The sequence below is a fragment of the Ensifer sp. ENS09 genome, assembly GCF_014852425.1.
Lineage (GTDB): Bacteria > Pseudomonadota > Alphaproteobacteria > Rhizobiales > Rhizobiaceae > Ensifer.
Genome location: NZ_JACVBP010000001.1, coordinates 1,001,362 through 1,454,315, shown reverse-complemented (window position 1 = coordinate 1,454,315; position 452,954 = coordinate 1,001,362). Strand labels below are relative to the sequence as shown.

425 protein-coding genes, 1 tRNA gene, 2 other RNA genes, 5 pseudogenes and 2 riboswitches (2 of these 435 only partly in view) are annotated in these 452,954 nt (G+C 63.7%); of the genes and pseudogenes, 232 read left to right on the top strand and 201 right to left on the bottom strand.

What is annotated here, in order from left to right; all coding sequences use genetic code 11:
- The 7 genes from mmsA to IB267_RS07200 all read left to right on the top strand — a co-directional run.
- Positions 1-1,061, top strand: the 3' portion of a protein-coding gene (mmsA, locus tag IB267_RS07230; protein ID WP_192446992.1) for a multiple monosaccharide ABC transporter ATP-binding protein. Its footprint begins 475 nt before the window's first position; only the last 1,061 of its 1,536 coding nucleotides appear in the window; its start codon lies beyond the left edge, outside the window; the stop codon is at positions 1,059-1,061.
- Positions 1,061-2,269, top strand: a complete 1,209-nt coding sequence (gene mmsB / locus IB267_RS07225; protein ID WP_043611659.1) for a multiple monosaccharide ABC transporter permease — start codon at positions 1,061-1,063, stop codon at positions 2,267-2,269. Before mmsA ends, mmsB begins: the two co-directional genes overlap by 1 nt.
- A 168-nt stretch (positions 2,270-2,437) precedes the next feature.
- Complete coding sequence (gene araD1, locus IB267_RS07220; protein ID WP_192446991.1) at positions 2,438-3,433, top strand: AraD1 family protein; 996 nt, start codon at positions 2,438-2,440, stop codon at positions 3,431-3,433.
- A gap of 66 nt (positions 3,434-3,499) precedes the next feature.
- On the top strand, positions 3,500-4,933 hold the full coding sequence (locus IB267_RS07215) for an aldehyde dehydrogenase family protein (protein ID WP_192446990.1): 1,434 nt from the start codon (positions 3,500-3,502) through the stop codon (positions 4,931-4,933).
- A gap of 54 nt (positions 4,934-4,987) precedes the next feature.
- Positions 4,988-6,733: an L-arabinonate dehydratase gene (araD, locus tag IB267_RS07210; RefSeq protein WP_192446989.1), complete on the top strand. Its 1,746-nt coding sequence runs from the start codon at positions 4,988-4,990 to the stop codon at positions 6,731-6,733.
- A gap of 401 nt (positions 6,734-7,134) precedes the next feature.
- Positions 7,135-7,518 (top strand): nuclear transport factor 2 family protein, encoded by a 384-nt coding sequence (locus IB267_RS07205; protein WP_192446988.1) that lies wholly within the window; start codon positions 7,135-7,137, stop codon positions 7,516-7,518.
- A gap of 252 nt (positions 7,519-7,770) precedes the next feature.
- Positions 7,771-8,439, top strand: coding sequence for a hypothetical protein (locus IB267_RS07200; protein WP_192446987.1), 669 nt, complete (start codon positions 7,771-7,773; stop codon positions 8,437-8,439).
- 52 nt (positions 8,440-8,491) lie between these two features.
- On the opposite strand, the gene IB267_RS07195 is transcribed toward IB267_RS07200, so the two are convergent.
- The 4 genes from IB267_RS07195 to IB267_RS07180 all read right to left on the bottom strand — a co-directional run bounded on the left by IB267_RS07195 (position 8,492) and on the right by IB267_RS07180 (position 13,112).
- Positions 8,492-9,349, bottom strand: coding sequence for a transglutaminase family protein (locus IB267_RS07195; protein ID WP_192446986.1), 858 nt, complete (start codon positions 9,347-9,349; stop codon positions 8,492-8,494).
- Between the two features lie 112 nt (positions 9,350-9,461).
- Positions 9,462-10,400, bottom strand: coding sequence for an alpha-E domain-containing protein (locus IB267_RS07190; RefSeq protein WP_192446985.1), 939 nt, complete (start codon positions 10,398-10,400; stop codon positions 9,462-9,464).
- Between the two features lie 3 nt (positions 10,401-10,403).
- A complete protein-coding gene (locus IB267_RS07185) occupies positions 10,404-11,798 on the bottom strand; it encodes a circularly permuted type 2 ATP-grasp protein (protein ID WP_192447211.1) in 1,395 nt (464 codons plus the stop codon).
- Between the two features lie 234 nt (positions 11,799-12,032).
- On the bottom strand, positions 12,033-13,112 hold the full coding sequence (locus tag IB267_RS07180; RefSeq protein WP_192446984.1) for a YeiH family protein: 1,080 nt from the start codon (positions 13,110-13,112) through the stop codon (positions 12,033-12,035).
- 80 nt (positions 13,113-13,192) lie between these two features.
- Here IB267_RS07180 and IB267_RS07175 point away from each other — a divergent pair, with 80 nt between their 5' ends.
- The 3 genes from IB267_RS07175 to IB267_RS07165 all read left to right on the top strand — a co-directional run bounded on the left by IB267_RS07175 (position 13,193) and on the right by IB267_RS07165 (position 15,653).
- A complete protein-coding gene (locus IB267_RS07175) occupies positions 13,193-14,062 on the top strand; it encodes a LysR family transcriptional regulator (protein ID WP_192446983.1) in 870 nt (289 codons plus the stop codon).
- 78 nt (positions 14,063-14,140) lie between these two features.
- The gene (locus IB267_RS07170) at positions 14,141-14,596 is read left to right on the top strand and encodes a GyrI-like domain-containing protein (protein ID WP_246764962.1); all 456 of its coding nucleotides are present in this window, start codon (positions 14,141-14,143) and stop codon (positions 14,594-14,596) included.
- A gap of 181 nt (positions 14,597-14,777) precedes the next feature.
- On the top strand, positions 14,778-15,653 hold the full coding sequence (locus IB267_RS07165) for a DMT family transporter (RefSeq protein ID WP_192446981.1): 876 nt from the start codon (positions 14,778-14,780) through the stop codon (positions 15,651-15,653).
- A 146-nt stretch (positions 15,654-15,799) separates the two neighbouring features.
- On the opposite strand, the gene IB267_RS07160 is transcribed toward IB267_RS07165, so the two are convergent.
- From IB267_RS07160 to IB267_RS07150, 3 genes are all read right to left on the bottom strand, one after another.
- Positions 15,800-17,350 carry a DEAD/DEAH box helicase gene (locus IB267_RS07160; protein WP_192446980.1) on the bottom strand — a complete coding sequence of 517 codons (1,551 nt, stop codon included), beginning with the start codon at positions 17,348-17,350 and terminating at the stop codon, positions 15,800-15,802.
- A gap of 294 nt (positions 17,351-17,644) precedes the next feature.
- A complete protein-coding gene (locus IB267_RS07155) occupies positions 17,645-18,745 on the bottom strand; it encodes a DNA alkylation repair protein (protein WP_192446979.1) in 1,101 nt (366 codons plus the stop codon).
- A 37-nt stretch (positions 18,746-18,782) separates the two neighbouring features.
- Complete coding sequence (locus IB267_RS07150; protein ID WP_043623699.1) at positions 18,783-19,082, bottom strand: hypothetical protein; 300 nt, start codon at positions 19,080-19,082, stop codon at positions 18,783-18,785.
- Positions 19,083-19,230: 148 nt separating this feature from the next.
- Between IB267_RS07150 and IB267_RS07145 the strand changes: the two genes are divergently transcribed.
- Positions 19,231-19,905, top strand: a complete 675-nt coding sequence (locus IB267_RS07145; protein WP_192446978.1) for a YafY family protein — start codon at positions 19,231-19,233, stop codon at positions 19,903-19,905.
- Positions 19,906-20,032: 127 nt separating this feature from the next.
- A complete protein-coding gene (locus tag IB267_RS07140; protein WP_043623693.1) occupies positions 20,033-20,482 on the top strand; it encodes a host attachment protein in 450 nt (149 codons plus the stop codon).
- Between the two features lie 54 nt (positions 20,483-20,536).
- Here IB267_RS07140 and IB267_RS07135 read toward each other — a convergent pair whose 3' ends face one another.
- Both IB267_RS07135 and mnmD read right to left on the bottom strand, forming a co-directional pair.
- Positions 20,537-22,123: a trimethylamine methyltransferase family protein gene (locus IB267_RS07135; RefSeq protein WP_192446977.1), complete on the bottom strand. Its 1,587-nt coding sequence runs from the start codon at positions 22,121-22,123 to the stop codon at positions 20,537-20,539.
- Positions 22,124-22,288: 165 nt separating this feature from the next.
- A complete protein-coding gene (mnmD, locus tag IB267_RS07130; protein WP_192446976.1) occupies positions 22,289-23,005 on the bottom strand; it encodes a tRNA (5-methylaminomethyl-2-thiouridine)(34)-methyltransferase MnmD in 717 nt (238 codons plus the stop codon).
- A 39-nt stretch (positions 23,006-23,044) separates the two neighbouring features.
- On the opposite strand from mnmD, the gene IB267_RS07125 reads away from it, so the two are divergent.
- Positions 23,045-24,187 (top strand): FAD-binding oxidoreductase, encoded by a 1,143-nt coding sequence (locus IB267_RS07125; RefSeq protein WP_192446975.1) that lies wholly within the window; start codon positions 23,045-23,047, stop codon positions 24,185-24,187.
- Between the two features lie 58 nt (positions 24,188-24,245).
- On the opposite strand, the gene IB267_RS07120 is transcribed toward IB267_RS07125, so the two are convergent.
- Positions 24,246-24,635: a PRC-barrel domain-containing protein gene (locus IB267_RS07120; RefSeq protein WP_246764963.1), complete on the bottom strand. Its 390-nt coding sequence runs from the start codon at positions 24,633-24,635 to the stop codon at positions 24,246-24,248.
- 226 nt (positions 24,636-24,861) lie between these two features.
- Between IB267_RS07120 and IB267_RS07115 the strand changes: the two genes are divergently transcribed.
- Positions 24,862-25,665, top strand: coding sequence for a DUF1045 domain-containing protein (locus IB267_RS07115; protein WP_192446973.1), 804 nt, complete (start codon positions 24,862-24,864; stop codon positions 25,663-25,665).
- Here IB267_RS07115 and IB267_RS07110 read toward each other — a convergent pair.
- A complete protein-coding gene (locus IB267_RS07110; protein WP_246810559.1) occupies positions 25,662-26,159 on the bottom strand; it encodes an NUDIX domain-containing protein in 498 nt (165 codons plus the stop codon). The genes IB267_RS07115 and IB267_RS07110 overlap by 4 nt on opposite strands.
- A 157-nt stretch (positions 26,160-26,316) precedes the next feature.
- Here IB267_RS07110 and puuE point away from each other — a divergent pair, with 157 nt between their 5' ends.
- The 4 genes from puuE (at position 26,317) to uraH (ending at position 28,743) form a co-directional block, all read left to right on the top strand.
- Positions 26,317-27,246, top strand: a complete 930-nt coding sequence (puuE, locus tag IB267_RS07105) for an allantoinase PuuE (protein ID WP_192446972.1) — start codon at positions 26,317-26,319, stop codon at positions 27,244-27,246.
- Positions 27,246-27,749 carry a 2-oxo-4-hydroxy-4-carboxy-5-ureidoimidazoline decarboxylase gene (gene uraD / locus IB267_RS07100; RefSeq protein ID WP_043623675.1) on the top strand — a complete coding sequence of 168 codons (504 nt, stop codon included), beginning with the start codon at positions 27,246-27,248 and terminating at the stop codon, positions 27,747-27,749. The genes puuE and uraD overlap by 1 nt, the downstream gene beginning before the upstream one ends.
- Positions 27,750-27,845: 96 nt before the next feature.
- The gene (locus IB267_RS07095) at positions 27,846-28,379 is read left to right on the top strand and encodes an ureidoglycolate lyase (RefSeq protein ID WP_192446971.1); all 534 of its coding nucleotides are present in this window, start codon (positions 27,846-27,848) and stop codon (positions 28,377-28,379) included.
- Position 28,380: 1 nt separating this feature from the next.
- Positions 28,381-28,743 carry a hydroxyisourate hydrolase gene (gene uraH / locus IB267_RS07090; protein WP_192446970.1) on the top strand — a complete coding sequence of 121 codons (363 nt, stop codon included), beginning with the start codon at positions 28,381-28,383 and terminating at the stop codon, positions 28,741-28,743.
- Positions 28,744-28,889: 146 nt separating this feature from the next.
- On the opposite strand, the gene IB267_RS07085 is transcribed toward uraH, so the two are convergent.
- The 4 genes from IB267_RS07085 to IB267_RS07070 form a co-directional block, all read right to left on the bottom strand.
- Positions 28,890-30,026, bottom strand: coding sequence for an alpha-hydroxy acid oxidase (locus tag IB267_RS07085; RefSeq protein ID WP_192446969.1), 1,137 nt, complete (start codon positions 30,024-30,026; stop codon positions 28,890-28,892).
- 115 nt (positions 30,027-30,141) lie between these two features.
- A complete protein-coding gene (gene guaD / locus IB267_RS07080; protein WP_192446968.1) occupies positions 30,142-31,458 on the bottom strand; it encodes a guanine deaminase in 1,317 nt (438 codons plus the stop codon).
- Positions 31,455-32,693 carry a urate hydroxylase PuuD gene (gene puuD, locus IB267_RS07075; RefSeq protein ID WP_192446967.1) on the bottom strand — a complete coding sequence of 413 codons (1,239 nt, stop codon included), beginning with the start codon at positions 32,691-32,693 and terminating at the stop codon, positions 31,455-31,457. The genes guaD and puuD overlap by 4 nt, the downstream gene beginning before the upstream one ends.
- A gap of 72 nt (positions 32,694-32,765) precedes the next feature.
- Positions 32,766-33,680: a LysR substrate-binding domain-containing protein gene (locus IB267_RS07070; RefSeq protein ID WP_192446966.1), complete on the bottom strand. Its 915-nt coding sequence runs from the start codon at positions 33,678-33,680 to the stop codon at positions 32,766-32,768.
- A 12-nt stretch (positions 33,681-33,692) separates the two neighbouring features.
- Here IB267_RS07070 and IB267_RS07065 point away from each other — a divergent pair, with 12 nt between their 5' ends.
- Positions 33,693-34,031: a hypothetical protein gene (locus IB267_RS07065; protein WP_192446965.1), complete on the top strand. Its 339-nt coding sequence runs from the start codon at positions 33,693-33,695 to the stop codon at positions 34,029-34,031.
- An 18-nt stretch (positions 34,032-34,049) separates the two neighbouring features.
- Here the strand turns inward: IB267_RS07065 and xdhB are convergent, their stop codons facing one another.
- From xdhB to IB267_RS07050, 3 genes are all read right to left on the bottom strand, one after another.
- The gene (gene xdhB / locus IB267_RS07060) at positions 34,050-36,386 is read right to left on the bottom strand and encodes a xanthine dehydrogenase molybdopterin binding subunit (protein WP_192446964.1); all 2,337 of its coding nucleotides are present in this window, start codon (positions 36,384-36,386) and stop codon (positions 34,050-34,052) included.
- A 2-nt stretch (positions 36,387-36,388) separates the two neighbouring features.
- Positions 36,389-37,864: a xanthine dehydrogenase small subunit gene (xdhA, locus tag IB267_RS07055; RefSeq protein WP_192446963.1), complete on the bottom strand. Its 1,476-nt coding sequence runs from the start codon at positions 37,862-37,864 to the stop codon at positions 36,389-36,391.
- A gap of 111 nt (positions 37,865-37,975) precedes the next feature.
- The gene (locus IB267_RS07050) at positions 37,976-38,752 is read right to left on the bottom strand and encodes a 3-hydroxybutyrate dehydrogenase (RefSeq protein WP_192446962.1); all 777 of its coding nucleotides are present in this window, start codon (positions 38,750-38,752) and stop codon (positions 37,976-37,978) included.
- 254 nt (positions 38,753-39,006) lie between these two features.
- Here IB267_RS07050 and glpK point away from each other — a divergent pair, with 254 nt between their 5' ends.
- Complete coding sequence (gene glpK, locus IB267_RS07045) at positions 39,007-40,494, top strand: glycerol kinase GlpK (RefSeq protein WP_192446961.1); 1,488 nt, start codon at positions 39,007-39,009, stop codon at positions 40,492-40,494.
- A 97-nt stretch (positions 40,495-40,591) separates the two neighbouring features.
- Here glpK and IB267_RS07040 read toward each other — a convergent pair whose 3' ends face one another.
- The gene (locus tag IB267_RS07040; protein WP_192446960.1) at positions 40,592-41,080 is read right to left on the bottom strand and encodes a RidA family protein; all 489 of its coding nucleotides are present in this window, start codon (positions 41,078-41,080) and stop codon (positions 40,592-40,594) included.
- 197 nt (positions 41,081-41,277) lie between these two features.
- On the opposite strand from IB267_RS07040, the gene IB267_RS07035 reads away from it, so the two are divergent.
- The 5 genes from IB267_RS07035 to sbmA all read left to right on the top strand — a co-directional run bounded on the left by IB267_RS07035 (position 41,278) and on the right by sbmA (position 46,840).
- Entirely contained in the window at positions 41,278-41,979 is a 702-nt protein-coding gene (locus tag IB267_RS07035) for a TetR/AcrR family transcriptional regulator C-terminal domain-containing protein (protein WP_192446959.1), read from the top strand.
- A gap of 105 nt (positions 41,980-42,084) precedes the next feature.
- Complete coding sequence (locus IB267_RS07030) at positions 42,085-43,143, top strand: LLM class flavin-dependent oxidoreductase (protein WP_192446958.1); 1,059 nt, start codon at positions 42,085-42,087, stop codon at positions 43,141-43,143.
- A 100-nt stretch (positions 43,144-43,243) separates the two neighbouring features.
- Entirely contained in the window at positions 43,244-43,993 is a 750-nt protein-coding gene (map, locus tag IB267_RS07025; RefSeq protein ID WP_192446957.1) for a type I methionyl aminopeptidase, read from the top strand.
- Positions 43,994-44,206: 213 nt separating this feature from the next.
- A complete protein-coding gene (locus IB267_RS07020; RefSeq protein WP_192446956.1) occupies positions 44,207-45,406 on the top strand; it encodes an MFS transporter in 1,200 nt (399 codons plus the stop codon).
- A gap of 165 nt (positions 45,407-45,571) precedes the next feature.
- Complete coding sequence (sbmA, locus tag IB267_RS07015; protein ID WP_192446955.1) at positions 45,572-46,840, top strand: peptide antibiotic transporter SbmA; 1,269 nt, start codon at positions 45,572-45,574, stop codon at positions 46,838-46,840.
- 21 nt (positions 46,841-46,861) lie between these two features.
- On the opposite strand, the gene IB267_RS07010 is transcribed toward sbmA, so the two are convergent.
- Positions 46,862-47,869 carry a polysaccharide deacetylase gene (locus IB267_RS07010; RefSeq protein WP_192446954.1) on the bottom strand — a complete coding sequence of 336 codons (1,008 nt, stop codon included), beginning with the start codon at positions 47,867-47,869 and terminating at the stop codon, positions 46,862-46,864.
- A 222-nt stretch (positions 47,870-48,091) separates the two neighbouring features.
- On the opposite strand from IB267_RS07010, the gene IB267_RS07005 reads away from it, so the two are divergent.
- From IB267_RS07005 to der, 3 genes are all read left to right on the top strand, one after another.
- On the top strand, positions 48,092-48,679 hold the full coding sequence (locus IB267_RS07005; RefSeq protein WP_192446953.1) for an NnrU family protein: 588 nt from the start codon (positions 48,092-48,094) through the stop codon (positions 48,677-48,679).
- 286 nt (positions 48,680-48,965) lie between these two features.
- Positions 48,966-49,634 carry a tetratricopeptide repeat protein gene (locus IB267_RS07000; protein WP_043623817.1) on the top strand — a complete coding sequence of 223 codons (669 nt, stop codon included), beginning with the start codon at positions 48,966-48,968 and terminating at the stop codon, positions 49,632-49,634.
- Positions 49,635-49,967: 333 nt separating this feature from the next.
- Positions 49,968-51,398: a ribosome biogenesis GTPase Der gene (gene der, locus IB267_RS06995; RefSeq protein WP_192446952.1), complete on the top strand. Its 1,431-nt coding sequence runs from the start codon at positions 49,968-49,970 to the stop codon at positions 51,396-51,398.
- A gap of 72 nt (positions 51,399-51,470) precedes the next feature.
- Here the strand turns inward: der and IB267_RS06990 are convergent, their stop codons facing one another.
- Complete coding sequence (locus IB267_RS06990) at positions 51,471-52,388, bottom strand: sugar kinase (RefSeq protein WP_192446951.1); 918 nt, start codon at positions 52,386-52,388, stop codon at positions 51,471-51,473.
- 162 nt (positions 52,389-52,550) lie between these two features.
- Between IB267_RS06990 and IB267_RS06985 the strand changes: the two genes are divergently transcribed.
- Complete coding sequence (locus tag IB267_RS06985) at positions 52,551-54,182, top strand: alpha-glucosidase family protein (RefSeq protein WP_192446950.1); 1,632 nt, start codon at positions 52,551-52,553, stop codon at positions 54,180-54,182.
- Complete coding sequence (gene aac(6'), locus IB267_RS06980) at positions 54,182-54,646, top strand: aminoglycoside 6'-N-acetyltransferase (protein WP_210335751.1); 465 nt, start codon at positions 54,182-54,184, stop codon at positions 54,644-54,646. Before IB267_RS06985 ends, aac(6') begins: the two co-directional genes overlap by 1 nt.
- Before the next feature lie 13 nt (positions 54,647-54,659).
- Here the strand turns inward: aac(6') and ade are convergent, their stop codons facing one another.
- Positions 54,660-56,357: an adenine deaminase gene (gene ade, locus IB267_RS06975; RefSeq protein WP_192446949.1), complete on the bottom strand. Its 1,698-nt coding sequence runs from the start codon at positions 56,355-56,357 to the stop codon at positions 54,660-54,662.
- A gap of 132 nt (positions 56,358-56,489) precedes the next feature.
- The gene (locus IB267_RS06970; protein WP_043621123.1) at positions 56,490-57,815 is read right to left on the bottom strand and encodes an aspartate aminotransferase family protein; all 1,326 of its coding nucleotides are present in this window, start codon (positions 57,813-57,815) and stop codon (positions 56,490-56,492) included.
- 265 nt (positions 57,816-58,080) lie between these two features.
- Between IB267_RS06970 and IB267_RS06965 the strand changes: the two genes are divergently transcribed.
- A complete protein-coding gene (locus IB267_RS06965) occupies positions 58,081-60,333 on the top strand; it encodes a glycoside hydrolase family 9 protein (RefSeq protein WP_371742504.1) in 2,253 nt (750 codons plus the stop codon).
- A gap of 60 nt (positions 60,334-60,393) precedes the next feature.
- On the top strand, positions 60,394-61,482 hold the full coding sequence (locus IB267_RS06960) for a Gfo/Idh/MocA family protein (protein ID WP_210335797.1): 1,089 nt from the start codon (positions 60,394-60,396) through the stop codon (positions 61,480-61,482).
- Positions 61,483-61,526: 44 nt separating this feature from the next.
- Here IB267_RS06960 and IB267_RS06955 read toward each other — a convergent pair whose 3' ends face one another.
- From IB267_RS06955 to IB267_RS06930, 6 genes are all read right to left on the bottom strand, one after another.
- A complete protein-coding gene (locus IB267_RS06955; RefSeq protein ID WP_192446946.1) occupies positions 61,527-62,558 on the bottom strand; it encodes a Gfo/Idh/MocA family protein in 1,032 nt (343 codons plus the stop codon).
- A gap of 190 nt (positions 62,559-62,748) precedes the next feature.
- On the bottom strand, positions 62,749-63,093 hold the full coding sequence (locus IB267_RS06950; protein WP_043621113.1) for a helix-turn-helix transcriptional regulator: 345 nt from the start codon (positions 63,091-63,093) through the stop codon (positions 62,749-62,751).
- A gap of 119 nt (positions 63,094-63,212) precedes the next feature.
- Positions 63,213-63,956 (bottom strand): HugZ family protein, encoded by a 744-nt coding sequence (locus IB267_RS06945; RefSeq protein WP_192446945.1) that lies wholly within the window; start codon positions 63,954-63,956, stop codon positions 63,213-63,215.
- A gap of 91 nt (positions 63,957-64,047) precedes the next feature.
- Positions 64,048-65,097, bottom strand: a complete 1,050-nt coding sequence (gene choV / locus IB267_RS06940; RefSeq protein ID WP_192446944.1) for a choline ABC transporter ATP-binding protein — start codon at positions 65,095-65,097, stop codon at positions 64,048-64,050.
- Positions 65,094-65,939, bottom strand: a complete 846-nt coding sequence (gene choW / locus IB267_RS06935; RefSeq protein WP_192446943.1) for a choline ABC transporter permease subunit — start codon at positions 65,937-65,939, stop codon at positions 65,094-65,096. Before choW ends, choV begins: the two co-directional genes overlap by 4 nt.
- Positions 65,940-66,022: 83 nt before the next feature.
- A complete protein-coding gene (locus tag IB267_RS06930) occupies positions 66,023-66,979 on the bottom strand; it encodes a choline ABC transporter substrate-binding protein (RefSeq protein ID WP_192446942.1) in 957 nt (318 codons plus the stop codon).
- Between the two features lie 249 nt (positions 66,980-67,228).
- Here IB267_RS06930 and IB267_RS06925 point away from each other — a divergent pair, with 249 nt between their 5' ends.
- From IB267_RS06925 to IB267_RS06890, 8 genes are all read left to right on the top strand, one after another.
- On the top strand, positions 67,229-67,816 hold the full coding sequence (locus IB267_RS06925) for a thymidine kinase (protein ID WP_192446941.1): 588 nt from the start codon (positions 67,229-67,231) through the stop codon (positions 67,814-67,816).
- Positions 67,817-67,894: 78 nt separating this feature from the next.
- Positions 67,895-68,296, top strand: coding sequence for a cytochrome c family protein (locus IB267_RS06920; RefSeq protein ID WP_192446940.1), 402 nt, complete (start codon positions 67,895-67,897; stop codon positions 68,294-68,296).
- 221 nt (positions 68,297-68,517) lie between these two features.
- Positions 68,518-69,606: a hypothetical protein gene (locus IB267_RS06915; protein WP_065374272.1), complete on the top strand. Its 1,089-nt coding sequence runs from the start codon at positions 68,518-68,520 to the stop codon at positions 69,604-69,606.
- 58 nt (positions 69,607-69,664) lie between these two features.
- Positions 69,665-70,813 carry a hypothetical protein gene (locus IB267_RS06910; protein ID WP_192446939.1) on the top strand — a complete coding sequence of 383 codons (1,149 nt, stop codon included), beginning with the start codon at positions 69,665-69,667 and terminating at the stop codon, positions 70,811-70,813.
- 2 nt (positions 70,814-70,815) lie between these two features.
- Complete coding sequence (locus IB267_RS06905; RefSeq protein ID WP_192446938.1) at positions 70,816-72,732, top strand: AAA family ATPase; 1,917 nt, start codon at positions 70,816-70,818, stop codon at positions 72,730-72,732.
- A gap of 19 nt (positions 72,733-72,751) precedes the next feature.
- Positions 72,752-74,041, top strand: coding sequence for a DUF6638 family protein (locus IB267_RS06900; protein ID WP_192446937.1), 1,290 nt, complete (start codon positions 72,752-72,754; stop codon positions 74,039-74,041).
- Between the two features lie 3 nt (positions 74,042-74,044).
- Positions 74,045-75,268: a DUF2333 family protein gene (locus tag IB267_RS06895; protein ID WP_192446936.1), complete on the top strand. Its 1,224-nt coding sequence runs from the start codon at positions 74,045-74,047 to the stop codon at positions 75,266-75,268.
- A gap of 161 nt (positions 75,269-75,429) precedes the next feature.
- A complete protein-coding gene (locus IB267_RS06890; protein WP_192446935.1) occupies positions 75,430-77,109 on the top strand; it encodes a formate--tetrahydrofolate ligase in 1,680 nt (559 codons plus the stop codon).
- 84 nt (positions 77,110-77,193) lie between these two features.
- On the opposite strand, the gene IB267_RS06885 is transcribed toward IB267_RS06890, so the two are convergent.
- Positions 77,194-77,703, bottom strand: a complete 510-nt coding sequence (locus IB267_RS06885) for a DUF1993 family protein (RefSeq protein ID WP_192446934.1) — start codon at positions 77,701-77,703, stop codon at positions 77,194-77,196.
- 209 nt (positions 77,704-77,912) lie between these two features.
- Between IB267_RS06885 and IB267_RS06880 the strand changes: the two genes are divergently transcribed.
- Positions 77,913-78,365: a thioesterase domain-containing protein gene (locus tag IB267_RS06880; protein ID WP_192446933.1), complete on the top strand. Its 453-nt coding sequence runs from the start codon at positions 77,913-77,915 to the stop codon at positions 78,363-78,365.
- A 19-nt stretch (positions 78,366-78,384) separates the two neighbouring features.
- Here the strand turns inward: IB267_RS06880 and IB267_RS06875 are convergent, their stop codons facing one another.
- A complete protein-coding gene (locus IB267_RS06875) occupies positions 78,385-79,296 on the bottom strand; it encodes an extensin family protein (protein WP_192446932.1) in 912 nt (303 codons plus the stop codon).
- A gap of 296 nt (positions 79,297-79,592) precedes the next feature.
- Between IB267_RS06875 and IB267_RS06870 the strand changes: the two genes are divergently transcribed.
- From IB267_RS06870 to IB267_RS06860, 3 genes are all read left to right on the top strand, one after another.
- Entirely contained in the window at positions 79,593-81,695 is a 2,103-nt protein-coding gene (locus tag IB267_RS06870; RefSeq protein WP_192446931.1) for a TonB-dependent receptor domain-containing protein, read from the top strand.
- 124 nt (positions 81,696-81,819) lie between these two features.
- Positions 81,820-81,864 carry a trpE operon leader peptide TrpLE gene (trpLE, locus tag IB267_RS06865; protein ID WP_178385070.1) on the top strand — a complete coding sequence of 15 codons (45 nt, stop codon included), beginning with the start codon at positions 81,820-81,822 and terminating at the stop codon, positions 81,862-81,864.
- A gap of 111 nt (positions 81,865-81,975) precedes the next feature.
- Entirely contained in the window at positions 81,976-84,165 is a 2,190-nt protein-coding gene (locus IB267_RS06860) for an anthranilate synthase (protein WP_192446930.1), read from the top strand.
- 88 nt (positions 84,166-84,253) lie between these two features.
- On the opposite strand, the gene IB267_RS06855 is transcribed toward IB267_RS06860, so the two are convergent.
- Positions 84,254-85,180, bottom strand: a complete 927-nt coding sequence (locus tag IB267_RS06855) for a LysR substrate-binding domain-containing protein (protein ID WP_192446929.1) — start codon at positions 85,178-85,180, stop codon at positions 84,254-84,256.
- 119 nt (positions 85,181-85,299) lie between these two features.
- On the opposite strand from IB267_RS06855, the gene IB267_RS06850 reads away from it, so the two are divergent.
- The 3 genes from IB267_RS06850 to queF all read left to right on the top strand — a co-directional run bounded on the left by IB267_RS06850 (position 85,300) and on the right by queF (position 88,529).
- Complete coding sequence (locus IB267_RS06850) at positions 85,300-86,874, top strand: MFS transporter (RefSeq protein ID WP_192446928.1); 1,575 nt, start codon at positions 85,300-85,302, stop codon at positions 86,872-86,874.
- 117 nt (positions 86,875-86,991) lie between these two features.
- The gene (locus tag IB267_RS06845) at positions 86,992-87,918 is read left to right on the top strand and encodes a cation diffusion facilitator family transporter (protein WP_043621059.1); all 927 of its coding nucleotides are present in this window, start codon (positions 86,992-86,994) and stop codon (positions 87,916-87,918) included.
- A 146-nt stretch (positions 87,919-88,064) separates the two neighbouring features.
- Positions 88,065-88,529, top strand: a complete 465-nt coding sequence (gene queF, locus IB267_RS06840; RefSeq protein ID WP_192446927.1) for a preQ(1) synthase — start codon at positions 88,065-88,067, stop codon at positions 88,527-88,529.
- A 604-nt stretch (positions 88,530-89,133) separates the two neighbouring features.
- Here the strand turns inward: queF and IB267_RS06835 are convergent.
- A complete protein-coding gene (locus IB267_RS06835) occupies positions 89,134-89,712 on the bottom strand; it encodes a HupE/UreJ family protein (protein WP_192446926.1) in 579 nt (192 codons plus the stop codon).
- Between the two features lie 239 nt (positions 89,713-89,951).
- On the opposite strand from IB267_RS06835, the gene IB267_RS06830 reads away from it, so the two are divergent.
- Together IB267_RS06830 and leuA are read left to right on the top strand one after the other, a co-directional pair.
- Positions 89,952-90,536 (top strand): ATP-dependent Clp protease proteolytic subunit, encoded by a 585-nt coding sequence (locus tag IB267_RS06830; RefSeq protein WP_034788862.1) that lies wholly within the window; start codon positions 89,952-89,954, stop codon positions 90,534-90,536.
- A gap of 409 nt (positions 90,537-90,945) precedes the next feature.
- Positions 90,946-92,655, top strand: a complete 1,710-nt coding sequence (gene leuA, locus IB267_RS06825) for a 2-isopropylmalate synthase (protein WP_043621053.1) — start codon at positions 90,946-90,948, stop codon at positions 92,653-92,655.
- A gap of 102 nt (positions 92,656-92,757) precedes the next feature.
- On the opposite strand, the gene IB267_RS06820 is transcribed toward leuA, so the two are convergent.
- The gene (locus IB267_RS06820) at positions 92,758-93,585 is read right to left on the bottom strand and encodes an anti-sigma factor (RefSeq protein WP_192446925.1); all 828 of its coding nucleotides are present in this window, start codon (positions 93,583-93,585) and stop codon (positions 92,758-92,760) included.
- Between the two features lie 3 nt (positions 93,586-93,588).
- A complete protein-coding gene (locus tag IB267_RS06815) occupies positions 93,589-94,107 on the bottom strand; it encodes an RNA polymerase sigma factor (protein ID WP_192446924.1) in 519 nt (172 codons plus the stop codon).
- A 372-nt stretch (positions 94,108-94,479) separates the two neighbouring features.
- Here IB267_RS06815 and IB267_RS06810 point away from each other — a divergent pair, with 372 nt between their 5' ends.
- Entirely contained in the window at positions 94,480-95,406 is a 927-nt protein-coding gene (locus IB267_RS06810) for a DUF3313 domain-containing protein (protein WP_192446923.1), read from the top strand.
- Between the two features lie 72 nt (positions 95,407-95,478).
- Here IB267_RS06810 and IB267_RS06805 read toward each other — a convergent pair whose 3' ends face one another.
- Together IB267_RS06805 and IB267_RS06800 are read right to left on the bottom strand one after the other, a co-directional pair.
- Complete coding sequence (locus IB267_RS06805) at positions 95,479-96,027, bottom strand: tetratricopeptide repeat protein (protein WP_192447208.1); 549 nt, start codon at positions 96,025-96,027, stop codon at positions 95,479-95,481.
- 183 nt (positions 96,028-96,210) lie between these two features.
- A complete protein-coding gene (locus tag IB267_RS06800; RefSeq protein WP_034788848.1) occupies positions 96,211-97,113 on the bottom strand; it encodes a metallophosphoesterase in 903 nt (300 codons plus the stop codon).
- Positions 97,114-97,223: 110 nt separating this feature from the next.
- Here IB267_RS06800 and IB267_RS06795 point away from each other — a divergent pair, with 110 nt between their 5' ends.
- Complete coding sequence (locus IB267_RS06795; protein WP_371742503.1) at positions 97,224-97,691, top strand: NUDIX domain-containing protein; 468 nt, start codon at positions 97,224-97,226, stop codon at positions 97,689-97,691.
- A 26-nt stretch (positions 97,692-97,717) separates the two neighbouring features.
- Here IB267_RS06795 and IB267_RS06790 read toward each other — a convergent pair whose 3' ends face one another.
- The gene (locus tag IB267_RS06790; RefSeq protein ID WP_192446921.1) at positions 97,718-98,695 is read right to left on the bottom strand and encodes a glutathione S-transferase family protein; all 978 of its coding nucleotides are present in this window, start codon (positions 98,693-98,695) and stop codon (positions 97,718-97,720) included.
- A 260-nt stretch (positions 98,696-98,955) separates the two neighbouring features.
- Between IB267_RS06790 and IB267_RS06785 the strand changes: the two genes are divergently transcribed.
- Entirely contained in the window at positions 98,956-99,501 is a 546-nt protein-coding gene (locus IB267_RS06785) for a GNAT family N-acetyltransferase (RefSeq protein ID WP_192446920.1), read from the top strand.
- Between the two features lie 8 nt (positions 99,502-99,509).
- Here IB267_RS06785 and IB267_RS06780 read toward each other — a convergent pair whose 3' ends face one another.
- The 6 genes from IB267_RS06780 to IB267_RS06755 all read right to left on the bottom strand — a co-directional run bounded on the left by IB267_RS06780 (position 99,510) and on the right by IB267_RS06755 (position 107,256).
- Positions 99,510-99,932: an N-acetyltransferase gene (locus IB267_RS06780; RefSeq protein WP_192446919.1), complete on the bottom strand. Its 423-nt coding sequence runs from the start codon at positions 99,930-99,932 to the stop codon at positions 99,510-99,512.
- Between the two features lie 6 nt (positions 99,933-99,938).
- On the bottom strand, positions 99,939-100,106 hold the full coding sequence (locus IB267_RS33255) for a hypothetical protein (RefSeq protein ID WP_371742502.1): 168 nt from the start codon (positions 100,104-100,106) through the stop codon (positions 99,939-99,941).
- A gap of 307 nt (positions 100,107-100,413) precedes the next feature.
- Complete coding sequence (locus IB267_RS06770; RefSeq protein ID WP_192446918.1) at positions 100,414-102,483, bottom strand: hypothetical protein; 2,070 nt, start codon at positions 102,481-102,483, stop codon at positions 100,414-100,416.
- Between the two features lie 10 nt (positions 102,484-102,493).
- Positions 102,494-105,322: a DUF4159 domain-containing protein gene (locus tag IB267_RS06765; RefSeq protein ID WP_192446917.1), complete on the bottom strand. Its 2,829-nt coding sequence runs from the start codon at positions 105,320-105,322 to the stop codon at positions 102,494-102,496.
- Positions 105,319-106,239: a DUF58 domain-containing protein gene (locus tag IB267_RS06760; RefSeq protein WP_034788827.1), complete on the bottom strand. Its 921-nt coding sequence runs from the start codon at positions 106,237-106,239 to the stop codon at positions 105,319-105,321. Before IB267_RS06760 ends, IB267_RS06765 begins: the two co-directional genes overlap by 4 nt.
- Positions 106,240-106,242: 3 nt before the next feature.
- Entirely contained in the window at positions 106,243-107,256 is a 1,014-nt protein-coding gene (locus tag IB267_RS06755) for a MoxR family ATPase (RefSeq protein WP_192446916.1), read from the bottom strand.
- Between the two features lie 273 nt (positions 107,257-107,529).
- On the opposite strand from IB267_RS06755, the gene IB267_RS06750 reads away from it, so the two are divergent.
- Genes IB267_RS06750 through IB267_RS06740 form a run of 3 tightly spaced genes read left to right on the top strand, consistent with a single transcriptional unit; the run spans position 107,530 to position 110,038 of the window.
- Positions 107,530-108,153, top strand: a complete 624-nt coding sequence (locus IB267_RS06750; protein WP_192446915.1) for a DUF1285 domain-containing protein — start codon at positions 107,530-107,532, stop codon at positions 108,151-108,153.
- Entirely contained in the window at positions 108,150-108,782 is a 633-nt protein-coding gene (locus tag IB267_RS06745) for a CoA pyrophosphatase (protein ID WP_043618142.1), read from the top strand. The genes IB267_RS06750 and IB267_RS06745 overlap by 4 nt, the downstream gene beginning before the upstream one ends.
- Complete coding sequence (locus IB267_RS06740) at positions 108,779-110,038, top strand: CCA tRNA nucleotidyltransferase (RefSeq protein WP_192446914.1); 1,260 nt, start codon at positions 108,779-108,781, stop codon at positions 110,036-110,038. Before IB267_RS06745 ends, IB267_RS06740 begins: the two co-directional genes overlap by 4 nt.
- A 45-nt stretch (positions 110,039-110,083) precedes the next feature.
- Here the strand turns inward: IB267_RS06740 and IB267_RS06735 are convergent, their stop codons facing one another.
- Positions 110,084-110,269: a DUF1059 domain-containing protein gene (locus IB267_RS06735; protein WP_034788815.1), complete on the bottom strand. Its 186-nt coding sequence runs from the start codon at positions 110,267-110,269 to the stop codon at positions 110,084-110,086.
- A gap of 194 nt (positions 110,270-110,463) precedes the next feature.
- On the opposite strand from IB267_RS06735, the gene IB267_RS06730 reads away from it, so the two are divergent.
- Positions 110,464-111,009, top strand: coding sequence for an adenine phosphoribosyltransferase (locus tag IB267_RS06730; RefSeq protein WP_043618138.1), 546 nt, complete (start codon positions 110,464-110,466; stop codon positions 111,007-111,009).
- Between the two features lie 44 nt (positions 111,010-111,053).
- Here IB267_RS06730 and IB267_RS06725 read toward each other — a convergent pair whose 3' ends face one another.
- The 3 genes from IB267_RS06725 to IB267_RS06715 all read right to left on the bottom strand — a co-directional run bounded on the left by IB267_RS06725 (position 111,054) and on the right by IB267_RS06715 (position 112,327).
- Positions 111,054-111,266 (bottom strand): hypothetical protein, encoded by a 213-nt coding sequence (locus IB267_RS06725; protein WP_043618136.1) that lies wholly within the window; start codon positions 111,264-111,266, stop codon positions 111,054-111,056.
- A 138-nt stretch (positions 111,267-111,404) separates the two neighbouring features.
- Positions 111,405-111,875: a MaoC family dehydratase gene (locus IB267_RS06720; protein ID WP_192447207.1), complete on the bottom strand. Its 471-nt coding sequence runs from the start codon at positions 111,873-111,875 to the stop codon at positions 111,405-111,407.
- Positions 111,875-112,327: a MaoC family dehydratase gene (locus tag IB267_RS06715; RefSeq protein ID WP_192446913.1), complete on the bottom strand. Its 453-nt coding sequence runs from the start codon at positions 112,325-112,327 to the stop codon at positions 111,875-111,877. The genes IB267_RS06720 and IB267_RS06715 overlap by 1 nt, the downstream gene beginning before the upstream one ends.
- 189 nt (positions 112,328-112,516) lie before the next feature.
- On the opposite strand from IB267_RS06715, the gene IB267_RS06710 reads away from it, so the two are divergent.
- Positions 112,517-113,623: a hypothetical protein gene (locus IB267_RS06710; RefSeq protein WP_210335750.1), complete on the top strand. Its 1,107-nt coding sequence runs from the start codon at positions 112,517-112,519 to the stop codon at positions 113,621-113,623.
- Positions 113,624-113,683: 60 nt separating this feature from the next.
- Here the strand turns inward: IB267_RS06710 and ychF are convergent, their stop codons facing one another.
- Entirely contained in the window at positions 113,684-114,787 is a 1,104-nt protein-coding gene (ychF, locus tag IB267_RS06705; RefSeq protein WP_192446912.1) for a redox-regulated ATPase YchF, read from the bottom strand.
- 191 nt (positions 114,788-114,978) lie between these two features.
- Here ychF and IB267_RS06700 point away from each other — a divergent pair, with 191 nt between their 5' ends.
- Both IB267_RS06700 and clpS read left to right on the top strand, forming a co-directional pair.
- The gene (locus IB267_RS06700; RefSeq protein ID WP_192446911.1) at positions 114,979-115,545 is read left to right on the top strand and encodes a hypothetical protein; all 567 of its coding nucleotides are present in this window, start codon (positions 114,979-114,981) and stop codon (positions 115,543-115,545) included.
- A 150-nt stretch (positions 115,546-115,695) separates the two neighbouring features.
- Positions 115,696-116,007, top strand: coding sequence for an ATP-dependent Clp protease adapter ClpS (gene clpS, locus IB267_RS06695; protein ID WP_192446910.1), 312 nt, complete (start codon positions 115,696-115,698; stop codon positions 116,005-116,007).
- 53 nt (positions 116,008-116,060) lie between these two features.
- On the opposite strand, the gene IB267_RS06690 is transcribed toward clpS, so the two are convergent.
- Together IB267_RS06690 and IB267_RS06685 are read right to left on the bottom strand one after the other, a co-directional pair.
- Positions 116,061-116,363: a hypothetical protein gene (locus IB267_RS06690; protein WP_192446909.1), complete on the bottom strand. Its 303-nt coding sequence runs from the start codon at positions 116,361-116,363 to the stop codon at positions 116,061-116,063.
- Positions 116,347-116,907, bottom strand: a complete 561-nt coding sequence (locus IB267_RS06685) for a GFA family protein (RefSeq protein WP_246810558.1) — start codon at positions 116,905-116,907, stop codon at positions 116,347-116,349. The genes IB267_RS06690 and IB267_RS06685 overlap by 17 nt, the downstream gene beginning before the upstream one ends.
- A gap of 119 nt (positions 116,908-117,026) precedes the next feature.
- Here IB267_RS06685 and IB267_RS06680 point away from each other — a divergent pair, with 119 nt between their 5' ends.
- Positions 117,027-117,656: a TetR/AcrR family transcriptional regulator gene (locus tag IB267_RS06680; RefSeq protein ID WP_246810557.1), complete on the top strand. Its 630-nt coding sequence runs from the start codon at positions 117,027-117,029 to the stop codon at positions 117,654-117,656.
- 35 nt (positions 117,657-117,691) lie between these two features.
- Here IB267_RS06680 and IB267_RS06675 read toward each other — a convergent pair whose 3' ends face one another.
- From IB267_RS06675 to IB267_RS06650, 6 genes are all read right to left on the bottom strand, one after another.
- A complete protein-coding gene (locus tag IB267_RS06675) occupies positions 117,692-118,600 on the bottom strand; it encodes a squalene cyclase (protein WP_210335794.1) in 909 nt (302 codons plus the stop codon).
- A gap of 142 nt (positions 118,601-118,742) precedes the next feature.
- Positions 118,743-119,462, bottom strand: coding sequence for an aminoacyl-tRNA hydrolase (gene pth / locus IB267_RS06670; protein WP_192446907.1), 720 nt, complete (start codon positions 119,460-119,462; stop codon positions 118,743-118,745).
- A 67-nt stretch (positions 119,463-119,529) separates the two neighbouring features.
- On the bottom strand, positions 119,530-120,264 hold the full coding sequence (locus IB267_RS06665; RefSeq protein ID WP_192446906.1) for a transporter substrate-binding domain-containing protein: 735 nt from the start codon (positions 120,262-120,264) through the stop codon (positions 119,530-119,532).
- A gap of 116 nt (positions 120,265-120,380) precedes the next feature.
- Positions 120,381-122,765, bottom strand: a complete 2,385-nt coding sequence (locus IB267_RS06660; RefSeq protein WP_192447203.1) for a bifunctional diguanylate cyclase/phosphodiesterase — start codon at positions 122,763-122,765, stop codon at positions 120,381-120,383.
- Between the two features lie 259 nt (positions 122,766-123,024).
- The gene (locus IB267_RS06655) at positions 123,025-123,633 is read right to left on the bottom strand and encodes a 50S ribosomal protein L25/general stress protein Ctc (RefSeq protein ID WP_043618116.1); all 609 of its coding nucleotides are present in this window, start codon (positions 123,631-123,633) and stop codon (positions 123,025-123,027) included.
- A gap of 155 nt (positions 123,634-123,788) precedes the next feature.
- Entirely contained in the window at positions 123,789-124,970 is a 1,182-nt protein-coding gene (locus IB267_RS06650; protein ID WP_192446905.1) for a benzoate/H(+) symporter BenE family transporter, read from the bottom strand.
- Between the two features lie 249 nt (positions 124,971-125,219).
- Here IB267_RS06650 and IB267_RS06645 point away from each other — a divergent pair, with 249 nt between their 5' ends.
- The 3 genes from IB267_RS06645 to IB267_RS06635 all read left to right on the top strand — a co-directional run bounded on the left by IB267_RS06645 (position 125,220) and on the right by IB267_RS06635 (position 128,427).
- Positions 125,220-126,176: a helix-turn-helix domain-containing protein gene (locus tag IB267_RS06645; RefSeq protein ID WP_192446904.1), complete on the top strand. Its 957-nt coding sequence runs from the start codon at positions 125,220-125,222 to the stop codon at positions 126,174-126,176.
- Positions 126,177-126,367: 191 nt separating this feature from the next.
- Positions 126,368-127,876, top strand: a complete 1,509-nt coding sequence (adh, locus tag IB267_RS06640; RefSeq protein WP_192446903.1) for an aldehyde dehydrogenase — start codon at positions 126,368-126,370, stop codon at positions 127,874-127,876.
- Positions 127,877-128,031: 155 nt separating this feature from the next.
- Positions 128,032-128,427: a DUF779 domain-containing protein gene (locus IB267_RS06635; RefSeq protein WP_192446902.1), complete on the top strand. Its 396-nt coding sequence runs from the start codon at positions 128,032-128,034 to the stop codon at positions 128,425-128,427.
- 9 nt (positions 128,428-128,436) lie between these two features.
- On the opposite strand, the gene IB267_RS06630 is transcribed toward IB267_RS06635, so the two are convergent.
- Positions 128,437-129,342 (bottom strand): LysR family transcriptional regulator, encoded by a 906-nt coding sequence (locus tag IB267_RS06630; protein WP_192446901.1) that lies wholly within the window; start codon positions 129,340-129,342, stop codon positions 128,437-128,439.
- 117 nt (positions 129,343-129,459) lie between these two features.
- Here IB267_RS06630 and IB267_RS06625 point away from each other — a divergent pair, with 117 nt between their 5' ends.
- Positions 129,460-130,488, top strand: coding sequence for an aldo/keto reductase (locus IB267_RS06625; RefSeq protein WP_192446900.1), 1,029 nt, complete (start codon positions 129,460-129,462; stop codon positions 130,486-130,488).
- A gap of 72 nt (positions 130,489-130,560) precedes the next feature.
- Here the strand turns inward: IB267_RS06625 and IB267_RS06620 are convergent, their stop codons facing one another.
- The 6 genes from IB267_RS06620 to lgt form a co-directional block, all read right to left on the bottom strand.
- Positions 130,561-131,493, bottom strand: coding sequence for a ribose-phosphate pyrophosphokinase (locus IB267_RS06620; protein WP_034788749.1), 933 nt, complete (start codon positions 131,491-131,493; stop codon positions 130,561-130,563).
- 207 nt (positions 131,494-131,700) lie between these two features.
- The gene (locus IB267_RS06615; RefSeq protein WP_192446899.1) at positions 131,701-132,540 is read right to left on the bottom strand and encodes a hypothetical protein; all 840 of its coding nucleotides are present in this window, start codon (positions 132,538-132,540) and stop codon (positions 131,701-131,703) included.
- An 89-nt stretch (positions 132,541-132,629) separates the two neighbouring features.
- Positions 132,630-133,781: a Xaa-Pro peptidase family protein gene (locus IB267_RS06610; protein WP_043618095.1), complete on the bottom strand. Its 1,152-nt coding sequence runs from the start codon at positions 133,779-133,781 to the stop codon at positions 132,630-132,632.
- Position 133,782: 1 nt separating this feature from the next.
- A complete protein-coding gene (gene pgeF, locus IB267_RS06605) occupies positions 133,783-134,577 on the bottom strand; it encodes a peptidoglycan editing factor PgeF (RefSeq protein WP_192446898.1) in 795 nt (264 codons plus the stop codon).
- A gap of 151 nt (positions 134,578-134,728) precedes the next feature.
- On the bottom strand, positions 134,729-135,832 hold the full coding sequence (locus IB267_RS06600) for a class I SAM-dependent methyltransferase (RefSeq protein WP_192446897.1): 1,104 nt from the start codon (positions 135,830-135,832) through the stop codon (positions 134,729-134,731).
- Between the two features lie 60 nt (positions 135,833-135,892).
- Positions 135,893-136,729, bottom strand: coding sequence for a prolipoprotein diacylglyceryl transferase (gene lgt, locus IB267_RS06595; RefSeq protein WP_192446896.1), 837 nt, complete (start codon positions 136,727-136,729; stop codon positions 135,893-135,895).
- 205 nt (positions 136,730-136,934) lie between these two features.
- Here lgt and IB267_RS06590 point away from each other — a divergent pair, with 205 nt between their 5' ends.
- The 6 genes from IB267_RS06590 to IB267_RS06565 all read left to right on the top strand — a co-directional run bounded on the left by IB267_RS06590 (position 136,935) and on the right by IB267_RS06565 (position 141,221).
- A complete protein-coding gene (locus tag IB267_RS06590; protein ID WP_043618160.1) occupies positions 136,935-137,195 on the top strand; it encodes an accessory factor UbiK family protein in 261 nt (86 codons plus the stop codon).
- Between the two features lie 447 nt (positions 137,196-137,642).
- The gene (locus IB267_RS06585; protein WP_043618087.1) at positions 137,643-138,143 is read left to right on the top strand and encodes a YbjN domain-containing protein; all 501 of its coding nucleotides are present in this window, start codon (positions 137,643-137,645) and stop codon (positions 138,141-138,143) included.
- A 2-nt stretch (positions 138,144-138,145) separates the two neighbouring features.
- Complete coding sequence (gene proC, locus IB267_RS06580; RefSeq protein WP_192446895.1) at positions 138,146-138,964, top strand: pyrroline-5-carboxylate reductase; 819 nt, start codon at positions 138,146-138,148, stop codon at positions 138,962-138,964.
- A 349-nt stretch (positions 138,965-139,313) separates the two neighbouring features.
- On the top strand, positions 139,314-140,273 hold the full coding sequence (locus IB267_RS06575) for a LysR family transcriptional regulator (protein WP_192446894.1): 960 nt from the start codon (positions 139,314-139,316) through the stop codon (positions 140,271-140,273).
- A gap of 38 nt (positions 140,274-140,311) precedes the next feature.
- A complete protein-coding gene (locus IB267_RS06570; RefSeq protein ID WP_192446893.1) occupies positions 140,312-140,653 on the top strand; it encodes a tRNA-binding protein in 342 nt (113 codons plus the stop codon).
- A gap of 4 nt (positions 140,654-140,657) precedes the next feature.
- A complete protein-coding gene (locus IB267_RS06565; protein WP_043618079.1) occupies positions 140,658-141,221 on the top strand; it encodes a protein-tyrosine phosphatase family protein in 564 nt (187 codons plus the stop codon).
- 4 nt (positions 141,222-141,225) lie between these two features.
- Here IB267_RS06565 and IB267_RS06560 read toward each other — a convergent pair whose 3' ends face one another.
- From IB267_RS06560 to IB267_RS06545, 4 genes are read right to left on the bottom strand one after another with little or no spacing between them, the layout of a single operon-like run.
- Positions 141,226-141,729 carry a tetratricopeptide repeat protein gene (locus tag IB267_RS06560; protein ID WP_192446892.1) on the bottom strand — a complete coding sequence of 168 codons (504 nt, stop codon included), beginning with the start codon at positions 141,727-141,729 and terminating at the stop codon, positions 141,226-141,228.
- A 56-nt stretch (positions 141,730-141,785) separates the two neighbouring features.
- Positions 141,786-143,168 carry an ATP-binding protein gene (locus IB267_RS06555; protein ID WP_192446891.1) on the bottom strand — a complete coding sequence of 461 codons (1,383 nt, stop codon included), beginning with the start codon at positions 143,166-143,168 and terminating at the stop codon, positions 141,786-141,788.
- A 32-nt stretch (positions 143,169-143,200) separates the two neighbouring features.
- Positions 143,201-143,902 carry a response regulator gene (locus IB267_RS06550; protein WP_043618070.1) on the bottom strand — a complete coding sequence of 234 codons (702 nt, stop codon included), beginning with the start codon at positions 143,900-143,902 and terminating at the stop codon, positions 143,201-143,203.
- 45 nt (positions 143,903-143,947) lie between these two features.
- Positions 143,948-144,427: a MarR family winged helix-turn-helix transcriptional regulator gene (locus IB267_RS06545; RefSeq protein ID WP_034788710.1), complete on the bottom strand. Its 480-nt coding sequence runs from the start codon at positions 144,425-144,427 to the stop codon at positions 143,948-143,950.
- A gap of 268 nt (positions 144,428-144,695) precedes the next feature.
- Here IB267_RS06545 and IB267_RS06540 point away from each other — a divergent pair, with 268 nt between their 5' ends.
- Positions 144,696-145,586 carry a branched-chain amino acid aminotransferase gene (locus IB267_RS06540; protein WP_192446890.1) on the top strand — a complete coding sequence of 297 codons (891 nt, stop codon included), beginning with the start codon at positions 144,696-144,698 and terminating at the stop codon, positions 145,584-145,586.
- Positions 145,587-145,666: 80 nt separating this feature from the next.
- Here the strand turns inward: IB267_RS06540 and IB267_RS06535 are convergent, their stop codons facing one another.
- Both IB267_RS06535 and IB267_RS06530 read right to left on the bottom strand, forming a co-directional pair.
- Positions 145,667-145,933, bottom strand: a complete 267-nt coding sequence (locus IB267_RS06535; RefSeq protein ID WP_043618063.1) for a hypothetical protein — start codon at positions 145,931-145,933, stop codon at positions 145,667-145,669.
- A 321-nt stretch (positions 145,934-146,254) separates the two neighbouring features.
- A complete protein-coding gene (locus IB267_RS06530) occupies positions 146,255-146,878 on the bottom strand; it encodes a DUF1236 domain-containing protein (RefSeq protein WP_192446889.1) in 624 nt (207 codons plus the stop codon).
- A gap of 150 nt (positions 146,879-147,028) precedes the next feature.
- Here IB267_RS06530 and IB267_RS06525 point away from each other — a divergent pair, with 150 nt between their 5' ends.
- Both IB267_RS06525 and IB267_RS06520 read left to right on the top strand, forming a co-directional pair.
- The gene (locus tag IB267_RS06525; RefSeq protein WP_192446888.1) at positions 147,029-147,193 is read left to right on the top strand and encodes a hypothetical protein; all 165 of its coding nucleotides are present in this window, start codon (positions 147,029-147,031) and stop codon (positions 147,191-147,193) included.
- A 172-nt stretch (positions 147,194-147,365) separates the two neighbouring features.
- Positions 147,366-148,007, top strand: a complete 642-nt coding sequence (locus IB267_RS06520) for an MBL fold metallo-hydrolase (RefSeq protein ID WP_192446887.1) — start codon at positions 147,366-147,368, stop codon at positions 148,005-148,007.
- Positions 148,008-148,082: 75 nt separating this feature from the next.
- Here the strand turns inward: IB267_RS06520 and IB267_RS06515 are convergent, their stop codons facing one another.
- Together IB267_RS06515 and IB267_RS06510 are read right to left on the bottom strand one after the other, a co-directional pair.
- A complete protein-coding gene (locus tag IB267_RS06515; protein ID WP_043618053.1) occupies positions 148,083-148,529 on the bottom strand; it encodes a BA14K family protein in 447 nt (148 codons plus the stop codon).
- 145 nt (positions 148,530-148,674) lie between these two features.
- Positions 148,675-148,890: a cold-shock protein gene (locus IB267_RS06510; protein WP_043618050.1), complete on the bottom strand. Its 216-nt coding sequence runs from the start codon at positions 148,888-148,890 to the stop codon at positions 148,675-148,677.
- A gap of 208 nt (positions 148,891-149,098) precedes the next feature.
- On the opposite strand from IB267_RS06510, the gene IB267_RS06505 reads away from it, so the two are divergent.
- A complete protein-coding gene (locus IB267_RS06505) occupies positions 149,099-149,371 on the top strand; it encodes a hypothetical protein (protein WP_192446886.1) in 273 nt (90 codons plus the stop codon).
- Positions 149,372-149,569: 198 nt separating this feature from the next.
- Here the strand turns inward: IB267_RS06505 and IB267_RS06500 are convergent, their stop codons facing one another.
- Entirely contained in the window at positions 149,570-150,466 is an 897-nt protein-coding gene (locus IB267_RS06500; RefSeq protein WP_192446885.1) for a DMT family transporter, read from the bottom strand.
- Between the two features lie 172 nt (positions 150,467-150,638).
- Between IB267_RS06500 and IB267_RS06495 the strand changes: the two genes are divergently transcribed.
- Positions 150,639-151,070 (top strand): hypothetical protein, encoded by a 432-nt coding sequence (locus IB267_RS06495; protein WP_192446884.1) that lies wholly within the window; start codon positions 150,639-150,641, stop codon positions 151,068-151,070.
- Positions 151,071-151,088: 18 nt separating this feature from the next.
- Here IB267_RS06495 and IB267_RS06490 read toward each other — a convergent pair whose 3' ends face one another.
- The 3 genes from IB267_RS06490 to IB267_RS06480 form a co-directional block, all read right to left on the bottom strand.
- Complete coding sequence (locus IB267_RS06490; protein WP_192446883.1) at positions 151,089-152,276, bottom strand: PQQ-dependent sugar dehydrogenase; 1,188 nt, start codon at positions 152,274-152,276, stop codon at positions 151,089-151,091.
- An 84-nt stretch (positions 152,277-152,360) separates the two neighbouring features.
- Positions 152,361-153,056 (bottom strand): class GN sortase, encoded by a 696-nt coding sequence (locus IB267_RS06485; RefSeq protein WP_371742519.1) that lies wholly within the window; start codon positions 153,054-153,056, stop codon positions 152,361-152,363.
- Positions 153,019-155,370, bottom strand: a complete 2,352-nt coding sequence (locus IB267_RS06480; protein WP_192446881.1) for a marine proteobacterial sortase target protein — start codon at positions 155,368-155,370, stop codon at positions 153,019-153,021. Before IB267_RS06480 ends, IB267_RS06485 begins: the two co-directional genes overlap by 38 nt.
- A gap of 459 nt (positions 155,371-155,829) precedes the next feature.
- On the opposite strand from IB267_RS06480, the gene IB267_RS06475 reads away from it, so the two are divergent.
- Complete coding sequence (locus IB267_RS06475; protein WP_192446880.1) at positions 155,830-157,032, top strand: pyridoxal phosphate-dependent aminotransferase; 1,203 nt, start codon at positions 155,830-155,832, stop codon at positions 157,030-157,032.
- 127 nt (positions 157,033-157,159) lie between these two features.
- Here the strand turns inward: IB267_RS06475 and IB267_RS06470 are convergent, their stop codons facing one another.
- From IB267_RS06470 to IB267_RS06460, 3 genes are all read right to left on the bottom strand, one after another.
- Positions 157,160-157,465 (bottom strand): hypothetical protein, encoded by a 306-nt coding sequence (locus IB267_RS06470; RefSeq protein ID WP_043624500.1) that lies wholly within the window; start codon positions 157,463-157,465, stop codon positions 157,160-157,162.
- A 144-nt stretch (positions 157,466-157,609) separates the two neighbouring features.
- Entirely contained in the window at positions 157,610-158,476 is an 867-nt protein-coding gene (locus IB267_RS06465; protein ID WP_192446879.1) for an NAD(P)-dependent oxidoreductase, read from the bottom strand.
- 24 nt (positions 158,477-158,500) lie between these two features.
- Positions 158,501-159,262, bottom strand: coding sequence for an SDR family oxidoreductase (locus tag IB267_RS06460; RefSeq protein WP_192446878.1), 762 nt, complete (start codon positions 159,260-159,262; stop codon positions 158,501-158,503).
- Positions 159,263-159,379: 117 nt separating this feature from the next.
- On the opposite strand from IB267_RS06460, the gene IB267_RS06455 reads away from it, so the two are divergent.
- Entirely contained in the window at positions 159,380-160,270 is an 891-nt protein-coding gene (locus IB267_RS06455) for a LysR substrate-binding domain-containing protein (RefSeq protein WP_192446877.1), read from the top strand.
- A gap of 81 nt (positions 160,271-160,351) precedes the next feature.
- Here IB267_RS06455 and carA read toward each other — a convergent pair whose 3' ends face one another.
- Positions 160,352-161,557: a glutamine-hydrolyzing carbamoyl-phosphate synthase small subunit gene (gene carA, locus IB267_RS06450; RefSeq protein WP_192446876.1), complete on the bottom strand. Its 1,206-nt coding sequence runs from the start codon at positions 161,555-161,557 to the stop codon at positions 160,352-160,354.
- A gap of 328 nt (positions 161,558-161,885) precedes the next feature.
- Between carA and IB267_RS06445 the strand changes: the two genes are divergently transcribed.
- Positions 161,886-162,335 carry a GatB/YqeY domain-containing protein gene (locus IB267_RS06445; RefSeq protein ID WP_192446875.1) on the top strand — a complete coding sequence of 150 codons (450 nt, stop codon included), beginning with the start codon at positions 161,886-161,888 and terminating at the stop codon, positions 162,333-162,335.
- Between the two features lie 6 nt (positions 162,336-162,341).
- Here the strand turns inward: IB267_RS06445 and IB267_RS06440 are convergent, their stop codons facing one another.
- Positions 162,342-163,247: a hypothetical protein gene (locus tag IB267_RS06440; protein ID WP_246810555.1), complete on the bottom strand. Its 906-nt coding sequence runs from the start codon at positions 163,245-163,247 to the stop codon at positions 162,342-162,344.
- A gap of 215 nt (positions 163,248-163,462) precedes the next feature.
- Between IB267_RS06440 and dnaG the strand changes: the two genes are divergently transcribed.
- A complete protein-coding gene (dnaG, locus tag IB267_RS06435; protein ID WP_192446874.1) occupies positions 163,463-165,469 on the top strand; it encodes a DNA primase in 2,007 nt (668 codons plus the stop codon).
- A 58-nt stretch (positions 165,470-165,527) separates the two neighbouring features.
- On the opposite strand, the gene IB267_RS06430 is transcribed toward dnaG, so the two are convergent.
- Positions 165,528-166,367 carry a hypothetical protein gene (locus tag IB267_RS06430; protein WP_043624522.1) on the bottom strand — a complete coding sequence of 280 codons (840 nt, stop codon included), beginning with the start codon at positions 166,365-166,367 and terminating at the stop codon, positions 165,528-165,530.
- Between the two features lie 198 nt (positions 166,368-166,565).
- Here IB267_RS06430 and recQ point away from each other — a divergent pair, with 198 nt between their 5' ends.
- Entirely contained in the window at positions 166,566-168,443 is a 1,878-nt protein-coding gene (recQ, locus tag IB267_RS06425) for a DNA helicase RecQ (RefSeq protein WP_192446873.1), read from the top strand.
- A 64-nt stretch (positions 168,444-168,507) separates the two neighbouring features.
- Here the strand turns inward: recQ and IB267_RS06420 are convergent, their stop codons facing one another.
- The gene (locus IB267_RS06420; protein WP_192446872.1) at positions 168,508-168,648 is read right to left on the bottom strand and encodes a hypothetical protein; all 141 of its coding nucleotides are present in this window, start codon (positions 168,646-168,648) and stop codon (positions 168,508-168,510) included.
- On the opposite strand from IB267_RS06420, the gene IB267_RS06415 reads away from it, so the two are divergent.
- Together IB267_RS06415 and tdh are read left to right on the top strand one after the other, a co-directional pair.
- Positions 168,647-169,834 carry a glycine C-acetyltransferase gene (locus IB267_RS06415; protein ID WP_192446871.1) on the top strand — a complete coding sequence of 396 codons (1,188 nt, stop codon included), beginning with the start codon at positions 168,647-168,649 and terminating at the stop codon, positions 169,832-169,834. The genes IB267_RS06420 and IB267_RS06415 overlap by 2 nt on opposite strands.
- Positions 169,835-169,845: 11 nt before the next feature.
- Positions 169,846-170,880: an L-threonine 3-dehydrogenase gene (gene tdh / locus IB267_RS06410; RefSeq protein WP_192446870.1), complete on the top strand. Its 1,035-nt coding sequence runs from the start codon at positions 169,846-169,848 to the stop codon at positions 170,878-170,880.
- Between the two features lie 36 nt (positions 170,881-170,916).
- Here the strand turns inward: tdh and IB267_RS06405 are convergent, their stop codons facing one another.
- Entirely contained in the window at positions 170,917-171,351 is a 435-nt protein-coding gene (locus IB267_RS06405) for a hypothetical protein (RefSeq protein ID WP_192446869.1), read from the bottom strand.
- A 237-nt stretch (positions 171,352-171,588) separates the two neighbouring features.
- On the opposite strand from IB267_RS06405, the gene IB267_RS06400 reads away from it, so the two are divergent.
- The 3 genes from IB267_RS06400 to IB267_RS06390 all read left to right on the top strand — a co-directional run bounded on the left by IB267_RS06400 (position 171,589) and on the right by IB267_RS06390 (position 174,940).
- Positions 171,589-171,933 carry a GFA family protein gene (locus IB267_RS06400; protein ID WP_043613295.1) on the top strand — a complete coding sequence of 115 codons (345 nt, stop codon included), beginning with the start codon at positions 171,589-171,591 and terminating at the stop codon, positions 171,931-171,933.
- A gap of 462 nt (positions 171,934-172,395) precedes the next feature.
- Positions 172,396-174,453 (top strand): RNA polymerase sigma factor RpoD, encoded by a 2,058-nt coding sequence (gene rpoD, locus IB267_RS06395; RefSeq protein WP_043613292.1) that lies wholly within the window; start codon positions 172,396-172,398, stop codon positions 174,451-174,453.
- Positions 174,454-174,646: 193 nt separating this feature from the next.
- Positions 174,647-174,940, top strand: a complete 294-nt coding sequence (locus IB267_RS06390) for a GYD domain-containing protein (protein ID WP_034803438.1) — start codon at positions 174,647-174,649, stop codon at positions 174,938-174,940.
- Between the two features lie 55 nt (positions 174,941-174,995).
- Here the strand turns inward: IB267_RS06390 and IB267_RS06385 are convergent, their stop codons facing one another.
- Complete coding sequence (locus IB267_RS06385) at positions 174,996-175,841, bottom strand: DUF2066 domain-containing protein (protein ID WP_192446868.1); 846 nt, start codon at positions 175,839-175,841, stop codon at positions 174,996-174,998.
- A complete protein-coding gene (locus IB267_RS06380; RefSeq protein WP_192446867.1) occupies positions 175,817-176,230 on the bottom strand; it encodes a lysozyme inhibitor LprI family protein in 414 nt (137 codons plus the stop codon). Before IB267_RS06380 ends, IB267_RS06385 begins: the two co-directional genes overlap by 25 nt.
- A gap of 253 nt (positions 176,231-176,483) precedes the next feature.
- Between IB267_RS06380 and IB267_RS06375 the strand changes: the two genes are divergently transcribed.
- On the top strand, positions 176,484-177,053 hold the full coding sequence (locus IB267_RS06375) for a hypothetical protein (RefSeq protein WP_192446866.1): 570 nt from the start codon (positions 176,484-176,486) through the stop codon (positions 177,051-177,053).
- 44 nt (positions 177,054-177,097) lie between these two features.
- Here IB267_RS06375 and IB267_RS06370 read toward each other — a convergent pair whose 3' ends face one another.
- Positions 177,098-177,550, bottom strand: coding sequence for a VOC family protein (locus IB267_RS06370; RefSeq protein WP_192446865.1), 453 nt, complete (start codon positions 177,548-177,550; stop codon positions 177,098-177,100).
- A 159-nt stretch (positions 177,551-177,709) separates the two neighbouring features.
- Between IB267_RS06370 and IB267_RS06365 the strand changes: the two genes are divergently transcribed.
- From IB267_RS06365 to IB267_RS06350, 4 genes are all read left to right on the top strand, one after another.
- Positions 177,710-178,063 (top strand): DUF1428 domain-containing protein, encoded by a 354-nt coding sequence (locus IB267_RS06365; RefSeq protein ID WP_043613276.1) that lies wholly within the window; start codon positions 177,710-177,712, stop codon positions 178,061-178,063.
- Positions 178,064-178,189: 126 nt separating this feature from the next.
- The gene (locus IB267_RS06360; RefSeq protein WP_192446864.1) at positions 178,190-178,612 is read left to right on the top strand and encodes a secondary thiamine-phosphate synthase enzyme YjbQ; all 423 of its coding nucleotides are present in this window, start codon (positions 178,190-178,192) and stop codon (positions 178,610-178,612) included.
- A gap of 98 nt (positions 178,613-178,710) precedes the next feature.
- On the top strand, positions 178,711-179,115 hold the full coding sequence (locus IB267_RS06355) for a ketosteroid isomerase-related protein (protein ID WP_192446863.1): 405 nt from the start codon (positions 178,711-178,713) through the stop codon (positions 179,113-179,115).
- A 395-nt stretch (positions 179,116-179,510) separates the two neighbouring features.
- Positions 179,511-179,897, top strand: coding sequence for a hypothetical protein (locus IB267_RS06350; protein ID WP_192446862.1), 387 nt, complete (start codon positions 179,511-179,513; stop codon positions 179,895-179,897).
- A gap of 731 nt (positions 179,898-180,628) precedes the next feature.
- Here IB267_RS06350 and IB267_RS06345 read toward each other — a convergent pair.
- Positions 180,629-181,369 (bottom strand): SIMPL domain-containing protein, encoded by a 741-nt coding sequence (locus IB267_RS06345; protein WP_192446861.1) that lies wholly within the window; start codon positions 181,367-181,369, stop codon positions 180,629-180,631.
- 262 nt (positions 181,370-181,631) lie between these two features.
- Here IB267_RS06345 and IB267_RS06340 point away from each other — a divergent pair.
- Positions 181,632-181,707, top strand: a tRNA-Ile gene (locus IB267_RS06340).
- Between the two features lies 1 nt (position 181,708).
- Here the strand turns inward: IB267_RS06340 and IB267_RS06335 are convergent.
- Entirely contained in the window at positions 181,709-182,938 is a 1,230-nt protein-coding gene (locus tag IB267_RS06335; protein WP_192446860.1) for a glycosyltransferase family 4 protein, read from the bottom strand.
- Between the two features lie 810 nt (positions 182,939-183,748).
- Between IB267_RS06335 and IB267_RS06330 the strand changes: the two genes are divergently transcribed.
- Both IB267_RS06330 and IB267_RS06325 read left to right on the top strand, forming a co-directional pair.
- Positions 183,749-184,102 (top strand): hypothetical protein, encoded by a 354-nt coding sequence (locus IB267_RS06330; protein WP_043624570.1) that lies wholly within the window; start codon positions 183,749-183,751, stop codon positions 184,100-184,102.
- A 188-nt stretch (positions 184,103-184,290) separates the two neighbouring features.
- A complete protein-coding gene (locus IB267_RS06325; protein WP_192446859.1) occupies positions 184,291-185,307 on the top strand; it encodes a glycoside hydrolase family 26 protein in 1,017 nt (338 codons plus the stop codon).
- 157 nt (positions 185,308-185,464) lie between these two features.
- On the opposite strand, the gene IB267_RS06320 is transcribed toward IB267_RS06325, so the two are convergent.
- From IB267_RS06320 to IB267_RS06310, 3 genes are all read right to left on the bottom strand, one after another.
- A complete protein-coding gene (locus tag IB267_RS06320) occupies positions 185,465-185,704 on the bottom strand; it encodes a DUF982 domain-containing protein (RefSeq protein WP_034791960.1) in 240 nt (79 codons plus the stop codon).
- 277 nt (positions 185,705-185,981) lie between these two features.
- Complete coding sequence (locus tag IB267_RS06315; RefSeq protein WP_192446858.1) at positions 185,982-186,704, bottom strand: GntR family transcriptional regulator; 723 nt, start codon at positions 186,702-186,704, stop codon at positions 185,982-185,984.
- Between the two features lie 113 nt (positions 186,705-186,817).
- A complete protein-coding gene (locus tag IB267_RS06310; protein WP_192446857.1) occupies positions 186,818-187,612 on the bottom strand; it encodes a DUF1194 domain-containing protein in 795 nt (264 codons plus the stop codon).
- A gap of 147 nt (positions 187,613-187,759) precedes the next feature.
- Here IB267_RS06310 and IB267_RS06305 point away from each other — a divergent pair, with 147 nt between their 5' ends.
- Together IB267_RS06305 and IB267_RS06300 are read left to right on the top strand one after the other, a co-directional pair.
- Positions 187,760-189,103: a glucoamylase family protein gene (locus IB267_RS06305; protein WP_192446856.1), complete on the top strand. Its 1,344-nt coding sequence runs from the start codon at positions 187,760-187,762 to the stop codon at positions 189,101-189,103.
- A 26-nt stretch (positions 189,104-189,129) separates the two neighbouring features.
- Positions 189,130-189,978 (top strand): ferric iron reductase, encoded by an 849-nt coding sequence (locus IB267_RS06300; RefSeq protein WP_246810554.1) that lies wholly within the window; start codon positions 189,130-189,132, stop codon positions 189,976-189,978.
- 41 nt (positions 189,979-190,019) lie between these two features.
- On the opposite strand, the gene IB267_RS06295 is transcribed toward IB267_RS06300, so the two are convergent.
- The 3 genes from IB267_RS06295 to IB267_RS06285 all read right to left on the bottom strand — a co-directional run bounded on the left by IB267_RS06295 (position 190,020) and on the right by IB267_RS06285 (position 192,182).
- Entirely contained in the window at positions 190,020-190,814 is a 795-nt protein-coding gene (locus tag IB267_RS06295; protein WP_192446854.1) for a CbtA family protein, read from the bottom strand.
- A gap of 197 nt (positions 190,815-191,011) precedes the next feature.
- Positions 191,012-191,188, bottom strand: coding sequence for a CbtB-domain containing protein (locus IB267_RS06290; protein WP_034791966.1), 177 nt, complete (start codon positions 191,186-191,188; stop codon positions 191,012-191,014).
- Positions 191,189-191,228: 40 nt separating this feature from the next.
- A riboswitch (cobalamin riboswitch) is annotated at positions 191,229-191,491 on the bottom strand.
- Positions 191,490-192,182 (bottom strand): TetR/AcrR family transcriptional regulator, encoded by a 693-nt coding sequence (locus IB267_RS06285; RefSeq protein ID WP_192446853.1) that lies wholly within the window; start codon positions 192,180-192,182, stop codon positions 191,490-191,492. (Overlaps the previous riboswitch by 2 nt.)
- 104 nt (positions 192,183-192,286) lie before the next feature.
- Between IB267_RS06285 and IB267_RS06280 the strand changes: the two genes are divergently transcribed.
- Complete coding sequence (locus IB267_RS06280; RefSeq protein ID WP_192446852.1) at positions 192,287-193,117, top strand: NAD(P)H-binding protein; 831 nt, start codon at positions 192,287-192,289, stop codon at positions 193,115-193,117.
- Positions 193,114-193,593, top strand: coding sequence for a DUF1772 domain-containing protein (locus IB267_RS06275; RefSeq protein WP_192446851.1), 480 nt, complete (start codon positions 193,114-193,116; stop codon positions 193,591-193,593). Before IB267_RS06280 ends, IB267_RS06275 begins: the two co-directional genes overlap by 4 nt.
- Before the next feature lie 69 nt (positions 193,594-193,662).
- Here IB267_RS06275 and IB267_RS06270 read toward each other — a convergent pair whose 3' ends face one another.
- From IB267_RS06270 to IB267_RS06260, 3 genes are read right to left on the bottom strand one after another with little or no spacing between them, the layout of a single operon-like run.
- On the bottom strand, positions 193,663-194,229 hold the full coding sequence (locus IB267_RS06270; protein ID WP_192446850.1) for an SRPBCC family protein: 567 nt from the start codon (positions 194,227-194,229) through the stop codon (positions 193,663-193,665).
- The gene (locus IB267_RS06265; protein ID WP_192446849.1) at positions 194,226-194,588 is read right to left on the bottom strand and encodes a helix-turn-helix transcriptional regulator; all 363 of its coding nucleotides are present in this window, start codon (positions 194,586-194,588) and stop codon (positions 194,226-194,228) included. The genes IB267_RS06270 and IB267_RS06265 overlap by 4 nt, the downstream gene beginning before the upstream one ends.
- A gap of 50 nt (positions 194,589-194,638) precedes the next feature.
- Positions 194,639-195,454 carry a crotonase/enoyl-CoA hydratase family protein gene (locus IB267_RS06260; RefSeq protein ID WP_192446848.1) on the bottom strand — a complete coding sequence of 272 codons (816 nt, stop codon included), beginning with the start codon at positions 195,452-195,454 and terminating at the stop codon, positions 194,639-194,641.
- 83 nt (positions 195,455-195,537) lie between these two features.
- Between IB267_RS06260 and IB267_RS06255 the strand changes: the two genes are divergently transcribed.
- Both IB267_RS06255 and IB267_RS06250 read left to right on the top strand, forming a co-directional pair.
- On the top strand, positions 195,538-196,134 hold the full coding sequence (locus IB267_RS06255) for a TetR/AcrR family transcriptional regulator (RefSeq protein WP_192446847.1): 597 nt from the start codon (positions 195,538-195,540) through the stop codon (positions 196,132-196,134).
- A gap of 121 nt (positions 196,135-196,255) precedes the next feature.
- The gene (locus IB267_RS06250; RefSeq protein WP_192446846.1) at positions 196,256-196,606 is read left to right on the top strand and encodes a VOC family protein; all 351 of its coding nucleotides are present in this window, start codon (positions 196,256-196,258) and stop codon (positions 196,604-196,606) included.
- Between the two features lie 91 nt (positions 196,607-196,697).
- Here IB267_RS06250 and IB267_RS06245 read toward each other — a convergent pair whose 3' ends face one another.
- Positions 196,698-197,981 (bottom strand): cystathionine gamma-synthase family protein, encoded by a 1,284-nt coding sequence (locus IB267_RS06245; RefSeq protein ID WP_043624604.1) that lies wholly within the window; start codon positions 197,979-197,981, stop codon positions 196,698-196,700.
- A gap of 126 nt (positions 197,982-198,107) precedes the next feature.
- Between IB267_RS06245 and IB267_RS06240 the strand changes: the two genes are divergently transcribed.
- The 3 genes and pseudogenes from IB267_RS06240 (at position 198,108) to IB267_RS06230 (ending at position 201,935) form a co-directional block, all read left to right on the top strand.
- Positions 198,108-198,566 carry an Lrp/AsnC family transcriptional regulator gene (locus tag IB267_RS06240; protein ID WP_043624607.1) on the top strand — a complete coding sequence of 153 codons (459 nt, stop codon included), beginning with the start codon at positions 198,108-198,110 and terminating at the stop codon, positions 198,564-198,566.
- Positions 198,567-198,704: 138 nt separating this feature from the next.
- Positions 198,705-199,994 (top strand): annotated as a pseudogene (locus IB267_RS06235) (mechanosensitive ion channel family protein).
- 255 nt (positions 199,995-200,249) lie between these two features.
- On the top strand, positions 200,250-201,935 hold the full coding sequence (locus IB267_RS06230) for an alpha/beta-hydrolase family protein (protein WP_192446845.1): 1,686 nt from the start codon (positions 200,250-200,252) through the stop codon (positions 201,933-201,935).
- Positions 201,936-202,033: 98 nt separating this feature from the next.
- Here IB267_RS06230 and IB267_RS06225 read toward each other — a convergent pair whose 3' ends face one another.
- Complete coding sequence (locus IB267_RS06225) at positions 202,034-202,945, bottom strand: LysR substrate-binding domain-containing protein (protein WP_192446844.1); 912 nt, start codon at positions 202,943-202,945, stop codon at positions 202,034-202,036.
- A gap of 136 nt (positions 202,946-203,081) precedes the next feature.
- Between IB267_RS06225 and IB267_RS06220 the strand changes: the two genes are divergently transcribed.
- From IB267_RS06220 to IB267_RS06205, 4 genes are all read left to right on the top strand, one after another.
- Complete coding sequence (locus tag IB267_RS06220) at positions 203,082-203,747, top strand: cysteine hydrolase family protein (RefSeq protein WP_192447202.1); 666 nt, start codon at positions 203,082-203,084, stop codon at positions 203,745-203,747.
- Positions 203,748-203,810: 63 nt separating this feature from the next.
- Entirely contained in the window at positions 203,811-204,113 is a 303-nt protein-coding gene (locus IB267_RS06215) for a GYD domain-containing protein (protein ID WP_192446843.1), read from the top strand.
- Positions 204,114-204,124: 11 nt separating this feature from the next.
- Positions 204,125-204,940: a transporter substrate-binding domain-containing protein gene (locus IB267_RS06210; protein WP_192446842.1), complete on the top strand. Its 816-nt coding sequence runs from the start codon at positions 204,125-204,127 to the stop codon at positions 204,938-204,940.
- Positions 204,941-204,957: 17 nt separating this feature from the next.
- On the top strand, positions 204,958-205,629 hold the full coding sequence (locus IB267_RS06205; RefSeq protein WP_246810553.1) for an amino acid ABC transporter permease: 672 nt from the start codon (positions 204,958-204,960) through the stop codon (positions 205,627-205,629).
- Here the strand turns inward: IB267_RS06205 and IB267_RS06200 are convergent.
- Positions 205,626-206,501, bottom strand: coding sequence for a LysR family transcriptional regulator (locus IB267_RS06200; RefSeq protein ID WP_192446841.1), 876 nt, complete (start codon positions 206,499-206,501; stop codon positions 205,626-205,628). The two genes, IB267_RS06205 and IB267_RS06200, sit on opposite strands and share 4 nt — an antisense overlap.
- Positions 206,502-206,624: 123 nt before the next feature.
- Here IB267_RS06200 and IB267_RS06195 point away from each other — a divergent pair, with 123 nt between their 5' ends.
- The 3 genes from IB267_RS06195 (at position 206,625) to IB267_RS06185 (ending at position 212,886) form a co-directional block, all read left to right on the top strand.
- Positions 206,625-209,072, top strand: a complete 2,448-nt coding sequence (locus IB267_RS06195; protein ID WP_192446840.1) for an FAD-dependent oxidoreductase — start codon at positions 206,625-206,627, stop codon at positions 209,070-209,072.
- Positions 209,069-211,516 (top strand): FAD-dependent oxidoreductase, encoded by a 2,448-nt coding sequence (locus tag IB267_RS06190; protein WP_192446839.1) that lies wholly within the window; start codon positions 209,069-209,071, stop codon positions 211,514-211,516. Before IB267_RS06195 ends, IB267_RS06190 begins: the two co-directional genes overlap by 4 nt.
- A gap of 137 nt (positions 211,517-211,653) precedes the next feature.
- Positions 211,654-212,886, top strand: a complete 1,233-nt coding sequence (locus tag IB267_RS06185; RefSeq protein WP_192446838.1) for an aromatic ring-hydroxylating dioxygenase subunit alpha — start codon at positions 211,654-211,656, stop codon at positions 212,884-212,886.
- Positions 212,887-212,948: 62 nt separating this feature from the next.
- Here the strand turns inward: IB267_RS06185 and IB267_RS06180 are convergent, their stop codons facing one another.
- Positions 212,949-213,392, bottom strand: a complete 444-nt coding sequence (locus tag IB267_RS06180) for an Lrp/AsnC family transcriptional regulator (RefSeq protein ID WP_226020607.1) — start codon at positions 213,390-213,392, stop codon at positions 212,949-212,951.
- A gap of 113 nt (positions 213,393-213,505) precedes the next feature.
- On the opposite strand from IB267_RS06180, the gene IB267_RS06175 reads away from it, so the two are divergent.
- Complete coding sequence (locus IB267_RS06175; protein ID WP_192446836.1) at positions 213,506-214,090, top strand: cysteine hydrolase family protein; 585 nt, start codon at positions 213,506-213,508, stop codon at positions 214,088-214,090.
- A 60-nt stretch (positions 214,091-214,150) separates the two neighbouring features.
- Here the strand turns inward: IB267_RS06175 and IB267_RS06170 are convergent, their stop codons facing one another.
- The 11 genes from IB267_RS06170 to lepB form a co-directional block, all read right to left on the bottom strand.
- Complete coding sequence (locus tag IB267_RS06170) at positions 214,151-214,675, bottom strand: hypothetical protein (RefSeq protein ID WP_192446835.1); 525 nt, start codon at positions 214,673-214,675, stop codon at positions 214,151-214,153.
- 251 nt (positions 214,676-214,926) lie between these two features.
- Positions 214,927-216,036, bottom strand: a complete 1,110-nt coding sequence (locus tag IB267_RS06165; RefSeq protein WP_192447200.1) for an ABC transporter substrate-binding protein — start codon at positions 216,034-216,036, stop codon at positions 214,927-214,929.
- A 33-nt stretch (positions 216,037-216,069) separates the two neighbouring features.
- Positions 216,070-216,825, bottom strand: coding sequence for a siderophore-iron reductase FhuF (fhuF, locus tag IB267_RS06160; RefSeq protein ID WP_246810552.1), 756 nt, complete (start codon positions 216,823-216,825; stop codon positions 216,070-216,072).
- Positions 216,826-217,042: 217 nt separating this feature from the next.
- The gene (locus tag IB267_RS06155; protein ID WP_192446834.1) at positions 217,043-217,537 is read right to left on the bottom strand and encodes an ester cyclase; all 495 of its coding nucleotides are present in this window, start codon (positions 217,535-217,537) and stop codon (positions 217,043-217,045) included.
- Positions 217,538-217,596: 59 nt separating this feature from the next.
- The gene (locus IB267_RS06150) at positions 217,597-219,024 is read right to left on the bottom strand and encodes a gamma-aminobutyraldehyde dehydrogenase (RefSeq protein ID WP_192446833.1); all 1,428 of its coding nucleotides are present in this window, start codon (positions 219,022-219,024) and stop codon (positions 217,597-217,599) included.
- Between the two features lie 24 nt (positions 219,025-219,048).
- On the bottom strand, positions 219,049-219,864 hold the full coding sequence (locus IB267_RS06145) for an ABC transporter permease (RefSeq protein WP_192446832.1): 816 nt from the start codon (positions 219,862-219,864) through the stop codon (positions 219,049-219,051).
- Positions 219,854-220,804 (bottom strand): ABC transporter permease, encoded by a 951-nt coding sequence (locus IB267_RS06140; RefSeq protein ID WP_192446831.1) that lies wholly within the window; start codon positions 220,802-220,804, stop codon positions 219,854-219,856. The genes IB267_RS06145 and IB267_RS06140 overlap by 11 nt, the downstream gene beginning before the upstream one ends.
- Entirely contained in the window at positions 220,801-221,799 is a 999-nt protein-coding gene (locus IB267_RS06135) for an ABC transporter ATP-binding protein (RefSeq protein ID WP_192446830.1), read from the bottom strand. Before IB267_RS06135 ends, IB267_RS06140 begins: the two co-directional genes overlap by 4 nt.
- A gap of 193 nt (positions 221,800-221,992) precedes the next feature.
- Positions 221,993-223,153 carry an ABC transporter substrate-binding protein gene (locus IB267_RS06130; protein WP_043624660.1) on the bottom strand — a complete coding sequence of 387 codons (1,161 nt, stop codon included), beginning with the start codon at positions 223,151-223,153 and terminating at the stop codon, positions 221,993-221,995.
- Between the two features lie 183 nt (positions 223,154-223,336).
- Entirely contained in the window at positions 223,337-224,245 is a 909-nt protein-coding gene (locus tag IB267_RS06125; protein WP_029742595.1) for a LysR family transcriptional regulator, read from the bottom strand.
- A 103-nt stretch (positions 224,246-224,348) separates the two neighbouring features.
- On the bottom strand, positions 224,349-225,281 hold the full coding sequence (gene lepB / locus IB267_RS06120; RefSeq protein WP_192446829.1) for a signal peptidase I: 933 nt from the start codon (positions 225,279-225,281) through the stop codon (positions 224,349-224,351).
- A 171-nt stretch (positions 225,282-225,452) separates the two neighbouring features.
- Here lepB and IB267_RS06115 point away from each other — a divergent pair, with 171 nt between their 5' ends.
- Positions 225,453-226,379 (top strand): alpha/beta hydrolase, encoded by a 927-nt coding sequence (locus IB267_RS06115; protein ID WP_192446828.1) that lies wholly within the window; start codon positions 225,453-225,455, stop codon positions 226,377-226,379.
- 53 nt (positions 226,380-226,432) lie between these two features.
- Here IB267_RS06115 and msrA read toward each other — a convergent pair whose 3' ends face one another.
- Positions 226,433-227,113 (bottom strand): peptide-methionine (S)-S-oxide reductase MsrA, encoded by a 681-nt coding sequence (gene msrA, locus IB267_RS06110; RefSeq protein WP_192447198.1) that lies wholly within the window; start codon positions 227,111-227,113, stop codon positions 226,433-226,435.
- Positions 227,114-227,312: 199 nt separating this feature from the next.
- Between msrA and IB267_RS06105 the strand changes: the two genes are divergently transcribed.
- The gene (locus IB267_RS06105) at positions 227,313-227,714 is read left to right on the top strand and encodes an ACT domain-containing protein (RefSeq protein ID WP_192446827.1); all 402 of its coding nucleotides are present in this window, start codon (positions 227,313-227,315) and stop codon (positions 227,712-227,714) included.
- A 13-nt stretch (positions 227,715-227,727) separates the two neighbouring features.
- On the opposite strand, the gene IB267_RS06100 is transcribed toward IB267_RS06105, so the two are convergent.
- From IB267_RS06100 to IB267_RS06070, 7 genes are all read right to left on the bottom strand, one after another.
- On the bottom strand, positions 227,728-228,147 hold the full coding sequence (locus IB267_RS06100; protein WP_192446826.1) for a GFA family protein: 420 nt from the start codon (positions 228,145-228,147) through the stop codon (positions 227,728-227,730).
- 125 nt (positions 228,148-228,272) lie between these two features.
- Positions 228,273-229,871, bottom strand: coding sequence for an MFS transporter (locus IB267_RS06095; protein ID WP_192446825.1), 1,599 nt, complete (start codon positions 229,869-229,871; stop codon positions 228,273-228,275).
- Entirely contained in the window at positions 229,864-230,328 is a 465-nt protein-coding gene (locus IB267_RS06090) for an SRPBCC domain-containing protein (protein WP_192446824.1), read from the bottom strand. The genes IB267_RS06095 and IB267_RS06090 overlap by 8 nt, the downstream gene beginning before the upstream one ends.
- A 162-nt stretch (positions 230,329-230,490) precedes the next feature.
- Entirely contained in the window at positions 230,491-231,057 is a 567-nt protein-coding gene (locus tag IB267_RS06085; protein WP_192446823.1) for a TetR/AcrR family transcriptional regulator, read from the bottom strand.
- A complete protein-coding gene (locus IB267_RS06080; RefSeq protein ID WP_192446822.1) occupies positions 231,054-231,548 on the bottom strand; it encodes an HPP family protein in 495 nt (164 codons plus the stop codon). Before IB267_RS06080 ends, IB267_RS06085 begins: the two co-directional genes overlap by 4 nt.
- Before the next feature lie 120 nt (positions 231,549-231,668).
- Positions 231,669-233,663, bottom strand: coding sequence for a CocE/NonD family hydrolase (locus IB267_RS06075; RefSeq protein ID WP_192446821.1), 1,995 nt, complete (start codon positions 233,661-233,663; stop codon positions 231,669-231,671).
- Positions 233,664-233,738: 75 nt separating this feature from the next.
- The gene (locus tag IB267_RS06070) at positions 233,739-235,343 is read right to left on the bottom strand and encodes an ABC transporter substrate-binding protein (protein WP_192446820.1); all 1,605 of its coding nucleotides are present in this window, start codon (positions 235,341-235,343) and stop codon (positions 233,739-233,741) included.
- A gap of 171 nt (positions 235,344-235,514) precedes the next feature.
- Here IB267_RS06070 and IB267_RS06065 point away from each other — a divergent pair, with 171 nt between their 5' ends.
- The gene (locus IB267_RS06065; RefSeq protein WP_192447197.1) at positions 235,515-236,300 is read left to right on the top strand and encodes a helix-turn-helix transcriptional regulator; all 786 of its coding nucleotides are present in this window, start codon (positions 235,515-235,517) and stop codon (positions 236,298-236,300) included.
- A 55-nt stretch (positions 236,301-236,355) separates the two neighbouring features.
- Positions 236,356-236,697: a PAAR domain-containing protein gene (locus tag IB267_RS06060; protein WP_192446819.1), complete on the top strand. Its 342-nt coding sequence runs from the start codon at positions 236,356-236,358 to the stop codon at positions 236,695-236,697.
- 9 nt (positions 236,698-236,706) lie between these two features.
- On the opposite strand, the gene IB267_RS06055 is transcribed toward IB267_RS06060, so the two are convergent.
- Positions 236,707-238,158: a LuxR C-terminal-related transcriptional regulator gene (locus tag IB267_RS06055; RefSeq protein ID WP_192446818.1), complete on the bottom strand. Its 1,452-nt coding sequence runs from the start codon at positions 238,156-238,158 to the stop codon at positions 236,707-236,709.
- Between the two features lie 224 nt (positions 238,159-238,382).
- Between IB267_RS06055 and IB267_RS06050 the strand changes: the two genes are divergently transcribed.
- Positions 238,383-238,637, top strand: a complete 255-nt coding sequence (locus tag IB267_RS06050) for a DUF1127 domain-containing protein (protein WP_192446817.1) — start codon at positions 238,383-238,385, stop codon at positions 238,635-238,637.
- A gap of 53 nt (positions 238,638-238,690) precedes the next feature.
- Here the strand turns inward: IB267_RS06050 and IB267_RS06045 are convergent, their stop codons facing one another.
- From IB267_RS06045 to IB267_RS06005, 9 genes are all read right to left on the bottom strand, one after another.
- Positions 238,691-240,322, bottom strand: coding sequence for an ABC transporter ATP-binding protein (locus tag IB267_RS06045; protein WP_192446816.1), 1,632 nt, complete (start codon positions 240,320-240,322; stop codon positions 238,691-238,693).
- Entirely contained in the window at positions 240,315-241,142 is an 828-nt protein-coding gene (locus IB267_RS06040) for an ABC transporter permease (protein WP_043624703.1), read from the bottom strand. Before IB267_RS06040 ends, IB267_RS06045 begins: the two co-directional genes overlap by 8 nt.
- A complete protein-coding gene (locus tag IB267_RS06035) occupies positions 241,139-242,275 on the bottom strand; it encodes an ABC transporter permease (RefSeq protein WP_192446815.1) in 1,137 nt (378 codons plus the stop codon). Before IB267_RS06035 ends, IB267_RS06040 begins: the two co-directional genes overlap by 4 nt.
- The gene (locus IB267_RS06030; protein WP_192446814.1) at positions 242,260-243,849 is read right to left on the bottom strand and encodes an ABC transporter substrate-binding protein; all 1,590 of its coding nucleotides are present in this window, start codon (positions 243,847-243,849) and stop codon (positions 242,260-242,262) included. The genes IB267_RS06035 and IB267_RS06030 overlap by 16 nt, the downstream gene beginning before the upstream one ends.
- A gap of 373 nt (positions 243,850-244,222) precedes the next feature.
- A complete protein-coding gene (locus IB267_RS06025) occupies positions 244,223-245,005 on the bottom strand; it encodes a carnitinyl-CoA dehydratase (protein WP_192446813.1) in 783 nt (260 codons plus the stop codon).
- Positions 245,006-245,010: 5 nt separating this feature from the next.
- The gene (locus tag IB267_RS06020) at positions 245,011-247,077 is read right to left on the bottom strand and encodes an acetate--CoA ligase family protein (RefSeq protein WP_192446812.1); all 2,067 of its coding nucleotides are present in this window, start codon (positions 247,075-247,077) and stop codon (positions 245,011-245,013) included.
- 183 nt (positions 247,078-247,260) lie between these two features.
- Positions 247,261-248,421 (bottom strand): acyl-CoA dehydrogenase family protein, encoded by a 1,161-nt coding sequence (locus tag IB267_RS06015; RefSeq protein WP_192446811.1) that lies wholly within the window; start codon positions 248,419-248,421, stop codon positions 247,261-247,263.
- Between the two features lie 140 nt (positions 248,422-248,561).
- Entirely contained in the window at positions 248,562-250,055 is a 1,494-nt protein-coding gene (locus IB267_RS06010) for a carnitine 3-dehydrogenase (protein ID WP_192446810.1), read from the bottom strand.
- Between the two features lie 16 nt (positions 250,056-250,071).
- Positions 250,072-250,974 (bottom strand): 3-keto-5-aminohexanoate cleavage protein, encoded by a 903-nt coding sequence (locus IB267_RS06005; protein WP_192446809.1) that lies wholly within the window; start codon positions 250,972-250,974, stop codon positions 250,072-250,074.
- On the opposite strand from IB267_RS06005, the pseudogene IB267_RS06000 reads away from it, so the two are divergent.
- Positions 250,943-252,054: pseudogene (locus IB267_RS06000) on the top strand (GlxA family transcriptional regulator). The gene IB267_RS06005 and the pseudogene IB267_RS06000 sit on opposite strands and share 32 nt — an antisense overlap.
- Before the next feature lie 45 nt (positions 252,055-252,099).
- Here IB267_RS06000 and IB267_RS05995 read toward each other — a convergent pair.
- On the bottom strand, positions 252,100-253,323 hold the full coding sequence (locus IB267_RS05995; protein WP_192446807.1) for a LysR family transcriptional regulator: 1,224 nt from the start codon (positions 253,321-253,323) through the stop codon (positions 252,100-252,102).
- Between the two features lie 209 nt (positions 253,324-253,532).
- Between IB267_RS05995 and IB267_RS05990 the strand changes: the two genes are divergently transcribed.
- Genes IB267_RS05990 through IB267_RS05965 form a run of 6 tightly spaced genes read left to right on the top strand, consistent with a single transcriptional unit; the run spans position 253,533 to position 260,900 of the window.
- On the top strand, positions 253,533-255,071 hold the full coding sequence (locus IB267_RS05990; protein ID WP_192446806.1) for an aromatic amino acid lyase: 1,539 nt from the start codon (positions 253,533-253,535) through the stop codon (positions 255,069-255,071).
- An 18-nt stretch (positions 255,072-255,089) separates the two neighbouring features.
- A complete protein-coding gene (locus IB267_RS05985; RefSeq protein ID WP_192446805.1) occupies positions 255,090-256,469 on the top strand; it encodes a dihydroorotase family protein in 1,380 nt (459 codons plus the stop codon).
- Positions 256,466-257,746 carry a Zn-dependent hydrolase gene (locus tag IB267_RS05980; RefSeq protein WP_192446804.1) on the top strand — a complete coding sequence of 427 codons (1,281 nt, stop codon included), beginning with the start codon at positions 256,466-256,468 and terminating at the stop codon, positions 257,744-257,746. The genes IB267_RS05985 and IB267_RS05980 overlap by 4 nt, the downstream gene beginning before the upstream one ends.
- Before the next feature lies 1 nt (position 257,747).
- Positions 257,748-258,857: a DUF917 domain-containing protein gene (locus tag IB267_RS05975; protein WP_192446803.1), complete on the top strand. Its 1,110-nt coding sequence runs from the start codon at positions 257,748-257,750 to the stop codon at positions 258,855-258,857.
- Between the two features lie 11 nt (positions 258,858-258,868).
- Positions 258,869-259,198 (top strand): TfoX/Sxy family protein, encoded by a 330-nt coding sequence (locus tag IB267_RS05970; RefSeq protein ID WP_192446802.1) that lies wholly within the window; start codon positions 258,869-258,871, stop codon positions 259,196-259,198.
- A gap of 43 nt (positions 259,199-259,241) precedes the next feature.
- Positions 259,242-260,900 (top strand): urocanate hydratase, encoded by a 1,659-nt coding sequence (locus IB267_RS05965; protein ID WP_192446801.1) that lies wholly within the window; start codon positions 259,242-259,244, stop codon positions 260,898-260,900.
- A gap of 302 nt (positions 260,901-261,202) precedes the next feature.
- On the opposite strand, the gene IB267_RS05960 is transcribed toward IB267_RS05965, so the two are convergent.
- Positions 261,203-261,547 carry a hypothetical protein gene (locus IB267_RS05960; RefSeq protein WP_192446800.1) on the bottom strand — a complete coding sequence of 115 codons (345 nt, stop codon included), beginning with the start codon at positions 261,545-261,547 and terminating at the stop codon, positions 261,203-261,205.
- A gap of 401 nt (positions 261,548-261,948) precedes the next feature.
- On the opposite strand from IB267_RS05960, the gene IB267_RS05955 reads away from it, so the two are divergent.
- Positions 261,949-262,752 (top strand): class I SAM-dependent methyltransferase, encoded by an 804-nt coding sequence (locus tag IB267_RS05955; RefSeq protein ID WP_192446799.1) that lies wholly within the window; start codon positions 261,949-261,951, stop codon positions 262,750-262,752.
- 7 nt (positions 262,753-262,759) lie between these two features.
- Here IB267_RS05955 and IB267_RS05950 read toward each other — a convergent pair whose 3' ends face one another.
- The 5 genes from IB267_RS05950 to IB267_RS05930 form a co-directional block, all read right to left on the bottom strand.
- On the bottom strand, positions 262,760-263,521 hold the full coding sequence (locus IB267_RS05950; protein WP_192446798.1) for an SDR family NAD(P)-dependent oxidoreductase: 762 nt from the start codon (positions 263,519-263,521) through the stop codon (positions 262,760-262,762).
- 4 nt (positions 263,522-263,525) lie between these two features.
- Positions 263,526-264,344: an ABC transporter permease gene (locus tag IB267_RS05945; protein ID WP_104663006.1), complete on the bottom strand. Its 819-nt coding sequence runs from the start codon at positions 264,342-264,344 to the stop codon at positions 263,526-263,528.
- Entirely contained in the window at positions 264,344-265,210 is an 867-nt protein-coding gene (locus IB267_RS05940; protein WP_192446797.1) for an ABC transporter permease, read from the bottom strand. Before IB267_RS05940 ends, IB267_RS05945 begins: the two co-directional genes overlap by 1 nt.
- Positions 265,211-265,353: 143 nt before the next feature.
- Complete coding sequence (locus IB267_RS05935; RefSeq protein ID WP_192446796.1) at positions 265,354-266,514, bottom strand: spermidine/putrescine ABC transporter substrate-binding protein; 1,161 nt, start codon at positions 266,512-266,514, stop codon at positions 265,354-265,356.
- Positions 266,515-266,584: 70 nt separating this feature from the next.
- Positions 266,585-267,667, bottom strand: a complete 1,083-nt coding sequence (locus IB267_RS05930) for an ABC transporter ATP-binding protein (protein ID WP_192446795.1) — start codon at positions 267,665-267,667, stop codon at positions 266,585-266,587.
- Between the two features lie 245 nt (positions 267,668-267,912).
- Between IB267_RS05930 and IB267_RS05925 the strand changes: the two genes are divergently transcribed.
- The 18 genes from IB267_RS05925 to IB267_RS05840 all read left to right on the top strand — a co-directional run bounded on the left by IB267_RS05925 (position 267,913) and on the right by IB267_RS05840 (position 287,639).
- A complete protein-coding gene (locus IB267_RS05925) occupies positions 267,913-268,656 on the top strand; it encodes a LuxR C-terminal-related transcriptional regulator (protein WP_371742518.1) in 744 nt (247 codons plus the stop codon).
- Positions 268,657-268,932: 276 nt separating this feature from the next.
- Entirely contained in the window at positions 268,933-269,898 is a 966-nt protein-coding gene (locus tag IB267_RS05920) for a sugar-binding transcriptional regulator (RefSeq protein WP_192447196.1), read from the top strand.
- 117 nt (positions 269,899-270,015) lie between these two features.
- Positions 270,016-271,458: an extracellular solute-binding protein gene (locus IB267_RS05915; protein WP_043615733.1), complete on the top strand. Its 1,443-nt coding sequence runs from the start codon at positions 270,016-270,018 to the stop codon at positions 271,456-271,458.
- A gap of 232 nt (positions 271,459-271,690) precedes the next feature.
- Positions 271,691-272,614, top strand: coding sequence for a carbohydrate ABC transporter permease (locus IB267_RS05910; RefSeq protein WP_034792195.1), 924 nt, complete (start codon positions 271,691-271,693; stop codon positions 272,612-272,614).
- An 11-nt stretch (positions 272,615-272,625) separates the two neighbouring features.
- Entirely contained in the window at positions 272,626-273,483 is an 858-nt protein-coding gene (locus IB267_RS05905; protein ID WP_034792198.1) for a carbohydrate ABC transporter permease, read from the top strand.
- A gap of 3 nt (positions 273,484-273,486) precedes the next feature.
- On the top strand, positions 273,487-274,605 hold the full coding sequence (locus IB267_RS05900) for an ABC transporter ATP-binding protein (protein WP_192446793.1): 1,119 nt from the start codon (positions 273,487-273,489) through the stop codon (positions 274,603-274,605).
- Entirely contained in the window at positions 274,602-275,726 is a 1,125-nt protein-coding gene (locus IB267_RS05895; RefSeq protein ID WP_192446792.1) for an ABC transporter ATP-binding protein, read from the top strand. Before IB267_RS05900 ends, IB267_RS05895 begins: the two co-directional genes overlap by 4 nt.
- Positions 275,726-277,303 (top strand): FGGY-family carbohydrate kinase, encoded by a 1,578-nt coding sequence (locus tag IB267_RS05890; RefSeq protein ID WP_192446791.1) that lies wholly within the window; start codon positions 275,726-275,728, stop codon positions 277,301-277,303. Before IB267_RS05895 ends, IB267_RS05890 begins: the two co-directional genes overlap by 1 nt.
- A complete protein-coding gene (locus IB267_RS05885; RefSeq protein ID WP_192446790.1) occupies positions 277,300-278,337 on the top strand; it encodes a 2-hydroxyacid dehydrogenase in 1,038 nt (345 codons plus the stop codon). Before IB267_RS05890 ends, IB267_RS05885 begins: the two co-directional genes overlap by 4 nt.
- Complete coding sequence (locus IB267_RS05880; RefSeq protein WP_192447195.1) at positions 278,337-279,869, top strand: glycerol-3-phosphate dehydrogenase; 1,533 nt, start codon at positions 278,337-278,339, stop codon at positions 279,867-279,869. The genes IB267_RS05885 and IB267_RS05880 overlap by 1 nt, the downstream gene beginning before the upstream one ends.
- A 10-nt stretch (positions 279,870-279,879) precedes the next feature.
- Entirely contained in the window at positions 279,880-280,932 is a 1,053-nt protein-coding gene (locus IB267_RS05875) for a class II aldolase/adducin family protein (protein ID WP_192446789.1), read from the top strand.
- Positions 280,929-282,215 (top strand): FGGY-family carbohydrate kinase, encoded by a 1,287-nt coding sequence (locus IB267_RS05870; protein ID WP_192446788.1) that lies wholly within the window; start codon positions 280,929-280,931, stop codon positions 282,213-282,215. The genes IB267_RS05875 and IB267_RS05870 overlap by 4 nt, the downstream gene beginning before the upstream one ends.
- Entirely contained in the window at positions 282,212-283,063 is an 852-nt protein-coding gene (locus tag IB267_RS05865) for a TIGR01459 family HAD-type hydrolase (protein WP_210335805.1), read from the top strand. The genes IB267_RS05870 and IB267_RS05865 overlap by 4 nt, the downstream gene beginning before the upstream one ends.
- Before the next feature lie 12 nt (positions 283,064-283,075).
- A complete protein-coding gene (locus IB267_RS05860) occupies positions 283,076-284,014 on the top strand; it encodes a TIM barrel protein (RefSeq protein ID WP_192446787.1) in 939 nt (312 codons plus the stop codon).
- Positions 284,015-284,114: 100 nt separating this feature from the next.
- Positions 284,115-284,894: a DeoR/GlpR family DNA-binding transcription regulator gene (locus tag IB267_RS05855; RefSeq protein ID WP_192446786.1), complete on the top strand. Its 780-nt coding sequence runs from the start codon at positions 284,115-284,117 to the stop codon at positions 284,892-284,894.
- Positions 284,891-285,658: a triose-phosphate isomerase gene (locus IB267_RS05850; RefSeq protein ID WP_192446785.1), complete on the top strand. Its 768-nt coding sequence runs from the start codon at positions 284,891-284,893 to the stop codon at positions 285,656-285,658. Before IB267_RS05855 ends, IB267_RS05850 begins: the two co-directional genes overlap by 4 nt.
- Before the next feature lie 42 nt (positions 285,659-285,700).
- On the top strand, positions 285,701-286,144 hold the full coding sequence (locus tag IB267_RS05845) for an RpiB/LacA/LacB family sugar-phosphate isomerase (RefSeq protein ID WP_043615766.1): 444 nt from the start codon (positions 285,701-285,703) through the stop codon (positions 286,142-286,144).
- A gap of 211 nt (positions 286,145-286,355) precedes the next feature.
- Positions 286,356-287,639, top strand: a complete 1,284-nt coding sequence (locus IB267_RS05840) for a low temperature requirement protein A (RefSeq protein ID WP_210335748.1) — start codon at positions 286,356-286,358, stop codon at positions 287,637-287,639.
- Positions 287,640-287,915: 276 nt separating this feature from the next.
- Here IB267_RS05840 and IB267_RS05835 read toward each other — a convergent pair whose 3' ends face one another.
- From IB267_RS05835 to IB267_RS05810, 6 genes are all read right to left on the bottom strand, one after another.
- On the bottom strand, positions 287,916-288,389 hold the full coding sequence (locus IB267_RS05835; protein WP_192446784.1) for a 6,7-dimethyl-8-ribityllumazine synthase: 474 nt from the start codon (positions 288,387-288,389) through the stop codon (positions 287,916-287,918).
- A 92-nt stretch (positions 288,390-288,481) separates the two neighbouring features.
- Positions 288,482-288,631, bottom strand: a riboswitch (FMN riboswitch).
- A 123-nt stretch (positions 288,632-288,754) separates the two neighbouring features.
- Positions 288,755-289,816, bottom strand: a complete 1,062-nt coding sequence (locus IB267_RS05830) for an ABC transporter ATP-binding protein (RefSeq protein ID WP_192446783.1) — start codon at positions 289,814-289,816, stop codon at positions 288,755-288,757.
- 11 nt (positions 289,817-289,827) lie between these two features.
- The gene (locus IB267_RS05825) at positions 289,828-290,610 is read right to left on the bottom strand and encodes an iron ABC transporter permease (protein WP_192446782.1); all 783 of its coding nucleotides are present in this window, start codon (positions 290,608-290,610) and stop codon (positions 289,828-289,830) included.
- Positions 290,607-291,488 carry an ABC transporter permease subunit gene (locus IB267_RS05820; RefSeq protein WP_192446781.1) on the bottom strand — a complete coding sequence of 294 codons (882 nt, stop codon included), beginning with the start codon at positions 291,486-291,488 and terminating at the stop codon, positions 290,607-290,609. Before IB267_RS05820 ends, IB267_RS05825 begins: the two co-directional genes overlap by 4 nt.
- 184 nt (positions 291,489-291,672) lie before the next feature.
- Complete coding sequence (locus tag IB267_RS05815) at positions 291,673-292,779, bottom strand: ABC transporter substrate-binding protein (RefSeq protein ID WP_192446780.1); 1,107 nt, start codon at positions 292,777-292,779, stop codon at positions 291,673-291,675.
- A 204-nt stretch (positions 292,780-292,983) separates the two neighbouring features.
- Positions 292,984-293,862 carry a MurR/RpiR family transcriptional regulator gene (locus tag IB267_RS05810; protein ID WP_043615788.1) on the bottom strand — a complete coding sequence of 293 codons (879 nt, stop codon included), beginning with the start codon at positions 293,860-293,862 and terminating at the stop codon, positions 292,984-292,986.
- Between the two features lie 175 nt (positions 293,863-294,037).
- Here IB267_RS05810 and IB267_RS05805 point away from each other — a divergent pair, with 175 nt between their 5' ends.
- The 6 genes from IB267_RS05805 (at position 294,038) to IB267_RS05780 (ending at position 301,583) form a co-directional block, all read left to right on the top strand.
- Positions 294,038-294,811, top strand: coding sequence for an N-formylglutamate amidohydrolase (locus IB267_RS05805; RefSeq protein WP_192446779.1), 774 nt, complete (start codon positions 294,038-294,040; stop codon positions 294,809-294,811).
- 113 nt (positions 294,812-294,924) lie between these two features.
- A complete protein-coding gene (locus tag IB267_RS05800) occupies positions 294,925-296,472 on the top strand; it encodes an amino acid permease (protein WP_192446778.1) in 1,548 nt (515 codons plus the stop codon).
- A 149-nt stretch (positions 296,473-296,621) separates the two neighbouring features.
- Positions 296,622-297,986, top strand: a complete 1,365-nt coding sequence (locus IB267_RS05795; protein WP_192446777.1) for a glutamine synthetase family protein — start codon at positions 296,622-296,624, stop codon at positions 297,984-297,986.
- 84 nt (positions 297,987-298,070) lie between these two features.
- Positions 298,071-299,456, top strand: coding sequence for an aldehyde dehydrogenase family protein (locus tag IB267_RS05790; protein ID WP_192446776.1), 1,386 nt, complete (start codon positions 298,071-298,073; stop codon positions 299,454-299,456).
- The gene (locus IB267_RS05785) at positions 299,453-300,598 is read left to right on the top strand and encodes an iron-containing alcohol dehydrogenase (RefSeq protein WP_192446775.1); all 1,146 of its coding nucleotides are present in this window, start codon (positions 299,453-299,455) and stop codon (positions 300,596-300,598) included. Before IB267_RS05790 ends, IB267_RS05785 begins: the two co-directional genes overlap by 4 nt.
- Positions 300,599-300,836: 238 nt before the next feature.
- Positions 300,837-301,583, top strand: a complete 747-nt coding sequence (locus IB267_RS05780) for a ParA family protein (protein WP_192446774.1) — start codon at positions 300,837-300,839, stop codon at positions 301,581-301,583.
- Positions 301,584-301,623: 40 nt separating this feature from the next.
- Here IB267_RS05780 and IB267_RS05775 read toward each other — a convergent pair whose 3' ends face one another.
- Positions 301,624-302,202 (bottom strand): SIS domain-containing protein, encoded by a 579-nt coding sequence (locus IB267_RS05775; RefSeq protein ID WP_192446773.1) that lies wholly within the window; start codon positions 302,200-302,202, stop codon positions 301,624-301,626.
- 314 nt (positions 302,203-302,516) lie between these two features.
- On the opposite strand from IB267_RS05775, the gene IB267_RS05770 reads away from it, so the two are divergent.
- Complete coding sequence (locus IB267_RS05770) at positions 302,517-303,236, top strand: ParA family protein (RefSeq protein ID WP_192446772.1); 720 nt, start codon at positions 302,517-302,519, stop codon at positions 303,234-303,236.
- 269 nt (positions 303,237-303,505) lie between these two features.
- A complete protein-coding gene (locus tag IB267_RS05765) occupies positions 303,506-305,026 on the top strand; it encodes a globin-coupled sensor protein (RefSeq protein WP_192446771.1) in 1,521 nt (506 codons plus the stop codon).
- A gap of 148 nt (positions 305,027-305,174) precedes the next feature.
- Here the strand turns inward: IB267_RS05765 and IB267_RS05760 are convergent, their stop codons facing one another.
- From IB267_RS05760 to IB267_RS05740, 5 genes are all read right to left on the bottom strand, one after another.
- Entirely contained in the window at positions 305,175-305,657 is a 483-nt protein-coding gene (locus tag IB267_RS05760) for a GNAT family N-acetyltransferase (RefSeq protein WP_192447192.1), read from the bottom strand.
- A gap of 201 nt (positions 305,658-305,858) precedes the next feature.
- A complete protein-coding gene (locus IB267_RS05755) occupies positions 305,859-306,389 on the bottom strand; it encodes a dihydrofolate reductase family protein (RefSeq protein ID WP_192446770.1) in 531 nt (176 codons plus the stop codon).
- A 157-nt stretch (positions 306,390-306,546) separates the two neighbouring features.
- On the bottom strand, positions 306,547-306,912 hold the full coding sequence (locus tag IB267_RS05750; protein WP_192446769.1) for a hypothetical protein: 366 nt from the start codon (positions 306,910-306,912) through the stop codon (positions 306,547-306,549).
- Positions 306,913-307,108: 196 nt separating this feature from the next.
- Positions 307,109-308,398, bottom strand: a complete 1,290-nt coding sequence (locus IB267_RS05745) for an FAD-binding oxidoreductase (RefSeq protein WP_192446768.1) — start codon at positions 308,396-308,398, stop codon at positions 307,109-307,111.
- 383 nt (positions 308,399-308,781) lie between these two features.
- Positions 308,782-310,239, bottom strand: a complete 1,458-nt coding sequence (locus tag IB267_RS05740; protein WP_192446767.1) for a L,D-transpeptidase — start codon at positions 310,237-310,239, stop codon at positions 308,782-308,784.
- A 164-nt stretch (positions 310,240-310,403) separates the two neighbouring features.
- On the opposite strand from IB267_RS05740, the gene IB267_RS05735 reads away from it, so the two are divergent.
- The 3 genes from IB267_RS05735 to IB267_RS05725 all read left to right on the top strand — a co-directional run bounded on the left by IB267_RS05735 (position 310,404) and on the right by IB267_RS05725 (position 312,093).
- The gene (locus tag IB267_RS05735) at positions 310,404-311,249 is read left to right on the top strand and encodes a DUF4432 family protein (protein ID WP_192446766.1); all 846 of its coding nucleotides are present in this window, start codon (positions 310,404-310,406) and stop codon (positions 311,247-311,249) included.
- A gap of 91 nt (positions 311,250-311,340) precedes the next feature.
- Positions 311,341-311,679, top strand: coding sequence for a TIGR01244 family sulfur transferase (locus IB267_RS05730; RefSeq protein WP_192446765.1), 339 nt, complete (start codon positions 311,341-311,343; stop codon positions 311,677-311,679).
- Between the two features lie 63 nt (positions 311,680-311,742).
- A complete protein-coding gene (locus IB267_RS05725) occupies positions 311,743-312,093 on the top strand; it encodes a cupin domain-containing protein (RefSeq protein WP_192446764.1) in 351 nt (116 codons plus the stop codon).
- 152 nt (positions 312,094-312,245) lie between these two features.
- On the opposite strand, the gene IB267_RS05720 is transcribed toward IB267_RS05725, so the two are convergent.
- The 3 genes from IB267_RS05720 to IB267_RS05710 all read right to left on the bottom strand — a co-directional run bounded on the left by IB267_RS05720 (position 312,246) and on the right by IB267_RS05710 (position 315,858).
- On the bottom strand, positions 312,246-313,892 hold the full coding sequence (locus tag IB267_RS05720) for a thiamine pyrophosphate-binding protein (protein WP_192446763.1): 1,647 nt from the start codon (positions 313,890-313,892) through the stop codon (positions 312,246-312,248).
- Positions 313,893-313,957: 65 nt separating this feature from the next.
- Positions 313,958-314,902 (bottom strand): DMT family transporter, encoded by a 945-nt coding sequence (locus IB267_RS05715; RefSeq protein ID WP_371742517.1) that lies wholly within the window; start codon positions 314,900-314,902, stop codon positions 313,958-313,960.
- Between the two features lie 20 nt (positions 314,903-314,922).
- The gene (locus tag IB267_RS05710; protein WP_192446761.1) at positions 314,923-315,858 is read right to left on the bottom strand and encodes an alpha/beta fold hydrolase; all 936 of its coding nucleotides are present in this window, start codon (positions 315,856-315,858) and stop codon (positions 314,923-314,925) included.
- Positions 315,859-316,043: 185 nt separating this feature from the next.
- On the opposite strand from IB267_RS05710, the gene IB267_RS05705 reads away from it, so the two are divergent.
- The 4 genes from IB267_RS05705 (at position 316,044) to metF (ending at position 321,246) form a co-directional block, all read left to right on the top strand.
- On the top strand, positions 316,044-316,817 hold the full coding sequence (locus IB267_RS05705; protein ID WP_246810550.1) for a ribonuclease T2: 774 nt from the start codon (positions 316,044-316,046) through the stop codon (positions 316,815-316,817).
- 207 nt (positions 316,818-317,024) lie between these two features.
- Complete coding sequence (ettA, locus tag IB267_RS05700; RefSeq protein WP_034792366.1) at positions 317,025-318,674, top strand: energy-dependent translational throttle protein EttA; 1,650 nt, start codon at positions 317,025-317,027, stop codon at positions 318,672-318,674.
- 602 nt (positions 318,675-319,276) lie between these two features.
- Positions 319,277-320,296: a metalloregulator ArsR/SmtB family transcription factor gene (locus IB267_RS05695; RefSeq protein ID WP_043615837.1), complete on the top strand. Its 1,020-nt coding sequence runs from the start codon at positions 319,277-319,279 to the stop codon at positions 320,294-320,296.
- Positions 320,297-320,298: 2 nt separating this feature from the next.
- On the top strand, positions 320,299-321,246 hold the full coding sequence (gene metF / locus IB267_RS05690) for a methylenetetrahydrofolate reductase [NAD(P)H] (protein ID WP_192446760.1): 948 nt from the start codon (positions 320,299-320,301) through the stop codon (positions 321,244-321,246).
- Between the two features lie 747 nt (positions 321,247-321,993).
- On the opposite strand, the pseudogene IB267_RS05685 reads toward metF, so the two are convergent.
- From IB267_RS05685 to IB267_RS05665, 5 genes and pseudogenes are all read right to left on the bottom strand, one after another.
- A pseudogene (locus tag IB267_RS05685) lies at positions 321,994-322,926 on the bottom strand (DMT family transporter); the annotation flags it as partial.
- A 297-nt stretch (positions 322,927-323,223) separates the two neighbouring features.
- Entirely contained in the window at positions 323,224-324,453 is a 1,230-nt protein-coding gene (locus IB267_RS05680) for a lytic murein transglycosylase (protein ID WP_192447190.1), read from the bottom strand.
- Positions 324,454-324,594: 141 nt separating this feature from the next.
- A complete protein-coding gene (locus tag IB267_RS05675) occupies positions 324,595-325,386 on the bottom strand; it encodes a GH25 family lysozyme (RefSeq protein ID WP_192446759.1) in 792 nt (263 codons plus the stop codon).
- Between the two features lie 239 nt (positions 325,387-325,625).
- Complete coding sequence (locus tag IB267_RS05670) at positions 325,626-326,261, bottom strand: class I SAM-dependent methyltransferase (RefSeq protein WP_192447189.1); 636 nt, start codon at positions 326,259-326,261, stop codon at positions 325,626-325,628.
- 36 nt (positions 326,262-326,297) lie between these two features.
- Entirely contained in the window at positions 326,298-327,548 is a 1,251-nt protein-coding gene (locus tag IB267_RS05665; RefSeq protein ID WP_192446758.1) for a DUF3419 family protein, read from the bottom strand.
- A 179-nt stretch (positions 327,549-327,727) separates the two neighbouring features.
- Between IB267_RS05665 and IB267_RS05660 the strand changes: the two genes are divergently transcribed.
- Together IB267_RS05660 and IB267_RS05655 are read left to right on the top strand one after the other, a co-directional pair.
- Positions 327,728-329,287 (top strand): bifunctional diguanylate cyclase/phosphodiesterase, encoded by a 1,560-nt coding sequence (locus tag IB267_RS05660; RefSeq protein WP_192446757.1) that lies wholly within the window; start codon positions 327,728-327,730, stop codon positions 329,285-329,287.
- Between the two features lie 141 nt (positions 329,288-329,428).
- A complete protein-coding gene (locus tag IB267_RS05655; RefSeq protein WP_192446756.1) occupies positions 329,429-330,781 on the top strand; it encodes a serine hydrolase in 1,353 nt (450 codons plus the stop codon).
- A gap of 67 nt (positions 330,782-330,848) precedes the next feature.
- Here IB267_RS05655 and IB267_RS05650 read toward each other — a convergent pair whose 3' ends face one another.
- From IB267_RS05650 to IB267_RS05640, 3 genes are all read right to left on the bottom strand, one after another.
- Positions 330,849-331,895, bottom strand: coding sequence for a lytic transglycosylase domain-containing protein (locus tag IB267_RS05650; protein ID WP_192446755.1), 1,047 nt, complete (start codon positions 331,893-331,895; stop codon positions 330,849-330,851).
- Between the two features lie 116 nt (positions 331,896-332,011).
- Positions 332,012-332,647 (bottom strand): LysE family translocator, encoded by a 636-nt coding sequence (locus IB267_RS05645; RefSeq protein WP_192446754.1) that lies wholly within the window; start codon positions 332,645-332,647, stop codon positions 332,012-332,014.
- Between the two features lie 128 nt (positions 332,648-332,775).
- Positions 332,776-333,993, bottom strand: coding sequence for a pyrophosphate--fructose-6-phosphate 1-phosphotransferase (locus IB267_RS05640; RefSeq protein ID WP_192446753.1), 1,218 nt, complete (start codon positions 333,991-333,993; stop codon positions 332,776-332,778).
- Between the two features lie 430 nt (positions 333,994-334,423).
- Here IB267_RS05640 and IB267_RS05635 point away from each other — a divergent pair, with 430 nt between their 5' ends.
- The 19 genes from IB267_RS05635 to IB267_RS05545 all read left to right on the top strand — a co-directional run bounded on the left by IB267_RS05635 (position 334,424) and on the right by IB267_RS05545 (position 354,575).
- Positions 334,424-335,131 carry a DnaJ family molecular chaperone gene (locus IB267_RS05635; RefSeq protein WP_043615866.1) on the top strand — a complete coding sequence of 236 codons (708 nt, stop codon included), beginning with the start codon at positions 334,424-334,426 and terminating at the stop codon, positions 335,129-335,131.
- Entirely contained in the window at positions 335,128-335,892 is a 765-nt protein-coding gene (locus IB267_RS05630; RefSeq protein WP_043615869.1) for an N-acetylmuramoyl-L-alanine amidase, read from the top strand. Before IB267_RS05635 ends, IB267_RS05630 begins: the two co-directional genes overlap by 4 nt.
- A 222-nt stretch (positions 335,893-336,114) precedes the next feature.
- Complete coding sequence (locus IB267_RS05625; protein ID WP_043615871.1) at positions 336,115-336,642, top strand: lytic transglycosylase domain-containing protein; 528 nt, start codon at positions 336,115-336,117, stop codon at positions 336,640-336,642.
- A gap of 295 nt (positions 336,643-336,937) precedes the next feature.
- Positions 336,938-338,128 carry an FAD-binding oxidoreductase gene (locus IB267_RS05620; RefSeq protein WP_192446752.1) on the top strand — a complete coding sequence of 397 codons (1,191 nt, stop codon included), beginning with the start codon at positions 336,938-336,940 and terminating at the stop codon, positions 338,126-338,128.
- Between the two features lie 106 nt (positions 338,129-338,234).
- An RNA gene (gene rnpB, locus IB267_RS05615) (RNase P RNA component class A) lies at positions 338,235-338,634 on the top strand.
- An 8-nt stretch (positions 338,635-338,642) separates the two neighbouring features.
- On the top strand, positions 338,643-339,023 hold the full coding sequence (locus tag IB267_RS05610) for a hypothetical protein (protein WP_192446751.1): 381 nt from the start codon (positions 338,643-338,645) through the stop codon (positions 339,021-339,023).
- Positions 339,024-339,767: 744 nt separating this feature from the next.
- Entirely contained in the window at positions 339,768-340,208 is a 441-nt protein-coding gene (gene mraZ / locus IB267_RS05605) for a division/cell wall cluster transcriptional repressor MraZ (protein WP_192446750.1), read from the top strand.
- Between the two features lie 14 nt (positions 340,209-340,222).
- Entirely contained in the window at positions 340,223-341,248 is a 1,026-nt protein-coding gene (gene rsmH, locus IB267_RS05600) for a 16S rRNA (cytosine(1402)-N(4))-methyltransferase RsmH (protein WP_192446749.1), read from the top strand.
- 6 nt (positions 341,249-341,254) lie between these two features.
- Positions 341,255-341,638, top strand: coding sequence for a hypothetical protein (locus IB267_RS05595; RefSeq protein WP_043615877.1), 384 nt, complete (start codon positions 341,255-341,257; stop codon positions 341,636-341,638).
- On the top strand, positions 341,638-343,386 hold the full coding sequence (locus IB267_RS05590; RefSeq protein ID WP_192446748.1) for a penicillin-binding protein 2: 1,749 nt from the start codon (positions 341,638-341,640) through the stop codon (positions 343,384-343,386). The genes IB267_RS05595 and IB267_RS05590 overlap by 1 nt, the downstream gene beginning before the upstream one ends.
- 66 nt (positions 343,387-343,452) lie before the next feature.
- Positions 343,453-344,916 carry a UDP-N-acetylmuramoyl-L-alanyl-D-glutamate--2,6-diaminopimelate ligase gene (locus IB267_RS05585; RefSeq protein WP_192446747.1) on the top strand — a complete coding sequence of 488 codons (1,464 nt, stop codon included), beginning with the start codon at positions 343,453-343,455 and terminating at the stop codon, positions 344,914-344,916.
- Between the two features lies 1 nt (position 344,917).
- Positions 344,918-346,372 carry a UDP-N-acetylmuramoylalanyl-D-glutamyl-2,6-diaminopimelate--D-alanyl-D-alanine ligase gene (locus IB267_RS05580; RefSeq protein ID WP_192446746.1) on the top strand — a complete coding sequence of 485 codons (1,455 nt, stop codon included), beginning with the start codon at positions 344,918-344,920 and terminating at the stop codon, positions 346,370-346,372.
- A gap of 233 nt (positions 346,373-346,605) precedes the next feature.
- Positions 346,606-347,706, top strand: coding sequence for a phospho-N-acetylmuramoyl-pentapeptide-transferase (gene mraY, locus IB267_RS05575; protein WP_043615886.1), 1,101 nt, complete (start codon positions 346,606-346,608; stop codon positions 347,704-347,706).
- A gap of 7 nt (positions 347,707-347,713) precedes the next feature.
- Positions 347,714-349,105: a UDP-N-acetylmuramoyl-L-alanine--D-glutamate ligase gene (gene murD / locus IB267_RS05570; RefSeq protein ID WP_192446745.1), complete on the top strand. Its 1,392-nt coding sequence runs from the start codon at positions 347,714-347,716 to the stop codon at positions 349,103-349,105.
- 96 nt (positions 349,106-349,201) lie between these two features.
- Complete coding sequence (gene ftsW, locus IB267_RS05565) at positions 349,202-350,356, top strand: putative lipid II flippase FtsW (RefSeq protein WP_192446744.1); 1,155 nt, start codon at positions 349,202-349,204, stop codon at positions 350,354-350,356.
- Positions 350,357-350,359: 3 nt separating this feature from the next.
- A complete protein-coding gene (gene murG / locus IB267_RS05560; RefSeq protein ID WP_192446743.1) occupies positions 350,360-351,484 on the top strand; it encodes an undecaprenyldiphospho-muramoylpentapeptide beta-N-acetylglucosaminyltransferase in 1,125 nt (374 codons plus the stop codon).
- A complete protein-coding gene (murC, locus tag IB267_RS05555) occupies positions 351,481-352,890 on the top strand; it encodes a UDP-N-acetylmuramate--L-alanine ligase (RefSeq protein WP_192446742.1) in 1,410 nt (469 codons plus the stop codon). Before murG ends, murC begins: the two co-directional genes overlap by 4 nt.
- Positions 352,891-352,892: 2 nt before the next feature.
- On the top strand, positions 352,893-353,867 hold the full coding sequence (gene murB, locus IB267_RS05550) for a UDP-N-acetylmuramate dehydrogenase (RefSeq protein ID WP_043615900.1): 975 nt from the start codon (positions 352,893-352,895) through the stop codon (positions 353,865-353,867).
- Positions 353,868-354,041: 174 nt separating this feature from the next.
- A complete protein-coding gene (locus IB267_RS05545) occupies positions 354,042-354,575 on the top strand; it encodes a hypothetical protein (protein ID WP_192446741.1) in 534 nt (177 codons plus the stop codon).
- A gap of 167 nt (positions 354,576-354,742) precedes the next feature.
- On the opposite strand, the gene IB267_RS05540 is transcribed toward IB267_RS05545, so the two are convergent.
- Positions 354,743-356,053: an MFS transporter gene (locus IB267_RS05540; RefSeq protein ID WP_192446740.1), complete on the bottom strand. Its 1,311-nt coding sequence runs from the start codon at positions 356,051-356,053 to the stop codon at positions 354,743-354,745.
- Between the two features lie 323 nt (positions 356,054-356,376).
- Between IB267_RS05540 and aqpZ the strand changes: the two genes are divergently transcribed.
- The 10 genes from aqpZ (at position 356,377) to ligA (ending at position 369,870) form a co-directional block, all read left to right on the top strand.
- Complete coding sequence (gene aqpZ, locus IB267_RS05535; protein ID WP_192446739.1) at positions 356,377-357,063, top strand: aquaporin Z; 687 nt, start codon at positions 356,377-356,379, stop codon at positions 357,061-357,063.
- Positions 357,064-357,376: 313 nt separating this feature from the next.
- On the top strand, positions 357,377-358,303 hold the full coding sequence (locus IB267_RS05530; protein WP_043615911.1) for a D-alanine--D-alanine ligase: 927 nt from the start codon (positions 357,377-357,379) through the stop codon (positions 358,301-358,303).
- A complete protein-coding gene (gene ftsQ / locus IB267_RS05525; protein WP_192446738.1) occupies positions 358,291-359,241 on the top strand; it encodes a cell division protein FtsQ in 951 nt (316 codons plus the stop codon). The genes IB267_RS05530 and ftsQ overlap by 13 nt, the downstream gene beginning before the upstream one ends.
- A complete protein-coding gene (gene ftsA / locus IB267_RS05520) occupies positions 359,238-360,569 on the top strand; it encodes a cell division protein FtsA (RefSeq protein WP_034792498.1) in 1,332 nt (443 codons plus the stop codon). The genes ftsQ and ftsA overlap by 4 nt, the downstream gene beginning before the upstream one ends.
- Positions 360,570-360,666: 97 nt before the next feature.
- On the top strand, positions 360,667-362,454 hold the full coding sequence (gene ftsZ, locus IB267_RS05515; RefSeq protein ID WP_192446737.1) for a cell division protein FtsZ: 1,788 nt from the start codon (positions 360,667-360,669) through the stop codon (positions 362,452-362,454).
- Positions 362,455-362,788: 334 nt separating this feature from the next.
- Positions 362,789-363,742, top strand: a complete 954-nt coding sequence (gene lpxC / locus IB267_RS05510) for a UDP-3-O-acyl-N-acetylglucosamine deacetylase (protein WP_192446736.1) — start codon at positions 362,789-362,791, stop codon at positions 363,740-363,742.
- A 173-nt stretch (positions 363,743-363,915) separates the two neighbouring features.
- A complete protein-coding gene (locus IB267_RS05505; protein WP_043615925.1) occupies positions 363,916-364,782 on the top strand; it encodes an outer membrane protein assembly factor BamD in 867 nt (288 codons plus the stop codon).
- Between the two features lie 36 nt (positions 364,783-364,818).
- Positions 364,819-366,492 (top strand): DNA repair protein RecN, encoded by a 1,674-nt coding sequence (gene recN / locus IB267_RS05500; protein WP_192446735.1) that lies wholly within the window; start codon positions 364,819-364,821, stop codon positions 366,490-366,492.
- Between the two features lie 159 nt (positions 366,493-366,651).
- A complete protein-coding gene (locus IB267_RS05495) occupies positions 366,652-367,641 on the top strand; it encodes a hypothetical protein (RefSeq protein ID WP_192446734.1) in 990 nt (329 codons plus the stop codon).
- A 75-nt stretch (positions 367,642-367,716) separates the two neighbouring features.
- Positions 367,717-369,870 (top strand): NAD-dependent DNA ligase LigA, encoded by a 2,154-nt coding sequence (ligA, locus tag IB267_RS05490; protein WP_192446733.1) that lies wholly within the window; start codon positions 367,717-367,719, stop codon positions 369,868-369,870.
- A 31-nt stretch (positions 369,871-369,901) separates the two neighbouring features.
- Here ligA and IB267_RS05485 read toward each other — a convergent pair whose 3' ends face one another.
- From IB267_RS05485 to IB267_RS05475, 3 genes are all read right to left on the bottom strand, one after another.
- Positions 369,902-370,555, bottom strand: coding sequence for a CatB-related O-acetyltransferase (locus IB267_RS05485; RefSeq protein WP_192446732.1), 654 nt, complete (start codon positions 370,553-370,555; stop codon positions 369,902-369,904).
- A gap of 206 nt (positions 370,556-370,761) precedes the next feature.
- Positions 370,762-371,169, bottom strand: a complete 408-nt coding sequence (locus IB267_RS05480) for a VOC family protein (protein ID WP_192446731.1) — start codon at positions 371,167-371,169, stop codon at positions 370,762-370,764.
- 329 nt (positions 371,170-371,498) lie between these two features.
- Entirely contained in the window at positions 371,499-371,798 is a 300-nt protein-coding gene (locus tag IB267_RS05475; RefSeq protein ID WP_192446730.1) for a hypothetical protein, read from the bottom strand.
- 249 nt (positions 371,799-372,047) lie between these two features.
- Between IB267_RS05475 and panC the strand changes: the two genes are divergently transcribed.
- From panC to IB267_RS05455, 4 genes are all read left to right on the top strand, one after another.
- The gene (gene panC / locus IB267_RS05470; RefSeq protein ID WP_192446729.1) at positions 372,048-372,923 is read left to right on the top strand and encodes a pantoate--beta-alanine ligase; all 876 of its coding nucleotides are present in this window, start codon (positions 372,048-372,050) and stop codon (positions 372,921-372,923) included.
- 1 nt (position 372,924) lies between these two features.
- On the top strand, positions 372,925-373,746 hold the full coding sequence (gene panB / locus IB267_RS05465; RefSeq protein ID WP_192446728.1) for a 3-methyl-2-oxobutanoate hydroxymethyltransferase: 822 nt from the start codon (positions 372,925-372,927) through the stop codon (positions 373,744-373,746).
- 211 nt (positions 373,747-373,957) lie between these two features.
- A complete protein-coding gene (locus tag IB267_RS05460; protein WP_192446727.1) occupies positions 373,958-374,671 on the top strand; it encodes an AzlC family ABC transporter permease in 714 nt (237 codons plus the stop codon).
- Positions 374,672-374,673: 2 nt separating this feature from the next.
- Positions 374,674-374,988, top strand: a complete 315-nt coding sequence (locus tag IB267_RS05455) for an AzlD family protein (RefSeq protein WP_043615991.1) — start codon at positions 374,674-374,676, stop codon at positions 374,986-374,988.
- 84 nt (positions 374,989-375,072) lie between these two features.
- On the opposite strand, the gene IB267_RS05450 is transcribed toward IB267_RS05455, so the two are convergent.
- From IB267_RS05450 to IB267_RS05435, 4 genes are all read right to left on the bottom strand, one after another.
- A complete protein-coding gene (locus tag IB267_RS05450) occupies positions 375,073-376,908 on the bottom strand; it encodes an aminopeptidase P family protein (RefSeq protein WP_192446726.1) in 1,836 nt (611 codons plus the stop codon).
- A gap of 773 nt (positions 376,909-377,681) precedes the next feature.
- On the bottom strand, positions 377,682-378,557 hold the full coding sequence (locus IB267_RS05445) for a 50S ribosomal protein L11 methyltransferase (protein ID WP_192446725.1): 876 nt from the start codon (positions 378,555-378,557) through the stop codon (positions 377,682-377,684).
- 160 nt (positions 378,558-378,717) lie between these two features.
- Positions 378,718-379,317: an SCO family protein gene (locus IB267_RS05440; protein ID WP_192446724.1), complete on the bottom strand. Its 600-nt coding sequence runs from the start codon at positions 379,315-379,317 to the stop codon at positions 378,718-378,720.
- Between the two features lie 265 nt (positions 379,318-379,582).
- Positions 379,583-379,741 (bottom strand): hypothetical protein, encoded by a 159-nt coding sequence (locus IB267_RS05435; protein WP_192446723.1) that lies wholly within the window; start codon positions 379,739-379,741, stop codon positions 379,583-379,585.
- A 370-nt stretch (positions 379,742-380,111) separates the two neighbouring features.
- On the opposite strand from IB267_RS05435, the gene IB267_RS05430 reads away from it, so the two are divergent.
- From IB267_RS05430 to IB267_RS05420, 3 genes are all read left to right on the top strand, one after another.
- On the top strand, positions 380,112-382,205 hold the full coding sequence (locus IB267_RS05430) for a methyl-accepting chemotaxis protein (protein ID WP_192446722.1): 2,094 nt from the start codon (positions 380,112-380,114) through the stop codon (positions 382,203-382,205).
- A 2-nt stretch (positions 382,206-382,207) separates the two neighbouring features.
- Positions 382,208-382,672 (top strand): chemotaxis protein CheW, encoded by a 465-nt coding sequence (locus tag IB267_RS05425; protein ID WP_034792537.1) that lies wholly within the window; start codon positions 382,208-382,210, stop codon positions 382,670-382,672.
- Between the two features lie 258 nt (positions 382,673-382,930).
- A complete protein-coding gene (locus IB267_RS05420) occupies positions 382,931-383,233 on the top strand; it encodes a hypothetical protein (RefSeq protein ID WP_192446721.1) in 303 nt (100 codons plus the stop codon).
- 241 nt (positions 383,234-383,474) lie between these two features.
- On the opposite strand, the gene IB267_RS05415 is transcribed toward IB267_RS05420, so the two are convergent.
- Together IB267_RS05415 and IB267_RS05410 are read right to left on the bottom strand one after the other, a co-directional pair.
- Positions 383,475-383,969 carry a CreA family protein gene (locus IB267_RS05415; protein WP_192446720.1) on the bottom strand — a complete coding sequence of 165 codons (495 nt, stop codon included), beginning with the start codon at positions 383,967-383,969 and terminating at the stop codon, positions 383,475-383,477.
- 153 nt (positions 383,970-384,122) lie between these two features.
- A complete protein-coding gene (locus IB267_RS05410) occupies positions 384,123-385,367 on the bottom strand; it encodes a diguanylate cyclase (protein ID WP_192446719.1) in 1,245 nt (414 codons plus the stop codon).
- Positions 385,368-385,694: 327 nt separating this feature from the next.
- Here IB267_RS05410 and IB267_RS05405 point away from each other — a divergent pair, with 327 nt between their 5' ends.
- From IB267_RS05405 to IB267_RS05395, 3 genes are all read left to right on the top strand, one after another.
- On the top strand, positions 385,695-386,366 hold the full coding sequence (locus IB267_RS05405) for a phosphoribosyltransferase (protein ID WP_192446718.1): 672 nt from the start codon (positions 385,695-385,697) through the stop codon (positions 386,364-386,366).
- Positions 386,367-386,537: 171 nt separating this feature from the next.
- On the top strand, positions 386,538-387,173 hold the full coding sequence (locus tag IB267_RS05400) for a cysteine hydrolase family protein (protein ID WP_192446717.1): 636 nt from the start codon (positions 386,538-386,540) through the stop codon (positions 387,171-387,173).
- A gap of 48 nt (positions 387,174-387,221) precedes the next feature.
- Positions 387,222-387,683 (top strand): GNAT family N-acetyltransferase, encoded by a 462-nt coding sequence (locus IB267_RS05395; protein WP_192446716.1) that lies wholly within the window; start codon positions 387,222-387,224, stop codon positions 387,681-387,683.
- A gap of 26 nt (positions 387,684-387,709) precedes the next feature.
- Here IB267_RS05395 and IB267_RS05390 read toward each other — a convergent pair whose 3' ends face one another.
- From IB267_RS05390 to IB267_RS05380, 3 genes are all read right to left on the bottom strand, one after another.
- Positions 387,710-390,175 (bottom strand): ATP-dependent helicase, encoded by a 2,466-nt coding sequence (locus tag IB267_RS05390; protein ID WP_192446715.1) that lies wholly within the window; start codon positions 390,173-390,175, stop codon positions 387,710-387,712.
- Positions 390,176-390,361: 186 nt separating this feature from the next.
- On the bottom strand, positions 390,362-390,769 hold the full coding sequence (locus IB267_RS05385) for a carboxymuconolactone decarboxylase family protein (RefSeq protein WP_192446714.1): 408 nt from the start codon (positions 390,767-390,769) through the stop codon (positions 390,362-390,364).
- Positions 390,770-390,891: 122 nt separating this feature from the next.
- Positions 390,892-391,464 carry a hypothetical protein gene (locus IB267_RS05380; RefSeq protein WP_192446713.1) on the bottom strand — a complete coding sequence of 191 codons (573 nt, stop codon included), beginning with the start codon at positions 391,462-391,464 and terminating at the stop codon, positions 390,892-390,894.
- Between the two features lie 369 nt (positions 391,465-391,833).
- Between IB267_RS05380 and IB267_RS05375 the strand changes: the two genes are divergently transcribed.
- Positions 391,834-392,148: an EthD family reductase gene (locus tag IB267_RS05375; protein ID WP_192446712.1), complete on the top strand. Its 315-nt coding sequence runs from the start codon at positions 391,834-391,836 to the stop codon at positions 392,146-392,148.
- A gap of 184 nt (positions 392,149-392,332) precedes the next feature.
- Here IB267_RS05375 and IB267_RS05370 read toward each other — a convergent pair whose 3' ends face one another.
- Entirely contained in the window at positions 392,333-393,154 is an 822-nt protein-coding gene (locus IB267_RS05370) for a cyclase family protein (RefSeq protein ID WP_192446711.1), read from the bottom strand.
- A gap of 315 nt (positions 393,155-393,469) precedes the next feature.
- On the opposite strand from IB267_RS05370, the gene IB267_RS05365 reads away from it, so the two are divergent.
- Entirely contained in the window at positions 393,470-394,657 is a 1,188-nt protein-coding gene (locus tag IB267_RS05365) for an efflux RND transporter periplasmic adaptor subunit (protein WP_192446710.1), read from the top strand.
- The gene (locus IB267_RS05360; RefSeq protein WP_371742498.1) at positions 394,654-397,827 is read left to right on the top strand and encodes an efflux RND transporter permease subunit; all 3,174 of its coding nucleotides are present in this window, start codon (positions 394,654-394,656) and stop codon (positions 397,825-397,827) included. Before IB267_RS05365 ends, IB267_RS05360 begins: the two co-directional genes overlap by 4 nt.
- Positions 397,828-397,852: 25 nt before the next feature.
- Here IB267_RS05360 and IB267_RS05355 read toward each other — a convergent pair whose 3' ends face one another.
- A complete protein-coding gene (locus IB267_RS05355; protein ID WP_192446709.1) occupies positions 397,853-398,287 on the bottom strand; it encodes a DUF1772 domain-containing protein in 435 nt (144 codons plus the stop codon).
- A 767-nt stretch (positions 398,288-399,054) separates the two neighbouring features.
- On the opposite strand from IB267_RS05355, the gene IB267_RS05350 reads away from it, so the two are divergent.
- The 3 genes from IB267_RS05350 to IB267_RS05340 all read left to right on the top strand — a co-directional run bounded on the left by IB267_RS05350 (position 399,055) and on the right by IB267_RS05340 (position 406,242).
- Positions 399,055-400,461 carry an FAD-linked oxidase C-terminal domain-containing protein gene (locus tag IB267_RS05350; RefSeq protein WP_192446708.1) on the top strand — a complete coding sequence of 469 codons (1,407 nt, stop codon included), beginning with the start codon at positions 399,055-399,057 and terminating at the stop codon, positions 400,459-400,461.
- 267 nt (positions 400,462-400,728) lie between these two features.
- On the top strand, positions 400,729-404,445 hold the full coding sequence (locus IB267_RS05345) for an AsmA-like C-terminal region-containing protein (protein ID WP_371742516.1): 3,717 nt from the start codon (positions 400,729-400,731) through the stop codon (positions 404,443-404,445).
- 462 nt (positions 404,446-404,907) lie between these two features.
- The gene (locus tag IB267_RS05340; RefSeq protein WP_192446706.1) at positions 404,908-406,242 is read left to right on the top strand and encodes a TadE/TadG family type IV pilus assembly protein; all 1,335 of its coding nucleotides are present in this window, start codon (positions 404,908-404,910) and stop codon (positions 406,240-406,242) included.
- Between the two features lie 138 nt (positions 406,243-406,380).
- On the opposite strand, the pseudogene IB267_RS05335 reads toward IB267_RS05340, so the two are convergent.
- The 5 genes and pseudogenes from IB267_RS05335 to ssrA form a co-directional block, all read right to left on the bottom strand.
- Positions 406,381-407,069: pseudogene (locus tag IB267_RS05335) on the bottom strand (hypothetical protein).
- A gap of 327 nt (positions 407,070-407,396) precedes the next feature.
- Positions 407,397-407,627 (bottom strand): ribbon-helix-helix domain-containing protein, encoded by a 231-nt coding sequence (locus IB267_RS05330; RefSeq protein ID WP_192446705.1) that lies wholly within the window; start codon positions 407,625-407,627, stop codon positions 407,397-407,399.
- A gap of 88 nt (positions 407,628-407,715) precedes the next feature.
- Complete coding sequence (locus IB267_RS05325) at positions 407,716-407,928, bottom strand: DUF4169 family protein (protein WP_043621476.1); 213 nt, start codon at positions 407,926-407,928, stop codon at positions 407,716-407,718.
- 18 nt (positions 407,929-407,946) lie between these two features.
- On the bottom strand, positions 407,947-408,459 hold the full coding sequence (locus tag IB267_RS05320; RefSeq protein WP_043621479.1) for an SspB family protein: 513 nt from the start codon (positions 408,457-408,459) through the stop codon (positions 407,947-407,949).
- 157 nt (positions 408,460-408,616) lie between these two features.
- Positions 408,617-408,975: a transfer-messenger RNA gene (gene ssrA, locus IB267_RS05315) on the bottom strand.
- A gap of 146 nt (positions 408,976-409,121) precedes the next feature.
- Between ssrA and IB267_RS05310 the strand changes: the two genes are divergently transcribed.
- The 11 genes from IB267_RS05310 (at position 409,122) to IB267_RS05260 (ending at position 418,715) form a co-directional block, all read left to right on the top strand.
- Positions 409,122-409,430: a DUF2853 family protein gene (locus tag IB267_RS05310; protein WP_192446704.1), complete on the top strand. Its 309-nt coding sequence runs from the start codon at positions 409,122-409,124 to the stop codon at positions 409,428-409,430.
- A 99-nt stretch (positions 409,431-409,529) separates the two neighbouring features.
- Positions 409,530-410,324, top strand: a complete 795-nt coding sequence (locus tag IB267_RS05305; RefSeq protein WP_192446703.1) for a thymidylate synthase — start codon at positions 409,530-409,532, stop codon at positions 410,322-410,324.
- Between the two features lie 168 nt (positions 410,325-410,492).
- On the top strand, positions 410,493-411,098 hold the full coding sequence (locus IB267_RS05300) for a glutathione S-transferase (RefSeq protein ID WP_192446702.1): 606 nt from the start codon (positions 410,493-410,495) through the stop codon (positions 411,096-411,098).
- Positions 411,091-411,627 carry a dihydrofolate reductase gene (locus tag IB267_RS05295; protein ID WP_192446701.1) on the top strand — a complete coding sequence of 179 codons (537 nt, stop codon included), beginning with the start codon at positions 411,091-411,093 and terminating at the stop codon, positions 411,625-411,627. The genes IB267_RS05300 and IB267_RS05295 overlap by 8 nt, the downstream gene beginning before the upstream one ends.
- A 156-nt stretch (positions 411,628-411,783) precedes the next feature.
- Positions 411,784-412,902 carry an FtsH protease activity modulator HflK gene (gene hflK, locus IB267_RS05290; RefSeq protein WP_034792611.1) on the top strand — a complete coding sequence of 373 codons (1,119 nt, stop codon included), beginning with the start codon at positions 411,784-411,786 and terminating at the stop codon, positions 412,900-412,902.
- Positions 412,899-413,819, top strand: a complete 921-nt coding sequence (hflC, locus tag IB267_RS05285) for a protease modulator HflC (RefSeq protein ID WP_060515963.1) — start codon at positions 412,899-412,901, stop codon at positions 413,817-413,819. Before hflK ends, hflC begins: the two co-directional genes overlap by 4 nt.
- Before the next feature lie 7 nt (positions 413,820-413,826).
- On the top strand, positions 413,827-414,012 hold the full coding sequence (locus IB267_RS05280) for a DUF2065 domain-containing protein (RefSeq protein WP_034792618.1): 186 nt from the start codon (positions 413,827-413,829) through the stop codon (positions 414,010-414,012).
- Positions 414,013-414,018: 6 nt separating this feature from the next.
- Complete coding sequence (locus IB267_RS05275) at positions 414,019-414,405, top strand: ACT domain-containing protein (protein WP_034792627.1); 387 nt, start codon at positions 414,019-414,021, stop codon at positions 414,403-414,405.
- Positions 414,406-414,676: 271 nt separating this feature from the next.
- A complete protein-coding gene (locus IB267_RS05270) occupies positions 414,677-416,197 on the top strand; it encodes a DegQ family serine endoprotease (RefSeq protein ID WP_246810549.1) in 1,521 nt (506 codons plus the stop codon).
- A 510-nt stretch (positions 416,198-416,707) separates the two neighbouring features.
- Positions 416,708-417,493 carry an RDD family protein gene (locus IB267_RS05265; RefSeq protein WP_192446700.1) on the top strand — a complete coding sequence of 262 codons (786 nt, stop codon included), beginning with the start codon at positions 416,708-416,710 and terminating at the stop codon, positions 417,491-417,493.
- Positions 417,494-417,809: 316 nt separating this feature from the next.
- On the top strand, positions 417,810-418,715 hold the full coding sequence (locus IB267_RS05260) for a LysR substrate-binding domain-containing protein (protein ID WP_192446699.1): 906 nt from the start codon (positions 417,810-417,812) through the stop codon (positions 418,713-418,715).
- A gap of 89 nt (positions 418,716-418,804) precedes the next feature.
- Here IB267_RS05260 and IB267_RS05255 read toward each other — a convergent pair whose 3' ends face one another.
- Both IB267_RS05255 and serB read right to left on the bottom strand, forming a co-directional pair.
- A complete protein-coding gene (locus IB267_RS05255; RefSeq protein WP_192446698.1) occupies positions 418,805-419,380 on the bottom strand; it encodes a GNAT family N-acetyltransferase in 576 nt (191 codons plus the stop codon).
- Positions 419,377-420,264 (bottom strand): phosphoserine phosphatase SerB, encoded by an 888-nt coding sequence (gene serB, locus IB267_RS05250; protein WP_192446697.1) that lies wholly within the window; start codon positions 420,262-420,264, stop codon positions 419,377-419,379. Before serB ends, IB267_RS05255 begins: the two co-directional genes overlap by 4 nt.
- Here serB and miaA point away from each other — a divergent pair.
- On the top strand, positions 420,263-421,174 hold the full coding sequence (gene miaA, locus IB267_RS05245) for a tRNA (adenosine(37)-N6)-dimethylallyltransferase MiaA (protein WP_192446696.1): 912 nt from the start codon (positions 420,263-420,265) through the stop codon (positions 421,172-421,174). The two genes, serB and miaA, sit on opposite strands and share 2 nt — an antisense overlap.
- A 19-nt stretch (positions 421,175-421,193) precedes the next feature.
- Here the strand turns inward: miaA and IB267_RS05240 are convergent, their stop codons facing one another.
- The 4 genes and pseudogenes from IB267_RS05240 to IB267_RS05225 all read right to left on the bottom strand — a co-directional run bounded on the left by IB267_RS05240 (position 421,194) and on the right by IB267_RS05225 (position 424,573).
- A complete protein-coding gene (locus tag IB267_RS05240) occupies positions 421,194-421,595 on the bottom strand; it encodes a VOC family protein (RefSeq protein WP_192446695.1) in 402 nt (133 codons plus the stop codon).
- 118 nt (positions 421,596-421,713) lie between these two features.
- Entirely contained in the window at positions 421,714-422,061 is a 348-nt protein-coding gene (locus tag IB267_RS33695) for an MAPEG family protein (RefSeq protein ID WP_256436931.1), read from the bottom strand.
- Positions 422,062-422,092: 31 nt separating this feature from the next.
- A pseudogene (locus tag IB267_RS05230) lies at positions 422,093-422,428 on the bottom strand (class I SAM-dependent methyltransferase); the annotation flags it as partial.
- Between the two features lie 132 nt (positions 422,429-422,560).
- On the bottom strand, positions 422,561-424,573 hold the full coding sequence (locus IB267_RS05225) for an ATP-binding protein (RefSeq protein WP_192446693.1): 2,013 nt from the start codon (positions 424,571-424,573) through the stop codon (positions 422,561-422,563).
- Positions 424,574-424,846: 273 nt separating this feature from the next.
- Here IB267_RS05225 and cax point away from each other — a divergent pair, with 273 nt between their 5' ends.
- The 3 genes from cax to IB267_RS05210 all read left to right on the top strand — a co-directional run bounded on the left by cax (position 424,847) and on the right by IB267_RS05210 (position 427,172).
- Complete coding sequence (gene cax, locus IB267_RS05220) at positions 424,847-425,947, top strand: calcium/proton exchanger (RefSeq protein ID WP_192446692.1); 1,101 nt, start codon at positions 424,847-424,849, stop codon at positions 425,945-425,947.
- An 80-nt stretch (positions 425,948-426,027) separates the two neighbouring features.
- Positions 426,028-426,414 carry a hypothetical protein gene (locus tag IB267_RS33690; protein ID WP_371742497.1) on the top strand — a complete coding sequence of 129 codons (387 nt, stop codon included), beginning with the start codon at positions 426,028-426,030 and terminating at the stop codon, positions 426,412-426,414.
- A 389-nt stretch (positions 426,415-426,803) separates the two neighbouring features.
- Entirely contained in the window at positions 426,804-427,172 is a 369-nt protein-coding gene (locus IB267_RS05210) for a hypothetical protein (RefSeq protein WP_192446691.1), read from the top strand.
- Between the two features lie 46 nt (positions 427,173-427,218).
- Here IB267_RS05210 and IB267_RS05205 read toward each other — a convergent pair whose 3' ends face one another.
- Positions 427,219-428,592 (bottom strand): MATE family efflux transporter, encoded by a 1,374-nt coding sequence (locus IB267_RS05205; protein WP_192446690.1) that lies wholly within the window; start codon positions 428,590-428,592, stop codon positions 427,219-427,221.
- A gap of 510 nt (positions 428,593-429,102) precedes the next feature.
- Here IB267_RS05205 and IB267_RS05200 point away from each other — a divergent pair.
- From IB267_RS05200 to IB267_RS05190, 3 genes are all read left to right on the top strand, one after another.
- Positions 429,103-430,881 carry an acetolactate synthase 3 large subunit gene (locus IB267_RS05200; protein WP_192446689.1) on the top strand — a complete coding sequence of 593 codons (1,779 nt, stop codon included), beginning with the start codon at positions 429,103-429,105 and terminating at the stop codon, positions 430,879-430,881.
- 22 nt (positions 430,882-430,903) lie between these two features.
- Positions 430,904-431,476 (top strand): acetolactate synthase small subunit, encoded by a 573-nt coding sequence (gene ilvN / locus IB267_RS05195; RefSeq protein ID WP_034792687.1) that lies wholly within the window; start codon positions 430,904-430,906, stop codon positions 431,474-431,476.
- A 381-nt stretch (positions 431,477-431,857) separates the two neighbouring features.
- Positions 431,858-432,889, top strand: a complete 1,032-nt coding sequence (locus tag IB267_RS05190) for an NADP-dependent oxidoreductase (protein ID WP_246810548.1) — start codon at positions 431,858-431,860, stop codon at positions 432,887-432,889.
- Positions 432,890-433,053: 164 nt separating this feature from the next.
- Here IB267_RS05190 and IB267_RS05185 read toward each other — a convergent pair whose 3' ends face one another.
- Together IB267_RS05185 and IB267_RS05180 are read right to left on the bottom strand one after the other, a co-directional pair.
- A complete protein-coding gene (locus tag IB267_RS05185) occupies positions 433,054-433,899 on the bottom strand; it encodes an aldo/keto reductase (protein ID WP_192446688.1) in 846 nt (281 codons plus the stop codon).
- Between the two features lie 161 nt (positions 433,900-434,060).
- Complete coding sequence (locus IB267_RS05180; RefSeq protein WP_192446687.1) at positions 434,061-434,969, bottom strand: LysR family transcriptional regulator; 909 nt, start codon at positions 434,967-434,969, stop codon at positions 434,061-434,063.
- 116 nt (positions 434,970-435,085) lie between these two features.
- On the opposite strand from IB267_RS05180, the gene IB267_RS05175 reads away from it, so the two are divergent.
- From IB267_RS05175 to IB267_RS05155, 5 genes are all read left to right on the top strand, one after another.
- The gene (locus tag IB267_RS05175) at positions 435,086-435,997 is read left to right on the top strand and encodes an MBL fold metallo-hydrolase (RefSeq protein ID WP_210335744.1); all 912 of its coding nucleotides are present in this window, start codon (positions 435,086-435,088) and stop codon (positions 435,995-435,997) included.
- Positions 435,998-436,317: 320 nt separating this feature from the next.
- A complete protein-coding gene (locus IB267_RS05170) occupies positions 436,318-436,911 on the top strand; it encodes a LysE family translocator (RefSeq protein WP_192446686.1) in 594 nt (197 codons plus the stop codon).
- A 91-nt stretch (positions 436,912-437,002) separates the two neighbouring features.
- The gene (nthA, locus tag IB267_RS05165) at positions 437,003-437,647 is read left to right on the top strand and encodes a nitrile hydratase subunit alpha (protein WP_192446685.1); all 645 of its coding nucleotides are present in this window, start codon (positions 437,003-437,005) and stop codon (positions 437,645-437,647) included.
- A complete protein-coding gene (gene nthB / locus IB267_RS05160) occupies positions 437,644-438,303 on the top strand; it encodes a nitrile hydratase subunit beta (protein ID WP_192446684.1) in 660 nt (219 codons plus the stop codon). Before nthA ends, nthB begins: the two co-directional genes overlap by 4 nt.
- Positions 438,272-438,661, top strand: a complete 390-nt coding sequence (locus IB267_RS05155) for a nitrile hydratase accessory protein (protein WP_192446683.1) — start codon at positions 438,272-438,274, stop codon at positions 438,659-438,661. Before nthB ends, IB267_RS05155 begins: the two co-directional genes overlap by 32 nt.
- Positions 438,662-438,791: 130 nt before the next feature.
- On the opposite strand, the gene IB267_RS05150 is transcribed toward IB267_RS05155, so the two are convergent.
- Together IB267_RS05150 and IB267_RS05145 are read right to left on the bottom strand one after the other, a co-directional pair.
- Positions 438,792-439,682: an SDR family oxidoreductase gene (locus IB267_RS05150; RefSeq protein ID WP_192446682.1), complete on the bottom strand. Its 891-nt coding sequence runs from the start codon at positions 439,680-439,682 to the stop codon at positions 438,792-438,794.
- Positions 439,683-439,736: 54 nt separating this feature from the next.
- Positions 439,737-440,390, bottom strand: a complete 654-nt coding sequence (locus tag IB267_RS05145) for an O-methyltransferase (protein WP_192446681.1) — start codon at positions 440,388-440,390, stop codon at positions 439,737-439,739.
- A gap of 90 nt (positions 440,391-440,480) precedes the next feature.
- On the opposite strand from IB267_RS05145, the gene IB267_RS05140 reads away from it, so the two are divergent.
- A complete protein-coding gene (locus IB267_RS05140) occupies positions 440,481-441,116 on the top strand; it encodes a TetR family transcriptional regulator (RefSeq protein ID WP_192447183.1) in 636 nt (211 codons plus the stop codon).
- 145 nt (positions 441,117-441,261) lie between these two features.
- On the opposite strand, the gene IB267_RS05135 is transcribed toward IB267_RS05140, so the two are convergent.
- From IB267_RS05135 to IB267_RS05110, 6 genes are all read right to left on the bottom strand, one after another.
- Positions 441,262-442,095, bottom strand: coding sequence for an anti-sigma factor (locus IB267_RS05135; protein WP_192446680.1), 834 nt, complete (start codon positions 442,093-442,095; stop codon positions 441,262-441,264).
- Positions 442,092-442,643, bottom strand: coding sequence for an RNA polymerase sigma factor (locus tag IB267_RS05130; protein ID WP_034792734.1), 552 nt, complete (start codon positions 442,641-442,643; stop codon positions 442,092-442,094). Before IB267_RS05130 ends, IB267_RS05135 begins: the two co-directional genes overlap by 4 nt.
- Entirely contained in the window at positions 442,627-443,004 is a 378-nt protein-coding gene (locus tag IB267_RS05125) for a hypothetical protein (RefSeq protein WP_192446679.1), read from the bottom strand. Before IB267_RS05125 ends, IB267_RS05130 begins: the two co-directional genes overlap by 17 nt.
- Before the next feature lie 354 nt (positions 443,005-443,358).
- Positions 443,359-443,781 (bottom strand): hypothetical protein, encoded by a 423-nt coding sequence (locus IB267_RS05120; protein ID WP_192446678.1) that lies wholly within the window; start codon positions 443,779-443,781, stop codon positions 443,359-443,361.
- Positions 443,782-443,827: 46 nt separating this feature from the next.
- The gene (locus tag IB267_RS05115; protein WP_192446677.1) at positions 443,828-444,916 is read right to left on the bottom strand and encodes an AbrB family transcriptional regulator; all 1,089 of its coding nucleotides are present in this window, start codon (positions 444,914-444,916) and stop codon (positions 443,828-443,830) included.
- 100 nt (positions 444,917-445,016) lie between these two features.
- Entirely contained in the window at positions 445,017-445,310 is a 294-nt protein-coding gene (locus IB267_RS05110; RefSeq protein WP_192446676.1) for a hypothetical protein, read from the bottom strand.
- 8 nt (positions 445,311-445,318) lie between these two features.
- On the opposite strand from IB267_RS05110, the gene IB267_RS05105 reads away from it, so the two are divergent.
- Positions 445,319-446,446: an ATP-dependent RecD-like DNA helicase gene (locus IB267_RS05105; protein WP_043624159.1), complete on the top strand. Its 1,128-nt coding sequence runs from the start codon at positions 445,319-445,321 to the stop codon at positions 446,444-446,446.
- Positions 446,447-446,695: 249 nt separating this feature from the next.
- Positions 446,696-447,199, top strand: a complete 504-nt coding sequence (locus IB267_RS05100) for a glyoxalase superfamily protein (protein WP_192446675.1) — start codon at positions 446,696-446,698, stop codon at positions 447,197-447,199.
- A gap of 22 nt (positions 447,200-447,221) precedes the next feature.
- Here the strand turns inward: IB267_RS05100 and IB267_RS05095 are convergent, their stop codons facing one another.
- The 3 genes from IB267_RS05095 to IB267_RS05085 form a co-directional block, all read right to left on the bottom strand.
- Complete coding sequence (locus tag IB267_RS05095) at positions 447,222-447,896, bottom strand: MnmC family methyltransferase (protein WP_192446674.1); 675 nt, start codon at positions 447,894-447,896, stop codon at positions 447,222-447,224.
- Between the two features lie 252 nt (positions 447,897-448,148).
- Positions 448,149-448,823, bottom strand: a complete 675-nt coding sequence (locus IB267_RS05090) for a MerR family transcriptional regulator (RefSeq protein WP_043624165.1) — start codon at positions 448,821-448,823, stop codon at positions 448,149-448,151.
- A gap of 397 nt (positions 448,824-449,220) precedes the next feature.
- Positions 449,221-450,333 (bottom strand): hypothetical protein, encoded by a 1,113-nt coding sequence (locus IB267_RS05085; RefSeq protein ID WP_192446673.1) that lies wholly within the window; start codon positions 450,331-450,333, stop codon positions 449,221-449,223.
- 473 nt (positions 450,334-450,806) lie between these two features.
- Between IB267_RS05085 and IB267_RS05080 the strand changes: the two genes are divergently transcribed.
- The 3 genes from IB267_RS05080 to IB267_RS05070 all read left to right on the top strand — a co-directional run.
- On the top strand, positions 450,807-451,559 hold the full coding sequence (locus tag IB267_RS05080) for a pyridoxine 5'-phosphate synthase (RefSeq protein WP_192446672.1): 753 nt from the start codon (positions 450,807-450,809) through the stop codon (positions 451,557-451,559).
- Between the two features lie 25 nt (positions 451,560-451,584).
- Positions 451,585-452,241 (top strand): histidine phosphatase family protein, encoded by a 657-nt coding sequence (locus tag IB267_RS05075; RefSeq protein ID WP_192446671.1) that lies wholly within the window; start codon positions 451,585-451,587, stop codon positions 452,239-452,241.
- Between the two features lie 97 nt (positions 452,242-452,338).
- Positions 452,339-452,954 carry the 5' portion of a class I SAM-dependent methyltransferase gene (locus tag IB267_RS05070; protein ID WP_192446670.1) on the top strand. Its footprint extends 179 nt past the window's final position, so only the first 616 of its 795 coding nucleotides appear in the window; its start codon is at positions 452,339-452,341; its stop codon lies off the right edge, out of view.

The following is a 452,954-nucleotide window of genomic DNA, read 5'->3' as shown; positions in this document are numbered from 1 at the left end:
CGAAGAAGGTGCGGCTGTTGATCCTCGACGAGCCGACCGCCTCGCTCAACGAAACCGACTCCGATGCGCTTTTGAAGCTGCTCATGGAGTTTCGCACGCAGGGCATGACCTCGATCATCATCTCGCACAAGCTGAACGAGATCCGGAAGGTCGCCGACCAGATCACCATCCTGCGCGACGGCGGCACGGTCGAGACGCTCGACTGTCACAGCGAAGACATCGGCGAAGACCGGATCATCAAGGGTATGGTCGGCCGCGCCATGGAAGACCGCTATCCGCCGCGCGAACCGAAGATTGGCGAGACGCTGCTCGAAGTGAAGAATTGGAACGTCTTCCACCAGCAGCACCGCGATCGTCAGTTCCTGCACGACGTCAATTTCACGGTGCGCGCCGGCGAGGTCGTCGGCATCGCCGGGTTGATGGGGGCAGGGCGCACCGAAACGGCGATGAGCCTCTTTGGCAAGTCCTGGGGCCACAAGATCACCGGCGACGTGAAGATGCGCGGCAAGCCCGTCGACGTCAGCACCATTCCGCGGGCGATCGATGCGGGGCTTGCCTATGTCACCGAGGACCGTAAGCAGCTCGGTCTCGTGCTGATCAATAACATCAAGGAGAACACGACGCTCTCCAACCTGAAGGCGGTGGCCGCAAACGGCGTCATCGACGATCGCAAGGAAGCGAAGGTCGCTTCCGACTATCGCTCGAAGCTGCGCATCCGCTCGCACTCGATCTATCAGGAAACGGTCAACCTTTCGGGCGGCAACCAGCAGAAGGTCGTCTTGTCCAAATGGCTGTTCACCAATCCGGAGGTTCTCATTCTCGACGAGCCGACACGCGGCATCGATATCGGCGCGAAGTATGAGATCTACACCATCATCAACCAGCTTGCCGCCGAGGGTAAGGGCATCCTGATGATCTCATCGGAAATGCCGGAGCTGCTTGGAACCTGCGATCGCATCTACGTCATGAACGAAGGCCGCATCGTCGCGGAGCTTTCGAAGGCGGAAGCGAGTCAGGAATCCATCATGCGTGCCATCATGCGTTCAGGGGAGAAACACTAATGGTCGCCGATACGAGCACCCAAAACAACAAGCCCTCGATCGGGGACTACCTCAAGAACAACATCCGCGAATACGGCCTGCTGGTCGCGCTCGTCGTGATCATGCTGTTCTTCCAGTTCGTCACCAATGGCGTCCTGTTCAAGCCGGTCAACATCACCAACCTGGTGCTGCAGAACTCCTTCATCGTCATCATGGCGCTCGGCATGCTGCTGATCATCGTCGCCGGGCATATCGACCTGTCGGTCGGCTCGATCGTCGCCTTCATCGGCGCGATCTCAGCGATCATGCTGGTGAAATGGGGCCTGCCGGCCATCGTCGTCATCCCCGCCTGTCTCATCGTTGGCGGCATCATGGGGGCGGCCCAGGGCTACTGGGTTGCCTACCAGAAGATCCCGTCCTTCATCGTCACACTGGCCGGCATGCTGGTTTTCCGCGGGCTCACCTATGTGGTGCTCGGCGGCCGCCCGATCGGTCCGTTCCCGAAGGAATTCCAGCTGCTGTCGACGGGCTTCGTTCCGGATTTCCTCTATTTCCTCAACCCGGCGCCCGAGACAATCCAGAACATGGTGGCGCTCGTCGCCGTCATCGCGCTGGTCGGCTACGCGATCTATGCGGGCATTCGCGACCGCAAGATCAACGAGCAGCACGGCACGGAAAACGAGCCGTTCATCTTCTTCGCCGTGCAGATGGCGGTCATCGCCGCCGTGGCGCTGTTCATCGGCTTCCAGCTTGCGACCTATCGCGGCCTGCCGAACGTGCTGATCGCCATGGCGGTGCTGATTGCGCTCTACACCTTCATCACCACCCGTTCGACGATCGGTCGCCGCATCTATGCGATGGGCGGCAACGTCAAGGCGACAAAGCTTTCGGGCATCAACACCGAACGGCTGACCTTCTACACCTTCGTCAACATGGGCGTGCTGGCGGCACTCGCCGGCATGATCATCACCGCTCGCCTCAACTCGGCAACGCCGAAGGCCGGCGTCGGTTTCGAGCTTGACGTCATTGCGGCCTGCTTCATCGGCGGCGCCTCGGCGTCGGGCGGCGTCGGCAAGATCATCGGGGCTGTCATCGGCGCCTTCATCATGGGCGTGATGAACAACGGCATGTCGATCATGGGCATCGGCATCGATTACCAGCAACTGATCAAGGGCCTCGTGCTCCTCGCTGCGGTGTTCTTCGATGTCTACAACAAGAACAAGGGTTGAGCGGAAAGCCATAAGACCCGGCGTAAACCAATAACATTCACCGGCAGCCGCGGCTGCCAGGATCGGCGGATTGGTCCGCCGGAATTGGGTGGCGAGAGCCACCCACGGGAACGCTTTTGCCTCGAGAAGGCGAACACAGCGACCCGAGACGATAGGAAGGATAGCATCGTGCTGATTTCGCAGATCAGGAACGAAGACGGATCGATCACGGTGGCGGTGCGGCAGCCCGGTGAGGCGGCGCATGCGGTGAACGGTGCGGCGAGCGTCTATGCGCTGGCGATCGAAGCGGCCAATGCCGGGCGCAGCCTGAAGGAGACGATCGAGGCCACGGGTCTCGGGGCCGCCGTCGACCTCGACAAGGCCTATGCGGAGGGACGCTTCCTGCCGCCGATCACCCATCCGGATCCGGCGCACTTGCATCTGACCGGCACGGGGCTCACGCATTTGGGCTCGGCTGCGACCCGCGACGCCATGCACAAGAAGACAAGCGAGGCAGCCGAGGAAAGCCTGACGGAATCGATGAAGATGTTCCGCATGGGCCTCGAAGGCGGCAAGCCGAAATCAGGCGAGACCGGCGTGCAGCCCGAATGGTTCTACAAGGGCAACGGCACGTCCGCCGTGGCGCCCGGTGATGCGCTCGTTTCGCCCGCTTTTGCCGAGGACGGCGGCGAAGAGCCGGAAATGGCCGGCATCTACGTTATCTCTGACAAGGGCGTTCCGTTCCGTATCGGTTTCGCCGTTGCCAACGAGTTCTCCGACCACAAGACCGAACGGGTCAACTACCTCTGGCTGGCGCATTCGAAGCTGCGTCAGGCAAGCTTCGGTCCGGAAATCCGCATCGGCGTGGCGCCGGAGGATATCCGTGGCATGTCGCGCATCCTGCGCGGCGGAAAGGTGCTCTGGGAAAAGCCGTTCCTGTCGGGCGAAGCCAACATGTCGCACAGCTTCGCCAATCTTGAGCATCACCATTTCAAGTATGGCCTGTTCCGCCAGCCGGGCGACGTGCACGTGCACATGTTCGGCACGGCAACGCTGTCCTTCGGTGACGGCATCCGCACCGAGGAAGGCGACGTGTTCGAGATCGAGGCTTCGGGCTTCGGCCTGCCGCTTCGCAACGCGCTTGCCATCGCGGCAGACGAAGAAGTCGCGATCCGTCAGCTCTGACAGATCTCCAGGCGCGACCGTTCGAGAGGGACGGTCGCTCGCGTTCATGACGGAGGCTCGAAGCCTATGACATTGCACCAAAACCTGATTGCCGGCGAATGGGTCGGTGGTGACGGGGTTGCCAACATCAACCCGTCCGACACCAACGACGTGGTTGGCGAATATGCCCGCGCGTCTGCGGACGATGCGCGGGCGGCGATTGCCGCTGCGAAGGCGGCGTTTCCGGCCTGGTCGCGCTCCGGCATCCTCGAGCGCCATGCGATCCTGAGAAAAACCGCCGACGAGATCCTTGCCCGCAAGGACGAGCTCGGCAGGCTGTTGTCGCGTGAAGAGGGCAAGACCTTGGCCGAAGGCATCGGCGAGACGGTGCGCGCCAGCCAGATCTTCGACTTCTTCGCCGGCGAATGCCTGCGGTTGGCGGGCGAAGTGCTGCCGTCGGCAAGGCCCAATATCGGTGTCGAGATCACCCGCGAACCGGTCGGCGTCGTCGGCATCATCACGCCCTGGAATTTCCCGATCGCCATTCCTGCCTGGAAGATCGCGCCGGCGCTTTGTTACGGCAACACCGTTGTCTTCAAGCCGGCCGAGCTGGTGCCCGGCAGTTCCTGGGCGATCGTCGACATCCTCCATCGCGCCGGCCTACCGAAGGGCGTGTTGAACCTCGTCATGGGCAAGGGCTCGGTCGTCGGCCAGGCGATGCTCGACAGCCCGGATGTGCACGCCATCACCTTTACCGGCTCGACCGGTACCGGCAAACGCGTCGCACTGGCTTCGGTCGAGCACAATCGCAAATACCAGCTGGAGATGGGCGGCAAGAACCCGTTCGTCGTGCTCGACGATGCCGATCTCAATGTCGCGGTCGAGGCAGCGGTCAATTCCGCCTTCTTCTCGACCGGCCAGCGCTGCACCGCGTCGTCCCGCCTCATCGTCACCGAGGGCATTCATGATCGTTTCGTTGCCGCGATGGGCGAGCGCATGAAGGGGCTGACCATTGATGACGCGCTGAAGGCCGGCACCCAGATCGGTCCGGTGGTCGACCAGAGCCAGCTCAACCAGGACACCGACTATATCGCCATCGGAAAGCAGGAAGGCGCCAAGCTTGCCTTCGGCGGCGAACTCTTGAAGCGCGACACGCCCGGCTTCTACCTGCAGCCGGCGCTGTTTACCGAGGCGACGAACGCCATGCGCATTTCCCGCGAAGAGATCTTCGGGCCGGTCGCATCGGTCATCCGGGTCAGGGACTACGACGAAGCGCTCTCTGTCGCCAACGACACGCCCTTCGGCCTGTCGTCGGGCATCGCCACCACCAGCCTCAAGCACGCGACCCATTTCAAGCGCAATGCGGAGGCCGGCATGGTGATGGTCAACCTGCCGACGGCGGGTGTCGACTTCCACGTGCCCTTCGGCGGCCGCAAGGGCTCGTCGCACGGATCGCGCGAGCAGGGACGCTACGCCGCCGAGTTCTACACAACCGTCAAGACGGCCTACACGCTCGCCTGAAGCGCGCCGTCACAGGCCCGCGTGAACGGCGCGGGCCGCATAAGGAAGGAAGAAATGAAGAAGAAAGCTGAATGGCCGCGCAAGCTGCGTTCGCAGGATTGGTTCGGCGGCACCGGCAAGAATGCCATCATGCACCGCTCCTGGATGAAGAACCAGGGCCTGCCTGCCGACACCTTCGATGGCCGGCCGATCATCGGCATCTGTAACACCTGGTCGGAGTTGACGCCGTGCAACGCGCATCTGCGTGACCTTGCCGAGCGGGTGAAGCGTGGCGTCTATGAGGCCGGCGGCTTCCCGGTCGAGTTTCCGGTGTTTTCCGTCGGCGAAAGCACGCTGCGTCCGACGGCGATGATGTTCCGCAACCTCGCGGCGATGGACGTCGAAGAAGCGATCCGCGGCAATCCGGTCGATGGCGTCGTGCTGCTTGGCGGCTGCGACAAGACCACGCCGAGCCTGTTGATGGGCGCTGCCAGCGTCGATATCCCGGTTATCCTCGTCTCCGGCGGCCCGATGCTGAATGGCAAGTGGCGCGGCAAGGACGTCGGCTCCGGCACGGCAATCTGGCAATTCTCGGAAATGGTGAAGTCCGGCGAGATGTCGCTCGCCGAATTCATGGATGCGGAGCAGGGCATGGCCCGCTCGGCCGGCAGCTGCATGACCATGGGCACGGCCTCGACGATGGCCTCGATGGCCGAAGCGCTCGGCATGACCCTGCCCGGCAATGCGGCGATCCCTGCCGTCGATGCCCGCCGCCGGGTGATCTCCCAGCTCTCCGGCCGCCGCATCGTCGACATGGTCAAGGAGGATCTGAAGCCTTCGGATATCCTGACGAAGCAGGCCTTCGAGAACGCCATTCGCGTCAACGGCGCTGTCGGCGGCTCGACCAACGCCGTACTGCACCTCTTGGCGCTTGCCGGCCGTGTCGGTGTCGACCTCAGTCTCGACGATTGGGATCGCCTCGGCCGCGACGTGCCGACGATCGTCAATCTTCAGCCGTCGGGCAAGTACCTGATGGAGGAGTTCTATTATGCCGGCGGCCTGCCGGTCGTGATCAAGGCCGTTGGCGAAATGGGCCTCCTTCACAAGGATGCTGTGACCGTCACCGGTGACACGATCTGGAACGACGTCAAGGATGTCGTCAACTACAACGACGACGTGATCGTGCCGCGCGACAAGGCGCTGACCAAGTCAGGTGGCATCGCGGTGCTGCGCGGCAATCTCGCGCCCAAGGGCTGCGTGCTGAAGCCGTCGGCGGCTTCGCCGCACCTGATGCAGCACAAGGGGCGCGCCGTCGTGTTCGAGAGCATCGAGGACTATCACGCCCGCATCAACAGCGAGGATCTCGACATCGACGAGACCTGCGTGATGGTGCTGAAATATTGCGGCCCGAAGGGCTATCCGGGCATGGCCGAAGTGGGCAATATGGGCCTGCCGCCGAAGGTGCTGAAAAAGGGCATCACCGACATGATCCGCATCTCGGATGCGCGCATGTCCGGCACGGCCTACGGCACCGTGATCCTGCATACCGCGCCGGAAGCTGCCGACGGTGGACCGCTGGCGCTGGTTCAAAATGGCGACATGATCGCCGTCGACGTACCCGCCCGCACCATCCATCTCGACGTCTCCGACGAAGAGCTTGCACGCCGTCGTGCGGCCTGGGTGTCGCCGGTGATGCCGCTCAAGGGTGGTTATGCCGGCCTCTACGTCAAGAGCGTGATGCAGGCCGACACCGGCGCGGATCTCGACTTCCTCGTCGGCCCGCGCGGGGCGGAAATCCCGATGAACCGCGACAGCCACTGACGCTGTCAGCGCACGGGCGGAAGGTTCGCTCGTCCTTCTGCGTGCGCCACAGTTTGCGTCAAATCAGACGTACAAAGGTCACCGTCGCACCGCTATTGCTGTGCGACGGCCCCAATCCGCCTTTGTCCGCAGGCCTGTTCCTCTTTCCTTACTTCTGGGTAAGCACTTACCACTGGGTGCGTATTGGCGTCGCAGCGTCGACGTCATAGTTTGTCCCCGCGACGGTACGTGCCTGCAGACGGGGCGGCCGCGGCAGTGCTCATTAAACGGCGGCGATCGAAGCAAATATGCAGCCGTCGCCCAGCCGCTGGCCCTTCTGCGGCGAGAAAGAGCATGCGCCTCGGCTTGATCGTCTGAACAAGGGCCATGTCGGAACCAATGATCCAAAGGAGTGAAGAAGCGTGCCGTTGATAGATCTCATCGATACCTATTGCGCCGCCTGGTCGTCGGAGGACGCCGAGCAGAGGCGGGCGTTGTTGGTACCGATCTGGGCCGATGGCGCAACGTATACGGATCCAACGGTTCATGCCGTCGGCGCAGAAGAACTGCTCGCGCATATCGCCGGCATTCAGGCCAGGCATCCGGGAGCGCGCATTACGCGGACAAGCGACCTGGATGTTCATCATGGGATCGCACGCTTCGCCTGGCGGTTTGTGATGCCCGACGGATCATCTTTCCCCGAGGGTCTGGACATCGCATTCCTAGATCCCGGCCAGACGCGCATTACGCGCATCATCGGCTTTTTCGGGCCGCTGGTCAGCCTGACGGCGTCGCGCGTCCGATAGACCTCCTTTGATCGGCTACGATTGAGCTGACCTCAGACAAGATCACCGCATCGGTTTCGGCGCGGTGATCCTATGTGCGTGTCATAAGTCATCGTTTCGAAAAGACACGCCTTCGGCCGCATCTTCGCCCTGTGTTATCCACACCGGGCAAAACCCTCGCTTTTCGGCTGATCCGCTGCAACCGGCAGCAACCCTGCGACGTATCCCCATTGTCGGGGCCATTCCGACCCTGACCTTGTTAGGAGGACGATCATGCGGAGGAATGTATTTGCGTTGTCGCTCGGTCTTCTTGCGACGGTGGCGCTGTCCCAGCCGGCATTTTCACAGAGTGCGAACGGTCTTGGCGTCGGCGTGTCCGTCGGTGGCCCGAGCGGGCTGAACGCCAATGTGGGCCTCGGTGGCTCGAACGGCATTAAGGCCGATGTCGACGCATCGCTCGGCGGCGCAAACGGCGTCAATGCCAACGCAAACGCCTCGATCGGCGGTGTGCAAGGCGTCAACGCCGATGTGCAGGCGAGCGCCGGCGGCGCCAATGGCATCAACGCCGACGCCGATGTCGGCCTTGGCGGCGGAAAAGGGCTCAACACTTCGGTCAATGCCACGGTCGGTGGACGGAATGGCCTGACTGCTGGTCTCAAGGCCAACGCAGGCGGCGGCAACGGCGTCGGGCTCGGGCTCGGCGTGGGAGTTGGAACGGGATCCGGCGGCGGGAGCTCCGGGGGTGGCGGCAGCGTTGGCGGTGGAACCGGAGGCGGTTCGGGAGGCTCGGTTTCACCGGGTGCTTCGATGGCCGCGTTCAATGCACTGCCCGCCGGCGAGCGGGTCAAGCTGATCAAACGCTGTCGCGATGTCGTTGGCGGCGGTTATGACAGCGGGCTGGTTTCGCTCTGCCGCATCCTGCAGGCGAGCGCCTCGCGGTAGTCGCAACATCCTGCAGCTTCGGCGGGGCGTCCTCGCCGCCCCGTCTCAGGCCCTACTGACTCTGATTTTGGCTCTGGCCCCGGGCTTGGCTTTGATTCTGGCTTTGGCTTTGCTGCTGCTGTTCGACCGTGACCGACACCTTCAGCGTCTCCTTCGCCTCGCCGTGGATCAGCCCGGAGATGGGGGCGGCGTCGCGGTAGCAGAGGCCGGAGGCGATGCGCACATAACGATCATCCGGGCAGATCTTGTTGGCTGCATCGAAGCCGACCCAGCCGAGCCCGTTGAGATGCACCTCGGCCCAGGCGTGGCTGGCGGTCTGCTCGGGGTGCCCCTCCATCATCAGGTAGCCCGAGATGTAGCGCGCCGGTAGATTGAGCGAGCGCGCCGCTGCGATCAGGATATGGGCATGGTCCTGGCAGACGCCCTGGCCGCTTTCCAGCGCATCCTCGGCCGTTGTTTCCGCATGGGTCTCGCCGGGTTTGTACGTCACCGCCTCGTGGATCGTCTCCATCAGCGCATGCATGCGGGCAAGGTCGGTGTCACCTTCGGCGGATTTTGCGAGTTCTCGGATGAGCTTTCCGGCCTTGGTAAGCGGTGTTTCGCGCGCAAAGAGCCACAGCGGCACATAGGACTGGTGCGGGCCGAAGACGCCGGCGCGGTCCTCCGTGTGGACCTCGCCGGAGGCCGTGATACGGATCGTTTCGCGATCACCGTCGATGCTGACGAGGTGAACACGGTTGCCGAAGTGGTCGTCGTAGCTCACTTCGATCGCAGCGCCATCGACGAGGGTCTCCCAGCCGAGCACGGTCTGGCCCACCTGGGTGAGCGGCGTCAGCCGCAGGCGCTGCAGGGCATACTGCACGGGCTCGTCATAGTGATATTCGGTCGTGTGGCTGATCTTCAGGTGCATGCCATCCTCCGATCTAGAACGCTTCCGGTCAACGGAGTTGTGAAAGCGCTCTATTTCCTTGTTTTTACGCATTCCAAACGCGAAACGGCGTCACACTTTCGCTGGAACTGCTCTAGTAGAATCGGTAGCCGTCGGAGATTTCCTGTCCCAGGCGGTTGTTGTGGCTGATGAACTCTTCGAGATATTCATGCAGCCCCTGATCCATGATGTCCTTGATCGACTGGCTGCGCAGCGACGCAAGCGTCCGGTCGGCCGTCTCGTGGGCGGCATGGCGTTCGCCATACTCCCGCTCGAGATAGCCGAGGTTGCTGGCGATCTTCTCGTAGCAATAGGCGAGCGAGCGCGGCATGCGGCCGTTCGATATCAGGAAGTCGGCGATGTTGGCGGGGCGAAGTTCGGCGTCATAGACCCAGCCATAGGCGCGATGCGCCGAGACCGAGCGCAGGATCGATTCCCATTGCACATTGTCCATCGACGAGCCGACGGCTGCGACCGCCGGCAGAAGCACGTAGTACTTCACGTCGAGAATGCGGGCGGTGTTGTCGGCCCGTTCGATGAAGGTGCCGATGCGCGAGAAATTGAAGATCTCGTTTCGAAGCATGGTGCCGTGGAAGGCGCCACGGATGAGGCCGGCGCGGCGCTTGATCGTGTCGATGATCTCCGGCATGTCCGTCGGGCGCGCCTTCTTCGACAGCATTGCCCTCATCTCGAGATAGCACTCGTTGGTGGCTTCCCAGGTTTCGCGCGTCAGCGCCGTGCGCACCATGCGGGCATTGTGACGGCCCGCCTCGATGCAGGACATCACGCTTGAGGGATTGGCCCGGTCGCGCAGCAGGAAGTCGATCGCGTCGATGCTTGTCAGCGTCTCGTGCACCTCGTCATAAAGTTCGCGCACGCCCGCACTTTGCAGCACTCCGTCCCAGTCGCCCTCCGTTGCCTCGCTGCGGGTCAGCGCCATGCGCAGGCCGGCATCGATCAGCCGGGCGCTGTTTTCGGCGCGTTCGATATAGCGGAACATCCAGTAGAGGCCGTTTGCAGTTCTTCCCAGCATCTCTCAGTCCTCCAGCACCCAGGTGTCCTTGGTCCCGCCACCCTGGCTGGAATTCACGACGAGCGAACCGGCTTTCAGCGCCACGCGCGTCAGGCCGCCGGGGATGATCTGGACCTTGTCGGAGACGAGGACATAGGGGCGAAGGTCGACGTGCCGGGGCGCGATGCCCTTGTTGACGAGGATCGGCACGGTGGAAAGGGAAAGCGTCGGCTGGGCGATGTAATTGGTCGGGCGGGCTTTCAGCTTCTCGGCGAAGACGGCGCGTTCCTTCCTGGTCGCCGTCGGGCCTACCAGCATGCCGTAGCCGCCTGAGCCGTGGACCTCCTTGACCACCAGCTCTTCCAGATGCTCGAGCACGTATTTCAGGCTCTGCGGCTCGGAACAGCGCCAGGTCGGCACGTTTTCCAACAGCGGCTTGCGGCCGGTATAGAACTCGACGATCTCGGGCATGTAGGAATAGATCGCTTTGTCGTCGGAAATTCCGGTGCCGGGCGCGTTGGCAATGGTGATGTTGCCGGCGCGGTAGACGTCCATGATGCCGGGGATGCCGAGGGCGGAATCCGGTCGGAAGGTGAGTGGGTCGAGGAAGTCGTCATCGACGCGGCGGTAGAGCACGTCGATCGCCTCGTAGCCGCGGGTGGTGCGCATCTTCACCTTGCCGTCGATCACCCGCAGGTCCGATCCTTCGACGAGCTCCACACCCATCTGGTCGGCGAGGAATGCGTGCTCATAGTAGGCGGAATTGTAGATGCCGGGCGTCAGCACCGCCACGCGCGGTTTGCCGCTGCAGCCGGGGGGGGCGAGCGACGAGAGGCTCTGGCGCAGCAGATTGGGGTAGTTCTCGACCGGGCGCACGCGGTTCTGATGGAAGAGTTCCGGGAACATCTGCATCATCGTTTCGCGGTTTTCCAGCATGTAGCTGACGCCGGACGGGGTGCGCGCATTGTCTTCGAGAACGTAGAACTGGTCTTCGCCGGTTCTGACGATGTCGGTGCCGACGATGTGGGTGTAGACGCCGCCCGGCGGCCGGAAGCCGATCATCTGCGGCAGAAAGGCTTCGTTCTTCTCGATCAGTTCGCGCGGGATGCGGCCGGCGCGGATGATTTCCTGCTTGTGGTAGATGTCGTCGAGGAAGGCGTTGAGTGCGATGACCCGCTGTTCGATGCCCTGGGCGAGCTTGCGCCATTCGCGGCCGGAGATGATGCGGGGGATGAGGTCGAAGGGGATGAGTTTTTCGGAGCTGTCTGCGTGTCCGTAAACCGCGAAGGTAATGCCGGTTTTCCGGAAGATGTTCTCGGCGTCCTTGGATTTCGCTATGAGCCGATTTCTGTCCTGGCTGGCATACCAATCATGATAGGTCGAATATGGCTGGCGCGGGCTGCTGTCCGCATTCATCATTTCGTCAAATGCCAAAGGCGTGGTCCCCTTATTTTTGACCATTTGAGTACAAGGCTGGTTGCAATGCAAGAAGCGTGCTCAGTCGCCCGAAAAGAAAGTTGACCCCGCCAGAAGCGCCCGTTCGCGGGAAAATCTGCACAACGGCAAGGCAGCCGCATCCGGTCGCCGAAAGCGGTTGCGACCGGGTGGGCAAGAAATATGCACGTGCTCTAAATTTGGACGCGGGCGCCGAAGCTAGCCGAGGCCCATGCAGACGATGGCGAGCACCGCAAGAACACAGAGCACCAGCAGCGACAGCGTGGCGGCAGCGCTTGCACGCGGCCCGCAATGGGCAAGCGCGCGGATGTCGACCTCAAGGCCGAGGGCGGCCATGGCGATGACGGTCAGCCAGGTGGAGACCGTCACGGCGTCGGTCGCGAGCGTGTCGGAGATTGCGCCACTGTTGCGGGCGATGGCGACAGCCACGAAACCCAGGATGAACCAGGGAACGAAGTGGAGGATCGTGGCGAGAGGCGACTTGCGTTGTCCGGGCGCTTTGCATTCCGCCTCCTCATCGCGGCTGCCGATCAGCGAGAAGCAGAAGACGACGGGGCCGAGCATCAGCACGCGCACGAGCTTGACGAGCGTGCCGACCTGGACCGAGAGCGGGCTGAAGGGGCTGGCGGCGGCCAGGACTTGTGGCACGGCATAGACGGTCATGCCGGCAAAGACGCCGTAGCCCTGGGGCGTCATGCCGAGCCAGCCGCCGATGAAGGGCAGCGACAGGACGACGGCGATGCCGAGGATGGCGGTAAAGGAGATTGCGGCTGCGACCTCCTCGCCGCGGGCACCGATCGCCGGTGCGACGGCCGCGATCGCCGAGTTGCCGCATATGGCGTTGCCGCAGGCAATCAAAGTCGCCAGACGTTTCGGCAGGCCAAGCAATCGCGCGATCACGTAACCGGTGGAAATCGACAGGAGGACCATCACGACGATGGTGACGAGCAAGGTCGGCCCGCTTTTGGCGATCGCGTCGAAGCTCAGCATCGCGCCGATCAGCACGATCGCCGTCTCCAGCAGGATCTTCGCCGAGAAGTGAATACCGGAAAGGAAGCGCGCGCCGGGCGTCCAGAGGGTGCGGACGATAGCGCCGAGAAGGATTGCGAGAACGAGGGCTTCTAGCCAGGCGCGGCCGGTCCAGCGCCGCTCGATCCATTCGAGGCCGATGGCCGCAAGGGCGACGAGGCAGCAGAGGAAAAGGCCCGGGAGAATGCGCGTCAGGCGGGAGGCGGCTGAGGAAAAATGGGAGCGAAATGGGGGATGCGATCTGGACATGGGCGCAACCTACGCTCATCCATGAATCAGTCTAACGGATTATTCTTGTCATTCTGATCGATTTTTGAGATTGATCTACCATGACACTCGATCAGCTTAAAATCTTCGTCGCGGTCGCCGAGCGGCTGCACATGACCAAAGCCGCCGAGGCGATGAACGTCACGCAGTCGGCCGCAAGTGCGGCGATCGCAGCGCTTGAAACCCAGCACGATGTCCGGTTGTTCGATCGCGTTGGCCGCGGCCTGACGCTGACCGATGCCGGCAAGATCTTCCTGCCGGAGGCAAAAGCGGTGCTTGCCCGGGCAGCCGCGGCCACCGCCTGCCTTCGCGATCTCTCCGAGCTTCGCCGTGGCGAACTGTCGATTGCGGCGAGCCAGACGGTTGCGAGCTATTGGCTGCCGTCGCGGCTTGCCCGCTTCACCCACGACTATCCGCAGGTCGACGTGAAGCTCACCGTGCGCAACACGGCGGTCGTCGCCGAGGCCGTGGAGGAAGGGACGGCGCAGCTCGGCTTCGTCGAGGGGCGCGTGGAGGGCGCCAAGCTCGACCATCGCCGCGTCGCCGTCGATCGCATCGCCGTCTATGCCGCGCCTGGCCACGCGTTCGTCGGTGGCGCGGTTAATCTGGAAATGCTGCTTTCTGCGCGCTGGGTGCTGCGCGAGGAAGGCTCCGGCACGCGGGCAATGTTCCTGCAATCGATGAATGATCATGGTGCCGATGTCGATCGGCTCAGGGTCGAGCTTGAGCTGCCTTCGAACGAGGCGGTGCTGACGGCGGTCGAAAGCGGTCCGTTCGTCACAGCCGTTTCCCGGCTTGCCGCACAACCCTTCGTCGATAGCGGCCGGCTGGTGGAGCTGCCGTTCGAACTGGCCGAGCGCAGCTTCGAACTTTTGACGCATCGCGAGAGGCAGTTCAGCCGCGCGGCACGCGCCTTCGTGGAACTGCTTTGAGAGCAGGTCCGTTTCTCTCCTGCGATGGCGGCGAAAGCCTGCCAATGTTTGCGGGATTGCCCGTACAAAGAGGTGACCATGGCGTTCGAAATCGTCGAGAGATCCGCACAGCGTATTTCCGGGTCGTTCTGGGAGGGAACCTTCGTCGAGGCGGCCGATGGCGCCGTGCGCCGGCTGATCGCCGAAATGCAGGGGCATCACCAGCATCTTCATCCCGGCGACCATACGGCATTGGTCGGCATCTCCTGGAACGATCGTCCGGATGGCTTTCGCTATCTCGTCGGCTATGTCTCCGACAAGGCCGAGACGACCGTGCACCCCGGCCATGTCGACCTGCCGGCCATGCGCTTCGTTACGGCCCTGCATCACCCTGACAGCGGCGACGTCTTTGCCCATTACCAGAGAATGTTCGACTGGATCGCGGCCGAAGGCCATGCGATCGATACCGCCTTGCTGCACTATCGCGAGGAGTACGATCCCGGTTTCGTCTCGCTGTCGCTATCCTCGCTCAGGCTGATGGTTCCGATTGGCTGATGCTTCCCATCAGAAAAATTGCTTTGACCATCAATACCGGCGCGGATACTTGCATGAGTGCTTAAATCAGAGGATTTGAGCGCGAAATCAGCGGCAGATCAAAGCGTTACGGCGGCCAGGCGCGCTTCAGCGAGGGCGGCTCATGCTTTCCGCCTGCCGCCGTCATTCCGATAGGCTCACCATGCTCGCCCGTCTGGCTCCCGCCATCTTCGTTCTGCTCTGGTCCACCGGCTGGGTCGTGGCGAAATACGCTGCGGTCTACGCAGATCCGCTGACCTTTCTCGTGTTGCGCTACACGCTGGCGATCGCGCTCTTCATCCTCTTCTGCGTCGTCACCGGCGCGCAGTGGCCGAAGTCCTGGAAAATGGCCGGTCATGCGATCCTGTCCGGCATGTTCCTTCACGGGCTCTATCTCGGGTCGGTCTGGTGGGCGATCGGCGAAGGCGTGCCGGCCGGCATTTCCGGCATCATCGCCGGCCTTCAGCCGCTGATGACCGCGGTTGCCGCAGCCTTCGTCATCGACGAGCGGCTGAGCGTGCAGCAGAAGCTTGGGCTGGTGCTCGGCTTCTTCGGCATTGCTCTTGCCGTCCTGCCGAAGGTGCTGGCGATCGACACGGGTGCGACGCCGATCCGCTTTCTGCCTGTGATCATCAACGTGCTCGGCATGGGTGCCGTCACCTATGGCACGCTCTACCAGAAGCGCCATCTCCAGAGCGGCGACATCCGCACCATCGCAGCGCTGCAATATCTCGGCGCGCTGATCGTGACGATTCCGCTGGCGCTGATGCTGGAAGACCTGCACGTGACCTGGAACCTCCAGGTGGTTCTGGCGCTTGCCTGGTCGGTTCTCGGGCTCTCGATGGGGGCGATCGCGCTGCTGCTTTATCTGATCCGTCGCGGGCAGGTGTCGCGCGCAGCGTCGTTGATCTATCTCGTGCCGCCGCTCGCCGCCGTGCAGGCGTGGCTCTTCTTCGACGAAGCGCTGACGCTGCCGATGGTCATCGGCACCATCATTGCCGTTGCCGGCGTCTATCTGACCAACCGCAAGCAGGCGTGACGCACGACGTGCGAGCGCGTGCAGCGGTTTTGCGATGGCGACAGGCGAACAGCCCAAAACGAAAACGGCGGGCCGAAGCGACCCGCCGTTCATATTTCTAAGTACTACGATGGCTTTGCGTGCCTGATCGGCGCGGCGCGCCTCGGTCAGCCCTGGTGGCCGCGATTGCCGCCATTGCCCCGACGCTGGCCCTGGCCGCCTTCGCGACGCTCGCCACCACCACGGTTTTCGTTGCGGCCGCCCTGGTTGCGGTCACGACGGTCGCCCTGCTTCTGGCCGGGACGTCCGTGGTGCTTCTTGCCTTCGTGGTTGCGGTTGCCTTCGCCACGGCCGTCGGTCTGCGGATGGCCGTGATCGCGGCGCTCCTGGCGCTGCGGGCGGCGCTCGTCGCGCAAAAGGTCATCGCCGGTAAAGCCGCTGGTGGCTGCAACCGGCTCGCCGGCCGGGCGCTCGCGACGCGGCGGACGGCCGCCGTTCTGGTGATGACCGCCGCCATTGCCCTTGCGGTGGCCGGCGCCGTTGTTGCCTCGGCCGCCGCGGCCCTTGGCCGGACGCGCCTGGTCGGCGGGAGCCTCGCCGCTGGCAACGGCAATGTTGATGCCCATCAGCTTCTCGATATCGCGCAGCAGGCGGATTTCGTCCGGCGCGCAGAAGGCGATGGCGATGCCGTCGCGGCCGGCGCGCGCGGTGCGGCCGATGCGGTGAACATAGGCATCCGGCACTTCCGGCAGGTCGTAGTTGTAAACGTGGGTAACGCCGGGGATATCGATGCCGCGGGCGGCGACGTCGGTCGCGACCAGCACACGGATCTCGCCGTCACGGAAGGCCTTGAGCGCGCGCTCGCGCTGGCCCTGGCTCTTGTTGCCGTGGATCGAGGCGGCCTTGAAGCCGACGTGGTCGAGATGCTTCATCAGCTTCTCGGCGCCGTGCTTGGTGCGGCTGAAGATCAGCGACAGGCCGTCCGGGTTCTCTGTCAGCGTCTTCTTGAGGATGGTCGTCTTCAGGTCCTTGCCGGGAACGAAGTGAACGTATTGTTCGACCTTGTCGGCAGCCTTGCCCGGAGGCGTGACTTCGACCTTGACCGGGTTGGTCAGGTACTCGCCAGCAAGCTCGGCGATCTGCTTCGGCATGGTGGCCGAGAAGAGCAGCGTCTGGCGGTTCTTCGGCACCAGCTTGGAGATCTTGCGCAGGTCGTGGATGAAGCCGAGGTCGAGCATCTGGTCGGCTTCGTCGAGCACCAGGTAGCGGCCCTGCGTCAGCGTCACCGCCTTACGGGCGACGAGGTCGAGCAGGCGGCCCGGCGTTGCGACCAGGATGTCGACGCCGCGGGCGAGTTGTTCGGTCTGCTTGTTGATCGAGACGCCGCCGACGACGACGCCGATCTTCAGCGGCGACTTCTTGACGAACAGCTTGAGGTTGGCGGCGATCTGGTTGACCAGTTCGCGGGTCGGCGCCAGAACCAGGGCGCGAATGTTGCGCGGATCGGGGCGCTTGCCTTCGGCAACGAGCTTCTCGATCATCGGCAGGCCGAAGGCGGCCGTCTTGCCGGTGCCGGTCTGGGCGAGACCGATGAGATCGTTGCCCTTCAGCACCAGCGGGATCGCCTGAGCCTGGATCGGGGTCGGCTTTTCGAAGCCGTTGGCAGACAAGGTTTCCAGAATGTGCTCGGAGAGGCCGAGATCTTTAAAGGTGGACAAATGCATATACCTTTTGGGGGCGCCAAACGCATTCGCCGGAACCGCGTTCTTGCTGTTCCGGTGTCGTTCGGCGTCAAGAACCCCGCGTGAATTGGGAACTTGTGGGTTGAATTAAGTCGTCAAGCGCCTGTGCTGTGCCGCCTATTGCGGTGATATGTGCGCTATCCTTCTTCACGGCTTTCTATGTCTGCCGAGGGCGCGCTCACGCGGCGGCCGGAAGGTGACGCTGGGCACCATGTCGTTGGTTTGGACGAAAAAGTCAAGGTCCATCTTTTCGCAGGTGCGAAATGAGATCTACTCAAGCGCGAGATCGAAGCCCGCTTCCGCCGCTTCCTGGCCGTTGACGAGGATGACGATCCGGTGGGTGCCGGGGTAATAACGGCGGGTGGTGATCGGCCGGATCGCATGGCGTTTCTCGATCTCGATCGAGGCGCCGGGGGCAAGCGTCGCCGACGTCCACTTGAACACCTTCGGCGAGGTTGCGCCGTTTGCCTTGCGGTGGTGCACGGCGTAGTCGATCATCACTTTCTGGCTCGTCTCGGCGTCATGGCTGACGGCCAGACGCAGGCCGAGGCTTTCGCCGAGCACGATGTCCGAACGATCGAGCGAAAAGCGGGCATTGATGCCGGCCGGGGGCGCAAAACCGAAATTGCCGAGCGCGTCCACGTGGCCCTGCTTCAAAAGCGTGCGTGAGGCGTGGCGGAGAAGCTGGCGGCGCTCCGGCGATGCGTCGCCGATATGTTCGGCGACGAAAGCGGCCACCAGGTCCGGATGGTCCTTGGCGATGTCGTTGAGGCTGTTGGCAACCGAGCGGCGCACATAGTCCTCGGGGTCGTCGAGGAGGGCGGTCAGGATCGGCAGGATCGGCTGCGGATCGCGAATGAGCTGCGGCAGCCGCATCGCCCAGGGCAGGCGCGGGCGGGTGCCTTCGCTCGCCAATCGACGGACGTGATGGTTGGGGTCCTTCGTCCAGCCGCGGATCGTCGCAAGGGCGCGCTCCTGGTCGCGATCGATGAAGACGCGGATGCCGAACTCGGCTGTGAAATGCGGCGTCAGCGCGCGCAGCAGCGATAGCGAAAGGTCGAAGTCGTCGAGGCCGCGCAAGGCGACGTATTGGCTGACGGGCAGTAGCGACCAGCCGCTGATGCCCTCGGCGTCGTCACGGGGAAGGCAGGCGTCGAGGATGGCGGCAGCCTCCGGAAATGCCTGCGGCAGCGTCTCGACCAGCGCGTCGCGGATCTGCAGCGAGCGCTGCATCAGCTCCAGCGCCTCCAGGCCGTCGCCCGCAAGCGCCATGAACTTCCTGCGATCGAAGGTTCCCGCATTATGTCCGAGCGCATCGGCGATGGCGACGACGACACCGGGGTGCAGCAGGTTCTTCAGTGGTTCGGCCATCGCGCGGCAGTCCTTTGTTCGTCTCGTTCCGGGCCGGTCAGATCCTCTGGCCGCCGCTAAAATGCTGCACCAGCATTACCGCGCTGATGGTCGCTGCGTAAGGTGCGAACTCAGGGTCGACCCGGACGCGCTCGCCGGCCGATTTCGCAGCCTCCAGCGTTTCCCATTCGACCAGGTCGGCGAACATGCCCGAAGTCTCACAGGAATCGACCGCGCGCCAGGAGACGAAGCCCGGATAGCGTGAAACCGCCTGCATGGCGCGCTGGCGCGTGGCCGTCGCGGCCGGCCTGTCGGTGACGATGCAGACGGCAAGTTCGAGGATGTGATCGCTGGTCATGAGATGCTCCCTGTGAGTTGCCGCTTGATTTAACACAGGACAACTGACAGCCTTATGGCCATTACCGACGGAGCCGTGCTTGTGGACAGACAAGGCGCGCGGTAGCCCTTTGATACGTCAACGGCGTCTTGCCGTTGGGAGGCCAGACATGAGACCCGCCGACCGGCTGTTTCGCATCATCCAGCTCCTGCGCGCGAGCGGCCGGGTGATGACGGCGCGCGAGATCGCCGAGAAGATGGAGGTCGCCCAGCGAACCATCTATCGCGACATGGAGCACCTGATCGCCTCAGGCGCGCCGATCGACGGCGAACGCGGCGTCGGCTATCTCCTGCGCGGCGCCTTCGATGCGCCGCCGCTTGCCTTTACCTTCGAGCAGTTGGAAGCGCTCGCCTTCGGCGCGCGGGCCGTGCAGATGCTCGGCGACGAAAGGCTCGCCCAGGCGGCGCGCGAGGCGATGGAGAAAATCGCCCATGGTCTGCCGCCCGAACATCGACAGCGGCTGACGGCAGCACCGCTTCGCGCCTTCCGCTCGTCGCTACAGCCGGAACCGCCGGCGCTGCTCGGCGAGATCCGCCTGGCGATCGCCGGGCGCCGCAAGCTTCGCCTGGTCTATGACAGCCTCAAGGACGAACATTCCGAGCGCATCATCTGGCCGCTCGGTCTCAGCGTCTTCGGGCATTTCTGGCTGCTGACGGGCTGGTGCGAACTGAGGTCGGATTTCCGCGATTTCCGGGTCGACAGGATCAGCGCGCTTCACGTCCAGCGCGAACGCTACGAGGTGATGCCGGAGCGCAGCTTCGAAGCCTATATCGCGCGGATGTGATCGGCGCACCCGGCCAAACAATCAGCATCGTCGCCACCTTTCGATGGAACCGGATCGCCCCTCGTTCGTTTCCTTTACAGGGTCTTCATGACCCTTCGCGATCCACACCTTTCACTGGGAGACAATCGTGCAGAACCGGACTTGGATACTGGCCGCGGATGGCAACACCGCGCGCATCGTCAAGGGCGTGAACCTGTTGAAGGAAGAGCGCCAGCGGCCGGAGGAGGAGACCTTTCACACCGAACCGAAGCGCGTTCAGGACATCATGGCGGACAAGCCCGGTCGGTCGCATTCGTCCGTCGGACACGGGCGCTCGGCCATGGAATACAAGAGCGATCCCGTTCGTGAGGAGCAGCAGCGCTTTGTTGCTGATGTGGCCGGAAGGCTCGAAAGTTATGCCGCCAACCAGGCCTTCGACAGCCTGGTGATCTGTGCGGCACCCCGGACGCTTGGCGATCTGCGCAAGCAGCTTTCCGCCCATGTCCGCGAACGGACAGTCGCCGAGATCGACCGCAATTGCGTGGCTGCCACCACCGAACAACTGATCGCAACGGCACGGGCCGCAGTGTTCCCTTAAAGCTCGGCCGCAGCCGGGCTTCGTAACGTTTTCCGGTACATCCAAGGCGTCCCGTCAGAAATCGGTCGGGACACCGCCTTCCGTCTTGCGCTTGGCGACGAAGGCATCGAGTTCCTCCTCGATCGCGGGATCGAGCGGCGGGCGCTGATATTCGTTGAGCTTCTGTTTGAAGATCCGGTTGGCATGGTCGTAGGTTGTCGGTCGCCCGGCTTCGGTCCAGGTTTCGAAGTTGCGCCAGTCCGACAGGATCGGTGAATAAAAGGCGGTCTCGTAGCGTTGCAGCGTGTGCAGCGTGCCGAAGTAATGGCCGCCGGGACCGACATCGCGCACGGCGTCGAGCCCGAGCGCATCCTCGCTGACATCGAGCGGGGTCAGGTATTCCGCCACCATCTGCAGCATGTCGACGTCGAGGATGAATTTCTCGAAGGAGGCCGTGAGCCCGCCTTCGGTCCAACCGGCGGCGTGCATGACGAAGTTGCCGCCCCCTTGCGTCAACGCCCAGAGCGACATGGCGGATTCGTAAGCCGCTTGAGCGTCCAGCGTATTGGCGGCGTTGGTGTTCGAGGTGCGGTAGGGGATGTTGTAGCGGCGAGCGAGCTGGCCGCCGGCGACCACCGCCTTCATGTATTCCGGCGTGCCGAAGGCGGGTGCGCCGGTCTTCATGTCGACGTTGGAGGTGAAGCCGCCATACATGACCGGCGCCCCGCGCCGGACCATTTGGGTAAAGGCGATGCCGCAGAGCGCCTCGGCGTTCTGCTGCACCAGCGCACCGGCGATCGTCACCGGGGCCATGGCGCCGGCGAGCGTGAAGGGCGTGACCACGACCACCTGGTTGCGCGAAGACATCTCGATGATGCCCTGCAGCATCGGCCCGTCGAGCCGGAGCGGCGAGGAGGTGTTGATGATGGTGAAGAGCGAGGGCTCGCGTTCCATCTGCTCCATCGAGATGCCGCGGCCGATGCGGGCGATCTCGATGCCGTCGGTGTTGCGCTGCTTGCCGAGCGAATAGACGTGGAACACCTTGTCGGTGAGCTTCACCATGTCGGAGAGGCAATCGAGGTGGCGCACCGAGGCATGGATGTCGACCGGCTCGACCGGATAGCCGCCGGTCGTGTGGACGATGTCATAGGATTGCGCGAGCTTCACGAGCTTGCGGTAGTCCTCCTGGTTGCCGGTGCGGCGGCCGCCGTCGCGGTCGGCGACGAAGGGAGCGCTCGCGATCTGGGCGAAGACGAGATTGTTGCCGCCGATGGCGACATTGCGGGCCGGGTTGCGGGCATGCATGGTGAAGGTTGGCGGTACCGAGGCGATCATGTCCATGATCAGGCCGCGGTCGAAGCGCACCCGGTCGGTGCCGGGTGTCACGTCGGCGCCGGCAGCCTTCATCCGCTCGCGCGCCTCCGGCAGGATGACGTCCATCCCGATCTCTTCGAGGATCGTCAGCGATGCCTCATGTACCGATTCAAGCGCATCATCCGAAAGGACGGTGGATTTCGCCAGCGCATTGACAAGATTGAGATATTTGCCGCCGGGGGATCTGCGCACACGCTCGGCACTGCGCCCGCCCGGGCGGCGTCGGCGCTCCAGCGGAGTCGAGGCTGCGTCGCCGGTTGCTGCATCGGGAAACTGATCGTCGTTCATGAAAGACCCACCGTGTTGCCGATGGGGAGTGTGTCGCAGATTCGAGGCGGCGATGGCCCGCCATTTGCGACAGTTCAGTTCTCTTGTGGAGTAAATCGCTTGCCCTGACGCATTTCTGCAGCTGGATGGCGTAATCGCTCAAGACACGTTTAACGGAGATGAGCGCTAGGCTCGGTCGCCCCGCAGCATCTCTCGCTTGCCGGCAAAACCCTTGCGCTTTTCGACGGCAAAGCCCGCGGCCTGCAAATTGCGGCGGACGAAACCGGCAGCGGCATAGGTGGCGAAACTGCCGCCGGGCGTGGTCTTGTCGAAGACCAGCCGCATCAGATCCTCCGACCACATGTCGGGATTGCGCGACGGCGCAAAGCCGTCGAGGTACCAGGCGTCGAACGGTTGTTCAGCGCGGGCGACGCCCTCGAGTGCCGGACCACAGACGACCGTGAGGCTGACGCCGTCGCCGAAGTCGATCCGGACGTCGCCATCGGGCGCGGCCGGCCAGCGCGAGGCCAGTGCCTGGCGCTCCGTGTCGATCTCCGACCAATGGTCAAGCGCGCGCGAAATCTCTTCTGCGGCCATCGGGAAACGTTCGAAGGACACGAACCGCAGCCGGTCGCCGGCGGTCGCGGTCATCTTCCACTGACGCCAGGTTTCGCAGAAATTGAGGCCGGTGCCGAAGCCGAGTTCGCCGATGCGGAAGGTGCCTGCGCCGACCCAGCGGTCGGGCAGGCCGTTGCCCGATAGGAAGACGTGGCCGCACTCCAGCCGCCCGTCGGTGCGGCAATAAAAGTGATCGCCAAACTCCCGGGAATAGGGCATATCGCCCTCGTGCCAATCAAGGTTCTGGTGCGCCGGGGGCTCGATCGGGTCTGCGGGTCCTGTCATGGCCAAGGCGATAATCCGCCGGCCGGAGAAGGTCAATCGATGAGCGAGCTTTTGGTCGTCGGCGGCGGCATCATGGGGCTGTGGGCCGCGCTTGGCGCCGCGCGCAGGGGCATGACCGTGCGGCTCGTCGAGCAGCAGGCGATCGGCGCTGGCGCCAGCGGTGGCCTTTTGGGCGCGCTCATGCCGCATATGCCCGATCGCTGGAACGACAAGAAGCGGTTCCAGTTCGACGCCCTCGTGACGATCGAAGAAGAGATCGCGGCGCTCGAGGCGGAGACGGGCCTGTCGACCGGCTATCGGCGGACGGGTCGCTTGATCCCGCTGGCCAAGCCTCACCTGCGCGATATCGCCCTTCGGCACGAGCAGGATGCACTGAGCCACTGGCGGGCGGCCGACAGGCAGTTCCACTGGCACGTGAAGGACGAGGGGCCCGAGGGCTGGCCAGGCGCTGAGGCAGCAGCGCACGGCATGGTCTTCGATACGCTCGCCGCGCGCGTCTCGCCGCGTCGCATGCTTGCGGCCCTCCGCACGGCACTCCTGCAGGCACCGAACGTCTATGTGGACGAACGCCGGGGCGTGCGCCGGATCGAGCCGGCGCACGGCCGGGCGGAGCTCGACGACGGCACCCGGATCGGTTTTGAGCATTGCATCATCGCCGCCGGTGTCGGCAGCTTTCAATTGATCGACGACGTGTCAGCGCCGCTGGCGGAAACGAGCGGCACGGCGGTCAAGGGCCAGGCGGCACTGCTGCGGGCGGAGATCGACCCGGCGCTTCCTGTCATCTTCGCCGACGGCGTCTACGTCATCGCCCATGACGACGGCCATGTGGCGGTCGGCAGCACCAGCGAAAACAGTTTTGCCGATCCCCTGTCGACGGACGCCCAGCTGGATGAACTGCTTCGGCGCGCCGTGGCGCTTGCGCCGCGCCTGGCGGATGCCGAGGTGGTGGAGCGATGGGCGGGGTTGCGCCCGAAATCAACGGGGCGCGAGCCGATGGCTGGCCGGCATCCGGACCATTCGAATGTCTCGGTCCTGACCGGCGGCTTCAAGGTGAGCTTCGGCATCGCCCACCGGCTGGCGCGTTTCGTCGTCGACGAGATCGCCGGTTCTCCGACGATCGGTATTCCCGATTCCTTCTTCTGCCGGAATCACATAGCCGCACTTCGCGACAAAAGCCTTTAGCCCCGGACATGCGAAAGGCCCCGCCGGCGGCGGGACCCGAAAGATCGAAAGTCAGGCATTACATCCAGTAGGGCGGCACGCCGTAGTAGTCGTAGACACGGCGACCGTTTTCCGCGTTCCAATCGTATTCATCGGTGCCGTGATATTTCGGCGCGTTTTCGACCTGATCGCGAGTCACATCAGTGCGATAGCCGCCCAGCTTCTCGTCATAGGTCAGCTTTGCCCAGGGCAGCGGATAATGGTCTTCGCCGAGGCCGAGAAAGCCGCCGAAGCCGAGCACCGCATAGGCGACGCGCCCGCTGCGCTTCTCGATGATCACGCGCTCGATCGAGCCGATGTGTTTTTCGTCGGGGCCGTAGACCCTCGTGCCTTCAACCTTGTCGCTCGCGATCAGGTCGTGGGTCTCCTTGATCCGGGCGTCCTGAAGGTTAGCATTGTGATAGGTCACGTTTCGTCTCCATCCTTGTTTTCCTACCATTGGGGAACGAGCGATCGGCCGGATGGTTCCGAAAAACCAACGGCGACGTTCGGTCCGGCGCTGCGCTCATCCCCGGCTAACTTCGTCAATCTGTCACGCAAATCACCTAAGACGCGGCCATTGGACAAGTCGGGGTGAGGGCGGAAAACCGCATGCTTTTGCTCATCCCGCGCTGAGGGATACCCGGAGCCAGCCGATGCGCTATGCCATTTGTTTTACGCCGCCGATGGCCGATCCGCTTTCCGCGACCGCTGCAAGCTGGCTGGGGCGCAACGTCTATTCCGGCGACCCCACAGAATTGCCGTCGGTCGCGGGCTTGAGCGCCGCGGATGTCGCCTATCACACGGCGGTTCCCCGCCGCTTCGGCTTTCACGCGGTAATGATGTCGCCGTTCCGCCTGCATCCTGATATGACGGAAACGAAGCTTCTGAAGGCGCTGATGCATTTTGCCGGCGCCCAGACCCCGTTCGAAATCGATCGCCTGGAGGTTGCCCGCATCGGTCGATGCTTCGGGCTGATGCCGCAGGTGCCGAGTACGGCCATGCATCTGCTTGCGGCCAACGTCGTCCAGGAGTTCGATGCCTTCCGCGCGCCGCTCAGCGAAGACGAGATCGAGCGTTCCGATCCGGACCGGCTGACCGCGCCGCAGTTTTCCAACCTGTACCGTTGGGGCGATCCGCATGTGATGGACGAATACCGCTTCCACATGATGCTGACCGGCCCGCTTGCACCAGACGCGATGCGGCGGGTCGAGGCGCCACTTCGTGATCTCTTCGAGCCCTGCCTATCAAAACCGCTTTCGATCGGCAGCCTTGCGCTGTTTGTCGAGCAGGAGACGGGCGCACCCATGCGGGTGCATTCGCAGCACCCGCTCGGCAAGATCTCTATGAACACGCGCGCAGAGCGGGCGAAGCGCGCCGCCGCCGATCCGTCGCTGGCGCCGCAAGGCGCGGTCCGGCCGCTGCCGCTGATCGTGGCGGCGCTGATGGCACAGCGCTAACCGGAAACGCACGCGGGCTGATCTGCAAACAGCAGCGCTTTCGGATAGGGCAGACCGAGGGGCGGCATGTCCGCCGGCGCGAAGTAGCGCAGCGACTTCGTTTCGCCATCGGTGATCGGCTGCTGGGAACCGACGATCCGGCATCGATAGAGGGTAACCACATATTCGACGTGGTCGCCGTTCGGGTAGGTGTAGCGAAACGCTTCTCCGCCGAAGACGCCCAGTATCCGCTCAACCGAGACCGGATAGCCGGTTTCCTCCATGATCTCGCGAACGATCGCATCTACAGGCGCTTCGCCCGGTTCGATGGCGCCGGCCGGCAGGCTCCAACCTTCGCCGCTTGCTTTCTCCTGCAACAGGATCCGGCCATCGGGATCGAGAATGGAGGCCGCCACCGACGGGCAGAGAAGCAGGCCGGAACCGACTTTTTCGCGAAGCGCTTGAATGTAGGATTTCATCTCGATCAGAGCCGTTGTCCTTGCCAATCCATTCAACGCCGTTTCCAAAAATCTCTCAAGCTCGGGCTCAGCGGAATTTTTCTGGTGATTTCCGTCAGGGCCACGGTGCTGCCGCTGCCCCGCTTCCCGTCATTTCGGTATCGACAATCCGGTCGGCGGTGATACCGTTCCTAAAAATTCGAAGGGTGATTTGATGTCTGAGACTAAGTATCCGCGCGACCTCGTTGGCTACGGCCGCAATCCGCCGAAGGCAAACTGGCCGGGCGATGCGCGCATCGCCGTGCAGTTCGTGCTGAACTACGAAGAGGGCGGCGAAAGCTGCATTCTCGATGGCGACCCGGCGTCCGAATGCCTGCTGTCGGAGATCGTCGGCGCACAGCCCTGGGCTGGTCAGCGCAACCTCAACATGGAATCGATCTACGAATATGGCGCCCGTTCCGGCTTCTGGCGGCTGTGGCGCATGTTCACCAGCCGTAACGTGCCGCTGACCGTCTATGGCGTGACGCAGGCCATGGCGCGCAATCCGGAAGCGGTTGAGGCCATGAAGGAAGCCGGCTGGGAAATCGCCAGCCACGGTCTGCGCTGGCTGGAATACAAGGACGTGCCGGAAGAGGTCGAGCGCGAGCATATCCGCGAGGTCGTCCGCCTGCACGCCGAACTCACCGGCGAGCGCCCGCTCGGCATCTACCAGGGCAAGCCTTCGGCCAATACGCTGAAGCTGGTGCTGGAGGAGGGCGGCTTCCTCTACTCCTGCGACAGCTATGCCGACGAGCTACCCTACTGGGTGCCGGGTCTTTCGCCCGACAAGCCGCACCTGATCATTCCCTATACGCTCGATGCCAACGACATGCGCTTTGCGACGCCACAAGGCTTCAACAGCGGCGACCAGTTCTTCAGCTATCTCAAGGACACCTTCGACGTGCTCTACGAGGAAGGTCGCCAGGGCGACGCCAAGATGATGAACATCGGGCTTCACTGCCGTCTCGTCGGCCGCCCGGGCCGCGCCGCCGCTCTTGCCCGTTTCATCGACTACGTGATGTCGCACGACAAGGTCTGGGTGCCGCGTCGTATCGACATCGCCAACCACTGGTACCAGCACCACAAGCCGGAAGGGGCGCTCTGATGACCGACCGTGATGCCTTCGTTGCCCGTTTCGGTGGCGTGTTCGAGCACTCGCCCTGGGTTGCCGAACGCGCCTACGACCGAGCCGCGGCGACCGGGCTGACGGCGGGCACGGTGCATTCGGCGCTCTGCCAGGCCTTTCGCACGGCGTTGCCGCGCGAGAAGATGCAGGTGCTACGGGCGCACCCCGATCTTGCCGGCAAGCTGGCGATCGCCGGCAAGCTGACGGCGGACTCGACGGCGGAACAGGCATCCGCTGGCCTCGACCGGTTGACGCCAGAGGAGCATCAGCGCTTCACCGGGCTCAATGACGTCTACACGAAGAAATTCGGCTTCCCCTTCATCATTGCGGTGAAGGGGCTGACCAAGGCGCAAATTCTTGCCTCCTTCGAAAGCCGCATTGACAATTCGCCCGAAGAGGAATTTGAAACCGCTTGCGCACAGGTCGAGAAAATCGCCCGCCTGCGCCTGCAGTCGATGCTTCCTGGAGACGAAAATGCCTGACAAAACCGTTCGATGCCTGTCCCCGCTCATGAGGAGGGCCCTCGAACTGGATCGGACATCCGCAAGCGCCAAGTCTTCTTGCGAGGTCTCCGCATAATGTCGCGCCTGCTTACGATCGAACCGCTGACACGCGACGCCTTCGCCCCGTTCGGAACCGTCATCGAAGCCGATCCGGCAACGATGCGCTACATCAACGGCGGCAATACCGAACGTTTCCACGGGTTGGCGCGCGCCGATGTCGTCGGCGACGGCGCCAACGTCATCATCAACATTTTTCGCGGCCAACCGCGGGCTTTCCCCTATTCGGTGACGATGATGGAACGGCACCCGCTTGGCAGCCAGAGCTTTTCGCCGCTCGACGACCGTCCCTGGCTGGTCATCGTCGCTGAAGACGAAGGCGGTCGTCCGGGTGCGCCGCGGGTGTTTCAGGCCAATGGCCGACAGGGCGTCAACTACGGCCGCAATGTCTGGCATCACCCGCTGATGTCCATCGGCGCCGTCAGCGATTTCCTCATCGTCGATCGGGAAGGGCCGGGCAACAATCTCGAGGAGTTCTTCTATGAGGAACCCTTCGTCATAGAGAGCGGGTTCTTTCGTCCGCTTCTCGTACCCGTTTATGAAGGAGGATGAGATGAGCAGCACCGGCCGCCTGACGACCCATGTTCTCGACACCGCATTCGGCAAGCCGGCCGAGGGTCTCCGCATCGATCTCTATTGGCTGGAAGGCGAGGAGCGGCAGCTGATCCGCACCGTCCACACCAACAGCGACGGCCGCGTCGACGGGCCCATGGTCGAAGGCGTCGGCTTCATGGCTGGCAATTACGAGCTGGTGTTCCATGCGGGCGACTATTTGCGCCGGTCAGGTGTGACACTGCCGGAGCCGGCCTTCCTTGACCGCATCCCCTTGCGCTTCGGCATCGCCGATCCGGCGAGCCACTACCACGTGCCGCTGCTGCTCTCGCCCTATGGGTACTCGACCTACCGGGGGAGCTGAGGTGTCCACCAGACGCCACATGCCTTAAGGCGCTGGACCTCTCAAAGGGTCATCCTCGGGCTTGACCCGAGGATCCATACGTCACCTGCGGCTTTGGATGCTCGGGTCGAGCCCGAGCATGACAAGAGAGTGGGAGATGCGCCGTCTCACTCCGCCAGGATGCTGCGATCGACGTCGTTGATGTCGCGCTTGCCGCATAGGGCCATGGTGATGTCCATCTCCTTGCGGATGATTTCGAGCGCCTTGGTCACACCCTCCTTGCCCATGGCGCCGAGGCCATAGAGGAACGGGCGGCCGATATAGGTGCCCTTGGCGCCCATGGCGACAGCCTTCAGCACGTCCTGGCCAGAGCGGATGCCGCCATCGACATGCACCTCGATCTGGTGGCCGACAGCATCGACGATGCGCGGCAGCATGCTGATCGAGGAGTGGGCGCCGTCGAGCTGCCGGCCGCCATGGTTGGAGACGATGATGGCATCGGCGCCGGTGGCGGCTGCCATCTTGGCGTCTTCCGGATCGAGGATGCCCTTGAGAATCAGCGGTCCGCCCCAGCGTTCCTTGATCCAGGCGACGTCCTTCCAGGAAAGTTGCGGGTCGAACTGTTCCGCCGTCCAGGCGCCGAGCGAGGAGAGGTCGGTGACACTTTTGGCGTGGCCGACGATGTTGCGGAAAGTGCGGCGCTTGGTGCCGAGCATCTTCATGCACCAGCCGGGACGTGTGGCCATCTGCCAGAGGTGCTTCGGCGTCATCTTGGGCGGTGCCGAGAGGCCGTTGCGCAGGTCCTTGTGGCGCTGGCCGAGGATCTGCAGGTCGAGCGTCAGCACCAGCGCCGAGCACTTCGCCGCCTTGGCGCGGTCGATGAGGTTGAGCACGAAGTCGCGTTCGCGCATGACGTAGAGCTGGAACCAGAAGGGTTTTGTCGTGACTGAGGCGACGTCCTCGATCGAGCAGATGCTCATGGTCGAGAGCGTGAAGGGCACGCCGAAGGCTTCCGCCGCCTGGGCGGCCAGCATCTCGCCGTCGGCGTGCTGCATGCCGGTGAGGCCGGTCGGGGCGAGCGCCACGGGCATCGACACCTTCTGGCCGATCATCGTCGTTTCGAGCGAGCGGTTGGTCATATCGACCAGCACGCGCTGGCGCAGCTTTACCTTGGCGAAATCCTCCTCGTTGGCGCGATAGGTGCCCTCGGTCCAGGCGCCGCTGTCGGCGTAGTCGAAGAAGAGTTTTGGCACCCGGCGCTTGGCGAGCGCCTTGAGATCGCTGATTTCGAGGATTTGCGTCATGGGAACGGCCTTCGTCCAACGGAGATTGAACGAGCCATTACCATGTTTGCCGGAGGCTTGTTAATAGCCAGAACGCAGAGAGGTCAATTTTCTTGACCTCTCTGCGTCAGGTCGATCAGGCGGCGACAAGCGCCGATTTCGCCGGCCTGCCGGCCACGTAAGTTTCAACGATCGACCGGTCGTCGCCCATCGTCTGCAGCAGGAAGAGTTCGTCTGACAGAGAGTTGACCACTTCAGCGCGCAGCGCCATGGCCGGCGTTGCCGCCATGTCGAGCACGATGAAGTCGGCATCGGTGCCGGCTTCGAGTGTGCCGATCTTGTCGACCAGCGACAGCGCCTCGGCATTGCCGCGGGTCATCATGAAGAAGCTGTCGAAGGGGTTCAGCCGCTCGCCCTGCAACTGCAGGATCTTGTAGGCCTCGTCGAGCGTCTTCAGCATGGAATAGCTGGTGCCGCCGCCGATGTCGGAGGCGACCGAGGTGCGCACCGGCCTGTCACGCCTGCTGAGCGCGCGCAGCGGGAAGAGGCCGGAACCGAGAAAGAGATTGGAGGTTGGACAGAAAACGGCGACCGAGCCGGTTTCGCTCATGACATCCGCCTCGCGCTCCGACAGATGGATGCAGTGGCCGAACAGGCTCTTGCGCCCCAGCAGGCCGTAGCGGGCGTAGACGTCGGTGTAATCCTTGGCTTCCGGATAGAGTTCGCAGGTAAAGGCGATCTCGTCGCGGTTTTCCGAAAGATGCGTCTGCACGTGCAGGTCGGGGAATTCGTGCACCAGCGATTTTGCGACGTCCATCTGCTCGGGCGTCGAGGTGATGGCAAAGCGCGGGGTGATGGCGACGTGGTTGCGGCCCTTGCCGTGCCAGTCGCGAATAACCGCGCGGGTTTCGTCGTAGCCCATCTGCGGCGTGTCGAGCAGGCCCTGCGGGGCGTTGCGGTCCATCATCACCTTGCCGGCGATCATGCGCATGTCGCGGCGGAGCGCCTCGGCAAAGAAGGCATCGGCGGACGCCTTGTGCACCGAGCAATAGGCCGTCGCCGTCGTCGTGCCATGGCGCACCATCTCGTCGAAGAAGCGCGTCGCGATGCGCTCCGCATGGGCGCTCTCGACGAACCGGCATTCCTCCGGGAAGGTGTAGGTGTTGAGCCATTCAAGCAAGTTGGCGGCATAGGACGCCATCACCTGCATCTGCGGGAAATGCAGGTGCGTGTCGATGAAGCCCGGCACGATCAGGTGCGGGCGGTGGTCGATTTCCGCCACCTCTTCGGGAGCGTCAGCCTTCACCGCGGCATAGGAGCCGCTGGCTAGGATCCGCCCATCCGCCACCAGTAGGGCGCCGTCGCTTTCGTAGCTGTAGGCGGCGCTGTCGTCGATCGACGTCGGCGCGCGGTGAAAGCTCAGCAGTCGGCCGCGGATGAGGGTGGTCGTCATTGTGTCTTGCCTTCCTCGACGGCGCTTTCAAACCAGGCTGCCAGCAGTTGGCGCTCGTCCGTCGTCATGTCTGTCACGTTGCCGGGCGGCATCGCGTGGCTGCGCCCGGCCTGGATATAGATTTCGCGGGCATGGGCGGCAATCTCCGCGTCGCTTTCCAGCACCACGCCCTTTGGCGCCTGGGTGATGCCCTCATAAACCGGCTCGGCGGCATGGCACATGGAACAGCGGGTCGAGACCGTGTCCTTGACGGCCGGGAAGTGGGCATTGGCGGCGAAGCGGGTGAAGGCCGGCGCGACCTCGGCCTTTTCACCGCCGGTCAGCACCTTTGGCACGGTCGAGAGCCACATGATCAGGACGAAGAGGAGGGCCGTGACGAGCCATGTCCAGGTCGGCCGGCCCTTGCGGGCGTGGGTGGTGTTGAACCAGTGTCGGATGGTGACGCCCATCAGGAAGACCAGTGCCGCGATGATCCAGTTGAATGCCGTGGCAAACGCCAGCGGATAATGGTTCGACAGCATGAAGAAGATGACGGGCAGCGTCAGGTAGTTGTTGTGCAGCGAACGCTGCTTGGCTTGAGCGCCGAGCTTCGGATCCGGCGTGCGGCCGGCGATCAGGTCGGCGACGACGATCTTCTGGTTGGGGATGATGATGAAAAACACATTGGCCGACATGATCGTGGCGGTGAAGGCGCCCAGATGCAGGAAGGCGGCACGACCGGTGAAGACCTGGGTGTAGCCCCAGGCCATGGCGACGAGCGCCACATAAAGCAGCGCCATCAGCCCCCAGGTGTTCTTGCCGATCGGCGACTTGCAAAGCAGATCATAAAACAGCCAGCCTATGCCGAGTGAGGCGAGCGAAATCAGGATCGCGGTGGTTGCCGAGATGTCGAGCACGTGCCGGTCGATCAGGAAGAGATCGGCGCCGCCGTAATAGACGACACAGAGCATGGCGAAGCCCGAGAGCCATGTCACATAGGATTCCCATTTGAACCAGGTGAGATGCTCGGGCATCGAGGCCGGCGCAACCAGGTATTTCTGGATGTGGTAGAAGCCGCCGCCATGGACCTGCCATTCCTCGCCATAGGCGCCGACGGGCAGGTGATCGCGCTTTACCAGACCCAGGTCGAGCGCGATGAAATAGAAGGATGAGCCGATCCAGGCGATGGCGGTGATGACGTGCAACCAGCGCACGGCAAAGGCCAGCCATTCCCAGGCGATGGCGAACTCGTACATTCAGATCCCCTTTGTCTCCGTTGCCTCACTTTGCGCATAAACCGCGGAGGGGAAAAGGGGCTTACGCGCTCCTCAAGCGCTATTTGCTTGCAGGAAGTTCGGCGGGCAAAGTTCGCCGAGGATCCAGTCGCGGAAAATCCGGATTTTTGGCGTGTTACGGCGGGCGTGCGGATAGGCGAGCCAATAATCGCAGCCGTCGCTGCAGCGCAGTTCGAAGGGCTGGTAGAGGCGGCCGAGCGCCACGTCATCGGGGTAAAATTCCGGCGTCAGGATCGCCACGCCCTGGCCGGCGATGGCGGCGCGCGCCTCGAAGGACTGCGCGCCGAGGCGGCTGTGCGGCCGTCCCTCGAGATCGGGATCCTTGACGCCGGCGGCCTTGAACCACATCGGCCACCAGGGGTCACCGGGATCGATGATGCGAAGCTTCAAGAGGTCGCGCGGCTCGTGCACGCCGCCGATGGTGGCGGCAAGCGCCGGGCTCAGCATCGGGCTGAATTCCACCCGCATTAGCGGATGGGTGTCGAGGCCGGGCCAGACGCCGGCGCCTGAGCGAATGGCGAGGTCGGCCGGCTCGCGGGTAAAATCGGTGAGCGAGTCGCTGGTCGTCAGCCGGACGGCGATGTTCGGATGGGCGAGCTGGAAGCTGCCGATATTGCGGGCGAGCCATTGCGAGGCGAAGGTCGGGGTCGAGCTGATCAACAGCGCGCTGTCGATATCGCCGCGGGCATTCGAAACCGCTTCCTGCAGCATCTCGAAGGCTTCGGTGACGCGCGGCGCCATGCGCTGGCCGACTTCCGTCAGCGAGATCTGGCGCGGGCGTCGCAGGAACAGCGGCTCGCCGACATTCTCCTCGATCAACTTAACCTGGTAGCTGACGGCCGTCTGGGTCATGCCCAGCTCTTCGCCGGCCTTGGTGAAGCTGCCGAGCCTTGCGACCGCTTCGAAGACCCTGAGCGCATTCAGCGGAAACTGCTTCGACATCTTCATGGATAAGTTCTCTTGATGCATGCAGACGGATGTTCGATTGGATTTCGATCCTCCTTCACGGCATCCTTCAAGTCAACTTCCCAAGACAAAACAGGTGCTGAAATGACTTGCGACAATTACGAACATACTGAAAGAAAACCATTTCTTTCGTTCGAGCCGGTCACCCGGCTTGTGGCCGGCCTGTTCGGCGGTCTTGTTGCCGCCAAGCCGACGCTCGACGTCAATGCGCTCCCAGATCATATCAAGAGAGACATGGGTTTCATGGATGGCCGCGGCCCCTATGGAGATGACGAAGAGGCAATGGCTGCCTCTCGCCGCCTTTTCAGCGTCGATGAAATGCCGCGGTTTTAACGTTGACGACGATGGCCGTCAGGCTTGCCGAAGGCGCTCGACGGCCATCAGCACACGCTCCGGTGTCGCCGGGGCGTCGAGGCGCGGGCACTCGCGATAATCCGCGACACTCGCCACCGCCATCGACAGCGCTTCCAGCACCGAGATCGGCAGCATGAAGGGCGGCTCTCCCACCGCCTTGGAGCGGCCGATGGTCTTCTCGGCGTTGCTCGACCATTCTGCAAGCTTGACGTTGAAGATCTTCGGCCGGTCGGAGGCGAGCGGGATCTTGTAGGTGGAGGGGGCGTGGGTGCGCAGCCGGCCCTTGTCGTCCCACCAGAGTTCCTCGGTCGTCAGCCAGCCCATGCCCTGCACGAAGCCGCCCTCGATCTGGCCGATGTCGATCGCCGGATTGAGCGAGCGGCCGACATCGTGCAGCACGTCGACGCGGTCGACCATGTATTCGCCGGTCAGCGTGTCAATCGAAACCTCCGAAACCGAGGCTCCATAGGCGAAATAGTAGAACGGCGTGCCGCGACCGCTGGCGCGATCCCAATGGATCTTCGGCGTCTTGTAATAGCCGGCAGCCGAAAGCTGGATGCGGCCCATATAGGCCTGCTTGATGAATTCCGGGAAGGGGATCAGCTCTTCGCCAATCTTCACATGGTTGGCAACGAAGCTGACATTCTCGGGCGTCGTCTGCCAGCGCTCGCAGGCGAAGCTGATGAGCCGCTCCTTGATCTGGCGCGCGGCGTCGTAGGCTGCCATGCCGTTGAGGTCGGAACCCGAGGAGGCCGCAGTCGCCGACGTGTTCGGCACCTTGCCGGTGGTCGTTGCGGTGATGCGCACCCGGTCGAGATCCACCTGGAAACTGTCGGCGATCACCTGGGCGACCTTGATGTAGAGGCCCTGGCCCATCTCGGTGCCGCCATGGTTCAGGTGGATCGAGCCGTCCTGGTAGATGTGCACCAGGGCACCGGCCTGGTTGAAGGCGGTCAAGGTGAAGGAGATGCCGAACTTGACCGGCGTCAGCGCGATGCCCTTGCGGATGACGCGGCTCGTGCTGTTGAAGTCGAGGATCGCCTGCCGGCGCGCCTGATAGTCGGCGCTCTCTTCCAGCTCGGCGACGATCTCGGCGATGATGTTGTCTTCGACCTGCTGGTGATAGGGCGTGACGTCGCGGCCGGAGCCCTTTTCGCCATAGAAATTCAGCTTGCGGATTTCGAGCGGATCCTTGCCGAGCTGGTAGGCGATTTCCTCGATGATGCGCTCGCCGCCGACCATGCCTTGCGGCCCGCCGAAACCGCGATAGGCGGTGTTGGAGACGGTGTTGGTCTTCAGCGGCTGCGAGGTGAGCTTCACATGCGGATAGAAATAGGAGCTATCCGCGTGGAACAGCGCGCGGTCGGTGACCGGGCCAGACAGATCCGATGAGTAGCCGCAGCGGGCGGCGTAATTGGCATGGACCGCGTGAATGCGGCCGTCTTCGTCGAAGCCGACATCGTAGTCTACGAGGAAGTCGTGGCGCTTGCCGGTCGCCGTCATGTCCTCGTCCCGGTCAGGGCGGAACTTGACGGCGCGGTTGAGCTTCTTCGCCGCGACCGCCGCAAGGGCGGCGAACTGGTTGCCCTGCGTTTCCTTGCCGCCGAAGCCGCCGCCCATGCGGCGGACATTTACTGTCACTGCATTGGAAGGCACGCCGAGCACATGCGAGACCATGTGCTGTATCTCGCTCGGATGCTGGGTCGACGACCAGACCGTGACCTCGTCGTCCTCGCCGGGAATGGCAAGGGCGATGTGCCCTTCGAGGTAGAAATGTTCCTGGCCGCCGATGCGCATGCTGCCCTTCAAGCGGCGCGGCGCCTTTTCCAGCTCGGCTTCCGCGTCGCCGCGCTGCAGGGTCAGCGGCTGCGTGACCAGTTCGCCGCCGCGGGCGACGGCGTCGAGAATGTCGGTGAAATGCGGCAGGTCGCGATAGGTGATCTTTGCCAGTCGCGCCGCGCGGCGGGCGATGTCGCGCGTTTCGGCAATGACGGCGAAGGCCGGCTGGCCATGAAACTGCACGAGGCCATCGGCAAGGACCGGCTCGTCGTGGAGGTGGCTGGGACTGATGTCGTTGGAATGCGGCATGTCCTTGGCGGTCAGCACGCAGACGACACCCCGTACGGCAGCGACGGCCGAAAGGTCCATAGCGGTGATTTCCGCATGCGCGCGGTCGGTCATGCCGAGCGCGCCATGCAGGGTGCCCGTCGGTTCCGGCATGTCATCGATATAGTCGGCGGTGCCGGAGACGTGCTTGTGGGCGCTGTCGTGACGCTGTGAGACATGCATCTCGCCGCGGATCGCCTTGCGTTCCTCGAAGGTGGATTTGTCCATGATCATCTGTCTCCCGCAGCGAAGCGCACCAGTTGTGCGGGCTCCCCGCCACTTTCCAGGAAGAAGCGTATCAGCAGGTTCTTCGCCGCCAGCATGCGATAGTCGCTCGTTGCCCGCCAGTCGGTGAGCGGCTGGTAGTCGGCATCAAAGGCCGTTTGCGCGTTGCGAACCGTCTCTTCGGTCCATTGCTTGCCGATGAGCGCCGCTTCCACATTGGTTGCGCGCCTTGGCGTGGCGGCCATGCCGCCGAAGGCGATGCGGGCGGCGCGGACGACGCCGTCTTCCACCGACAGGCGGAAAGCGCCGAGCAGGGCGGAGATATCCTCGTCGCGGCGCTTGGAGATCTTGTAGGCGGCAAAGAGATCGCCTTCCGGCAGGCGTGGGACGAAGATGCTCTCGACGAATTCGCCGGGCTGACGGTCCTGCTTGCCATAGGCGATGAAGAAGTGTTCGAGCGGCAGCGTCCGGCGCCCGCCCTTCGAGCGCAGTGTCACGGTGGCTCCAAGAACGATCAGTGGCGGCGGACTGTCCCCGATCGGCGAGCCGTTGGCGATGTTGCCGCCGATCGTGCCCATGTTGCGCACCTGCTCGCCGCCGATGCGGTTGATCAGCGGGCCGAGCGCCGGAAACGCCTTTGTGAGCGCCGAATAGGCCATGGTGTAGCTGACGCCGGCGCCGATCGTCAGGCCCGCCTCGGTCTCCTCGATGCCTTGCAGTTCGGCAATGCCGTTGATGAAAATGACCGGGTTGATCGGCCGCATCTGCTTGGTCACCCAGAGGCCGACATCGGTGGAACCGGCAACGACCGTCGCCCCCGGATTGTCGGCGAGCGCTTGTGCGAGGCCATCGCCGTCGGCCGGCACGATCAGACAGTTTTCGCCCTGGCGGACGGTGATGGTCTCGGCCGGTGCCAGCGCCTTCAGCTGCGCGGTGATCGCCTCGCGCTCGCGGGTGATCGGGTCGAAGATTTCGGAGGGTCGCGCCTTGGCCGCCTCCTCGGCGGCGCGCACGATCGGCTCGTAGCCGGTGCAGCGACAGAGATTGCCCTGCAGTGCCTTCTCGATGTCTGATCGATCCGGGTTGTCATTGCCGAGCCAGAGGCCATAGAGCGACATCACGAAGCCCGGCGTGCAGAAGCCGCATTGCGAGCCGTGGAAATCGACCATCGCCTGCTGCACCGGATGCAGTGCGCCATCCTGGCCGGCGAGATGTTCGACGGTGACGACATGGGTTGCCTGCAGCGAGCCGAGGAAACGGATGCAGGCGTTGACGCTCTCATAGACGAGCCGGTCGCCCCAGAGCCGCCCGACGAGCACGGTGCAGGCGCCGCAGTCGCCCTCCGCACAGCCTTCCTTGGTGCCGGTCAGCCGGCGCTCCAGCCGCAGATAGTCGAGCAGCGTCGTTGTCGGTGCGATGTCGGAAAGAGCGACCTCGCGGTCGTTGAGGATGAAGCTGATGCTTCCGTTCGGCTGGGGCATGCCATTCATTCCCTGCGCTGCTGCGTACTACCTGAAATCACTTTGATCTTAGGTGGTTATGCAGAAAAGCAAAGAGCCGCGGAGATTTTTGCACGCCCCGTCGATATGCGCCTACTGCGCCGTCCAGCCGCCATCCATGGAAACATGGGTGCCGGTGATCTGCGCTGCGTCGTCGCTCGCGAGATAGACGGCGAGCGCTGCCACCTGCTCGACGGTGATGAACTTCTTCGTCGGCTGGCCCTTCAGCATCACGTCGTTGATGACCTGCTGCTCGGTGATGCCGCGGGTGCGGGCCTGATCTGGGATCTGCTTTTCGACGAGCGGCGTCAGCACGTAGCCCGGGCAGATCGAGTTCGCGGTAATGCCGCTTTCGGCCACCTCGAGCGCCACCGTCTTCGTCAGGCCGAGAACGCCATGCTTGGCCGCCACATAGGCCGCCTTGAAGGGCGAGGCGACGAGGCCGTGGGCCGAGGCGATGTTGACGATGCGGCCCCAGCCTTTCGCCTTCATGCCGGGAATGGCGGCGCGAATCGTATGGAAGGAGGAGGAAAGGTTGATCGCGATGATGCGGTCCCATTGCTCGATCGGGAAATCCTCGACCTTTTCGACATATTGGATGCCGGCATTGTTGACGAGGATATCGACGCTGCCGAAGCGGGTCGTCGCTGTTGCGATCAGGTCGGCGATTTCGGCTGGCTTCGTCATGTCGGCGGCATGATAGACGACCGTTCCTGTCGTCAGCGCGCTGACATCGTCCGTCGCTTGTCTGATTTCGTCCGGGCTGCCGAAGCCGTTCAGCACGATATTGGCGCCGCCCTTGGCGAAGGCCTTGGCGATCGCAAGCCCGATGCCGCTCGTCGAACCGGTGATGACCGCTGTTTTCGTCATTGCTGCTCTCTCCCTTTGCGGCGCCGCGCACTGCTTTGTTGCGGCGCAACAGCGCCAGCCTACGCGGAAAACGCCGGCGCTGACAATTGTGTTTTTGGCTTCGCGATCGCAGAGTTGAGGAGGGGAGCGGCGATGCCGGTCGGTTGCGTTTTGTTTTCGTTTGACATTCGTTTTGCCATCGTATTGAAGTTTTCGAAATGAGATCCCGCCTTCAAGGCCGGTGAACAAACATGCGTGTGGCCGGGGAGGGGCATATGGGCGGATATATTCTCGCGATCGATCAGGGTACGACCTCGAGCCGGGCGATCATCTTCGACGGTCAGCAACGGATCGTTGGCGCCGGCCAGAAGGAATTCAAGCAGTATTTTCCGAAATCCGGCTGGGTCGAACACGATCCCGAGGAAATCTGGCAGACGGTGCTTTCGACGGTCGAGGACGCGCTCGCCAAGGCCGGCATCAAGGCCGGCGACCTCTCGGGCATCGGTATCACCAACCAGCGCGAGACCGTCGTCGTCTGGGATCGCGAGACCGGCAATCCCATCCACAATGCGATCGTTTGGCAGGACCGCCGCACCGCCTCCTATTGCGATCGGCTGAAGAAGCAGGGGCTGGAAAAGACCTTCACCAAGAAGACCGGCCTGCTGCTCGATCCCTATTTCTCCGGCACCAAGCTCAACTGGCTGCTGACCAATATCGACAGGGCGCAGGCGCGCGCCGCCAAGGGCGAGCTCTGCTTCGGCACCATCGATACCTTCCTCATCTGGCGGCTGACCGGCGGCCAGTCTTTCGTCACCGACGCGACCAACGCCTCGCGCACGCTGCTCTATAATATCGCCGACAATGCCTGGGACGACGAGCTGCTGAAGATCCTGAAAGTGCCGCGTGCCATGCTGCCCGAGGTCAAGGATTGCGCCGCCGATTTCGGCGTTACCGATCCAGCACTTTTCGGGGCGGCGGTTCCGATCCTCGGCGTCGCCGGCGACCAGCAGGCGGCGACCATCGGCCAGGCCTGCTTCAAGCCGGGCATGCTGAAATCGACCTATGGCACCGGCTGCTTCGCGCTGCTCAACACCGGCAAGGACATGGTGCGCTCGAAGAACCGGCTGCTCACCACCATTGCCTACAAGCTTGACGGCGAAACCACCTATGCGCTCGAAGGCTCGATCTTCGTTGCCGGTGCCGCGGTGCAATGGCTGCGCGACGGGCTGAAGGTGATCAAGGCCGCCCCCGATACCGGCACGCTTGCCGAAAGCGCTGACCCCACGCAGGAGGTCTATCTGGTGCCGGCCTTCACCGGGCTTGGCGCGCCGCATTGGGATCCGGATGCGCGTGGTGCGATCTTCGGCATGACCCGCAACACCGGCCCGGCGGAATTTGCCCGCGCGGCACTCGAAGCCGTCTGCTACCAGACGCGCGACTTGCTGGAAGCCATGCACAAGGATTGGCGCAGCAACGGCAAGGAGACGGTGCTGCGCGTCGATGGCGGCATGGTTGCCTCCGACTGGACGATGCAGCGCCTGTCGGACCTGCTCGACGCGCCGGTCGACCGACCCGTCATCCTCGAAACGACCGCGCTCGGCGTCGCCTGGCTTGCTGGCAGCCGCGCCGGCGTCTGGCCGAAGCAGGAAGACTTCGCCAAGTCCTGGGCACGCGACCGCCGCTTCGAGCCCGCGATGGACGAAAAGACGCGCAAGACGAAGCTCAAGGGCTGGCGCAACGCGGTCAAGCGCACGCTGAGCTAAGGGCCGGGACACGCGCTGATTTTCTCCGCGTCGTCCGGTTCTCTTGACGATCATCGGCCTTGCTACCGGACGGCGGTGCTCGCGTGCCGGCCGCCCGTCAGTCGATGACCGCGACCGCCTCCACCTCGAACAGCATGCCGTCGACCGCCAGCTTGGGCACCGGAACGAGGGTCTGTGCCGGCAGGGTTGTTCCGAACATCGCCTTGACGCTGTTGGTCAGGACCTCAAGCTTCGACATGTCGTGGTCGACCACGAAGATGGTGAGCTTGGCGACCTGGTCCGGCCTTGCGCCAAGGCCCTCGAGCGCTGCACTTAGATTGGCATAGGCCTGCTTGACCTGCACCGCGAAGTCGGGAGACAGGCCGCCGGTGCTGTCCTGGCCGCCCTGTCCTGAAATGTAGGCCACGCGGGCCCCGGCAGGCGCAATCACCGCGGTGCTATAGCCATGCGGCGTCGGGTCGTAGAGGTTTTTCGGATTGACGATCGTCAGCTTCGTCGCCTGCTCGCTTGCCGTCGCCAGGGTGGAAACGCCTGTGGTCATGATGATGAACCCTCCGATCATGAGATGTCTGATTGCGTGTGACATGATGTTCTCTCGTCTCCGAGGTCTGCGCGCGACGCGGCTTGCAGACCCGCAGGTTTGACCTTTCGCCGTCGCTCTTTGATATTGACTTGTACGGCGTACGATTGATTTACATCGTACGCCGTACGAGTCAATCGTTCAGGATCGACATCCAGCGTGTTGTCGGCGTAAATCGGTGTTTCAATCCGTAAGGAAGACGCATGGCTGGGAAAGGGAACGGCGGGCAGGGCAAACGCTCCCAAAGGGTGGAGGCGCTAGCGGTAGCTGAAGCCGGGCAGAAGCCGGGCGGCGAACCGTCGCTGTCTCTGGACCGTATCGTCGCAACGGCGGTTGACCTGCTGGACACCGAGGGGATCGAGGGGTTGAAGATGCGCCGCCTTGCCGGCCGTCTCGGCGCCGGCGTCATGAGCCTCTATTGGCATGTCAGCAACAAGGAAGAGGTGTTTGATCTGGCGCTCGATGCGGTGTTTGCTTATCGCGAAGCCCCGCAAAAGACCGAGCCAGAGGATTGGCGTAGCGATGTGGTTCTCATGCTCGAAGACTGGCGTGCAATCATGTTGCGCCATCCCTGGTCGGCATCGCTGTTGCCGCGCCGGGCGCTCGGCCCGAACATCCTCGCCCGCCTGGAAACCATGAGCAGCGCTCTGTCGGGCGCCGGCGTTGCCGATGCCAGCATGAACGTCGCGATCTGGTCGCTGTGGAACTACGTGCTCGGCGCCACCGTCACCCGGGCGAGCTTCGCGCTTTCGGATGCCGACCAGACTGCCGGACAACAGCGCCTCTCGGTGCTCAGCGAACGCTATCCGACCATCGAGCGCACGCGCCTGCTGCTCGACAACGACTGGGACGGCACGTTCCGGAAAGGTCTCGACATTCTGCTCGACGGTCTGTCGCGCCGCTGACGTCCATTGGTGTTCGTCCGGGAAACACTGTGTTTCCCGGACGCGCATTTGCTGCTCCTGCGCGCGCCAACTATCTGTTGTGCAAACAGAAAAAGGACAGGCACCATGGAACTCGGGCTTTACACATTCGCGGATGTCGATCCGAACGCCGATGACAAGGGCAGGGAAGGGCAGCGTCGCCTCAACAACCTTCTCGAAGAGATCGAGCTTGCCGATCAGGTCGGCCTCGACGTCTTCGGGCTCGGCGAACATCACCGCCCCGACTATGCGGCCTCTGCGCCGGCGGTCATCCTGGCCGCTGCTGCCGCGAGGACGAAGACCATCCGGCTGACGAGTGCCGTCACGGTGCTGAGCTCGGATGATCCCGTGCGGGTCTTCCAGCAGTTTTCGACGCTGGACCTGATCTCGGGCGGTCGCGCCGAGATCATGGCCGGCCGCGGGTCGTTCATCGAATCCTTCCCGCTCTTCGGCCAGTCGCTCGACGACTACGACCAGCTCTTTGCCGAGAAACTCGATCTGCTGATGGCGCTGCGCGAGAACGAGAAGGTCTCGTGGGTGGGTGAGATGCGGCCGGCGATCCATGATCGCGGCGTCTATCCGCGGCCGCTGCAGCAGGAACTGCCGCTCTGGATCGCCGTCGGAGGCACGCCGCAGTCGGTGGCGCGCGCCGGGGCGCTTGGCCTGCCGGTGGCGCTTGCCATCATCGGTGGCGAACCCCGCCGGTTTGCGCCGCTCTTCGATCTCTATCGCGAGGCCGCGCGCCGTGCCGGCCAGGATCCGGCAAAGCTGAAGACCAGCATCAACGTGCACGGCTTCATCGCCGATACGACCGATCTCGCCGCCGACCAGTTCTACGGTCCGCAGGCGGAGGTGATGAACCGCATCGGCCGCGAGCGCGGTTGGGGACCGACCAACCGGGCGCATTTCGACCAGGCGCGCAGCCCCAGCGGCAACCTCTTCCTTGGCGACCCGGAAACGGTGGCCGAAAAGATCGTCGAGAACTGGAAGCTGTTTCGCAACGATCGCTTCTTGCTGCAGATGGCGATCGGGCCGATGCCGCACGACCAGATCATGCGTGGCATCGAGCTCTACGGCACCAAGGTGGCGCCGCTGGTGCGCAAGGCCGTGGCGGAAGTGAAGGCGGCGGCCCCGGCCGCCGTCTGACCGGAAACGCCGGGTCTTGCGCCCGGTTGCCGGTCATTCCGCTCGGCGCTGGCATAACGCCTGGCGACACGCTACATGTGAGCGCGAAAGCGAGAAACGGATGACCCTCAACAACGAAGAAGATCTGCTGCGGCTGAAGGAAATCGGCCGCATCTGCGCCAATACCCTACACGCGATGGGCGAGGCGCTCGAGCCCGGCATCACCACGGCGGAGCTCGATGCCATCGGCCGCAAGGTGCTGGAAGAGGCCGGCGCACGCTCGGCGCCGGAGCTCTGCTACAATTTCCCCGGCGCCACCTGCATCAGCGTCAACGAGGAAATCGCCCACGGCATTCCCGGCGGCCGCGTCATCAAGGCAGGCGATCTCGTCAACATCGACGTATCAGCCGAAAAAGACGGCATCTTCGCAGACACCGGAGCCTCGTTCCCGGTGCCGCCGGTCACCGCCGCGATCGACCGGCTGTGCCGCGACGGCAAGCGGGCGATGTGGGTGGGCCTCAAGCAGGTGCGCCCGGACCAGCCGCTAGCGGCCATCGGCAATGCGATCGGCGACTTTGCCCGCAAGAACCGCTATTCGCTGGTCACCAACCTCGCCAGCCACGGCATCGGCCGCTCGCTGCACGAAGAACCGACCGAGATCGCCACCTGGCCCGATCCCAAGGAGCGCCGCCGGATGAACGACGGCATGGTGTTTACGGTCGAGCCGTTCCTCTCGATGGGCGCACAATGGGCCGAAGGCGGCAACGACGACTGGACGCTCTACAGCGATCCGCGCGCGCCGACGGTGCAGTACGAGCACACGGTCGTGGTCACCCGCGGCGGGCCGCTGGTGGTGACGCTGCCGGGCTGAACCGGGATGGGGCGGCGGCCTGCAGCCTTCGCCGTCCTCCTGTCGATTTTTTGCTCCACCGCTGCAGTGCATGATCTGCCGCCGTGACGCCGCGCATCTTACCCTTCCGGCGATTGGTCTAAGCCATTGAAATCGGCGATGGTTCGATTTCTTCAATAGATCCTTCAATTATTGTCGTTTGTCGTGCGTCGTGTTGCGGCGCAATAAACTGATATGACCACGCTCGACAGACCGTTGCAGACCAACATCGCCGCCACGGCAGCCGCCGGCGCCATCGCCATGGCCGTCGCCATGGGGTTTGGGCGCTTCTCCTACACGCCGATCCTGCCGTCGATGATGGCGGATCTCGGCCTGTCGCCGGGCGATGCCGGTTTGATCGCTTCGGCCAATTTCGTCGGCTACCTCGCCGGAGCCATTCTTGCCGCCTATGGCTGGGCGCATGGGCACGAGCGGCGGATCGCGCTCTTGTCGCTGGTCGCCACAACGGTGCTCTTGGCGGCCATGGGCCTGTCGTCCTCCGTCGTCGTGCTGGCGCTGATCCGTTTTCTCGCCGGCCTTGCCAGCGCCTTTGCGATGATCTTCATCTCCGGCATCGTGCTTGGCCATGGCGTGCTTGCGCGCTCGGAAAACGTGCCCGCCGTCCACTTTGGCGGCGTCGGCCTCGGCATCGCGTTTTCATCCCTTTGCGTCTGGGCGAACCCGCTTGCGGGGCACGCCGGCCTGACGACCTCCATGGGCGACTGGTTCACTGGCGCGCTCGTCGGGCTGGTCGGGACGGTCGTCGTCGCCGCACTTCTGCCCGGTGTACCGTCTTCCGGTTCAGGTCCGGTGCGCGAAAAGCCGCTGCGCTGGACGCGGCCGCTGACCGTTGTGACCTTTACCTATGCGCTCTTCGGCTTCGGCTATGTGATCACCGCCACCTTCCTCGTCACCATGGCGCGCGATCCGAGCGGCGGCCACAGCGTCGAGTTTCTCGCCTGGCTCTTGACCGGGCTTGCCGCAGCGCTCTCCGTCTATCTCTGGCGCTTTGCCGTGCCGCGCTTCGGGCTTGCCGGTGTCTACGCGATCGGCCTTTTGGTCGAGGCGGTCGGGCTGGTGCTGACGGTCAGCCTGCCTTTGCCCTATGCCCCGCTTGCCGGCGGCCTGATGCTTGGCGCAACCTTCATGATGATCACTGCCTATGGCCTGCAGATCGGCCGGAAGCTGGCGCCCGAAAGCCCGCGCAAGGCTCTGGCCCTGATGACGGCCGCATTCGGTATCGGCCAGATCATTGGCCCTCTGGTGGCCGGCTGGCTTGCTGAGCGCACGGGTAGCTTCGCCGCGCCGACCCTGATTGCGGCCGCCGTCCTCTTCCTTTGCGGCGGCGTCATTGTCGTCGAGCTGAAGCGGATTTCCCAGGCTTTGAGGGGCTAGCCAGAGACCCTCGCAGCCCTCAAAATACATCCGTGCAATACGGGCGGCCGACCGGATGAAATAACAGTAACGTTTATATTATCCGATTGTTGAGAGCAGCGCTTTGCCCTAGTTTCGGCGCTTCGAGCGGTAACACATCGCCTTACCGAAACGTGAGTAGACCCCTTGTTCCATTCCTTCTTTCCGAAGCCGAAGCTGTTTTTCACCTCCGGCGCTCTCTGGTCGATTATCTGCATCATCGTCTGGTACGCCGTTGGCCCGCAGATGGGCGCCGCTGTCGGCCTGCCGCCGCTGGCTCCAGGTGAGAAGCCGCCGATCGGCCTTGCCTACTTCTTCACGCCGGACAATCTCTGGTTCTATCTCTATTTCACGATCTTCGTGGTGATCTTCGGCGGCGCCTGGAAGCTCATTGCCAAGGATCACCCCTGGGCGAATTGGTCGATCTGGGGCTCGGCCTTCATCATCTTTATCGCCTACTTCGCCGTGCAGGCGTCCGTGGCGCTCAACAATTGGCGCGGCCCGTTTTTTGATCTCTTGCAGGATGCTTTGGCGAAAAAGCCAGGCATTACGGCTTGGCAGTTTTACACTCTGCAGCTGCGGTTCCTCGAGATCGGCTTCGTCGGCGTGACCCTCAACGTCGTCACAGCTTTCTTCACCAATCACTACGTGTTCCGCTGGCGCACAGCCATGAACGACTTTTACATGTCGAAGTGGGACAAGCTGCGCCATATCGAAGGGGCGTCGCAACGTGTGCAGGAAGACACGATGCGTTTTGCCAATATTCTTGAAGGCCTCGGCGTTACCCTGATCAACTCCGTCATGACGTTGGTCGTGTTTCTGCCGCTGCTCTTCAACATGTCACAGTATGTCGAAGACCTACCGATTATCGGGGCCATTCCGCACGCCCTATTCTGGCTGGCGATCGTTTGGTCGCTGTTCGGCACGGCTCTGCTGGCGCTCGCCGGTATCAAGTTGCCGGGGCTGAACTTCAAGAATCAGCGCGTAGAGGCGGCCTACCGCAAGGAGCTCGTCTATGGCGAGGACCATGCGGATCGCGCGCAGCCGGTGACGGTCACGGAGCTCTTCGGCAATGTCCGCCGTAACTACTTCCGTATGTACTGGCACTATCTGTACTTCAATATCGCCCGTTACTCTTACGGCCAGCTGGACGCGATCTTCCTGAACTTCATTCTGATCCCGACATTCGTGGCCGGCAAAATCACCCTGGGTATCTGGCAGCAGATTTCGACCGCCTTTGGAGAGGTCAGCAATTCGTTCCAGTATCTGGTCAACTACTGGTCGACGATTATCGAGCTGCTGTCGATCCACAAGCGCTTGAAAGCCTTTGAGGCTGCGATTTCCGATGAACCGCTGCCGGATATCGACCAGCGCTACCTGGAGCGGGGCGCCGCGGAAGATGCGCAGCCGGCCTAAGGCCGGCGCAACCGACGAAAATCAGAAGGCGGTTCGACCCGCCTTCTTTTTTGCCTGCTCGATGAGCGGCAGCGCCTGGGCGTAGCTGACACAGGCGACGTCGGCCTTGCCGCAGACTTCGCTCAGCAGGCGATCAAGCGCGCGCCAGTAGGCGCCACCGTTCATTTCGACGAAATGGAAACCGAGCTGTAGCGGAATACGGTCGCCGGTATATTCGCGGTCGAAGGCTTTCTTGTAGGCCTCGTAGGTGCGCTCCTCGAAGCGGGCGCTGTCCTTCTTGTTCTCGACGCCCATGGAGTGGCGGACGAAGAGATTGTAGTCCATGCCGATGACCGGGCGCTGCGACGGCCCCTCGGGGATCAGCGGCAGGCCGAAGCGCGGCAGACCGTCCTTCGTTGTCGGCCAGCCCGGACCTTTGGTCACCAGGCTCGCGTCATAGGTGAAGCCCCACTCCTTCAGCGCCGGCGCCAGGCCATCGCTCAGCGAAAGATAGGGCGCGCGGAAGCCCTTGACGCCGGCCTTGGCGAAATCCGCCCAGCCCTGAGGCTCGGCGTCGGGCGTGCCGGCCTTCTTCCAGGCGTCCTTGAGCGCCGTGTCGAACGTCGAAAACTCGCTTTCCCAGTCGGCCTTGCTCCAGCCCTTGCCGTCGAAGTGGCCGCAGGCGTGGCTGGCGATATCGTGACCGTCGAGATGGGCCTGCCAGATGTGACCGGCGCGCGCCGCGATCTCCTCGCGGCTCTGGGCGAAGCCGACATTCGAGCGGCCCGCCTTCTGGCCCGGCGGCTTGTAAAGCGTCTTGCCGTCCGCGCGGGTCATCAGGAAGGTGCAGGAGAGGAAATAGGTGAAATGCGCACCGGTGCGCTTGGCCATCGCCAGGCTCTTCTCCCAAAGCGCGTTGTCATGTGCGCCGTCGAACGAGACGATCACCAACTGCTTGTCGCCGGCGGGCGCGGTGGCGGGCGACACCGGCTCGGCCCTGGCAAGAGCGGGAAGAAGGGCGAGCGAGAGGGCAAGCGGAATACGGATCATGATCAACTGCACTGTTTTGGTTTTGTCGCAAATGGTTCGAAAATGCGGCAATCCTTTGATCGGTCTGGAAAAAACGCGCCATCAAGGCTACTCCATAGCAACCTGGGCGGAATCGGTCCGGGAACCGAAGATAGTGGAAATCAACGCGCTACAGCGGCCTGCTCCGTCTTTTTCGACGCGCGGCGCTGAGCTTGCCCGATACTCGAACAAAGCGGTGGCCCCATGGCGATACTCGTTCTCGGCATCATTCTTTTTCTCGGCCTGCATCTCATCCGCGTCGTCGCGCCCGGTTTCCGCGCCGGCGTCATCGAGAGCCGCGGCAAGGGCACCTGGATGGGGATCTATGCAATCCTCAGCCTCATCGGCCTCTGTCTGATCATCTATGGCTTCGGCCAAGCGCGCAGCGAAACGGGCATGCTCTACGATCCGCCGGTGTTCATGCGCCACATCGCGCTGCTGCTGATGCTTTTTGCGTTCATCTTCCTTGCTGCCGGCTTCCTGCCGGCCGGGCGCATCGCTGTTGCGGTCAAGCACCCGCAGGTGCTTTCGATCAAGGTCTGGGCGCTGGCGCATCTGCTCGCCAACGGCGAGACGTCCTCCGTTCTGTTGTTCGGCTCGTTTCTCGCCTGGGCGGTGATCCTGCGCATCTCGCTGAAACGCCGCGAGCGGGCAGGCGAACGCGTGCTGCCGGTGTTCAAGTCGGCCACCAACGACGTGCTCGCCGTCATCATCGGCCTTGTCGCCTACGTGCTCTTCGTCTGGAAGCTGCACGAATGGTTGATCGGCGTCGCGCCGGTCGTCATGGGCTGACGCAATTTCCGGCAAAAATGCGCTGTGCTTTTGCGCACGGAATTGCAGTAACAGAAAATTTAGAGCGACGAAGGCGGCCTCGTGTCGGCCATCGGCGCTCTAAATCGCGTCGGCCCCCTTACAAGCGCCGCAAAATCGGGTAGAAGGCGCAAAATCCACGAGAGTGCGGCGGGTGCGGCAAAGGACCCGTCGTGCATGCTCGAACAGTTTGAGAGCGTCCGTTCCGCCGATCGTCATGAGACCGTTGGCGCAGCGGGCCAGTGTGCAGGCAAGGCCGGGGCAATAGATGGCGAACCAAGACGACAGCTTTATCCGCGAGGTCAATGAGGAACTGCGTTCCGACCAGATGAAGAGCATCTGGGCCCGCTTCGGCGGCGTCATCGTGGCGATCGCCGTGCTCATCGTTCTCGGCACCATCGGCAAGGTCGGCTTCGACTACTGGCAGGATGGCGCCTCCTCGAAGTCGGGCGATGCGTTCCTGCAGGCGCTGAACCTCGCCAAGGAAAACAAGACGGACGAGGCGCTCACCGCCTTGAACACGCTGGAGAAGGACGGCTACGGTGCCTATCCGGTGCTGGCGCGTCTACGCGCTGCCACGCTGCAGGCGCAGAAGGGCGAGACGGACGCGGCTGCCAAGGCGTTCTCCGCCATCGGCAAGGACGGCAGCGTTCCGACGGCTATTCAGGAGGCAGCGCGCCTTCGTGCAGCCTACCTGCTGGTCGACACCGGCAGCTACGACCAGGTCTCGGCCGAGGTCGAGCAGCTTGCAACGCCGCAGAACAACATGCGCCATTCGGCGCGTGAAGCCCTTGGTCTCGCTGCCTACAAGTCCGGCGACTACGCCAAGGCGAAGACCTGGTTCCAGCAGATCGTCGACGATGCGCAGAGCCCGCGCAACGTCACCGGTCGCGCGCAGATGCTGCTCGACGTGATCGCCGCCAGCGGCAAGGCATAAGACGACAGCCCACCCCAGCGGGACGGGCACAGGGTGCAAGACCCTTTCGAATCAGCGCATGATCCCAATGTCGGTCTCGACCTTGGGATTGTGCGCTAAAGCGTTTAAAGCAGTTCCAGCAAAAGTGCGTAGCGGCTTGTGTCTGGAATTGCGTGAGACAAGACAAGCAGTCCCGACATGAGTGCGAGCGGTTGTACTCGGGAATGCCTGAACCATCAGACCGGAGTCGTTCCCAAGGGGGAACACTCCCGTGCCGCCTCACTGCGGCAAGGAACGAAATTAAGAGCGCTGCCGCCTTCGGCAGCGGCGCTCCAAGCGGAAACGGATAGATCCATGAGTTTCACCGTCGCCATCGTCGGGCGTCCCAATGTCGGCAAGTCCACCTTGTTCAACCGTCTGGTCGGCAAGAAGCTGGCGCTCGTCGACGACACGCCGGGTGTCACCCGTGACCGTCGCCCGGGCGATGCCAAGCTGATCGATCTGCGCTTCCGCATCATCGACACGGCCGGTCTCGAGCAATCCGGACCCGACACGCTGCAGGGGCGCATGTGGGCGCAGACCGAGGCCGCGATCGACGAAGCCGATCTTTCGCTGTTCCTGGTCGACGCCAAGGGCGGCCTGACGCCGGCTGACGAGACGCTTGCCGAAATGCTGCGCCGACGCGGCAAGCCGGTGGTGCTGGTGGCCAACAAGTCGGAAGCACGCGGCTCCGACGGCGGCTTCTACGATGCCTTCACGCTCGGCCTTGGCGAGCCTTGCCCGATTTCGGCCGAGCACGGCCAGGGCATGCTCGATCTGCGCGACGCGATCGTCGCTGCGATCGGCGAAGACCGGGCCTACCCGCCGGAAGATGACGTGGCCGAAACCGATATCGATCTGCGCCCGACCTTCAAGGACGAAGATGGCGAGGAGGAAGAGGCTGAGGCCTATGACGAGACCAAGCCGCTGCGCGTGGCAATCGTCGGTCGTCCGAACGCCGGCAAGTCGACGCTGATCAATCGCTTCCTCGGCGAAGACCGTCTGCTGACCGGCCCGGAAGCCGGCATCACCCGCGATTCCATCTCGGTCGAATGGGAATGGCGCGGCCGTACCATCAAGATGTTCGACACCGCCGGCATGCGCCGCAAGGCCAAGGTGCAGGAGAAGCTCGAAAAGCTCTCGGTCGCCGATGCGCTACGCGCCATCCGCTTCGCCGAAACGGTTGTCATCGTCTTCGACGCCACGATTCCCTTCGAGAAGCAGGACCTGCAGATCGTCGACCTCGTCCTGCGCGAAGGCCGGGCGGCGGTGCTTGCCTTCAACAAGTGGGACCTCGTCGAGGACTGGCAGGCGGTGCTTGCCGACCTTCGCGAAAAGACCGAGCGGTTGCTGCCACAGGCCCGCGGCATCCGCGCGGTGCCGATCTCCGGCCACACCGGCTATGGCCTCGACCGGCTGATGCAGGCGATCATCGAAACCGACAAGACCTGGAACCGCCGCATCTCGACCGCGCGGCTCAACCGCTGGCTGGAATCGCAGACGATCCAGCATCCGCCACCGGCGGTGTCCGGTCGCCGCCTGAAGCTCAAGTACATGACCCAGGTGAAGGCCCGTCCGCCGGGCTTCATGATCTCCTGCACCCGCCCCGACGCGCTGCCGGAATCCTACATCCGCTACCTGATCAATGGCCTGCGCAACGATTTCGACCTGCCGGGCGTGCCCATCCGCATGCATTTCCGCTCGGGCGACAACCCGTACGAATCCAAGGCGAAGAAGCGCCGTTAAAGAACGAGGGCGGACAACCTACAGGTTTTCCGCCCTCATCTTTCCTACATCCTTGAACCGTGATCCTGCCGTTTAGGCCGCAGGCAGTTTTTCCTTGGCAACAAGCGCGCCGTGATGGCCGATGACGCTGGCAGCGACGCTTGCCGCAAAGGCGGCGGCCTGGGCTGGTTTGTCGCCCGCCACCAGGCGAGAGACGAAGGCGCCGTTAAAGCTGTCGCCGGCGCTGGTGGTGTCGACGACGCGCTCGACCGGGGTTGCCGGCACATGCTCAACCGGGGCGTCGCCAAAGGCGAGCGTCACGCCCTTTTCGCCGTCCTTCACCACGATATTTGCGGCGCCGAGGCTCTTGTAACGGGCAATCGTCGCTTCGATCGAAGCATCGCCGAAATGGGTGATCTCGTCGTCGAAGCTCGGCATCACCAGGGTGGCGGCGCGGGCACCGTCGGTCAGCGTGCGGCGCATGCGCTCGGCATCGTCCCAGAGACGCGGGCGAATGTTCGGGTCGAAGACCACCGTCTTGCCCGAGGCCTTGGCGCGGCGCAGTTCCGACAGCAGCGTTTCCACCGCATCGGGGGCAAGGATCGCCAGCGTGATGCCGGAGAAGAGGATGAGGTCGGAGCTTTCGATCGCGCGTCTGAGGTGCTCGGCATCGTCGGCAAGCAGCTTGGCTGCCGAGTGCGAGCGCCAGTAGGAGAAGCTGCGCTCGCCGTCCTTCAGATGGATCATGTAGAGGCCGGCCGAACGGTTCTCGATGCGGCGGACGGCAGACGTGTCGATCTGTTTCTCCGCCATGAAAGCCAGCATCTCGTCGGAGACCGTGTCGGTGCCGACGGCGGAGCAATAGCCGACGGTCCAATCGGCAGGCATGAACAGCCGCGCATAATAGGCGGCGTTGAAGGTGTCGCCGGCATAGCCCTTGCGCAAGAGCCCGCCTTCCGCCTGCATGAGTTCGACCATGCATTCCCCGATCGCAAGCATCTTACCGGCCACGTCTTTCCTCCCAACAGAATTCGCCTGAGACGGGATAAGGGTCTCGGTCGCTCTCGGCAAGTGATTGTTTCCGACCGCGTTCGTGACAGGCAGGACGGCGTTTACTCAGGTCCCCGGCAACGCTACACCTTTGTCTGACGGATCGTCTTCAAGGGGGCATTCATGGCGTCTCGGCAGGTATCGGGTGACGATTGGTGGCGCGGTGCGGTGATCTATCAGGTCTATCCGCGCTCCTTCCAGGATACCGACGACGACGGCATCGGCGATCTCAAGGGAGTCACGCGGAGGCTGCCGCATATCGCCTCGCTCGGCGTCGATGCGATCTGGCTATCGCCGTTCTTCACCTCGCCGCAAGCCGACATGGGCTATGACGTCTCGGACTACTGCGACGTCGATCCGATGTTCGGAACACTCGCCGATTTCGACGCAATGCTTGGCGAAGCCCACCGTCTCGGCCTGAAAGTGATCATCGACCAGGTGATCTCGCACACGTCCGACCGGCATCCCTGGTTTATCGAAAGCCGCTCCAGCCGAACCAACGCGAAAGCTGACTGGTATGTCTGGGCCGATCCGAAGCCGGACGGCACCGCGCCCAACAACTGGCTGTCGATCTTCGGCGGGCCGGCCTGGGAGTGGGACGGCGTGCGCAAGCAATACTACATGCACAACTTCCTGGGCTCGCAGCCGGACCTCAACTTCCATAATCCCGAAGTTCAGGATGCGGTGCTCGATGCCGCGCGCTTCTGGCTCGATCGCGGCGTCGACGGCTTCCGCCTCGATACGGTGAACTTCTACTTCCACGACAAGCACCTGCGCGACAACCCGCCGCTCGTGCCGGATCCTGATGCCACCAGCAACGATGCGCCTGACGTGAACCCCTATGGCATGCAGGATCATCTCTACGACAAGAGCCAGCCGGAAAACATCGCCTTCCTCGCGCGGTTCCGGGCTTTGCTCGATCGCTACGAGGGCCGTATGACCGTCGGTGAAGTGGGCGACGGCGCCCGTTCGCTGAAGACCGTGGCCGCCTATACCAGCGGCGGCGACAAGCTCAACATGTGCTACACTTTTGACCTCCTGGGCCCGGATTTCACCGCGGCCCATATCCGCCGCTGCGTCGAGAATTTCCAGAAGGCGGTGACCGACGGCTGGGTCTGCTGGGCCTTTTCCAACCACGACGTGACACGCCATGTCAGCCGTTTTGCACATACCGAAGCGGAGCGGGAGAGGGTGGCGCGGCTGGCGATCACGCTGCTTTCTGCCTTGCGCGGCTCGATCTGCCTTTACCAGGGCGAGGAACTGGGACTGCCGGAGGCCGAGCTTGCCTTCGAGGACCTGCGCGATCCCTATGGCATCCGCTTCTGGCCCTCCTACAAGGGTCGCGACGGATGCCGCACACCGATGGTTTGGGAAGAGAACGCTGTGAATGCCGGTTTCACCGGCGGCAAGCCGTGGCTGCCGGTGCCCGGGGACCATCGGCGCCTGTCGGTTGACGCCCAGCAAGCCGGTGACACGGTGCTCGATCACTATAGGGCGATGCTCGCCTTCCGCCGATCGCAGCCTGCGCTCAGCGATGGCACGATGCGGTTCCTCGACACCAACAGTGACCTGCTCGCCTTTGTACGCGAGAAGGACGGCGAACGGATGCTCTTCGTTTTCAACCTCACCCGGGAACCCCTGGAGTTTCCGGCGCCCGCTGCGGTCGAGCCCCTGGAATTGCCCGGATATCCGGCGCGGCTGGAAGCCGGTAGCATCAGGGTTGCCGGACTGTCGGTCTTCGCAGGGAAATACTGATGCGCATATTGTTGATGGATGATGAGGCCATCGGCCGCTGGGTCGAGATGCGCGTGGCGCTCTGGCCGGATACCCCCGCCGCGGATCATCGCGCCGAGGTCGAATCCTGTCTTGCGGAGGGCGACCGCTACGCCTCGTTCCTGTGCGAGGACGAAGCCGGCGTTGCTGCCGGTTTCGCCGAAGCGTCGATCCGCCACGATTATGTCAACGGCTGCGAGACCTCGCCCGTCGGCTTCCTCGAAGGCATTTACGTGTTGCCGGCCTACCGCCGCCGCGGGGTGGCGCGTGCCCTGATCATCGCGGTCGAACGCTGGGCGACGAGCCGGGGCTGCCAGGAACTCGCCTCCGACACGGCGACCGACAATCTGCGGAGCCAGAGCCTGCACATGGCGCTCGGCTTCGAGGAGACGGAGCGCGTCGTCTATTTCCGCAAGGAACTCTCGCCCGCCGTAGCCGACAACTGAGCACTGCGGCCAATCACCCGATCAGCATGAACTTGTCGACGTCGACCAGCCCGCGGTCGGAGATCTTCAGGTGCGGGATGACCGGCAGCGGCAGGAAGGCGAGTTGCAGGAAGGGTTCCTCCAGCGTTGCGCCAAGCGCGAAGGCGGCGTGGCGCAGGTGGTGCAGGGTGTCGCGCACGCTCTCGTAGGGTTCGAGGCTCATCAGGCCTGCCACGGGGAGCGCGATCTCGCCGGTCACCTTGCCATCCTCCACGACGACGAAGCCGCCCTTGATCTCGCCGAGCCGGTTGGCAGCGATCGCCATGTCCTCGTCGCTGACGCCGACGACGCAGATGTTGTGGCTGTCATGGCCGACGGTCGAGGCGATGGCGCCCTTCTTCAGCCCGAAGCCTTGAACGAAGCCGTTGGCATGGTTGCCGTTGACGCCGTGGCGCTCGATGACGGCGACCTTGATGATGTCGCGGCCGAGATCGACGCCCGTCTGGTTGCCGACGGCGGGTAGGCGGTAGCGACGGTGCTCGGTAATGATCTTGCCCGGCAGAACGCCGATGACCGACGTGTCGCCGTCAGCGACCGGAATGCCGAAGGCGCTGGCGTGCACGTGGCCCGCCTTGACACTGTCGAGCCCGACCGGGGCGACCGGGTTGCGGGTGGCAAAGAGTGCATCGGTGACGCGCCGGCCACCGGAAAACACGGTCTCGGCCTTGCAGTTTTCCAGGCTGTCGATGACCACGAGATCGGCGCGCCAGCCGGGGGCGACAAGGCCGCGGTCACGCAGGCCGAAGGCGCGGGCGGCCGAGATCGAGGCGGCGCGATAGATTGCCAGCGGCTCGACGCCGGCTGATATGGCCGTGCGGATCATGTGGTCGAGGTGACCCTGCTCGGCGATATCAAGCGGGTTGCGATCATCGGTGCAGAGCGCCAGGTGCGGCGACAGCCGCTCGGTGATGATCGGCATCAGCGCATGCAGGTCCTTGGAGACCGAGCCCTCGCGCACGAGGATGTGCATGCCTTTGCGGATCTTCTCCATGGCTTCTTCAGCGCTGGTGCATTCATGGTCGGTGCGGATGCCGGCGGCGAGATAGCCGTTCAGGTCCTTGCCCGACAGCAGCGGCGCATGGCCGTCGATATGCGCGCCCTGGAAGGCCTCGAGCTTGGCAAGGCAGACCGGATCCTTGTGCACCACGCCGGGGAAGTTCATGAACTCGGCAAGGCCGATGACTTTCGGGTGATGCCGGAAGGGCAGGAGCCTTTCGATCGGCAGATCGGCGCCCGACGTTTCCAGATGTGTCGCCGGCACGCAGGAGGAGAGCTGGACGCGGATGTCCATGATCGTCTCGAGCGCCGAATCCAGGAAATACTCGATGCCCTCGGTGCCGAGCACGTTGGCGATCTCGTGCGGGTCGCAGACGACGGTGGTGATGCCGAGCGGCAGGACGCAGCGGTCGAACTCGTGCGGCGTGACCAGCGAGGATTCGATGTGCAGATGGGTGTCGATGAAGCCCGGCACGACGATGCGGCCGGTGATGTCGATTTCCTCGCGCCCCTCGTAGTTGCCGAAGGTGCCGACGATGCGGTCGCCCGAGATCGCGATGTCGGAGGCGACGAGTTCGCCGGTGACGAGATCGAAGAACCGCCCGCCCTTCAGGACGATGTCTGCGGGCTCGCGTCCGACGCCCTGATCGATATAGCGTTCCAGCGCTTCGGACATGAGGCAACTCCATTTTTATACGCGCCCCGGATGCTCTCTCGGTGGGACGACGCCTGGTATCATTGTTGCAGATAAGAGTAACCCTTCCCCCGTTGCCGGGGAAAGGGTTCTGATGGTCTCGGTGAGGCCCGCTTAGATATTGCTGTTGAGAACGGCGCGCAGCTTGCCGAAGAGCTCGTCGATCTCGGCCTTGGAGATGATCAGCGGTGGCGACAGCGCGATGATGTCGCCGGTGGTGCGGATCAACAGACCGCTCTCATAGGCCTTGAGGAAGGCGGAGAAGGCGCGCTTGGTCGGTTCACCGGCGATCGGCTGAAGCTCGATCGCACCGATCAGGCCCAGGTTGCGGATGTCGATGACATGGGGGCAGTCTCTCAGCGAGTGCAGGCCTTCCTCCCAATAGGGCGCAAGCTCGGCGGCACGGGTGAGAAGGCCTTCTTCCTTGTAGGTGTCGAGCGTGCCGAGGGCGGCGGCCGAGGCGATCGGGTTGCCCGAATAGGTGTAGCCGTGGAAGAACTCGATCATGTGCTCCGGGCCATTCATGAAGGCATCATGGATTTCGGAGGTGACGAAGACCGCGCCCATCGGGATGACGCCGTTGGTCAGGCCCTTGGCGGTGGTGATGATGTCGGGCTTGACGTCGAAATACTGCGCGGCAAACGGCGTGCCGAGGCGGCCGAAACCGGTGATGACTTCGTCGAAAATCAGCAGGATGCCGTGCTTGGTGCAGATCTCGCGCAGTTTCTGCAGGTAGCCCTTCGGCGGGATCAGCACGCCGGTGGAGCCGGCCACCGGCTCGACGATGACGGCGGCGATGGTGGAGGCATCATGCAGCGTGACGATGCGCTCAAGTTCGGTGGCGATATCGCCGCCATGTTCCGGCTCGCCGCGGGTAAAGCCATTCTGGGCCGGCAGATGCGTATGCGGCATGTGGTCGACGCCGGTCAGAAGCGTGCCGAACATCTTGCGGTTGGAGACGATGCCGCCGACCGAGATACCGCCGAAATTGACGCCATGATAGCCGCGCTCGCGGCCAATCAGGCGGAAGCGCGAGCCGTCACCCTTGGCGCGGTGATAGGCGAGTGCCACTTTCAGCGCCGTATCCACCGATTCCGAGCCGGAGTTGGTGTAGAGAACGTGGTTCATGCCCTCGGGCGCGATGTCGACCAGGCGGTTTGCCAGTTCGAAGGCCTTGGGGTGGCCGAGCTGGAAGGCCGGCGCATAGTCGAGTTCGCCCGCCTGCGCACGGATCGCCTCGGTGATCTTCGGGCGACAATGGCCGGCGTTCACGCACCACAGACCCGCCGTGCCGTCCAGTACCGTGCGGCCGTCATGGGTCGTGTAGTGCATGTCCTTGGCGCCGACGAACATCCGCGGCTCCTTCTTGAACTGCCGGTTCGCAGTGAACGGCATCCAGAAGGCGCGCAGGTCGTTCGGCGTGTTAAGGCGGTTCGACATTCCAGTTCTCCTCGATCTCTCTTGTCGTCCGGGCGGTGTTGCTGCCCATATTTTTACCCTTTGGTCAAACTATCAGGGCGCCGGGGCGCGTCAAGCCTCGCGCCGGTCCGGCCGACGGGTCTTGGACGGGGCTTGGCAACAGCGAAATTTCGCCGCGCCGCCGGATCTTTTCTCAAGCTTAACTTGTTTGCGGCAACGCTCTGCTGCCATGGCTTGTCGGCTCCGTGGCGCCTTTTGGATGACCGGCGAGTTCGGAGTTGGAAACGTGTCGAGGTTCGGGATAGCACACGCGGCGATTGCCGTGCTCTTCCTGCCGGGCCTGGCAAGGGGCGCCGAACAGATTGCTGACGGCCACTTTGACAAGGGACAGGATACGTTCTGGGCGAGTGACGGGCTAACGCTTGCGCGCGAGAAGGGCCGGCTGTGCGTCGAGGTTGCGCGGGGTGGCGAAGCCTGGAGCCAGCTCATCGGCACCAACGGCCTGACGCTCGAGCCCGGTCGCATCTACCGCCTGTCGATGAAGGTGCTCGCCGAGCCTGCGCGCAGCGTCCAGGCAAGGGTGCAGCGCGCTGCCGATCCCTGGACCACGGTGGGCGAATTCACGATGGAAGGCACGCCGGAGGGCAGCCTTTTTTCGGCGGAGTTCGCAGGCCAGGAACCGGATGAAGCGCAGCTGGTATTTCCGCTTGGCGGCGGCGAGAGCGGCCGCGTCTGCCTCGACGACATCTCGCTGGTGGCGACCGGGGCCCGTTCGCCGGCGGCACGTCGGGCGACCGAAGGACCGGCCATTCGGGTCAACCAGCTCGGCTATCTGACGGATGGCCCGAAGCGGGCGACCTTCGTCGCCGATGCGAAGCACCCCATCGATTTTCAGATGCTGGATTCTGCGGACAGGATGGTCGGCAAGGGCAAGACGCAGCCCCATGGTTTCGATCCGACGGCCGGCGTCGAGACGCAGGTTGCGGACTTCTCGGCGTTCAAGACGCCGGGCGACGGTTATCGTCTCGTGTCCGGCGACTGGGCGAGCGACCGCTTCTCGATCGGCGAGGATCTCTATACGCGGCTGCGGGTGGATGCGCTGTCCTGGTTCTACCCGCAAAGAAGCGGGATCGAGATCAAGGGCGCGATCGCCGGCAAGGCCTATGCCCGGCCGGCCGGTCACGTCGGCGTCGCGCCGAACCAGGGCGACAAGGCGGTTCCGTGTCTTGGCGGCGCGCAGGCCGATGCGCTCTACGACGGCTGGTCCTGTTCCTACCAACTGGACGTTACCGGCGGCTGGTACGACGCCGGCGATCACGGCAAATATGCGGTGACCGGCGCGCTGGCTGCCGCCCAACTGCTTGCCGCCTATGAACGCGGCCTGACCTTTGCGCCGAAATCGGCGGTGACCCGCGACGGGCTGGCGCGCATTCCGGAAAACGGCAATGGCCTTCCGGACATTCTGGACGAGGCGCGTTGGGAGCTGGAATTCCTGCTGCGGATGATGGTCCCGGATGGGGAGCCGCTTGCCGGCATGGTGCACCATAAGATCCATGATACGGCCTGGACCGCCGCACCAATGCTGCCGGGCGACGACCCGCAGCCGCGCGCGCTTTACCGTCCCTCGACGGCGGCGACGCTCGATGTCGCGGCGGTGGCGGCCCAGGGCGCGCGTCTCTTTGCCGAGCACAACCCGACATTTGCCGCCCGGCTGCTTTCGGCGGCGCGCAAGGCGTGGGTGGCGGCCAATGCCAATCCCGCACTCCTTGCGCCAAAGTCCGACGGGTTCGGCGGCGGTGGCGACTACGACGACGACAGCATTTCCGACGAGCTCTTCTGGGCGGCGACCGAACTCTATCTGACGACCGGCAACGGCGAGTATCTCAAGACCCTGCGGGCCTCGCCGCTCTGGGGGGCGGATGTGCTTTCGCCCGGCGGCGCCTTCAACTGGCGCGATGTTGCCGGCTTCGCGCGGCTGCAACTCGCCCTTTATGGCAAAGCCTTGCCGGCGGTGGACCGCGAAGCGATCGGGCGTTCGGTGGTGTCGGCGGCACAGCGCCTCTTGTCCGCGCAGCAGGCCGAGAGCTTCGGCATTGTCTACCGACCGGAAAACAGGCGTTACGACTGGGGATCGAACCAGCTGATGCTGCAGAACATCGTCGTGCTGTCGGCCGCCTATGATCTCTCCGGCGACAGGGTCTTTCTCGATGGCGCGCGCGAGGGCATGGACTACATCCTCGGGCGCAACGCGATGGGGCTTTCCTACATAACTGGCTATGGCAGCCGCTCGCCGCAGAACCAGCACAGCCGCTGGTATGCCCGTCAACGCGATCCGCAGTTGCCAAATCCGCCCGTCGGCTCGCTTGCCGGCGGCCCGAACTCGACCTTTGTCGACGACATCGCCAGGGAACGGCTGCGCGGCTGCGCGCCGCAGACCTGTTACGTCGACGATATCGAAGCCTATGGGTCCAACGAAATCGCCATCAACTGGAATGCGCCGCTCGTCTACGTCGCGTCGTTCCTGGCCGACGCGCGATAGGAGACTGAAAGCGTGACCGGGATTGCCTTTGTCGGAACCGGCTTCGTCGCCGACTATTACATGACGACACTCGCCAACCATCCGGAGCTGCGGCTCGTCGGCGTCTGGGACCGCGACGCCGAGCGTCTCGACGCGTTTGCGCGCTACTGGAAGGTTTCGCCTTTTGCCTCGCTGGACGCCGTGCTTTCCGACCCCGCGGTGTCGATCGTCGTCAATCTGACGACGCCGGAGAGCCACTATAGCGTAAATTGCAGGGCGCTTTTGGCCGGAAAGCACGTCTATTGCGAGAAGCCGCTGGCGATGACGGTGGAGGAGGCGAGCGAACTCGTCGACCTGGCGAAGGCCAAGGGGTTGCTGCTTGCCGGCGCGCCGGCCAATGGCCTCAGTGACGCGCAGGCGCTCTGCGCCCGTCTGCTTGCGGACGGCGCCATCGGCACGCCGCGGCTTGTCTATGCCGAGATGGAAGACGGCCCGGTGTTCAAGGCCAACTGGCGCGCCTGGCGCAGCCGCTCGGGCGCGCGTTGGCCGGGCGTGCACGAGTTCGAGGTCGGATGTACACTCGAGCATGCCGGCTATGCGGCAAGCTGGCTGGTCTCGTTGTTCGGCCCGGTCGCCGAAGTCAGTGCGGTCTCGGCGCTTACCTTTCCGGACAAGGGGCCGGGGACCGAGACGCTGGCGCTCGGGCCCGATTTTTCCGTGGGTTGCCTGACGTTCCGCTCCGGTGTGACGGCGCGGGTCACCTGTGGCCTGGCGGCGCCGCGCGATCGCTCGCTGACGATCATCGGTGACAAGGGCATGATCTCCGTTCGCGATCTCTGGGACAATCGCTCGCCAATCCATCTGGAGACTTTCGGGGCGAAGCGGCCGCTTCTTCATCGCGGGCTCGACTGGCTGGAATGGAAACTTGGCCGCAAGCTTCCGCTTCGGCTCTATCCCGGAACGAAGATGCGTTATCCGACAGAGACGGCGGCAAGGGCGCTTCCGGCCTTTCCGTCACGGATCGATTTCGTGCGCGGCATCGCGGTACAGGCGCAGGCGATCGAACGCGGCGAGACACCGTTCTTCTCCGGCGCGACGGCACGACATCTGACGGAGGTGGTGTTGGCGCTCAACGGCGGCTGGCGGGACTATCGTCCGCTCGATCTCTAAGCGGCGCAGTGTCGGCACTGCTCCTGTTCCGTTTCGGCGCAGGCTTATCCGGCGTCAGGCGTCTTTGCGCGGATCGTCTCGATGATTTCCAGGGCCTTTATGCTGGCCGATAGCGGCATCGACGGATGTTCGCCGCGGCCCTCTAGAATGGCTGCGCTTGCTGCCTCGATTTCGAACTGCAGCCCGCTCCCCGGGAAGGGATTTTCATGGCGGGTGAGGCCGGGCAGGGGGAGATGCCGGGCCAGCCGGTGGGCTGCTTTTCCGTTGAAAGCCAGCAGCTTGCGCGCCGGTCCGCCGGTGGAAACGAAGAGGCGGCTTGCCTTCAGGAACGGCGCGTCGATGACCAGCGTGCCGCGCTCGCCCTCGATGACGAAGCGATTGTGGCCGTTTCGATCGAAGCCGCAGCCGAGCGCAGCGTCAAAGCCGCCATAGGTCAGCTTGATCTTGGCCGAAGTGTCGACGCCGGTCGGCGCGCGCTTCCACGAACCGTCGACGGACCGGGGCTCTCCGAACAGATTGAGGCAAAGGGCGATCGGATAGATGCCGAGGTCGAGCAGCGACCCGCCGCCGAGCGCCGGATCGAAGAACCGGCTGACGGCGTCGAACGGTTTCTCATAGGCGAGTTCCGCCCGGACATGGCGGATCGCGCCGAGCGTTCCGACAGCGAGCAAGTCGCGAACCCGCGATATCGCCGGAAGAAAACAGGTCCAGAGCGCCTCCATGGCAAAGGTGCCGCCGGCGGCGGTTGCGAGCGCACGCGCGTCGGCTGACGACGTCGTCAGCGGCTTTTCGATCAGCACGGCCTTGCCGGCGGCGAGCGCAAGGGTGGCCTGTTGGAGGTGCTCGGCATTGGGTGAGGCGATATAGATCGCGTCGATATCGGGAGCGGCCGCCAGTGCCTCGATACCCTGATAGCTGCGCAGGCCGCCGAAACGCGCAGCGAAGCTCTCGGCCTTCTGCGCGCTGCGGGATGAGACGGCGACAAGGCTCGCATGGGGTGCGAAGCGGAAGTCTGCGGCAAAACTGTTTGCGATCGTGCCGGTTCCGGCGATGCCCCAGCGGACCTTGTCACGCATATCCCGATGTCCGCTTTCCGGCTTTTTCTGTCGCGGCGCATCGTGCCCCGGAAGTCTCAAGGCTCGGTAAATGCCGGCGAGCGCCGGCACCTTTCACGTGCAAATCGGGAAGACTATCCGCCAAAGAATAAGCCCCGCGCGATTTCTCGTGTGGGGCTGTTCGAACGGGTCCGCAGATGCGGACCGAGTATCAGGCCGATTTGCGGACCGGAGTCTTTTCTGCAGTGGCGATCTGGTCGTCACCGTAGATTTGATTGAGCGTGCCTAGAATCCGCATGACCGCGTCGGATGAGCTAGAATAGTAAATCGTCTGCGCATCGCGACGGGTGCTGACGAGATTCTGAGCACGGAGCTTAGAAAGATGCTGGGAGAGAGCCGATTGGCTCAGCCCAACCTTGTTGGCCAATGCGCCGACCGCCATCTCTTCCTTGACGAGGGAATCGAGGATGAGTAGGCGCTTAGGGTTTGCCATGGCCGAGAGGAAACCGGCTGCTACCTCGGCTTCATCGTGTTTTTCAGGCGAAAGTGGCTGCATTGCGTGCTCCATGCGAAAATTACATCACACGTAGTTATGGTTGACGAAGCACGATAATTAGTCGTGATGCATAAAAGGGCAACCACCCACTGCAAGAAATGGGGGTACTTCTCCCGCGATTAACCGTTAAGTTCACGCAAAATTGCCCGTAAATTGGAACTTTCTTCGATAGGTGTCGGGAACTCAAGGCGTTTTAGCTGATCGCCATCTGCAAGATCGAGCCCTGCGGCGTCGATACCCACCACTTTCCAGTTGCCTTCCGGTGCTTTGCAAAGCGTCACCGCATAGCGCTGAACTGCGTCAGAATGATCCGTATTCATATGATCGATCGCGTTCGCCTCCATCGCGGCGAGCGAAGCGACGGCAGGCGTGTCGATGAGCAGGTCCCCGGCGGTCAGAACATAGGCGCGGCCGAAGCCGCCGTTGAGGCTGGCACGCAGCGGCGTCAGCCGGAAGAAGCCGAAATCGGGAAAATCGACGTAAAGCTTCGACTTTGGGTGGCGGCGAACGAATCGCTCGCGGATTCGGACATGCGCCTCGCTGTCGCGCGCCACCTGTTCGGCCGTGCATTGTACGGTCAGGCGAGGATGGGCGAGCGGATCGCCCTTGCCGGGTTCGCCCGTCAGAAGCGAAGCCCTGGCGTCGGCCAGCAGCGCCTGGGTGTGGGTCGACAATTTCGAGATCAGGATGACCGGCACTCCGTCGACATCCATGCCGACGAGCACGCGGCTGACGAAGGGGAAGCCGCTGCTGTCCGGCTCGATCGCCGCAAGCGATGCGCTGCGCGCGCCGCGCAGAAGCGTGCGTGCCAGCGTGCGGGCTTCGTCGTCGGTGTCGCGCAAAACGTTCGGCTTGTCGCTCATGGTCTTTCCCTTTTCCTGCCATGCGGTCGTCGCCGGGACGAAAAAGCCCGGAACGACGCTCCGGGCTTTATTGGCTTGTTGAGGGGCGCCGTCAACTTTTGTTGCGGTGGCGCGTCAGCCCATGCACGATATCCTGGGCGTCGATGGTGCCGACCACCGAACCGTTGTCGACGACCCCGATGCTGCCCGGCTGGCGGGACATGGCGTCGAGAATGTCGACGAGCGGTGTCGTTGGTTTGGCCGTCGCTGTCACGCCGGCAACCGTCACCCCGCGCTGGACGCCGGTCTGCATCACGTCTTTCGCCGTAAGCATGGTGATCGGGTTCATGTGCTGGACGAAATCGGCGACGTACTGGTTCGCCGGGTTCTTGACGATATCCTGCGGCGTACCGCACTGAATGATGCGCCCGCCCTCCATGATGGCGATGCGGTTGCCGATGCGAAAGGCCTCGTCGAGATCGTGGCTGACGAAGATGATCGTCTTCTTCAGCCGCCGCTGGAACTCCAGCAACTCGTCCTGCAGGCGGGTGCGGATCAGGGGGTCGAGGGCCGAGAACGGCTCGTCCATCAGAAGGATCGGTGCGCCGGTCGCAAAGGCGCGGGCAAGGCCGACGCGCTGCTGCATGCCGCCCGAAAGCTCGTTGACCTTGCGGCCTGCCCATTTCGAGAGATTGACGAGTTCGAGCTGCTCGCCGACGCGCGCCTTGCGCTCGGCATCCGGCATGCCGGCAAGCTCAAGCCCGAAGCCGACATTGTCGGCAACGGTGCGCCAGGGCAGGAGTGCGAACTGCTGAAACACCATCGAGACGGTGTGCATGCGGAAGTCGCGCAACGACTTCGGGTTGGTTCGATAGGGATTGAGCGGCCCGTTCGCAGTCTTGACCTCGACCTCGCCGCGCACGACCGGCGCAAGGCCGTTGACGGCGCGAAGCAGCGTCGACTTGCCCGACCCCGAAAGGCCCATCAGCACCAGGATCTCGCCCTCGTTGATTTCGAGCGACGCGCCGGCGACGCCGAGCACGAGGCCGGTCGCAGCCCCGATCTCGTCACGGGTCTTGCCCTGATCGACCATCTGCAGCGCGACCTGCGGGTTGTTGCCGAAGATGATGTCGACATTCTTGAATACGACGGCGTTGGTCATGCGCCTTCTCCTTCGTCGGACGAGCGGAAAAGGCGGTCGAGAATGATCGCCAGGATGACGATGCAGAGACCGGCTTCAAAACCCTTGGCGACGTTGACCGAGTTCAGCGCCCGTAGCACCGGAACGCCGAGGCCGTTGGCGCCGACGAGCGCGGCGATGACCACCATCGAGAGCGACAGCATGATCGTCTGGGTGAGGCCGGCCATGATCTGCGGCATGGCGAAGGGCAGCTCCACCTTGCGCAGCACCTGTCCCGGCGTCGCACCGAAGGCCTGGGCGGCTTCGACCAGCGACGGCGGTGTCGAGATGATGCCGAGGCGGGTGAGGCGGATCGGTGCGGGGATGGCGAAGATCACCGTTGCGATCAGGCCCGGGACCATGCCGAGGCCGAAGAGGATCAGCGCCGGGATGAGGTAGACGAAGGTCGGGATCGTCTGCATCAGGTCGAGGATCGGTCGCATGATAGCATAGACCCAGGCGCGGCGGGCAGCGGCGATGCCGAGCGGAACGCCGACGGCCATGCTGACGAAGCTGGCGGCAAGCACCAGCGCCAGCGTTTCCGTCGTTTCCTTCCAGTAGCCCTGGTTGATGATCAGAAGCAGGCCGAGGCCGGTGAAGAGCGTCACGCCGAGCGAGCGGCGGAACCACCAGGCGGCGGCCGTGATCACGGCGACGACGATCAGCGGGTGAGGGGTCTGGAGAATCCAGAGCAGCACGGCCACGACGCCGGACAGGAAGCGGGCGAGCTGGTCGAAGAACAGCTCGAAATTGGTCGTCAGCCAGTCGACGAACGCCTTGGCCCAGCCCCCGATAGGGATGCGGTTCTCGGTCAGATATTCCACGAAGGTAGATCCGTCTCGTCAGGTCAAAAAGGAGCGCATGACGCGGTGAAAAAAGGCGGGGATTTCCCCCGCCTTGATGCCGATCAGAGGCCGAGTGCGGCCTTGACTGCGGCCAGGCCGTCGCCGCCATCCTTGGCGGTCACGCCGGCGAGCCACGGATCGACGACGGTCGGGTTGGCCTTCAGCCATTCCTCGGCTGCCTTGTCCGGCTCCTGGCCGTCGTTCAGGATCTTGCCCATGATCTCGTTTTCCATCTGGAGCGAGAACTTGAGGTTCGTCAAAAGCTTGCCGACGTTCGGGCACTCGGTGGTGTAGCCGGCGCGCACGTTGGTGAACACTTCCGCACCGCCGAAGTTGGCGCCGAAGATGTCGTCGCCGCCCGAGAGATAGGTCAGCTTGAAGTTGGCGTTCATCGGGTGCGGTTCCCAGCCGAGGAAGACGATCGGCGCGCCGTCCTTTTCGGCCCGGGCGACCTGCGCCAGCATGCCCTGTTCGGAGGATTCGACCACTTCGAAGCCCTTGAGGCCGAAGGTGTCCTTGTCGACCATGTCGATGATCAGGCGGTTGCCGTCATTGCCGGGCTCGATGCCGTAGATCTTGTTTTCCAGCGCGTCCTTCTTGGTGGCGATATCCTTGAAGTCCTTGATGCCAAGCTCCGCGCCCTTGGCGTTGGTCGCGAGCGTATACTTGGCGCCGACCAGGTTCGGCCCGAAGGATTCGACCGACTTGTCGTCGAGATAGGGGCGCACGTCGTTTTCCTGGGTCGGCATCCAGTTGCCGAGGAAGACGTCGATGTCCTTGTTCTTGAGCGAGGTGTAGGTGACCGGAACCGAGAGAACCTTGATGTCCGTCTGGTAGCCGAGGCCCTTGAGAACGGTGGAAACAGTGGCTGTGGTCGCGGTGATATCCGTCCATCCGACGTCGGAGAAACGGACGGTGCCACAGCTTTCCGGCTCGGCAGCTGCAGCCTGCTGAGCGGTGATGGCGACGACCGAAACGGCGCCTGCCAGCATCAGTTTGAGAGAGAGTCGTTTTTTCATCGTTGTCGTTCCCCTGCCTCGATTATTGTTTTAGCCAAACACCATTGGATAGCGAATTCAAGCGCTTTGATGTCGAAGGAAGTGTATTGCGTCAATATGCTGGCGGGGTGCACGATGCGACGCTCGATGTCGCAATGTCCACGAAATGGTCTAGTCCGCCGAAAAACTGTGGGTGCTGCAAACGGGCTCTGGCCTTCCCGGCCAAGCCTCGTCATTACCCGGAAAACGGAAAAACCGGACGCGGTGACAATGGCCAAACTCTATTTCAGCTATGCGACGATGAATGCGGGCAAGAGCACGATGCTGCTGCAGGCCTCCTACAACTACCAGGAGCGCGGCATGCGCGTGGTGATGCTGATCGCCGCCCATGACGACCGGGGAGGGGTCGGCCGCATTTCCTCGCGCATCGGTCTCGGCGCGGACGCCATTCCCTTTCACGGCGACGATGATCTCTTCGGGCTGATCGACCGGCTGCACCGGGATGGCGAAGGCGAGATCGCCTGTGTCTTCGTCGACGAGGCGCAGTTCCTCAACGAGGGGCAGGTCTGGCAGCTTGCCCGCGTCGCCGACCGCATCGGCATTCCGGTCATGGCCTATGGCCTGCGCACGGATTTCCAGGGCAAGCTCTTTCCGGGCTCGATGGCGCTGCTGGCGATTGCCGACGAGCTGCGCGAAGTGCGCACCATCTGCCACTGCGGCCGCAAGGCGACGATGGTCGTGCGCCTGGACGGGCAGGGCAAGGTCGTGCGCGAGGGCGCCCAGGTCGAGGTCGGCGGCAACGAGAAATATGTCTCCTATTGCCGGCGCCATTGGGACGACCTGATGCGCTGCGAGTGAGTGCGGCGTCGTGGCGGCTTGAAACCGCCATATGCGCGATGCCATTGTTCGCCTCTATCCGCACGCCAGGGGTCTTCGATGTTGCGTCTCGTCACCAGCCTTTCCATCACACTCTGTCTTGGCACGTTCTCCCTCGGCGCAACGGTCGCCCATGCCGGCGGCGACGCCACTGCCGGCGCTGCCGTCTTTCGCAAATGCGCCGCCTGTCACACCGCAAGCGAACCGACGAACCGCGTCGGCCCGAGCCTGATGGGCGTCGTCGGACGTCCGGCCGCATCCGTTGCCGACTACAACTACTCCGACGCGATGAAGGCCTTCGGCGCCGAGGGTCATGTCTGGGATGAGGCGACGCTCAGCGAGTATCTGCTGAGCCCCAAGGCAATGGTCGGTGCCACCAAGATGGCTTTTGTGGGTTTGAAAAAGCCGCAGGACATTGCCGATGTGATTGCCTACCTGAAGGCGCCGCCGGCTGCCAAATAGGGACGACGCAGGTTCCGGACGGGAAACCGTTTCCCGCTTTTCCTCGGCTTGCGTGCGGCAATGCCGTCGATATCTCAAGCACTTCGCTGTGGTGGCTGATCAAAAAGCTGCCGGGAAAGGCTTGTTCTCTTTCGGTAAACACCCTTTATATAACTGCAATCGAAGGCTGAATAATTCAGCCGGGCTGGCGGATATCGCCACGGTGGACCGAGGGGCAGGACATGGCGACTCTTCAGAATTTTGACGCGGAGATCGAAAAGACGAAGGGCGTTGTCGAACAGATGCGCGGCAAGCTCGAACAATCCGGCGTCGTGCTCGAACAGTTCGCCAAGGCCGAGACCAAGCTCGGCGACGTCAATTTCGACATCGAGAATGCCCGGATCCAGGACGTGATCAACCAGCAGAAGGTGATGGAAGCCAACATCGCCGACCTGATCATCGGCCTTGAGGACGCGACCAATGTCTTCGGCTCCGAATTCGAGAGCATGAAGAACTATACGGGCTACGAGAAGTTCATCGGCATCTTCTCCAAGCAGAAGATGCAGCGCATGCGCACCGACCGCGTGCGCAACATGTCGCTTGCCGGCAATCTGCAGGAACTGCTTTCCAAGTCCGACATGATCGTCGGCATCCTCAAGGAACAGAAGTCGATCCTCGACCAGCGCTACAAGACTTCTGAGCAGAGCCTGATCCAGGTGATCGAGCGCCGTAAAGGCACGATGGCGAACCTCGAAGAGGTGCAGAAGCGCATCGAGGAACTGAACCCGCTGCTGCTCGACATCGAAAACCGCATCGCCGCCTCGACCGAGCAGAAGGTGCGCACCGAGCTCGAGGGCGAGCGCTCGGCCCTTGCCACCGAATACAACGAGAAGCAGGCCAAGGAGCAGGAACTGCTTGCCGAGAGCCAGACGCTCGAACGCTACACCTCGATGTTCCAGACCTTCGTCGATTCGCTCAACAACCAGATCGCGGCGCAGAACACGCTGATCAACAAGCTGACGATCGATACCGAGCAGCGCATCGTGCTCTACAAGGCGCTGGAAGACTCGCTGAAGACGGCGGCCCAGCAGGACGTCGCCCACAAGATCAACACGCTCGGCAGCCAGGTCGACACGGCGGCCGAGGAAACGATGGCCGGCATCGGTGCCGCGGCCCAGCGCCACATCGGCGATCTCCTGGAAATGCATGAAAAGAACATGCTTTCGACGCAGGATATCCAGCGCCGCAAGAAGCTCGCCGACGACGCTTTCGCCCGCCGCTTCCAGGCTGTCATGGACAAGCACAACACTGCCAACTACGTGAAGCAGTGAACGGACGGCGCATGATCCGAACCGAGTTTTCCTTTCGGCGCGCGTCACGGGGATTTGCATGAAGGTCGCGGCTTCATCCGCTGTCGCACAGTATTTTGCGTCGATCCATGCGGCGCTCGCCGGGCTTGAGCTCTTTCTCGGCGATCGCAACTCGCCGCTCTATCGCAACACCGTCGTCGGTGAAGTGATTGTTCCCTATCTTGGTCGGCTGAAGGCCTCGATCGACTGCTGGGAGAACCGGATCGGCTTTGTCGACCAGTTCCGGATTTCGCGCGCCGAAAGCGGCTTTCCCGTCTTTCAGAACGTGCTCGAACTGGAGAACGATCGCCAGACGGCGATGAAGCGCCTTGCCGATATTCCTTCGGCCGATGCGCTGCGCGACGAGATGGTCGATTTCATCCTGAGGCAGAAGGCCTTTCCCGAAGCGTTGCAGACGCGCATGGCCGAGCGGCTCTATCTGGAGCAGATCGGCAAGGGCGAGATTTTTTCGCCTTTCATCCTGCCCGAGACCATCCGCGTTGCCGTCAATTCCAAGACGATGCGGCCCTATTACGTGGTGAGTTGGGGCGCCTTCGACGGGGCGAACACCCTGCCGATGGTCTATATGGCGACGATCGAGGATTCCTCGGAAAAGATCGTCGACATGCTGGTGACTGCCGATGGCAAGCTCAACCCGCAGGTGGAGATCCCGCTGCCGGTCGGCGGCCTGCTCAATCCGGATCTCGCCAGCCGTTTCGACGATTTTGCCTCGAAGAACAGCAGCTACTCACTGACGCCGGTGACGATAGCCACCAATCTCGACAAGGATTTCGAGGAACTACACCCAAAGCAGTTGCGCCGCATCGTGCTCGGGCCGTTCTATTCGGCCGGGATCACCGAGAACAATGCGCGCATCAACGATATCCTTTCCAAGGTACGCAAGACCGAGAATGCCTGGCTTTTGACCTGGACGGTGCAGGAGGTCTTCTCGAAATCGGAGCGACCGGCCAAGCGCGGCTTCTGGTCGTCGACCCCGGCACAGGAGGAATTCCACATCGATACCGCCAATCTGGAAGCGACGCGCATGGGGGTCTCCTCCTACGAGAAACACGCGCTGGTGCCGCATGACGCCTATCAGGCGCTCTATGCCGCCGGCGAGGCGGAACAGGTGTTCGGCGACTACAAGGTCCACGTCATTTCCGGCAACCAGGTCGTGAGCGAGGTTTGACGATGACACTCAATACGGGGCTGACGACGCTGCACGAGGACGACATCGCCAAGCATCAGGCGGTGGCGCAGGGGCTGGTGACCAAGCTCATCATCCTGGAGCGGGAAGATGCCGCCGCCGGCACCTCGCTTGCCGGCACCGGCCGTCGCTTCGTATCTACGGTTTCGACCGGCGGCCAGCGGCGCACCCGCGAGGTGGAGCTGACGAAGACGATCCAGGCGGTGCGCCAGGGCGATCCGATGTTTTCGCCGGCCCAGCACGCCGTGCTCTATCGCACGCGCCGCGGCGTCCAGGTGGCGCTGGCCGTCGCCGATGTCTTTGCGCGGCAGACGAGCCTCGAACAGATGCAGGCGAAGAACGCCACTTCGCCGCTTGGCGGGGAGGAGGCCAATCAGTTCAAGGCGCTGCTGTCGGCCTCTGCCTACGTCGCGGCCTTCACGCTTGCCGCCTATCTCGGCGCGACATTGGCAGGCGAGGGCGAGCCGGTTGACGACGCCATCGAGCCCGACTTCCTGTTCGACACGCCGCAGGACGCGCTGAAGAGCCTGATCTCGGCGCTCGATCGCGGCCTTGCCGGGGCGCCGGACGATCTGGCGCTGACCGCCCGGGCGCGCGCGTTTTCGCGGGTGGCGATCGAGGGGCTGATCGCCCGCAAGGCGCGCTTTACCGGGCTGCAGAGCTTCGAGAACGTGCATATTCGTCTCGACCAGGACGACTTCACGCTGAACGGTTTCGATGTGGCACCCGGCCAGAAGCGCAAACCGCTGGTCATGACCTTCAAGAAGCCCGAGGAAATCATCGGCAACCACATCGCCAAGTATCAGGCGCTGAAGCTTGCCAAGATGCTGATGGCCTACGATTTCGACCGGCAGATGAACCCGTTCGTCGAGCTGGGCGGCTTCCTCTTCACCTTCATCGGCGACGGCATGCCGGGCACCGGCAAGACGATCCTGATCCAGATGCTTGCCGGCATGCTCAACGATTATTGCGAGATCGCCGGTTACGCCTTCCACTACGAGAATTTCGGCGTCGACCAGATCTCCTCCTATCAGGGCAAGTCCGGCCAGAACTGCAAGGAGTTCGTCAACAACGTCATCAATCCGCGGGCGATCGGCTTCGGCACGATCGACGATGTCGACCAGGTGGCGGCGAAGCGCTCCGACGATCGCGCCTCTGCCGGCCAGCACGAGGTGACGGCGGTGCTGATGGAGAGCTTTGCCGGCGCCTCGACGGTGGTGCGCGGCAACTGCACCTTCGGCATGTTCTCGAACTATCCCGAAAATGTCGACGATGCGCTGCGCCAGCGCGCCGGCGCGCGTTGGCTGGTCGACGGGCCGCAGACCGAGGACGACTACATCGACATCTTCGCGCTGCTCGTCGGCAAGAACCACAAGATCCCGCTCGGCGAGCACCAGCTGTTCGAGGGGCAGGAGATCAAGCGCGCGGTTGCCCAGTCCTATGCCGAGCATGCGCGGCCAAAGGAGGATGGTCTCGTCGCCGTCTGGGAGCGCTACGAGAAGGAAAAGGGCGCGATCGGCTCGCTCGCCGATGTCGGCGCCTATCTGCACATGATCAAGGAGGCCGAGCCGCGCTTCACCGGCCGGGCGATCAAGAACATCACCGACGCGATCAAGCTTCGGGCGATGGACGTCGAGCTGCCGGACGACTGGTTCAGGGATGCCGGCTCCTTCATGCACAAGGGCTATGACGAGAAGAAAGCGATGATCGAGGCGCTGCGCGGCCCGATCACCATCGACATGGTGCTGCAGGAGATCAACCGCTACGCCGACAGCGAATTCCGCTACACCGACAAGTCGGACGATGCCGCCGTCACCGACATCATCCGCCGCGAGCGCCAGCGCGAAAAGGCGATCCGCGAGATCGAGGCGATGAAACGCGACGGCCGGTGGCAGGGGTGATGCTAGGAAAAACTGACAGATGAACCGCCTGCTTGAAGCCGAATTGATCTATGGACGGTTGCTCGATATTTCCGAGCCGCATCTGATCGCGCGCTACAACAAGGCGCTCGAAGGCTTCGGCCTGCGGCCAACGGCGCTGACGCAGTTCAGCATCGACATGACCGGGTTTTCGCCCGAGATCGCCGAGGAGCTGGGGGATCGCGACTATCTCGACCCGAACCGGGTCAACCGTCGTTTCATCATCATGACGCCGGAACAGGCGGAGCTGCCGTGCGTGCATACGAGTTTCTCCAATACCGCGGCGCTGATGCACGAGTTCTTCAACGCCAACAGCCGTGCGATCAACGCCATCACCATCAAGGATGCGCTCTATGGCGAGATCGAGGATTCGGTCTCGGTCGTAAACGACATTGACGATCTCTTGTCGATCAACGAGGTGCGTTTCCGGGTGCTGTCGGCCGAGGACATGCTCGGCAAGGCGGGCGAACTGCGTGGCCTTGTCGACCGCTTGAAGAAGGTGCCGACGGCCTGGGCCGACGACGAGATGCTGACGCGCATGGTCGAGCTTGCCAGGCAGACCGGCGACATCCGACAGAACGCACTGGTGCCGGATCAGCTCGTCTTCCGTCATGAGGCGTTCTGGGCCAACCATTTCGGCGGCGTCTACATCTTCCTCGACCACAAGACGACGACGGTCATCTGCGACCCCTCCGTGCCGGGCTTCCGCCGCTCGCGCCCCTGGCAGGTGAGCTACATCGCCGTCAACGATCACGCCCGGATCTACGACTTCCTCGCCTCGACCAAGCGGCTGCAACTGCCGCAGGCGTCTTGGGTCGAGGATTCCGGGCTTTATCAGCACCGCGCCGACATGGTGGTGCGTGGGTTGATCAACGAGAGCGACCCGACGGCCGATCTTGCCAATGCCGACCGGATCTGGCTGCAGACCTGGATGCACCGGTATGCAGCCGCGGTCGCGAAAGACGGCGCCTATCCCTTCCTGCAGGAGATGATCCGCACGGTCGCCGCGACCGGCACGATCAAGATGCAGGACGTGGCGCCGGCAAACCGCTTCATGCTGGTGCGCGCCGCACCCGCCCATCCGGACCAGTGGCTGGTCAACCGGCTGATATCCCAGCTCGTGCCCCGCGATTTCGTCTCGCGCTTCGTTTTCGACAAGCAGGGTTTCTACGACGCCTACGAGCGTTATAGCGAAAGCTTCAAGGCCTATGTTGTGGCGACGCTGACCGGCACATATTTGAAAGACAAGGCGGCCTTCCGCCACAAGCTTTACGGCCTCAGAGAGGAATAGGACATGTTCGACCCGATCGTTGCGTTTTTCCAGCGTGTCTTTACCGCGATCGGCCGCGGCATCGGGCTCGCCGTCGCCTGGTTGCTCTGGCCCTTCATCGCGATCGGCAACTGGTATCGTCAGCGCAGCTGGATCATCAAGGGACCGATCGGCATCGTCCTGCTCGGCCTGATCCTGTTTTACGGCTACTTCATCTGGCAGACCCAGGCCTGGACGAACTTCAACGAAGACTATGTCGATCGCTACAAGCTGGCCGAGCGCAAGGTGCCCGCCGGCTCGCCGATGAGCGGCCCCGGTACCACCTCGACAGGCCAATCGACGACTGGGGGCGCCAGCAATCTTGCGGGCGTGGCCACGCAGCCGATGGAATCGACGCCCGAGGCGCTGGCCGCCGTGCAGCTGCCGGCAGGCACCGTCTGCCAGACCTCGGCCATCGTCGATGTCACGGCTGATTTGATCGATTTCAACGTCAACGAGAACGCCTGGATCTCGTCGATGCTGCTTTACAAGCTCGGCTTCTTCGGGCTCGATTGGGACGATACGCCCTGGCTCGACAACAAGGCGTCGTTCCAGCGCGGGGTCAACCAGGCGATCCGCCGCACCTCGGTCGAGCTCGTCGATTCGCTCGGTCGCATGCGCGGCACCTCGGGCATCAACAACGCCCTGCAGAGCGCGCGCGGCAACATGCAGTTCGATGAAGAGACCTGGTATTTCGGGATCAATCCGTTCGGCCCGAAGACGCCGACCCCGAGCTTCTACCGGGCGGCGATGAAGGATCTGAGATCGTTCAACACCACGCTCAGCAAGTGCGAGGCGATCTTCGACGGCCGCTCGGACAACCTCGTCGAATTCCTCGACCGTGTCGCCAACGACCTCGGCAACACCTCGGCGATCCTGCGCGAGCGCTCCGAAAATCACAATGGCGGCTGGTTCGACACGCGCGCCGACGATCGCTTCTGGTTCGCCTATGGCCAGCTCTACGGCTATTACGGCATTCTCTCGGCAGCCGGCGCCGACTTCGACAACGTGGTTGCCCAGCGCGGCCTGTTGCCGATCTGGACGGAAACGATCAAGCAGCTGCGCGCGGCGCTCCGCATCCAGCCCTGGATCATCTCCAACGGCGAGGAAGCGGGCTGGATCATGCCGACGCATCTGGCGACCATGGGGTTCTATACGCTGAGGGTGCGCTCCAACATCGTCGAAATGCGCGACATTCTCGCCCGTTAAGGCAGACGACGAGGCGTCCGGTCGTTAACGCCGGCCGCCGCCGATCTTGAGTTAGCGGGATGTGGCGGAAGCCGCAGACACGTCTTCTCCTCCCGCTCCGGCATTGCGAACCGCGCTTTGGAAAGCGTGGACGAAAACCAGACCCTGGGAGGGGACATGTCATGACGGAGGTCAAGTCCGATATCGAGATTGCGCGCGCGGCGAAGAAGAAGCCGATCCTCGAGATCGGTGCGGCGCTTGGCATACCGGCAGAGGATCTGCTGCCCTATGGCCATGACAAGGCGAAGATCGGTGCCGATTTCATTGCCCGGCAGCGCGAAAAGAAGAACGGCCATCTGATCCTGGTGACGGCGATCAACCCGACGCCGGCCGGCGAGGGCAAGACGACGACGACCGTCGGCCTTGGCGACGGGCTCAACCGCATCGGCAAGAAGGCGATCGTCTGCATCCGCGAGGCCTCGCTCGGCCCCTGCTTTGGCGTCAAGGGCGGTGCGGCCGGCGGCGGCTATGCGCAGGTGGTGCCGATGGAGGACATGAACCTCCACTTCACCGGCGACTTTCACGCAATCACCTCGGCGCACAATCTGCTCGCGGCTTTGATCGACAATCACATCTACTGGGGCAACGAGCAGAACATCGATATCCGTCGCATTGCCTGGCGACGGGTGATGGACATGAACGACCGGGCGCTGCGCAGCATCGTCAGTTCGCTCGGCGGGGTCGCCAACGGCTATCCGCGCGAAACCGGTTTCGACATCACTGTTGCCTCCGAAGTGATGGCGATCCTCTGCCTGTCGATGGACCTGAAGGATCTGGAAAAGCGTCTCGGCAACATCATCATCGGCTATCGCCGCGACAAGAGCCCGGTCTTTGCCCGCGACATCAAGGCGGATGGGGCGATGACGGTGCTCTTGAAGGATGCGATGCAGCCGAACCTCGTGCAGACGCTCGAAAACAATCCGGCCTTTGTCCATGGCGGCCCCTTCGCCAATATCGCCCATGGCTGCAATTCGGTGGTCGCAACGACGACGGCGCTGAAGCTCGCCGACTATGTGGTGACCGAAGCCGGCTTCGGTGCCGATCTCGGTGCGGAAAAATTCTTCGACATCAAGTGCCGCAAGGCCGGCCTGAAACCCGATGCCGCGGTGCTGGTCGCGACGGTCAGGGCGATCAAGATGAATGGCGGCGTCAAGAAGGACGACCTTGGCCGCGAAAACCTGGAGGCGTTGCGCAAGGGCTGCGCGAATCTCGGCCGGCATGTGCAGAACGTCAAGAAATTCGGTGTTCCCGTCATCGTCGCGATCAACCACTTCACCTCCGATACCGCGGCCGAAGTGCAGGCGATCAAGGACTATGTGGCGACGCTCGGTGCTGAAGCCGTGCTTTGCCGCCATTGGGCCGAAGGCTCGGCCGGCATCGAGGAACTTGCGGTGAAGGTGGCGGCACTTGCCGAGGGCGGGCATTCGCAGTTCTCGCCGCTTTATCCTGACGACATGTCGCTCTTCCACAAGATCGAGACGATCGCCAAGGACATCTACCATGCAAGCGAAGTGATCGCCGACAAGTCGGTGCGCGACCAGCTGCGCAGCTGGGAGGATCAGGGCTACGGCCATTTGCCGATCTGCATGGCGAAGACGCAATATTCCTTCTCGACTGACCCGAACCTGCGCGGCGCGCCGACAGGCCATGCGGTGCCGATCCGCGAGGTGCGGCTGGCCGCCGGCGCCGGCTTCATCGTGGTCATCACCGGCGAGATCATGACAATGCCGGGCTTGCCGAAGGTGCCTTCGTCGGAAAAGATCTTCCTCAACGAGCAGGGCTATATCGAAGGGCTGTTCTAGGCGCTCTTGCCTGCCTGAAATACAATGCCGCGCATCCGGGTGGATGCGCGGCATTGCTGTGTCCGGGGTCTCCCGCGGCGGAAATCAGGCGGTAAGGCTGAGGAAGTCTGCCTTGCCGAGCGGCACGCCCTTGTAGCGAAGAATGTCGTAGGCGGTCGTCAGGTGGAAATAGAAGTTCGGCAGCACGAATTTCTGCAGGTATTCCTCACCCGTGAGCGTCACCTTCAGCGTCGGGAAATTGAGCACGACCTCGCGGCTGTCGCTGTCTTCGAGATCGACAGGGCGCACCGTTTCAAGGAAGGCGACGGACTTGGCGATGCGCTGGCGCAGTTCGTCAAACGTCTTTTCCTCGTCCGGGAACCGGGGCACTTCGATCGACGTCAGTCGGCCGACGAGACCCTTGCTCGTGTCGCTGACACGCTGCACCTGACCGGCAAGCGTCAGCATATCGGGCGCCAGCCGGGCGTTCACGAGATCATCCGTGGAGATGCCTTTTTCCCGGGCGAAAGCCTCTGCCTTGTCGAGCAGCCTGGTGAGGACACCAAGGCCGCGAACGAGTGCGGGAATGGAGAGTTGGTACATCGTCAATGCCATGACAGATTTCCTTGAGAAGGGGCGCAAAACGGGTGGATTTTCCTCGCGCCGTATTTGGGAGCAGGGGCGGGCTCCTGCAAGGCGCGCGGCCCGGTATCTTTTGGGCTATGGGAGGCTTGCGGGAGACGTTAGGACGCGGGCGCCTGTCTCTCGCCAGGACACATGGTCTCGTGCATTGATCGGCGCAGGAACGCATCAGGGACGTCACGATGACACCAGAGGAACTTCAGGCCTATCTTCATAACCACATCCCGCTGTCGGCGGCGATGCAGGTGCGGGTGGATGCGGTAGCGGACGATCACGTGCAGCTCTCGGCACCGCTTGCGCCCAACATCAACCACCGCGAAACGGTGTTCGGCGGCAGCGCCTCGGCGCTTGCGATCCTGTCGGCCTGGTCGCTGCTGCATGTGCGCTTGCGCCAAAGCGGGGTGGCGGCGCGGCTGGTGATCCAGAGCAACCGGATGGATTATCTGAAGCCGGTGGCCGGTGCCTTCTCCGCACGCTCGTCGCTGGCGGATGTCGGGCAATGGCCGGGCTTTCTGCGATTGCTCGAACGGCGGGGCAAGGCGCGGGCCGTGGTCGTTGCAGACCTCCTCGATGGCGACAGCGTGGCCGGTCGCTTCGAGGGCGAGTTCGTCGCCCTTGGCTACGGAAACGATTGAGGGCCGGCGAGCCGTTCTCCTAGCGGCAGTAGCGGTAGTCGTTGCGGCGTTCGATCACGTCGAGATGCAGGTGCGTCTCGTGGGCGGCGTCGCTGCCGGGGTCGAGCACGGTCTTGAAGTAGAGGCAGGCGGACGCAGTGACCGCGCGCTGGAAGGCACCGTCCATGGTGCCGTCCTCGTCGCGCGGCTGGATGGCGATCGTCGTGCCGTTGCTTAACGTGAAGGAGGCGATGTCGACGGCGTTGCCGTGCGCATGCTCGGATATCTTGCCCGTCGTCGCATTGTTGCGCAGGCGGCAGATATAGGTCGATGCCTGGTTCAGCGCCTTGATCTTGATTGTCTTGTCGAAGGCGACTTCCGCGGCCGGCTGGGCGGTCTCCTTGGTCCAGCGCGCCAGCGCCAGCGCGGTTTCGCAGCGCATCAGCCCCTTCGGCGCGAGCGTGACGCCGGGCAGAATGCCGGTGACCTCCAGCGGCTTGTCGATGCCGCAGCCCTTGCCGTCGTCGATGCGCTTGGCTTCGTCGAAGGTCGCGCCGATCGCCTTCAAATCGGCGACGCATTTTGCATAGTTGGCGGCATTCTCCGCCTCCACCGGCGGATAGACGATTGGCGCCGGTTTTTCTTCTTTCTTCTCGTCGGCGGGCTGGCCCTTTCCGTCCGTAGCGGGCTTCTGATCCCCAGCCGCGCCTTCACTCCCGTCCTTCGGCTTCGGCTCAGGCACAGCCTGATTGTCGATGGCCGGCGGCACCTTTGACGGATCGGCCTTGCCATCGTCCGTCGGCGTTGCCGGTTTTTCGTCGGGTGTTGGAACAGCCTCTTTCGTTTCCGCCTCGCTCGGCGGCTTCTTGAGCGGGACCGGTCCGGATTTCGGCAGGCTGGCGCCGGTGAGGATCAGGAGTGACAGCAGGATCAAGGGAAAAGAGCGACGCATCCGGGTCCTTTCGCATTGCCCCCGCAGCGGGGCCTGGAAGGGAGGGAACGCACGGAACCGGATCTGGTTTCACCCGGCCTTCGGCAAAAGCGTTGCAGTTTGGCAACGCCTCGAATTGGCGCGACCCCATAAATTGTGGGGACTGCCTTTGTATGTTGACAAGAACACTCATGTTTTTTATGCGGCTTAAATGAGGCGACGACATGTCGCGCCGCTTTAGAATCTACCGCCCAGCCAGCCCCTTGAGTTTGCCGCTCAACAGCAAGCCCGGCCTCCGAAAATCAAAGGATTGGTCCATGCTCACCCGGCATCGTCGCCTGGCTCTTTTGGCTTGCACGACAACTCTTGCAATTTCATTCGCTACCGTCGCATTCGCGCAAAGCGCGACAACCCAGGCTAAGTCGGAAGAGAAGGCCGAGGAGACAAATAAGGGCGAAACTTACCTCTCGCCGATCGTTGCCAAGGGCGGGCGCACCGCTGACCCCTATGCCAAGCCCGGCCCCGTCAGCGTCGTCACCTCGGACCAGATCGATCTGCAGTCGGGCCAGGAAACCGACGACCTTCTGCGCGGCGTTCCGGGAACGTCGACGGCAAACAATCCGCAGAACCCGGGTGTTGCTGTCAACATTCGTGGTTTTGAGGGGTCCGGCCGCGTCAACATGATGATCGACGGCGTTCGCCAGAACTTCCGGTTTACCGGTCACGAAGCCCAGGGCTTTGCCTATTTCGACCCGGCGTTCCTGTCCGAAATCGACGTGACGCGCGGCGCCGTCACCGGTGTCGGCGGTGGCGCGCTCGCCGGTTCCGTCAATTTCAAGACCTATGACGTCGAGGACCTGATCCAGGACGGCAAGAACTATGGCGGCATCGCATCCGCAACCTATGGCACGAACGGCGCCGGATGGTCGGAGTCGCTGATCGGTGCCTATCGTTTCAACGATGTCTTCTCGGTGCTTGGCGGTATCAGCAAGGCCGATCCCGGCAACTACGACAACGGCAACGGCGTTGAGGTCCCCTTCACCGAGGAGGATCTTCTCTCGGGCCTCTTGAAGTTTGAAGTGACGCCGGACAAGGATCACACGTTCAAGCTTACCGGGGTCACCTATGACAACGACTTCTTCGCGAACTCCTATTTCCAGAACGTGAAGAACCAGACGGTTTCGGCCAGCTACGCCTACACGCCGGACAACGAACTCATCGACTTCCGTGCCAATGCCTACTGGAACCGGCTGAAGATGAAGTACGACACCGACATTCGCGGCGGCGGCACGGCCGCCGGTCGTCGAATCACCGACACCGGCAAGGGCTTTGACATCTCGAACACCTCGCTGTTCGACCTTGGCGACGTTGCCGTGAAGGCGAACTACGGCGTCGAGTATTTCCGCGACGACTACGATGTCATCAACAGCACGGCCCGGCCGGGCGCCGGTGTCAACGGTAGCGGCACCAATGCCACCACCGGCGTCTTCAGCAACACGACTTTCACCTATGGCATGCTGGATCTGATGGCTGGCCTCAGGTGGGATCACTTCAGCCTCGATGGCTCCGGCGCTGTCGTTGCCGGTAACCCGATCGGCCTTCCGGCCGGGCCCTATACGGTCGACAAGTCCGATGGCCGCCTCAACCCGAGCGTCACGGTCGCGCTCAATCCGACGGACTGGTTCCAGCCCTACGTGACCTACGCGGAAACCTCGCGTTCGCCGACGGTCAACGAGACCTTTGCCGGCGGCACCCATCCGGGTCCTTCGGGCCAGTCGTTCTTCCCCAATCCATTCCTCGAGCCGGAAACGTCCAAGGGTTGGGAAATCGGTGCGAACTTCGCCTTCGACGGCCTGCTCGACTCGAGCGACAGCCTGCGGGTGAAGGCCAATTATTTCCATAACCGCATCGACAACTACATCACCGCCGTCCTGCTCAGCGGCGGTCGACAGATCTTCTTCGCCAACACCCCGGGCACGTCGACCGTCCAGGGCTTCGAACTGCAGGCGGCCTACGATGCCGGCTACGTATTCGGCGACCTTGCCTATACCTACACCGACAGCAAGCTGCCGAGCCAGGTCAACGGCTTCGGCGTCCAGAGCTACCTGCCTGAAAACATCATCAGCGCAACGCTCGGCGCACGTTTCCTCGAGGACCAGCGCCTTTCGGTCGGTACGCGTCTCTATGCCGTTTCGAACGCCTATGTCGGCGAGATCAATCGCACGCCGCCGAACGTGCCTGGCTACGGTCTGGTAGACCTTTTCGCCAACTACAAGTTCGAAAACGGCTTCGAGGTCACGGCCCAGGTCACGAACCTGTTCGACAAGACCTACACACCGTCGTCGAGCACGATCGCCGGCAGCACGATCGATACCGGCCGCGGCCGCACCTTCCTGGTCACGGCTAAGGCGAAGTTCTGATAGGATCAGATCAATTCCAGTCGGGCGGCTCTTCGGGGCCGCCTCCTTTTTTTGACGCAACCGTGACGATGCGCGCCGCTTTCCCGCTTGCGCATGGCAACAACCCAAGCTAACACTTTCGCCCATGGAAAACGCACGCAACATTTCGATCTGGTGGTGGGCTCGCTGAAGCGGCCTTGACCAGTCATGCGTGATTGAGAGATGAAGCCGCCCGGAGATTTCGAGGCGGCTTTTTTGTATCCAGGCCGCTCAAGGACCGGGCTTTTACGGAGCGAGGCGAATGGCAACGGTAATTCTCGAGGACGGCTCGGAGAGCTATACTACCAAGGGCGGCATCACGGTGACGCGCCGCCGGCGGGAGGCGTCCTATGGCCAGGCGATCGCGAGCTATGTGGACAAGCTCGACGAACGCCGCGGCGCAGTGTTCTCCTCCAACTACGAATATCCCGGCCGTTACACCCGGTGGGACACGGCTGTCGTCGATCCGCCGCTCGGTATCTCCTCCTTCGGCCGCGCGCTCTGGATCGAGGCCTATAACGGCCGCGGCGAAGTGCTGCTTGCGATCATCGCCGAGCACCTGAAGACCGTCGCCGACATCACGCTCGGCGCTTCTACCAGCCGCCGCCTGGATCTGACGATCAACGCACCGGATCGCGTCTTCACCGAAGAAGAGCGCTCCAAGATGCCGACGGTGTTCAGCGTCTTGCGCGCCGTCACCAACCTCTTCCATTCGGCCGAGGATGCGAGCCTCGGGCTCTACGGCGCTTTCGGCTACGACCTTGCCTTCCAGTTCGATGCGATCGACCTGAAGCTCAAGCGTCCCGACGACCAGCGCGACATGGTGCTGTTCCTGCCGGACGAGATCCTCGTCGTCGACCACTATGCGGCGAAGGCTTGGATCGACCGCTACGATTTCGCCAAGGACGGCAAGACCACCGAGGGCAAGGCGGAAGAGATCGCCAGCGAGCCCTTCAAGACCGTCGACACCATCCCGCCGCATGGCGACCATCACCCGGGCGAATATGCCGAGCTCGTCGTCAAGGCCAAGGAGAGCTTCCGCCGCGGCGACCTTTTCGAGGTGGTGCCAGGCCAGAAATTCTACGAGCGCTGCGAGAGCAAGCCGTCGGAAATTTCCAACCGGCTGAAGGCGATCAATCCGTCGCCCTATTCCTTCTTCATCAATCTCGGGAACCAGGAATATCTGGTCGGCGCGTCGCCGGAAATGTTCGTGCGCGTTTCGGGCCGCCGCATCGAGACCTGCCCGATCTCGGGCACGATCAAGCGCGGCGACGACCCGATCGCCGACAGCGAGCAGATCCTGAAGCTGCTCAACTCCAAGAAGGACGAATCCGAACTCACCATGTGCTCGGACGTCGACCGCAACGACAAGAGCCGCGTCTGCGTGCCGGGTTCCGTCAAGGTCATCGGCCGCCGGCAGATCGAGATGTATTCGCGCCTCATCCATACCGTTGATCATATCGAAGGTCGCCTGCGCGACGACATGGACGCCTTTGACGGGTTCCTCAGCCACGCCTGGGCCGTCACGGTCACCGGCGCGCCGAAACTCTGGGCCATGCGCTTCATCGAAAGCCATGAGAAGAGCCCGCGCGCATGGTATGGTGGCGCCATCGGCATGGTCGGCTTCAACGGCGACATGAACACGGGCCTGACGCTGCGCACGATCCGCATCAAGGACGGCATCGCCGAGGTCAGGGCAGGGGCGACGTTGCTTTACGATTCAAACCCGGAAGAAGAAGAAGCCGAAACCGAACTGAAGGCCTCCGCCATGATCGCTGCCATTCGCGACGCGAAATCCGCCAACGCCGGCAAGGCCGGGCGCGATGTCGCTGCCGTCGGCGCCGGCGTCAACATCCTACTCGTCGATCACGAGGACAGCTTCGTCCATACGCTCGCAAACTACTTCCGCCAGACGGGGGCGACCGTGACGACGGTGCGCTCGCCGGTCGCCGAAGAGATCTTTGACCGGGTGAAGCCGGATCTCGTGGTGCTATCGCCCGGACCGGGCAACCCCAAGGATTTCGACTGCAAGGCGACGATCAAGAAGGCGCGGGCGCGTGACCTGCCGATCTTCGGCGTCTGCCTCGGTCTGCAGGCGCTCGCCGAAGCCTATGGCGGCGATCTGCGCCAACTGGCGATCCCGATGCACGGCAAGCCGTCGCGCATCAGGGTGCTGGAGCCCGGCATCGTCTTTTCCGGTCTCGGCAAGGAAGTGACCGTCGGTCGCTACCATTCGATCTTTGCCGATCCGGCAAGCCTGCCTGCCGACTTCATGATCACCGCCGAAAGCGAAGACGGCACGATCATGGGCATCGAGCACACCAAGGAGCCGGTGGCTGCGGTGCAGTTCCATCCGGAATCGATCATGACGCTCGGCGGCGATGCCGGCATGCGGATGATCGAGAACGTCGTGGCGCATCTCGCCAAGCGCGCCAAGGTCAAGGCCGCCTGATTAGCCCGGCAATCCCCTATTCCGGGATGGAGCAGATGTTGACGAAGACAAGGTGCCGCTTCCACCGTGGAGGCGGCACTTTCTGTTCCTACTGTGCGGCCTGAATGGCCGGCACATTCTCGCAGCGATCGGCAAACAGTCGCTCGCTCAGAAAATCGACGAAGACGCGGACCTTGGGGGAGAGGTGACGGTTCGACGGCCACAGCAGGTGGAACTGTCCGGGCGCGTCGAGATGGGCGTCGAGCACTGTGTGCAGTCTGCCGTCGCGAAGATGGTGGCGGGCGAGAAAGTCCGGCAGGCATCCGATGCCGAGGCCGCTAAGCACGGCGCCGCCGAGCGCTTCCATGTTGTTGCAGTTGAGCACGGTCTTGAGGCGTGGCTCCTTTCCCTCAGGCGGCAGCGGGATCGGCCATTCCTGCAGCTTGCGGCTGTTGGGAAAGCGGAAACGAACCGCGTGGTGGCCATCGAGATCGCGCGGGCATTCGGGCGTGCCGTGTCGGTCGAGATAGGCGGGTGCCGCGCAAAGCAGAAGCTGGAAAGGCCTGAGCGCCCGGGTCATCAGCCGCGAATCCGGCAGCACGCCGCTGCGAATGGCGACATCCACTTCCTCGTCGATCAGATCGACGATGCGGTCGTTGAAGTCGAGATCGAGTTCGACTTCGGGGTAGCGCCGCACGAATTCCGGCAGCACGGGCAGCAACAGATGGTAGCTGACGATCGGCACGCTGACGCGCAGCCGTCCGCGCGGCACGGCCACCGCCTCGGCCAACGATGCCTCGGCGTCGTCGAGATCGTCGAGGATGCGGCGGCAACGCTCATGAAAGAGCCGGCCTTCCTCGGTCAACCTTATGCTTCTGGTCGAGCGCTGCAGCAGGCGGACGCCGAGCTCTCGTTCGAGATTGGTGACGGCCTTGCCGACCGCTGAAGCGGACAGGCCGAGCACGCGCCCGGCGGCAACGAAGCTGCCGAGATCGGCCGTGCGGACGAAGGCGGTCAAGCCGCTCAGGCGATCCATTGCTTTATGTCGAAACTATCCTGCATCCGTCAATCGATACCCCGCGACTGCCGAAATCAAGACGGAGGTCCGGCGGGCCTGCGCGGGTATCCCTTTTGCTCGAACGGATGGAACGGGGAATGAGAACCGAAAATCGAGAATCACGCGGGCGCCGTCTCGTGCTCCTTGCGGTCTGTTGCGCCGCGGCGGCAATGCCGCTCACCTTCACCGGACCGGCGGTGGCGCTGCCCTCGATCAGCCGCAGCCTTGGCGCCGACCCGATTGCCCTCAACTGGGTCACCAACGCCTTCATGCTGACCTTCGGCAGCTCGCTGATGGCGGCAGGCGCACTTGCCGACAGCTTCGGCCGCAAGCGTGTCTTCCTTAGCGGTCTTTCGGCTTTCCTGCTGTTTTCGGTCGCGCTCGCCTTTGCTCGCAATATCCTTTGGTTCGATATTCTGCGTGCCCTTCAGGGCATCGGGGCAGCCGCTGCCTTTTCCGGCGGCATGGCTTCCCTTGCGCAGGAGTTCGACGAGAGCGAGCGGCTACGGGCCTTCAGCCTGGTCGGCGCCAGCTTCGGTGTCGGCCTTGCCTTCGGGCCGATCGCATCGGGCCTGATGGTCGAGGCCTTCGGCTGGCCGGCGATCTTCGGTCTTGTGGTCGTGCTCGCTGGCCTGTCCCTGGCGCTCGGCGCGGTCTTCCTGCGGGAGACACGCGATCCGGATGCCGCCGGGCTCGACTGGAAGGGAGCGGCAAGCTTCACCGCGGCGCTCGCCTCGCTCACGTCAGGCATCCTGCAAGGCCCGGATAGCGGCTGGAGCCATCCGCTGGTGATCGCAATGCTTGCGGCAGCCGCGCTCTTCTTTCTGGCCTTCTGGCGGATCGAGCGTTCGGTGGCGCGGCCGATGCTGGACCTGACGCTGTTCCGCTACCCGCGTTTCGTCGGTGTGCAGTTGCTGGCGGCAGCCCCTGCCTATGGCTTCGTGGTGCTGCTCATCCTGCTTCCGGTCCGCTTCATCGGTATCGAAGGCATGAGCGCCGTTGAGGGCGGACGGATGATGATCGCCATGTCCGCGCCGCTTCTGATCCTGCCGATCGTAGCCGGGCTTTTGACACGCTGGTTCGCGCCGGCGGTCATTTGCGGCGTGGGCTTGATGCTCTCGGCGGCCGGGCTCTTCTGGCTCAGCCTGTTTCCGGCGGGGTCCGAGCCGGCTGCGCTGCTTGCACCGCTGCTGCTGATCGGCCTTGGCATCAGCCTGCCCTGGGGGCTGATGGACGGACTTGCCGTCAGCGTTGTGCCGAAGGAGCGGGCCGGTATGGCGACGGGCATCTTCAGCACCACGCGCGTGGCCGGGGAGGGTATTGCGCTTGCGATCGTGACCGCCACCCTTTCCGCGCTCACGGCCTGGAATCTGGGGCCGGAAGCTGGCGCCAATGCCGCGCCGATGGCGCAGCGCATCGTCACCGGCAACCTTGCGGCGGCGACGCGGCTTGCACCGGAGACATCGCACGCCGCGCTGCTGCAGGCCTATGGCGATGCGTTCAGCGTCCTGCTTCTGGTTTTGACCGGCATCACTGTCGCAACGGCGGCCGTCGTATTCTTCTTCATCGGCCGGGGCGACAAGGCTGTCGGTGACGCGGAGATCGAGGCCGGCGCGCTGCCTTTCGACGCGATTGCCTGCGGAGAGACCGGAACCGGCCGATCCAATCTTTGACAAGTGCCGCTTAATCCAGCATATGCTTGTCCATCGACCGCCTGCGCGAAAATTCGCGCGGGCGGTTTTGCGTTTGAATGGGCTTGCGTTTGCAACTCGTTTGCATCTGCACGAGGAATGACAATGACATCTGGAACCGAAAACCGCACCGTGCTCCGCCTTGCTTTCTGGGGCATACCGCTCTCGCTCGCTGTGCTCGGCCTGAAGCTGCTTGCCTGGTGGCTGACAGGCTCGATCGCGCTTCTCTCCGACGGGCTGGAATCGACCGTCAACGTGATCGCGGCGGTCATCGCCTATCTGATGATCGGCTATGCCTCCAAGCCGGCCGACGCCGGCCATCCCTTCGGTCACCACAAGGCGGAGTATTTCTCGGCCGTCATCGAAGGCGTGCTGATCGTCGTTGCGGCATTGCTCATTGTCTGGGAGGCGGTACCGGCAATGATGGCGCCGGTGTTGATGGAGGCCCCGGCACTTGGACTTGCGATCAACTTCGTGGCCGGCGTCATCAACGCCATCTGGGCCTATGTGCTGATCACCGCCGGTCGCAAGCACCGCTCGCCAGCGCTGAGCGCCGACGGCCATCATATCCTGTCGGACGTCGTCACCTCGATCGGCGTTCTCATCGGTCTCGTTCTCGCGATTGCCACCGGCTATGCGATCCTCGATCCCTTGCTTGCCGTCATCGTCGCCTGCAACATTCTCTATCAGGGCTGGATGGTGATCTCGCGTTCGATCGACGGTCTGATGGACCGGGCTGTGCCGGCCGAGGAGGAAGAGGCGATCAAGCAGGCGATCGCCGCCAATGCCGCCGGCTCGCTGGGCGTGCATGATCTCAAGACCCGCCAGGCCGGGCCGGCTATCTTCGTGGACTTTCACATGGTCGTGCCGGAGCTGATGCCGGTCGGCGAGGCGCATGATATCTGCGACCGCATCGAAGACGCGATCCGTGCCGTGCATCCCGGCGCCAAGATCGCGATCCATGTGGAGCCCGAAGGCGAGAAGGCGCATGGTGTGCGGGTGAAGACGACAGTCGGGCGCCACTGATTCACGGTCGACGGCGCTTCAACCGTGACGAGGTTTCCTTCTTGAGGCAGTTCTGATTTAACGGCCGCAAACGGAGCGGGCCGGCGAGGGCTGAGGCCAGCGTCGACCGCATCCGCGCGCGGATGTTCTCATGGAGCAACAGGCAAATGAGCAAGACTGACGTATCCGGCCTTTCGCAACTGGGCGCAAAGGTCGACCTGCCGCAGAGCCCGGAAGACGCTGTTCTGGAGCGTGTGCCGAGCGGCAACAAGGGCAAGGATTATCTGGTGCGTTTCACCGCGCCGGAATTCACCTCGCTCTGCCCGATGACCGGCCAGCCGGATTTCGCGCATATCGTCATCGACTATGTGCCGGACGAGTGGCTGGTGGAATCGAAGTCGCTGAAGCTGTTCCTGCATTCCTTCCGCAATCACGGCGCTTTTCACGAGGACTGCACCATCGAGATCGCCAGCCGACTGGCCTCGCTGCTTTCCCCGCGCTGGCTGCGGATCGGCGCCTATTGGTATCCCCGCGGCGGCATCCCGATCGACGTCTTCTGGCAGACCGGCAAGCCGCCGGAGGGCCTGTGGCTGCCCGACCAGGGCGTGCCGACCTATCGCGGTCGCGGTTGATATGCTGAGATAGCGCCAACCTGGGACTCGGCCACGCGCGTCTGTCGCACGCTTTTGCCGCTGAGCAGGAGAGCGAGGGCTGCGCGTGGGTAGTACTTGTCTAAGCTGTGAACTGGTTTCAGGGCGCAGACCAATTCTCGGTGGCGCCATCTTCGAGACAGAGTATTTTCACGCCCACCAAGACGTCGCTTACCCCGTTCCCGGTCTAGTTATTGTCGCTGCGAAGCGGCATTTCAGGCTTCTGACAGATATGGTGCCGGGCGAAACCGCTGAGTTCGTGCCCCTCGTCCAGAAGCTGAGGGCACAGCAGAAAAAGCAACTCGGCATCGAGCACGTCTACTATTTCTATAACGAAGATACGTCGCACCATTTTCATCTCTGGATGGTGCCAAGATATGAGTGGATGGCGCAGTTCGGAGCCCCGCCTTGTTGCACGCGCGAAGCCATATGAGTTCAGAGGCAGAACTCGGGCGAGTTACAGAAGCCGCTCGCAAGCTTCGACAGGGAATGCAGGGCCAATAGCGGCGCATCTGAACGGGCGATCGCTCACAACGTCCAGGTTGCGAGCGATAGTATTTTGAAGCGAGAAAACTATTGGTCTTGATCAGCTGAAGATCAAGGCAGCGCCGGCCAGTGCCGTGAGACCACCGAAGACGCGGGCAAGCAGGCCGCTGCCGGAGAGGCGCTGAAGGGCGATGCCGAGGCCGATGCCGGCCACGTGAAGTGCTGCGGTGGCAAGGATGAAGCCGACCGAGAAGGCAAGTGCACCGGCGCTGCCGAGTTCGCCGCCATGGGCATGGCCGTGGAAGAGGGCGAAGACGCCGACGATCGCTGCCGATGCAGCGATATCCAGGCGTACAGCCATGGCGACGAGGAGGCCGAGTGCGACGACGGAGGCGAGGATCGCCGGCTCGACGAAGGGGAGGCCGACACCGGCAACCGCCAGCGCGAAGCCGACCGCCATCATCGAGACAAAGGCCGTCGGGACGACCCACAGCGCCCGCCCACCGATCTGGGCGGCCCAGAGGCCGACGGCGATCATGACCAGGATATGGTCAAGTCCGAACAGCGGATGCGAGAACCCGGCGGCAAACGAGCCGTGCTCTGCCGGATTGAGATGGGCGAAAGCGGGTGCGGCGGAGGCGATCAGCGCCGCAGCGGCGATCAGGATGCGTCTGTTCATGCGTGTCCCCATGGATCGGCGGGACCTGGGAGGTCGGCCCCACTCTCGAGTGTTTGACGCTGACGATCTTATTGGGCGCTGCGGGCCTGTCTATACGGCATTTGGCGGTAGGTGCTTTTACCATAAGCGTAGTCGACCTTGCCGCTTTGTCGCCGCTTCGGTTTGTTGCATTGTCTTCGGGGTCGAGTCGCATTATCTGACTTTGACTGAAGACTTCATGAGACGCCGGAGAAAAACGGATGATGAACGACGACGAGGACGACAAGAAGACCGAATTGCCGCTCGGCAAGGAAACGGAGGCGAACCTTTTCAAGTCGCGTTCGATTTTCATCTACGGCTCTATCAATCAGGAACTGGCGCAGAAGGTCTGCTCGCAGCTCGTGGCGCTTGCCGCCGCCAGCGACGAAGACATCCGCATCTTCGTCAATTCGCCGGGCGGCCATGTCGAGTCGGGTGACAGCATCCACGACATGATCAAGTTCGTGAAGCCGAAGGTCTGGACCATCGGTACCGGCTGGGTCGCTTCCGCCGGCGCGCTGATCTTTGTCGGCGCCCCGAAGGAGCGCCGCATTTGCCTGCCGAACACCCGCTTCCTGCTTCACCAACCGTCGGGCGGCACCCGCGGCATGGCTTCGGACATCGAGATCCAGGCACGCGAAATCATCAAGATGAACGACCGCCTGAACAAGATCTTCGCTGACGCGACCGGCCAGCCGGTGGAGAAGATCGCCAAGGACACGGACCGCGACTACTGGCTTTCTGCCGAGGAAGCGAAGTCCTACGGTCTCGTTTCGCGGATCATCTCGTCTGCTGCGGACATCTGAGTTCGCACGCAAGCCAAGGTTTTGGAGGGCATCGGCAGTTCGCCGGTGCCCTTTTCTTTTGCGGTGATCCTCGTCATCGCGCGGCTTGCTCCGCTCCGGCAAGCCGTGTATAGGCTTTGATCATGACCAAGGCTGACGCATATCGGATCGCCTCGATCCCCGCCGGACACGATACCAATCGTGCGCCGTCGCGCGCCTTCGCCTCGCTTCTTCTTCTCGGCCTTACTCGCGGTTGCCGGGTTCGCTGAGGAGCGCCCGGCGGCCGAAAAGCCACGCCGGCGGATGCTCCTCGACCCCATCAAGTGTTTTAGAATAAAGGCGCGTTCGGCGCGGCATTAGCCATCGCAATCCGATCCCCGATCGGCTATGGCAAGGCGGCCAGGACGTCCAGTGATGAAGAGAAGCTGCAATGATCCAGAAATCCCATCCCGTTAAGATTGGCATGCCGGAAGCGGCGGTGAAGTACCAGGCCTATCCGCAGATTGCGCTCACCGACCGCACCTGGCCGTCGAAGACGATCACCAAGGCGCCGATCTGGTGCTCGGTCGACCTGCGCGACGGCAACCAGTCGCTGGTCGACCCGATGGGCCACGACCGCAAGGCCCGCATGTTCCAGCTGCTGCTCGACATGGGCTTCAAGGAAATCGAGATCGGCTTCCCCTCGGCTTCGCAGACCGACTTCGATTTTGCCCGCTGGTGCATCGAGGAAGGCAATGTCGCCAAGGATGTGTCGCTGCAGGTGCTGGTTCAGTGCCGGCCCGAGCTGATCACCCGCACCTTCGAGGCCTTGGAAGGCGCGCACCAGCCGATCGTGCATTTCTACAACTCCACCAGTGAGTTGCAGCGCCGCGTGGTGTTTGCCAAGGATGTGCGCGGCATCAAGCAGATCGCGACCGATGCCGCCAAGATGATCACCGACATGGCGGCCAAGGCCGGCGGCGGCTACCGCTTCGAATATTCGCCGGAAAGCTTTACCGGTACCGAGCTCGAAGTCGCGCTGGAGATCTGCAACGCGGTCACCGAGATCGTCAAGCCGACGCCGGACAACAAGCTGATCCTGAACCTGCCCTCGACCGTCGAGATGGCGACGCCGAACATCTATGCCGACCAGATCGAATGGATGTGCCGCAACCTCGACAACCGCGAGAGCCTGATCATCTCGCTGCACCCGCACAACGACCGCGGCACCGGCATTGCCGCCACCGAATTGGGCCTGATGGCAGGTGCGGACCGTGTCGAAGGCACGCTGTTCGGCAATGGCGAGCGCACCGGCAACGTCGACGTCGTGACGCTGGCGCTGAACATGTTCACGCAGGGCGTCGATCCGCAACTCGACTGCTCCGACATCGAGCGGATCAAGGAAGTCTACGAATACTCCAACCAGATGGTCATTCCCGAGCGTCATCCTTACGTCGGCGAACTGGTCTACACGGCCTTTTCCGGCTCGCATCAGGACGCGATCAACAAGGGCATGAAGGCGATCAAGACCGCCAACAAGCCGCTCTGGGAAGTGCCGTATCTGCCGATCGACCCGCGTGACGTCGGCCGCTCCTACGAGGCGATCATCCGCATCAACTCGCAGTCGGGCAAGGGCGGCATCGCCTATATCCTGCAGGAAGACTACGGCATCAACCTGCCGCGCAACCTGCAGGTCGAGTTCCGCGAGGACATCCAGCGCATCACCGACGAAGAGGGCAAGGAGCTTCCGTCGAAGAAGATCTACGAGCGCTTCATCGAGCGCTATGTCGAGCAGCCGGGCGCGCGCATCAAGTTCGTCGATCACCACACCTATCCGGTGGGCGAGCACAAGGGCGTGCGCGTGGTGGCCGCCGAGATCACGGACAATGGCGAGGTCAAGCGCATCGAAGGCAAGGGCACCGGCCCGATCGACGGCTTCATCAACGCGCTGTCGATTTATCTCGGCATCGACCTCTCGGTCGCGGACTATTCCGAGCACTCGCTGCAGCACGGCTCGAACGCGGCCGCGATCGCCTATGTCGAGATGGAGCATCCCGGCGGCAAGCTGTTCGGCGCCGGTATCAACACCAACATCGTTGCCGCTTCCCTTGAAGCCATTGTTTCGGCGGCCAACCGTGTGCTCGAGATGCAGCGCGGCTGATACGCTTCACCGTGACGAAATGCGGCCGCGTCGGGGAAACCCGGCGCGGCCTTTTCGTTTCAGGGGTGGGGTCGTTTTAGGGGTAGGGGACTGCCGCTGATGTCAGATCGTCGCGGCGGCGGCTTCGGCGATGTCCTGCATGCCGACATGGGAAGAGGGGCCGACGAGCACGAACGAGGCGCCGCCTCGCTGCCAGGAGACCATGCCGAGATCGTCGCGGATGCTTTCGTCGAACTGGTCCGCCTGCGGGCCGGTGGTGCTCTTGAGGAAACAGATCGCGAAGATCTCGCCTTCGACGCTGCGGTAGACGAGCTGTGCCACGGGCTTGCCGTTGGCGACGAGCAGCCGGGCACCCTCGAAGGTCAGGCCCTTGCCGGAAAGCTGCGGGATCTTGAAGGGAACGCCGACGCTAGAGGCAAGCCAGGTCTCGATCTTCGGCGCTTCCGTCGCTGGGACCTCGACCAGATGCTCCTTCTGCCGCGAATAGATGCGGTGATAGTCGGCGATGTCGTCGAGCCAGCCACGGGCGGCGGCGAGCTTGGCCGGCTCGCTGCCGGTGTTCGCCGTCCCGACGATGAAGCCGGCGCCGCCGCCGAGCAGCAACAGGGCCGCGGATGCCGCAAGCATGCGTGGCCAGACCCGTGCGTGCCGGACAGTGGTCGTGGTTGCGGCAATCCGCTCGGTCTTCGGGTTGCTCCCGGGACCCTGCTTGATTTGCCGGACGAGAGCGAGCGGCACGGGATCGTGCAGGAAATCCTCGAAGGCGGTATCGCCAAAGCTGCTGCCGGCCTTCAGCCTCTCGAACAATGCCTTGGCGTCCTCGTCGCGGGCAAGAATCGCGTCGAGTTCGGTTCGTTCAGCTTCGCCGATCTCGCCGTCGATATAGGCGGAAAGGCGCACTTCGAGCGCTTGACCCCTTGTCTGTTGCAACGGTCAGGCCCTCCTTTCGGTATTCTCTGAGATCATCGCCGCGAGCCTGAGGCGCGCGGTCGACAGTCTGCTCATGACGGTGCCGATCGGAATGCCCAGGATATCGGCGGTCTCGCGATAGCTGTGGCCTTCGACATTGACCAGCAGGAACACGCTCGCCAGCCCCTCGGGCATCGACAGGATCATCTTCTGCAACTGATTGGCGTAGACGGCTTTTTCGGCCGCGGGCTCGATGCTGAGCTCGTCATGTCCGAGTGCGTCGACCGTGCCGCTGCCGGTGCGGACCTTGCGCTTGCGGATTTCGTCGACCCAGAGATTGCGCGTCATCGCGTAGACCCAGCTTTCCAGCCGGCCCTCTCCGTTCCAGAGGTGGCTGCGGGTGATCGCGCGCTCGCAGGCTTCCTGGACGAGGTCGTCGGCGTCATTGGCATTGCGCGTCAGCGTCATCGCGAAACGGCGCAATTTGGGCAGCAGGCTGACCAAGTCGCGTCTGAAGTCCTTCGTTTCTGCCGCTGGACGCATTTCTCTTCCAATGAAACGTGCCGGATCATGCATTTATTCGCCGTGCTGGGCACGAGCGGATGATATGAAACATTTGCTCCTTAGTCTGCAAGGGAAGTCCCGGAACGGAAAGCAAATTCTGCTGCTTCATCGCTCCTTTTCCCAAAAAGCTTTCGCTTGCCCGCGCCCGTTAATCACGCGCTTCGTTACCGTTAACTGCAACGGTGGGCGGAGATCGCGTCAAAGTTCGGCCCGAATCTGACTGGACGTCATGCACAACTGCAGGTCGATGTCGGGGACACGCCAATGAACGCACAGCATCGCAATGGCATGAGTATTGTCAGGTTTGTCGGGAGACATTGTGGCGGACGCCGCATTCGGCGAGGTACGGCCGTGATACGCACGGCTGCGCTGGTGCCGCTGTTTGTGGGGCTTGCCGCCTGCCAGAGCGCCCAGGTCTTGGAAACGGGGTCGCTTTCCTCCTACAAGGATTTCGTCGCCAGCGACGGGATGGTGACCAAGACGAAGTACCGGGTGGATGCCGCCGCCACCAAGAACGTCAAGACCGTGCATGTAATCCCGACGACCTTTGCCGCCACTGCGGATCTCGACAAGCTCGGGGATCCGCAGAAGAAGCTGGTGGCAACCGCAATCGACCGGTCGCTTTGCGAAGCTTTGAGCGCACAGTTCGACGTCGTGCCGATCTCCAAGCCCGCCGACATGGCGGTACGCTCCGTGATCAGCAAGGTCAAATCGACAAATGCCGTCGTCGCCGGCGTGTCGACCGTCACCTCGGCCGTTTCTCCGATCCCGGTTCCGCGCATTCCCATTGGTCTTGGAAGCCTCGCGGTCGAGGCGGAGGCCTTCGACCCGCAGGGCAAGCAGATCGCGGGCCTTGCCTGGGCGCGTGGCGCCAACATCCTCACCAACGGCTCCCGCGCCTCGACGGCCGCAGACGCCTTCGAGCTTGCAGGCGATTTCTCGGGCGACTTCAGCGCGCTGCTCGAAAAATCGGGCGACCCGATGAAGTCCGATTTCGAGCTGCCGTCGATGAAGAACGTCAAGAACAGCGTCGCCTATGCGGTCACCGGCAAACCCACCGATCCGGATTGCGCCGTGTTCGGCAAGGGATCCGGTCTTGGCGGCATCGCCGGCGGCGCGCTCGGCCTGCCGCCGGAATGGTCGGAAAAGAAGAACGAGGCAAAGTCGATTGCCGATGGCACGACGGGAAGCGATGCTCCGGCAGACGCGGCGAAGGGAAATGCGGCCAAGGGAACCGAGCCCAAGAAGACGACGGCAAGCGGGTCGAAGAAAACCTGACGTCCCGGTGCGTCTCCGCGGCACGTCGGATCGAGGCGGCGCCTGGCGCCGCCCGTCCATTTTATCGCCCGGTCAGTACTGACGGACGCCACCCAGCGACTGAAGCAGGGCGCGGTAGGCCCAGGTGTTTTCGCCGCCGCGGTCGCGGATCTCGACCAGTTGCACCCGCGCTTCCTCGACACGGCCCTGTTCGATGAGCGCCTGGCCCATGTAGGAGCGGGCGAGGATGTAGTTCTCGTCGGCCTGGAGCGCGCGCTTGTAGTACTGCATGCCGAGTTCCATGCGCCCGGCCTTGCGGTTGGCATAGCCGAGATAGTTGAGCACCCGGGCGCTCTGCTGGTCCTTGACGGCGCCGAGCACCTTGATCGAATTCTCATACTGGCCGGCATAGGCGAGTTCACGGGCCGCCTGGAACAGGATGTCGTCGCCAAGGTCGCTCTTCTTGGCGTCAACGCAGGCCTTTTTCTTGGCGTCCCACACCTTGCCGTCGGTGCATTCGCTGGTGGTCTTGGTTTTCTTCGGCGGTTCGCTCGTATCCTCGCCGGCGGCCATCACCGCATGCGCCATGAAGCTGGTTGCCCCGGCGGCAAACAGGGCGAAAACGAGGTTCTTGTGGTTCATCATGCCATCTCCCATTGCTGGCGCATGACCGCGAAAGCCTCGCGCTGGTTCAAACGACTGCGTGTCCTGCATTCGCGCAGAGGCGGGCGCGCTGCCATGCGGCGGCGGACCGGAGTATGACGCAGCAGGGCCGGGGTTTATTCGCCGGGCGATGAATTTTCTGCGGAGGGAGGCTGCGTTCGGCTAGAAGCGTGTGGTTTCGGCGAGCGACACCGTGGTGGCATCGTCGTTCAGGGCGTAGCGCTCGCGCGTCAGGTGCCAGTTTCCGGCTTCACCGGCGACGGTGAACAGGTTGTAGGCTGCCGGCGGCTTGTGGCCGCCAGGGCCTTGCGAGGCCGAGGCGATGCCGACAACCGGGACAGGGGCATGCTGGCCCTTCAGCCAATAGACAGTGTTGAGGTGCGTGTGGCCGTGGATCACGAGTTCCGCGCCGCCGGACGAGATCGTCGCAGCAAAGCGGCGAATGCCGATCATGCGCTTGTGCATCGAGGTTGCGCCGCGGATCGGCGGATGGTGGATCATGACGATGCGGAAGAGCCCGGCTTCGCCGGCTTGTCTGAGCAGGTTGACGGTGGCGCGGGCCTGGCGCTGGCCGAAATAGCCGCTGGCGGCAAAGGGCGGGGTCGCAACGGCGGTCGAGCAGCCGATCAGCGCCACCGGGCCGCGCACGCGCATATAGGGAAAGCAGCGGTGCCGGTCATGCCAATGCGCTGGCGCATCGTCGCCGCGCATATAGGGATACCAGGCACGGGTGGTCTTCTCGTAGGCGCCCGGAACATAGGCGTCGTGGTTGCCCGGAACGACGGAGATGTTCTCCGGCTTGCCCGCATCCTCCAGCCATTCGGTGACCGCCTTGATCTCGAGCGAGGAGGCGAGATTGACGAGATCGCCCGTCATCGCCAGATGGTCCGGATCCTTCTTCTCGATGTCGGCCAGCAGGGTGTCGAGCGTACCGGTAAAGAGATGGCGGCTGCGGTTGCGGTGCCAGTTGACGAAACCGGTGATGCGTTTGGAGGCGAGTTCCCTGAGGGATAGCTCGGGCAGCGGCCCGAGATGAACATCGGAGATATGGGCAAGTTTGAACATCGCCCCCGTCTAGCGCATATTCCGGCCGAGGGGAATCAGGTCGCCCGATGAATCGCGCGTGGCCGGGACGAGGAAGGAAAAAACGCCTGGAAGAGAATCGTCCACCGGAGATGCGGCGCTGGTATCTCCGGCTCCTGATGTGGCTTGCGCATGGCTATTACGCTGTGGCGCGCGGCATGACGATGGGTGTGCGGGCGGCCTGTTTCGATGGCGAGGGTTGCGTTTTCCTCGTCCGCCACTCCTACCTGCCGGGCTGGCACCTGCCGGGCGGGGGGCTCGACCGCGACGAGGCCTCGATCGACGGCTTGCTGCGGGAGTTGCGCGAGGAGGGGAACCTCGAAGTTTCGGCGCCGCCGGTGCTCGTCCAGGTCTACTACAACAGGCGCACGAGCCGCCGCGACCACGTCGTCTTCTACCGCTGTGACGGTGTCAGCCAGAGCGCGCCGAAAACGCCCGATCTCGAGATTTCCGAAAGTGGCTTCTTCGCACTGGACGCGCTGCCTGACGACACCACGCCGGCGACACGCCGCCGGCTTGCGGAACTTGCCGGCGACGTCGCAATCGATCGCTACTGGTAGCGATCGATTGCCCTTTCAGTGCAGTGTTACAGCGCTTCACGGCCGTGCGGGGCGGTGAGGTCGAGTACTGGACCCACCGGCACGACGCCCGTCGGGGTGATGGTCGTGTGGCTGCGGTAGTAGTGCTCCTTGATGTGGCGCATGTCGACGGTCTCGGCCACGCCCGGCACCTGATAGAGTTCCCGCAGATACCCTTGCAGGTTCGGATAGTCGGCGATGCGGCGGACGTTGCACTTGAAGTGGCCGACATAGACGGGGTCGAAGCGCACCAGCGTCGTGAACAGCCGCCAGTCAGCCTCGGTGAGACGGCTGCCGGTGAGGTAACGGTGCGAGCCGAGGCGCTCTTCGAGCTTGTCCAGGCGGGCAAAGAGTGCGCTCACACTTTCCTCGTAGGCGGATTGTGTGGTGGCAAAGCCGGCCTTGTAGACGCCGTTGTTGACGTCGTTGTAGACGTCGGTGTTCATTGCATCGATCTCGCCGCGCAATTCTTCCGGGTAGAAATCGAGCGTCGAGCCGGTCAGACCATCGAAGGCGGAATTGAACATCCGGATGATCTCGGAGGATTCATTCGAGACGATCGTGTTCTGCTTCTTGTCCCAGAGGATGGGAACGGTCACGCGGCCGGAATAGTTGGTGTCGGCGCGGGTATAGACCTGCCACAGCGCCTTCGAACCGAAGAGATGGTCGCCGGTGCCGATGCCGCCGTCCTTGAACTCCCAGCCCTGGGCGAGCATCAGCGGATCGACCACCGAAACCGAGATCAGGTCCTCGAGCTTCTTCAGCTTGCGGAAGATCAGCGTGCGGTGGGCCCAGGGACAGGCGAGCGAAACATAGAGATGGTAGCGACCGGCCTCGGCCTTGAAGCCGGCGTCGCCGCTCGGGCCGGCCGATCCGTCCGCCGTCACCCAGTTGCGGAACTGCGAAGCGCTGCGCTTGAAGTGACCGTTCGTTGCCACCGTGTCGTACCAGACGTCCTGCCAGACGCCATCCACCAACCTGCCCATCGGACAAACTCCTTCGTGATCGTTGCCTCAATAGATAACGCTTCCAGCGCCATTCGATAGGTAGCGAAATCGGAACAGTGCGTTTTAGGCTTTGACAGAGGGCAAATTTCTGCTATCGGCGATTTCACAACTTTTTTCGTGTCTGGAAGAATCCACACAGATGACGTTCTCGGGAAACCTGCGACGACGCTGATGCTGCCAACGCCCTCATCGGGCGAAGCCATCCCTATGTCTGTTCGCATGCCTGGTTTCTCGATCTCATGAAAAAGCACGATCTCGTCTATCTGACCGAAGACGCGTCCCACGACGCAGCCATCGAAATCATCAACGAAGAAGCTTTCGGCCCCGGCCGGTTCGCACGCGCTGCTGCGCGCATCCGCGAGCAGGGGCCGCATGACCGGTCGCTGTCGTTCATCTGCGCCGACAACGGCGAGACGATCGCATCGGTCCGGATGACGCCTGTCATGGCGGGCTCGATCAAGGGCCATCTGCTCGGGCCGCTCGCCGTCCGGCCGTCGCACAAGAACCAGGGTATCGGGCGGGAACTGGTGCGCATCGCGGTCGAGGCGGCACGGCGGAAGGGCTCGCATGCGGTGATCCTCGTCGGCGACCCGCCTTATTATCAGCCGCTCGGTTTCGAGAAGGTGCGCTACGCGGCACTCGAGTTTCCGGGGCCGGTCGATCCGGCGCGGGTGCTTGTCGTGCCGATGGCCGAGGGCGTGCACGCCGGACTTTCCGGCGTTATTGCCTGGCGGGATGACAAGCTGGCGCAGGCGCAGCCGATCGCGTTGCCGCTGGCCGGCTGACGCGGATCTTATCGCGCCACGAGCGACTTCTTCAGAAACACCCGGGTTCGGCCAACCGGGAAATCCGGCAGTTCACCGAAGGCCGCATAGCCCTGGCGTTCGTAGGCGCGCAGGGCCAGCGGGTTGAAGGTGTCGATCCAGGCGCTGTGGCAGCCGCGCTTGCGCGCTTCGTCCTCGGCAGCCTGCAGCAACTTGCCGGCAAGCCCCTTGCCTCGAAGATCTTCCGGCAGCCACAGCCACTGCACGAACAGCCAGCCCCAGCCGGTGTAACCGTTCAAGCCGCCGCGCGCTCCCTTGGCCTCCAGGCCACCGACCAGGACGGCGAGGGGGCGGCGCTCCGACGGGCCGATATCGGCGGCGTTGAAGGCGGTCAGGCCGTTGCCGATGGCTTCGATCGCCTCGGGCGGTGCGGCGTCGGTGACGACGAACATCGGTCCTTACCTCTCGACACGGCGCATGCTGAAGACATCCAGGCGGTCCTCGCCGACATCCGTCTCGTCGAGTTGCCAGCCGAGGCGCTCGTAGAAGGCGCGCTTGCCCGAGAGGGCGCAGAGATGCACGGCTTCGGCGCCCGTATCGAGCGCCGCTTGCGCTGCCTGCAGCACGATGTCGCCGCCGACGCCTGCGCCGCGGAACGGCGGATCGACCCAGACGGCAGCGACCCAGGGGGTGAGATCCGCCGCTCCTCAAGATCGGAGGCGATGACCGAGGCGGTGCCGACGAAATCGTCGCCGGCATGCGCCACCAGACACAGCTGCTCGGTATCGGCGGCAAGGCTCTCCTGAAGCAGGCCGGTAATGTGTTCGAGCGGAAAGCCATGCGGCTCCCACCAGGCGCGCCAGATGCGGTCTGCCGCGGCATCGAAGAAATGCGGCGCTTCGCGAAGGTCGCTGATGATCATGGTGCGCTCGCTCATCGTCCCTCGCGATACCAGGTGGCGGAAATCAGCAGCAGCAGTGCCGCGAGACCAAGGAAGCCGGTAAACAGCGGCACGGAATTGACGCCCTTCAACACGGTCTCGTCGGTCATGCGGATCGAGAGCCGTTGGTCGTCTGCTGCACGCACCGAGCCCCTGACCGGCAGAACCGTGGGCAGGTCGAGTGCTCCATCTGCACTGGCAAGGCGCCGCACGAGGCCCTTGGTCTTGTCCGCCCAGGGACGCAGCTTGTCCTCGGTCGAGATCGCCGCCTTGAATTCCGGGGCGTTGGGGTCGCCGACATGGACAAGAGCCGTGAGCTCGCCGTTCGACATCTCGAACAGCCCGGTTTCGGTGGTGGCGACTTCGGCCGAGTAGAGGCCCGGCTGACGTTCGGTCAGCTTGACGTCCTGCTTCTCGCCGGAAGGCGAGGTCAGCGTCACCGGACCCGGATCGCCATCGATCGTCTGGCGGGTGATTTCCAGCGTGCGGCCGCGGGCGCGTGCCGTCAGCGCCTCTTCTTCGAGCGAGGGCTCCTGCATCAGCCAATGGGCGGTGCGGCGATAGAGCGACACGTGCGGGCCGCCGCCTTCGAAGCCGCGCGCCCAGAGCCAGCCCTGGTCGGAGAGCAGCATCGCGACGCGGCCCTTGCCGACGCGGTTAAGCACCAGCAGCGGTTTGCCGTCGGCCGCTTCCATGACCGTATGGCCCTGCGGCCGGTTGACGTCGACCGTGCGGAACCAGCGGCCCCAGTGCGGCGGCTCGCTGTCGGAGCCTTCGAGACCGCGGGTCACCGGATGCTTCTTTCCTTCCTCCGACAGGCGGGGGAAAAAGGCCTTTTCGTTCATCACGCCCGTGGGTGCTGCCGGCAGCACGGCCTCAAGCGGTGTCGCTGCAATCGAATCGTCGCCGGCATGTTCGGGGCCGGCCGCGATCAACAGCGCGCCGCCGTTCTCCACATATTGCGCGATGTTGTCGTAATAGAGGATCGGTAGCAGGCCGCGGTGCTGGTAGCGGTCGAGAATGATCAGGTCGAACTCGTTGATCTTGTCGACGAAGAGTTCGCGCGTCGGGAAGGCGATCAGCGACAACTCGTTGATCGGCGTGCCGTCCTGCTTTTCCTGCGGGCGCAGAATGGTGAAATGCACGAGATCGACGGCTGCGTCGGACTTTAGAAGGTTGCGCCAGGCGCGCTCGCCGGCATGCGGCTCGCCGGAGACCAAGAGCACGCGCAGGTTCTCGCGGATGCCGTCGAGCACGTGGACCGCGCGGTTGTTGGCCGTCGTCACTTCGCCCGGAACGGCATCGACGGCAAATTCGAGCACGTTGTTGCCGCCGCGCGGAACGTTGAAGGCGAAGGGAACGTCGGTGCCGGGTTCGGCTCGCTCGCGGGCGATCTCGTTGCCGTTGAGGCGGATCGTGACTTCGGCGCTGCCGCCGGGGGCAGCGCCATCGTCGACCACCCGGAACGAGAGCTTCTGCTCCTCGCCCACGATGCCGAAGCGCGGCGGGTTGATCAGTTCCACACGCCGGTCGAATTCATCGGGCTTGCCGGTGATCAGCCCGTGCACGGGCGCGTCGAAGCCGAGCGTGCGACCGACATCGGGGACGTCATGGATCTGGCCGTCGGTGACGAAAATCGCGCCGCCGATGCGCGCCGGCGGAACGTCAGACAGCGAGGAGGCGAGCGCGGAGAAGAGATTGGTCGATGGCGACACATCTGCCGGATCGGTGTTTGCCTCGATGATGCGAGGTTCGATCAGCGGTATGGCCGACAGCCGCTCCTTCAGGCCCTCGACGGCGCGATCGGTCTGCGCGGTGCGATCGCCGTTCTGCTGGCTCTGGCTGCGGTCGACGACGACGGCGACGATGGTCGAGAGCGGATCGCGCAGCTCCACGAAAATGGAGGGATTGGCGATCGCCAGCCCCAGCGCCGCGAGTGCCGCCAGGCGCAGCCAGGCGCCGCGCACCTTCTGCCAGAGGCCATAGGCGATGAACAGCGCCGCGACTGCAAGCAGCGGGACGAAGTAGATCCACGGGATCAGCGGGGCAAAGCCATAGGTCATCGATCGGCCCTCACTGTCCAAGCCTTTGCAGAAGGTCCGGCACGTGAACCTGATCGGCCTTGTAGTTGCCCGTCAGCATATACATCATGATGTTGACGCCGGCGCGGTAGGCATATTCGCGCTGCATTTCGTCCGGCGGCACCGTCGGCAGGAGCGGTGCACCGTTGACATCAACGGCCCAGGCCCCGGCAAAATCGTTGCCGGTGATCATGATCGGCGTCACGCCGTCGCCGCCGCGCACGGGGCGATTGCTGCGGTCTTCGTCACCATTGGGAGCGGCCTCGACCCAGAGCTGGCTTTCCGCATAGCGCCCGGGGAAGCTCGAAAGCAGGTAGAAGGCCTTCGTCAGCACGTGATCGGAGGGCACCGGCTCCAGCGGCGGAATGTCGAGCCCGCTCAGCATCGCCTGCAGGCGCTGCACGTTGGGGCTGTCGCCGGCATCCGACGGTGTCAGCGACGAGAACTGGTCGCGCGTGTCGAAGAGCACGGTGCCGCCGTTGCGCATATAGGCGTCGATCCGGCTCATCACCCGGCTGCTGGGCATCGGGGCGGTGGCCGAAACCGGCCAGTAGATGATCGGATAGAAGGCCAGCTCGTCCTGCTCGAGATCGACGCCGACGGGTGCGCCCGGTTCCAGCGCGGTGCGGTAGGTCAGATAGTTGCTGAGGCCGATGAGGCCCTGTTCGGAGAGGCGGTCGACCTCCTGCTCGCCGGTGATGACATAGGCGAGATGGGTCGTGTCCAGCCGCTGCAGCGTCTGCTCGTCGCTCGGCTGGCTGTCCTGCGCATGGGCGGTCGCCGGGGCGAGAGCGACGGCAAGGCCGAGCGTTGCAAGGCCAAGGGTTGCGACCAGTGCCGCGGCCGCGGCGCCGCGGCCTGCGCGCCGGCGCATCCCGGCGAGACCGCCGGCCATGTAGAGCACGATCAAAGTGTCGAGGACGAAAAGCGCCAGCGCCAGTCCGAAGAGATAGGGTCGGATCGAGAAAGGCCGGGCGCCCTCCAGTCCTTCGGCCCGTGCCCCGACGAGATTGCCGGTAATCGGGGTGAGCTTGCCGCCGTCAGGCAGCAGATTGTTGGCGACGAAACCTTCCTCCGAACCGTAGAGCCCGGGGGGTGTGTCGGCGGAAACGGTGGGCGCGACGCCGGGTGCGATTTCGAGCGGGCGGGCGCTGCCGGTATCGCCGGTCAGTTCGCCGCGGGCGCTCACCAGGCGGTAGGGCGGCAATGTCTGGGCCTTGCTTGGCTGATCGCCGGCAACGCCGCCAGCGCGCGACAGCTGGATCGACCGGCGCAGCATGTCGACGAACGAGCCTGAGATCGGCAGGTTCGACCAGTTCGGATCGGCGCTCACATGGAAGAGCACGATGCGGCCGCGGCCGCGCTCTGCGGTCGTAACCAGCGGCGTGCCGTCGGCGAGGTTGGCCCAGGTCCGCTCCGTCAGATCGGGCGTGGGTTGCGCCAGCACCTGACGCTTCACCAGCACGTCACGCGGGCGCTCCAGTCCGGCAAAGGGGCTTGTGGGCGGGTAGTCGGCAAGCGGCTGCGGCTCCGACCAGGAAAGCGCGCCATCGAGCGTGCGCTCGCCTTGGCGAAGCACGACCGGAACGAGTGGGTCGTCGGCGGGAGCGCCGGCGAGCCTCGGGCCAGCGAAGCGCACCAGCATGCCGCCATTTTCCAGCCAGCGCGTGACCAGCGGGTAGCTTTCATCCGGCAGGCGGCCGACGTCGGCCATGACGAGGATCGACGGATTTTGCGCCAGGAGCTCGGCGATGGCCTTGCCGACCGCCTCCTCGCGGGGTTCGATCAGGTCGGCATGCGGCTCGAGCGCGCGCTTGATGTAATAGAGCGGCGAAAGCAGCGGCTGCGACTGATGGACCTCGCCGCTGAGAAGAGCGACCCGGCGGCGGCGGTTGCCGTCATCCAAGAGGTGGATGGCGCCGGCCGTCGCCTGGCCTTCGATCGTCAGGCGCGTAAAGTCGTTGCGCAGCTCGAAGGGCGCCTTCAACAAGGCATCCGCCGTGGTGGCGCCGGTCGCGAAGCGAAGCTCGCCCTCGGCGATTGCGGTGCCGCGAATGTCACGGGCGAGCACGTAATAGGCGCGTGGTTCGCCGAGCGGCAGGCGCGAGGCGGTAACCCGCATTCCGTCGTTTTCGTTGGTTGCGGCGGTCAGCGCGATGGCGCTTTCCGCATTGCCTTCGACCCGGCGGACATTCGCAGCGCCGAGTTCTGCGATCTGCTGCATCGTCCCGCCATTCGACGCTTCGATGCCGTCGCTGAGGAAGGCGAGGGTTCCGGGCGGAGTCCCGGCAAATGCGGTCTTCATGGCGGCAAGCGCCCGGCCGCGGTCGGCCGGCAGCGGCTGCGGCTGCGCGGCGGCCAGGCGGTCGCGCGCCGTGGCGGCGGAGGCCGGCGTCGCGTCGTGCTGGCGGTCGGTGGTAAAGACGATCGAAACCGGAAGCTCCTTGGCTTCGGCATCGTCGATCAGCGCACTGGCCGCCTCGACCCGCTGGTTCCAGTCGGAGACTGTCGCCCAGCTGTTGTCGACGACGAGCGCGAGCGGACCGGCTGCCGAAAGCGTGTTCTGCCGCGGGTTGATCACGGGATCGGCAATCGCAAGGATCAGGGCTGCGGCCATCAGCATGCGTAACAGCGTCAGCCACCACGGGCTTTGCGCCGGGGTCTCCTCGCGCTTCATCACCGAGGCAAGGATGCGCAGCGGCGGGAAGACTTCGGCCGACGGCCTTGGCGGCGTCATGCGCAGCAGCCACCAGATGACCGGCAGGGCAACCAGGGCGGCAAGGATGGCCGGATTGGTGAAGAGGAAGGCGAGGCCGCTCATAGCTGGCCTCCGTGGGTCGCGCGTCCCGGCATGCCGGAGAGATAGGTGTGCACGGCGACGAGCGCCTCGGAGGCGGGCCGGTCGGTCTTGTGCGGGGTGAAGGTCCAGCCGAGATGGCGGAGCGTCACGCCGAGCGTGTCGCGGCGACCGATATAGGCGCGCTGATAGTCTTCACGCAGCACTTCGGCGCGGCCGGCGGTCAGCTTCTCGCCGGTCTCAGGATCGGTGAATTCGGTCCGGCCGGAATAGGGGAACACTTCTTCGGCCGGGTCCGCAATCTCGACCACATGGCCGCGCAGGCCGCGCCTGGCCAGCGGGCCGAGGCGGTCCATGATCTTTTCGGCAGGATCGAGGAAGTCGCCGATCAGCACGAGGTCGCTGGCGCTGCGGATCATTCCGGTTTCGGGCAGGCCTTCGGCAAGCGGGCTGAGCATGATGGCAGTCGCCAGCCGTTCGGCGGCGTTGCGCGCGGAAACAGGCTCCATGATGCCTGGGCAGCCGATGCGCTCGCCCGAGCGCGCGAGGATTTCGGCGAGCGCCAGCATCAACACCAGCGCACGGCTCTCCTTGGACACGGTGCCGAGCTTCGACTTGTACATCATCGACGGCGAGAGATCGGCCCACAGCCAGATGGTGTGGGCGGCTTCCCATTCGCGGTCGCGCACATAGGTATGGTCGTCACGGGCAGAACGCCGCCAGTCGATGCGCGACATGCTTTCGCCGTCGGAATAGGGCCGAAACTGCCAGAAATTCTCGCCGATGCCGCGCTTGCGCCGACCGTGCCAGCCGGAGATCACGGTGTTAGCGATCCGTCGCGCCTCGACCAGGCAATCGGGAACGAGCATGGCGCGCTGCTGCGCGCGTGAAAGCACTTCACTGGCGGGAGTACGCGAGACTATGTGCCCGACGGTGGCCATGCGTCAGCCTCTGGCCTGCTTCACCAGATCGGCGACGACGTCGCGCACGGTCATGCCTTCGGCGCGGGCGGCGAAGGTCAGCGCCATGCGGTGCTGCAAGACGGGCTCGGCAAGCGCCAGGATATCGTCGATCGACGGTGCCAGGCGGCCGTCATAGAGCGCGCGGGCGCGGGCGCAGAGCATCAGCGCCTGTCCGGCGCGCGGGCCTGGGCCCCAGGCGACGTTCTTGTCGGTCGCGGCGTTGCCGTTGCCCGGACGGGCGGAGCGCACCAGCGACAGGATCGCGTCGACCACCTTCTCGCCGACCGGCATCTGGCGGATGAGGCTCTGGATCTGCAGCAGCCGGGCGGCATCGATGACCGGGTGGGCCGTCGCTTCGCCGACACCTGTCGTTTCGAGCAGGATCTGCCGCTCGGCGGCAAGGTCCGGATAGCCGACGTCCACCTGCATCAGGAAGCGGTCGAGCTGCGCCTCGGGCAGGGGATAGGTGCCTTCCTGCTCAAGCGGGTTCTGCGTTGCAAGCACATGGAAGGGTTGCGGCAGGTCCTTGCGGGCGCCGGCAACCGTGATGTGATACTCCTGCATGGCCTGCAGCAGCGCCGACTGGGTCCGTGGCGAGGCGCGGTTGATTTCGTCGGCCATCAGCAATTGCGTGAAGATCGGGCCGGGAATGAAGCGGAACGAGCGATGGCCGGCCGCATCCTGGTCCATCACTTCGGAGCCGAGGATATCCGAGGGCATCAGGTCGGGCGTGAACTGCACGCGGCTGGAATCGAGCCCGAGCACGGTGCCGAGCGTGGCGACGAGCTTCGTCTTGGCAAGGCCCGGAACGCCGACGAGCAGGGCATGGCCGCCGGAAAGGACCGCGAGCAGGGTCTGTTCGACGACGCTTTCCTGGCCGAAGATGACTTTGCCGACTTCCGCGCGCACCCGGGCGATTTCGCCAAGCGCACTCTCGGCCGCAGCGACAATCGCCTTCTCGTCGATCGCGTCAGCCGCGCCCTTCATCACACTCATGGTCATACTCCCCGGTCGCCCGTTGTTAAACCGAATCGCCCCTACAGCGCCGCGCGTCCTTATAGAGCGCGCCAGGCTCGCTGTAATATTGAGCCGCCGCAAGACGCCTGTCCTTAGATCGATCCCGATTTAAGGAATCATGCGGTAGCCGGGATTTCAGTCGCCAAAATCCAATTTAGACCCTGTCGGACGGCTGACAAGTCGGCGCCGACGCACTATCTCGTGAGATATCAAAGGTCTCGATGCAAAATCGAGGTCAAACGGGACGGAACAATGGCAGAAGCCGAAATTCAGCAAACCGGCGATGCGGCCGGACTGGCGGCCCTGATTGCGCGTGCTGCCGGACAGACCGGCGAAAAAGCGCGCGGCCTGCCACCGGTTGACCGCTGGAATCCGCCGTTTTGCGGCGACATCGACATGGAGATCCGCGCCGACGGCACCTGGTTCTATCTGGGCACGCCGATCGGCCGGCAGCCCTTGGTCAGGCTGTTTTCCACCGTTTTGCGCAAGGACGAGGACGGGCGCACCTATCTCGTCACGCCTGTGGAAAAGGTCGGCATCCGCATCGTCGATGCGCCTTTCGTTGCTGTGGAGATGAGCGTGACCGAGGGAGAAAAGGGCCAGGTCCTGACCTTCCGCACAAATGTCGGTGACGTGGTCGAAGCCGGGGCGGAGCATCCGCTGCGCTTCGTCATCCATGGCGAGAACCGCGAGCTGAAGCCTTACCTCCATGTGCGCGGGCGGCTGGAGGCCCTGGTGTCGCGGCCGGTCATGTACGACATCGTCGAGCTCGGTGAAACTGTCGCGATCGGCGGCACCGAGATGTTCTGCGTGCGCTCGGGCGGCGCGGTCTTCCCGATCATGCCGGCGGCCGAGCTGGAAGCGCTCTCCCGATGAATGCGCATCCCTTCTCAGCCGACGAGTTTCGTCGTCGGGCGCTGACCCAGATGGGCGGGCCGATCGAGACCTCCTGGCGCGAGCACGGCGACTTCCTACTCAATCCGGGCATGGTGCCCTATCTGGAGACGCTGAAGCTCAAGGACGCCGCAGTCCTGGTGCCGGTTGTCGACGACGGCGACGATGCTACGGTTATCCTCACCCAACGCACCACCAGCCTGCGCAAGCATTCCGGCCAGGTCGCCTTTCCGGGCGGTGCCGTGGACCCCGAAGACCGGTCGATCGAAGTCGCAGCGCTGCGCGAGGCGCAGGAAGAGATCGGCCTTGATCCGCGCTTCGTCGAAACCATCGGCCGGCTGCCGCACTACATGGCCATGTCCGGTTTCCGCATCACCCCGGTGCTGGCGGTGGTCAAGCCCGGCTTCGAACTCGTGCCCAACCCGGAAGAGGTCGAAAGCGTTTTCGAGGTGCCGCTGTCGTTCCTGATGGACCCCGGCAACCACGACCGCGGCAGCGGCCACTGGCAGGGCGAGGAACGGCATTTCTACCGGATGCCCTATGGCGGCCGCAACATCTGGGGTATCACCGCCGGAATTCTGCGCATGCTCTATGAAAGGCTTTATGCATGACCTCGGTTGCTGGCGAAGGCTGGTTCTCGACGCCCTCCCTGCGTCGCGTTTTCGATGTGCTCAATGTCGATGGCGGCGAAGTCCGGGTCGTCGGCGGCGCGGTGCGCAACAGCCTGATGGGCTTGCCGGCCGGGGATATCGACATGGCAACCACCTGGCACCCCGACGAAGTTGCCGAGCGGGCGAAGGCGGCCGGCATCAAGGTGGTGCCGACCGGCATCGACCATGGTACGGTGACGCTCGTCATCGACGGCATGCCCTATGAGGTGACGACGCTGCGCCGTGACGTTGCGACCGACGGCCGTCGCGCCGAAGTCGCCTTCGGCACCGACTGGAAGGCGGATGCCGAGCGGCGGGACTTCACCATCAATGCGCTCTACGCCAACGACCGCGGCGAGGTCTTCGACGACGTCGGCGGTCTCGCCGATATCGAAACGCGCACGCTGCGCTTTATCGGCGATGCCAGCGAACGGGTCGCCGAAGACTATCTGCGCATCCTGCGCTTCTTCCGCTTCTTCGCCCATTACGGCCGCGGTCGGCCGGATGCCGACGGCTTGCGCGCCTGTGCCCGCGCGCGCGCGAAGCTTGCAACGCTTTCGGCCGAGCGGGTCTGGGCGGAAACGAAGAAGCTGCTTTCGGCCGATGATCCCGGCCGCGCGCTGCTCTGGATGCGCCAGGCCGGCGTGCTCACCGAAATCCTGCCGGAAACCGAGAAATGGGGCATCGACGCGATCCCCGAACTCGTTGCCGCCGAGCGGGCCTTCGGTTGGAAGCCGGATCCGCTTCTGCGCCTTTCCGCGATCGTGCCGCCGGACGAGGAACGCCTCAAGGCGCTGGCGGAGCGTTTGCGTGTCTCGAAGGCGGAAGCCGCTTTTTTCAGCCGCTGGGCGAAGGCGCCTGCGGTCCCGGCGACGACCGTCGACACGGCCTTCGATAGGCTGCTCTATCGTCATGGGGTGGAAGGCATTGTCGTGCGGCTGCGGCTGGCGCTCTCAACAGCGCGGCGCAAGTCGGAGGGCGACCCGGCGTTCTTGTCCGAGACTGCTTCGCTGCGCCGTCTTCTAGCGCGGGCCGAGGCCTTCAAGCGGCCAAGCTTTCCGTTGAACGGCGGTGATGTGCTGAAGGCCGGTGTGCCGGCCGGCCCACGGGTGGGCGAGATCCTCGGCGAGCTCGAAAATCTCTGGATCGAGCGTAACTTCAATCTCGACCGGGCAAACCTCGTCGCCCGGCTCGAAGCCATGGTGCAGCCGTCCTGATCAGGCCGCCTTGGCCGGACGGCTTAAGCCGCCTTGGCCGGACGGCTAGGCCGCCTTGGACTCGTCGGTGATACGGGCCTTGATGTTGTCGATCATGTTTTCGCGGATCACGGTTTCGCCGTGTGTTTCGCGCATGTGATCGACGACGCGGCGCACGATTTCGGCATCGTTGTCGGCGCGGGTGTGCCATTCGCAACCCGGGACGAGGGAACCGCATTCAAACAGGCGCATGGTTGCTTCCTTCCCTGTGTAAGTTTGATGCGAGAGCGCGGCGCGCCGGTCGGGCGACCGCACGGTCAGAGTAGCATCAACCCCCGGCACGGCCAATTGTTCCCGCCGAACGCGCGACAAGAAACCGTTATAGACAAGCAGGCCGTTGGTGTTATGGGTTTGCGGTAACAAGAGACGCAAAGGCCCTTTTGCCCATGACCTCCACCGTTCAATCGGAACTGATTGCCGCTATCCGGAACATTCCTGACTATCCGAAGCCGGGCGTGATGTTTCGCGATATCACCACCTTGCTCGGCAATCCGCGCGCCTTCCGTCGCGCGATCGACGAACTGGTGCATCCCTATGCCGGCACCAAGATCGACAAGATCGCCGGTATCGAGGCGCGTGGTTTCATCCTCGGTGGAGCGATCGCGCATCAGCTTTCCTCTGGCTTCGTGCCGATCCGCAAGAAAGGCAAGCTGCCGCACGACACCGTGCGCATCGCCTACAGCCTGGAATACGGCGTCGACGAGATGGAAATGCACAAGGATGCGATCCGGCCGGGCGAAAAGGTGATCCTGGTCGACGACCTGATCGCGACCGGCGGCACGGCGGAAGCGGCCACCAAGCTTCTGAAGCAGATGGGCGCCGAGATCGTCGCCGCCTGTTTCGTCATCGACCTGCCTGAACTCGGCGGGCGCAAGAAGCTTGAAGCGCTCGGCGTCAATGTCCGCACGCTTATCGAGTTCGAGGGCCACTGATCGGTCCGCGAGATGGGCGCGGAGAACCGCGCCCTTCCTTTGGCCTACATGCGGTTGATCGTTCGCAGCATCAATTGCACTTCGCGCTGGGCCGCCGGCGACAACGTCTCCACTTCGGTGAGCCAGAATTTTTCGGCTTCCGGCGGCTCGTCTTCCCAGCTTCGGACCGATGTCTCGTTATCATCGATGACGACGCGTCGGTGACCGCCAAGACGCAGATATTCGTCCGCCAGTTCGCGGGCGTGGGTTCTTTCCATAGCCGCTCCTCCGCTAGCAATGGTCGCTGCCCTGAAGCCGCTCCGGCGCGGCTGAGGGCGCGCAACCTGTAGCTCGGGAGTTTACACCCGGCGGAAGGCGATTTTAAGAAATGATGGTGCCTGGCCGGTTTGGTCCGGTCAGACGAACTCGATGACCTTGCTCTCGAAACGGATCACCGCCTCGCCGTGCTGGTTTTCGCCTTCGCACAGGATCGTATTGATCCGCCAGCTGGGTTTGGAGGCAAGCGAACGGCTTTCGAGGAAGGTGACGAAGTAGGTGACCGTATCGTCGGCATAGACCGGCTTCAGCCATTTCAGGTCACGAAATCCGGGCGAGGGGCCGAGGTTCGGCGCCTTCAGGCCTTCGGCCGCAAGCCGCCGCTGCTCGTTTCGCCAGAACTTGACGAAGCATTGCATCCACCCCGCGCAGGTATGCCAGCCCGAGGCACAGAGGCCGCCAAATAGCGAATGCCGCGCCGCTTCCGCATCGAGATGGAAGGGCTGGGGATCGAAGTCGGTGGCAAAGCGGATGATGTCCTCGGCCGTAAAGGTCAGACTGCCGATCACGGTCCGGCTCTTGGCCGCGTAGAATTCTTCCATCGTCATCATCAGGCTTTGCCCTTGTCGCGGCAGCGAAAGAGAACCGAGCATTCGGAAACCGCCACGGGCTCGCCGGCCTGGTTGTTGATTTCGTTGCGGAACTTGACGATGCCGAGATCCGGTTTAGACTTCGAACGGCGCGCTTCGATCACCAGGCTGAAGCCAGAGAGCACGTCGCCGGCAATGACCGGCTTCCTCCAGTCCATGAAGTCGATGCCGGGCGAGCCCTGGGACGTGGAATTGCTCATGAAGGCGTCGAGCATCATGCGCATGCCGATGGCGCTGGTGTGCCAGCCGGAGGCGGCGAGACCGCCCAGGATGCTGCGTTTTCCCGCCTCTTCATCAAGGTGCATCGGCTGCTGGTCGAATTCGCTGGCAAACGCGATCATCTCCGGCGGCTTCATCTCGACCGGCTTGTAGTCGAACCGCCGGCCTTCGGAAAAATCCTCGAAGTAGAGCATGCTTGCCTTGTCCCGTCTGATTTGTTGCCGCATTACCTACTGCATAATTTCCGCAAGCGGAATCGATTTGCGCGGACATAGGCAACATCGCGGGTCCTCCTGCGACGTTTCCCGGTTGCTCTTGACTCTTGTCCATGCAACCAGCTGACAATCCGTCCCATCCGCTCGTGTCTTGACTGAGGAAAGCGCGTGACCGAACTGAACAGAGCGCTCGCGGGCGCAGCCGAAAAAGGCATCATCTCCGCGCACCAGGTGCGCGATCTCGAAGTGTATCTCGCCGATCGCGGCTTCCGTTTCGGTCCGGCGGCATCGGATGCCGCGGCCGACAGGGCCGACGCCGCGCTCGATGCTCGGGCGGCGGAAGACAGCGAACAACCCCGCTTCATCAGAGGCTTCCACGATATCCTGATCACGATCGGCGTCGTGGTGGTCCTCATCGGCTTGTGGGGTCTGACCGGCCCACTCGCAACGCTGCCCGTCATTCTCGTGCTTGCGGAAATTCTCGTGAGGCGCCAGCGTCTGGCGCTGCCCTCGGTGGTGCTGACGCTCGCGCTCGTCCACTGGGTCGCAATGACCTCGATGTGGTTCGTGGACGATCACGGGGATGCCTGGCACCCCCTGACCTTCGGCCTGGCCTATGTTGCTGCCTTCCCGATCCCGCTGGCGCTGTTCTACTGGCGCTACCGCGTTCCCCTGGCGCTGGCCGGCCTTGTGCTGTCGATCGCGATGCTCTGCGTGGTGGCGGTGCTCATCGCCTTCCAGAAGGTCTTCGGTATCGACGTTGCCAACCCCGACCACGTCCTGCTCTTTCCGCTGACCCTGTTCGTGGGGGCGATGGCCGTGTTCGCGATCGCCATGCGCTACGACGTTTCGGACCCTCAGCGGCTCACCACCCGTTCGGACATCGCCTTCTGGCTGCACCTGGCAGCCGCGCCGGCTCTGCTCTATTCGCTGATGGGCCTGGTGTTTCTGGCGAATGGCGGCGCAACATGGTGGGACGGACAGGCAAGCTTCAATCAGGCCGCTTCCGCAATCGTGATCGTCGCCGTGTTCATGCTGGTCGGGCTCGTCATCGACCGGCGCGCTTTCGTCACATCGGGACTGTTGTCGCTTGGCGGTGCGATCTGGACTGTGTTGGGCAAGACCAATGCGTCGCTCGACAGCTACGTCTTCATCGCCCTTGCGGTCGTCGGGGTGACCGTCTTGTTCATCGGCATTTTCTGGCAGCGGCTGCGCCGCATGGTCATCGACCTCTTGCCGGAAACGATAACGGCGCGGTTGCATGCCGCGCCGTAGTATCAAGTTCTGATGCGCTCCGATCCCGCGCCTTTGAGTGCGGGATCGGACCGGCAGGTCTTACGTGTTGAAGCGGAAGTGGATGACGTCGCCGTCCTGGACGACGTATTCCTTGCCTTCGTCGCGGGCCTTGCCGGCTTCCTTGGCGCCCACTTCGCCACCGAGCGCGATGTAGTCTTCATAGGCGATCGTGTTGGCGCGAATGAAGCCACGCTCGAAGTCGGTGTGGATGACGCCGGCGGCCTGCGGCGCCTTGGTGCCGCGCTGGATCGTCCAGGCGCGGGTTTCCTTCGGGCCGACAGTGAAATAGGTGATGAGGTCGAGCAGCTTGTAGCCGGCGCGGATCAGGCGGTCGAGACCGGCTTCTTCGAGACCGAGTGCGCTCAGGAACTCCTTGGATTCTTCTTCCGGCAGCTGTGCCACTTCGGATTCGATCGCCGCCGAGATGACAACGCTCTCGGCGCCTTGCGCCTTTGCCATTTCGGCAACCGCACGGGTGTGTTCGTTGCCGTCGACCGCATCGCTTTCCGCGACGTTGCAGACATAGAGAACCGGGTGTGCGGTCAAAAGGTTCAGGCCCTGCAGGATGCGCAGTTCTTCGGCGTCGAGCTTGGCGAGCATCGTGCGAACCGGCTTGCCATCCTGCAGAAGCTTCAGCGAGGCTTCCATGATCGGCAGCTGGGCGACGGAGTCCTTGTCCTTGCCGCCGGCGCGCTTGCGGGTCTGCTCGGTGCGGCGCTCGAGGCTGTCGAGGTCGGCGAGCATCAGCTCGGTCTCGATCGTCTCGGCATCGGCCACCGGGTTGATGCGGCCTTCGACGTGCGTGATGTCGTCATCCTCGAAGCAGCGCAGCACGTGAACGACGGCATCCACTTCGCGGATGTTGGCGAGGAACTGGTTGCCGAGGCCTTCACCCTTCGACGCGCCGCGTACCAGGCCGGCGATGTCGACGAAGGAGATGCGCGTCGGGATGATTTCCTTCGACTTGGCGATGTCGGCAAGCTTGCGCATGCGCGGGTCCGGCACCGCCACTTCGCCGGTGTTCGGCTCGATGGTGCAGAAGGGATAGTTGGCCGCTTGCGCCGCTGCCGTCTTGGTGAGTGCGTTGAAGAGCGTGGACTTGCCGACGTTCGGCAGTCCGACAATACCGCATTTGAAGCCCATGGGGTCTCGTCCGTATCTTAAAATTCCGTTGGCGTGGCTATGCGGGAAGGGCGCTCCCCGGTCAAGGGCGCAGGCCCTGTTCACGGTAAATAAGGGGCCACGCCCGTTGAACGGGTGCTCTTCGGCCCGCATATGCACTCAGATTTCCGTCGACCTGCTCGGCGGCCAGGACATTTTTGAGGATTTCCGCATTGATCGACCAGAAGTTCATGTTTCCGCGCGTGCCGGTTGCCGTCGTCGATATCGGCGATACGCTTGAGGCGCTGTTGATCCGCGCGACGCTCGAAAGCATGGGCGCCGTTGTCACCCTGCATCTGCCGGGAACGCCCGGGGATTTCCTGACCTTGCTTGCCGGCGGCGAGCTGGTGCACCAGCACCTGATCATTTCCGGACACGGCGACGAGAACGGTTTCGTCTTTGGCGACTATATCGAGGAGATCGACACATCGATGCTGATCGAAGGCAGCCTGCCGCCCGCCGTTGTCGCCGAACACGCCAGGCTTGACGGCAAGATCGTGCTCAGCACCTGCTGCGAGACCGGCGGCAAGAGCTACGGCGATGCCTTTGTCGAAAAGGGAGGGGCTGCCCTCTACGTTGCGCCTGACGGCTCGCCCGAAGGAGCGGACGCACCGCTTTTCGTGCATTGCTTCTTCCATGCGCTTCTGGCGCGCAAGCAAGAGGCAAGGGCGGCGCTGGAAAAAGCCCGCTCCTATGACGAAGCGGCATCGATGTTCGTCGGCTATTGGGGAAAGCGTTGATTTCCGCCTGCGTCCGTGCGCCTGCTTTTGCTTGATCGGCACCTGCGGCCGTAGGATAGTGCGCCGACGGGGCCGGTGCGCCGAGACGGCCTTGTCCGCAAGGCGGGCCGCGGCAGCGCCGGCCAATCTGTCATCAACGGGGTGGTTCCGATGAGTGACAACGAGGTTGCCAGAAAAGTCAAAGTGAAGGTGAAGTCGAAGCTCGAGCGGCCGAAGCTTTACAAGGTCATGCTGCTCAATGACGATTACACGCCGCGCGAGTTCGTCGTCGGCGTGCTCAAGGCCGTGTTCCATATGAGCGAGGAGGCGGGCTACCGGGTGATGATGACCGCCCACAAGATGGGGAGCTGTGTGGTGGTCGTCTGCGCCCGCGACATCGCCGAAACCAAGGCCAAGGAAGCAACCGATCTCGCCAAGGAAGCGGGCTTCCCGCTGCTTTTCACCACCGAGCCAGAGGAATAACAAGCCTCATGAATAGCGTGGCGGCCGGAGAGATGCCCGGCGGCCGGCCCGTTTCACGCCTTCCGGTGCAGGCGAAGCGGCTTGCTCGCTTCGCGCTCGATCGTGCCCTTGGCTTCGAGATCGAGCTGAACCGCCTTCAGCCACCAGCCCGCCTTCGCGCCCTCGGGAAAAAGGTCCTGTGGCAGCAACGGCAGCAGCCGCTCCTTCGCTTCCGCCACGCTCAGGCCAGGTGCTGACGGCGGCAGCACCACGAGCAGGGCTTCACGCATCGCCTCGTATTTCACCCGATCGACGCGATGTTTGTGGCCGGGCGAGACGATGTTTTCGATCTCGATCTTCTCAGCCTGGGATGCCATTGGCCTCGCCCTTCACATAGTCGATCTTCGGCGCCTTGAATCCCATCGCCGCCCAGGCGGTCAAAAGCCGCCACATGAAGCGGCCCGAATGGGTCTTGTAGCTCGGCAGCGTGTCGGCAAACTCGACGCCGGCCCTGCGATCCCTCGTCATCGTGCGCATTTCCAGCGGCGGCTGTTCGTCCGGGGCAAAACGCTGATTGTAGACGCTCAGCCAGTGGCCACCCTTGAATTCCAGGAACATGGCGGCGTTGCAGCAGCTGGCGATGACCCGGCGCGTCGGCGCTTCCGGCGTCAGCCGGTGTTCGCGCAGGAGATCGCTGCCTCTCACGCAGCGGATCCGGTCCTTGCGGTAGAGCGCAAAGCGCGTCGAGCCGTCGGCCTCCATGACAGGCGACGCCTCCGGCAAGGCCTCGAAGCGCTCGCCGGCGGTGCGGCAACTGGTGCAATAGCAGGCGGCGCCGACGATCGGCTCGCCGACGGCTTCAAAGGCAACCAGCCCGCAGCGGCAGGCGGCAATGCGATGTCTTCGCTGTGGTTTGGCCATGGCCATCTCCTGATCTGGCTTCACTAACTAGACTGGACCGTCCAGTTTGATTTGTCAATCCGACCGGCCTATTCTACAAGCCGAGTGATTTGGCGAGACACGGCAGGGGGAGGGCAGGCTTGAGCAACGGCGCCAAGACGCGCATGGAGCGCACCCGCAAACTGATCGTGGCCGCAGCCAGCGATCTCTTCCTCAAGCACGGCTTTCTCGGCACCAACATGGACGAGATCGCCGCGACGGCGGAGGTGTCAAAGCAGACGGTCTATTCCCACTTCCACAACAAGGAGGCGCTGTTTCTCGAAGTCGTGCGCAGCATGACGGGGGGAGCCGGCGACGAGTTCCAGGAGCAGGTGGCCGACCCCGATGGCGATGAACCGATCGAGGACTTCCTGCTCGACTATGCCACGCAGTTGCTGACGATCGTGATGACGCCGCGACTGATGCAGGTTCGCCGCCTTGTGATCGCCGAAGTGGAGCGCTTTCCGCAGCTTGGCGAGGCGCTGCACGAGCGCGGGCCCATGCGCTCGATCCGGCGGCTGGCGGTCGCGTTCAGGCGCTATGGCGAGAAGGGCGACATCCGGGCGAGGGACGCAGAGGTCGCCGGCGGCTTCTTCAACTGGCTGGTCATGGGCGGGCCGGTCAATGACGCCATGCTGCTCGGCGACGGCGCCATTCCGACGCCGGAAGTGCTGCGAGCCCATGCGGCCGAGGCAGTGCGGATCTTTCTGGCGGCCCATAGGCCGGGGTGATGGATGGCTGCGGGTTGCGCTCAGGCGCGCAGCCTTCATCGCACGTGGGCGTCCCACCACTTGAGCACGCGCATAGCCTTCAGCGTCACCCACCGCGAAGGGGCATCGACCCCGTCGTCGATGTCGAACCACACCCGTCCGGCGGGGCGCCAGTCGAGTGGCCATGCGCCGCTTTCGAGCTGCCTTGAACGCAGATGGTCGATCGCTTCGCTGAGTCGTGGATCGGGTGCCGCATCGCAAAAGAGCGCCGCGGCACGAAAGTAATCGAGCGCCCGCAGGATGTCGTAGCGCCAGCGGCTCGGGTGGCAAAGGCACAGGAAGCGTTTGTCGGCGGCTTCGCCCGTGCTCAGGCGGCGAAACAGATGGCGCTTGAGCAGATAGTCCTCGCCGGCCCGGCGCGCGGCCTTGGACTGTGGCGTGCCACCGGTCGCCCGTTCGAACCCAAGCAAACCTTCGAGCACGTTGACGGTGGTGGCAAAGGAGGACCGGAGCGAACCGTTTGCCCGTTCGCAGTTCCAGCCGCCATCGGCCTGGACCTCGCCGACGAGCCTCTCGACGATCGGCGAAACATCGACGCCGAAATAGGCGCCGTCGGCAACGGTGCGGCCGTTGATGCACTCCTCGACTTCGCCTTGCCAATAGGGCTGGCCGCCTTCGTCCCAGCGGGAATTCGCGCCGATCAGGTCGACGGTTCGTTGGGCCCGTTCAGACGAAGGGTCAAGACCGAATTCCCGGAGCTGCGACAGCGAAAAGCAGGTTGCCGTCCAGGGTTGGCCCTGCGCGGTCCACTCGTGCTCGTCGAAACCGGCGGGAATGAAGGCGCCTCCCGCCCATTGTCCATCATCGTCCTGCTGCGAGAGAAGCCTGGCGCCCCAGCCTTCGGTCTCCACCTTGGCCCTTTCGGCTTTCCACAGAGACTCTGGAGCGTCCAGCAGGTCGCGCATTACCTGCCAGCGGATTGCGGGATCCGATGCGAGAAGCCAGTCAATCACCGCGTCGGCCACGGGCGTGCTCCAGACTTATGCGATCGAGTCGATCTGACCCGTTCCGACTGCACAAGCTAGGGCGCTTTCCGATTAGGGGAAGCTAGTCGTTCTTCGAGCCGAACATCTTCTTCAGCATGTCGGCCATCGGGCCGGTCGCCGGCAGCTTCTTCGGCTGGGCGGAATTGCGCGCCTGGTGGATATGCGATTGCGCGCCCTGCTTCTTCGGGCCTTGAGGCTTTTCCGCCTCCGGCTTGCTGCCGGTGGCAAGCGCGATCTTGTTCAGGAGCTGGCTGTCTTCGCCACGCACCAGCATATCGGCATTGTCGGCGATGGCGTCGAGCAGGGGCACCAACCAGGCCTGGTCTGCCTTGGCGAAATCGCCAAGCACATGAGCGTGCACCAGATCCTTGACGCCGGGATGGCCGATGCCGAGGCGCATGCGCCGGTAGTCCTTGCCGCAATGGGCATCGATCGACTTGATGCCGTTATGCCCGCCATGGCCGCCGCCGACCTTGATGCGCGCCTTGGCGGACGGCAGGTCGAGCTCGTCATAGATGACGGTGATGTCCTTCGGCTGCAGCTTGTAGAAACGCATGGCCTCGCCGACCGCTTCGCCGGACAGGTTCATGTAGGTCTGCGGTTTCATCAACAGAACGCGCTCGCCGCCGATATCGCCTTCGGCGATCTCGGCCTTGAACTTCTTCGACCAGGAAGAAAAGCTGTGCCGGCGGTGAATGACGTCAACCGCCATGAAGCCGATATTGTGCCGGTTGGCGGCGTATTTCGAACCTGGATTGCCAAGCCCTACGATGATCAACATGGTGCTGCGCATTCATGATTTCGGGGTGATGCCATCCAAAAACACCGCACCCCCCGGAAGTCAACGCCTATTTCTCCGCCTGCAGGCTGGCATTGGGCTTGAGCCCGTATTGCTTGAAGATCACATCCTGGGTGCCGTTGCCGATCAGCCGGTCGAGTTCGTATTGCATGGCGGCGACGATATCGCGGGGAAAGTCGCGGTGGCAGGCGATGCCGTAGAGCTTGCCTTCCAGCACCAGCGCCGCCTCCACCGGTTTGCCTTCGGTGCGCATGCTTTCGAAGGTCTTCTCGGACGTCATCAACAGATCGACCCGGCCGGCGAGCAGCTTTTTCAGGCTGGAATCGAGATTGGCGGCATAATCGATCTTGTGGAAGCGGTGCTCCTTGAGATAGGACGCCGAAAAATCCTCGCGCTGTGTGCCGACGGTATATTGCTGCGCGTCCTCCAGCGATTGGGGCGCAATGGCGGATCCGGCCTGCCGGACCATGACCATGTGGTCGATCAGCAGCGGCTCGACCCACTGGAAGTTTCCGTCGCGCTCGGCGTCGTGGCCGGTGGTGAAAACACAATAGGCGGGATCGGTCTCGGCCAGCATGAAAGCCCGCGCCCAGGGTAGAACCTCGATCGTATAGGGCTGCTTCAGGCGCTCCATGATGAGCTTGATCTGGTCGACGGCTGCACCGCTCGGGCCGGCCTCGGTCGAAAAGTTGTAAGGCGGATATTCCTCCGTGACAAACTTGATCGTCTGGGCCTCGGCCGTCGTTACAAGGCCAAGGAAAAATGCTGCGATCAGCGCCTTCACATCTTTTCCTCCTCTTCTGCGTCCGCCTTGCGACGGATCCTTCTTTCTATCCCCGGCTCGTGCTCGACCTTGGGTCCCCGAAGCCTCCCGCGCCCCAGGGAACCAGGTGGGTGAACTCATGCCCGCATGCTGGGTGCGGAAGCCGCCTTTGCCTCGGAATCGCTTTCGAGCATGGTCAGCATCCGGTCGACCGGCATCGGCCGGCTGAAGAGATAGCCCTGGCCGCAATCGACGCCGAGCTTGCGCAAGAGTTGCCACTGCTCCTTGGTCTCGATGCCTTCGGCAACGACGGTGCAGCCCATCTGGTGCGAGATCGTGCGGATGCCCTTGATCAGCATGCGGCTCTTGCGACGGAGGTCGGCGGTGCCGGAGCTCAGCGACCGGGTGAAGGACTGGTCGACCTTGACGATATCGACCGGGAAACGGTTCAGGTAGCTCAGCGACGAGTAGCCGGTGCCGAAATCGTCGAGAGCGATGCGGCAGCCGAATTCGTTGAGCTGCTTCAGCACCGAGTGGACCTCGGGATTGTCGAGCATCAGCACCGCTTCGGTGATCTCGACGACGATCCGGCTCGGCGAGATATGGTGCTTCAGGAGCAGGGCCGCGAGCTTGTGCGGCAGCGTCAGCTCGAACTGCAGCGGCGAGAAGTTGACGGCGAGATAGGTGTTCTGGGTGCCGTCGAGCTCGGAGATCGCCGCCAGATGGCGGATCGCCTTTTCGAGGATCTGATCGCCGATGCGGGCAATCATGCCGGTTTCTTCGGCGATGCCGATGATCTTGCCGGGCGGCATCAGGCCCTTTTCCGGGTGGTTGAGGCGCATCAGCGCCTCGAAGCCGGCGATCTGGCCGTCGGCGAGGCTGACGATCGGCTGCAGCCACGCTTCGAAGTGGTCGTCCTTCAGGCCGGCTTCGATGCACTGCTCGATCTCATGGCGCTCGCGCGAGGCGTCGAGCATGCCGGCGTCGAACACCTGCAGGCCGTTCTTGCCGTCGTGCTTGCGCGCATACATCGCCATGTCCGCCTTCAGCAGCAGGTCGGAGGCGCTTTCCGCATGGGTCGGGTAGACGGCGATGCCGACGCTGGCGCTGACGAAAAGCTCGTTGCCGGCGATCGCCATGGGTTCGTGCAAGGCGGTTACGATGCGCTCGGCGATTTCGGCCGCCAGAGTAGCGGCGTTCGGATCGGAAAGCAGGATGGCGAATTCGTCGCCGCCGAGCCGGGCCATGATGTCGCCATTCGGCAGGGCGGCCTGAATGAGCTCGACCGTCTGGCGCAGCACTTCGTCGCCGGCGGCGTGGCCGAAATTGTCGTTGATCCACTTGAAGCGGTCGAGGTCGATGAACAGGCAGCCGAGCTGCATGGCGCATTGGTCGGCCTGGATGATCGCCTCGTCGAGCGCGGCCTCGAAGCCCTGGCGGTTCAACAGGCCGGTCAGGTGATCGGTGATCGCCTGGGTGTGGTTGCGGCTTTCCGCCTGCTTCAGCGCGGTCACGTCGGTCATGACTGACAGCGACAGGCTGCTTTCGCCGGTGGCCTTCGTCTCCTGGATCAGCACGGTCATCGCCTCGCCGTCCGCCTTGCGGAAGGGGACGGTGACTTCGCGGATCGCGTGATCGGCAACGGCGATCGTCTTGGCATGGCTGCGATAGGTCTCGTGCCAGTGCGGATCGACGAAATCGACGAAGTCGCGCCCGACGACGTCGTCGCGGCTGTACCCGGTCGCCAGCAGCCAGTAGTCGCTGACGGCGAGCAGGCGCCCGTCGACATCCAGCGAAAACAGCATCGCCGGCGTCAGGTTGTAGATGTCGGTGACGCGCTCGTGGGCGTTCTTCAGCTCGGTCTCTTCACGCTCGAGGCGGTCCTGCATCTCGTTGAAGTTGGCGGCAAGCGCGCCCATTTCGTCGTCGGAGGTCCAGTCGACGCGGTGGCGCGACCCGAGCCTGCGGGTGGCTTCAATCGCGGCGGTCAGGCGCATCAACGGGCGCATCACCGTGAAGCGATTGCCGACGAGCGCTGCGGCGAAAACGATCGCGACCGCAAAGAGCAGGATGGCGAGGATCGCCAGCTCGTCCTTGCTGAATTGCGACAGCAGACCCGGCGTCGGGACCCTGACCTCAATGCGTCCGACCTCCTTCATGCCATCCACCGACTGGTAGGAAATGGGCAGGATGAGGACCCGGTCCTTGGTACTCGGCTGCACGCCGCCCATCGGCAGCTGCGCGAGGATGGAGCCGGACTGGTCGCGAATGGTGACGGAGAGGATGTCGGTGCCGTTTATCAGCGAGCGGGCGATGTGTTTGATGCCGTCGCTGTCAAAGTCCCAGATCGGCTTGCCGAGCGCCTCGGCGCTCGCGGCCATCAACAGTTCGATGTTGTGCAGGCGCTCGCGTGCGATGCGATCGCTCGAGATGCTGAGAAAGAGTGCAAGCAGCGGGGCAATGAAGACGAGCATCGCGCCGCAGACAATCGCAATAAACCGGTTCTCCACGGAGTGCATCATCGCATGCACGCCCCAGAAGCAGCTGCCACCCATCTCATATCAGAATTCTCTTCAGACAAGCCCATTTTCCCCGTCAGAAGAACATCATCAAAACCTTAAATGTTGCTGAAATCGCTTCATGATAATTCGTGGGGCACGGCATAGATGCATCCGGGCACCGGAGGGCTATCGCCAATGCAAAAAGCCCGCCCCAAACGAATGGGACGGGCTCTCAATGAAGTGCGGCGGGACCGGCTTTCGCCGGTCACCCAGAGGCCAATCAGGCTTCTGCTTCGCCTTCAGCTTCTTCCTTCACGCCACCGGCCGGAGCAACGATCGTTGCAACGGTGAAGTCGCGGTCGGTGATAACCGGGGTCGCGCCCTTCGGCAGCTTGATGTTGGAGATGTGGATGGCGTCGCCGACCTTGAGACCGGAGAGGTCAACGGTCAGGAATTCCGGAATGTCATTGGCCGAAACGTTGAGTTCGACGTCGTGACGAACGATGTTGAGAACGCCGCCAGCCTTGAGGCCCGGGGACTTCTCTTCGTTTTCGAAGTGAACCGGAACTGCAACGGTAACCTGGCTGTCCTTGGAGACGCGCAGGAAGTCGACATGCATCGTGAAGTCACGAACCGGATCCAGCTGGTAGTCCTTCGGCAGGACGCGGATCTTTTCGCCGTTGACGTCGATCGTTGCAACGGTGGTCATGAAACCGCCGGCGTGGATCTTCATCGTCACTTCCTTGGTGGAGAGCGCGATGGAAAGGGGGGCCTGCTTGTCACCGTAGATGACAGCCGGGATAAGACCGTTGCGACGAAGTTCACGGGAGGACCCCTTACCAACCCGTTCGCGCGTCTCGGCCTTGAGCTCGTAGGATGCGTGGCTCATGAATAGACCTTTCTAATGTCTAATGCTGGAGAGTTCGACCGGCATGCGGAAGAACTGAAGCCCCAAGGACTTCATCCGCGTTGCCTCCAAGGGTGTCTACGCGGACGGGCGCTCCTTAGACGAGATCCCCTGCAAATGCAAGCTTTGCCGCGGCTTCAGCTCTTTTTACCAGTGAAACGTGCGAGTGCCAGCATCAGCCCGCCGGCAATCAGACCCCAGAAGGCGCCGGAAACACCGCCGAAGCTAACGCCGGAGGCCGTCACCAGGAAGGTGATCGCCGCGGCCTCGCGGGTTTTCGCGTCCGTAAAGGCGGCCATGGCGGAGCCGGCGAATGCACCGACGAGGGCAAGGCCCGCCACCGCCTCGATCAGGACCGACGGTGCAAGGCTGACGAAAGTGGTGACGACCCCGGCCAGCAGGCCGAAGAGAATGTAGAAGGCGCCGGCATTGATCGCCGACCAGTAGCGCCGGTTGCGATCAGGATGGGAATCGCCGCCGGCGCACATGGCGGCGGTGATTGCAGCCAGATTGACCGCATGGCCGCCGAAGGGGGCGCTTAACATCGAAAAGACGCCAGTCGTCGCAAACAGCGGCCCGGGTTCCGGATGATAATCGTTGACCTTCAAAACGGCGATGCCGGGAATGTTCTGCGAGGCCATGGTGACGATGAAGAGCGGCAGGGCGATGCTGATCATGGCCGCGACATTGAACTGCGGCACCACGAATTCCAAGGTCGGTACCAGCGCCGAAGACAGGGCAGAGAAGGCGCCGGCCGGAATTTCGACGCCGAAGGTGATGACGAGCACGAAGGCTATCAGCGCCGCCGGCACCGCATATAGCTTGTTGATGCTGCCGACGAGGGCCCAGGCGAGCAGGATCGGCAGGCCGAAAAGCGGATTGAAGGCGATCGCTTTGACCGGCGCAAAGCAGAGGCTGAGCAGCACACCGGCCAGCATCGCATTGGCAAGCGGCGCCGGGATGGAGGAGACCAACCGGCCGAGCGGCTTCCAAAGGCCGGCGATCACGACGAGCAGGCCGCAGACGAGAAAGGCGCCAACCGCCGCGTTGAAGCCGCCATTGACGACGCCGGCGCTTGCAAGCAGCGCAGCACCGGGTGTCGACCAGGCGATGCTGACCGGCAGCCGCGTCACGGCACTGATGACAATGGCGCAGAGGCCCATGGAAATCGACAGCGCCATCAGCCCGGAGGCGGCCTGAGCTTCGCTGGCGCCGACGCCGGTCAGGCCATGCAGCACGACCGCAAAGGAACTGGCGAAGCCGACGAAGGCGATCAGCAGGCCCATGAACAGGCTCTGGAGCGAAAAGTCACGAAGCATGGCGGCAACCGGCTGTTGTGAGGTTGAGTCGCGGCAATTTGATCCTTTCGCGTAGCACATTCGGGCGCTCTGTCGATATCGGCGTCGTGATCGACCGATCAAACTCGTTGACGGGTGCCGGCTCTCGAACCTTCGTCTGGCTGGACCTTCGCGGAAAACGACGGCTATAGTGGCCCCCGTGGATGCGGCCCGCTTGGGAGATCGGCCGTCTCGACATTCCGCCGGACGACGCTTTCAGGGAGGAAGCCGATGGCTGCCGTCAGGGAACATTCGGACTATGTCTACAAGGTTGCGCACCAGCCGTCAGCCGCAGCAAGCTCGCCGATCGCGGCTTCATGGCGCCGGTGCATGACGCTGCATGGGCTGGCACCCGAGGAGGGGCGCCAGCCGCTCCGACTGTCCGGCGCGGAGTTCGAGCTTGCACGGCAGAGGTCGGCCGAGTTGATCCTGGAGGCGGGCGGTGAACTCGACCGGCTGTTTGCGACCGTCGGCCGGGCCGGCTGCTGCCTGCTTCTGACCGACGACAAGGGGGTGGCCCTGGAACGCCGCGGGGCCGTCGGCGACGATGCCGATTTCCGCGATCTCGGGCTCTGGTCGGGAACGGTCTGGAGCGAGGCGAGCGTCGGCACCAACGGTATCGGCACGGCGATCGCCGACGAGCGTGCCGTCGTCATCCAGCGCGACCAGCATTTTCTCAGCAGCAATATTGCCCTCAGCTGCACCACGGCGCCGATCCGCGACCATCTCGGCCGGTTGGCTGCGGCCATCGATATCTCCACCTGCCGCGCGGACGCCTCCGAAATGACCATGTCGCTGTTGTCGCAGGCGGTGCGCGATGCGGCCGCTCGCATCGAGGCCGGGCTTTTCCGCCGCGCCTTTGCGAGCGCCCGCATCGTGCTGGTGCCGGTCGATCGCGCCGGCCCCGCGCTGCTCGCCGTCGACCGCGACGACCTGGTGCTCGGCGCAACCCGCGCGGCCCGGCAATGGCTCGACCTCGACGACAAACGCATCGCTGCCGGCGTTCCGGCCTCCGATCTGCTGCGGGAAGATACGTCGGGTGATGCCGGCGAGCTTCCGGATGCAGAGCGCGCGGCGCTCCGTCGCGTGCTCTCGCGCGCCAACGGCAATGTCTCCATGGCAGCCGATCTGCTCGGCATCAGCCGCGCCACGCTTTATCGAAAGATGAAGCGGCTCCATGTCAACTGATCAGTCGCTGCGAGGGGCGAACGCTGGGCTCTGCTTCTTGCTTGTTGCGTTGCAGCATGGTCCCCCGCGCCAAGCTGTCTCAATTCTGAAACAGTTCTCCGTGCCGCCGCTCGCGCGGCTCTATCGAAGATCGGCATTCAACTTCACCTTCCTCTCACAGCTCCATTGCTGGGTCTCAGGGAGGAATGACCATGTTGCATCAGAAGATCGTCGAAAGCCCGTTCAAGCAGAAATACGGCAACTTCATCGGTGGCCAGTGGCGCGAGCCGGTGGCCGGGCGCTACTTCGACAATACGACGCCGGTGACCGGCGGTGTGCTTTGCCAGGTGGCGCGCTCGGATGCCGCCGATATCGAGCTGGCGCTCGATGCCGCCCATGCGGTGCGCGAGAAATGGGGGCGCACGTCGGCCGCCGAGCGCTCCAGTATCCTGATGAAGATTGCCGGGCGCATGGAGGACAATCTCGAACTGCTTGCACGGGCCGAAACCTTCGACAACGGCAAGCCGATCCGCGAGACGATGGCCGCCGACATTCCGCTCGCCATCGACCATTTCCGCTACTTCGCGTCCTGCATTCGCGCCCAGGAAGGTTCGATCGGTGAGATCGACCACGACACCGTCGCCTATCACTTCCACGAGCCGCTCGGTGTCGTCGGCCAGATCATTCCGTGGAACTTCCCGATCCTGATGGCGGCCTGGAAGCTGGCGCCGGCGCTTGCTGCCGGCAACTGCGTCGTGCTGAAGCCGGCGGAGCAGACGCCGGCCTCGATCCTCGTCTGGGCTGACCTGATCGGCGATCTCTTGCCGGCGGGCGTACTCAACATTGTCAACGGCTTCGGCCTTGAAGCCGGCAAGCCGCTCGCCACCAGCCCGCGCATCGCCAAGATTGCCTTTACCGGCGAGACGACGACCGGTCGTCTGATCATGCAATATGCGAGCCAGAACCTCATTCCGGTGACGCTGGAACTCGGCGGCAAGTCGCCGAACATCTTCTTTGCCGACGTGCTCGCCGAAGACGACGACTATTTCGACAAGGCGCTCGAAGGTTTTGCCATGTTCGCGCTGAACCAGGGCGAGGTCTGCACCTGCCCAAGCCGGGCGCTCGTTCAGGAGAGCATCTATGACCGCTTCATGGAGCGGGCGGTGAAACGCGTCGAGGCGATCCGCCAGGGCAATCCGCTCGACAGCGCCACAATGATCGGCGCGCAGGCGTCGAGCGAACAACTCGAAAAGATCCTCTCCTATATCGACATCGGCAAGCAGGAGGGCGCCGAAGTGCTGACCGGTGGTGGCCGCAACGTGCTTGAGGGCGAGCTGTCGGAAGGCTTCTACGTCAAGCCGACGGTGTTTCGCGGACACAACAAGATGCGCGTGTTCCAGGAGGAAATCTTCGGGCCCGTCGTCTCCGTCACCACCTTCAAGACCGAGGCAGAAGCGCTGGATATCGCCAACGACACGCTCTACGGCCTCGGCGCCGGTGTCTGGAGCCGCGACGCCAACCGATGCTACCGCTTCGGCCGCGAGATCCAGGCCGGTCGCGTCTGGACCAATTGCTACCATGCCTATCCGGCCCATGCGGCCTTCGGCGGCTACAAGCAGTCAGGCATCGGCCGCGAGACGCACAAGATGATGCTCGACCACTACCAGCAGACCAAGAACATGCTGGTGAGCTACAGCCCCAAGGCGCTCGGCTTCTTCTGATCGGATCCGCCTTCCCCGCCGCCTGGGGAAGGCAACAGGAGCCGGAGGGACGGTATTCTCCACCTTTCCCTCCGGCTTGATCGACGGCTGAGGCGTGCTCTCCACCCGCGCCTCAGCCGGCCCGTATAGACCGCGATCGACAGCGAGGCGCGCAAATGTCCACGGAACTGACCGGAGCCGACGGAGACGAGCCGCGCGTGCTGGCGACCGATGCAGCGCTCGCCTTCATCGTCGAAATCCAGCGGGATCACCCCGATATCCTGTTTCACCAGTCCGGTGGCTGCTGCGACGGCTCGTCGCCGATGTGCTATCCGGCCGATGACTACATCGTCGGCGACAACGACGTGAAGCTCGGCGAGATCGGCGGCGTACCGGTCTATATCAGCGCCAGCCAATTCGAGGTTTGGAAGCACACGCAACTGATCATCGACGTGGTGCCGGGTAGGGGCGGCATGTTCTCGCTGGACAACGGACGGGAGAGGCGTTTCCTGACACGCTCGCGCCTCCTTGGCGGTGGCGAGGCCTGCGCCGTCGTTTTCCGCGGACGATAGGCCGCTGAACTATTTCCGTTCCCGCATGACTTTTGCCGCCAGGTCGAGGAAGGCCCGCAGCTTCGGCTGCGTCTGCGCCTTGGCCGGGAAATAGATGAAGAGACCCTGCGATGTCGGCAGATAGGCTTCAAGCACCCGTTCGAGGCGACCGCTTGTGACGGCATCCCGCACCGAAAGATCCGGCAGATAGGCAAGCCCGGTGCCGGCCTCGGCCATGTCCATGAGCATCTGAAAATCATTGACGGTGAGGGCGCCCGGAGCATCGACCGAGACGTCGCGCCCATCGCGCTCGAATTCCCAGCGATAGATCGTGCCGGATCCCGGATAACGATAGCGAATGGCTTCGTGGCGCGTCAGTTCCTCGGGCGTTGACGGCCGCCCGTGCTTGACGAAGTAAGAGGGTGAGCCGACCACGGCCCAGGTGATATCCGGCGTCAACCGGACGGCAATCATGTCGCGCTCGACCGCTTCGCCGATGCGCATGCCGGCATCGAAGCCGTGTTCGGTGATATCGACGGCCGCATCGTCGATGGAGACTTCGACGGAAACATCAGGATAGGCCTGGCGAAAGCGCGGCAGGAGCGGCGTCAGCACCAGAGGGATCGCCATGCGCGGCACGGTCAGCCGGAGATTGCCCATCGGCCGGTCGCGAAAGTCGCCGAGCAACTCGTAGGCATCCGCGATCTCGACGGCGGCGGGACGCACGCGCTTCAGGAAAGCAAGGCCTGCTTCCGTCAGCGCGACGCGCCGGGTGGTGCGCACGAAGAGCTGAAGGCCGAGGCGGGTTTCGAGCGCCCTGATCGCCTGGCTCACGGCATTGGGCGTAACGCCGAGCGTCGCCGCTGCGGCAGTAAAGCTGCTTGCCTCCGCCACCGCCAGAAATTCTCTCAGTCCGTTGAAAGGGTCGTTCGCCATTTGGGGATTATGAAGTAATTCTTCCAAGCCTATCAAGAGAGTGACGGTTTTTCGCAGCAATCCACTTTGGCATGGTTTGTTTAACCGCAACCTGTCTCGCAGAGGATGGAGATCGACATGCAATATACGACGCTTGGAAATACCGGCCTGGTGGTCTCGCACCTCGCCTTCGGGGCGATGACCTTTACCGCCGGCGACCGCAGCCTCGACGCGATCTACAAGACCGATGCCGAAGCTGCCGGCGCCCTTGTCGGGCAGGCGCTCGATGCGGGCATCAACTTCTTCGACACGGCCGACGCCTATGCCTCCGGCCAGTCGGAACGGATCCTGGGTGCGGCGCTCAAGTCCCGCCGCGACGAGGTGGTGATCGCCACCAAGGTCGGGTTCCGCACCGGCACGCCGCTCAGCCAGGCGGGTCTGTCGCGTCGTCACATTCTCTGGTCGGTCGACGAAAGCCTGAAGCGGCTCGGAACTGACTGGATCGACACCTACATCGTCCACAAGGAGGATCCGCACACGCCGCTCGAGGAAACGCTTTCAGCGCTCGATGCGGTCGTGCGTTCGGGCAAGGTGCGCTACATCGGCTTTTCCAACTGGTCGGCCTGGAAGGTGGCGGCAGCAGCCGAGATCCAGAAGGCCAACGGGCTGGCGCCTTTCACCCACGGCCAGATGCACTATTCGCTGCTCGGCCGCGACGTCGAGCGTGACGTCATTCCGATGATGCAGCGCTACGGGCTGGGGCTGACCGTCTGGAGCCCGCTCGCCTCTGGCTTCCTTTCGGGCAAGTACACTCGCGACAATCTCGGCGATCCGGACAACCGCTATTCCGGCTTCGACATTCTGCCCTTCGACAAGGAACAGGGCTTCAAGCTGGTGGAGCGCATGCGCGGCATCGCCGGCGAACACGGAGCGAGCGTCGCCCAGGTGGCGATCGCCTGGCTGCTTTCGAAGAAGGCGGTGACCAGTGTGCTGCTCGGGGCTTCCAAGCCGCACCAGCTAAAGGACAATCTCGGCGCGGCGGATCTGGTGCTCACGGAAGCGGAGATCTCGGCGCTCGATGCCGAGACGGTACCGGTGCCCGTCTATCCCAACTGGTTCATCGACAACCTCGTCGACCAGCCGTTGGTGCAGGCGCTGGAGAAGTAATCGCGTCCTGTAACGAAAAACGCCGGCGGGTGGGGCGCCGGCGTCTAAAAAATTCGTGTGCTCCGGACGAGTTCAGTCGAAGAGGCTCGATACCGACTCTTCCTGGCTCGTGCGGCTGATGGCTTCGCCGAGCAGGCCCGCGGTCGAGATGACGCGGATGTTGTGGGCGGACTGGACAGCGGTCGTCGGCTGGATCGAGTCTGTGATGACCAGTTCCTTGAGCATCGACGAGGTAACACGGGCAACCGCGCCGCCGGAGAGAACGCCGTGGGTGATGTAGGCGGTAACGCTGGTCGCGCCGTTCTTCAGGAGCGCTTCGGCCGCGTTGCAGAGCGTGCCGCCGGAATCGACGATATCGTCGATCAGCAGGCAGTCCTTGCCCTTCACGTCACCGATGACGTTCATGACTTCGGATTCACCCGGACGGTCGCGACGCTTGTCGACGATCGCCAGCAGACAGTCGAGACGCTTGGCAAGCGCACGGGCGCGAACCACGCCGCCGACGTCAGGCGAAACGACCATGACGTTCTTGAGATCGTAGTTTTCCTTGACGTCTCGCGCCAGGATCGGGATCGCATAGAGGTTGTCGGTCGGGATGTCGAAGAAGCCCTGGATCTGGCCGGCATGAAGATCGAGGGTCAGCACGCGGTCGGCGCCAGCTTCGGTGATCAGGTTGGAGACCAGCTTGGCGGAGATCGGCGTGCGCGGACCGGGTTTGCGGTCCTGGCGGGCGTAGCCGAAATAGGGAAGCACGGCGGTGATGCGGCGAGCGGACGAGCGGCGCACCGCGTCGATCATGATGAGCAGTTCCATCAGGTGATCGTTGGTGGGAAACGAGGTCGACTGGATGATGAAGACATCCTCGCCGCGTACGTTTTCGCCGATCTCGACGAAGATTTCCTGATCGGCGAAACGGCGTACCGTCGCTTTGCCGAGAGGCAGGTTGAGATAGTTGCAGATCGCTTCGGCCAGGAGCCGGTTCGAATTACCTGCGAAAACCTTCATTGACGGACCGCCTTGAGCTGGCGCGGTCACCGTCCGGTACTTTTCCGGTAGCGGTGTTTTCCGCGCAGATTCCGAGAGCCATTCCAATCGCGGTCATTCTTTGCGGATGGCCGCCGTTCAGAGCTGATCGGCCGCTTTTTAGCGAGACTGAACTTGAATGCAAGGGGAATGCTGCGCCGCGAAGGCCAATATCCTAAAAACTTTGTGTCAACCGGCTTGAGATTGCCGCCATTCGAGATACGCGTCGATGGTTTTCGTCGCAATTCCCTGCATGGTTGTAGCCGGAACGCCACTCCACAAATCCGTGCCGCCGCCCGGAACAGAGTCCTGTCCCTGGATGCGATGCAGCCGGTTGCCGCTGCCATCGAGCACGTCCCAGACGTAAACGACGGTCGTCTTGTCGCCATCCTTCAGCGCCGAGAAATAGCCTTTGAGGATATGCTCGCTGCTGGCGTCGGCCGAGCCCTTGATCGTCAGGCCGCGGGCGCGGGCGTCGGCGCCGAGCTGTTTGGAAAGCGGTGTCACGGCCTGGACAGGCGCGCCGATGATCGGCAGGAAGCGGATCGTGCCGCTTGCGGCTGAGCTCGCCTTCGGCAGCGCGGCGACGGTCGGCTGGCTCTGGATTTCTTCGGCTGCGGCCGCCGTCTGCTGGACGGGTGTGTGCTGGACTGGCGGCTGTTCGACCGGTGCCTGGCGGCTCTCGATCGCGTTCTGGACCGGCGCCGAGCCGGCGGCAAGCCGGTTTGCCTGTCCCTCGAAGGTACCGGCCGGATCCGTATAGGTCGCGTCGCCGGTGGCATAGGCCGTCGGCGTGTTCGAGCGGGCAGGCTGCGGCGAATAGGCGGTGGTCTGGCTGACGGGTTCGCGCTGCACCGGCGCCATAGCCGTCTGCGTGGACATGGCGTCGAGGTCGGATTGCGTCACCGGCGGCGAGCGGAAGGTCCCCCCGCCGACGTCAACCTGTGGCGTCAGCATCTCGGTGCTGTTGCAGCCGGCGAGCGCAATGGCGAGGCCAAGAGCTGCGATGGGCGTGGTGAGCTTTCGCATGTTCAAACCGTCCGTCCGTTTCTTCGCGGCAGTTTCCTGAAACGTCTCCTGTCGTCTGCCAGTACGAACGCAAGTCTAGGCGGATTTCCCTAAGCAGAAATGAAGTCCAGGCCGTAACGCGACAACGCACGCGGCGTGTCTGTCGTGGTGAGGTAGGTCTGGCCGAGGGTCATGGCGGTGCCGCTGTCGGAATCCATGATGATCATGTGCACGAACAGCGACATGTTCGGCTCGATCTCCTGTGGATTGCCGAGGTGGAACATCTGCTGCTCCATCCAGGAGGGGGAGAAGCGGGCGCCGAGCGAATAGCCGCAGGCGTTCAGCCGGTGGCGGGCAAGGCCGCGCTCGTCCATGATCTTGGCGTGCACGTCGAAGACGGTGCCGAAGGTGTTGCCGGGGCGAAGCACCATCTCGATCGCCTGGATCGTTTCGCGGCAGGCGCTGTAGAGTTCGCGATGGCGGTTGGTCGGCTCGCCGATCACGACGGTGCGCATCATCGCTGCATGATAGTGGGCGCTGACGCCGGCCCATTCCAGCGTGAGCTGGTCCTGGCTGTCGAGCAGGCGGCGCCCGGACTTGTAGCGGCACAGCAGCGCATCGGCGCCGGAGCCGATGATGAACTCGTTGGCCGGATAGTCGCCGCCGCCGGCAAGGATCGTGCCCTGCATCGCGGCCAGAATGTCGGCCTCGTTGCCGCCGGGGCGAATGAGCGGCAGGGCGGCATCGAGCGCGTCGTCGGCAAGGCTCGCGGCCTTTTCGACATGGGCGATTTCCGCATCGCTCTTGATCAGGCGCAGGCGGCCGACCAGATGCGAGGCATCGATCAGCTCGCCAAAGGTCTGTAGCTGCCGGTCGATCAGCCGCGCGGCGCGGCCGGTCATGCCGTGGGTGTCGTATTCGATGCCGATGCGGCAGCCGAGCAGGTCGAGTTCGCTCAGAAGATTCTTCAGGTCCATGGTCGGGTCGGCATTGGCCCGGTCGACCCAGATCTCGATGCGCTCGATGTTCGATGTATGACGGGCCTGGCGCAGGTCGGCCGAGCGCGTCAAAAGCACCATCGAGCCGTCCTTCTTGACGACCAGCGTCTGGAAGAAGCAGTAGCCGAAGGTGTCGTAACCCGTCAGCCAGTACATGCTCTCCTGGGCGAAAAGCAGCACCGCGTCCAGCTTCTCCTCGCGCATCTTCTCCGTCAGCCGCTCAAGGCGGCTTGCATATTCTTCCTGGGCAAAATGAAGCGCCATGTCAGGTCCCTCGTATGCAAATGGCGGAAATCTGTCGGCCGTAGTCCGGTTCCTGCCTGTGGGTCGTGCGCCGATAGGAGAAGAAACGCTCCTCGTCGGCATAGGTGCAGATGTCGAGATTCTCGGCGGTAACGCCTGCTTCGACCAGGCGTTTGATCGTCAGCCCCGGCAGGTCGAACATCGCATGGCCGTCGCGCTCCGAAGGCCGGAAGAACGAGGCGTAGCTTTGGTTCGCCGCGACGAAGCGATCCACGAACTCCGAGCCGACCTCATAGTTGCGGCGGCTGATCGACGGGCCGAGGCAGGCGACGATGCGCTCGCGCCGGGCGCCGAGCGAAACCATCCTGTCGATCGTGCTTTCGAGCACGCCGCCGAGCGCGCCCTTCCAGCCGGCATGGGCCGCACCGATGACATTGGCTTCGGCATCTGCAAAGAGAATGGGGCCGCAATCGGCCGAGAGCACGCCGAGCACGATACCGGGCGTTGCCGTCACCAGCGCATCGGCCTCGGGGCGGGCGCCGTCATAGCTTTCGTCGACCACCACGGCGTCTGGGGAATGGACCTGGTGCACGGTTGCCAAGCGCTCGGGCGCGGCGCCGAACCAGCGGGCGACGCGGGCGCGGTTCTCGTTGACATGGGCGCGCTCGTCCTTGGAGCCGAGCCCGACATTGAGGCCGCTATAGATCCCTTCGGAAACGCCGCCCATTCGGGTGAAATAACCATAGGCGATTGCCGGTCCGGCCTTCTCGCTGAAGAGCGAGCTTTGCACAGGAGAGAGCGCGGCGTCATGCTGCATTGGTATATTCGCCTTTGCTTTATCAGGAAAATCAATGGGTTTGGGGGCGCGCTCCGGCCCGGCGACTGGCTCTTGATTTGCCGGCGCGATGTTGACCCGCGACGGCAGGGCTGTCAATTCCCGAACGGCAGGGGTACTGTCCGGTGGCGGTTCAGGCCTTCGGTTTGCGGAACGGCGAGAGCGGAACCGGCGGGCTGCTGACGGCCAGGACCTTGAACAGTTCGCCCATCTTTCCGGCGCCTGCGCCGGCGAGCCTCTCGACGTCCTGGCGGATGGTTTCCTGCGTCAGCGCATCCTTGTCGCGGCCAAGGGATGCGGCGCGTTCCAGAAGACCGAGGCCGACAAGAAAATCACCCTGGTGGGCAAGACCGTTGATCTGCACGTCGTCCGTCTTGGCGCGGCGGGCGAGCTGCTCGAAATCGACGTGGCTGGTGACATCGGCGCGGCCGGGGCTGGCCAGCGGCGGATCGTATTCGTGGTCGCGCACGGCCTGCAGCGTGTCGCCGTAGCCGGTGGCCATATGGCCGTAGTCGATGATCACGGCGGTGCCGCCACTGACCTTCAGCCGTTCGCACAGGGCCGACATGACTGCGTCGCGGGCCGGGGCGATCTCGAAGATCGTGCCTTCGGCGATACCTTGGGCCGGCGTCGGAAGGAGATCGGGATCGATGCCGGCAACGCCGACGGCAAAGGTCAGTTCGTCATCGGCATCGAGCCCGACCATGCGTTCGCGGAAACCTTGCGCGGTGCGCACGAATTGCCGGATCGGGATGGCGTCGAACAACTCGTTGGCGGCCAGCAGCAGAAAGCCTTCCGGCAGGGTCTCGAAGCTCGTGTGCCACTCGACCTTGTGGCCATGGGCGGCGAGCGTTTCCGACTGGACCTTGCGCAGCCGCTCGCTGGTCTCGACGAGATGCACGCCGGCGGAGGCATAGAGATCGGGCGCGAGACGGCGCACGACGCGCAGCATGTCGGCCATCATCGTACCGCGGCCAGGGCCGATTTCGGCAAGCACGGCACCCTCGGGCTTGCCGTGCTGCTGCCAGGCATGGACGAGGAAGATGCCGATCATCTCGCCGAAGAGCTGGCTGATTTCCGGTGCCGTGGTGAAGTCGCCTTCCTTGCCGAAGGGCTCGTGCACGCGGTAGTAGCCGTGCTCCGGATCCGCCAGGCAAAGCGAGAAATAATCGGTGACGCTGATCGGCCCGTGGGCCTTGATCAGCGCCTTGATCTTGTCCGCAAGTGGTGTCGTCATGCCTTCGTCCAATTCACCGGGCGGCGGCCGAAAAGCCGCGCGCCCTTGCCCCATCCGCTCTCAGGCGGCTGCGCGCCGCGCCCGGGCAATGGCCCAGATGCCGGCGAGCGCCATCGGCAATGACAAAAGCATGCCCATGGTCAGCCAGCCACCGACAAGATAGCCGATCTGCGCGTCCGGTTCGCGGAAGAATTCGACGAAAATGCGGCTCAGGCCATAGCCGAGCACGAAGATGCCGGTAACGAGCCCTGGCGACTTCAAAGCGTGGCGACGGTAAATGAACCAGGCAAGCACGGCGAGCAGGACGATGCCCTCGAGGGCGGCCTCGTAGAGCTGGCTCGGGTGGCGGGCGAACGGACCGCCGGTCGGGAATACGATCGCCCAGGGCATCGACGACAGGCGACCCCAGAGCTCGCTGTTGATGAAGTTGGCGATGCGGCCGAAGAATAGGCCGATCGGGACGACGGCGGCGACGATGTCGAACAGGCTCCAGATGGCGATCTTGTTCTTGCGGGCAAACAGGATCATCGCGAGCGTGGTGCCGAGGAAGCCGCCATGGAACGACATGCCGCCGTTCCAGATTTCCAGCGCGCGGATCGGATTGGCGAGCACGGAGCCAAGATCGTAGAAGAGAATGTAGCCGATACGGCCGCCGAGCACGATGCCGCCGGCTGCCCACAGCAGGAAGTCGTCGAGTTGCTGCAGCGTGATCGCCGGCTTGTCGTCGCGCCAGAGCGCGGTGTTCATTGCCAGGCGCCGGGCGTAGAACCAGCCGAGGAGGATGCCCGCCACATAGGCGAGCCCATACCAGTGGATGGCAAGCGGCCCGATCTGGACGATGACGGGATCGATTTCAGGGAAGGGGAGGATGGCGAGGCGGGTCGCTAATGTTTCCAATTTATTGTTCTCGTGCCGGGCCGGTTGTTTCGGCGGAACATGGCGAGCGATTGCACCCCGGTCAAGGGCGACGATTTGCGCCCCGGACACAGGGTCGTGAAGACGCGCGTGATTTTTCTTGCATCGGGCGGTCGGTCACCCTACCTGAAACCCATGGACCGCATCGCTCTTTAAAGAGGCGATGGCTGAAATGGAGATCGCGACGATGAGCACAGGCACCAACCGCATGCTGGATGACTTCGCCAAGCTGATGACCGATGCTGCGGGCGCCGCCCAGGGCGTGCGCCGCGAGGTTGAAACGGCCTTCCGGGCGCAGGCCGAGCGGGCGCTGAATTCGCTCGACGTCGTCAAGCGCGAAGAGTTCGAGATGGTCAAGGAAATGGCCATCAAGGCGCGCGAGGAAAACGATGCGCTTCTGGCCCGTATTGAGGCTCTTGAAGCGCGTCTCGTCGATACGGGCAAGTAACGCGATTCCCTTGAAATAACGGCATTTCAGCGTTTTTACTTCGCCCGCGGACCTCATCCGCGGGCGTTTTGCTGTCGATCAGCCGCGCAGGTCTAAAACGGCATGATGGGTGGTTAATAATACCTGAAAAGTTTTCCACCTGTGGACACTGCCAAAAAACCCTTATGGCAGAGTCAGTTAAGCTCAACCGCTTCATTCACATGACAACGTGGACGCGATTGTTCACGGCTATTTTTGGACCGAGGGGCTGGCAGCCTGACTCCGCCATTATACACTGATTTTAAATGATGATTCGAAACGAACCACGTAAGCTCCGGGCAGGGTAAGTCAGCCAGGATGGATGTGAGTTCAGCAATCATACGTGTTTGTAATCGGTGTTGGGTTTGCAGCGTTGCGTCTTGTGAGCGTGATGACGCATGCCCGTGCCACACCTATGCAGGGTGATGCATGAGCCTTTTGGAAATGGAAGTCGAGCGCCAATCCAACCCGGTCGATATGATCGAGTTCGTGGCTGCCAATAACGACTGGTCGTTCGAGCGATCCGGCGAAGACGAAATCGCCATGACGGTCGAAGGCAAGTGGGCGGACTACCACGTTTCCTTCTCCTGGATGGAGGAATTCGAGGCGCTGCACTTGGCCTGTGCCTTCGACATCAAGGTGCCGGAAAGCCGGGTCAACGAAGTCATCCGTTTGCTATCCCATATCAATGGGCAGGTGCTGATGGGCCACTTCGATCTGTGGCGCCAGGAGGAAGTGGTGATCTTCCGCCAGTCGCTGCTGCTCGCCGGCGGTGCCGAGCCCACCAACCAGCAGGTCGAAGTTCTGCTTTCGAGCGCACTCGACGCTTGCGAATCCTATTATCAGGCGTTTCAATTCGTCGTCTGGTCCGGCATGGACGCGCAGCGCGCCGTCGATGCCGTGCTGTTCGAAACGGTTGGAGAAGCCTGATCATGACGAACGCCGCTTCCGGTCCCATCGTGCTCGTCGGCGCCGGCAATATGGGCGGCGCCATGCTTTCCGGCTGGCTGAAGAGCGGTGTTAAAGGCGCGGATGTTCTCGTCGTCGATCCCGGTCCGCCGCCGGCCATGGCGCAGCTGATCGCCGACAACGGCGTCACGCATGCGACCTCCGCACCGTCGGGTGTTCAGGCGGGCGTTATCTTCCTTGCGGTCAAGCCGCAGGTGATGGACGCGGTCCTGCCGCCGCTGAAATCGCTCGTTGGCCCGGAGACGGTCATCGTATCGGTTGCCGCCGGCAAGACGCTGGCCTTCATCGAAACCCATCTTGGTGCCGCCGCCACGGTGCGCGCCATGCCGAACACGCCGGCCATGATCGGCCGCGGTGTCACCGGCGCCTTTGCCAATGCCCGCGTCAGCGATCAGCAGCGCACTCAGGTTCATGATCTCTTGAAGGTCAGCGGCCCGGTCGAATGGGTCCGCACCGAAGCCGAGATCGATGCCGTCACCGCCGTCTCCGGCAGCGGCCCGGCCTATGTCTTCTACCTCGTCGAGTGCATGGCGGAGGCGGGCCGCAAGGCTGGCCTTGAGGCGGACCTCGCCATGCGGCTCGCGCGGGAAACCGTCGCGGGGGCTGGCGAACTGTTGCACCAGTCGCCCGACGAGGCCACGCGGCTGCGCCAGAACGTGACTTCGCCCGGCGGCACGACCGCCGCGGCACTGTCCGTGCTGATGGCCGACGACGGCATGCAGCCGCTGTTCGACAAGGCGATCGCTGCGGCGCGCAAGCGCGCGGAAGAACTCGCAGGCTGAACATCAAACGCGGCCGGCGCCATGTCGGGGCCGGCAGGCGCCTGGCCTATGACGTTCGCGTCGGGTAAGCGCCAGTGCAAGCCCCATGATCGCCGCTTGGCTGGCGGTTGAAGAGACCTCTCCAGATTGCGCCGATCGCGCGGCGGCACAGGTTGCCGATTGCAATGGCGCGTTGACGCCGCGCCCAGGAATGCAGCGCATAGCTCATCGGCAGACTGTCTCGCTGATTGCCCATTTCCGTCACTCCTCAAGCTTCGCTGTCTGAGTTCCGGCTCAAGCTACAGTCTGTCGCCTGTCACGATAATCCATGTTAAATTCCGTTTATCTGTGACGAAATGGAATAGATAAGATGGATCGACAGGAAGCCATGGCGGTGTTTCTCGCGGTCGTCGAGGAGGGCGATTTCTCGGCGGCGGCGCGGCGGTTGCGCATGACGCCATCGGCGGTCAGCAAGATCGTCGGCCGGCTGGAGGCGCGCCTCGGCGTGCGCCTGCTTCAGCGATCGACGCGCAGCATCAGCCTGACGAGCGAAGGCAGCGCCTATGCGGAATCGAGCCGCCGCATCCTCGGCGACATGGAAGATGCGGAGGTTGCGATCCAGCCGGGGGCGGTGCCGCGCGGGCGGCTGCGGGTGAGCCTGCCCAGCGCCTTCGGTCACCGCCTGATCGTGCCCATGCTGCCTGATTTCATCGCGCGGTTTCCGGAGATCGACCTGGAGCTCGATTTCAGCGACGCGGTCGTCGACCTCATGAACGGCGAGGCGGATGTCGCGCTGCGGGTTGCGGAACAAAACGACAGCACGCTGGTGACCCGGCGGCTCGCCCCGAACCGCCGGGTCATCTGCGCGGCACCCGCCTATCTCGAACGGCACGGCGCGCCGCAGACGCCCGACGACCTGCAGCGGCATGCCTGCCTTGCCATCACTGCCCGCGGCCGCCTCAATGTCTGGGAGTTCGAGGATGGCAACGGCCGGCGCGCGATCCGTGTTCGTGGCTCCGTCGAGGCCAACAGCACCGAAGCGCTCCGACGGCTTGCGCTCGCGGGCATCGGCATCGTGCGCCTTTCCGAACTGCTCGTGGGCGGCGATATCAAGGCGGGATTGCTGGTGCCGCTGCTGACCGACAGCAACTATGCCGAGGCGGAGCCGATCACGGTCGTCTATCCGCACCGGCGGTTCCTGCCGCCGCGCGTGCGTGTTTTCGTCGATTTCCTGGCCGAGCAGTTTGCGCGCCGCCCGTGGGAGGAGGCCAGATTTCGCGGGGAGCCTGCCGGGGACGCCATGCTTTCGGAATCTCGCCCGATGCTTTAATCCACCTCGTCGGAGAAGATTTCACATAGGGAATGACGATGGCTGAAACTATTGAATTTGCTGATTTCGAGCGCGTGGACATTCGCGTGGGCACCATCGTCGAGGCCGAACCGTTTCCGGAAGCGCGCAAGCCGGCCATCAAGCTGAAAATCGATTTCGGCCCGGAACTCGGCATAAAAAAGTCATCAGCGCAAATCACGGTGCATTATCGTCCGGAGGATCTCGTCGGGCGGCAGGTGCTAGGTGTGGTCAATTTTCCGCCACGCCAGATCGGGCCTGTGCGCTCTGAAGTGCTGACGCTGGGCTTTGCAGACGAGGCCGGTGCGATCGTGCTGGCTGCCACCGAACGGCCGGTCCCCAACGGCAAGAAGTTGATGTGATCCCATGAACATTGCTTTCGAAGTGATCCCCGAGCGCGTCAAGGTGTCCTGCCTTTGGCGCGCCGCTGATGCCGCGCGCGACTGGCGCGCAAGTCATGTGCTGTCCCTGCTCGATCCGGAACTGCCGGATGCCAACGTGCCGGTGATTGCGGACGCCAGCCACCGGGTCGTGCGCATGCGCGACCAGGAAAACCTTAAAGCCACCCAGCATTTCCCGGATCTGGTGCTTGAGGTTTTCGAGGCGATGCGCCCGGCGGCCGAGCATGCTGAGAGCCGCATTCTCGTCCATTGCCATGCCGGTGTCAGCCGCTCGACGGCCTTTGCCTATGGTCTGATTGCGCACCAGCTTGGCGCGGGACGAGAGGACGAAGCCTTCCAGGCGCTCTTGACCATCACTCGCAAGCCCTGGCCGAACCGCCGCATCATCGAGATCCTCGATGCAGCCCTTGGCCGCGACGGCCGGCTGCTCGCACCGCTCGATGTCATGCGCGCCCGTCATCCGCGCCGCATCGACGCCTGGCACCGCTTCAACGAACGACGCGGCCTGACCTCGATCTACCAGCGCTGACGGTTCAACTCTCCGGCATCAGCATCTCGGCGTAGCGTTTGAGCGAGCGGTTGTAGCGGGGCAGGTGCCGCGACAGGCTGCCAAGCGCAAGGGCGGCCGCCTGTTGCGCCTGGCCGGTGTCGACGAGGCAAAGCGCCAGGAAGGCGACGACGGCATCGTCGAGTTCATCCGATGGCTTGTCGCGCTCGGCGGTGAGCACGGCGACGCCTTCATCGGCGCGGCCGAGATTGCGCAGGGTGCTGGCGAGCTGGATGGTGGCGCGCCGGCGGCGAATTCCCTGAAGGCCGTTTTCCAGCGCCTGCCGGTAGAGCGGCTCCGCCTTCGTCTCATGGCCGGTCGAATCCTGTGCCGAGGCTCGCTCGAACAGCCCGACGGCATGTCCCGCCGGCAGTTCGGCGGCGAGGGCATCGATGCGGGCGACAAAGCTTTCGCCATCCATCGTGTCGAAGGAGGCCCAGAGTTCGGCCACCCGTCGTTCCCAGTCAGCCCAATCGATGGCGTCTACCATGCCCGCTCCCCTCAGCCCCCGTTCGCGGCCAGAAGTGGCCCGCCCGGGCAGGGACGTCAAGCCGGCACGCGCACCGTTGCCCTGAGGCCGCCGAGCGGGCTGTCGCCCAGCGTGACGTTGCCGCCGTGGCTGCGGGCGATATCGCGGGCGATCGCCAGACCAAGGCCGGTGCCGGAGCTGTCGAGATTGCGCGCTTCGTCGAGGCGGAAGAACGGTTTGAACACGTCCTCGCGCGAACGCTCGGGAATGCCCGGGCCGTCATCGTCGATGGTGATTGTCAGCCACTTGGCACTGTGGCGCGCATCGATCTTGACGGTGTTGGCGTAGCGATAGGCGTTCGAGGCGATGTTGGCGATGAGACGGGTGAAGGCGTTTGGCCGGACGCGGATATCGTCTTCCCCCTCCACAGAGGTGGTGAGCGTCTTGCCGAGCAGTTCGGCCTCGGCCGCGAGCCGGGTCATCAGGTCCGAAAGTTTCAGCTGGCCGACGTCCTCCTCCGCTTCGCTGCGGGCGAAGGCGAGGTATCCTTCCAGCATGTTCTGCATGTCCTCGACGTCCTGGTTCAGGCCCTCGAGATCCGGGTTGTTGCCGGCAAGCGCCAGCTGCAGCTTGAAGCGGGTGAGGATGGTTCGAAGATCGTGGCTGACGCCGGTCAGCATCGCTGTGCGCTGCTCGATCTGGCGTTCGATGCGCTCGCGCATCTGGATGAAGGCGAGGCCGGCGCGGCGGATCTCGTCGGCGCCGCGCGGCGCGAAGTCGTCGATCTTCTGGCCCTTGCCGAAGCTTTCGGCCGCCTTGGTCAAGGCCAGGATCGGGCGGATCTGGCCGCGCAGGAAGAGCACCGCGATCGTCAGCAGCACCAGTGAGGCCGCCACCATCCAGACGAGGAAGATGTGGGTGTTGGAAGCATAGGCCTGGTTGCGCCGGGCATAGACGCGCAGGATGCGGCCGTCATCGAGCTTGATGCGGATCTCGACGAGCTTGGAGTTGCCGACCGTATCGATCCAGAAGGGGCGGCGGACCTGGTTGGAAATCTCTTCGCCGAGGATCTGGTCGAGGATTTCGAAGAAGGGGCTGGGGCGCGGCGGTGGCAGTTCGCCCGGCGGGTCCACGGAGATGCTGAGATCGAGCTGATCGCGGGCGATGCGGATGATCTCGGAGATATCGCGGTCGGCGGGGAAGGTGTCGATGAGATCGACGATCGCGGCAATGTCCCCGGTGACGGCGGCCGACAGGCGCTGCGTCACCAGCTGCCAGTGGCGCTCCATGAAGATGAAGGCGACCACCGACTGCAGGAGCACCATCGGGATGATGACGATCAGCAGCGAGCGGGCGTAAAGCCCCATGGGCAGGCGGCGGCGCAGCCAGCGGGTGAAACGCCTCCAGGCGTTGTCGTTCGCCCCGGATACACCGTGCTCTATGCCGTCAAAGCTTGCCATGATCTGCCGCGCTCATCGGAAGGGCTGCCATTTCAGTCCACGCTCAGCCGGTAGCCGATGCCGCGCACCGTCTGCAGCCAGACGGGGTTGGACGGGTCGTCCTCGATCTTGCGCCGCAGGCGGTTGATCTGCACGTCGATCGTGCGCTCGCCGACTTCGGCATCGTCGCCGATCAGTTCGTGGCGCGGGATGGTTTCGCCTGCGCGTTGCGAAAAGAGCGTCATGATCTCCTGCTCGCGGTCGGTCAGCCGGATATGGTCGGCGCCGCGCCGGAGTTCCTTGCGCACCACCGAGAAGGTATAGGGGCCGAAGATGACTTGGTCGACCTTGGGCGCCTGGGCCGGCTGGTTGCGGCGCAGGATGTTGTTGATCCGCAGCACCAGTTCGCGCGGGTCGAAGGGCTTCGACAGATAGTCGTCGGCGCCGGCCTCGAGACCCTCGATGCGGGAATTGGATTCCGCCAGCGCCGTCAGCATCAGGATCGGCACGGTCTTGATCTGCCGGAGGCTCTGGGTGAGCGAAATGCCGCTTTCGCCCGGCATCATCACGTCGACGATCAGGAGGTCGAAGTCGAGGCCGACGAGTTTGCGGCGGGCCTCGTCCGCATCGGACGCGGTCGTCACGCGAAAACCCTGTTCGACCAGGTAGCGGTTGAGCAGATCGCGGATGCGCCGGTCGTCGTCGACGACCAGAAGGTGAGCCGCATCGTCCGAGACAGTCGCTTTTGTCGTCATTCCACGCTTCCCAAGTTGCAGGCCAGACCCGCGCTGCGGCGGGCGTCAGTCTGCGGCGTTGTTCTTCATACCGGCGAGGAAGCGCTTGACCGTTTCGCGCGCGCCCGGACCGGTTCTTGCCAATGCATCGGCTATGCGGCGGGACTGTGGCTCGGCAAGCGCACGCGCCAGCGCCTGGCCTTCCTCCGTCGTATAGAGCATGCGCTGGCGCCGATCCTCAGGGCCGGTTTCCTGGCGGATATAGCCGGAATCGATCAGCTGCTTCAGCACGCGCGCAAGGCTCTGCTTGGTAATCTTCAGCGTGTCCAGGAGGTCGGCGACCGTCATGCCCGGCTCGCGGTCGACAAAGTGCACGACACGGTGGTGCGCCCGTCCGAAGCCGCTCTTTTCCAGGATCGCGTCCGGGTCGGAGGTGAAGTCGCGATAGGCGAAGAAGAGCAGCTCGATGATCTCGAAATCGATCGTATCGTCATCGGCAGCGGCATCGTTCAGATACCGGGTGTTCTCTTTGGATTGGCCGGCCACGCGGTCATTTCCTTTCAGCCTGATTGCAACTTGCGAAACATTCGGAAAAATACGTCAGCTTTATTGACATATTTTTACCGTGTCGTTAGCGTCCATGCTCGGTAAGCGAGACATTTGGCGTTGGCAACATCTGAAAGGATATGCCGTGCCGTTCCGATCGCAAATCCAAAATCACGAAATTGAATTTTCCCTCAATCAGTTTGCCGATAAACTGAAAGCAGGACGATAATCAACTAAGAATGGCGCGCATGCGCCGGAGGATGACACCATGGCAGCGGTTCCTTTTGATCAGTTGGACGGACAGATCTGGTTCAACGGCGAGTTCGTCGCGTGGAAGGACGCCAAGGTACACGTGCTGACCCACGGCCTGCATTATGCCAGCGCGGTGTTTGAGGGCGAGCGCGCCTATGGCGGGCGCATCTTCAAGCTGACCGAGCACAACCAGCGCCTTCATCAGTCCGCCGAAATCCTCGGCTTCAAGATCCCCTATTCGGTGGAAGAGCTGGACGCCGCCAGCGTCGAGCTCCTGAAGCGCCAGGGCTTCTCCGAGGCGTATGTGCGGCCGATCGCCTGGCGCGGCAGCGAAATGATGGGCGTTTCGGCACAGAACAACCGCATCAACGTTGCCATCGCCATTTGGCAATGGGGCAGCTACTTCAACCCGGCCGAAAAGCTCAAGGGCATCCGGCTCGATATCGCAGAATATCGCCGCCCGGATCCGCAGACAGCACCTTCGAAGTCGAAGGCCGCCGGTCTCTACATGATCTGCACCATCTCCAAGCACGCGGCCGAGGCCAAGGGCTATGCGGATGCGATGATGCTTGACTATCGCGGCCGCGTGGCCGAGGCGACCGGCGCCAACATCTTCTTCGTCAAGGACGGCGTCATCCACACGCCGGTGCCGGATTGCTTCCTCGACGGCATCACCCGCCGCACCGTGATCGAGCTTGCCAAACGCCGCGGCTATGAAGTTGTCGAGCGGGCGATCATGCCGGAGGAACTGTCCGGTTTCAGCGAATGCTTCCTCACCGGCTCGGCCGCGGAGGTAACGCCGGTTTCCGAAATCGGCCCCTATCGCTTCACGCCTGCAACGATCTGCGAAACGCTGATGAACGACTACATGAAGGAAGTCTATCCGATTGCCGCGGCGGCCGAGTAACGGCACCCGGAACTGTCTCGAATGCAGAAAAGGCGGCCCCCGGGGCCGCCTTTTGTCTTGCTACGGATATGATCGCAGAATTAGGCGGTCTTCCCCAAGAACTGCCCGACGATTCCGCTCAGCACGCCGCCGCCGACAAGGCCGCCGATGGCTTGCATGGCAAGACCGGTCGCGGCTGCTTCTCCGCCGAGCATCTGGATGAGGAACCCGCCGCCGAGGCCTCCGATCGCGCCGACGATGGTGCGTGCGACGATACCGAATGCCTGCTGCTTCAACACTGCGCTGGCCGCGTTGCCGCCGGCCGCCCCCGCGATCAATTGGGTAATGATAGGCATTAATGCTTCCATTGATCCCTCCGTGTCGTGGCTCGTCGTGGACGCGCCACTAAAAGCCGATGATCCGGCATCAATAGGTTGAAGCCTATTCTGGTTTATTGTCAATTTGAGTGAAATGACGTTCCCGCGACTGCTTCGTAGCCAATTGAAATGGCTCGATTTTAGGCAACGGCAATATCTTACAGGCAAAGCGGGAAAATGAGGACGGCGGCGGGGGCGGCTGCAGGCATTGGCCTTGCCGCGGATGATTCGTGCCGTCGGGAGGGCGAGGGAGGGTAGTTCAGGCGATCAGGGGTGCTCCGGCAACCGAATGGCTGCCGGAGGTCTCGGTTGTTAGCGGTAGACGTAGACGATGCGTCGCGTTGCCGGCTCGACCAGAACGGGCTGGCCGTTGATGCTGACATAGTCGTAGCTGTAATCGGGCACGCGGTGAACGGCCACGGTCTGCGGCAGTTCGGCACCGACGACGACCTCGCCGTCGAGATAGACGGTCTCGCCGGGGTTCGATGTGACGTAGGTCCGCACGTTGTCCGGCGGCACGATCGGGTCGATCTGTTCGACCGGCCCGATCAATTCGTCGCCGCTGCTGACGATCACGGGGTCATTGGGCTGCACTTCATAGGTGACCGCGGGAATGGCGAGGTCGGCACGACGCTCCTGGACCACGACGGCCGAGCCGCCAAGATCCGTCGTCAGATACTGGGCGTAGACCCAGCCGCGCACGCCGCCGACATCGATGCGGCACCACTTGCTGCCTTCGACGCAGCCGTCGATAACCGCGGTGCTGCCGCGGGCCGCAAGGCCGACTGTCGGATATTGAGGGCCCGGACCCGTGCGGATATTCAGGTCCGTCACCGTGGTCGCGGTCATGGCTGCAAAGGCGGACGGGGTACCGATCGCCAACACCAAACCCGCGGCCGCAGCGGCTCGCAACAGGGGGCGGGTAAGCTTCACCATTGTGTTTCTCCTTATATTGACGAGGGCCAAACGCCGGCAAGCGCGCGGATGTTCCCCCGGGAACGTCACGAAATATGACGCTGTGACATTCTCCAGCCGTCGCCGAGGGCAGGACACGCCAGGAGAACAGGCGACGGGAGAGGGGACACAATGCAGAATGCTCAGCCGGATCAGACCAACGTCGCCGCGCGCAGCCTCAAGCCGGTGGTGCGGATCGTCGTCGCTGCCGAGATCGCGATTTCGGCGCTGCTGATGACGACCGTGCAATGGCCGGCGCCCGAACTGTCTGCGCCGCAAATAGCCTCGCTTCGCTGATTGGCGCTGTCACCGCCGTCAATTGCCGCTATAGGAAGATGACGAGATCCCAAAGCGCGTTGCGATCTTCCAGATTCGCTTCCTACGCTTTAGGTTCCTGATTTATCGCATGTCGTTATCGCAATACCGCTCACACACTTTTGCGCGACATGCTCTAGAGAGGCAGACGCGCATGTTACAGGCGGGCATCATCCCGGTTACCCATTTCGAGCAGAACTGCACCGTGCTGTTCGACAGCGAGACCAAGGAAGGCGTGATCGTCGATCCGGGCGGCGATGTCGATCTCATCCTGCAGACCGTCCGTGAAAACGACATCACGCTGAAGGCGATCTGGATCACCCACGGCCATATCGACCATGCCGGCGGCGCCAAGGAACTGAAGGACGCGCTCGGGCTCGAAATCATCGGTCCGCACAAGGACGACCTGCCGCTGCTCGAAAGGCTGGAGAGCCAGGCGGAGCGCTTCGGTCTGGCAATGAAGGTCCAGAACGTCATTCCCGATCGCTGGCTCGAAGAGGGCGACACCGTCTCCTTCGGCGACCATGTCTTCGAAGTCCTGCATTGCCCGGGCCATGCGCCGGGCCACGTGGTCTATTTCAACCGGGCACAGAACTTCGCCCATGTCGGCGACGTGCTTTTTCGCGGTTCGATCGGCCGCACCGACCTGCCCGGCGGCAATCACCAGCAATTGCTCGATTCGATCCGCGACAAGATCCTGCCGCTCGGCGATAGCGTCGGCTTCATCTGTGGCCATGGCCCGGGCGGCCAGATCGGCGAGGAACGCCGCACCAATCCCTATCTGCGCGGGCTCTGAGCCCCCGAACACGCGCATGAAAAAAGCCCATGTCTCTATCAAGACATGGGCTTTTCGATTCATGCGCCGTGCTGATCAGCCTGCGGTGCAGAAGTAGCTGCGACCGTCATAGCCGCGGAAGGTGCCGCTATCCGGGTTGAACGAACGATAGCGCTGGGCGCAGTAGCGATACCAGGACGGGGTCCAGGGCTCGAGCGATCGGTAACCGCCGCCGTAGCTGTCGACGACGACAGGGCGTGCCTGGTAGACCGGGCGAGGGCGATAGACCGGACGCGGCTCGTAGTAATCGTATTCCGGTTCCGGATCGATGTAGACGCGCTCGTTGTAGCCGCCGTTGTAACGCGGCTGAGAAGCGATCGCGCCGCCGATCAGAGCGCCGGCAACGAGACCTGCTGCACCGGCTGCCCATGCGTCGTCATTGTTGTGGTGATGCCGGCCGCCTGCCTCGGCGGCGCCAAAGGTCGGGATGACCATAGCGGCTGCGGCGATCGAGAGAACGGCGGCTTTGATGAACTTGTTCATTTGGCTTCAATCCTTCGCATGGACCGGATCAACCCGGTCTTCATGATGCAGGAAGGTTAACGCGGCCAAACTGAACCGAGCCTGAACAAAAAAACCCGGCAAGAATGCCGGGCTTCAACTTGGAATCTGTCAGCAGAAAACGGCGTTAGCCGGAGATCTGCAGGTTGACCGCCTTCGGGCCTTTGCCGCGGCGATCCGGTTCGGTGTCGAAGCTTACCTTCTGGTTTTCCGTCAGACCGGTCAGGCCGGAAGCCTGGACTGCGGAAATGTGTACGAAGATATCTGCACCACCGTTGTCAGGCTTGATGAAACCAAAGCCCTTGTCGGTGTTGAAGAATTTTACAGTGCCAGTTTCGGCCATGCGTCAGGTCCTTTTCTCTCCACCCGTTTGACGGACGGGCAGCATTGCAGTTTTGCCCGAATGGGCGTTGGCAGGCAGGTCTCGACGTTTGAGGAAAGGGTCCTGGTTACCGCAGCCAGCCATAGGAAAGGTCGCATCGCTGCTTCCCATCGGTCTGGCCGCCCGGAGTTTTTGCGTCTCCGGCCCGCTTTTATTTCAAGATCTTCCCGTGTTCGCAGATTGCCCGAACGGAAGTAAGATTGATGGGTTTATTTTGAATTGGCAAGCAAAACTTTTCGGGATTGGTATTGCGTCTTGTCATTGCTCAAAAATCGGTCATTTGCGGCTTTGCGGGGCGCTGCGCAAAATATATCGCAAGCTGTTGAAATCACAGCTTTTTGAAAACAATTGCTGCAAAATTGAGTGGTTTTCGCTGATTTCCCGTGCAGCGCTGGCAGAGCGGGCCAATCGCTTATCAAGCATGCCTTCGGCAACTCCCTGATATGTTTGAGGCTTCTCATGTCGGCGGTTTCTTACGTAGATTTCTTGCAGAAAATCGACAACTACCGTTTCGGGGCGAAAACGCACGGCGAAGCCACGCCTTCGTTGCGAAGCAACGGGCCTGTTGTCCTGAGCAATAGCAAGTAAAGCCTCAGTTCAGCGTCTTGGAGGTGGGTGCTTATAGTTCCTTGAGGCGCCCTCAGGCAGCGGCTGCGGCGCGGCGGCCCTTCGTCAGTTCCGGCACGATCTCGACCGTCAGCATGGCGGCAAAGATGATGGCGCAGCCGGCATAGCCGATCGGGGTGATGACCTCGCCAAGCAGGACAACGCCGAAGAGGGCAGCAAAGAGCGCCTCGCTCGACAGGAAGATCGCAGCCTGCGGCGCCGTGGTGTAGCGCTGCCCGACGACCTGGAGAATGAAGGCGAGGCCGCTCGAAAAGATGCCGGCATAGAGGATTTCGAAGAGCGCGCCCTCGATGGCGGCAAAGCTCAGCGGCTCGGTCGTCACGGCGAGGACGAAGCCGAGCACGGCGCAGACGGCAAACTGCGTCATCGACAACAGCATCGGCCGGCCGCTGCTCGGCGCGAACAGGCCGATGAGCAGCAGTTGCACCGCCCAGAACAGGGCGCAGACAACGGTCAGGTAGTCGCCACCCGTCAGCGTCGACAGCGTGCCGCCGCTCAGGAGGAAAATGCCGAACAGCGCCATCAGCGCCCCCGGCCAGATCACCCAATGCGGCTTGCGGCGCAGGAAGACCACCGTCAGGACCGGGACGAAGACGACGTAGAGACCGGTGAGGAAGCCGGAATTGGTGACGCTGGTGTCAAGCAGGCCGAATTGCTGCGTCACGGCGCCGGCAAAGAGCGCCAGGCCGATGAAGACGAAGTTGCGCACGGTCGTCAGCTTGATCGGCTCGGCCGCGCGTTTCGTTTCCATGATGGCGAGCGGCATGGCGACCAGTGTCGCGATTGCGAAACGCAGCGAGATGAACCACAGCGGGCTGATCTTATCCATGGCCGTCGACTGTGCAACGAAGCCGGCGCCCCAGATGGCGCCTGAAATCAAAAGCAGCAGATTGGCCTGAATGCGCGTCATGTCGTTCTCTCCTCGGACATGCGCGTCTAGCAGTTGCGTTTTCGCCGGGCAAGGCTCATCGTCGCCAAGGTCGGGCGGAGTTGTCGTCGATGAAAACGGCCGGAGACACGGCGCCGGGAGAGGGCGCCGAGGAGGGGGTTCAACTCCAATCACCCATCGGAGATCGGCGGCCATGAGCGATGCCGGCTATTCCGGCACGCCGCTCGGGCGCAAGCTGGGGCTGAAGGACGGGCAGGAAGCCCTGCTTCTCGGGGTGCCAGCCGGGCTCGATGCGATCAGCGGTTTTCCCGGCTTTCGGAGGTGCGAGACCGAGATCGGCGCGGTGGCCGCGCGCGACATCGATTATGCGCATGTGTTCGAAACGGAGCGATCGGCTTTGGAAGCGCTGGCCCCGAAGCTGGCTGCGAGGTTGAAGCCGGACGGCATGCTGTGGATCTCCTGGCCGAAGAAGGCGTCGAAACGGCCGACGACACTGACGGAGGACCTGTTGCGCGAGGTCTTCCTGCCGCTCGGCCTTGTGGATGTGAAGGTTTGCGCGGTCGACGCGGTCTGGTCCGGGCTGAAATTCATGTTCCGGCGCCAACTGCGCGACCGGCTGTCGTGAGCCGGTGGCGGACGCCGCCTATTGCGCTGCGGCCTTGGAGACCCTGAGCACGGCGCCGTCTTCCTCGTCCGTTACCATCAGCAAGGCGCCGTCGGGTGCCACGACGACGTCGCGGATCCGGCCGAATTCGCCATCGAACAACCGCTCCTCGGAGCCGATCGCGCCGCTGTCGTCGCGTTCGAGCCGAGCGAGCAACTGGTACTTCAGCGCCGCCACCAGAAGGTCGCCGTCCCATTCGGGAAACATCTTGCCGCGATAGACGGCAAGCGCGCCCGGCGCGATCGAGGGATCCCAATAGAAGAGCGGCTGGTCGAGGCCCTCTTTCGACGTGCCTTCGCCGATCTCGGCGCCGGAATAATCCTTGCCGTAGGTAATGACAGGCCAGCCGTAATTGTGGCCGGCCTTCGGATTGTTGATCTCGTCGCCACCGCGCGCGCCGTGCTCGACGGTCAGCAACGTGCCGTCTTTCGGGTCGAAGGCGATGCCTTGCGGATTGCGGTGGCCCTTCGACCAGATCTCCGGCAGGCCGCCGGTGCCGCCGCGATAGGGGTTCGATCCGGGAATGCTGCCGTCGGCATTGATGTGCAGGATGGCGCCGGCATGATCGCGCGGGTCCTGCGCCCGTTCACCTTCGCCGCGGTCGCCGATGCCGAAGAACAGGCTGCCATCGGGCGCAATGGCGATGCGCGAGCCGAAATGCTGGCCCTTGCCGGTGAACTTGCTCATCCGGAAGAGTTCCTTGACGTCGGTAAGGCCGGTTCCGTCTGCGGCGAGTTTCGCCCGGACGACGGCAGTGCCGTAGCCGCCTTTGCCATTGGCGGCCATCGTCAGGTAGAGCGTCCGGTTTTGGGCGAAACGGGGATCGAGCGCGATGTCGAGCAGGCCGCCCTGGCCACGCTCGGCGACCTCTGGCACGCCCGTCAGCGGCTTCGAGAGCTTGCCGTCGCGCAGGATCCTAAGCCGACCCGGACGTTCGCTGATAATCAGGCCGCCATCGGGGAGTGCCTCGACCGACCAGGGGTGTTCGAGCCCGGTCGCGAGCGTCTCGACGCGCAGGGTGCCGTTCTCGCTCGGGAACTCGCGGGCATCCTGTGCGCGTGCGCTCGCAGGTGCGAAAGCTGCCAGTGCAACGGAGAGGGCCAGGATGGAGACCGCACTCGGCCGCTTGCCAGCCCATCCCGATGTTCCAGCGCCCGTTTGCCCCATTCCGCTTCTCCTACACAGACTCGTCCAAGGGGCAAGCTGGGGCGATCGAGGGAGCGGTTCAAGTCACATCCGATCAAAAGCGGTTTATTTGGAGATCGAGCCCGTCGCCAGCGGCACCGGGCGCTGTTCGCCGATGAGTTCGGCGTCGACGATGTAGCGCATCGGTCCCTGCTCGATCGCATCGAAGGGCCAGCAGGTGGCGAGCGCCAGGTGGTGGCCGCTGGCGGACGCGTTGATGCCGCTTTCATCCCAGCGGGCAACCCGGCTTTCGCCGGCCCGAAACAGGAAGCGACGGCCATCCTTGCGCGTCAGCACCAGGAGGTCGCCAGGGTTGACGTCCTTCAGCCAGCTAAAATGCGTGTCGCGATGGGCGGCAATGACCGAGGTACCCTCGTCGCCGGGGCGCGGCGTCGTCGTCAGCCAGGCGGGCCCGAAGGCAAGCGCTTCGCCGCTTGCGCCTTCCAGAACGATCGCCGAGCGGTTGATCCGTGGCGCCGAGATTTCGGCGGCCGTCTGAAAATCGGCCCAGGGCCAGGGCTTACCATCAGGGCTGCCATGAAGCTGCGCCTCGAAGGTGCGCTTCAACAGCACCTGCGAGACCTCGGCCTTGGCCTTCATGTAGAACCCCTTGCCGATCAGAAGCAAGCCGGCAAGGGCAATGAGCGCGATGACCGCGAGCACGATCGTTTCGACCGCCGAGAGGCGGGCGAGAAAGCCCGGCCGTGGCTCAGACTGATCCTTGTCAGCGGCCACGGCGGCGCACTCCGGCAAGCACGACAGCGGCGATCGGCGCGCGCCAGAAGACGAAGGTCGTGCCGGCAAGAAGCGCGAAGGCGAGCAGCATCAGGCCGATCAGGATCTGCTTGTCCGCTTCTGTTGCCGTCTGCGGCAGGGACACCTGGTTGTTGGCTTCCGCGATCAGACCGGCCGCCCGCGCCGTCGGTGCGGCGAGCATGCGGTCGGCCGTCACCATCGCAAGCTTGGTTCGGCTTTCGAGCGCGGCGCGTTCGTCGACCTTGCCGGGGATGGTTTCGAGAGGGGCCTCGCCGAAGACCTTGCCGAAGTCCCAGCCGGCGGGGAGATTGAGCGGCAGCTTCGTTTCGCTGAGGTTCTCGTTGGTGGGCCGCGATGGCGTCGCGTCGACGGCAACGAGGCTCGTGACGCGGGAGACGAGATGGTGGGCGAGCGCCACCGTCTCGATCCGCTTGTCGAGCGTCGCCGGGTCGGCGATCGTCGATGCGCTCGCTTCGAGGTCGTCGATCTTGCGGCGGGCCCAGAGCTTGGCGATGCCTTCGCCGGTCGAAGCCTTGGCGATATCCATCTCCACCCGCCAGGGCTGGTCGCCGGCCTTGCCGAGGATCTGCAGCTTGCCTTCGGGGGCCGTGCCATCGAGTTCGGCCGTCAGCACCACGGGCTCGCCGCGATAAAGATCGGGCATCGGGTTGGGTGTGATGTCGCCGGCCGATGTCCCCTCGAAGGCGGCGGAGATATCCGTCATGGCGGGGCTTTCGAGCTTGGTGAAGAGTTCGCCCATGCGCGCAGCGACTTCGCTCTCCGAGCCGATCAGCGTGAAGGTGCCGCGGCCATATTCGGCGGCCTTGGTCATGAAGTGGCTGTTCGGGGCCGAGCCGATGCCGACGGTGAAGACGCGGGCTTCGCCGCGGTTCTTCTGGATCTCGTCGAAAAGCTGCGTCTCGTTGCCGATCGCGCCATCGGTCAGGAAGACCACCTGGCGAAGGGCGCCGGCCTCAACCGGTCCTTGCGTGCGAAGGGCCGCTTCCAGCGCCGGCAGCATCTCGGTGCCGCCATCGGCCGTCAGGCCGCGCACATAGGCGATCGCATCTTCCCGCTTGTCCGGCGTCGCTTCGACCAGTTCGGGGAAGTGCACCGACATGGTGTCGTCGAAGCGGATGACGTTGAAGCGGTCCTCGGGCTGCAGCCTGGAGATCGCCAGCGCCAGGCTCTCCTTGGCCTGCTCCATCGAGGGGCCGGCCATGGAGCCGGAATTGTCGATGACGAAGATGATCTCGCGCTTGACCGGCTTGGCGTCGGCCTCGCTTGCGGCGGCCGGCGGGGTGACGAAGGAAAGCAGATAGGTCTTGCCGCCGACCGTCTCGCGGAACAGGCCGGCATAGGGGCTTTTGCCCTCGATCGCCTTCCAGGTGAGCTCGAAGTCGCGGTCCGCAGGCACGCTGTCGCCCTTCAGCGTCAGCCGACGGCTGAGATCGTCGAGGCTGGCGATATCGACCGCGTGATAGCCGGATTTCACTTCGCCGAGCGGAAAGCCGGCCTTGAGGTTCACGGTCAGCGTGACGGGGTTGATCCTGGCGTTTTCCTTGGGGTCGAGGACCGGCGCTTCGATCTTCTCGCGATCCGGGACCGGGTCGCTGACGGCGTAACCGGTGCGGCTGTCGAGATCGACGGTCTGGACGATCGGCTGCGGATTGTAGCGCGGCGCCACGACCAACGGGAAACGGAGAGAATAGAGACCGTTCGACTGGCGCACCGCGCTCTGGTACTCGATCTGCACCACCACCGTTTCGCCCGGGCCGATATTGGCGACCTGGTTGGTGAAGATGTTCGGGCGCTGCTGTTCGAGAAGTGCTGCCTTCTTGCCCTCGGCCTTTGCCTGTTCGTAGATTTCCTTGGCGGCCTGGCGCGGCTTGATCTGGCCGTCGATGAAGCGGTCGCCGATCTGCATCTTCAGCGTATCGACGGCCGAATCTTCGGGCAAGGGGAAGACGTAGGTGCCTTCGACCCAGCCCTTGCTCGGGTTCTCGAACCGCTGGGTGACGCGGGTGCGCATGATCGGGCCGTTGACGTCGATCTGGACGTCGGTCGCAAGCCGCGGCGCCTCGACGAAATAGCCCGGTTCCTTCGACGGGAAGAGCAGGGCGCCGGCGCCGACGTCGTTGGGGCGAACGTAACCCGCCATCTGCCGCGGCTTGGCATCAGCCGTTTGCGCGGCGGCCTGTGTCATCAGCCCGATGAACATCAGGATGCAGGCGGCAAGGGCCGCGAGCGCCAGATACATGCCCCAGCGTGCTTCGCTCTGCCGTGTCTTCATGGAAGCGATTTCGTCGTCGAGAAACATTGCATAACCCCCGTAATGCGAATGTGTTCGGATCATCGGAGGAAAAGCCCGGAAGCCGGCTGTTGCGCGACGGAATTGCGGCGTTCCGCGACAGTTGTCGTGGCTAAATTATGGCATTTGCAAATTCGGCGGACTGCGCTGATTTTTTTGAATAAATCGCGATCAACAACCGTTTCTGATCGTTACGTTTCGTGGTCGTTCAAACGGGCGCCACAATCCGTTTTCGCAGTGCTCGACGGCCGATCATGCATCGCGCCGTGTCGTGACCTGCGATCGACGATGCTGATCGCATTCATGAAACTTTGTCATGGTAACGCTTTTTGCCCGCGTTTCCGGCGTTTTTGCCGTTCCGGCGCTTGCAAGACCGGGCGTCTTTCGACATAGACCTAACCGCTATGGAGCCTGGCTTTTTAGTTCCGTAGCGATCACCTCGTCTCGAAACGATCAGGACCTTCACCCATGGCCTTCCTTGCCGATGCCCTTTCCCGTGTAAAGCCTTCCGCCACCATCGCCGTTTCGCAGAAAGCCCGTGAGCTGAAAGCGAAAGGCCGCGATGTCATCGGCCTCGGCGCCGGAGAGCCGGACTTCGACACGCCCGACAATATCAAGAAGGCCGCCATCGACGCGATCAATCGCGGCGAGACGAAGTACACGCCGGTCTCCGGTATCCCGGAACTGCGCGAAGCCATCGCCAAGAAGTTCAAGCGCGAGAACAACCTCGACTACACGGCTGCCCAGACGATCGTCGGCACCGGTGGAAAGCAGATTCTTTTCAACGCCTTCATGGCGACCCTGAACGCGGGCGATGAAGTCGTCATCCCGGCGCCCTACTGGGTTTCCTACCCGGAAATGGTGGCGCTGTGCGGCGGTACCCCGGTCACCGTCTCGACCAAGCAGGAGAACAACTTCAAGCTCAAGGCCGAGGACCTCGACAAGGCGATCACGCCGAAGACCAAGTGGTTCATCTTCAACTCGCCGTCCAACCCGTCGGGTGCTGCCTACAGCCATGCCGAGCTCAAGGAACTGACCGACGTGCTGATGAAGCATCCGCATGTCTGGATCCTCACCGATGACATGTACGAGCACCTGACCTATGGCGACTTCAAGTTCGCGACCCCGGTCGAAGTCGAGCCCGGCCTTTATGACCGCACGCTGACGATGAACGGCGTTTCCAAGGCCTATGCCATGACCGGCTGGCGCATCGGCTATGCTGCCGGCCCGCTGCAGCTGATCAAGGCCATGGACATGATCCAGGGCCAGCAGACCTCGGGCGCGACTTCGATCGCGCAGTGGGCGGCCGTCGAGGCGCTGAACGGCACCCAGGACTTCATTCCCGAAAACAAGAAGATCTTCGAAGGCCGCCGCGATCTCGTGGTGTCGATGCTGAACCAGGCCAAGGGCATCTCGTGCCCGACGCCGGAAGGCGCCTTCTACGTCTACCCGTCCTGCGCCGGCCTGATCGGCAAGACCGCGCCGTCGGGCAAGGTCATCGAGACGGACGAAGACTTCGTGTCCGAACTCTTGGAATCCGAAGGCGTCGCCGTCGTCCACGGTTCGGCCTTCGGTCTCGGCCCGAACTTCCGCATCTCCTATGCAACGTCGGAAGCCCAGCTCGAGGAAGCCTGCCGCCGCATCCAGCGCTTCTGCGCCGCCTGCAAGTAAGTGCGAACAACCGCACCTAACAAAAAACCCGCCGGAAACGGCGGGTTTTTTCGTTCGCAAAGCGATTCAACGGCTGGCCATGCCGATTCAAGTCAGCCGGCTAAGGCCTTGAAATCAGATTCCATTCTCAGGCGCCGGGAACCTCGTCGTCGCCAACGACGCCGCCCTCGCTTTCGAGGATGGAGAGTCGACGCGCCTCCGAGCGGGTGAACTTCAGCCGTACGCCGATCCCGCGTTCGCCCTCCGGCAGAAACACTGCGCCGGCATTTTCGAGCGCGTGCTTCAACGACAGGATTACCGCGTCGGCCGGTTTTTCCAGCTTTCGCTCGAACCTGAGGATCGTCTCTTCGTCGACGCCCGAAAAGCTCGAAAGCATCTCGCGCGAAATTTCGATCAGCGCTCGGGCGGCGCGGCACTGTGGACCTGTAATCATCGTCACCCTCCAGTTGCGCTGAGGATGCGCGAAGGGTGGCCGAGGGTCAACAACAAGCAGATGGCCCGCGGCGTTTCGACCGCGGGCCATCTGCTTGTCGCTTGCTTGCGGCGCGCAGTTGCATCCGGAGCTCTGCGACGGCCTCTATTTGCCCCGCATCGCCTCGATCAGGCCCGAGGCCTCGTCGCTGCCAAAGCCGGCGGCGAGGCGCTTTTTCGCCAGCCTTTCAATCGGCTCCATGAAAGCCGGATCGATGCCCAGGCCGCGGCTTGCGGCGATGATGTTGGTGATTGCTACCGATTGCATCTGAAGGTTCGACATCACGTCGCGGGCGTGGTCGCCGCTGTCGATCCGTTCGGCGTAATCGGGCAGCGCCGTCATCATCGCGGCAAGCCAGGGCTCGACCAGCGGCAGGAACTGCTTGGCGGTGAAGCCGACGCTACCGGCGAGCGCGGTTGCGTGCAGATAGCCGCCGAAGAGACCGTACATCGCCGACAGCAAGGCGAGGTCGCTGACCGCGGCGAGAACAGGATCCTCGCCGAGATAGTGGCTTTGGCCGAAAGCAGCGAGTTGTTCCTCGGCATCCCTGAATGCAGCGCTGTCCCCACTATAGAGAACGAAGGCGTGCGGCGTGCCGATCATCGGCGGCGTTGCCATGATGCCGCCGTCGAGATAGCGCGCGCCAAGTCCACCAAGCCGGGCGGCGACCGCCCGGACTTCGTCCGGACGACCATTGGTGAGATTGACGACTGTCTTGCCGGCAATGGCAGTGCCGACGTCCACCAGCGTCATTTCGACGGCGGTGTAGTCGGTGAGGCACAGGATGAGGATGTCGCCGGCCGCAATGGCCCCGGCGACCGTTGCTGCCCGGCGGGCGCCACGGGCAATGAGAGCGTCTGCCCGCGCCGGATTGCGGTTCCAGACGGTGATGGCATTGCCCGCATCGATGAGGGCGCCGGCAAGGGCTGCGCCCATGGCGCCGATCCCGATGATCGAGATGGATCTGGACATGTTGTCTCTCCGCTCCGGACCGCGTCAGGCGGCAGGCGACAATTGCTGGCCAAGGCCACCATCGACGGTCAGGCGTGCGCCGGTGGTGAAGGTGGCGTCGAAGGCGAGGAACAGTACGGCGCGGGCGACTTCGTCCGCCGTGCCGTTGCGCCCCATCGGCGTGATCGCATCGCCGAGCGCCTTGAACTCGGCGCGCTCGGCGTCGGTGACGCCTGCCACGCCCTTGGTCGGCGTATCGATGAAGCCGGGGCTGACCGAGTTCACCCTAATGCCGCGCGGCAGAAGCTCGGCGGCAAAGACGGAGGCAAACGAGATCAGCGCCGCCTTGCTGCCGCTATAGACCGCCATTCCCGGATGGCCGCCGACATCGGCAACCGACGAGGTGAAGACGATCGAGCCGCCGTCGCGGATCAGAGGCGCCAGCCGCTGGACGGTGAAGAAGGCGCCCTTGGTGTTGATGGTAAACTGGCGATCGTAGGATGCTTCCGTCACCTGGTCGAAGGGCTCGAGCAGCGATGTGCCGGCGTTGACGTGCAGGAGGTCGATCGAACCCAGCTTCTGGCCGACCGTCGCCCCGAGCACGGCGATCTCGCCGAGGTCGGCGATATCCGATTTTACCGCATGAACGCGGTCGCCGAAGCGCCGCTGGATCCGGGCGAGGTTCTCTTCGTTGTTTCCGGTCAGGAGCACCTCGGCGCCGCCGTTGACGAGACGCTCGACCGTCGCCAGGCCCATGCCATGCGTGCCGCCGATGACCACGGCTTTCTTGTCTTGATAGATACCCATTGTCTCTCTTCCTTCGATATCAGGCTTCGATGAGAAAGAGATAGTTTCATGGACGATGTTGCGTAAGATGGGCAAATGTGGATGTATCGTTCACATTTGCAGACATTGGGGACCGTGATGCGCAATCTCAACGACTTCATCGTCTTTGTCCATGTGGTCGATCACAAGGGGTTCGCGCCGGCGGCGCGGGCGCTGAACGTACCGAAATCGACGCTGAGCAAGCGCGTGGCCGAGCTGGAAAAGACGCTTGGTGTCCGGCTGATCAACCGAACGTCGCGCCGCTTCGCCGTGACGGAGATCGGCGAGGATTTCTACCGGCATGCCTCGGCGATGTTGATAGAGGCGGAGGCGGCCGAAGCCATCGTCAAGGGCCGCCTTGCCGAGCCGAGCGGCACGGTCAGGATCACCGCCTCGGTGCCGACGGCACAGATGATGCTGGCCGGGCTGCTGCCGCCGCTGGCGAAGACCTATCCCAAGATGAAGGTGATGTTGCACGCGACGGACCGTTTCGTCGATGTGGTGCAGGAGGGCTTCGATATCGCTGTGCGCGATCACTTCGCGCCGTTGCCCGATTCCGGCATGGTACAGCGGCGGGTGGCAACGGATGCGATCCTCCTGGTGGCAGCGCCGGCCTATCTGGAAAGCAGCGGGCATCCGCGCGAGCCCAGCGACCTTTCGCGTCACGACGGGCTGCTCGCCTCGTTGAGTGCAGAGGGATGGACGATGCGCAACGATGCGGGCGTGGTCGTCAGGGTTCGGCCAATGCCGCGGTTCCTCGCGGACGAATCCAACGTGTTGCTCGAGGCTGCCGTCTCCGGTCTTGGCATCACGGCGTTGCCGAGGAAGATCTGTCGGGCGGCAATCGAAGCCGGAAGTCTCGTGCGCGTGCTTGCGGACTGGGAGGCCGGCAGCGTGACGACGACGCTGTTGATGCCGCACCGGCGTGGACAGCTGCCGTCGGTTCGTGCCGTCGTCGACTTCATCGTCGCGCATCTGCAGGAAGGGTGAGCTCGGCGGCAACGAAGGCGCACGCTCGAACAGAAAAGGCCCGCTCTAAGCGGGCCCTGGAAGCTTGTCTCGATCGGTCGCTCAGCGTTCGGCGAGGGCCGGTTCGCCCTTCTTCTCGCGCACGAGGTTCATGAAGCGGCGGAAGAGGTAGTGGCTGTCCTGTGGGCCGGGGGAGGCTTCCGGGTGGTGCTGGACCGAGAACACCGGCTTGCCGGCGACGCGCAGGCCGCAATTGGTGCCGTCGAAGAGCGAAATGTGAGTCTCATCAACACCCTGTGGCAGCGACTTCGAATCGACCGCGAAGCCGTGGTTCATCGAGACGATCTCGACCTTGCCCGTGGTGTGGTCCTTGACCGGGTGGTTGGCGCCGTGGTGGCCCTGGTGCATCTTCTCGGTCTTGCCGCCGAGTGCCAGCGCCAGCATCTGGTGGCCGAGGCAGATGCCAAAGAGCGGAATATCGGTCTTCAAGAGGTCCTGGATGACCGGCACTGCGTATTTCCCGGTTGCTGCCGGGTCGCCGGGGCCGTTCGACAGGAAAATGCCGTCCGGCTTCTGCGCCAGAACTTCGTCGGCACTGGTCGTGGCGGGCATGACCGTGACGCGGGCATTGAGGCCGGCAAAGAGGCGCAGGATGTTGCGCTTCACGCCGTAGTCGAGCGCAACGATGTGGTAGGCCGCGTCGGTTTCGCCGAGCGTCGAATAGCCTTCGTTCCAGACCCAGGGCTGCTCGTCCCAGCGCGACGACTGGCCGGAGGTCGCGACCTTGGCGAGGTCGAGGCCTTCAAGGCCGCTCCAGGCCTTGGCTTCGGCCTTCAGCGTGTCGATATCGAAGACGCCCGAGGGATCGTGGGCGATGACGGCGTTCGGCATGCCGTTTTCGCGGATCCAGGCGGTGAGCGCGCGGGTGTCGATGCCGCAAAGGCCGATGATGCCGCGGGCCTTCAGCCAGACGTCGAGGTGCTTGGCGGCGCGGTAGTTCGACGGCTCGGTGATGTCGGCCTTGAAGATGACGCCGACCGCGCCGTGGCGTGCTGCCGGCGTCAGGTCTTCGATGTCTTCGTCGTTGGCGCCGACGTTGCCGATGTGCGGGAAGGTGAAGGTGACGATCTGGCCGAGATAGGAGGGGTCCGTGAGGATTTCCTGGTAGCCGGTCAACGCCGTGTTGAAGCAGACTTCCGCCTGCACCTTGCCGGTTGCGCCGATGCCCTTGCCCTCGATCACGGTGCCGTCGGCCAGAACGAGCAGTGCGGTTGGTTTTTCAGTGGTCCATGCGGGTGTCGCGGTCATCGTTCCTATCCCGTTGCGGCGTGGAGCGCGGGGGCTTGAAAGCCCGGCAGTCGATCGCCATTTCTTTGCTCAGGCATGGACGCGCGGAGACCCCGCGGAAAAGTGCTCTCATGCCGATGTTGTGCAGGTGCGGGAAAATACCCAAAGCGCTTAACCGGGTCAACCAGCCGCTGTGAATTGTCTGGAAATAAAATTCCTTATAATTCAAGCGGTTGCGTATTCCGTTTGATTGCACCTGTCACACTGGTTTAAGACGACGACAACAATAATGGTTTCGAACCGGTTCCGGGCAGAGCACCGCGGGCCGGTTTCGACATGGAGTATAGACATGCGCGACCTGTTCGCTGACGCACTGAAGGAAGCCCTCAAAGCCAAGGACGCACGGCGTACCTCGACCGTGCGGCTGATCCAGGCGGCGATCAAGGATCGGGACATTGCCAATCGGGGCCTCGGCAAGGACCCGGTCAGCGATGACGACATCCTGCAGATCCTCGCCAAGATGATCAAGCAGCGCGAAGAATCGGCTCGTATCTACGACGACGCCGGCCGGCCGGAGCTTGCCGCGCAGGAGCGTGAGGAAATCGTCATCATCAATCGGTTCCTGCCGGCCCAGCTTCCGGAAGCCAGGGTGAAGGAACTCTGCGCCTCGGTCATCGCCGAAACCGGCGCACATGGCCTGCGCGACATGGGCAAGTGCATGAACGTGCTCAAGGAGCGCTATCCCGGCCAGATGGACTTCGCCAAGGCCTCGGGCCTGGTGAAGGAACTGCTCAAGTAGCTCCGCTCAAGTGAGTGCCGGCGCCCGTCGCGATAGGACGGGCGTCGCCATCTCGGCTCTCGCCGGAAACGTCGCCTCGAATGCGCGATCGATCAGGGCGAACTTCTCCGCCTGGTAATCCCAGTATTCGCGAATGAAGGCTTTCGACAGCCAGACCGCGCCGCGACCGGGCGTCCGCTCCCACCCCATATTTCCCAAAAGCGCTGCCTTGTCGAAGATCCGCTTGAGGTGGGTCTTGGAGATGATGAAGCGTTCGCTGAGATCGCTCGGCGAAACCGGCCCGATCGCGTGGCGCTCCGCCTCGGGGTCGAAGTCGCCGATGCGCGAGAAGAGATCGTCCATCACCACGCCGCCGGAATTGACCCAGGTGAAGAGGTCGAAGGTCGGGCCTGGACGACGGACCGTGTCGTTGCCGACGAGCGCTTGGGCGACCGCGGCCTGCAGCCGCCCGAACCGGTGCTGCTCTTCGTTGAGCCGCGCCAGCCGCGACTGGCCGTCGAAGGCGTCGAGGATGGCCAGATGGGACTGCATCCATTTCCAGACATAGTCGAGTGCCGCCTCGGTAGGCTCCAGCGGCCGGCTGCGTTTGTCCGGCTGTACCGTGATGTAGCGGGCGAAGCGGTAGGCGACCATTTCCTGCACGAAGGATGCTGCGGTGTTGCGGCTGGCGATCCCGTGCATGACGGCATAGTTGATGAAACGGCCGCTGTAGAGACCGCTCGAGGAATCATCCGGATCGCGGTCGTGATAGAGCGCAAGGCCGGATTGGGCCATCAGCCAGCGTTGCTGCGAGGCAAAGATCGAGGCGAGCCGTGGGTTTGCCGCATACATCTCCACCATGCCGCGCGCATAGCTCAGCACCGCGCTGAAGAAAGCCGGAGTGGAGGCGAGCACTTTGACGGAAACGGCCATGGCAAGTGATCCAATTCGAGACGGCGAATTGATCCTTTTCGTTAAAGGGGTGTCAAGCGCTACTTTTGGTCTTTAGAAAATATTCATACACAACTTTTGATTGGTGATTCGGCGTGCGATTCCCGTTTCGCTCCTGTGAATAGCGTGCAAGCAGGATCACCGTTGTAGCGCCCGCCGGCCATGCCGCCTATATGGAGGATCGACCAGAGGTATCCATGCGCTTTTCACAGTCCTTTCTTGACGAGATACGCGATCGCGTTCCGATTTCGGACGTGATTGCCAAGCGCGTTACCTGGGATCGGCGCAAGACCAACGTCTCGCGCGGCGACTATTGGGCCTGCTGCCCCTTTCACGGTGAGAAGTCGCCGAGCTTTCACTGCGAGGACCGCAAGGGCCGCTACCATTGCTTCGGCTGCGGTGTCTCGGGCGACCATTTCCGTTTTCTCACCGATCTCGAAGGCCTGAGCTTTCCGGAAGCCGTACAGCAGGTCGCCGACATGGCGGGCGTTGCCATGCCGCAGCCGGATCCGCAGGCCGAGCGCCGGGAGAAGGAACGCACGAGCCTGCTCGACGTGATGGAAATGGCGACCGCGTATTTCGAGGACCAGCTTCAGACGGCGGGTGGCGCCAAGGCGCGCGCCTATCTGCGCGAGCGCGGGCTTACGGGGCGCACGATCGAGACCTTCCGTTTGGGCTACGCGCCCGACAGCCGCAATGCGCTCAAGGAACATCTCGCCGGCAAGGGCGTCTCCAAGGAACAGATCGAGGCCTGTGGGCTTGTCGTGCACGGGCCGGACGTGCCGGTTTCCTACGACCGGTTCCGCGACCGCATCATGTTCCCGATCCTGTCGTCGCGCGAAAAGGTCATCGCGTTCGGTGGTCGGGCCATGTCACCGGACGCGCCGGCCAAGTACCTCAATTCCAACGAGACGGAGCTCTTCCACAAGGGCAACGTTCTCTACAATTTCGCCCGCGCGCGCCGTGCTTCGCAAGGCGGCGCCCGCGACGCCGGCGGCGACGATGCGGCCGGAACGATCATCGCCGTCGAAGGCTATATGGACGTGATCGCGCTGCACCAGGCAGGTGTCGAAAACGCCGTTGCACCGCTCGGCACGGCGCTCACCGAAAACCAGCTCGATCTCTTGTGGAAGATGACGTCGCAGCCGGTGCTCTGCTTCGACGGCGACGGGGCGGGCATTCGCGCCGCCAACCGCGGCGTCGACCTGGCGCTGCCGCACTTGAAGCCCGGCCGTTCGGTCCGCTTCGCCATGCTTCCCGACGGCAAGGACCCGGACGATCTCGTGCGCCAGGAGGGCCGCGGGCCCTTCGACAAGGTGCTTGCCAATGCCCGTTCGCTCGCCGAGATGGTCTGGCAGCGCGAGGTCCAGGGCGGTGCCTTCGATACGCCGGAAAAGCGCGCCGAGCTCGAAGCGCGGCTGAAGCAGGTGACATCCGTGATCGCCGACGAAAGCGTGCGCCGGCACTATGGCCAGGACATGCGTGACCGGTTGCACGCCTTCCTGCAATCGTCAGGAGCAGGGCGGGGCGAGCGGCGTCCCTTCGAGCGTGGCGGCCGGCAGGGCGGCGGAGGGCGTGGCACCGGTCAGCCACGGGGACCGAATGCGAGCGGGCCGACGGCGATCTCCGATCGGCTGGCGCGTTCGACGCTGGTCAGCGGACAACAGGTGGCCCCGCTTCTGAGAGAGAGCGTGCTGGCGCTTACGATCGTCAACCACCCGCAATTGCTGTTCGACGAGTATGACGAGATCTCGACGATCGAGTTCGATCACCGCGAGTTGCAGCGCTGCTGGGCGGCGGTGTTGAATGCTGCGGCCGCGCAGGGGCCACGGCTCAACCGCGACGATCTGCTCGAACAGTTGCAGGGCGAGGGGTTTGGCGCGCTGATTACCGCGATCGACCAGCAGATCCGCTATGCCAGGCTCTGGACGGCGACGACGGCGGCTGCGCCTGAGGACGCCCGCGAAGGCTATCTGCAGGCGCTGGCGCTGCATCAACGCTCGAAGGCATTGCATTGGCAGGTGCGCGAGCTTGAGCGTGAACTGGCCTATGCGACCGAGGAGGGCGACCTCGAAGCGGTGCCGCAGTTGCTGCGCACGCTTCAGGAGGTGCAGCACGAAGTGACGCGGCTTGAAAACCAGGAAGCGATCATCGAGGGCTTCGGCGTGCTGTCAGGCCGCGTGAAGGGGCCGGCGGCGCGCTAGCAGCTGGGTTTTTCCGGCCCGCACGGCGAAAGCAGGCTTGTTCTCGACGAGGTCTCGACTATTCGCGCCAATGTTCGGCCACCCACGGCGATGGGCGAATGTAGTGGCGCAGGTAGCGAAACGCATTCTTCTCGTAACGGTCGGATGCAAACAGCCCGAGGATATGGCCGAGCGGCGTGGAGACCTTGTCCTTCTTGCCGAAGCGCCCCTCGATCGCATGCTGCGGCAGGATGTTGCGCGGGAAAAGCACGACGCGTGCGTCCTTCGGCAGGCGCGGCGCCAGGAAGTAGTTGAGCGGAAACGGCCGGCGGCAGTCCTGCCGGAAATGCAAGACCCAGCGGCGGGGGAAGAGTTTGGCTCCGCCCGGCGCATTGCGCGTGACGAAGCGCTGTTCGAAACGGTACTCGTCGGCAATGCCTTGCGGGTCGGCGCGGAACCTCTCCTGCAATGGCACCAGCTTGCCGACCGGAAAGCGGAAAATCGAGGTCTGGCCGAGGCGCTCGAACGGCGTCGTTTGGTTGCGGGCGAGGATGACGTCGTCCGGTTCCCCCTGCTCGAAGAAACCATCGAGCGATCCGACGATGACCAGGTCGAGGTCCAGGAACAGGACGGGGCCCTTGAGATTGCCGAGCTTCGGCCCCCAGAGCCGCGACTTCTGCCAAATGCCGGGCGTGTTCTTGGGCATTTCGCCGATGTCCAGCGGCGGCAGGTCCTCGCAGAGAATTTCCGGACGCAACCCTTCGAAATTGTCGTTGAAGCAGGTGAAGGTGAAGGGTGGGGTGATGTTACGCGCCACCATGGCGTAGAGCCGGTTGATGAACGGTGCGCCGTACTTCGTACCCCAGTTGATGCAAATGACCTGCTTGACGCCGCCGCTCGCCGCGAGAATGTTCGCCATGGTGACTTCCTGATTTTTGCGGGTCACTAAAGTACTGATGTGTTATCAAGGTCAAGCTGGCAAACCGGGCAATCCCCGATGAAGCGCAGCAGGGCCTTCGGGGAAAAACAGACCTTGTCTCTTCAGTTGCGGCAAGGGCTATGGCATTGCCTGCGCATGTGGCCATGATGGCGCAAGCTGATTCCCGAAGGAGATGTGATGGAGTTCGTCGAAAGGGCGACGCCCTCAAGAAGCGCTGCCAGCCAGCTCTTCGACGAAGCCGGCCAGGCACCGCTCGACGTGCTGAAGCGCGTTTATGGCTATTCCGCCTTTCGCGGCAAGCAGCAGGAAGTGGTCGAGCATGTGACCGCTGGCGGCGATGCGGTCGTTCTCTTTCCGACCGGCGCCGGCAAGTCGCTCTGCTTCCAGATCCCGGCGCTCTGCCGCCCCGGGCTGGGTGTCGTCGTCTCGCCGCTGATCGCGCTGATGCGCGACCAGGTGGAAGCGCTGAAACAGCTCGGCGTCAATGCGGCGGCGCTGAACTCGTCGCTGACGCGCGAGGAGGCGATCGCCGTGCGCCGGCAGATCCACGACTGCACGCTCGACCTTCTCTATGTGACGCCGGAGCGGACCGTGACCGATGGGTTTTCCGATCTCATCGGCAATGCCCGCATCGCGCTTTTTGCCATCGACGAGGCGCACTGCGTTTCGCAGTGGGGCCATGACTTCCGCCCCGAGTACCGCGCGCTCGGGCTGCTTGCCGAGCGCTACCCCGGCGTGCCGCGCATCGCGCTCACAGCCACTGCCGATCCGCATACGCGCGACGATATCGTCGAGCGGCTGGCGCTCAACAATGCCGAGGTTTTTACCACCAGCTTCGACCGGCCGAACATCGCCTATGAAATCGTCGAGCGCGACCAGCCGCGGCAACAATTGCTGCGCTTTCTCTCCCGCTTCAAGGGTGCGTCCGGTATCGTCTATTGCCTGTCGCGCGCCAAGGTCGAAGATACGGCCGAATGGCTGAATGCGCAGGGCATTAGGGCATTGCCCTATCATGCGGGCATGGACCGGACGCTTCGAGACAAGCACCAGGATGCGTTCCTCAAGGAAGAGAGCCTCTGCCTCGTTGCGACCGTCGCCTTCGGCATGGGCATCGACAAGCCCGACGTGCGCTACGTCGCCCATCTCGATCTGCCGGGATCGGTGGAGGCCTATTACCAGGAGACCGGGCGTGCGGGGCGCGACGGCCAGCCGTCGGAGGTCTGGATGGCCTATGGCATGGCCGACGTGCTGCAGCGCCGCCGGATGATCGACGAGGGGGGAGCTGCCGACGACATCAAGCGCATCGAGCGCGGCAAGCTCAACGCGTTGCTTGCGATCTGCGAGACCGCCGGCTGCCGCCGCCAGGCGATCCTCGCGCATTTCGGCGAGGCCCATCCCGGCCGCTGCGGCCATTGCGATACCTGCCTGAAACCGGTCGAGACCTGGGACGGGACGGAAGCGGCGATCAAGGCGCTGGCGGCGGTCTATCGCACCGGCGAGCGTTTCGGCACCGGTCATGTGGTCGATGTGCTGATGGGCACGGTCAACGAGAAGACCGAGCGTTTCGGCCATGTCGACATGCCGGTCTTCGGCGCTGGCAAGGACCTGCCGGCTCGCACCTGGCAATCGGTCTTCCGCCAATTGCTGGCGGCGGGACTTGTCAGTGTCGATCATACGGCCTTCGGGGCGATAAAGCTCGAACCGGAGGCACGCGCGGTGTTCAAGCGCGAGCGCCAGGTGCTGTTCCGCAAGGACCGACCGACGTCGGGCAAGGCCGCGCGTGGAGCGAAGTCGGGTGCGCAACGCGAACGGGCCGATCTGGCCGGCTCCGATCTCGAACTCTTCGAACTGCTCCGCGCCGAGCGCTTCTCGATCGCCAAAGAGTTGAACGTCCCGCCCTATGTCGTCTTCCCCGACGCGACCTTGATTGCGCTTGCCAAGGAGCGCCCGCGCGATTTCGACGAACTGCTCGACATTCCCGGCATCGGTGAAAGCAAACGCGAACGCTACGGCGAGGCATTCCTTGCGGTTATCGACGGCTATCTCGACGGGTGAGGGCCGTCGCCCTCGCGGTTCTCTGTCGTCGGAAAATGTCTGCGACGAACCGCTTGGCGACACATTATTTCCGTCGCACCATCGCAGCGTGAAATGCCCTGTCGTTTTTACGCTGGATCCGGCCGAGCGCCGGATTTTGCTGCAAGTCAAAAGCCGTCATGATACTCGTCAGCCACGCGATGTTTTCTTGAAGCGAGAGCGCCATGACTTCAGCCTTCCTGTCCCATCTCCGATCAGAACTCGAGGGCCTGAAGACGGCCGGGTTGTACAAGTCGGAGCGTGTGATCACCTCGAAGCAGGCGGGTGAGATTGCGGTCGCCTCGGGCGAGCGGGTGCTCAACTTCTGCGCCAACAACTATCTCGGCCTTGCCGATAACGAGGAGCTGGCGGAGGCCGGCAAACAGGCGCTCGACCGCTACGGCTACGGCATGGCCTCGGTGCGCTTCATCTGCGGTACGCAGGAGGAGCATAAACAGCTGGAAGCGCGCATCTCGTCGTTCCTCGGGATGGAAGACACGATCCTCTATTCGTCGTGTTTCGACGCCAATGGCGGCCTGTTCGAAACGCTCTTGGGCGAAGACGATGCGATCATCTCCGACGCGCTGAACCACGCCTCGATCATCGACGGCGTGCGGCTGTCGAAGGCCAAGCGCTTCCGCTACGCCAACAACGACATGGCAGCCCTTGAAGAGGAGCTGAAGAAGGCCGAGGGCAGCCGCTTCAAGCTGATCGCCACCGACGGTGTGTTCTCGATGGATGGCATCATCGCCAATCTCAAAGGGGTCTGCGATCTCGCCGACAAGTACGGCGCCATGGTCATGGTCGACGACAGCCATGCGGTCGGTTTCGTCGGGAAGAATGGCCGTGGCTCCGCCGAACATTGTGGCGTCGAGGGCCGGATCGACATCATCACCGGCACGCTCGGCAAGGCGCTTGGCGGTGCCTCCGGTGGTTACACCTCGGCCAAGACCGAAGTGGTCGACTGGCTGCGCCAGCGCTCGCGTCCCTATCTGTTCTCCAACACCCTGGCGCCGGTGATTGCCGCGGCCTCGCTGAAAGTGTTCGATCTGATCGAGAACGGCGATGCGCTTCGCGAAAGGCTTTACGCCAATGCCAGCCTCTTCCGCTCGGAGATGTCGAAGCTCGGCTTCACGCTGGCCGGCGAAGGCCACCCGATCATCCCGGTCATGCTCGGAGATGCAGCCCTCGCGCAGGAGATGGCGGCGCGCATGCTGAAGAAAGGCGTCTATGTCATCGGCTTCTCCTTCCCGGTGGTGCCGAAGGGCCAGGCGCGCATCCGCACGCAGATGTCGGCAGCGCATAGTGAAGCGGACGTCCGCCGGGCGATCGCCGCCTTCGAAGAGGTCGGCCGCGACCTCGGTGTGATCTGAGGGAGAGACCGATGACGAACATGATGAAGGCGCTGGTGAAGTCGAAGCCGGAAGAGGGCCTCTGGATGGAGCGCGTGCCGGTGCCGGAGATCGGCCCGAACGACGTGCTGATCAAGGTCAAGAAATCGGCGATCTGCGGCACCGACGTGCACATCTGGAACTGGGACCAGTGGGCGCAGAAAACCATTCCGGTGCCGATGGTCGTCGGCCACGAGTTCATGGGCGAGATCGCCGAGGTCGGCTCGGCGGTCACCAAGTACCATGTCGGCGAGCGGGTCTCGGGCGAGGGCCACATCGTCTGCGGCAAGTGCCGCAACTGCCGGGCCGGGCGCGGGCATCTCTGCCGCAACACGCTCGGCGTTGGCGTCAACCGGCCGGGCTCGTTCGGCGAGTTCGTCTGCCTGCCGGAGTATAACGTCGTGCCGATCCCCGAGGACGTGCCGGATGAAGTCGCGGCGATCTTCGATCCGTTCGGCAATGCGGTGCACACCGCCCTTTCCTTCGATCTCGTCGGCGAGGACGTGCTTGTGACCGGCGCCGGCCCGATCGGCATCATGGGGGCGATGGTCGCCAAGCGCTCGGGCGCGCGCAAGGTGGTCATCACCGACATCAACCCGACGCGGCTGGCGCTCGCGAAAAGCGTCGGCATCGATCATGTCGTCGACGCGTCGAAGGAAAACCTTGCCGACGTGATGAAGGCGATCGGCATGACCGAGGGTTTTGATGTCGGGCTGGAAATGTCCGGGGCTGCACCCGCCTTCCGCGACATGATCGACAAGATGAACAATGGCGGCAAAATCGCCATCCTCGGCATTGCACCGGCCGGCTTCGAGATCGACTGGAACAAGGTGATCTTCAAGATGCTCAACCTCAAGGGCATCTACGGCCGCGAGATGTTCGAGACCTGGTACAAGATGATCGCCTTCGTGCAGGGCGGCCTCGACCTCGCCCCGGTCATCACCCACCGCATCAAGATCGACGAGTTCCGCGACGGCTTCGAAGCGATGCGCTCCGGCAATTCCGGCAAGGTCGTCATGGACTGGTGAGGCCGCAAGGGCCGTTGTACCCGTGAGAGCGGCGGCTCAGTTGGCGAGGCCGAACTGGATCTCGATCTCGTGATAGCGGGCGCCCTGGCCCGCCCAGCGATGGTAGATCTCGCGGCTCTCGCCGGAGAAATTGTGCCTGGACATTTCGATCGTGGCGACCAGCGGCGCGTAGCCCTGTGTGAAGAGGCTTCGCATCGGACCCTGGTGCAGCGTGGACGCCACCATGATCGGCTCCAGTTCGACCAGATCGAGTTCACCGCGATAATCCTTGCCACCTGAGACCGGGCGGCAGATAAGCCAGTCGAACAGGGTCTTGGCGTTTTTCGGCAGGTTCTGCGCGATGAAGATCCAGGGGCCCGCCGGCGTCAGACCGGCGCGCTCCATCTCCGCCTCGATGACAGTCGCCAGTGCGGCGCTCTCGCCTTTGACATCGGCTATGGTGAGCCGCCGCGCGATCGATAGCACGCGCATGGCGTCGGTTTGATGAGCATTCGAGCCTCCGTTTCGGAGCGAAGTTCCTGCGCGATCAGGTCACGCGCAAGCGAAAAGCCGGAATAATCTTGCGAGTTTGCATCGATAATCGGCTCCTTCGGGAATCGTTTTGCGTGCATGCGCCTGGCTGCTGCCTGCGCTTGCTTGAGGGCAGGGACGCTCTATCTTGGTGGCAGAGGTGGCGCAGTTGCGCCGGGAAGAAGAGGAGATGCCTGCATGCGTTATGAGGGAAGCTGTCACTGCGGCAAGATCGCCTTCGAGGTGGAAGGGGAATTCAACGAAGCGATCGACTGCAATTGTTCGCTCTGCCGTCGCCGTGGCGGGCTGCTCGCCTTCGTTGCCCGCGACAAGCTGACGCTGACGACGCCGGAAGCGGACCTCTCGACCTACCTCTTCAACAAGCATGTGATCCAGCACCGATTCTGCGACACCTGCGGCATCGCGCCGTTCGGCGAGGGCGACGGGCCGCATGGGAAGATGGCGGCGGTCAACCTGCGCTGCCTGCCCGAATTTGATATCGAGGCGGTGAAGGTCGTCAAGTATGACGGCCGATCGGTTTAGAATCGGGCCGGAAAATGCAGCTCTGGTTGCGCGTGCGGATATGGCACAACGAGACCTTGCCGATTAAATTGTTGCTACCCTTGTCTTTTGGCGGGCAGCGCCTACATCTTCAGCGGAAGCTGATAAACCCCAAAAAGCGATAGGAACGGTGATTTTTACCGAATCATCCGGTTTTTCAGCGGAAATGCTTGACGGGATCGAAAATTCTGGGAATCACCATTTCCGAATAAGAAATGGCGAGATGACACGGCGGTTAGGGAATCATGCCAGAGACGTTTCAGTGGCAGGACTGTCGGAGCTTGCCCGCTTTGCCACGAGTACACTCGTGGTTAAACAGGAATTAAACATCATCCCGTTACGTCAGGGGAAATGATTCGGTGGCGGGTGCGCGGCGCACCCGGACCTTCGAGCGGCATTGGCACCGGGCTCACGCCGGTTGCGACAAGGAAAGCGACGAACTAAATGGCAACCAAAGTCAAAGAAAACGAAGAAGCTGACGTAGAACGCGAAGGCGCTCCGGACGGCCCGCTTCTCGATCTTTCCGATGACGCTGTCAAGAAGATGATCAAGGCCGCCAAGAAGCGCGGCTACGTGACGATGGACGAGCTCAACTCGGTCCTTCCGTCCGAAGAAGTCACCTCCGAACAGATCGAAGACACGATGGCGATGCTGTCCGACATGGGCATCAACGTGATCGAGGACGAGGAAGCCGAAGAGGCAGCCAGCGGCGGTGACGACGAGGGCGGCGACGACGACGGCGACAGCGAAGGCGGCGAACTCGCGCCTTCCAGCGGCACGTCGCTTGCGACCAGCAAGAAGAAAGAGCCGACCGATCGTACCGACGACCCGGTGCGCATGTACCTGCGCGAAATGGGCTCGGTCGAGCTTCTCTCCCGCGAAGGCGAAATCGCGATTGCCAAGCGCATCGAGGCGGGCCGCGAGACGATGATCGCCGGTCTCTGTGAGAGCCCGCTGACCTTCCAGGCGCTGATCATCTGGCGCGACGAACTGAACGAAGGCCAGACGCTGCTGCGCGAGATCATCGATCTCGAAACCACCTATTCCGGTCCCGAGGCCAAGGCTGCGCCGCAGTTCCAGAGCCCGGAAAAGATCGAGGCCGACCGCAAGGCTGCCGAGGAAAAGGAAAAGACCCGCAAGGTCCGTTCACCTGCCAACGACGACGACATCACCAATGTCGGCGGCGATGTCATGCCGGCCGAAGAAGAAGAGGAAGACGACGACGAGTCGAACCTCTCGCTCGCCGCCATGGAAGCGGAACTGCGTCCGCAGGTCATGGAAACCCTCGACATCATTGCCGAGACCTACAAGAAGCTGCGCAAGCTGCAGGACCAGCAGGTGGAAGCCCGCCTTGCTGCCACCGGCACGCTTTCGCCCGCCCAGGAGCGCCGCTACAAGGAGCTCAAGGACGAGCTGATCAAGGCGGTCAAGTCGCTGTCGCTCAACCAGAACCGCGTCGACAGCCTGGTCGAGCAGCTCTACGACATCTCCAAGCGCCTGATGCAGAACGAAGGCCGCCTGCTGCGCCTTGCCGAATCCTACGGCGTCAAGCGTGACTCGTTCCTGGAACAGTATTCGGGTGCCGAACTCGACCCGAACTGGATGAAGTCGATCAGCAACCTGGCCGGCAAGGGCTGGAAGGAATTCGCCAAGAGCGAAAACCAGACGATCCGCGACATCCGCCAGGAGATCCAGAACCTGGCGACCGAAACCGGCATCTCGATCGCCGAGTTCCGTCGGATCGTATCCATGGTGCAGAAGGGCGAGCGCGAAGCGCGTATCGCCAAGAAGGAAATGGTCGAAGCGAACCTGCGCCTCGTCATCTCCATCGCCAAGAAGTACACCAACCGCGGCCTACAGTTCCTCGACCTCATCCAGGAAGGCAACATTGGCCTGATGAAGGCGGTCGACAAGTTCGAATACCGTCGCGGTTACAAGTTCTCGACCTACGCCACCTGGTGGATCCGTCAGGCGATCACCCGGTCGATCGCCGACCAGGCCCGCACGATCCGTATTCCGGTGCACATGATCGAGACGATCAACAAGATCGTTCGTACCTCGCGCCAGATGCTGCACGAGATCGGCCGCGAACCGACGCCGGAAGAACTGGCCGAAAAGCTCGCCATGCCGCTCGAAAAGGTCCGCAAGGTCCTGAAGATCGCCAAGGAGCCGATCTCGCTCGAAACGCCCGTCGGTGACGAAGAAGATTCGCACCTCGGCGATTTCATCGAAGACAAGAACGCGCTGCTGCCGATCGACGCCGCCATCCAGGCGAACCTGCGCGAGACGACGACCCGCGTTCTCGCTTCGCTGACGCCGCGCGAAGAGCGCGTGCTGCGCATGCGCTTCGGCATCGGCATGAACACCGACCACACGCTCGAAGAAGTCGGCCAGCAGTTCTCGGTGACCCGCGAACGTATCCGTCAGATCGAGGCGAAGGCGCTTCGCAAGCTCAAGCATCCGAGCCGCTCCAGGAAGCTCAGAAGCTTCCTCGACAGCTAAAGTCGGGTACACGCAAAAGACCAAAGCCGGGCCAAGTGCCCGGCTTTTTCGTTTCCGCCTCACCCATGCGATTTATTGTGGGTGCTTTCGCCGGGGAGTATAGTCGCCCCTTCGCAGTAATCTGGGGCACCCCGTCTTGTACGCGGGAGCAATCGCACCGCGGGCGTGAAGCGTGCCCCCGTGGAGGTGTCAGATGACGACGTATGTCATGCTCCTCAACTGGACCGAGCAGGGCGTCAAGAATGTGCGTGATTCCCCGAAAAGGCTCGACCTCGCACGGAATGTGCTCGGCGAGATGGGCGGTTCCTTCAAGCATTTCTTCCTGACCATGGGTGACTACGACATGGTGGCCATCGTCGAAGCGCCTGACGATGCGGTGGCCGCGCGCTTCGCGCTCACGCTTGGCATGGCCGGCAATGTGCGCTCGACGACGCTGAAAGCCTTCCCGGAGGCTGCCTATCGCGAACTGATCGCCTCGCTTGGATGAACAGCCGACGTTGCGGCTGTGCCGCAGATGGCGGTCATAACGCCGGATGCCTCATTCACGGCGCACCGCTTCCCGAGAGGATGCGGGCGGCGCCGCGCATGGCGTTGCGAAAGGCGTCGTCGAAGCTGACGCCGCTCACCTGCCAGCGATAGCGCCTGCCGCCCGCGTCCATCTGCCATTGGGCGATCCAGCCGCGGGCGGCATCGGACCAGACGAGCGTGCCGATAAGCGGCACGTCCCCGTCGGCCTGTGCCGCGGGCGAGAAGAGTTGCGCGGGATCCGCTTGCGGCAGGGTATCGAGCGCGGATTTGCGGGCAGTGACGGTCGCCGCATCCGGCAGCACGGCCGAGAGCGCCAGTGGCTCTGCCGCTGCCTGAAGCGAATCCGCCATGTAGGGGCTCTCACTGCCGTCGCGCGCCAGCACGAAGCGGCGCTTCTGATCTTTGACCGCCAGCCACACGGCGATCCTGAGGCGAGGGGAGAGCCATGGCTTGCGGCCGAGGTCTGCGAGCAGCGAATCGAGCGTTGCCGGCCGATATCGGCAGGTGAGGTCATGTGGGCGGTCGTGCGTGCCCTGTTCGTCATGGATCGGGATGCCTTCCAAGCGGTCGCGATAGGAGAAGGCCGAAACGAAGCTGCCGGCCCTGGCCTCCGCTGCCGCAAATCCGGGCGCCTCCGTGATCGCCGGATCGCCGGACAGTTTGACGAGCACCTCACGCAGGCATTCGCGAAAGCCGACTTCGCGGTTGGCTTCGCCCGTGCCGGTGACGATCGCGTCACTGCGATAGAGCGCATCGATGTCTGCCGCGCCGGCGCCGCCGCCGGCGAGGCAGAGGAGCGCCACGGCGAGTGCCGCGGCCGTCGCTCTTTTCCGGTTCAGTTTGCCGGCGGCAGGACGCAACTGAGGTCGCCCTCCTCGCAGCTCAGATAGGTCTTGAAGTCGGCGACGCGCTTCTTCGTGCGGTCGTCGCGACACTCAAGCGTGACCATCGGCTGGGCCGAGCCACCGGCGACGCCGGAGCTTGCGAAATCGCATTCGGCATCGCGATAGGCGATCCAGGCCCTTTGCGCGGCAACCAGCAGCTTCGTCTTGTCGGCATCGTCCTTCAGGCGTCCCTGGATTTGCTTGTAAAGGGCGTTCAGTTCGGCGTCGGAGGCCTTCAGCGCCTTGTCGGCGCAGGCATTCATCGTCGCCTGGTCGCTCGCATCGGCGCATTCGTCGGCGCGCGCGAAGCCAGTCGCGGCGAACAAGCCGGTGAAGGCAAGCACCATCAAGGCGGATATTTTCATCGATAGCTCCTTTGCGCCCAATGGCTGGCGCGGCATGTCTCCCGTGGATCGTAAAACCTCCGGTGGCGAAAGTTCAATGGCCGGGCCTTCGATCGTTCTCCATTGAATCAAAAGAGATCCTTAACGTTTACGTTTTATCAATCTCTGGAGCGCCGCGGCCCCGACGGGCGGCACGCGGTGTTCGAGCATATTTTCCCGAGGCCATGTCTTGCCGCGTGCAAGCGGTTGCCCCGGGGAAGCAAGAGGTTCAGCGATGCGTTGCGTATTTGTCGTCGTCCTCCTGTTGCTGGCCGGCTGCGGAACGGTGCCGAGAGACACCCGGAATGCCTGCGCGGTTTTCGAGCAGCGAGATGGCCTTTTCAACAATTGGCGCCGGGAAGCCTATAGCGCCCAGCGTGAGTACGGCGTGCCCGTACCGATCCTGATGGCGACGATCTATACCGAATCCGGCTTCCGCCATAATGCCCGGCCGCCACGCACCAAGCTTTTCGGCTTCATTCCCTGGACGCGCGCCTCGACCGCCTATGGTTATTCCCAGGCGCTCGACGGCACCTGGGCGCGCTATCAGAGCGAGACGGGCCGCTGGGCGGCGCGGCGTTCGAACTTCGGCGACGCGATCCGCTTCATCGCCTGGTACCATCGCGAAAGTGCCCAGCGGAACGGCATCGCCCTCAACGACGCCTACAGGCTCTACATCGCCTATTACCATGGCCACGGCGGCTATTCCCGAGGCAACTGGAGCGATACGGCCAAGAACGGCGCCAAGCGGGCGGCCGGCATGGCTCAGGTCTACAGCAAGCAGCTCAGAGGCTGCGGCAGCTGACGCCGTAGCCCGGTTGAGCCGGCGCCAGGGGACCGTTCTTCCGCTTAACCAGCGGCTGCGCGATCAAGTTCCGCGACATCGATCTTCACCATGCCCATCATCGCCTGCTGGGCGCGGGCGGCACGCGCCGGATCAGGATCGCCGAGATGGCGCATCAGCGCGTCCGGAATGATCTGCCAGGCGAGACCGAACCGGTCCTTCAGCCAGCCGCAGCGCTGCGGCGTGCCGCCATCAGACAGCCTGTCCCAGTAGTAATCCACCTCCGCCTGGTCGCTGCAGCGCAGGAAGAACGATACGGCCTCGCTGAACTTGAAATGCGGCCCGCCGTTAAGCCCCATGAAGTGCTGTCCCTCGAGCTCGAAGGAAGCGGTGAAGGCCCTGCCGTCGGGACCGCGCTTGATGTCGGTGATGCGGGTGTTGCGGAAAATGGCGGTATAGAAAGCGATGGCGTCCTCAAGTTGATCGTCGAACCAGAGAAACGGCGTGATCTTCTGCATGGGTGTCTCCCGATTTGGATGCTACCGGCCAAGGACGAACGGGGAAGCGCGGTTCCGACAAAAGCCGCGCCGCACTTGAAAGAAAATTCCGTCCCGATGTCGGAACTCTTGGCCGCCCTGCGTCCTATGTTCGTAGAACGAACAGAGGAGACTATGTCGATGACCTATGTGGATGGCTTTATCGTTGCCGTGCCGAAGGCGAATATCGAGGCTTACAAGGCGATGGCGAAGGCGGCGGGCGTGGTGTGGATGGAGCACGGTGCGCTCTCCTACAACGAATGCCTGGCGGACGACGCGCCCTATGGCGAAGTGACGTCCTTTCCCCGTTCGGTCCAGGCCAAGGACGATGAAACGGTGGTTTTCTCCTGGATCACCTACAAGTCGCGCGCCGAGCGCGACGCGATCGTTGCCAAGGTCATGGCCGATCCGCGGCTGCAGGGCGATGCCTGGAAGCAGGTGTTCGACGGCAAGCGCATGATCTATGGCGGCTTCGAGACCTTCCTGCAGATGTAGGCACGCCACCGCGGCGGTTTGCGGCAGATCGTCTTGGACCGGGAACGGTCCGGGGATAGAAGCATTGGGCATATCAACCGGCCGCACCGCCACCCCGGCGGATGCGGCCGCCTGCCGGAGGCCTTCATGCCGCAAACGCGCATCACCATCGCCACTCATGGCCAGGGGCTCTATGAATTTACCGACGAGGCGGCCGCCTTCGTGCGCGCCAACGCGGGAGGCGAGGGGTTGCTCACCGTCTTCGTGCGGCACACCTCCTGTTCGCTTCTCATCCAGGAAAATGCTGACCCGGACGTAAAGCGCGATCTCGACGGCTTTTTCCGCCGCCTCGTGCCGCCGTCCTCCGATCCCTCCATGCGCTGGATCGTGCACACCCAGGAAGGGCCTGACGATATGCCGGCACATATCAAGGCGGCGCTGACGCCGGTATCGCTCGGCATCCCGGTCGCTGGCGGCCGCATGCTCACCGGCACCTGGCAGGGGCTCTATCTCTTCGAGCACCGCGACCGCCCGCATCGCCGCGAGATCGTCCTGCATCTTTCCACCTGATCGACCGGCGCGCGATTGAATGGCGGCGGAGCGGTTCTAGATAAAGGGGCACGAGTAGAGCCTTGAGAGCCGGCCTTTCATGCCGGGGAGGAGCAGGGATGACCGATGCACAGACAATTGCCAGCCGCTTCATCGAGGCGCTGAACCAGCGGGATTTCGAGGCGCTGGCGCGGCTCGTCAACGAGGACGTCGAGCTCGATTCGCTCACCGGTCAGCGCACCGTCGGCGTCGGCCCCTTGCGCGCCTGGCTGATGAATTATCTGCGCCGCTTCGACGAGCAGTTCGGCGACGTGGTGCTGATGCGTGACGCCTTCGGCCAGCGCGTCGCCGCAGATCTGACGGCGCGCGGCACCTACCGCGAGACGATGGAGGGATTTCCGCCCGCAACGGGCCAGAGCTACTCCATTCCGAGCGTCCTCGTCTTCGAGATCGAGGACGGCGCCATCACCCGCCTTAGCCATTATCGCAACATTCGCGTCTTCGAACGGGCGCTTGCCGGTTGAGCGACAGATGGCCGACGGTTGCGCACCGCCGGCGCCCTTACTTTTTGCTTTTTTCACCGCCCGTCGGTCGCCTCACCGTGCTTTGAGCCGGAAATATCGGCGCGAGTCGTCTCTCGCATGCCGATTTTGTCGCCTGATTCGTCGCCTGTCCGAGCCCGGGCGAAAACCTGTCGCAGCGCTTGCGTTTCGAGAAAAGTCCTTCGAAATATTCGTTTATAAGCAATGTCTTATCTAGTTCGGTGTGCCTTGGCGTGGGGGCCGATCGTCAGGTTCTCGCAACCTGAACCTCCCATGAACATCGGGTTCCGCTGTCGTTCAGCTTGGCGACCCTATCCTCTGATCAATCGCTTGGGACGGTGATTGCCCTTTGAACCCTTCAAGCCTGGAGAGATCTTATGAAGAACCGCTTTTTTAACGCCGCTGCTGCTGTCGTCATCGGAATGACCGGCCTGCTCGGCGCCGCCTCCACCGCTTCGGCCGACTCGATCGAATTCGGCTTCGGCCCGCGCGGCGGCGTCGATGTGCAGTATCGCGATCACAACGGTGGTTACGGCGACGAGCGCGACTGGGGTCGCGGCCGTGACCGCCACTGGGACCGTGACCGCCGCGGCCGTTGCGCGCCCTGGATGGCCGTCGACAAGGCTCGCGACCGTGGCTTCCGCCGCGCCTATGTTGCCGACGTTTCCTCGCGCCGCGTCGTCGTCGAAGGCCGTCGTGACGGCTACCGCCAGACGATCGTCTTCGCAAACGCCCGTGGCTGCCCGACGATCGGCCGCTGGTAACATCCAAGCAATCTTCCCGCCTCGTCTCCCCCGGCCGGCGGAAGAATGGCCCCTCATGCTACGGCGTGGGGGGCTTTTTGTTTGTCATGCCGCTCGGGTCACGCAGCCTTCTCCGTCGTGGCGTGACGGAGGCGTTGATCCCTGACGGGCGGCTAGCATCCGGAGCCTGTCTTTACCAATGCGGGACCGCCTGCTGGCGCGGACACGCGGTTCGCCTTTCTCTTGATGATTGCCAGCGTTGCGGCGCGACGTCAGAGGGACGGCTCGGTACGATCGTCGAGGCGGGCGTCCCTCTTTCCGGTCTGAGGCCGCGCAAACACAGGCCTTATCGAAGGGCGTTGTTGACGCTTCTTGACCGGCTCGACGATCGCGGGCGCCTACCGAACGACCGTCTCCCTGCCTGCTGATCTGCGGTACCTGACCTACGACCTTACGGCCTGGCCGCGGCACAGGCCATCCGGTCAAAAGGCGCCGCGCCTTATCCCTAAGACAAGCGGACGCTCACAATCGGAGACGGGGGCGCGGGAGCTGGCGGGTGCGGTTTGCCCGTGCACCAACGGTCACCAAGGCAGCGGCCGGCGACAACTGGCCATCGGCCGGTCTGGCCCGGCGAGTGGCGGCTGAGGAGCAACAAGCGTTCCCCAAACGAACTTGCCCCTGGCGCCGGTTCCGGAGCCAGGGGCAAGGAAGATGCGAGGGCCCGCGCTCATGCGGCGAGCCTTGCTGGAAGCTTACTGCTTGATTTCGAAGGTCACGTTGACCGTCACGTTGTAGCTGTTTTCGCCGGTCGCGACCGGAACTGAGTCGGCGGCATATTCCTTGGCCATGCCGGCACGCATCATCGGCACCGGTTCGGGGCGGAAGCCCTGCTCGGAGATGTTGACGATCTTGCCGACCGAGACGCCGGCAGCTTCGGCGAGCACCTTGGCCTTCTCGACGGCATCGGCAACGGCGGCCTTGCGCGCTTCGGTGATCACGGCTTCCGGCTTGTCGTTGGTGAACTGCACGCCGCCGCCCTGGTTGACGCCAAGCGAAACCGACTTGTCGATCACTTCGCCGAGCTTGGCGAGATCGCGAACGCGGACGCTGACGCCGTTCGTCACCTGGTAGCCGATCAGTTCCGGCGCGCGGTTGCTGCCGTCTGTGTTGGTCGGATAGGTGTATTGCGGGTTGAGCATGAAGCCGCTCGTCTGCAGGTCGCGATCGGCAATGCCGCCGTCCTTCAGCGCCTTCAGCACTTCGGCCATGGTCTTGTTGTTGGCGTCCAGCGCTTCGCGCGCGGTCTTGCCATCCTTGACGACGCTCAGCTGCAGGACTGCCATGTCCGGCGCGGTCGTCGCGCGGCCTTCGCCGGCAACGACGATGGTGGCCTTGTCCTTGTCCGTCTCCTGCGCCTGAGCGGCGGCAACGCCAGCAAAAGCTGCAGCGAAGGCGGCGATCGAAAGCGTGCGGGCAGTGCGTGTGGAAATCATCTTCAATGTCTCTCCGGTTGTTCCGTCCCAAGCGTCTTCTTGGCTATCGATTGTGTGAGCAATGCGGCAATGGCTTGTCCGCAAAAAGGTTTTCCGCTAGAGCCTTGGCCACCCCGCAAACTGCCATTGGTTCGCGGGCCTGGATCAAGACGGTGCCACGCCTCGTTCAGAAGCGCAAAGGCCACCGTAGCACTTAAAGTTGCTGCACCCCGTGTCTTATCCTTGGACCGTTACGGTTTAAGGACAGGAGCGGATCCAGAGTGGGCCTGTAGCTCAATGGTTAGAGCCGGCGGCTCATAACCGCTTGGTTGGGGGTTCGAGTCCCTCCGGGCCCACCACTCAAAAAATCCAGCTTGTCATGTACATCCAGCTTGCCAGTTCGCCTGAAACGGGCACGCTCGGCTGCTTGATCGCGGCTTTGCGGGTGGGGGAGTGTTCCAGTGCTGACAGGGCGATCGCGTCCCATTGGTTGAGGATATGCTCGGCGTCGTAGCGCCTGACATTGGCTTCGGCGTTGGCGCCGAGGCGGGCGCGGAGGGGCCCGTCGGCCATCAGCTTGGAGAGGGCGGCGGCCAGGGCGTCGATGTTGCCGTTTTCGACGAGGATGCCGTCTTCGCCTTGGGCGATCATGTCGGTCGGGCCCCAATCGCAGGCAAACGAGACGACGGGGAGGCCTGCGGCCATGGCTTCGAGCAGGGCGATGCCCCAGCCTTCGTAGCGGGACGACAGAACGAAGAGGTCGGCGGTCTCGACCCAGAGGCCGGGTTTCGGCGTAACGCCCGGCATTTCCACTCGCTCAGCAAGGCCAAGCGCGTCGCGCTGGGCTTCCAGCGCTTTTCTCGCTTCGCCTTCGCCCCAGATGACGAGCTTCCATTCCGGGTGGTCACTGGCCACCTTGGCGAAGGATTCGAGGAGCAGGTCGAAGCCTTTTTGCTCCGTCAGCCGGCCGACGGCGGTGAGCACATTGTTGCCGCGCTTCTTTTGCCAGCCGGCGGGCAGGTTGATGGCATTGGCGATCACCCGCCCGTGGCGGCGAACATCCGGCGGGAAATAGTCGAGGGCCCCCTTGGTCATGGTCACCAGCGCAAAGGCGCGGGGGTAGAGGCGAAGCTGCAGCCATTTCCAGAAGGGGCCGAAGGGCTGCACCGCCGGGTTGTTGCGCTCGGACACGATCACCGGAAGCCTGAGGCCCCGTGTTGCAAGAAGCGCCAACACGTTCGTGCGCGTCAGGAAGCTCAGGACGAAGTCGGGACGAGTGCGGCTGATGGTCGAGCGCAGCCGGTAGAGCCTTCGTGCCACCAGCCAGGCGGCACGCAGCTTGCCGGCCTTCTGGGCCGGCACGTCGAGCCGCTCGATGGCGACGCGTGGATCGAGCCGGTAATAGGGGGCGGAGGTTGGTGCTTCGAGCGTGATCACCGTGACAGCGCAGCCGAGGCGGGCCCAGTGGCTGGCAACGAGGCTGACGACGTGCTCGGTGCCGCCAGCGCCGAGTGCGGAAACGATGATGGTTATGCGCGCGCCAGCGATGCCGGCGGCTCCGACGATGTCGGTACCCGTGCCCTGATCCAATTTGGATTGCCCCTCGCTCTCCCCTTCTTATTATTAACAACTCCTTAAATTCGCGCAATGGGACTTTCGCAGTGTGGTAAACACGCCGGCGCGCAGCGATCGCGGCTTCCCGGCCGTCCGGGTCAGGTGGCGGACCTTGAAAAGTTCTCAACCGGTGGGACGATTGCGGGCGCCGAGCGCCTGCGGCGCGCGCAGGAGGAGGGGGAGGTTTCGGGCAATGCCGGTCGGCGATGCGCTTGGGGCGGAGGATCACAAAAAAATGCCCGCTGCAGGCGGGCAGTTTTGGAGTGGGCGCATACGCTCAAACATGTTGCGCCTCGCTCCAAGGTGGCCGTCAGAGGTCAAGGATCTGTAAATGCGCGATAGCTAAAAATGGGGAATGAGGGAAATCCTTCATTCCGGCCCGCCGGCCGTGCTGCGGATTTCGGTGACGAGCCGGCGGCGAGGTCGATTTTTTTCTCGGGGGGTATCAGCCGTGGCGTCAGCCGGAGATTGCCACCGGGCGTGGTGGTGCGGAGGCGGCAGAGACGGATCGCCGTTCGCCGATGGCGCGATACGGACGCCTCGGCAAGCCTTTGCTTTTCCGAAATTGTTTCGCTGATAGCCCACGCCGATGCTGTGCGCCTGTTGTCCGCAAGGCACCGACGTCCGTCAGCGCATGGCGAAAGTGGCCGGCACAACCATGGCGGAAAACTCCGCGAAAGGAATTTTTAATTTAAGCAATGAATAATGAAGTAGGGGGTTGAAGATCGCCGCCTTTTCGCCCTATGGAAGCCCCGGGCGGCTGGACCGCTATTCGAAAGGACGTTTATGCGAATCAAATCCGCATGTGCCGGCGCAAGCCGCACCGCCGTTTCGGGTTTCAAGTTTCTCGTACCGACAACATCAGTTCTCAGCCTCCTGCTTCTGTCCGCCGGCTGCTCGTCGACGGTCATCAGCGAAACGCCGCTGTTTGCTTCGGGCCATTCGAGCGCCTATGCGAGCCCGGCGATCAAGGTTCGCAAGGAAGCGAAGGATCTGAAAGTCGCCGAGGCGGACGAGGATATCGTCGAGCCAGCGCCGACGCGCAGACGCACGACCGCCTATCTCGGCCGCGCACCCTACATCTGCTCGCCGAGCGGCTTCGGGCGCACGTCGCACTGCTTCCTGAGAGCATCGCTCTAACGGCCTTTCGCGTTCGGGAAGCCGGGCGCAACCGATCATGGAGATTGCGCCGGTCGACAGCCGTGGCGGTCGGCGTTTTCGCCATCCGGGCATGATGCCCACGGCCTCGCGGTCGCACAGGTTTCCAGCGCGCAGCAAGCCATGTCTGATTTCATGCGGTGCCACATGTGGCCTGCCGGAGAATATCGTTGCCTATTGCAGTTCCAAGATCGGTCCTCGGCGCTGGCGCGTTGGTGCTTCTGGCGGTTGCCGGAGCCACCCCGGCCTACGCGCAGGATCCCTTAGACGGTATCGACCGAACGATGACGACCGCCGCCATCACGCCTGAGGCAAGAGGGCGGGAAGCGCGGACGGTGGAAATCGGTGTCTACGACCCGCATGACGCGGTCGCAGACAGCGATGCGCTGACGCTCGAGCATGTCTTCGTCTACTGGCAGAAGCCGGATCGGGCGCAGCTGAAGCGGAAATTCGCGAACGCGGCACGACAGGGGCGGGCGCTGATGCTGTCGGTCGAACCCTATACCCACGCCGCCGACTGGCGCGCCGGTGGCAACCGGCTGTTTGCCGATATCGGCAAGGGCCGCTTCGATCGCGAGATCACCGACATTTGCACGCGCGCCGCCGATTTCGGCGGACAGGTCTACATTCGCTGGGGCCATGAGATGGAAGAGCCCGGCGAGCGTTATCCCTGGGCGCGCCGCGACAGCGAAGGCTACAAGGCGGCGTTCCGCTATTTCGTGCGCAAATGCCGGGAACTGGCGCCGGCTGCACGCTATGTCTGGTCGCCGAAGGGCCACCGCAATCTCGCGTCCTATTATCCGGGTGACGATGTCGTCGACGTCGTCGGCATCCCGATCTGGGGCCTGCAGAAGATGGACGTCGACTATTGGGGCCGCGAGCGCCGCTTCGGCGAAGCGCTGAAAGAAAAATACCAGCGGGTATCGGGCTTCGGCAAACCGGTCATGATCGCCGAGCTCGGGGTATCCGGCTCGGCCGATTACAAGCGTGCCTGGTATGCCGAAATCCTTGACCAGCAGACCTATCGCCGGGCCTTTCCGCTGCTGACGACCGTTGTCTTCTTCAACGACAAGGAGCCGTACAAATGGCCGCTCGGCTATGGCGCGCCGGACTGGCGGCTCGACAAGGCGGCGCTCAAGGCGCTTGCCGACCGCGGGCAGAAAGAAGCGGCCGAACTCGCGGACTGATCGCCGCGCGCGACTTTAAATCTTGCTGATCGCAGCAGAGACGCCTTCGGTCGGGGCGACGCGCCGATCGTCCTTCGGCGCATCGTGAAAGTTTCAAACTCCGAGCCCTTGATGTGCCGGACCACGCTTGTGGTTCCGGATCATCCTGGTCGCCGGATCAGGCCAGCAACAGGCCCGATTCCCGGGCGGCTGCAGCAAAGCAGCGGCTCGCCCGGTCCGTACTCGTCAATCCATCCAGCGCATCCAGGCAACGCCTCAGGGCTGCGCGATATTCCCGTCCACGACGGCCCGGCCATTGCCGGAGCAGTTCCACGGCCTCGAACACCGTTCTGACCACAGTCTGCCGTCTCGCCGATAGTTTCAGGGGGATGGGCGTGGGAAAGAGTTTCTCGCTCATTGTATTCCTCGTTCACAGTCTTTTCGAGCGAGAGGGCAACGCGAGAGCGACGGGATGGTTCCACGTTGCCGGTCGATTTTTGTCCGTGCCGACGGCAGGCGGCGTCTCTTCGGCTTTGCGAGCGGGATCTTTTCGCGGGCGCATCTTCGCCGATGGCGGACGAAGGGACGCGCGGCAGGAAGCGATGTGGCGTTCGGACGGATGTTGAAAAGTTTCGAAAATCCAGGCCCGGCGCAGGTTGTGGCCGCCTAACGGGACCACTAGGGTGCAAGCGGGATCAGAGTTCCAGTGCAGCCTTCAGGTCGGTCGATTTCAGAACGCGCAGGTCGAGGTCGGCTTCGATATGGTCGATGTGGTGGACCATCAGCCGTGCGGCTGCGTCGATGTCGCCGCGCTCGATGGCGTTGACGATCTCGTCGTGTTCGCTGTGGCCGCAGCTCGAAACGGTCGATTGTCCGTAAAGTGCGATGACCAGCGAGGAGCGGGCGACCAGCTCATCCATGAAGCGGCGCAGGATCGCGTTGCCGGAGAGGTCGGCAAGCGCCAGGTGGAAATCGCCCGATGCCTTGATCTCCGCACGACGGGCCGATTGGCCGCGCTGTTCGGTCAGTTGCCGCTCGGCTGCCAGCATGCGCCTCAGTTCGGCAATCTCCGCCTTGCCGATCCGGGCGGCGGCGGCGCGCACGACACCGGGCTCGATCAGCCGGCGGGTCGCAAAGATCTGGCGCGCCTCGTCGATGGACGGGTGGGCGACGAAAGCACCGCGGTTCTTCTCGACGTTGACGAGCCCTTCATAGGACAAAGCCTGCAGAGCGGCGCGCACCAGGGTGCGGCTGACATTGAAGAGTTCGCCGACGTCGCCTTCCGAAAGCTTGGTGCCAGGCGCAAGCCGCCGCTCGACGATCGCATCGCGCAACGTATCGCGGATATGCTGACTGCCGATGTCGGTGGTCGGGTCGGTGGCCAGTTCGGCCTGATGGGGCGTGGTGGTCAAGGACATGAATCGATCCGCGAAGCAACGCGCCATCTTATCGTCGGACGAGGCGAAGGGAAACGACAATCTGACGCGCAAAGGTTGCGTGGGATTGCGCGGGATCGTCAGGTCAGGCGAGGCTACTTGTCGAGTTCCGGATAGACCCGGTCGAGGAAGCCGGGCCGCAGTTTCTCGCCGACCAGGCAGTCGGGGGCCGGGAAGGCATCGACATAGCGTATCGTCGGCGGCGGTTGCAGACCGCTGACTTCGAGCACCAGTTTCTGGCGGATCGCGATGGAAAAGTCTTCGGGCTCGTGCACCGGCAGCACGAAGGAGCCGGGGCCGCCGATGACACATTCGGCATAATACTGGTCGAGCGGGCCGGTGGAAACCGACGGGCGGATGAGGATCGCGAGCCCGTTGATGGTGATGCCGCGCGCGATCGCGGTCTCGCGGGCCGGAAGCACCGGCGGGCCGATGTTGTTCGGCCCGTCGCCGGAGATGTCGATGACCCGCCGCACGCCGCTGTAAGCGTTGGAATCGATCAGTGCGGTGCCGTAGGTAATGGCGTTGGAGATCGAGGTGCCGCGCCGGGTGCCGACCGGGCGCTGCTCGATCAGCTTGGCGAAGGCATCGGCGTCGGCGGCGGTGTCGATCACCCGCCAGGCGACGACGGAGGATTCGTTCACCGTTCCGGCCCATTCGAAATAGCCGATCGCGATGCGGCCGAGCTGGCCGCTTTCGACGGCATCGAGAAAGTCGCGGTGCCGCAGCGCCTCGACATAGCCGGCCCGCTGGATGCGGGCTTCGTCGAGATCCATCGAGCCGGACATGTCGACCGCCAGGATCAGTTCGACGTCGACATTCGTCGCCTCGGCGGTCGATGGGCTCGGGCCACCACTCAATGAAAGGAGTAACGCCAACACGCTCAACATCGCTTCAACCAGTCATTGCGCGCGGTCAGATTAGAAGACTGTAACACAAGATTGGATTTCGGCGACCGTTTGGGTGTAGTTGGCCTTCACTAAAGAGTGATTTTGCCGGGTCATGCATGAGCCCGGATGCCGGTCGGGAAAGGCGGGATGCAGCAGCGTAGCGAAAATACCGAGCGATTTCAGATCGATCGATTGCAGCAGGCGGCGTTCGGCTATTTCCTCGAACATTCCGATCCGGTCACCGGGCTGATCGCCGACACCGCGTTGCCGGGCGCGCCGGCGAGCATCGCTGCGACCGGCTTCGGCCTTTCCTGCTACCCGGTCGGCGTCGAGCGCGGCTGGCGTTCGCGCAGCGATGCGGCGCGGCGGGTGGTGACGATCCTGCGCTTCCTTGCCCAAGGCCCGCAGTCCCGCCACCGGCAGGCGACCGGCTATCGCGGCTTCTACTACCACTTCCTCGACATGCGGACCGGCGAGCGCGCCTGGCAGAGCGAGCTTTCAACCGTCGATACGGCGCTGCTGATCGCCGGCGTCCTGACCGCTTCCGCCTATTTCCGCCGCGATGATGCGGTCGAAGGCGAGATCCGTGCGCTTGCTGACCGGCTCTATGCGCGGGTTGACTGGCGCTGGGCGCTCAATCGCGGCGATACGCTGACGATGGGCTGGCGGCCGCCGGGGCGGTTTTTGAAACATCGCTGGCGGGGCTATAGCGAAGCGCTGCTGCTCTATGTGCTGGCACTCGGCGCGCCCGAGCATGCGATCGAACCGGAGCATTATGCGGCCTATGCCGAGGCCCATGACTGGATCCCCGTCGAGGGCCGGCCGCACCTTCATGCGGCGCCGCTCTTCATCCATCTCTTCCCGCAGGCCTGGCTCGATCTGCGCGGGCTGGCCGACCGACCGATGCGGGAGCGGGGAACGGATTATTTCGAAAATACCCGGCGCGCCATAGCGTTGCAGCGGGACCATGCGCGTTCCAATCCCGGACACTTTGCCGGATATGGCGAACACCTGTGGGGTCTCAGCGCCTGCCATGCGCCGCGCGTCCGTGTGCGCCTTCGCGATGGCCGCCAGCAGCAGCTTTTCGGCTATGTCAACCGCGGCGCGCCCCACGGCCCTGATGACGGCACGCTCGTGCCCTGGGCGCCGCTTGCCTGCCTGCCGTTCGAGCCTGAGGCGGCGCAGGCCTCTCTCGCGCATATGGCGGAGAGTTATCCCGGACTTCTGAACGAGGGGCGGTTTCCCGGCGGCTTCAACCCGAGCCTTGGTGGCGGCGGGCCGGAGGGCTGGATCGATGCGCGGGTGGTCGGTCTTGACCAGGGCCTCGTTGTCATGATGATCGAGAACTGGCGAAGCGGCCTTGTCTGGGCGCTGATGCGCGGCATACCGGCGATCCGCCTCGGCCTTCAACGAGCCGGCCTCGACGGTGGCTGGCTGCGGCAGGGGGAGGGTGCGCGTGGCAATCCGCCCGCATCCAGCGCCAAGGGGTGAGGATGGGCGACGGAGACGGCATGCGCTTGAACGACCACCGGCCGACAGCGGAGATCGCGGCCCCCTTTGCGCAGCAGGCGCTGGCCGTCGCGGACCATCTGCGTGCCCAGTTTCCGGAGGCTGCCGTCTCGCTCGGGTCGGCGGCGAGCGAATTCAGCGCGCCGGACGACTTCTGGGCTGCGGGCAGCGCTGGCCTTGAGGCGGGGCTCGCCTATCAGGATTTCTTCGGGGTCGGCATGACCGACCGGATCCGTGCGGCGCATCTGATCGCCTTCTATAGCCGTCAGCTGAGCGTGGTCCTTGGCGCGTTCCATCTCGGTGCCGGGCTGCAGCTGGAGGTCGCCGGGATTCGTTTCGAGGATTGGGCACGGCTTCACCGTGGTGCCGAAGTCGCGGGCAAACGCTATCGTTTTTGCCTCCAGCCGCCGGCGACGGAGCGCAAGGGTCGGGAGGAGGACGTCAGCGTTTTCGAACAGGGCTTCATCGCTCATCTGACGCCCGTCATTGCTGTCCTGAAGGCACGGACGGGCCTCTCGAGCGGGGCGCAGTGGCGGCTCGCGGCGGATGCCCTGGCTGGCGCGTTCCTCGAAATCGGCCGTGCGATCGGGGATGAGGCGCGCGGCATGGCCGAGGCGCTGGCAATCGTCAAGCGGCCGGGCTCGCGGCTCTATTCTGATGAGCTTTGCTACGAGCAGATTGCGGCCGTCGATCCGGCAAGTGGTGAACACATTTCGCGCCAGTATCGGATCCGCTGCGGCTGCTGTCTGTATTTCAAGACGGAGGGCGGCAGCTTCTGCGACACCTGCGTCCTGCTGGAGCCGGAAGATCGCCGTGCGCGGCTGGCGGCGCATCTCATGCAAAACGGCGGGGCCTGAACCCCGCCGTCGGTTTGCTGACAATCCGTGATCGGCGATCACTATGCTTTGACGAAGCGCTCGTTGATGAAGCCGGAGACGACGCCGAGCACGATCCAGAAGGCGAGCGTGGTGGCGAGTGCGGCAACCGCAAACTCTGCGCCGAGCACGGCCGGAACGTTGCTGGTGATGTCGAGCGGCTGCGGCGCACCATAGACATGGGGCGCTGCGATCAGCACGAGACCCGCGACCTTGGAGACGATCTCCTCGCGCAGGACGACGAGATAAAGGCCGACGGCCGAAAGCGCCACCGTTGCGAGCCACCAGGTCTGGCGGTCGCCCAGTTCGGCGGCCGGAAAGCCAGGCAGTTCCGGCGGCAGGCCGATCGCCGGCAACATGTGCACGGCAAGCCAGCCGCAGGCGCCCCAGAGCGCGCCGTTCCGAAGCGTGATCGGGTAGCCGATCACCAGGCTGACGCCGGCGAGCAGCAGGCCGAAGCCGGAACCGGTGACGAGGTTCGCGATCAGCGTGCCGGAGAAGCGGCTCATGCCGAACATGATGCCGCCGTCCTCGTGCTCGCCCTCATGGGCATAGGCGGGCGTGATCGGCGACAGCGCGTCGAGCAAGGCGCCGAGCGGCGACACGGCTTTGAGCGACGAATGCTGGTCGTGGTTTTCCGCGGCAGGCTGTGCCGCACCCGGCTGGGCGGCGGGCTGTTCGGTGGGGGCCGGAGCCTCGCCTTCGAATTCTTCCGCATGCAGGATCAGCGGCGTGACGCGCAATTCCTGGGCGCCGGTCATGAAGACACCGGCAATCAATCCAGCCACGATCGCGGCCAGAAGCGTTCTGACAATCATCTTGAAATCCCTCGATAACGACAAAAGCCACGCGCTGCGGCGTGGTCCTTGAGCCTTCCCATTTTGCCTGTGCTGCGGATGGCTTTCGCACGCCGGAAAAACCGGAATGCACACAAACCGACATCCGGCTCGTGCCGGATGCGTTCAGGTCCGCAGATTGTTCGATGCGGAACGTTGTTCACGTTCCGAGGCATCGGTCAGTGGCAGGGGAAGCCGTAGGAGTGGCGGGTGTCGTGCGCCGTGTCGTGCAGCACGGCCGAGTTGGCAAGGCCGGCGCCGAAGACGAGGAATGCGCCGATGAAGAGCGCGATGACGCCAGCGGTCAGACGATCGCTGAGGGAGAGCGGGGTGCTCGAAATGGTAGACGTAGCCATGACAACCTCCGTGATGGCATCGGGAAATTCCCGGTTGGGCCCTATGCCCGCATCGAGTGGCAGGTTTCCTGGCTCACGGCGTTGGGCTCGATGCCCTCGATCTGCCTCGCCTTCCCAGCTCGGCCGCCCTCTCGCGGTCTTGCCAGTGGCTTCTTCCGGATCGCTCCGGAACGGTGGATCGACGTCGCTCTACAGTCGCGGGGTCGGCCGTGATTTGAATGCCCAGATTGGGTCCATCCGTCACATTCCCGTTTACTCCCGAAACACGTTCGCGTCCCGGGAACCAATCGATCCCAGATGATTAGGATTGTGTCATGGAGTTGTCAATTGAGTGCGCGCCGCCGCGCGGTCCATCCGCGACAAAATCCTTGATGGTCATGCGTTTGTAGGCCTCGACGATCTGGTCGCCCTCGGCGCGCTCGACCGAGACCGCAAGCCGCATGGTGCAGTCGCCGAGATGCATGATCAGGAAGGCGGCGCTGTCGATTTCCTCGCGCGGCGTCGCCGGCACAAGCCGGGCCCAGACATCGGCAAGCAGCTTTCCGCCGGCGCGGCTTTGCGCAAGGTCGATTTCGCGCAGCGCCTTGTCGGCCTGCATCGCCGACCAGATGTCGCGCATGACCGGCTCGGCGAGGAACATCTCGTAATAGATGTCGAACAAGAGCGAGAAGGCGTCGCGCAGCTCGGCGATCGAGGTCACCTTGGCCAGTTCGGCCGCGATACACTCGTTGCAGACCGCATTGTAGCGCTCGGCGAGCGTGCGCACGATTGCCGCCTTGTCGGGGAAGTACTGGTACAGCGAGCCGATCGAAATCCCAGCCTTCTCAGCGACTTCGCTCATGCGCATGGCGTCGCTGCCCTTTTCCTGGATGAGCGCCGTCGCGCAGGCGAGGATCTGCTCGACGCGCTCGCGACTGCGCTTCTGGCTCGGTGTCCGGCGCAGTGCGGGCTCGTCGTCGGCGGGAAGCGTGGCGGGGCTTGCATCTGGAATCATGAGTAATGCTCACATTTTGACTTGACTCCTAAAATACGAGGATTTATCACATTTGCAAATGTGAGAGATACTCATATTTTTTGGTGGAACCTCAGGAGGAAACGATGTCTCAGAAAATCACACTGGTTTTGGGCGGTACCGGCAAGACGGGGCGGCGGGTGGCCGAGCGCCTTCGGGAGCGGGGCATAGCGGTCCGCATCGGTGCCCGTTCGGCGTCGCCTTCGTTCGATTGGACGGATGAGGTGACCTGGGCGCCGGTCCTTGAAAACGTCGATCGCATCTATGTCTGCTTCCAGCCGGATCTGGCGGTACCGGGCTCCGTCGAGGTGATCGCCAAGTTCTCGAGCCTTGCCGTCAGCGCCGGCGTCAAGCGGCTGGTGCTGCTGTCGGGGCGCGGCGAGGACGAGGCGGAAGCGGCCGAGCGCGCGCTGCAGGCCTCCGGCGCCGACTGGACGGTAATCCGGGGCAGCTGGTTCTTCGAAAACTTCGACGAAGGGTTCCTCGCCGAGGGTGTCTTGAGCGGTTCCGTCTTCCTGCCCGTGGACACGGTGACCGAGCCTTTCATCAGCTGCGACGACATTGCCGACGTCGCTGTCGAAGCGCTTCTCGACGACCGCCATGTCGGCAAGGTCTATTCGCTGACCGGCCCGCGGCTGATGACCTTTGCCGACGCCGTGGCCGAAATCGCCGCGGCTGCCAACCGCCCGATCTCCTATCAGGCTATACCGGTTGCCGACTTCGCTGCACACTTGCAGGCCGACGGCGTGCCTGATGACTATGTCGAGCTCATCCGCTATCTCTTCACCTCGGTGCTCGACGGGCGCAATTCAAACCTGACGTCCGATGTCGAGCATGTGCTTGGGCGGCGTCCGCGTGACTTTGCAGCCTACGCTCGGGAAACCGCAGCAACTGGTGTTTGGAGTCTTGCCGCATGATCCCCCTGATCCCCGCTCTGGCGTTTGCCGCCGCGATCGGTTCCGGCCTGATGGCCGGGCTGTTCTTCATCTTCTCGGTCTGCATCATGCAGGCCCTGTCGCGGCTGCCGCCGGAGCAGGGGATCGCTGCGATGAATGCGATCAACGTCGTGATCCAGAACCCGATCTTCCTCAGCGCCTTCATGGGCACGGCGTTGCTCGCCCTGGCGCTCATCGTCGTCGCCTTCCTCTCGGGCGGTGAGGGCCGGTGGTGGCTTGCCGCCGGCGGTGTCGCCTATGTCGTCGGCGTGCTGCTGGTGACCATCGTCTTCAACGTGCCGATGAACGACGCGCTCGCCGCGGCAGCCCCCGGTCAGGCGGCGACCGATCTCTGGCATGAGCGCTATCTGACCGATTGGGTCTGGTGGAACCACGTGCGCACCTTCGCGTCGATCGGCGCGCTGGCGTTCTTCATTGTCGGTTTCGCCCGCGCCTGACGAAAAGCGCCGGCAAGTGGATCCTTGCCGGCGCCTGCACGCGTCTTGACCTCTGAGCCCATCCCGCCGTCAGGGCTTGGGAATACGCGCGTCATACTGCGCTTCAAGGTCGGCAAACTTGCTCCAGAAGGCCGCCGGCTTTTCGCCTTCCAGCAGCGCACGCAGAATGTCGAGATGCACGTGCCAGCCGGCGGAGAAGCTGGTCATGATGGCGCGGTCGGCGATGCGCTTGTGGGTGACGACGAGCAGCACCTTGTCGCCGCGGGGGCTGAGTTCGAAGCGGACCTCCGAGGGCGTGCCGGTTTCTTCGTTCCAGGTGTAGGCCAGCAGCCGCGGCGGCTCCCAGGCGAGCACGTGACCGTAATTGCGCACCTCGCCGGCGTGCTCGGCATATTTCTGCGGTGGCCGATCGTCTTCCGCTGTCAGTTCCGAGTGGCGGAAGACGTGCTCGACCTCGGCCCCTTCCTTCGACCCGATCGTTCCGGACGCCATCCAGAGCCGGCGCTTGCTCTCCTCCGTCAGATAGGACCAGACCCGCTCGATCGGGCCGGGAAGCAGGCGCTCGATGCGCACCGCGTCCGGTGCGACGACACGGCCGTAATCGGCGCCGGCAAAGGCTGTGGCAGACGAAGTCATGGCTTATCCTCCGAATCAGTTTGGTTGGTGGCGTCTTCGGCGAGAAGCAGCGCCTCGAGTACGTCGATGCGGGTGCGCCAGAAGGTTTCGTAGTGGCGCATCCACTCCATGCCTGCATGCATCGGCCCGGCATCGAGCCGGCACACATGCGTGCGACCTTTCACTTCGCGGCGCACCAGACCTGCTCCTTCCAGCACCTTGATGTGTTTCGATGCCGCGGCCAGCGAGATCGAGAACGGCGCCGCAAGCTCGCCCACCAGTCTTTCGCCCTGCGAAAGGTCCTGGAGCATGGCGCGCCGCGTCGGGTCCGAAAGCGCGTGAAACACGGCATCGAGATGTGCGTTCTGATATTCAACCATATCGTTGAATGTCGTCTGGATTGGCCTAATTGTCAACCGTTCGGTTGAATTTAAAAATATCGCGAAAAAAGACCGGGCCGCGGCGGGTCGTCGTGGACGCGCCGTCCCTTCCAGGCGGCGAGCGCATCGGCAAGGTCGTCGGTCGGCACCATCTGGGCAAACTGCTCGCTCTCGACCTGCAATCCCTCGGCGATCGACATGTTGAGGCCGCGGGTGACAGCAGTGATGATCGAGCGGACGGCGAGAGGCGAGTGCGCCATGATGCGCTTTGCCAGGTCACGGGCGGACGCGATCAGTTCGTCATGCGGGACGACGCGGTTGACGAGCCCCAACTCCAGCGCGCGATCGGCCGGGAAATCGTCGCCGGTCAAAAGCAGTTCCAGCGCGCGCTTGCGGCCGGCGAGCCGCGGCAGCCGCTGGGTGCCGCCGAAGGTCGGCGGCATGCCGAGCTTGATCTCCGGCTTGGCAAAGCGCGCCTGGTCGCTGGCAATCGCCAGATGCACGGCCTCGGTGATCTCGCAGCCGCCGCCATAGGCAAGCCCGTTGACGGCAGCGATGACCGGCTTCGGAAAGGCTTCGAGCCGCGCCGTCAGGCCCTGGCCGCGACGGACGAAATCGCGCACGGCCAGGTTCACGCCCTTGGCCACGCTTTCCGAGAACTCATGAATATCGCCACCGGCGGAAAAGGCGCGCTCGCCGGCGCCGGTGATGATCACCGCGCTGACGGCGTGGTTCACCTCGATCTGGTCAAGAAGGCTCATGAGCCGGTCGATCAGCTCGTAGTTCAGCGCGTTGAGTTTCTCTGGGCGGTTGAGAGTGAGGAGGGCGATGCCCTCGGAAATCTGCAGCAGCACGGTGTTCGACATGGTTGCTCTCCGGCAGGTGTTGACGGGGAGAGGCTAGGTGAGGGAAGATGCCATGTATATTCACTAGTCGGTATACTTGAGAGATGGCGAAAGCAGAGAAATCGGCCCGGGACTTGATCGTCGCAGCGGCGGAAAAGCTGTTTTATGCCGAGGGCATCCGCGCAGTCAGCGTCGATGCGGTGGCGGAAGCCGCGGGCGTGACCAAACGCACGCTCTACTATCATTTCGACAGCAAGGACGCGCTGATCGCCGCCTATCTCGAAGGCCGCGACCAGCCCAATCTGAAACTCTTCCGCAAGTGGTTCGACGCGGGCGACGGGGACATTGCCGACAAGGTCGAGGCGATCTTCGTCAATCTGGCGCGGGCGGCGCGCCATCCGAAGTGGAAGGGTTGCGGCTTCCTGCGCACCTCGGCCGAGCTAGCCAACATGCCGGGACATCCGGCGATCCGCATCGGTGCGGCCCACAAGAAGAAGTTCGAGGCGTGGATGGCCGAGACCTTTACCGAAGCCGGCACTGCCGAGCCGGCCATGCTGGCGAAGCAGATCCTGCTGTTGCTCGACGGCAGTTTCGCCGTGGTGCTGCTGCATCGTGACGCGAGCTACATGGAGATGGCGGGCAAGGCTGCAGCGACGCTGGTGCGGGTCGCGCTTGCCGGCGCGGACGGGAAGGGATCCTGACGCGCTGCAACTTCCGCTTCAAACGGCTGCCATCGGCGGGCAGTATAGGATGCAGTGCCAGGAGCCAAACAACCATTGAGCGCCGATGTGGCCGCGCTGCGGCTCACCGAGGAGGAAATCCATGACCGTCAAGCGTATCGTCTCAAACCTCTACGCCCCGGACCCGCAGGTGGCGCGCGCCTTCTACGGCGACCTTTTGGAACTGGACGTGGTGATGGACCATGGCTGGATCCTGACCTTTGCCGCCGAGGGCAAGGCCGCGTTGCCGCAGGTGAGCATTGCCAGCGAGGGCGGCAACGATACGCCGGTGCCGGTGCTTTCGATCGAGGTCGACGACGTCGACCGCGCCTATCAGCGCGCCAAGGCAGCCGGCGTCGAGATCGTCTACGACATCACCAACGAGCCCTGGGGCGTGCGCCGTTTCTACATGCGCGACCCATTCGGCAATATCGTCAACATCCTGACGCACTAATTCCAGGAAAAGTGCGCAGCGGTTTTCCGTCCGGAATTGCGCCATCTGAAATCAGCGAAGAGGCCGCCGGCAAGACAGGCGGCCTCTTGCATCAGGCAAGCGACAACGCGTTTGAGAGATCCGCGACGAGGTCGTCGGGATGCTCGATGCCGATCGACAGGCGGATGGTTGATTCCAGCACGCCGATGCGGTGGCGCACCTCGATCGGCACGCCGGAATGGGTCATGGCCGCCGGGTGGCTGGCGAGCGATTCCGTGCCGCCGAGGCTGACGGCGAGCTTGAAGATCTGCAGCGCGTTGAGGAAGCGGAAGGCCGCCTCCTGGCCGCCCGCGATGTCGAAGGAGAAGGTCGAGCCGGCGCCGGTGCACTGCGCCTTGAAGGTGCGGCCGACCGGTGTGTCCTCGCCGTGGAAGGGCAGGTAGTGGATGCGCTCGACCTTCGGGTGGTCGCGCAGGAATTCGGCGACGATGCGGGCGTTGTCGTCCGCCTTCTGCATGCGCACAGACAGCGTTTCCAGCGAACGGCCGAGCATCCAGCAGGAGTGCGGATCGAGTTGGGTGCCGATCGCGCCGCGCAGCGCTTTGACCTGCTTCATCACCGCCTTGGAACCGAGCGCCGCGCCGGCGATGAGGTCGGAATGGCCGCCGACATATTTGGTCAGCGAATAGAGCGAGATGTCCGCGCCGTGCTCGATCGGCCGCTGGAAGACCGGACCGAGCAGCGTGTTGTCGCAGGCGACCACAGGGGTGTGGCCCTGCTTCCGGCCGATCGCATCGGCAACGCGGCGGATCATGGCGACGTCGACGAGGCTATTGGTCGGGTTCGCCGGCGTCTCGACCAGGATCACCGAGACCCGGCCCTTGGCCATCGCCTCTTCGGCGGCGGCTGATACGGCCGCTTCGTTGACGCCATCGGCAAATCCGACGGCCGCGACGCCGAGATTGAGAAAGGTGCGGGCAAGCAATGTCTCGGTGCCGCCATAGAGCGGCTGGCTGTGCAGCACCGCGTCACCGGGCTTGACGAAGGCGAGCAGCGTTGTCGCGATCGCCGACATGCCGGAGGAAAACAGCGCGCAGCTTTCGGTGCGCTCGTAGACGGCGAGACGGTCCTCGACGATCTCGCTGTTCGGGTGGTTGAAGCGCGAATAGACGAGGCCGGCGCCGACGCCTGCCGGTGGTTCCTTGCGACCGGAGACGAAGTCGAAGAAGTCGCGGCCTTCTTCGGCGGAGCGGAAGACGAAGGTGGAGGTCAGAAAGACCGGCGGCTTGACCGCGCCCTCCGACAGTTCCGGATCGTAGCCATAGTTCAGCATCTGCGTTTCGGGATGCAGCTTGTGGTTTCCGATGTGGGTTTTGGAGGGATGCGGTGCGGTCATGGCTTGTCTCCTCAAGCGAAGCGGACTCGACTGACAGGCAAATTATATCAGATGCTTGGGCCGATCCTTGCTATTTCCGGCTCGATGTCTTTGAGTTGCGCAAAGATTTGGCTGAGTTGGAAAGATATGGCGCAGAAAATTGCCGACGAGACGGATCGCAGGATTTTGAAGGAGCTGGTGGCGGATGCCCGGCTGACCAACAACGAGCTCGCCGAGCGGGTGGGGCTCTCGGCGTCGCCTTGTCTGCGCCGGCTGCGGCGGCTGGAAGAGACCGGTGTCATCCGCGGCTATACGGCGCTGGTCGACCCCGCGGTCGACGGCTGGACGATGACGGCGATTGCGACCGTCACGCTCAGCCGCCAGCACGAGGACGAGATCGTCATGTTCGAAGAGGCGGTGCGCGGCTGGGACGAAGTGCTCGAATGCCATCTGGTGACCGGCTCGCGCGACTACGTGCTGAAGGTGATGAGTGCCGGCCTCGATCAGTACGAGCGCTTCATCAAGGAGAAAATCGCAAGGCTCAAATGCGTCGCCTCGATCGAGACGAGCTTCGTGATGAACACCATCAAGGAGCGGCGGATCTAGCGCTCAGCCCCTCCATTAAGCCTCCGAAGCGCTTCGATAATCGTCGATCGGCTTTGAAACCATCAGGGGTGCCCTAGATTCGAGTTATGAGGGCGTCCCAAACGCTCGGCGGGCGCCTCGATCTCTCGGAGAGAGACGATGGATTTCGCAACAGCGGTCGATGCCGCCGCTTCGTGGCTGCAGACGGTCTTTTTGAACGCATGGACCTATTACCAGCTCGCCATCATCGCCGTCGGCTACCTGGTCTGTGGTACACTGGCGAAGCGGATAGAGCCGCGGGTCGAAGCCCGGGCCCGCACGATCAAGGGCAATCCGGATCTGCTGCGCGTCATCATCGCCTTCATGCGGCGGCTGCGGTGGCTGTTTCTGATCGTCTGGCTCTGGATCGCCGACGGGATGATCCTGCGCTTCGGATGGCCGTCCTATCGCTGGCTGGTGGCGACCGCGCTGACGCTGACGGCGGCGTGGTTCGTCATCTCGGTGCTCACACGCATCATCCGCAACCAGATGCTGGCGCGCGTCACCGCCGTCGTCGGCTGGATCTATTTTGCGCTCTATGCGGTCGGGCTCGACCGGGTGATCCTGACGACGCTCGACGGCGTTGCGATTAGCCTTGGCGCGGTTCGCCTGTCGCTGCTGCTTGTCCTCAAAGCCATCGTGCTTTCGTCCGCGCTGATCTGGCTTGCGGTTTTGATCGGCAATGTCTAGTCGCACTGGATCCAGCGGTCAGCAGACCTAACGCCCTCCTTCAAGGTGCTGATCAGCAAGCTGGTCAAGATCGCGCTAATCGGCTTTGCCGGCGCAATCGCACTGTCGGCCACCGGCATCGACCTGACGGCGCTGACGGTCTTTTCCGGGGCGGTCGGCGTTGGTATCGGTTTTGGTCTGCAGAAGGTGGTTTCCAACTTCATCTCCGGCATCATCATCCTGCTCGACAAGTCGATCAAGCCGGGCGACACGATCACGCTCGGCGATACCTTCGGGTCCGTGCGCGACCTGCGCTCCCGTTTCGTTTCCGTCATCACCCGGGACGGCAAGGAGTACCTCATTCCGAACGAGGACTTCATTTCGCAGCAGGTGGTGAACTGGTCGTTCTCCAGCGATTTCGTCCGCATCGAGATCGATTTCGGCACCTCCTATGACAGTGACCCGCACGAGGTGGCGCGCATCGCCATCGAGACCGCCGCATCGCTGCCGCGGGTCGCGAGCAGCTATGCCCAGCCGGTCTGCTGGATGACCGGCTTCGGCGCATCGTCACTCGACTTCAAGCTGAGGTTCTGGATCTCCGATCCGAGCAACGGGCTCACCAACATTCGCGGCCAGGTGTTGATGGCACTCTGGGATGCGTTCAAGGCGGCGGGCGTTTCGATCCCGTTCCCGCACCGCGAAATCATCATCAAGGCGCCGGTCGAGGTGACCCGCGTTTGAGGGCGAGCATTTCGCTCAAACGTCAGGAACCACGCGTCTTGCGGTTGCGGCAATTGACTGGGCGCGAGGGGAAGGCGACATTGCAGCCAACGCCTGCTGCATGTTTCGTCAAATCGTCGCCGATTGGGGGATAAATGTGCAGCAATTCAACGTGATAAAGCGACCCTCGGCCGGCTGATAAGCCGCAGGCTCGAGGGTTGGCCCGGGCGGCCTCCGACCGTTCCGGCGACAGGACTGCATGAGGTGGGACCGGCCATGGAAAATCTTCAACGGACGCGACTGTCGAGACTGCCGGTGCCGCGTTTCGTTTCCGCGCTTCTGGCTTCGTTTTCGACCACGGGCCTGATCGTCGGCGTGTTCTTCTTTGCCATGTCGCTGACGCCGAGCCTGATCCCGCGGCCCTATGTGGTGCAGGCGGTAATCTCCGGCCTGTCGCTTTCCGCCGGCTATGCGATCGGCGTGCTCATGCGCTGGCTATGGTCCTTGCTCGACCTGCCGGAGATCCGCGGCCGCACCGGTTTCGTCGTGAAGATGGTGGCGGCGTTCGGCTGCATCGCGGTTGCGCTCACCTTCCTTTGGCGCACCGCCTATTGGCAGAACACCGTGCGCGAGATCATGGGCATGCACCCGGTCGAAAGCGCCGACCCGTTCAAGCTCGGCCTGATCGCGGCGCTCGTCTTCGTCGTCATCGTGCTGCTTGCGCGGCTGTTCCGGCTGACCTTTCGCTTCCTTGCCCGGCGCTTCGAACATGTGCTGACACGGCCCTTGGCGAAGGTCGCGGCCGTGGCGGCCGCCGTCGGGCTCTTCTGGTCCGCGGTCGATGGCGTCATCTTCCGCTATGCGCTGCATGCGGCCGACAGTTCTTTCCAGCGTCTCGACGCGCTGATCGACCCGGATGTGGCACCTCCGACCGACCCGATGAAGACCGGCAGCAGTGCGTCACTGATGACGTGGGACGAGCTCGGCCGCCAGGGGCGCCAGTTCATCGCCTCGGGGCCCGTAGCAAAGGACATCGGCGCCTTCTTCAGCGGAGAGGCGAAGGAGCCCTTGCGCGTCTATGCCGGCCTCAACTCGGCCGAGACCGCCAAGGAGCGGGCGAAGCTGGCGCTCGAAGAGCTGAAGCGTGTCGGCGGTTTCGAGCGCTCGAACCTCCTGATCGTCGTGCCGACCGGCACCGGCTGGATCGATCCGCCGGGCCTCGATTCGCTCGAATATCTGCTGAAGGGCGACGTTGCGAGCGTCGCGGTGCAGTACTCCTACCTCACGAGCTGGCTGTCGCTGCTGGTCGAGCCGGAATATGGCGCCGAGACCGCCGATGCGCTGTTCGATGCCGTCTACGGCTACTGGACGACGCTGCCGAAGGACAAAAGGCCGAAGCTCTATCTCTATGGTCTGAGCCTCGGCTCGATGAATTCGCAAGGCTCGGTCGATCCCTTCGACATCATCAGCGATCCGTTCCAGGGCGCGCTCTGGGTCGGCTCGCCGTTCCCGACGAAGACCTGGCTGCAGATCACGCGAAACCGCAATCCCGGCTCGCCGGAATGGCGGCCGCTTTATCGCGACGGCTCGGTGATCCGTTTCACCAACCAGGAAAATGCGCTGAACATCCCGGGCGCGACCTGGGGCAATGTCCGCATCGTCTACCTGCAATATGCCAGTGACCCGATCACCTTCTTCGATCCCCATTCCTTCTACCGCGAACCGGACTGGATGAAGGCGCCGCGCGGAGCGGACGTCTCGCCGGCGCTTCGCTGGTTCCCAGTTGTCACCATGTTCCAGCTGCTTGCCGACATGGCGCTCGCGACCACCTCGCCGATCGGCTACGGCCATGTCTACGCGCCGGAACACTATATCGACGCGTGGATGCAGGTGATGGCACCGCCCGGGGTGACCGAAGCGGATGCCGAGCGGCTGAAGACGATGCTCAAGGGGCGCTACTAGAGCAATTCCAGGAAAAGTGTGAGACGGTTTTCCAGACGGAATTGCGTAATTTCAGAGAGTTAGATCATTTCATCGTTTCAAGGAAACGATGAAATGATCTAGGCCTGCTTGTCGCCGGACCGCTCGCCGCGCAAGTGCGCGGCGATCTGGTTGGCGAAGGCCTGAATCAGCGGCTCCTCGGCCTTTTCCGTAGGGCAGAGCAGGTAGTAGCCGGCCGACGCCGGTATCGCCGTCGGGAAAGGCTGGATCAGGCGCCCCTCATAGAGATAGGAGCGCGTCAGCACGTCGGAGACGAGGGCAATGCCCTGGCCCTGTAGCGCCGAGGCGACGGCGATCGCGACCGATTGCACGCGCACGCTGCGGCTGCCTTCAAGCGAGATGCGCGAGGCGGCCGACCAGCGCGTCCATTCCCGGCCGTCATCCTCATGCAGCAGCGTGACGTCGCGCAGCTTCCGCTCGCGCAACGGTCCTTCGAGCCTGGGGAAGAGCAGCGGCGAACAGACCGTGCGCAGTTTGACGTCGCTGACCGCTTGCCACCACAGGCCATCGAAGGGCGGGTTGTCGTAGACGACGGCGAGGTCGACATCGTCCCAGACCACGTCGCTGGCGCGGATGCAATTGCGCATCGAAAGATCGGTGACGCCGCGCGCACCCGCGAACTGTACGAGGAGGCCGGCCATCCAGGCAATCGCCAGCGCCGGCGGCAGGCCGACCGTCAGCTTGCGCTGGTGGCTTTCGAGCCTTCGGTCGGTGCCGTCCTCGACGGCTGCGGCAAGATTGCCGATCGCGTGGGAGACCGTCTGCGCGAACTCGCGGCCGGCGGCCGTGAGCTTGATGTTGCGCCCGGATTTCTCAAGCAGCGTCAGCCCGGTCGTTTCCGAGAGCCGGCGCAATTGCAGCGACACGGCGCCGGGGCTGAGGCCCAGTTCGTCCGCCGCCTGGCGCACGGAACCGATGCGCGCGACCGCCTCGAACGCCCGGATGTAGGGCAGGAAATGCAACGCCTTCACGTGAGCCCTCCTGCTTTGATCGCGCCTTTATGGCGTTAAATCGTTTAGCCAAACTGCACAATATCAAGCATAAAAAATCGCTATTCCCAATCGATTTTTGCTCCTATGACTCTGTGCGGAGAGAGGGAGAACGATGATGATCGAGGCACAACCGTTTGATTTTCCTTATGATGGAAAGCTGGTTCCGGCGCAGACGGCGCTGATGGTGATCGATCTGCAGATCGACTTCTGCTCGCCCAACGGCTACTTCGCCTCGATGGGCTACGATCCGGCGCCGCTCGCGGCCATCGTGCCTGCGGTCAACCGGGTGATTGCGGCGGCACGTCAAGCCGGCTGCCTGATCATCCACACGCGCCAGGGCTACCGCGCCGATCTCGCCGACATGACCCCTTACGAGAAATGGCGCCGCAAGCGTTCGGGCCTTGAAAACACGCAGGTGCTGTTGCGCTCGAGCCCCGGGTTCCAGCTCTTGCCCGAACTCGATGTCACTGACACCGACGTCATCGTCGACAAGACCTGCAACAGCTCCTTCACCTACACGGATCTCGAGCACGTGCTGAGATCTCAGGGCATCACCCACATGCTCTTTACCGGCTGCACCACGGATGTCTGCGTGCATACGACGCTGCGCGAAGCCTGCGACCGCAATTTCCAGTGCCTGACGATTTCGGACTGCTGCGCCAGCGGCGAGCAGTGGGCACATGAGGCGGCCATCAACATGATCTCGATCGAGAACGGCATTTTCGGCACGGTCTCGACCAGCGATGCGGTCATTGCGGGTCTTGCGAGAGCCGCGCGCTAAGCGCGCCACCAACTTCACATCGTCAAAACGTTTTTGCCAACCGTTTCAACGGAATGATGCCCCATGCAAAGATATATCTCGCTGATGCGACTGACCTCCAGGGGACTGGCCGAGCTCTCCGACAGCGGTGCCCGGCGCAAGGTGAGCGAGGATCGGGTCGCCGCACTCGGCGGCCGCTCGGTTGCCTTCTATGCCACGCTCGGAGCCTACGACTTCGTCCAGGTTTTCGAGATGCCGGACAATGCGTCGATGATGCAATACGTGCTGACGGCGCGGCGCGACGGCTTTGTGGATCCGCTTATCCTTCCGGCCTTCGACAGCCAGACCTACGGCGACATCGTCGGCCGCGTTTCACCAGCACAATGAGGGGAATGAAGATGATCAGACTGGCATCCTGCGCAACCCTTCTTGCAACCGTCGCGCTTTCTGCCGGCGTCGCACAGGCCGAGCCGCCGGCTTTTGCCGCCGATGGCGAGGTCGGCGTCTGCACCACCGCGGCCTTTCCGCCGCTTTCCTTCAAGGAGCATCCGGCCGATGCCGCGCCGACCGGCATCGACATCGAGATCGCCGAAGCGCTGGCAGCGCAATGGAACGCGAAGGTGAACTACACCGTCACCGAATTTGCCGGTCTCTTGCCGACGCTCGGGGCCGGGCGCTGCGACGTCATCGTCAGCGGCATCTACATCAACGCCAAGCGGCGCGAGACCTATGACGGCGTGCCCTACATGAAGTCGGCGACGGCGATGGTCACCAAGGCGGGCAGCGATACGATCAAGGTGCCGCAGGACCTGAGCGGCAAGGTGATCGCGCTCGAAGCCGGTGCCTACTACAAGGAAGAGCGGATCGGGCCATTAAACGAGGCGCTCGCCGCCAAGGGCTTGCCGCCGGTCGAGGTGCAGGAATACCCGACCCAGCAGGCGGCCTACCAGCAGGTGCTCGTCGGCCGCGTCGATGCGACCGTGACGGAAGAGGCGGAGGGCGCCTATCGCGCGTCGCGTTCCGACGGCGCGCTTGTGCTTCCCTATATCTGGGCCTCCGACTTCAAGTACGGCATCTACAGTCGCCGCGACGGTGGCGATGCAGCCGCGGTAAAGGCAGGGCTGAAGGCGCTCAAGGAGAAGGGCTTCTTCGGTGATCTCGCCAGGAAATACGGGCTCGATCCGGCGCTCTTCGACGTCGACTACGACTCCTGATCTGAAGGAGGCGGGGCATGAACTTCGATACAAAACTGTTTTTCGATGCCATGACCATGCCCGTCATGCTGCAGGGGGCGGGCATCGCCATCCTGCTGTCGATCCTGGTGCAGGCGGCGTCGTTTCTGCTCTGCCTGCCGCTTGCCGTTGCACTCAACTCGATGGCGACGGTCAGGCGCACGGCAGCGCAGCTCTATGTCTGGCTGTTTCGCTCGTCACCGCTGATCCTCGTCCTCCTGATTGTCTGGAACGGCGCGCCGCAGCTCTTTCCGGGCCTGACGCGCGCGCCCTGGTACACGCCCTTCGTCGCCGCCTTCATCGCCTTCACGCTGGTGACGGCCGCCTACATGGCCGAAGCGATGCGCGGCGCGCTTGCGGCGATCGGCCAGGGGCAGACGGACGCCGCCCGCGCGCTTGGACTCAACCGCTGGCAGACCTTCTTCCTGGTGGTCTTGCCGCAGGCGCTCCGGATCGTAATGCCGGTGCTGGTCAACGAGTTCATCAACCTGATCAAGCTGACCTCGCTTGCCTATGTGATTTCGATGCGCGAGATCATGGCGGTGGTCAACGACGCGATCGCGTCGAGCTTCCGCTTCGTCGAGTGGTATTCGGCAGCGCTGGTCTACTACCTCGCGATCGTTTCGATCCTGATGTTTCTGCAGCGGCTCATTCAAAACCGCATGGCCTAACCCGTTTCCGAAGTCGGCACTGGCAGCGTTGCGAGCAGATCGGCCATGGCGGCAATGATCTTGCGGTGCTGGTGGGCGTGGCGGGTGCGCAGGCTGGTGGCGGCATAGACGGTCTGCGCAATGACGGGCGCATCCTCAACTCGCGCGGCAAATCCATCGCCCGCCAGTTGCTCGGCCGTCGCTGCCGTCACATAGGCCGCACCGCCGAGTGTGGACAACAGCCGGGTGATCGCCATGTTCTGCCCGGCGGCAAGCAGCGCTGCGGAGAGATGCGGCAGCGCCAGCCGGTGGGCGCGATCGAAGCCCGGCGAATAGCTCGAACGGATATAGCTTTCGGAGCGGATCTCGGCGAGCGTCCGCGCCTCCGTGCTCACCATGACGTAATGCAGATCGCCGATCCGTTCGTAATAGAGATCGGGCAGGTAATGGGGCGTGTAGAGGATCGCGAGGTCAAGGTCGCCGGCGCCGAGATCGCGGTTCATCTGGTTGGAGTAGTCCGCCTCCATGTAGATCTCGATGCCGGGCATCTCCCGGCGGATCGCCGCCATCCATTCCCCGGCAAGGGCTTCCGCCAGATCATGCTGGACACCAAGCCGCATGGAGCGCTCTAGCGCGCCGGCATTGGTGACCGCGCGCGTGGCCTCATGCCATTGGTTTTGCAGGGCTTTCGCGTAATCGAGAAAACGCAGGCCGGCGGCCGTCGGCACGGTGCCGCCCTTGTTGCGGGTAAAGAGCTTGCGGTTGAACTGCGCTTCCAGTGCCTTCACCCGATGCGAGACGGTCGACTGGGTGAGGTTCAGCCGCTCGGCGGTGCGGTTGAAGGAGCGGCTCTCCATCAGGTCCAGGAAGGTTTCAATCAGTTCCACCTGCATGCCGTGCGCTCCCGTTGGTGTCGCTTCAATCTAATCGAAATCATCGATCAATAAAGCGTGTTTCCGTCGCTTGATGGCGCCCGGCTTCCCCGGCAAGAATTCGCCAAAACGAGGGAACAGTTGATGTCGAATTTGCCGTCGCACGCACGGGTCGTGATCATCGGTGGGGGAGCGATCGGTGCTTCCTCGCTCTACCATCTCGCCAAGGCCGGCTGGACCGATTGCGTGCTTCTGGAAAAGAACGAGCTGACGGCCGGCTCGACCTGGCATGCGGCCGGCAACGTGCCGACATTTTCGTCTTCCTGGTCGATCATGAACATGCAGCGCTATTCGGCCTCGCTCTATCGCGATCTCGGCGCGCTCGTCGATTACCCGATGAACTACCACGTCACCGGCTCCATCCGGCTCGGCCATTCGAAGGAGCGGCTGCAGGAGTTCAAGCGCGTCGTCGGCATGGGCCGTTATCAGGGCATGGATCTCGACATCCTCTCGCCCGACGAGATGCGCGCCCGCTATCCGTTCCTCGAAACCCATGAGCTGACCGGCGCGCTCTACGATCCCTATGATGGCGACATCGACCCGGCGCAGCTGACGCAGGCGCTCGCCAAGGGCGCGCGCGACATGGGCGCCAAGATCATCCGTTTCTGTCCCGTCACGGCGGCCCGCCGCGAAAACGACGAATGGGTGATCTCGACGCCGCAGGGCGAGATCCGCTGCGAATATGTCGTCAACGCTGCCGGCTACTACGCCCGCGAGGTCGGCAAGATGTTCGGCCGCGATGTGCCGATGATGGTGATGAGTCATCAGTACATCCTGTTTGACGAAATCCCGGAGCTTGCCGCCTGGTCGAAGGAGGCGGGCCACAAGCTGCCGCTGCTGCGCGACGTCGACAGCTCCTATTATCTCCGCCAGGAAAAGAACGGCATGAACCTCGGCCCCTACGAGCGCAACTGTCGCGCCCATTGGGTCACACCCGACGATCCGATGCCGGAGGATTTCTCCTTCCAGCTCTTCCCCGACGATCTCGACCGGCTGGAATGGTACCTGAACGATGCGGTTGAGCGCGTGCCGATCCTCGGAACGGCCGGGCTGTCGCGGATCATCAACGGCCCGATCCCCTATGCGCCCGACGGCAACCCGCTGATCGGCCCGATGCCGGGCGTGCCGAACGCCTTCGAGGCCTGCGTCTTCACCTTCGGCATCTGTCAGGCGGGTGGCGCCGGCAAGGTGCTCGCCGAATGGATCACCGAGGGCCAGACCGAGTGGGACATGTGGTCCTGCGATCCGCGCCGCTACACCGACTATACCGACCAGGACTATTGCATCGCCAAGGGCATGGAGATCTACGGCCACGAATATGCGATGCATTTTCCCAAGCATTACTGGCCGGCCGGGCGCGACCGCAAGCTGTCGCCGATCCACGACCGGATCGCCGCGCTCGGTGCCCAGTTCAAGCCCTATAACGGCTGGGAGCGCGCCATGTGGTACGCCAAACCGGGCGACGACACGTCCGAAGAGGCGACGCAGACCTGGGGCCGCGAAGGACCGTGGGCGGAGCGTATCAAGGAGGAGTGTCTCGCCGTTCGCGACGCTGCCGGCATTCTCGACCTGCCGGGCTTCTCGCGCTTCCGGGTGAAGGGCAAGGGCGCCACCGAATGGCTGTCGGGCCTGATCACCGGCCGCGTGCCGAAGCCGGGCCGTATCGGCCTTGCCTATTTCGCCGACGACAAGGGCCGCATCGTCACCGAAATGTCGGTCATGATGCTGGACGAGGATTTCTTCTTCCTGATCACCGCGGCAACGGCGCAGTGGCATGATCTTGAATGGCTACGCAAGCATCGGCCCGAGAACGCCGCCTTCACCATCGACGACGTGACCACCTCCTTCTCCTGCCAGATCCTCACCGGTCCGAAATCACGCGCGATCCTTGGCGAGGTCAGCGAAGCGGATCTCGCCAAGGGCTGGCTTACCCATCAGACGACTGAGATCGCCGGGCGCTACTGCCAGCTCGTGCGCGTCTCCTTCGCCGGAGAACTCGGCTGGGAGATCCACACCAAGGTCGAGGATACCGCCGTCATATTCGACGCCGTCTGGGCGGCAGGTCAGAAGCATGGGCTCAAACCCTTCGGCATGGAGGCGCTCGACAGCCTGCGCATCGAGAAGGGCTATCGCGCCTGGAAGGGCGATCTTTCGACCGACTACACCATCCTTCAGGGCGGGCTTGAGCGCTTCGTCGATTGGGGCAAGCCTTGCTTCAAGGGCAAGGCGGCACTGGAGCGGGAGAAGCAACAGGGCGTTTCCAAGCGCTTCGTCACGCTGACGGTCGCCGCCGACGGTTGCGACGCGCCCTACATGTCGACGCTCTGGTCGGGCGGAGAGGTGGTCGGCGAAACGACGTCGGGCAATTGGGGCCACCGCGTCGGTAAGTCGATCGCGCTCGGCATGCTTAGGGCCGATCTCGCCGTGCCGGGCAAGGAAATCGAGGTCGAGATTTTCGGCGACCGCTTCAAGGCGACGGTCGAGGCGGACCAGCCGCTCTGGGATCCCTCCAATGAAAGACTGCGCGCATGACGAAGCCCATTCCCTCGAAAGCCCGTGCGGTCATCATCGGTGGCGGCGTCTCCGGCTGTTCCGTCGCCTATCACCTCGCCAAGCTCGGCTGGACCGATGTGGTGCTGCTTGAGCGCAAGCAGCTGACCTCCGGTACCACCTGGCATGCGGCGGGCCTCATCGGCCAGCTGCGCGCCTCGCAGAACATGACGCGGCTCGCGAAATATTCCGCCGACCTCTACGTCAAGCTTGAGGCCGAGACCGGCATTTCCACCGGGATGCGCCAGAACGGCTCGATCACCGTGGCGCTGACCGAGGAGCGCAAGGAGGAAATCTATCGCCAGGCGTCGCTGGCGCGCGCCTTCAATGTCGACGTGCGCGAGATCACGCCCGACGAGGTCAAGGCGATGTATCCGCACCTCAACACCTCGGATGTGAAGGCGGCGGTGCATCTGCCGCTCGACGGCCAGTGCGACCCCGCCAACATCGCCATGGCGCTCGCCAAGGGCGCACGCCAGAACGGCGCGACGATCCTCGAAGGCGTCAAGGTCACGTCGGTCCTGAAGAAGGACGGCCGGGTGACGGGCGTGACCTGTGAGCAGAACGGCGAGACCTACACGATCGAGACCGACCATGTGGTCAACTGCGCCGGCATGTGGGGCAGGGAGTTCGCGCGGCAATCGGGCGTCACCGTGCCGCTGCATGCCTGCGAGCATTTCTACATCGTCACCGAGGCGATCCCGGAGCTGAAGCGCCTGCCGGTGCTGCGCGTACCCGACGAGTGCACCTACTACAAGGAAGATGCCGGCAAGATGCTGATCGGCGCCTTCGAGCTCAAGGCCAAGCCCTGGGGCATGGAGGGCATCCGCGAGGATTTCTGTTTCGACCAGCTGCCCGACGATTTCGACCATTTCGCGCCGATCCTGGAGATGGCGGTCAACCGCATGCCGATGCTGGAAACCGCGGGCATTCATACCTTCTTCAACGGCCCGGAAAGTTTTACACCTGACGACCGTTACTATCTCGGCGAAGCCCCTGAAGTGAAGGGCTACTGGGTGGCGGCCGGCTACAACTCGATCGGCATCGTTTCGTCCGGCGGCGCGGGCATGGCGCTCGCCCAATGGATGAACGACGGCGAGCCGCCCTTCGATCTCTGGGAGGTGGATATCCGCCGGGCGCAGCCGTTCCAGAAGAACCGCGCGTACCTCAAGGATCGCGTCTCCGAAACGCTCGGCCTGCTCTATGCCGACCACTTCCCCTATCGCCAGATGGCGACGGCGCGCGGCGTGCGCCGCTCGCCGCTGCATGAGCACCTGAAGGCCCGTGGTGCCGTCTTCGGCGAGGTCGCCGGCTGGGAGCGTGCCAACTGGTTTGCGAGAGAAGGCCAGGAGCGCGAGTACCGCTATTCCTGGAAGCGGCAGAACTGGTTCGAGAACCAGAGGGACGAGCATCTGGCCGTGCGCAACGGCGTCGGCCTGTTCGACATGACCTCCTTCGGCAAGATCCGGGTGGAGGGGCGTGACGCGCTTTCCTTCCTGCAGCGGCTTTGCGCCAACGAGATGAACGTCGAGCCCGGCCGCATCGTCTACACCCAGATGCTGAACGCCCGCGGCGGCATCGAGAGCGACCTGACGGTGACGCGGCTTTCGGAAACCGCCTTCCTGCTGGTGGTGCCCGGCGCGACGCTGCAGCGCGACCTTGCATGGCTGCGCAAGCATGTGCGCGACGAGTTCGTCGTCATCACCGACGTCGGTGCGGGAGAAAGCGTGCTCTGCGTCATGGGACCGAAGGCGCGAGACCTTATGCGGAAGGTCAGCCCCAACGATTTCTCGAATGCCGCCCACCCGTTCGGCACGGCGCGCGAGATCGAGGTCGGCATGGGGCTCGCCCGGGCCCACCGCGTCACCTATGTCGGCGAACTCGGCTGGGAGCTTTATGTCCCGACCGACCAGACGGCGCATGTGTTCGAGGCATTGGAAGAAGCCGGCGAGGGGCTGGGCCTGAAGCTCTGTGGCATCCACACGCTCGACAGCTGCCGCATCGAAAAGGCCTTCCGCCATTTCGGCCATGACATCACCGACGAGGACCACGTGCTGGAAGCCGGGCTCGGCTTCGCGGTCAAGGCCGACAAGGGCGATTTCATCGGCCGCGAGGCGGTGCTTGCCAAGCACAATCGCGGGCTCTCGCGCCGGCTGGTGCAGTTCCGGCTTGCGGAACCCGAGCCGCTGCTCTTCCACAACGAGGCGATCGTGCGCGACGGCAAGATCGTCGGCACCATCACGTCAGGCAATTACGGCCACCATCTCGGCGGCGCCATCGGGCTTGGCTACGTGCCGTCGGAAGGCGAGAGCGCAGACGACGTGCTCGGCTCGAACTTCGAGATCGAGATTGCCGGAACGCGGGTGAAGGCCGAGGCGTCGCTAAAGCCGATGTACGACCCGCGGTCGGAGCGGGTGCGGATGTAGGGCAGGCGCTCTGGGTTGGTGTCTAGCAGTGCGCTCGATGCCTGAGGACAGCCCATCACCGCGCGGCTGGTGGGCCACATAGAAAGCATACGCGTGCCGGATCGCGGGTTTCCGGTCTTCTTTCTGGAGTTCAATCCATGCTCGCATCGGAGCTTAAGGATACGACAGTTGCGGGCGACCGCATCGATCAGCTGGTCGCCGCCCATCGTCCCGGCCATGGGCTTGCGCGTGCCTTCTATCTCGACCCGGAAATCTATGAGCGGGACCTGGAGCGGGTGTTCCGGCGTCACTGGCATTGCGTGGCGCACGAAAGCGCGATCCCGAACGCCAATGATTTCGAGGTCTTCCGCATGGCGTCCGAGCAGGTGATCGTCACCCGGACGGCGAGCGGCGAGATCCACGCGATGCTGAACGTCTGCCGTCACCGCGGCGCCGAGGTCTGCACCAAGGACAAGGGCAATGCCCGCGCCTTCGTCTGTCCCTACCACGCCTGGACCTATGGCAATGACGGCGCGTTGAAGGCAGCAAGGCTGATGCCCAAGGACTTCAAGCGCGAGGACCACGGGCTGAAGAAACTCAACGTGCGTGTCGTCGAGGGGCTGATCTTCATCTCCTTTGCCGCCGATCCGCTCGATTTCTCCGAGGTCGAGCGGCTGCTGCACGCGACCTGCGGCCAATATGGCTGGGGCTCGGCGAAGATCGCCCATCGTCAGTCCTATTCGGTTGACGCCAACTGGAAGCTTGCGGTCGAGAATTACGTCGAGTGCTACCATTGCGGCCCGGCGCATCCGGAATATTCCGAAACCCATGCGCTGGAACAGCCGCTGCACATGATCGAGGAGCTGAACGCCAGGATGGAGGCGCGCACCTGCGCGCTCGGCATCGAGGTCGCGTCCGGCAATCACTGGCAGAATTCCACCGGCGGCAAGGAGACCATCCATGCCTTCCGCTACGCGCTCTATGATGGCGTCCAGACCGGCAGCAAGGACGGGCAGGCGCTGAGCACGCTGATGGGCCGCTTCACCGATTTCGACGGCGGCGTCACCTCGATCCATCTGGGCGGCACCACCTTCCTCGTCTGCTATCCGGACCACGGCATGATCTACCGCTTCATTCCGAAGACGGCCGAAACCTCGGAGATGGAGCTGATCTGGCTCGTCGACGGAAGGGCCGAGGAGGGGCGCGACTACGATCTGGAAAAGCTCACCTGGCTTTGGAAGGTGACGACCGACGAGGACAAGGCGATCATCGAGCACACGTCGCGCGGCGTGCGCTCGCACTATTTCGTGCCCGGGCCGATTGCGCCGATGGAGCAGAACGAGCTGCGCTACATCAACTGGTACCTCGACGAGATCAGCCGGCCGGTCTGAACGTCAAGCCGCAGGCAAATCGCGTCGCCGGTGCAAGCGCGCCGGCGACGCATTTCGTTTCTCTAGTCCCGCCGGTTGAAATGCGTCCTCAGCGCCACGTGCGTCTGCACCGTCGCGACGCCCGGGATGATCGATATCTGCCGGCGGATGGTGTCGAGATCGCCGTTGGAGGCGCATTCGACCAGCACCATCAGGTCGGTGGCGCCGGCGAGCGACCAGCAGGTGACGATGGGCGGCATGGCGGAGAGATGCGGCACGATGTGGTCGCAGTTCTTGCCGGGCTGGAAGGTGATGGCGATCAGCGATTTGACCGTCGGGCTCTGGTCTTCGATGCCGAGGCGGATGGTGTAGCCGGCAATCACGCCCTTCGATTCCAGCCGCCGCAGCCGGTCATGGGCCGCGCTGCGCGACAGGCCGCTGTGGCGGGCCAGCGCCACCAGGCTCTGGCGCGAATCCTGCCTGAGCGCTGCCAGCAGAAGGCGATCCTTCTCATCGATTTCCGTCAAAACGTCTCCTCCATATCGCCATATCCGGATAAATGTCCGGTCAGGCGTCAACATGTCCAGTGAAACCGGACGATAGGCAAGATAGCGTCTCCCTGCAACAACGGAGCCTTTCCATGCCCAAACTGAATATCCCCGAGAATGCCGTGCTGCTGCCGATCGACATGCAGCAGGCCTTTGACAGCGCCCCCTGGCCGCGCCGCTGGAACGACGCGGTCGATGAAAACGGCCTTGCGCTCCTTGCCGCCTGGCGGGCAAGCGGTCGGCCGGTCATTCACGTGCGTCACGACAGCGTCATGCCCGGTTCGACGCTTTCGCTGGGCGCCCCCGGCAACGGTTTCAGGCCCGGTTTCGGACCGATGGGAGACGAGGCGCTCGTCACCAAGGGCGTCAACGCCGCCTTTATCGGTACGGATCTCGATCTGCGCCTGCGTCGTCTCGGCGTCGACACGGTCGTCGCCTTCGGCATTTCCACCGACATGTGCGTCTCGACCTCGGTGCGCGTCGGCGCCAATCTCGGCTACCGCATGATCCTCGTCGAGGATGCCTGCGACTGCTTCGACCAGCCGGACGGCGAAGGCGGAGTGATTTCGGCGCACGACATCCACCGTGCCCATGTGGCGACCCTGCGGGCGGAATTTGCCGAGGTGCTGTCGACGGCGAAGCTCGTTGAGGCTTTGCAGCGCCCCGCAGCGGCTTGACGGTCGGGCGCGGGCAGACGTGGGCTAACGCTTAGCTCCTTGTCTCTCTCGCGCCGCCGATTAGCGGTTGGCGCCGCGGACTTCCCGGATATCGGTCGTCCATTTCGGCGCCGTCAGGCTTTCGCCCTCGCGGTTGGGGAAGGTGAGGAAGGTTTCGAACGAACGGCTCTGGCCCGCTGGCACACGGGCGAGGATCAGTGCTGTGTCGTTGCCGATCGTCTCGCAATTGCCGTCGGGGCAGTTTTCGAGCGTGACCGCAAGGCGGAAATATTCGAGCAGTTGCGGTCCTTTGTTCGTCACGGTGCCGCGCAGCCGGAAGCTTCTTTCCGGCTGGCTCTGCTCGAAGGTCAGGCCTTCCAGGGCGACATCGGCGGCCGTGAGGCCGGCCGGTTGCGTCGTCTCGACGGGCTTCGGAGCGGGAGGCGTGCGGCCGTCGCGGTCGACAAACCAGATGATGAAGGCGACGAGCAGGCCGAGCGCCACGGCGACGGAAAGGATCGGTTCGGCCCAATGACGAAAACGGCTGAAGCGCGCTGCCAGATACACGACCACAAGACCCAGCGGTAACGCAATCAACCACAGCATCAAGATCCTCCTCAACCCCGCATCATTCCTTGGTCCGGAATCGACGCAACAGAGAAATCGTGCAGCCGATCAACGTGTTACAGCGACGCTCGCCTTCTCGGAACGGCGCGCTCCACCACCTGGCCTTTATATAGGGTGGGCGCCGACTGGCAACACGCCGGGGCGTCGGACGAAAGGAAGCACCCTGACGAATTGGTGAACACGCGTGACCAGGTCATGCGCTCCCGCGCCCGCGTGTGCAGGACGCCTCCCTATCTGGCGGGTGTCAGGTCCACCCAGTAGGTGCCTTCGAAGGGCACCGCGGCGAAGCGGGCGTTGATCTCGGCAAGGCTCTTTTGCGGATCGAGATCGCTGAACAGATCCGGCCGGATCCAGGTGGCGAAGGCTTCGGCGGCGACGATGTTTAGCGGGATCGCGTTGAAGAAGTTCCAGAGACCGTGCACGCGCTTTTCCTCGATGGCGCGGATGGTCTTCAGCGCCGGCGCCTCGATGGTGCGGGCCAGCGTCTCGCGCGCTTCGTCTTCGCTGACGCCGGGGCCGATCGAGAGCGTGCCGTATTTGCCGCCGGGCGAGGAGGTGGCGATATAGATTTCCGGATTGGCGGCCATGATCGCCTCGGCGTTGACGGTGCCGCCCGGCCGCGGCAGCACGCCTTCGGCAAAGTTGCGGCCGCCGGCCACCGTCAGGAATTCGCCGAGACCGCCGGTGCCATAGGCCCAGCAACAGCGGTCGGGCTGGGGGAAGGCATCCATCAGCACCAGCGGGCGCGGTTCCGGCTTGGCGGCGATGCGGTCGCGGATCAGCTTGAGCTTGTCCTCGTAGAACCGGGCGAAAGCTTCGGCCTGTTCGTCCCGTTCGAGGATGCGGCCGAGCAAACGCATCATGCGCGGCGTGCCGGTCAGCGCGTCGTTGTTGAAATCGACCACCACCACAGGCACGCCGATGCCGGTCAGGTACTCGATGGCGCGCCTGCCGGACTCGGTGTCGGATTGCCAGTTATTGAGTAGCGCGAGATCGGCCTTCACCGTCAGCAGCGTCTCGAAGGAGAGGCCCGGGCCGGTGCCGTCGTCGATCTGCGGCACGTCGGCGATCGCAGGGAATTTCCGCCGGAAGCTCTCGTAGATCTCGGGGTTGTCGGTCTTCATATCGCCGGACCAGGCGGCAAGCAGGCTGACGGGATCGGGATGGATGAGCGACAGGGCGACGAGGTTGAAGCCGCTTCCAAGCAGGATCGCCTTCGGCTTTGCCGGTATCGTCACCTCGCGGCCGACCGCATCGGTGACGGTCATCGGCCAGATGCCTTCGGCGCGGGCGGAGACGGCAAAAAGCAGGGCGGTGATGACAACGAGCGTCAGCCGCAGGACGGCCGGGAAGGGGAAGCGGGAAGACAAAACCTATTGGTTCCTTTGGCTCGGGAGGGCACAGAGGCTGCCGCAGCTCGGAACCCCGGGCAGCAGATAGCGCAGGCAGCAGATCTTGCGCCGGCAGACACGCGCGCCGTCTTTCTCCTCGTGCCGCAGGCAATCGAAGAAGGGGTTGGGCGTGCCGTCCGGCAGGGACTTGCTGCCGATCAGCGCGTCGGCCTGCGCGTTCAGCGGCTCGATGCCGGAGGCGCGCAGCGCATAGTCGATATAGACGAGCGCATTGTTCCAGGCGAGCTTCGGGGCGATGCCGCCGACGGATTTGAGGTGGCCGACGACCTCGCGCAGATGCCCCTGCATCAAGGGGGCAAGTGTCGCGAAAACGTCGCTGTCGTCTCCCTCTTGCCAATCGCCCGAGGTGGCGACGCCGAAGGCGCGGGGCAGGCCGTCCTCGGCAAGCGCCACCTTCATGCGGTCGAAGGAGACAGGAAGGACATGGTGGTCGAGAACGCGCGCCACCAGATAGGGGATGGTGAGGGCGGAGAAGTAATAGAGCGACCACATGGAGGCGACGGCGCGCCGGTCGCTGGCGCCGGACTTTTCCGTGTAGATGTCGAGCGCCCGATCGAAGGCGCCGGAGGAAAAGAAATCCGTCAACGCCACGCCGTCGGACAGTTCGTCCGCGAGCACCATCTTCTCGTTGCACCAGGCATGGGGGCCGGCAAAGGCGGCCGACAATGCCTTGGGACCGCCGGTCGCCATGACCTGTTCGGAAACAGCAGCCGTCATCGCGTCACCCGCGCATGGGCAAGCCCGATCGGAACTACAGCCGTAGACGAACGCCGTCCTGCAAGCATTGGACACCTTCTGAGCGTGGTCAGAAACTCATAAGGTGATCGTGTTACTCATGATTTCGTGCTGTGCAAGTCATTTATGAGTTTTATGCTCATGATTTCAGGCGCGGATGCGATGGCCGCAAGCCGGAGCCTGCGGCCATCGGGCTCGCCTATTGCATCAGGCCGAGCTGCTTGTAGAAGCCGAGCGCGTCGTAATAGTCGTTCTGGGTGGCGATCTTGCCATCCTTGACGGTGAAGACCGAGGCGCCGGTGAACTTGAAGCTCTTGTTGGTCGCAGCTGTGCCATCGGCCCAGGCGCCGGAATTGGTGCCGGAGAACTCCCATTCGAAGGAGACCTTGTCGCCGCTGGCGATCGGATCACCCTTCATGGTCCAGACGGCATCGGGAGCGGCGTTCAGGAAATTGTCGATGACGCCGGTCTTGGCGGCATCCTTGCCGATGACCGGCTTGCCGACCGACGCGTCGTAATAGGTGACGTCGTCGGCGAAGTAGGATGCGGCCTTGCTCGAGTCATGGGCGTTCCAGGCCGCGACATAGGCCGCGACCACATCGGGTGCCGCGTCGGCGGCAAAGGCCGCCGGCTTAAGCACGAGGGCGCTGAGGCCGAGAGCCCCAGCTGCAACAAGCAATTGACGACGGTACATCGCAAACTCCTCCCGTTTGTTTCGTTTGCATGCATTCTCCGCGTCCGGGGCGGTGAGCCTCAGCCGTGGTTGATCATGATGTGGCGAACGGCGGTGTAGTCCTCGAGCGCATAGACCGACATGTCCTTGCCGTAGCCCGACTGCTTGACGCCGCCATGCGGCATCTCGTTGGTCAGCATGAAATGCGTGTTGATCCAGGTGCAGCCATATTGCAGGCGGGACGCCGCCTTCATCGCCCGGGAGATGTCCTTGGTCCAGACGGAGGACGCAAGCCCGTAGTCGCTGTCGTTGGCCCAGGCGATTGCGTCATCCTTACCGGTGAAGCGGGTGACGGAGACGACCGGGCCGAAGACTTCGCGCCGCACGATCTCATCCTCCTGTGTGGCGCCGGCCACAACCGTCGGCTGGAAGAAGAAGCCGTCGGCGCTGCCGGCGGCCCCGCCGGTGGTGATCTCGATGTGCTTCTGGTCGGCGGCGCGCTCGACAAAGCTTGCGACACGATCGCGCTGGCGACGCGAGATCAAGGGGCCGATCTCGTTTTCGGTGTCGTCGGCGAGATTGTAGCGGATGGTCGAAACGGCCGCGGTGAGGTCGGCGACCAGCTTCTCGTAGATGCCGGCTTCGGCGTAGATGCGGCAGGCTGCGGTGCAGTCCTGGCCGGCATTGTAATAGCCGAAGGTGCGGATGCCGTTGACGACGGCTTCGAGGTCGGCGTCGTCATAGACGATGACCGGAGCCTTGCCGCCGAGTTCCAGATGGGTGCGCTTGACGGTCTTGGCGGCCGCCGCCAGCACCTTCTTGCCGGTGGCGATGTCGCCGGTGATCGAGACCATCGAGATCTTCGGGTGGTTGATCAGCGCGTTGCCGACGGTCTCGCCGCGGCCGCTGACAACATTGACGACGCCTTCCGGCAGGATGTCGGCGAGCACGCGAGCAAGCTTCAGCGCCGTCAGCGGCGTCTGCTCGGAGGGCTTGAAGACGACGGTATTGCCGCCGGCGATTGCCGGCGCCAGCTTCCAGGCCATCATCATCAGCGGATAGTTCCAGGGCGCGATCGAGCCGACGATGCCGATCGGGTCGCGACGGATCATCGAGGTGTGGCCGGGCAGGTATTCGCCCGCGGTCGGCGCATGCAGGTTGCGCACCGCACCGGCGAAGAAGCGCCAGCAGTCGACGATCGCGGGGATTTCGTCGTTCCTCACCGCGTTGATCGGCTTACCGCAGTTCAGCGCCTCAAGGGCTGCAAAGCCGTCGGCATCCTTCTCGATCGCGTCGGCGATCTTCAAGAGATAGTTGGAGCGCTCGGCCGGTGTCGTCTGTGACCAGCTGGTGAAGGCGCTTTCTGCGGCGTCGACGGCTGCCTCGACCTGGGCGTGCGAGGCTTCCGGCAGATCGACGATCTTGCCGCCCGTCCGCGGGTTCAGGATGTGTTCGTCGGCCTCGGTGCCGGCCTCGAAGCGCGATCCGATCAGCAGTTGGGTGTCCATGTCTGTTCTCCCTTGAAAGTCGAGTTACTTGCCGGCGCCGGCGATCTGGTCGCCGTCGCGGGTGAGGTAGTAGGCGCCGAGGATCGGCAGGAAAGTGACGAGCACCACGACCATGGCAACCACATTGGTCACCGGGCGCTGGCGCGGGCGGATCAGCTCTTCGAGCATCCAGATCGGCAGCGTGGACTGCTGGCCGGCAGTGAAGGTGGTGACGATCACCTCGTCGAAGGAGAGCGCGAAGGCGAGCATGCCGCCGGCAAGCAGAGCCGTGCCGATGTTGGGCAGGATGATGTAGCGGAAGGTCTGGAAGCCGTCGGCGCCAAGGTCCATCGAGGCCTCGATCAGCGAGCCGGAAATCCGCCGGAAGCGCGCGACCGCATTGTTGTAGACGACGACGATGCAGAAGGTCGCGTGGCCGAGCACGATGGTCCAGAAGGAAAATGGAATATCGGCCATCGAGAAGGCGGAGCGCAGCGCAATGCCGGTGATGATACCGGGCAACGCGATCGGCAGGATGACCAGCAGCGAGACCGTCTCGCGGCCGAAGAAGCGCGTCTGGCTGACGGCGGCGGCGCAGAGCGTGCCGAGCACCAGCGCGACCGCGGTTGCGATTGAGGCGACCTTGACCGAGAGCGTCAGCGCCGCCCAGACGTCGGGCCGGTTCCAGGCAACGGCGAACCATTGCGTCGTCAGCCCCGGCGGTGGGAACTGGTAGCTCTTTTCCTCTGTTGTAAAGGCGTAGAGGAAGATCAGCAGGATCGGCAGGTGCAGGAAGGCGAGGCCGGCGGCGGCCGCGAGCTTCAGGCCCATCGGCGAGCGGTTGAGGCGATCAGAGCGCATCGAAGGCCCCCATGCGTTTGGCCATGAACAGGTAGGCGCCCATGATGACGATCGGGACGACAGTGAAGGCGGCGGCGAGCGGGATGTTGCCGGCGGTGCCCTGCTGGGCGTAGACCGCCTGGCCGATGAAGAGGCGCGACGAGCCGACGATCTGCGGGATGATGTAATCGCCGAGCGTCAGCGAGAAGGTGAAGATCGAGCCGGCGACGATGCCGGGCAGCGCCAGCGGAAACAGCACGAAACGGAAGGTCTGCGCCGGCGTGCCGCCGAGGTCGGAGGAGGCCTCGATCAGATTGCCGGGCACGCGCTCCAGTGCCGCCTGGATTGGCAGGATCATGAAGGGCAGCCAGACATAGACGAACACGATGAAGGTGCCGGTGTAGCTGACGGAGAGCGAGTTGCCGCCGACGATAGGCAGCGCGAGCCAGCCGTCGAGCAGCCAGAGCAGGTGCAGCTTGCCGAAGATCCAGGTGAGGATCCCTTCCTTGGCGAGGATCAGCTTCCAGGCGTAGATCTTAACCAGATAGCTCGACCAGAGCGGCAGCATGACGCCGAGATAGAAGAGCACCTTCCATTTCCCCTGGGCGTAGCGCGCGGCGTAATAGGCGATCGGGAAGGCGATGATGGCGGAAGCGACGGTGACGGTCGCGGCCATCAAGACGGTGCGCAGGATGATGTCGAGATTGGTCTCGCTCAAGAGCTGGCGATAGGTCGCGAAGGTGAACTCGTAATTGATGAGGCCCGAGAAATCGTCGATTGAGAAGAAGCTCTGCAGCAGAAGCGCGAAGAGCGAGCCGAGATAGACGACGCCGAGCCAGAGCAGCGGCGGCGCGAGCATCAGCGTCAGAAGCAGGTGCGGGTGACGCCAGAAGAAGTCCGACAGGCGGCCGGCGGGGCCGCGGCGTTCAGGCAAAACGAGGGGTTCGGCAAAGGCGGTCATGCGTCCTCCATCGGGTGCAGCTCGTTGGCGGCGAAGCTGATGGTGACGGGGCTGCCGAGCGCGGGCACGGCAAGGGCTGCGGGGCTGGCAACGGCAACGCGGGCGCCATCGACATCGACGACGACGCGGTTGACGGCGCCGAGGAAGCTGTGGGCCGAGACGGTGCCCGACAGGCTGAGCGCGCCATCTACCGGCTGGGCGAGGACGATCGCCTCGGGACGCAGGCTGGCGGAGGGTGCCTTCAGCCCGAGCCGCTGGCAGAGCTTTTGCGGCAGCACGTTGGACGAGCCGACGAAGTCTGCGACGAACCGCGTCTTCGGCTGCTTGTAGACGTCTTCCGGGCTGCCGAGCTGCTGGATGCGGCCATCGTTGAAGACGGCGATGCGGTCGGCCATCGACAGCGCCTCGCCCTGGTCGTGGGTGACGAAGACGAAGGTGATGCCGAGCGATTTCTGCAGGCTCTTCAGCTCCTCCTGCATCTGCTCGCGCAGTTTCAGATCGAGCGCGCCGAGCGGCTCGTCGAGCAGCAGCACCTTGGGCTTGTTGACGAGCGCGCGGGCAAGCGCCACGCGCTGACGCTGGCCGCCGGAGAGCTGGCCTGGACGGCGGGTGCCATAGCCCGGCAGCTTGACCATGGCGAGCGCGTCCTCGGCCGCCTTGCGGCGTTCCTCGCGGCTGACGCCCTTGACCATCAGCCCGTAGGCGACGTTGTCGAGGATCGAGAGATGCGGGAAGAGGGCATAGTCCTGGAAGACGGTGTTGACGCTGCGGCGATAGGGCGGCACGCCCTCGGCCGTTTCGCCGAAGATCTCGATGTGGCCGCCGGTCGGCTGCTCGAAGCCGGCCATCAGGCGCAGACACGTGGTCTTGCCGGAGCCTGAGGGGCCGAGCATGGCGAAGAACTCGCCCTCGGCAATTTCGAGGTTCACGCCATCGACGGCGCGCACGGCGCCGAAATGGCGGGAAACATTATCGAAGAGAACGGCGGTGGTCATTGTCTGGCTCCGGAAATGTGGCCCCTCATCCGCCCTGCCGGGCACCTTCTCCCCGCAGGCGGGGCGAAGGGGACGTGCGGCGGGCGTCTTGCCTCAGGTTCACGCCCTGCGGTTTGGCCGGGGGCGTTCCCTCTCCCCGCGTGCGGGGAGAGGGGCAGGGTGAGGGGCAAATGCTTGCGATAGGTCCGACGGCTCAGCGGCCGCCGATCACGCCGATATAGTCGGAGACCCAGCGGTGATAGGGCACGCATTCGCCCTGGCTTGCGCACTTCGTCACCGGCGTCTTCCAGAACTTGACCTTGTCGAAGTCCTCGTAGCCGTTGGTCTTGCAGCCGGCATCGGTCAGGAGTTCGTTGCCCTTGCAGGCCGCACCGACCGACGGGTTGGCGCCGAACCAGGCGGAGACGTCACCCTGGACCTTCGGCGACAGCGAGTGCTCCATCCACATATAGGCGCAGTTCGGATGCTGGCTATCGGCATGCAGCATGGTCGTGTCGGCCCATCCTGTCACGCCTTCTTCCGGAATGGTCGAGGCGATCGGCAGCTTCTCGGCTTCCATCAGGTTGACCTGGAACGGCCAGGAGCCCGAGGCGACGACGCCTTCGTTCTTGAAGTCGTCGATCTGGATCATCGCGTCGTGCCAGTAGCGGCCGACGATCTTGCGCTGGCCACGCAGCAGCTCGAGTGCTGCCTTGTACTGGTCTTCGTTGAGCTCGTAGGGGTCCTTGATGCCGAGTTCCGGCTTGTGCGCCATCAGGTAGTTGGCAGCGTCAGCCACGTGGATCGGGCCGTCATAGGCCTGGACGCGGCCCTTGTTGGACTTGCCGTCGGGCAGGTTCATTTCCTCGAAGACGACGTTCCAGCTCTTAGGCGCTTCGCCCTTGAAGGCGTCCTTGTTGTACATCAGCACGTTCGGGCCCCAGACGTAAGGCGTGCCGTAATGAACGCCGTTGACCGTGTACCAGGGCGCGTTCTGCATGCGCTCGTCGATGGTCTTCCAGCTCGGGATGAGATCGGTGTTGATCGGCTGGACGCGCTTGCCGGCGACGAGACGCAGCGACGCGTCGCCCGAGGCGGTGACGAGGTCGAAGCCGCCTTCGTTCATCAGCGCCACCATTTCGTCCGAGGTGGCGGCAGTCTTGACCGAGACCTTGCAGCCGGTCTGCTTTTCGAAATCCGTGACCCAGTCATAGGCCTTGTCGGTCTCGCCGCGCTCGATGTAGCCGGCCCAGGCGACGATGGAGAGTTCGCCTTCGCCCTTGCCGAGTTCTTTCAGCGGCTCCTGCGCGAAGGCCGGGGCGACAAGGCCGAGCGACAGGGTCAATGCCGTGCAGGATTTGAGCATCTGCTTCATCTGAATTCTCCCAGTTTTGAGCCGCGTTTTGCGGCTTCGTTCCCAGGATGAAGCGTGCCTTCATTTCACCGTATTCGCAAATTCATTAAACAGAATGTCGTTTTCGGTTTTTCCGATATCTATAGTCGGGAGGCACGCCAAAGGTGTGGTCAGCGGCGGGAGAAGACTAATAAATCCAGGGAATTAGCGCGGCCTGGCGCTTCGGAGCGCTTCGGCGATACCGACGAAATCGCGCGCCGATTGTGGCAGGCCGGAGCCCTTGCGCCAGACCATGCCGACCTGCACGACGGGAAGCGCGCCCGACACGTCGCGGCTCTCGATGCGGTCGCCTTCCAGCGACCAGGGGCGGTAGACGAGGTCAGGCAAAAGCGCGATGCCGGCGCCTGTCGCCACCAGGCTGCGCACCGCTTCGACCGAGCGGGTGCGGAAGGCGACATGCGGGCGGGCGCCAAGTGCGGACAAAAGCTTGCCGGTGTTCTCCTCGATTTCATCGACCGTCAGCATGATCAGCGGTTCCTTGGCGATATCGCTGACGGAGATGATATCGGCACTGACGAGCGGATGGCCGATCGGCAGCCACAGGCGATAGGGCGAAGTCTCGAGGATCTCCGCCTGCAGCGCCATGCGGTCGCGCAGGTTGGAGATGACCATGACGGCGACGTCGAGTTCGCCGCCGATCAGGAGATGTTCGAGATAGGAGCCGTTGTCCTCGATGGCGCTGACCTCGACACCGGGGCAGGCGCGGCGGTAGCGGGCAAGCAGATCGGAAAGCACATAGCCCGCAACGAGCGAGGTGACGCCGAGATTGAGCTTGCCGCCGGTCTCCTCGCGGCTGTCGGAGAAACTCCGACGGGCGTCGGAGACATTGGAGAGGATCTTGGTGGCGTGGCGCAGGAACTGGTGGCCGTTATGGGTGATCGACAGGCCGCGCGGGTGCCGGTCGAAAAGCTCGACGCCGAGATCGCCTTCAAGCTCCTTGATCGCCTCGGTGATCGAGGATTGCGAGATCGACAGATTCTGCGCCGCACGGGTGATCGACCCCTGTTCGGCAACGGCGACGAAATACTGCAACTGTCTGAAAGTGAAGGCCATGGCGCGAGTTAATAGGTGTGGGGCGCGGCTGGCAAGCGGGTGAACCTTGCTCGTTTGCGCGGCGCCGTCGGTCGCCGTGACGCCGCGCTTTGTTTGGCTTGCGTCAGTTCACCCATCCGAAGCGGTCGAAACCATCGCGGTCGTTGAACAGGACCAGGGCGACCTTCGCAAAAATGTTGTCCTCGGGAACGAAACCGATGTCGTGCCGACTGTCGATGCTGCGGTTCCTGTTGTCGCCGAGCACGAAATATTGGCCGTCGGGGACGATGAATTCCGGCGTGTCGGCGACAGGCTTGTCTTCGGCCAGGCGGTAGGCGCGATCGTTGGGCAGCGACTCGCTATAGATTGCGAACGCGCCGTCCCTGACGTCGCTACTCTGCTGCACTTCTATTTGCTGCTTCGGCGCAGCTTGTCCGTTGATGTAAAGGTAGCCACCCCTCAATTGCACCTTGTCGCCGGGCAAGCCGATGACGCGTTTGATGTAGTCGATGTCGGGCTGGCCCGGGCTGGCAAAAACAACGAGATCACCCCGTTCCGGCTTGCGCGCAAAGATCTTCGATTGTGGCCCACTTCTGAAGGGAAGCGAGAACTTGCCGTAGCCATAGGCAAACTTGTTCGCGACGACACGGTCGCCGGGCTGAAGCGTCGGGTACATCGAATTCGCCGGCATGCTGAAAAATTGAAACAGCAGCGACGTGAAGGCGATGGGTGCGGCGATGAAGATCAGAACGAGGCTGTACCAACGGGCATACCAGGGAAAGGCGTGACCCGATGGAAGCCCGCCGGCGAGCCGATAGCCGTGCATCGCGCCGAGAACCCGGAATGCCAGCAGCGCAAGGCTCCCCAGCCACGTCGCGTCGCCGGTACCGGAGGCTACCGCTATCGCCCAGGATCCACCAAAGTACAGCGCGACCTCCGCCACGAAATACAACAGGGCGAGCTTCCAGCGCCCGAGATAGGCCATCATGATAGCCGGCGCGACGAAGAAGCCGATCAATACGGCGCAAACAGGATGGCGATTGCGAAAGGCCTGCAATACTTTCATGGAGACACCACGGGACAGAGAATCGGAGCGGATTGTAGGTAGGAGGTCTAAATCTAAATCAGTAATTGCAGGGGGTGGTGTTATCAACCCCGCAAATTCTGAGCCGACCTGCTCCCGTGACGTGAATGCCAGTGATGCCGCTTGATCGAGCGAGGACGTGAAATGGACAACAGGGCAAGCGCCAAACCGATGCCGAGCGAGCCCGGTATCCTCGCTTTCCATCGCCGCTGCGAGGACTTCTATCCGGCCGATGCGGTCGATGCCTCGATCGATCAGCAGCGCAAATGGTACGATGCGCTCTGCGCCGAATTCGATGCGCCGAGCCCGAAAGGGCTTACACGCGAAGACACGCTCGTCGATGGCCGCATCCCGATCCGGCACTACACGCCGGCAACGGTTTCGACCGAGGCGCGTATCTACTACATCCACGGCGGCGGCTTTGTCGTCGGCTCGCTCGACAGCCATGATGCGATCTGCGCTGAACTCTCCGATTTCGCCCACGCCGAACTGGTTTCGGTCGATTATCGCCTGGCGCCCGAACAGGTCTGGCCGGCCGCGTTCGACGATTGCTACACGGTGCTGAAGGAATTGCTGTCCGATGGCTGTCCTGTTGTCGTTGCCGGCGACAGCGCCGGCGGAAACCTGACGGCGGGCATTATTCTGAAGGCTCGGGCGGAAGGTCTCAAGGGCATTGTCGGCCAGGCGCTGATCTATCCGGGCCTTGGCGGCGATCTCGTATCGGGATCTTACGAGGAAATGGCCGAGGCGCCGGGGCTGACGACCGCCGATGTCAGCTACTATCGCGATATCCTGAAGGCGCCGGCTGACAATCCTTTCGCCGCCCCCTTGGCGGAAACGGACCTTTCCGGCCTGCCGCCGAGCTACATCACCGGCGCCTTCTTCGATCCCTTGCGCGACGATGCCCGCCTCTATGCCGCCCGGCTTGCGGCCGCCGGCGTCAACGTCACCTTCCGCGAGGAGCCGCAGATGATCCATGCCTGGCTCAGGGCGCGGCATATGAGCGAGGGCGCGCGGGACGGCTTCCGCCGGCTGGCGGAAGGCATTACCGTTCTCGTCGGAACGCGCTGACGCGCTGGCATCGGGCGCGGCAGCGCCGAACCGTCGGGTCGGCTGGAACGGCTCTAGCTCTTCGCCTTGAACACCAGCACCGGATTTGCCTGGAAAGCGTCAGGGAACAGGGTCCTCAGGTTCTCGATCTTCGGCAGGTCGTTATAGACGATGTAGGGATGGGTCGGGTTACGGGTCAGGAAATCCTGATGATAGTCCTCGGCGGCGTAGAATCCCTTGAAGGGCGAGACCTGCGTGACGATCCTCGCCGGGAAGGCGCCAGACTTGCCGAGCTGGTCTATATAGGCATCGGCGATCCGCTTCTGTTCATCCGTGACGGCAAAGAGCGCCGAGCGATACTGGGGACCATGATCCGGCCCCTGATAGTTGAGTTGCGTCGGATTGTGGGCGACGGAGAAGAACACCTGCAGCAGCCGGCCATAGGTCACTTCGCGCGGATCGAATGTCACTTCCACCGATTCCGCGTGGCCGGTCTTGCCGCCGCTCACCGTCTCGTAGTCGGCGGTTGCCGCCGTGCCACCGGCATAGCCGGAGACGGCCTTCTTCACGCCTTTGAGGTGCTGGAAGACGCCCTGAACGCCCCAGAAGCAGCCGCCGGCAAAGACGGCGATTTCCGTCGATGCGGATGATTTCTCGTCGAGCGAAGGCGGCGGAATTGAGACGGCCGGTTCCTGGGCGGCGGCGACCGGCGCCGATGCCATCAGCGCGGCAAAGACTGCCGCTGCCAGGTTCATGAAAGGTCTGCCTGCGATCTGTGCCGACTTGCTGCGCGCCATCGCGTCCTCCCATCGTCCGGCTTCAGTGCCGGACGTTCGATGACCTCATGTTTTCATGGGATTGGCAACGGTCAAATCGCGATCGCGTGCTTCACGCCAACGTGACGATCCGCTACCACCGGACGGATATGAGGCGCCGAGAGCAGGGGACGATGCCATGGCTGGAGAAACGGATCTCGCGAAACTCCTGGCGACGATGAGCCCGGTGCTGTTTCCGCAGACCTATGTCTATTGCACCGTCGCCTATCGGGACGCGGCGCGCTACGAGGCGCTGGAGCCGCTGGCCACCTATCGCGAGGACGAGGGGCTGACGCTGGTCGTTACCCGCGCTGCCGCCGACGGGGCGGGGCTCGGCTACGGCCCGTTGCTACGCCGCATCACGCTCAACGTGCATTCAGCGCTCGAAGCGGTCGGCCTGACGGCCGCCGTTTCTGCGGCGCTGACGCGCGAGGGCATCAGCGCCAATGTGATCGCCGCCTATTACCACGACCATATCTTCGTGCCGGAAGCGGATGCCGAGCGGGCGCTCGATGCGCTCCGGGCGCTGACCGTCGCCTGACAGGCGGCCGCGCCTACATGAAGCGCGTGTCGGCGGGCGTGTTGAAGTGGTCGTCGTCGCGGCCGTTTTCATAGATGATCGGCGCCGCGGCGAGTTCCGCGTCGCTGACGCCATCGAGGCAGGCGACATTGACCGCGTAGAAATGGCCGCTGAAATCCTTGTGGTAGCCGCGCGAGAAGGGCCGGACACCGCAGCGGCTGCAAAAGTAGTGATCGACGTCGCCTTCGATCCAGCTCGAATTGTCGGCCCGATAGCTTGTCAGAAGGTCCTTGCCTGACGTGATCTCGAACTCCTCGCGCAGCGCAAAGGCCTTTTGCATGCGCGTCTTGGCGCAGAAGGAGCAGTTGCAGCGGCGGATGCCCTCGGCAAGATCGAGCTGGCCTTCGAAGGTGACAGCCTTGCAGTGGCAGCTGCCGCGATAGAGCTTCTTCATCGGTTTCCTCCCTGGGATTGGGCGCAGTTCACCACCCGCCGGCCGAGGCCGGCGCCGCTTGAGATCTGCGCTAGTTTGCGTTTCTGGTCTGGCGTCTGGCGTCTGGCGTCTGGCGCCGGGCACCGTTATCCCGCGTTGCCCGAATGCGCCGGCTGGTCGGCGGCCACCTGCGCCTTGCCGTCACCGTCATCGCTGGCCTTGCGCAGGAGCAGGAAGGCGATGAGTGCGGTGCCGAGCGATAGCAGCACGCAGATCGAGGCGGTGAAGGCGAAGGACTGGGTGAAGACGTCGCGCGCCGCCGTCAGCAGCCGCTCTGCCTCTGCAGGTGGCAGGTCGGCAGCCACGGCGACCGCACCGCCGAGTGTCTGGCGGGCGGCGGCAACGGTTTCCTCCGGCAGGCCGGTGACCACCAGCTGGTCCATGCGGCCGCGGTAGGCGGAGGTCAAAAGGCTGCCGAGCACGGCGATGCCGAGCGCGCCGCCGAACTCGAAGCTGGTCTCGGAGATGGCGGACGCGGCACCGGCGCGCTCCGGCGGTGCCGAGCCGACGATCATATCCGTCGTCAGCGTGCCGACCGGGGCAAAGCCGAGGCAGAGCACTACAAGACCGGTCGTCACCAGCAGCGGGCTGCTTTCGGTGCCGACCTGGGTGCAGATGGCAAAGCCGATCGCCGTCAGCACGAAGCCCGCCGCAATCAGGTTGGAGGCGGCAAAACGGGTGGCAAGCATCGGCACGGTCACCGACGCGACGATCATCGCCACGCCCGTCGGCACGGACCAGAGACCGGCGACGAAGGGGGTGAGCCCGAGCACCAGCTGCAGGTACTGCGCCACGAACAGGAAGGCGCCGAAGCCGACGAAGAGGCCGAGAATGTTGACGCCAAGGGCGGCACTGAAGGCCGGCGTCCTGAACAGGGCCAGATCGATCAGCGGGTCGGCGAGACGGAGCTGGCGCCGCGCAAACAGGATCGCGACGACGATGCCGAGCAGGATGAAGAAGGCCGCGATCGTATCGAAGCCGGCCTCGGCAACGTGCTTCATGCCGTAGATCACCGAAAGCACGGCGACGAGCGACTGGGCGGCGCTGACGAGGTCGATCCGGCCGGCCTCGGGATCGCGGAATTCCGGCAGGAGGATCGGGCCGAGGATGAGGATCAGCACCATGACCGGCACGGCGAGCAGGAAGACCGAGCCCCACCAGAATTGCGACAGCATCAGCCCGCCGACCACGGGGCCGATGGCGCCGCCGGCGGAGAAGCTGGCGATCCACACCCCGATCGCAAAGGTGCGCTGCCGATCGTCGAGGAACATGTTGCGGATGAGCGAGAGGGTGGAGGGCGCAAGGGTCGCCGCCGCCACGCCGAGCACGGCACGCGCGATGATCAGCGTCTCGGCATTCCAGGCAAAGGCGGCGAAGATCGACGCCAGGCCAAAGGCGACAGAGCCGATCATCAGCAGCCGCCGGCGGCCGATGCGGTCGCCGAGCGTGCCCATGGTGATCAGCGAGCCTGCGACCATGAAGCCGTAGATATCGATGATCCAGAGAAGCTGGGCGGCCGAGGGCTTGAGCTGTTCGGCAAGCTGCGGGACGGCGAGGTTCAGCACCGTCAGGTCCATGGAATAGAGCATGCAGGGCAGCGCCAGCACGGCGAGCCCGATCCACTCGCGCCGGGTCGCCTTCGGACCGGGCGCGTTTTCGGTTTCAAAGTTCGAAATCTCAGACATGGTCGACATAATCCCTGAGCCGCTCGAGGCACTCGCCCCAGCCATCCTGGTGCGAATCGCGCTCTTCGACGGTCTCGAATGGTGTTTGCTGGAAGGTGAGCCGCGTCTTGCCGCCGATATCGGCAAAGGAAACGGTGATCAGCGTGTCGCTGCCGGGCTCGCCGTCTTCATCCCAGGCGAAGGTGAAGACCAGCTTCTCGGGCGCGCGCACTTCGCGAAAGATGCCGCTCATCCAATAGTCCTGGCCTTCGGGCGAGCGGATGCAGGCGCGCCACGCGCCGCCCGGACGGAAGTCCATGTTGACCGAATGCGGCGTGAAATCCCGCGGCCCCCACCACCGCAACAGATGCTCCGGCGTCGACCAGACCTTGAAGACGAGGTTTATCGGCGCCTCGAAGTCGCGCACGATTTCCAAGCTGATATCCTTGCGTGCTGCGTTTGCGGTCGCCGCTGTCATGAATCCTCCTCCTCTGGGCGCCCCAATGCGCCCAGTCTTTAACCGTAGAGTTATTTAACTTATCGGTTAATATCCGCGCGCAAAGGCGATTGTCAAGGCTGGCTCAAGCGACGATCTGATTTTTGTCAATTTGGGTGAGGGGAGGAAGCCTGGTCGCCTGCTTTACGATGATACGGTGAGGCACCGCGCCTTGAGGCGGGTCAGCACCCGCCCGAAGGCGCCGGGGTCCTCGAGGCTTCGCGCAAGGATCAGCGCGCCCTGGATGCCGCCGACGATTTCCTCGGCAAGGCCGTCGCACTCGGCAGCGGGCGTGCCGGCGCGTTCAAGGGTGACGGAAAGATCGGCGCGCCAGTCGGAGAAATAGCGGTTGAGTTCGCGGGCAAAGCGGTCGTGGGCGCCGCTGGTCGCGATCACCCCCATCAGGCAGAGGCGTCTGCCTTGGCGGAAGTAGCCGTCGACGGCGGCAAACATTGCATCCAGCGCCGCGGCGGGGTCTTCGGCATTGCGCAGCGGCTCGAATATGTACGTGCGGAACCAGGCGGAGATATCGCCAAGCACGGCCTCGGCCATCTCCTCCTTCCCGCCCGGGAAGAAGTGGTAGAGGCTGCCTTTGCCAAGCCCGGTCTTCCCGGTGATCAGGCTGAGGCTGGTGCCGTCATAGCCGTGCTCGCGGAAGATTTCCGCAAGCATGGCGATGACATCCTTTCGCTCGGTGACCACGCGGCTCATGCGGGTTTCCTCGCCAGCGGATACTCGACCTTGGCGAAGCGGTGGAACAGCGCGCCAACGGCGACGAGAATAAGCGAGCCGGTCAGCACCGGGAAGAGCAGGAATTCGAAGCCGGGATCGGCGGCAAAGACGACGAGCGGATTGGCGCCCGCCGGCGGATGGGTGACGCGCAACGCCGCCATCAGCGCGATCGCCGCACCGACGGCGATCGCCACCGCCCACCACTCATTCGGAAAGACTGACCTGAGGACCAGGCCGACGAGGGTGGCGACGAAGTGGCCGCCGACGACGTTGGCCGGCTGCGACAGCGGGCTTGCCGTGACGGAGAAGATCAGCACGCAGCTGGCGCCGAAGGGCGCCATCAGCATGGGGTGGCCGACAAGGCCTGTCAGCGCGCCGACGGCGGCGATGGCGACGAGGCCGCCGATGCCGGCAATCAGGCCACGGTTGATATGAACGGGAGGCTGATGACGCGAGAAGAAATGGCGCATTTGTGTACCAATCGGTCAAGTGTTTACCGATTGGTACAATGATGTGCCGACGATGTCAAGACAGGGCCGCCGGACCGGGCGTGGCGCCGATCGGCCGCCGGCCCGCTCCGTGGGTGCCGCTCACATGAAATCGCGCGGGATGCGCTTCTTGAAGTGCTTCTCGAAGATCGGCGTGTCTCCCTCGTAGGCGACGACCTCGGCCTCGGTGATCCACTCGTTCTGTGTGCAGTGGAGCGTCGAGGTCGCGACGGTGCGCACCGACCAGCCCTCGCGCTTGGCGACGCAGGTCCAGGTCGAAGTGCCGATCATCGACAGCGGGTCGTCCGGTGCGATCGACCAGGTCTCGTCGCGCACGTCCTGGGTGGCAAGGCCCGTATCCGGATGTTCGGAGAGCCCGGTGTCCTCGTAGATCCGGTAGTGGGTCATGCCGTGGGTCATGTCGCGCTCGACGGTGCGGCTCGAAATACCGCGCGTCAGCTCGCGATACTTTGGCAGCGGATCGGGGTTCTCCGGCTCGGGCACGACGATCTCCTTGTGCGCGCCCAGCAGCGGCAGGGCGAGCGAGAGGCTTGCTGTGTCGATCGAAAGGCCCGGATCGGTCGGTGTGGGAAGGACCAGCGGCCAATAGGAGGTCGAGAGCGACACCCGGATGCGATTTCCCGCGCGGAAGCGGTAGCCGCAGGCATCGAGCGTAAGCGTGATCCGCGTCTTGCGCCCGGGCTCCATGGCGCGCGGCTGGGCGTTGCCGTCGCGATGCGAAAGGTTGAGTACGCCGAAGGCGACGCGGGTGGCGGTACCGTCCGGATGCACGTCGACGAGGCGCACGGCAAGATTGGCGGTCGGCGCCTGGCAGGTGACGTCGACGGTCAGCGTCGGCTGGCCGAGATAGTCGGCGGCTTCCAGCAGCGGCGCGGTTTCGAAGACGAGCGAGCCGGCATCGTCGATGCGCTGGTCGCCGGCCATTTCGGCATCGGGCTTCAGCGTGAAGTATTCGCCGGATGCCGTGCCGGTATCGAGCGGCGATTTCAGGTAGACCTCACCGATGCCGGTGCCGCCGGCAGATGGCGTCAGCCGTCCGTCATGCGAGACGCCGAAGAGCTGCATTTCCGGTGCGGTCCAGGCGTCCTTCGCCACCCAGCGGCCGGGATCGCTGTCGCGCCGAAGCGACGGGCGCGGGCCGTCGAGGATATAGGCACGCACCTGCGGCCCGTTCTCTGCGCCGTTTTCCTCGTCGCGCAGCCAGCGGTTCCACCAGCGGATCGCCTCGCCATGGAAATCGGCGCGCGGCTTCGGAAAGGCGAAATGCGGGTATTTGTGCACCCAGGGGCCGATCAGCGCCTTGGCCCTGTCGCCAAGGCCTTCGACCGCTTTCAAGGGCGTGTTGCGGTAGCCGTCGGCCCAGCCGGCGATGACCAGCGCCGGGATGCCGACCCTGTCGAAATCTTCGCAGATCGAGCCGTGCTGCCAGAATTCGTCGCGACGCTGGTGCTCCAGCCACTCCTCCATGAAGAAGGGCTCTTTTTCCAGCCGCTCCATCCACATCTGCTTCCAGCGATCGCCGACGATGGCGGGATCCGGCGAGCGCGACTGGTAGCCGAGCATCGTCGCCGCCCAGGACAGCTGGGCGGAGAGATGGCAGCCGTTCTTGTAGTGGATGTCGTCGTTGTAGCGGTCGACCGTGGAGGCGATGGAGATGACGGCTTTCAGCGCCTGCGGCTTCAAGGCCGCGACCTGCAGGCAGTTGAAGCCGCCCCAGGAGATGCCCATCATGCCGACCTTGCCGTTGGACCAGGGCTGGGCGGCGATCCATTCCACGATCTCGCAGCCGTCGGAAAGCTCGCGCGGCGTATATTCGCCATCGATCACGCCTTCGCTTTCGCCGGAGCCTCTAATGTCGACGCGGACGCCGGCAATGCCGGCGGCGGCAAAGACGGGGTAGGTGGACTCGTCACGCAGGCTCGTGCCGCCCTGCTTGCGGTAGGGCAGGTATTCGAGCACGGCCGGAACCGGATCGGCCTTAGCGCCGGCGGGCATCCAGATGCGGGCGGCAAGCTCGGTGCCGTCCTTCAGCCGGATCCATTCGTTTTCGATGACAGTGAATTCGCGTTCTGACATGTGGTTCTAACGATCTCTCTTGTTTTCTCGGGAAATGCCGGACGCGAACTCGCGTCCGGCTTTCATCGCAATGGCTTAGCTGTCGAACCAGACGCGGCTACCGACATAGCCGTTCGAGAGGTCGTTGCCGATGTCGTCGACAAAGCCCTTGAGCGAGGCGGAGGCGGCGTTCACGTAGTCGTTGAAGACCGGCAGGATCAGCCCGCCTTCGTCGCGCACCGTCATCGCCATGGTGTGATACATCTCCTTGCGCTTGGCTTCGTCGAGCTCGGAGCGGGCCTGAAGCAACAGCTTGTCGAAATCCTCGCGCTTGAAGCGCGTGTCGTTCCACTCGGCGGTCGAGAGGTAGGAGGTCGAGTAGCGCGAATCCTGTGTCGGCCTTCCGCCCCAATAGGAGGCGCAGAAGGGCTGCACGTTCCAGACATTGGTCCAGTAGCCGTCTTCCGGCTCGCGGCGCACTTCGATCTCGATTCCGGCCTTCTTGGCGCTTTCCTGGAAGAGCACGGCGGCGTCGGAAGCCCCGGGGAAGGCGGCGTCGGAGGTGCGCAAGAGGATCGGCCTGTCGTGGCCGGACTTCTTGAAGTGGAAGGCGGCCTTGTCCGGGTCATAGGTACGCTGCTCGATGCCCTCAGGCGCCAGCGCATAGTTGCCGTTGACCGGATAGTCGTTGCCGAGCGTGCCGAAGCCGCCGAGCACCCGGTCGAGGATTGCCTGGCGGTCGACTGCATATTTCAGTGCCAGCCGCAGGTCGTTGTTGTCGAAGGGCGCGGTGTCGCAATGCATCAGGAAGCTGTAGAAGCCCTTGCCGGAGGTTCTGAGGATTTCGACGCGCGGGGCGCGCTTCAGGAGCGGCACGGTCTTCGGGTCGATGTTGTTGATGAAGTGCACCTGGCCGGACGAAAGAGCTGCGATGCGCGCCGTCGTGTCGTTCATCACGATGATCTCGACACTGTCGACGAAGCCGCGGTCGGAGCGCCAGTCGTCGGGGTTCTTTTCAAAGGTGGCGCGCAGGCCAGCCTCGTAGCTTGAAAGCTTGTAGGGACCGGTGCCGATGGGCGAGGCCGGATTGTCGACGCCGCCCTTCGGCTGGACGATCAGGTGGTAGTCGGTCAGAAGCAGCGGCAGGTCGGCATTGCCTTCGGTGAGCGTCAGAACCAGGCTGCCTGCCTTCTCCTCGATCGTCTTGATCGAGCGCATCAGCCCGAGCGCGCCGGACTTGGAGCCTTCGTCCGCATGGCGCTTCAGCGTGGCGACGACGTCGGCAACCGTCAGCTTGCTGCCGTCGTGGAAGCTCACATCGCTGCGGATCTTGAAGGTCCATTGCGACGCATCGGCCGAAGGCTCCCAGGATTCGGCAAGTGCGGGCAGCGGCGCGCCGGTCTTCGGATCGGATTCGACCAGCGTGTCGCCCCAGAGGTGGCCGATGACGAAGGAGACGGAACCGCTATAGGCCGCCGGATCGAGCGAATCCGTCGTGGCGCCGCCCTTGAGGCCGAGCTTCAGATGACCGCCGCGCTTCGGCTGCTCAGCCCTTGCGTCGGTGGCGGCGAATGTGCCGCCGAAACCGGCCGCGAGGCCCAATGCTGCGGTGCCGGCCAGGAAGCCGCGCCGGCTGAGGCCGGTCGAAGAAAGGCTCGCCGGGACAAGGAGGCCGTCAGGACGCTTGGTGAATTCGCTCATTCTAGGGTTCCCTTTGGAGTGATGCTTGTTAGGGAAAACCTAGCGTTTACCGACCGGCACACAATTTCGCGACTTGACGCTTGTTTACGCTCTTTTACGCTACCTGGATGCTTCCGGTTCGACAGGGATCGGAAGCGCATGAAATAGGGTTCGGAAAGCATCGTGCACGACATCGACATCTTCGCCACCAATCTCAAGTTTGCCTGTGCGACGCGACGGTCGATCTCGCAGATCTGCCGCGAAATCGGCATCAACCGGCAGCAGTTCAACCGCTACATCGGCGGCGAGGCGCGGCCATCGGCGCACAATGTCGCGCGCATTGCCCGCTTCTTCGGGCTCTCCGCCAAAGACTTCGCGTTGCCGGCCAAACAGTTCGAGGCGCGCATGACGCGGCCGGATCGGGATCGCTCGGATGCCGGCCTGTTGCTTGAGGGCTTTCCGGGCGACATCTCCGGCCTCAGGCGTCATATAGGCTACTATCAGACCTATCACGTGTCGCTTTCCTGGCCGGGGTTAGTCGTCTGCTCCTGCGCGCGGATCTACGAGGAGGCGGGCTCGATCCGGGTGAAATCGATCGAGCGCATCCGCGATCCCGCAAACGAGATCCAGCAGTTCTCGAAATATGTCGGCCTCGTCACTCTCTGGCGAAACCGGATCTTCATCGCCGAGCGCAGCATCGGGCGGGAGCCGATGCTGGCGCAGACGATCCTCCTGCCGTTCGAAGTGCACCAGCGCGTCTATCTGCGCGGCACCACCATGGGAGTCTCCTGGCGCAAGGAGAACCTGCCTTACGCATCGCGGATGATCTGGCGCTCGCTCGGGGAACAGCCGGACTTGCGGCAGATGCTTTCGCGCTGCGGCGTGCTGTCCTTCGGTTCGCGCCACCTGCCGCAGACGGTCCGGGCCTTCCTCGATACGCCCGATGCCGAGCTCTTGAGCATACCGACCGAATATTGAGACGGCATCGCCATGTGGTAGGTTCCGCCGAAACGGGAAGATTGAGGAGGGATCAATGAAATCTGTTGTGGCCGCCATCGCCTGCCTGTGCGTCGCCTTGCCGATGTCACCGGCAAAGGCCGAGGAGGCACGGGCGCCGATCCCTTCCTGTGCGCTTTCGGGTGCTTCCAGCGTGACGATCGGCGGGCAGCCGGCGCTCAGGCTCTCCGACGTCGCCAATTGCCCGCCGGAACTCTACGAGGTCGTGCCGAGCATCATGATCGAGGGCCAGCCTGTCGTGCACTTCCGCGCCGGCAGCGGCGAAAAGGGCGATTGCACGGCCAAGGGCGAGGCGACGGTGACCTTCGAGGGCGAGGCGGCGCAGCGGGTGGGCGACGTCGATTGCCGGCAGAAGTAAAGGCTATCGTCAGTCGAGCCGCGCCAACCGGGCACCCTCCCGAACGGCCGAAAGCGCCGGCGGATTGGAGATCGGATAGCCGGCAACGAAGCCCTCGACCGTAAACGACGGGAACTGGGTTCGCAGCCGCGCCGCGACCTCTGCCGCTTCACCCATCTCGCCAAGGTAGGCATGCGCCATCGCCTGGAACATCAGTGTATTGGGCGATTCCTGCGAACTTTTCTCAAGCGCGGACAGGCATTCGCGATAGCGCCCGACAACGAAGAGAACGCGCCCGAACATGCCATGGTACCAGGGCGGGCCGAGCGGGTTGAGCGAGAGGGCGCGCTCGATGAAGGGAATCCCATCGGCGGGATCGCCGACGATCAGGGCCTTGGCCCCTGCGAGCAGCGCCAGCGTATCGGCGTTGTTCCTGCCATATTCGAGCGCTCGGGCGTGGGCCTCCGCAGCACCGGCGAGATCACCGATGCAGGCTTTGAAATCGCCGATGCAGGTATGGCCGGCCGGATCCGTCGGATCGAGCCGCAGCGCCGCCTCGGCGGCGCTTCGCCAGTTCTTTCTTGCGCTTTCGAGGTCGTGGCCGAAGCCGTTGGCTGCCTGTATGGAATGGGCATAGGCAAGCTCCGTCCAGGCGCGTGCGCGCGTCGGATCGAGTTCGATCGAGCGGGTGAGCAACTGCATGGCGGCGGCGTTGCCGTCAGGGCTGAAGCGATTGTGCTGTTCGACGCCAAGCAGGAAGTAGTCATAGGCCTGCAGGCTGCCCGGCGGCTTCTGCCGGCTCGCCTTGCGGCCGATGGCCGCCAGCGTGCCGAAGCAGCCGGCGAGCACGTTGATGACGCTTTCGGTGAGGCTGTCCTGCAGCGTCAGCACGTCTTCCATCGCGCGCTCGTAGCGCTCGCTCCAGAGCGTCATGCCGCTGCGCGTGTCTGAAAGCTGGATCGTCAGGCGGACCCGCCGGTCGTCGGCGCGCAGCTGCCCGGTGATGGCATATGTGGCGCCAACCGCCTGGACATGGTCTTCGAAGCTTTCGGGCCTGTTGCCGAGCAGCTTCATCGTATGGAAGGCGATGACGGGCAGATCGGCGAAGCGCGCGAGATCGACGCAGATGTCGGATGACAATCCATCTGCAAAACGGTGCCAGCGCTCCTCCGGATTGAGGCTTTCGATGGGGAAGACCGCGAGTGTCGGTGAGGCCGGCTCAGCCACCCGCGATGGCGCGACTGCTTGCGTTGCCGTCCTGCCGGGCACCATCTGCGCGACCGCGGCAGCAAGCTCGATCTTGTTGCGGACGCCGAGCTTGCCGTAGATCGTCGCCAGATGCGTGCGCACGGTCGACGGCGCGATGAACAGCGCCTCGCCGATTTCGCGATAGGTCAGGCCGGCGGCAAAACGCTCGGCCACGGCGCGCTCGCGGTCTGACAAGGCTTCGGTGGCGACTTGTGGTGTCGGGATACGGTTCATGGCTGCTTCCTGCCATCTGACCGGGCCGTTTTCAATGGCGACATAGGGCAAGGTGCCACAGCGCCCCTCACGCGTCCAACGGGACGCGCGATGCTCCCGGCAAAATACTACAAATGCAGGAGAGGAAAACACAGCAGCTGCGCGATGTGGCGCGCAGGCGACGCGCCTAGAGTTCCCACCAGTGTTTCAACGCCCCTGAGGGGCCAGAAGAGGTGGGAACGGCGATGAGCAGCCTGCTTTCCGGAATGTCCGATTTCTATCACGCCGTCCGGCTGGATCTCAGCCAGCCGGCCAAGCATCTGGCCGACAGCCTTGGCCGTCACGATCCCTTCCGCATCCTTGTCATCTGGGAGGACCGCGTTCGTGTCCGCGAGCAACTTCAGCGGATGGCCGACCAATATCCGGAGCGGCTGAGGGATATCGGGATGACCATGGCGCAGGTGCGCGCTGAGACGAACAAGGCCTTCTGGCAACGCTGATTGATCCGGGGAGATGGGAAAAGGCGGCACGCACCGTGCCGCCTTTTCGTTTTTCAGTTGCCGGCGCTTTCCATGCGCCGTGTCTTCAGTACGCGCTCGAGCCAGCCGATCTCCATCTCCGGAACCGACTTCAGAAGCAGGTCGGTATAGTCGTCGAAGGGCGGCGACAGCACCTTCGACTTCGGACCGAAGCGCACGAGGCGGCCGCGATGCATGACCGCGACGCTGTCGGCGATCGCCCGCACGATGGCGATGTCGTGGGTGATAAAGACATAGGAAACAGCGGTTTCCTCCTGAAGCTTCAAAAGCAGATTCAGGATGCCTTCGGCGACCAGCGGATCAAGGGCCGAGGTCGGCTCGTCGCAGAGGATCAGCTCGGGCTTCGCCGCCAAGGCGCGGGCGATCGCCACACGCTGCTTCTGCCCGCCCGAAAGCTCCGCCGGGTACCGGTCGAGGAAGCGGCTGCCCATCTCGATCTGGTCAAGCAGCTCGTTCACCCGCTCGGTCTTCTTCTGGCCGTGCAGGCCGAAGTAGAAGGAGAGCGGGCGGCCGACGATGTCACGCACCGTCTGGCGCGGGTTCATCGCGGTATCGGCCATCTGGTAGATCATCTGGATGCGGCGCAGCTCGTCGTTGCTGCGGCCCTTCAGGGCGCGCGGCAGCTCCTTGCCTTCGAACGAGATGCGACCCTCGGTCGGCGGCAGGAGCCCGGTGATGACGCGGGCGAGCGTCGACTTGCCTGAACCGCTTTCGCCGACGATCGCCAGTGTCTGGCCCTTCGGCAGATGCATCGAGACATCGTGCAGCACCTTGAAGCCGTTGGCATAGCCGGCGCTGATATTCTCGATCTTCAGCTGCGTCCCGGTCTGGTCGGCAGCTTCCTCGCGTTTCGTCTGGCGGACGCTGACGAGTGCCCGGGTGTAGTCTTCCCGCGGAGCCTCGATGATCTGTTTCGTCGAGCCGTATTCCACCGTCTTGCCATGGCGCAGCACCATGATGTCGTCGGAGATCTGGGCAACGACCGCGAGATCATGGGTGATGTAGAGGGCTGCGGTGTGCGTCTCCTCGATCGCATGCTTGATCGCGGCGAGCACGTCGATCTGGGTGGTGACGTCGAGCGCGGTCGTCGGCTCGTCGAAGACGATCAGTTCCGGATTGGGGCAGAGCGCCATGGCGGTCATGGCGCGCTGCAGTTGCCCGCCGGAGACCTGATGCGGATAGCGGTCACCGAAGGTTTCCGGATTGGGCAGGCCCAGCACCCGGAACAGATAGAGCGCCCGCTTCTTGGCCTCCTCGCGGCTCATGATGCCGTGGCGCAGCGACGCCTCGATCACCTGATCGCCGAGCCTATGGGCCGGGTTGAAGGCGGCAGCGGCCGATTGCGCGACATAGCAGACGCGGGCGCCGCGGATCGAGCGGATGCCTTGTCTGTCGAGCGTCAGGATATCCTTGCCGTCGAGCAGGACCTGGCCGCCGGTGATGCGTACGCCGCCGCGGCCGTAGGCCAATGCAGACAACCCGATCGTCGACTTGCCGGCGCCGGACTCGCCGATAAGGCCGAGCACCTTGCCTTTTTGCACGGCGAAGGAGACGCCCTCAACGAGGGTGACGACCTTGGGCGGTTCGCCAGGCGGATAGCTGGTCGCTTCGATCTTGAGGTTCTTGACGGAAAGCATCTCAGGCATCGCCGCGTCCTCCCTTGAGGCTGGAGGTACGTTTCATCAGCCAGTCGACCACGAGGTTGACGCAGATCGCGAGCGTGGCGATCGCCGCACCCGGGATGAGCGCTGCCGAGATACCGAAGATGATGCCGTCTTTGTTGTCCTTGACCATGCCGCCCCAGTCGGCGGCCGGCGGCTGGATGCCGAGGCCGAGGAATGAGAGGGTGGAGAGAAACAGGATGGAAAAGGCGAAGCGCAGGCCGAATTCGGCGAGCAGCGGCGACAGCGTGTTCGGCAGGATCTCGCGGAAGATGATCCAGAGCGAACCTTCGCCGCGCAGCCTTGCCGCCTCGACGAACTCCATGACCGCGACGTCGAGCGCCACGGCGCGGCCGATGCGGAAGACGCGGGTTGAGTCGAGTACCGCCATCACCAGGATCAGAATCCAGAGATGCTGCGGCAGCACGGCGAGAACGACGAGGGCGAAGATCAGTGTCGGGATCGCCATCATCAGGTCGTTGAAGCGGGAGAACAGCTGGTCGGTGAAGCCGCCGACGACGGCGGCGGTGAAGCTCAGGAGCATGCCAAGCGAGAAGGAGAGCACGGTTGCCGCCAGCGCCACGAAGATGGTGGTGCGGGCGCCATAGATCAGACGCGACAGCAGATCGCGGCCGAGATTGTCGGTGCCGAGCAGGAAGTCGCCGCCGGCCGGAAGCCAGACGTCGCCGACCACGTCGCGCTCGCCGAAGGGGGCGATGACGGGCGCAAAGAGGGCGCAGAAGATCGCAATCGCGATGCCGGCGATGCCGATCCAGGCGCTGAAGGGAATGGATCTCAGGTTCATCGCGGATGCCTCAGTCTCGGGTTGGCGATGATCGCGAGAATGTCGGCCGCCATGTTCAGGAAGATGTAGAAGGCGGCAAAGATCAGGCCGCAGGCCTGGACGACCGGCATGTCGCGCACGGTCACCGCATCCACCATGTATTGGCCCATGCCGGGATAGACGAAGACCACTTCGACGACGACCACGCCGACGACGAGATAGGCAAGGTTGAGCGCAATGACGTTGATGACCGGCGCCACGGCGTTGGGAGCGGCATGGCGCGCGATGATGCGGAACATGCCGAGCCCCTTCAGTTCCGCCGTCTCGACATAGGCCGACGACATGACGTTGAGGATCGCCGCGCGGGTCATGCGCATCATGTGGGCGAGAACGACGAGAACCAGCGTCGCGACGGGAAGCGCGATCGCCGAGAGCCGTTCGGTGAAGGTCATGCTGTCATAGACGGTCGCGGGGAAGGTCGCGACGCCGTATTTGACGGCAAAGAACATGATCAGCAGATAGCCGACGAAGAACTCGGGCAGGGAGATGGCCGCGAGCGAGACGACGTTGATGATCTTGTCGGGCAGCCGGTTTCGAAACTGTACCGCAAGCATGCCGAGCCCGACGGCGAGCGGCACGGAAACGAGGGCCGCGAAGAAGGCGAGGAACAGCGAATTGCCGAGGCGCTTGGAAATCTGTTCGCCGACCGAGTTCTTGCTCGCCCAGGACGTTCCGAAATCGCCCTGCAGGGCGCCGCCGAGCCAGGAGACGTAGCGTTCGGTCCAGGGGCGATCGAGGCCGAGATCCTTGCGGATGTTTTCGACCGCCTGCGGCGTTGCCGACTGGCCGAGATAGGTGGTGGCGAAGTCGCCCGGAAGCGCCTCGATGCCGCCGAAGATCATCAGCGATACGGCAAAGAGCAGCCCGACGCTCAGGCCGAGGCGCTGCAGGACCAACGCCGCGAGCGGGCGGCGGAAGGTGAAGCGCCGCCAGAAGGTGCCGTCGATTTCACCATTCGAGGGATTGGCGGCAGGGTTTGGTTTTGCTGGTACTCCGGAAAGTTCGGCAGACCGCGGGTGTGTTGCACCCGCGGTTCCATCCGTCGAAACCGGACCAGTGAGCGGTCCGCTTTCCATCATCATGCGTCCAGCCATACCCGGGTTGCGACGTAACCGTTCGACATGTCGTTGCCGATATCGTGCACATAGCCCTTCACCTGCTTGGTGGAGGCGTTCACGAAGTCGTTGAACATCGGCAGGATCAGGCCGCCTTCGTCACGCACCATCATGGCCATGGTGCGGTACATGTCCTTGCGCTTGGCCTCGTCGAGTTCGGCGCGGGCCTCGAGCAGGATCTTGTCGAAGTCCGGGCGCTTGAAGCGGGTGTCGTTCCAGTCGGCGGTCGACAGGTAAGCGGTGGAGTACATCTGGTCCTGGGTCGGACGGCCGCCCCAGTAGGAGGTGGAGAAGGGCTGCACGTTCCAGACGTTGGTCCAGTAGCCGTCGCCCGGCTCGCGCTTGACCTCGATCTCGATGCCCGCCTTCTTGGCGCTTTCCTGGTAGAGCACGGCCGCATCGACCGCACCCGGGAAGGCGACGTCGGAGGTGCGCAGGAGCACCGGTCCGCTATGGCCGGATTTCTTGTAGTGGAAGGCCGCCTTGTCCGGATCGTAGGCGCGCTGCTCGATGCCTTCCGGGAAGAGGGCATAGGTATCGTTGATCGGGAAGTCGTTGCCGACCTTGCCGTAGCCGCCGAGGATGCGCTGGACCATGGTCTCGCGGTCCATCGAATATTTCAGCGCCATGCGCAGGTCGTTGTTGTCGAAGGGCGCGGTGTTGCAATGCATGATGAACACGTAGTGGCCGCGGCCGGACGTGTTCAGGATCTCGACCGTCGGCGCCTTCTTCAGAAGGTTGACCGTCTTCGGATCGACGCGGTTGATGTAGTGCACCTGGCCGGAAGAAAGGGCTGCGATGCGGGCGGTCGCGTCGTTCATGGCGATGAGTTCTACCGAGTCCACGTAGCCGCGGTCGGTGCGCCAGTCGTCGGCGTTCTTCTCGAAGGTGGCGCGAACGCCGGCTTCGAAGCTCGTTACCTTGAAGGGACCGGTGCCGATCATCGCGTCCGGCTTGTCGATGCCGCCGCCCGGCTGGATGATCAAGTGATAGTCGGTCAGAAGCAGCGGCAGGTCGGCATTGCCTTCGGTCAGCACCAGCACCAGCTTGTCGCCGTCGGCCTTGATTTCCTTGATCGACTTCATCACACCGAGCGCGCCGGACTCCGACTTTTCGTCGGTGTGGCGCTGCAGCGTCTTGATGACGTCGTCGAGCGTCAGTTCCTTGCCGTCATGGAATTTCACGCCCTTGCGGATGGTGAAGGTCCAAGTCGACGCATCGGCTGATGGCTCCCAGGATTCGGCAAGGGCCGGCACTGGCGCGCCCGTCGTCGGGTGGCTTTCGACCAGCATGTCGCCCCAGTTGCGGCCGACGACGAACATGAACTGCGAAAGCGCCTTGGCCGGGTCCTTCGAGTCGGTGGCGGCAGCGCCTTCAAGACCGAGCTTCAGGTGGCCGCCGCGCTTCGGCTCCTGCGCCTGAGCGCTGGTGGCAAACAGCGTGCCTGCGGTCGAGGCGAGAATGCCGGCAGCGGCCGCGCGGCCCAAAAACTCGCGGCGGTTCATCTTGCCGAGCATGACCTGGCGTGTGAGGTAATCCTTGTAATCGCTCATTCCCCTGTTCCCTTCTGTTGTCGGCATTCGCCGTTCGTAGTGGTTGGTAGAGATTGCTGCGTACAGCCATTGTATCAGATGGCTTCGGATCGGCCTGACGGCCGCTTTTTCTTCTCTTTCTGTCGTCTTCTCCTTCCCCAGCCGGGGGCGTCCTTCGTTCAGATCGATAAGCGTAATCGCTGGAACTCTTCTTGTAACGCCCTAAATTACAATTTATTTCCATAAGCTTGGCTTATGGATGCGTGTTTGATGGCGCGCGGCTTTTCCCGCGCGTCTCGTCACGTCTTGGTGCCGGTCGCCCGGCTCGGTTGCCTGCGCCGCCAAGGCTTGGCGGGGATGCGCTTTCGGTGATTTCACGCGAAAGCGGGATGCTCTAGCGACCCTTCCAGACGGGGTCGCGCTTCTCGGTGAAGGCGCGCACGCCTTCCAGCTGGTCTTCGCTCGAATAGAGAATGTCGACGGTCTTGAACTGCCGTTTGGTGATCTTGTTCATGGTCCCCTGGAAGGTGTCGCCCTCGGCGGCGCGTACCACTTCCTTGATCGCGGCATAAACGAGCGGCGGGCCGCTTTCGAGCAGGCGCGCCAGATCCCAGGCGCGATCCATCAGCTTGCCCGCCGGCAGGATCTCGTTGACGAAACCCCAGCGGTTGGCCTCGACTGCATCGAGCCAGCGGCCGGTCAGAAGCATGTCCATTGCGATGTGATAGGGGATACGCTTCGGCAGCTTGATCGAGGCGGCGTCGGCAACCGTGCCGGAGCGGATCTCCGGCAGCGCGAAAGTCGCGTGTTCGGCGGCAAGGATCAGGTCGGTCGAAAGCGCGATCTCCAGGCCGCCGCCGCAGCAGATGCCGTTGACCGCCGCAATGATCGGCTTGTTAAGATCGCGCAGCTCCTGCATGCCGCCGAACCCGCCGACGCCATAGTCGCCGTCGACGGCGTCGCCGCCGGCGGCCGCCTTCAGGTCCCATCCCGGACAGAAGAATTTTTCGCCGGCGCCGGTGATGATCGCGACGCGCAAGGTGTCGTCGTCACGGAAATCGCGGAAGATTTCGCCCATCACCCGGCTGGTCGCCAGGTCGATGGCGTTGGCCTTCGGCCGGTCGATGGTGACTTCGAGGATGCCGCCCTCGCGGCGTGTACGGATCGGTCCGGTCATCGCTGTCATTTCCTCCGGCGGATCAGGGCGTCGGCAGCAACGGCACCCTGACCGTTCGGCAACACCATCAAAGGATTGATATCCAGTTCTTCGAGTTTCGAAGCGTTTGCAACGACATAGGATGCCGCTGCCGCGACAGCCTCGATCAAAGCGGCGTAATCGGCGGCAGGCGCCCCGCGATAACCGTCGAGCAGCTTGCGGATCTTCAGTCCCGCGATCGCCTCGCGGATCGCTTCCGGCGTCGTCGGCAACGTCACGATGGCGGAATCGTCGAGCAGTTCCACCAGGATGCCGCCTGCGCCGATGGTCAGAACCGGCCCGGCGACGGGGTCGCGCATGGCGCCGATGATCAGCTCGGCGACGGGTTTTGCCACCATCTTTTCGACGAGGTAACCGGAGGCAACCCCGGCCATGGCTTTGGCCGCCGCATAGACCTCATCGCGGCTCGTCAGGTTGAGCTTCACTGCGCCCGCGTCGGTCTTGTGGGCGACGCCGAGGCCCTTGAGTACGACCGGGAAGCCGAGTGTCTCGGCAGCCGCTGCTGCCTGCTCGGCGGTTGCCGCCGTCTTGCCCTTCGGCACGGTGAGGCCTGCGGCGGCAAGCTCTACCTTCGCCTCGTGTTCGCTGAGGGTGACGGCTTCACCATCGTCGGCTTCAATGCCGTCGAGCAGACGAGGCGGGGCGGGCTTTGCCCAGACAGCGCCGATATCGGCGGCCGTCTCGATCGCGTCCAGCGCCTCCTCGATGCCGAAGAACGGCACGATGCCGGCCTTCATCAGGAAGAGCGCGGTTGCTTCCGGCATGTTCTCGCCGAGGCTCGCGACGATACCGGCGCGGGCGCCGGTGGCTCTCGCCGCGTCGATTACCGCGTGGCAGGTGGTCTCCCAGTCGGCCGGGTCGCAGCGGTCGAGACGGGGGAAATCGAGCACGAGCAGATTGATGGCATAGCCGCCCTTCATCATCGCGGTGAAAGCGGTCGTCTGCTTCTCGCGGTTGCCCCAGACGAAGGTGTGGTAGTCGAGCGGGTTGGCGATCGTCACCATCTCGCCGAGCGCGTCCTTCAGCGGCTTCTTCTGCTCGTCGCGCAAGGGGCGGTAGTTCACTCGGTAGCGTTCGCCGGCATCCGCCATCAGCGAGGCCTCGCCGCCGGAGCAGCTCATCGAGGAGATGTCGCGGCTGTCGAGCGGGCCTGCCACGTGTAGCAGCTTCAGGGTTTCCAGAAGTGCGGGCAGCGTGTCGACGCGGCCGATGCCGAGACGGGCAAGCAGGGCCGAGGAGACACGGTCGTTGCCGGCAAGCGAGGCAGTGTGCGACACCGTCGCGAGTTGGGCCGCTTCCGATTTGCCGACCTTCAGTGTCACGACCGGCTTGCCGAGTTCGCGGGCACGGGTCGCCAGCCGCTCCAGCGCTGCCATACTGTCGAAGCCCTCGATGTGCAGGCCGACGGCGGTGACGCGCGGATCTTCGAGCACGGCGCAGGCGATGTCGGATAAGCCCGTCTGCGCCTGGTTGCCGGCGGTCATGACATAGGCGAGCGGCAGGCCGCGCGTCTGCATCGAGATGTTGCAGGCAATGTTGGAGGACTGCGTCAGGATGGCGACGCCCTTTTCGACGCGTTGCATGCCGTGCTGGTCCGGCCAGAGCAGGGCGCCGTCGAGCATGTTGATGAAGCCATAGCAGTTGGGCCCGACGATCGGCATGTCGCCGGCGGCCGCCACCAGCGCCTCCTGCATGTCGTTGCCGTCGTCGAGCTCGCTTGCCGCCTCGCGGAAGCCCGAGGCGTAGCAGACCGCACCGCCCGAGCCACGGGCGGCGAGGTCACGGATGATGTCGATCGTCAGCTGCCGGTTGACCCCGACGAAGGAGGCGTCGGGCGCGCCCGGAAGTTCGGCGACGGAGCGATAGCATTTGCGGCCGAGGATTTCGGTTTCGCGCGGGTGCACCGGCCAGATCTCTCCGGTAAAACCCATCTTGTCGCATTGTTCGATAACGCGCCGCGCTTCCTTGCCGCCAAAAACGGCGATGGTGCGCGGACGGATGAGGCAGTTGAGGGAGCGGGGAGCGGAGGTCATGCCGTTTTGCACTCCCTCATGCCGACGGCCGTCGGAGCGCTCGCCATTAACGCCCTCATTCCTGTGCTTGTCACAGGAATGAGGAGGGAAGAGAGGTTCGTTGCCTCTAACCGATCTCCCCCCTTGTGGGGGAGATGCCCGGCAGGGCAGAGGGGGGTAACTCGCTGAAACCGACCCATCCCGTCACGCCCCCAGCGGCCGCAAGAGGTCGCGGCTGATGATGTGGCGCTGGATTTCAGACGTGCCGTCCCAGATGCGCTCGACGCGGGCGTCGCGCCAGAAGCGGGCGAGCGGCAGGTCGTCCATCAGGCCCATGCCGCCAAAAATCTGGATCGCCTCGTCGGTGACGCGGGCGAGCATTTCGGTGGCGTAGACTTTGGCGGATGCAATCTCGCGGTTCGCCGGCAGGCCGTTGTCGAGCCGCCAGGCGGCGGACAGCGTCAAAAGGTCGGCGGCGTCGATCTCGGTGATCATGTCGGCGAGCTTGAAGGAGACGCCCTGGTTGGCGCCGATCGGCTTGCCGAACTGCTTGCGCTCGGCGGCATAGTTTAGCGCATAGTCGAAGGCGCGGCGCGCCCGGCCGACCGAGGTCGCCGCCACCGTCAGGCGGGTGGCGAACAGCCAGTCATTGGCGACGTCAAATCCCTTGTGCACTTCGCCGAGGATCTGGGCGGAGGGCAGGCGGCAATCGTCGAAGGTGAGCACGCAGTTGTTGTAGCCGCGGTGGGAAACGGAGTTGTACCCCTTGCGGATCTCGAAGCCGGGCGTACCTCGGTCGACGAGGAAGCAGGTGATCTTCTTCTTCGGCCCGCGCGGCGTCTCTTCCTCGCCGGTGGCGATGAAGACGATGACGAAATCGGCGATGTCGGCATGGCTGATGAAATGCTTGGTGCCGTTGACGATCCAGTCGTCGCCGTCCTTTCGGGCGAAACACTTCATGCCGCGCACGTCGGAGCCGGCGTCCGGCTCGGTCATGGCGAGTGCGTCGAACTTGTCGCCCTTGACCGCTGGCAGCAGGTACTTCTCGCGCTGCTCGGCGTTGCAGGCCATCAGGATGCCGGAAGGGCGGCCGAAGAAGACGGTGAGGCCCATGGAGCCGCGGCCAAGCTCGCGCTCGACGAGCGTGAAAGAGGTGTGATCGAGACCTGCGCCGCCCACTTCCTCCGGGAAGTTACAGCCGAAAAAGCCGATCTCCTTGCATTTGCGGGCGATCTCCTGGCCGAGTTCGCGGGGCACCACGCCGGTGCGCTCGACCTCGTCCTCATGCGGATAGATTTCGGTTTCGACGAAGCTCCTGACCGTATCGACGATCATCTGCTGTTCTTCGGTCAGTGCGAAATTCATTGTGTTGTTCCCCTCGTTTTCGCGCCGCTGACGTCGGTGCCGCAAACGATGGCCGCCTCCTCAAGCGTCCTTCGGCTGCGGTTTGCGGCTCCGCCCGCAAGGCGAAGCTGCCTGTCGTTGCTGGCCTGCCGCCGTTGCGGTCAGGCGCGCTTCTGGCCGACGAAGCGTCCAGCGCCTTCCGGCGTCGGCAGTTGCGCATGGGCTTCGGTAATCGCACGCAGCTTGCTCAGCACCTTCTCGGGTGCCGTGACCGCCTTGCCGGCCTTGCTGTCGACATGCAGCATCATCTGCTCGGCGGTGGCGACGGCCTCGTTGGTTGCGGCGTTGTAGATCGTCGAGAAGATGTGCAGGCGCTTTTCGTCGGACGACAGGATCTGGCAGGTCGAATAGAGCGCCTCGCCGAGCTTGGCTTCGCCGAGGTTCCGGATGTGGGTCTCGACGGTGTAGTAGCTGTGGCCGTCGCGGACGTATTCGAGGTCGACTCCTATCAGGCGCAGCACGCCGTCGGAGGTGTCGCCGAAGACCTGCAGATAGCGGTGCTCGGTCATGTGGCCGTTATAGTCCACCCAGGCAGCACTGACCTTGGTGTCGAGAATGCGCAGCGGCTTGACGTCGCCGAGATCGGCTTCCGGCTTCCGGGCGTTGGCCCAGAGCTTGGCCTCGAAATCAGCGAGCAGCTTGCCGGCGCCCCAGCCTTGGCCGCCATTGCCGGATTTTAGCGCATGCATGATGCCGACGAGGTTTTCGTCGCGGATGCGTTCGAGCTCGCGGATCGAGCGGCCGGCGGCCTGCGCGTCCGACTGCGCGCCGATCTTCTCGACCAGCGCGTCGTCGAGGTCGACGACATCGGTAAACTTCGTCCAGGGCCATTTCAGGCAGGGGCCGAACTGGGCGAGGAAGTGACGCATGCCCGCTTCGCCGCCGGCGATGCGATAGGTCTCGAACAGGCCCATCTGCGCCCAACGCATGCCGAAGGAATAGCGCATGACGTTGTCGAGCGTTTCGGTATCGCAGATGTCGTCCTGGATCAGCCACAGCGCCTCGCGCCAGAGCGCTTCGAGCAGACGATCGCCGACGAAGGCCTCGATCTCCTTGGCGATGACGACGCCCTTCATGCCGATCTGCTCGACGCCCTGCATGGCGCGCTCGATCGTCGCCTTCGTCGTCTTCTTGCCGCCGACCAGTTCGACGAGCGGCAACAGGTAGACCGGGTTATAGGGGTGCGCCACGAACATGCGTTCCGGGTGGTGCATCTCGGCCTGGAGATCCGACGGCAGCAGACCCGAAGTGGACGAGCCGATCAGCGCATCCGGACGTGCGGCCGCATCGATCTTGGTGATGACGCCGCGCTTCAGCTCCAGCCGTTCCGGCACGCTTTCCTGAATCCAGTCAGCACCTTCGACGGCTTCCTCGATGCTCTTGCAGAAGGTCAGTTTGCCCTTCGGCGGCAAGGGCGCCATGGTCAGCATCGCATAGGCGCGCTCGGCATTGGCAATGACTTCGCCGATGATGCGCTCGGCTTCCGGATGCGGGTCGAAGATCTTCACGTCGATACCGGCAAGCGCGAAGCGCGCCACCCAGGCGCCCCCGATGACGCCGCCGCCGACACAGGCTGCTTTGGTGATAAAGCTCATGATGTCCTGTCCTTGCTCAGCGCTTCGTCAGCTTCAGTTTCTCGCGGACCTCTTTCGGTCCGATGATCTTGGCGCCCATGCCCTCGATGACGCCGACCGCCTTTTCGACGAGCTGGCCGTTGGTCGCGAGCTGGCCCTTACCGATATAGAGGTTGTCTTCGAGGCCGACGCGGACATTGCCGCCGGCAAGGATCGCCGCTGCCGGGTAGGCGAGCGCGTTGCGGCCGATGGAGAAGGCCGAGAAGGTCCAGTTGGCGGGCACGTTGTTGACCATGGCCATGAAGGTGTTGAGGTCGTCAGGGGCACCCCACGGAATGCCCATGCAGAGCTGGATCAGCACCGGATCCTCGATCAGGCCTTCCTCGACGAGCTGCTTGGCAAACCACAGATGGCCGGTATCAAAGGCCTCGATCTCCGGGCGCACGCCGAGTGCCGTCATCTGGCGGGCCATTTCGCGCAGCATCGACGGCGTGTTGGTCATGACGTAGTCGCCGAGCGAGAAGTTCATGGTGCCGCAGTCGAGCGTGCAGATCTCCGGCAGACATTCGGCCACATGGGCGACACGCTCGGTGGCGCCGGCCATGTCGGTGCCGGTCTCGTTGACGGGTAGGGGCTTCTCGACATTGCCGAATACGAGATCGCCGCCCATGCCGGCCGTCAGGTTCAGGACGATATCGATATCGGCGGAGCGGATGCGGTCGGTGACTTCGCGGTAGAGATCGAGCCTGCGCGACGGTGCGCCGGTCTCCGGATCGCGAACGTGGCAGTGGATCACGGCAGCGCCGGCCTTGGCCGCCTCGACCGCCGCTTCGGCGATCTGTTTCGGCGTGATCGGCACGTGGCTGGACTTTGAAACGGTGTCTCCCGAGCCGGTGACGGCACAGGTGATGAATACCTCGCGGTTCATGCTGAGCGGCATTGCTGTCTCCCTTTTATTGCGCCCATTACGAGCCAAGAAGGACCGCTTTGCTTTTCATTATCGGCTTCATTCTATACATTATCGGCGACAGAGCGGAGAAGTTTGGAGATGGATCAGAACGTTTCGCAGGTGCAGCACGTCGATATCCTGGTACTGCCGGAGACCAATCTGATCCTCGTTGCCTCGGTGATCGAGCCGATGCGTGCGGCCAACCGCATTGCCGGCCGCCCGCTCTACGACTGGACGATCTACAGCCCCGATGGGGCGCCGATCGAAACGAAGAGCGGCATTCCCATTCCGGTTTCCGGTATCTTCCGGCCGCAGCGCGAGACGTCGCCGCTCTTCATCCTCTCCAGCTACAACTGGGAGCGCAGCGCCACCTCGCAATTGAAGATGCTGCTGTCGCAGACGGCGCGGCACCGCGAGATGATAGCCGGCATCGAGTCAGGCTCCTGGCTGCTTGCCGAGACCAGCCTGCTCGACAATTTCAAGGCGACCACCCACTGGGAGGATTTCGAGGATTTCACCGCGGCTTACCCGCAGGTGACGATGGTGCGCGAGCGCTTCGTCATCGACGGCAAGCGCATCACGACTGGCGGCTCGCTGCCGACGCTCGATCTGATGCTCGAGCTGATCCGCCGGGCGCACGGCTACTCTCTGGCGCTCGAAGTCTCCCGCCTCTTCATCTACGAGCAGGAGCGCACCCGCGGCGACCTTCTGCAGATGCCGACGATCGGCAACATGCGCATCCTCGATCCGCGCGTCGGCGCGGCCGTGAAGCTGATGGAAGAAACGGTGGAGGCGCCGCTGACGCTCGCAAGGCTCGCTCGCCGCATCGGCGTCAGCACCCGGCATTTGCAGGATCTCTTTCGCGACACGATGGGGGTCGCTCCGCATGAACACTATCTGGCACTCCGTCTCAATGCGGCGCGCCGCAAGGTGATCGAGACGCGGCTGGAATTTGCCGACATCGCCGCGATCTCTGGTTTCAACTCGTCATCATCGTTCTCGCGCAGCTACCGGGCGCACTACCGCGAAAGCCCGAGCGAAACCCGCAGGCGGCTGAAGCTGAAGAGCTGAGCGCTGCTTCAAGTATCGATTGAAGCGGGAATTTTCAGAGTCGTTTCAGGCGTTTGGCGGCCGACGATCAGGAACTGATTCCGCCGGCGAACTGGTCTCGGCGGTCATCTTCATCATCGAAATCATCAGCTCGCCGATCTCGGCGGCAAACGCGCCGCGTGGCCAGACGAGCGTGAGCGACTGCCGATAGGCCGGGCCGAGCCGGATCATGGCCGGCGGGCGATGCACGCGGGCAAGCGAGGATTGCGGCAGCACCGAGAGATAGCCGTGCTGACGAACGAGGTTGATGATCACGGGGATGGAATCGACCTCGACGAGGGTGATGCGCCGCCGCTCGGCTTCATCGAGCGTGTCGTCGAGGAAACGGGCGGCCTCGCGGCGAAGGCCGCTCCTGACGCTCGGCACCGCGATCGGGCAGGCGGCGAGCAGCCGCGGCAGGTTGCCGCCCAGGTCCGAAAGCGCGGAGGCTGGGCCGGCGAGAACCAGTGGTGTCTGCGATACCAGCCGGCCGTCGCAGTCGGCGGGGATTTCGGCGACATCGAGCAGGGCAGCATCGAAGCGGCGGCTGCGTAGACCGGCGAGAAGTTCGTCGGCCGTTGTGCTGGAAATGAACAGCGGCTGACGCGGGCGGGCGCGGTGCCAGTTCGCCGTCAGTGCGGCCAGCATGCGGGCGATCTCGCTTTCCGGACCAAGCGGCATGACGGCGCCGAGCCGCCAGGTGGCGACATCGCGGCGGAAGCGATCGGCGGAGGCATGGGTCAGCCGCGCCCAGATATCCAGCAGAGCTTCGGCCAGCGGAATGATGGCCTGGCCAGCGGTCGTGCAAAGGATGCCGCCGTGGGAGCGCTCGAACAGCCGGCTGCCGAGATGGCGCTCGAGGTCCACCATCTGCCGGGTCAATTGCGGCTGGCCGATGCCGAGCGCCTTTGCCGTTGCGCGGATGCTGCCTGAACGGGCGATGCGGAGGAAGCGGTCGAGCGGGACGAGGCCGATCGGCGGCACAGGCTCGCCTTCCTGCCGGCCGGCGACCTTGAGGATCGCGGCGATCCTTGCCGTCGCGTCACGGATGTCGACCGCGCGGGCGCGGGCCTCCAGCGTCAGGACGAGGGCGGTTTCCTCCCGTCGGAAGAGCGGCATCGAGATCGCCTGTTCGAAGCGTTTGACGGCGGCGCTGACGCTTGATGGCGCGCGTTTGCTGACGACTGCTGCGCGGCGAATGCCCCCTTCGCCGAGCACCGCGTCGACCAGCGCGATCGTTGCCAGATCCATTCGTCCATCCCCGCCGGCAGGGCTTGCGATCGCCATGTTCCGGATTTTGCATCGCCCGTTCCAGATTTGGGATATAGCATGCAGCGGCGATAAGCGCATAGCATGCTTTCGGCAACCAGCCATTTGCGAGCGACGGTTGCGAGAGTTTCAAACATCCGCGCACCGTTTCGAAACCGAGGCGAGCCCGGCGCGGAAGGATACCCATCGGCATGCTGCATCAGGCCAAAACCACTGTTCTTTGCGGGAAACCGCTGGATTTCGCGACGCTCGGCGACATCGGGACGGGACGGGTCCGGCCGGTGGCCGATGACGGCGGCATGGAACGGGTGGCGGCCGCCCACAAGGTGGTTGCCGACCGCGTCGCCATGGGGCTGCCAGTCTATGGTTCCAACACCGGCGTCGGCTCGATGAAGGATCGCCTGTGGACGGCGGATGATCTCGCCGAATTCAACAATGCGCTGGTGCGCGCCCACCATTTCGGGACCGGCGAGTTCTTCGCACCGGCGATCGTGCGCATGGCGATCGCGATCCGCGTGAATACTGCGATGCGCGGCCACACCGGCTGCAGCCCGGATCTCATCCGGGCGTTCCTGGCGCTGCTCGAGGCCGACATCATTCCGGCCGTGCGCCGCCACGGCTCGATGGGCTGCGCCGATATCGGGCTGATGGGCCAGATCGCCTCAGTGCTGACAGGCGTAGGCGAGGCCTACTATCAGGGCCGGCTCGTGACGGCCGAGACGGCGCTGTCGGAAGCGGGCCTGAAGCCCTTCATCATGCAGCCGCGCGACGCGCTGGCGGCCCTCAGCGTCAACGCCATTTCCTTCGCGGCGGCAGTCAACGTGTTGCGCGAAGCGGCCTCGGCCATCCGCGTGCTGCTTGTCACCGGGGTCATGTCGTCGCAAGCGCTCGGAGCATCTGCCGATCCCTGGCGGGTGGCGGCAACACTCTCGACTCGCGGCGAGGCGGTGGTCGGCTCATGGCTCTATGGCCAATCGGGCATCTCCGACTGGCCGGTGCCGACGGCGATTCATGATCCCTTGAGCCTGCGCATGACCGCCCAGGTGTTCGGCGCGGTGGTCGATACGCTGCTGGTTGCGGCCGGCCGGCTGGTGGAGCAGACCTATCTCTCCGACGACAACCCTGTTGTCATCGGCGGGCAGGTCCATTCCTCCGGCGCCTCGCTGCCGCTGACCACGACGCTTTATATCGAGGCGGCGCAGATCGCCTTTTCGCACGCGGCGCGCAACGTCCTGAACCGCTGCATCCTTCTTGCGAATGGCGGCCGCCGCAATCTCTCGGTCAATCTGGTGGCGCCAGGGGAAGTCGCGACAGGGCTCGGGCCGCTGATGAAGCTTGCGGTCGAACTCTACATGCGCGTGCAGTCGCTCGCCGTGCCGCTTTCGGCGCAGTCGATCGTGGTGGCGGGCGGGCTCGAGGAGGAGGCGACTTTCCTGCCGCTGATCGTCGAGCGCATGGAAACGCAGGTGCGCGATCTGCGCCAACTGGCGGCGATCGAGGCGATGCTTTCGGCGCAGGCGATCGACCTCGTCGGCGACCAGCCGCAGGGGATCGTCAAACGGGCCTACGACCAGACCCGCTCCGTCAGCGCGATCTATCTGAAGGACCGGCCGCTTTCGAAGGAGATCGAGGCGCTGCAGGCTGCCTTCACCTGCCACGATCTCCTGCGCTCCTTCGTCGCCTCCGCGCCGATGCCGGAGTTCGACGACTTCTTCGCGCTCGACAAATAATCCGATTGGGAGAGCAGCATGTCCGATTTCGATCTCGTTCTGAAAGGCACCGTTGTTCTCCCCGAAAGGATCGTCGAAGGCGGGCATGTGGCGGTCCGCGACGGCAAGGTGGTGCATGTCGGGCAGGGGGCGGCACCGGCGGCGCGTGAGCGGCATGATCTCGGCAACGCGCTTATCCTGCCGGGCGCTGTCGATGCACAGGTGCATTCGCTGTCGCAGAAGAACCAGGAAGATTTCATCTGGTCGACCCGCTCGGCAGCCGCCGGTGGCGTCACCACTATTGTCGACATGCCCTATGACGAGGGCAATCTCGTCTGCTCGGCCGACGCGCTCCGCCGCAAGATCGACCATGCGGCACCGCAGGCGCGCGTCGATTTCGCGCTTTATGGCACGGTCGATCCCGAGGAAGGACCGGCGCGCATCGGTGAGATGGTCGAGGCCGGTGTCGCCGCCTTCAAGTTCTCGACCTTCGGCACCGATCCGAAACGCTTTCCGCGAATTCCGGCTGCACTTCTCGAAGATTGCTTCCGTGCGATCGCGCCGACGGGGCTTGCTGCTGGCGTGCACAACGAGGACGACGAGTCGGTGCGCGCGGCGATCGACAAGGTCAAGGCAGCCGGCATCACCGACTATCGCGCCCATGGCCTGTCGCGCCCGCCGCTGACGGAGCTACTCGCCACCAACCAGATTTACGAGACGGGGGCGGCCACCGGCTGCCCGGCACATGTTGTGCACTGCTCGCTCGGCCGCGGGTACGAGATCGCCGCTGCCTACCGCGCCCAGGGCTACAGGGCGACGATCGAGTGCTGCATCCACTACCTGACGCTCGACGAGGAGAGCGATGTTCGCCGTCTCGGCGGCAAGGCCAAGATCAACCCGCCGATCCGCCCGCGCGCCGAGGTGGAGAAGCTCTGGCGGCATGTGGCCGATGGCACAGTGACGATGGTCTCGACCGATCACGTCAGCTGGTCGGAAGATCGCAAGACCAATCCGGACATGCTGGCGAACGCATCCGGCGTGCCGGGGCTCGAGGTCATGGTGCCGCTCTTCGTCAAGGGCGCGCTGGAACGCGGCATCCCTTTGACGCGGGCGGCGGAGCTGATGACGCTGAACCCGGCGCGGCACTTCCGCCTTGACCATAAAAAGGGCGCGCTGGAGCCCGGCAAGGATGCCGACATCATTGTCATGACGCCGGAGCCCTATGTCTATGATGCGGCGGCAAGCGGTCACAACGTTGTCGGCTGGTCGCCCTATAACGGTATCCGGCTGCCCTGGCGGGTGGCTGCGACCTATCTGCGTGGCCGGCTTGCCTTCGATGGTCGCCAGGTGTTGGCCGAACCGGGTGTCGGACAGTTTGTCCGGCCGCTTCCAACCCTGGCGCTTCAGGAGGCGAAATGAGCAAGACCGCCCACAAAGTTCCGGCCAATCTGCCCGTCAATGCGAGCCGCATTGCCGGGATCGTCAACGGTCTCGCCGGGATCACCGAGCCGGACCGGCCCTATACGCGCCGCGCCTTCACGCCGCTGTTTCTCGAAGGCCGCGCCTTTCTCGACCGGCGCTTTCGCGCCGCCGGGCTTGAAACACGGATCGACGCTGCCGGTAACCTGATTGGTCGGCGCAAGGGCAAAAAGTCGGCGCTCGGCACCATCCTGCTCGGCTCCCATTCCGACACGGTGCCGGAGGGCGGCCGCTTTGACGGCATCGCCGGCGTCGCGTCGGCGCTCGAAGTGGCGCGGGCGCTTTCCGACAACGGCATCGAGCTCGATCATGATCTGGAGATCGTCGATTTCCTGGCGGAAGAAGTGTCTATCTTCGGCGTTTCCTGCGTCGGCAGCCGCGGCATGGCGGGCGTGCTGCCGGATGGCTGGCTCAGCCGCACGCAAGGGGATCTGAGTCTGCGGCAGGGTATCGTCGAAGTGGGCGGTGATCCGTCGCGGCTCTCGGGTTCGAAGCGCTCCGACATCAAGGCGTTCCTCGAACTGCACATCGAGCAGGGGCCGGTGCTGGAGACTGGCCGGCTCGATGTCGGGGTCGTTACCGCAATCTCGGGCATCACCCGCATCGAGATCATCGTCGAGGGGCAGGCGGACCACGCCGGCACGACGCCGATGGGCCACCGGCGCGATGCGCTGGTCGCCGCCTCGCACCTGGTGCTGGAGATCGAGCGGCTGGCGACGGAATTTTCGCATGGCGACGGGCATTTCACCGCGACGGTCGGTGAATTCTCGATCGAGCCGAACGCGGCCAATGTGGTGCCGTCTCGCGTCCGGCTGCTGATCGATGCGCGTGCCGAGCTGCGGCCGCAGATGGAACGGTTCCTGGCAACGCTCGGCTCCCTTTGCCAGGGTGTCGCCGAGGCATCGGGCGTGACCATCCCGCCCGCCAATGTGATCTCCGACAACCACCCGACGCCGGGCGATCCGCTGTTGCTTTCGACGCTGGAAGAAAGCTGCGACGCGATCGGAGCAAAACACCGGCGCATGGCCTCCGGCGCCGGTCACGACACCGCCTGGATGGGGCGCATCACCCGCTCGGCGATGATCTTCATTCCCTGCCTCGGCGGGCGCTCGCATGCGCCGGAGGAGTGGGCCGAAAACGACGTTATCGCGCTTGGCGCCGCCGTTCTCTTCGATGCGGTGAAGAGGCTCGACAAGAAATTGCAGGAGAAGGTGTGAGATGGGCCGGATACTGAAGGAAAAGGACGTCGAGGCGGCGGTAAAGGGCGGTTCCGTCTATGCGGCCGGTGGCGGCGGCTGGGCTGACCACGGGCGCATGCTCGGCTATGCTGCGGTTTCGATCGGCAAGCCCGAACTCGTCTCGATCGATGAACTCGACGCGCAGGACTGGGTGGCGACGGCGGCCGCGATCGGCGCGCCGGCCTCGACCACGCCGTGGGAGATGCGCGGGGTCGATTACGTCAAGGCGGTGCAGCTGTTGCAGGAGGCGCTCGGCGAAAAGCTTTCAGGCCTGATCATTGGCCAGAACGGCAAGTCCTCGACGCTCAACGGCTGGCTGCCCTCGGCGATCCTCGGCACCAAGGTGGTCGACGCGGTCGGCGATATTCGCGCGCACCCGACCGGCGACATGGGCTCGATCGGCCTTGCCGGTTCGCCCGAGCCGATGATCCAGACGGCGGTCGGCGGCAACCGCGAAGAGAACCGCTATATCGAACTTGTGGTGCGCGGCGCCACCGCCAAGGTTTCGCCGATCCTGCGCACCGCTTCCGATATGTCCGGTGGCTTCATCGCCTCCTGCCGCAATCCGGTCAGGGCATCTTACGTCAAAGCCAACGCGGCGCTCGGCGGCATCTCGCTGGCGCTGGCGCTCGGTGAGGCGATTATCGCTGCCGAAGCCAAGGGCGGCAGCGCCATCATCGATGCCATCGTCAAGGCCACCAATGGTGCGATCCTCGCCGAGGGCACGATCACCGATAAGTCCGTCGTCTACACCAAGGAAGCCTTCGACATCGGCACCGTTACACTGGAAAAGGGGACGCTGGGGAAGGGCGCTGACTCGACGGTATTGCACGTGATGAACGAATATATGGCGGTTGACTCTGCGGAAGGCACGCGGCTTGCGACCTTCCCCGACGTCATCACGACGCTGTCGCCGGAGGGCGAACCTTTGAGCGTCGGCCAGCTGCAAGTGGGCATGAGGATCTTCGTGCTGCATGTGCCGAAGACCGTAATCCCGCTGTCTTCCAGCGTGCTGGACCCGACCGTCTATCCCTCGGTCGAAAAGGCAATGGGCATCGAACTTGCCCGCTACGCGCTTGCAGGCAACTGAGGGGCGACGTCATGACGCGCGATGCCGGACTGGAAGAGTTGATCCGCGAAGAGCTCGGCGACCGTGCCGGGCTCTCGGAAAAGGCGATGTTCGGCGGCTGGGCCTATCTGCTGCACGGCAACCTGCTGCTCGGCGCGCGCGAGGGTTCGCTGCTGGTCCGGCTCGGCAAGGGCAATGACGGCTGGGCGCTGGCGCTGCCTGATATCGAGCTGATGGTGATGAACGGGCGGTCGATGCATGGCTGGGTGCGTGCCGGGGCGGATGCCTATGGCGACGATGCCCTGCGAAAGCGGCTGCTCGATGGGGCGATTACCTTCGTCGAGACGCTGCCGCCGAAGTGAAGTTGGGGACCGCCCCGCCGAGACAACAACAAGGAATGAGACGATGCCCAAGGCCAATCCCCGTCATCCCGGTTTTCCCATTCCCGGCGGGCCGGAGCTGCGCGCCAAGGGCTGGCGGCAGGAAGCGTTGCTGCGGCTCTTGGAAAACGTGCTTTCGGTCGGCGAGGACCCGGACAATCTCGTCGTTTACGCAGCACTCGGCAAGGCGGCGCGCAACTGGCCGGCACACCGCGCCATCGTCAAGGCGCTCACCGAAATGGACGAGGACCAGACGCTCATCATCCAGTCGGGCAAGCCCGTCGGCCTGTTGAAGACCCATGCCAAGGCGCCGCTGGTCATCATGGCCAATTGCAACATCGTCGGCCAATGGGCGAAGGCCGAGGTGTTCTATGATTTGCAGCGAAAAGGGCTGATCTGCTGGGGAGGGCTGACGGCCGGCGCCTGGCAATATATCGGCAGCCAGGGCGTGATCCAGGGCACCTACGAGATCTTCATGCGCATTGCCGAACGCCGCTTCGGCGGCGATCTCTCCGGCCGTTTCGTGCTGACCGCCGGCCTCGGGGGCATGGGCGGCGCGCAGCCGCTTGCCGGCCGCATGGCGGGAGCGGCGATCCTCTGCGTCGATATCGACGCCGATCGGGCGAAGAAACGCCGAGAGATCGGCTACCTGCAGGAGATCGCGCCCGATCTCGATACGGCGCTCGCGATGATCGACGCGGCGGTCAAGGACAAGCGGGCGCTTTCCGTCGGCCTCGTCGGCAACGCGGCGGAGATCTATCCGGAGATCGCCCGGCGCGGCATCGTGCCGGACGTGGTGACCGACCAGACCTCGGCGCACGACCTTGTCTACGGTTACGTGCCGAAGGGCATGAGCCTCGACCAGGTGAAATCGCTGCGCGACGACGGCCAGGGACAGCTGATGGCGGCGAGCCGGGCCTCGATCGTCGAGCACGTCAAGGCGATGCTGGATTTCCAGAAAAAGGGCGCGGAAGTCTTCGACAACGGCAACCTGATCCGCACCCAGGCGCGCGAGGGCGGCGTTGCCAATGCCTTCGACATACCGATCTTCACCGAGGCCTATCTGCGCCCGCTCTTTGCCCGCGCCATCGGTCCGTTCCGCTGGATGGCGCTGTCGGGAGAGGAAAGCGATATTGCGCGGATCGACGATCTGCTGCTCGACATGTTTCCGCACAACCGCATCGTCACCAACTGGATCAGGCTTGCGCGCCAGCATATCCCTTTCGAGGGCCTGCCGGCCCGCATCGCCTGGCTCGGGCACGGGGAGCGCACGGCCCTAGCACGACGCGTCAACGAACTGGTGGCATCCGGCGAACTCAAGGGGCCGATCGCGTTCTCCCGCGACCATCTCGACGCCGGCGCCATGGCGCATCCAAACATCATGACCGAGCGGATGAAGGACGGATCGGACGCGATCGCCGACTGGCCGCTGCTCGACGCCATGCTGCTCTGCTCGTCCATGGCCGACCTCGTCGTCGTGCATTCCGGCGGCGGCGGCTATGCCGGCTACATGACGAGCTGCGGCGTAACCGTTGTTGCAGACGGCACGGTCGAGGCCGACGAGCGGCTCGACTATGCGCTGACCAACGACACGTCCCTCGGCGTCATCCGCTATGCGGATGCCGGCTATGACGAGAGCTTCGAGGAGATCGCCGCCAAGGGTATCGGGCACGTGAAGGTGTAGGGTAATTGCTCGGCTTTGGGGGGCGTTTCCGCCCCATCTCTGCGCTCGTCACAGAGTTCCAGCAGCGCCGCGCCGGCGGCGCGAGAACCTTTCATCCTCGCGTCGAGCAGGGGCATTCATGGCGCGGACGCGCCGTGGCTGGATGTCAGAGACGAGCACGGAAATGCGGAACTAAGTCGCAAATGCCGCCAACGTCCCGACCCGGCGCGGACATTTGAGGATTCAGCGAGGCAGGTGGACCGCTTGGAAAGCCGCTTGGAAAGCTGCCCGCCTGTGCCACTGGAAAAAAGAGAGCTTTCTGATCAAGGGTGCTGCCACAGCCACGAATCATTTTCGGCCACTTCCGCGCCAATTGAACGGAGTCGGTCTTTTTCGGCCGACCTCGCGTCCTTTCGTCGTTCGTAACGGGCTTCGGCGTCGCTCTCTGAAAGTTTGTCGCCATTTTGGTCGTAGTAGAAGCAGAACGAACGCGTTCTATCATCCCACTGCTTCTGATGCGGCCCTGCGAAGCATTGCTCAGAATAGAGCTGTGCTGCGGTCTGACGCGATAGGCTGTCCTTATCTTGCTCCTTCAGCCAATACGTCAGCAGCAGAAGACCAGACAGAAGGATAAAAATGCTCAAAAGACGGGTACGTACAATTCTCATTTCTCTGTTTCCGTTGTGATTTCAATGCCGCGAATGTCGTTTGTGGGCTTCGCCGCGCAAACTATCTTGGAGACGTTGCTGAAACTGGTGCGAAATAGATAAAACTGTCTGCGACGCTTGTGCGTGAACGGGCCGTTACAAAAAAAGGCGAAAGCTGTTGATCCTCTCTGCGTTGCGAAACGTCGAGACACCACACTTTCGCAATTGTCGCAAATGCGCCAAACACCTTGCCGCCCAAGGCGGCGATTGTTCACTCGCGCAGGGGCGGAAAGTACACTCACGCAGGCGATCTGCCGACGTTCCTCTCACTGTTGCTGCTGACCGCGCTCAAGCGGCACGTCGGTGTCTTGGTGTCGCTCCTGCCGCACGCTACAATGCACGCCTCACTGCCGGAGGCGATCATGACGTCGAGCTTCAATGTGCAGAGTGCTGCCGGCTACGAGCAGCTGATGGGGCGATGGAGCCGGCAGCTTGCGCCGCTGTTCATCGATTTTGCGGGTGTTACCGACGGTGAGCGGGTTCTGGACGTCGGCTGCGGCACGGGAAGCCTGACGTTTGCGCTGCCGCGTGCGGCCGATGTCAGCGAGATTACCGCGATCGACTTCTCGCCCGTCTTCGTCGAGGCGACGATCAAGGCGAATTCCGATCCGCGGATCAAGGTGCAGCAGGCCGATGCCTGTGCGCTGCCCTTTGCCGATGCATCCTTCGACCGGGCGCTGGCGCTGCTGGTGCTGCATTTCGTGCCGGAATCGGGGAAAGCGGTCGCCGAGATGCGCCGGGTCACGCGGCCGGGCGGTGTTGTTTCCGCCGTCGTCTGGGATCATTACGGCGGGATGCCGGGCATGCGCATGGTGCTCGATGTGGCGGCCATGCTCGATGGCAATGCCGAGCAGGTGCGCAGTCGCTATTGTTTCCAGCCGATGATGCGGCCGGGTGAGATGATGCAGAGCTTCGTCTCGAACGGCCTCGCGGACGTCCGGCAGACCTCGCTTCTGATCCGCATGGACTATCAGTCCTTCGCCGATTTCTGGGAGCCGATCTCTGCGGGCGAGGGGCCGCTCGGCAAGTATGTCGGCTCGCTGGATGCGGGGATGCGGGCGAAGCTCGACGCGGCCATTCGCGCCGCCTACGAAGCCGGCCAGCCGGATGGGCCGCGGTCCTTTGCGGCGGTTGCGTGGGCTTGCCGGGGTATTGTTCCGGCCTAACGGCTCGCTACACCACCGTCTCGCCGCCATCGACCACCAGGACCTGGCCGGTCATGTAAGAGGAGCGGTCGGAAACGAGGAAGAGGATCGACTCGGCGATCTCGTCGACGCTGGCCCAGCGGCCGAGCGGCACCTTTTCGCGGATATAGGATTCGATCGCGCCGCGGCCGCCCATCTGGGCGATGAAAGGTTCGTTGAAGGGCGTGTCGACCCAGCCGGGGCAGAGCGCGTTGACGCGGATGCCGTGGCGGGCGTAGTCGCCGGCCATCTGCTTGGTCATGGCGATGACGGCATGCTTGGTGGTCGTGTAGGCGATCATCTCGCGGTCGTAGAGCACGCCCGAAGATGAGGAGGTGTTGACGATGACGCCGCGGCCGGCGGCCCGCATCGACGGCATGACGAGGCGCGCGGCCATGAAATGGGCGCGCACATTGAGGTTCCAGGAGCGGTCGAAGCCCGCGATCTCGACCTCCTCCAGATCGCCCGCAACTTGCGCGCCGGCGTGGTTGTGCAGAATGTCGATGCGGCCGTGGCGATAGAGGATGTCGGCAACGCCGTCCGAAAGGGCAACGTCGTCGGTGACGTCGATCGCCAGCGCCTCGGCGCTGCCGCCCTTCGCGGCGATGTCTTCCACGGCGGTTACTGCTGCCGAAAGGCTGCGGTCGACCACGACAACATGGGCGCCTTCGCGCGCCATGATGGCCGCACCCGCCTGACCGATCCCGGAGCCCGCTCCGGTCACGATCGCGACCCGGTCTTTCAGGATCATGGTTTCACTCCCCGGATTTCGTTTTCTTTTCGCGCATCAGGATGCGGGCGGTCAGGATCAGAAGCAGCGAGGCGACGAGCACCAGGGTCGCGATCGCGTTGATCTCGGGCGTCACGCCGCGGCGGATCGAGGCGAACACGTAGATCGGCAGCGTGGTCTTCGAGCCCGCGACGAAGAAGGCGATGATGAAATCGTCGAAGGAGAAGGTGAAGGCCAAGAGGAAGCCCGCAAGGATCGAGGGCAGAATCTGCGGCAGCACGATGAGCCGGAAGGTGGTGAGCGGCGTCGCATAGAGATCGCTTGACGCCTCGACGATGTCGCGGCCGAGGCTGGCGATGCGGGCTTTGACGATCATCGTCACCAGCGCCATCGAGAACAAGCCGTGGGCCGCGATGATCGAGCCGTAACCGAGCCCCAGCTGCGGTGGCTGGTCGCCGGGCCAGATGGTGGCCAGCGCCGGATTGACGAAGGAGAAGACGGCGACGAGTGCCACCAGCGTCGCGATGCCGATGACGACGCCGGGAACGACGATGGCCGCTGCAAAGAGCGCATCGAAGATCGCCCGGTTGCGCGGCGCCAGCCGCTCCATGCCGAGCGCTGCCATGGTGCCGAAGATCGCGGCGAGCGTGGCGCTGGTGAAGGCGATCAGCAGGCTGTTCTGCAGGGCAGAGACCAGGAAGGTGTTGCCAAGCGCCTTGCCGTACCAGGCCGTCGAAAAGCCGGTGAACTCGCTGGCGTTGCGTCCGGCGTTGAAGGAGAACAGCACGACCAGCGCGATCGGCGCATAGAGGAAGAGATAGACGGAGGAGATGAAGGCGCGCATCAGACGAGATCCACCTGTCTTGTGCCCGCGACCCGGAAGGCGATGCGCATCGCCACCATCAGGATCACCACGACGACGGCAACCAGCGTGACGGCGATCGCCGAGCCGAACGGCCAGTTTCGCGATTGCAGGAAGAGATCGACCAGCGCATTGCCGATGAAGAACACCTTGCCGCCGCCCAAGAGCTGCGGGATCAGGTATTCGCCGAGCAGCAGGATCGTCACCAGCGCGACGCCGGTCATGACCCCCGGCAGTGACAAGGGCAGGGTGACGCCGAAGAAGGTCGAGACCGGTCTCCCGCCGAGGTCGGCGGAGGCTTCGAGCAGGCGGCGGTCGAGTTTTTCGAGGCTCACATAGATCGGCATGATCATCAGCGGCAGGTAGCCGTAGACGATGCCGAGCAGGACTGCGCCCGGCGTGTTCAGCATCCTGACATCCTCGATGCCGATCATCGAAAGCAGGTTCGGGATGCCGCGGGAGCCGAGGATGTACATCCAGGCATAGGTGCGCACGAGCAGGCTGGTCCAAAAGGGCACGACGACGAGCGACACGAGGATCAGCCGGTAGCGCGGGTTCGCCTTGACCGCGAGGTAGTAGGCGACCGGGTAGGCGATCAGCAGGCAGGCAAGCGCGCCGATCGGCGCCAGGATCAGCGTGTTCCAGAAGGCGGCCGCTCGCGTTGGCAGGTTGGCAAATTGCGCAAAGGTGAAGGCCGCCTGATAGCCGCCTTCCGGTGCGCGCTCGCCAAAGGCGAAGACCAGCATGGCGATGAAGGGCAGCACGAGGAAGATCATCAACCAGGCCGCGGCCGGCGCCACCAGCGCCGCCGTCACCAGGTTTTTCTTCGTATTCGTTGCCGCGGTCATAAGGTTTGGTCCGTTGTGTTCCAGAATGTTTTGGTCGTCGCGCTAAACGGTGAGGAAAGCCCCTCATCCGACCTGCCGGCACCTTCTCCCCGCGAGCGGGGAGAAGGTGCCGGCCGGCGGATGACGGGCAGTCACATGCAAGATCAAGCCGACTTGAAGCGTGCCATCAGTTCGGCGCGGCCGGGGTCGGTGAGGGTCACGGCGGCGCCGAATTCGAGCGGCGTCAGCGATGCCTCGTCCGGGTAGACGATCTTGTTGGATGTCACGTCGACGGGCAGTAGCTTCAGGACGCGGCTGTCCGTGGTCGGCGCACCGTTGGCGATGTGCTCCTTCATGGCGTTTTCCGGCGCCATCAGGTAGTTGAGCAGCGCATAGCCGGCTGCCTTGTTGGCCGCACTCTTCGGGATCGCGTAGAAATCCGACCAGATCTCGCCGCCGTCCTTGCCGAGCGTGAACAGGATTTCCGGCATGTCGCGGTTGAGCTGGGCGCCGTCATTGGTCCAGCACATGGTCATCCAGGCGTCGGTCGCGCGCATCGACGGCTGGTAGTCGCTGTTGATGGCGTAGAGATGCGGCTTGACCTTGATCAGCAGTTCCTCGGCCTTGGCGAGTTCTTCCGGCTTGATCGAGTTGAAGGAATAGCCGAGCGACACCAGCGCGTTGCCGATGGTGGTGAGCTGGTAGTCGTGCACCATGGCGCGGCCGTCGCCGTCGGTCATGGCGATCTCGAAGAATTCCTTCCAGCTAGTGACCGGCTTCTTGATCTTCGCCGAATTGACCGCAATGCCGGTCGTGCCCCAGTTCTTCGGCACCGCATAGGTCTTGCCATCGACAGTGCCCTCGTTCGTGAAACGGGCGGTCTCGGTCGCGGCGTCGTAGTTCGGAAGCTTTGACATATCGAGCTCGTCGATGAGGCCGAGCTTCACATAGGTCGAGATCGTGTAGTTGGTGGGAACGAAGAGGTCCCAGCCGGTGCCGCCGGCCTGGAGTTTCGCCAGCATCTCCTCGTTGGAGCCGAAGACGTTGACCTCGACCGCAACGCCGGTCGCCGCCTGGAAGGCTTCGAAGGTCGCCGGGTCGTGGTAGTTCGGCCAGGTGGCGATCGACATCTGCGTGCCGAGATCGCCGGCAAAAGCGGTGGAATTGAAGAGGCCCGGCTGGCGGGCGAGCACGGCGGTCGCAAGGCCAAGGCCGGTGACGCCGAGGAAATGGCGGCGCGTGACCGAGCCGCGCTTCAGGCGCATCAATTCGTCCGAGAGCTGGTCGGCGGTGATAGGGGCATTTTCTCTGTACCATTTGCTCATGACGCTGTTCCCTTTATTGTTTGACGTTCATGCGTAGGCGGCAGAACCGGCTTTTCGAAGCCGGGCGATGTCAGGCTGGAAAGACGTGAAGCGCGTTCGGATCGAAGGCGAGGCCGACCTTTTCGCCGGGTTCGACCAGTTCGCTGTCGCCGAGCGCGCGGCGGTCGGCGGTGACAAGGAAATCGCCAAGCCCGTCGACCGCGACGGAATATTCGACCGCTGACCCCAGGAAGATCCGGTGCGTGACCGTGCCCGCCAGCGCAGACGTGCTGACAGCACCGTTGCGCGTCAGGCGGATCGCCTCGGGCCGCAGCGCCACCGTTGCTGCACCTTTTGTGCCGTTGACGGCGGAGGTGGCGAAGCGGGCGCCATTGGCAAGGACGAGCGACGAGGCGCCGTCGACGGTGGCATCGATGCGGTTGGTCTTGCCGACGAAATCGGCGACGAAGAGGCTTGCGGGACGGTCGTAGATTTCCTGCGGCGGGCCGACCTGGACGATGCGACCGGCGTTCATGACGCAGACGAAATCGCTCATCGACAGCGCTTCTTCCTGGTCGTGGGTGACGAGCACGAAGGTAATGCCGAGTTCGCGCTGCAGGGTCTGCAGTTCGATCTGCATGGCGGTGCGCAGCTTCTTGTCGAGGGCTGCCAGGGGCTCGTCGAGCAGAAGCACCTTCGGCTTGTTGACGATGGCGCGGGCAAGCGCCACGCGCTGCTGCTGGCCGCCGGACATTTCGTGGATGCGGCGTTTGCCGAAGCCGCCGAGCCGTACCATTTCCAGCGCCTCCTGGGCGCGGCGGGTGATCTCGGCGCTGGCGATGCGCGGCCGCATCTGCCTCAAGCCGTAGGAGACGTTGGCTTCGACATCGAGATGGGGGAACAGCGCATAATGCTGGAATACCATGTTGACCGGGCGGCGATAGGCGGCAACCCCGTTCATCGGTTCGCCGCTGATGAAGACCGTGCCTTCGCTTGGCTGCTCGAAGCCGCCGATCATGCGCAGGCAGGTGGTCTTGCCGCAGCCCGACGGCCCGAGAAGCGCCATGAAGGCGCCGCGCGGCACCTCGAGATTGATGTCGGAAACGGCCGTCACGGCGCCATAACGTTTGGCGACCGAACGGAACTCGATGTCGTTCGTCGAAGCGGATGTCACGTCTGTTCCCTGCGGTTGTTTTCGGATGTCGCCAGGATCTCGTATCCCGGCACTCCACCGTCATTGACACGCAGCCTAGTCACCACATGCCTAGCCGGTATATACCCCGAGAGAGGTATTTCAACGCGGATTGCTCTGTGTGAGGAGTATACCCCAGAGCAGGAAACACCGGCCGGGAGGGCGGTTTGAGCGTCGATCTCGAAGGACTTTTTCAGGTCATGGCGCCGCTGGTGGCGGGTGCGGCGATGGACGACGAGACCGTCGGCTCCACCTATCGGCGGTTGATGTCAAAGCTGATGACCTTCGACTACGTGGTCGTTTTCGCCTATCGCGGCAAGGAACGGCCGATCGATCTCTACAGCACCTTCAACGCCAGGGATCACGTGCTCTTCGTCAGCCTCTACCAGGCCGGGCCCTACCTGCTAGACCCGTTCTACCACGCAGCGATCAAGAGCGAGCCCGGCGTCTGGCGGATGCGGGAGCTGGCGCCCGACCGGTTCTTCTCCTCGGAATACTACCGCACCTATTACGTACAGACCGGGCTTGCCGAAGAGGTCGGTTTCTTCGTGCCGGTCGACGAGCAGATCACCGTCGTGCTTTCGCTGATGCGGCGCGAGGCAACGGGGACTTTCAGCGCTGCTGAGTTTGCGCTTCTGAAAAAGGTGGAGCCGCTGGTCTCCGGCCTGGTACGCCATCATTGGGCCGATCTCGGCCGCCGCTTCGATGCGGCGCTGGCGAAAACCGGGCGCAGCAAACGCAAGGCGACACACCCGCCGGCCGACGGCGTCTGGCAACATCTCAATCTCACCGAGCGCGAAGCCTCGATCATCGAGTTGGTGCTGCAGGGCCATTCGTCGGAATCGATCGGGCTCCGGCTCGGCATCTCCACCGGCACGGTGAAGGTCCACCGCCGCAACGTCTACCGCAAGCTCGGCATTTCCTCGCAGACGCAATTGCTGTCGCTCTACCTCCGAAACCTCGGGCAATAATCCGGCGACCCGTGCACCGCCGACGGTCAGTCGATCGTCCGTCGTGCGGTGCATTCCCAGTTTTCAAGAAGCTCCCGATCTCCGTTGCCTGCCGACGGCCGCTGCCATTGCGTGCAGCCGCCGCGAGCGCTCAGCCGCGTCTTCACAAACGTGATCGCTCATTTGTCAGGCGCTATTGACATTTTTTTCACGCCATGAAATTTCTTTCACCAACGGATAAAAATATCACGCGGTGCAAAAATTATCATGCAGCGCAACAAGAACCGGGTGGAAACAATGACGATTGGCGGGACGGGCATTCGTGACGACGAGACCAGCATGGCGACGCGGGCGGCCTGGCTGCACTATGCCGGCGGCCTGACCCAGGCGGAGGTCGCCAAGCGGCTGGGGCTGACCTCGCTGAAAGCCCACCGGCTGATCATGAAGGCCAACCAGGAAGGGTTGGTGAAGGTCTATATCGACGGCGAAGTTTCCGAATGCGTTGAACTCGAGCAGGCGCTTTCGGCCCGCTATGGCCTCGACTATTGCGAGGTGGTGCCGGACTTTGACTCTGACGAGCTGCCCTTGAAGGCGCTCGGCATTTCCGGCGCGCAGTTCCTGAAGCGCGAGATCGAGCGCGGAGAGACCGCGCTGGTCGGCGTCGGCCACGGCCGCACACTCGCCGCCTGTGTCGAATACCTGCCACGGATCGGAAGCGGCAACACCCGCTTCGTCTCGCTGCTCGGCGGGCTCACCCGCAAGTTCTCCGCCAACCCGCACGACGTGATCCACCGGCTCGCCGAGCGTACCGGTGCCGAGGCCTATGTCATGCCGGTGCCGTTCTTCGCCAACACGATCGAGGATCGCGATGTGCTCTTCAGCCAGCGCGGCGTGCGCGAGGTCTTCGATCTCGCCAAGACCGCCGATCTCCTGATGGTCGGTATCGGCACCGTCGAGCGCGAAGCCTCGCTGGTTTCGACCGGCATGATCGAGACCAGCGAGATCGAGGACATCCAGAAGGGCGGGGCAATGGGCGAGCTCCTCGGCCACTTCTTCGACCGCGACGGCAAGCCGGTCGAAACCACGCTTTCCGACCGCACGTTTACGCTCAGCCGCGAGGACCTGAAGAACCGCCGCACGGTCGCTGTGGCCGGCGGCAAGATCAAGGTGCCGGCCATCCGCGCCGTTCTCGCCAGCGGGCATTTGAGCGGTCTCATTACCGACGAGAGGACTGCGAGGGCGCTGGCCGCCGACGGCGCATGAGGCGCTGAGACATTCGAGGCCATGAGGGCAGGGAGGATCTGCTCGCGGTCTTAAAGGGAGGAATACCGGTGGGGTAGCCGGCAGTCGCAATCATACCCGCAACGGAGGAGAAGACGAATGTACGAGAAGGAGAAGGACCTCATCAGCGCATTCCTGCGTGGGGAGGTGGACCGCCGCGGCATGCTCAAGGGATTGGGGGCTGCAGGCCTGGCAGCCGGCACGGCCGGCACGTTGTTCAACATGATGTCGACGCAGGCGCTGGCCGCCGATTTCGACTGGAAGGCACATTCCGGCAAGAAGCTGAAGCTGCTTTTGAACAAGCACCCTTACGCCGATGCGATGATTGCCAACCTGCAGGCCTTCAAGGACCTGACGGGCATCGACGTTACCTATGACGTGTTCCCGGAAGACGTCTATTTCGACAAGGTGACGGCGGCGCTGTCGTCGGGCTCGGCCGAATACGATGCCTTCATGACCGGCGCCTACATGACCTGGACCTACGGTCCGGCCGGCTGGATCGCCGACCTCAACGAGTGGATCAAGGACCCGGCCAAGACCAACCCCAACTACAACTGGGACGATTTCCTGGCCGGCGTGAAGAACTCCTGCGCCTGGAACGGCCAGCCGGGCGGGGCGCTCGGTTCGGAAGATGCCAAGCAGTGGTGCATTCCGTGGGCATTCGAGCAGAACAACATCACCTATAACCGCGAGATGTTCGACAAGGCCGGCGTCGAGCTGCCGAAGAACCTCGACGACATGATCACGGTTGCGGCCAAGCTGCAGAAGGACATCGGCGGTATATACGGCATCGGCGTTCGCGGTTCGCGCTCCTGGGCAACGATCCATCCGGGCTTCCTGTCGGGCTATGCGAACTTCAACCAGAAGGACCTGAACGTCTCGGCCGACGGCAAGCTGTCGGCAGCGATGGGCACGGCGGAATCCAAGGCCTATCACGCCAAGTTCGTGCAGATGATCCAGGAAAGCGGTCCGAAGGACTGGTCGACCTACACCTGGTACCAGGTCGGCACCGACCTTGGCGCCGGCGCCTCGGCGATGATCTTCGACGCCGATTGCCTCGGCTACTTCATGAACGGCGGCGACAACAAGATGGCCGGCAAGCTCGGCTATGCGGCCTTTGCCGCCAACCCGGAAGCGACCGCCTCGACGCCGAACATCTGGATCTGGTCGCTTGCCATGTCCAACTTCTCCAAGGACAAGGACGCCACCTGGTACTTCCTGCAATGGGCTTCCGGTCCGGAGCACGCGCTGTTCGGCGCCACCAAGATGGACTTCGTCGATCCGGTTCGCCAGTCGATCTGGAAGGACGAGATGTTCCGCGAGAAGCTGAACGGCAAGTATCCGGGTTATGTCGAAATGTTCGACGCCTCGGCCGCCGGCGCCTCCATCAAGTTCACGCCGCAGCCGCTGTTCTTCGACGTCACCACCGAATGGGCATCGACACTGCAGAAGATGGTGGCAAAGCAGGTGCCCGTCGATGAAGGTCTCGACCAGCTCGTCGAAAGCATCAACCGCCAGCTCCAAGAGGCGGGTCTCGGCTGATAGGCCTCCCAAGCGATGCCCGGCGCCAGAGTGCCAGAGCGTCCTTCGTGCGTTCGTCTGAACGCACGGCGCTCCGGTGGCGCCGGGCATCCCGCGATGCCGGCTGAGCCGGCCTGTTGCGACCTCATTGAGGCCGCATCGAAATCAACCTGAGATGCCGAGGAACTGGCGCGACGCCTGAAGGCCGCCGCGTGCCGCGTGCTCTTTAAAGACGTCAGGAACGGAGCTCGACATGGCTTCAACAGAAACCCTCAAAAGACCAGCCTCCGGTTTCAGGATCAGCAGGAAGATGCTTCCCTACGTGCTGAGCCTGCCGGCGCTGCTCGTCTGTATCGGCATCCTCATCCCGTTCTTCACGGCGGTCATCTATTCCTTCCAGCGCTATCGCCTCAGCCAGCCCTGGGCGCGCCAGTTCAACTGGGGCGAAAACTATCTCAACTTCTTCACCGATCCGGCCTTCTGGAACACGCTCAAGGTGTCGCTGCTTTATGCCGGCCTCACCGTGACGCTGGAACTGCTGCTCGGCCTCGGCATCGCGCTGCTTCTGCAGCGGCGCTCCGCGGTCAACAATTTCATCTCGATCATGCTGCTCCTGCCGCTGATGATCGCGCCGGCGCTCGCCGCCTTGATGTGGAAGCTGATGACCAATCCGAGCTTCGGTATCCTCAGCTATCTCGCAAGCCTGATCGGCTTGCATGATTTCCGCTGGGCGTCGTCGCCGGACACGGCACTTCTGACCGTCGTGCTCGTCGATATCTGGGTCTATACGCCCTTCATCATGATCCTGCTTTTGGCCGGCCTGCGGTCGCTGCCGACCCAGCCCTTCGAGGCGGCGGCACTCGATGGCGTTCCGCGCAGCTTCGTCTTCTTCCGCATCACCCTGCCGATGCTCACACCCTACATCCTGACGGCGACGCTGTTCCGGTTGCTCGACAGTATCCAGCAGTTCGACATCATCTACGCCATGACCCAAGGCGGGCCCGGCAACACGCTCACCGTCTTCCAGGTCGAGGCCTATCTCAACTTCTTCCAGTCGACCAATGTCGGCCGTTCGGCAGCACTGCTGATCATCCTGTGGGCGATCACCTACACGCTGTCCAACGTCTTCATCAAGAACTGGCTGCGGCTGCGCGAACGCGCACGCGGCGAAGCGTAAAGGAGGGACCAATGGAAACCATGTCTCCGCTCGAACGGACTTTGCGCGGTCTCGCCCTGACGCTCGTCGTCGTCTTCTTCATGTTCCCGATCTTCTGGATCTTCCTGATGTCGTTCCAGACGAACGAGACGATCCTCGCCATCCCGCCGTCGGTCGTGTTCTCGCCGACGCTGTCCAACTATGCGGCGCTGATCACCGGTAAGCTGCAGACGGCGGCGGGAACGCTCGACATCGCCTTCATGCGCAATCTCGGCAATTCGATCTTCCTGTCGGTCGCCTCCGTTGCCGTGGCGTTGGTGCTTGGCGTGCCTGCGGCCTACGCCTTTGCCCGTCACAAGTTCAAAGGCTCGGAAGACATCGCGTTCACGCTGCTTTCGTTCCGCTTCGCGCCGCCGCTCCTGGTGCTGTTGCCGCTGACCCAGTACTTCCAGTGGCTCGGCCTCTCCAACACCTACTTCGGCCTGATCTGGGTCTACCAGCTGATCTGCCTGCCGCTGATCCTCTGGATCGTGCGCGGCTACTTCGAGGACATCTCCGCCGACGTCGAATATGCCTATCGCATCGCCGGCCATTCCTGGTTTGCGACCTTCCGCAAGATCGCGCTGCCGCTTGCCGGCCCCGGCATTGCTGCCGCCGGACTGCTCGCCTTCATCTTCGCCTGGAACAACTTCGTGTTCGCGCTGGTGCTGGCGTCCGCCGATAAGCAGCCGGTGACGGTTGGCGCACTTGCCTTCGTCACTTCATCGGGCATCCAATACGGGCAGATCGCCGCGGCCATCGTTCTTTCGGTCACGCCGACGCTCGCACTTGCACTCTACGCCCAGCGCTACCTCGTCGAAGGCCTGTCGCTCGGCGCGGTGAAAGGGTAACTCATGACCACCTTGCAACTGCAAAACATCGTCAAGCGCTACAAGAGCCAGACGGTTCTCGACGACCTCACTCTTGACGTCGCCGATGGCGAGCGGCTGGTGCTCTTCGGTCCCTCCGGCGCCGGCAAGACGGTGCTCCTGCGCCTCGTCGCCGGCGTCATCGAGCCGGACGAGGGCAGGGTGCTGATCGGCGGCGAGGACATGACCGATGTGGACGCCGAGCACCGCGGCGTCGGCATGGCCTTCCAGAACTTCGCGCTGTTCCCGCATATGAGCGCCTTCGACAACATTGCAAGCCCGCTGACGGCGACGCGCTCGTCGAAGGAAAAGATCGCCGCCGGCGTGCAGAAGGTCGCCAAGCTGCTGAAGATCGACCATGTGCTGACGCATCACCCGAAGGCACTGTCGAACGGTCAGAAGCAGCGCACGGCCCTTGCCCGTGCGCTTGTCGGCTCGCCGCCGCTGCTTTTGCTCGACGACCCGCTGCGTAACGTCGATGCCAAGTTGCGCTTCGAGATGCGGCTTGAACTGCCGCGGCTCCTGGCTGCGGAAGGCGCAACGGTCGTCTACGTCACCCAGGACTACAAGGAAGCGATGGCGCTCGGCGACCGGATCGCGGTCATGGCCGCTGGCCGTATCCGCCAGATCGGCACGCCGCAGGAGATCTACAACGCGCCTGCCGATATCGAGATCGCCCGGCTCTTCGGCGATCCCACCATCAACCTGCTCGATGTCACGCCGCAGCGCAGCGGTGGAGACGTCTTCGTCGAGCTTTCGAACGTCCGGGTGCGGCTTGGGGATTACGGCGCCGATGTCGTCGGCCGCCAGTGCGTGCTTGGCCTCCGTCCCGAGACGATCAGCTTCGTCGATGCGGCAGCACCGGGTGCCATCCCTGTGAGGGTGGAGGCGGAAACGCCGCTCAACGAAAAGACCGTAACGTTGGCGCTGACCGCCCGTGGCCGCGAAATCCTGGTGTCGCGGCCGGCCGGCACGCCTGGTCCGACCGCAGGGCCTGCCCATATTGCCGTCAATGGCATGCAGGCTTTCCTCTTCGACAAGGCGGGCGGTGCTCTTTTGCCGCGCGCCGACCTTGCAGCCAAGCGCAATGGAGAAGCGGCATGACCGACACCGCCCTTCTGATCAAGGACGTCGACAAGTTCTACGGCCCCGTCGACTACGGCGTGCATGCCGTGAAGAAGCTGAACATGGATGTGAGGAAGGGCGAGATCATCGCGCTGCTCGGCTCGTCCGGCTGCGGCAAGACCTCGACGCTGCGCATGATCGCCGGCTTCGAGGCGGTGTCGCGCGGCACGATCTCGCTTGCCGGACGCGAGGTCCAGACCCTGCCGCCGGTGCGCCGCAACGTCGCCATGGCGTTCGAAGGTTACTCGCTCTATCCGCCGCTGACGGTGCGTGAAAACATCGCCTTCGCGCTCAAGGCCTCCAAGCTCTCGCAGAGTGTCGTCGACGAGAAGGTGGCCGGCATCGCCAAGCTGCTCGAAATCGAGGACATTCTCGGGCGCTATCCAAGCTCGATCTCCGGCGGCCAGCAGCAGCGCGCTTCGCTCGGACGAGCGTTGATCCGCGACGCCAACCTGCACCTGCTCGACGAGCCGATGGGACAGCTCGAGCCGCAGCTTCGCGCGCTGCTTCGCGGCCGTATCAAGCATTTCATCAAGGAGCGCGGGCTGACGGCGATCCTCGTCACCCACGACCAGACGGAAGCCAACGCGCTTGCCGACCGTATCGCCGTCATGGAAGGTGGCGTGCTGCAGCAGTTCGACACGCCGCAGAAGATCAAGGAGCGGCCGGCCAATCTCTTCACCGGTACGTTCGTCGGCGAGCCGCCGATGAATGTCTTTGAGGCGAGCGTCACCGGCTCCGAAAGCAAGATGGCCTTTGGCCTCAAGGACGGCGTGCGGCTCGAATATCCGGCTTCGGATTTTTCGCATGCGGTGCGCGACGAATTGATCAAACGGCAGAAGGTGGTGCTCGGCATCAGGCCCTATTCGGTGCGCCGCAGCGCCGATGGCGTGACCGGACGGGTCGCCGTCAACCAGTGGCTCGGCGACCAAACCCATATTGCCGCGGACTTCGCCGGCGGCACCTTGGTGCTCGTCGAGCATGACCGCACGGAGCTCGATGTCGGCCAGCCGATCGGCATCCATCTCGACCCGTCGAGCCTGCACGTCTTCGACGGCGAGAGCGGCCGGGCGATCAGCCATGGACAGGAGCTCGCCTGATGCGGGACATCCTCATCGGCATCGATGCGGGGACGTCGGTCATCAAGTCGGTGGCCTTCGATCTTCGCGGCCGGCAGATCGCCACGGCGGCGCTGCCGAACGCCTATGAGGCCGTCGGCCGCGCCGGCAGCGTGCAGGATCTCGACCGCACCTGGGCCGACGCGGCAACGACGCTGAAGCAGCTCTCCGACAAGATCGGAAACCTCGCCGGCCGCGTCGCCGCGATCGCGGTGACCGGTCAGGGCGACGGCACCTGGATGATCGACAGAGCGGGTGCGCCGGTCGGCAAGGGCTGGCTCTGGCTCGACGCGCGCGCCGGCGAGACGGTGGAGCGGCTTCGCGCCGACAGCGGCGATATCGCCCGGTTCGAGAGCACCGGCTCGGGCCTTGCCGCCTGCCAGCAGGGGCCGCAGCTTCGCTGGATGAGCGACCATGCGCCCGAGATGCTCTCGGGCGTCGCCACCACGTTCCACTGCAAGGACTGGCTCTATTTCAAGCTGACCGGCAAGCGGGCGACCGATCCCTCCGAGGCGAATTTCAGCTTCGGCAATTTTCGCACCCGCAGCTACAACGACGATGTCATTGCCTTCCTTGGTCTCCAAAAATTGAAGCTCGTGCTGCCGGAGATCGTCGATGGCGCCACAACGCATCATCAGCTCTCAGGCGACGCCGCGAAGGCAACGGGCCTCACCGAGGGCACGCCCATCGTGCTCGGTTACGTCGATGTCGTCTGCACCGCGCTTGGCGCCGGGCTTTATGATCCGGGCACCGATACCGGCTGCTCGATCATCGGCTCGACCGGCATGCATATGCGGCTCGCCAATGGCGCCGACGATGTGCGGCTGAACCGGGACTTGACCGGCTACACCATGTGCATGCCGATCCCCGGCGCCTACGCGCAGATGCAGTCGAACATGGCGGCGACGCTCAATATCGACTGGATCCTCTCGCTGGCATCCGGCCTCTTGAAGGGCATGGGGGTCGAGAAATCCAAGAGCGATTTGCTCGCTTTTGTCGACGGCTGGCTGGCCGATGCCAAGGACACGCCATTGATTTTCCAGCCCTATATCTCGGAAGCCGGCGAGCGTGGCCCCTTCGTCGACGCGACGGCGCGGGCGTCCTTCGTCGGGCTGTCGATCACTCACCGCTTTCCCGACATGGTGAAGGCGGTGTTCGACGGGCTCGCCATGGCCGCGCGCGATTGCTACGCCGAGATGGGGCCGCTTCCAGGCCGCATCCGGCTGACGGGGGGCGCTGCCCGCAGCGCCTCGCTCCGCCGCATCCTCGGTGCGGCCCTCGGCGCCAGCGTCCAGACGAGCGAGCGGGAGGAGGCGGGGGCTGCCGGTGCGGCGATGATCGCCGCCGTCTCGCTCGGCATCTATCCCTCGATGGCCGATTGCCTCGGCGATTGGGTCACGCCCTATCAACGGCCGGCTGAAGCCGCCGATCCGGCGCTTGCCCGCCGCTATGACGAACTCTTCCCCACCTACCAGCAGTCGCGCACAGCGCTCAGGCCCGTCTGGCACGCACTCTCCCAAGGTGCGGCCGCGGGAACTCAACAGGAAACATCGAAATGAAGAAGATAGCCATTATCGGCGACCGGTTCATGCTGCCGGACGTGTTTCGCGACAAGATCGTCGAGGCAACCGGCAACGGCCATGACATCCGCACGCTCGAACTGCCCTGGCCGGATGTGCCGATGGAGCACGGTTATGCCGTCGAAGGCATGGACGGTCTCAAGGAATATCTCGGCAAGCCGGAAGAAATGATCGACTTCATCGCCGACGCGGAAATCCTGGTGACGCAGCTCGCGCCGCTGTCGCGCGGAATGCTCGAGGCGTTGCCCGGCCTTAAGCTCGTCGCCGTCTCGCGCGGCGGTCCTGTCAATATCGACATGGGAGCCGCGCGCGATGCCGGCGTTCGTGTCGTCAACACGCCCGGCCGCAATGCCAACGCCGTCGCCGAGTTCACGCTCGGCGCGATCCTTGCCGAAACGCGGCTGATCCGCGCCGGCCATGAGGCGCTGCGCAAGGGCGAATGGCGCGGCGATCTCTACCGCGCCGATCGCACCGGCCGCGAGCTTTGCGAGATGACCGTCGGCGTCATCGGCTACGGCAATATCGGCACCAAGGTGGTGCGGCTCTTGCGGGCCTTTGGCACCAAGGTTCTGGTGCATGATCCCTATGTGCAACTCTCGGTCGACGATCTCAACGCCGGTGTCGAGCAGGTCTCGCTCGAAACGCTGCTTTCCCGCTCCGATGTCGTGACGCTGCATCCGCGGGTCACCGAAGAGACGCGCAACATGATGAACGCGGAGACCTTTGCCAAGATGAGGCCCGGCGCAATCTTTGTGAACACTGCACGCGGACCGCTCTGCGACTACGACGCGCTTTACGACAATCTGGTGAGCGGCCATCTCTCAGCGGCGATGCTGGAGACCTTCGCGATCGAGCCGGTGCCGGAGGGCTGGCCGCTGCTGCAGCTGCCGAACGTGACGCTGACGCCGCATATCGCCGGCGCCTCGGTGCGCACCGTCACCTTTGCCGCCGAAATGGCGGCCGAGGAAGTCCGCCGCTACATCGCCGGTCTGCCGCCGGTCAATCCGTGCTGATGACAGGAGGAACGACGTTGAGTTCCGAGACCGGAATATACGATCTGTTCGTCGTCGGCGGCGGCGTCAACGGTGCGGGCATTGCACGCGACGCGGCCGGGCGCGGGCTCTCGGTGCTGTTGTGCGAGAAGGACGATCTGGCCCAGGGCACCAGCTCGCGCTCCGGCAAGCTGGTGCATGGCGGCCTGCGCTACCTCGAATATTACGAGTTCCGCCTGGTGCGCGAGGCGCTGATCGAGCGCGAGGTGCTGCTGCAATCCGCGCCGCACATCATCTGGCCGATGCGTTTCGTGCTGCCGCACAACCCTGAGGACCGGCCGGCCTGGCTCGTTCGGCTCGGGCTCTTCCTCTACGACCATCTCGGCGGCCGCAAGCGTCTGCCGGGCACCCGCAGCCTCGACCTTGCGACCGCGCCTGAAGGCGCGCCGATCAAGCGTGCGTATCGCAAGGCGTTCGAATATTCCGACTGTTGGGTGGACGACGCGCGTCTCGTCGTTCTGAACGCGCTCGATGCCCGTGATCGTGGTGCCCGGGTGCTGACGCGCACCGCCTGCAGCGCGATCCGACGGCGCGACGGGCTCTGGTCTATCGAGATGACCGATACGCGCACCGGCGCCAAGACCGAGGCGAGGGCGCGCTGTGTGGTCAACACCGCCGGTCCCTGGGTCAACGACGTCATCGGCCGGATCGGCGGCTTGAACTCCAGCCGCAGCGTGCGCCTGGTCAAGGGCAGCCACATCGTCGTGCCGAAATTCTGGGAGGGGCGGCAGGCCTATCTGGTGCAGAACCCGGACAAGCGGGTGATCTTCATCAATCCCTACCAGAACGACCTGGCGCTGATCGGCACGACGGATATTCCCTATGAGGGTCGGCCCGAGGACGTGGCGGCGGATAACAACGAGATCGCCTATCTCCTGAAATCGGTGAACCGCTACTTCAAGCAGCAGCTGACGTCTGACGATATCGTCCACAGCTTCTCCGGCGTGCGCCCGCTTTATGACGACAATGCCGAAAACCCGTCGGCGGTCACCCGCGACTATATCTTCGAGGTCGATGCGGCCGACGGGCAGGCGCCGCTGCTTTCGGTCTTCGGCGGCAAGATCACCACGTTTCGCAAGCTTTCCGAACATGCGCTGGAACGGCTGAAGCCGTTCTTCCCCAGGATGGGGCCAGCCTGGACGGCGAAGGCGCATCTGCCGGGCGGTGACATGGCGGAGGCCGATTTCGATTTGTTCCTGGGCGAGCTCAAGGCGCGCTATCGCTGGTTGCCATCGGACCTCGCCAAGCACTACGCGCGGCTCTACGGCACCCGGACACATGCGTTGCTGGCTGGCGCCACGTCGCTCGATGATCTCGGTCCGGCCTTCGGTCCGTTCTTCCGTGAGTGCGAGGCGCGCTTCCTGATTGAAAACGAATGGGCGCTGACGGCGGACGACATTCTCGACCGGCGCACCAAGCATGGTCTGCACATGACGCAGGTCGAGCGACAGGCCTTTACCCATTGGCTGGACCGCCAGCAGGCCGCGGCCTGAAGGAGAACGGATGCGAAGTCTGGAATTCGAAGCGCTTCTCGATCTCTCGGCCCGCGTCGGGGCGGACCCGCTGCTGGTGCAGGGAGCGGGCGGCAACACCTCGATCAAGGAGGGAGGAACGCTCTGGATCAAGGCGTCTGGCCTGTGGCTGGCGCATGCCCGCCAGCGCGACGTCATGGTGCCGGTGGCGCTCGAGCCCTTGCTCGAAGCACTAGATGCGAACGACCCGGCAACCGAGAAGGCGCAGGATTTCGTGATCGCAGAGCGCAATCCCTCTGGTCTGCGCCCCTCGATCGAAACGACGGTGCACGCGCTGATGCCGCAAAAGGTGGTGGTGCATGTGCACTGCGTCGAGACGATCGCGACGGCGGTGCAGACCAACGGTGCGGCAATCGCTGCCGAGCGCCTTGCCGGCTACCCCCATGTCTTCGTGCCCTACGCCCGGCCGGGTCTGCCGCTTGCGCGGGCGATTGCCGAACGGATGCAGGACAACACGTCGGTGCTGGTGCTTGGCAGTCACGGCCTGGTGGTCGCTGCTGAAACCGTGGTCGATGCGGCGATCCTGCTCACGGATATTACCCGTCGGCTGACCGGCGCACGCAGGATCGCTCCCGCCGCCGATGTGGCGGCGCTTTCGCGCCTGGCGGTCGACAGCGATTACCGTCTGCCGGAGGACGTTGCCCTGCATTCGGTCGCTGCAGATCTCGACAGTTGCCGGCTTGCCGCCGGCGGCAGCCTCTACCCCGACCATGTCATCTTCCTTGGCAAGGGTGTCGTGGTCGCCGCGCCCGGCGAGACCGCCCTTTCGATCGAGACGAAGCTGCGTGCGGCAGGTAACAGCCCGCCGCCGTTGCTGCTCTTCCCGGGCAAGGGCGTGCTGGTGCAGAAGGAGATTTCCGCCGGCGCCTTCGCCATGGCGCGATGCCTTGCTGACGTGACGACCCGCATTCCGGCGGACGCTCGGCTGCGCTACCTGACGGAAGCCGAAAACGCCGAACTTCTCGGCTGGGATGCCGAGAAATACCGACAGCAGCTCAACCGCGCGGGGCAGGTGCTGCAATGAGCGGCCAATTCGACAAGCTCGTCGTCGGCATCGACCTTGGCACTTCGGGCGCCCGTGCGGTCGCCATGGCGGTGGACGGGACCGTCGTCGCATCAGGTGCGGCGAAGCTCTCGGCTTTCTCCGCGGATCACCGCGATCCCGTGGGTTGGTGGAAAGCGGTGCAGGCGGCGCTTGAGGAAGCGCTTGGCTGTATCGACAGGCGGAAGGTCGTTGCACTTTCGATCGACGGCACGTCGGGCACGATGCTGCCGGTCGATCGGACGGGCGCGCCGCTGGCGACGCCAATGATGTACAACGATCCGGTTGCCGACCGCGCGCTGCTCGACGCGGTCTCGGCCCATGCACCGCGCGAAAGTGCTGCCCATGGCGCCACCTCCGGCCTTGCCAAGCTTCTCGCCTTTCAGTCGCTGCCGGGTGTCTTCCGGGTGATCCATCAGGCCGATTGGCTCGCGGGGCATTTCACCGGTCTCTACGATGTCTCCGACGAGAACAATGCGCTGAAGACCGGCTACGATCCCGTGTCGCGGTCCTGGCCGGACTGGATGGAAAGGACCGGCGCACGCGTCGAGCTTTTGCCCGACGTGCTGCCGGCCGGCGCGCCGATCGCGACGATTGCTCCGGAAGCGGCCGATGCTTTCGGGCTTTCGGATGACGTGGTGGTGGTTGCCGGCACCACGGACGGCTGCGCCTCGTTTCTGGCCACCGGCGCCGATCGTCCGGGTGATGGCGTGAGCGCCCTCGGCACGACGCTGACGGTGAAGATGCTGTCCGACCGGCCGCTGTTTGCGCCGGAATACGGGCTCTACAGCCACCGCATCGGCGAGATGTGGCTGGCGGGCGGAGCGTCCAATACGGGCGGCGTGGTGCTGGCCGAGCATTTCTCGCCGGAGCGGATCGCAACACTTTCGGCCGGGATCGATCCGGCCATCGACACCGGGCTCGGCTATTATCCGCTGGTGAAGCCCGGCGAGCGCTTTCCGATCGCCGATCCGGATTTCGCCCCGCGCATGAGCCCGCGACCGGCCGACGACGCGACCTTCCTCAAGGCAATCTTCGAGGGCATCGCAGGGGTCGAGAGCCTCGCCTATCAGCGGCTGACGTCGCTCGGCGGGCCGGCGCTCCGTTCACTCCGCAGTGTCGGCGGTGGTGCGAAGAACGCGGCCTGGAGCGCGATCCGGGCGCGAAAGCTCGGCGTGCCATTCCTGTCTGCGTCTTCCGAGGAGGCGGCCGCCGGCACGGCGCGGCTGGCGCTGGCCGGCGCGAGAAAGGCTGGTGTGCTGTGACGTTTGCCCAAGCGACTGCGATCGAGGGACTTGGCGAGATTGCCGATCGCTACGACGCCTTCCTGATCGATCAGTTCGGCGTGCTGCGCGATGGTCGCGGGCCCTATCCGGGCGCGGCCGAAACACTGGTTCAGCTGAAGGATGCGGGAAAGCGCATCATCATTCTCTCCAATTCCGGCAAACGCTCGGCGGAAAACGATCGCCGCCTTGCCGATCTCGGTTTCGTCTCGGGAAGCTGGGACTGGTTTTTGACCTCGGGCGAGGTCGCCTGGCAGATCCTCAAGCGGGAGGGCGAAGGCGCGAGCAGCGGTACGCGCAAGTGCCTGCTGGTCAGCCGCGACGACGACCAGTCGCCGATTGCCGGGCTAGACCTCGAACGCACGAAGAGCGGTACCGATGCCGATTTCGTGCTGCTCGCCGCGAGCGAGGGCGACGTCTACCCACTTTCGCACTATGAAGCGTTGCTTGCGCCTGCGGCAGCGCGCGGCGTTCCATGTCTCTGTACCAATCCCGACAAGGTGATGTTGACGAAGGAAGGGACCGCCTTCGGCGCTGGCCGCATCGCCGAGCTTTACGACGAACTTGGAGGCACCGTCCGCTGGATAGGCAAGCCCTTTGCCGACATCTATGCGTCAGCGCTCGAATTTCTCGGGCAGCCCGAGCTGACCCGGGTCTGCGCGATCGGCGACAGTATCGAGCACGACATTGCCGGTGCTGCGAATGCAGGGCTTCACTCGGTGCTGGTGACGACCGGGATCCTTGAGAACGCCTCCGGCGAGGAGCGTCGCAAACTCTTTGCCGAGCATGGCGCCAGCCCCGATTTCATTCTTCCGAAATTCATCTGGTAGGGGGAGCCGATCGTGGCCTTCACGCTGTCGCTCAACACCAATCCGCTGGTCAACCGCTTCGCCGAGCCTGACGACCTCATCGACACGATCGCCGAGAAGATTCGCATCGGCTACGTGCAGCTCACCCACGAATTCGTCAACCCGGGCTGGCCGGCGGCAACGATCGCCAAGACCCTCAGGCAGTTTCGTCGGGCAATCGACCGCACCGGCGTGAAGATCACCTCGGGTATGACCGGCCCTTATGGCCGCCTCAACCATTTCGGCCATCCGGACCCGGATGTCAGGCGCTACTATGTCGACTGGTTCAAGACCTTTGCCGATATCTCCGCCGAACTCGGCGCCTCCGGCATGGGCACGCAGTTCGCGATCTTCACGCTCAAGGATTATGACGATCCCGCGCGGCGCGAGGAGATGATGCGGATCGCCATCGACTGCTGGCGGGAGGTTGCCGAGCACGGCCGCGCGGCGGGGCTTTCCTATGTGTTCTGGGAGCCGATGTCGGTCGGCCGCGAGTTCGGCCACACGATCGCGGAATGCCGGACGCTCGATCGGCGGCTCGCAGAAGCGCAACTGCCGATCCCGATGAAGATGATGGTCGATATCGACCATGGCGACGTCACCTCCGATAACCCCGACGACATCGATCCCTATGCCTGGGCCGGTGCCTTCCCGGAGCGTTCGCCGATCATCCACATCAAGCAGTCGTCGATGAACAAGGGCGGCCATTGGCCGTTCACCGCCGCCTATAACCGCGACGGCCGGATCACGCCGGAGAAGCTGATCGGCGCGGTCAAGGCCGGTGGCGGCACCGACAACGAGATCTGCCTGGAGCTTTCCTTCCGTGAGCGCGAGCCGACGGATCACAACGTCGTCGAGATGATCCGGGAGTCGGTCGAATTTTGGGAGCCGCACATCGACACCGGCTTCAATCGCACAGAAAAATCACAATGAAAGATAACAAAATCACGTTCGATAAATTGAAATATCACAAATAGGTGTTATCTTCTCACGGTGAGCGTGGCTAAGGCTGCGCGCGATCGGGACCGAGACGATGAAGCCGGAAGACAGGCGACAGGCGATCATGGATGTGCTGATGGAGGCCGGAACGGCGTCCGTCGAAGACCTGTCCTTACGCTTTGGCGTCAGCAAGATGACGGTGCATCGCGACCTCGACGACCTCGAACAGGCGGGCCTCCTGCGCAAGGTGCATGGCGGCGCCTCGATCCAGTCGAGCCCGCAATTCGAAAGCGATTTCCGCTACCGCGAGAAGATCGCGATTTCGGAGAAGCGGCGCATCGCCGAACATGCGGCAAGCCTGATCGAGCCGGGGCAGAGCATCCTGATCGACGACAGCTCGACGACCGGCGCGATCGCCGATTGCATCCGCGATATCCGGCCGCTGACGGTCATCACCAACAATCTCGGCGTCATCACCAGCCTCTCGGGCGCCCCCGGCATCAATGTGATCGCGCTCGGCGGCCAGTACAGCAAGAAGTTCAACGGCTTCTTCGGCATCGTCACCGACGAGGCGTTGCGGTCGCTGCGCGTCGATGTCGCCTTTCTCTCTAGTTCTGCGATCGAGGGCACCACGGCCTTCCACCAGGACCAGGAGGTGGTGCAGGCCAAGCGCCTGATGGTGAAGGCGGCCAAGCGCAAATACCTGCTGGTGGACCACGACAAATTCGGGCGCTCGGCGCTCCATTTCCTGACCGGGCTTAATGCCTTCGACGCGGTGCTGACCGGTGCCGAAGTTTCGGCCGAACATGCAGCACCACTCGAAGAGGCGGGCATCCGGCTGGTCAGGGTCGACAATTCCAAGGAGAAAGCATGAAGAAGTCGGGCCTCTGGGTCGGAACCAGCTGGAAGATGAACAAGACGCTCGCCGAGGCGATGGTCTTTGCCGAGGGTCTTGCTGCGGCCGACGCATCGCGTGACGAGCGCATCCAGCGTTTCGTCATTCCGCCGTTCACGGCGGTGCGCGAGGTCAAGGCGCGGCTTTCCGGCACCAGTGTCAAGGTTGGTGCGCAGAACATGCATTGGGACGATGCCGGCGCCTGGACCGGCGAGGTGTCGCCGCTGATGCTGAAAGACTGCAACCTCGACGTGGTCGAACTCGGCCACAGCGAGCGCCGCGAACATTTCGGCGAGACCGACGGCACCGTCGGCCTGAAGACGGCAGCCGCCGTGCGCCATGGCCTGGTGCCGCTGATCTGCATCGGCGAGACGCTGTCCGAGCGCGAAGCGGGCGAGGCGGACCAAGTGCTGAAGCGCCAGGTCGAGGGCGCGCTTGAGCTTCTCGACGGCGAGGCGAAGAAGGCGACGATCCTGCTTGCCTATGAGCCGGTCTGGGCGATCGGCGTCAACGGTATCCCGGCGACAGCTGACTATGCCGACGAGCGCCACAAGCGCATCGCCGAGGTGGCGGAAGCGACACTCGGCCGGCGCGTGCCGGTGCTCTACGGCGGCAGCGTCAATCCCGGCAATTGCGAAGAAATGATCACCCAGGCGCATATCGACGGCCTCTTCATCGGCCGCTCCGCCTGGGACGTGAGTGGCTATCTCGACATTCTGCAGCGCGTCGCCAAGGCGATCTGAGCCTCCGGCCGTTGCAGCTCAAGAAGAACGAAAGGAACAATCATGAAGATTGCAATTGGAGCCGACAGCGCCGGCAAGCCCCTGCTGGATGTCATCGCCGCCCATCTGAGCGGCCGCAGCGACGTGGAAGTCGTCGACCTCAGCCAGTCCGGCTTCTATGCGGATCTCGCGCAGAACCTGGCGCAGCAGGTTGTCGAGGGCAAACATGACCGCGGCATCCTGTTCTGCGGCACCGGCATCGGCGTGTGCATCTCCGCCAACAAGGTGCCGGGCATCCGCGCGGCGTTGACGCACGACACCTATTCGGCCGAGCGGGCGGCGAAGTCGAACAACGCCCAGATCATCACCATGGGCGCCCGCGTCATCGGACCGGAACTGGCAAAGTCGATCGTCGACACCTGGCTCGCCTCCGAGTTCGACCCGAACGGCTCTTCGGCCGGCAATGTCGAGGCGATCAACCGCCTGGATGCGGCGCGAGCCGGTTGAGGAAAAGGGCGGGCGGCTTGCCGTCTGCATCCGGTTCCCGGTTCAAGGCCTAACCTATCTCGCGATGCCGTTGATCCTCCCTCAGGCATCGTGACGACACGCCCGGCAGCGATGCCGGGCGTTTTCATGTCCGGTCTTGTGCTTCGTCTTGACGAGGCTTCTGTAAATATTTGAATATTCTTGCGGATCGTCAAATGAGAGGCGCTGCCGCATGAGTGAAACCACCTCGACCGAGCCGCATCAAAGCGCGCACCACCACGTGGCGCGCATGAGCGGCCGCGACACGCATGAACATCACCGGACCGCGACGACGCTCGAGCTGCTGTTCGACCTGACCTTCGTCATTGCCTTCAGCCTGGCTGCTTCGCAGCTTGCCCATTTCCTCGCCGAGGGGCACATCTTTGCCGGCCTCTTCGGTTTTGCACTCGCGACCTTCTCGATCTGCTGGGCCTGGATCAATTTCAGCTGGTTCGCCTCCGCCTATGACACGGACGACTGGATTTTCCGCGCCGTTACCATGGTGCAGATGGTCGGCGTGCTGATCCTTGCGATCGGCCTGCCGCCGATGTTCGAGTCGATCGACAAGGGCGCGCATCTCGACAATGGCATCATGGTGCTCGGCTATGTCGTCATGCGGGTGGCGATGCTCTTCCAGTGGCTGCGCGCGAGCCGCCAGGACCCGGCACGGCGCAATGCCTGCCTCACCTATGTGAAGGCGATCAGCGTCGCCCAGATCGGCTGGATCGTGCTGATCTTCGTCGACTTCTCGCTGCTGGTGACCTTCGCCATGGTCGTCGGGCTCACGGCGATCGAAATGCTCGGCCCCTATTTCGCCGAAACGCGTGACGGCGGTACGCCCTGGCATGCGCACCACATCGCCGAGCGCTACGGGCTTCTTGCCATCATCGCGCTTGGGGAGGGGGTCGTCGGCACGGTCGCCTCGATCTCGGCCGTGGTCGAGGGGCAGGGCTGGGACCTCGATGTCGCGCTCGTCTGCCTCGCCGGCACTGGGCTCACTTTCGGCATGTGGTGGATCTATTTCCTGCTGCCGAGTGCGGAGATCCTGCACCACTACCGTCTCAAGCGGGCCTTCGTCTGGGGCTACGGCCACATGCCGATCTTCGCCTCGATCGTCGCCACCGGCGCAGGCCTGCATGTGGCGGCCTATTACATCGAGCACAAGGCGCATATCGGTTCAGTCGCAACGGTGCTGACGGTGGCGGTGCCCGTCGCGTGCTACATCGGGCTGCTCTACGCGATGTACGCCTATCTCATGCAGCAGGTGGACCGCCTGCACCTCTGGCTGCTCGTGGGCACCGCGCTGGTGCTGGCAGCGTCCGTGGTCGCGGCGATCGCCGGGCTCGATATGGCCAAGTGCCTGATCATCCTGATGCTGGCACCGGTCGTCACCATCGTCGGCTACGAGGTGGCGGGGCATCGACATCGCATGGCGGCTCTGGAGCGCAGCCTGCACAAGAGTGATGCGGTGCATTGATTTTGCGAGTCGAAACAGCGGGTTATTTGCTGTTGCTGGCGATGTGATTCAGGGGCTTCAGAGGTTGATTCAGGTACGGTTGCTGGGGCGATACGCCCCTCTCCCCGGCTTTAACCCGAGGACTAACCTCTCCCCGCAGGCGAGGAGAGGGGACGAGAACCCTCATGAACTCGGAGCTTCTGGTACGCCGTGCTTGATGGCACCGGGCGGCTAGGCGGCGGTTCCTAAAGCTGTCCTTCTCCCCGCGAGCGGGGAGAAGGTGCCGGCAACCGTTGATCAGGCGTTGACCAGCGCCAGCTTGGCGCGGGCGTCGAGGATCTGGGCGCAGGCGTTGGCCGCCTCCGTGCCCTTGGTCACGAAGTGCTCGCGGAAGAAGGCGATCAACGGTTCGCTTTCCTGGAAATTATGAGGCGTCAGCACGGCCGAAAGCACCGGCACGTTGGTGTCGAGCTGCACGCGCATCATGCCGTCGAGCACGGTGCCGGCCACGAAATCGTGGCGGTAGATGCCTCCGTCGACGACGAAGGCGGTGCCGAGGATCGCGGCATAGTGGCCGGTTTTGGCCAGCGTCTGTGCATGCAGCGGAATTTCGAGTGCGCCCGGCACGTCGAAGATCTCGACGTCGGCTGCCGAGCCGCCGAGCTTCGTCCATTGCGCGACAAAGGCATCGACGCAGCGGTCGACGATATCGGCATGCCAGCGGGCACGAACGATCGCGATCTTGGCTGTGGGGTGGGAAAGTATGGTCATGGTCTCAAGCCTTTCAGGGTTTGGCGTTTCCAATGATCCCGTCGGGCGAACATGCATGCGCGCGAGGTCCCTTCGCGGGAACCCACGTTGCTGCTTGCTCTCTTCCATCCGGACTGTGACCGTCGGCTCCGGAATCTGACCGGATCTGCTGACCCCCAGGGTGAAACCCTGAGGCGCTCGCGGGCTTCGGCCTTGCGACCGCTACCGCCGGTGGGGAATTTCACCCCGCCCTGAGAACAACGCGACTATATAGCGCGACCGCGCGCGGTCAAACGCACGGTGCGACGAAAATGCCGGAAATCACGACAGATTTTTGCAGTGTTTGGAGCCATCGGAAGAAATCGTTCCGATGGCTTTCAATCCGCTTACTCGCGGATGACCAAGAGATCCTTGGCGGCAAAGCGCAGCGTGACGTTGTCGCCGGAAACCGGCGGGGCAACACCCGGATTGTTGAACATGTCGAAGGAGATGACGTCGCCGCCGACGCGAAGGCGCGTGCGGATGACCGAGCCGAGGAAGCTCGTCGAGACGACCTCGCCGGCAAGCGACGTGTCACCCTTGGCGCCTTCGGCGATCGAGCCTGCTTCGGGACGCAGCGCCAGCGAAATGCTGTCGCCGCCCTTCATGCCGGCGATCGGGTCCTTCAGCGCCACCTGCTGGTTGCCAATGGTGACCGAGCCCGCGGCCGGGTCCGCCACCTTGCCCTCGATGATGTTGAGCGTGCCGACGAAGGACGCGACGAAGCGGGTCGCCGGCGTGTTGTAGATCTCGAAGGGGGTGCCGATCTGGTCGGCACGGCCGGCATTCATGACCACGATGCGATCGGAGATCGACAGCGCCTCTTCCTGGTCGTGGGTGACGAAGACGGTGGTGATGCCGAGCTGCTGCTGGATCTGCCGGATTTCTTCGCGCAGCGACACGCGGATCTTGGCGTCGAGCGCCGACAGCGGCTCGTCGAGCAGCAGCACCTGCGGCTTGACCGCAATCGCGCGGGCAAGCGCAACGCGCTGCTGCTGGCCGCCGGAGAGCTGGTAGGGGAAGCGGTCCGCCAGGTGCTCGAGCTTGATCAGCCCGAGCATCTGCTTCACCCTCGCGTCGATCTCCGACTTGTCTGTACCTGCGACCTTGAGGCCGAAGGCGACGTTGTCATGCACGTTCATGTTGGGAAACAGCGCATAGGCCTGGAACACCATGCCGATGTTGCGCTGGTTGGGCTTCAGCGAGTTCTGGTCGCGGCCGTTGATGACGATCTTGCCGCTGGTCGGGCTTTCGAAGCCGGCGATCATGCGCAGGACCGTGGTCTTGCCGCAGCCCGATGGCCCGAGGAACGAGACGAACTCGCCCTTTTCGATGTCCATGTTGAAATCGTGCACGACGTGAACCGGGCCGAAGGACTTCTTGATGCTGGTGAGTGACAGGAAACTCATGGGTGCGGTCCTCAGGCCTTAGGAGGCGCGCTTTTTTGAAAGCGCGAGACGAGCTGGATGAGGCCGAGGCAGCCCCAGGTGATGCCGAATGCAATGACGGCGAGTGCGGCCGGTTCATAGGCGCGGTTGGCGCCCAAGAGCTGCATGTAGGGGCCGAAAGCCGGGCGATTGAGCAGGGCCGCCATGGTGAACTCCCCGATGACGATGGCAAAGGTCAGGAAGGCGCCCGAGAGCACGGCGACGAGCACGTTCGGCAGAATGATCTTGGTAAGGATCGTCGTCCAGCCGGCGCCAAGGCTCTGTGCCGCCTCGGTCAAGGTGGCGACATCGATGGTGCGAAGACCCGTATCCACCGCGCGGTACATGTAGGGCAGCGCAAGCGTCGCATAGCCGAACATCAGGAGGATGTTGGTGCCGGTGAGCGAGCCCGTCAGCGGCAGCCAGCTCGAGGTGTTGTAGAGCCGGATGTAGCCGAAGACGATGACGATCGCCGGGATGACCAGCGGCAAAAGCGTGATGAACTCGATGATGGGACGCAGCCGCGGCAGCTTCAGCCGCACCCAATAGGCCGTCGGCACGACGAGCAGCACGCCGAAGAGGATGGTGAACAGCGCCTGCATCACCGAATAGGTGAAGGTCTCCTGGAAACGCGGATCGGCGAAGACCTTGGCGTAGGCGTCGAAGGAATACTCGCCGCGACGCATCTTGAGCGAGAAGTTGGTCATGCCGATGAGCGGCAAGATGAAATAGAGGAGGCCGAAAACGAGGGCTCCCCAGGCCCAGATCTTCTTCATTTCAGCCACCTTTCGCTGCGGCTGCGCAGCCAGATATAGATCGCGTTGGCGATACCGGTGACGACGATCATGCCGAAGGCGAGCGCGTAGCCGAGATGCGGATTGCCGAGCACGTCGCCGCGGATCTGAGCAAAGAGCAGGATCGGCACGATCGACAGCGACGAGCCGGTGAGCGCGATCGCGGTCGCAACGGCGCCGAAGGCATTGGCAAACAGCAGCGCCAGCGTGCCGAGCAGCGACGGCAGCAGGATCGGGAAGGCGACCATGCGCCAATATTGCAGGCCGGTTGCGCCGAGGATTTCTGCGGCCTCGCGCCATTCGCGCTTCAGGCCGTCGAGCGCCGGCGTGATGATCAGGATCATCAGCGGGATCTGGAAGAAGAGATAGGTGACCGTCAGCCCCCAGAATGAGAGCAGGTTGAAGCCAAGCATTCTGAGGTCGAGACCGAAGTTGGACCGCAGGAAGACGGTGACGATGCCGACCGGGCCGAGCGTCGCGAGAAAGGCGAAGGCGAGCGGCACGCCGGCGAAATTGGAGGCGACGCCGGAAAAGGTCAAAAGCGGCCCGCGGATCCCCTTCGGCAGGCCGCCGAAGACGATGGCTGACGCCATGGCAAAGCCGATCAGGCAGCCGAGAAGGGCGGAGGCGATGCTGATCTTGATGGAGATCCAGTAGGCGCCGAGGATCGACGGCGTGAACAGGCCGCGAATGTTGTCGAGCGTGAAGCCGCCATCGGGCGTCTGAAACGCGCCGACCACGATCTTCATCGTTGGCAGAAGCAGGAACAGCGTCACGAAGGCGGCAAAGGGCAGGATGCCCAGCCAGTGAAGCGGTAGGCGACGCGCCGGCGGGCTGGCGTCGGGTTTAGCAGATGACATTCCGTTCGCGCCCCTGAAGCCGCGTTATCGACGCGGGCGTTATCGATTGTTGCAAGCGAGAAGCGGGATGAAGTCGGAAGCCGCACGCAGATTCCGGATCTCGCTCCAAAGACTTGAATTTCTTACGAATAACCTATGCGCCCCGGCCGGAAAACCGGCCGGGGCGACATGTCTGTGGAAAGGCTTACTGGACGTTCGCGCCGACGACGGCATCCCAGCCACCGGTGACGGCAGCCTTGTTGGCGTCGACTTCTTCGAGCGTCGGGAAGTAGGCCTTTTCGTAAGCCGCTGCCGGCGGCAGGGCGTCGATCAGTTCCTGCGGAACCTTGCCGGCCTTGACCATGGCGTTGAAGCGGGTCGGGTGGCAGAAGCCCTTGAGCCAGCCGAGCTGACCTTCGTCGGAATAGAGGTGCTCCATCCACAGCTTGGCAGCGTTCGGGTGCGGCGCGTAGGCCGAGATACCCTGAACGTAGACGCCGGCGAGAACGCCGCTGGCCGGAACGACGACTTCGGTCGGCGGGTTGCCGTTGAGCGTCTTTGCCCAGCCGAGAGCGTTGTAGTCCCAGGCGACGACGATCGGGGTCGAGCCCTGGGCGAGCGTGCCGGACTTGCCGATAACAGGAACGAAGTTGCCGTTCTTGTTGAGTTCGGCGAAGTAACCGAGACCGGCTTCACCGGCTTCCTTGCCGGACTTTGCACCCTTGGCGAGGCCAGCGGCGAGAACGCCGAGGATCGCCTGGTTCGAGGCGCGCGGGTCACCGGCAAGAGCAACCTGACCGGCATATTCCGGCTTCAGCAGATCGGTCCAGTCCTTCGGTGCGTTCTGGACGAGGTCCTTGTTCACGAGGAAGGACATGACGCCGTAATAGTCGCCGTACCAGTAGCCTTCGGCGTCCTTGACGCTATCCGGGATCTCGTCCCAGGTGGAGACCTTGTAGGGCTGCAGCAGGCCTTCGGCCTTCATCTGCGGACCGAAGGCGAGACCGACGTCGACAACGTCAGGAGCCTGCGGGCCCTTGTTGTCCTTGTTGGCCTTGACGGCTTCGACTTCGTCGGCCGAGCCAGCGTCCGGGTTCAGTTCGTTGACCTGGATTTCCGGATACTTGGCCTTGAAGGAGGCGATGACGTCGCCGTAGCCGCACCAGTCGTGGGGCAGGGCGATCGTGGTCAGCATGCCTTCCTTCTTGGCGGCTTCGATGAGCTCGGCGCTCGGCTCGGCAGCGGCGATTGCGGTCGTTGCCAGGAAAATGGCGGTGGAGAGCGAAAGCAGGCGTTGGGTTTTTGAAATCACTGGTGTTCTCCTTATGGGTTTAGTCAAATTCGTGGGGTTTCAGTCGATTTCGGCGAAGCTGTTAAAGAGATGCGATGAAAGTAATGTGACAGGGGTTTATCCGTTCGCGCCGCGTATGTCGTTGTAAGAACATTTCTTTTTTGGCTTCGGCGGGCCACTGTCGCATAACTGCATGAAATCCTGTGAACGTGTCGGCGAATTCTCCTAGACCGGTTTGCGAAAGATGCGGGTGGAATCGAACAGTCCCTCGAGCGTTTTCATCCGATCCCGGGTCTCGTCCCAGTTCGAACTCTGTACGGCCTCGATCAAAGCCTCGATCAGGAACAGGATGACGACGGAGCTGTCCCAGGCGGACGGCACCTCGATCTGCGAGCGAAACACCCTGGAGGCGGACTTGGCGACCGGCGAACTCCAGCGATCGGTAAAAAGGATGATTTCGACGCCGCGCTCGCGGGCGGATTTGGCGAGCGTCACCATTTCCTGCTCGTAGCGGCGAATGTCGAAGAGAATCAGCACGTCGCCCTGGCGCATGTCGAGCACGTAGTGCGGCCAGGCGCTGGCATTGGAGGCGATCTCGATGACACCCGGGCGGATGACCTGAAGGTGGGTGAAGAGATAGTCGGCGAGCGAGCGGGTGATGCGGCCGCCAAGCAGGTAGATGCTGCGCTTGCGGTCGGCGATGAGGGCCGCTGCCGCATCGAATTCCTGCGGCTCGATCTGGGTCAGCGTCTCGCGCAGATTGCTGGTGATCGCGTCGGCAAAGCGGTTGAGCGTGTGGGTGCCGGGCGCATTGGCGGCCCAGCGGTCGTGCTTGGCGATCGGATTGGAAATCGTCGCTTCCAATTCCTGATGCAGCCGCGCCTGGAAATCCGGGAAACCGCGGAAGCCGAGCTTCTGCACCATGCGGGCGACCGTCGGTGTCGAAACGCCGGCGTTCTCGGCAACCGTGGTGATCGAACCGAGTCCCGAAACGGGATAATTGTCGAGAAGCGTCTCCGCCAATTGCTTCTCCGCGCGGGTCAGCACGGTGAAGTGGGCGTTGATCACATCCGACACGGTGGTGGACGTCGCCTTGCTGCTCAAATTGTCTCCCCTGAACCGATCTTAAGCCGGTTTGTGACAGATTAAACATCGCTGTCACAATTGGAGTCAATCGCAATTTTGAAGAGATCGTTTCAGATTTTGATTGACATGCGTCATCCTCTGAAGAATTCTTTTCATTAACGAACGTCTAACGGGGCAAGAGGGGATGCCGGTGTTGACGCGACTTTTGACCGAAGCAGATGGCGATCCGGTTGCGATCGAAAACGCCGGAGGCAAGGGCGATATCGTGCTCGTTTGCGAGCATGCCTCGCGCCTGGTTCCCGAGCGGCTGGGCACGCTCGGCCTCAGCGAGCAGGCGCTCGAAAGCCATATCGCCTGGGACCCCGGCGCGCTTGCGGTCGCCAAGCTGCTTGCGGCAAAGCTCGACGGGTCCTTGATCTATCAACGCTTCTCCCGCCTTGCCTATGACTGCAACCGCCCGCCGGAAGCAGATGCGGCGATGCCTGCCGTCAGCGAGGTATACGAGATCCCGGGAAACCGGACGATGTCGGCCGACGAACGCCAGGCGCGGGTCGACGAGATCTATCGGCCGTTCCACGATGCGGTCGCGCGGTTCGTGTCCGATCGCAAGGCCGCGGGACGCCCGCCTGTTCTCGTGACCATGCACAGTTTTACGCCCGTCTATTTCGGCAAGCCGCGCGCCGTCGAAGTGGGCGTGTTGCACGATGCCGACAGCCGGCTCGCTGACCACATGCTTGCGACCGCCACGAAAGGGCAGGTCGCCTACGATATCCGTCGCAACGAGCCCTATGGCCCGGCCGACGGCGTTACCCATAGCCTGATCGAATACGGCGTCCACAACGGATTGCCGAATGTGATGATCGAGATCCGCAACGATCTCATTCGCAATGACATCGGCCAAAGGGTCATGGCCGATTACCTGGAAGGGCTGCTGCGCAAGGGCACGGCGGCACTTTCGGCACAATAAAAGACCCTGGGGAGCGGCATTGCCGCGGTCCTGTTCCGGCTGGCCGGGGCAGGTGGTTGATGGGACCCTGCCGCAATGGGGCGGTGTGGTCTGAAGAAATCAGGGGAAGAAAAATGTCGGACTACAGCGATTCAGACAAAAAGCAGGACATGAGTGTCCTGCACTCGATGGGCTATGCCCAGGAGCTCGAGCGGCGCATGAGCCAGTTCTCGAACTTCGCGGTGTCGTTCTCGATCATCTGCATTCTTTCGGGCGGCATCAACTCGCTCGCCCAGGCGACCGCAGGCGCGGGGGGCGCGGCGATCGGCATCGGCTGGCCGCTCGGCTGCTTCATTTCCTTCGTCTTTGCCGTTGCCATGGCACAGATCAGCTCGGCCTATCCGACGGCTGGCGGCCTCTATCACTGGGGCTCGATCCTCGGCAACCGCTTCACCGGCTGGCTGACCGCCTGGTTCAACCTGCTCGGCCTCGTCACCGTTCTCGGCGCCATCAACGTCGGCACCTACTACTTCTTCATGGGTTCCTTCGGCACGCCGTACTTCGGCCTCGCCGACACGACGCTGACCCGCATTGTCTTCCTCGCCATCATCACCGGCGGTCAGGCACTGGTGAACCACATGGGCATCGGGCTGACTGCCAAGCTCACGGACTTCTCGGGCTACCTGATCTTTGCAACCGCGATCCTGCTTGCAGTCGTCTGCCTGGCCGCGGCCGACAGTTACGATATCGCCCGTCTCTTCACCTTCTCCAACTATTCCGGTGAAGCGGGCGGCAATGTCTGGCCGGAAACCTCGGGTACCTGGGTGTTCCTGCTCGGCCTGCTTTTGCCGATCTACACGATCACCGGCTACGACGCCTCGGCGCATACTTCGGAAGAAACCGTCAAGGCGGCCCATTCGGTGCCGCGCGGCATGGTCTCGTCGGTGCTCTGGTCGGCGCTCTTCGGCTACATCATGCTGTGCTCGTTCGTACTCATGATCCCGAACATGGACGACGCCGCCAAGCAGGGCTGGAACGTGTTCTTCTGGGCGATGGAAGCGCAGGTCCACCCTGTTATCAAGGACATCCTCTACCTCGCCATCCTCGTCAGCCAGTGGCTGTGCGGCCTGGCAACGGTGACCTCGGTGTCGCGCATGATCTTTGCGTTTTCGCGTGACGGCGGCCTGCCGGCCTCCAAGGCGCTCGCCAAGGTGAGCCCGACCTACCGCACGCCGGTCGCGGCGATCTGGGTCGGTTCGATCCTCGCAGTCCTCTTCGTCTGGGGCTCCTCGCTCGTCTCGATCGGCGAAACCCCGGTCTACACGATCGTCGTCTCGTGCACCGTCATCTTCCTGTTCTTCTCCTTCGCGATCCCGATCACGCTCGGCCTCTTCGCCTGGGGAACCTCGAAGTGGGACAAGATGGGCCCGTGGAACCTCGGCGAAAGCATGTTCAAGCTCTTCGCCGTCCTGTCGATCATCGCCATGGTGCTGATCTTCATCCTCGGCGTTCAGCCGCCGAACGACTGGGCGCTCTACATCACCGTGGGCTTCCTGGTCCTGACCGGCGCTGTCTGGTTCGGCTTCGAAAGCCGCCGCTTCCGCGGCCCGCCGATCGGTGACGAAGTGGCACGCCGCCAAGCGGAGATCGCCGCTGCAGAAAAGGCTGTCGGCCAGGTCTAAGCGACAACAACAAGGCGGGAGCGCGACCGCGACTTCCGCCTTTTCTTTTGCCGGAACCTTTCCGGTTGGTTGAACGGATCACGTTCACGCGGCCCAAAAATATCGTCATCAAGGGAACGGCCGCGTGACAGAACATGGGATGGAAGTTGATGAGCTATACGTTTGACGAGTTGAAGGAAGACGTCGCCGCCGGCCGCATCGATACGGTGCTTGCCTGCCAGGTCGACATGCAGGGCCGGCTGATGGGCAAGCGCTTCCATGCGCAGTTCTTCGTCGATGGCGCCTGGAAGGAAACGCATAGCTGCAACTACCTGCTTGCGACCGACATGGAGATGGAGACCGTTCCCGGCTACAAGGCAACAAGCTGGGAAAAGGGCTACGGCGACTATACGATGAAGCCGGACCTTTCGACGCTTCGCCGCATCCCCTGGCTCGAAGGCACGGCGCTGGTGCTCTGCGACATGCTCGATCATCACACCCATGAGGAAGTGCCGCATTCGCCGCGCGCGATCCTGAAGAAGCAGGTGGCGCGGCTCGAGAAGATGGGCCTCAAGGCCTATATGGCAAGCGAGCTCGAATTCTTCCTGTTCGACCAGTCCTATGACGATGCCCGCCAGTCCGGCTATCGCGACCTGCAGCTCGTCAGCGGCTACAACGAGGACTACCACATCTTCCAGACCACCAAGGAAGAGGATGTGATGCGGGCAATCCGCAACGGTCTGCAGGGAGCCGATATCCCGGTCGAGAACTCCAAGGGTGAAGCATCGGCCGGCCAGGAAGAAATCAACGTGCGTTATGCCGACGCGCTGACGATGGCCGACCGGCATGCGATCATCAAGAACGGCTGCAAGGAAATCGCCTGGTCGCGCGGCAAGGCGATCACTTTCCTCGCCAAGTGGAACTATCAGGCTGCCGGTTCCTCCTCGCATATTCACCAGTCGCTCTGGAGCGCCGACGGCAAGTCGTCGAAGTTCTACGACGAAAGCGGCAAATACGGCATGTCGGAGATGATGCGCCACTATGTGGCAGGCCTTCTCACCCATGCCAGCGAGATCACCTACTTCCTTGCGCCTTACATCAACTCCTACAAGCGTTTCATGGCCGGCACGTTTGCGCCGACCAAGGCGGTCTGGAGCAAGGACAACCGCACGGCCGGCTATCGCCTGTGCGGCGAGGACACCAAGGCGATCCGCATCGAATGCCGCGTCGGCGGCTCCGATCTTAATCCCTATCTCGCCTTTGCCGCTTTGATCGCGGCGGGCATTTCCGGTATCGAGAACAAGATGGAATTGGAAGCGCCCTTCGTCGGCGATGCCTATGGCGGCAAGGATGTGCGCGAGATCCCGCGCACGCTTCGCGACGCGACGGCGGCCCTGACGGAATCGAAGATGCTGCGCGCCGCCTTTGGCGACGAGGTCATCGAACACTATGCGCGGGCGGGGCGCTGGGAGCAGGAAGAATACGACCGCCGCGTCACCGACTGGGAGGTCGCGCGCGGTTTCGAACGGGCCTGACCCGCGACACAATCACTCACAAGGATGGCCGTTCCTGACCGGAGCGGCCATCGCATCATTCGCAATGAAAGCAGGAAGACGATCATGAGCATGATCAAGTGCATTTCGCCTGTTAATGGCGAGGTCTACGCAGAACGCCCGGCAATGCCGCTGGAAATGGCAAAGCAGGTGGTCTCCCGCGCCCGGCAGGCGCAGAAGGCCTGGGCGCGCCGTCCGCTCGACGAGCGCGTCAATCTGGTGCTGGCCGGTGTCGCCCGCCTCAACGAGATGGTCGACGAGGTGGTGCCGGAGCTTGCCTGGCAGATGGGCCGGCCGGTGCGCTATGGCGGCGAGTTCAAGGGCTTCAACGAGCGCTCGAACTATGTCGCGACGATCGCAGCCGATGCGCTGAAGCCTTTGGTGATCGAAGAGAGCGACCGCTTCGAGCGCCGCATCGCCCGCGAGCCGCATGGCGTCGTCTTTGTCGTGGCGCCGTGGAACTACCCCTACATGACTGCGATCAACACGGTTGCGCCGGCGCTGATGGCCGGCAACACGGTCATCATCAAGCACGCGAGCCAGACGATCCTCGTCGGCGAGCGCATGGTGCGCGCCTTCGTCGAGGCCGGCGTTCCGTCGGACGTCTTCCAGAACATCTTCCTCGACCATGAAACGACCGCGGCGCTGATCGCGGCCAAGAGCTTCGACTTCGTCAACTTCACCGGTTCGGTCGAAGGCGGACGGTCGATCGAGCGGGCTGCCGCCGGCACGTTTACCGGCCTTGGCCTCGAGCTCGGCGGCAAGGATCCGGGCTACGTCATGGAAGATGCGGATCTCGACGCGGCCGTCGACACGCTGATGGACGGCGCCACCTACAATTCCGGCCAGTGCTGCTGCGGCATCGAGCGCATCTATGTGCATGAATCGCTTTATGACGCCTTCGTCGAGAAGTCGGTCGCCTGGGTTTCCAATTACAAGCTCGGCAACCCGCTCGACCCGGAAACGACGCTCGGCCCGATGGCCAACAAGCGCTTTGCCGCGACCGTGCGCGAGCAGATCGCCGATGCGGTTGCCAAGGGCGCCAAAGCATTGATCGATCCGAAGCTATTCCCTGCCGATGACGGCGGCGCCTATCTCGCGCCGCAGGTCCTCGTCAATGTCGACCACTCCATGGCCTTCATGCGCGAAGAGACCTTTGGTCCGGCGGTCGGCATCATGAAGGTAAAAAGCGACAGCCAGGCGATCGAACTGATGAACGACAGCCAGTACGGCCTCACCGCATCGCTCTGGACCAAGGATGCCGAGCGCGCCGCGCGCATCGGCGCCGACATCGAGACCGGCACCGTGTTCATGAACCGTGCCGACTATCTCGACCCGGCGCTTTGCTGGACCGGCGTCAAGGAAACCGGCCGCGGCGGTTCGCTGTCGGTCATCGGCTTCCAGAACCTCACCCGTCCGAAATCCTACCATCTGAAGAAAGTCACCGCATGACCATCACCGCCAACTGGAGCTATCCGACGTCCATCAAGTTCGGCGCCGGCCGGATCAAGGAGCTTGCCGACCATTGCAAGGCGGTGGGCATGAAGAAGCCACTGCTGATCACCGACCGGGGCCTCGCGCCGATGGCGATCACGCAGAACGCACTCGATATCCTTGATGCTGCCGGTCTCGGCCGGGCGATCTTTGCGGATGTCGACCCGAACCCGAATGACGTCAACCTTGCAGCCGGCGTGAAGGCCTTCAAGGACGGTGGCCATGACGGCGTCGTCGCCTTCGGCGGCGGCTCGGGCCTCGATCTCGGCAAGTGCGTGGCCTTCATGGCCGGGCAGAGCCGCCCGGTCTGGGACTTCGAGGACATCGGCGACTGGTGGACACGTGCGAGCGTCGAAGGCATTGCACCAATCATTGCAGTGCCCACCACCGCCGGCACCGGCTCTGAAGTCGGCCGCGCCAGCGTCATCACCAATTCGGCAAGCCATGTGAAAAAGGTGATCTTCCATCCGAAGTTCCTGCCGGCAGTGACGATCTGCGACCCGGAATTGACGGTCGGCATGCCCAAGGTGATCACGGCGGGCACCGGCATGGACGCCTTTGCCCATTGCCTGGAAGCCTATTCCTCGCCCTTCTATCATCCGATGTCTGCCGGCATCGCGCTTGAAGGCATGCGGCTCGTCAAGGAATACCTGCCGCGCGCCTACAAGGACGGCAGCGATATCGAGGCCCGCGCCAACATGATGAGTGCTGCCGCCATGGGGGCCGTCGCGTTCCAGAAGGGGCTCGGCGCCATTCACTCGCTGTCGCATCCTGTTGGAGCGATCTACAACACCCACCACGGCATGACCAATGCGGTCGTGATGCCGCCGGTGCTGCGCTTCAACCGCCCGGCGATCGAGGACAGAATAGTGCGCGCTGCCGCCTATCTCGGCATTTCCGGCGGCTTCGACGGCTTCTACGATTACGTGCTGAAGCTGCGCGAGGAACTCGGCGTTCCGGACAAGCTCTCAGCCCTCGGCGTCGGCACCGACCGGATCGACGAGATGTCGGAAATGGCGATCGTCGACCCGACGGCTGGCGGCAACCCGGTGGAGCTCACGCTCGACGCGGCGAAGAAGCTCTTCCGCGAGTGCATCTGAACGATTTCCGACGCCTTTGCCGCCTGGCAAAGGCGTCGGCCGCCCGGTTTAGTTAACCCAAAATACCACTTGCCATTGCGGGCGATCTGTCACCTAATCGTCATCTAACTGTCACGTTTCGGGCTCGTGGAGCGGTTTCTTTACGCTTTGTTTACCGCGGTCTGGAACGCTTGTATTAGGGTGTGCGTATGTATTGGCCCCGAGAAAATCCGGGCCTGCGTTGAGTTAGGGTCGACCGATGGCGATTGTTTCCCTCGCGAATGCGAAGGGGGGAGCCGGCAAGACAACGGCAGCCTTGCTGCTTGCCTGCGAATTGGCCCGGCGTGGCGATCGCGTTGCGGTTCTTGATTGCGATCCACTCGCCTGCATGACCGACTGGTTCCGTCACGGCCGCAACGATGGCAATCTCTTCGTTCTCTCCGGAGTCGCGACCACGACGCTCAGCGATCATCTCCGGCGGTTGCGCGGCCAGGTTGAGCACGTGATCATCGATCTCTCCGGGGCGGCCGACGTGCTGGTGGCGCTGGCGATCGGCCTTTCAGACCTGACACTGATCCCGGTACAGGGTTGCGTCATGGATGCGCGCGGCGCCATCCAGGTGCTGGACCTGATCCGCTACATCGAGAACAACGCGCGCGCCAATATCAACCATGCCGTGTTCCTGACCCGCGTCAACCCGATCGTCACAACGCGGGCGATGCGCCGGGTCAAGCTGCTGCTTTCGGAGAACCGTATCCGGCTCGTCGATACCCCGCTCGTCGAGCGCACCGCCTTCCGCGAACTGTTCGAACAGGGCGACACGCTCTCCTCGCTCGATCCCGCGAAGGTCAGCAATCTTGCCAAGGCGCAGGCCAACGCCCAGGCGTTTGCCAATGACGTGCTGATGCTGCTCAGCCCGGCAGGCGAGGAAGTACGGCACGGGCCGTTCTCGTCGATGTGCTATCGCGCCGGCAGGACGGCGGAGCCGGTTCCCGCGCGGGCCTGACACCGCTCTCGCCGGTTTTGCATCCCCTCGGCTTCGCCCGTCATACGTTGTCGAGGCGGGCCAACCGCCCCAGGTAGCCGCCATGATGGCGCGCGCCGTACTCGCTGCGGGTAAAGCCCCTGGCTTCCATCACAGCCATCGCGATGGCGTCGCTCACCGCCAGCATGACCGCGATGCTGGAGGTCGGCGTCATCCCGATCGGGCATCCCGCCTCTTCGACGTCTCCCATATTGAGGATGATGTCGCAGCTCTCCCGCAACAGAGAATCCGTGTGCGAGGTTACGCCGATATGCTTCGTGACCCCGAGGTGGCTCGAAAGCTCGATGATCTCCAGCACTTCGCGGGACTTGCCGCTGGTGGAAAACGCGATCATCACGTCGTTCTTGCCGACCACGCCAAGGTCGCCATGAGCCGCTTCGGCGGGATGCAGGTAGACGGCCGGCGTGCCGGTCGAACACAGGGTTGCGGCGAACTTGTTGGCGATGTGGCCGGCTTTGCCGATCCCGGTCGTCAGCACTTTTCCCTGGCATTCCAGGATGACGCGGGCAGCCGCTTCGAAATGCTCATCGATCGCGACCGCAAGGATTGCCGAAGCCTCAGCTTCGAGAACCTGTCGCATACGTTGCCTTATATTCAAAGACATAGCCTTTCGCACGCAGATGAATGGACGGGCGGCTACAAGGACCGCGCCGCGTTTTCATACAACCTTTCTTTGCAACAGGCATCTGCAACCCGACGCGATTACCTCGGCCGGTCCTGTGCGAAGCCGCTGTATTTCGTGCCTACCGGCAGGGCTCGAACGGCCCTACTGTCAGGTTTGACGTGCCGGCGTTACCGTTTCGTTAACCATCTTCTGTAAGGTTTCGTTAAGAAGCGAACCGCCAGCCCTGCGCTCCGTGGTTCGCGCGAAACATGCAGAGAATGGGGAATATCATGGCGGTCATCACTTTCGCCAATGCAAAGGGTGGCGCGGGCAAGACGACCGCGGCGCTGATCCTGTCGACGGAACTGGCGCGGCAGGGGCACCGGGTGGTCGTCCTCGATGCGGATCCGCAGCGCTGGATCACCAGCTGGTCGGAGGCTTCCGGCCATATCGCCAATCTCACCGTCATTTCGCACATCACGCCCGGCTCGCTCGAATGTCATATCCGCGCGGCGAAGGACGAGGCGGATTACATCGTCATCGATCTCGCGGGCGCCAAGGACCAGATCGTCGCGCTTGCGCTTGCCATCTCCGACCGGGTGCTGATCCCGGTGCAGGGCTGTGCCATGGACGCCAAGGGTGCGGCGCAGATCCTTGAGCTGATCCGCCAGATCCAGGACCGTTCGGGCCTCAGGATCAACCATTCGGTCGTGCTCACCCGCGTCAATTCGCTGGTCACCACGCGCGCGCTGCAGACGATCAAGGCGATGCTTTCCGAGCGCGGCGTCTCGGTGCTCGATACGCCGATCGTCGAGCGCGTCGCCTATCGCGAGATTTTCGACTGTGGCGGTACGCTGCAGACCATGGATCCAAACCGCGTCAGCAATCTCGACAAGGCGCGCGAAAACGCCGCAGCCCTTGCCAAGGAAGTGCAGGCGCTGATGCCGGTCAAGACGCGCCGCTCCTGGGCTGCGCGCATGCCGTCCTGGGCCTCGCGCAACGCCGCCTGATCCCCTGGCGTTCCACCGTTTCTTGCGTATCAACCGGAATTGATATTCGTCAATTCCGGTTGAGTTGTATTTCAGGCCTCGCGAAATAGCTGTTTCGCGTAAGGCTTCCTTTACCCTGCGCTTCTATCAGTGGCACAGGATACAGCTTGCCCCTGCGATCGCCGCTACGGGGTAACCAGCCGCCATGATTGCGGCCATGATCTCAGACGCTTCAGCGCCCTTGGTCCTGTCTCCATGATCCAGAAATGAGCATGCAGGGAAGTTCGCGCATGAAAACGGAACACGCCGCTGCCGGCACGCAAGACGTTGCCGGTCGTCTGAATTTCATGGCGCTCGATGACGCCGCCAAGACGAGCCTGAAGGCGCTGAAGCCGATCCTGGAAAAGGAACTGAAGCCCGCGCTCGACAAGTTCTACGTCAAGGTCAAGACGACGCCCGAGACCAAGCGCTTCTTTTCCTCCGACGCTCATATCGACCGCGCCAAGGGCGCGCAGGTCGGCCACTGGGCCAACATCGTCGATGCCAATTTCAACGAGGACTACAGCGCCAAGGTTCGCACCATCGGCCTCGTGCACGCCCGCATCGGGCTCGAGCCGCGCTGGTACATCGGCGGCTATGCGCTGGTCGCCGAGCATCTGATCACCGAAATCGTCAAGGCGCATTGGCCGAAGGCCGGCTTGTTCTCGCGCAAGGGGACCTCGGCCGAGGACATGGGCGCGATGCTGTCGAGCCTGATCAAGGGCGTCTTCCTCGACATGGACCTGTCGATCTCGGTCTACATGGACGCCTCCGACGTCACCAAGCAACGCGCGGTGCAGGAAGAAGTGCTGGCCGCCGAACGCGCGCTGATCAGCAAGACCTTCGGCGCGGCGCTGAAGAAGATCGCCGATGGCGACCTGACGGCGCGCATCGGCGAGGACCTGCCGGTTGCCTATCAGGAACTTGGCGAAAACTTCAACCATGCGATCGGCGAGCTTGCGCGCGCGATCGGCGGCATCGGGGCCGGTGCCATCCAGATCCACACCAGCGCCAAGGAGATCGCGGCGGCTGCCGACGATCTCGCCAAGCGCACCGAGCGCCAGGCCGCCAACCTCGAAGAGACGGCCGCGGCCGTCGAGCAGGTGACGCGCACGGTCAAGCAGACGGCCGAAGGCGCCAACCAGGCGAATTCGACCGTGATTGCGGCACGCGCCAATGCCGAACAGAGCGGCGAGATCGTCAGCCACGCGATCGAGGTGATGCAGGAGATCCAGGCATCGTCTGCCAGCATCGCCCGGATCGTCGACGTCATCGACGAGATCGCCTTCCAGACCAACCTTCTGGCGCTCAATGCCGGCATCGAGGCCGCACGTGCCGGCGAGGCGGGCAGGGGGTTTGCCGTCGTCGCTTCGGAAGTCCGGGCACTGGCGCAACGCTGCGCCGATGCCGCCAAGGACATCCAGGGCTTGATCGCCAAGTCGCGCGGCCAGGTGGACGACGGCGTGAATTCCGTCAACCAGGTCGCCCAGTCGCTGCAGCAGATCGTCGCCCAGGTCGTCGAAGTCAGCTCCGTCTTCGGCGCCATCCGCGCCAGCACCGCCGAACAGGCAACCGGCCTGCAGGAGGTCAACACCGCCATCACCCAGATGGACCAGATTACCCAGCAGAATGCCGCGATGGTCGAACAGGCCAATGCCGCCAGCCAGGCGCTGACGGGCGAAGCCGAACACATCGCCACCCGCCTGCGCGCCTTCCGCACGTCCGGCCAGGTGCAGGTCAGCGCCGCTTCGGGTTATCGCGCAGCGGCGTAATCGCGCCGTCCGCTTGAGAAGACAACGCCTCGGGTCAGGGATGAGCCGAGGCGTTTTGGTTCGTTGAGTTGGCGGGTTTGCCGAAGAGACCAGCTTTAGGACGGACGGAGGGCCGTGCAAGCTTTGCGGATTGACCGCGAGTTCCTGCCTAAAGCTTGCGAAACATCACGAAGGCGTCGACGTAGCCGAGCGAAGGGTGAAGGAATGCCTCCGGAACCCGGCCGACGATATCAAATCCGAGCGACTGCCACAGCCGCACGGCGCGTTCGTTGCTGCTGACGACGAAGTTGAACTGCATGGCCCGGAAACCTCTTGCGCGAGCGTGGTCGAGAGAGTGCTCATGCATTTGGCGGGCCACGCCTCGGCCACTTGCCTTTGCGTCTGTCATGTAGCCGCAGTTGCAGACATGCTGTCCGCCGCCCGTCCGGTTCGCCCGGATATAGTAGGTACCTAAAATCAGGCCATCTTCTTCCGCGACGAACGTTTCTCGATCCGAAGCCATCCAGTAAGCCAGCGCATCGCTTTCGCTCAGGTCGCGGTCCAGCGTATAGGTCTCGCCCGCGCGGATCGTCGGACGAATTATGTCCCAGATGGCGCTTCGATCGTCGGGGACTGCGGGACGGATTATCATTGCGGCACCTGCTGTCGGCATGAGCGTACGCCACGCGCTTATCGCAAGCATGGGCGCGCTGCAATTGCTTTCATTGGTCCGCTGGCTGCTGCCTCCAGATGAGCTTGTGTTGCACGACCGTGCTGTTCTTGCGCCGATGTCCGTCTGGACCGAGGGCGATCATCTGATGCTCCGGCAGTGTCTTTCGCGGCTGTCGCCAGGCTATGCGGGCACGTAGGTCAGCCTCACCACATCCTCGCCAATCCGGTCATGAGAGATCAGGCGCAGCCGCGGGCGCGGGCCGGCGAAATAGGGGTTGCCGTGACCGAGCACGACCGGGTGCAGGTAGATCCGGTACTCGTCGATCAAGCCAAGTTCGGTGAGGCTGTGCGCCAGGACCGGGCCCGCCACTTCGATCTCGCCGTCGTGTTCGGCCTTCAGCTTGCGCACTGCGTCGCCAAGGTCACCGTCGATGAGCCGGGCATTGGGGCCGACGGATGGCGAGGAGCGCGAGGCGACCCACTTCGGCTGCTTTCGCCACGCGGCTGCGAAAGCCTGTCTGTCGGCATCCCACTCGGGATGTTCGTCGTCCCAGTAGCGCATGATCTCGTAGATACGCCGTCCGTACAGGCTGCCCGTCTGCTGTTCGGCCTCCTTGATGAAGTGGCGGAAGAGTGTGAGGCTTGGCGCAAACTCCATGTGGTCGACGTAGCCGTCCAGCGACTGGTTCATTCCGAACACGAGCTTAGCCATGGCCAGTTCCTTGTCTTGAATGGCGCGTTCTAACGGGTCTGCTTGCGATGTGCGATACGTTGAGGCTAAGCCGACTGATCTCAAATCGCAAGCGGTTTTTGCGCTTCGATCTCGAAGTGCACTGCCGTGCGTGCGCCACCAGCGGTCGCTGGCGGCGCTACTGCGAATTGGCCGCTGTCGGCAGCCTGCGCTTCGTCACGGCCTTTTCAAGGTGCTGATCGTACCAGCGATCGGGGAACTTGATGTCCCACATGTGGCGGCGCAGCGTTTCCGCCTCGATGTCCTGATATCCCAGTTCCTCCAGCCGAAGCAGAAGCAGCATATGATCGCTAATGACGATCAGCCGGGCGTGGTTTCCGACCTGGAGCAGTGCCGGGCGCAATGCCGCGTAGGATTTGAAGCCGAACGAAGCGGCGATTGCCTCGTCCAGGTGCGATGACCTGATCTGAGGGTAACGATCCCGAAGGGACTTCTTCAGGGCGGCGACGTTGGACGGCGAGAACCTGAGCTGCGGGTTCAGCATGAGACGATCCGATGTTCGTGGTCGAAGTCTGCCGATTACGCTTCGACGTTGATGAACATGGTCGTCGACAAAAGTTCCGCGTCCCTTCAACCCGGCAGCAGGTTCGGATGGGCACCCGCGACGGACGCTACACCTCAGGGTTTCAATATTCAAGACGCGTCAGTACGGGCCGGAACGGTCCGTTCCGTGCCTCGCCTTAAAACCGCCGGTCGATGAAGTGCTTGGCCTGGGCGCCTGCGTGGTAGAAGGCGGACTTCACGCCGCGCCAGGTGTCCGGGGTCACGGGCGTTTCGGCGAGCGGGATCGCCGAGGTTTCGCCGGTGACGTGGCTGGCAAGGGCGCGACCGAAGACGGTGCCCGGTGCGATGCCGCGGCCGTTGTAGCCGCTGACGGAGACGACGTTCTCGGCGAGCGTGTGCATGGCCGGCAGGTTGTTGGTGGTCATGCCGATGCGGCCGTCCCACCAGTACTCGAAGCGGAAATCGCCAAGGAACGGGAAGAGCTTGCGCACGGAGCGGGCGGCAAAGGCGCGATGCGTACCTTCGGCCATCGCGTCGAGCCGGCCGATCGAGCCGAAAATCAGCCGGTTCTGCTGGTCCATGCGGAAGGAGGTCATGACAAGGCCGGTGTCCCAGGTGCCCTGGCGTTCCGGCAGGATGCGCTTGGCGATGGCGTCCGGCAGCGGATTGGTGGCGAACTGGAAATAGGGCAGGATCGTCAGTTCCTGCGTGTGCGCCTGCCAGGGGCTTTCGGCGAAGAGGCCGCCATAGGCATTGGTGGCGAGGATCACCTGCTTGGCGCGCACGACATTGTTGCCGGCCTTCAGCACCCAGCTGTCGCCCTGGCGCTCGGCACCCGTCAATGGCGTGTCGGTGTAGATCTCGGCGCCGGCGGCAAGCGCCGCACGGGCAAGCCCGCGGGCATAGGCGAGCGGCTGGATGGTGCCGGCGCGGCGGTCGAGCAGGGCGCCGGAAAAGCCTTCAGCACCGGTGAGCGCGTGCGCGCGCTCGGCCGAGAGCGCCTCGACCGGGGCGCCGCGCTTCTGCCACTGTGCTTCACGGTCCTTGATCTCGGTGATGCCTTCGCTGCCGACGGCCATGTGCAGCGTGCCGTTGCGCACCGCCTCGCAGACGATCCCGTGTTTTTCGACGAGCGCATAGACCATGGAGGGCCCGTCGCCGAGCTCGCTCAGCAGCCGGTTGCCGGCCTCGGGGCCGAGCGTCGAGATCAGGTCGTCTGGCTTCACCCACATGCCGGCATTGACGAGGCCGACATTGCGGCCGGAGCCGCCGAAGCCGATCATCTTGGCTTCGATGACCGTTGCCTTCACGCCTTTTTCGGCCAGGTGCAGTGCTGCGGAAAGGCCGGTAAAGCCGCCGCCGATGATCGCCACATCGGTCGTCAGGTCCTGGCCGAGAGGCCTGGTCTCAGGGGCGGCCGGTGCCGTCGCATGCCAGAGGTTGGGCAGGGTGCGCTCCGTCGCCATTCAGGCCATCCTTCAAGTGCGGCCGCAGGTCGGCCATTGTCATAGAGATATCCGGTGATAGCCGATTGCCGGAAAAATTCTCATGACAATGTTTCATGAAGTCATGATGGACGGGGAGGGCGGGAGCGGGGTGTTGCATCCGGCGCTTGAAAAAGAACCGCAGCTGGGTCGTCGGCAGCTGCGGTCTTCGTAAATGGATAGGTCTGAAACGATTTAGCCGACGGGTCGGCACAAAGACATTTAACAAGAGTGCCTTGTCGTGGATGGTCAACCAGGCAACCCCATCATCTATGCTGCAGACGCGAAGTCACTCACCCAATTGGGGGAAACGTGCAAAAAATGCCCAAAAAACAACGCTCCGCCTGAGGGCGGCGGCCGGTTCGTCAGTCGACGAACTCGACCGTGACGCCGGTGCTCACCATCTTGGCAAGTTCGGTCGCGTCCCAGTTGGTCAGACGCACGCAGCCATGGCTCTGGGTCTTGCCGATCTTCGATGGTTCCGGCGTGCCGTGAATGCCGTAGGTGGGCTTCGAAAGCGCGATCCAGACCGTGCCGACAGGGCCGTTCGGGCCGGGCTGCAGGGTCAGGACCTTGTCGTTGTTGCCCTGCTTGAAGTTGATCTTCGGATTGTAGGTGTAACCCGGATTGAGCGCGATGCGCTCGACATTGACCGTGCCTGACGGAGACGGCGTGTCGGACGAGCCGATCGTTGCCGGATAGGCAGCAATCAGCTTGCCGGCGTCGTCATAGGCAAGCACCTGCTTGCGCGCCTTGTCGGCGAGGATGCGGGCGACCTTGCCGGTCTTGTTGGCGCCGGGGTTGATCACCTTGATGATCGTGCCCGGAATGGTGAAATCGACGCCCGGGTTCAGCTCGCGCAGATAGGCCTCGTCCATGTGGAACTTCTCGCCGAGCATTTCCGTCGTCGAGGTGAAGGACATGTGCGGAAGCTGCGCCTTGTGCGCGTAATCGTCGGGGATCGACGCGACATAGGGGCCGGCGGCGTCCGCAGCGGTGATCGTGTAGCTGGTGATCGGCATGCCGCCGTTCATGCGCAGCCGCTCGAGAATGTCGTCGGTATTGTTGGGATCGAGCGTTTCGCCCGTTGATTGCTGCCAGGCCTCGATCGCCTTGGTGACGTTCGAGCCCATCTTGCCGTCGATGACACCAGGCGAAAAGCCTTCGCGGTCGAGGAAGACCTGCAGCGCGGTGATTTCGGCGCGCGACTTCGACTTGACCGAGATCGCCGGTGGCATCGACGGACCCGCCGGTCTGCTGTCGTTTGGATCGATCGATGCTTCCTGTGTACCGTCGATCAGGCCCGGCAGGCTGTTTGGCAAGTCGTTGCCGTCGGTCGACGGCGGCACCACGTCGCGGTAATCGGGAATCGAGCCGGTGGTGACCTCGCCGGGTTCTGAGTACCCGTAGCCGCGCTCGGTTTCCCGGTAGCGCCGGTTGGAATAGATATCCACGTCACCCTGACGGCGGTAGCCGCCATAGTCGCCCTGGCGGTTGCCGCCGTAGTCGCGTTGACGTCCACGATTGTTGGGCACCACGGTTGCGACCACATTGCCCCAGTTGTCGATCAGAAGCGTGCGGCCGCGGCTGTCGCGCATCGTCTGCACTTCGTCGGAGCGGGGCACATAGTCGAGGATTTCGCCATCGGGCGTGACCAGCATGACGTCTTCGCCATAGCGATTGTAGCCGCGATAGTCCTGTGCGAAGGCGGCCGTCAGATCCACGGCAAGAAAGCCGACTGCGGCGAGGAGCGAGAGGCCTGTGCGGGTCGCTGACGTCACGAGAGAACCTGTTTTCATTGTAGTGAATGTGGCGCGGTACATTTCGATTTCGACGTTAATGTGAAAAAAATGAATTCATCATGAACAAGCAGTTAAATTCTATCTAGGCGGTGCAATGCCGGGCTTCAACCGGTGAATTGCGCCTCTCCTCAGCTATCATCTCTTTGTGATTGCAGTGATTCTGCGGCCGATTTGAGGAAGAGGACATGCTGAAAACGCTGAGAGAACCTCAGGAGCCCCAGGAAAATCATGTGCTGTTCGACCGGCTTTCGGCGCTCGACATCGCCGCCTTCGTCGTCGACGGCGTCGACCTGTCGCCGGGCGCTGCGATCCCGTCCGATGGCGACCCGAGGATCGACCGGGCGCTCGCCGGCTTTCTCTTTACCTGCGGGCCGGACCATATCCGCCATCCCGAGGCGATCGAAGGTGGCGCGGAGGGCGCACGCTATCCGCTGCACGGGTCACTGGCCGGGACTGCGATCAGCCATACGGAGATGACGGGCGACGGGGCCGAGTGTACGGCGACGATCGATGTGGCGCTTGCGGGTGGCGGGCAGGCTCGCGTGGAGCGGCGCTGGCGGATTGATGCCGCGCGGCACGAAGTGGTGCTCGAGGATCGCGTCGTCAATTCCGGCGTCACCGCCTTTCCGCCAATGATGATGTACCACCTCAACATCGGCGGCCGGCTGCTCGGGGACGAGACCCGTATCGTCAGCGCGTCGCTCGCGGACGGTAAGAGCGCCTGGCGCTTCGGCACGGGCGAGAGCGCGCATTTCTGCCTACCGGCGGCCATCGGTTCGGATGGCTGGTCGGAGGTCACGCTTGCGGGCCTTGACGGTCTCGCCGGGCGAAGCCTGAACGTGCGGTTCCGGGCCGTTACTTTGCCCTTCCTGCAGATGTGGCGCTGCCAGCGCGGCGCGGCGGATGTGATCAGCATCGAACCGGTGTCGCACCGGATCGCCAAGCGGCCGGAACTGGCTGCGGCCGGCGAGTTGGTTCCGCTTTCGCCGGGGGAGGCGCGGAGCTATGCCGTCGCCTTCTCGGTTGTCTGATCGTCTATCTCGACGCTGCGGCTTTTGATTGACGGGAGCGGAGGCTGCGCCTACATCAGAGGCCGAGAAAATTGCCTTAGGGAAGACGACCATGGACATCCGCCAGATCAACGACGAATACTCGGTCACCGGCCAGATCACGGTCGAGGATCTCGACCAGGTCAAGGCGCTCGGCTTCAAGTCCATCGTCTGCCACCGCCCGGACTTCGAGGCGCCGGACCAGCCGACCTTTGATTCCATTGCCGCGCGCGCCGAAGAACTGGGCATCGAAACCAAGCACATTCCGGTCGGCCCGATGGGCGTGACCGCCGATGCCGTGAAAGGCATGGTCGACGCGCTCGACGAGTTCCAGCGGCCGATGCTCGGCTATTGCCGTTCGGGTGCGCGCTCGACGGCCGTCTACCAGCAGACCCAGCATATCCGCGGCTGAGCCACGCAAAATCTAAACTCTCGCGCTCGGCCACATCGTTCCATCTGACAGTGGAGGATCGGCATGGCCGAAGCGCATATCATTTCGCGCGCGCAATGGGCAGACGAGCCCGACGCCTGGAAGGGCGAATTCGAGGGCGGCGCCTATGGCGCCGGCCTCTCGGTGATCTTCGTTTCAACGGATGAGATCGGCTACGGGCCGAAGCTGCACCGCCATCCCTATCCCGAAACCTTCATCGTGCGCGTCGGCCGCGCCCGCTTCACCGTGGGCGACCGGACCATCGACGCCGAGGCGGGCCAGATCGTCGTGGCGCCGGCCAATGTGCCGCATAAGTTCGAGAACCTCGGTCCGGGACGGCTGGAGACGACCGACCTGCACGAGGCCGGTGCGTTTTCGACCGAGTGGCTGGAGTAGGCGGAAGTACGGTTCTCAGCCTTTGGTGGAATAGGATGTAGGCTTTTCCAGCGCGGCAGACGTGGCGCTGCTGGTTTCCTGAGTTCGTCGCAGGAATCCAGCAACGGCGCGTCTGCGCCGTGATCGAGCATTTCATAAGAGCAGCTTTCCGCTCAGCCGTTGCGGATATCCGTCAGCGTGCGCGTCGGGGTGATCGCTTCGGGATCGAGCTTGATCTCGATGATCGCCGGCTTGCCGCTGGCGCGCGCCCTCAGGAACGCGTCGGCGAACTCTTCCGTCTTCTCGACCGTCTCGCCATGACCGCCATAGGCACGCGCAAGGGCTGCAAAGTCCGGGTTGGTGAGATCGGTGGCGCTGACGCGGCCGGGATAATCACGCTCCTGGTGCATGCGGATCGTTCCGTAGATGCCGTTGTTGACGACGACGGTGATGATCGGCAGGCGGTAGCGCACGGCGGTCGCGAATTCCTGGCCGTGCATCAGGAAGCAGCCATCGCCGGCAAAGCAGATGACTTCACGATCCGGATGCAGCTGCTTGGCGGCGACCGCCGCCGGCAGGCCGTAACCCATCGAGCCGGAAGCGGGGGCTGCCTGCGTGGCATAACGGCGGAAGCGGTGGAAACGGTGCACCCAGGTGGCGTAGTTGCCGGCACCGTTGGTGAAGATCGTATCCTCAGGCACATTCGCCTCGATCCAGTTCATGATCGGGCCCATCTTTACTGCGCCCGGGCCGGTTTCCGGCGGGGTCGACCACTTGAGATAGGCGGCGTGCATGATCTCGGTGCGCTCCGACCAGGTCGGTTCGCTTGGCGGTGCAAGGCCTTCAAGCGCGGCGACGAAGTCGCGCGGGCTGGCGGCGATCGCCAGTTCCGGCCGGTAGACGCGGCCGAGTTCGGAACTGTCGGGATGCACATGCACCAACGTCTGGCGCGGGTAGGGGCTGTCCATCAGCGTGTAGCCGGAGGACGGCATTTCCGAGAAACGGCCGCCGACAAGCAGGATGAGATCCGCTTCCTTGACCTCCTTTGCCAGTGCCGGGTTGATGCCGATGCCGACGTCGCCGGCATAGTTCGGGTGCAGGTGATCAAACAGCATCTGGCGGCGGAAGGAGCAGCCGACCGGCAGCTTCCAGCGCTCGGCGAAGCGCTGGAATTCGGCGACGCTTGCTGCCGTCCAGCGGGTGCCGCCGAGAATGGCGATCGGCCGCTTGGCCGCGCTCAGCATTTCGCCGAGCCGGTTGACCTGCGCCGGGCCCGGATGACCCTCGACCGGCTGGTAAGGCTTGGCGGCAGGCGCCTCTGCGCTGCGCGTCAGCATGTCCTCGGGCAGCGTCAGCACGACAGGGCCAGGGCGGCCTGACGTGGCGACGGCGAAGGCGCGGGTGACGAATTCCGGAATGCGGGCGGGATCGTCGATCTCGCCTACCCATTTGGCGACCTCGGTAAAGGCGCGGCGGTATTCGATTTCCTGGAAGGCCTCGCGCTCGCGCGCCTCGCTCTGCACCTGGCCGATGAAGAGGATCATCGGGATCGAATCCTGCTTGGCGACATGGAGCCCGGCCGATGCGTTGGTCGCGCCAGGGCCACGGGTCACCATGCAGATGCCGGGCTCGCCGGTCAGCCGCCCCCAGGCGTCGGCCATCATCGCGGCCCCGCCTTCCTGGCGGCAGACGAGCACGTCGATGTCGGTGTCGTAGAGCGCGTCGAGCACGGCGAGATAGCTTTCCCCCGGCACGCAGGCGATGCGCTTCACCCCGTTGGCGACGAGCGCGTCGACGATGAGCTGACCTCCAGTTTTCATGATATTCCTCCCGATGGTCTTTCTCTTGTTTTCAGATTGGCTTTTGTTTTCAGATGGCTGTGTTGTCAGATGGCTGGCGACACCGGAGCGACGCTCGTGTCCTTGTGCACGCGGCGCTCGCGCCAGATGATGTAGAGGCCGGAGCCGATGATGATGGCAATGCCGAGCCACTTCAGTGCATCGGGCAGGTCGCCGAAGACGAGCCAGCCGAAGATCGTGGCAGAGACGATTTCGAGATATTGCAGCGGCGCCAGCACCGAGGCAGGCGCAGCGCGATAGGCATAGACGCCGAGCACGCCTGATATGGTGGCGGTGACGCCGACGCCGAGCAGGTAATACCAGGTGTAACCTTCCGGCCAGACCGGATCGAAAATGCCGGAGCCGGTGCCTTCGCCGAAATAGAGCAGCACGAGACAGAAGAGCGCGCCCCAGACGCCGGCGTGAAATTGCATCGACCAGGGGTCCTCGTTCTGCGCCACCATGCGGGTAACGAGCAGGAACACGGCAAGGCCGAAGGCGGCAACGACAGGCAGTAGGGCAATCCAGCCGACTTCCTGCATGCTCGGCTGAATGACGAGCAGCGCGCCGAAGAAGCCGACGCCGCAGGCGGTGTAGCGCCGCCAGCCGATGGTCTCCTTCAGGAATATGCTGCCGAGGATCGTCAGGATGATCGGCTCGACGAAGAAGATCGCGATCGCATCGGCGACCTCCATGACCTTCAACGTGGTGATGAAGGAGAGCATGGTCACGACCAGGAGCCCGCCGCGCAACGCGTGCAGGCCGGTCTTCTTCCAGGTGAGATCGAACAGGCTGCCACGGACAAGCACGATCGGCAGGATGAAGACGACCTGCAGCAGAAAGCGCACGGCGGTGATTTCGGCTGACGGGACGGTGGCGATCGCGAGCTTGGCGAAGATGTCGATCAGCGGCGACAGCAACACCGAGATCACCATCAGCGTCAGCCCGAAGGAGATGCGGTTGTGGTCGGCGGCGATCCTGGGAAGCGACATGTCGGCCATGATAATTCCGGTCAGCGCCGCCCTGCGACGGCGCGCAGGCACCAGGCGGCAAAGTCTGCCGTCGCCTGTTCCCGGCCGATTTCGTTCAGCGTTTCGTGGCGCATGCCGTCATAGACGGTGACGGTAACGTCTCTGAGGCCCGCCGCCTTCATCTTCGTGCCGAGCCAGCGGATGGCGTTGCCCATCTCGGTCGACGGATCGGCGCTGCCGCCAACGAGATGGATGGGCAGGTCTTTCTTCAGCCGCGCCAGCCGCTCGGGCCGGGGGCCATCGAAGGACAGCCGGAAGAGGTCGAGCCAGAGCGAGACGGTGGCATCGGAGCCACAGAGCGGGTCGGCGGCGTATTTTGCGACCTCGGCATCGTCGCGCGACAGCCAGTCGAGATCGGTCTTGCGATCCTTGATCGCGCCGCCCCACATGCCGAAGGTGAGCTTGGTCAGGAGCGGGCTCGGCACGTCAGATCCCTTGAGCGCCTTTTCGACCTTCAGGATCGCCTGCCCGCCGCGGCCGGCAAGGCCCGGGCGGAAGTTGGAGTTCCAGACGGCGAGCGCATCATAGAGGCCGGGATCGGTCTCGGCGGCGTTGAGCGCAATCAGCCCGCCCATGGAATGGCCAAAGAGGATGACCGGCAGACCCGGATGGGCGGCGGTCGCGATCGCGCGAATGGCGCGGATATCGGCAAACACCTTGTCGAGGCCGTCGCGGTTGGAGAACATGCCGAGCGGCGCGTCGGGCGCGCGCGTTGCGCCGTGGCCGCGATGGTCGTGGGCATAGACGTGGAAGCCGTGTGCTGCCATCGTCTCGGCAAAGCGCGCGTAACGACCGGAATGTTCACTTAGGCCATGGCTCAAGAGGAGAATGCCGCGGGCATCGACGGTTGCCGGCACGTGGCGCCAGCTCAAGCTGGCACCGGTCGGGCTCTGATGCGTCTTCACCTGCCCGAACATCTCTACTCCCGGAAGCAATCGACAGACCACGGAGATTTCAAATCGATTTGCACGGCAAAGGCAATCGCCGCTTGTTGATCGTTGCGCATGAGGTCACAAGCGATTTGACGGCAAGCGCATTAGGAGTTGCAATTTTCCCGTTTTGAGCGATATTCGTTCTTGTTTTGTTTTCGAGGGAGGATGCCATGATGAGTTTCTTTAAAGCGATGTCGGGTTCTTTGGCGGGCATCTTGGCCGCGTTGGTGCTGCTGCTTGCGCCCGCCGCCTTTGCTGCCGGTGAGGATCAAGGGGCTGCCGAAGGGGCTGCGAGCCGAACCCAATATGTATTGGCGGTCAGCTGGCAGCCCGGTTTCTGCGAGACACGGCCGCAGCGCAAGGAATGCGAGAGCCAGACGGCGGAGCGCTTCGATGCCACCAACCTTTCGCTGCACGGCCTGTGGCCGTTGCGCAAGAGCTACTGCGGGGTCGCGGCCGAGGTGCGGGCGACCGACCGCAAGGGCAGTTGGCTGGAGTTGCCGAAGCTCGCCATGGCCGACGACACGGCGGCGCGGCTGCTTATTGCCATGCCGGGCGTGCAGTCCGGTCTCGACCGGCACCAGTGGCTGCGAAGCGGCACCTGCCAGAGCGGCTCGGTCGACGAATATTTCTCGGTGCAACTGCGCATGCTGGAAGAGCTCAACCGCTCGGCGGTCGGGGCACTTTTCCGCCAGCGTGTCGGCGCGGAACTCGATGAGGCGACGATCAAGCAGGCCTTCGACCAGAGCTTTGGCGCTGGCGCCGGCGACCGGGTGCGCATGCGCTGCCAGACGCTTCAGGGCCGCAGCATCATCACCGGGCTGACGATCGGGCTCACGGGCGATGTCATGAAGGCGGCGACCCTCGGGCCGCTGATCCAGGCGGCAGGGCCGACCGAATTCAAGTGCGCCAAGGGTATCGCCGATGCCGCCGGTCGCGGGTAGGGCGTTTCGCCCGGTTGGGCATGTCAGCGCTTAAGGTGCGGCCTTGACCGCGCCGGCTTTAGGCGCCTTCCGGGAGAGCCTGCCGGGCGTGCCGATTGGGATGTTCGTTTTGGGATAGGCGGGGGCGGATGCCTTTGATCATTGCCCCCTTCCACTAATTCGCCTACATAGCGGGCAAATTTCCTTATCCCTGCGGAGCATTCCCTCATGGCACGTCAGTTCATCTATCATATGGCCGGGCTTAATAAGTCCTACGGCGCGAAGAAGGTTCTCGAGAACGTTCATCTGTCGTTCTACCCGGACGCCAAGATCGGTATCCTCGGCCCGAACGGCGCCGGTAAGTCGACGGTTCTACGCATCATGGCCGGCCTCGACAAGGAGTTCACCGGCGAAGCCTGGGTGGCCGAGGGTGCGACGGTCGGCTATCTGCCGCAGGAGCCGCAGCTCGATCCGACGAAGACGGTGCTTGAAAACGCCATGGAAGGCGTCGCCAAGAAGAAGGCGATCGTCGACCGCTACAACGAACTGATGATGAACTATTCCGACGAGACGGCGGAAGAGGGCGCCAAGCTCCAAGATATCATCGACAGCCAGAACCTCTGGGATCTGGAAAGCCAGGTCGAAATGGCCATGGAAGCGCTGCGCTGCCCGCCGGGCGACGCGGAAGTCACCAACCTGTCGGGCGGTGAAAAGCGCCGCGTTGCGCTCTGCAAGCTCTTGCTCTCGCAGCCGGACCTGCTGCTCCTCGACGAACCGACCAACCACCTCGACGCCGAGACGATCGCCTGGCTCGAAAAGCACCTGCGCGAGTATCCGGGCGCCGTGCTGATGATCACCCACGACCGTTACTTCCTCGACAACGTCACCGGCTGGATCCTCGAGCTCGACCGCGGCCGCAGCATCCCCTACGAGGGCAACTACTCGGCCTACCTGGTTGCGAAGGCCAAGCGCATGCAGCAGGAAGGCCGCGAAGAGGCGTCCCGCCAGAAGGCGATTGCCCGCGAACAGGAATGGATCGCATCTAGCCCCAAGGCTCGCCAGGCCAAGTCCAAGGCGCGTATCCGCTCCTATGACGAACTGGTCAACGCGGCGGAAAACCAGCGTCCCGGCGACGCGCAGATCATCATCCCGGTCGGCGAACGTCTCGGCCAGGTGGTCATCGAGATGGAAGGCGTCACCAAGGGCTATGGCGATCGCCTTCTGATCGACGGCCTGTCGCTGAAGCTGCCGCCGGGCGGCATCGTCGGCATCATCGGCCCGAACGGCGCCGGTAAGACGACGCTCTTCCGCATGATCACCGGCCAGGAACAGCCCGACAGCGGCTCGATCCGCATCGGCGACACCGTGCACCTTGGTTACGTCGACCAGAGCCGCGACGCGCTCGACGGCAACAAGACCGTCTGGGAAGAAATTTCCGGCGGTGCCGAAGTCATCAAGCTCGGCAAGCACGAGATGAACTCGCGCGCCTATTGCTCGACCTTCAACTTCAAGGGTGGCGACCAGCAGCAGAAGGTCGGCAACCTCTCGGGTGGTCAGCGCAACCGCGTTCACCTCGCCAAGATGCTAAAGAACGGCGGCAACGTGCTGCTGCTCGACGAACCGACCAACGACCTCGACACCGAGACGCTGGCAGCGCTCGAAATCGCGCTCGAAAACTTCGCCGGCTGCGCCGTTATCATCAGCCACGACCGCATGTTCCTCGACCGTCTGGCAACGCACATCCTCGCCTTTGAAGGCGACAGCCAGGTCGAATGGTTCGAAGGCAACTTCGAAGACTACGAGAAGGACAAGATCCGTCGCCTCGGCCCGGATTCGGTCAACCCGAAGCGCGTCACCTACAAGCGCCTGACCCGCTAACACGCTGTCGGCGCCGCCACGTTGCGGCGCGGGAGTATGCGGCGTCCGTTAAAGCGGGCGCCGCACCAATTGTTCAAGGAACGGGCGAGGCGCAGGCTTCGCCCGTTTTCCTTTGCCACCGATCGCGAAATCCGGCCAAGGGCTGTTTGCGTACAGGGTTCGTTTGTCGCCGTGGCCGCGCCTCAGCCGCACTTGCAGGACGCTCCGGAGGCGTGGCGAACCGCTCGGCAGTTGCCGTCCCGATGCCGGACGCGAGCAGGGCGTTTGCGGGTTTTTGTGCCGCTGCGGCGAGGCGGGTAACCAAACAGGGCGCGGCGTGCCTGGGGCAGGCAGAGGCCCGGATAGCGGGGCTTCCTATCGGGAAGGGTGTCAAGTCTGTCTCGAGTGAGTGGCGTTGCCCTCATTCGGGTGGTGAAGCAGGCCTGTTGAGACGGCCTGTGCGGGCCTCTTGACGTGCCGCCTGAAGCATCGCTTGTGGCGCATGGCGTCCATACACAAGCATCTGTTCCGCCAGCGCCATTGTTTGGCCTCTCCGCGCAAATCTGCTTGCGTCACCACCTCAAATCACATAAACATATCTTTATGTGTTGATGGGGATCGCTATGGCTCTGCAGAGAGAACTGGGTCTGGATGCGTTGGTGGACGTGCTGAAGGCGGCGGGCGAGCCGACCCGCATGCGTCTCGTCGCGCTTCTCGCCGCCGGCGATCTGACCGTCACCGATCTTACCGAAATTCTCGGTCAATCGCAGCCACGCATTTCCAGGCATCTGAAGCTCTTGGCGGAGGTCGAGCTGATCGACCGCTACCAGGAGGGCGCCTGGGCCTATTTCCGCCTCCGTCAGGACGGTGCCCGGGTCGGGCTCGTGCGGGCGATGCTGGCTTCTGCTTCGGCCGACGACGCGGTGCTTGCGCGTGACGCGGCCCGGCTCACCACCTTGAAGAAGGCGCGGTCGGAAAAGGCGCAGGCCTATTTCAGCCGAAACGCCGCCGGTTGGGACGAGCTTCGCCGCCTGCATGTCAGCGAGCGCGACGTCGAGGCGAAGCTGCGCGAGATGGTGGGCGACGAGCCGGTCGAAAGCCTGCTCGACCTCGGCACCGGCACGGGTCGCATCCTGCAGCTCTTCGAGGGCCTCTATCGCCGCGGCATCGGCGTCGACGCCAGCCGCGACATGCTGGCGGTGGCGCGCTCCAATCTCGACCGTGCCGGCATCACCAAGGCGTCGATCCGCCATGGCGACATCTTCAACCTGCCGCTCGACGGCCAGACCTTCGACCTCGTCACCATTCACCAGGTGCTGCATTTCCTCGAGGAGCCGGAAGCGGCGATCGCGGAAGCCGCGCGCATGCTGATGCCGGGCGGACGGCTGGTCATCATCGACTTCGCGCCGCATGGGCTTGAGCATCTGCGCGACGAGCACGCCCATGCGCGCCTCGGCTTCTCGCACCAGGCGATGGCCGATTGGCTGGCGAAGGCTGGCCTTGTGCTCGAAAAGACCACGGATCTTTCGCCTGAGGGGGCGAATGATGGAAAACTGACGGTGACGATCTGGCTCGCGCGTGATCGGCGGGCCGTGAACGAGAATGAAACGCCGCGGCCGCGTGTCCAGGCGGGGGGAGTATGAATATGACGGCACAGACGCTTTACCCGGCCGAACGCGGCAATCTCCGGCTCTCCTTCGAATATTTCCCGCCCAAGACCGACGAAATGGAAGCGCAGCTCTTCCAGACGGCAGACGACCTTTCGGTCTTCGGCCCGGCCTTCATCACCGTGACCTACGGCGCCGGCGGCTCGACCAAGGCGCGTTCGCTGACGACGGTCCGGCGGCTGATCGCGGAAAGCGGCTTTGCCAATACCGCCGCGCACCTGACATGTGTCGGCGCGCCGAAGGCGGAAGTCGATGCGGTCATCGACGAGTATCTCAGCTTCGGCGTCCGCCACTTCGTGGCGCTGCGTGGCGATCCGCAGGGTGGCATCGGCAGCACCTACCAGCCGCATCCCGAGGGTTACGCCAGCAGCACCGACCTCGTGCGGGCGATCCGCGCCCGTGGCGACGACATCGAGATTTCCGTCTCCTCCTATCCGGAGAAGCACCCGGAGAGCCCTGACGTAGCCGCTGACATCGACATGCTAAAGCGCAAGGTCGATGCCGGCGCAACCCGCGCGCTGACCCAGTTCTTCTTCGACAACAACGATTTCGAGCGCTACCTCGAACGGGTGCGGCGCGCCGGCGTCAACATCCCGATCGTTCCGGGCATCCTGCCGATCAACAATCTGGCGCAGGTGCAGAAGTTTGCCGGCCTCTGTGGCGCCACCGTGCCGGAGGCGATCGTTACGCGGCTCGCGCATCTCGAGGACCAGCCGGTCGAGCGCTTCAAGGAGGCGACGCACATTGCCGCCGAGCAGATCGTCGATCTCGCCCGGCGCGGCGTACGCGACTTCCATATCTATACGATGAATCGCACGCCGCTGGTGACAGCCGTGCTGGATCTCGTCGGTTTCGAACGGGTCGGCGTGGAAGCGGCGGGCGCGATCGATGCACCGCTGATGGTGGCGGCCGGCGCGGCCGCCTGACTGTCGCCCGCACTTTTGCGACGGGCGAGGGCCGCTCCGCTGTCTTGAACTTGCGCATGGCTGCGAAACGCCCTCGCGTCCTGGCAGGCCTCAAGGAGCGCCGTGGCGCTTTATATGGGTCCATGCCCGTTGAGGCTTGATCGGCTGCGGGTCGCAGCAACGCGCCGCTCGCTACCGCATCCACCAAAAGGAAAGCGCCCGAAGATCGATCTTCAGGCGCTTTCTCGTTTGTCGCAGCGTCTAGACCTTAAGCTCTCTGGCGGTCTAACTGGCTTGGTGCTGCAAAATGGTTTCCCGGAAATTTAAGTCCCTATTCGGTTTGGACTCTCAGCGGCCGCTCCTCAGATGAAGAGCATCGTGGCCACGAATACGAACGCTGCACTGATCATGAGGACATTCAGCGAATGTGTAAGGCCCATGGAAGACCCTCCCTGCGTTAACGCGTTAAAACATAGGGCGAAATCACGACACGTTAAAGGGAAACTTGTGCTGCAGTGCGAAATGCGTGAGCCGGCGCCGCCTTATTCACAGGTCTATAGTTCTGATTTTATTTAAGTTTCCAGGCCGCCACATTTTTTTCACAATCGCTTCGGCAAGGTTAATATAAACGTTTGTAACCGTGCGTGAGTGGCTCGGAGCGGGACGAAAATCGGCTGTCGATTCCCCGCAAACCTCGTCCTTTTCACGCGGTGCGAAGCACTCCAGGCGTGTGGGTTTTCCTGCAACGCCGGGGGACAGAATGTCAGGCGACCCGCCTGACCGCAGGATCCGACCGTCGAGTACGGCGAGGCCAAGGGCGATCAGCACCATGCCGGCAAAATCAGCCGCCTGCAGCGTCTCGCCGAGGAAGAGGTAGCCGAGCAGGATCGCGCTTGGCGGCACCAGAAGGGTGACCAGCGAGGCGTTGGTGGCGCCGGCCGCACGCATGATGCGGAAATAGAGGATGTAGGCATAGGCGGTCGAGACCAGCGCCAGTCCGAGGATCGACAGGATCACCTCGACGGGCGGCATAGGCAAGAGCCAGGGCGTGTCGGTAAAGGCGGCCACGGGCAGCGCGATCAGCGTCGAGGCGGTCAACTGGCCGGCGGCCGTCACGGGAGGGGCGAGATCGCGGAAGCGCTTGCCGTAGGTTGCCGCAAAACCGTAGCTGATGGCGGCAAGCACCGGCAGCAGCAGCGCCCAGAGCGGCACGCTGCTGGTGGTACCGAACAGACCGGCAACGGCGCTCGGTCCGATCAGGATGACGGTGCCGGCGAGCCCGAGCAGACAGCCGGCGATCTTGGCGGAACTCAGCTTCTCGTCCTCGGTCGCCATGTTGGCGATGATCACCGTCCAGACCGGGGTCGTGGCGTTGAGGATCGCCGCCAGTCCGGCGCCGAGGTGGGTTTGTCCAAGGAAGATGAAGGCGTGTGGAATGGCGTTGTTGATCAGCCCCATCAGCGCGAATTCGCGCCAGCGGCCGGCAAGCGCCTCGTACATGCCGAAGCGGCCGTGGATATAGATATGCAGCGCCAGGGCTGCTAGGCCCAAGCGCAGGAACACCAGCGTGAAGGGCGGCACATGCGCGACAGCAACGCGGGCGAAGAAGAACGATCCGCCCCAGATCAGGCCGAGCAGGGCAAGCAGAGCCCAGGTCCCGGCGCTCATCTGATTGCCATCGACGGTGGTTCGCGCATTCATGGTGATGCCTATCCGTGCTGATTGTGTGCTGGCCGTCAGTCTTCCACCGCCGGCCGGGTGGACGCCGTGGCGCAAGCTCCTGGGGCCCGCTCCCGGATCGGTTGCGCTTTGACACATGATACATAGCCCGGCACGTCCGGCGGAACCACCCGGTTCTTGCGGCGATCGCGAAGGGACGTGATCGGGGCCGGCCGGCAAGCTCTCATCGATCGGGATCCGGTCGGTCGCCGCAGAATGAAAAAACCCCGGAGATCGATCCGATCTCCGGGGCCATGATTTTTGAACGGCGGTTCGGGCTTAGAGCGCGTTCAGGAGTTCGAGCGTCGCCCAGCCGTCGGCCGGACGGCCGAGGCGGAGCTGCTCCTTCTGGAGTGCCGCGCGGGTGCCGGAGCCGAGGATGCCGTCGATCTTGCCGACGTCGTGGCCGAGCGTCTGCAGCTTGGTCTGCAGCGCCTTCATACCGGTGTCGTCGAGGCCCGGCTCCGGGTTGCCGCCTTCATAGGTCGGCGCGCCGCCGAGACGGGTCGCGAAATAGGCAGCCGACGTCGTGTAGATGAACGACTGGTTCCATTCGAGATAGACGTTGAAGTTGGGGTAGGTGAGGAAGGCCACGCCCTTGCGGCCCTGCGGCAGCACCAGCGATGCCTCGAGATTGCCGAAGGCGGTGTCGCCGTTGCGCGGCTTGACGCCGAGCGCGAACCAGTCGCTGGCCTTCATGCCCGGCTGCAGGCCGGTCTTTTCCCAGGGGAGCTCTTCGGGAACGCTGACTTCCTGGATTACCGGCTGGCCAGCCTTGTAGCCGAGGCTCTGGATGAACTTGGCGGCGGTCAGGATCGCGTCGGGCGAGCTCTTTTTCAGGTTGACGTGGCCGTCGCCGTCGCCGTCGACGCCATAGGCGATGATGTCTTCCGGCAGCATCTGCACCTGGCCGATCTCGCCGGCCCAGGCGCCGGTCGTCGTTGCCGGGTCGAGGTCGCCATGCTGCACCATCTCGATCGCCGCGATCAGCTGCGGGCGGAACATTTCCGGGCGGCGGCAATCATGCGACAGCGTTACCAGCGCATCGCGGGTGTTGAAGTCGCCCTGGACGGCGCCGAAGTCGGTCTCCATGGCCCAGAAGGCGGTGATGACGGGGGCCGGCACGCCGAATTCCTTCTCGGCGCGGGCAAAGACGTCGGCATATTCCTTCATCTTCTGCTGGCCGATATCGAGGCGCGACTTGCTGACCGTGCGCTTGGAGAATTCGGTAAAGGTCTGCTTGAAGACGCCCTGCGTGCGGTCGCGGCTGAGGACCTTTTCATTGATGGCGGCACCGGCGAGCGCCCGGTCGGCGACATCGGCCGGAACGCCTTTGGCGATCGCTTCGGCCTTCACGCCCTGAAGGAACGCGCCGAGATCGCCGCCGCAGGCAACGGCCGGGGTTGCTGCCTTCGTGCCTGTCGAGGCTGCGGTCTGGGCGGCAGCGGCCGACGCGGTCAGCGCCAGAAGAGCGACGGAGGCGAGCGCGCGCCGGGCTGTGCGGGTCATCATGAAATTCCTTTCTTTGCCGTGGGGCGCCTCGCGCCACCACGGGCAATCAAATCGCTACGAAATCTGTCGTTGCTCTTTCAGAGCATTATGACCGAAAGAAGAAAATGGGTTTTCCTGCCGCACCTATCGGCAGGAATGTCAGTTCTGCTTCAGCTGCGAGACCGCGGCGACCCAGTTCTTCCAGTTTTTCGCCGAGCCGGCGAAGACATTGATATCGGTGGCGCCGTCGATGCCGGGGATGACCCCCGTGCTGGTATATTGCCAGAACGCCCAGCGGCGCTCGACATAGACCTCACCCGGATGCTTGGCGACCGAGCGCACCCAAAAGTGATGTTCCTTGAACTGGTCGACGAGATTGTCGCGGTGGAAGTCGACAGAGGTGTAGATGATCGGGCGCTTGCCATAATGGGCCTCGAGCCGGTCCATGAAGCGCTTCATCTCGACGCGCACTTCGTCCGGTGTCGGGCGATGGCGGCAGGTCTTCGATTCGCCGTTCCACTCGACGTCGAGAACCGGCGGCAGATAGACCGCGCTCTTCGGCACATTGGCGATGAACCAGTCGGCCTGGTCGTCGGCGGTCGAGCAGAAGTAATAGAAGTGATAGGGCGCGTAGGGGATGCCGGCGGCGCGCGCCTTCTGCCAGTATTCGGCAAAGCGCGTATCGACCCGGTCCTTGCCCTCGGTCGCCTTGATGAAGGCGAAGGAGACGCCGGAGTTCTTCACCTTCATCCAGTCGATATCGCCATTCCATTTCGAGACGTCGATGCCGTGGATGTTGTGGTGCTGCGGCGTGCGCGTGCCGAAGTTCTGCGGGTCGGTGTCCTGGAAGCGCGGCGGGATCGAAGCCGTCTGCATCAGGTCGTAGTCGGTCGACGAGCAGCCCGAAAGAAGGGTGGCAATAGGCAGCAGAGCCAGGAGAAGCCGGCGCATGATTTTCCTGTCTAGAGACGATCGATGATCCTGCCTCACACGATGGCTTCCCTGTCGGTGATTTCCCCAGTGAGGCGTGAACCTCATTTTCACCATATCATCGTAAAAATTGAGTTAGCTCAAGCGGGAATTGCGGACGGTCGAAGAGCTAAAAAGCGCCGAAAACCAGGCGGTTTCGGCGCTTGCTGGAATGGCTACCCCAGCCGGGGTGGAAAACGTTGGTGTAACCGCCTGCCGCCTCAGGCGGCGATCGCCACGAAAGGGCGGTGGTAAACGGCGAGCCAGGCATAGCCGCGACCGATCGCGCGGCGCTCGAGATCAGCGCCATTTTGCCGGGCTTTCTCGCGCAACACGTCGAACAGCCGCTCGCGCGGCGTCACGTGGAAGCGGTCCAGCCAGCCGTGCAGCGCCCGGCGGAAGCTCGTTGGCAGGCGTTCCTGCTGGCCGAAATCGGCGATGTGCAGCGAGCCGCCCGGGTTCAGCGCTGCGATCGCCGCGTCGATCGCCTTCTGCCAGTCGGGGATCATCGACAGCGAATAGGAGATGACGATGTGGTCGAAACCCTTTTCGCCGAAGATCGCCGGGTCGAAGTCCGTCGCGTCGGCGACGTGGAGCGTGGCGCGCCCGCTGCCGCCGCGGTTGAGCTTCGCATCGGCGAAGGTCAGCATTTCCTGGGAGATGTCGAGCCCGAACAGGCGGGCCGAAGGGAAACAGCGGCCGATCAGCGCCAGATTGCGGCCGGTGCCGCAGCCGACCTCGAGCACCGAGGCGCTGGAGGCCGGGTTCATGTCGCGGATCAGCGTGTCGCGGCCGAAAAGATAGTACTTCCGCGTCAGATCGTAGAAGTGCCGCTGATAGCGGTACATGTGGTCCATGCGCCGCGCATGCGAGATCCCGGCCTGTTGCACGTTTCAGCCCTTCTTGCGGTAGATGTGGAAGCCGCCATAGATGGCGGAGCGGTCATCGGCGCCGAGCCGCAGTGCGGTTTCGGCGTCGTAGTGCCACTGGTCGAGCAGGGCCGGGGAGACACGGCCGGGCAGGATGCTGTCTTCCGCCGCCGTGCGGAAGATCACGACGGCACCTTCATCCGCCGTGCGGGTGATCTCGGTCCAGAGGTCGTTCAGCTGCTGGTCGGTCATCCAGTCCTGCGCGTCGAGCAGGATATAGCGGTCGACCGAGCCGGCGGATTTTCCGGCGAGAAGCTCGGTGAAGCTTGCGTGATGCACCTCGACGCGCTCGGCATTGTTGCGGATCGCCTCATAGGCGCCAGCGTCGAGATAGGGCGGCAGGTCGCCTTCGTGCGGCAGCGGGTAGCGGCGGCCGAAGGCCTGCCAGGCGAAGTAGTTTTCGCGCAGCGGGAAGTGACAGGTGAGCTTTTCCAGGCGATGGCGCAGCACGGCGGCGAGCGACTTCTCGACACTCAGGCTTGCGAGCTCGTCGAACTGCTGCGGCGGGATGCCGAGGCCGAACAGCGAGCTCTTGCGCCCGGTGATCCAGCGGATGACGGGACGATCGAACAGCGGCGCCAGGCGCTCGTCGAAGAACTGGCGTTGCTCGCGCATGGACCGCGCCTGGACGAAGTCTTCCGGGTTGACCCCGTGCAGGCGGGCAAGCAGGTGGCTGGCTGCAATGAAGCGGCCGAGCAGGCCGGTGCGGTAGATGTTGCGCCCGAAGACGCCGATGCGCCGGCGGCCGGTCATGTCGCGGCCGTTCCAGTAGCTGCGCGTGGCCGTATCGAGTTTCGGCGCGAGGAAAAGGTCGAAGGCCTGAACGTTGGTGGCTGTGCCTTGCGTCGCCAGGAAGCGGGTGACGTCCTTGTGGTTCGGCAGATGGCGGAAAGCCGCGAGCTTCAGGCGGTTGAGCGCGATGTGGTGCGGGTTGAGGTCGACGACGTCTATTCTACGCGGGCCGGCCGACAGGTAGGTCAGCATGTTGCAGCCGCCGGAGCCGATGGTGACGATCCGGCTTTCCGGGGTCAGCTGCATCGCCTCCATGTCGACGATCGGATCCTCCCAGATCTGCGGATAGACGAGGCCCGAAAAAAGCAGGCCGAAGAGGCGTTCCGAGAGGCCTGCGAGGGAGAAGGTCTTGTGCTGGAGCAGGGCGTTTTTCAGCTTCGGATTTTTTCTGCCAAAGCCTACGTCGGGAGCGAGTTCATTCATCTCTGCCGGTCATCCAGTTGAAACTTAGGCGCTTCTAAAGTGACTCGGCTACACTTTGATGACGGGCTTTCCCACAAGGGTCGGGCCGGTCTTCGGAACCCAGATCTACAATTTTTCACCCATAAGAATTCATTAAACCCTGACGTGCTAGCACCGCCTCACATACGGGGGGCGTCGACATGATGTTAAGTACGTTTCTGCCGAAGCCCGAGCAGCGATTTGCGGCTGCCGGCGCGGCATTGGGGGCCCTGGTTTCTGCGGCGTGGCTTGCCGGTGGAACCGCTCTTCCCGGCGAGATGGCGCCGCACTGGGACGTTCCCGCCGTGCTGGCAGCCGGCGCGATGCCTTTCATCCTCGGCGGCTCCTTCTATCGCTGGCGCTATTCGCGCCGGCTCGAACTCGAGTTGCGTGCCGCGCGGCGCGCCGAGCGCCGCCTGCGCAACGAAGTCCATCGCGACAGGCTGACGGGACTTGCAAACCGCGCGGCCCTCGAAGCCGACATCAGCCAGGCACTTTGTGCAGAAGGTACGGCGTTTGCGCGCAACGCCTTGCTTCTTCTCGATCTCGACCGTTTCAAGGTGATCAACGACACGCTGGGCCATGATGCCGGCGATCGGTTGCTGGCGCTGTTCGGCGCCCGTCTCAGGCGTGCCTTTGCCGGCGAGGCGACGATCTACCGGCTGGGCGGCGACGAGTTCGTGCTTGCGGCCGCGCGCGCGCCGTCTCAAGCCGATGCCGAAATGCTCGCGACGCGGGTCGAGAAGCTGTTCGAAGCGCCGTTCGATCTCGGGGAGACGCGCATCGCGTCCGGCTGCAGCATCGGTATCGCCTTCATCGAGCGGTCGGACAAGTCGACATCCGACGTGTTGAAAAGGGCGGACCTGGCACTCTACGAGGCCAAGGCGATCAGCGGCAACAGCCATGCCTTCCACTCGGAAACCCTGAGCCATGCCGTGCGGCAGCGGGCGGAAGCCGAGCGCGATCTTACACGCGGTTTCGAGGCGGACGAGTTCTTTCTCGCGTTCCTGCCGATCCTCGGCATCGAAAGCGGCTCCATCCGCGGCTTCCAGGCGCTGCTGCGTTGGCGGCATCCGCATCTCGGCGTCATCGGTGCGGGAACATTCGAGCCGCCGGAGCAGAGCGCGATTACGCTGGCGCTCGGCGCCTGGGCGCTTCAGTCCGCCTGCAGGCAGGCGGCCGGCTGGAACGTCCCCAAGGGGCTGACGATCGCACCCTTCGTCTCGCAACTGCGCGACCGCGATTTCGTCACGCAGGTGGAGCGGTGCCTTTCGGAGGCCGGCCTTTCGCCGGAACGGTTGACGATCGAGGTCGCCGAGGGCGTCTCGACCGACGATCTTGTCATCGTCACAGACAACTTGCGGGGGCTGCGCGCGCTCGGCGTTCGCGTCGCGCTCGGCGGCGGCTCCGCCTCGTCGCTGCCTCTGAACCAGATCTCCGACGTCCAGCCCGACCAGGTGACCGTCGATCTCGCCACCGTTCGTGCCGCACATGGCAGCGAGCGCAGCGTGGCCTTGCTCGCCTGCCTGATCAAAACCGGACAGGTGCTGCGGCTTTCGATCGCCGTTAGTGGTGTCGAGAAGGAGAGCGAGGCGGATTGCGCGCGGGCCTGTGGTGCTGCCGAGATCCGCGGTCCCTGGGTTTCGCCGGTCTTGGCCGACGTCTCGGTGCTCGTCGGCGACGGCGAGGCGGAAGAGTCGCGCCGCTCTGCCCGGGCTTAAGCGAGACCACGTCACGGGCAGAAAAGCGCTGCACTTTTTTCGACCGCCTGAACGTCTTTCCAATATGAAAAGTTGAGCCGGCCGGGGCTTTCCCTTGCGGCAAAATGCTGGTTCTCTTTGCGCATCAGGCCGGAGGATCGCATGAGACGTTTGTTGAAGATTTCGGGAGCCGCGCTGGCGCTGATCGTCGTCGGCCTGTTCGGCTGGCTTGCGCTGGCGCCGCCGGAACTGCTGAAGGTCGGCGACGGCTATGCCGCGAAGATCGTCTGCTCCAACGTCTTCATCGCCGGGCGCGATGCCCAGGCGGTGCTCGCCGAAGACGTGCAGGCCCCCGGCCATCCCTTGCTCAAGCTCGTGCGCGTCGGCGTCGACAAAGAGAAGCAACTGGTGACGGCGCGCATCCTCGGTTTTGCCGCACCCGGTTATGCGGCCTACCGTCCGGGCGCCGGCTGCGCCAGCCTGCCCGACGGCAATGCTGCGGCTCTGGCACCGATCGAAACGAAAACCGCCGCGGCAGCGCCGGTGCCGGGTGCGGCCTGGCCCGAAGGCGAGGGAGCCGCGATCGAGCCGGCCTTGCAGAAGCTCATCGAGGACGCCGATCTCGCCGGGCCCGGCATGCGGGCGATCGCCGTGATCCGCGACGGGCAGCTGGTGGCGGAAACCTATGGTCAGGGTTTCGACCGTTCGACGCCGCTGCTCGGCTGGTCGATGACCAAGTCGGTGACGGCCGCGCTGATTGGCCTTCGGATCACTGACGGGCGCATGGACGCGTCGCAACGAAACCTGCTGCCGGAATGGGCCGGGGACGAGCGGTCGGCCATCACGCTTGCGGACCTTATGGGGATGCAGAGCGGGCTTGCCTTCAACGAGAATTATGGCGCCGTCACCGACGTGACGCGGATGCTCTACCTGGAAAAGGACATGGCGGGTTTTGCCGCCACGAGGACGCTGGGTGCAAAGCCCGGCGCGAACTTCAGCTATTCGAGCGGCACCAGCACGCTGCTGTCGCGGATCTGGATGCGGACCTTCGACGACCCGGCGGCAGCGCTTGCCTTTCCCTATGACGCTCTGTTTGCGCCGCTCGGCATGACGAGCGCCGTTCTGGAGACGGACGAGGCCGGAACCTTCGTCGGTTCCTCCTATATGTATGCGACGACGCAGGACTGGGCGCGGTTTGCGCAGTTCCTGCTGCAGGACGGCGTCTGGAAGGGGAGGGCGATGCTGCCGAAGGACTATGTCGCCTTCATGCGCACGCCGACCAAGGTATCCGGCGGGAAATACGGCCAGGGTCAGGTTTGGCTCGAGGAAAACGGCGCGCGGGCAGGAACGGGCAGTTTCCCGGCGGACGCCTTCTGGATGCTCGGCCATGACGGCCAGGCGATCATGCTTGTGCCTTCGCTGAAGCTGGCGGTCGTGCGGCTGGGCCTTACGCCCTCACGCCTTGGCTACGACGTGCAGAAGCTGAACGCCAAAATAATTGAGGCGCTCGATTGAGCGCCTCGTAAGGGAATTCCTGAACCGTCGAGAAGCAGCTTCGCTTCGGGCAAGCCGGATGGCCGGCTTACTTCATGCCGAGCTCTTCGAGCAGACCCTTGCGCTTGGCGTGGTAGTAATAGCCGCTGGCATAGAGCTTGACTGCGCCGTCGTGCTGGTTGTCGGCCACCATCCAGGCGCCGTGCAGATACTTGGTTGCGTATTTGAGGTTGGTTTCGGCGTCGAACAGACCTTCGGCCGGACCGTCATAGCCGAGGCCCTTGGCGGTGTTGTAGCGGATCTGCATAAGGCCGTAATTGCCCTTGCTGTAGGCGCGCGGATTGTAGTTGCTCTCGCGCTTGACGACGCGGTGCACCAGTTCCACCGGAATGCCGTTGAGATCGGCATAGTACTTGATCATCTTGTCGAGTTCGGGACGCGAGCTCGTCGGCGTCTTGGTGAACTTCATCGAATCGGGAATGACGTTGGCGACTGCGGCCACCGTCGAGCCGATCACACCGGTCTTCGGGCGCTCGGTCGGAACGATCATGCGGTTGGCGACCAGCGTTTCGAGGCCGACCGGTTCGCCGGTGTCGAAGTCCGATTCCATTGCGGCCGCAACTGCGAGCGTCGAGACCGGCAGGTCCTGGACGCGCGTGGTCTTGGTTGCCGCCGGCGAAAGGGCGGCGGATGCAACCTGCGTTGCGTCGGCGGGCGAGGGGGCTTCAGCGGCTGCAATCGCCGCGCTGGCACCGTTCTGGGTCGTCGGGGCAACCATGGCAAGCGCCATGGTGTCGCCCGGCTTGGACGCGGGAACCGCGACCAGTGCGGGGGCAGCATCGGCGCCCTGTGCCAGATCGGTCGCGACCGGGTAGGTGGCGGCGACGCCAGCGGTCTGGCCTGCCGTCTGCGCCGTGAGGGCCGCGCTCGTTGCGGTGGCGACGCCGTCGGGCGTCGGCAGCGCATAGGCCGTCATTTCGGTGCCGGGCTTGGCGAGGGGCGTGACCGTCTGCACGGCCGTGAGGTCTGCCAGCGACGTGTGCTCTACCGTTGAGCATCCCGAGACGATGGTCGCCGACAACAAAGCTGCCATGCCAAACGTCTGTTTGGAAAGGGAAATACGGTAATTCGCCATTCTGTCACTTTCGTGCTTCTGGGCCCCGTAGCCCCTGCAAATCAGCGGTTGCCAGCCGCCAAGCGTGAATCTCCATTAACCTATGAGGCTGGCGGCGGCAAGCGTGGGGGCGAATTTCAGGCCGTGGCCCGCTTCATCGTGGCCGTCAAAAGCCCGGCGCCGATCAGCATGGAGCCGCCGGCGCGGTTGACGATCCGGCGCACATTCGGCTTGGAAATCGTGCTGCGGGCGGCGGTCGCAAGGGCTGCATAGAGGCTGGCGTTGAGGATCGCGAGCGTCAGGAACGTCAGCTCGAAAATCGCCATCTGGGTAAAGAGCGGCTGGCTGAGATCGAGGAACTGCGGCAGGAAGGCGACGAAGAAGACGATGCTCTTCGGGTTCAGTGCGGTCACTGCATAGGTATGAAAGAAGATGCGCAGCGGGCGTTCCGTCGACGTGGTTTCGAGGTCGGCGTCGCCGCCGGCGGCCACCGGCGCGCGCCAGAGCTTCATGCCGAGCCAGATGAGATAGGCAGCACCCACCCATTTCAACAGGGTGAAGATGGCGGCGGAGGTGGCAAGCAGGGCGCCGAGGCCGAGCATGGAGGCGGTCATGGCGGTGAAATCGCCGAGCGCCACGCCGGCGACCGTTGCGCCCGCGGTTCTGCGGCCATGGCCGAGCGCATAGGAAATGACGAGGAGAATGGTGGGGCCGGGGATGGCGAGCAGCACGGCCGAGGCCGCGGCAAAGGCAAACCAGTGTTCGAACGACATGAAAAAGGCTCCGCGTTTGAGGGCGTCTCGGCAATCAATTTGCCGAGCCAGCCACGGAAACGCGGAGCCGTCAACGTCTAATCAGGCGTTGTCGGCGGATGGCCTATGCACCCGCCGGCAAGTGTCGGTCAGTGCTTCTGGGCTTTCCACTTCTGGCCGATGACGTCCATCACCTCGCCGAACCACTTGGTCGAGGTGTCGAACTGCTTGCCGCCCTTGATGCGCGGGAACTCGATGGTGCGCAGCTTGCCACCCTGGTCCTCGTCGTGACCGGTGACGCCCGAGACCTTGTTGAGCGCGCTTTCTACGGCGAGATCGACCATGCTCTGGATCAGGCGCAGGTCGTCGCCGTTGGCCGGGGCCGAGCGGGCGTAGTAGCCGGACTTCTGCACCATGGAGCGCTCGGCGCCGAGAAGGGCCGCGAACTGCTTGGAGAACCAGTTGCCGACATTGATGGTGTCGATCTTCACGTGGCCGAAGGCGTCGCGCTTGACGGTCTCGCCGGCGGCTTCCCGTTCAGCGACGATGGCGTCGAGGCAGGCGCCTTCACTGACGAACAGCGTGACGAAGCCCGAGCTGTCCATAACCTGGCGCAGGCGGTCCGCTTCGGCCTGCAGGTCGAACTTCATCTCCGGCAGGTAAAGGCCGTCGATGTTCTTCATCTGCCGGTTCATCATGAAACCGTCGACGAATTCCTTGTCGTCGGTCATCTGGATGTAGGAGCGGGCGGTGGCCGCCGTCAGCCAGCCGCAGTGGCGGCCCATGACTTCATGGACGACGAGCGTGCGCGGGGCTGCACTCTGTTCGTTGCTGACATTGTCGAAGAAGCGGGCGCCGTATTCGGCAGCCGTCCAGGCGCCGAGCGTCTGGCGGATCGGAACGACGTCGTTGTCGACGGTCTTCGGCAGGCCGACCACGGTCAGGTCGTAGCCGTTGGCGCCGAGATAGGCGGCAAGGTCGGCAGCGGTCGTGTTGGTGTCGTCGCCGCCAATGGTGTGCAGGATCGAGATACCGTCCTTGGCAAGTCGTTCGGCTGCGACACGCAGCGGGTTTTCGCCTTCCTTGACCAGGCCGCGCTTGACACAGTCGGCGGCGTTGGTGAGCTTGACGCGGCTATTGCCGATCGGCGAGCCGCCATGGCGGTGCAGAATATGAGCCTTCTCGCGCATGTCGCGGGTGATTTCGATCTGGTCACCAAGGAGCACGCCCTGGTAGCCCGAGCGATAGGCGACCAGTTCGTATTCGGGCGCTACGTCCGTATAGCGCTCGATCAGTCCTCCAACGGCCGATGACAGACAGGGTGCGAGCCCGCCGGCCGTCAGCATTGCGACTTTTTTCTTGGCCATGTTTCCTCCTCGGGACTTTGGCATGCGATGGGTGCGGCCTCCATAGCGCAAATCGGATGGAATTTAAATGACGGCCCTGTGGATGTTGTGTCGAGGCGGGGAGGGAACGGTCGCCGTCTGCCTTCGGAGACGAAGGGCAGGCCCGGTGCCGCGCCGATTGTCGCAGGCGCTAGCAGGCGATCAGAAGGCGCGGCCTTCGCAGGTGGTGCATTCGGCGCGTTTTGCGGCATAAATTTGCCGCTTCGGATCGCTAGGGTGTTCCCAAGGGAACAGCTTTCCGTCTACCAGCTGTCGCAAGTTCCAATCGATGGATTGACAATAGTGAGGTGCCATCACAAATTCGTCATCCTCGTGGTTTGGACCATCCCACCGCTTGCAATTTGCCACCACACAAGTCCATGCTATACGCTGGAGAGACAGGGATTCTCGCATGTCATTCTGGGACAGCCTCCTCAAGATCGTTACCGCCACCGGCAATGCGCTTGCCGGTGTGGTCGAGGCCGTGCGTACCCTGTTTGAGGGCGATCCGGAGACACGGCGCAAGGTCGCCTTCTCCGTCGCGATGATCGCGCTTTCGGCCAAGATGGCCAAGGCCGACGGCATCGTCAGCGAAGCCGAGGTCGCCGCCTTCCGCGACATCTTCCAGTTCCCGCCCGACCAGGCGCAGAACGTCGCGCGTCTCTATAACCTGGCGCGCCAGGACGTCGCCGGCTACGAGGCCTATGCCGAGAAGATGGCGTCGCTGTGTTCGTCCTGCGAAGAAAACTGCCCGATCCTCGAAGATATCGTCGATGGCCTTTTCCACATCGCCAAGTCCGACGGTGCGGTTCACGAGCGCGAATTGGCGTTTCTGTTGCGGGTCGGCGAGATCTTCGGCATGGACGAGGCGCATTTCGGTCGCATCATGGCCCGTCACGTGCACGGCGACGGTCGCGACCCCTATCAGGTGCTCGGCGTTTCGCGTAAGGATGATTTCGCCGACATCCGCAAGCGCTACCGTGTGCTGGTTTCCGAGAACCACCCGGACATGCTGGTTGCGCGCGGCGTACCGCAAGAATTCCACGCGATCGCCAATGATCGCATGGCGGCCCTCAATGCCGCCTATGAGGCGATCGAGAAAGAACGCCGAGCTGCATGACGTCTAAATACTGCGACTATCCGGGGGCTCGCTTCATGCCATCGCCGAATTTCGGCGAGCGCGCTGACAAGCGGGCACCGGATATGATCGTGCTGCACTACACCGGCATGGCGACGGGCGCTTCGGCGCTCGAATGGCTGTGTCGTGAAGAGAGCCAGGTTTCCAGCCATTATTTCGTTCATGAGGACGGGCGCGTCGATCAGCTCGTGCCTGAGACGCTGCGTGCCTGGCACGCGGGCAAGAGCTACTGGAAGGGCGAAACCGACATCAATTCCTCTTCGATCGGCATCGAGATCGCCAATCCCGGCCACCCCGGCGGACTGCCGGATTTCCCGGAAAAACAGATCGAAGCGGTCGTCGAATTGTGTCGGGACTGTGGCCAGCGGTGGTCGATCGCCCCGGAAAGGGTGCTGGCGCACAGCGATATCGCCCCCATTCGCAAGGTCGATCCGGGAGAAAAATTTCCCTGGCACGTCCTTCACCGCGAAGGGGTCGGGCACTGGGTTGAGCCTGCGCCGATCGGCGGCGGGCGCTTCTTTCAGCGCGGCGACCGCGGCCAGCCGGTCGAGGCCATCCAGTCGATGCTGTCGCTCTATGGCTACGGCATTGAAGTGACTGGCGATTTCTGCGAAAAAACCGAGGGTGCCGTCGCCGCGTTCCAAAGGCATTTCCGGCAACAGAGGGTGGACGGCATCGCCGACATCTCAACCCTCGATACGCTTCATCGCCTGCTTTCCGGGCTGCCGCAATTCATCGCCTGACGCGGAAGAATTTTTCGTCCTGAAGCCAGTTTGCGGATGTTCGTGGCATGTTTTTTTAGCTTTGCCACATGTTTACCATGATGCACCGTTCATTTCCCGCTCATTGAAACTGCAGGAGCTTCAGGGCGCGACGCTCACTTCCTGTGAATGAAACGATCGGGACGTGAGGCTCGAAGCGGGGTGCGCTTCGGTCGAATCCCCAGACCGGAGAATTCAAACTACATGAGAATATCGTCTGTTGCTGCGGTGGCGGCATGCCTTGGCATGTCCTTCGCCGGGATGGGTACGTCGTATGCGGGGAATGTCGACAAGACCATCAAGACCTCTTCCATCCCGTCCGTCACCCGGACCACAGGCTTCCCGAAACCGGACCTTCCCAAGAACGTTCAGTATTCAGCCCTCATCAAGAGCTATGCGAAGCAGTACGGCGTACCCGTCGATCTGGCGCATGCGGTCGTCAAGGTCGAAAGCAATTTCAATCCCAAGGCACGCGGCAGCGCTGGCGAAATCGGCCTGATGCAGATCAAGCCCGCCACGGCGCGCATGATGGGCTATTCCGGTTCCTCCAAGGGTCTCTACGATCCGGAAACCAACATCAAGTTCGGCATGAAGTATCTCGCCATGGCGCACGAGCTGTCGGGCGGCACCACCTGTGGCACGATCCTGAAGTACAACGCCGGTCATGGCGCCAAGCGCATGAACCCGGTTTCCAAGCGCTATTGCGGCAAGGTCCAGGACATCATCGACTAGAACGCCGTGCGTTTCTTTGGACGCACAAAGAGCGCATAGGCGTTCTCAGACCAGAGCATCTTTTCGCCTCGGTGGTTCCACTTGAGAGCGGGCGCTGCGGTCGATCGACAGACAAGCGTGGGTGACGCATTTGCCCGCGCGACGAGAGAGCATCATCCGCCGGCCACGCGGCCCTGGCGGATGCTCCAGCCGGACAGGTCTCGCGTTCCGGCGCACCAATTAAATCCTTGAGTGGTGGTGCCCTGTCGGCGCCGATATGCTACCTCCTTCCCGTGTCAGCGGAGCGGGGATGGGCATGTCGGAAAGCTTTGATTTCATTGTCGTCGGCAAGGGCATGATGGGCGCGGCCGCGGCCCGGCACCTGGCGCTGTCGGGGGCGAACGTTGCGCTCGTCGGCCCGGACGAACCGAGCGACTGGGCTAGCCATTCCGGCGTCTTTTCCAGCCATTACGACAATGCCCGTATCACCCGCACCATCGACGACGATCCCGTCTGGGCGCGCCTTGCCCGGCGCTCGATCGAGCGCTACGACGAGATCGAGCGCGAAAGCGGTATCCGGTTCTATCATGAGGTCGGCTGCCTGATGGCCGGGCCGGCGCCGGGATCGAGCTACGACTATATCGAGCAAGTGGAGAGAGCACGGGATGCGCTCGGCGTCGAGGCTCCGCTCTACGACCGCGAGACGCTGTTGCAGCGTTTTCCCTGGTTCCGTTTTCCAGAGGGAGCGGCCGGCGTTTACGAGCGCCTTGGCGCCGGCTACGTCAATCCGCGCGCACTCGTTGCGGCGCAGGTCATCTGTGCGGAGAAGGCCGGCGCGCGGATCGTGCGCGACGAGGTTCGCTCCATCGCCGAAACCGCCGGCCGGGTGATCGTTACCACGCTCAAGGGCGATCGATTAACGGCGCCGCGGGTCATCGTCGCAGCCGGTGGCTTCTCGCTTTCAAACACGCTGCTGCCGCGGCCGATCGACCTGACGGTCAAGGCCCGCACGGTGCTGTTCGCCGAGGTGGCGGCGAGCGAGCTGCCTGACTTCGAGGGCATGCCTTCGCTGATCGGTGCGGCGCCCGAGCAGGAGAAGAGCTACTACCTGCTGCCGCCGGTCGGCTATGCCGAAGGCAAGACCTACATCAAGATCGGCGGTGATCCGAGCGATAGAACGCTTGATGATGAGCCGGCGATACGGCACTGGTTCCGCGGGCCGGGCGGTGCCGCCGCGGCCGAGCATCTGCGTCGGCTGTTGGCCGAGGTGATGCCCGCTTTCAAGCCGGCCTCCACCCATTTTTCGCCCTGCGTCACCTCGTTCACCCGGCATGGCCTGCCCTATATCGGTTTTGCCGAGAGCGACCGTATCGCTGTCGTCACCGGTGGCAATGGCCAGGCGGCAAAAAGCTCCGATGAAATCGGCAGGCTCGGCGCTGTCCTCGTACAGAACGGCCGGATCGACGAGCCCGAGTACGGCGCCGATTTCGCGGTGGCCTTCCGTTAGGCGAAGGCGGCATCCGCCAGGCTCCAGCCGATCTGCCTGTTGGTGGCTTTCAAAACCCTGCCGTTTTTTCTGGCGCCGGGCGGGGGCTTGCGTTAAGGAGCGCCTGCCAGTTGGCCGGGCAGCCGCTCTCCGCAAGTGCCGAAAGGCCGCGGGGGGAGGAAAGTCCGGGCTCCACGGAAGTACGGTGCCGGATAACGTCCGGCGAGGGCGACCTCAGGGAAAGTGCCACAGAAAGCAAACCGCTCCGCTTGCGGAGTAAGGGTGAAAGGGTGGGGTAAGAGCCCACCGCGGACATGGCGACATGGACGGCACGGCAAACCCCACCGGGAGCAAGACCGAATAGGGATGACGCGGACGCGCAAGCGCCCAGCCTGTTTCCGGGCCAGTCATCCGGGTGGGTTGCAAGAGGCTGCGTGCAAACGTAGTCCCAGATGAATGGCTGCCACGTTCCGTTGCCTTCGGGTGGCGGGGCCATACAGAACCCGGCTTACAGGCCAACTGGCGATTTCTCTTTATGGTGAAACCGCGTCTTTACCACTTGGTTGTGCCAGTGGTGTCGGCGAGTGCTGACAGTGGGGCGCAGGTGACAGTCGCAAAAGCTTTCGGAAAATGGTGCGGTGTCGGTCTGGCGCTGCTTGTGCTGGTGCCGGCCGCCGTTGCTCCCGTTTATGGTGAAAATCTGCCAGACCTTTCGGCGAACAGCTATCCTGCCGCCAAGGTCTACAAGGGCAAAGTAAAACTCCGGGACTTCAACGGCCGTGACAAGGATTTCCGCCTCTTTCGAACGACGATCGCCAAGGAAATGCTGGAAGGCGTGAACTTTGCCGGCGAGTACCGGGTGAATCAAGTCGGTTGCGGTGCGCAGTGCACTTTCGTCGTCGTCTCGAGCAACTGAACCGGGGAGGTCTTTGATTTCCCTCGGGGCGGTGACGACACGATTGGGTTCGGGCTCGATAGCAGGCTGATGATGGCGCAATGGGGCTCCTACGAGCCAGACCGATGCGTGCTTGAATACCTGGTGTTCGATGCCGGTCGTTGGAAAGAGCTCTACAGCCGCCAGGTCGGTACGTTCGAAGCGTGTCACAACTCGATCGGCGAGAATGTTGCGCAGTCCGACCCTGGGCGGAAGGCGCCCTAGACTTGATCTGAGGCGCGTCGTCGCGGGCATCTCCGCGATGCGAAGTTGCGTTCGCGGCCGCGGGTGGCCGGCGCCTGCTGCCTCGGTTTTTTTGCCGGTTGGGTTCCGCGCGATCGCGCCCGGCGGTGGCAATGCGCATGTTCCTGCGCTTTTTCTCACATTCTGATTTTTCAACGATTTGAAGCCGTTCGATCGTCGCATTCCCGCACGGTGGGGGTCTCTTCGTAACCCTTCGTTAAACTTAACAACCTATCAATATTTGATCAGCCCGACGGCTGTTTACGATCCATTCCCATTGACGCCCATATGGTCCCATGATATCCCATAATGGCACTGCGCAGGGGCTGCTTCGCGGCCCGACATCGCAAGATTCCAGTGCCTTCCGGCTTCGGAGGGTGGTCGGACATTCCACTGTTCGGCGGGGCTGTCTTGTGTGCGGAGTGACGTGTTCTCGCGGGTCGATGATCGTGGCCCGTCAGTCTTGGGCGGCCGTTTCGCGTTATGAACCGCTTCTTGTCACATGCCACCAATCGGATCGATGCGAAGGGGCGGGTCTCCGTTCCCTCGGCGTTTCGCTCCGTGCTGTCGGATGGGGGCGTTCGGGAGCTATACTGTTTTCAGGATTTCGTCTTTCCGGCGGTCAGCGTCGGTGGGCCGGAGCTCCTGGATCGGTTCGAGAAGCAGATGGCGGCCGAGGATCCGTTTTCTCCGGAAGCCAACGAGATGTCGCTGCTGGTTCACGGAGGCGGCGTCTTCGTGAAGCTCGATCCGGAAGGCCGGTTGATGATGACGGATTTCATCCGCGACTTCACCGGGATCTCGACCGACGTGATGTTCGTCGGGCGGGGCGATTATTTTCAGCTCTGGGAGCCGCAGGCCTTTCAAAAGGCGCAGGCGGCAGCCCGGGAAGGGCGCAAGTCACGGGGGTTGCGTCCAGAATAGAATGGAGAGAGGGAATGGTGACGGATCAAGGCGGAGGTGTTTCTGAAGCCGAAGGCGGACCGGTTCGTCACATTCCCGTTCTCTTGCCGGAGGTGCTTGCGGCTCTTGAGCCCGCGCCCGGCAAGGTCATCCTCGACGGTACCTTCGGTGCCGGTGGCTACAGCTCCGCAATCCTGAAAGCCGGTGCCGACGTAATCGCGCTCGACCGCGACCCGACGGTGATTGCCGCCGGCCAGGCGCAGGTCGCCGAGTGGGGCGGTCGGCTGAAGCTCGTTCATGCGCAATTCTCCGATCTTGCCGCCCAGGCGCCCGAGGGCGGGCTCGATGGCGTCGTGCTCGATATCGGCGTTTCCTCCATGCAGATCGACGAGGCCGAGCGCGGCTTCTCCTTCCAGAAGAAGGGGCCGCTCGACATGCGCATGTCGGCTTCGGGCGTCTCTGCCGCCGACGTCGTCAACCGCGCCAAGGTCTCCGACCTTATCCGCATCTTCGGTTTTCTCGGCGAAGAGAAGCAGGCGGGCCGTATCGCCCGCGCCATCGAGAAGCGTCGGGCCGAACAGCCCTTCGAAACGACCCGTGACCTTGCCGGCCTGATCGAGGTGGTGACACCGCGCAAGGCCAAGGACAAGATCCATCCGGCGACCCGCGTCTTCCAGGCGCTGCGCATCTTTGTCAACGACGAGCTCGGCGAACTGGCCGAGGCACTGTTTGCAGCCGAGCGGGCGCTGAAGCCCGGTGGCCGCCTCGTCGTCGTTACCTTCCATTCGCTCGAAGACCGCATCGTCAAGGCATTCTTCCAGGACCGCTCCGGCAAGGCCAGCGGTTCGCGCCACCTGCCGATGGTTTCGGCGCGGGCGGCAACCTTCACGCCAGTTGGCAAGCCTATGGTGTCGGCCAGCGAGGAAGAAGCGTCCCTCAATCCGCGTGCGCGCTCCGCCAAGCTGCGCGCCGGTATCCGCACTGAGGCTCAGTCGCCGGGAAACGATCTGTCCATTTTCAATCTGCCGGAACTGGCAAGCCTTGCACGGCTGGGGGGCTGACAAGACATGCTTCGAACGTTCGATATCGTTCTGATCGTCGTCATGACGGCCGCGGCCACGGTGACCTATACGATCAAGCATCGCGCCGAAAACAAGCTTGAGGAAGTCCGCAGGCTCGACGTGGCGATCAAGCTCGAGGAAGACACGATCGACCTGCTTCGGGCCGACTGGGCGCTTCTGACCCAGCCGAACCGGCTTGAGCGCCTCGTCGGCGCCTTCGGAGCCGACCTGCAGCTCGTGCCGACCCCCTCGACGCAGCTCGCCCAGCCGCAGGAACTGCCGATGATGAAGGCCGATTTGCCCGTGCCCGAGGACAAGTCGGCCAAGGATGGCATCGCTGCCATCATCGAAAAGACCGATAAGATCGCAACTGGCTCGGTGGCGCGCTGATGTCGTTTCTCTCCCGCATCATGGTGTTGAAAAGCAAGGCGCACTTCTCGGCGGGCGGCAACAACCGACCGGCCGAAAGCGGCGTCAACGTCACGTTCCAGGGGACACGCAAGAAGACCACGAACCAGGCGAAGAACCGCGTCGCCATCGTGATCTGCAGCTTCGGCATCGTCTATGCCGTCATCGGCGGCCGCCTGGTGCAATACGGCATGGCTGCGCCCGAGACCGTGTCCAGCATCGGCCGGGCCGACAACCTGATGGCGTCGCGCCCCGACATTCTCGACCGCAACGGCGAGATCCTCGCAACCGACATCCGCACGGTTTCGCTTTACGCCGAGCCGCACAAGATCGTCGATGCCGACGAGGCGGTGGAGCGGCTGGCGACGGTGTTGCCGGATATCAATACCCGCGAAATCTACAACAAGCTGAAGTCGAAATCGCGCTTCCAGTGGCTGCGTCGCCAACTGACCCCGAAGCAGCAGTCGGAGATCCTGGCGCTCGGCATTCCCGGCGTCGGCTTCCGTCCGGAAAAGCGCCGCTTCTATCCCGGCGGCCACACCGCTGCGCATATCCTCGGCCACGTCAACATCGACAACCGCGGCGTTGCCGGCATGGAGCGCTACATCGACAGCCAGGGGCTGGCCGACCTTGCCGCGATCGGCATGACCAGCGACGCCAAGCTCGAGCCGGTGAAGCTTTCGATCGACGTGCGCGTCCAGAACATCGTGCGCGACGTGATCGATGCCGGCATGAAGAACTACCAGGCGCTCGCTGCCGGCGCCGTCGTGCTCGACGTGCACACCGGCGAAGTGCTGGCCATGGCGTCGGTTCCCGACTACGACCCGAACAAGCCGGCCGAAGGGGCGGAAGAGGGCTGGATGAACCGCATGTCGAACGGCACGTTCGAGATGGGCTCCACATTCAAGACCTTCACCATCGCCATGGGGCTTGATTCCGGCAAGGTGACGCTCAACGACAGCTTCGACGCCTCGGCGCCGATCCGCATCGGCGGCTTCACCATCAAGGACTTCCACGGCAAGCGCCGTGTTCTGACCGTTCCGGAAATCTTCCAGTATTCGTCGAACATCGGCACGGCGAAGATCGCCGACCTCGTCGGCATTCCCGGGCACAAGGAATTTCTGACACGCCTCGGCCTGCTTTCTAAGCTGCCGACCGAGTTGCCGGAAGTGAAGACGCCCAGCCAGCCGCGCGAATGGAAGAAGATCAACTCGGTCACCATTTCCTTCGGCCACGGCGTCTCGACGACGCCGCTGCAGACGGCGGTCGCGGGGGCTGCACTCGTCAACGGCGGCAAGCTGATCGAGCCGACCTTCCTGCCGCGCACCGAAGAGCAGGCCGACGCAGTCGCCACGCCCGTCGTCAAGAAGAGCACCAGCGACGACATGCGCTTCCTGCTCCGCTGGAACGGCATTGCCGGCTCGGGCAAGCGCGCACTGGTTCCGGGCTTCAACGTCGGCGGCAAGACCGGTACGGCCGACAAGGTGGTCAACGGCCGCTATGCCAGCGACCAGAACTTCAACGCCTTCCTCGCGGCCTTCCCGATCGACAACCCGAAATACATCGTGCTGACCTTCATCGACGCGCCGAAGACCGGCGAAGGTGGCGGGCGCACTGCAGGCTCGAACGCGGCTCCCATGGTTCGTGACATCATCAGCCGCTCTGCGCCGCTGCTCGGTGTCGAACCAAAGTTTGGAGAAGACGGTTCTGCCTTGCTTGTGTCTTATTAGACATGAAATGAGAAAGCGGACGATTCGCGATTCTTGCGGATCGAAATCGATGCGAGACGTGCGTTCATGAAGATCAAAGACCTGGCGGGATCGAACTTCCCGGAACTTTCGGCGCAATTGAGCGGCGCTGCCGCCGATATCGACGTTGCCGGACTGACGGCCGATAGCCGGCAGGTTCAGCCAGGGGATCTCTTCGTCGCCGTTTCCGGCAGCAAGGCCAATGGCAGCACCTATGTCGCCGACGCCCTGAAGCGCGGGGCGGTCGCCGTCGTCACCGAAACGGGCTCTGACATCGACGCCTCGGCGGCGCCCGTGCTCAAGCTTTCCGAACCCCGCGCCTTTCTCGCCCGCGCTGCCGCTGCCTTCTACGGCCGCCAGCCGGAAACCATGGTCGCCGTCACCGGGACCGCCGGCAAGACCTCGGTCGCCTCGTTTACCCGCCAGATCTGGGCGCATTCCGGTCTTGCAGCCGCGATGATCGGCACGACCGGCGTCATCGCGCCGGGGCGTAACGATTACGGTTCGCTGACCACGCCCGATCCGGTGTCGCTGCACAAGCTCTTGGCCGAACTTGCTGACGCCGGCGTCACCCATGCGGCTATGGAGGCCTCCAGCCACGGTCTAGACCAGAGCCGGCTCGACGGCGTGCGCCTTTCGGCTGCCGCCTTCACCAATCTCGGTCGCGACCACATGGACTACCACCCGACGGTCGAGCACTACATGGCCTCGAAGATGCGGCTGTTCGAGGCGCTGCTGCCGAAGGGCGCGCCGGCGGTGATCTTTGCCGACGACCAGTGGTCGGAGCAGGCGATCGCGGCTGCCCGCAAGGCCAAGCTCGACGTGCGCACCGTTGGCCGCAAGGGCGATTACATCTCGCTGAAGCGGGTCGAACATTTCCGCCACAAGCAGTCGGCCGAAGTGCATGTCGGCGACGACATCTTCGAAATCCACATTCCGCTCGCCGGCGACTTCCAGATCGCCAACGCGCTCGTTGCGGCAGGCCTTGCCATGTCCACCGGCATCAGCGCCAAGGCGGCCTTCTCCGCGCTTGAAAAACTGCAGGGTGCCTCCGGTCGTCTCGAACTGGTTGGCCAGACCCGGGACGGCGCGCTCGCCTATGTCGACTACGCCCACAAGCCGGATGCGCTCGAAAACGTGCTCGCCTCGGTGCGCCCGTTCACGACTGGCCGCGTCGTCGTGGTCTTCGGCTGCGGCGGTGACCGTGACAAGGGCAAGCGCCCGATCATGGGCGAAATCGCCACCCGGCTTGCCGATGTGACGATCGTGACCGACGACAATCCGCGCTCGGAAGTGCCGGACGTGATCCGCGCCGAAATCATGGCGGCGGCCAAAGGCGCGATCGAAATCGGCGACCGCGCCACGGCGATCCGCACGGCGGTCGGCATGCTGAAGACCGGCGACACGCTGATCGTCGCCGGCAAGGGGCACGAGGAGGGGCAGACGATCGGCTCCGTCACGCTGCCCTTCTCGGATCATGCGGAGGTCCGCAAGGCATTGGGAGGCTTGTGATTTGAACTGGCTCTGGACAAGCAGCGATCTCCTGGCCGCCATGAATGGCCGGCCGGTCGGCAATCTGCCTGAAGGCATCTCGGGGATCTCCATCGACAGCCGCTCGATCGGCAAGGGCGAAGCTTTCTTCGCGATCAAGGGTGATCGCGTGGATGGCCACGACTATGCGGGCATCGCGCTCGCCAATGGCGCAGCGGTGCTGGTCGTCAGCGAAGGCAAGTTGCCGGCGCTTGGACGGCTGAATGCGCCGATGATCGTCGTCGACGACGTGCTCGAGGCGATGATCCGGCTCGGCTGTGCCGCGCGCGACCGCAGCGCCGCCAAGATCATCGCCGTCACCGGTTCGGTCGGCAAGACGACCACCAAGGAGATGCTGCGCCACGTGCTGCAGCCGCAGGGCCGCGTGCATGCGTCGGTCGCCTCCTTCAACAATCACTGGGGCGTGCCGCTGACGCTTGCACGCATGCCCGAGGCGACCGATTTCGGCGTCTTCGAAATCGGCATGAACCATCCGGGCGAGATCCGGCCGCTGACCGCCATGGTGCGCCCGCACGTGGCCATCGTCACCAGCATCGCCGCCGCCCATCTCGGCAATTTCGAGAGCCTGGACCAGATCGCGGAGGCCAAGGCCGAGATCTTCGAAGGCGTCGTCAATGGCGGCCACGCGCTGATCATTCACGACAGCCCGCAGTACAAGCTGCTCGAAGACGCTGCCGCTGCAGCCGGCGTCAGCCATATCCATTCCTTCGGCGCCAACCCGAAGGCCGAATTCCGGCTGGTCGAATTCAGCGGCGGTGCGGAAGGCTCGATCCTCTGGGCCGGCATCGGTGGCCGCACGCTCGAAGTCGCGATCGGCGCACCCGGGCGTCACATTGCCGAGAACGCGGTCGCGGTTCTGGCTGCCGTCAAACTTGCCGGCGGTGATCTCGACTATGCGGCTTCGGCGCTCGCAACCATGCAGGCCGAAACGGGCAGGGGCCGGCGCCATACGCTTGTCATCGGCAGCGGTACGCTGAAGCTGATCGACGAGAGCTACAACGCCAATCCGAGCTCGATGCGGGCGGCGATTTCGCTGCTGCGCGACAGCGAGCCGCCGGTCGGCGGCCGTCGCGTCGCCGTGCTCGGCGACATGCTGGAAATGGGCGAACACGCGGCCGAGGTGCATGCGGCACTTGCCCGTCCGCTCATCGAAGCCGGCATCACCGACGTCTGGCTCGCCGGGCCGCTGATGGCGCACCTGCGCGACGCGCTGCCGCCCGAAGTTTCGGTTGTTTACCGCGAGAGCGTCGAGGATCTCAAAGCCTACGCGCTGGCCGCCGTCGCGCCGGGCGACGTCGTCATGGTCAAGTCGTCCAAGGGGACCGGCTGCGCCAAGATCGTGCAGGCGCTGATCGAGACCTATCCGGCGGCGCAAGCCGAGGAATACGCGGCCGAGGGATCCGAAGCCGCGGGATAGCAGGCAATAAAAGAGCCGGCGGCACCGCCCATGATGGCGCGGTGGATACAGTTTGAGGTTAGGCCGCGCGCCCTAACACTTTCTCATGCAAGCGCGTATCGTTTTTCAGATGATTCTGTTGGACGTGTTTCGAAATACTACGGCGCCGCGCTATTCCCGGGGCGGGAAAGCTTCGCTGTAACACTTTAAACTGCTGCATCATTGTGCAGGAAACCTTTGGGGAAAGGTCCCTTATGCTCATTTGGCTCGTGGAACTGGCGGACCACTTTCAGTTTTTCAATCTTTTTCGCTACATCACGTTCCGCACCGGTGCGGCGCTCTTCACGTCGGCCATGATCGTCTTCCTCTTCGGGCCTGCGATGATTGCCTCGCTGCGTATCCGCCAGGGCAAGGGCCAACCGATCCGCGCCGACGGGCCGCAGACGCATTTCAAGAAGGCCGGCACGCCGACCATGGGCGGCCTGATGATCCTGGCCGGCATCGTCGTTTCGTCGCTGCTGTGGGCCGATCTGTCGAGCGTCTACGTGGTCTCGACGCTGCTCGTCACGCTCGGCTTCGGCGCCATTGGCTTCTACGATGATTACCTCAAGGTTACGAAGCAGTCGGACAAGGGCTTTTCCGGCAAGGCGCGCCTCGGCATCGAGTTCGTGATCGCGGCGATCGCCGTGTTCTTCATGATGCAGGCCTCGCTTTCGAGCGGCCCGTCCGGCTCCACCTTCGGCTCCTCCGTCACTTTCCCCTTCTTCAAGGACCTGATCGTCAATCTCGGCTATTTCTTCGTGCTGTTCGGTGGCTTCGTCATCGTCGGCGCCGGCAATGCCGTGAACCTGACCGATGGTCTCGACGGTCTTGCGATCGTGCCTGTGATGATCGCCGCTGCCGCCTTCGGCCTGATCGCGTACCTTGCCGGTAACGCCGTCTTCGCCAACTACCTGCAGATCCATTTCGTGCCTGGCACCGGCGAGCTTGCCGTCATCCTCGGCGCCGTCATCGGCGCCGGCCTCGGCTTCCTCTGGTTCAACGCACCGCCGGCCGCCATCTTCATGGGCGACACCGGCTCGCTGGCGCTCGGCGGCCTGATCGGCACCGTTGCCGTCGCCGTCAAGCACGAGATCGTCATGATCATCATCGGCGGCCTCTTCGTCATGGAGACGCTGTCGGTCATCATTCAGGTCTTCTGGTTCAAGCGCACCGGCCGCCGCGTCTTCCTGATGGCGCCGATCCACCACCACTTCGAAAAGAAGGGCTGGACCGAAAGCCAGGTCGTGATCCGCTTCTGGATCATCGCCGTTATCCTGGCGATGGTCGGCCTCTCCACCCTCAAGCTGCGGTGAGCGGACGATGATCCCGGTCACTTCCTTCAAGGGCAGGAAAGTCGCTCTCTTTGGTCTCGGCGGTTCGGGGCTGGCCACGGCTGAGGCGCTCGTTGCCGGTGGCGCCGCGGTCACTGCCTGGGACGACAACCCGGACAGCGTCGCCAAGGCTTCCGCCGCAGGCGTGCCGACGGCGGACCTGCGCACGGTCGACTGGGCGGCCTTTGCCGCCTTCGTGCTTTCGCCCGGCGTGCCGCTGACGCATCCGAAGCCCCACTGGACCGTGGATCTCGCCCATGCGGCGGGCGTCGAGATCATCGGCGACGTCGAACTTTTCGTGCGCGAGCGCCGTGCGCATGCGCCCGATTGCCCCTTCATCGCGATTACCGGCACCAACGGCAAGTCGACGACGACGGCGCTGATCGCCCATATCCTGCGCGAGAGCGGCCGCGACACCCAGCTCGGCGGCAATATCGGCACCGCGGTGCTGACGCTTGATCCGCCGAAGGCCGGACGCTTCTACGTGGTCGAGTGCTCGTCCTACCAGATCGATCTGGCGCCGACGCTGAACCCGACCGCAGGCATTCTGCTCAATCTCACGCCGGATCATCTCGATCGCCACGGCACGATGCAGCATTACGCCGACATCAAGGAACGGCTGGTTGCCGGCAGCGGCACGGCGATCGTCGGCGTCGACGACAGTTTTTCGGCGCTGATCGCCGATCGCGTCGAGCGCGCCGGTACCAAGACCGTGCGCATTTCGCGCCGCCATGTGCTGGCAAGCGGCCTTTATGCCGAGGGCTCGCGCATCCTGAAGGCCGAGGGCGGCACGTCCAGCCTGTTCGTCGATCTCGACGGTATCCAGACGCTGCGCGGCGGTCACAACGCCCAGAACGCGGCAGCTGCGATTGCCGCCTGCCTTGCGGTCGGCGTCAGCGCTGCGGAAATCCACGCGGGCCTGAAGAGTTTCCCCGGTCTCAAGCACCGCATGCAGCCGGTCGGCCGCAAGGGCGGGGTGGTTTTCGTCAACGACAGCAAGGCCACCAACGCGGATGCGGCGGCGCCTGCGCTTTCGAGTTATGACCGCATCTACTGGATTGCCGGCGGCCTGCCGAAGGAAGGGGGCATCACGACGCTTTCACCTTTCTTCCCGAAGATCGCCAAGGCCTATCTGATCGGCGAGGCTGCACCGGCCTTCGCCGCGACGCTCGGCGATGCGGTACCCTATGAGATCTCGGGCACGCTGGAGCAGGCAGTGGCGCATGCCGCGGCTGATGCCGGCAGGGACGAGACGGGCGGTTCGGCGGTGATGCTGTCACCGGCTTGCGCAAGCTTCGACCAGTATAAGAACTTCGAGGTGCGCGGCGATGCCTTCGTCGGCCATGTGCGCGCGATCGAAGGCGTGACGATGCTGATTTGATCCCTCGACCGGCGCGCAGGCGTGCCGGTCGATGCGGAAGGTGGTGCGGGATTTCGGACGTGGGCGCGATGGGCGCCGGAGAAGGGGACTGACAAGATGGTAAGCCGAGCCGAACGTGGCCCCGTGGCCGACTGGTTCTGGACGATCGACAGGTTCTTTCTGGCGACCTTCATCCTGTTGATGGGCGTCGGCTTCATGCTGTCGTTTGCTGCGAGCCCCGCGGTTGCCGAGCGTATCGGCCTCGACAGCTTCCACTTCGTCCGGCGTCACGCGCTCTTCCTTCTGCCGTCGCTGGTGGTGATGGTCGGCATTTCCTTCCTCTCGCCGCGCCAGGTCCGGCGGGCGGCCATCCTGCTTCTTGCCGGTTCGCTCGGCATGATGGTGCTGGTGCTCTTCATCGGCGAGGAAGTGAAGGGCTCGATGCGCTGGATTTCGTTCGGTGGGATTTCGATCCAGCCGTCGGAGTTCATGAAGCCGGCCTTCGTCGTCGTCTGCGCCTGGTTGTTCTCGGAGCATGCGCGCCAGCCGGAAATCCCCGGCAATCTCTTCGCCATCCTGCTCTTCGGCATCGTCGCGGCCCTGCTTGTCGCCCAGCCTGACCTTGGCCAGACGATCCTGACGACCGCCGTCTGGGGCGGCATGTTCTTCATGGCCGGTATGCCCTGGCTCTGGATCATCCTGCTTGGGGGTGCGGCGCTCGGCGGCTTCTTCGTCGCCTATACGATGCTGCCGCACGTGGCGGCCCGTATCGACAAGTTCCTGACCGGCGAAGGGGACACCTTCCAGATGGACACGGCCCGCGAGGCGATCATCCGCGGCGACTGGTTCGGCCGTGGCCCGGGTGAAGGCATCGTCAAGCGCATCATTCCGGACAGCCACACCGACTTCGTCTTCTCCGTTGCGGCCGAGGAATTCGGCATCGTCTTCTGCATGGTCATCGTCATGATCTTCGCCTTCCTGGTGATGCGCGGCCTCAACCATGCCTTCCGCGAACGCAACGACTTCAACCGGTTCGCCGTCGCCGGCCTGGTGCTCCAGATCGGCATCCAGTCGATGATCAACATCGGCGTGAACCTCGAACTGCTTCCGGCCAAGGGCATGACCCTGCCGCTGATCTCCTATGGTGGCTCGTCCATGGTGGCGATCTGCGTCACTGCCGGCTTCATCCTGGCCTTGACCCGTCACCGCCCGGAGAAGCGCGCCGTGGAGCGCAGCCTGTTTCGGTCCGGCATCGGTGTGCCGGCGGAGTAAAATATGACTAAAGGCATCATCCTGCTTGCCGCCGGCGGTACCGGCGGCCATCTCTTTCCGGCAGAAGCGCTGGCGCATGAGCTGAAGGCCATGAGCTATTCGGTGCATCTGGTCACCGACAGCCGCGCCGAGCGTTACGCCGGCAAGTTCCCGGCCGACGAGGTGCATGTCGTGCCCTCGGCGACGATCGGCTCGAAGAACCCGGTGACCGTCGTCAAATCGCTCTGGACGCTGTGGGCGGGCATGCGCGCCGCGCGCAAGCTGATTGCCCGGCTGAAGCCCAAGGCCGTTGTCGGTTTCGGCGGTTATCCGACCGTGCCGCCGCTGCTTGCCGCCACCGGCATGGGCGTGCCGTCGATCATCCACGAGCAGAATGCGGTCATGGGCCGCGCCAACAAGGCGCTGGCCTCGCGCGTCAAGGCGATCGCCGGCGGCTTCCTGCCCGAGGGCACCGGCGCCTTTGCCGCGAAAACCGTGACGACCGGCAACCCGGTACGCCCGGCGGTGCTTGCCGCGGCCAAGACACCCTATGCGTCGGCCGTCGGCGGCGCGCCGTTTCATCTCGTCGTCTTCGGCGGCAGCCAGGGTGCGCAGTTTTTCTCCAAGGCGGTCCCACAGGCGATCTGCCGTCTCGACGACGAGGTTCGCCAGCGCTTCAAGGTCACGCAGCAGGCCAGGCCGGAAGACAAGGACGGCGTGATCGCCACCTATGAGAAGCTCGGCGTGCCGGCCGAAGTCTCGCCCTTCTTTACCGACATGGCCGAGCGCATCGCCGGCGCCCAGCTCGTCATCTGCCGCTCCGGTGCCTCGACGGTTTCCGAGCTTGCGGTTATCGGCCGGCCGGCGATCCTCGTGCCCTATCCCTATGCGCTCGACCACGACCAGGCGGCCAATGCGGCAGCGCTTGCCGCCAAGGGCGGCGCGCGCGTGATCGCCCAAGGCGAACTCACGGCCGACCGTCTTGCCGGCATCCTCAACGATGCGATCGGCAAGCCGCAATCGCTCGCCGAGATGGCGGCAAATGCCCGGGAAACCGGCAAGCCGGACGCTGCAAGCTTGCTTGCATCCCTCGTAGAGGCTATTGCCAGCGGTTTGACAGTCGAGAAATTCAGGGAAACACGCTCATGAAAATGCCGAAAACCATCGGGCTGGTCCATTTCATCGGTATCGGCGGCATCGGCATGAGCGGCATCGCCGAGGTGCTGCATAACCTCGGACACAAGGTTCAGGGTTCCGACCAGTCCGACAGCGCCAATGTGCAGCGCCTGCGCGCCAAGGGCATCGAAGTCTTCGTCGGCCACAAGGCCGAGAACCTCGGCGATGCCGAGGTGATCGTCGTTTCGACCGCGATCAAGAAGGACAATCCGGAACTGATCGCCGCGCGCGAGAAGTTCCTGCCCGTCGTGCGCCGCGCCGAGATGCTGGCCGAGCTGATGCGCTTCCGCAATGCGATCGCGATCGGCGGCACGCATGGCAAGACGACGACGACCTCGATGGTCGCAGCATTGCTGGAAGCCGGCGGGCTCGACCCGACCGTCATCAACGGCGGCATCATCAATGCCTATGGCACCAACGCTCGCATGGGCGAGGGCGAGTGGATGGTGGTTGAGGCCGACGAATCCGACGGCACCTTCCTGAAGCTGCCGGCCGACGTTGCCATCGTCACCAATATCGACCCGGAACATCTCGACCATTACGGCAATTTCGACGCCGTGCGCGCGGCCTTCCGCCAATTCGTCGAGAACGTGCCCTTCTACGGTTTTGGCGTGCTCTGCCTCGACCATCCGGAAGTGCAGACCATGGTCGGCAAGATCGAGGACCGCAAGGTCGTCACCTACGGCGAGAACCCGCAGGCCGACGTGCGCTTCCACAACATCCGCATGGACGGCGCCACCTCCGTCTTCGACATCGAGATCCGCCGCCGCCGCACCGGCCAGGTGATCCCGATGAAGGACCTGCGCCTGCCGATGCCCGGCCGCCACAACGTGTCGAACGCCACCGCAGCGATCGCCGTTGCGCAGCGCCTCGGCGTCAGCCCGGAAGCGATCGCCAGGGGGCTCGCCTCCTTCAGCGGTGTGAAGCGCCGCTTCACGCTGACCGGCGAGACGAACGGCGTGCGCGTCTATGACGACTACGGCCACCATCCGGTCGAGATCAAGGCAGTGCTGCGCGCTGCGCGCGAGGCCTGCCAGGGCCGAATCATCGCCGTGCACCAGCCGCACCGCTACTCGCGCCTTTCGAGCCTGTTCCAGGAATTCTCCGCCTGCTTCAACGATGCCGACACGATCCTGATCGCACCGGTCTATGCGGCGGGTGAAGAGCCGATCCAGGGGGCCACGGCGGAAGAACTGGTCGATCGCATCAAGGCAGGCGGCCACCGCGACGCCCGTTTTGTTTCCGGTCCGGAAGCAATCGCGCCGGTTGTCAGCAAGATTGCACAGCCCGGCGATTTTGTGGTTCTCTTGGGCGCTGGCAGCATCACCTACTGGGCGGCTGCCTTGCCTAAGGAACTCGCGGATATTTCAGGAAATTGAGCATGAAACAGGTCAACGGTCAGAAACTACTGGAATCGCTCGGAAGTGGCGTCAGCGCCGTGCGCGGCCGCATCACGCCGGATGCGCCGATGGATCGTGTCACCTGGTTCCGCGCCGGCGGTCTTGCCGAGCTCATGTTCCAGCCGCACGACACGGACGATCTCATCACCTTCCTGAAACTGGTGCCGGCTGAAGTGCCGGTCATGGTTGTCGGCGTCGGCTCGAATCTTCTCGTGCGCGACGGCGGCATTCCCGGCGTCGTCATCCGGCTGTCGGCCAAGGGCTTTGGCGATCTGGAACTTGTCGGCGAAAACCGCATCAAGGCGGGCGCGATCTGCCCGGACAAGAACATCGCGGCGATGGCGCTCGATCACGGCATCGGCGGCTTCTACTTCTACTACGGCATTCCCGGCTCGCTCGGCGGCGCGCTGCGCATGAACGCCGGCGCCAATGGCGCGGAGACCCGCGAGCGGGTCGTCGAGGTCCATGCGGTCGACCGTCAGGGCAACCAGCATGTGCTTTCCAATGCCGACATGGGCTATGCCTACCGCCATTCCGCGGCGGCGAAGGACCTGATCTTCACCCACGCCGTCTTCGAAGGCTATGCCGAGGACAAGAACAAGATCCGCACCGACATGGACGCCGTGCGCCAGCATCGCGAAACCGTGCAGCCGATCCGCGAGAAGACGGGCGGCTCGACCTTCAAGAACCCCGAGGGCCATTCGGCCTGGAAGCTGATCGACGAGGCCGGCTGCCGCGGCATGATGATCGGCAGCGCGCAGATGTCGCCGCTGCACTGCAACTTCATGATCAACACCGGCCAGGCGACCGGTTACGAGCTCGAATATCTCGGCGAAACCGTTCGCCAGCGCGTGCTCGAACATTCGGGCGTCCGGCTCGAATGGGAAATCAAGCGCATCGGCACCTTCATGCCGGGCTACGAGATCAAGGAATTCCTCGGCCGCGGCATCGCTTAAGGCTGGGTTGCGAGACGTAATCTGAAAGGCCGTGGCGGAAGCGCTGCGGCCTCTTGTTTTTCCGGCGGGCGGCAAGCGGCTGCCAGCGCCTTTGCAGAGTGCCGGGTCGCCTGCTCAATCACGGTCGAGGAGAAAGCTCGAGTGCGTTGCTTGCAAAGACTATCGTATGCGAGGTTGCTCGCCGTTTCAGCCCTATTGGCCAATCTTGCGTTCTTTGCGCCCGTCAAGGCTATGGATGAGGTGCGTCTGCAAGCCGCCGTCGCCTCGCTCGGTGACGGTGTTGACGCCCAGCGTCTCGAAGCCAGGGTTGCCGATCTCGTAAAATCAGGCGACCAGATCGAGCTTGCGAAGCTGGCCGAACAGATCCGGATGAAAGACGGCGATTTCCTCGACATCCTGGAAAAGTTCTATGAGCAGCCGGAGCAAGCGCACGCGACGCCCGATTGGCAGCAGATCGCACTCTCAATGGGGCCGTGCCACTACGCCAACGCTGCCATCCGCATCGTCGCGATGACGATCGCGAACGGCACTCACCCAGCCATCCGAAACGGCGTTGTCATGATCGACGGCACGGAGGTCGACAATATTTTTGCGGAATCGATGCATCGCTGCGAGTTGATTGCGCGTCTTCCCAAGTCCACGCGGCAGGTCGGCTCTAGCTGCGCCATGACCGGCGACTGCGCCGACGATCCGGACCTCATGGAGTGAACCGAGCCACCCGCGCTTTGCTGGCGCCGGGCCATTGCCTGCTGCGATCGTCATCGGTTTGGCTTCGGAGGCTTCGCAAACAGCACCCGCTAAGCGAAAGGGCCGCAGCGTTGCCGCTGCGGCCCTTCTTGGTTGTGATCGGCCGCGCTAGGCGCGGCCAGTCGTGATCAGGCCGAAACCTCGTCTTCCGTCGACAGCACCAGGCACAGAAGCGTGATGGCGGCGGCGGCGAGCAGGTAGTAGCCGACGTAATCCAGGCTGTAGTTGGTGGCGAGCCAGGTGGCGATGTAAGGCGCCAGCGACGCGCCGAAGATGCCGGCGAGGTTGAAGGTCATCGAGGCGCCGGTATAGCGCACCGAGGTCGGGAAGGGGGCGGCGAGTGCTGCGCCGATCGGGCCGTAGGTGAGGCCCATGAGGCCGAGGCCGATGATCGAGAACAGGAACGCACCGCCGATGCCGCCCGCCAGGAGCGGCGCCATGAACAGGCCGAAGACGCCGATGCCGATGGTGGTGATGATCAGGATCAGGCGACGGCCGAAGCGGTCCGAAAGGATACCGGCAACCGGGATCATCAAGCCGAAGAAGACGACGCCAGTCATCTGCACGACCAGGAACTGCTCACGCGAATAGCCGAGCTTCGCCGTGCCCCAGGAGAGCGAGAAGACGGTCATCAGGTAGAACAGCACGAAGGTCGCAAGCGCCACGAAAGTGCCGAGCACCAGGCTGCGCTTGTGAAAGCGGAAGATCTCCATGATCGGCACCTGGACGCGCTCGTGCTTGTCGACGGCCTTCTGGAACTCCGGCGTTTCGGTGATCTTCAGGCGGACATAAAGGCCGACGGCAACCAGCAGGATGCTGGCGATGAACGGCACGCGCCAGCCCCAGGCGAGGAAGGCTTCGTTGCTCATGACTTCGCCGAGGATGAGGAACGTGCCGGCCGACAGGATGAAGCCGATCGGGGCGCCGAGCTGCGGGAACATGGCGTACCAACTGCGCTTGCCCTCCGGCGCGTTCTCGGTGGCGAGCAGCACGGCGCCGCCCCATTCGCCGCCAAGCCCGAGGCCTTGTCCGAAGCGGCAAAGGGCGAGCAAGAGCGGGGCTGCGACGCCGATCGACGCATAGGTCGGCAGAAGCCCGATGACGACCGTGGAGATGCCCATGGTCATGAGCGCCGCCACCAGGGTCGCCTTGCGGCCGACCTTGTCGCCGAAATGGCCGAAGATCACGGCGCCGAAGGGGCGGGCGAAGAAGGCGATCGAGAAGGTCGCAAAGGATTGCAGCATTGCCGAGGTCGGATCGGCGGCCGGGAAGAACAGGTGCGGGAACACCAGTACGGCGGCGGTGGCGTAAACGTAGAAGTCGAAGAATTCGATGGTCGTGCCGACGAGGCTTGCGAACAGCACCCGGGCAGGGGAGTTCACTGCCGCGTGCTTTGACGCATTGTCCTTCGGCGACAGGGAGGTTGTCGCGTCTGTCATTATCATAATTCCTGATGTGGATTTCATACCGTCTTGGGAGGCGGGTGAGGGCCTCTTAACGCAAGTTTCGGCATGGCGAAACCCTGATATCGTAAGAAGTGCGAACGATATCACCGCCATGCGCAGCAATCTTCTGCCGCGGCGCGGCCCAGGGCCGGCCGCACGGAGCTGGCTTTCCGGTTGCGCCCAACCGGCCTGCTGCCGGCTAAAGCTCACGCTTTGCGGGCGCGTGGTGCGGCTCGACAATCCGGATTGACGGGAATCAAATTGTGGCAAACTCTGGGCAGCTGAAGCGATCGGCTTCGTTTTTCAGGAGCGAATGCATGTTCAAAAAGCTTTCAGCAGAATTTCTCGGTACATTTTGGCTCGTTTTTGGCGGTTGCGGCAGCGCGGTGCTGGCTGCTGCTCTTCCCGGCGTCGGTATTGGTTATCTGGGCGTCTCCCTCGCTTTCGGTCTCACCGTCCTGACCATGGCCTATGCGGTCGGCGGTATTTCCGGCGGTCACTTCAACCCGGCCGTTTCCGTCGGCCTGACGGTCGCGGGCAAGTTCCCGGCGTCGAACCTTGTCGGCTATGTCATAGCCCAGGTGCTGGGCGCGATTGCGGCTGCCGCCGTCCTCTATGTCATCGCCAGCGGCAAGGGCGATTTCCAGCTCGGCGGCTTTGCTGCCAACGGCTATGGCGAGCATTCACCCGGCGGCTATTCGCTGACGGCGGCGCTGGTGGCCGAAGTGGTGCTGACCTTCTTCTTCCTGTTCATCATTCTCGGCTCCACCCATGGCCGGGTGCCGGCGGGCTTCGCGCCCATCGCCATCGGGCTGGCGCTGACCCTGATCCATCTCGTCTCGATCCCGGTGACGAACACCTCGGTCAATCCGGCCCGCTCGACAGGGCAGGCGCTCTTTGTCGGTGACTGGGCGCTGTCGCAACTGTGGCTGTTCTGGGTGGCGCCGATCGTCGGTGCGGCGATCGCCGGCATCGTCTGGAAGATCGTCGGCGACGACGACTGATCAAGGTCAGGATACCGTCACGCATGGACCCGCCGCCCTCGATGCGGCGGGTTTTTTCATTTTTTTCTTCTGTTTATGCATTAGATTCAAGATTGCTCCGCAACCCTTTGATCTCTCGCTAAAATGCCTTGTTTCCACATGCGCTTGCGCCTGCAGGTGGCGTTTCATTTCCTGACTGGGGTTAACGAAAGTAAACGGTTCGTTAACCTTAATGACGTTCTAGTGACCCCAATGGCACAGCTGACTCGCGAGGGCGGGAGCCAGCCAGACGCAAGGAAACCTTGCGATAGTGGCGTATTGTCTGGGGGTTTGAATGAACGGCAAGCATGTGGCTGTCCTGATGGGCGGATTTTCTTCGGAGCGACCGGTTAGCCTGTCGTCCGGGGCTGCCTGTGCGGATGCCCTGGAGGCTGCCGGCTATCGCGTCACCCGCATCGACGTCGACCGCAAGGTTGCAGAGACGCTGGCCGCGCTGCGCCCCGACGTTGCCTTCAACGCCCTTCACGGTCCGTTCGGCGAGGACGGCACGATCCAGGGCATCCTCGAATATCTCGAGATCCCCTACACCCATTCCGGCGTGCTTGCCTCGGCGCTCGCGATGGACAAGGCGCAGGCGAAGCACGTAGCGGCTGCTTCCGGCATTCCGGTCGCCGATGCGCAGGTCATGGACCGCCATGCCTTCGGTCCGAAGCATCCGATGAAGCCGCCTTACGTCGTTAAGCCGGTGTCCGAAGGCTCGAGCTTCGGCGTCGTGATCGTCAAGGAAGATCAGTCGCATCCGCCGCAGGTGGTCACCTCGAGCGAGTGGCGCTACGGCGACCGAATCATGGTCGAGCGTTATGTCGCCGGCCGTGAACTGACCTGTGGTGTCATGGGCGACAAGGCGCTTGGCGTCACCGAAATCATCCCGCAGGGCCACGCCTTCTACGATTATGATTCCAAATACGTAAAAGGTGGTTCGCGCCACGTCATTCCGGCACAGATTTCACCAAATATTTACCAAAAAATACAAACACTCGCTCTGAAGGCGCATCAGGCAATCGGTTGCCGGGGCGTCAGCCGATCCGACTTTCGTTTCGATGACAGTTCCTCCGCTGAGGGCGAGCTGATCTGGCTGGAGATCAACACCCAGCCCGGCATGACTCCGACCTCCCTGGTGCCCGAGATGGCCGCGCATGCTGGCTACAGCTTCGGTGAGTTTTTGAGTTGGATGGTGGAGGACGCGTCGTGTTTGCGTTGAGGGGCAAAAGGGGCAAGAGGGTTCGTCACCTCGATGGCGCCGCCGCCGCCGATGTGGACGGCGCGCGCGTACTGCCGCGTCCGCTTCGTCGTGTCGTGCGCTTCTTCGTCAGCCTCGGTGCTGGCCGCATTCGTTTTCCCGCTCATACCGGCACGCTGTCGGCAATCGCCTTCTTCGCGGCAACCGGCCTTTACGGCATGTCGCTCGGCGGCCACACGCAGAATTTCGCACAGGCCTCGACCACGGCCGCAGGCTTTGCGATCGAAGACGTCAAGGTTTCCGGCAACGACCAGACCTCGGAAATCGACATTCTCCAGCAGCTCGGCCTCGACGGCACGACGTCGTTGGTGGCGCTCGATATCGCCGAGGCGCGCAAGCTGATTGCGGAAATGCCCTGGGTGCAGGGCGTTACCGTTCGCAAGATCTATCCCGGCACCATCGAGGTCAGCCTCACCGAGCGCAAGGCCTTCGGCATCTGGCAGCACGGTTCCGACCTTTCGCTGATCGAGCGCAGCGGCAGCGTGATCGCGCCCTTGCGCGACAACAAGTTTGCGGCGCTGCCGCTCTTCGTCGGTCGTGACGCCGAAACGGCGGCCGCCGATTTCTACGACGAGTTTTCCCGCTGGCCGGAGATCCGCTCGCGGGTGAAGGCCTTCGTGCGCGTGGCCGGCCGCCGCTGGGACCTGCGCCTCGACAACGGCATCGTTGTCAAGCTGCCGGAGCACGACGTCGCCCGGGCGATGAAGGTGCTCTCCGACATGGAAAGCCAGCACCAGCTCCTCGAGCGCGACATCGCTGCCGTGGATCTGAGGCTTGAAGACAGAACAACAGTTCAGTTGACGCCGGACGCAGTGACCCGGCGCGAAGTTGCCTTGAAGGCGAGGGACAAGATGCTGAAGGCGCAGGAGACCGAAAAGAAGAAAGAAGGCCGCATATGAGTCTGTTCGGTTCCTCCAGCTTTGGCCTGCCGCGCCTGAAGCCGCTTTCCTCGAAGCGGTCTCATGTCGTCTCGGTGCTGGATATCGGTTCGACCAAGGTGGTCTGCATGATCGGCCGCCTGACGCCGCGCGCCGAGAGCCAGATCCTGCCCAACCGTACGCATAGCGTCGAAATCATCGGCATCGGCCACCAGAAGTCCCGCGGCGTCAAGAACGGCGTCGTCGCCGACCTCGATGCGGTGGAAAGCGTCGTCCGGCTCGCCGTCGACGCGGCCGAGCGCATGGCCGGCCTCACCATCGACAGCCTGATTGTCAACGTGTCAGCCGGCCGGCTGCAGAGCGACGTCTATACCGCGACGATCGATCTCGGCGGCCAGGAAGTCGACGCCAACGATCTGCGCAAGGTTCTGTCGGCTGCAGGCCAGCAGTCGCTGCGCTCCGACCGCGCCATCCTGCATTCGCTCCCGACGGGCTTCTCGCTCGATGGCGAGCGCGGCATCCGCGATCCGCTGGCCATGTTCGGCGACGTTCTCGGCGTCGACATGCATGTGCTGACGGCCGAACGGGCAGCGCTGAAGAACCTCGAACTCTGCGTCAACCGCGCTCACCTTTCGGTCGAGGGCATGGTTGCCACCCCCTATGCCAGCGGTCTTGCCGCACTCGTCGACGACGAGGTCGAGCTCGGCTGTGCGGCGATCGACATGGGTGGCGGCACGACGACGATCTCGGTCTTTGCCGAAGGCAAGCTGGTTCACGCCGACGCTGTCAGCCTCGGCGGCCACCACGTGACGACGGATCTGGCGCGTGGTCTTTCGACCCGCATCGAGGATGCCGAACGGCTGAAGGTCGTGCATGGCTCGGCCCTGCCCAACAGCGCCGACGAGCGCGATATCGTTTCGGTTCCGCCGATCGGCGAGGACGACCGCGATCAGCCGACGCATGTGCCGCGCGCCCTCGTGTCGCGCATCGTGCGCGCCCGCATCGAAGAGACGCTGGAACTCATCCGCGATCGCATCCAGCGCTCGGGCTTCAGCCCGATCGTCGGCAAGCGCATCGTTCTGACGGGCGGCGCCAGCCAGCTGACCGGCCTGCCGGAAGCGGCCCGCCGCATCCTCGCCCGCAATGTTCGCATCGGTCGTCCGCTCGGGGTTTCCGGGCTGCCGGCCGCTGCCAAGGGCCCGGCCTTCTCCACGGCGGTCGGCCTGATGATCTATCCGCAGGTCGCCGACCTCGAGACCCATGCCTCCCACGGCGGCATGTTCTCGGCGCTCGGCGCCGGCAACGGCCGCATCGCCCGCATGGGCCAGTGGCTGAAAGAAAGCTTTTGAGTGACGGCTGGCTCCGAACAGGGACGGGGCCGGTGAAGACAAACTGAAAGATTTGGCCGGCTCGGCAAGGCGGCCAGAAAACAGAAGGAACGGGACTATGACTATCAACTTGCAGAAGCCGGATATCACGGAGCTGAAGCCGCGCATCACCGTCTTTGGTGTGGGCGGTGGTGGCGGCAACGCCGTCAACAACATGATCACCGCAGGCCTCCAGGGCGTCGATTTCGTCGTCGCCAACACGGATGCCCAGGCACTCACCATGACCAAGGCCGAGCGCATCATCCAGATGGGTGTTGCCGTCACCGAAGGTCTCGGCGCCGGTTCGCAGCCGGAAGTCGGCCGTGCGGCCGCCGAAGAGTGCATCGATGAGATCATCGACCACCTCAACGGCACCCACATGTGCTTCGTCACCGCCGGCATGGGCGGCGGCACCGGCACCGGTGCAGCCCCGATCGTCGCACAGGCCGCCCGCAACAAGGGCATCCTGACGGTCGGCGTCGTCACCAAGCCGTTCCATTTCGAAGGTGCGCGCCGCATGCGGCTCGCCGACCAGGGCATCGCCGAACTGCAGAAGTCGGTCGACACCCTGATCGTCATCCCGAACCAGAACCTCTTCCGCATTGCCAACGACCGCACGACCTTTGCGGACGCGTTTGCGATGGCCGACCAGGTTCTCTATTCGGGCGTTGCCTGCATCACCGACCTCATGGTCAAGGAAGGCCTCATCAACCTCGACTTCGCCGACGTCCGCTCGGTGATGCGCGAAATGGGCCGCGCGATGATGGGCACCGGCGAAGCTTCGGGCGAAGGCCGCGCACTGGCCGCAGCCGAAGCCGCGATCGCCAACCCGCTGCTCGACGAAACCTCGATGAAGGGCGCGCAGGGCCTGCTGATCTCTATCACCGGCGGCCGCGACCTCACCCTGTTCGAACTCGACGAAGCGGCAACCCGTATTCGCGAAGAAGTCGACCCGGATGCCAACATCATCCTCGGCGCGACCTTCGACGAAGATCTCGAAGGCCTCATCCGCGTCTCGGTCGTTGCCACCGGCATCGACCGTACGGCCGCGGAGGTGGCGGGTCGTTCCGCCGACTTTCGTCCGGTAGCAGCAAAGCCGGTCGTCCGTCCGTCTGCCGCCGTTCCGGCCCAGCAGCCGCAGGCCGTTGCCCAGCACCAGCCGGCCCCGGTTCACCAGCCGGTGATGCAGCAGCCTGTCGCCCAGCCGGTTCAGCAGCCGATGCAGCAGCAGGCTACCGCCGACCAGATCGCCGCCGCCATCCGCGAAGCCGAAATGGAACGCGAGCTCGACATCGCCACGCGCGCCGCCCAGGTGCAGGCCCAGGCTCCGGTTCAGCAGCCGATGCACGAAGACAACTTTCGTCCCCAGAGCAAGCTTTTCGCCGGTGCTGCACCGGTAGAAGCCGCTCCGGTCATGCGCCAGCCGCAGCCGCAGATGCAGCCGGTTCAGCCCCAGCCGCAGCCGATCATGCGCCAGGAGCCCGTCGCTCCGGTCATGCGCCAGCAGCCGGAACAGGTTCGCATGCCGAAGGTCGAAGACTTCCCGCCGGTCGTAAAGGCCGAGATGGACCGCCGCGCACAGCCGGCTGCCCCGATCGCGGAAGAGCGCGGCCCGATGGGCCTGCTCAATCGCATCACCAGCTCGCTTGGCCTGCGTGAACGCGAACAGACCCCGGCAGCCGCCGACATGACGGCTTCCGCACCGACCGCTGCTTCCCAGCAGCGCCGGCCGCTCTCGCCGGAAGCGAGCCTCTATGCGCCGCGTCGCGGCCAGCTTGACGATCACGGTCGCGCTTCGCCGCAGGCGCGCCCGCAAGAAGATGATCAGCTCGAGATCCCGGCGTTCCTGCGCCGTCAATCGAACTGATTGGAAGGCCCGTTCCTTCACCTTGCCGAATGCCCGGGCAACTGCCCGGGCATTTTTGCATTTTGTTCATCATTTCAGGTGTTTGGTTCCATGTTACGGACCGTCGCAAATGCGTAACAAAGCGAAACGAACAGTGATTTGGAATGGTGCCTCCAAACTCCTATTTTCAGACTCGGAATTGGGGACGCATGCGATTCGATCAAGCGCTGTCTGTTCGAAACGCAGAGGACCGGTCGTTGAGCCGGGACTCTCGGGCATCTTTCTTGTGCCCTGAAGATTGTTGCGTCCACCAGCAGGTTTTGGCCATCGGCCACAGGTATTGAAAGTGACGAGAATGGGAATCGAATTGCTCGGGTTTCAGACGACGATTGCAAGCCCGGTAACGCTCAAGGGAATTGGCGTTCATTCCGGTGCGGAAGTGTCGATCACCTTCCACCCGGCCGAAGCCGACGCGGGCATCGTTTTCCAGCGCGTCCTGTCCAACGGCCGGGTCAGCGAATACAAGGCGGTTTCCTCGCAGGTCGGCAACACCGATCTCTGCACTGTTCTCGGCATGTCGCCGGCGACCTCGATCGCCACGATCGAACATGTCATGGCTGCGATCTACGCGCTCGGTCTCGACAACCTCACGGTCGAAGTGCACGGCGCCGAAATGCCGATCATGGACGGCAGCTCCGAACCTTTCATCGACGCGATCGAGCTGGTGGGTGTTCGCGCCCTTGCGGTCAAGCGTCGCTACATCCGCATCGTCAAGCCGGTGCGTATCGAATCAGGCGCCTCCTGGTCGGAGTTCACGCCCTATGACGGCATGCGCTTCGAGGTTGAGATCGATTTCGATTGCCCGCTGATCGGCCGCCAGGCCTGGAAGGGCGACATGACGCCGTCCGTCTTCAAGCGCGAACTGTCGCGTGCCCGCACCTTCGGTTTCATGCGTGATGTCGAACGCCTCTGGGCCGCCGGCTTCGCACTCGGCTCCTCGCTCGAAAACTCCGTCGTCATTTCCGACGACAACGCCGTCATCAACGTCGAGGGCCTGCGCTACACCGACGAATTCGTGCGCCACAAGACGCTCGATGCGGTTGGCGACCTCTCGCTCGCCGGCGCGCCGTTCATCGGCTGCTACCGCTCCTACCGCGGCGGCCACAAGATGAACGCCAACGCGCTGAAGGCACTGCTCAGCGACCCGACGGCCTACGAAGTCGTCGAAACGGCAACCCCGCGCCAGCGTACCCGCGCGCGCGATATGGTTGCAGTGGCAGCTCCGGGCTTCGCGCCCTGGTCCGCATAACAAGAAAAGTCATCATCTCCTCCAGTCGCCGGCCGAAAGGCCGGCATTTTCATGATAGAGCTGCCACAAATTTGCATGAATCACCGATCATGACGTTGCGGTCTGAAGGTAACTTGCTCTAAAAGCGCATGTCTGGCGGGGTCCATGCCCGCAGAGTGGAACGGGAATATCCGATGGTTCTTGCAGTTTCTGTGGATTTGAAGAAGTCAGCGCGCGTCGCCGCCGTCATTGTCGCGGCTGTTGCCGGCAGCGCCCTGATCACCGCCTGCCAGAACGATCCCGATATCGACATCACCAAGCTGACGGCGGAGACCGATCCGCCGGAAGTGCTCTACAATCAGGGCCTTGCCAACCTCAATGCAGGCAAGACGACTGAGGCGGCGCGCAAGTTCGAAGCGCTCGACCGCCAGCATCCGTTCTCGGAATATGCCCGCAAGGCACTGGTCATGAACGCCTTCGTTTCCTATCGTAACGGTCAGTACCAGGAGGCGATCAACGCCACCGGCCGCTACCTCAATCTTTATCCGCAGTCGGAAGACGCGGCCTATGCGCAGTACATCCAGGGTCTCGCCTATACCAAGCAGATCCCGGCGGTGACGCAGGACCAGAAGCCGGCCTTCAAGGCGATCGAAGCCATGCAGGCGGTCGTCGACCGCTACCCGGACTCCGAATATGTCGACGACGCCAAGTCGAAGATCCGCTTTGCCCGCGACCAGCTGGCCGGCAAGGAAATGCAGGTCGGGCGCTACTATCTCGAGCGCAAGGAATACCTTGCCGCCGTGTCGCGTTTCCGCGTCGTCATCGAGCAGTACCCGAACACCAACCAGGTGGAAGAGGCGCTCGCCCGTCTGACGGAAGCCTACTTCGCGATGGGCGTGACCCAGGAGGCGCAGACCGCTGCCGCCGTTCTCGGCCACAACTATCCGGACAGCCAGTGGTACTCCGATTCGTTCAAGCTGCTGCAGTCGGGTGGCCTGGAGCCACGTGAAAGCGGCAACTCCTGGATCTCGCGTGCCGCCAAGAAACTCGTCGGCGCCTGATCTTAATCAGCGCCCTCTAGGAAGATATGACCCCGGATGCTTGCCCAGCTTTCGATCCGCGATATCGTCCTGATTGAACGGCTTGATCTCAATTTCGACGCCGGGCTCTCGGTGCTGACCGGCGAAACCGGGGCCGGCAAGTCCATCCTTCTCGACAGCTTGTCGCTGGCCCTTGGCGGGCGCGGCGACGGCTCGCTCGTGCGCCACGGCTCCGACAAGGGGCAGGTGACGGCGGTCTTCGACGTACCGATGGGGCACTCGGCGCGGCTGATGCTCAGGGAAAACGGCATCGACGACGACGGAGACCTGATCTTCCGTCGCGTCCAGTCGGCCGACGGCCGCACCAAGGCCTATGTCAACGACCAGCCGATCAGCGTCCAGCTGATGCGCCAGCTCGGGCAGACGCTCGTCGAAATCCACGGACAGCACGATGACCGCGCGCTCGTCGACATTGATGCGCACCGCACGCTGCTCGACGCCTTCGGCGGCACCGCCGACGAAGCGGCGCATGTGAGCGAACTCTATCGCGCCTGGAAGGATGCCGAGCGCGGCCTGAAGAAACACCGCGAGCGGGTCGAGGCGGCCGCGCGCGAGGCGGACTATCTGCGGTCCTCGGTCGAAGAACTGGAGAAGCTCAGCCCCCGCGACGGCGAAGAAGACGAGCTTGCTGAGAACCGGGCGCGGATGATGAAGGCCGAGCGCATTGCCGGCGACATCAACGAGGCCTCGGAGTTCCTCAACGGCAACGCGTCGCCGGTTCCGCTGATCGCCTCGCTCGTGCGCCGTCTCGAGCGCAAGAGCCAGGAGGCGCCGGGCCTGCTCGAAGAAACGGTCGAACTGCTCGATGGAGCGCTCAACCAGCTTTCGGACGCGCAGATGTCGGTCGAGCGGGCGCTGCGCAATACGGAATTCGACCCGAAGGAACTGGAGCGGGTGGAGGAGCGGCTGTTCGCGCTGCGTGCCGCCAGCCGCAAATATTCGGTTCCGGTCACGGAACTGCCGGCGCTTGCAGTCCGCATGATTTCCGATCTCGCCGATCTCGATGCCGGCGAGGAAAAGTTGAAGCAGCTCGATGCACAGGTCGGCGTGGCGCGGGTGGCGTTCGACGCTTCCGCGCGCTCGCTTTCCGAAAAGCGTCGCCATACCGCGACAGCACTTTCCGATGCCGTCATGGCCGAGCTACCGGCGCTGAAGCTGGAGCGCGCACGCTTCATGGTCGAGGTACAAAGCGATCCGTCACTGCCGACGGTCGACGGCATCGACCTTGTCGAGTTCCACGTCCAGACCAACCCCGGCACGCGGCCGGGGCCGATCATGAAAGTCGCCTCGGGCGGCGAACTTTCGCGCTTCCTGCTTGCGCTGAAGGTGGCGCTTGCCGATCGCGGCTCGGCGCCGACGCTCGTCTTCGACGAAATCGACACCGGTGTCGGCGGTGCGGTGGCCGACGCCATCGGCCAGCGGCTGAAGCGGCTTTCGGCGACGGTTCAGGTGCTTTCCGTCACCCATGCGCCGCAGGTCGCAGCCCGCGCGGCAACGCATCTCCTGATCTCCAAGGGCCCTTCGGCCGAGAAGGCCGAGATGATTTCCACCCGTGTCGCCCGCATGGACGACAAGGCGCGCACCGAGGAAATCGCCCGCATGCTTGCCGGCGCCTCGATCACCGAAGAGGCGAGGGCGGCAGCCGCTCGCCTGCTTTCCGGCAACGGCTAGATCGTCCTGCCGCCAAGTGGAAACATTGGCGGCTTTAGGATGCGATCTCCTCAGAGTGCCCATCCGAGCCCACGGGCTTGGGCTTCCTAAGCCTTTTGGTTGAATTGTTGCGCCGCTGCACCCGTGTTCTATTTCCTCTGCGGTTGGGGCACTTCGATCATGTGGGAGAAACTTCAGCATAGACTGGAGATCCGGTTTGCGCAGATGCGTGCGCATCCGGAACTGATCCTGCTCATCGCGCTCGCCTATGCCGGCCTTATCCTGACCATAAGGGACGCGAACCAGGAATTGGGCGGCTTCGGGGTAGTCGCGTGCGTTGCGATCGCCGTGATTGCAGCAACCCTTGTCGCAAGGCTAAGACGTGCCTCACAGTTCGGGCCGGCGGAGGAGGTGGCCGATCCTCAACCGCCGAACGTGGACGAAGCCACGCCGTTGGCGCTTGTGGCGCCCTGCGCGCGTGGGGACCGTTCCTATCTTGTCCGCGTCCCGGCGCCGACGGCGGTCGCCTACGATGTGGTCCGCAAGGCACAGGGTGTGTTTCGCAGCGGCGCGATCGATCCCGAAGAGGATATGAAAGCGTTCCATTCCGATCCCTACAGCCTGATCTGCCTCCAGGATCCCGACGAGAACATCTTCGGCTTCATCGACTACTACGCCTTCGAGAAGAACCACTTCAAACTGTTCCTGCAGGGCCACTATGCCTTCGACAATCTCTTGGCGAGCGGCCTGCTCGCCCACCCACAGGCGCGAAAGGCAAAAGTCGTCTATCTCGCGACCATCCTCAACCTGAGCTTCCTGCTCGATTCCATGCGTGTCGAGCGTCGCCGGCAGAACGGCATCCTCGTCTGGGCGACGGTCTCGGCGATCCTCGAACACCACACGTTCCCGCCCGATGGCATCGACATCTACAGCATCGGCTGGGACAAGGGCGGGGCCGCGATCCTGAAGATGTTCGGCCTGCAGCCGGTCAGCCGGGTTATGCGTGGCGAGGCGAAAGGCAAATGGATCTACTGCAAGCGTGGCGTCCAGAAAAAGGACCTCGAGGCCATCCGCGGCCGCTATCAGAAGCGCTATGAACGCTGGTGCGAGCTGGATGTCCGGCCGCTTGGCGGGCTCGCGACGGGGAGGGCCAATGCCACGGGCGCGTGAGTTGACGGCGCCGGACGGTCTTTTCTTTCCCAGCGGTTGCTCTACAAAACGACTCCGAATCCGGAGTTGTCGCGCATGTCCCAAGAATTGAAACCCGTCGAGAATCTCAACGAAGCGGAAGCGGCCGAAGCGCTTGCCTTTCTTGCGGCTGAGCTTGCGCGCCACGACGCGCTTTATCACGGCAAGGACGCGCCTGAGATTTCGGATGCGGACTATGACGCGCTGAAGCGGCGCAACGACGCGATCGAGGCGCGTTTTCCGGCGCTGATCCGCGAGGACAGCCCGTCGAGGAAGGTGGGCGCCGCCCCCTCCGTCACCTTCCAGCCGGTCGTTCATGCCCGGCCGATGCTGTCGCTCGACAACACGTTTTCCGACGAGGACGCCCGCGATTTCGTCGCCTCGGTCTATCGCTTCCTCGGTCAGCTGCCTGACAATTCGATTGCCTTTACCGCGGAGCCGAAGATCGACGGGCTCTCCATGTCGCTGCGCTACGAGAACCGCCGGCTGGTGACGGCCGCGACCCGCGGCGACGGCACGACGGGGGAAAACGTCACCGCCAACATCCGCACCATCGGCATGATCCCGCAGACGCTGCCGGCCGGCGCGCCTGACATCGTCGAGGTGCGCGGTGAAATCTACATGGCGAAGTCGGATTTTGCCGCCCTCAATGCCGAAATGGCGGCGCTCGGCAAGCCGCTCTACGTCAACCCGCGCAATACGGCTTCCGGATCGCTGCGCCAGCTCGACGCCAAGGTGACGGCGAGCCGCAAGCTGCGTTTCTTTGCCTATGCCTGGGGCGAGATTTCGGACATGCCCGCCGATACGCAGATGGGCATGGTCGAGGTCTTCAAGTCCTGGGGCTTCCCGGTCAACCCGCTGATGCAGCGGCTCTCCTCGGCCGATGCGCTGCTCGAACATTACCACCATATCGAGCGCGAACGGCCGGATCTCGACTACGACATCGACGGCGTCGTCTACAAGGTCGACCGGCTCGACCTGCAGGCCCGCCTCGGTTTCCGCTCGCGCTCGCCGCGTTGGGCGACGGCCCACAAGTTTCCGGCCGAGCAGGCATTTACCCGGCTCACCGCAATCGACATCCAGGTCGGCCGCACCGGCGCGCTGACGCCGGTTGCGCGCCTGGAGCCGATCACGGTCGGCGGCGTCGTCGTCACCAATGCGACGCTGCACAACGAGGATTACATCAAGGGTCTCGGCAATTCGGGCGAGCCCATCCGCGAGGGCAGGGACATCCGCATCGGCGACATGGTGATCGTCCAGCGCGCCGGCGACGTCATTCCGCAGATCGTCGATGTCGTCATGGACGAGCGCAAGGAAGGCTCCGAGCCCTATCGTTTCCCGACGACATGCCCCGTCTGCGGCAGCCATGCGGTGCGCGACATCAACGAGAAGACCGGCAAGGTGGATGCGGTGCGCCGCTGCACCGGCGGCTTCGTCTGCCGCGCCCAGGCGGTGGAGCACCTCAAGCACTTCGTCTCGCGCAACGCCTATGACATCGAGGGCCTCGGTTCCAAGCAGATCGAGTTCTTCTTCGAAAGCGAGGATCCGACGCTTTCGATCCGCACGGCGCCCGACATCTTCACGCTGGAGAAGCGCCAGGAGGCGTCGCTCACCAAGCTCGAAAACATCGACGGCTTCGGCCGTGTCAGCGTGCGCAAGCTCTATGACGCCATCAATACGCGCCGCTCGATCGCGCTGCAGCGTTTCATCTACGCGCTCGGCATCCGCCATGTGGGCGAGACGACGGCGAAGCTCTTGGCGCGCTCCTACGGCACTTATGAACACTTCGGCACGGCGATGAGCGAGGCTTCGACGTTTACGGGCGACGCCTGGAACGAACTCAACAGCATCGACGGCATCGGCGAGGTCGTCGCCCGCGCCATCGTCGAGTTCTACAAGGAGCCGCGCAACCTCGAAGTGGTCAACCGGCTGCTGTCCGAGGTGACGCCGGAGGCGGCGGAAACACCGGTCGCCAGCGACAGCCCGGTCGCCGGCAAGACGGTCGTCTTCACCGGTTCGCTTGAAAAGATGACGCGCGACGAGGCCAAGGCCAAGGCGGAAGGCCTCGGCGCCAAGGTGGCCGGATCCGTATCGAAGAAGACGGATATCGTGGTTGCCGGCCCGGGGGCCGGCTCCAAGCTCGACAAGGCCCGCGAACTCGGTGTCGCGACCATGGACGAGGACGAGTGGCTGGCGCTGATCGGCGGGTGATCCCCGCCGGTTGGCAATCGGTGGAGCGTCGTTAAGCCTGCCTGCTGTCGTACTCTTCGGAGGCGGCTTTGAGGGCGGCAATATCGTCGGCGCAGATGAAACGGCGCAACGCGTCGAACTTTGATCGTTCCCACCGGTAGATGCCGAGCGCAAGCAGCGTCTCGACATCGGCCGCGGGGAAGCGCTGGCGGACGGGGCGGGCAGGGTTCCCCGCAACGATGGTGTAGGGTGCAACGTCCTTCGTGACGATGGCGCCCGACGCCACGACGGCGCCTTCACCCAGCGTCACACCCGGCATGATCATGGCCCGCATGCCGATCCAGGCGCCGTCGCCGATGAGGGTGTCGCCCTTGCCGACATAGGCTTCGCCGATCACTTCGAGGAAGGGATATAGGCTCACCCAATCGGTGCGATGGGTGTGGTTGCCACCCATGAGGATCACCGCTTCGGCGCCAATCGCGACATAGTCGCCGATCCGCAGCTGATCGATTGGCCATTGCGGCTCCCAGGCCTTTAGGCTGTAGTCGTCGCCATAGAGGTAGCGAACGACACTCTCCTCGAAGGGTCCGGTCCAGGCGTTGCTGTAGTAGCTGTTGGTGCCGCGCACATGGATGTTCGGGTTGCGCACGGTCTCGTGCAGAAGCTCGACTTTGGACCAATGCTTGGCTTCGACCTTCGTGGACATGGGGTTCCTCATTCTCAATGCTTGCAAGCGAAGCTGCGTCCGCTCGCCTTTCGTATTCCGTCCCAACTATCGGATTTACCGACCGCTTTCTTCTCAAATCGAGCGTCGACCGGAAGCTCTGGCCGGCACTGCGACCATTCCATCACACAAAAACGCCCGCCGCTTTGGGCGGCAGGCGCAAGGTTCGGCGGGCATGCCTGAGATCATCAGCCCTGCTGCTGGGCTGCTTCCTGGTCCATCCACATGAACTCCCAGACGTGGCCGTCGAGGTCCTGGAAGGAAATGCCGTACATAAAGCCGTAGTCGAGCGCCGGCTTCCAGGGCTTGGCGCCGGCAGCGAGCGCCTTGGCGAGCATGTCGTCGCATTCGGCGCGGCTTCCGGCAGAAAGGGCGGTGATGACTTCGGTGCCTTTGCGGGCATCGCTGATCTCGCCGGTGATGAAGTCACGGAACTTCGGTTCGGTCAGAAGCATGACGAAAATATTGTCCGAGATCACAGTGCAAGCGGCCGTATCGTCGGAGAACTGCTCGTTGAAGGTGAAGCCGAGCGCGGCGAAGAATGCGCGCGAGGCCTTCAGGTCCTTGACCGGCAGGTTTACGAAAATCATGCGCATGAAATGCTCCTTGGAATGGATTTTGTGTTTTACGGATCTGATCACTTCGTTGTTTTTCCGAAACCGCGAAGCGATCCAACTCTTTGATTGACGCAACTCCGGACGAAAAACCGCGTCGCACTTTTCCTGGAGTTGCCCTAAGGACGAACGCCGGTCGACGGTCCCGACATCGGCTCAAAGATTTTTTCGAGCCTGGCGGATGTGGGGCGCAACTTCAGGTTTTCAAGCGGAGCGGGGCCTGCGTCGAAGCTGCTATTGGATCGACGGTGCTAGCGGCTGCGTGCAGCCTCAAAGGACGCGCGAAGGCGCGCCGCGGCTTGGTGCCATTGTCACTTCACGGTGCAGATGCCGTTGGCGCCGCCTTTGCCGGTGTAGGACACGCTCGGCGAGCCGTCGGGATTGATGCTGAGCGAGATGGTAACGCCCGCACCCTTGGCCTCGTAGTAGTTCTCGTTGAACACCTTGAGCTTCGCTTCCTTGCCATTGATGTAGATCGGGCCGCCTTCGTCGGCATGGACCTCGATCTTGCCGGGGCAGGTGGCGTTGACGAGCGGGATTTTGGCTTCGGCGGCCGCGGCGAAGGCAAGCGTCGGGACAAGAAGGCCGAGAAGGCGCAGGCAGGGTTTCATCTCGCTCTCCAGCGTGGGTTGCAGGTGGCATCGATGGCCAACCGTGACAGGCTGTCGGTGGAAGTCAAGCGCGGCCGCGCGTCATCAACCTGTCATCAATCCGATTGTTTTTTTGCGCTGCACAAGATAGAGGATTGCAGCCGAATTTTATGCAAATGCCTTTTCACGGAGCAGGTCGCGACCATCTCCGAAGGCAGCGCGCCAGCATCCCAAAGGGCAGGGCGCCGGCGCGGATTGGAGGGTCCGGAGATGAAGACGTTCACCACCATCGCCGAGCTGCGTGCAGCGCTTGCCGAGCATAAACGTGCCGGCCAGACCGTCGGCTTCGTGCCGACCATGGGCTACCTGCATGTCGGCCATATGGAGCTGATGCGCCGGGCGCGCGAGGAAAACGACATCGTCGTGGCCAGCATCTTCGTCAATCCGCTGCAGTTCGGCGCCAACGAAGACCTCTCCAAATATCCGCGCGATCTCGCTCGCGACCAGGCGATGCTCGAAGCGGGCAGCGTCGACTATCTCTTCGCCCCCGGTGTGGCCGACATGTATCCGCGGCCGATGGAGACTGCGGTCGACGTGCCGACGCTCGGCAGCGAGCTCGAGGGCGCGGTGCGCCCCGGCCATTTCGCCGGAGTCGCCACGGTCGTTACCAAGCTCTTCAACATCGTCGGGCCCGATCGTGCCTACTTCGGCGAGAAGGATTTCCAGCAGCTGCAGATCATCCGCCGCATGGTGGAGGACCTTGCCCAGCCGGTGACCGTCATCGGCGTGCCGACGGTCCGCGAGGCCGACGGGCTCGCCTGCTCGTCGCGCAATGTCTACCTTACGGCGGAAGAGCGGCGTGCGGCGGCGATCGTGCCGAAGGCGCTCGATGAGGCGGCCCGTCTCGTCGCATCCGGCGTCTACGATGTCGCGGCACTCGAAAAGGCCGTGACCGCCTTCCTTGCGGGCGAGCCGCTGGCGAAGCCCGAGGTCGTGGCGGTCCGCGATCCCGAGACGCTGGAGACGCTTGAAACCATCGGCGACCGGCCGGTGCTGCTGCTTCTCTTCGTCCGCTTCGGCACGACGAAGCTGCTCGACAACCGTGTGATCGCCCCGAAATCCGCGTCCTTTGCAAAGGTTGCCTGACATGAGCGTGCAGTCACAGAAGCGTCGTCTCAGCCCCGCCAACATCGAAGCGCTGAAGGGCGAACGCCCGATCGTCAGCCTGACGGCCTATACGACGCCGATCGCCCGGCTGCTCGATCCGCATGTGGATTTCCTGCTGGTCGGCGATTCCGTCGGCATGGTGCTCTATGGGCTCGACACCACCGTCGGCGTCACGCTGGAAATGATGATCGCCCATGGCCAGGCGGTCATGCGCGGGTCGGAGCGGGCCTGCGTCGTCGTCGACATGCCCTTCGGCTCCTACCAGGAATCGAAGGAGCAGGCGTTCCGCAGTGCCGCGCGCATCCTCAAGGAAACCGGCTGCAGCGCGGTGAAGCTCGAGGGCGGGGCGGAGATGGCCGAGACGGTCGAGTTCCTCGTCAGCCGCGGCATTCCGGTGCTTGGCCATGTCGGGCTGATGCCGCAACTCGTCAACACGACAGGCGGCTATCGCTCGGTCGGCCGCAACGACAAGGAAGTGGCAAAGATCCGCCGCGACGCCAAGGCGATCGACGATGCCGGCGCGTTTGGCATCGTGATCGAGGGGACGGTCGAGCCGGTCGCCCGCGAGATTACCGCCGAGCTGCGCTCGCCGACGATCGGTATCGGCGCATCGCCGGCCTGCGATGGCCAGATCCTCGTTTCCGACGACATGCTCGGCCTTTTCAACGACTTCAAGCCGCGCTTCGTCAAGCATTTCGCCGAACTGGCACCGGCCATCTCCAAGGCGGCCGAGGCATATGCAAACGAGGTGAAGGCGCGCACCTTCCCCGGTATCGAGCATACGTTCCAGGTCAAGAAGTAGGCGGCAGCTGGCCCGCGCGGGCCGCATGTTCCAAGCGACAAAGCGTACCGGTTTCTTGATCGGTGCGCCTTTTGTTCAAGCCTCGTTCGCCGAGGCATCATAAAATTCAATCATTGTATCAGCGCATTTGAATTGTTGCCGGGGGCGCAAGCGCCTATCAGTCCGGCACCGGCCGCGCGGCGCGTCATCGCCTCGGCCGGCGGAGGTTTCCATGAAAAAAGATGAATTCTGGGAAGGGGTCCGCGGCGGCTTTCCCATCATGCTGGCAGCATCGCCCTTTGGCGCGCTGTTCGGGGCGCTTGCGGTCGATAACGGTTTTACCATTGCCGATGCGGTTTTCATGAGCGCGACCGTCTATGCCGGCGCCAGCCAGATGGTCGGCATCGAGCTCTTCGGCAACCATGTCCAGCCCTGGCTGGTGGTGCTCTCGGTCTTTGCCGTCAACTTCCGCCACGTGCTCTATTCGGCCTCGATCGCCAAATATGTCCGGCACTTCACCTTCGGGCAGAAGTTCCTCGCCTTCTTCCTGCTGGTCGATCCGCAATATGCCGAGACCGAGAAGCGCGGTGAGCGCGGCTTGCCGATCACCTTTGCCTGGTATCTCGGCTTCGGGCTGATCATCTACGTTCCCTGGATCATCAACACGCTGGTCGGCGCGATCTTCGGGCAGATGATCGGCGATCCCAAGGGAATCGGCCTCGATGTGCTCTTGCCGGTCTATTTCATGGGCCTTGTCATGGGCTTCCGCAAGCGGGACCGGTTCCTGCCGATCGTCATCGTCTCGGGGCTGGCTTCCGTCGCCGGCATGCATTTCGTCGGCTCGCCCTGGCATGTCAGCATCGGTGCGCTCGCCGGCATCTTGCTCGCCGCCATCCTGCCGCCAAGCGGGCAGGCTGCAGCGCCGGCTGTCGAGAAGGAGGCATGATGATGGATCCGCAGCACCTCAACCTCATCTATCTGATCGTCGCCGCGGCCGTTGCGACCTTCCTGACGCGTGTCGGCGGCTACATCCTGATCACCCAGATGAAGCAGATCCCGCCGCGGCTGGAGGCGGCGCTGAACGCCGTTCCGGCAGCCGTTCTCACCACGCTCGTGGCGCCGGCCTTCGTCTATGGTGGGCTCGACGTCACGATCGCCATGTTCATCGCCTTTGCCATCGCGCTCGGGCTGAACCTCTCGACGCTGCGCATGCTTGTCATCGGCTGGGTCGTAGTGATGGTGATCCGCCACCTGGTGATGTAGGGCCAATCGACGTCCGATACCGGAAATGAAAAACGCCGCGCTCAAGGAGCGCGGCGTTTTTTATTGTGTCGGTCGGCGACTGACTCAGCGTGAGAGCGCTTCCGTCGCGGCCTTCAACCAGGCGCGGGTCTCGTCGCTCGCCAGCAGCGGCATCAGCTTTTCGCGCGTCTCGGCGTGATAGGCGTTGAACCAGGCGAGTTCCTCGTCGGTCAACAGCGCCGGCAGCACCAGGCGGCGGTCGATCGGGCAGTAGGTGATCGTGTCGAAGCCGAGCATCGGCAGGTCGCCACCGTCGACCATCGTTGCCGGCTGCACGACGATGAGGTTTTCGATGCGGATGCCGAAGGCGCCGGGGCGGTAGTAGCCGGGCTCGTTGGATAGGATCATGCCGGGCAGCAGTTCCTGCGTCGAAAGACGGGCGATGCGCTGCGGCCCCTCATGCACCGAGAGATAGGAGCCGACGCCGTGGCCGGTGCCGTGGGCATAGTCGGCGCCCGCCTTCCAGAGCGCGATGCGCGCCAAGGGATCAAGATCGACGCCGCGCGAGCCCTTGGGGAAACGCGCCGTGCTGATCGCGATCATGCCCTTCAGTACCAGGGTGAAGAAGCGCTTCTGCTCTTCCGGCACCGCGCCGATGGCGACCGTGCGGGTGATGTCGGTGGTGCCGTTGATGTATTGCGCGCCGGAATCGATCAGGAACATGGTGCCCGCCTCGATCGCCTGGTCGGTGGCGGTGTTGACGCGGTAATGCATGATCGCTGCATGCGCGCCGGCGCCGGAGATCGTGTCGAAGGAGATGTCCTTCAGCGGGTTCTGCATGCGCTCGCCGACGGTGGTGCGCGCCGCTTCCAGCTGGTTGGTAGCAGCGATCTCGGTCACCGTGCCCGGCTGCTGGCCGTCGAGCCAGGCGAGGAACTCGACCATGGCGGCGCCATCCTGCAGATGGGCGCGGGTCGAGCCTTCGATTTCGGCCGTGTTCTTCTGGGCGCGGGGCAGGCGGGCGGGGTCGACCGCCTCGACGATCTTGCCGCCCTTGGCGCGGATCAGCTCGGAAATGGCGAAGGAGGCGAGGTCCGGATCGATCATGACGGACGCGCCGGCAGTGCCGAGCGCGGCCAAGCGATCGTCGAAGGTCGACGGTGCGACGATATCGGCGATCTGAGTGAGATAGGCTTCCTGCTCGACGCCGGTCTTGCGCTTGTCGAGGAAAAGCTCGGCGCGACCGTCGGCGTGGATGATGGCGCGAGCCAGCGGATGCGGCGTGTGTGGGACGTCGGACCCGCGGATGTTGAAGGTCCAGGCGACGGAGGAGGGGTCGGTCAGCACGACGGCTTCGGCGCCCGCCTTGGAAAGGCCGGCTGCGATCGTCGCAATCTTGTCCTTGGCGAGCGTGCCCGCATGCTCGATCGGCTGGATCGTCACCTTGCCGAGCGGGGCAGCCGGACGGTTCGTCCAGATCCTGTCGAGCGGGTTGTGATCGAGGAAGACGAGCGAACCGCCGAGGGTGGCGAGCGCCTTTTCCAGCCGCCGGACTTCCGCACCGGTGTGTACCCAGGGATCGATGCCGAGCTTGAAGCCCTTGGTTCCATGGTTTTCCAGCCAGAGATGCGGCGGCTCACCGATGAGGTCGCCACCGGTAAAGACCGCGCCATCGACCTGTTCCTTCAATTGGGTGACGTAGCGTCCATCGACGAAGACGACGGCTTCACGTTTCGTGATGAGGGCGACGCCGGCCGAACCGGTGAAGCCGGTCAGCCAGGACAGGCGCTCGGACGAGGCCGGCACGTACTCGCCCTGGAACTCGTCGGCGCGCGGCACGAGAAAGCCGTCGATGCCGAGGGCCGCGAAGGACGCGCGCACGGCTTCGGTGCGCTCCTTGCCGAACTGAGGCGTGGAGGTGACTTCAAAAGACTGAAACATGAGGGAATTCCGGTAGATTGAGCGGCAAACCGCGGGAAAAGATGGGCCATGTTAGCGGAAACGGCCCTTTGGAGGAAAGAGGCGATATCCTGCGATGGCGGCCTGGTCCGCGGTTGGTGCAAAGCTGCAGTTGTGCTGCGATAGGAGAGCAATTGCCCATTTACCATACATATGCGCTCAGCGCATGGCACCCATGCTCAGAAAACCCTTTCTCTATCGGAATAATAGTTTATAAGCCGCCTCAACGAACACGGACGAACATCCGGTGGTTCAAAAAGCTGCGGTTCCGAGAATAGTTGGTCACTCTGTTCTCCTCCTCCCTCAAGGGTGGTCAGCTTCGGAACAGTAGGCGTCCGCTCGAGCACTCCTCCTCCTCAGGCTCGCGGACATGGTTGGCCACAAGCCAACCAGTAGGCGATGCCTCTGGCATCGCCTTAGTTTCGAAAGGCCGCCCGTCATGAAGGACGAGGCGGCCTTTTCGTTTTTCCTGACCTCTTGGCAGCTGTGGTCCTGCACCATGCTGGAGCGAGCGAGCCCTTCACCCTCTCCTCGCAGGCGGGGCGAGGGGACTTGCGCGGCCTCTCGGGGGCAGGGAGCCCGGGTTGGCAGTGGTTTGGCAATTTGGCGTCGAAATCGGTGGGTAAGGCCGTGCCGCATCGTCCCTTCGTTCCGCTTGCGGGGAGAAGGTGGCGGCAGCCGGATGCGGGGCTTCTACTTCAACAATGAATGTGAGGGGTGGCTCGGTCGCGTTTGGCGACCGTCGCGCGAAACCCTCACTTCTCCAGGTGAATCGTCACCCAGCCGTTGCGCCAGATGGTGCGGACATGGCGCATGTTCTGGCCGTTGTAGTGGGCGAGCACCTTCCAGCGCTGCTCGGCGAGGATGCCTGACAGGATTACTGTGCCGCCGGGGGCGAGGTTGGCGACGAGCTGCGGCGCCATCTTCATCAGCGGGCGCGCGAGGATATTGGCGATGATCAGGTCGAACGGGCCGTTGGCGCTGAAGGCGGTCGAGTGGAAGCCGGGGGCCGTCGCAAAGGTCATGCCGGTGACGACGCCGTTGACGCGGGCGTTTTCTTCGGCGACGCGGGTGGCGATCGGGTCGATGTCGGTGGCGAGCACCGGCACGCGCATCAGCTTCCAGGCGGCAATCGCCAGCACGCCGCTGCCGGTGCCAAGATCGAGCACGTTCTTCACGGTGCGGGTGCGCGCGACGGTGGCCAGCACTTCGAGGCAGCCGGCAGTCGTTCCGTGGTGGCCGGTGCCGAAGGCCTGGCCGGCGTCGATCTCGATGGCGATCTCGCCGGTCTTGACCTTGTCGCGGTCATGCGACCCATGCACGACGAAGCGGCCGGCGCGCACCGGCGCCAGGCCTTCGAGCGACTTGGCGATCCAGTCGATATCCGGCAGCACTTCGCGCTCGATCGGCAGATGGGCGAAGTTTTCGGAGAGGGCCTCGGTGAGACGCTCGTTCACGCTCTCCTCGTCGACCATCATCATGTAGATCGAGGCTTCCCAGATGTCGCGCTTCTCGTCGACTTCCGTCGTGCCGATGGCATAGTCCTCTTCGCCGAAGACCTCGCTCATGCGGTCGAGCACGGCTTCCGCCTGCTTCTCGGTGGTGGTGACGAAAAGTCTGATCTCGCTCAAGGGTCCGTCCTTCGGCTGGCAAATCCGCCGCCCGCACCAGGCCGTGAAGGGGTGCGCTCGAGCGTCGGCAATCGTGTGCTGTGCGCTATCACGATTGCCCTGCAAAGGCAAAGCGCCGGACGGGGCCGGCGCTTGCATCTTCAGGTCAGGATCGAAGGGCTCAGCCCTTGGTCAGGTTTTCCAGCTTCTTGACCGCCGTTTCCGGGTTCTCCTCGTAGGCGATAGTGCCGGAGAACTTGCCGTTGGCGTCGAGCAGGAACACCGATGCGGTGTGGTCCATCGTGTAGTCGCCATCGGGCTTGGCGGCGTCGACCGGAACCTTCTTGGCATAGACGCGGAAGCCCTTGACCATTTCCATGACCTTGTCGGCCGGGCCGGAAATGCCGGTGATACGCTTGGAGACGTTGGAAACGTACTGGCCGAGGATCTCAGGCGTGTCGCGCTCGGGATCGACGGTGATGAAAAAGGCCTGCAGCTTGGTGCCGTCAGGATCGACCTTTTCCAGCCAACCGTTCAGTTCGAACAGCGTCGTCGGGCAAACCTCGGGGCAATGGGTGAAGCCGAAGAAGAGCGCCGTCGGCTTGCCGGTGAAGGCCTTCTCGGTGATTTCCTTGCCGTCCTGGGCGACCAGCGTGAAGGGAACGCCGAAGGGGCCGGACGCCGCCTGTTGCTTCGACTGGGTCATTTCATAGGTCAGCCAGCCCAGGATACCCGCCATAACGACGACGGCGGCCCAAAGGACGATGCGGATGGTTTTCATGCGTGCTACCGATGTGTTGGGGCCGAAGACGGCCGTGTCCGGTTGATCGGCCCTTGATACCGCCTTCACGGACCCCGCGCAAATGGGACAATTGCCGCAGGTTGTGGCGGTGCATTGCGGTCGGGAACTGCCCCTCAGCCCGCGTCGCGACCTTCTCTCCATCATGACGGGGAGACGGGGCCGTGTGGCAATCTCCCGAGTCAACACTGTCCGGGAGAACTTAAATGTCAGGGGCGGCGTCCGGTCTCGGCGACGCTAGTCTATGCTAGAGGCACCAGGAAAGGCCGGACTGGGCAAGCGCCAGGAACATCTCGGCGCCGTTTTCCATCCAGCCGCGGAAGGCAAGCAGCAGCACGACAGCGATCGCGGTCGCAAGGGTTGCGGCGAGGGGAAGGCGGATCGAGCGCGCGGTCTTCGTGTTCATGGCGTCATCATAGCAGTTCGGGCGGCAAGGGGAAGCGGGCGTGCTTGCCGACGGACCGTGGTTGTGCATGGGCCCGACCAGACCGGGGTGAAAAGCGGCGGCCGGCGCGCCGATGGATTGTGCCCTTAAATGCCGGGAAAACCGGCGCTTGCAGCAAATATGCGCGAATCCGAAAATAAGGCGTTTTCCCTGGGGATCTATGGGGCGCCTTAGCGAATGTTTAAGGTCTGTTTGACAGTGTTTTTCCAGCGCGGGGGGAGCGTTCTGCTCCGACATGACATGAGGTCATCCGGTTTGATCGAGCCCGGTTTTCCGCATCGATCCTAACGGAGGATCCGGCCCGCGCCGGGTCCGTGAGCATGGACTGTCTATGACTGCCGCATCTTCCTCATTGAAGCGCAATCTTTCCGTAAGCCAACGGCTGGCAACGCTTGCCGGTGCCGCTTTCGTCGGTTTCGGCTCCGTGCTCGGCGTCGGCTGGTACGAGGGCCGCCAGGCCAACGATGCCCTGCAAGGCGCGCTCGCCGCGCAGAACGGGCTGACCACGGTCGACGAGGTCCGGCTTGCGACCACCAATCTCGTGCTCAATGCGATGGACAGCATCATCGACCGCGAGGAGGGCGCGATCCAGCCGGCGCGCGCCGCCAGCATCGCCGAGATCCTGAAGCTGCTCGAGACGAAATCGACCGACATCAAGGCGCTGGCCGCCCTGCTCGGCCGCGGCGATGCGCTTTCGACCTTTGACGCCGACGTCGCCGAACTGCGTCAGGCGATCGGCACGGACCTGAAGGCGCTGATCGAGGGCAAGGCTTCGGCCGACGACTTCGGCAAGATCGACGATGCGATCGACGGCGCCGGCGAACGGATCGCTCAAGCGCTCGCCAATCTCTCCGAGGCGGCAGCCACGCTGGTTCAGACGCGTGTCGCCGAGGCGCGCGCCACCTCCGACCAGGCGTTCCAGCTTCAGCTCGCCTCCGGCCTCCTTGCCATGGCGACGCTGCTTTATCTGCTCTGGTTCCATGGCAGCACGCTCAGGCAGGGCATTCTGTCCTTGCGCGACGGCATGCAGCGGATCCAGAAAGGCGAACTTTCGACCAAGCTGGAAGCACTCGACCGTGGTGACGAAATCGGCGCAATGGCGCGCTCCGTCGACCTCTTCCGCCTGTCGGCGATCGAGAAGCAATCGCTCGAACAGAGTGCCGCACACAGCCGGCGCGAAATCGAGAAGGAGCGCGAACAGCAGCAGCACGAGCGCGAGGAGGCGGTACGCCGCATCCAGGCGGCGATCGACACTCTCGGCCGCGCGCTGACGCAGCTGGCCGACGGCGATCTGGCGGTTGCCATCGACCGGCCGTTCGACGGAAACCTCGATCAGCTCCGGCAGAACTTCAACCAGACGGTGGAGCGGCTGCGCGTGGTGCTTTCGAGCGTCAAGGACAATGCGCTCTCGATCGAATCCAACGGCCGGCAGATGCGCACCGCCGCCGATGACCTGGCGCGGCGCACCGAGCGACAGGCCGCCTCGCTGGAGCAGACCTCGGCAGCGCTCGACGAAATTACCGTGACCGTGCGCACCGCGACCCAGCGCGCCGAAGAGGCGAGCCAGATGGTTGACCAGACCCGCACCAATGCGGAGGAGTCCGGCCGCATCGTCGGCCAGGCTATCTCGGCGATGGCGCGCATCGAAGGCGCTTCCAACGAGATCGGCAAGATCATCAACGTCATCGACGAAATCGCCTTCCAGACCAACCTCCTGGCGCTGAATGCCGGCGTCGAGGCGGCACGCGCAGGCGAAGCCGGCAAGGGCTTTGCGGTCGTTGCGCAGGAAGTGCGCGAGCTGGCGCAGCGGGCAGCCGGTGCTGCCAAGGACATCAAGGCACTCGTCAGCCGCTCCGGCACCGAGGTCGGCTCAGGCGTCAAGCTGGTGCAGGCGACCGGCGAGGCGCTCGGTCGGATCGGCACCGATGTCGCGCGCATCAACGAATTGATGACCTCGATCGTGATGGCGGCGCGCGAACAGTCGACCGGCCTCAACGAGATCAGCACGGCCGTCGGCCAGCTCGACCAGATGACGCAGCAAAACGCAGCGATGGTCGAGCAGACCAACGCCTCCAGCCACACACTGGCGCAGGACGCGGAGCGACTGACGGACCTCGTCGGCCAGTTCCGCGAGGGGCACACGATGCAGCGCGCCATGCCGGCGCCGGCGCCCGTGACGCCGGCGACGAGGACCGCTGCGCCGGCGCAGACAAAAGCACCTTCGGTTTCAGCCGTTCAGCGGCCGGCAGCCAAGGGCACCAGCGAAGCGGTGCCTCTGCGCAAGATCGGCGCGGCCAAAATGGCCTCGTTTCCAACTCCATCCCCCGCCAAGGCCCTGATGGGCAAGCTTGCGGGCGCATTCGGCAACAAACCGGGCTCGGTGCCGTCGACGACGGCCTCCGGTGAGAACTGGGAAGAATTCTGATCATGAGCAACGCAATCAAGCAGTCCGGTGCCTATCTCGAAATCGTGTCGTTCCACCTCGGCGACCAGGAATTCTGCATCGATATCATGGCGATCCGCGAAATCCGCGGCTGGGCGCCGGTGACCCCGATGCCGCACACGCCGCCCTACGTGCTCGGTCTCATCAACCTGCGCGGCGCGGTGATTCCGGTCATCGACATGGCGGCCCGCCTCGGCATGAAGATGACCGAGCCGTCGGAGCGCTCCGCGATCATCGTTACCGATATCGCCGGCAAGCTTGTCGGTCTGCTCGTCGAGCAGGTCTCTGACATGATGACGATCAAGAGCGAAGCTTTGCAGCCGGCACCGGAGATCATCCCGGAAGCGCAGCGCGCCTTCTGCCGCGGCATTGTCGCGCTCGAAAAGACCATGGTCTGCTTCCTCAACCTCGACACGGTCATCGCCGACGAGCTGGCCCAGGCCGCCTGACGCAAGCTTGTTTGTCGCTTGAGAAAGCCCCGGCGCATCGGCGCCGGGGCTTTCTTGCGTTTCGGCATGATCTCCGGCCAATTTCGCCCGTTCTGGAACGATACGGTCAAGTTAAACTTCGGCAATGAACTTCACGCTTGGGGGATGCCATTGTGACAAAACGTCATGCGGCCGGCGACGATACTTGTACTAACTTATGATTGTTGCTGGTGCCCGAACGGAGGCCGGGTGCCTGTCTCGCAAACAGGAGTTGAACCTATGACAATCTCTCTCAGGAAACTCGCCGCCGTGCTCTCCGTTACGATGGTCATCGCCGGACCGGCTTTGGCCGATAGCTACTATCCGGGCATCGACGTCAACAACCCTCCCGGGACGATGAACACGCACAAGACGATGACGCCGATGAAGCGGCCGACCGCTTCGGTTGACACGATGTCGACGGGCAGCATCAACAGACCTGCAGCACCGACCCCGGTCTATCGCGACCGCAATCCCTATGGCCAATACCAGGGCGGCGATGGCGATTATTACCAGGGCATCGTTCCGCCGACGGCCTACTAGACCATCCCGCTCCAGTGGAAACGCTTGAAGCGGACAGTTGATTTGAAATGAATGTGCCAGGAAGTCCTTGTGCGTTCGCTTGAACGCATGGCACTTCAGGCATGCACGAAAGCGGAACGGGTTGCTCCCAGACTTCTCCCTGTTCCGCACCGAAGAGGTTTCGGAAGCGCCTGCGAAGGGGCAGGCGCTTTCAACCTTGACCGATCGCCTTGCGCGCCGATCCCGGCGGCAGGGGCCGCTCCTATTGCGGCTTGCCGTTCTGCCAATTGACCGTCTGGCCGTAGAGCGGAATGGTGGTGATCGACATCTTCGCCGAGCCATCCGTCAATTCGCGCGAATGCGCCAGATAGATCAGCGTGTCGTTCTTGCGATCGTAGATCCGCGTGACGAGCAGGTTCTTCCAGACGAGCGACAAGCCGGCGCGAAACACTTCTTCGCCCTCCTTGGAAAGATCGATATCGCCGATTTCGATCGGGCCGGTCTGCCGGCAGGCGATCGAATTGTTCGACGGATCCTCGAACCAGTTGCCGTTCTTCAGCCGGTCGATGACGCTGCGGTCGAAATAGGTGACATGGCAGGTCACGCCCTTGATCTTCGGGTCGGTAACCGCATCGATCATGATGTCGTTGCCGAGCCAGTCGACCCCGACTTCGCCCACCGTTTCGGCGCGGGCAGGCAGGGCGGCGGCGGCGATGGCAAGGCCGGCAAAAAAGAGCGCACGAAGCGAACGCGACATGGGTGTCCTCCTGCAGCGCCTGACGTCTCACGCAAGGGCGCCGTATCGATATGAATTCGCGCGTGTTTTCACCGGAGCAGCTCCAAGGACACACGTGCGCGGGCAGCGAGGTTCACATAGGTTCGCCAGTTCGCTTTACAAGGCGCCGTCGGCTCAGGCGGTGCCGCGAAGGAGCTGCGGCTCGAGGTTTCGGGTTTCGGCGGCCCGCATCTGCGCGGCGGCGGCGGCCAGCGCCCGTGCGCTGGCCTCGGGCTGGAAGCGGCCGGCGATGGTGCAGCGGTCGCGACCGTCGGCCTTGGCGTCGTAGAGCGCCATGTCGGCGCGGATCATGATGTCGCTGATCGTATCGCCGGGCTCGGCTTCGGCAAGGCCAATGCTCACCGTCAGCCGGATCGGGCGGTCGAAGCGGCCGATCGGTGTATCGCGCACGGTGCGGCCGATCTCCTCGGCCACCGCAAAGGCGGCGTCTTCCGAGTGATTGGGCAGGACGATGCCAAACTCTTCGCCGCCAATGCGCCCAAGCGTGCCGCGTCCGCCGAGACAGGCAGCGACGGTGCCGGCGAAATGGCCGAGCGCCGTGTCGCCAACTGCGTGGCCGTAGCGGTCGTTGATCTGCTTGAAATAGTCGAGATCGAGCAGCAGGAAGGTGACGGGCCTCTGGCGCGCGAAACCGACGGCCAGGGTGCGTTGTCCAAGGTCGAGCAGGGCGCGGCGCGACAAGGCGCCCGTCAACTCGTCGCGGGCAATGGCGCTCTTGAGGTCAGTGATCACCCGGTTCTGGATCATCAGGATCACGCCGAGGAACAGCACAGGCAGGTAGAAGTACCTGAGCGCGACGCAGGCGAAGTCCCAGCTGGCCGACGCCAGCGGGGTTTCGTCGGTCCCGTGGGCAATCGGCGAGAAGATCGTGACCGCGATCAGGGCGGAACAGCCGACGGCGGCGCAACCGATGACGCACAGGCGCTCGATCGGCCCCGGCGCGGTGCGCCGATGCTGCGAACAGACGGCGATGATCAGCACGAAGGCGGCGGCAATGCCGACGGCCGACAGCGCGTGCAATGTCGCGCTCTGCGGGCCGAAGGCGGCAATCAGCAGCACCACGGCCGAAATCGAGGCGGCAGCGACCAACGGCGTCGATATCGGCCGGAGGACACCGAGCGCCCGGTGAAAGCCCGAGAGCACGAAAAGGCAGGCGCCCACGAGAAAGACGATGCCGATCAGCGACAACGGCCGCAGCGCTGGGATCTCGCACAGCATCAGAAACAGCGTCGCCGCGGCTGCAGTGGCGCAGGCGGCTGCGAAATCCGTGCCTCCCTCGACCATCGAGGCCCGCAGGGAAATCAGCACAGGGAGCATCGCCAAAAGAGCGATGATCGATATGGCAGGGAGAAAGCTCATTTCGAAACGGCCTGTCGTGCTAAAATCAACAAAGGCGGCTTGCGTCTCAGCCAGATATGTGACGCCAATTGGTAGCGATGGCGCCTTAACGAAACCCGGCGAAATCCGTTGCAATTTTAGCGATTGGCCGGGATTGGCGCGGTTGTTCACAGCGGCGCCGGATCAACCGGGAGAGGGCGCGCCGATAGGCGATGAGGCGCGCGCAAGCGGTGGCGCGGGTAGGCCCGGTTGATGCTCTTCAGACGGTGCGATTTGAACCCCGGGCCGGGTATTTCCGTCCCCTTTCAAGCCGATGATGGAGCAGGAAAACAAGGCGGGAGAGGCGACATGTTCACGGCAACGTGGCTCTTCGAGGATAGGGCGGATGCCGGGCGCCAGTTGGCGCACGCGGTCGAAGGCGAGCGCCTTGACGATCCGCTCGTGATGGCGCTGCCGCGCGGTGGCGTGCCGGTCGCCTATGAAATCGCGATCCATATCGCCGCGCCGTTGGAAATCCTGATCGTTCGGAAGATCGGCGCGCCGGGGCATGAAGAATTCGGTCTGGGCGCGCTGGTCGACGGCGAGGAGCCGGAACTGGTGCTCAACCGCCGGGCGATCCGGCTGGTCCGCCCGCCGAAAGGCTATCTGGAGGCCGAGATCGAGCGTCAGCGCGCCGAGATCCTGCGCCGCCGCACCCTCTATTTCGGCGACCGTGCGCCGACGTCGCCCCGGGACCGCGACGTGATCCTCGTCGACGACGGTATCGCCACCGGTGGCACCGTGCGCGCAGCGATCAAGGCGCTGCGGCGGATGGGGGCGGGACGCATCATGCTTGCCGTTCCGGTGGCGCCGAAAAGTGAGCTCACGGAATTGCGCAGCGAGGTCGATCGTGTCGTCTGTCTCGCCACACCCTTTGCCTTCCGTGCTGTCGGGCTCTACTACCGCAATTTCGAGCAGACGGCGGACGAGGAGGTAATTGCGTTGATGGAGAAGGCGCGGCTGCGCAATGAGCGCGATTGATCCCTGTTCCGGTCAAGCTCGGCTCCGGTTGCCGCGACTTTGGCCAGGCATCCGAATAGTTGCGTGAGGCGGCCGAAATCGTCTTGCAAGCCTCCTTCTGCCGCGCCACATTCCCGGCGCGCGATGTTGCCGGGAGAGGGGGCGCCGGAGGAGGCGCCCGGAGGAGATGTCATGGCCGCGAAACTGGAAATCGGAAAGACGCTTGAGGATTTCTGTCGGCCTGATCGGATGGCGCTCATCGTCTATGACATGCAGGTGGGGATTACCAATCAGGTCAAGAACGGCCCGGCGGTGCTGTCCAAGGTGCTGAAGGTGCTGGACGCTGCGCGGGCAGGCGGATTTCCGGTGATCTTTCTTAGGCATCTATCGATGCCGAAGCCTCTGATGGGCGCCTTCCAGCTGCGCCAAGCAATGGCCTGGCAGCGCACGGACAATCCGGAAGCGGTGCATCCCTGGTTCCTGCGCGGTACGCCCGGATTCGAGCTGGTGCCCGAACTTGCGCCGCGCGCGGACGAGGCGATCCTCGACAAGATCACATTCTCGGCCTTCGAGGGCACGCCGCTCGCCATGATCCTGCGCGACCTCGGGCTGACTTCCTTTGCCATCTGCGGGATCGCCACGGAGATCGGCATCGACCCAACCGTGCGCCATGCGACCGATCTCGGCCTCGTGCCGGTCGTCGTGCGCGACGCCTGCGGGGCGGGGCATCACGAGGCCGGCGAGCGCGCGATGGAAAACATCGCCTTCATGGGCGATGCGATCATGACCGACGTTCAGGCAATCACCGCGGCGATGACCAAACGGTAACACCGCTTCAGCTATTCCTTCGATTTCATCCCGTTTCAGGATCTTGCAATGACCGAAAACCTTCACATCCGCCCGATCGCCCCCACCGACTACGAGCAGTGGCTGCCGCTCTGGGACGGCTACAACGCCTTTTACGGCCGCTCCGGCGAAACGGCGCTCGACCCGGCGATCACTGCGATGACCTGGTCGCGCTTCTTCGATGCCTATGAGCCCGTTCACGCGCTTGTGGCCGAAAGCGAAGGGCGGCTGATCGGGCTGACCCACTATCTCTTCCACCGCTCGACGACGATGATCCAGCCGAACTGCTACCTGCAGGACCTATTCACCAACGCGCAGGCGCGCGGCAAGGGTGTCGGCCGGGCGCTGATCGAGGGCGTCTACGAGGCGGCACGGGCCGTCGGCGCGCCGCGCGTCTACTGGATGACGCACGAGACCAACGAGACGGCGATGACGCTCTACGACAAGGTGGCGGAGAAGTCGGGGTTTCTGGTGTATCGCAAGGCGGTTTGAGGGGGCGGGCCGCGCCTACCCAGGTCTCACGCCTTCTCGACAAACCCGTCCAGCACACGCTTCTGGCCGGCGCGGTCGAAGTCGATGGTGAGCTTGTTGCCTTCGATGGCGGCGATGTTGCCGTTGCCGAACTTCATGTGGAAGACGCGGTCGCCGACCGAGAAGCGCGAGGGTTCCGTGGCTGTCGATTTCGCCACCAGCTCGCCGTCGATCGTGCGGCCGCGCGGGCCGCTTTCGCCGTAGCCGATGCGCTCGACCGCGTGGCCGGAGCGGGTGCCCCAGTTGTCGCGGGTGGCGTCGGAACGGTTTTGCTGCGCGCGCTTCCAGCCGGGGGTCGAATAGTTGTTCTGGAAGGGGTCGGCCTTGTCGAAGCGCGACTGGCCGTAGCCGCCGCGACCGTAGCCGCCATAGGACTGCTCGTTTTCGGCAACGTCCACATGGGCAAGCGGCAACTCCTCGAGGAAGCGTGACGGCATGGTCGACTGCCAGAGGCCGTGGATGCGGCGGTTGGAGACGAACCAGATGTGGCAGCGATGCTTGGCGCGGGTGATGCCGACATAGGCAAGGCGGCGTTCTTCCTCGAGGCCCGAGCGGCCGCCTTCGTCAAGCGCGCGCTGGTGCGGAAACAGGCCTTCCTCCCAGCCCGGCAGGAAGACGGTGTCGAACTCCAGGCCCTTGGCCGAGTGCAGCGTCATGATCGAGACGGCGTCGAGGTTCTCGTTCTGCTCGGCATCCATGACCAGCGCCACGTGTTCGAGGAAGCCGCGCAGGCTCTCGAACGCTTCCATCGAGCGGATCAGTTCCTTCAGGTTTTCGAGCCTGCCGGGGGCTTCGGCCGTCTTGTCGTTCTGCCACATCGCCGTATAGCCGCTCTCGTCGAGGATCTGCTCGGCAAGCTCGGTATGCACGGTTGTTTCAAGCAGGCTCTGCCAGCGGCGGAAATCGGTGACGACGTCGAACAGGGCTTTGCGCGCCTTCGGCTTCAGCTCGTCGGTCTCGATGATCTCTGAAGCGGCCGCCAGCATCGGAATGTCGCGGGCGCGGGCATAGTCGTGCAGGGTGCGCACGGTGGTATCGCCAAGGCCACGCTTCGGCGTGTTGACGATGCGCTCGAAGGCGAGATCGTCGGCCGGTTGGCAGACCAGGCGGAAATAGGCCATCGCATCGCGGATTTCGAGGCGTTCGTAGAAGCGCGGGCCGCCGATGACGCGGTAGTTGAGGCCGAGGGTGACGAAGCGGTCTTCGAACTCGCGCATCTGGAATGAGGCGCGCACCAGGATCGCCATGTCGTTGAGCTTGTGGCTCTTGCGCTGCAGCTGCTCGATTTCCTCGCCGACGGCGCGGGCTTCCTCTTCGCTGTCCCAGGCGGCGTGCACCTGCACCTTCTCGTCATCCGGGTCGGTGCGGTCGGTGAAGAGCGTCTTGCCGAGGCGGCCCTCGTTGTGGGCGATCAGATGGCCGGCAGCACCCAGAATATGTTCGGTCGAGCGATAGTTGCGCTCGAGCTTGATCACCTTGGCGCCGGGGAAATCCTTCTCGAAGCGCAGGATGTTGTCCACCTCCGCGCCGCGCCAGCCATAGATCGACTGGTCGTCGTCGCCGACACAGCAGACGTTCTGCGGGACGCCCTTCGGCCGCTGGGCGAGCAGCCGCAGCCACATGTACTGGGCCGTATTGGTGTCCTGGTACTCGTCGACGAGGATGTAGCGGAACTTGTCGTGATAGTCCTTCAGCACGTCCGCATGGTTTCGGAAGATGCGGATCGGGTGCAAGAGAAGATCGCCGAAGTCGCAGGCGTTCAGCGTCAAAAGCCGGTTCTGGTAGGCGGCGTAGAGTTCGCGGCCCTTGCCGTTGGCAAAGGCGCGGGCGTCGCCCTCGGGGATCTGCGCGGGGTCGAGCCCCTTGTTCTTCCAGCCGTCGATCATGCCGGCGAACTGCTTGGCCGGCCAGCGCTTGTCGTCGATGCCTTCGGCCTGGATCAGCTGCTTGATCAACCGCACCACGTCGTCGGTGTCGAGAATGGTGAAATCGGAGCGCAGGCCCACGAGTTCGGCGTGGCGGCGTAGGAGCTTGACGCCGATCGAGTGGAAGGTGCCGAGCCAGGGCATGCCTTCGACCGCATGGCCGACGAGCACGCCGATGCGCTCCTTCATCTCGCGCGCCGCCTTGTTGGTGAAGGTCACCGCGAGCATCTGCGAGGGGAAGGCGCGGCCGGTGGTCAGGATGTGGGCGATGCGCGTCGTCAGCACCCGGGTCTTGCCGGTGCCGGCGCCGGCGAGCACCAGCACGGGTCCGTCCAGCGTCTCGACGGCTTCGGCCTGTTCCGGGTTGAGGCCTTGGAGATAATCCGGGCGCGGCTGGGCGCGATCGCGCGCCGCCATGGCGCGCGCAGCAATGCCGCCAGTTGCCGGAACACCTGCGGGGGCGGGCTGCTGCTTGCGCGGCGCCGGCTCCTCGTCGAAGAAGGGAATGTCGTCGAAACCACTCATCATGCGGCTCAATGTAGTGATTCGGTGGGGAAAGGCCAGAAAGGATGTTCTTCTTTTATTCCGTTTTCTGCGCTGGCCGTACCAAGCCTGTGGAAAGACAGGCGATTTCGAGACCGCTTATTCTTGGGCCTGTTTCGTTTGTGGCATGTCGTCGCCACAAAACCGCTTCACACTTTTGCGCGACATGCTTCACCCAGCCGTTTTGTCGAAAGCGGGATCGACGGGCACCTGCAACGCGGTCGCCAGCTGGTTGGTGCGAGCGGCAAGCGAGATCACCCGGAGCAGGTCCGAGTGCTCGGCATCGCTCATGCCCTTGGATTTTGCCGCCGCCGTATGGGAATGGGCGCAGTAGCCGCAGCCATTGGTGACGGAAACGGCGATGTAGAGCATCTCCTTGACCAGCGGATCGAGCGCCGACGGCGTTGCCATCACCGCCTTCACGTCGCGCCAGGTCTGTTCCAGAAGCTCCGGGTCGAAGGCGAGCCACAGCCACATATTGTTGATGAAATCGGACTTGCGGGTGGCGCGGATGTCGTCGAACACGGCCTTGACGCGTGGATGGGCTTCCGGATTTGGGGGCGGGGTTACGGTGCTCATGGGGCTCCTTCGCTGTTGTTCTCGGCGATTGTGTGCGGGCCGGCCGGTCGCCTGAAGCGGTGACGATAGCCGACGTTGCGGCGATTGCCAGCGTTGCGTTTGAGGAGCCGTCGCCGATGCGTTCAATTGGGGATTTCGGTGCAGGGTTGATTGTTCGAGCCGAAGGGGCCCGATGTAAACAGCACGCCCTTGCTCGAGCCCTGATAGGCGTTGCCGTTCTGCGTGACGATGAAGACCCTGCGGCCGCAAAAGCCCGTCGGCCGCGCGGCGACCACGCGTGTCTGGCCGCTGGCGTTCGTGACGGTCTTGGGGTTGCAGGCCCCATAGGGTGTGTCGGCCATGCGAACGGTTGCTGTCGAAGCACGGCTGAGCGGCGCGGAACTGCCTGATGGAAACGTACCCGAAGCCGTGCCAGCAGCGGCTACGGTCGATTGCGTGATCTGAAAATCTCCGGTGCTGTCGACGTAGCGGCAGCGCTTGATGGCCCAGATCCAGACGGCGATGTCGCGCACGCCGCTCTCGGGATCCTCGGCCGAAGCCGCGATGGTGAGCGGCGCCAGATCGGGAACGCTTCGCCGCCGGTCGCAGCAACGGCTGTCGTTAAAGACCGGGTCGGGGTTGCCGTGGTCGTCCAGGATGCCGGTGATTTCGAGTTTTGTGGTCGGGCCGGTCGTGTCGTCCGCCGGGACAGTCACGGTTTGACAGCCCGCCAAGAATCGGGCCCGCGGAGAGGAGTGCAAATGTCAGGCGATAAGCGCGTGGCACCATGACGACCCCCGCCATCGTCCGTACCGCCGCTCAAGATACGCCCGAAGGCAGGACGCCGCAAACCGGGGCCTTCCTTTGCCGCGCTCGATCAGCCCGCGGCTTCTGCCAACTTCGCCGAACGCTGCGTCAGCAAACTCAGGCACTTGCGTGCCGTCGTCACCCACTTCGAAAAGCATAGCGAAAACAACCTTGCTCTCGTCAAACGTGTTCCAGCCAAAAGCTGGTTGTGCTCCATAGGTCGGTGACCTAGAAGTAGCTTCGGACGCTCGGAGCGGCGTTCAGACAGGAGCCCGACCATGATCAAGATGAGCGTCTACTATCCGGCCGATGGCGGCACGAAGTTCGACCACGACTACTACCGCACCACCCACATGCCCTTGCTTCAGGAGCGGCTCGGCGATGCCTGCCTGCGCTACGAAATCGACAAGGGCCTTGCGGGGCGCGAGCCTGGAAGCGCGCCGCAGTTCGTCGCGGCGTGCCACGTCTACGCGCCGAGCCTCGAGACATTCCAGGAGGCGCTAGGTCCGCACCGCGCCGAGATCTCCGCGGATGTCGCCAACTATACGGATATCGCGCCCATCGTGCAGATCAGTGAAGTCGTTGGCGGGTAGGGTGCTTCGGCGCGTCAGGCGTCGCCGTTGACCTTTCCGCGATCGGCGTCGTGTTGGCGCACCATGATCCATGGTGACGCAGCCGGTGCGGAGCTGGTCGACGATCGCGAGCATGTGGTTCGCCGTGGAAGCGAACCACCTTGCTCCCGTCAAGCTCGCTTCATCCAAAACCTAAGTCCGTGACCTAGACCAGTGCAAAGACGCGGGCCGGGCCGCCGGTGCCGCCGCGGTGTTTCGGTGCGCCGAGGATGAGCGTCGCGCCCTTCACCGGCAGCTTGTCGAGATTGGCTGCCGCCTCCAGCCCCCAGCGTCCCTCCGGCAGCCAGGCATAATGCGTGGCGAAATCGGGCGAGGGGCCGTGGTCGAGCGAGAGCGTATCGACGGCAATGCCGGCCGCCTTGCTCTCTTCGAGGAGATATTTGGCCGCCTCGACGTGAAAGCCGGGGAAATGCAGCTTGCCGGCGCCATCGGCATTGCGGAACTTGTCCGTGCCCAAATGGGCGCCCCAGCCTGACAACATGGCGACGCAGGCGTTTTCCGGGATTTCGCCATTGGCTGAGACCCAGGCCTTGAGATCGTCGGGCGTCACCTGCGCATCGGCATCGTTCTCGGCCTTCTTTCTGATATCGACGATCACGAGCGGCACCACCAGCTTGTCGACGGGCAATTCGGCGACGGAGAGACCATCGGCTGAGAAGTGCAGCGGCGCATCGACATGGGTGCCGGTGTGCTCGTTCACCCGGAGCTCGAACATGTTGAACTTATCTTTGGCGTAGTTGAATTTTTCCTCGCGGAAGAACTGCTGCTGGCCGAAGAAGGTCGGGAAGTCCTCGTGCAGTTCGTGGGTCAGGTCGGTGACGCTTGAATGCCCCTGCGCGAGCGCCGGCGGTGCCGCGCCCACGCTTGCGGCGGCAAGGCCCGCGGTGCCGACCGCGGCGGCTTTGAAGAAGCTGCGGCGCGAGAGCATGCGCTCTTTCACCGTTTCCATGACACAGGCATCGCACATCGACTTCTCTCCCCCAAGAGGCCTGAAGACAGGCGCAAAGCCGGCCGAAAGACGCTGCCGGCGGTTGCAGGATAGCGCAGTGTCGGCGGCTGTAAATGGTAATTGTCTAGTGAATTTCTGGATAAAGCTTCGAAGCGTCGAACGAAGCGTCGGTGCGTCATCATCCCGCCAACAAATTCGCTTTTATTACAATTGCGTAATGATGGTATTCTGTCGTTGCCCCGACACGCGTGAACAGGGATACTCCGGGCAATCGGAACGAACCGCCGGCCGCGCCGCGCTGGGGCGTGTTTTTTGCTTAATTCGGAGACTTGAATGCGGGTTTGGAAACAGCTTGCGGTGAGCGCCGCTGTGCTTCTCGTAGGCGCAGGCGTCTGGGTGCGGTTTGTGCCCGGCGCCGGTGAAACGCTGGCGGCGATCGGTGTTTCGCACCCGCTGATCGATGCCTTGTCCAAGCCCGGCACCGAAGGCGGCGCGGGCGGCGAACGCGGCAACGGCCGCGGGCAGGGTGGCAACAATGCCATCCTCGTCATGGTCCGCCCCTCGGGTACGTCCGTCGTCAACGACCGGCTGAACGCGATCGGCAACGGCGAGGCGATCCATTCCGTCACCGTGACGCCGACGGCAACCGGGAACCTCACCGAAATCCTCGTGCGTTCCGGCGAGAAAGTGGCGCAAGGCCAGGTGATCGCCAGGCTCGACAGCGACGACCAGAAGATCGCCGCCGACCAGGCGCGGCTGACACGCGACAGTGCGCGTGAAAAGGTCGAGCGCTACCGTAACCTCAGCACAGCGCGGGCGGTGTCGGCGGTGGATGTCCGCGACGCCGAGATCGCCATGCAGACGGCGGAGCTGGCGCTGAAGACCGCCGAGCTCGACCTCAAGCGCCGCGACATCGTCGCCCCCTCCAAGGGCGTTGTCGGCATCATCACCGTCAATGTCGGCGACTACGTCACGACGACGACGCCGATTGCCGTCGTAGACGACCGCTCGGAAATTCTCGTCGATTTCTGGGTGCCGGAGCGTTTCGCCAACAAGATCAGCGTCGACCAGCCGGTCACCGCCTTTGCGATTGCCGAGCCGGCAAACAAGCTCGACGGCGCGATCCACGCGATCGACAACCGTCTCGACCAGGCGAGCCGGACGCTGCGCGTGCGCGCACGGCTCGAAAATCCCGAGGACAAGCTGCGCGCGGGCATGTCCTTCTCCGTGACCGTCGCGTTTGACGGCGACACCTATCCGACGGTCGATCCGCTGGCGATCCAGTGGAGCTCGGAGGGTTCCTATATCTGGCGCGTCTCGGGCGACAAGAGCGAGAAGGTGCCGGTTAAGATCATCCAGCGCAACCCGGACAAGGTGCTCGTCGACGCTGCCCTCAAGGAAGGCGACGAGATCGTCACCGAGGGCGTGCAGCGCCTGCGCGACGGTGGCGCCGTGCGCATCGCCGGCCGCGAACGCAAGCAGCAGGATCAGGCCCAGAAGGTTGCGGAGGAAACCAAGTGAGCGGCGGCGACAGTCAGTCGGGCGGCCACGGCGGCGGTCACGGGGGAGGCGGCGACAAGGCGTCGGCCCGCGAGCGCGGCAAGACCGGCTTCACCGCACTCTTCATCCGCCGGCCGATATTTGCGCTGGTCGTCAACACGCTGATCGTCGTTGCCGGCCTTGCGGCCTGGAACGGCATCGAAATCCGCGAACTGCCTCAGGTCGACCAGCCGGTGATCTCGGTAACGACGACGCTCGATGGTGCAGCACCCGAAACGATGGACCGCGAGGTGACCTCGGTGGTCGAGGGCGCCGTTTCGCGCGTGCAGGGCATCCGCGACATTTCCTCGACCTCGTCCTTCGGCCGCAGCCGCGTGACGTTGCAGTTCTCCGACACGACCGATATCGGCCAGGCCTCCAACGACATTCGCGACGCACTCGGCCGGGTGCGCAACCAGTTGCCCGACAATGTCGACGAGCCGAGCATCGTCAAGGCCGATGCCGACAGCCAGCCGATCATGCGCCTCGCGCTCACTTCCGACACCATGTCGATGGAAGACATGACGCTGCTCGTCGAAAACGAGATCAGCGACCGGCTCGCTGCCGTCGAAGGCGTGGCCGACGTCGCGGTCTATGGCGACCAGGAGAAGATTTTCCGCATCGACCTCGACCAGGCGAAGCTCGCCGGGCGCGGGGTGACGGTCGCAAACCTCAGGACAGCGCTCGCCAATGCCTCCTATGACGTTCCCGCCGGCAAGCTGACCAGCGCCAGCCAGGACATCTCGGTGCGCGCCACGGCCGACCTGCAGACGCCAGAGCAGTTCGAAAACCTGATCCTCGTCAACAATGTGCGGCTGCGCGACGTTGCCACCGTGACGCTCGGGCCCGACACCGGCACGACAGCGCTGCGCTCCAATGGTCGCCAGGGCATCGGCCTTGGCATCGTGCGCCAGGCGCAGTCCAATACCGTCGATATCTCCGAGGGCGTGCGCAAGGTCGTCGAGACGATCCAGACGCAGATCCTGCCCGAGGGCACCCAGCTCCGCATTACCAGCGACGATGCGGTCTTCATCAACGGCGCCATTCACGAGGTGGAAATCGCGCTGATCGTCGCCGTGTTCATCGTGACGCTCGTCATCTACATGTTCCTGCTTGACTGGCGGGCGACGCTGATCCCGACGATCTCGATGCCGATCGCGCTGATCGGCACGGTGGCGGCGATCTATCTCGCCGGCTTCTCGATCAACATTCTGACGCTGCTCGCCATCGTGCTTGCGACCGGTCTCGTGGTCGACGATGCGATCGTGGTGCTTGAAAACATCGTGCGCCGTCGCGCCGAGGGCTTGGGCCCACGGGCCGCCGCCGTGCACGGCACGCTCGAAGTGTTCTTTGCGGTGCTGGCGACGACCGCGACGCTTGCCGCCGTCTTCGTGCCGCTGTCGTTCCTTCCGGGCCAGACCGGAGGCCTCTTCCGGGAGTTCGGCTTCGTGCTTGCCTTCGCGATCCTGCTATCTTCCTTCGTGTCGCTGACGCTTTGCCCGATGCTCGCCTCGCGCATGCTGACGAAGGATACGCATACGGTGCCGGGGCCGATGGCGCGGTTCGGTGCGCGGGCGGCCGGGTTCTACCGGGTGACGCTGCGCGCCTGCCTCAACGCGCCGCTGATCGTCTTCGTTATCGCGGGCTTCTTCACCGCCATGGGGGCTGCCGGCTTCTTGACGCTGAAATCGGAGCTGACCCCGACCGAAGACCGCTCGCAGATCATGATGCGCATCAACGCGCCGCAGGGCGTTTCGCTCGAATATGCCCAGGCCCAGATGCGCCGCATCGAGGACGGCCTACAGCCGCTGGTCAAATCCGGCGAGATCGACAACATCTTCTCGATCTCCGGGCAGGGTGGTTCGGTCAACAGCGGCTTCATGGTGCTGACGCTCGCTCCCTGGGACAAGCGCGACCGAACGCAACAGGATATTGTCGCTGACATCAACAAGGTGACCGGGCGGATCCCCTCGGTTCGCGTCTTTGCCATGCAGCCGAACAGTCTCGGCATTCGCGGCGCCGGTAGCGGCCTGCAGGTGGCGCTGGTCGGCAACGACTACAACAAGCTCGGCGATGCCGCGGCAAAGCTGGTGCGCCAGATGGAAGACACCGGGCGCTTCGAAAACGTCCGCCTCAACTATGAAGCCAACCAGGCGCAGCTGTCGATCACCATCGACCGCGAGCGCGCGTCCGACATGGGCGTCGATATTGGCGGCCTCGCCTGGGCGCTGCAGGCCATGCTCGACGGCAACAGCGTCGTCGATGTCTATGTCGACGGCGAATCCTATCCGGTGAAGCTGCTCTCCTCGACCAATCCGGTCAACGACCCGACCGACCTGCAGAACATCTTCCTCAAGGCCGGCGACGGCAAGATCGTGCCGATGTCGACGATCGCCAGCGTCGAGGAGATGGCGGTGGCGCCGCAGCTGTCGCGGGAATCGCAGCTTCGCGCCGTGTCGCTTTCGGCGGGTCTCAAATCGGACCTCGCGCTTGGGGAAGCCCTGACGATGGTCGAACAGATGGCGGAACCCTTGCTGCCGCCGGGCTCGCGCATCATGCCGCTTGCCGAAGCCGCGACCCTTAACGAAAACGCCAACGGCCTGTTCGTCACCTTCGGCTTTGCGCTCGTCATCATCTTCCTGGTGCTCGCCGCCCAGTTCGAAAGCTTCGTCAGCGGCCTGATCATCATGTCGACGGTGCCGCTGGGCCTTGCCTGTGCGGTGTTTGCGATGATCATGACCGGCAACACGCTGAACATCTACAGCCAGATCGGCCTTGTGATGCTCGTCGGCATCATGGCGAAGAACGGCATCCTGATCGTCGAATTCGCCAACCAGCTGCGCGACCGCGGCCAGGACGTGCGCTCGGCGATCGAGAATGCCGCCAACATCCGCCTGCGCCCCGTGATGATGACGATGATCGCCACCATCGTCGGCGCCGTCCCGCTGGTGCTTGCCAGCGGCGCGGGCGCCGAGGCGCGTATCGCGCTTGGCTGGGTGCTCGTCGGCGGCCTTGGCCTGGCGGTGATCGTCACGCTCTACCTGACGCCGGTCGCCTATCTCGTCATTGCCCGCTTTACCAAGCCGCATGCGGACGAGGAGCGCAAGCTGCACGAGGAGATGGACGCAGCGGCCGCCATGGAAGTGCGCTAACCGAAACGGCCGTCAGCGGGGCGGCTTACAATTCGAGCCAGGCGGCAACGAGAAAGATCGCTGCCGCCAGGCCGCCAAGCGCGCTGCGCCCGGCGTGGAGCCTGCCCCAATATTTGAGCAGCTCGCGACTGTCGTTGCCGGCGTCTTCGGGCCGGACTGCCTCCAGCTGGCGGTTGACCGGCAGGACGAAGAGCAGCGTATAGGGCCAGTTGAGGATGATGATCGCGGCGCCCAATCCCCAGAGAACATGGCCGGTCTGTCCCCAGGCGCCGGCGCCGAGCAGGCCCGAGATGAGCGCGAGCGTCGCCTGCATCTCGAAGCCGCGGCGATAGGACGGCACCCACTGCACGAGTGCGGCGCGATCATCGAGATGCAGCCGTGCCGGCTGCTCGGCCCAGGAGATGTAGATGGCGGCGCCGAAGAAGACCGACGCGGTGAGCAAAGCGGTGAGACCCAGCATTTGCCTCTCCTTCCTTCACGCCGATATCATAGCGCAAGGCCGGGCAAACGGCAGGTGTTTTCCGCCGTTTCGCTCTCATACGTAGCAGTAGCGGAGTTCGGTCGGTCTGAGGCGTTCCTTTTGCCAACGGCAAATCTGGTGCGACGCGGCTTGCTCGTTTGCAAGGCCCTCTGTCTACCGGCCCGCCCGCGCTACGTGCCGTCACGCCGCACGGCCAGCGCTGTCGCGCAGAGCACGACCTCCACCTCTTCTTCGAGTTCGAGGCAGATCTGCCGTTATTCGTCAGCGAGATCCGGGCGGCCGCCGCCCAACACGAGTGCGTCCCGCATGTTGACCGCAAGTTCGTAGCTGCAGAACAGCTCAATCATGCAATCTGACGATGCCGACGCGATGCTGCCCCTCAAGTGCGGCAACCGCATCATCAGTCGCTTTCTGCCGATCTCTCCAAGCACGTCACACGTCCTTCCGCTCGGCCTTCATACGCAAGGACTTCCCGAACGGATCACCGCGCGGCGCGGTGTGGAAATGACATTTCGGCAAACGGGGACATATCGTGTCGGCTTTTCAGCGTTGGTGTTTTCCACGCTGTCATACAGTCTTGTGACACTCCGGTCTCACGTCAGGCGTTTTCCTGCGCTACTGTGAGCGGGAAGTGGGCGAGCGTCTGGACAAAGTGATTCCGATTTGCACAGTAGCGCCTTGAAATGACTGCGCTTCCCGAACAGCGAAAAGGCAGCGCGGCGAATGCAAGAGGAAGGGCGTTTTCCGTGGCATTGAAGGCGATCAGGGCTGGCGCGAGAAACGAGGCGGGGATTGCGGCGGCGAAGGCGGAGCTTTCCGCCCGCTTCGGCGACCGGTTCCAGACGGGCGAGGCGATCCGCGCCCAGCACGCCCACACGACGACCTATATTCCGGCGCAGCTTCCCGATGGCGTGGCGTTTGCCGAAAGCGCCGGTGACGTGCGCGAGATCGTCCAGATCGCCGCGCGGCACAAGGTGCCGCTTATTCCCTTCGGCACCGGCTCCTCGCTCGAAGGTCATATCAACGCGCCCCATGGCGGCATCTCGGTCGATCTCTCGCGCATGAACAAGGTGCTCGAGGTCAATGCCGAGGATCTCGACTGCCGCGTCGAGCCGGGCATCACGCGTGAGGAGCTCAACACCTACCTGCGCGACACCGGCCTGTTCTTCCCGATCGATCCCGGCGCCAACGCCTCGATCGGCGGCATGGCCTCGACGCGGGCGTCCGGCACCAATGCGGTGCGCTACGGCACCATGAAGGACAATGTGCTGGCGCTGACGGTGGTAACCGCTGACGGACGTGAAGTCCGCACGGCGCACCGGGCGCGCAAGTCCTCGGCCGGCTACGACCTGACGCGGCTCTTCGTCGGCGCCGAAGGCACGCTCGGCATCATCACCTCGATCACGCTTCGGCTGCAGGGCATTCCGGAGGTGATTTCCGGCGGCGTCTGCCCGTTCCCGACGATCGAAGACGCCTGCAATGCGGTGATCCTGACCATCCAGTCGGGCATTCCGGTGGCGCGCATCGAACTGCTCGATGCGCTGCAGATGAAAGCCTGCAACGGCTATTCCGGCCTTTCCTACAAGCAGACGCCGACGCTGTTCGTCGAATTCCACGGCAGCCCCGAAAGCGTCGAACTGCAGGCGCGCCAGTTTGGCGAGATCGCCTCGGAATTCGGCGCCAGCGACTTCCTCTGGACCACCAATCCGGAGGAGCGGGCGCGGCTCTGGAAGGCCAGGCACAATGCCTACTGGGCGCAAAAGAGCCTGATCCCGGGTGCGGCGATCCTGTCGACCGATGTTTGCGTGCCGATCTCGCGGCTGGCGGAATGCGTGGCGGCAACGCAGGAGGACAGCGCCGCCCACGGGCTGACCGCGCCGATCGTCGGCCATGCCGGCGACGGAAACTTCCATGTCGGCCTGCTGTTCGACGACAAGGATGCCGCCGACGTGGCGCGGGCCGAGGCGTTCGTCGAGCGCCTGAACGCTCGCGCCTTGGCGATGGACGGGACCTGCACCGGCGAGCATGGCATCGGACAGGGCAAGATGCCGTTCCTCGAGGCGGAACTTGGCGATGCGCTCGACCTCATGCGGCAGGTCAAGCGCTCGCTCGATCCGGACAACATCTTCAATCCCGGCAAGATTTTCGCCTGAGGCGGAGAAGGAATGTGACCGTCGGGCGTTCCGCTTTTTTGGGGCGATGCGCCGGGGCGAAAGTGTGATACTGCATAGTTCCGATGTCGGCATGGACGCCCGGCGATTTATGCGGCAAATCAAGATGCTACAGTGCCGGACACGGCGCTGTCGGCGGGCGCCAGGTCCTGGCGCTCCAATCGATGCGCGGCGCGCCATGCGCCGCTGAACTGATATGGGAATATAGGCACGGTGCTTTCGCGAATTCTGCTTGCCGTCGGTGGACTTGTGGTCGTTGCGCTCTTTGCGGCGCTGATCGCTCCGTGGTTCATTGACTGGACGGATTTCCGCAAGGAGTTCGAGCGTGAGGCAAGCCGCATCATGGGCAAGCCCGTCGTCGTGCATGGAAGCGTCGATGCGCGGCTGATCCCGTTCCCGACCGTGACGCTCAACGACGTTCGCGTCGGCGCTGCCGAGGATGGCGACCCACTGATCCAGGTGGCGCAGTTCTCGATGAGCGCAGAGCTTGCGCCGTTCCTGAGCGGCGAAGCCTTGATCTTCGACATGAAGCTTGACCGCCCGAAAGCCAAGGTGCGCCTGCTGCCGGACGGTACGCTCGACTGGGCGAGGGGCCGGCGGGCCTCGATCCCGGCCAAGACCGTCGTGCTCGAAAATGTCGAGATCACCAATGGCCAGATCGAATTCGTCGACGAGCAGACCGGCCGCACCCGCCGCGTGAGCGGACTTGCCGCAGACATTTCGGCCCGCACGCTGGCCGGGCCCTGGAAGGTCGAGGGGCGCGCCGCGCTCGATGGCGAAGCCGGCAGTTTTTCCCTGACCAGCAACGAGGTGGACGAGGCGGGTACGCTCAGCCTGAAGGCGCGGGTAACACCCGACAAGCGCCCCTTCGGCGTCGAGACCGACGGCTCGCTGCGCATCGTCGATTTCAGGCCTGTCTATAGTGGCCGCTTCACGCTGACGGAGAACCGGCCGCAGGGCGAGACGAAGGATGCGGACGGACGGGCGCCGCTGCGTATCAACGGCAACTTCCAGCTGACCAACGAGAGTATCCGCGTCCCGGAATACCGCTTCGAAATCGGCCCGTCGGACGATCCCTATGTGGTCACCGGCGAGGCGACGCTCGATACCGGCAAGGACCAGAAATTCTTGCTGATCGCCGACGGCCAGCAGATCGACGTCAGCCGCATCGGCCCGAGCCGCAACAACAAGACCGGCCGCGACCCGGCGATTTCGATGCGCCAGCGGCTCGAAGCCATGCTGGCGATCGCCGCCGACATTCCCATCCCGCAGGTGCCCGGCCGCGCCAGCCTGAAGCTGCCGGCGATCGTCGTCGGCGATACGACCGTGCGCGACGTGCGCATCGACGTACAGCCCGATGGCGCCGGCTGGGTGATTGACAATGTCGTGGCGCTGCTACCGGGGCGCACGCAGCTCGAAGCCAAGGGGCGGCTGAACCTCAAGGGACAGCGCAGTTTCCGCGGCGACCTCTTGCTTGCCTCCAACCAGCCTTCCGGTCTTGCCAACTGGCTGGCGGGCTCCGTCGACCCGGCGATCCGCAAGCTGAGGACCGCCGGCTTTTCGGCCAAGGTGAACCTGACCGATACATTGCAGCAGTTCGAGAACCTCGAAGTGGCGGCCGACGAGGCGAGCCTCAAGGGTCGGCTCGAGCGGCAGTCTTTCGCCGACCAGCAACCGAACCTCTCGCTGCAGCTGAAGGGCAACCGCATCGACTTCGAAGCGCTGCAGGCGCTGACCGGGCTGGTGGCGGGCGACGCTTCCACCGACACGCTGCTGCAGCATGCGATTGCCGCCGATCTTTCCGCCGACGAGTTTTCCGCCTTCGGCGAGGAGGCGCACGACGTGCAGGCGGTGCTGACGCTGAAGAACGGCCAGCTCCAGGCCGAGCGCGTGGCGATCGGCTCGCTTGCCGGCGCGCAGCTCGCCTTTTCCGGCCGGGCCAGCGGCGACCTCGACAAGCCCGTGGTTTCGGCCAAGATGAAGCTTGCGGCCAAGAACCTGACGCCGTTCCTGGAAATGATCGGCCGCCACGCGGTCAATCATCCGGCGCTGAGGCAGCTGATCAAGGCCGGCCCCTATTACAGCGACACGGCCTTCGACGTGACGCTGACGGCCGGCAACAAGGAGGGCAATGCGCCCGCGACCTTCGGCATCTTCGGGACCGCCAACGGCACGAAGATCGCCGCCAGCTACCAGGCGCCCGACATGGCGCAGGCGCTGACCGGCAAGGCGATGCTTTTGGAAGCGACGCTCGAAAACCCCGAGACGCGGCTGCTGCTCGGCCAGACGGGTTTCGATCCCTTGCCCTTCGATGCGGATGCCAACGGCATTCTCTCGGTCAAGCTGCAAAGCACCGACGGACCAACTGCGAACGGCACGGTGACCTTTACCACCGAGAAGACCTCGCTTGCCGCCAAGGGCAGCGTCGATCTTTCCCGCGATCATTTCCTTGAAGGTCAGGCGAAAGTGACGCTGCAGACCCAGGACCTGGAGCCCTATCTTCTGCTCCAGGGCGTGGCCGTGCCGCAGATGGGCAGCGGCCTGCCGCTCACCGTCTCTGCCGATATCGCGACGACGCCCGAAACCATCGCGCTCACCACCGTCGAGGGCAAGGCCGACCATAACGGCTTTACCGGCAATCTGACGATCGACCGCAAGACGCCCGGGGCGGCCAGCGGACAGCTGACGCTCGACGCGCTCGATCTTGCCTGGCTCGGCGAGGGCATCCTCGGCCCGATCGAGGATACGAACGGGGCCTTCTCGAAGGGCGCCCTGGCGCAGCCGGCCTGGACCGGCCTCAATGTCGCGCTCGACGTGCAGGCGGGCAAATTCTGGCCGGGCGTCTATGGCGCGGTCACGAGCTTTGCCGGCAAGTTGGAATGGAAGGGCGACGAGGTCGCGCTCACCGATGCGGCCGGCGACTGGCTGGGCGGCAAGCTCGCCGGGCGGGTGCAGATCGGCAATGCCAACGGCTCTGGCTTCCTGCGCTCGCGCCTGGACGTCAAGGGCGGCGACCTTGCGCAGGCGGGCTGGGCCCATGCGGGCACGCCGGTCGCGACCGGGACCTTCGATCTTTCCGTGGCGCTTGAGGCTTCGGGCGCGACGCCCGAAGCGATGGCCCATTCGGCAAGCGGCTCGGGTACGGCAACTTTCAACGGCATGACGCTTGCCGGCATCAACAGCGGAGCGCTGCCGCAGCTGATCGCAGCCGCCGATGCACTGAAGACGCAGATCTCGGCGGACGCAATCAAGGGTGCCGCGGAGGTGACCATCTTCTCTGGCCAGTCGCTGGTCGGCGTCGTCAAGGCGCCCTTCAGCATCGCCGGCGGGGTGCTGCGGGCGCAGAACGTGACGGCCGGCGACGGCAACGCGGCGATGACCGGCGAGGCCTCGCTGGACCTTGCGGCGGGCCGTATCGACGCCGGCATCGACCTGACCTTCCGGCCCGGCGACGAGGCGCTTGCCGGCGCCGAGCCGCGCGTGCGCATCGGCTATGCCGGCCTGATGGAAGATCCGGGCGTCGATCTCAACGTTGCCGATCTTGCGAACTTCCTGTCGCTGCGCGCTTTCGAGCGTGAGCGCCGGCGGGTCGAGATCCTGCAGGCAAACGTGCTGGAGAAACAGCGCCTGCGACGCGAACTCGCTCTTTACAAGGCGCGGGCGGAGGCAAGGGAACTGGAGCGCAAACGCGCTGTTGCCGAGGAACGCCGGCGGGCTGCCGGCGCTGCCGAGGCCGCCCGCCTCAAGGCGGAAGCAGATGCGCGGGCAGAGGCCGAACGCAAGGCCGAAGCGGAGCGGCAGGCGGAAGCCGCGCGCCGGGCAGCAGAGGCAGCGCGCAGCGCCGTCCAGGGCCAGCCGATCCCACAGACGGGGCCGAATCCCCAGACCCAACCGGACGGAGCCACCGGCACCCCTCCCGGACAGAAGCTCAACTTCGACGTCCTGCCCGACGTCACGGTGCAGTAGCAGGCGATTGCGCGGAGCACGACGGTCCCGTGCTTTCGGGGCCGGAGATGTGCGGCCGCTTCCGCAGGCGGCCGTGATCCCATCCTTGGCTGGCGGCCCCTGAAGCCCGTCGCAATCCTAGCCTCGCTCTCTGCGCTTTCGGTCTTTGATGCTTCGCATGCCGTTATCGCAAACGGCTGCGCACCGTTGTGCGACATGCTTCTGCTTCAGATTTCGAAGGTGGGTTCATCGAACCGGCGTTCGTCCGGCGCATCGTGGCGCGCGAATGGATCGGCAGAGTTTTAACGAATTCTGAAGCACATCTTCCACTATTGATCGCTAAATTAGCAAATTGCGTTGATTGGGGTAGGGGGGGGCGGCTTGCGGGCCGCGTCGTTAATCGGCGCGTGGGAAGGATGACGTCGATCGCTCCGGATTGACCTGAGCGGCGCGTCGCCGTCTGCTGAGGGGCCACGATCAGAGATGCGCTACAATTTGAGGAAGAGAGCCGCCCGCATCCTTGCGGACGAGAAGGGTAACTTTACGGTTCTGACCGCGCTGATAGCGGTGCCGTTGCTGAGCGCCGCGTCGATCGCCATCAACCTGGCGCGGATCAACCTCGAGGCCGCCAAGATGCAGACGGCGCTCGATGCCGCTGCCTTTTCGGCGGTCAAATCCTACGGCGAGGGTGAGACCGAGGCCAGTGCCAGGGATCTCGCCAACAACGTTTTCTTCGCGAATTTCGGCCAGGCGGAGGCCGTTGACCAGATCGGCGCGGAGAGCGGGGTGTCGGTGACGGCTGCGCCGGTACAGATCGCCTTCGGCGCCGCCGGCGTCGAGACCACGGCGACGGCGGCCTATGCGCTTAAATACAATCCGCTGTTCTTCGGGCTGCAGCCCTATACGATCGACCGGGAAAGCGTTGCCGCGCGCATGCCGGGGCGGGAGGCCTGCATCCTGGCGCTGCACCCGACGGCGAGCCGGGCCTTCGAGGTCAGCGGCGGCGCGAGCGTCGACACGTCCGGCTGCACCATCACGTCGAACTCGACCGATGCGCAGTCGATCTATCTCAGCGGCTCGGCAACGCTCAAGGCCGAGTGCCTCTATGCCGCCGGCAAGGTGTCGGCGACGCTCGCCAATCTCCAGCTTGCCTGCGGCAAGGCGGTCGAGGAGGTGGCGCCTATCCCCGACCCCTTCCGCTCGAAGAAGATGCCGACCACGGGAGGCTGGGTGAGCCTTGCCGGCTGCGGCCAGAATTTCGTCGGCGGCGGTGGCGGCAACGGCGACTGCAACGGCACCGGCAAGACGCCGAACAACGCGCCCGACACCTACCGCGTCGAGCTGAAGCCTGGCACCTATGGCGATCTCGAAATCAAGGGCAAGGTTCTTCTGAGACCCGGCAACTACATCATCGACGGCGGTAGCCTGAAGTTCACCAGCCAGTCCGTGGTGACCGCCGAAGGGGTAACCTTCTTCCTCTTGAACGGCGCCCAGCTCGACATTCACGGCGGGGCGACTTTCCAGGTCAGCGCGCCGACGACCGGCGACTGGGCCGGCTTCTCGATCGTCGCCGGGCGCAACAACACGGCCAGCGCCACCATCAACGGCAACAGCGCCTCGTCGCTCGCCGGCATCATCTACATGCCGGCATCGCGAGAGATCCAGTATGCCGGCAACGGATCGACCGGCGGTGAATGCGTGCGCATTGTCGCCCAGGAAATCACCATGATCGGCAACAGCAGCTTCAAGCTGGATTGCAAGGCGGTGCTGGCTAACACCACGATCAACAATCCCGGTGCGATCCGGCTGGTGCGGTGAGCGCCGGCATGGCCGTTGCTGGAGGCCCGCTCTCGCTGAGCGCGTTGTCCGAGCACCGGAGCGGGCGTCTGTAACATTCCGTAAAAAGAACCCGGCTGCGGGACAGCCGGGTGTTCTCCGTCGCGACAGGCTCCAGCTTTAGAAGCGGATCGACAGGCCGAGGATCGGGCCCTGCTGCACGATGTCGTAGATGAAGCCGCCGTGGTCGCAGTCGACGCCCAGGGCACGGTAGCCGGCAATTGCCGAGATCGTATCGTTGAAGCGGTAGCCAAGTCCGAGCGCCACGTCCCAGTCGATGTCGACGCCACCGCCCCCGACGAGGGCCCAGCCGGTCAGGTAGATTTGCGGCGTGAAGAAGTAGTTGCCGCGCACGCCCACCATGCCGTCGACCTCGTCACGGCTAACCCCGTCGAGCGGCCCGCCGCGGAACGATATCGTCGTGTCGACCGACCAGATCTTGGCGCCGCCGACGATGTCGAGATGCGATTGCTGGTCCTCGAACACCGTGTAGCCGACGCCGATGAGGGCGGCGAAGGTTTCCGACTGTACGTCCACCGTGTCGGTAAAGATGCCGCGCACCTTACCGTCGCCCGACTGCTTGGTGTAGGCGATGTCGGTGAAGACGCCGAAGCGGTCCTTGCGCGCCTCGGCAGTGGCCGAGGCCGCGAAGTCGAGATGGCTCAGATGTCGCTGAAGCTGGAACCGATGTGAACGGTCGGGAGGCCGAGCTGCGCAGTGTCGCCGGAAAGTCCTGCCATCCAGAAGTGGGGGGCGATGGTGAATTGCCAGCCGCTTTCGGTTTCTTCCACCGGCGCCGCAGGGGCCATCAATGTCGTGATGTCGGCAGCATTGGCCGAAAGAGCGGCACCAGGCTCAGGCAGGCCGCAAGGCCCAGTCGCGCAGAGATACTCATAAAACGCCTCCCGCTTGTGCCACTTCCGCAAGTACGCTGCGAGGGTTCCGTGCGAAAACGGCGTGCTTTCAAAGCTATGCGCGACGACGGCAGACGCTGCCATGACCGCCCTTGCCATCTTTATGTAAGCGATATCGAAATCGGTCGTCTCGGCGGGCAAAACCGTTTCAGCTGTTGCACGCGCCACACAGTGGCGCTCACCGCTCGGTCAAAGCGGCCATGGTCCGGGCCCGTCGCCGGGTTATCGCGCGTCGGGCGCGGGGGTAATCGATTTCAGCCATTCGAGCACATAGACGCGCAGTGCCGAGGAGAGGTTGCTGTCGGGCGTACGTTGGTCGTCGATCTCGGCGATCAGCTGGGCAAGCGGCATCGCCCGCTTTGCGCCAATCGTCTTCAGTTCCTGCCAGAAGGCGTCTTCGAGCGAGAAGCTGGTGCGGTGGCCGTGGAGCGTCGCGGAATGCTTACGGATCATCGCCCGGCCTTAGAGATTGATTCAAGGGATTGGCATAGCGAGTCCGGACATCGCCGCAAGTCCTTGCTCCGGAATCGCTTTTGCAGGCTTAGTCCTTGCCGGCGTCGCCTTCGTCTGCGGCAGGGCGCTCGATGCGGCCCTGGTCAAGGCGGGTTTCCGCCTTGTCGTTCAGCGCCTTCGTCAGGGATTTTTCGGCCTTGGTACGGCCGAAGGAGATGCGGTTCTGCTCGGCCTGCTTTTCCTTTTCCGTGCGCTCGCGGCGCTTGCGGAACTGGCGCAGATTGACGACGTCGCCGGTCATGAGCCGCGGCTCCTCGGATCAGTTCTTCTTGCGGAAGGAATCGAGCGAAACGACGGAGCCGCCGCCGTTCTTCGGCTCGGTGGGCTTGTCGTCCTTGGCCGAGGTCTCGGCATTTTCTTCCGGAACGGGGTAGGCGGTGATCTCCGCCGATTCCTGTTCTTCCTCCTCGCCGGCCGCCACGTCGAACTCCAGTTCGAAATTGACCGACGGGTCGTAGAAGCCGCGGATGGCGTTGAACGGGATGACCAGACGTTCCGGCGTGTCGGAGAAGGAGAGGCCGATCTCGAAGCCGACGTCCGTGACCTTCAGCTCCCAGAACTGATGCTGGACGACGATCGTCATCTGTTCGGGATACTTGGCTTTCAGGTGCTGCGAGATGCGCACGCCCGGCGCGCCGGTGAGGAAGGTGATGAAGAAGTGGTGCTCTCCCGGCAAGTGACCGGTCGTGGCAACTTCCGTCAGGACCTTGCGGATGACGCTACGCAGTGCGTCCTGTGCCAGAATGTCGTAGCGGATGTGGTCCTGGCCCATGAGCGTCCCGTCTTTCCTCGAACTCAATCTACTGTCTGCTGCCGGCCCGCAGTCTGCTACAGGCACTGACGTAAAGCCGTCGGCTTTTTCATTGCCCATCTGAAGCAGACGAGTCAATTATTCAAGCATCTATAGACCATTTCGAAGCGGGGGAGAAGGTGAAGGCTTCTGTTGCCAGGTGCCTTCGGACCCCGCCTTACGGTGCTACCCGGAAGGACTTGATTTGAAGTGTCGCACCGCGATTAAGCAGCGAGACGTGCTTCAGCATAGTTGTCGTTTGCAACTATAAGTTTAGCCCGATAACGGTGGTACAATGCCGAGCAAAAAGTCGATCTTTACGCCCTTGTCGATCCTATTTCGCCCCCATCAAAAGCCGATCGGTCGTGATCGGTTTTTGGTGGAGGCGCCGGGTACCGCCCCCGGGTCCAATGGGTTTATTTCATCGCCCGTTTATTGCCATAGCCGCCCGAAGACGGCAGATTTCATATAGGTCTTTCCGGGCCCCAAGAAAAGGGGGATGTGTCGGATATATGACTTTCTCCCGGACTGGCTCGCGGCGAACTGCCTTGACTTGACCGGCATCCGTGAAAAACTCCCGCTGCTGCCACGCGGCCGGCATTCTCCGGCTGCAATTTCGAAAAGCAAAGCAAGCTGGAGGCCTCATGACGGACTACCTCGCAGATGTGCAGAAATACGACAGCGGCGCCGACGAAGCGATCGTCAACAAGATCGTGCGCCACCTTGGCATTGCGCTTCGCAACCGGGATTCCTCGCTCGTTTCGGCCTCGGATCCGAAGGAGCTCGAGCGGGTCAGGGAGAAATGGTGCGAAAAGAAGCTCGGCATCAGCGGCGCCGATGCGAACAGTGCGATCGACGCCACCGTCAAGGCGATGTCGGCGGACCGGTCGAAATCGCGCGTCACCTTCTATTATCTGGTGGCCAAGAACCTCGGCAAGCTACAGACCTTGTAGCGCCCCGCCGAATTATCCGGGATAATCGTCCCGTGGTCATTGGTTCGCCGCCGGCTTCGTCCTAAATTTAGGGAAAATACGAATCGGCGGCGCCAGACCATGCAGCAATATCTCGACCTTCTCGACCATGTGATGACCAACGGATCCGACCGGGGCGACCGGACCGGAACGGGCACGCGCTCGGTCTTCGGCCACCAGATGCGCTTCGACCTTTCCGAAGGCTTCCCGGTGCTGACGACCAAGAAGCTGCACCTGCGCTCGATCATCCATGAACTGCTGTGGTTCCTGAAGGGCGATACCAATATCCGCTACCTCAAGGAAAACGGCGTGACCATCTGGGATGAATGGGCCGACGAGAACGGCGACCTCGGCCCGGTCTACGGCTACCAGTGGCGCTCCTGGCCGGCGCCGGACGGACGCCACATCGACCAGATTGCCGGCCTTGTCGAAAGCCTGAAGACCAACCCGAATTCGCGCCGCCACATCGTCTCGGCCTGGAACCCGGCACTGGTCGACGAGATGGCGCTGCCGCCCTGCCATTGCCTGTTCCAGTTTTACGTCTCCGACGGCAAACTCTCCTGCCAGCTCTACCAGCGCTCGGCCGACATCTTTCTCGGCGTGCCTTTCAATATCGCCTCCTATGCGCTTTTGACGATGATGGTGGCGCAGGTGACGGGCCTGAAGCCGGGCGATTTCGTGCACACGCTCGGCGACGCACACATTTACCACAACCATTTCGAACAGGCCCGGCTGCAGCTCACCCGCACGCCGAAGGCGCTGCCGCGGATGGAAATCAATCCAGGCGTGAAAGATCTCTTTTCCTTCCGTTTCGAAGACTTTACGCTCGTCGGCTACGAAGCCGATTCATCGATCAAGGCGCCGATCGCCGTCTGACATATCCTGATGCTGCGGGTGGCCGGTCCGCATTTCTGAATTCTTCTCGATGCCGATGCCGCGCCACCCTTCGGGCGGGGCAGGTGCTTCCGTCGCCCACAAGCGCAGGGGCCGGCAATCCGAAGCTGAGGGGCGGCCGGGGAGGGCTGTCGTCCAAGGGAGGTATCGATGCTCACACTCGTCCATGCGCCGCTGTCGCGATCCTCGCGCATCGTCTGGCTGCTTGAGGAGCTGGGCGCGGAATACGAGATCCGCTACGTCTCGATCCGCCGCTGGGACGGATCCGGCGCGCCCGACGACAACAACCCGCATCCGCACAAGCAGGTGCCGGCGCTCATTCATAATGGCGCGGTGATCTGGGAGTCGGCCGCGGTCGTGCAATATCTCACCGACCTTCATCCCAACAGCAGCCTCGGCCGGCCGCCCGGACACAAGGAGCGCGGCGCCTATCTCTCCTGGCTTGCCTATTATGCGGGCGTGATCGAGCCGACGGCGCTCGCCCATATCTCGGGTGCGACCATCAACAACCCGGCGCAGGCGCGGCTCTATAGCGAAATGTGCGCCCATGTGATCGACGTGCTCACCCGCCAGACCTATCTCCTCGGCGAAACGATGAGCGCGGCCGACCTGCTTCTAGCAAGCGCGCTGCAGTGGATGCGCAAGTTACTGCCGGAAAGCACGGTCGTCGATCGCTACATCCGCGTCGTGACGGACCGGGCCGCCCATGACCGGGCCAGAGAAATCGACAGCAAACCGAACGGGTTCCATGACTGAAACGAAGACCACTCATCCGAAGATATCGATCGTCGTCGCCGTTGCCGCCAACGGCGTCATCGGCCGCGACGGCGATCTGCCCTGGCGGCTTTCGACCGACCTCAAGCGCTTCAAGGCGCTGACGATCGGCAAGCCCGTGATCATGGGGCGCAAGACCTGGGCCTCGCTCGGGCGCCCGCTTCCCGGCCGCGCCAACATCGTCATCACCCGCAACGCGGATTTTGTGGCGGAGGGCGCAAGCGTCGTTCCGTCGCTCGATGCGGCGATCGCGCTTGCGGGCCGAGAGGCGCAGGCTGCGGGCGTGGACGAGATCTGCGTGATCGGTGGCGGCGAGATCTACCGCCAGTCGATCGCGCGTGCCGATATCTTGCATGTGACCGAGGTGCAGGCGACCGTGGATGGCGACACGCGCTTCCCCGACATCGATCCCGGCATTTTCGAGAAGGTCTTCGAAGAGGACCTGCCGCAGGGTGAAAAGGACAGCCACGCCATGCATTTCGTCACCTTTAAGCGGCGTGCGACAGCCTGACGCGGCGGATCGTCAACTATTTTGAACCATTTACGGTGAACTCGGGTCTATCGCGTTGAAAGCGGTGCGGGTGATACCTATAACGGTTTCACATCATGAACGACCGTGCGGTGGCGCGGCCGTTCATCGTGGGAAGTATTCAAAAGAGAGGTTTTGATGCCCTGGAGCAATCAGAATGGCGGCGGCGGTGGCCCATGGGGCGGCGGCGGCGGTGGCGGCAATCAGGGAGGTCCCTGGGGCCAGGGGCCAAACCGGCCGCGTGGCGGCAAGGGCGGCCCGCCGGATCTGGAAGAGATCATTCGCCGTGGCCAGGACCAGCTTAAGAACGTCGTTCCCGGCGGCTTCAATGGTGGCGTCTTTGCCATTATCGGCCTGCTGATCGTCGGTTTTGTCCTGATCAATTCGATCTACACGGTGCAGCCGGACGAGCGCGGCGTCGAGATGCGCTTCGGCAAGCCGAAGGACGAGATCTCGATGCCTGGCCTGCATTATCATTTCTGGCCATTCGAGACCGTCGAATTCGTCAAGATCACCGAGCAGCAGCAGAACATCGGCGGGCGCTCCAGCGGTCAGTCGAATTCCGGCCTGATGCTGACCGGCGACCAGAACATCGTCAACGTCCAGTTCTCGGTGCTTTATTCGGTCACCGATCCGAAGGCTTACCTCTTCAACGTCGAGAACCCGTCCGACACGCTGCAGCAGGTCGCCGAAAGCGCGATGCGCGAAGTCGTCGGCCGCCGTCCGGCGCAGGACATCTTCCGTGACAACCGTCAGGCGATCGCCGCGGACGTGAAGAGCACGATCCAGGCAACGATGGACACCTACGGTACCGGCGTTTCCGTCAACACGGTCGCGATCGAGGACGCCGCACCGCCGCGCGAAGTGGCCGATGCGTTCGACGAAGTGCAGCGCGCCGAGCAGGACGAAGACCGCTTCGTCGAAGAAGCCAACCAGTATGCCAACCAGGTGCTCGGCAAGGCACGCGGTCAGGGTGCGCAGATCCGCGAAGAAGCGGCCGCCTACAAGGACCGTGTCGTCAAGGAAGCACAGGGTGAGGCGCAGCGCTTCATCTCCGTCTACGACGAGTACTCCAAGGCGCCTGACGTAACCCGCAAGCGTCTCTATCTCGAAACCATGCAGGGCGTTCTCGGCAAGTCGAAGAAGGTCATCATCGACGAGAAGAACGGGCAGGGCGTTCTGCCATATCTGCCGCTGAATGAAATCGGTCGTCCGACGACGTCGGGTGCCGCAGCAGTTTCGGGAGCAGGCCAGTGATCAACAATCGTACCTCCGTTATCCTGATCCTGCTCGCCGTCGTCTTCGTCGGTATCTATTCCTCGGTCTTCGTCGTCAACGAGCGCCAGCAGGCGATCGTCGTGCGCTTCGGTCAGATCAAGGACGTCAAGAGCCAGCCGGGCCTCTACTTCAAGCTGCCCTTCGCCTTCATGGATGCCGACCGCGTCCAGTACGTCGAAGACCAGGCGCTGCGCTTCGACCTCGACAACATCCGTGTCCAGGTCTCGGGCGGCAAGTTCTATGAAGTCGATGCCTTCGTCGTCTACAAGATCTCCGATCCACGCCGCTTCCGCGAGACGGTCTCGGGCGATCGGGACTCGGCGGAATCGCGCCTGCGCACCCGTCTCGACGCATCGCTGCGTCGCGTCTACGGTCTGCGTGGCTTCGAGGCTGCCCTTTCGGACGAGCGTGCGTCGATGATGCGCGAAGTGCGCGCCGACCTCAAAACCGACGCCGAGTCGCTCGGCCTCAACATCGAGGACGTCCGTATCCGTCGTACCGACCTGACGCAGGAGGTCTCGCAACAGACCTACGACCGCATGAAGGCCGAGCGTCTGGCGGAAGCGGAACTGATCCGCGCCCGCGGTAACGAAGAAGGCCAGCGCCGCCGCGCGATTGCCGACCGTCAGGTCGTCGAAATCGTCGCCGAGGCCCAGCGTGATTCGGAAATCCTGCGCGGTGAAGGCGAAGCCGAACGCACAAGGACCTTTGCCGACGCCTTTGCGCGCGATCCGAAGTTCTTCGAGTTCTATCGCTCCATGACCGCTTACACGCAGTCGATCGGTAGCCCGGACACGACGCTGGTGCTTTCGCCGCATTCGGAATTCTTCCGTTACTTCAATAACTCGGAAGGCACCCCGCCGGCCGCGGCACCTCAAGCAGCGACCGGAAACTAGGCGGGCGATGTCAGACTTTCTGACAGGATTCGCTTTCTTCCTGATCATCGAGGGGCTGGTGTACGCACTGGCCCCTTTGGTTTTGGTGGAAATGGCGAAGCGTTTGCCGTATGTCCCCGAACATCAGCTTCGACTGGCGGGGCTCGTTTGCGTGGCTGCCGGGGTCGGACTTGTATGGTTGCTTCGAGGATAATGCGAAATGCCACATAAACTGCTGATCCGGCTGGTCGATGCCGAATACGCCATCACCCGCCTCAACATCGGCTCCAGCATGCCGGAATGGCTGCCGGGGCCGGGCTTCTGGACCGTGTCGAGCTCGCGCGAGGAGATGACGCTGGTCTGCCGGGCCGCCCGCGTGCCTTCCAGCGTCCAGAGTTCGCTCGGCTGGCGCTGCTTCCGCGTCGAGCAGCATTTTGCCTTTGACGTGCCCGGCGTGCTCGCCTCGGTGCTCCGGCCGCTTTCGGATGCCGGTGTCGGTGTCTTTGCCAATTCGACCTTCAGCACCGACTACATCTTCGTTGCCGGCTCCGATCTCGACAAGGCGGTGCAGGCGCTGAAAGACCACGGCCACGAGCTTACCACCTGATCAGCCACGCCCGGCCTCGACGTAACGGCTTGGCCGGGAACGCCCGTCCTTTCGCACCCTTCTGCGCAAGGATCAGGAAATCGTGTTTGGACCCTTCCGAATTCCGCCTTATCTTCAGAGGAAGGTCGGACGTCGCGGTCTTGCGGCTTGCGTTTGTCAAATCCGCCGCATAAGCCCGGCCGGCGGTTTCGGTCGAGGCGGAATTATGCGAAGAATCAAAGTGCTATGGTGTGCCGGTGTCGCCGCACACAGCCAGAGGAGCTGAAGCGAATTGTCCACGCGATCAAAATCCCGAGTACACTCGCTTGGCGCGTCCCTGGGCGTTCTGGCGCTCGCAGGCGCGCTCGCCTTTAGCAGCACCGCACTCGCCCAGAACGCGGCGATCCGTCCGCCGAGCAATGGCCCGGCCTCCGTTGCCGATCTCGCTGCCGGACTGCTGGATGCCGTCGTCAACATCGCGACTTCGCAGAAGGTCAAGAACGACGACGACGCACCGGCGCCGCAGGTGCCGGAGGGCTCGCCCTACCAGCGCTATTTCGACGAATTCTTTAAAGGTCAGGGCAATCAGAGCGGTAACCGCCAGCGCACGGTCGAATCGCTGGGCTCCGGCTTCGTCATCGATCCCTCCGGCTACATCGTCACCAACAACCACGTGATCGAGGGCGCCGACGACATCGAGATCAACTTCGCCAATGGCAGCAAGCTGAAGGCGAAGCTCGTCGGCAAGGACACCCAAACCGATCTCGCGCTGCTGAAGGTCGAGCCGAAGGCGCCGCTGAAGGCCGTGCCTTTCGGGGATTCGCGCAAGATGCGCATCGGCGACTGGGTGATGGCGATCGGCAACCCGTTCGGCCTTGGCGGTTCCGTTTCGGTCGGCATCATCTCGGCGCGCGGCCGCAACATCAACGCCGGTCCCTATGACAATTTCATCCAGACGGACGCAGCGATCAACCGCGGCAATTCCGGCGGACCGCTGTTCAACATGGCCGGCGAAGTGATCGGCATCAACACGGCGATCATCTCGCCGACGGGCGGTTCGATCGGCATCGGCTTCTCCGTGCCGACTGAACTTGCCGCCAATGTGGTGCTGCAGCTCAAGGACTTCGGCGAGACGCGGCGCGGCTGGCTCGGCGTGCGGGTCCAGCCGGTGAACGACGATATCGCCGAGAGCCTGAAGATGGACGCGCCGCGCGGCGCCCTCGTCTCCGGCATCATCGAAGGCGGGCCGATCACGCACGGCGAGATCAAGGCCGGCGACGTCATCGTCAAATTCGATGGCCATGAGGTCGGCGAGGTGCGCGACCTGAAGCGCGTGGTCGCCGAAAGCCCCGTCGGCAAGGCGGTCGATGTGGTGGTGATCCGCGACGGCAAGGAACAGACAGTCAAGGTGACGCTCGGACGCCTCGAAGATGGCGCGCTTGCAAGTGCTGACGCAGCAACCGGCGACGAGGGGGCTAAGCCCGACAAGCCGGAGGCTGCACCGCTTCCAGCGACCGATGTCGTGCTCGGCATGAAGCTTGCGACGCTCAACGAAGAAGCGCGCAAGAAATACGGCATTGCCGAAGACATCGACGGCGTCGTGATCACCGAGGTGACACCGAATTCGGTCGCGGCAGAGCGGCGCGTGGAGCCGGGCGACGTCATCGTCGAGGTCGGTCAGGAGGCCATGGAGACGCCCGCCGACGTGGTCGATCGGGTCGAGGAGCTGAAATCCAGCGGCCGTCGCCACGCGCAACTGTTGCTCTCCAACAAGACCGGCGAACTGCGCTTCGTCAGTGTCAGGGTGGAATAGGGCGCGTGCCGCGGCATCCCAAGGGTGCCGTGGCTTGACGTCGCTTAACCAGTCTTTTCAAGCGGATCGCCTGATGGGCTGAAAGATTGAGTCCGCTTCTTCAGATTTTGATTCTGGGGCGGCCCGCGCCGGCGCATAGGCCGTTCATGCGTGCGGCGAGGCGCCCCCCATTCGCCGTCCGGGATCGTTCGTTGGCAGGCGCGGTCGGGACGTTGGCTGAGCCGCCGGCATTCCTCGCACCTTCGCATGGAGTCGTGGTCGTTCCCGCGGACGCGAAGTCTTAAACGCATCGCGCCGTCGCTTGAGCTCGGCTTTTCATCTTGAAGGCAAGGCGCGACGGTTTTTTGCCGCCGCAGGTCGAGTAGCCATTGAATTCCCCGCAGGGTTGTTTTAACAATTGCTAAATATGCAGCGATTCAGCGATTTGCCGCGACCTTTGTGCGTCCGGCAAGGCGCACGGCGCTGCAGCGACCTGGGGTCTCATCGACCCCTGTCCTGCGGGGGAGTTGAGTGGCGGACAACAGTGCGGTTGAGAGTATCCTCTCGCGGGCAGGCTTCTGGCGTCGCGCAGTAGCGTTCTTCGTCGATGCCCTGGTTGTCGCCCTGCCGATGCAGGTTCTGGTGATTGCGCTGTTTGCGATGACTGACGGGAACGTGCAGTCGCGCTTCGGCATCTACGGCACGGCATGTACCGCACTGCCCGCGCTTCCGATCGTGCCGACGCCGCCGCCGCCTGCCGATTACAATAGCATCGTCGAATGCAGGTTTACGCTGGCTGGCTTCGACATGGCGAGAACCTTGACTGTGAGCAAGGTTACGCTGGATGGCGGGTTCACGACGAGTATTTCGCATTCTTACTATTTGGGGGCCGACGGCAAGCAGCGCGACGCCTGGTCGATCGATCTGTTCGTCTTCATCTTGTTTTTCGCGTACCTGGTCATGCTGGAAAGCCGCAACGGCGCGACGCTCGGCAAGCTGCTGCTTTCCATCCGCACGACGAACACTGAAGACACCCTGGCCGTCGGCATGCCCATGCGCACGGCGTTGCGACGCTACAGTGTGATGTTCGCGGCGCTCGTTCCCGGCATTCTGGTGACGCTCGGATATGACCTTGCGGTCACGTACGGTGGGTGGAACCCTTATGCGCTGCTCATCCACCCAGTTTTCATTGGCGGCAATATTGTCGCGGGCCTCGTTGCCGTCGTCTGGTTTGCGTGGATCGTCGTGACGATCGTTCGAAAGCGCGACCCTGTCTACGATCGCGCAGCCGGAACGTCGGTCTGGAGACGGGCCTAGGGTTGGCAGCCCATAGCGCCTCGCGTCCTGTCAGACGTGTAAAGGTCGCTGTAGATCCTTGAATTTCTGCATGTTCCTGTCGGTTGTCCGGTTGCGGTCAAGGGAAACGTGCCGTCGCGGTCGTCGCACTCGGCAAAGTGCTGGGGCGTGCGGGTACCTCTGCGTCCCGTCTGAAAGGTCGCCAGTCTCAGGGCCTCGAACAGGATTTCGATGATGGCAAACATGGCTGCACCGCCTTTCCTGCAAGCATTTCACTCCACTTGCCGGCATCCCTCAAACGAGTTTACAGTCGTCTTCAGATAACTTGAGGTTATGCATGAAGCGTGGACGACTGCCCCTGACGGCGTTGCGGAGCTTCGAGGCGGCCGGGCGGCTGGAGAGTTTCACGCTGGCTGCCGCCGAGCTCTTCGTTTCGCAGGCGGCGATCAGCCGCCAAGTGCGGGAACTCGAGGAACTGGTTGGCCGGCCGCTGTTTGAGCGGCACCACCGCAGTGTACGCCTGACGGCCGACGGCCGCACGCTGCTTGCCACGCTGACGTCGGCCTTTGACATGGTCAGCGAAGGCCTTGACGCGCTTTCCGGACGAGGGCTGTCGCAGACGCTGAGGGTCAGCGCCGAGCCGTCCTTTGCCGGCTGCTGGCTCGTGCCGCATCTCCAGGAGTTCCAGCGGCAGCACCCGGACATCGATCTGGTGATCGATGCCGATCCGCGACTTGCCGAGTTTCGCAGCGGCGAGGCCGACATCGCCATCCGCCACAGCCTGGCCTCGGAACGCTGGCCGCGGGTCGAGGCGCGACCGCTCGCGCGCGTGCAGATGATCCCGGTGATCGCGCCGGCACTTGCCACGGCCGGCCGGCCGCTCGACCGTCCCGAGGACCTCTTGCAACATGCGCTTCTGCACGAGGACAACCGTGCGCTCTGGGAGCAATGGTTCGCAGCCGCGGGCGTGGCTCCGGTCAAGCTGGAGCGTGGCGCCATCTTTGCCGATGGCGCGATGGTGCTGCAGGCGACCGTCAGGGGCTGCGGCGTCGGCCTGATCGACCGTGACCACGCGCTCGATGATCTCGCGGCCGGAAGGCTGATTCAGCCGTTCAACGTCACCGTGCCCTATGGCGCATTCTTTCTGGTGACGCGACGCTTCGAGGCGTTGTCGCAGGCGGCGCGGGCTTTTGTCGACTGGGTCGAGCGAAGCTATCCGGGGGCGGGGCGGCAGCCACGGTAAGCGCCGGCGTCTGCCACTGGCGTCTCTCCCTCGGCTTGCGGGGAGACATGGCCGGCAGGGCAGTGAGGGGCACGCTCGAAAGCGGCGGCTTACGTCCCAGCCCTTGAACGGTGCGCGCGCCAACCCTCGGCGCTGATGGCGTAAAGCACATGCCGGACCAGCGCCGGCTGGTCGGTTGGAACGCGGGGGTGATCGAAGTCGCGGCTTGGGTCGCGGTGCATGCCGATCCGTTGCATCACGGCGGTCGAGCGGGTGTTGGCGGGAACCGCGAAGGAGACGACCTCGCTCAAGCCCCTGTCCTCGAAGCCATAGCGCAGCAGGGCGCTGGCCGCTTCGGTGACATAGCCCTTGCCCCAAAAGGGCGTTGCCAGGCGCCAGCCGATCTCGACCGTTCCCTTGGGCAGGTGCGGCTCCAGATCGGTGAGCGCGAGGCCGCAGAAGCCGATCGGTCGGTCGTCGGCCTTGAGCGCCACGGCGAAGAAACCGAAGCCGGTTTCGGCGATACCGCGGCCGACGCGCGCAAAGAGCGCATCTGCCTCTTCGCGGCTGCGGCGGAAGGGAAAGAACTCCATCACCTTGGGATCGCTGTTGATCGTGAAGAAGAGAGCGCGGTCGCTCTCCTTCCACGTGCGAATGCGAAGCCGCTCGGTCTCGGAAATGATCATCCGGCGAAATCCGTCTTGCGATAGCCCTGCAGGTAGAGAAGGGCGGTCAGGTCGCCGTGGTCGATGCGTACCTTCGCCTGCTCGGCGACCACGGGCTTGGCGTGCAGCGCCACGCCGGTGCCGGCAAGCTGGATCATGCCGAGATCGTTGGCGCCGTCGCCGACGGCAAGCGCATCGTCGGTGGAGATGCCGAGGCGGTCTGCGATCTCGACCAGCGAGTCGACCTTGGCCTGCTTGCCGAGGATGGGATCGGCGACTTCGCCGGTGAGGATCCCGTCTTCGGCGATCAGCGTATTGGCGCGGTTCTCGTCAAAGCCGAGCATCTCGGCGATCGGGCCGGTGAAAACGGTGAAGCCGCCGGAAACGAGCGCTGTGTAATGGCCCTTGCTCTTCATCGTCGCGATCAGTTGTTTTCCGCCCGGGGTCAGCGTGATGCGCTTGGCGATGACCTCGTCGACGACGCCGAGCGGCAGGCCCTTCAGCAGTGCGACGCGTTCGATCAGCGCCGGCTCGAAGGCGATCTCGCCGTTCATGGCGCGGGCGGTGATCGCTGCCACCTTGTCTTTCAGGCCGACTTCTGCGGCGAGTTCGTCGATGCATTCCTGGCCGATCATGGTCGAATCCATGTCGGCGATGAGCAGCTTCTTGCGGCGGCTCTCGGCCTCCTGCACGGCGACATCGACCGGCGCATCGCCGATCACGGCGCGCAGCAGGGCTTCGGCCGCATCCGGATCGGTGCCGTCGGTCAGCGCGATATCACAGGCGATGCCATCGGCGAGCCAATAGAGGCCGGATGCCTTGACGGCGTCAGCGGCGGCTTCCGCCAGTGCTGGCGTCAGAACAGGATTTGACGGATTGGCGATAAGCGTGGCAACGAGAGCCATGGACAACAACCTTGATACCGAGAGCGACGCGATCCTGATAACCGGGCCGACCGCCAGCGGCAAGTCTGCGCTTGCCGTCGAACTGGCGCGCCGGCACGGCGGTGTGGTCGTCAATGCCGACAGCATGCAGGTCTATGACACGCTGCGGCTTTTGACGGCGCGGCCGGACGAGGCCGACATGGGTGGCATCGAGCACTGTCTTTACGGCCATGTGCCGGCGGCGTCGGCCTATTCCACCGGCGCCTGGGCGCGCGAGGCGCAGGCTCTGGTCGCGCGGCTGAAGGGCGAGGGGCGCTTGCCGGTCTTCGTTGGCGGCACGGGGCTTTATTTCAAGGCGCTGACCGGCGGGCTCTCGGATATGCCGGAAATCCCGGCAGCAATCCGGGAAAGGCTCCGCGAGCGGCTGAAGGCGGAAGGGCCGGAGGCGCTTTATCGCGACCTCGAAGCCAGGGATCCGGAAACGGCGGCGACGCTGAAGCCCGGCGACGGCCAGCGGATCGTGCGGGCGCTCGAAGTGGTGGAGGCGACCGGCAAGCCGATCCGTTTCTTCCAGCAGCAGACCGGGCCTGTCATCGTCGATCCGGACCGGGCCAAGAAATATGTGGTGCTGCCGGAGCGAAAGCTCCTGCACGATCGCATCAACCGGCGCTTTCAGTTGATGCTTGCCGGCGGCGCAATCGACGAGGTCAAGGCCCTGCTTTCCCTCCAGCTGCCGCCGGAAATGCCTGTTATGAAGGCGATCGGCGTCAGCCAGATCGCAGCCCTTCTGAAGGGCGAACTCGACGAGGCCGAGGTGATCGAGATGGGCGCTGCGGCCACGCGGCAATATGCCAAGCGGCAGATGACCTGGTTCCGCAACCAGCTCGACGACAGCTGGCAGCGGATCGCCAGCGCCGACGAGGTGCTTTGACGAGTGCTGCTGGTGCGGATCAGTCGGCGAGGTTCAGCTGCCAGGACACGCCGAAGCGGTCATTGACCCAGCTGAAACGCTGGCTGAAGCCGTAATTGCCGAGCGGCATCAACACCGCTCCGCCTTCGGCGAGGATGCCTGAAAGCGTGATGATCTCGTCCTCGCTCTGGCATTCGACGAAGAAGGAAAAGGACGGGGTGAAATCGAAGGCGTGCCTGACCGGGCTGTCGATGCATTTGACCCGCTGCGCGCCGAGCCGGAAGAGCGCCGCCTTGACGCTGCCTTCGGGACCTTGCTCGTCTGGGCCATAGCGCTCGACTTCCAGCACCTCGGCATTCGGAAACAGCGAGACGTAGAAGGCCATGGCGGCGTCGGCGACGCCACCCTGGAACATCAGGAAAGGGGTGATGCTTGTGACCATGGCGCGCTCCCGTTATCGTCGGCCGCTCGACAGCCTCTTGAGCGATACTACCCCAAGGTGTCGCCACGACAACGGGTGGCTTGCCCGATTGTTCCCACGTTGCTCCTGACCGTCGTCGTCACGCCAAGAGCGGCCACAGCACCAGTCCGATCGCGATGATGCTGGTCGCAAACAGGGCCGAGCGCAGCACGGGGATGCCGATCGCATAGGCGAGCCGAGCCGAAAGCCAGACGATCGCACCGAGTTCCGTCGTCGCGTCGTTTGCGCCGGTGATTTCGACCGCCAGCAGCGCGGACGCCGCGAAGGGAAAAGTCTCGAGAAAATTTGCCTGCGCGCGTTTCAGCCGGCCGACCAGGGGCGTTGGTGGCGGCACGGCCGCTTCCCGTGAGGAGAGCGACCAGGCGAGCCCATGCTGGCGGGTCTGGAGTTGCGCCGCGAGAAAACCTGGACGATGCCGAAGACGCAGCCGAGCGCCAGAACGGTCATCTCCGTGCTTGCATGACGAGCGATGCCACGACGAGATCGAAGTCGCCGTCGCCGAACGGCAGGGGTTCGCTCAGATCGGCCAGCAGCAATCGCGCATGGCCTTCGAGGCGACGCCGGGCGATTTCCAGCAGTCCGGCGCTGCGGTCGATGCCCGTCACCGTGGCGCCGCGCGCGATGAGCGCTGCCGCATGCGCCCCGCCGCCGCAGCCGGCGTCGAGCACCCGAAGGCGGGCAACGTCGCCGGCGAGAGACAGGGTCGCCGGCCGCTCGTAATAGGCGTTCCAGTCATTGTTTTCATTGTCGGCATCATAGTCTGCCGCAAAGGCGTCGTCGTCGTTCTCAGACAAGATTGTTCCTCTGCGGCCCGCCGGAAGGCGCCATTCGGCTGTCGAAGCGATTGAAATAACTATCCTATCGGCCGGTGCCGCGATCGGGCAAGGCCAAATGTGCCGCGCTGCCTGGTCGGCCGGTGCCGTGAACTATGGCTTGCGGATGATGCTGCCGAGCGGGCGCTTCAACAGGCTTTCGCGAAGCGAGCCTTGGCGCGGGCGCTCGCCGGACGTCGGGTCCGGGCGGCGTTGGTCGGTCGCGGGCGGCTCGTTCAGGAGCTGCTGGCGGATCTGGTTGAAGCGCTCCAGTTCCGGGTTGATGGGGGCAGGCGCGCGCGGAAGCATGTCCGGACGATAGGGCTCGATTTCGACCTGTGGATCGCTGAGCCCCTGTTGCGGCTTGGTTTCTGCCGTGGCGCCGAGTTCCGCTTCCCAGCGCTGCTCTTCGCTGGCGGTCTGTGCAGCGATGTAGCTCTGCTGGAAGTTCGAAATATCCGGCCCGTTGATGGCGCGCATCCGGCTGACGATTGCGCGCAGGTCGACGGTCGGCGGATGGTCCTCGTCGATGCGGTCGATGATCCCGTGGGCGCGCGGCAGGCGCTCCTCGGCAATGCGGGAGAACCGCATGCGCATCGGCACGGCGACAGCCTCACCGAACGCGATCGCCTCGCCGTTGCCGATCGAGGAAATGAAGCTGGTGGTTGAGGTCGACGAGTTCGGAATTGCCGAGCGGATGATGTCCTGGTCGCGGTCGTTGGCAAGCCGCATGGCAAAGACCGTCGAGCACTGCGACAGGATCGTCGGATCGAGTTCGCCGGGGCGCTGGGTGATGATGCCGAGCGACACGCCGTATTTGCGGCCCTCCTTGGCGATGCGGGCGATCGCCTGGCGGGTCGGCAGAAAGCCGAGCGATGGATCGGCCGGCACATAGCGGTGCGCCTCTTCGCAGACGACGAGCATATGGATGCCGCCATTGCTCCAGAGGCCGATTTCAAACGCCATGCGGCAAAGCACTGAGGCAACGGAGTTGACGACTTCCGAGGGGATGCCGGCCAGCTGGAAGGTGGCGATCGGCCGGCCGTCGCCGGGAATGCGGAACACCCGGGCGATCGTGTCCTGGATCGTGTCGGTGATCGTGTTCGAGGAGAACATGAAATGATAGCGCGGATCGTTGATCGCCGAGACGATCTTGACCTTGAGCGAGCGCAGATGCGGCTTGTCGTTGCGCCCTTCGAGCCGGCCGATGCGCTCGTCGATCAGCGCGAGCAGGTCGGCGATGCGGTAGGGCACCGGCGTGTCGGCGGTGATCGAGCTCTTTTCGGTCTGTCGGCGCACGATGCCGTCACCGCCACCGCCACGGAAGGCCTTCTTCGCCTCGGGGATGATGTCGCGCAGCATGTCGAGTTCGTCCGGCGGCGCCGGGCGGCCGCGGAAGATCACCTCGGCGAACTCCTCAAGTCGGAAGAACCAGAAGGGCAGGTCGAGCGTATCGGTGTCGATGACGACGGCAAGGTCGGGGAAGGCGGCGGCGAATTCGTTGTGCGGGTCGAGGATCAGCACGCGCAGCTTCGGATCGGCAATGATCGCCTTGTTGAGCAGCAGCGTGACGGCGGTCGACTTGCCGACGCCGGTCGTGCCGACGATGGCGAAATGCTTGGCGAGCATCGAGGGCACGTGGATCGTGGCGTCGAGGCTCTCGTCCTGGGTCAGCTTGCCGATGATGCAGCTGTCGTTGCGGCCGGAATCGTAGATGCGCGCAAGGTCGGCAGCGCGGATGCGGTGGGCGATGGCGCCGAGATAGGGGTATTGGCTGATGCCGGCGGAAAACTCTTCGCGACCGTCGGGCCCCCTGTGGACCTCGCCCATCAGCTCGACCTCGATGCGGAAGGTGTTGTTGGCCTCTTCGCCCCACTCGCTGGAGGCTGTCTGCATCGAATAGACCAGCGCCACCACGCGGTTCCTGCCGACGGAAATGGAGATCAGCCGGCCGACGGACCAGAGCTCGGTGAGTGACGTCTCGCCGCTTTCAGCAATGGCGGCGATCGTGGCGCGCGCGCCGTTGCAGGCAACCACCCGTCCGAGGAAACGGTTGCCAGGCTTCAGGCCGTCACGGCGATCCTGCTCTCCGGCACGGATCGAGGAATGAAGTTCATTGTTCAGCAACGCGAGAAACCCCGGCAATACGGCGCTTCATGTTAGCCAAGGGGATTTAATAAGTGGTTTCGCTGGGTTTGCCCTGTGAAAGGGCGCTCACTGCGCTGGAGCGGATCTGAGCGATCCGGCCCGTACTTTCAACGCGCGGCTGCAGGACTTGACGAAAGTCAATGCGGGCTCATGCCGAACGCGGGATAATCACAGTGCGTTCGAGCGGCTCGTCTCGCGGACCGGGAGGGCGCTTGGGACTGCGGATGCTCAAGGGGCTAGGGGAAAACGGCCATGAGCGGTGCACTGGATCATTTTCGTCGTACACCCATTCTCTGGCTGATCGTCTTCGTGCCCGTCGCCATCGCCGGCGAGCACATCTGGCCGGAAGCGCACACCTTGCTCTTCCTCCTGTCGGTGGCGGCGATCGTGCCGCTGGCCGCACTGTTGAGCCAGGCGACGGAGGCGGTCGCGTCCCGCACCGGCGACACGGTGGGCGCACTGCTCAATGCGACGCTCGGCAACCTGACGGAGCTTGTCATTGCGCTGATGGCGCTCGCCGCCGGCCAGTATCTGCTGGTCAAGGCCTCGATCGCCGGTGCGATCGTCACCAACACGCTGTTCATGCTCGGCGGTTCGTTTCTGCTCGGTGGGCTCAAGTTTCACCTGCAGGAGTTCAACCGGGTCAATGCGCGGTTTCTGTCGAGCCTCCTGTTCATGGCGACGATCGCCGTTCTCGTCCCGTCGTTGATCGGGGCTGCCGACGGCCAGCCGCAGGCAGCCTTCACCCAGCAACTGAGCGCCGGTCTCTCCGTCGTACTCATCATCGCCTATGGACTCTGGATGCTGTTTTCGCTGAAGACCCACAGCGAGCTTTTCGCCTCGGCTGCATCCGAGCATGGCGGCGATGAACCGCATTGGCCGCTTTCGGTGGGCATCGTCGTCCTGCTGGTGGTGACGGTTCTTGTGGCGCTCGTCAGCGAAGTCTTCGTCAGCTCGGTGCAGGTGGCGGCCGAAGAACTGGGCATGACACCGGCCTTTGTCGGCTTCGTCGTCGTCGCGCTGGTGGGTGCCGCCGCCGAGATGGCGACGGCTTTCTCCGCGGCGCGCAAGGACCGGCTCGACCTCAGCGTCGGCATTGCGCTCGGCAGCGCCGTGCAGATTGCGCTCTTCGTGGCGCCGCTGCTGGTGCTCCTGAGTTATGTGCTCGGGCCGCAACCGATGGACCTGCAGTTCTGGCCGGGTGCGATCGTGATGATGCTGGTCGCGACCATGGCCGCGACGCTGCTTTCCAATGGCGGCCGCTCTGCCTGGTACATGGGCGTGCTGGCGCTCACCGTTTACGTGATCTTTGGCATGACGCTGTTCCTGCTGCCGCCGCAGGTCCAGCCCTGAGGCAGTCTGAAATCAGCGCCCGCCGGCCGCAATCAGGCTGCGGGCGCAGTCGAGGATGGTGGCGCTCACCGGCCGCGGTAGTGCTTTCGACCGCCAACAGGCGGCCGATCATCGCGACGCCAGAGACGCTTTCAGCACCGGATCGGGCGGTGCGCATCAGCAAGGCGCCGCTCAAGAAGACGGAACCGGAGGCGACCGCGCTCGACGGCTTCTTGATCATGCTGCGTTCGATCTCCAACCAGCGGGCGGTGGAGATCGCGCGTGCGGTGGTGGAAAGCCATCACCAGAAGAACGTGACCGAAGCCCTTTCAGGCCCTGACGCGGCCGAGCGTGCGGCGCTGTTGATGTCGCTCGTCGCCGGCGTCCAGATCATGCGCCAGGTGGTGGGGCTCGACGCGCTGAGCAAGGACCGCGACGCCGCACTCGAGCGTGTGCTTGGCGATCTGGTCGCGCGACTTGTCGAATAGGGGTCGCCTCCGCGCTCCCTAGGGGATCGCAGGCGTGCGCGGAGGCAGCCTTTGGGCGGACTATTTCGGGGCGTTCATATCGAACACGACCCAGCGAAAGAACAGGTAGATCGCGCCGAAACTGAGGAGGAGGGGAGTGAGAAAGGAAAGGTCAAGCATCTCATTGCCTTTGTTTTCAAGCTGCATCATGCAGCCAAGCTAATTTGCCACGGCAAGTGTTAATGCCGGGTGCATGCGCACGCGGCCGACCTCTAATATTGCTCTGGTATTCGGCGCTTGACCTCAACCATGCTTGAGCTCCTACAGACCTCTCCGTCGGCGTTCACCTGAACGCCGTCCCCGGCTTGAATCCGGCCCGGGGAGCCAACGATGCGCGACAGGGAGGACGCATGACCGAGCAACTGCTTTTCCGAAACCTGATGAGGATTACGCCCGGCCATCTCGAACCGTTTTGCGAGGCTGTGCGCAACGCGATCGCCTTCGTCGAAGCGCATGCGCCGCAGCTGATGGTACAGACCTTCATCGACGAGAAAGGGATGCAGGCGGTGAGCATCCAGCTCTACCGGAATTCCGAGGACGTGCTCGGGCACTGGCAGATGTCGGATGCGCACATCAACGACGTCTCCGCCCACTGCACGGTGGAGCGGCTCGAGGTCTATGGCAATCCGAGCGAAGAGGTGGCCGCGGGGCTGGCGCCGTTCATCAGCGATGGCCGCGGCTCCATCATGCCGCCGCTTGTCGGGTTTTCGCGGTTCTAGCGACAAGGGCTACGACGCGCCGGAGAGCCGGCGCGTCGTACGCAGATCAGCCTGACGGCGCCGTTGCGGTTTGCTGCCGCGAGGCCCGCCACAGAACCAGTAGCGCGACCGCAAGCAGCAACGCCTCTGCGGTCGGCGTCGCGAACCAGATGCCGGGTTCGCCGAAGCTCGACGCGTAGATGGCGACCAGCGGCATGGTGAAGAGATAGGGCTTGGCAAGCCCCAGGATCGCCGCCCGGCCGGCATCGCCGATTGCCTGGAAATAGCTGCCAAGCATGATCAGCGGCCCGGAGAAGACATACATCGCGACCATCACCGGCATGATCCGCGCGACGTCGGCGATGACAGCATCGTTGTCGACGAAGGCCGCGCCGATCGGCCGGGCAAAGCCGACGAGCAGCACTTCTATGGCGAGGCAGTAGGCCAGCGCCACAAGCATGCCAATCCGCAGCATCCTTTCTGCTCGGCCCGCAAGGCCCGCGCCGACATTGTTGCCGACGATCGCCTGCATCGCCTGGCTCAAACCGAGCAACGGCAACAGGGCGAAGGTCATGGTGCGGGTGACGATACCGTAGGCGGCGACCGTGGTGTCGTAGTTATCGGCCGCCGTCTTCTGCAACGCCGCCATGATCGTCACCGACACCAGCGCCATGCCGATGAAGCCGAGGCTCTGGGGGCTGCCCAGCGCAATCATCCGGCTCCATCCCGTCAGCGGATTATGCCGGAGGAGGGCGGAGAGCCGCAGCTCCGTGCGTCCGGACAGCCGGAAGAGGGCAATCAGCACAAGCGCCAGGACCTGCGCCAGTACCGTGGCGGTGGCGGAGCCTGTTACGCCCATGTGCATGAGCGCGATCAGCACATAGTTGAGGATGAGGTTCGCGATCGAGACCAGCAGGCTGAGGCCGGCCATCAGCCCGGCACGCCCCTCGCAGCGAAGCGCATCCGATTGCACCGCCAGCAGGAACTGCACGGGCGCGCAGAAGATGATGATCGCGATATAGCGCTCGGCCATGCCGGCGAGCGGTCCCGGGCCATTGGCAAGCGTCAGCACCAGGCGGTCGCCAAAGGCGATGAACAGCAGGATCAATGCTGCGGCGATCGTCAGCGCCAGCATATGGGCGCCGGCGAAGATGCCGCGGGCCTCTGTAAAGCGGCCGGCGCCGAGGTGGCGGGCAAGCAGGCTCGCCATGCCGCTGACGACGAGGGTGGCCAGCGCCACCGTGAGAATGAAGATCGGAAACACCGTGGTTACGGCGCCGACGGCTTCGGCGCCGACATAGATACCGAGCATGACGGCATCGACCACCGTCAGCAGCCCGTTCATGCTCATGACGAAGATGATCGGCAGCGCCGTCTTCAGGAAGATCGCACCGAGGGGTGCTGTCAGAAAGGCATTCGGTTTGGAGGTGTCCTTGGACATCCCGCGCTCCTGTTCTCGCATTTCGATTGGGAAGAGGAGGGGCTCGCATTGCCTGCCACACGAAATGCGTTCGGGGCGAGAGGATATCGTCAGAAGTCAGATTTCACCGAGACCGGAAGCCTGCGAGCGGCGGGGATCTGAAGCCCGGAAAGGGAGGTAGCGCCAAGCCGCACCGCCGTCAAGTCGGCGCCTGATGGTCTTCGTCCGTCCGCAGACGCGCCGCTTTCTCGGGCCGGCCACGCGGTCACGCGCGTCGGTGCGCGCAACATTGTTCCGCGGCAAAGCCCGATCGCGTAACTAAAAGCCGTTGACGCCTTGGGCATTTGTGGTTATCAACTCGGCCCATGAAAAATTTTGCGGTTATTCTTGTGGTGGGACGGCGCATGGGCAGGATGGTGTAACCATCCGGCGGTAGCCACCCATGCGCTGAACGAGGCTCCTGACGGGGCCTTTTTTTATGCCTTCAAACAAGCTAAGCACCCAACTGGGAAAAGGGACGGAAGCAAGTCAATGAGCGGTACAGAAAACCAGATGACAGGCGCGGAGATCGTTCTCCAGGCACTGAAGGACAATGGCGTCGAGCATATCTTCGGCTATCCCGGTGGTGCCGTGCTTCCGATCTACGACGAAATCCACCAGCAGGACGATATCCAGCACATCCTCGTTCGCCACGAGCAGGGCGCCGGCCACATGGCCGAAGGCTATGCCCGCTCCACGGGCAAGGTCGGCGTCATGCTGGTAACCTCCGGTCCCGGCGCCACCAATGCGGTGACGCCGCTGCAGGACGCGCTGATGGATTCGATCCCGCTCGTCTGCATCTCCGGCCAGGTTCCGACGTCGCTGATCGGCTCCGACGCCTTCCAGGAATGCGACACGATCGGCATCACCCGCCCATGCACCAAGCACAACTGGCTGGTTCGCGACGTCAACGATCTCGCCCGCATCATCCATGAGGCCTTCCGCGTCGCCCAGTCCGGCCGCCCGGGCCCCGTCGTCGTCGATATCCCGAAGGACGTCCAGTTTGCGACCGGCACCTACACGCCGCCATCTGCCGTTCCGACGCAGAAGAGCTACCAGCCGAAGAAGCAGGGCGATCTGAAGAAGATCGAGGAAGCGGTCGAACTGATGCGCAATGCGCGCCAGCCGATCATCTATTCCGGCGGCGGCGTCATCAATTCCGGACCGGAAGCCTCGCACCTCCTGCGCGAACTCGTCGAACTGACGGGTTTTCCGATCACCTCGACGCTGATGGGTCTCGGCGCCTATCCGGCCTCCGGCAAGGCCTGGCTCGGCATGCTCGGCATGCACGGCACCTACGAGGCCAACATGGCGATGCATGACTGCGACGTCATGATCTGCATCGGCGCGCGCTTCGACGACCGCATCACCGGCCGCCTCAACGCCTTCTCGCCGAACTCCAAGAAGATCCACATCGACATCGACCCGTCGTCGATCAACAAGAACGTCCGCGTCGACGTGCCGATCCTCGGCGATGTCGGCACGGTTCTGGAAGACATGGTTCGCCTGTGGCGGGCCGCTTCCAAGTCGACCGACAAGGCACGTCTCTCGGACTGGTGGGAGATGATCACCAAGTGGCGCGCCCGCAACTCGCTCGCCTATGCGCCGAACGACGACGTCATCATGCCGCAATATGCGATCCAGGGGCTCTATGAGCTGAGCAAGGACCGCGACACCTACATCACCACCGAAGTCGGCCAGCACCAGATGTGGGCGGCCCAGTTCTTCGGCTTCGAACAGCCGAACCGCTGGATGACCTCGGGCGGCCTCGGCACCATGGGCTACGGCTTCCCGGCGGCGATCGGCGTGCAGGTCGCGCATCCGAACAGCCTCGTCGTCGACATCGCCGGCGACGCCTCGATCCAGATGTGCATCCAGGAAATGTCCTGCGCGGTGCAGTACGGCCTGCCGGTCAAGATCTTCATCCTCAACAACCAGTACATGGGCATGGTGCGCCAGTGGCAGCAGCTGCTGCACGGCAACCGCCTGTCGCATTCCTACACCGAAGCGATGCCTGACTTCGTCAAGCTGGCGGAAGCCTATGGCGGCGTCGGCATCCGTTGCGACAAGCCGAGCGAGCTCGACGCAGCGATCCGCAAGATGATCGACACGCCGGCGCCGGTCATCTTCGATTGCCGCGTCGCCAACCTCGCCAACTGCTTCCCGATGATCCCCTCGGGCAAGGCCCACAACGAGATGCTGTTGCCCGACGAAGCCACGGACGAAGCGGTCGCGAACGCGATCGACGCCAAGGGCCGTCAGCTGGTCTGAGATAGGTAGAGGAACCACGCACATGAACGCACATCTTCAACCGACCGGCTCCGCCTACTTCATCGCCAAGGAGACCGAAGTCGCCGAAACCCACACGCTTTCGGTTCTCGTCGACAACGAACCGGGCGTCCTTGCCCGCGTCATCGGCCTGTTCTCCGGCCGCGGCTACAACATCGAGAGCCTCACGGTTTCGGAAACGGAACACGAGGCGCACCTGTCGCGCATCACCATCGTCACCCGCGGCACGCCGCACGTGCTCGACCAGATCAAGAACCAGCTGGAACGGCTGGTTCCGGTCCACCGCGTCGTCGACCTGACCGTGCGCGCCGCCAGCCTGGGCCACGACCGGCCGATCGAGCGCGAACTGGCGCTCGTCAAGGTACACGGCTCGGGCGATCATCGGGTCGAGGCGCTTCGTCTCGCTGACGCCTTCCGCGCCTCGGTCATCGACGCCAACATCGATCACTTCGTGTTCGAGATCACCGGCAAGCCGTCGAAGATCGAACAGTTCATCGCCATCATGAAGCCGCTCGGCCTCATCGAAGTCTGCCGCACCGGCATCGCAGCGATGAACCGCGGCCCGCAGGGCATGTGATCTTGATTTCGTGAAGGGGCCGACAAGGCCTCGCCCTCGCTTCAAATTGGGCAGCCCACGCTTCGCGCTGGGCTGCCCTTTTCGTTTTGAGTGGTTCACTTCGATTGAAACCCACTGCGCGGTCAGGGTTCCGTGCTCTGTCGAAGACGTCCCCGCATCCCCGGGGCCAGGCGCTCGCCACGGGGCCCCTTTTCCCCGTGTGCAGGGAGAAGGTGGCCGGCAGGCCGGATGAGGGCAGTCGCAGCCGAAACCTCGGCAGGCCGCCTCATTGGTGCACGCCGTCGCGACCGAAACCGCCAAACGCCAAGCCCATGGTTGACTTCGCCCGGTATTTCTCGCGGAGTAGCCCCGAAGAAGATCTCTCACGATCGCAGGTGACCGATGAATTCCACGAAGATGAAGGCTTTGGTCCTTACGAGATATCGTCGTTCCGATGCCGCGCAACTGCGCGACGTGCGGCGCCCACGCGCAGCGCGCGGCGAGGTGCTTGTGCGGGTGCATGCCGCCGGCCTCAATCCCGTCGATTACAAGACACGGGACGGGATGCTGAAGGTCGTCCAGCGCTACTCCTTGCCTGTCGTCATGGGCAACGAGCTTGCGGGTGTCGTCGAGGAACTGGGAGAGGGCGTCACGTCGTTTGCGCCTGGCGACCGGGTGTTTGCGCGCATGCCAAAGGACACCATGGGGGGGCTCGCCGAATATGCCGTCGTACCCGAGCGGTTCCTGGCGAGGATGCCCGCATCGATCGATTTCAACACCGCGGCCGGCGTGCCCCTTGCCGGCCTCACGGCCCTGCAGGCGCTGCGCGACGAGCTTCACGTGGGGCGGGGCAGCCGGATCTTCATCTCTAGTGGCGCCGGCGGCGTCGGCACCTTCGCCATTCAGCTGGCGAAATGGCTGGGCGCGGAGGTCACGACCACCGCATCGCCGCGCGGCCGTGCGCTGGTCGAAGCGCTCGGCGCCGACGTGGTGATCGACTACACGAAGGAACGTTTCGAAGAGCGCCTGCGCGACATGGACGGCGCCTTCGACCTGCTCGGCGGCGAGACGCTTCTAAAATCCTTCGGCGTCGTCAAGCGCGGCGGCAAGGTGGTGTCCATCGCCGGCATGCCCGAGCCGGAAACCGCACGAAAGGATCTCGGCCGCGGCCTGCTCCTGAGGGCGCTGTTCTGGCTGGCATCCTACAAGATCCGCGCCGTCGCCCGAAAGCACGGCGTCTCTTACCGCTACCTCTTCATGCATCCGAGCGGACCCGAGCTGACCGAACTCGCCGGCCTCATCGACGCCGGGACGGTCAGGCCGGTGATCGACCGCGTTTTTGCACTGAACGATGTCGCCTTAGCCTTCGCCTATCTGGAATCCGGCCGCGCCAAGGGCAAGGTGGTGGTGGAGATTGTGGGCCGTACCGGCTGATTGAGCTTGGTTGCCTCTGAGATGCGCCAGCCGTCGAGGCATGGGACGACCGGCAACAGTATTCGATGGAACGTGCGAGTGCAGCGAATCTCCTTCTCCCCGCCGGCCGGCAGGCCGGAAGGGGCTTCCTCATCGGCGGGCGGCCTCGTCCGCGAGCAAAGCCCTCAGATCATCTCCAATGACCGTTTGCGCTTCGGTGGCGGGAAGGCGTTGTCGAGAGTCGCGAGGTCTTCGGCGGTCAGGTGGATGTCCATCGCGTCGCGGTTTTCGCGGACGCGGTCGGCCGAGCCGGTCTTGGGGATCGAGATCACGCCGGGGCGGGTTTTGAGGAAGGCAAGGGCGATCTGTGACGGGGTCGCCTGGTGCGCCTTGGCGATGTGGATGAGATCGGGGTTGCGCAGCAGCCGGCCTTCGTCGAGCGGCGAATAGGCCATGATGGCGATGCCTTGGCTCTGGCACCAGGGCAAAAGGTCGAACTCGATGCCGCGGCGCGAGAGGTTGTAGAGCACCTGGTTGACGGCAACGTTCTTTCCATCCGGTACGCTAAGCAGTTCCTCCATGTCGTCGACGTCGAAGTTCGAGACGCCCCAGGCGCCGATTTTGCCTGACTTCTTCAGCGCCTCGAAGGCGGCGACGGTTTCCGTCAGCGGATAGCCGCCGCGCCAGTGCAGCAGGTAGAGATCGATGTGGTCGACACCGAGATGTTTCAGGCTGCGTTCGCAGGCGGCCTCGGTGCCGAGGCGGCTGGCATTGGACGGCAGCACCTTGCTGACGATGAAGGCCTCGTCGCGGCGACCGCGCACCGCTTCGCCGACCACGCGCTCGGACGCACCGTTGCCGTACATTTCCGCCGTGTCGATCAGCGTCAGGCCCAGATCGAGGCCGAGTTGCAGGCTCTTCACCTCGTCGGCCTTGCGCGCTGCGCTGTCGCCCATGCGCCAGGTGCCCTGGCCGAGAACCGGGATCGCGCGGCCATCGGGAAGTGTCGTCGTCGGGATCGGATCGTGCATGCTGTTCTCCTCGCGGCCGAATTTGCCCGCACCCTTCACGATGCGCCAAGGTCATGTAGCACTTTGACGTGCACCAAGTTTCTATCCCTAAAAACGGAAACGCTTTCAGGAAACAGGCGGGTAGCGGGCAATCTAGCGCATCCCGCCGGTCTTTCGAGCCTTCATCCGGAAAGCCGCCCGCGCTCCTTCTCCATGCGTTGCAGGATCTCGACGAAGGTACGCACGCGCGCCGGGCGGAAATGGGAGGGCGGATAGACGACATGGATGCCGCCCGAGGGCAGCGACCAGTCGGCGAGCAGGCGCACCAGCCGGCCCTCGGCGATGTCGGTTCGCACCTGATAGTCCGGGAGCACGGCAAGGCCGATGCCGGCGACAGCGCAACAATGGGCGGAATCGGTACTGTCGGCGGTGACAAGCGCTTTGCCTATGATAACCGTCGCGGCGCCCGCTGCATCCGTGAAGGTCCATTCGAGCGGTGCCTTCAACGCGCCATTGGCGATCCAGGCTGTCTCCATCAATTGATCGGGATGCGTGACGGCGCCGAGCTTGGCGGCATAGGCGGGTGCCGCGACGAGGTGCTGTTGAAAGGTGCCGATGCGTTTTGCCCGCTCGCTGGAATCGACCAGCCAGCCAGCGCGGATGGCGAGGTCGAGGCGCTTCTCGATCATGTCGAGAACGGTGTCGCCGAAGCTTAGCTCCACCCGCATGTCGGGATAGGCCGCGAGATAGGCGGCGACGGCGTTGGTCACGACCTTGGCGCCATAGTCGAGCGGCGCCGTCAGCGTCAGCGTGCCGCTCGGGATTTCAGTTTCGGCCGAGACCGCGCCGACGGCCTCGTCCGCATCGCGCAGGATCAGCGCACAGCGCTCGTAGAAGCGCTGGCCGGTGGCGGTCGGGCTCAGCCGCCGGGTGGTGCGCACGAGCAGGGTGGTGCCGAGCTCCTTTTCGAGCTGGGCGACCTGATGGCTGACGGCGGCCTTGGCAAGCCCGAGCCGTTCGGCGGCGGCCGTAAACGAGCCGCACTCGACTACGGCAACGAAATGCGAGAATCGATTTAAGTTTACAGTCATTCGAAATTCTTTGTGATTGTCTGAGGTTCTCAGACAGTCTGTTCGGACGGTCGGGCTTTTTCAAGAGCGCCCATGCCGTCATCTTGCCGGGCACGACAAAAGCCCAAGGAGACCCCATGCAGATCCAGTTGACCCGGCGGACCGCACTCAGGACGATGGCGGCGGCCGGCGCCGCCATCCTCATTCAGCCCATTGGCAGCAGCCTTGCCAGGGCTGCCTCGAAGCTCGGATGGCGTTATTTCCAGGCGGACGATGCCGGCTTCAACCGCACGCCGGTGCTCCTGACCGGCAAGAGCGACGCGATCCTGATCGATGGCGGCTTTACGTTTTCCGATGGCCGGGCGGTGGCCGAGGCGATCAAGGCAACGGCTAAGCGGCTGACGACGATCTATGTCAGCTGCAACGATCCGGATTTCTATTTCAGCCTCAAGCCGATCGTCGAAGCCTTTCCGGATGCGAAGGTGATCGCCGCTTCGGCGACCGTCGCGGCGATCAAGGCCAATGTTCAGGGCAAGCTCGAGACCTGGGGACCGCAGTTGAAGGACAATGGTCCGCAGACGCTCGCCGATGTGGTGATGCCGACGGCCGACGATCGCACCGCGCTGACGCTCGAAGGCAGCACGATCGAGATCGTCACGATCGAAGGGATGAAGGACCGGCGCTACCTCTTCGTGCCGGAGCTGAACGCCATCTTCGGCGGCGTGCTCGTCTATTCCGGTTCGCATGTCTGGGTGGCCGACGAGGCAACGGTTGAAGGGCGGCAGAAATGGATCGAAGCGCTCGATGCCATGGCAGCGCGCAAGCCCGCGGTCGCCGTGCCGGCGCACAAGAGCGCGGGCGGGCCGGAGGGCGTCGAGGCCATTCGCTTCACCCGTGATTATCTCGCAGCCTTTAACGAGGCGGCCGCTGCCGCCAAGGACAGCGGCGAACTGATCGCGGCGATGACCAAGCGCTATCCGGATCTGCCCGGCGTCTCCACGCTCGAACTCGGCGCCAAGGTCGCCAAGGGCGAGATGAAGTGGGGCTGAGCCGGGTGCTCGGCCGGGCGGGGCAGGCTGGCTTTGCCGCCTGCTGCAGCAATGTCCCTTGAGTAAAGCCGCTCATATCCGCGTCCGTCTGACGCGGATATGAGCGGCGGTCGTTGGAGCTGAGGGGCCTGGGCCAATTGGGGGCGCAACCGGATGATCGGCGATATCCGGCGGTCGCGCGGCGCGCCGAACAGGCGAGCCGCAACAACAGCCGTCGCCCGATGCGCCGGGCCACCACCAGCAATTGTCACCATGACAAGTTCGCGGCTGGTGCCGGTTATTAGGACAGCTATGCTGACCCAATTGACCGGGAGGAAACCATGCAGGCCGATACGCTGCTGGCGCTGTTTTTGTTCGCATTCACCACCTCGATCACGCCGGGGCCGAACAACATGATGCTGTTCGCGTCGGGCGTGAACTTCGGTTTCGTGCGCACCATTCCGCACATGCTGGGCATCGGCGCCGGCTTCTTCCTACTGCTCATCGCCGTCGGTTTCGGCCTCGGCGCGCTGCTCCATTCCGTGCCAGTCGTCTATACCGCGCTGAAATTTGCCGGCGGCGCCTATCTCATCTGGATCGCCTGGAAGATCGGCACCTCACGTTCGCTGTCCGAAGGCAAGGCCAGCGCACAGCCGATGACCTTCATCGGGGCCGCTGCCTTCCAATGGGTCAACCCCAAGGCCTGGGTCATGGCGGTGTCGGCGATGGCCACCTATACCAGCAGCGACAGCTACCTCTTCAGCGTGCTCGTCGTCGGCCTCGTCTTCGCGTTGGTCAACGTGCCGAGCGTTTCCACCTGGGCAGGCTTCGGCTCGGCGCTGCGCCAATGGCTGTCGGAACCGTCGCGGCTGAAGTGGTTCAACATCACCATGGCGGTGCTGCTCGTCATCAGCCTCTGGCCGATGTTGAAGTGAGAGCGCTTATCGCCTTGCCCTGCAATCCAGTTTCGGCTGATGCGATTCTGCAGTAGAAGTGGCAGCGAATTCCCGGCGGAGGAGCCAGGCAATGTCCGAACACCATCACGGCCATGATCATCACGACCATGATCACCACCACGACAACCACTTCACCGACATGGAAGCGCGGGTGAAGGCGCTGGAAACGGTGCTGACGGAGAAGGGGTTGATCGACCCGGCGGCGATCGATGCGATCGTCGAGACCTATGAGACGAAGATCGGCCCGCGCAACGGCGCGCGTGTGGTCGCCAAGGCCTGGGTCGATCCGGATTTCGCCGCGTGGCTGAAGCGCGATGCGACGGAAGCGATCGCCAGCCTCAGCTATACCGGCCGGCAGGGCGAGCATATGCGCGCCGTGTTCAACACCGCCGATACCCATAACCTCGTCGTCTGCACGCTCTGTTCCTGTTACCCCTGGTCGGTGCTCGGGCTACCGCCGGTCTGGTACAAGGCGCCGCCCTATCGCTCGCGCGCGGTCATCGATCCGCGTGGGGTGCTCCAGGAATTCGGCCTGAGCCTGCCTGAAACGACGCGCATCCGCGTCTGGGATTCGACCGCAGAGCTCAGATATCTGGTGATCCCCGAACGCCCGGCAGGGACCGATGGCTTCGGCGAGGACGAGCTTGCAGCGCTGGTCACGCGCGACGCGATGATCGGCACGGGCCTTGCCCTTTCCGCGGAGGCGCTTCGATGAACGGTCCGCACGATCTCGGCGGTGCCCACGGCCTCGGCCCGGTGGCGCCGGAAAAGGACGAGCCCTATTTCCACGGCGAATGGGAAAAGCGGGCGCTCGGCGTCACGCTGTCCTGCGGCGCCTTCGGCGCGTGGACGATCGACGAAAGCCGGCATGCGCGCGAAAGCCTGCCGCCGGCGACCTATCTGTCGGCGAGCTATTACGAGATCTGGACCCGCGCGCTGGAAACGCTGTTGAAGCGCCACGGCTTCGTGACCCAGGCCGAGCTCGATGGCGGCCACAGGCTGGAGCAGGGGGCAAGCCCGAAGCGTGTCCTGAAGGCCGACATGGTGGCGGGCGTGCTGGCCAAGGGTGGCCCCTGCGATCGGCCTGTCGATGCCGCCCCACGCTTTGCTGTCGGCGACCGGGTGAGGACGAAGAACTTCAATCCGGAGACCCATACGCGCCTGCCGCGCTATGCTCGCGCCAAGCTCGGCCGGGTCGAGGCGGTGCAGGGCGCCTTCGTCTTTCCTGACGACAACGCCCATGGTCGCGGCGAAAATCCGCAATGGGTCTACACAGTCGTTTTCGATGGGCCGGAGATCTGGGGCGAGGGCGCCGACCCGACGCTGACGGTGTCGATAGATGCCTGGGAGAGCTACCTTGAGCACGTGTAAGGTGACATCGCCGCTCGTCGCCTCGGCCGAACTGCCGAAGTCGCCGGAGGGCGATCCGGTCTTTGCCGAGCCCTGGCAGGCCAACGCCTTCGCCATGACGGTGCGCCTGCACGAAAAGGGCGTGTTCTCCTGGCCGGAATGGGCAGAAGCGCTTTCGGCAGAACTCTACAAGCCCGGCCGCAAGGCCGATGCCAGCGACTATTACGACTGCTGGGTGGCAGCCCTTTCACGCCTCGTCACCGAGCTTTCGCTCGCTTCCGGCCGCGAACTGGACGACCTGACACTCAGCTGGCAACGCGCGGCCGAGGCAACGCCGCACGGGCAACCGATCGTCAGAGAGAACGATCCGCTGCGGTAGTCCCTTTGCCAAAGACTTCTCAGACCTGCCCCTCGTCCTAATCTCCCCGCTTGCGGGGAGAAGGTAGTCGGTAGACCGGATGAGGGCCAGCCCACAAGGCTTCGCGCAGCGTGAGGCGCCGTCCGTTCTTTCATGCGTAATAGGACGGCTGATCCAGGTCAGCGAGCAGGCCGGGGCCGACGGGGCGCCACCCGAGTACGGCGCGGGTCTGGGCGCTGGACGCGGCCATGTTGCCGCCGGCCATGCCGGCAAACCAGCCGAAATGCGCGCGCGGGCGGGCTTCGACCGGCAGGCCGAGACGTCGACCGACGACCTCGGCGATCTGCCGGAACGGGACCCTTTCGTCCGCCACGGCGTGGTAGACGCTTTCGGTCGTGCCACTTTCAAGCGCAAGCCGATAGACGCGTGCTGCATCGTCCCGGTAGACGCCCGACCAGCAGTTGGCGCCGTCATCGAGATAGGCCGAAACGCCGGTCTGGCGCGCCAGGCGCACGAGGATGGGGATGAAACCGTGATCGCCGAGGCCGTGAACCGAAGGTGCGAGCCGGACCGTTGCCGCCCGAACACCACGCTCCGCAAGGGCACGGGCGGCGGCTTCGGATTTGCGCGGCACGGCGGCATTGGGGCGATCGGTTTCCGTCGCGCCGGGCGGCAGCCCGGCTAGACCGGAGGTTACAAGCAGCGGCCGATCCGACCCGGCGAGAACCTCGCCCAGAAGCGCGATGACGCGCTGATCCTCGGCCGAACTTTCCAAAAAACTGGAAAAATCCTGGTCGAGCGGGCCGTGGACGAAGTCGTGCCGGAAGGCCGTGTGGATGACGGCATCGGCTTGGCCAGCGGCCCGCTGCAGGATCGCCGCGGACTGAAGGCCGCCTTCGACGACCGAAGCCCCGGTTGCGGCCAGCGCCACGGCCTTTTCGCTGGAGCGCGCCAGGCCGGACACCCTGTGCCCCGCCGCGATCAGGTCCCTCACCACGGCGGACCCGACCCAGCCGGTCGCGCCCGTTACGAATACATGCATTGCTGTTCTCCTTGATTGGGCGGACCACGCGGGTCCGTGAGGCGATGGCGCCGCTCAGGCGAGGCGCATCGTCACTTCGATGTCGTCGGCAAATGGCGTCGACAGGTAGGTGCCGGGGGCCGAGCGGATGTAGTCGAGATATTCGGGGCAACTGTCGGCATCGTCGGCGATGATCAGGGCGCCCGGGCGCAGGCGAGGCTCGATCAGCTTGAAGACCTCGAGGTAGATCGTTTTTGCCCCGTCGAGCAGCACCAGGTCGATTGCATCGGGAAGGTCGGCGAAAGTCGTCAGCGCGTCGCCTTGCCGGATCTCGACGAGATCGTCGAGACCGGCTGACGCGAGGTTCTGTCCGGCCCGCGCCACCTTCGCCGGTTCGAATTCGCTGGTGATCAGCTCGCCGCCGCCATTGTCGCGCAGCGCCGCTGCCAGAAAGAGCGTCGAGATGCCGAAGGACGTTCCGAACTCGACGATCCTTTGGGCGCGGCTCGCGCGGGCGAGCATGTAGAGGAGGTTGCCGGTCTCGCGCGAAACCGGCAACCACAGGTCCTTCAAGAGCCCGTAGAGCTGCAGATATTCGGTCTTGCTGTGCAGCAATCGTTCGCGTTCGCCTGCGGGCAGTTGCGCGACTGCGGGGCTGGTTGCGGCATCGGCCTCGTCGAACAGGCGGTCGAGAAGGCCCTTGAGAGGCTGGCTGGTGAGCGTTGTCATCGGATGTTCCTTCGTTTTCGATGGCTTGCGTTCACGAAGAAAAATACGAATAATTCGTCGCATTCGCTAATCGCATTGCAGGCGCTGCCAATGGCCAATAGATCAAGTGTCCGTATTTCTTCACGAAAAGCGCCCAAGCAGGCGCGCTCGAACGAGCTGGTGAGGGCCATTCTCCAGGCTGCTGTTCAGGTTTTGGAGGAGGAGGGCGCGCAGCGTTTTACCACCGCTCGCGTGGCGGAACGGGCGGGTGTCAGCGTCGGGTCGCTGTACCAGTATTTTCCCAACAAGGGCGCGATCCTGTTTCGCCTGCAAAGCGATGAGTGGCGGCAGACGTCGGGGCTGCTGGCGACGATCCTTCGCGATGGCTCGCGCGCGCCGCTCGATCGGCTGCGGTCCCTGGTTCACGCCTTCCTGCGCTCGGAATGCGAGGAAGCGGCCGTTCGGGTCGCCCTGGGCGACGCGGCACCTCTTTATCGCGATGCGCCCGAAGCCCGGGAAGCCAAGGAGGCTAACGACCCGCTCATCGACCGGTTCATGATCGAGCTTCTTCCGAGCGCACCCGGCGACATCAGGGAACGTGCCGGCGACCTGATCATGACCACGATGACCACGGTGGGGAAGGATTTTTCTGGAACGGCGCGCAGCGATGCGGAGATCGAGGCCTATGCGGATGCGATGGCCGACATGTTCTCGGCCTATCTAGTGGCGAAGGGCGCCGGCACCTGATGCATCCCGAAAATTGTGAGCGTCCCGGCGATTTTGAGCGCAGGGCGTCTCGGGTCACGCAGGGTGAGACGAATGTGCGGGATCGACCGTAACTCTTTGAAATACCTTGCCGACAAAGCCTGATCGGCGTTGGCTGGGTTACCCCTCAGCTCTTCGTTGCCTCGCTCTTTTCGAACTGCCGGTAGCATTCATCCGCCACCTGCTGCAGCAGATCGCGTGGCACCTCGCCGGTAACGGCGTAGCCGAGCGGGCCGTCGATCCAGTAGAAGGTCTCGACGCCGTCGTTCTCGTCGATGCGGAACGAGGTTTCGCGGTTGTCGTCGTTGCGGCCGAGCAGCACCGTCAGCCGTCGGCCGGTGCCATCCTCATACATGAACATCGCGCCTGCCTTGCCGTTGACCGGCAGCAGCCGGCCGCCGACCAGCGAGAAGCCGAGCGAGGAGAGATCGGGGATCGAGAGCGGATGATCGAGGCGCTTGCCAAGCCAGGTCGCGAGATGGGTCTGGTCGTCGGCGCCGACCTCGACGGCATGGCGCACTTCGCTCGCATAGACCAGGAAGGCCGATTGCGCCTGGCGCGGCAGGCTGTCGGCCGTCTGCGTCGGCCGGGGGCTTTGCTCGGGTGCGAGCAAGGAGGGCGCGTAAAGGCCGGTGAGGCCGCCGGCCGCAAAGAGCACCAGGCCGGCGGCGACGGCGCGGGCGATGCTGGCAAACGATCGGGTGTCCTTGCCGGGATCCTGTTGCGGGCGTTCGCTGCCGTTGCTCAGAAGCAGAGCCCGGTCATCGGCGTCGCTGCGGGCATAGCCGGCAAAGAGCGCGCGCAACTCGACCGCCTGCGCCCGCCATTGCCGGACCTCGTCGGCCTGCGTGGGGTTTTGCTCGAGCCATTGCTCGATCCGCAACCGCTCGCGCGGGCCAAGGGCGCCGTCGACATAGGCGTGCAGGTCGTCTTCGGAGACGGTGTTGTGGCCTTCCGTCATTTCGGTCTCCGCATGCTGATCACATTGTCGTCCTTCATGGCTTCTGCAAGCTGGCGCCGCGCGCGCGACAGGCGCGACATCACGGTGCCGATCGGTATGGCCATCATCTCGGCCACGTCCTGGTAGCGGTATCCCTCGATCACCACGAGCATCAGCACCGAGCGGTTCTCGGTGGAAAGCCCGTTCAGCGCCCGTTCGAGCCTGGAGCGCTCCAGCGGGTCGCTCTCGTGGGTCTCGGCCTCAAGGCCCAGGTCCTCGTCCAGCGCCACCTGCGGGTGCATCGCCACATAGCGGTGCCGGTTGCGGCCGAGATTGGTCATGATGGTGAAGGCCCAGGCGCGCAGGTTCACGCCGCGCCACTGCGCGCGGCGCGAAAGCACCTTCTCCACGCAATCCTGCAACAGGTCCTCGCCATCCGGGTCCGAGCGCACCAGGCTGCGGGCATAGCGCCGCAGTGCCGGCACCAGGGCCAGCACATCCTCTTCGAACCGGTCGGAGGCGGGGGGTGCCCCCGCATCCTCGTTGCCGCCGTTACGGCTTGGCGACATTCCATTCGCCCTTCTTCATGCCGTCGCCGGTCATGTCACCCATCTTCTTGTCCTTGATGAAGAAGTAGAGTGGCATGCCGTCCTTGGCCCATTGCTTCTTGCCGTCCTTGCGCTCGACGACCGTATAGGCACCATCTGCCTTGGCGCTGGCTTCCGCGAAGAAGGGCGGCCAGTTCTTGGCGCAATCGTCGTAGCACATGGACGCGCCGCCATGATCGTCCTTGTAGGTGTAGAGCGTCATGCCGTTTTCTCCGGCCAGCACCTTGCCCTTGGCGGTCTCGACTTCCTTGACCGGCGGCGCGGCGAAAGCCGTTACGCTGGCCGCAAGCAGCATGGCGATCGTCAGTGGAAACGTTCTCATGGCAATTGTCCTTCCTCAAGATGGTTTTCCTGTCCGGAAACGGGCGAAAAGCCTCCTCGTCCCGTTTCCGCGGGAGCCGCATGGTGCAGATCCAACCGTAAGACACGGCAAGCACAGGATTTATTCCCGGAGAACGGGCGGAAGTTTCGGTTGGCCTTGTCTCCGCTCGGGCCATAGGACGCAACCGGCCACGCGACGTTCATCGCGTGGCCGGTCCATGAACAATCGGCCGAGCTGCCACGCGTGCGGCTGACCAAGGAGGCGGTCTCCACCGTGATGGCGCGCTTCGCTGCGCGCTCGGCGGAAAACGCCTGAGCATCGCGGACGTTTTTCGTGATGGCGCGGCCGATGGTGCTAGCCGGCCGGTTTCCAAGGGGCATCAGAACGGCGAACGTCCTGGAAGCCGGTTTCCAGCTGTCGCAGAACCGTCTCGTCATCCGTGGTGATTTCGTAAAATGTGCTGTCGATGGCGCGAACGATGATCCAGGGTCTGTCCGGGGCGCTCGGCAGGAAACCGGTAAACTCTCCCCAGATGACTTGCAGAACGTCTTGCGCAGCGGCGGCGAGCTGCCGGCCCTCGACCATGCTGCCGGACTGGGCCCAAGTCTCGAGAACGTCGCCGCCGGGGCCGGTGGCATCGAACCATTGATAGCCTGCGTCGACCGCGGAAACTTTCCACGACGCGCCCAGCGAGCGCCGTACGAGGCGTTGCAGGATGTCGCGCAGTTCGAAGGGAAGCGCGGCTCCCGGAGGTCCGTAGATTCTGAGCGTCTTCACCTGTGTCCTCCCGGCAGCGCATTGGAAACGTGCCGGGCCAGCATCGTCAAGCCCGGTCGGCGACGAAGCGGGCGAGCGTCGGGCCGATCATGGTGATGATCAGCAGGCGGGCGGTCTGCAGCGCCATGACGAAGGAGAGGTCGACATTGCTCGAGGCGGCGATGACGGCGATCGAATCGAGCCCGCCGGGGCTGGTGGCGAGATAGGCTGTCAGCGGATCGATGCCGACGACCTTGATCAAAAGCAGGGCGAGCAGGCCGGAGAACGAGATCAGCACGACGATCGAGATGATCGTCGGCACCAGCGCGCGGCGGGCATGGATGAGGATCTGGCGGGTAAAGCCAAGGCCGATGTTCCAGCCGAGCATGGCAAAACACATCGCCAGCAGCCATTGCGGCAGCGCGGTGGTCATGACGCCCGAGACATTGAGCACGGCGCCGAGAAGGAAGGGCAGCAGGAAGGCGCCGGCGGGCACGCGCAGGAAGCGGCCGGCGAGCGCTGCGCCCAGCCCGACGGCGATGGTCTCGAGGAAGAGCAGGCCATCGATCGGCGCGAACCAATGGGTGGTCTGCTCGATTTCGGCGCCGGTGACCCACATATGCGCAACCACGGTCGCGGTGCTGGCGACGAAGATCACGCGCAGATACTGCATGAAGGCGACGAGGCGCGCATCGGCGCCATAGGCGTCGGCCATCAAGAGCATGGTCGAGGCGGCGCCCGCCGACGAGCCCCAGATCGCCGTCGTGCCCGGCAGGATGCGCATGCGGGTGATCACCCAGCCGCAGAGCGTGCTGACGGCGATGACCGAGAGAATGACGGCGAGAAACAGCGGCCAGTTGCCGGAGAAGGTGACGAGCATGCCGGGCGTCATGGCGCCGGCAATCATCATCGCCAGGATGAATTGCACGCAGAAGAACAGCTGGCGCGGCAACCGGATGGTGCCGCCATTCATGCCGACGAGCACGGCGGCCAGCATCGGGCCCATGAGCAGCCCGGCGGGAAGGCCGATGAATTCGAAAAACGCGGCAAGGACGATGGAGACCGCCAGCAGCAGGCTCCATTGCAGCCAGGGCGCGAGCCGACCGATGCCGACCTTGTCCGGGGTGGGCGGCGCAGCTGGCTTGTCGGTTTTCACGGGCACTCTCCGGCATGACCCGGAAAGGCGGGAACGGCCATCGGGGCCGGCCTTGACGGGCTTAGAGCGATGGTCTTCGCCAGCAGGAGCGCGGGCGCCATCACGTCACGCTCGTTAGCAACAATGCGGCGTTGCATTCAAGGGGCAGAGCCAGAAAGTGCCACAGGATCGACAGCGGGGAATACAAACGCCATGCGGCCAGGCGGCGAAATGAGAAAAAAACGTGAACAAATTCCGCCGGCCGAAAGCCCTGCTGCCAGGCGCGGTAACGAGGCGCGACCTTGATTTTACGGGCAATTTTGCGCGCGGCGGTGAAGCTTGCGAAGCTGGCGGCTCCTCGCCCTCCGGCAGGGCCGCAATTCCGGGCTTGCGTGTGCGGCCCGAATCCTGACACTCAGCCTCATGCAATTCGCACCGCAACAGGACGAGGCCCTGAAGGCCGTTTCGCAATGGCTGAAAGAGGGCCGCTCGCCGCTCTTCCGGCTGTTCGGCTATGCCGGTACCGGCAAGACGACGCTGGCCCGGCACTTTGCCGAGCATGTCGATGGCGACGTGCTGTTTGCCGCCTTTACCGGCAAGGCCGCGCAGGTGCTGCGCTCCAAGGGTGCGAGCAACGCCAAGACGATCCACTCGCTGATCTACCGGCCGCGCGGCGAAGAAGAGGTTTCCGACGAGGAAACCGGCAAGACCTCGATCGCGCCGATGTTTGCGATCAACCGCCAGAGCCCGGTCGCCAAGGCGGCGCTGATCATCGTCGACGAATGCTCGATGGTGGACGAGGCGCTCGGCAAGGACCTGATGAGCTTCGGCACGCCGATCCTGGTGCTCGGCGACCCCGGCCAGTTGCCGCCAGTTACGGGCGGCGGCTTCTTCACCAACCAGGAGCCGGATTACCTGCTGACGGACATTCACCGCCAGGCGCGCGACAACCCGATCATCCAGCTGGCGATGCAGGTGCGCGAAGGCAAGGAAATCATGCACGGGGACTACGGCACCACGCAGGTGATCGGTCGCGGCCAGGTCAACCAGGAACTGGTGCTCGAAGCCGACCAGGTGCTGGTCGGCACCAACAAGACCCGCCGGCGCTACAACCAGCGCCTTCGCGAGCTGAAGGGGTTCACCAGCGACTACCCGCAATCCGGCGACAAGCTCGTCTGCCTCAGGAACGATCCGGCCAAGGGCCTGCTCAACGGCTCGCTCTGGCAGGTGATGAGCTCGTCGAAGGAGACGGTAAAGCCTGGCATCAACCTGATGATCCGGCCGGAAGACGACGACATGGACCGGGGTGCTGCCAAGATCAAGCTCCTGAAGGCGGCCTTCGAGGATGTCGAGGGCGAGATCCCCTGGACGACGCGCAAGCGCTACGACGAGTTCGACTACGGCTATGCGCTGACGGTGCACAAGGCGCAGGGCTCGCAGTGGAACAATGTCGTGCTCTTCGACGAAAGCTGGGCGTTTCGCGATACCCGCGAACGCTGGCTCTATACCGCGATCACGCGGGCGGCAGAGCGACTGACGATCGTTCGCTAGGCGGGGCGGATCCCTGAGGAAGGGTGGCGCCGTTCGCACGCAGCTCGCGTGTCGCGCGCGGGCCGTTGGCTTCATTGACATTCCAGATTCGGCCTATACTAATTCGTGACGGCCTTGTGTTGCCCGCCGCTCACGCCACGTTTGGTATGGTGAAAACACCTGTGTGATACCCCCCGTTCGACTTCCAGCCCTTGGGCCGTCGGTCAGCAATGTGAGCTCTGACATTTGGTTGCCCCTGGAGGAACTGGAATGCTTAGAACCGCTGGTATCAAAAGCATGGCGAAAGCCCTGCGACAGGCGCTCAGTGATCGCAAGATGGACCTGTCGCACAGCGACTGCCTGGAATTGATTGCAAAGCAATTTGGGGTGAAAGATTGGAACGCGCTTTCCGCAGCGGTCGGCCAGGATGCGGGCGACAAGCCGCTTCTTTTCTCGGCCGAGGGCAATGAGATTAAGCTTCATCGCACGACGCAAAGGCTGGATGTCAACGATACCGACCTGGCGGGATCACGTTTCAACGACGCCAATCTGTCGGCAACATCGTTCAATCAGATCAATTTTTCCGGCGCCAAGTTCAACGACAGCAACATGACGGGCTGGTACGTCAACGACGTTAATCTGTCCGGAGCGCAATTCCAGAATATCAATCTCTCCGGGGCGGCCTTTTCCAACTGCCGCATCGCCGGCGTTACGCTCGACGGGGTGCCGCTCGAAGAGATTGTCGAGGCCTATCGAAAATCGCAGGTGATCTGATCTGCCAAATGAGCCGGATGCGCTAGCGCTTCGTCGCCATCCAAATCATGTGGCGGGCGCCGCCGCGTTTGCCGTTGGCGCGCACGTTCACCTCGTCGGTGGCAAAGCCGACTTCGCGCAGGCGGCGCGTGAAGGCGCTGTCGGGGGCAGACGACCAGACCGAAAGCACGCCGCCGGGCCGAAGGGCGGCTTGCGCGGCGCGAAGGCCGGTGTGGCTGTAGAGGCTGTCGTTGGAAGGGCGCGTCAGGCCATCAGGGCCATTGTCGACATCGAGCAGGATGGCGTCATAGGCCGCCTTCTTCGAGCGGATCAGAGCGCCGACATCGCCGACATGGATGTCGACGCGGGGATCGTCGAGCGTGCCCTTGTGCAGATCGGCCATGGGGCCGCGCGCCCAGTCGACGACGGCCGGAACCAGTTCGGCGACGGTCACGCGGGCATCGTCCGGCAGCACGCCGAGGGCCGCGCGCAGGGTGAAGCCCATGCCAAGGCCGCCGATCAGCATGCTCAGGTTTTTCCGGCCGGCGATGCGCTCATGGGCGAGTGTCGCCAGTGCTTCTTCCGATCCGCTCAGCCGGCTGTTCATCAGCTCGTTCGAGCCGAGCATGATCGAGAATTCCTGCCCGCGCTGCTTCAGGCGCAGCTCGTCGCCGTCGCCGGGAATGGTTGCGCGGTCCAGCTCTATCCAGGGAAGCATCGGGGTCTCTCATCCGTGTTGTTCAGGCGCCCTCGTAACACGCGCATGGTGATCACGACACCGCAATGTCTGTCGTTCAAGTGAATTGTGCCGCGCGGACCGGTAAACTGTTCGGCGCGCCTTACGGTGGCAGGCTCGCGGGAAGGGGCTGCGGGAAAGCTTCGCGAACGACCCGATGAGCAGCTCAACCTCGTCCCGGTGACGCACGAGGATGCTGACGGCAAGGCATCGGGAGCAGCTGTCGTGTTCGCGCTATTCCGCCGAGATCATGCCTGAAAGCACAGCCTTGGCTATCGCCTGGAAGCGGTTGTTGGCGCCGAACTTGCGGATGATGCCGGCCTCGAGGGTGAGCGCTGCCGCTACGTCCATGTCCATCAGCCCGGCGATGCGCGCCGCCGGATAACCGTCGGCCATGAAGGTCAGGCATTCGCTTTCGATCGGCGATAGGTGGACATGGCCGTCCTCGTCGGTGGCTTCGCCTCCGTCGGTGGTTTCGAGCAGTTCGGTGATGCGCTGCATCTGCCGGCGCAGGTTGGCCTGCTGGGCGGCGAGTTCGCGCCTTCGGGCAAGCAGGGCGTCGCGAAACAGCTTGTCCGCTTCGGCCTGCTCCTCGGTGCCCGCAAGGGCAGTCAGCAATTCCAGGATGGTCGAGATCGGCATGTCGATCTCGCGGCAGGCATTGATGACCGCCATGCGGCGAATGTGATCTTCGTTGTAGACCCGCATCGGTCCCATGCGGGCGGCGGTCAGGAGCCCCTTTTCCTCGTAGAAATGCAGCGTGCGATGGGTGACGCCGAAGGCGTCGGCCATGTCGGCGATCGCCAGCGGCGTGGTGGGGTCGTGGTGGGGAAGCGGCAGGTCCGGCAGAAAGCCGACACGATCGGGCGCGGCCAGCACGCCCTCGAATTTCCAGTGGTCTCGCGGCATGTCGAAGGTCCCCGGTCTACAGCCTGCGCGTCTTTCGGCGCGCTGTTTCTGCATCTTCCTGAATCGAGACCGACCCAGGGGTGCGCGCAATCCGCGTCCGGAAGCGGTGGCGATCGCCGGGTCTCAAAGGTGCGGACGGATCCGCGCGGTGAGGCACTCGTTGATCGTCAACGACAATACCTGCTGCTCGGTTGGGGCACCTCCGCGCGCAAGGCACGGTTTACTCAGGACATCGATGCTTGCCTGACGAGCACCCAGGCACCCATTCCCAACGCATGCGTGTACCGTATACGCGAATCGCTAATATGACCAGTCTTTAGTAAGGCGGGTGAGTATGCTGGACCGCGGGTCCGCAGCCGCTTCATGCGGGCCGCTCTTGCCGGCCCGCCGGGCACGTTCAGTGTCCGATCACCTTGAGCGGGCTGTTGGCGCTGAGGATGAATAGCGGCTCGTCGCCGCGCAGCGGCGAGAGTTTCTGCTGGCAGGACCAGGCGGTCTCGAAGGTGTCGCGGGTAAGGTGCTTGCGATAGCGCTGGGTAGCGGCCATGCAGCCCATCAGCGGGCTTTCGATCTGCTCTTCGCGGGCGTGATTGTAGATCTCGCCATCGAGCGAAAACAGTTCGGCGGCGAGCGACATGCTCTCGAAAAGCAGGTCCGGCTCGGTCTCGAGCCGCTTCCAGGTGATGAAGTCCTGGCGCAACGGCACAGTCTCGCCGTCATGGGAGAGCGTGACGCGAATGCCCTGGGCAGGCGCCTCGTACCAGGTCACCTGCACGGTGAAGGAGAGGGCGGAGTTGCGCGAAACGGGGCGGCCGGTGTCGCCGTCGGTGGCGCGCGCCAGTGTCTTGTGACGCTGGGCGGCAAGCCGAAGCGCCGTGGCGAAGGCCTTCGCATCGCTGTTTTCGGCGCCGCTGAGCTTCACGGTGACGGCGGGGAGCACCCGCTCGGTGGCGTGGCGGGCGTTGAAGAGTTTGGCCTGGGCGTCGAGGTCCAGCGTCATTTCCTGCGACGGCATCGGCGCAAAGAGCAACAGCGGCAGGACGCTCAGAACGGAGAGCGGCGAAGAGAGCGGCGCCGGCGGCCAGGCGGGGCGATGCCCGGCAAAGCGTCGCTTGGCCGGCTTCGGCTGGCGCGACGCGGGGGCGACCGTTTCGGCCACTTCCGTCCGCGCGTGGCGGTATTCCGGAACGTAGGTGCCCTTCGGGATGGCGATGCGCCATTCCTCGTCGGCGCCGTCGCCCTCGTAAAAGGCCTTGAGCAGCTTGCGCAGCTTGCCGGCATGCACGCGCACCAGCGGGTCGCTATCGGCGTTGAAGGCCTGCGGCCGGTCGAAGACGTCGATGGCGATCGAGTAGCCCTTGAGCTGATGGCCTTCGCCGATCATCTCTTTTTCGACGACATAGGAAAGAAACGCCCGCAAGCGCTCGGAACGCGCGAAAGCCTTGCTTTCGAGGATGCGACGGAGGGTCCGCCGTATCGTCTCATCGCAGGGTCTTTCGACCGTCGTCATCGGTGCTTGCTCCAGTGTCATGTGATCTGAAAATCTATGAAAGCGATCGCGGCTTAGGCCAGGGCCATTCGATCTGATTCGGAAATTTAAGGCCAAAAGAAGTGGTTGTCAGGGGTGATAGACGCCAAATTTGAGTTTTTTCTGAAATAAACGTAAAAATTGCGTCCTTAATCCCTGTGACAGATCGTAGCGGTGACCGCTCACCCGGAGCCGACGTGCCGTCGGCGCGAAGGTTTCGTTCCGGTGATTGAGCTTTCCTGCATATTAGAGAGATCGATTGTCAAGATTCGATCAAGACAAGGCGGGCAAATGCACTGCGCGCCATTGCCGCGGCCATTGCATTGGTACTCCTTGGAATTGCTGCATAATCCCGACCTCAAACCGTTTCTGCTTTCGTTAAATATGCAGTAGAACATTGCATCCACATTGCCCGCATCGGGCCGTGAGCGGCCCCGCCTCTGGAAAGTTCAGACATGCCTGCAAAACTGTCCGTGAATCTGAATGCCGTCGCAATGCTTCGCAACCGGCGCGATCTGCCCTGGCCGTCCGTCACCGCGCTCGGGCGCATCGCGCTCGAAGCCGGCGCCGCCGGTCTGACGGTGCATCCCCGGCCGGATCAGCGCCATGTCCGCTTTTCCGACCTGCAGCCGATCCGCGACCTGATCGACGGTGCATTCCCGGCGACGGAGTTCAACATGGAAGGCTACCCGAACGAGGAGTTTCTCGGTCTCGTCGAAGCGCACCGGCCGGAGCAGGTGACGCTGGTGCCGGACGATCCGGCGCAGGCGACCTCCGACCACGGCTGGGATTTCCGCAAAAACCACAATCTGCTCGGCAATGTCGTTGGCCGGCTGAAGAAGAAGGGCTTTCGTGTCTCGCTGTTTGCCGATGGCGACGAGGACATGGAAGCGCTGCGCATCGCCAGAGAAACGGGTGCGGACCGCATCGAGCTCTACACTGGCCCCTATGGCGGCTGCTATGACGATCCGGAGAAAGCCGAGAAGATCGCCGGCGAACTCGGCCGTACGGCGGCGATGGCGGCCGAGCTCGGTCTCGACGTCAATGCCGGCCACGACCTGACGGTCGCCAACCTGCCGCTGCTTGCAAAACACATTCCGAACCTTGCCGAAGTGTCGATCGGGCATGGCCTGACGGCGGACGCGCTGGAATACGGCATGGCCGAGACCGTGCGCCGCTTTCGCCGCGCCTGCGGCCAGGAGGTCTGAACAAGAGGTCTGAAGCGCCTTCGCCATGAAGGAACTCTTCGTCGTCACTCACACGCAGTCCGTCCACCATGTCGAGAGCAGGGTGGGCGGCTGGTACGACACCGGCCTGACCGAGCGCGGCCGAAAGGATGCGGCGGCCACGGCCGAGCGTCTCGCGACCCTTGTGGGCAGGAGGCAGGTCGAGATCTTCAGCTCCGACCTCTTGCGCACTGCCGAAACGGCGGCGGCGATCGCCGCACGCCTTGCCGCGCCCGTGACGGAAACCGCCGCCCTTCGCGAAATCAGCTATGGCGTGGCCGGCGGCAAACCGCAGGCCTGGCTCGATGCGCGCTATACCGCGGCGCCTGACGACGACAGGCTGGATTATGATTGCGGCATCGAGGGTGCGGAAACTCGCCGCGACGTGGCGCTACGGGTCTACCCTTGCGTCGAAGCGATTGTGGCGAGGTCTTGCCCAACGCAGATCATCGTCACCCACGGCTTCACGCTGACGCTGGTGATGGCCGCCTGGATGAAGGTTCCGATCGAGGCCGCCGGTTTCTTGAGTTTCCCGGCGAAATCCGGAAGCATCACCCATCTGCGCGAGGATGATTTTTTCAGGAACCGAGCCGTCGTCAGCCTGGCGGATGCCACGCATCTGCGGCTTCAGGCCGAAGGCGGTAGTGTCGTTGCAAGCCATTGATCAGGAAGAGTATTTTCAGGGATGACAGGGGTGGTTTGCGGCTGGCCTCATCTCGATGAGAAGCCGCCGAAGCGGACAATCGATCGAGGAGGTCGAGGTGACGTCACTGACAACGGGCAATGCAAAACAGTACGGCAACAGCCAAAACCTCGCAGCACGAGCGCGTCTTGCATCCCAGTACACCGTATCTGATCGCCCGTGGTTCCCGTGGATCGCAAGCCACCTTCCCTTGAAGGCCGGCGACAGGATCGTGGATGTCGGTTGCGGTCCAGCATGGTTTTGGGAGGCGGTGACGGACGCCGTCCCTCGCGATCTCGATCTCACCCTGACGGATCTATCTCAAGGCATGGTCGATGAAGCCATGAAACGCTGTGCGCCGTTGCCGTTCGGGTCGGTGAATGGCGGGGTGGCGGATGCGGCGGCGTTGCCGTTCGAGGATGAGCGTTTCGACGGCGTTGTCGCCATGCACATGCTCTATCACGTGGCCGATCCCGTCGCGGCGGTCGCCGACATGTTTCGCGTTCTGAAGCCTGGAGGTTTCCTGGCGGTCACGACCAACGGCACGAACAATATGCGCCGCCTCTACGAATTGACGACGACATTCGGTGGAACACCTTATGATCCGGCCGCTGCCGCCTTCGGGTTCACGCACGCCGAGGCGCTGCTTCAGGAGCGGTTTGGAAATGTTAACTGCTACATTCATCCCGCCCATA

Coding starts and splice junctions, on each gene's coding strand:
- mmsB (WP_043611659.1), top strand. CDS start 1,061: ATGGTCGCCGATACGAGCACCCAAAACAACAAGCCCTCGATCGGGGAC.
- IB267_RS07215 (WP_192446990.1), top strand. CDS start 3,500: ATGACATTGCACCAAAACCTGATTGCCGGCGAATGGGTCGGTGGTGAC.
- araD (WP_192446989.1), top strand. CDS start 4,988: ATGAAGAAGAAAGCTGAATGGCCGCGCAAGCTGCGTTCGCAGGATTGG.
- IB267_RS07200 (WP_192446987.1), top strand. CDS start 7,771: ATGCGGAGGAATGTATTTGCGTTGTCGCTCGGTCTTCTTGCGACGGTG.
- IB267_RS07195 (WP_192446986.1), bottom strand. CDS start 9,349: ATGCACCTGAAGATCAGCCACACGACCGAATATCACTATGACGAGCCC.
- IB267_RS07190 (WP_192446985.1), bottom strand. CDS start 10,400: ATGCTGGGAAGAACTGCAAACGGCCTCTACTGGATGTTCCGCTATATC.
- IB267_RS07185 (WP_192447211.1), bottom strand. CDS start 11,798: ATGATGAATGCGGACAGCAGCCCGCGCCAGCCATATTCGACCTATCAT.
- IB267_RS07180 (WP_192446984.1), bottom strand. CDS start 13,112: ATGTCCAGATCGCATCCCCCATTTCGCTCCCATTTTTCCTCAGCCGCC.
- IB267_RS07175 (WP_192446983.1), top strand. CDS start 13,193: ATGACACTCGATCAGCTTAAAATCTTCGTCGCGGTCGCCGAGCGGCTG.
- IB267_RS07170 (WP_246764962.1), top strand. CDS start 14,141: ATGGCGTTCGAAATCGTCGAGAGATCCGCACAGCGTATTTCCGGGTCG.
- IB267_RS07165 (WP_192446981.1), top strand. CDS start 14,778: ATGCTCGCCCGTCTGGCTCCCGCCATCTTCGTTCTGCTCTGGTCCACC.
- IB267_RS07155 (WP_192446979.1), bottom strand. CDS start 18,745: ATGGCCGAACCACTGAAGAACCTGCTGCACCCCGGTGTCGTCGTCGCC.
- IB267_RS07150 (WP_043623699.1), bottom strand. CDS start 19,082: ATGACCAGCGATCACATCCTCGAACTTGCCGTCTGCATCGTCACCGAC.
- IB267_RS07145 (WP_192446978.1), top strand. CDS start 19,231: ATGAGACCCGCCGACCGGCTGTTTCGCATCATCCAGCTCCTGCGCGCG.
- IB267_RS07135 (WP_192446977.1), bottom strand. CDS start 22,123: ATGAACGACGATCAGTTTCCCGATGCAGCAACCGGCGACGCAGCCTCG.
- mnmD (WP_192446976.1), bottom strand. CDS start 23,005: ATGACAGGACCCGCAGACCCGATCGAGCCCCCGGCGCACCAGAACCTT.
- IB267_RS07125 (WP_192446975.1), top strand. CDS start 23,045: ATGAGCGAGCTTTTGGTCGTCGGCGGCGGCATCATGGGGCTGTGGGCC.
- IB267_RS07115 (WP_192446973.1), top strand. CDS start 24,862: ATGCGCTATGCCATTTGTTTTACGCCGCCGATGGCCGATCCGCTTTCC.
- puuE (WP_192446972.1), top strand. CDS start 26,317: ATGTCTGAGACTAAGTATCCGCGCGACCTCGTTGGCTACGGCCGCAAT.
- uraD (WP_043623675.1), top strand. CDS start 27,246: ATGACCGACCGTGATGCCTTCGTTGCCCGTTTCGGTGGCGTGTTCGAG.
- IB267_RS07095 (WP_192446971.1), top strand. CDS start 27,846: ATGTCGCGCCTGCTTACGATCGAACCGCTGACACGCGACGCCTTCGCC.
- uraH (WP_192446970.1), top strand. CDS start 28,381: ATGAGCAGCACCGGCCGCCTGACGACCCATGTTCTCGACACCGCATTC.
- IB267_RS07085 (WP_192446969.1), bottom strand. CDS start 30,026: ATGACGCAAATCCTCGAAATCAGCGATCTCAAGGCGCTCGCCAAGCGC.
- guaD (WP_192446968.1), bottom strand. CDS start 31,458: ATGACGACCACCCTCATCCGCGGCCGACTGCTGAGCTTTCACCGCGCG.
- puuD (WP_192446967.1), bottom strand. CDS start 32,693: ATGTACGAGTTCGCCATCGCCTGGGAATGGCTGGCCTTTGCCGTGCGC.
- IB267_RS07070 (WP_192446966.1), bottom strand. CDS start 33,680: ATGAAGATGTCGAAGCAGTTTCCGCTGAATGCGCTCAGGGTCTTCGAA.
- xdhB (WP_192446964.1), bottom strand. CDS start 36,386: ATGGACAAATCCACCTTCGAGGAACGCAAGGCGATCCGCGGCGAGATG.
- xdhA (WP_192446963.1), bottom strand. CDS start 37,864: ATGCCCCAGCCGAACGGAAGCATCAGCTTCATCCTCAACGACCGCGAG.
- IB267_RS07050 (WP_192446962.1), bottom strand. CDS start 38,752: ATGACGAAAACAGCGGTCATCACCGGTTCGACGAGCGGCATCGGGCTT.
- glpK (WP_192446961.1), top strand. CDS start 39,007: ATGGGCGGATATATTCTCGCGATCGATCAGGGTACGACCTCGAGCCGG.
- IB267_RS07040 (WP_192446960.1), bottom strand. CDS start 41,080: ATGTCACACGCAATCAGACATCTCATGATCGGAGGGTTCATCATCATG.
- IB267_RS07035 (WP_192446959.1), top strand. CDS start 41,278: ATGGCTGGGAAAGGGAACGGCGGGCAGGGCAAACGCTCCCAAAGGGTG.
- IB267_RS07030 (WP_192446958.1), top strand. CDS start 42,085: ATGGAACTCGGGCTTTACACATTCGCGGATGTCGATCCGAACGCCGAT.
- map (WP_192446957.1), top strand. CDS start 43,244: ATGACCCTCAACAACGAAGAAGATCTGCTGCGGCTGAAGGAAATCGGC.
- IB267_RS07020 (WP_192446956.1), top strand. CDS start 44,207: ATGACCACGCTCGACAGACCGTTGCAGACCAACATCGCCGCCACGGCA.
- IB267_RS07010 (WP_192446954.1), bottom strand. CDS start 47,869: ATGATCCGTATTCCGCTTGCCCTCTCGCTCGCCCTTCTTCCCGCTCTT.
- IB267_RS07005 (WP_192446953.1), top strand. CDS start 48,092: ATGGCGATACTCGTTCTCGGCATCATTCTTTTTCTCGGCCTGCATCTC.
- IB267_RS07000 (WP_043623817.1), top strand. CDS start 48,966: ATGGCGAACCAAGACGACAGCTTTATCCGCGAGGTCAATGAGGAACTG.
- der (WP_192446952.1), top strand. CDS start 49,968: ATGAGTTTCACCGTCGCCATCGTCGGGCGTCCCAATGTCGGCAAGTCC.
- IB267_RS06985 (WP_192446950.1), top strand. CDS start 52,551: ATGGCGTCTCGGCAGGTATCGGGTGACGATTGGTGGCGCGGTGCGGTG.
- ade (WP_192446949.1), bottom strand. CDS start 56,357: ATGTCCGAAGCGCTGGAACGCTATATCGATCAGGGCGTCGGACGCGAG.
- IB267_RS06970 (WP_043621123.1), bottom strand. CDS start 57,815: ATGTCGAACCGCCTTAACACGCCGAACGACCTGCGCGCCTTCTGGATG.
- IB267_RS06960 (WP_210335797.1), top strand. CDS start 60,394: ATGACGACACTCGCCAACCATCCGGAGCTGCGGCTCGTCGGCGTCTGG.
- IB267_RS06955 (WP_192446946.1), bottom strand. CDS start 62,558: ATGCGTGACAAGGTCCGCTGGGGCATCGCCGGAACCGGCACGATCGCA.
- IB267_RS06950 (WP_043621113.1), bottom strand. CDS start 63,093: ATGCAGCCACTTTCGCCTGAAAAACACGATGAAGCCGAGGTAGCAGCC.
- IB267_RS06945 (WP_192446945.1), bottom strand. CDS start 63,956: ATGAGCGACAAGCCGAACGTTTTGCGCGACACCGACGACGAAGCCCGC.
- choV (WP_192446944.1), bottom strand. CDS start 65,097: ATGACCAACGCCGTCGTATTCAAGAATGTCGACATCATCTTCGGCAAC.
- IB267_RS06930 (WP_192446942.1), bottom strand. CDS start 66,979: ATGAAAAAACGACTCTCTCTCAAACTGATGCTGGCAGGCGCCGTTTCG.
- IB267_RS06925 (WP_192446941.1), top strand. CDS start 67,229: ATGGCCAAACTCTATTTCAGCTATGCGACGATGAATGCGGGCAAGAGC.
- IB267_RS06920 (WP_192446940.1), top strand. CDS start 67,895: ATGTTGCGTCTCGTCACCAGCCTTTCCATCACACTCTGTCTTGGCACG.
- IB267_RS06915 (WP_065374272.1), top strand. CDS start 68,518: ATGGCGACTCTTCAGAATTTTGACGCGGAGATCGAAAAGACGAAGGGC.
- IB267_RS06910 (WP_192446939.1), top strand. CDS start 69,665: ATGAAGGTCGCGGCTTCATCCGCTGTCGCACAGTATTTTGCGTCGATC.
- IB267_RS06905 (WP_192446938.1), top strand. CDS start 70,816: ATGACACTCAATACGGGGCTGACGACGCTGCACGAGGACGACATCGCC.
- IB267_RS06900 (WP_192446937.1), top strand. CDS start 72,752: ATGAACCGCCTGCTTGAAGCCGAATTGATCTATGGACGGTTGCTCGAT.
- IB267_RS06895 (WP_192446936.1), top strand. CDS start 74,045: ATGTTCGACCCGATCGTTGCGTTTTTCCAGCGTGTCTTTACCGCGATC.
- IB267_RS06890 (WP_192446935.1), top strand. CDS start 75,430: ATGACGGAGGTCAAGTCCGATATCGAGATTGCGCGCGCGGCGAAGAAG.
- IB267_RS06885 (WP_192446934.1), bottom strand. CDS start 77,703: ATGGCATTGACGATGTACCAACTCTCCATTCCCGCACTCGTTCGCGGC.
- IB267_RS06880 (WP_192446933.1), top strand. CDS start 77,913: ATGACACCAGAGGAACTTCAGGCCTATCTTCATAACCACATCCCGCTG.
- IB267_RS06875 (WP_192446932.1), bottom strand. CDS start 79,296: ATGCGTCGCTCTTTTCCCTTGATCCTGCTGTCACTCCTGATCCTCACC.
- IB267_RS06870 (WP_192446931.1), top strand. CDS start 79,593: ATGCTCACCCGGCATCGTCGCCTGGCTCTTTTGGCTTGCACGACAACT.
- IB267_RS06860 (WP_192446930.1), top strand. CDS start 81,976: ATGGCAACGGTAATTCTCGAGGACGGCTCGGAGAGCTATACTACCAAG.
- IB267_RS06855 (WP_192446929.1), bottom strand. CDS start 85,180: ATGGATCGCCTGAGCGGCTTGACCGCCTTCGTCCGCACGGCCGATCTC.
- IB267_RS06850 (WP_192446928.1), top strand. CDS start 85,300: ATGAGAACCGAAAATCGAGAATCACGCGGGCGCCGTCTCGTGCTCCTT.
- IB267_RS06845 (WP_043621059.1), top strand. CDS start 86,992: ATGACAATGACATCTGGAACCGAAAACCGCACCGTGCTCCGCCTTGCT.
- queF (WP_192446927.1), top strand. CDS start 88,065: ATGAGCAAGACTGACGTATCCGGCCTTTCGCAACTGGGCGCAAAGGTC.
- IB267_RS06835 (WP_192446926.1), bottom strand. CDS start 89,712: ATGAACAGACGCATCCTGATCGCCGCTGCGGCGCTGATCGCCTCCGCC.
- IB267_RS06830 (WP_034788862.1), top strand. CDS start 89,952: ATGATGAACGACGACGAGGACGACAAGAAGACCGAATTGCCGCTCGGC.
- leuA (WP_043621053.1), top strand. CDS start 90,946: ATGATCCAGAAATCCCATCCCGTTAAGATTGGCATGCCGGAAGCGGCG.
- IB267_RS06815 (WP_192446924.1), bottom strand. CDS start 94,107: ATGCGTCCAGCGGCAGAAACGAAGGACTTCAGACGCGACTTGGTCAGC.
- IB267_RS06805 (WP_192447208.1), bottom strand. CDS start 96,027: ATGAACCACAAGAACCTCGTTTTCGCCCTGTTTGCCGCCGGGGCAACC.
- IB267_RS06800 (WP_034788848.1), bottom strand. CDS start 97,113: ATGTTCAAACTTGCCCATATCTCCGATGTTCATCTCGGGCCGCTGCCC.
- IB267_RS06795 (WP_371742503.1), top strand. CDS start 97,224: ATGCGGCGCTGGTATCTCCGGCTCCTGATGTGGCTTGCGCATGGCTAT.
- IB267_RS06790 (WP_192446921.1), bottom strand. CDS start 98,695: ATGGGCAGGTTGGTGGATGGCGTCTGGCAGGACGTCTGGTACGACACG.
- IB267_RS06785 (WP_192446920.1), top strand. CDS start 98,956: ATGAAAAAGCACGATCTCGTCTATCTGACCGAAGACGCGTCCCACGAC.
- IB267_RS06780 (WP_192446919.1), bottom strand. CDS start 99,932: ATGTTCGTCGTCACCGACGCCGCACCGCCCGAGGCGATCGAAGCCATC.
- IB267_RS06770 (WP_192446918.1), bottom strand. CDS start 102,483: ATGACCTATGGCTTTGCCCCGCTGATCCCGTGGATCTACTTCGTCCCG.
- IB267_RS06765 (WP_192446917.1), bottom strand. CDS start 105,322: ATGAGCGGCCTCGCCTTCCTCTTCACCAATCCGGCCATCCTTGCCGCC.
- IB267_RS06760 (WP_034788827.1), bottom strand. CDS start 106,239: ATGGCCACCGTCGGGCACATAGTCTCGCGTACTCCCGCCAGTGAAGTG.
- IB267_RS06755 (WP_192446916.1), bottom strand. CDS start 107,256: ATGAGTGTGATGAAGGGCGCGGCTGACGCGATCGACGAGAAGGCGATT.
- IB267_RS06750 (WP_192446915.1), top strand. CDS start 107,530: ATGGCAGAAGCCGAAATTCAGCAAACCGGCGATGCGGCCGGACTGGCG.
- IB267_RS06745 (WP_043618142.1), top strand. CDS start 108,150: ATGAATGCGCATCCCTTCTCAGCCGACGAGTTTCGTCGTCGGGCGCTG.
- IB267_RS06740 (WP_192446914.1), top strand. CDS start 108,779: ATGACCTCGGTTGCTGGCGAAGGCTGGTTCTCGACGCCCTCCCTGCGT.
- IB267_RS06735 (WP_034788815.1), bottom strand. CDS start 110,269: ATGCGCCTGTTTGAATGCGGTTCCCTCGTCCCGGGTTGCGAATGGCAC.
- IB267_RS06730 (WP_043618138.1), top strand. CDS start 110,464: ATGACCTCCACCGTTCAATCGGAACTGATTGCCGCTATCCGGAACATT.
- IB267_RS06725 (WP_043618136.1), bottom strand. CDS start 111,266: ATGGAAAGAACCCACGCCCGCGAACTGGCGGACGAATATCTGCGTCTT.
- IB267_RS06720 (WP_192447207.1), bottom strand. CDS start 111,875: ATGATGACGATGGAAGAATTCTACGCGGCCAAGAGCCGGACCGTGATC.
- IB267_RS06715 (WP_192446913.1), bottom strand. CDS start 112,327: ATGCTCTACTTCGAGGATTTTTCCGAAGGCCGGCGGTTCGACTACAAG.
- ychF (WP_192446912.1), bottom strand. CDS start 114,787: ATGGGCTTCAAATGCGGTATTGTCGGACTGCCGAACGTCGGCAAGTCC.
- clpS (WP_192446910.1), top strand. CDS start 115,696: ATGAGTGACAACGAGGTTGCCAGAAAAGTCAAAGTGAAGGTGAAGTCG.
- IB267_RS06690 (WP_192446909.1), bottom strand. CDS start 116,363: ATGGCATCCCAGGCTGAGAAGATCGAGATCGAAAACATCGTCTCGCCC.
- IB267_RS06685 (WP_246810558.1), bottom strand. CDS start 116,907: ATGGCCAAACCACAGCGAAGACATCGCATTGCCGCCTGCCGCTGCGGG.
- IB267_RS06675 (WP_210335794.1), bottom strand. CDS start 118,600: ATGCGCGACCTGCTGGACGCTCCAGAGTCTCTGTGGAAAGCCGAAAGG.
- pth (WP_192446907.1), bottom strand. CDS start 119,462: ATGTTGATCATCGTAGGGCTTGGCAATCCAGGTTCGAAATACGCCGCC.
- IB267_RS06660 (WP_192447203.1), bottom strand. CDS start 122,765: ATGATGCACTCCGTGGAGAACCGGTTTATTGCGATTGTCTGCGGCGCG.
- IB267_RS06655 (WP_043618116.1), bottom strand. CDS start 123,633: ATGAGCCACGCATCCTACGAGCTCAAGGCCGAGACGCGCGAACGGGTT.
- IB267_RS06650 (WP_192446905.1), bottom strand. CDS start 124,970: ATGCTTCGTGACTTTTCGCTCCAGAGCCTGTTCATGGGCCTGCTGATC.
- IB267_RS06645 (WP_192446904.1), top strand. CDS start 125,220: ATGGCTGCCGTCAGGGAACATTCGGACTATGTCTACAAGGTTGCGCAC.
- adh (WP_192446903.1), top strand. CDS start 126,368: ATGTTGCATCAGAAGATCGTCGAAAGCCCGTTCAAGCAGAAATACGGC.
- IB267_RS06635 (WP_192446902.1), top strand. CDS start 128,032: ATGTCCACGGAACTGACCGGAGCCGACGGAGACGAGCCGCGCGTGCTG.
- IB267_RS06630 (WP_192446901.1), bottom strand. CDS start 129,342: ATGGCGAACGACCCTTTCAACGGACTGAGAGAATTTCTGGCGGTGGCG.
- IB267_RS06625 (WP_192446900.1), top strand. CDS start 129,460: ATGCAATATACGACGCTTGGAAATACCGGCCTGGTGGTCTCGCACCTC.
- IB267_RS06620 (WP_034788749.1), bottom strand. CDS start 131,493: ATGAAGGTTTTCGCAGGTAATTCGAACCGGCTCCTGGCCGAAGCGATC.
- IB267_RS06615 (WP_192446899.1), bottom strand. CDS start 132,540: ATGCGAAAGCTCACCACGCCCATCGCAGCTCTTGGCCTCGCCATTGCG.
- IB267_RS06610 (WP_043618095.1), bottom strand. CDS start 133,781: ATGGCGCTTCATTTTGCCCAGGAAGAATATGCAAGCCGCCTTGAGCGG.
- pgeF (WP_192446898.1), bottom strand. CDS start 134,577: ATGCAGCATGACGCCGCGCTCTCTCCTGTGCAAAGCTCGCTCTTCAGC.
- IB267_RS06600 (WP_192446897.1), bottom strand. CDS start 135,832: ATGACGACACCACTTGCGGACAAGATCAAGGCGCTGATCAAGGCCCAC.
- IB267_RS06590 (WP_043618160.1), top strand. CDS start 136,935: ATGAGCACAGGCACCAACCGCATGCTGGATGACTTCGCCAAGCTGATG.
- IB267_RS06585 (WP_043618087.1), top strand. CDS start 137,643: ATGAGCCTTTTGGAAATGGAAGTCGAGCGCCAATCCAACCCGGTCGAT.
- proC (WP_192446895.1), top strand. CDS start 138,146: ATGACGAACGCCGCTTCCGGTCCCATCGTGCTCGTCGGCGCCGGCAAT.
- IB267_RS06575 (WP_192446894.1), top strand. CDS start 139,314: ATGGATCGACAGGAAGCCATGGCGGTGTTTCTCGCGGTCGTCGAGGAG.
- IB267_RS06570 (WP_192446893.1), top strand. CDS start 140,312: ATGGCTGAAACTATTGAATTTGCTGATTTCGAGCGCGTGGACATTCGC.
- IB267_RS06565 (WP_043618079.1), top strand. CDS start 140,658: ATGAACATTGCTTTCGAAGTGATCCCCGAGCGCGTCAAGGTGTCCTGC.
- IB267_RS06560 (WP_192446892.1), bottom strand. CDS start 141,729: ATGGTAGACGCCATCGATTGGGCTGACTGGGAACGACGGGTGGCCGAA.
- IB267_RS06555 (WP_192446891.1), bottom strand. CDS start 143,168: ATGGCAAGCTTTGACGGCATAGAGCACGGTGTATCCGGGGCGAACGAC.
- IB267_RS06550 (WP_043618070.1), bottom strand. CDS start 143,902: ATGACGACAAAAGCGACTGTCTCGGACGATGCGGCTCACCTTCTGGTC.
- IB267_RS06540 (WP_192446890.1), top strand. CDS start 144,696: ATGGCAGCGGTTCCTTTTGATCAGTTGGACGGACAGATCTGGTTCAAC.
- IB267_RS06535 (WP_043618063.1), bottom strand. CDS start 145,933: ATGGAAGCATTAATGCCTATCATTACCCAATTGATCGCGGGGGCGGCC.
- IB267_RS06530 (WP_192446889.1), bottom strand. CDS start 146,878: ATGGTGAAGCTTACCCGCCCCCTGTTGCGAGCCGCTGCGGCCGCGGGT.
- IB267_RS06525 (WP_192446888.1), top strand. CDS start 147,029: ATGCAGAATGCTCAGCCGGATCAGACCAACGTCGCCGCGCGCAGCCTC.
- IB267_RS06520 (WP_192446887.1), top strand. CDS start 147,366: ATGTTACAGGCGGGCATCATCCCGGTTACCCATTTCGAGCAGAACTGC.
- IB267_RS06515 (WP_043618053.1), bottom strand. CDS start 148,529: ATGAACAAGTTCATCAAAGCCGCCGTTCTCTCGATCGCCGCAGCCGCT.
- IB267_RS06510 (WP_043618050.1), bottom strand. CDS start 148,890: ATGGCCGAAACTGGCACTGTAAAATTCTTCAACACCGACAAGGGCTTT.
- IB267_RS06500 (WP_192446885.1), bottom strand. CDS start 150,466: ATGACGCGCATTCAGGCCAATCTGCTGCTTTTGATTTCAGGCGCCATC.
- IB267_RS06495 (WP_192446884.1), top strand. CDS start 150,639: ATGAGCGATGCCGGCTATTCCGGCACGCCGCTCGGGCGCAAGCTGGGG.
- IB267_RS06490 (WP_192446883.1), bottom strand. CDS start 152,276: ATGGGGCAAACGGGCGCTGGAACATCGGGATGGGCTGGCAAGCGGCCG.
- IB267_RS06480 (WP_192446881.1), bottom strand. CDS start 155,370: ATGTTTCTCGACGACGAAATCGCTTCCATGAAGACACGGCAGAGCGAA.
- IB267_RS06475 (WP_192446880.1), top strand. CDS start 155,830: ATGGCCTTCCTTGCCGATGCCCTTTCCCGTGTAAAGCCTTCCGCCACC.
- IB267_RS06470 (WP_043624500.1), bottom strand. CDS start 157,465: ATGATTACAGGTCCACAGTGCCGCGCCGCCCGAGCGCTGATCGAAATT.
- IB267_RS06465 (WP_192446879.1), bottom strand. CDS start 158,476: ATGTCCAGATCCATCTCGATCATCGGGATCGGCGCCATGGGCGCAGCC.
- IB267_RS06460 (WP_192446878.1), bottom strand. CDS start 159,262: ATGGGTATCTATCAAGACAAGAAAGCCGTGGTCATCGGCGGCACGCAT.
- IB267_RS06455 (WP_192446877.1), top strand. CDS start 159,380: ATGCGCAATCTCAACGACTTCATCGTCTTTGTCCATGTGGTCGATCAC.
- carA (WP_192446876.1), bottom strand. CDS start 161,557: ATGACCGCGACACCCGCATGGACCACTGAAAAACCAACCGCACTGCTC.
- IB267_RS06445 (WP_192446875.1), top strand. CDS start 161,886: ATGCGCGACCTGTTCGCTGACGCACTGAAGGAAGCCCTCAAAGCCAAG.
- IB267_RS06440 (WP_246810555.1), bottom strand. CDS start 163,247: ATGGCCGTTTCCGTCAAAGTGCTCGCCTCCACTCCGGCTTTCTTCAGC.
- dnaG (WP_192446874.1), top strand. CDS start 163,463: ATGCGCTTTTCACAGTCCTTTCTTGACGAGATACGCGATCGCGTTCCG.
- IB267_RS06430 (WP_043624522.1), bottom strand. CDS start 166,367: ATGGCGAACATTCTCGCGGCGAGCGGCGGCGTCAAGCAGGTCATTTGC.
- recQ (WP_192446873.1), top strand. CDS start 166,566: ATGGAGTTCGTCGAAAGGGCGACGCCCTCAAGAAGCGCTGCCAGCCAG.
- IB267_RS06415 (WP_192446871.1), top strand. CDS start 168,647: ATGACTTCAGCCTTCCTGTCCCATCTCCGATCAGAACTCGAGGGCCTG.
- IB267_RS06420 (WP_192446872.1), bottom strand. CDS start 168,648: ATGGCGCTCTCGCTTCAAGAAAACATCGCGTGGCTGACGAGTATCATG.
- tdh (WP_192446870.1), top strand. CDS start 169,846: ATGACGAACATGATGAAGGCGCTGGTGAAGTCGAAGCCGGAAGAGGGC.
- IB267_RS06405 (WP_192446869.1), bottom strand. CDS start 171,351: ATGCGCGTGCTATCGATCGCGCGGCGGCTCACCATAGCCGATGTCAAA.
- IB267_RS06400 (WP_043613295.1), top strand. CDS start 171,589: ATGCGTTATGAGGGAAGCTGTCACTGCGGCAAGATCGCCTTCGAGGTG.
- rpoD (WP_043613292.1), top strand. CDS start 172,396: ATGGCAACCAAAGTCAAAGAAAACGAAGAAGCTGACGTAGAACGCGAA.
- IB267_RS06390 (WP_034803438.1), top strand. CDS start 174,647: ATGACGACGTATGTCATGCTCCTCAACTGGACCGAGCAGGGCGTCAAG.
- IB267_RS06380 (WP_192446867.1), bottom strand. CDS start 176,230: ATGAAAATATCCGCCTTGATGGTGCTTGCCTTCACCGGCTTGTTCGCC.
- IB267_RS06375 (WP_192446866.1), top strand. CDS start 176,484: ATGCGTTGCGTATTTGTCGTCGTCCTCCTGTTGCTGGCCGGCTGCGGA.
- IB267_RS06370 (WP_192446865.1), bottom strand. CDS start 177,550: ATGCAGAAGATCACGCCGTTTCTCTGGTTCGACGATCAACTTGAGGAC.
- IB267_RS06365 (WP_043613276.1), top strand. CDS start 177,710: ATGACCTATGTGGATGGCTTTATCGTTGCCGTGCCGAAGGCGAATATC.
- IB267_RS06360 (WP_192446864.1), top strand. CDS start 178,190: ATGCCGCAAACGCGCATCACCATCGCCACTCATGGCCAGGGGCTCTAT.
- IB267_RS06355 (WP_192446863.1), top strand. CDS start 178,711: ATGACCGATGCACAGACAATTGCCAGCCGCTTCATCGAGGCGCTGAAC.
- IB267_RS06350 (WP_192446862.1), top strand. CDS start 179,511: ATGAAGAACCGCTTTTTTAACGCCGCTGCTGCTGTCGTCATCGGAATG.
- IB267_RS06345 (WP_192446861.1), bottom strand. CDS start 181,369: ATGATTTCCACACGCACTGCCCGCACGCTTTCGATCGCCGCCTTCGCT.
- IB267_RS06330 (WP_043624570.1), top strand. CDS start 183,749: ATGCGAATCAAATCCGCATGTGCCGGCGCAAGCCGCACCGCCGTTTCG.
- IB267_RS06320 (WP_034791960.1), bottom strand. CDS start 185,704: ATGAGCGAGAAACTCTTTCCCACGCCCATCCCCCTGAAACTATCGGCG.
- IB267_RS06315 (WP_192446858.1), bottom strand. CDS start 186,704: ATGTCCTTGACCACCACGCCCCATCAGGCCGAACTGGCCACCGACCCG.
- IB267_RS06310 (WP_192446857.1), bottom strand. CDS start 187,612: ATGTTGAGCGTGTTGGCGTTACTCCTTTCATTGAGTGGTGGCCCGAGC.
- IB267_RS06305 (WP_192446856.1), top strand. CDS start 187,760: ATGCAGCAGCGTAGCGAAAATACCGAGCGATTTCAGATCGATCGATTG.
- IB267_RS06295 (WP_192446854.1), bottom strand. CDS start 190,814: ATGATTGTCAGAACGCTTCTGGCCGCGATCGTGGCTGGATTGATTGCC.
- IB267_RS06290 (WP_034791966.1), bottom strand. CDS start 191,188: ATGGCTACGTCTACCATTTCGAGCACCCCGCTCTCCCTCAGCGATCGT.
- IB267_RS06285 (WP_192446853.1), bottom strand. CDS start 192,182: ATGATTCCAGATGCAAGCCCCGCCACGCTTCCCGCCGACGACGAGCCC.
- IB267_RS06280 (WP_192446852.1), top strand. CDS start 192,287: ATGTCTCAGAAAATCACACTGGTTTTGGGCGGTACCGGCAAGACGGGG.
- IB267_RS06275 (WP_192446851.1), top strand. CDS start 193,114: ATGATCCCCCTGATCCCCGCTCTGGCGTTTGCCGCCGCGATCGGTTCC.
- IB267_RS06270 (WP_192446850.1), bottom strand. CDS start 194,229: ATGACTTCGTCTGCCACAGCCTTTGCCGGCGCCGATTACGGCCGTGTC.
- IB267_RS06265 (WP_192446849.1), bottom strand. CDS start 194,588: ATGGTTGAATATCAGAACGCACATCTCGATGCCGTGTTTCACGCGCTT.
- IB267_RS06260 (WP_192446848.1), bottom strand. CDS start 195,454: ATGTCGAACACCGTGCTGCTGCAGATTTCCGAGGGCATCGCCCTCCTC.
- IB267_RS06255 (WP_192446847.1), top strand. CDS start 195,538: ATGGCGAAAGCAGAGAAATCGGCCCGGGACTTGATCGTCGCAGCGGCG.
- IB267_RS06250 (WP_192446846.1), top strand. CDS start 196,256: ATGACCGTCAAGCGTATCGTCTCAAACCTCTACGCCCCGGACCCGCAG.
- IB267_RS06245 (WP_043624604.1), bottom strand. CDS start 197,981: ATGACCGCACCGCATCCCTCCAAAACCCACATCGGAAACCACAAGCTG.
- IB267_RS06240 (WP_043624607.1), top strand. CDS start 198,108: ATGGCGCAGAAAATTGCCGACGAGACGGATCGCAGGATTTTGAAGGAG.
- IB267_RS06230 (WP_192446845.1), top strand. CDS start 200,250: ATGGAAAATCTTCAACGGACGCGACTGTCGAGACTGCCGGTGCCGCGT.
- IB267_RS06220 (WP_192447202.1), top strand. CDS start 203,082: ATGATCGAGGCACAACCGTTTGATTTTCCTTATGATGGAAAGCTGGTT.
- IB267_RS06215 (WP_192446843.1), top strand. CDS start 203,811: ATGCAAAGATATATCTCGCTGATGCGACTGACCTCCAGGGGACTGGCC.
- IB267_RS06210 (WP_192446842.1), top strand. CDS start 204,125: ATGATCAGACTGGCATCCTGCGCAACCCTTCTTGCAACCGTCGCGCTT.
- IB267_RS06205 (WP_246810553.1), top strand. CDS start 204,958: ATGAACTTCGATACAAAACTGTTTTTCGATGCCATGACCATGCCCGTC.
- IB267_RS06200 (WP_192446841.1), bottom strand. CDS start 206,501: ATGCAGGTGGAACTGATTGAAACCTTCCTGGACCTGATGGAGAGCCGC.
- IB267_RS06195 (WP_192446840.1), top strand. CDS start 206,625: ATGTCGAATTTGCCGTCGCACGCACGGGTCGTGATCATCGGTGGGGGA.
- IB267_RS06190 (WP_192446839.1), top strand. CDS start 209,069: ATGACGAAGCCCATTCCCTCGAAAGCCCGTGCGGTCATCATCGGTGGC.
- IB267_RS06185 (WP_192446838.1), top strand. CDS start 211,654: ATGCTCGCATCGGAGCTTAAGGATACGACAGTTGCGGGCGACCGCATC.
- IB267_RS06175 (WP_192446836.1), top strand. CDS start 213,506: ATGCCCAAACTGAATATCCCCGAGAATGCCGTGCTGCTGCCGATCGAC.
- IB267_RS06170 (WP_192446835.1), bottom strand. CDS start 214,675: ATGCTGTGGTTGATTGCGTTACCGCTGGGTCTTGTGGTCGTGTATCTG.
- fhuF (WP_246810552.1), bottom strand. CDS start 216,825: ATGACGGCTGCTGTTTCCGAACAGGTCATGGCGACCGGCGGTCCCAAG.
- IB267_RS06155 (WP_192446834.1), bottom strand. CDS start 217,537: ATGTACCGTCGTCAATTGCTTGTTGCAGCTGGGGCTCTCGGCCTCAGC.
- IB267_RS06150 (WP_192446833.1), bottom strand. CDS start 219,024: ATGGACACCCAACTGCTGATCGGATCGCGCTTCGAGGCCGGCACCGAG.
- IB267_RS06145 (WP_192446832.1), bottom strand. CDS start 219,864: ATGCGCTCTGATCGCCTCAACCGCTCGCCGATGGGCCTGAAGCTCGCG.
- IB267_RS06140 (WP_192446831.1), bottom strand. CDS start 220,804: ATGACCGCCTTTGCCGAACCCCTCGTTTTGCCTGAACGCCGCGGCCCC.
- IB267_RS06135 (WP_192446830.1), bottom strand. CDS start 221,799: ATGACCACCGCCGTTCTCTTCGATAATGTTTCCCGCCATTTCGGCGCC.
- IB267_RS06130 (WP_043624660.1), bottom strand. CDS start 223,153: ATGAAGCAGATGCTCAAATCCTGCACGGCATTGACCCTGTCGCTCGGC.
- IB267_RS06125 (WP_029742595.1), bottom strand. CDS start 224,245: ATGGCCTTCACTTTCAGACAGTTGCAGTATTTCGTCGCCGTTGCCGAA.
- IB267_RS06115 (WP_192446828.1), top strand. CDS start 225,453: ATGGACAACAGGGCAAGCGCCAAACCGATGCCGAGCGAGCCCGGTATC.
- msrA (WP_192447198.1), bottom strand. CDS start 227,113: ATGAACCTGGCAGCGGCAGTCTTTGCCGCGCTGATGGCATCGGCGCCG.
- IB267_RS06105 (WP_192446827.1), top strand. CDS start 227,313: ATGGCTGGAGAAACGGATCTCGCGAAACTCCTGGCGACGATGAGCCCG.
- IB267_RS06100 (WP_192446826.1), bottom strand. CDS start 228,147: ATGAAGAAGCTCTATCGCGGCAGCTGCCACTGCAAGGCTGTCACCTTC.
- IB267_RS06095 (WP_192446825.1), bottom strand. CDS start 229,871: ATGTCTGAGATTTCGAACTTTGAAACCGAAAACGCGCCCGGTCCGAAG.
- IB267_RS06090 (WP_192446824.1), bottom strand. CDS start 230,328: ATGACAGCGGCGACCGCAAACGCAGCACGCAAGGATATCAGCTTGGAA.
- IB267_RS06085 (WP_192446823.1), bottom strand. CDS start 231,057: ATGAGCCGCGTGGTCACCGAGCGAAAGGATGTCATCGCCATGCTTGCG.
- IB267_RS06080 (WP_192446822.1), bottom strand. CDS start 231,548: ATGCGCCATTTCTTCTCGCGTCATCAGCCTCCCGTTCATATCAACCGT.
- IB267_RS06075 (WP_192446821.1), bottom strand. CDS start 233,663: ATGTCAGAACGCGAATTCACTGTCATCGAAAACGAATGGATCCGGCTG.
- IB267_RS06070 (WP_192446820.1), bottom strand. CDS start 235,343: ATGAGCGAATTCACCAAGCGTCCTGACGGCCTCCTTGTCCCGGCGAGC.
- IB267_RS06060 (WP_192446819.1), top strand. CDS start 236,356: ATGAAATCTGTTGTGGCCGCCATCGCCTGCCTGTGCGTCGCCTTGCCG.
- IB267_RS06055 (WP_192446818.1), bottom strand. CDS start 238,158: ATGAACCGTATCCCGACACCACAAGTCGCCACCGAAGCCTTGTCAGAC.
- IB267_RS06050 (WP_192446817.1), top strand. CDS start 238,383: ATGAGCAGCCTGCTTTCCGGAATGTCCGATTTCTATCACGCCGTCCGG.
- IB267_RS06045 (WP_192446816.1), bottom strand. CDS start 240,322: ATGCCTGAGATGCTTTCCGTCAAGAACCTCAAGATCGAAGCGACCAGC.
- IB267_RS06040 (WP_043624703.1), bottom strand. CDS start 241,142: ATGAACCTGAGATCCATTCCCTTCAGCGCCTGGATCGGCATCGCCGGC.
- IB267_RS06035 (WP_192446815.1), bottom strand. CDS start 242,275: ATGGCTGGACGCATGATGATGGAAAGCGGACCGCTCACTGGTCCGGTT.
- IB267_RS06030 (WP_192446814.1), bottom strand. CDS start 243,849: ATGAGCGATTACAAGGATTACCTCACACGCCAGGTCATGCTCGGCAAG.
- IB267_RS06025 (WP_192446813.1), bottom strand. CDS start 245,005: ATGACCGGACCGATCCGTACACGCCGCGAGGGCGGCATCCTCGAAGTC.
- IB267_RS06020 (WP_192446812.1), bottom strand. CDS start 247,077: ATGACCTCCGCTCCCCGCTCCCTCAACTGCCTCATCCGTCCGCGCACC.
- IB267_RS06015 (WP_192446811.1), bottom strand. CDS start 248,421: ATGAATTTCGCACTGACCGAAGAACAGCAGATGATCGTCGATACGGTC.
- IB267_RS06010 (WP_192446810.1), bottom strand. CDS start 250,055: ATGAGCTTTATCACCAAAGCAGCCTGTGTCGGCGGCGGCGTCATCGGG.
- IB267_RS06005 (WP_192446809.1), bottom strand. CDS start 250,974: ATGCCGCTCAGCATGAACCGCGAGGTATTCATCACCTGTGCCGTCACC.
- IB267_RS05995 (WP_192446807.1), bottom strand. CDS start 253,323: ATGGATCTGGCAACGATCGCGCTGGTCGACGCGGTGCTCGGCGAAGGG.
- IB267_RS05990 (WP_192446806.1), top strand. CDS start 253,533: ATGCTGCATCAGGCCAAAACCACTGTTCTTTGCGGGAAACCGCTGGAT.
- IB267_RS05985 (WP_192446805.1), top strand. CDS start 255,090: ATGTCCGATTTCGATCTCGTTCTGAAAGGCACCGTTGTTCTCCCCGAA.
- IB267_RS05980 (WP_192446804.1), top strand. CDS start 256,466: ATGAGCAAGACCGCCCACAAAGTTCCGGCCAATCTGCCCGTCAATGCG.
- IB267_RS05975 (WP_192446803.1), top strand. CDS start 257,748: ATGGGCCGGATACTGAAGGAAAAGGACGTCGAGGCGGCGGTAAAGGGC.
- IB267_RS05970 (WP_192446802.1), top strand. CDS start 258,869: ATGACGCGCGATGCCGGACTGGAAGAGTTGATCCGCGAAGAGCTCGGC.
- IB267_RS05965 (WP_192446801.1), top strand. CDS start 259,242: ATGCCCAAGGCCAATCCCCGTCATCCCGGTTTTCCCATTCCCGGCGGG.
- IB267_RS05960 (WP_192446800.1), bottom strand. CDS start 261,547: ATGAGAATTGTACGTACCCGTCTTTTGAGCATTTTTATCCTTCTGTCT.
- IB267_RS05955 (WP_192446799.1), top strand. CDS start 261,949: ATGACGTCGAGCTTCAATGTGCAGAGTGCTGCCGGCTACGAGCAGCTG.
- IB267_RS05950 (WP_192446798.1), bottom strand. CDS start 263,521: ATGATCCTGAAAGACCGGGTCGCGATCGTGACCGGAGCGGGCTCCGGG.
- IB267_RS05945 (WP_104663006.1), bottom strand. CDS start 264,344: ATGCGCGCCTTCATCTCCTCCGTCTATCTCTTCCTCTATGCGCCGATC.
- IB267_RS05940 (WP_192446797.1), bottom strand. CDS start 265,210: ATGACCGCGGCAACGAATACGAAGAAAAACCTGGTGACGGCGGCGCTG.
- IB267_RS05935 (WP_192446796.1), bottom strand. CDS start 266,514: ATGAGCAAATGGTACAGAGAAAATGCCCCTATCACCGCCGACCAGCTC.
- IB267_RS05925 (WP_371742518.1), top strand. CDS start 267,913: ATGGACGACGAGACCGTCGGCTCCACCTATCGGCGGTTGATGTCAAAG.
- IB267_RS05920 (WP_192447196.1), top strand. CDS start 268,933: ATGACGATTGGCGGGACGGGCATTCGTGACGACGAGACCAGCATGGCG.
- IB267_RS05915 (WP_043615733.1), top strand. CDS start 270,016: ATGTACGAGAAGGAGAAGGACCTCATCAGCGCATTCCTGCGTGGGGAG.
- IB267_RS05910 (WP_034792195.1), top strand. CDS start 271,691: ATGGCTTCAACAGAAACCCTCAAAAGACCAGCCTCCGGTTTCAGGATC.
- IB267_RS05905 (WP_034792198.1), top strand. CDS start 272,626: ATGGAAACCATGTCTCCGCTCGAACGGACTTTGCGCGGTCTCGCCCTG.
- IB267_RS05900 (WP_192446793.1), top strand. CDS start 273,487: ATGACCACCTTGCAACTGCAAAACATCGTCAAGCGCTACAAGAGCCAG.
- IB267_RS05895 (WP_192446792.1), top strand. CDS start 274,602: ATGACCGACACCGCCCTTCTGATCAAGGACGTCGACAAGTTCTACGGC.
- IB267_RS05890 (WP_192446791.1), top strand. CDS start 275,726: ATGCGGGACATCCTCATCGGCATCGATGCGGGGACGTCGGTCATCAAG.
- IB267_RS05885 (WP_192446790.1), top strand. CDS start 277,300: ATGAAGAAGATAGCCATTATCGGCGACCGGTTCATGCTGCCGGACGTG.
- IB267_RS05880 (WP_192447195.1), top strand. CDS start 278,337: ATGACAGGAGGAACGACGTTGAGTTCCGAGACCGGAATATACGATCTG.
- IB267_RS05875 (WP_192446789.1), top strand. CDS start 279,880: ATGCGAAGTCTGGAATTCGAAGCGCTTCTCGATCTCTCGGCCCGCGTC.
- IB267_RS05870 (WP_192446788.1), top strand. CDS start 280,929: ATGAGCGGCCAATTCGACAAGCTCGTCGTCGGCATCGACCTTGGCACT.
- IB267_RS05855 (WP_192446786.1), top strand. CDS start 284,115: ATGAAGCCGGAAGACAGGCGACAGGCGATCATGGATGTGCTGATGGAG.
- IB267_RS05850 (WP_192446785.1), top strand. CDS start 284,891: ATGAAGAAGTCGGGCCTCTGGGTCGGAACCAGCTGGAAGATGAACAAG.
- IB267_RS05845 (WP_043615766.1), top strand. CDS start 285,701: ATGAAGATTGCAATTGGAGCCGACAGCGCCGGCAAGCCCCTGCTGGAT.
- IB267_RS05840 (WP_210335748.1), top strand. CDS start 286,356: ATGAGTGAAACCACCTCGACCGAGCCGCATCAAAGCGCGCACCACCAC.
- IB267_RS05835 (WP_192446784.1), bottom strand. CDS start 288,389: ATGACCATACTTTCCCACCCCACAGCCAAGATCGCGATCGTTCGTGCC.
- IB267_RS05830 (WP_192446783.1), bottom strand. CDS start 289,816: ATGAGTTTCCTGTCACTCACCAGCATCAAGAAGTCCTTCGGCCCGGTT.
- IB267_RS05825 (WP_192446782.1), bottom strand. CDS start 290,610: ATGAAGAAGATCTGGGCCTGGGGAGCCCTCGTTTTCGGCCTCCTCTAT.
- IB267_RS05820 (WP_192446781.1), bottom strand. CDS start 291,488: ATGTCATCTGCTAAACCCGACGCCAGCCCGCCGGCGCGTCGCCTACCG.
- IB267_RS05800 (WP_192446778.1), top strand. CDS start 294,925: ATGTCGGACTACAGCGATTCAGACAAAAAGCAGGACATGAGTGTCCTG.
- IB267_RS05795 (WP_192446777.1), top strand. CDS start 296,622: ATGAGCTATACGTTTGACGAGTTGAAGGAAGACGTCGCCGCCGGCCGC.
- IB267_RS05790 (WP_192446776.1), top strand. CDS start 298,071: ATGAGCATGATCAAGTGCATTTCGCCTGTTAATGGCGAGGTCTACGCA.
- IB267_RS05785 (WP_192446775.1), top strand. CDS start 299,453: ATGACCATCACCGCCAACTGGAGCTATCCGACGTCCATCAAGTTCGGC.
- IB267_RS05780 (WP_192446774.1), top strand. CDS start 300,837: ATGGCGATTGTTTCCCTCGCGAATGCGAAGGGGGGAGCCGGCAAGACA.
- IB267_RS05775 (WP_192446773.1), bottom strand. CDS start 302,202: ATGCGACAGGTTCTCGAAGCTGAGGCTTCGGCAATCCTTGCGGTCGCG.
- IB267_RS05770 (WP_192446772.1), top strand. CDS start 302,517: ATGGCGGTCATCACTTTCGCCAATGCAAAGGGTGGCGCGGGCAAGACG.
- IB267_RS05765 (WP_192446771.1), top strand. CDS start 303,506: ATGAAAACGGAACACGCCGCTGCCGGCACGCAAGACGTTGCCGGTCGT.
- IB267_RS05760 (WP_192447192.1), bottom strand. CDS start 305,657: ATGATAATCCGTCCCGCAGTCCCCGACGATCGAAGCGCCATCTGGGAC.
- IB267_RS05755 (WP_192446770.1), bottom strand. CDS start 306,389: ATGGCTAAGCTCGTGTTCGGAATGAACCAGTCGCTGGACGGCTACGTC.
- IB267_RS05750 (WP_192446769.1), bottom strand. CDS start 306,912: ATGCTGAACCCGCAGCTCAGGTTCTCGCCGTCCAACGTCGCCGCCCTG.
- IB267_RS05745 (WP_192446768.1), bottom strand. CDS start 308,398: ATGGCGACGGAGCGCACCCTGCCCAACCTCTGGCATGCGACGGCACCG.
- IB267_RS05740 (WP_192446767.1), bottom strand. CDS start 310,239: ATGTACCGCGCCACATTCACTACAATGAAAACAGGTTCTCTCGTGACG.
- IB267_RS05735 (WP_192446766.1), top strand. CDS start 310,404: ATGCTGAAAACGCTGAGAGAACCTCAGGAGCCCCAGGAAAATCATGTG.
- IB267_RS05730 (WP_192446765.1), top strand. CDS start 311,341: ATGGACATCCGCCAGATCAACGACGAATACTCGGTCACCGGCCAGATC.
- IB267_RS05725 (WP_192446764.1), top strand. CDS start 311,743: ATGGCCGAAGCGCATATCATTTCGCGCGCGCAATGGGCAGACGAGCCC.
- IB267_RS05720 (WP_192446763.1), bottom strand. CDS start 313,892: ATGAAAACTGGAGGTCAGCTCATCGTCGACGCGCTCGTCGCCAACGGG.
- IB267_RS05715 (WP_371742517.1), bottom strand. CDS start 314,902: ATGTCGCTTCCCAGGATCGCCGCCGACCACAACCGCATCTCCTTCGGG.
- IB267_RS05710 (WP_192446761.1), bottom strand. CDS start 315,858: ATGTTCGGGCAGGTGAAGACGCATCAGAGCCCGACCGGTGCCAGCTTG.
- IB267_RS05705 (WP_246810550.1), top strand. CDS start 316,044: ATGATGAGTTTCTTTAAAGCGATGTCGGGTTCTTTGGCGGGCATCTTG.
- ettA (WP_034792366.1), top strand. CDS start 317,025: ATGGCACGTCAGTTCATCTATCATATGGCCGGGCTTAATAAGTCCTAC.
- IB267_RS05695 (WP_043615837.1), top strand. CDS start 319,277: ATGGCTCTGCAGAGAGAACTGGGTCTGGATGCGTTGGTGGACGTGCTG.
- metF (WP_192446760.1), top strand. CDS start 320,299: ATGACGGCACAGACGCTTTACCCGGCCGAACGCGGCAATCTCCGGCTC.
- IB267_RS05680 (WP_192447190.1), bottom strand. CDS start 324,453: ATGACCCGCACAGCCCGGCGCGCGCTCGCCTCCGTCGCTCTTCTGGCG.
- IB267_RS05675 (WP_192446759.1), bottom strand. CDS start 325,386: ATGCGCCGGCTTCTCCTGGCTCTGCTGCCTATTGCCACCCTTCTTTCG.
- IB267_RS05670 (WP_192447189.1), bottom strand. CDS start 326,261: ATGGACCACATGTACCGCTATCAGCGGCACTTCTACGATCTGACGCGG.
- IB267_RS05665 (WP_192446758.1), bottom strand. CDS start 327,548: ATGAATGAACTCGCTCCCGACGTAGGCTTTGGCAGAAAAAATCCGAAG.
- IB267_RS05660 (WP_192446757.1), top strand. CDS start 327,728: ATGATGTTAAGTACGTTTCTGCCGAAGCCCGAGCAGCGATTTGCGGCT.
- IB267_RS05655 (WP_192446756.1), top strand. CDS start 329,429: ATGAGACGTTTGTTGAAGATTTCGGGAGCCGCGCTGGCGCTGATCGTC.
- IB267_RS05650 (WP_192446755.1), bottom strand. CDS start 331,895: ATGGCGAATTACCGTATTTCCCTTTCCAAACAGACGTTTGGCATGGCA.
- IB267_RS05645 (WP_192446754.1), bottom strand. CDS start 332,647: ATGTCGTTCGAACACTGGTTTGCCTTTGCCGCGGCCTCGGCCGTGCTG.
- IB267_RS05640 (WP_192446753.1), bottom strand. CDS start 333,993: ATGGCCAAGAAAAAAGTCGCAATGCTGACGGCCGGCGGGCTCGCACCC.
- IB267_RS05635 (WP_043615866.1), top strand. CDS start 334,424: ATGTCATTCTGGGACAGCCTCCTCAAGATCGTTACCGCCACCGGCAAT.
- IB267_RS05630 (WP_043615869.1), top strand. CDS start 335,128: ATGACGTCTAAATACTGCGACTATCCGGGGGCTCGCTTCATGCCATCG.
- IB267_RS05625 (WP_043615871.1), top strand. CDS start 336,115: ATGAGAATATCGTCTGTTGCTGCGGTGGCGGCATGCCTTGGCATGTCC.
- IB267_RS05620 (WP_192446752.1), top strand. CDS start 336,938: ATGTCGGAAAGCTTTGATTTCATTGTCGTCGGCAAGGGCATGATGGGC.
- IB267_RS05610 (WP_192446751.1), top strand. CDS start 338,643: ATGGTGAAACCGCGTCTTTACCACTTGGTTGTGCCAGTGGTGTCGGCG.
- mraZ (WP_192446750.1), top strand. CDS start 339,768: ATGAACCGCTTCTTGTCACATGCCACCAATCGGATCGATGCGAAGGGG.
- rsmH (WP_192446749.1), top strand. CDS start 340,223: ATGGTGACGGATCAAGGCGGAGGTGTTTCTGAAGCCGAAGGCGGACCG.
- IB267_RS05595 (WP_043615877.1), top strand. CDS start 341,255: ATGCTTCGAACGTTCGATATCGTTCTGATCGTCGTCATGACGGCCGCG.
- IB267_RS05590 (WP_192446748.1), top strand. CDS start 341,638: ATGTCGTTTCTCTCCCGCATCATGGTGTTGAAAAGCAAGGCGCACTTC.
- IB267_RS05585 (WP_192446747.1), top strand. CDS start 343,453: ATGAAGATCAAAGACCTGGCGGGATCGAACTTCCCGGAACTTTCGGCG.
- mraY (WP_043615886.1), top strand. CDS start 346,606: ATGCTCATTTGGCTCGTGGAACTGGCGGACCACTTTCAGTTTTTCAAT.
- murD (WP_192446745.1), top strand. CDS start 347,714: ATGATCCCGGTCACTTCCTTCAAGGGCAGGAAAGTCGCTCTCTTTGGT.
- ftsW (WP_192446744.1), top strand. CDS start 349,202: ATGGTAAGCCGAGCCGAACGTGGCCCCGTGGCCGACTGGTTCTGGACG.
- murG (WP_192446743.1), top strand. CDS start 350,360: ATGACTAAAGGCATCATCCTGCTTGCCGCCGGCGGTACCGGCGGCCAT.
- murC (WP_192446742.1), top strand. CDS start 351,481: ATGAAAATGCCGAAAACCATCGGGCTGGTCCATTTCATCGGTATCGGC.
- murB (WP_043615900.1), top strand. CDS start 352,893: ATGAAACAGGTCAACGGTCAGAAACTACTGGAATCGCTCGGAAGTGGC.
- IB267_RS05540 (WP_192446740.1), bottom strand. CDS start 356,053: ATGACAGACGCGACAACCTCCCTGTCGCCGAAGGACAATGCGTCAAAG.
- aqpZ (WP_192446739.1), top strand. CDS start 356,377: ATGTTCAAAAAGCTTTCAGCAGAATTTCTCGGTACATTTTGGCTCGTT.
- IB267_RS05530 (WP_043615911.1), top strand. CDS start 357,377: ATGAACGGCAAGCATGTGGCTGTCCTGATGGGCGGATTTTCTTCGGAG.
- ftsA (WP_034792498.1), top strand. CDS start 359,238: ATGAGTCTGTTCGGTTCCTCCAGCTTTGGCCTGCCGCGCCTGAAGCCG.
- ftsZ (WP_192446737.1), top strand. CDS start 360,667: ATGACTATCAACTTGCAGAAGCCGGATATCACGGAGCTGAAGCCGCGC.
- lpxC (WP_192446736.1), top strand. CDS start 362,789: ATGGGAATCGAATTGCTCGGGTTTCAGACGACGATTGCAAGCCCGGTA.
- IB267_RS05505 (WP_043615925.1), top strand. CDS start 363,916: ATGGTTCTTGCAGTTTCTGTGGATTTGAAGAAGTCAGCGCGCGTCGCC.
- recN (WP_192446735.1), top strand. CDS start 364,819: ATGCTTGCCCAGCTTTCGATCCGCGATATCGTCCTGATTGAACGGCTT.
- IB267_RS05495 (WP_192446734.1), top strand. CDS start 366,652: ATGTGGGAGAAACTTCAGCATAGACTGGAGATCCGGTTTGCGCAGATG.
- ligA (WP_192446733.1), top strand. CDS start 367,717: ATGTCCCAAGAATTGAAACCCGTCGAGAATCTCAACGAAGCGGAAGCG.
- IB267_RS05485 (WP_192446732.1), bottom strand. CDS start 370,555: ATGTCCACGAAGGTCGAAGCCAAGCATTGGTCCAAAGTCGAGCTTCTG.
- IB267_RS05480 (WP_192446731.1), bottom strand. CDS start 371,169: ATGCGCATGATTTTCGTAAACCTGCCGGTCAAGGACCTGAAGGCCTCG.
- IB267_RS05475 (WP_192446730.1), bottom strand. CDS start 371,798: ATGAAACCCTGCCTGCGCCTTCTCGGCCTTCTTGTCCCGACGCTTGCC.
- panC (WP_192446729.1), top strand. CDS start 372,048: ATGAAGACGTTCACCACCATCGCCGAGCTGCGTGCAGCGCTTGCCGAG.
- panB (WP_192446728.1), top strand. CDS start 372,925: ATGAGCGTGCAGTCACAGAAGCGTCGTCTCAGCCCCGCCAACATCGAA.
- IB267_RS05460 (WP_192446727.1), top strand. CDS start 373,958: ATGAAAAAAGATGAATTCTGGGAAGGGGTCCGCGGCGGCTTTCCCATC.
- IB267_RS05455 (WP_043615991.1), top strand. CDS start 374,674: ATGGATCCGCAGCACCTCAACCTCATCTATCTGATCGTCGCCGCGGCC.
- IB267_RS05450 (WP_192446726.1), bottom strand. CDS start 376,908: ATGTTTCAGTCTTTTGAAGTCACCTCCACGCCTCAGTTCGGCAAGGAG.
- IB267_RS05440 (WP_192446724.1), bottom strand. CDS start 379,317: ATGAAAACCATCCGCATCGTCCTTTGGGCCGCCGTCGTCGTTATGGCG.
- IB267_RS05435 (WP_192446723.1), bottom strand. CDS start 379,741: ATGAACACGAAGACCGCGCGCTCGATCCGCCTTCCCCTCGCCGCAACC.
- IB267_RS05430 (WP_192446722.1), top strand. CDS start 380,112: ATGACTGCCGCATCTTCCTCATTGAAGCGCAATCTTTCCGTAAGCCAA.
- IB267_RS05425 (WP_034792537.1), top strand. CDS start 382,208: ATGAGCAACGCAATCAAGCAGTCCGGTGCCTATCTCGAAATCGTGTCG.
- IB267_RS05420 (WP_192446721.1), top strand. CDS start 382,931: ATGACAATCTCTCTCAGGAAACTCGCCGCCGTGCTCTCCGTTACGATG.
- IB267_RS05415 (WP_192446720.1), bottom strand. CDS start 383,969: ATGTCGCGTTCGCTTCGTGCGCTCTTTTTTGCCGGCCTTGCCATCGCC.
- IB267_RS05410 (WP_192446719.1), bottom strand. CDS start 385,367: ATGAGCTTTCTCCCTGCCATATCGATCATCGCTCTTTTGGCGATGCTC.
- IB267_RS05405 (WP_192446718.1), top strand. CDS start 385,695: ATGTTCACGGCAACGTGGCTCTTCGAGGATAGGGCGGATGCCGGGCGC.
- IB267_RS05400 (WP_192446717.1), top strand. CDS start 386,538: ATGGCCGCGAAACTGGAAATCGGAAAGACGCTTGAGGATTTCTGTCGG.
- IB267_RS05395 (WP_192446716.1), top strand. CDS start 387,222: ATGACCGAAAACCTTCACATCCGCCCGATCGCCCCCACCGACTACGAG.
- IB267_RS05390 (WP_192446715.1), bottom strand. CDS start 390,175: ATGATGAGTGGTTTCGACGACATTCCCTTCTTCGACGAGGAGCCGGCG.
- IB267_RS05385 (WP_192446714.1), bottom strand. CDS start 390,769: ATGAGCACCGTAACCCCGCCCCCAAATCCGGAAGCCCATCCACGCGTC.
- IB267_RS05375 (WP_192446712.1), top strand. CDS start 391,834: ATGATCAAGATGAGCGTCTACTATCCGGCCGATGGCGGCACGAAGTTC.
- IB267_RS05370 (WP_192446711.1), bottom strand. CDS start 393,154: ATGTGCGATGCCTGTGTCATGGAAACGGTGAAAGAGCGCATGCTCTCG.
- IB267_RS05365 (WP_192446710.1), top strand. CDS start 393,470: ATGCGGGTTTGGAAACAGCTTGCGGTGAGCGCCGCTGTGCTTCTCGTA.
- IB267_RS05355 (WP_192446709.1), bottom strand. CDS start 398,287: ATGCTGGGTCTCACCGCTTTGCTCACCGCGTCGGTCTTCTTCGGCGCC.
- IB267_RS05340 (WP_192446706.1), top strand. CDS start 404,908: ATGCGCTACAATTTGAGGAAGAGAGCCGCCCGCATCCTTGCGGACGAG.
- IB267_RS05330 (WP_192446705.1), bottom strand. CDS start 407,627: ATGATCCGTAAGCATTCCGCGACGCTCCACGGCCACCGCACCAGCTTC.
- IB267_RS05325 (WP_043621476.1), bottom strand. CDS start 407,928: ATGACCGGCGACGTCGTCAATCTGCGCCAGTTCCGCAAGCGCCGCGAG.
- IB267_RS05320 (WP_043621479.1), bottom strand. CDS start 408,459: ATGGGCCAGGACCACATCCGCTACGACATTCTGGCACAGGACGCACTG.
- IB267_RS05310 (WP_192446704.1), top strand. CDS start 409,122: ATGACGGACTACCTCGCAGATGTGCAGAAATACGACAGCGGCGCCGAC.
- IB267_RS05305 (WP_192446703.1), top strand. CDS start 409,530: ATGCAGCAATATCTCGACCTTCTCGACCATGTGATGACCAACGGATCC.
- IB267_RS05300 (WP_192446702.1), top strand. CDS start 410,493: ATGCTCACACTCGTCCATGCGCCGCTGTCGCGATCCTCGCGCATCGTC.
- IB267_RS05295 (WP_192446701.1), top strand. CDS start 411,091: ATGACTGAAACGAAGACCACTCATCCGAAGATATCGATCGTCGTCGCC.
- hflK (WP_034792611.1), top strand. CDS start 411,784: ATGCCCTGGAGCAATCAGAATGGCGGCGGCGGTGGCCCATGGGGCGGC.
- IB267_RS05280 (WP_034792618.1), top strand. CDS start 413,827: ATGTCAGACTTTCTGACAGGATTCGCTTTCTTCCTGATCATCGAGGGG.
- IB267_RS05275 (WP_034792627.1), top strand. CDS start 414,019: ATGCCACATAAACTGCTGATCCGGCTGGTCGATGCCGAATACGCCATC.
- IB267_RS05260 (WP_192446699.1), top strand. CDS start 417,810: ATGAAGCGTGGACGACTGCCCCTGACGGCGTTGCGGAGCTTCGAGGCG.
- IB267_RS05255 (WP_192446698.1), bottom strand. CDS start 419,380: ATGATCATTTCCGAGACCGAGCGGCTTCGCATTCGCACGTGGAAGGAG.
- miaA (WP_192446696.1), top strand. CDS start 420,263: ATGGACAACAACCTTGATACCGAGAGCGACGCGATCCTGATAACCGGG.
- serB (WP_192446697.1), bottom strand. CDS start 420,264: ATGGCTCTCGTTGCCACGCTTATCGCCAATCCGTCAAATCCTGTTCTG.
- IB267_RS05240 (WP_192446695.1), bottom strand. CDS start 421,595: ATGGTCACAAGCATCACCCCTTTCCTGATGTTCCAGGGTGGCGTCGCC.
- cax (WP_192446692.1), top strand. CDS start 424,847: ATGAGCGGTGCACTGGATCATTTTCGTCGTACACCCATTCTCTGGCTG.
- IB267_RS05210 (WP_192446691.1), top strand. CDS start 426,804: ATGACCGAGCAACTGCTTTTCCGAAACCTGATGAGGATTACGCCCGGC.
- IB267_RS05205 (WP_192446690.1), bottom strand. CDS start 428,592: ATGTCCAAGGACACCTCCAAACCGAATGCCTTTCTGACAGCACCCCTC.
- IB267_RS05200 (WP_192446689.1), top strand. CDS start 429,103: ATGAGCGGTACAGAAAACCAGATGACAGGCGCGGAGATCGTTCTCCAG.
- ilvN (WP_034792687.1), top strand. CDS start 430,904: ATGAACGCACATCTTCAACCGACCGGCTCCGCCTACTTCATCGCCAAG.
- IB267_RS05190 (WP_246810548.1), top strand. CDS start 431,858: ATGAATTCCACGAAGATGAAGGCTTTGGTCCTTACGAGATATCGTCGT.
- IB267_RS05185 (WP_192446688.1), bottom strand. CDS start 433,899: ATGCACGATCCGATCCCGACGACGACACTTCCCGATGGCCGCGCGATC.
- IB267_RS05180 (WP_192446687.1), bottom strand. CDS start 434,969: ATGACTGTAAACTTAAATCGATTCTCGCATTTCGTTGCCGTAGTCGAG.
- IB267_RS05175 (WP_210335744.1), top strand. CDS start 435,086: ATGCAGATCCAGTTGACCCGGCGGACCGCACTCAGGACGATGGCGGCG.
- IB267_RS05170 (WP_192446686.1), top strand. CDS start 436,318: ATGCAGGCCGATACGCTGCTGGCGCTGTTTTTGTTCGCATTCACCACC.
- nthA (WP_192446685.1), top strand. CDS start 437,003: ATGTCCGAACACCATCACGGCCATGATCATCACGACCATGATCACCAC.
- nthB (WP_192446684.1), top strand. CDS start 437,644: ATGAACGGTCCGCACGATCTCGGCGGTGCCCACGGCCTCGGCCCGGTG.
- IB267_RS05155 (WP_192446683.1), top strand. CDS start 438,272: ATGCCTGGGAGAGCTACCTTGAGCACGTGTAAGGTGACATCGCCGCTC.
- IB267_RS05150 (WP_192446682.1), bottom strand. CDS start 439,682: ATGCATGTATTCGTAACGGGCGCGACCGGCTGGGTCGGGTCCGCCGTG.
- IB267_RS05145 (WP_192446681.1), bottom strand. CDS start 440,390: ATGACAACGCTCACCAGCCAGCCTCTCAAGGGCCTTCTCGACCGCCTG.
- IB267_RS05140 (WP_192447183.1), top strand. CDS start 440,481: ATGGCCAATAGATCAAGTGTCCGTATTTCTTCACGAAAAGCGCCCAAG.
- IB267_RS05135 (WP_192446680.1), bottom strand. CDS start 442,095: ATGACGGAAGGCCACAACACCGTCTCCGAAGACGACCTGCACGCCTAT.
- IB267_RS05130 (WP_034792734.1), bottom strand. CDS start 442,643: ATGTCGCCAAGCCGTAACGGCGGCAACGAGGATGCGGGGGCACCCCCC.
- IB267_RS05125 (WP_192446679.1), bottom strand. CDS start 443,004: ATGAGAACGTTTCCACTGACGATCGCCATGCTGCTTGCGGCCAGCGTA.
- IB267_RS05105 (WP_043624159.1), top strand. CDS start 445,319: ATGCAATTCGCACCGCAACAGGACGAGGCCCTGAAGGCCGTTTCGCAA.
- IB267_RS05100 (WP_192446675.1), top strand. CDS start 446,696: ATGCTTAGAACCGCTGGTATCAAAAGCATGGCGAAAGCCCTGCGACAG.
- IB267_RS05095 (WP_192446674.1), bottom strand. CDS start 447,896: ATGCTTCCCTGGATAGAGCTGGACCGCGCAACCATTCCCGGCGACGGC.
- IB267_RS05090 (WP_043624165.1), bottom strand. CDS start 448,823: ATGCCGCGAGACCACTGGAAATTCGAGGGCGTGCTGGCCGCGCCCGAT.
- IB267_RS05085 (WP_192446673.1), bottom strand. CDS start 450,333: ATGACGACGGTCGAAAGACCCTGCGATGAGACGATACGGCGGACCCTC.
- IB267_RS05080 (WP_192446672.1), top strand. CDS start 450,807: ATGCCTGCAAAACTGTCCGTGAATCTGAATGCCGTCGCAATGCTTCGC.
- IB267_RS05075 (WP_192446671.1), top strand. CDS start 451,585: ATGAAGGAACTCTTCGTCGTCACTCACACGCAGTCCGTCCACCATGTC.